Below are 387,771 nucleotides of genomic sequence, written 5' to 3' on the forward strand. Positions count from 1 at the left end.
CGTCGCGCAGGATCGGGGCCGGTTGGATGAGGCCGACGACTGGTACCGCAAAGCCCTGACCATTCGCGAGGAGCTCGGCAACCGGCCCGGCATGGCCGTTAGCTACCACCAGCTCGGTATGGTCGCGCAGGATCGGGGCCTGTTGGATGAGGCCGATGCCTGGTACCGCAAAGCCCTGACCCTCAAAGAGGGGCTCGGCAACCGGCCCGGCATGGCCGTTAGCTACCACCAGCTCGGTATGGTCGCGCAGGATCGGGGCCGGTTGGATGAGGCCGACGACTGGTACCGCAAAGCCCTGACCATTCGCGAGGAGCTCGGCAACCGGCCCGGCATGGCCGGCAGCTACCACCAGCTCGGCATGGTCGCGCAGTTGCGGGGCCGGTTGGATGAGGCCGACGCCTGGTACCACAAAGCCCTGACCATCAAAGAGGAGCTCGGCAACCGGCCCCACACGGCGAGCAGCTACGGTCAACTCGGCCTGCTCGCCGAAGCCCGCAGCCAGCACGGTCAGGCGTTGGAGTGGACCATCCGCTGTGTGGCGCTGTTCGAGGAATTCCCCCATCCCTCGACCGGCCCGGGACCCCATCACCTCAAGCGCCTGACCACGGAACTCGGTCTGCCCGCCCTCGAAGCCGGCTGGAAGAAGATCACCGGCCGGCCGCTTCCCACCGCCATCCGGGACTACGTCCTCCACCCCGGCACATAACCGAACCCAGGAGCCAACCGTGACCGACCCCGCCGCCGAAGGCGCGCGAGCCGCCGCCCACCGCCTCGCCGCGCAGCACGGCCCCGCCCTGACCACCGACGTCGAAGCCGCTCTCCACGCCCGCGACACCAACCGCCGACCCGACCAGTACCTTGATCCCATCTCCCTCGGTTCACTCATCGTCAGCGTGGCCACACTCGCCTGGACCGTCTACACCGACTTGAAAAAGAAGACCGACACCCCATCCGCGGACGTCATCACCCGGACCGTCCGCACCGAGCTGCGCCGAACCCGCACGGTAAGCATTAGAGACGATCAGGTTATCGCCATCACCGTCCAGGAAACCCTCACCCTTCTCAACGCTCAGCCTGAAACCCCACATCCCCCGCAGTAGGCCAGCCGCTCTCCTGGCTGTGCCTCCCCACCGAGGACAGCTCAGGACCCGGCGCGCAGATCCCGCAAGCGCCGCGGAATCGCCTTCCCCTCCATGAGCGTTCTCAGAAATCCTGTCACGGCGCGACCTCCCGCTCCAAGAGAACCCTTTACCGGATGCTGTACGAGACCGCCGCCCGCGCCGCCGAGATCCTTCCCCCGCCGAATTTCAGGCGCATGACACTAGCCCGTTGATGTGTCCCGTGCGCTGGGGTTAGCCATCGGTAGTCGCCGGCAAATGGGAGCGCTGGATCGGTGGTTGTCGTGGTGGGTTACAGCATGGCGATCACGTCTTGGAAGGCTTGTATGGCGGGGGTGTTGCCGTCGTGGGCGCGGATGATGGTTTCGAGGTGGCGGGCGCGTTGTCGGAGGATGGTGGTGCGGTATTCCGGCGGTAGTTGCTGGGTGGTGTGGGCGGCTAGTCGTGCTGCTTCTGTGGTGTTTCCGGTGGAGGCGCGGCAGTATGCGCGGTCGAATTGGATGAGGGTGCGGTCGAGTTGTTCGTTGGGGGCGTAGAGCTCGAGGGCTTGGGTGAGGTAGGTCTCGGCTTCGCTGTACAGGCCGAGTTCGGCTAGGGCTTCTCCTAGGTGGAAGAGCATTTGGCGGCGGGTGTAGCCGAAGACGGGGTCGTTTTGTTCGCTGGTGTTGGTTTCGGGAAAGACTTGTTCGCCGCGGGCCAGTGCTCGCTGGGCGGCATCGGCGGCGTCTGTGCGGCCGAGTTGGGCGAGCCGGGCTAGTGCGCGGGCTTCGGTGACGGGTGCCATGGCTCTGGCGGCGCAGGGTTGGTTGTCTGCGAGGTCGGTGGCTTGTCGGGCCAGGAGCAGACCTTCCATCGGGTCGCTGTAGTAGTGCGCCACGAGGGCTCGCCGGACGGTGACCCAGGCGCGAAGGCCGGATTCACCGGTGTCGTCAGCGGCGGTTTGGGCCGTGTGGAAGAACTCCCCTGCCTGTTGATGGTGTCCGAGGTTGATCAGGAGCATGCCGATCAGGCCGGCGAGTTTGGCGGCGATGCGGCGTAGGCGTCGTTGGAGTTCGATGGGCTGGACGTGGCCGCAGTGGTGCTGGATTTCTGCGAAGTCGGTGAGTACTGCCAGCAGGAGGTGCCGGGGGGCGGCGGTCATGTACTGGCTGGCGTGGTGGAGGGTACGTTGCTCCCAGGCACTGACCGTGGTCGCGGTGACGGTGGCCTGGGCGAGGGTGCTGTCCATGCGCTGGCCGATGGTGCGCAGGGTGGGGAGCAGGATGTCGTCGTCGCTGTCGAACGGGCCGCCGTCGGGGGAGCCGGCCAAGCGCGGAATCTCTTGCTCGGCTTCGGTGGTGGCCATGATGCGGAGAAGCCCCGCTGTTGGGTCGGTGTGGGTGTGGATGTGGTTCAGGAGTTCCGTATCGGCGGCCTGGAGGGTGGCATCCAGGGCGGCGTCTGCGGGGAGGGCGGAGGGCGCGTTGGTGTCGTTGTTCACGAGTTCGGCCTCCTCGGCGGGGCGGTGATGCCGAGCCTCACGGCCAGTTGCTTGCGGGCTCTTTTGCGCGCATCGCGTACCTTTTGCTCGATGATCCCTAGATGGAGTGCGATTTCGCTGCTGGTGTAGCCGTCCATATGCAAGGCCATGACGGTCTGGGCTTCGTCATCAAGCTCGCGTAGTCCTGCCAGGACGTCCAGGGTGCGCGCCGTGAGGTTGTCGTGGCCGTCGGCTGCGGGCCGGGGCTGGGGTATTTCAGCCATGGGGAGTGGCGGCTGCTGCTTTGCGGTGGTGGGGCGTCGGTAGTGGTTGCGTGCGACGATCCTGATCCACACCGGGAAGTCGTGAATCGTCTCCCCGTGCTGGGGTTGGCGCCCGACGCGCCGCCATGCGGCCAGGAAGGCCTCTTGGGCTGCGTCCTCTGCTTCGTGCAGGCTCGCTCCCAGGCGCATCATGAATCGCACCACCCGGTGGTACTCGTGGTCGTAGAGTTCCAAGAAGTCGGCGCGCATTGCGGCCATCTTGCTGGCATCAACGACCGCTTGGCTACTGGCCGCGGTGGTGCGGGGTTGGTGGGGTAGTGGCGGTTCGTCATCGCTCGTCATTGAGGGGCGCCTCTCGACCCGCCGTGGTGCCGACCTCGATCACGATGCCACGCTTTCCCAGGTCGATGACCCGGCTTCCTTGCGGAAGCCGACGCAGATGATCTCGTCTCGACTTCTCACGGGCTCCCGTACGCCTGGCGTCGTTCTGGAGCCACACCGTGACGATCCCGGACAGGGCTCCGAGCAATGCCACGATCGTGGTTGCTACAGCGGGATCCATGATGACGGTTCCTCCTAACCCTCGGCGTATGCGGCAATTTGCCGCGTTTGTCTGTAGGAGGTGTCCGAGAAGGGTCATGATCGGGAAGGAGGCCACAGCAATCTTGCTCGCGCGCTAGTGAGAACCACAGGACCCGCGGCGGCTGCGGGCCCCAATAGCGCGGACGTCCACACGGTGCCCAGCCGTGCGGTCACCATCACGTCGCGATCCAGAGCTCCGTGAGATCCACATGGGTCTGCCCCTCACTCCCCACAAGCCCCTGCACCAAGACTCCCGTCCGGCGCTGACCGTCAGCGCCTTACGTGTCTGCTCGGTTATGGCGTGGTGTCGCGCCGTGCATGCTTGACCAGCGTTGGGACGGGTGTGGGCCGTGGTGAACCGCTAGTGTGGACCTCACCGCTGCACGAAGATTCGGAGTCTCCTTATGGCTAAGCAGATTGTTGAGACGATTACTGACGACATCAATGGTGTCGATGGCGCGCAGACCTACCGGTTCGGGTGGGGGAACGATACGTTTGAGATCGATCTCGCGGAGGCGAATTACGCCAAGTTGGAAAAGGCGTTGGCGCCGTTTATCAACGCGGCCCGGCTTGTAAAGGAGCCCGCTGCAGGGCGTGGTCGTGGGGGTCGGCGCGTGGTGCTTGGCGATAGTCGCAAGCTGACCCGCGAGCAGTCCGCGGAGATCCGCCAGTGGGCGAAGGAACAGGGTCTTGCTGTCAGCGAGCGCGGCCGTATCGCTTCCACGGTCATCGAGAAGTACGAGGCAGCACGCTAACGGGGCATCATCGCTCCGCTGGAGGCTAGCTGTACTTGGCCATGATCTTGATGACACGTGGCCATGATTGAGCCCTTTTCAACCTGAGTAGCGGCCCTCTTCCAGCAGGTGCAGCACGAGGATCGCCTGCACGAGTGCAGTCGCGCGATGCGGGCAACAGCGCAGCCTGGTCAGTACCTTCCAGGACTTCAAGGTCACGACGGCGCGCTCGCCGATGGCTCGGATACGGGCGTGGGCGCGGTTGACGTCCCGCTGTCCGCGCGACAACCAAGGTCGATGGCGATGCCGCTTGAACGGCGTGTGGATCGTGCCGCCCGCGCTTTGATAGCCCTTGTCCCCGAAGGTCTTCACGCCAGCGCTGGTCAAGGCGTCGATCAGGCCCACCGTCCGGGCCGCTGTCACGTCGTGGGTGGCACCCGGCAGCGCGGGCGAGGCCCACACCAGCCGCCCCATGGGGTCGGCCAGCAGTTGCACGTTCATCCCATGCTGCTTGTGTTTGCCGCTGTAGTACGGGCGCTCGTCGGCGAGGCGGTCGATCGGGATGAGAGTGCCATCGAGAATGGTGTAGGCCAGCCGAGATGCGCGCTCGACAGCGGCGTGCACGTCGTCGGCCAGGGCGGCCAGCAGGTCCACCGCTTCACGGATGTAGCGCCAGGCGGTGGTGGTGCCGATGGCGAAGCCGGCGGCCAGGCGGGTGTAGGTGTCGCCGTTGCGCAGGTGGGCCAGGACCAGCAGGGCTTGCCGGGCCGGGTTTAACTTCCGCCACCGAGAGCGGCGTTCCACCCGCCGGGTGCGGATGAGTTCGGCCAGGCGGATCAGGGTGTGGTTGGACAGCGGAATCGAGGCACGGTAAGACAGCAACGAGGCTCCCGGTTGGGGCATCGGATCTTGGTCGACTGCTGTCTTATCGGGAGCCTCCTCTCATTCGCCACCACTCTCCACGAACCCATCTTGACCAGGGCCGTCACGATGGAAAGAGCTCTGTGGACTGACGGATGGTAACTGGCGGTTTTGGCGCCGCCGAGTGCTCGAGACCGAGCTGCCTGACCAAAGCCAGAGATGCTAGAGGCGGAGGTCGATCTTTCGTCAATTCCTATCCGTCAGATTTCTTGGCGAGCAATACGTCGCCGAAACGCTGGAGCGCTGACAGGTTCGCCTTCCCGATGGTGCGGAGAGCGATCAGCCATGTCCCGGCGCCTGATTCTCTGCTATCCCAGTCGGACGTGCTGATCATTGCAGCGAGAAGTCGCTGGGCCGACATCACTTCGGGACGTTGAGCGCGTCGGAGCGATGCATGGACTTCTGGGCGTGCACTGATCTCCGCCAGCTTCAGCACAGAGGTAGCGTCCATGCCCAATTCGTGAGGTTTCGCTAAGGCCGCCTGGGCGGCGGCCATCGTGTGGGCTGCGCGGGAGGCGTCTCCTGCTGACACCCACGCCACGGCAGCCTGGCCTAGCGCCTGAGCTTGTGCACTCGTATCGGAGGACGCTGCGGTTGTCTCAGCGGTGATAGCCGCCCGTACGGCGCGATCGCGATCCGCAGCCAGTGACCATGCCCGGGCCATGATGCACGACCCTTGGATGAGGAAGAATTTGGCTGCTTCGGGGTCTGAATGGTTAGCCGTTGAAAGCTCCGTGAGGGCCGCCTCGATGGCTTGTGCTGACTGCAAAATAAGATCCTTGTTTCCTGCGGCTGCCCACGCTTCACAGGCGGCTCCGAGGACCTGAGCGCGCTGCAATGGATCGGCGACTGTTTCGGCAAGGTCGGACACCGATTGCGCAACATGCGCGGCCCGACGATAGTCTCTCGCAGCGGCGGAACTTTGGGCGACTAGAACGGATGCAACAGCAGAGACTGGAACATCAGCAATGGAACAGGCGATCTGTTCGGCCGTATGGTAGTTGCCCTCAGCGGCAAATTTCTGCACTCTTGCCAACTCGACGATGGCTTTGGGCCGAATACTGCTGTCATCGGCGATGGGCCCGGCCCGGCCACTCTCCCCGATAGAAGCCCACGCCTCAGCCACAGCTGGCAACAGTGGGCGGCTATCGGTCCAGCCCGGATACGATGATTCATCGGCTGCAGAGGATTCACAGGCCGGATCAAAAAATGATTGGGCGATGGCCTCCGCAGCGGTGAGCAGCCGGACCGCCCGTTCCTGCACGCCTGTGACAGCTGAGGCTTGAGCTGCCAAGACCAGCGCATCGAACCGACACCGTGGGTCAGTGATGGCTTGAGCTAGCTTCTCGGCGCGTTCTGGATCGCCGGCAGAGGCCAGCGCTTTGGCGGTCTCGATTATCACCTCCTGCTCATTGTCTGGTGCCCTCGTAGACCAATCCCCGGCCTGGGCGGCCATTACGGCTCGCATTGCTCGTGGGTGATTCCCGGCTGCCGCCCATGCGACGGCTACGGCGCAGCGCGCCTCAGTGAGCTGCTTTGCATCGGTGATGGTTTCGGCTGCCGCTTCTGATGCAGTTGCGGCCACAGCGGCGCTTTCGGGTTGACCGGCCGCTGCCCGTGCCTCCGCGATCACGCTCAGCGCTGCAACGCGACTTGCGGGGGCATCGATGCGGTGAGCCAGTTGCTCGGCTCTGTCGCGCTCACCAGAGGCGCTCAATGCGCGGACCAGGTCGCTGAATACTGCGTCCCGGGCAGGAGCATAGGTGAGACTTCGCGCAAACTGTTCCGCCAGGTCGTAGTCTCTAGCCGCTGTCCATGCTGTTGCTGCCCATGAAGGCTCCCGCGTACTCGTGATGGCCTCGACCGTCGAGGCGGCAACGGCCGCCCGGACAGGTTCGCCCGCCGCAGCCCACGCAGCTGCGACTTCTACGAGCGCTGAGGGGTGAGCTAGTGAAGCTGCTCTATCGCGCGTGGAATCGGCCGCCTCTACAGCGCGCTCACAGTCGCCCAAGGTAGCCCATGCCCGGGTGATCAGGCATGACACCAGGATGGGAATGAGTGGTGCGACTTCGAGCGTCGTCACGCCGTTCTGAACCTCCGATACTGCGGCTGCTACCCGTTCACGGTTTCCGAGCACGGCCCATAGCTCTGCCACCGTTGCTAGTGCCCGGAGGCGGAAAGAGTGGTCACTGATGGTGCGGGCTGTAGCCTCGGCATCCGTTGCTGCCTGAGTAGCTTGATGGGGATGGCCAGCGGTGGCCTGCGCCCGGGCGATAGCGCCCAGAGCATGAGCACGGTCGAAAAGATCAGGGAGGCAGTGAGCCAGCGCGATGCCCCGGCCAGGCTCGCCGACAGCTGCCCAAGCAATCGGAAGTGCTGTAGGAAGCCGCCGATAACGGTGAACGAACTGGTCACGTATCATCGCCAGTTGCATAAGAGCGGCCAGGTCAGGCTCATAGTGCCGGCTGAGAAGTCGGGCCGTGCTAGCAATCTCGGCGAGTGCTAACGCATCACCGCCAGTTGCCTGAAACATTCGCTGGTGACGGACGCTATCGGTAACCAGCGAAAGCAGGCCTGGAATATTCCCTCTTAGGGCGAGCATCCGACGGTAATCACGGATCAGATACATTGGTGTCTCGGCGGGCCAGCCCCGTACCCGATAGCAGTCAGCCCAGTGTCGAAGCCGATCATCATACTCGATCCTGCTGGTTCCGAACTTGTGCTCAGCTTCTTCGCGCAATGTCTTGTGCGCGAATACATACACTCGCTCGGAAGACGAAGCAGGCTCAGCATGTTTGGTCATGCTTGCCACTGTGCGGCCGAGCAGCCCATCAAGCTGCGCGGCCAGCTCATGCGGTGGCTTCTTCGTGAGTTCTTCCAGGTCATGCACGGTCAGACTGCCGCCGGAGGCGGTGATCAGACCCAAGATCTCGCGCCGAATGCCTGGTCGGCGCAGCGCCCTGTGGAGCTCGTTTCTGGCTGCCTGCTGTAAGCCAACGGCGTGCGGCGATGCAGTCAGCTGCCGAGGTGTGATCAGCCGCAGCGGATGGTCGCCTGGGACATCATCAGGCAGGCCCGGGGAATGGCGGCTCGCAACCAGTACTTGCACCCCTGGCAGAGATCGACGCGGCAGCAGCGAAGCGATACTACGCTGTTCAATACCGGTTGATGAGCTCGTATCTTCATCCAGCCCATCGACGACTATTAGCAGGCGTCTTCCTGCCCTGCTAAGCCGCTGACCGGCATCGCGCAAAAGCCGTAAAAGATTTTTGTGTGGCGTCGTAGTTATAGTCATCCCGGAGGGTTCGCCAGCAAGAGGAGCAAGCTGCTCGGTCATTGTATTGACGAATGCGTTGCTATCAGATTGGCCGGCGATGTTGCTAATAGCGAAGAACGACACGACGTCCACCCCTTCTGGAGGATGGAGTGTGAACCATGACAACAGCGCAGTCTTACCAGCCCAGGGCTGTCCCTGCCACCAGGCGTACGCGTGCTCCTCTGTGCAAAATTGCGCCAAGGCCGCTAGCTCATGGTCACGTTCCAGCAGCCGAGCAGGCGCAATGTCGGCCACCTGTGATTGATGCGCTTTAACGTTCACATCTGCACCGTGACCGGTATGGCGCTGCCGGAGCCCCGCAGATGCGTACTGCCGCTGCTTCTGTCTACCTAGCTCTCTTGCTGAGGAATGAATTGCAGGCCCGGCTTTGGCAATATTATCCAGCGCTTGTTCAAGGGCGGCATGATCGGCGCGCCAACGCTCCAGGTCAAACCTCAGGCTGTCGACGATACCTTTGGATTTCTTGAGTGCCGAGCGACAAGCATTGACATATTCCTGGACGAAGGTCCACTCAGGTGCTCGGACGCCAGTGCCTCTCTCTCTATTGGAAAGGGTCGAAGTGGAGATTTCTAACTCTTTGGCAAGAGCCCTCTGCTTGATCTTGCAGTCCTCTCGCAGGGCGCGTAGGCGAGCGCCGAAAGCGCTGAGGTGAACGGTTCTTTGGGAATTTGCGCTGGCACTCACGACACGTTCCGCCCGTGCTTGAGCGACAACGTGGTGCTAGTAGCGGCTGCAAGCCACGGACTGGCGGACTGTAGGCAGGAGCTAGCCGAAGTCGTCCACCGGTCCAGAGTCGTCCACCGGTCCAGAGTCGTCCACCGGTCCAGAGTCGTCCACCGGTCCAGAGTCGTCCACCGGTCCAGAGTCGGATGATGCGTCTGACCAGGCATTATCTTCCACCTATCCAACACTCAAGTAAATTTGCGCGATCGAGCTCCTCCTGATGGTGCACTGGGCACGCGAGTCACTATCCCCCAAATAGGGAAGGGCTGGAGGAGGATCCGTGGAAATTTCGGTTCCACGCCTAGTTGTTGCAGTTGCTGCCATCATCCTGATGATCCTTTGGGCAAGCATCGTGGGGCTTGCGGCTGGAATACTTGCCAAGTTGGATGAATGCTCCTGGTCATCGGCCATTGCGCGGGGGGCGGTTGCATTCGGAGGTGCTCTCACTCTTGGGCTAGCCGTCCTCATCTTTGCAGGGACCTGGCTTCAGTAGCCGGGCTCCTGAGGAGGCGCTTTCAAGTTCGTCAAATGCTCAACCATGTGGCCTCTCGTAAGGCCCGCTTCCGGAATCCCTGGTAGCGGGCCTTTGTGGTGTCTGAACCGCCCCGGCCTTGATGGAGACCTTAGTGGTTGATTGCTAGGGCGCCTATTCGCAGCGGCCTGGGCATCCAGGAACGACTCCAGAGTTTGGAGCTGATTATCTGCCTGGCGTGGGAGAACCCGGCGTGGGACCATCGACGGGTACACGCCGAGGTGGTGCGGCTGGGCCTCCAGGTCAGCGCGGCGACCGTGCGGCGGGTTATGCGCTCCTGCCGTTTCCGACCGGCGCCCCGAGACCTCAACACCTCCTGGCGAGTCTTCTTACGGTCACAGGCCAAAGGGCTCCTAGCCTGCGACTTCTTCCATATCGACACGATCTTTCTCAAGCGCTTGTACGTGTTGTTCGTGATGGAGGTCCGCACGCGACACGTGCACGTCCTTGGCGTGACCAGCCATCCGACCGGCGCATGGACTATTCAGCAGGCTCGCAATCTCCTGATCGACCTCGGCGGACGGACAGGGTCGTTTCGCTTCCTCATCCGCGATCGGGACGCCAAGTTCACCGCCTTCTTCGATGAGGTGTTCGCCGCCGTGGGCATCACGGTGCTGAAGACTCCGCCGCGGACCCCAAGGGCGAACTGCTATGCCGAGCGCTGGATCCGTACGGTGCGCGCCGAGTGCACCGATCGCATGCTGATCTACGGCGAGCGTCACCTTCGCTCGGCCTTGAACGAGTATCTCGATCACGACAACGCGCATCGGGCCACATCAGGCTCGTGGGCAGCGCCCACCTGATCATGATGAGCATGTGGTAGTGCCGCTGGAAGGTCGGATTGAGCGCCACGAGATACTGGGAGGGGCGATCAACGAGTACCGCCGAGCCGCTTAGCTCGGTTGGAGAAACCCCAGCTCAAACCACGCGCGCAGGTTTGACGCCCTACAGGTCCCGGAAGAGACAAACGGCGGACCTGATACGAGCGCTCGACCAACCGGCCTACGACCTGCTCGTCGCCAAGTATGGCATCAGCACCAGCTCACTACGGGCAGTGCGGGCAGTGCGGCCGAGCCATCCCGTGCCAGGGGGAGCGCGCACTGTTACTCTATTCTGTTTATCGCGGCGGTGTTGGAGACCACCAAGGCGCCTGAGGGCAGTTTCGTCCTCCGGCTTTCGTAGGTACGGTCACAGGCCTTGTCCGAATTATGATTCTTCTGCAGTTCGCGCGAAGCTGATACATCAGCGCTCACTACCATCAAAGTCCGAGGGCGAGGGCCTTTCACGGGAACTGAACAGAATGCCTTCACGTAGATGGCATAGATGCCCGGAGTTTCGGAGAGTCTATATTTGGCGAAATGAACCGGGAGTGCTATGTCCTTCCGTGGGTCCAGCCGAAGAAGCAGCCATAGCTGCCGACCGGGCGGCGGAGCCTTTTTGACCGTTGCGCAGACCCACATGTTGAAGCCCACGCCGGGCTTGCCGTCGTCTGCCGCGACACCGTCCAAACTGGCCAGGCCAAGGTGTTGGTTGCGCTTCGCATTACCCCAGCTGGCATCGATGATCCTATTGTCCTCGGTGGGCAGCGGGCATCCGGGGAAGCTGGGTGACGGAGAGAGAGCGGTCGGTGCGGATGTCTGAGGGCTGGTTGCGGCCGACGGGGGAATAGGCTGCTGCGGCCCCAGCGGCGGTTTGTCGGGAGCCGATAGCTGTGCTGCGGTCAAAGAGATCGCGGCGGCGGTGCCGAGATATACGAAGGTGCGCGGCACGGTGATCTGGAGGCCGGCCCGGTTGGGCAGGTTGACCCCTGCGAGATAGAGGGCGCTGAGTGCGGCCATGCACGCGAGGAAACCGAACAGGCTGGGCAACCTCACGACGTATACAACCAGGTAGCCGGCAAGGCCGGCCACGAAGACGAGGAGGCTGATAACGACGGTCAGAGCCTTCGTGCGCGTGTACGGGGCTCGTTCGGTTTCGCCGATCACGTGAACGCTCGGTTGAGGGGCGGCGCGGGCTCGATGAAGGGGTGTTCTGTTGTCGATACCCCCGGCAGGCTGTAGACCTTGACCCAGTCGACGTGCATGACCACGCGTTCCGGGGTGGCTGAGTTGCGGCAGGGGATCCAGCCGCAGCCGACGTCGTTCTGCAAGGCCAAATGCATAGGAGCGATGCGGGGGATGAGTTTGGGGTCCGTCACCCGCCATGTCTGTTTTCCGTCGACATAGAAGGTGATGGATTTCGGTAGCCAGTCCACCGCCACCACGTGCCATTTGGTGAAGTCGCGGCTAACGCCCATGCCCTTCTTGGTGTTCTCTGGGCCGTTGTGAAGGAAGTGCACGCCTCTGGTTCGCTTGGGGTTCGGTACCTCCATGATGTCGATCTCGCCATGGTCGGGCCACTTTTCCGTTTGAGGCCACAGGAGGACGGCTGGGCCGTATCCGGCTCCTCTGTCCATCCGGAAGCGAACTTCCCATCGACCGTACTTCTGGTGGAACCGCTGGGAGATGCCGCCGGCGATGTCCTTGCCCTCGGCGTTGAAGCCGCCCACGATGCGCAGGGCGCCAGAGCGGACGCTTACTGTGTCGGCTGCCCGGGGTGGGGTCTTGGTCGGGGAGTGGTACACGGACCAGAGATCGGTGTTGAGGACGTGGCCGCCGAAATGCTCAAGTATGACTGGCTTGCCCCATTTTGTGGGCTTCGTGATTGATAGATCGGTGGACGCGTGAGCTGGGGTGGTGCCGCCCAGGCTGAGGATCAGGACTAGTGAGGCGGTACCTAGTGCGATTACTTGACGAGTCACTGCCTACCCCTGTCGGTGAGACTGTATAACTACTCTTTGGGTCACCATTGCTCGGCCATTCATGCCCAGCCGGCATAGCCTCTATAGAGATCTTGTTTTCGCCTGACGTTGCTCCCTCACTCATCGCTGATGTCTATTGCAAGTCGCTTGTTGTCCGCTTGCAGCAATCCTTTATGACGCAGCCTTGTTGGGCAGAATTGGGCCGCACGGAATTGGAGCTGAGGCTTGTCGAAAGGTTGTGAGGCTGGAGCGAAGGGCATTTGCCTGATGAGATGAACGCGCGGTACCCGGTTGGGAAGGGCCGTGTCCACTGAGGCTTTTCCAACCTGATGGCGCAGGCCAGAGAGGGTGCGCGAGGGTGGGTTGAGAGAAGAGAAGGCTCCCGGTAAGACAGCAGTCGACCAAGATCTGATGCCTTAACCAGGAGCCCTGGGTGCTGTCTTACCCTGCCGCGATCCCGCTGTCCACTCGCACGCTGTCCCGCCTGGCAGGCCTCCTGCGAGCTCGTCGCACCGAACAACGCTCCCGATGGCGACGCCTGCACCCCGCCCGACAGGCGTTACTCGCCTTGGCCCACCTACGTAACGGCGACACCTACGCCCGCCTGGCCAGCGGCTTCGGCATCGGGATTACCACCACCTGGCGCTACGTCCGCGAGGCCGTCGACCTGCTCGCCACCCTCGCCGACGACCTGACCGCCGCCATCACCCGAGCCGCCCGACCGGCCTACATCATCTTGGACGGCACCCTCATCCCCATCGACCGGCTCGCCGACGAGCGGCCGTACTACTCCGGCAAGCACCGCCGCCACGGCGTCAACATCCAGGCCCTGGCCGACCCGGCAGGCCGTCTGGTGTGGGCCTCACCCGCCCTGCCCGGCGCCACCCACGACCTGACCACCGCCCGCACCACCGGCCTGATCGACGCGCTCACCGCAGCCGGGATCAACACCTTCGCCGATAAGGGCTATCAGGGTGCCGGGGGTACGATCCACACTCCGTTCAAGCGGCATCGTCACCGGCCACGTCTGTCCCGCCACCACAAGTCGGTCAACCGCGCCCACGCCCGCATCCGCGCCATCGGCGAGCGCGCGGTAGCCACCCTCAAGACCTGGAAGATCCTGTCCCGACTGCGCTGTGTCCGCATCGTGCTACCGCGATCGCGCAGGCCATCCTCGTACTTCAGACTGCTGAAGATGGCCGCTGATCAAGATGGAAAAGGCTCACTAGACGCAGAGTCCGGTAGACCCGCTCCTGGTCACGCTCGCCAGATCGCCCGTGCTACGCGCAGGTCGTCGCCGACGGCCCGCGGCAGAACTGGAACTCACGCCCGCTCAGTCGCAGCACAAGCATCGCGGTGAAGGCAGAAAGACGTAAGCGGCGGAGTGTGACGCTCCGCCGCTTCACCCCAATCCGACTCAACTGCCATGGGAACCGCACACCGTGGTCACTGCCACTCTCGAAACCATGTTTGACTCTGCCCACTTGCTGCCCCAGCTCGACGGCAAGTGCGCCAACCTCCACGGCCACACCTGGCATGTCCGCGTCTCGGCGCTACGTCTTCTCACGCGACGATCAGTAGCAGAGTGTAACGATCATGGATATGAAGATCGACAACCGAACTACGACTCGGCAAGCCTCCGCTACCGGCCGCCATCCATCGGCCAACGTTCGTCTCCGCTGTCGCCGCGGGAATCGCTGTTCCATAGGGACATCTCGCTGAAGGAGACGCTGCACCTGCATACGAACCGGCCGCAGTCCACCGCCGTCCACGCAGGTCGAAGGCGAACGGTACCGCGAGCGCGAACTGCTCGCCCGCGAGGGCGAGATCATGATCAGGGAAGACGTGCCCGGGAAAGACAGTTCAGCCCATCATGAGCGAGCCTGGCCTGGTCGCCGACCCCGCCGAACCACACTCCTCAGCCAGGTCACTTCGGACAGCCGATCGGCGTCATCACCGACCCCGCTGACGGCCGCCCCGGCGATCTCCGGGCGCTCGCCTACCTCGGCCCACTGATCACCTGGCGGACCGCGCTCGGAACCGGGCTGCCCGCCATCAGCGCGGCCCTGACGACCTACTACCTGGCCCAGGTCATGCCCCTATGGATCTCCTTCCCGTGGCGGGGGAGGGCGAGCGGCCACACCATGTTGAGCGCTCTGGGGGCCGGGACGGCATGGCGATCTGTTCAGTTGTGCCCACGATGAGTCATCATCAATGAGTTGTCCGCATGGTGTGGTCAGTGGGTCACATGGTGAGGTCGAGAAAGTCTCTTATCACCGGGACTGAGCGGTACTGAGCAAGCTTGGTTCTCAGCTCGTCGAGGGTTGCAGTCGAGCGTGCTGAATCGACGCCGCCGAGGCAGCGGACGGCGTGCTCAGCAGCCGCGACTGCTTGGTCCATGTCGCGCAGGGCTAGGTGTGCATCAGCGGTCCGCGCCAGGTAGATGGCATGGGTGCGCGGGTATTGATCGTCTCCGGCGTAGTTGGCGGCGATGGCGGCGTCGAATCGAAGGATCGCTTGACGGGGGTCACCGAGTTGGAGCGCGGACGATCCGGCGATCATCTCTACTTCGCCGATGTCGACCCAGTAAAGGTAAGGGGGGTCGTCGTCGTGCGGTCCGGCAGCGAGCAGATCTCGGGCCTGGTCGAGGGCGCGGGCGCAGGCGCGCCGGTCTCCGGTCTTGGAGTGGGAGCGGGCAGCGCGGGCGGCGAGCATGGCTTGGAAGCGAGGGGTGGCCTTGTTCTTGGTCTGGATCTGGGCAGCCTCGATGAGGGCGACGGCGTCGCGAGGGTCTCCTGCTGTGTAGTGCTGGATCGCCCTGAACGATAAGGCGTAGGCTCCGGTCAGCGGATCACCAGCCGTGGCGGAGGCGCGCAGCGCCGCATCGAAGAATCGCTCCGCTTGGGCGTGGAATCCGTCGTCGAAGTGCACCCAGGCGCAACAGCGAGCGGCTTCCCCCGCGGAAGCGTAGAGGCGGCGGCCGGTTTCCTCGTCGAAGCGGGCCTCCTTGATCAAGCCGGTGATGAAGGCGAACTCGGCCATGCTCAATTCTCGGAGCTTGGCGCTGCCAAGGGTGTCATCGAGGTGGCGTAGCCGATCAAGCCGGACCTCCAAGTGGTCGACCATGGTTGCGGTGATCTGGCGGCGGCCGGTTGATGAGGGACTGGTGAACGAGGCGAGGGCTTCTTGCCATCCCGCGATGGAGGTGCCCAGGGCGGCCGACGACATGATCAGGAACTCGCGTCGGTCCACGGGGCCTCCCACGGCGAGATCGGTCAGCACCTCCACGGTAGCCGCCTGATCGCCATAGGTGTGAGCCCCCTTCGTCCGCCCGCATACGGGGACCAGCCAGTCCGGCCAGGGAAGGGTGTCCAGGTGGTGAGTCGGGATGCCGTGCAGCAGCGCCATGGCATGCTGCGCGGAAGCCTCTGGTACGGCCAGTCCGCGTTCCCATCGGTAGATCTTTTGCCGCTCGTGGGCCATGCCGCCGAAGCCGAGGCGCCGGTGCACGACGTCAAGTTCTCGGGCGTAGGCAGCCTGCGACAAGCCGAGTTCGCCGCGCAGGATGGCCAGCGGGTGGGGCTGCGGTGCGAGCGGTGCCGTCATGGGCTGCTCCTGGTGCGGGGGCCAGTGACTCCACCCTTGCGTAGCTGTGGACGATGCGCAGCGTCCGTGAGCCAAGAGACTACGCACGAGGCTCGGAAGACTACAGACGATCACTGGTGGGTGGGCCTGCTGCGAGGTTTCATGACGGTCAGCACCTCAACCACGTGGTGTCGCGGCCCCGATGGTGCGTAGGTCTCCTGTCGTCTGACGGCCTACCGCGTCCGATTACCCCGCATGTGGAAGGAGTCTGGTTCGGCATGCTCAGAATCGCTCTGTACGGCAAGCCCGGTGTCGGCAAGTCCACCTTCGCCCGCTTGCTGATCCAGCACCTGCAGACACGCGACACCCCGTGTGCGGTCGTGAAGATCGGCGCGCCGCTGTATGAGCTGCAGGCGCTCCTGTACACCATTGCCGGGCGGCCCCTGCTGGAGCCGACCGCCCAAGACGGGCTGCTGCTGGGTGATCTGGCCGGGCACCTGCGCCGGATCAATCCCTCCTCGTTGACGGAACTGTTCGCCGCCAAGGTGGCCGCGGCACCGGCCGAGGCGGTGCTGGTGTGCGACGACATGCGCGCTCCGGATGTCGAGGCGGTGAAGGAACTCGGATTCGTCCTAGTTGAGGTCCAGGCACCCCAGCATCTGCGCCAAGCCCGCACGCACGCCCGAGGCGACCTCACCCCCGTGAGCGAGGATCACCCCGGGGAAGCGCCCGTCGGCTGCACAGCCGACCACCGAGTCGTCAATGACAGCGACCTGGCGGCGCTGCGCGCTCAAGCCGCCGCCCTCGTCGAACGTGTGGAGGCGCCGCTGTGATCCTTACTGGGCACGCGATCGCCGCCGAACACCGTCGCGGCCGGATCGCCATCGATCCCTTCGACCCTGACCTGCTCAATCCCAACAGCGTCAACTATCGGCTCGGTCCGACGCTGCGAACCCACCGCAGCCCCGTGATCGACCCGCTCGCCGAGCACCCGACAGACGAGATCGTCATCCCCGCCGGAGGGATCGTCCTGCACCCGCGCCGGGTCTACCTCGGAACCACACTCGAACGGATCGGCAGTGAGCACTTCGTGCCCTCGCTGATCGGCCGCTCCTCGCTGGGCAGGCTCGGGGTGTACCTGCAGATCTCGGCCGACCTCGGCAACCTCGGCGCGGTCCACCGGTGGACGCTGGAGATCGTGGTCGTCCAGCCCATCCGCCTGTATCCACAGATGATCGTCGGCCAGGTGTCGTTCTGGGTCCCCGACGGACCCGTCCACGCCTACGACGGCCACTTCGGGCGCTTCTCCACCGCCGTCACCCCGCCACCGCGCCTGCTAGCCACCGCCTGAGCGGCTTCGTCGAAGGAGCCACCTTTATGATCTTGACCGGTGTGGAGATCGCCCGCCAGCACGAGCAGGGCCGGATCACCATCGACCCGTTCAATCCCTGCCAGGTCAACCCCAATAGCTACAACTTCCGGCTCGGGGACCAGCTCAAGACCTACACCGCGAGCGTCCTGGATGTCGCCCGTCCCAACCAGGTCCGTGACCTTTTCATGGGCGACGACGGCCTAGTGCTGGAACCAGACCGCATCTACCTGGGGCACACCATCGAGGTGATGGGCAGCGACCACTACGTCCCCATCATCCGGGCCCGCTCGTCCATCGCCCGCCTCGGCCTGTTCGTGCACGTCACCGCGGACCTGATCGACATCGGCTCACACAACCAATGGACGCTGCAACTGCACGCCGTTCAACCGGTACGCGTCTACGCGGGCCTGCTCATCGGCCAAGTGACCTTCTGGCGCACCTGCGGCGACATCACCCTGTACGACGGCAAATACCAGGGTGCGCGTGGCCCGCGCGCCTCCGAGATCCACCGCGACTTCCTCCCGGCCCAGACAGGAGCGAGCGCATGACGTCAGCACACCACGCGGGACCCGCGCAGGCGTGCCCCGACGACGACACCCGCCGCGTCGTGGCCGCCGCCTTCGAGCTGATCTCCTCACGCTACGTGCTGGCCCGCCACCAGATCGGTGCCGCCATCCTGGACGGCGACGGCGGGATTCACCTGGGCCTGCACCTGGACGCCATGGTCGGCCGCGCCGCCGTCTGTGCCGAGGCGGTCGCGCTCGGCACGGCCCGGATGGCCACGCGCGCGCCGCTGCTGCTGGCGGCGGCCGTCCGGCATCCCAAGCCCGACGAGCAGAGCCCCGCCCGGCTGGTCCCGCCCTGCGGTCTATGCCGCGAGCTGCTCCTGGACCACGCCCCCGACCTCGCCGTCATTGTCAACGGACCCGACGGCCCGTACGCGACCGCGCTGACGGGTCTGCTCCCGCACAAGTACCTCGGTACCAAGTGGACTTCAGCCCTCTGACATCCGAAGGAGACCGTCGTGGACTTCCGTACACCCGAACTCGACCGGCTCGCCACCACCATGCCCGAGTCCTACTTCCAGCTCAACACCGCCGACGCCCGCGAGCGCTACTTCGCCGACACCCGCATGCTGGACGGCAAACAGCTCGCGCACAACCGCTTCCGCACCAACCCGCGCACCCTGGTCGATCACCTGGTCGAGCAGATGGCGCTGGCCGGCCACGAACGATGGCTGGACGTCGGCTGCGGCAACGCCTTCATCGCCGAGCAGATCCGCCCCCACCTGGCCGAAGGGAGCATCACCGGCCTCGACATCGCCCCTGGCGTGCTGGAGGCCGCTCGTACCCGGATGGCAGGGGTGGCTACCCTGTGCACGTGGGTCGAAGGCAGCGCCGATGATCTGTCGATGTTTGCCCAGGAAAGTTTCGACCGGGTCACCGCGATCTACATGATGCACTACGTCCCAGACATCGACACCTGCCTGCGCGAGGTCGCTCGGGTGCTGGCCCCAGGCGGCCGGTTCATCCTCACCACCGACCGGCCCGACTCCATGGTGGAAATGTTCGACGCGCACTACACCGCGATGCGAGAGATGAACGCGCCCGAGCATCTGTTCAAAGCCACGCCGAAGGCTCGGATCTCGCTGCTGAACGGGCACGAGACGCTGGCCGCCCACTTCTCCGCGATCGAGCTGCGCACCTGGCAAGACCAGCTGCGCTTCGCCAGTGTCGGGCCGTTCCTGGACTTCTACGCCGCGCACAACTACTGCTGCGCCGCTTCCGCCCCGGGCGACGACCTGGAAACCGGCTTCTTCACCGAGCTGCGCGAGCGTGTCGGCGAACACGTGCAAGCGGTGATCGACGAGCGCGGCTTCTTCGCCGTCACCAAGTTCACCGGCTCTTTCGTCTGCCAGTAGCTCGCGCCCCCGCCGCGGCCTCCCGACGATCGGGAAAGGAACCTGCTTCGATGCTGCACCACCTCACCGCTCTGGCCGACGCACGGGTGCTGATCACCGGCGGCGCCGGATTCATCGGCTCCGCCCTCACCCGCCAAGCCCGCGCCCTGGGCGCCCACGTGACCGTCCTGGATGATCTGTCCGGCTACGACACCGACACCTACACCGCTCTCGGCCACACCCGTGCAGCGCCCGGCATGATCGTGGGCGACATCAGCGACCGGCCGCTGATCGAACGCCTCACGCGCGGCAACGACTTCGTCATTCACGCCGCCGCCTACTCCACCGTGGCCGGGTGCGTCCGCGACCCCGATGCGGCCTTCGCCGCCAACATCGGCGGCACCCACGAACTGCTGCGCGCTGCGGCGGGGGCGAGCAGCGTGCAGCGGCTGGCTTTCATCTCCTCCGCCCAGGTCTACGGGCACGGCGTCGCCGGCCCGGACGAGGTCCAGATTTTCACCGAAGAGCAGCCACTGAGCACGCTCAACCCGTACGCCAGCGCGAAACTGTGGGGAGAAACCCACACCCGGCACCTGCTGGAGGCAGCCGGGGTCGACTACGCGATCGTCCGGCCCTTCTCCGTCTACGGGGAACGGCAGGTCCCCAAGCCCGGGGCCTGGTCGTGGGTGGTGGCCCAGTTCTGCATGTACGCCAGCCTCGGCCAGGAACTGCCGCTCAACAACAGTGGCCGCCAGATCCGCGACTTCGTCCACGTCGACGACGCCGCTCACGCCATCCTCGCCTCCCTGACCGCCCCGCAGGCCAGCGGAGTCACCTTCAACCTCGGCAGCGGGCAGCCCACCAGCGTGCGCCACATCGCCGAGCTCGTCCGTGACCACCTGCCCGCCACCCGCTTCCAGGCCGCTCCCCGGCCCGCAGGAGATCCGTTCGGAGGCCGCGCTGACATCGCCCGCATGGTCAGCGTGCTCGGCTGGCAGCCCAGCATCACCGTCGAGGCCGGTGTCGCCCGCTACCTGACCTGGCTGCACGCCAACCCCGAGGCGATCCCCTCCTGGCTACCCGACGAACACAACCGCGTCGCCGCCTGGGAACACCCTGCATCGGCCGAGCCCGCTCTCACCGACAGCCGGCCCACATGAACAGGCCCCTTCGGGCGGCGGTCATCGGCCTGGGGTGGGCTGGCACCGTTCACGCCAACGCCCTCACCCGGATCGACGGCGTCAACCTGGTCGCCGTGGCCGACCCCGACCCGGTCCGTCGCGCCGCCTACCCGCACGTGCACCAGGCCGCGGATGTATCCGAGCTGCTCCCACACGGCCTGGACTACTGCATCGTGGCCACCCCGACGGCCACCCACGAACAGATCGGCCTCGCCTTGGCCGACGCCAGCATCCACGCACTCATCGAGAAGCCGCTGGCCCCCAGCCTGGCAGCATCCAGACGACTGGTGGACGCCTTCGAGCGCCGCGGACTGATTGCCGCGGTCGGCCACACCGAACGCCGCAACCCGGCCATCGCCGAACTGGCCACCCTGCTGCGGACCGGCGAATTCGGCCAGGTGTACGCGGTGGCGACCCGCCGCCACAGCCCGTTCCCGGACCGCGTCCACGATGTGGGCGTGGTGACCGACATCGGCATCCATGACCTCGACCTGATCACCTACCTCACCGGCCGCCGCATCACCTCGATCACTGCCCACACCATGCGCGTGTCCGGCCGAGGTCATGATGATGCGGCCATGGCCATGTGCATGCTGGAGGGTGGCGGCATGGCCACCGTGGAGGTCAGCCGTCTGGCGCCGCTCAAAGAGCGACTGATCATTCTGCACACCGCCGCCGGTCGAGTGTGCGTGGACGCGGTCACCCGGACGATCACCCACCATCTCAACGCCGCCGATGGCAGCGATCCCGGTCCCGGCGGCTTCCCCGGCATGGCTCCGGGGAGGATCATCATCCACCAGGTTGAGGGTCTTGAGCCGTTCCACGCCCAGAGCCTGGCGTTCCGCGACGCGCTTCAGGGCCGTGCCCACGACCTAGTGACCTTGCGCGAAGGAGCCGCCGCGGTGGCGGCCACCGAAGCCACCCTCGCCTCCGCCCACAGTGGCATCACCGTCACCGTCCCTGAGCTCTTCCCCAAGAGGTCAACGCCGTACGCGGCGGCGGGCTCCATCGCCGCACACCGTGGAAGGGAGTTCTCTGTGACCCTTACCGTCGATGTCGCTGTGCAGTTCTTCCCTCGCGGAGGGTCAGCCCAGGTCATCCGCTACCTGGCCAGCGACCTGGCCGGGCGCGGCCATCGCAGCCGCATCCTGTGCGGCTCCCTCGGTATCGAGGGCGAGTTCAGCCACGCCGAGAGCTTCTACACCGGACTGCCCGTGGCCGCCATGGACTACAACCGGGCGGCCGATGCCTACGCCCGAGGCGGGTCCAGCATGGACGGCCAGCCGTCGCCGTTCCACCCCTCCTATGAAGACCGTGGCCCGCAGGCGCCCGACCGCATGTTCACCGCCATCGCGCCCGCGACCATCGCACACCTGATCGATGCGTGGGCCTGCCACCTCGCCGAGCGGCGCAGCAAACGCCCCGATCTCGTCCACGTTCACCACCTCAGTCACCTGCAGCACGCTGTCGCCCGTGCCTACCCCGGCGTACCGGCGATCACCACCCTCCACGGCACGGACCTCAAGCTGCTCGATCAAGCTCAAGCCCATGTCCGCCTCGCTGACCGAATTGGGGTCAGCCTGCCCCAGCTCGCTCTTGCCTGCCGTCACGCCGACGCTGATGCCCGCCGTGACGCCCTGGCGGCACTGCTGCCGCCCGGCCTGCCGGTCGACCTGGGCGAACGGGCTCTCGCCATCGAGTGGCGGCACTGGGAGCCACGCTGACGCCTGGGCCGGCCAGATGCGCACCTACGCAGAATGCGCAGGGCGAATCGTCACGGTCTCACCCAGCGACCAGGCCGAAGTTGAGCGTCTCCTCGGCATCCCCGCACAGCAGATCACCGTCATCGGCAACGGAGTCGACACCACCCGATTCGCCCCCCAGCAGCTCACCACCGGCCAGAAGCTGGCCCTCCTACGCCGCTGGCTGGTCGAAGATCCGCAAGGCTGGGCACCAGGCAAGCCTCCAGGCAGTATCCGCTACACCGACGCCGACCTGTCGACCATGCTCACCCCCGACGGCAGCCTGGCTCCGATCGTGCTGTGGATTGGCCGATTCCAGCACGTCAAGCGCCTGGCCCTGCTGCTGGAAGCTTTCGCCGCCATATGCAAGAGCCTTTCACCGGCCCCGATCCTGCTGCTGTGGGGCGGCTATCCCGGCGAAAACGAAGGCGAGCACCCCGCCGACACCGTGCACCGCCTCGATCTTGACCAGCGCGTCTACCTCATCGGCTGGCGCGGTCACGAAGAACTGCCGGCCGGACTCGCCTGCGCCGACCTCATGGCGGCCCCCGCGGTCAACGAGAGCTTCGGCATGGTCTACATCGAGGCAGCAGCCTGCGGCGTCCCCCCGATCGCCACCAACACCGGCGGCCCCGCCACCCTCATCACCCATAACGGGCCAGACGCGGATGGCTGGCTCGTACGCCCCGACGATATGGACGACCTGACCGCCGCCCTAGGCGTAGCGTTGACCGACCCCAGCGAACGCGCCCGACGCGCGGCCAATGGCCTGCAACGTGTACGCCGATCATGCGCCTGGGCCCGCGTGGCTGACCAATACCTGCAGCTCTACTACGAGCAAGCCCACCCCTGATCCCACGCCCCCAGGCCCACCGTCGCGGTAGCCTCGCCAACAACATCCTCCGCCGGTGTGCGCGCCCGAGAGGGTGCCCACACCAGCGGCAGGGAAGGACAGCACGTTGACGGTCGGCCAGTCCACCACCCACGACATCGTCATCGGCGCCGACAAGGTGACCAAGCGGTACCGCTCCTGGGAACGAGACGAGCCTCAACGCGAATGGACCGCACTGACACTGCTTACCGAACACGCGCCCGATCTCGCGCCAGCGCCTCTGCGCGCAGCGCTGCATGCCCACCCGCCAACGCTGATGATGAGCCGCCTGCCTGGCCACGTCCTTCGTGGCGAACATGCAGATGACGAACAGGCGACCGCGCTGGCCGCCGCGTTGACGAAGCTTCACCAGTCGATTCCTACCCATGTGGTCGAAGCCGTCGAGCCCGCCGCGTGGGGTCCGGCCGCGGCGGTGGCCAAGGTCCGCACCTGGGCAGACAAGCAGCCCGACCTCGGCCAGGACCCCGATACCCGCCGCGCCTACCAGCACGGTGTCGCCTGGCTGGCGACCAGCACACCTGATCAACTCAGCAGCGATCCGCTGCCCCCCGTTCTCGGCCTGGCTGATGGCAATCACGCCAACTACCTCTGGGACGAACACGATCGCGTGGTGCGCCTCATCGACTGGGAAGACTCCGGCCGCAGCGACAAGGCATTCGAGATCGCCGAAGTGCTGGAACACATATCCCGCCTCGACGGCGCCCTCAATACGAACCAGGTCATCGCCGCCCTAGATTTGTCCGGGCGGGAACGCCAGCGCGTCGAAGGCTTCCGCCGACTCCTCGCCTTCGGCTGGTTCCTCATGCTCGGCCCCGACGGGCCCTTCAACGGCCGTAACCCCCCGGGAACCCTCGAACGTCAGACCCAACGCGTCCTGCACCTCATGCAATGAATGACACCGGCTGCGCTGCAGCCGTGGCAGGCGATCTTAAGGGACCCCGCCGGCCCGAACTGGCGAGGCTAATAGACATGGGTGTGTCGCCCGAGAGTGCAGCAGCGTCCGTCTTTGTCATTTGTGTTCTCTTTTCGGAGTCTAGCTAGAACGCAAATAGCGGTAGTTTGGAGGTGTATTTGTCGACCCCTCCGGAGGTTTCCTGATGATTCGGGAGGAATATTCACAAGCCGGAATAGTGAGCGGAATCGGGCGCTCGGTTCCGTTCGCACATTCAGCAGTCGCCGTCGCGTTCTTCCTCACTGCCTGCCCTGCGATCGAGGCTGCGGCTGAGGTGGAGCCTTACTGTCCGCCGGTCTCCCGGCAGGCGCACGAGATTTACGACATCGACCGGTGGTGCGCGTCGGTGAACGGTGATCTGGGCGACGGGCGGGTGCCGAATTTGGGCGAACGGCTGGAGCAATCGCGCCGTAAGCCCGCCGAGGCATCACCTGTTCCGAGCCCTCGGAAATCCTCAGAAACAGGAGATGCCGTCGCAGAGGCCAGGCAGCCTGAAGCCGAGCTCGGAACACGCACGCCGAGGACCGGCGAATCGGCCGAGCCCGGTGCTGGCACGAAGATGGGCCGGGAACCGGATCTGACAACGGGTCCACAACACGGCGAAGCGGATGATCGGCAACGGCAGCGGGAGGGGGATGTGGTCCCGGTGGTGACGGGGGCGCCGTCGCCCGGTCCGTCAGCGCCGTCCTCGTCCGCCACTCCTTCGCCTTCGGGGGCGCCGTCTGCCGCGGCTTCTTCCCCTGCGGGTTCACCCGGCGCTGGGGCGGGGCGGCCTGGCGCCGGGCCCCGCTCAGATGGGACGGGGCCGTTGGGGGCTGCGCTGGTGTTCGGCCTGCTGGTGATGGTGCTGGCCGCTGCGTTGATCGCCCGGGTACGGTCTCGGCTCGGCCTGGCGGGCGAGGGCTCTGCTCGCGGAGGGCACCGTGTGGGCGGCGGGGACATGCTTCACGATGACCACAGCCACAGAGAGGTTCTGCCGGTCGCGACTGCTGCTAGCACACGGGCTCCTGCTGTCGAGCCCGTCGAGGTGAGAATGGCCGACGCCGCGGAGAACCCGCAGACGGACGCGCCTGCACCTGCTGGGCAAGGTGACGCGCCGCCAGCAGCCCCCGCTCCTGCGGCTGATGCCGCGATGGCGGCGACTTCGCTCAGGCCGGTGGCGTCGGGCTTCGTGGGGGCGGCGGGCAAGACCAAGGTCGAGGTGCTCGGGGTGCCGCGGGTGACCTGGTCGGACAAGGAAGTCTCGTTTGGGCGGGCGGAGGCGCGGGATCTGTTCGCGCTGTTGTCGCTCTCGCCGGATGGGGCGTCGGCTGAGGCCATCGTGGAGGCGTTGTGGCCGGGTGATGGCGGGCGTGGTGGGCGCCGGTTGGAGTCGGCGGTGCGGGAGATCAACCAGGCGATGCGTCAGGCGACCGGGTGCGCGAGCGGGGTGCGGTTCGTGGTGAAGTCCGGGGAACGGCGGCTGCTGCCTGCGGCCTGGTTCGATGTGGACTTCTGGCGGTTCGATCAGGCGTGCAGGCTGGTGTCGACCGCAGTCGAGGACGCGGGGCGCAAGGCGGCGTTGCATGAGGTGCTGACCCTGTATCGGGGACCGTTGCTGGCCGGGCGTGATGATCTGTGGGTTCTTCCGGTACGGCAGGCCGCTCAACGGCAGGCGATCAACGCCGCCGTACGGCTGGCGGAGTTGGTGCGTGCGGATGATCCGGAGCGCGCGGTCGACGTTCTGCACCTGGCGGTGGAGCGCATCGATCCCTACAGCGAAATGTTGTGGGGTCAGCTCATGACGATTCAAGCAGAGCTAGGTCGTCAGCTCGCGGTGCGGCGCTCGTTCGAGCTGTTGAAGGAGCGGCTGGCAGAGATCGACGTGACTCCCAGCCCGCAGGCTCAGCAGGTGTATGAGCGACTCGTTCGCTGATCGGGCTTGGAGGAAGAACGACGAAGGGGCGAGGGCTGGCGGCGTCGGCCGGGGCCTCACCCTTCGTCGCGCAGATCGCGCTGGTCGCGTGCCGGATAGCTGGCCAAGGCTTCAGAAGTGATCAGGTGGATCGGCTGCGTGTGGTAGATGCGGGCCAGCAGCCGCAAGGTGGCGGCGGAGGGTCGCCGGCCGGCCTGGGGCCAGGTCTCGTAGTCGTAGAGGCGGGCCTCGCGCAGTCCCGCACCGGCGGTGCCGTCAAGCAGGTGAAATGCCTCGACGGTTTGGGCGGCGGTGAGTCCGGCCGCGTACCGGTGCAGACGGAGCGGGGTGGCGGGGTGGTCGAGGGCCAGGATGAGGGCGATCTGCTGGGTGGTGAAGCCGTGCTGGCGGAGGTAGCGGTTGCGGCGTCGGCAGTCGAGCAGGGTTTGGTATCCGGTGCCGGACATGATCTGGTGTCCCCTTCGCATGGATGCGCGGTTGCGCGCGGCCCCGTGGGTTGCGGGGGTTGGGGGACGGTAGCCGGGCTGCGGGGAGGGGCTCCAGTCTGGGTGTGGGGTAGTCGTCGTGCGTTTAGCGGTGGGGCAACACGCCACGGTGACGGCGTTGCCGCTGGTCGGGTCCACGTGTGGTGGGGTTGGCGGGTTGGGGATGTGATTCGGGCGCGGAGATGGGTGATCGTGCTGGCCGCTTCCGGCACCGCGCCGGGAACGTGACCCGAAGGGAACCCTCCATGGACACGCGAACGCAGCACACACTCCTGGCCGAGCCAAGCAACCCCGTCATGGCGCCGACCTTCCACCTGCGGCGGGAGCCGCTCGCGGTGGAGGAGTTCCCGGATCTGGCGCCGGGGTTGACGATGTCGACGTTCCGGGCGCGGCGGCTGTGGTCCGGGATGGCCTGGCGACGCGCCTTCCCTGGGCGCGGTGACCAGTCCGCGCTGGCCCGCCGCATGGTGGGCCGGCTTCTGGCCGACACGGGGCGGGTGGAGGACGCGATGTGGGTGACGGCCGAACTGGTCAGCAACGCGCTGCGGCACACCTGCTCCAGCCGAGAGCTGGGGTTCTTCGTCGTCGAGGTACTGCGCGGGACGGCCTCGGTCCGGATCGTGGTCTACGACCTCGGCGGCGGCCCCGTCCCCGACTTCTCGCGCACGCCCGGCACGCTGCCGGAGACGGCCGAAGGCGGGCGGGGACTTGCCGGAGTCGCCAAGCTGGCGGCCCGGACCGGCGTGGTGGGCAACGAGGTGACCGGGCACGCGGTGTGGGCGGAACTCGCCCTCGCCGAAGAGGCGACCGGCCAGGCTTCGGAAGGGACGCAGGCTGATCACACGGCCGGATGCGATGCGGACGAGCAGGGCGGCCCTCGGGAATCGCTTGCGGCTGAAAGACCCGACGCCATCCGCCGACAGGACGGTGTCCGCCTGGACCCTTCCGTGGCCCGGTGGGAGGCGAGCTGAAGAAGAACGCGGACCGGGTGTCCGCGTACGGGCAGGAGCCATGGGCGCGACAGGCGCTCGCCGACCTGCGCCGGGAATGGCCTGACTGGGCGTTCCTCGTTGCGCGGTATCGGTGGCTGGCGCTGCGCGGCAAGCAGGTGGTGATCAGCGCGACCGGGCCACGCGAGCTACGGCACGCCCTGCCCCCCACCCCGCCCAAGCCGACCTCGACCAAGCCGACCCCGACCGGGCCCGCCCCGGCATCCCGTTCGATTGCGCCCCGCCCGGTCGAGCGCCCTGCGCTGGAGCCGAACCTGGTGACACGGCCGACACTGCCGACGTTGGCCGAGCTGCTGCAGGGGGCTCCCGGGGTGAGCTGGACGAGAGCGAGCGCGCCGCCGTCGGCCTCGGCGTCCACACCGGGCGCGGGGGCCCGTGCGGGCGTGGCGGGTGGGGTTGATGGTGGCGGTGCGGGGCTGAGCGGCCCGCTACCGGCCGATCCGCCACCGCCAGGGGTGATGGCGGCGGTACGGTCGGTGACGGGCACGTGGGCGATCACGGGGGCGGTCACGGGGGCGGTTGCTGGTGTGGACGGGGCGCGGGTGGCGTGGTGGCAGATCGGGTGGTGGCCGTGGGTCCGGGACCGCGACCGGACGCGAGCGCGCTCGCGAGCCAGGGCAGGCGCTCGCCGGGCTCGTCATGCCGAGCCGGTGAACGCGGGACGGCGTCGCCGTGCCCGGCCAGGGCCCGCAGCAGCGGTGAGACCGATCGCTGCCTGACGGCCGGGTCGAGGGTCGCGTCCCGGCGCGGGGGCCGGGACGGGGCTTGACACCTGGGGCGCAGGTGGGCGTTGATACCTACCCGCCCGCCCATCCGGTGCGGAGGGGGCACTGGGTGGGCGGGTCTGGGTGGGTTCGCCTTGTGTTCGGGACGAGGCGAACCCACCAAAGTCCAGGCCGATCCGATCGGGCGTCGCCCCAAGAGGGTGAGAAAATTGTGGGCAGATTTCCGTACTGGAAATTGGGGTAGCGTTCCGGTGCGCGGTTAAGATCGCTACCCCTGCCGGGGGTCGTTTTCGCAGGTCTTCCCGATTTCGGACAGCGCACTGGGCGGCCCGACTCGTCTAAAGACGACTCCCTTTGAATATGTGTGTGCGCGTGTTCGTGTGACTGGCCGTGCTGCTGATCTCCCGGTCCTCTGCTTGCCTGCTTCCTTGCCGCCCTCATTTCCGCCCGCCCGCCTGTTCGGGTATGGAGGGGCGCTGGGTGGGCTGGGCGCGGTGGTGGGTTCGCCTCGCATTCGGGGGCGAGGTGAACCCGCCGCCGGGCGTTGAGGCGGCGGGTTCGGCCGGGGCCGCGAGGGTGGCCGTTGGGCAGGGGTGTCACGTTTGGGTGTTGCGGGCTTTTCGGGTGGGGTGTTGATCGGTGTTGCGATCGGTGTCGCGTTTTGTTGTCGCGTTCGGTGTTGCCGCTGAGATCGCGACACCCCCTGGCGTGTCATCTGCGCAGGTCACGCAGGTTTCGTCTGTTGCGCTGGCCGCCCCGAATCGCCTATGGGCGACTCCTTTGAGTATGTGCGCGCGTGTGCCTGTGACTGGCTGGGCTGCTGATCTCCCGCGCTTGCCTGCCTCCTCTTCCTCTTCCTCTTCCACTTCCTTCCTCCCGGCAGCTTTCGCCGGCCAGCGGCCAGGCCGCTGGCCGGCCCTTGCGGTGACCTCGCCGTGAACAGCGAGAGGAACCTCCGCCCGGAAGGCGCGGCTCCCCGGCTGCGCCCGCGCGGGGCGCGGCCGGGCCGGACACCGGACACCCCAGGCCACGCCCCCGGCAGGCATGCGTCGGCCCCGGTGACCGCCCGTGGGGCGGCACCGGGGCCTGTTGGGATGGGGCCGGGTACCGGGTCAGGCAGTGGCGGGTGTGGCGGGGCTGTCAGGCCCGTCCGTGCCGTCTGTGCCGTGCGTGCCGTCCGTGGTGTCGCCGGGCGGGATGGGGGTGGATGGGTGGATAGCGAGGTGCGCGGCGATCAGTTCGGCGACGTCGGCGGCTGGGGTATCGGCAGGGATGCGGGTGTGGGGGGTGAGGTGGTCGGCGGTGTAGGGGCGGGGGCGTAGGTAGATCCACTCGATGGTGAGTGATGGCGCGGGCACGTCGGCCGGGGCGGGGTTGATGGGGATGATCAGGCTGACGTGGTGGCCCTCGGGGGAGACGTAGCGCTGGTGAAAGGCGTCCCCGTGCCGGGTGCCCTGAAAGCTGCGGCGGTAGCAGTATGCGGCCAGTGCGCGGGTGTAGGGCAGGGTGAGCGGCATGTGGGCGGCGATCTCGTCGAGGCTGAGGAAGTAGTCGCCGAGGATGGCCGTCATGTGGGCGGCGATCACCTCGAAGCCGGTCGCCTCCGTGGGCACGCATGCCTGGCAGTTGTGGGCGTCGCCGCAGGTGCCGCAAAATCCGCCGAGGCCGAACATGTGCTCAAAGACGCAGATTTCGAGCAAGGTGCCGTCGTCGCCGCGTTCGGGGCGGACGATGACGGGCTGATCGTCGCGGTCGTCCCACATGATCGCCCATCCGGGGCCGTGCTCGGCCAGCGCGATGGCGTGGGCGGGTTCCACGATGCGGTGCCGGGTGCCGGTGCCGCCGTCGGTGGCGGCGTCGGTGCCCGTATGGGTGCCGGTGTCGGTGTGGGTCATGTGGTGTTCCCCTTTCGTTTCCCCCGGCGGGTGGGCCGGGCGGGTTAGTCGGCGGCGTTTCCCGCCTAATTCCATGGACGCTCGAACCCGGTATTCATGTCAACCCGAATGCGCATTCATCTCGCGGACTCTTTCGAGCTGGAATTCGGGCAATTGGGCATCGTCCGCCGTCGTCCGGTGAAATGTGTGAAGAGTCGGGCCGGCCGCGAATGTCAAGCCGAAAGGTCCACCTTCTCGCGAGATGTTTTCGCAGATGAACGGCCCATTCGTTAGGTTAGCCTCTCCAGCCGTTGGGGTGACAATGTTTGTGGCCGGGTCGGCTTGCCAGCCGGGTTATGGGCGAGGGATGGTCGTGACGCAAACAAAGAAACACCGGCCCGCACCCGGGGCCAGGAATTCGATCGGAAAGGGCGTCACGCCATGGCTATTCACACCCCGGAAATGACCGCTACCGAAACCATTCCCGCCGACACCGAAACCGCCGCCGCCATTCCCGCCACGGACGCGCCCGTAACGGCCCCTGACGGCCCGGACGCCGCCGCCCCGGCCACCGGTCCGGCCCTGGATGCGGACGGGCGTGTGGGGGCGGTGTGGGCGGCGCTGACCGCTGAGCCCGGCGCGTCGGCCACGATGATCGGGGCGGCGGCCGGCCTGAGCCGGGTGGTGGCGGGCAAGATCCTCAACCTGCTCGAAGCCGACGGGCACGCCCGCCGCGAGCCGGGCGTGAGCGACGGCACGAAGGGGCGAGCGGCTGACCGGTGGTACCCGACCACCGCCACCGGCGAGGCCGACGCAACTGCCTCGGCCCTCGAATTGCCAGACGCCGCTCCCGACGTGGCAACCGCGCCGGACACCGGCACGAACATCCCGGACAACGACGCGGGGCCCGCGCCGGAGGAGGACGTTCCCCCATCCGGTATCGGCCCGGCCGACCCCGACCCGGCCGATGAGCTGGCCGATGCCGAGGAGGACGTGGCCGACGACGAAGCGATAGGTCAGGGCTCGGCCGGAATCGAGGTTGAAATTGAGCTGGTCTACCGCGCCGACGCTGACGCCGATGAGCCGGAAGCTGAGCCGGTGCCGGATGACTCGGCGTGGGCGCGGGCCTGTGCCGAACTGTCGGAGCTGGCAGCCCTGTTCAGCGGGGTGATCACGGCGAAGGACGAGGGGAACGACGTGCTGGCGTTGGGGTCCCTGGAAATGGCCATGACGAAGGTCACCTCGGCGCACCGGGCCGCGCGGGCGACGCTGACCGGCACCGCCACCCTGGCCCGCACCGGAGCGGGGACCCGTCCGGGTTCCGGCGGCGGCGTGGGTGGCAGTGTGCGGCCGGGCGGGTTGCGGGACCTGGTTCACAAGCACCTGATCGAATACCCCGGCAAGGAATTCACCCCCTACGAGATCGGGCAGGCGCTGGGGGGCCGTTCGTCCGGCGCGGTGGCCAATGCCCTGGACCGGCTGGTCGAGTTCGGGGAGGCGGTGCTGACGACGGAACGCCCCCGGCGTTTCGCCCTCGCCCCCACTGCCACCCCCGCCCTGGTCAACCCCCCGGCATTGCGCCTGGCTGGCCCCGCCGACACCGGGGACAGTGCGACAACCGACACCAACGGCGACTGAGCGGAGCCGGGGTGGGCGGTCCTGACCAGCCCGCCCACCCCGGCCCAGCCCGTGTAGCGGGCGGTGCACCCCTGCAGCCCCGCCCCCACCCCGTAGCCCCTGCCGGGCCTCATCCCCGCCACCTCGGCACCATCACCCCCGGGCACTGCCCCACCGTGTAGGGCACCCGGCCACAGCCGGACGGGCACCCATAGCCCGCGCAGATCACCGGCCTACCGGCCCGCACGGGCCGGGGCCGGACCCACCACCAACGCCTTTCGCGGCATCGCGTCTGTTCCGCATGCCCGCACGCCCCAATACCGCACCCACCCGCAACGCCGCATGTCGGCACGTCAGAGAGGGACATGTCATGGCTCACGAGATCGAAGTCTTCGCCAATGGTTCGGCCGGGTTCGCCGCCGCAGGGAAGCCCGGCTGGCACGGCCTCGGTTACACCGCGCCCGGTCCGATGACCGCCGAGGAACTGCTGTCGCGTTCGCATCTGGCCGGGTGGAACGTGCGCAAGGTGCCCGTCGGCCACGTGACCGACCCCCTCACGGGTCAACAGGTCGTCACCGACGAAGACTTCCTGGTGGTGCGCACCAACCCGGTGACCGGCCTGCCGGAGCGTCTGGGCCGGGTCGGACGCGACTACCAGGTCCTGCAAAACGAAGACGTCACCGGATTCCTGCAAACGCTGGTGGATGAGTCGGGCGCGATCTTCGACACCGGCGGCTCGCTGAACAACGGACGCCGGGTGTTCGTCACCATGCGCCTGCCCGAACCGCTCATGATCGGCGGGTTCGACCAGATCGACCTCTACCTCGCCGCGTTCTCCCGCCACGACGGATGGGGCTCGTTCACCACGGTCGCCACCCCGGTCCGGGTGGTGTGCGCCAACACCGAACGTGCCGCGTTGGCCAACCACGCCTCGAAGTTCACCCTCCGGCACACCGGCAACGTGACCGGGCGCATCGCCGAAGCCCGCGAGGCCCTCAAACTCACCTGGAAACACGGTCAGGCATTCGCCGCCGAAGCCGAGAAACTCCTCGCCGTCCCGATGGAGGTGAAGGAGTTCCGGCAGTTCGCCAACCGCCTCCACCTCCTCCCCGCCGATGCCAAAGACCAGACCAAACGCAATCACGACCTGACCATGCGGGAGCTGGAATACCTCTTCGCCCAAGCCCCGACCCAGGAGCCGATCCGCAACACGCGGTGGGCCGCCTACAACGCGGTGACCGAACGGCTCGACCACAAGAGCCCCGTCTTCGGCAGCCGCGACATCGCCACCGTCCGCGCCGAACGCGCCCTGCTCGACGACCACGACAACGCCAAGATCAAAGCCCGCGCCTTCCGGATGCTGGCCACCGCCTAACGCCGAGACCCGCCCGTCCCGTACGGCCCCGACACGCGCGGGCCGTACCGGACCCCAACCCGGCGGATAGCCCGGCCCCGCGCCCCGTACGGCCCGCCACACCCCCGGCGCGGCGCTACCGGACCCCGACCACGCACGGCCGCATATCGCCCTAGACACGCGCCGGACCGGGGACACGTGCCCGGCCATGTCCACCGCGACGCCTCCGCCCACCACACCCCAGCCCCTGACCGTGAAGGAGATCATCATCATGGGTCGGCTCGAAGATCTGATCAGCACGCACGCCGCCAACGCCCGCTACGAACTCAGCCAGGCACTCACCTCCATCACCTCCCTCGATGAGGAGGGGAAGCTCGGCGACTACGACCTGGGCCGCATCGCCGACCGCTACCACCTGATGACCTGGTGGCAGGAGGTCACCGACCTCACCTGCGGCATCGAGGAGACCGTTGACGGCGGAACCGCCGTCTTGATGATTCGGCAGCGGGCCCAGCGCTACCTGCTCGAGGTACGTGTGCGCACCTTCAGCTCGGCTTTCACGATGGCCATGGCCGAATCACGCCGCAACGCCGCCCAGAACTTCCTCGATGCGACCCGGCAACTCGCCGACGCCCTCACCCCACCGCCCCCGCCAGACGCCCACCCCGACGACACCTACGGCGGACACGCCGGGCCCGGCTCCGGCGTGTGGTCCGACCCGCCGGTCTTCTAGCCCGGCCGGAACCGCAGTCACCGCCCGCCCCGTCCCGCCCGCCCGGACGGGACGGGCGGGGCGCGCGGGACGGCACCGCCCCGCGCCGCATCCCAGGCCCCTCACCCCCTCGCCAACCCATGTCACCGAAGGAAAGGAACGCCCATGGCCGACCTCTACCAACCCGGCCCCCTACCCCCACTCGGCAGGGCCGACAGCCCAGCCCCCGACCCCGCCCCGGCCCCGGCCACCACGACGGCCGAAGCGGACGAGCGGGCGCGGTGTTCGTTTGATGAGCTGACCGCCGAGAAGATCAGCGCCGCCCGGCGCGCCTGCTATACGGCGGCGGCCGAGGCCGTCTCCGTGTTGCAGAACGGGCGCAGGCTGGCCGGTGAGCAGGTGTTCGCCGCCGCCTACGCCCAAACCTTCCGCGCCTGGTGGGACCGGGTCGAGCAGGAGATCACCACCAAGAAGCTGAGCAGTGACCACGCGGTGCGGCGAGTGCGCTCCTGGGCCCGCCACCACCTGACCGGCGAACCCCCGGCCCCGCAACCGGGCACCTTGTTCGACCACGGGCTCGCCCACGCCTCACGCCTGGCCGCCCGCGACTTCCTCACCACCAGCGGCCACCTCCTCACCCACCACCTCGCCACCGAACCCGGGAACGAAGCCGACCTCTCGGCACCGGGCACACCGGCAGACCACCACCCCGACCCTGGCCCCGGCCTTTCGGTCGCGTCCCCGGCCGCGTTTCCGGCGCTGCCCCCGGCCACAGCGGACGCGCCGTGAACGGGCACCCGACCCCCGTCAGCGTCGCCCGGCGCTGGCATCACCCCATGGAAGGACAGCCCCGTGATCAACCACCCGCAGCACCCCACCACCCCGAAACCCGCACCCGACCCCGGCCCCGACTTCAGCACCGCTCCCGCTCCCGGTAGCGCGCCGGGTGAGGCGTTGTCGGTGGAGGCGGTCATCGAGCAGGCCCGCACGATGCGACAGCGCAACATCAACGACCTCGCCCGACGGCTGGGCCGGGGCGAGCAGCTGAGCGGCGAGCAACTCCGCGACACCCTGCGCGACCAGACACTCGCAACATGGTGGCTGCTGGTCGAGCGCCACATCCGGCACGCGGGCGGCGGCCTGACCCCGGAGCAATCGATGGCCAAGTTCGCCTCCTGGATCAGCACCTACCTCAAAGACGACGCCGTCGAACCCGTGCCCGACATCGCCCTGTACGTAGGCCTCCTCGGAGAAGACCTCGAGCACGAATTCGTCCTCCACCACGTCAACCGGGCCATGACCCTCATCCGCCGAGACGCAGCCCGAACCTTCCTCCGCCAGGTGAGGTCACTCGCGCCGGCCTCCGCGGAGCAGACACCTTCCGGCACCTCGACCGGGGCCGAGGGGACGGCATGAGCGACTGCGCCGTCACCGGTGACCCCGCACCCAGCACCCTCCGTGCAGCGGCCACGACCAAGCCGGAACCCGGACCGGTGGACAGCTCGGAGGTGGAATGGTTCCAGATCCTGGCCTGGCGCTGGAACATCACCACCGCCAAACAACTCGCCCACGGCCGCGAACCGCAAGGCCGCCTCGACCCCGCAGCATGGAAGGCCATGCTCGGCGTGATCACCATCAACACCGACCACGCCGCGCGGGTGGACCTGACCGAACCGCTGATCATGGCCCCGGTACCCAACGGCGGCATGCTGATCATCGACGGCTGGCACCGCCTCCACAAAGCCCTCAACACCGGCGTCACCGAACTCCAGGCGGTCATCCTCACCGCCGAGGAAGAGGCCGCCTGCCGCATCTTCGGCGGCGAACCACACAACGACGAGGGATACGACGCGTACGGAGAGTACGACGAAGACGACCAAAACCATGACGACGAGGAGGATGGCCTGGCTGATGCCTGAGCCGGTGGCGTAGGGGGCATGCCCCGCCCAGCACCATAACGGTGTGCTGGCCGGGGCATACCTCCTTCACCACCGGCTCGATCAGCAGGTCACGTGTCCGCGCCCCATGATGCGGAGATGCTACCCCGCTTGGACCAGAAGGGCCCGTACCTGCACGGCTTCTGGTGTTGAGGTTCGCCGCAGGTACGAGTTTGCTCAAGGCCGGGGATACGCGCAATCCGCATGGATCAGAGCGTCATTGTGGTGGTGGGTCCGGGACGGCCCCTGCGGCGGCTGGTGTGGCGGATTCATACTCACCCGGCCACGGGGCCACCCCCGGCGCTCCGTACGCCGGGGCCGGGCCTCAGCGCGGGTCGGGTGGACGGTTGCGGGTGCGCGGCTGACCGGGTGCAGCCGATTAGCTCTGCCTCGGCCCGGGCGATGACCTCGTCGGTGACCGCCGCGTTCCTGACCGGCACACCCGCGCCCCGGCCGGTGCCGCCCGGTCGTCCCACCACCCGGACCACGGCGAAGGGCACGGTATCGAGCGAGGCGGGCGGGACGGTGATCCACCTGCCCACCTAATGGCGCTAGGCAGCTTGCAGAAGGGGAGGTAGGCCGACCGGACGCTGATCTACCTCCCCTCCCCCTCTCTTCCCCCGCAGCGGGAAGGGAGAGGGACTCGGGACGGGATGAGCCGCCCACCCGGGGAACACAATGACTCCCCTGGGTGAGGGCGTCCCGAAAGCCCCTTGGGGGTCCGGCAGCAGCGCACGAGGGAGAGTGTGCCACCACTGCCGGACGTCTAGACGTTCGGGTCACGTTCCAGAGGGTGGGCGGCCCCCCGGGTGGTCGCGGACCCGGACTGACGCGACCTCCCGTTGTCGGGTGGGGAGCCGCCCGTGATGGCCTGGCGGGAGTCGGCGAGCGCACCAGGCCATCACCCCTCTTTCTGGGCAGGCCCAGGGGCTCGCGCCCTGGGCCTGCCGGTGGCTGCTCTCCGCTAGGGCGGGGAGCCCGAGCAACCACCTCCCCTCCCCTGGCAAGCACAGGCTGCCTACCAGAGGGGGGCCGGGTCGGGTAGCGGCACCCGCGATCATGGGGAGCGTGCCGCCACCGGACGTCTGGGGGTGAGCGGCCCCTTTGCCTCGCGGCCCTGAAGCCGCGATCCGCACCAGCGCAAAGGAGCCGCCCACCAGATGACCGGGCGGAAGGGGAACCGCCCGATCGCCCGCGGAGAGTGGCTGACCGGACCTCCTCGGCCATCCGGTCAGCCACCCGAAGTGACCGCGTCCACGGTTGCCTGCGAGGCCCGCGGTCACCCCATCCCGGGAACGTGCACCCGAGCGGGTCTGCGCACCCGCCCGGAGGGGTCCCGTCCCGGGAAGCCCTCGAAATTTCACTCGTTCACTTGCGGTTGGAGGGGGCGGCCCCTCCCCATCGCGGCGTCGGCGTTCGCGATGGGTCCCCTCGACAGGCAAGAGACCGCCCCCACAGGCGACGACCGGCTCAGGCCGGGGGGACCCTCACCATCGTCACCACGGCCGACCGCCTAGACCGGCCAGCCGCCGGTGACCACGCGTTCCACAGCACGCGATCACCTCGGAATCAGACAGACACCGGTCACAGTCGCCCACCACCCGGCACCCATCCGAGAAGCCTTCCTTGATGTTGCCCTCACTCGCCCGGCCTCCGAACCGGGATGCCACCGCCAGATGCACACCCGGCCGGAAACGTGCGGGTAAGGGCACCGCCACCCACAGCCCCGCCCGACACCGGCGGGTCACCGGGGTGACAGCGTCCAGGTCTGTGACCGCCCGCCCTGCGGCCGCTGTCGGCCACCACAACGCCACCACGGGCCACCACAACGCCACCACGGGCCACCACAACGCCACCACGGGCCACCACGGGGCCGTCACGGAACGGACAGCACGCGCCCCCGCCCGGTGTGGTTCGTGACCGGTCAGGCGGCGTGCGGGGCCGCTACCGCCAGCACCCGGCCCACGCGTTCGGCCGCCCGATCGAGGTGGACGACCTCGACGATCGGTGCCGCCCAGGACCACCAGAAGAACCACTCGCCCTCCCGCGGCGAAGCCGACAGCACCTCAGCCAAGGAGGTGGCCTCCGGATTGATCACCCGCAGACGCGGCAACCGCCCCTGCTCGGTCAGCACCCGCGCGAGTAAACCCCGCTCGCGCAGCACCCGCTGCAGGTCAGAGAGATAGACGGCGGCCTGCTCGGCAATCGCCGACTGGACAGAATCGGGCATGGTCGACTCCCAAGACGGTCAGCGGGAAGAGAAAGAGAAGCGAGATACGGGACGCGAAAGCGGTGCGCAGGCGGCGGTCATCAGGCAGACGGCCGGTTCCCGCTCTGGCTCGTACGTCGCCGCCGCACGACAGGGACCGCCAACGCGACACCCCCTAGAAACCAGATCGCGATGAGACCGAGCACCGCCAGCGCCACCGGGCGGACCACCTCGGCCGGAGCCACCACGGAGAAGACCGCGAAGGCCGAGGTGAAGGCCAGCAACAGCCCGTTGACCAGCTTGTGACGGGACATGACGAACTCCATTCAGAAGCGAAAGAGGGGGAGACACCGGGGCGGGCGGGCCAGTTAGACGGCACGCCAGTTAGACAGTTAGAACGTGTCGCTACCCGGAGTTACGGAGGGTGGCCGGTACAACAGGGCGGCGCATAGGTTCCAGGCGGACCCGCTGACGCGCCAACCGGATAGCCCGGATCTCAGGGGCCGAACAGCGAACGGCCGTTGACCGCGCGGCGGCGGACCCGCCAGCGATGCCTAAGCACCAGCCCGACGAAGACGCCCGGCCCACCGACCAGCACCACGACTGTCACCGGCACGGGGATGCCGCCGGGCGCGGCGGCGATCCAGCCGACGTAAGCGGCTGTGACCAGCACTGGGGCAAGCATGAGCAGGCGATGGCGGCGCACGATGCTCCTCCGATTCCGGGCACGCCAACGGAGGCCGTAGAGGCGGGCAGGGTGAAGACTGGGGTGAGGTCAGCCGGCCACGCGAGCGCAGTACAACTCCTCTAGTTGCGCCTCGCTGGGATCGCGGTCCAGGTGGCACCACACGTGCCGGTACCCGGTGCGGGGCATCCGGTAGGTGCCCCACCGGCCGCGCGACAGGTTCTCCACGATCGCCAGCCCCCGCCCGTTCTCAGAGGAGACGTTCGGCGCCTGCAACGGGATACAGGCGGGAATCGAACAGCGCGACCCTGGATCGGTCACCCCCAGCCTGATCAGGGCCGTGTTCTGCGACAGCGTGAGCGTGACCTGACCGAGTTCGTTGCCGGGACCGGACGCATCGGCGTACTTGACGGCGTTCGTGACCAACTCCGAGGCCACCAGCACGGCACCCTCCACCGCGGCATGAGCACCGCCCAACCATCTGGTGATCGCCTGCCGCGCCAGATACGGCGCCCGCGGGCAACACGCCAAGTGGATGACGCCGAGTTTCTCGAATTTCGTCGATGGGGGTACGCAGTAGGTCATGGGAATCGCCTCGCGATACCTCCACCGTCAGCTCCGTGCCCAGAGGAGAAGCGGCTGGACCGCCACGAGTGTCGACGCGCTCGGCTGAAGCGGTACGTCCAGCTAGCGCCCGGATACTCGATGCATCCCGATGCCGGATAGACGAGGTCGAACTCGCGGCTCTGCCGCAGGACCCGGGATAGGCAACGGCAGCGCGAGGGTGCTAGAGCAGCCCCGCCCGGCCGCGGAACACGGAGCCCTCCATGCCAAGCGCCGACGTATAGGGAGCGGCGAAAGCTGCGCCAACCGGTGGTCGCCTTCCGCACCAGCGCCGAGGCTCGAACATCATGAGCCGGTTCTGCCGAACCTTGTGAGATCAAGGCCGCTGCGGACTCTACATAGATCACCTACTGCTCACCTGCCACAGGTCGATTGGGGGGACACACATCGATGACGGTTAGACGTGTGTGGCTTGCGCGGCCCGACAGGGATGTTTCGTCGAAGCCACTGCCTAGCATGCAGTCATCCAGCTACTTTGTGTGCAGGACGAGCGGCACACCCGAGTGACACATTCCCCGTGCGCATGTGTGTGCGGTCCGTGTGGCGCTGTGGTAACGACCGTAACGGAGCTGCCTCATGACGATGCAAGAGCTGGATCCGACCGCCAGCCCGCTCGCACTATTCGGCTCGGAACTGCGACGATTCCGCACCGACTGCGGCCTGACGATCGAGCAGCTCGCCGAGCGGGTTTCCTTCAGCGCCAGCCTCCTCGGCTCAGTCGAACGCGCCGCCCGCCGGCCCAGCCGCGATTTCACCGAACGCTGCGAACGCGAACTCGGGCTGTCCGGCGAGCTGCTGAAACTGTGGCCGTTGATCACCAAAGAGACCAGCCCGCAATGGTTTCGGCCCTGGACGAAGGTCGAGCAGGAAGCTCGCACGCTCCGCACCTGGGAACCTTTGCTGGTCCCCGGCCTACTGCAGACCGCGAACTACGCCCGTGCCGTACTGCGTGGAGAACCCGGCGTTACCGAAGAACTGGTCAACGAAGCGCTGGAAGCGAGGCTACAACGACAATCCCTACTCAAGCGGCCGACGCCGCCCATCTTCGCGGCACTGATCGACGAGGGTGTCCTGCACCGCCCGATCGGCGGGACGGAAGTGATGCGCGAGCAACTCCAGCACCTGCTGACCATGATGGCCCAGCCCCGGATCACCATTCAGATCGTCCCGTTGGAAGTCGGCGCCACGACCGGACTGCTGGGCGCCTTCATGCTCGCCCAGGTGCCCGGCTCTCCCGATACCGCCTACATCGAGACCACCACACACGGGCAAGTATCGGATCGCAGCGACGATATCGAGGCAGTTAGCCTCAGATACGACACGATCCGTGCGTGGGCCCACCCCCTGCACGTCTCGGAGCACGTGATACGCGAGAAGATGGTGACGTATGAACAGCAATGAAGAGCTGGCCATCGAACTGGCCTCAGCTGCATGGCGTAAGGCGACCAAGTCCGGCTCAAACGGCGGCAACTGCCTGGAGGTAGCCCCACTCAGCCGTGGACGCGTCGGCATCCGCGACACCGAAGCGCCGGACAGCCCTCCCTTTGTCGTCCACCCGGCTGTCTGGGCCGCCTTCATCGACGGCGCCAAGCGCGGCGAGTTCGACTTCTAGCCACCGCGGCAATGGCCTACCGAGGGGCGCCCGGGGCTCAGCCGGGCCCTCTCACCGCATACAGCCGGAACCCCGTGGCCTCCAAAGCCAGCGCGCTACCCCCGCGCTTTGTCGATGCTTGGACGAGTCTGTGATCAAGCTGGGAGCGGCCTGCGCGGCTCAGCCTTCCGCTCCACCCTTCCTGTGGACCTTTGGGCGGGTCTGTCATTGCCTGCAAGATTGCCTATGACCGCCAGCCTGGTCGCAAAGGACACATGACGCCACCTGCTGTTCGCCCACCAACCTGCCCAGCCCGCAGGAGTGACCGGACCGGGCAAAAGGATGAAAATGGGGGCGCACCTCGACCGATACCGGCTTTGCGCCTGCTTGGACGCGTCGGCAATCACCCCAGAGCCGGACTGCTTCACCCACCCCTCGCCGCACCCTTCCCATGGGCGTCTACCGGATCTGTCTATGCCTGACGGGTTCGGGCGGCCCACAGCCATCCCTGTCGTGGGGCGCCGCCATACCGGACGCGTGCCGAAGAGCACTTTTCGAGCACTGACTCGGCCAATTGCGCCTGCCGGGAGAAGGACGAAAATCGAGAAAGCCCAGGTCAGGCATGATTCTGACGGGAGGGTGTCCGGGATTCGAACCCGGAACCTTGCGGATTAAAGTCCACAGCTGCGTTACCCCAGCGTGTGCGCCTAATCGCCCGCCCTCGTGATGGCCTCGCCATCGCTATCTGTCCGGTTGTGCCGCAGGCTATCGCTTCGTGTCGCCCCGGTCGGCTACCCGCCGGGTTCTTCCATAATGGCCGCGGATTTTTCGGAATTGGCTGAACCTTGCCCGAGAGGGCTGTCCGATTTCTGGTCTGGTGGCAGGTATTTGGATTAGTGACAGGAGATTTTCGTTGATGGTCGGGGGGCGGCAACGGTGTGCCAATTTCGGGTGGGGGGCGGTGGTCGTTGGATTCCGGAACGGCGGTCGGATTGGGCTTGACCGATGCGGTGAAGGTGGGCGTCGATACATGCCCGCCCGATACGGCCATGCGTCGGCCCTGGGCGTTGGTGGGGCGTGCTCGCCTGATCAACGCCTGTGGTTGTGCCTGTGCGCTGTTGGTGTCCTGGGCGGGAGAAGGCGTCACAGAGTGAAGGGGGAAGAGCGATGGCTGACGGCACCACGTACAAGCGGTGCTCCTGCACGGGAGCCGACGGGAAGGCGCTGGGGCAGAGATGCTCCAAGCTGCGTCGTCCCGGTGGGGGCTGGAGCAATCGGCATGGCATCTGGAGTTACCAGATTGAGCTTCCTGCCACGGTGGAGGGGAAGCGTCGGGGTCCGCTGCGTCGTAGTGGTTTCGCCTCGCAGGACGCGGCGAACGATCAGTTGGGGAAGGTGCGGGAGCTGCTGGCGCTGGCCGGTCCGGGCGAGGTGGGTACCCGTAATCAGATCGCTGATCTGATCAAGAGGACGCTGGCCGAGACCGAGGCGCTGCCCAGTGTCGAGGTGGTGCGCCGCAGGGTGCGTACCCGGCAGGACCTGACGCGGGAGGTGACGGTCGGGCAGTGGCTGGAGGAGTTCCTGACGCGCAAGCGGAAGATCGAGGAGACGACCCGCCGCTCCTACGAGGGCCATATCCGGCTGTATCTGACCCCCTACCTGGGCCGTATCCGGCTGGATCAGCTCAAGGTCGGGGACGTGGCGGGGATGTTCGAGCAGATCGAGGAGTTCAACGACGTCATCGCCGAGCGGCGGGCCAGCGCGGATCATGTGGTGCGAGCCAGCGTCAAGTATCGGAGGGCGGTGAGCATGGCCACCATGCACAGTATCCGGGCGACTCTTCGGCATGCGCTGAACGTGGCCATCCGCCAGGATCGGCTGATCGACTTCAATCCTGCGGCGGTGCTGGAGATGCCGGCCAAGACCCGGCCCAGGCCGCTGGTATGGACCCGGGAGCGGGTCGAGGAATGGCATCAGGAGTTCCGCGCCTACCGCAGCGCGGAGAAGGCGCGCCGGGGCGGGCGGCGGGTGGATCCGATCGATGCCTACATCCGGGTGCGCCGTCCGTCGGCGGTGATGGTGTGGACACCGGAGCAGACCCGGCTGTTTCTGGAAGAGGCCGGCCGGCATCCGCTGTTCGCCCTGTATCGGCTGATCACGGTTCGGGGGCTTCGGCGTGGCGAGGCGTGCGGGCTGCGCTGGAAGGACATCGATCTCGATATCGGAGCCGCGAGTATCTCCTGGCAGCTGGTGCAGCTGGCCGGGCGCATTCACGAGGGCAGGCCCATGACCGACGCCTCCATGCGCACCATCGCCCTGGACGCCGAAACGATCACGATCCTGCGTGCGCATCAACGGCGTCAACGCGAGGAACAGCTCGCGGCGGGAGAGATGTGGAAGGGGGCCGGGTTCGTGTTCACCCAGGCCGACGGGGATCGGCTGCACCCGCAGCATGTGTCCGACCAGTTCCTGTGGCTGGCCTACCTGGCAGGGCTGCCGCCGATCCGGCTGCATGATCTCCGGCATGGGGCGGCGTCGTTGATGTTGGCCGCGGGTGTGGAGATGAAGGTGGTCCAGGAGACGCTGGGGCATACCTCCAGCGCTTTCACCGCGGACACGTACACGTCGGTCTTCCCGCAGGTGGCGATGGCGGCGGCGGAGAAGACCGCGGCGCTGTTGCTGGGCGACGACGACGAGGGCCGAGGCGTTCTGCGGCAGCTTCGCGTGTAACCAGGGGGCGATTCGGCCGGGGGAGATGACGGCTTCGCTGCGCTGGCGTCACGGCGGAGCGAAGCCGTTCGTCATGTGGCGGAAGGGATGAACGGCGTGATGATCATGGTGTGTACAGGGTTGGTACGGGCGAGCACGGTTGGAGCACGGAATGGCCGAAACGATGTTCCGTTCGGGCGGCCAAGCGCATGTTTCCGCAGGTCAACGCCATGATTGAAGCGCGCCCTGCAGGATTCGAACCTGCGACCGTCGGATTAGAAGTCTGTGAGGTTTCGTGCCGGACTGTGCCGAATCGTGTCGCAAATGCGCAAAACGCCAGGTCGGCGGCATGAGACCTTGCCGGATCGTGTCATGAGTGCCGCCCGGAACCGGGCTCGTCCGTTCCTGCCGGTCTCCCTACGGTCTCCCTTCGCGGGGGAGACCGTCACCGATCCGGGGGATGAGCCCGGTGGTATTCGATCATCAGGATCACCGCCTGGGCCGCGGATATCAACCACGCGAGGTACGCGAATCCGACAGGCTCCACCTGTTTGATCCAGATGATGCAGCCCGCCACTGCGGGCAAGATGAACAGCGCCCACAGCAGCGCCCATTCCCATTTCGACTCTGGTTCCACCCCAACCCCTCCCGTGTTAGCGAAGGTGAAGGATTGGACGGCTGGTGTGTCCCGAAGGTTGTCGTGAACGTGAGGCTACGTCTACGGCCCAGGAGGGGGCTGGTGCCCGGCCGCCTCCTCTGCGCGCTGGACGGCCGGACAAGAGCCCCTCGCCCGGGACTCCCTCAGGTCCCACACCTTTTGGACGCCACAAATAGCGAATAGGTTCACACCGATCAGCGGTATGGATGACGGTATGCGCCCTGGGCTCGCTGGACCACCTCTTCGGGCGGGGCCTTTTCGTCCGCTGCGTTCACCGCCATCATCCTGTCGAGCCGCTGGTCTGGTGACAGCAGCGCCCACTCTTCCGGCGTGTGGCCGGTCCACTCGTACGCCTCGACGGCGGCTTCCTCCTCGTCCATGGGATCAGGGTGGCGCGGGCTCCGGCGGCGTGGCGGCGCCTTGGCGAAAGATCCCGAGATGAGAGGCCCTTTCCGGCGTTACGGTCCTGTCGTACCGTCACGATATGGACGACCAGCGCAGCCGGATCTCCGACATCCTCCACCCCGTCATGGACGCCGCCGTGGGCCTCGCCTCCGACTTCGACACCCCCGAGGACGCGCTCAAGGCTGTGCGGCAGGTCGAGGTCGCGGTCGAGCTGGCGACGGACCTGCTGATGCAGGCGCATCTGGCGCGAGCCTGGCCATCCCGAAGGGGCGGGGTCAAGTCGATCACGCTCCGGGAGTCAGCTCTACTCCTCGGGGCTCGATTTGCCCGATTCCGAAGCGTTTGAGCCGGGCAGGATGCCGCGAAGCACGTCGGCCACGATGACCGCACGCTGTTCAGGCTCCAACTTGTCGACGCCGTTCAGCAGGCGTTCGGCGGCCAGGTACCGGGAGAACTCCAGCGGCTGATCGAAGTAGGAGCGGAGGTGGGCCGCAGAGGTCTCCTGGGAGCGAACGAACGTCTTGGAGATGTAGGCCGCGAACGCCGCCGACGTTGCGCCGAGTGCCCCCGTCACGATGGCGGCCGCGGTGCTCTGCGCAACCAGCGTCAGCACCGCGAAGGCCACGAGTAGGAGGAACCCGAGCCCCATCGCGATCTGGGCGTTACGGAACGACTGGCGGGCCTGGCCGGTGGCGATCTCGTGGTAGTAGTCGAGCCGCTTGTGGGTGACCTTCCACAGCGCCGGAAGCGTCAGCTCGTCCGTTTCGGTGAGTTCGTTCTCCGCCTCCGACAAATCGCGCCGGGCAGCCCATTCTGCCGCAGTCGTTCCAGACGCATGCCCGCCAAGGAGGCCATCCGACGCGAGTCTCAGCTGTGCAATCGTCCAGATGCCGCGATAGTCCTCCGGTACGTCGAGCGCATTCAGGAGAGCGCGCATACGCAGAAGACCTGGCATGCGCTGACCGTCCAGTACAGCTTGTACGGATGAAGGCCTGAGCCCGACTTTGCGCGCAAGTTGGTTGACTGAGACACCAGAGGCATCGAACAGTACGCGGAACGCGGCAAGAAGCTCCTTGTCGGTTCTGAGCTCACCGAGGCGGATCGGCCCTTTCGCCTGCGAGTCTTCGACGCTCTGGTCCGGCTCGGTGGTGTCGCCCATACAAGGTAAGCGTTCGATCGCACCGTTCCGCTACATACCGATCCTGTCGCACGGCGCCCGAACAGCTCACGTGAGGCGTGCGTCGAGGAACTCCTGTACTGGTCCGAACAGGCCGGACGGAACCAGTTCCGCCAGGCGCGCGCGACTGCACCATTCGACCTCGGCCACCTCGTTTGCCGCGGCCACTCGGGCTGTCCCGGCGTTGACGGTGCACGCAACGTAGATCATCGCGCGACCGGTGGCGGGGTGAACGCGCTCGCCGAGGTTCGCCACGGCGGACACGTCGAGGCCGACCTCTTCGCGCGTCTCCCGGACGGCGGCCCGCTCGGCGGTCTCGCCGTGCTCGACCTTCCCGGCCGGGAACTGCCACGACAGTTCGCCCTCGGCTACGCGCCGGCGGATGAGCAGGACGAGACCGTCGTGGACGATGATGGCGGCCGCGACGGGGAAGCAGCGGTCCGAGTCCACAGATTCCGCCGTCTATGCCTGCGCTCCGTCAGGCGGGCCGACTTTGTCGTCAAGGACGATGTCAGGAACTGCCTCGCCTGGCCTCGCTTTCGGGTCCACGGTGTCCACCGTCTCGGCGATTGCTTCATATACCCGCGTTGCGATGGCCCGGGACCGGCCGAATCGGTACAGGATCTGTACGCCTCTCATCTTGGCCAGGATGGCCACTACATCGGGACCCGACAGTGCCAGCCGAATGACCGCTGTGGCTGGAAGCTGGTGATACTTAATCTGAACAGGGCCGGTGTGATAGCGGATGAACTCCCATGTGTCCCTGTGGCATTGGAACCCGACCTGGGAGATGCCGGCCGCCTTGACGAGGCGCTTGCGGTGGAGAGCCCATTGCTGACGTAGATCACTGATCGCCATGAGAGTTCCCTCGCGGACTTGAAGACAGGCTTCCGAGAGATCGTCTCCTCGCTCCCGCACACCGGGAAGCGACACTTTGGTGTCCTGTTGTCCGGATGCAGCTTGGGACTAGTCAGCTTCGAGGCTGCGGTAGTCCTCGGCGTGCAAGGAAGCCCTAGGGCAGCAGGTCGAGACGACCGCGCTCCACTAGGTAGACAGACAGCCGCTGGCGCGCCCAAGGTGTGCGGTTGCGTTGCGAGTTGAAGAGAGGGCGTTCGCTCCAAATTGCACTTCGTTCGGCTTCTTCCGCATCCCGGCGTGCAGGGAACGACTCTGTCGTAGATCGGGTAGCGAATATGATCCACGGTGAGGCGGCTGCATGTTTAGCGTTTCGCTCCTTGAAGGAATTGGTTATCCCCACGTACAAAAGCCGTCCCTGATCGTCGTAATAGCGATACAGCACCATCGGTGCTACGGGGACGGGCGCCTCGTCGTCGTACGGCAGGAAATAGGGGACGTCCCAAGTCCAGGGCAGTGACATCGCGTCCTCCCGTGGTGGCTGGGTATAATATCCGGCTCTTTGATCCACTGATCGGGGTCGGCGCTCACGAACGTATGGCGTCCATCGCGGCGACGATCAAGCCTCGCGCCCGATCACCAGTAACGGCCTGCTCCCAGAGTTTGTCCATCACCCGTTCATAGGCCCGGGCTTCGTCGCCGCGCACGAACATCTCGGCCGTGAACGTTTCGATGGCAACGACAGTTCCCTTGTCGCCCATGTAGATCTGGAAACTGTTCTGAGGTGTGGTCGGTAGCTCTACACCCATTGGCACGATGCCAAAGCGGACTCGTTCCAGGCCGATAACGGTCTGAAGGCGATCGAGCTGCTCACGCATCACTGCTGCGGGACAAATGAGCCACCGTAGAACCGGCTCTGTAATCAGAAACTCGAACTGCTTGCTGGGGTTGTAGAGCATCTGTTGGCGTTGCAAACGGGCTGCCAGAGCTGCGTCTACATCGTCGATTTCGAGATCGTGCAGATCGACCATCTCGGTCAGCACAGACCGGGCATAGCTGGGTACTTGAAGGAAGCCCGGGACGAAGGCGGTTTCGAAGTAGCGGATCAAGTGAGCTTGGGAGGTCAGATCATTGTGGTCAGCCTGCACGCGGGCCTGACCACGTTCCATGCGGACGCGGAACGCCTCTCGCATGCTTCGGGCTTCGTCAGCGAGACGTTGGAGTTCTTCCAACTCGACAGCATCCGCACTACAGGCTCCCGCCCACCGTGCGAGGTCGTCATAGCTGGGTATTTGGGTGCCACCCTCGATGCGCGACACCTTTGATTGCGCCCAGCCGTGCAAGTCGGCGAGAGCCTTTCCTGACAGACCCGCCCGCGCGCGGAGCATGCGCAGACGGGTCGCAAGTCCTTCGGGCTGGGTCATCCAGTCCTTGAGGGATTCCACGGGATCTTCCTTCGTGCTAGACGGCCGCGTTCTGGCCACTGGCCAGAACGCTGTGGTGGACTGCCAGGTCCCGCCACATGCACGCCTGTACCACTACTGCTGGGTCGGTAACGAGTTCGTTTCGGACGCGACGATGGTTGCTGTCGAAGTGCATCAGGATCAACCTGGAGGAGTCGAGCAACCACCAGTCAGTGGAGCCTGCCGCCGGCAGGAGAGCAATCTCGTGCGCTTTCTGTCGGGTGAGGTAGCGCATGACTTCGCCAGCGCCGACGTTCCATGGGTCGAGCCATCGCTCGAACCTCTGGTAGTCGGTCGGTGGGTCGTCCTGCACGCGTACCCGCTCGACCCGCTTGCCTTGCTGGGCGTGCTGAGCGATGCGGTCGAACCACTGCCGAAGCTCAGGCACCGAATCGGGCGGCTCCGGCTCACCGCGCAGGAAGGCGGCGAGCATGCCCGCCTCCTCGGGTTCGAGGTAGGCGGGCTGCAGTTCGAGCCTGAACGCGGTGTGCTCGAACTCGTGTATCACCTGGCCAAATTCGGCGCCGGTGAGGACACGTCGTTCGGTCATCCGAGGTCCTTGAGCCGGTCGAGCACGTTGTCGGGGACGAACACGCCGTCTTCGTCGTCGAGGAGTTGCCGGAGTTGGGCACGGGTCTCAGGGTCGAGCCGCTTGCCCTGGACGACGTATCCACCGGTGGTGCGGTAGAGGGCGGGGCAGCCGCCGCCGCCTGAGGTGTCGTCCTTCCACATGAACTCGAGTCTCATGGGCGCATCCTCCTGTCGGTTCGCATCACGCTGCCATGCTCGCAACTTGCGTCAGATATAGCAATGCGCCCCGTCGATCGGAGGATCGTACGGGGCGCATCAGGTGTGATGCGGAACCTGGCTAACTCCAAGGTAACGCATTGCTCGCATATTTCGAGCATTGCTTGACTTATGCGTTCCCGCCATCTCACCATGGGGACCATGACGCCAGCCCGAACAGCGGACACAACCCACACAACGGAGTACAGCAGCGCGCAGGACGTCGCCATGCTGGTTCCCGAGGCGGCCAAGATTCTGCGTTGCTCCTCGGAGTACCTCTATGCGGGTTTGCGTAAATCGCGTTTCCCGGGCACCCAGGTTGGCCGTGCTTGGCGCATGCCTCGCGCCTTCGTGACGAGCTTTGTCCGGGATGTGCTCAGCGTCGGCCAGCCGACGAGCTTTGAGGAGTACGCGGCCGCCTGGCTTGCCAGGAACGGATCAGAGGTTGCCGCCTGATGCGCGCGACCGCTCCAGACATACGACGGGCGACCCCAATCCTCCAAGACCTGGGTCGCCCGCATGTCCTCCACGCCCTCAAGTGCGAAGGGACAACCCCATCATGCATGACGTCTCCGACGTTCGCACCCAGCGCCAGCCAGAGCCACAGCATCAGCCGTGGTGCGCCAACCACATTCCCGGCGAGCACGGCCCCGGCACCTGCATGTCGGACGACCTCGTCCTGCCCGGACAGATCCTCGCGCTCATCGCTGGGCCCGACAGCGACATCCGGATCCACCTGTGCACGGGCGACAGCATCGAGGTCGCTGAGATCGACGACATCGAGCAGCGCGGGCACGCCCTCCTCGCCTACGTCGCCATGGCTCGCGCCCACACCGCTACCCGCTGCGCGTGAGGAGCCGATCATGCGGACGCACGTCATCCACCGGCCGCTCACCCTGTGGGCCGACCACGAGCACGGCCAGCCGCCGCGCTGCGCCACGCTCGTCTACAGCGTCAGCGACCCGTACGCCGTCAAACTCATCCTCCCCGCGCGCTGCGGCGACGCCACCAGCGTGCTGTTCAGCCGCATCCTCCTGGTCGCCGGCCTCGGCCAGCCGACCGGCGAGGGCGCGGTGCGCATCCAGCCGCACGAGCTGGACGACTACATCACGCTGACGCTGCCCTCGGACGGCGCCCTCCGCGAGTTCCACGCCTGCCGCGACGTCCTGGAGACGTTCGCGGACACCACCTACCGAATGGTGCCGCTCGGTCGCGAGCAGGAGTTCGTCGACTGGGACGCGGTCGCCGCCCGGCTGCTGGAGGTCACGCCGTGAGCATCCTCGCCGCCCTCCGCCGCAAGCCGTACACGGTCGTCGGCCACAGCCTCGCGCTCGGCATGGTCGCCGTGCGCTGGCGCGACGACCCCGGCCGCACCCACTGGCTCACCCCCGACCACCTCGCCCAGCAGATCGGACAGCACCGATGATGATCGACCCGTTCACCACGCCGGTCGAAGCGGAGCGTGAGGCCCGCATCCAGCAGGCCCGTGACCGGCTCGACGCCGCCACAGCACACATCTCCGTCTACTCCTCGAACGCCGCGTCGTTGAACTACGTGGAAGGCGCGCGGGCGGTGCGGGACGCGCTGGTCGGCCAGGGCCACGCCATGCTGGCGATCCACGCCGAACTGGCCGACATTGCCGGGTCGCTGCGTACGCTGGCCGCCCTGCCCGGGGCGGTACAGGAAGCGCTGAGCGACCTCGGCAACGACGTGTGCGAGGTGCACTCCGCCATCGGGGACGGCACCGCCGTCGTCGTGGACACCGGGGACTCGCTCACCGACGCCATCCGCGACCTCGCAGACGTGGTGGATCGGCCGCGCTGGTGGAAGTTCTGGCGGAGCCGCCAGCGGCCCGTGCAGAGCGACACCGAACCCGCGTGACGCTGCCGCTCTGTCCGGCCGTCCGGGCCCGATCCGGACGGCTCACAGAACGACAGGACCTCGCACACACGAGATGGAGACGGAGACGAAACCCATGACCCAGATGGCCCCGGCGGAGCAGCCGCGCGAGCCCGCCGTCCACCCGGACGAGGGTGTCCCGGCGCCGCGCTGGCGAGACCGTTTCAAGAGGCGCACCCGCCGCGGCGACACCGCGCCATCGTCGGTCGCGCCCGTAGTCGCCGCGCCCGCCCAGTCGCGGACGCCGGACGGCCGGGACACCCCTGCGGAGGTGTCCCAGAGTTCGATCGCCCGCCGTACCGCGCTCGTGCTGGCGGTCCTCCTCGCCGCGGTGATCGCGGTCGCGTTCCGAGGCTCGTGGACGTCCCAGTCCGACGGCGCGAAGGCCGCGCACTTCGACTCGGCGGGCGCGTTTCTTTACCCGTTCGCTCCCGATGGGCTGATCGTTCTCGCCCTCGTCGGGGCGGTCGTCCTGCGGCACAAGTTCTGGCCGCGGCTGTACTGCCTGGCCGTCGTGGTGCTGTTCACGATCACCTCGTATGTGGTCAACCACCTGCACGGACTCGGCACGTTCGTCATGGTCGACGGAGATCTGGTCACGCCCCTGCAGGGCTGGGTGGTGGGACTCATCGCCGGCCAGCTCGTCGGCTCCATCGCGTTCGGCAGCCACATCCTGATGCACGTCTTCCGGCACCTGTTCCCCGAGGCGCTGGACGGGGCGGCGCGGACCATCGCCGCCCCTGCGCAGTCGCCCGCGGCACCCCGGAACACGCCGGGACACCCCGCTGAAGGTGTCCCGGCCGACCCGGACGACGACAAGGAGACCCGCAAGCAGTTCGCCGCGATCGCGGTCCGCATGCTTCTCGACAACGGGATCAAGCCGACGCGCAAACGGCTGGCCGTCGAGTACGGGATCAGCGAGCGGCAGGTGTCCTACGTGATCGCCGACGTCGAGCGGGAGCGTGACTCCGAGCCCGCCGACTCCGCGCCGGCCTCCCTGCCGATGCGCCCGGTCGAGCCGCCGCCGACAGGACCGCTGGCCGCCGCCGGATCAGTGAACGGGCGCGTTCCGGGAGGGGAGAACTGATGGGTGCTACCGGGCCGCGGGCGGAGTGGTCGGGCGACATGCTGGACCGCCCCGAGATGGTGGCGGCGTTCGCGGCGCAACTCCGGCGGGTTCTGTCGGCTCAGGCCGAATACGTGGCCCGCATCAGGCGAGACGCCGAGGCGATGTGGAAGGCCAACCCGCCCGACGGCTACAGCTCGTTCGAGGCATGGTGGCGCCACCGCTGGGTGGCTGGTCCGTTCGGCGAGATCGAGGCCCACATCCAGAAGGCGGCGACGCTGACGTTCAAGCTGGAGGCGCGCCACCGTCGCGGCCGCCACGAGATCCCGGCCGCCCGCCAGGCTGCGGCGGACGCGAAGAACGCCCCCGCCCTCACCGGCGCCGAACCGGGCCGGCGGCCGGCCCCGCCGAGACCCGAGAGACCGCAGCAGGCGGACGACACCTTCATGGACATGATCCGCCGGGACCGGTCGGCATGAGCGGCACCGCAACCAAGCTGACGCCCGAGGCGCGACGGCGGCTGCAGAACCTCGCCCGGTTCTGGAACGAGCGCATCCAGGCCGTCCGATCCGACGCTGCCCTGGCGCAGGTGTGCTTCGACCGGGCTCGGGCGGCCGCTCGCCAGTCGCAGCGTGACGGCAACTCGCGGGCCATGCACGAGCTGGCCGAGGTGCTCGCAACCTGGGCGCAGCGGCACGAGGACGCGCACGCGCGAGGTAACACAACGTGACATCCAACTTCATGTTCATCCGCCAAGCGTGGTCGCGCGCGTAATGCGCGACGCGCGTACGCGCGACGCGCGAGGATCCCCGATCCGATCACTGGCTGTCAACCACGAGAGAGGAGGAGATCGTGAGCGGCAACGACGACGAGCAGGGCGGCGGCAGGCTCCTGACCTTCCCGCGCGTGCTCCTGCCAGGCTCCTTCGACGCCAACGCGGACCCGCGCCGTGGGGACGAGATGAACGCCGCGGCGGCCGAGGACGTCGTCTGGCCGCGCCTGCCGGGGGTCTCCGAGATGGGCCCGCCGCTGGCGCTCGCCATGCCTGGCATCCCCGACGTCGATGACGACGAGGATGCCGGCGGCGAGTTCGTCCCGCCGCAGCCGGATGACCCTGACCGGCCCACCGCGCGGGACACGCTCGCGCTCGCCATGGCGCTGCTGACCGCGCTCGGCGTGGCCGCCGCTCAGGGCATGTGGCACCGGGTCCGGCACCGCCAGGCGCTCGCCGACGAGGCCCGCGCTCACGCCGACAAGGTGCTGCAGAAGTCAGCATCAAGGCCGGACGCGAAGCGCGCCGAGCGGGCGGGGGACACAGCCTCGCCGCGCTCGCCGGGCGGCGCCGGACGCAATCGCTCCCGCTCGCCCGGAGACAGGAACCGTTCCTCCAAGGGGCCGCGCACCGACCCGCCCCCGGGTCCTGGGCGCAGCAGGGACAGGAAGGCTCCGAAAGCCGACCGTGACGGCAAACCGTTCTGGAACCGGCACAAGCGCAAGCGGCGCAAGGACGCCTCCGCCGACAGGGATCCGGGAACCCGGCGCAGGCGCCGGCGAGCCGATGAAAGGGCCGCCGCCAAGACGCGCAAGAACGACCCCGACACGACGGTTGCGAAGGCCAAACCCCCTGCGAAGAAGACTCCGAGGAAGAAGGCCCCCAAGCCGCTGCGGTGGAAGGCGTCCAAGCGTCGGCCCGGCAAGGACGGGGCGGCCGCTGGCGGCTGGACGGCCGGCCGCCCGAAAGGCAGGGGCCAGGGTCCGGCGAAGCGCAAGCGGCCCCCCAAGCCGCCCAAGCTGAAGTGGACGGCACCCAAGCGCCGTCCCGGCGGTAAGACGAAGACCGGGCGGAAGCACTGGCATCGCCGTAAGAACACGCCGGGCAGGAAGCGGCGTCGCAGGTGGGTGAGGCGGATGTGGAAGGGCCACATCCGGTGGGTGAAGCGCTGGCACAGGCGCCGCAACAGGGCCAGGCGCGTGCACAGGTACTGGGTTCGGCTGTGGCGGAAGACGGCGAGACGGCGCGCCGGCCGTACCACGTGGCACTCGCAAGGCACGGGCTCGCCGCCGCCCGGTTTCGAGGGGATGAGGCCCCCGCCCGCCGCTGATCAAGGCGTGTGGGTGACCGGTGAACGCGTCGACCAGCCGACGCGGCAGGACCAGAGCGAACCCGACATGCCCGCGCGAGAGCGCCTTCACGCGGCTGCCCGGCCTGCGCTGCCCGCCCCGCCGTCGGATTCAGACCCGCGCCCGAACGGAGCCCACCTCGTGAACGCACACCTCCCGCAGACCCAGTACGGCGACGCGGACCTGACCATCTTCGACGTGATCGACGCCGACGCCGACATGGCAGAGGAGATCACCGCCGGGGTCAACGACGCCCGCCAGACCGTCGACGGCTGCGACCGCCTTCTCACCAAACTGGAAGCCCTGCACGCCAAGGTGGTTGAGCTGCGGGTGCCCGGCGTCCTGGAAGGCATGGTGGTGCGGCTCATGGAGACCACGGCGACCGTCCGGTCGCGGGCCGAGGCCATCGCCGCGCGGCTGCCCGCCGCGTCCGAGGCGATCGCGGTCGCCGGCGGCAACGCCGCAGCCCGCCACCAGCCGCTCGCCGACGCGGTCCGCGATGCGGGCCATACCCGCCCGGCCGAGCGCGACTACCACAACGACTAGCAGCGGAGTTCCGAGATGGCTGCCGACCCGGAGCGCAGACGCCACCAGCTCACCGACCTCATCGTCAAGGCGGTGCGGTCCGGCGACCTCGACGAGGTCGACCGGCTGGCCGAGATGCTGGTCGAGATGGGCTACAAGGAGGGCGCGGATTCCCTGTTGATCGACCTGTGGGACAGCGAGGAGATCGGCGAGGAAGCCGTCGAGTTCGCGATCGAGAACAACGGCGTGGGCGACCCGAGGCCGCTGTGTTCCCGGCCCAGCACAGCGCCCACCGGTGCGCTCGCTGAAACGCCCGAACCCACCCCGACCAGGAGAACCCTCATGAGCGAACTGGAGCCAGTCCCGACCACAGGCGCGATCGCGGCCACCGGCGCCGTCTTGGAGACGGTGGTCAACTACGGCATCGTTATCACCCAACTGACCGCGGCGGGAATTCGGCTGCGCGGGCTCAGCCAGCACGTGCGTGGCACCTACCGCTACGTGGAGGGCTGCAGCGAGTCGGTCGACCGGCTCGCCGAGCAGATGGCCTCGCTGGAGGTGGACGGCGACACCATCAACGAGCACCGCGAGGCAGCAGCTGTCATGCGGTCGGTTCTGGCTGAGGCCGAGGCGATGGCCGAGGCGACCGAAGACCTGGCCACGCTGTTCGGCCAGGCGTCCGAGGCGCACCAGGCCGACTACGGCTTGGTCGCGGACGCTGCGACGCACATGCCCGTGCCGATGGCCGACGCCCAGTTCTACAGCAACCGCTGACACCACCTCAGCCCAGGAAGGAGACGACCGTGAAACGGCCCGAGCCCGCACCTCTGCGGACGGTGGACATGCCCGTGCCGCACTGGCGCGCGCTGGACCGGGCACGCCGCCGCGCCGACGTCCTGCGCAGCACCACCGGCCGGCTGGCCACCCTCGCCGGCGGCGGCGCGGCGGCGACCGGACTGTTCACCGGCGACTTCACCGGCGCGTTCCTGCTGGCCACCGCCGCCCTGTCGAGCGCCGGCGTGGGCACGCTACGCGTGTGGAAGCCTGACGGGCACCAGCGGGCGACCGCCACCGTGCTGTACCTGCTGCCCGGGGCGGGATTGGCCGCGCTGCTGGCCGCCGAGCAGGTCGTCCCGGGCATCCACTGGGGAGAGGCGCTGGGGCTGACCACGTGGCTGATCGGAACCTGGGTGGCTCGCCCGGCACGCCTCGCCCGACAGATGATGTCGCCGCGCCCGGTCGCGGTCCCCGAGACGGGGCTGGCCGTGGTGCAGGAGCCGGTCGCCGACCACCCGGCCGCCGAGTGGTGGGCGCGCACCGTGGCGGTAGAGGGCGGTGTCGCCCCCGGCACCGCGCTGGAGGCCATCGAGCGCACCGGCGAGACCTCGATGCGGGCCGTGATCCGCTCGACCGTGGCCGGGCAGCCCGTCCCGGAGATCTCCATCCGGCGCCTGTCGGCGCTGATGGACGTGCCAGAGGACGCGATCGGCATCGGCCCGGTGCCGAGGCGCGGCGCGAGCGTACGACTGCTCACGGTGGGCCAGCCCGACGAGGACGCGTCACCGGAAGCCGTCTGGGCGAAGAGGATCGCCCCGCTGGCCATGCCCGGCACCGTGCTCACCAGCGCGCGCAGCGGCAGACCTGCCACAGAGACCACGGACCCGGAGGGCTGACCGATGAGCGCAGTCACCCTGGCTCACAGCGACGAGATCATCGAGTTGATGCTGGAGGCGCCTCCAGGCCAGGTCATCAAATACGACAAGGACGCGCTCTGCTCGGCCCTCGGCGTGCAGGACGATCCGGCCCGCGTCGTAGTCGAGACCAACGGCAGGCACGCCATCGTCACGATCTATCCGGCCAACCCGCTGGCCGTGATGCCGCCCCCTTCCATCAGCGACATGCTGATGGATCGGCACGGGCGCGTCGTTGTCGGCCGCCACCACAACGGGCGGCCAGCCAGGCGGCGCATGTTCGACAAGCGGACCGGCTCCGCGCAACGCGCCTTCGTGATCGGCACAACCGGGGCAGGCAAGAGCCGCGTCGTCCAATACCAGCTTGCCTGCGAAAAGCGGAACGAGGTCGTGTCCTGGTACGGGGACCTGAAGGGCGGTCAGAGCGCCCCCGAGGCAGAGGGGCAGGTCGACTGGCGCCCCACAAGCCAGGAAGGCGTCATCCTCATGCTGCGGGCGGCTGTCGCGGTCTCCCAAGAGCGTCAGCGCCGGTACGCGGCGCTGGGCCGGAACGCCTTCGTGATCGGCGACCCGGACCGGCTGATGTCGGTACGCATCAGCGAGGCCAACCGGCTGCTTGAGCGAGGCGCCCCCTACCGCGACGAAGCGACCCGCCTCGTAAAAGAGCTGGGGCGCACAGGACGGAGCGTTGGTGTCGGCATCGAGCTGGAGGCACAGGCCACCCACCTGGAAGAGCTGGGTGGATCCGACACACTCAGGGCCATGGTGAAGGAGGGCGATATCGTCCTGCTGCGCTGGTCGTCCTCGATGATGGCTCAGCTCATCGCGGACGGCCTCCTGCCCGCGGCACGGGTACTGATGCCGATTCCCAAGCAGTTCAAGCCCGAGCCGCTGCGCAGCCAGTTCGACCGGCATGGCGATGATGATGACGACTTCTGCGATACGCAGGGCACCGCCTACCTGCTGACGAGCCCGAACCCCACCAGCATGATGCGGCACTGGCGGATCGGCTCCATCGAGGCCCTGCCCGGCCTCGACCCCGAGATCCTCGCCCTGTACGGGCCGGGAGAGCCCGCCCGCCTGGAGACGGTGTCGCATGAGGCCGCGGGCGCCGCGTACGCCGCCCGCAACGATCCTGACGCCATGGCCGCACTGTGCCTGGCCGTACAGAACGAGCGCGACGCCGCGCACACGGCCGGTGGCGTCCAGGCCAACCCCGGCAAGCGCACAAACCGCCTGGAAGACCGCATCAGGGCGGCCCTGACCGCTATGGAGGGCGCGCTCACCGCAGAGGAAGTACTCGACGCCGTCAACGAGGACGGCGGCCGGACGGTCAAGCTCGGCTCCATCCGCAACGAACTCGGCCGGCTCGCCGACGCAGACGGCGAGGTCGTCGCCCGCGTGGGCCGGAACCTGTACTCCCTAACCCAGTAGAGGAGCCCCACCATGAGCTTCCTGTACAAGATCCTGCTCCGGGTCAGCGGCGGCGCCCTCGTTGCCGCGCTTCTCGGGAAGGCCAGCGCGGCGATGAGCCCCGTCGCGACCGTTCTCTTCCTGGTGATCGGCGGCGCGATCGCCCTCGGCGCCGTACTCGCCATCGCCGCCCTGGTGCGCTGGGCGGGAGCCCCGCCCGCACGTCCGATCATCAGGAACGGGGGGACGCGGCGTGAGCACCCAGCCGAGTAGCGGGCTCGGCCCTCTGGCGTGGATGGACGACGGGCTCTGCGCGCAGACCGACCCGGAAGCGTTCTTTCCCGCCAAGGGCGTCTCGACGCGCCCCGCCAAGGGGGTATGCGGAGCCTGTGAAGTGCGGCATCAATGCCTTGCGTACGCACTCGACCATGACATCCAGTTTGGGGTGTGGGGCGGGCTGAACGAGCAGGAACGGCGCCGCGCGCGGCGCCGGCCGACGAGCGAAAGACCGCCAGGCAGACCGTAAGGAGGGCATGATGACTTGGGATGAAGCCGCTCGCGATGCCATCACCTACGAGGGGCTGGCACTGGTCGGCCACGTCGAACGCAACGCCTACGACAAGGGCAGGGCGGCCACAGACCGGGACTACCAGGCCGCCATGGACGCCCCCGAACTCGGCGGACGCGTCGCCGACGCGTTCCGCGGGGAGGCGTGAAGCTGGGCATGACGAAATCCCCCCGCCTCTCGACGAGGCGGGGGGATTTCGTTGTCCCGGGCGGCCGGAGTGTGGGCGTGCCCGGCCGCCCCGGGCGTCTACAGGCCGACCACCGGGCGGTCGCCGTGCGCGCCGCCCTGGCCGGACGCCGGCTCCGACGTCTGCCGGATGAACACCGCGGAGGCCAGGGTCAGGAACATCATGATCGCGGCCGTCTGCTTGTCGGAGACGTTCCAGCCGAACACCAGGCCGACGTTGATGAGCGCCTGGCCGACGCCGAGGATCGCGGCCTTGATGCTGCCGCCCTGATCGGCCGACTTGGTGGTGACCGCCACCCACAGGCCGAACAGCGCGGCCAGCGCGGCGTTGACGATCGCGACCGTCTCGTCCGGCCACGGCAGCCAGAAGGCCGCAGCGAGCTGGAGAGCACCGGATGCGAGGCCGAGCCACAGTGCGGGCTCGCCCGACAACTCGGAGTTGGTGGTTCCGTGATTCGCCATGACGGGCCTCCTAGGCGGTGTAGCCGCGGGTGAAGTTGTACGACCTCGACTCGGAGTTGCCGCCCAGCGTGATCCAGACGGTGTCCCAGGGCGCCCAGCGGTTTCCGCCAGGGCCGTTGTTCAGGTGGTGGCCGTTCAGCCCGCACCGCGAGTCCATGTTCCGGAAGACCTTGTGCACGGTGCCGTCCACGCTGGCCGTACCGGAGCCCATGAACACGCGCAGCGTGTGCCCGGCGGGCAGGACGTCGGCGGGCTGGCCGTCGGTGACCGGGAGGGCGCCCGCGGCCAGCGTGGTGGTGTTGCAGCGGGACGTCCTGTTGTTGCCGCGGGCCCAGGAGTCCTGGATGAGCAGGCCGACCACGGAGACGCCCGCCGTGCTGTCGTTGACGACGTCGACGAACTCGGCGTTGCGGTTGTCGGCCACGTCCGGGCCGTGCGCGTTGTAGCCGATGGTGCCGACCCGCAGGCCGGGTACGTCCGCCGCGGCGGACGTACCGGGCACGGTGAGGCCGATGACGATGAGGACGGCCGCGAACGCGGTGAGGATGCGGTTGAGCATGAGGTACTCCTCGGGAAGGGGGCGCCGTCGCGCGGCGGCATGAGAAAGCCCGGCACTTGGCCGGGCGCGCGAGGAAGGGTTGTTAGGTTGGCGCGAAGGTGGCCGCCCAGGTGAGCGGGCCCACGATGCCGTCCTCCGTCAGGCGGGCGCGACGCTGAATCAGGCGGCAGGCACCCTGTGAGCGCGGGCCGTACGCGCCGTCTACCGTCAGCTTGTAGCCGAGCCGTACCGCGGCCGCCTGCCAGCGCCGCACGTCGTCCCCGCGGGTGACGGGCGGGTAGCGCAGGAGGCGGCCTGGCCAGGCGTCCGGGTCGGGCGGCGCGCTGCCGGGCCGCGGGGCGCCGCGCCGTACCCAGTCGTACAGCGCCTCGCCGGGGCAGTCGGTGGAGTAGCCGTCGCGGTGGCCTTTGATTTCGCGGCCAGCGCCGCCCTTCCCCCGCAGGATGGCGATCGCGTCGAGGATGGCGCCGAGCATCTCGTCCGTCGGCTCGACCAGGCCGGAGTTGCCGACAAAGCCGAGGACGGCGTAGTGGTCCTCGTTCCGGCCGGGCCCGTTGGCCGCGACGAGCACGCCTGGCCCGCGGCCGGTGAGGACGTCGCCGTGCGGGCAGGCGCCGTACGAGTACGCGAAGTCCGACCAGCGGTTGCCGTCCATGTGGTGGTTTTGGATCTGCCGCATCAGGGCTGGGCAGCGGTCGTGGTCGTCGAGCAGGCGCGGGTCGACGCGGCTGCCGACGTAGTGGACTTTGACCCCGCGGGTGCTGGAGATCCGGTCAACGCGCTTGGGGGCGGGGGCACCCCACGCCTTGCGGCTGATCACCGCCATGGGTTTGCTCCTTCAGGTGGGATCGCATCGATAGGTGGCCGAGCCAGGCTCGACCGGGCGGCAGGTGAAGGTCAGGCCGAGGTGGGTGAACGTCCAGCTCGCTGGCGGCGGGCCGGTCGGCCCGGACTCGCCGCGCGGGCCCGGCTCCCCGGGTTCTCCCTTCGGCCCGGCCGGGCCGGTGACGGTCGCGCCGGGCTCTCCCTGCGGTCCGGGACTGCCGGAGGTTCCTACCGGCCCGCTGGCGCCGTCCTTGCCGTCACGCCCAGGCGGGCCGGAAGGCCCAGGGGAACCGGTCGGCCCGCGCGGGCCGACGACGGTCTGGCCGGCTGGCCCGGTGGGTCCCTGCTCGCCGCGGGGGCCCGGCGATGGGGAGACGAGGGGGACGCCGCCCAGCTTCTCCACCTGCTCGACCAGCAGATCGCGGTCCGTCTCGGCTCGGCGTAGGCGGTCGCCGAGGCCGTTGACCTGCACCATCAGGGCGATCATCAGGGCGGCGAAGAGAGCGGAAATGACGAGGGGCAGCAGCCAGGCTCGTACCTGGCGCCGCGGCGGGTCGTCGAGGTCGACGTCGATGTCTGTGTGGCGGCCCATCACGACCCCTTGGTGGTCATCCAGATGTTGATGACCGTGCTGAGCACCACCAGAACGGCAGGGATCAGTCCGGCGTACACCATCTGGCGCAGGTTGGAGCCGCGCTTGTCCTCGCGCTTCTCGTCGGCCGCCTCCAGGCGGGCGACCGCGCCCTCCAGCGCCGTCCGCAGCCCGGTCACCTCGCTGAGCAGGGCCCGCCGCACGTCGCCGACATCGCCCTCGATCTCGGAGAAGCGACGCTCCACCAGGCGCTGCTCGGCGCTGAACTCGGCCCGCGTGACGAGCTGGGCGAGCATGCTGGTCAGCCCGTCGATTCGCCGCGACAACTCGCCCAGGGTCGGCTCATCGGCCACGTCACTCCTCGCCAGTCGAGTGCCGTCCGCCCGCATCCTCGGCGACGGACGGCACGATCAGGTGTCCGGATGTGGACAGGCGCATCAGGTGAACCAGGCGCACACTGGAGGCGTCCCACAGCGTTCCGTAGTCGTCCACCTGGAGCCGCGCCATGGGCTACCCCTCGCAGCCGAACGGGCCGTACGGCCAGCAACCTCCGCCCGGGTACGGCTACCAGCCGCCCACCCAGCCGCCCCCACCGAAGAAGAGCAACACGCTCGTCATCGTGCTGCTCGCGGTCGGCGTGCCGCTGCTCCTGCTGGCCAGTTGCACGGCGGTGTTCGTCGCGATCGGCGACGGCGCCCCGCGCGAGTCCGTGGTCACCCAACCGAACCCGACGGGTGCGCAGCAGCCGCCCGCCGCGGTGGCGTCGGCGCCGCAGGAGACGCAGGCGGCCGAGGAGCCCGCCGCCGCGCCGTCGGCCGCGCAGGTGGGCGGCGCGATCACGTTGAAGGGCATGGACGACCTGACGATGGCCGTCACCCTCAACCAGGTGTTCGACCCGGCGACGCCTGCCGAGGACTACATGAAGCCGAAGGCGGGCACCAAGTTCGTCGCTCTCCAGTTGACGCTGGAGAACGCCGGCCAGACCGTGTACAGCGGGTCGCCGTCGAACGGCGCCTACGTGATCGACGATCAGGGCCAGCAGTACCAGGCGACGTACGCCCGCGTCCGGGAGGGGCAGGGGTTCGACGGTACGGCGACGATCAGCGCCGGGGACGCGCGGAAGGGTGTGATCCTGTTCGCAGTGCCCGAGGCGGCCAAGCTGGTGAAGTTCCAGTACGCGCTGAACAGCGGGTTTGCCGATCAGAAGGGCGAGTGGGCGCTGCAGTGACGGGGGGTCCTGATGGCGGCGGCGCGGTCAGTTTTTGCTGACCCAGCGCGCCGACATCTGGCAGAGCCCTCCGGGCTGGGCCCAGATCCCGAGGGGCGCGCCTGAGTTCTGGTACACCTGCACCAAGATGTACTCGCCGACGTTGAAGAAGTGCGTTCTTCCGGCCGAGATGCAGGTCAGCTGGACGCTGTTGCCCGTGCCTTGATTGCCAGCGAGCGGGTAGTTGTTGTCGTACAAATGCACTAGTCGCAGGCCCGTGCCGTTGGTGTTGAACGCGATCTGAGTTGCGACCTCGTAGTATCCGGCGGTTTGGAACGTGTACCTGAAGGGGTTGGTGCTGTTGTCGTGCCCGCCGTCTCGGTCGATCACCTCGGTGTTCCAGTTGATCGCGGTCAGCGTGGCGTTCGGGATGTTGATGTCGGCGGAGAGGCGGAGCAGGGCAAGGGGTGGTGCGAGCAGGAAGTTGACGGCGTCGCGCAGATCGGTGTTGAGCTTGGCCGCGGTCAGCAGCTCGCCGACAGTCCAGGTGCGCTGCGAGGGAACGGTAGCCATCTACGCCTCTTGACCTTGCATCGCCAGGCAGTCTCCGCAAATGCCTTTGCCCTGCGCCAGCCGTGGCCGACACCCGATGCACGGCCAGTACTGGAGGGCGACCGGCAGCGACTCCAGGTTGCGTGTCAGCTTCGCGATCCCGGACGGCCAGATCAGCTCCGCGGTGAGCCCCCAGCCGCCGCCCGCGCATTCCGTACACCAGAACGTGTCGGTGCCTTCCGGCAGGTTGAAGGCGCTGCCGCACCCCCATGGGCAATCGGCGATCCACCGCCCGTCGTCGACCCGGGCGAACGCCTGCGTGGCGGGGTTGTGTCCACTCGGCCGGGCCACGAGCTGGCCGCGGCGCTGGGCCTCGATGTGCTCCCAGTAGTCCTTCCATGTCCGTATCGGCGTCCGGGAGGGGATGGCCTGCTCGACGAACCGGAGCTTGGCGCGAACGACCACGGTCACCATCCGAGATAGTTGTTGTCGAGCGTCCCGTAGGTCGGGTCGTCGAGGACGAAGATGGGCTGGTCACGCACCGGCGAGGTGTCGAGGCGGAACGTCCACGTGCTGTCCGTGATCACGTCTTCGACGCCCTCGCACCACAGCTCCAGCGAGGTGGCCGGCGCCTCGCCGGGCAGGCCGGTCACGGCGATGCGCTGGCCGATCTCTGAGCCGAGCATCTGATCCCACACGGTGCCCAGGCTGTGGGCGTCGACGGAGATCTGGCCTGCGCGCGGCTGCGGGTGGCCGTAGGTGGTCACCGTGTAGGCGGCCCGGTCGATCGCCTCGGTGTCGGTGTACAGCAGCGTGTCGATGCTGCTGGCGTAGGTGCCCTGGTTCTCGTCGATGCTGGACTGGTCGACGACGCGGGTCACGGTCTGGCCGGAGCGGCTGACGGCGACGTCATTGATCAGCAGTTGGTCGTCCATGACGAACTGCAGGTCCGGGCCGCACTGGTCGGCGGCCAGGGTGATCGAGGCTGACGACGGCAGTTGGCGGCGCGCCCTGCCGTGGAAGGTGGCCACGTCATCGCCGGAGATGAAGAACAGCCCGGCCTCGCTGACGGCGATCAGCTTGAAAGCGGCGAGGGGCGGCTGCTCGGCTTGCGGGTGGCGGTCCATCAGCGAGCTGCCCGCGTCGAAGGCGGTCTTGGTGACGCCTGCCCAGGCGGCGATCCGGGCGGCTCTCGTCCCGGACAGTTCCCCGGCGTAGCTGTCGCGCGCGCCGGATATCGCCTGAGCCTGGGTCAGGGTCAGGGCCGTGTTCCAGCCGGCGACATGGCTGGCGTGGCCGACCATCATCTCGGGCGGGTCGATCGCGGTGCCGGGCAGTCCGCCGACCCGGATCCGGGTGAGGCTCGGCCAGGTACTCCCGGCCAGCCCGGTGTTGGTGTCGAAGGCGAGCGTGCCGTCGATGTAGGCGCGTAGGCGTAGGGTGCCCGAGACGAACTCGCCGACGGCGACAATGTGGTGCAGCGAGTTGTCGTCGAGGTTGTAGGAGGTCGTTGTCCCGGCGGCGCTGCCCGTCAGCAGGCGGGCGCCGACGCTGAGCGTGTTGCTGGACGGGTTGTAGTTGATCCGCAGGTGGACGGAATCGCTGCCGTTGTCGACGAAGATGAGCCGGTTCTGCAGGTTCAGGGGTGACGGCCCGAAGTCGACCCAGATGGACAGCGATACGGCTGCTCCGCCACCGAGCGCGGTGGTGAGCATGGGCACCGTCAGCAGCTTCCCGTTGGAGGTGTCGACCGGGCCGAAATCCACGCCTGTAGAGCCGTCCGGCCCGCCCTTGACGCCGAAGGTGAGGAATCCGCCTGTGCCGGACTGCTGGATCACCATGTCGGGCTGCGGTGTGGCGGCGACGTTGCCCGCCTGGGTGGAGTCCTGGGGCTCGCCCAGCGGGTAGTAGCAGAGCGGCCCCGTGGCGAGCATCTCCTCCGACATGGCCTGGCGGATCCGGTCGCGGCTCAGCAATTTCTGCCGGTCGGTGGCGGTGATCTGGGCGTTGCCCAGGACCCCGTTGGTCCAGGCGTGCGGCCACCGGTCCACGAACCCCGTGAACCGCCGATATTCGTTGCCGGCGCTCACCCAGGTGGTCGGCGAGGCGGCCCGCTCGAACTGCCAGGCGGACGACAGCACAGCGGCTGACGTTCCCGTGGCGGTGGCCACGAACACCAGCCGCGCGAACACGGTGTTCGCGGGCGCGGTGGCCGACACCGAAACGGCCTGAAACGACGTGGTGAGCGCCACCCCGGTGCCGGTGTTCTCGGACAGGAACGCGCCGTTCTTGTCGTACCAGCGCAGCCGTACCGCCATGCTGGCCGTGTTCGTCTCCCGCCGGGCCTGGCAGCGCGCGCTGTAGGTGACGCCGGCCGTGACGTTGTACGCCTCGTCGGTCGCGGTGGTGATGGCCTTTGCGCCGATGCGGACCATGTCGCCGGACGTCCACGAACCGGACCAGCGGATGGACGACGTCTGCCCGGCGGGCGCGGTGGCCGAGGTGGCGAGGGTGCCGGTCGTGGCTGAGAACAGGCTCGCGTTCGATCCTTCGGCCTGGCCTTTGAGCAGCAGGTTGACGCTGCCCGGCCAGCGCGCCCGGATTCGGATAGGCCGGTTCAGCGTCACATTCGGGTAGTACGGGCTGCTCGTCCTGCCCGCGGTGAACCGGCCATCGGTGTTGATCAGCCACAGGGACAGGGTGCCGGGTTGGACCTCGTCCAGCTCGTGGCTGCGCCGACGGGAGATGCGCACACCCTTCTCCCACTCCGTCCACTCGCTGACGTCCTGCCACAGCGGGTTGCCGGAGGCGTCCTTGGTGAACGCGATCTCGGCGAACATCTGCGGCATCACCGTCATACCGCCCTCACCGCCCCCAGGTTGAAGCCGCGGCCTTTGGCCTGGTTCAGGGCGGCGATCAGCAGGCGCATGATCTCGTCCTCGCCGACAAGCGGCTTGCCGGCGAAGTTGAACACGAACGTCGCCGCCCCGGCCTGGGGGACGATCGGCACCGCGCCGCCGGATCCTGCCGCGACCGAGGGCGTAAGCGACATCGACGCCGCGCCCATCAGCCCGGCCGCGGCCCGCTCCACCAGGCCCTCGCCCTGCTGCAGGCCCTTGGCCAGGTCTTCGGCCATGGACCGTCCGGAGTAGAGCGTCCAGCCGCGCCCCGAGAAGGGTCCTTCCTTGGCCGGCGAGAAGGGCAGCCGGTTGCGGATCTCGTTCAGCAGGTTGGTGACCGTGCCGACCGCGTTGCCGATCATGGAGCTGATGCCGTCGATCAGCCCCTGGACGATCGACCGGCCCGCATCCCAGAGGGTTGAGCCCAGGTTTCCGAGAGCGTTCTTGATCCTCTCGGGGATGCTCTTGACGAAGTCGACAGCCTCGGTGAACTTGTCGACGATCGACTGGCGGACGCGCCCGAACCAGTCGGCGACCTGGCCCGGGATCGCGGCGAGGCGGCCGATAAAGCTCTTGACGTCCTCGACTCGGGCGGCGATCCACGAAGTGATCCCGTTCCAGATGGTCTCGACGTGCGACTTGACCTTGTTCCAGGCGCTGTCCCAGGTTTCGCCGACGACGGCCAGGCCGGCGGAGATGCCGGTTTTGATCTGGTTCCAGAACAGGTTGAGGATGCCGAGGATGGCCTCCCAGATGCCGCTGAAGATCAGTTTCACGCCTTCCCATGCGCGCGACCAGTCCCCGGTGATCACGCCGAGGACGACCTCGACGATGCCCTTGATGGCGGTCATGACACCGTCGATGATCTGCAGGATCCCGTCGAACACGCCGGCGACGAAGTCGAGCAGCGGGCCGCCGAAGGTGTTCCAGGCGATGGAGATGCCCTCCCAGACGCCCTTGACGATCTCGAAGAAGGTGTTGAAGATCGACCCGAGCCGCTCGCCCCAAGCCTCGAACTTGTCCTGGTTGTCGGCGATCCACGCCTTGACGTCTGTGAAGATCTTGCCGACCAGCGCGAAGACGGTCTGGGCGATGGGCAGCATCTTGTCGTGCAGCGTCTGGAACGTGCGCATCAGCCAGGAGTCCTCGGAGAGCCCCTCCCCGGTCAGCCATTTCACGGCCTTCTCAATCCAGCCGGCCACCGTCGTCAGCGCGGGCGCGACCACGGTCGAGACGAGGGTTCCGAGCAGTTGAAGCACCGGCACCAGCACGGTGACCAGAGCGGGCAGTAGCGGTGCTAGCGCGACCAGGATGTCGCCGATCGCGCGGGCCAACGTTTCGAGTGCACCGCTTTCAGCGATGACGGCGACCGCCTTCCCGAACTCGGTGAAGACGGTCACCAGCGCGGGTCCCAGCGCCTTGAGGGCGGGGGCGATGGCGCCGACCGCGGCCGACAAGATCGGTCCGACGGTCTGCGCCAGGTCGGCGATCGTGGGCGCCAGAGAAGCCACCGCGACCGCGAGGGACCGAATGACGGGGAGCAGCGCGCCGCCGATATCACCCAGAGCCGTGAAGATCGAAACAAGGACGTCCTGGCCCTGGGCGGAGTCGAGGAACTCGTGCAAGCCGTCCAGCAGTTGGCCGACCACGCCGAGCGCGTTACCGCCCGCCGCTTGCATGGCCCGGAACACCGCCGCGACGATGCCGCCCAGGTCGCCGAGGATTGCACCGAGCTGGCGGAAGACGTCGGCGGCGCCTTCCAGCCAGCCGAGCGCCTGCCCAGTAGCGACGGAGTGGTGGAGGAACCAACCGAGTTTTTGTCCCGCTTCGGCGATGCTCGGGACGAACCCGCCAAGCCATCCGGCGCCGAGCACGCCCAGCTCGCGGAACCCGACTAGCAACGGTTTGATCGCTGGGGAGAGGCCGTCAACGGATTCGCGCAGAATCCGGAAGACCTCCTCGACCGCGCTCACCGAGTCGGCGGACGAGGCGAACTCCACCACCCGCCGCGCGGCCTCGCCGAACGCTCCGGCGCTGCCGGCCACGCCCTCGCGCAGCACGCCCAGCAGCGGGAGCAAGGTCTGCATTTGGCCGACAAGCGGCCGGAAGAAGGCGTCCTGGGCGGCGTCCTTCACGCCCAGGAAGGAGCCGCTTAGCTGGTGAAGCTCGTAGGCGACGTCCGCCGCGGCAGGAGCGAGATCCTTGCACCCCTCCATGAACTTCTCGACATCGCCCGAAAGCGCAGCCGAGAACGCCTCGCTGACGCCGCCCAGCGCCAGCTTGAGCGTGCCGAACGCAGCGGCGCCGAGCAGGACGGCGCCGGGCAGCGCGGCGATGATCCCGCCCGCCGGCGCCAGGGCGACGATGAGGCTGGAGACCGACGACGCGGAGGCGGCCGCCGCGGCGCCGAAGGTGGCGATCTTCGCGGCGGAGCCGATCAGGCTGGTGCCGAGTGCGAGCGCGGCGCCGCCCAGCCCGTTCATGTTCAGGGACAGGCTGGTCGCGCCGCCACCGAGCAGCTTGAAGCGGGCGGCGAGCCCGCTCGCGCCGGCGCCGACCCGATCCAGTCGGCGTTCCAGGCGTTCAGCGTTGTCGCCGACGTCGTCTAAGACCTTGCTGGCGTTGTCGCGGGCGAAGATGTTGAAGCCCATGTTGGAGGCCACGAGCACCTCCCACCGGGGCTACTTCTGTGCGTTCAACTCGTCGACGGCGTCACAGAATTGGCCGAACTCCGCCCAGGTCAGGCGATCGATCTCCCACGGCCGGATGCCGAAGTGGTAGGCGAGCGCGACCTTGTAGCGGTGCAGCTTCAGGTACGGGTCTTCGCCCTTGCGCCGCGGCGCGCAGGGCCCTGGCCGTTTCCCGCCGCGGCCTCCTGCGCCTCGGCTTGTGCGCGCGCGTGCGGGTCGTCGAAGTCGGAGAGCTTGATCGGTACGCGGCCTTCGCACACGTCCTCGAACGTCACGTCGGGCTTGCCGCAGCGGAACTTGACCAGCACCCAGCCCAGGGCGGCGAACGCCTCCATGTCGGCGCCCTGGATGGCCGCGAGGAAGTCCGGCATGCGGTGGCCGGTGGCCTTCTGCAGGGCCAGGCCCTCGTGCAGTGGCAGGCCGTCGAGGTCGACGTCGATGGTGTTGCCGTCGTGGGTGAATTGCAGCATCAGCCCTCCACTTTCTTGGCGATGTCGTTCATCGCCGTGATCACACGGGTCCGCATGGCGGGCAGGTGTTTGCGGATGGTGACGGCGAACCACGGCCGGCCGCGCTGATCCACCCACGGTTCACGTCCGAACGTGGGGTGACGCCAGCCCCTCTTGGAGTCCAGGTGGCGAGGCAGGGTCCGCTGATCCTCCGGCAGCTTGGAGGCGTCCACCTCGATCCGCACCAGGGGCGTCCTGCTGCCTGTCTTCACCACGAGCCGCAGCGAGCGGGCCACCGTGTCGCGCAGCCCCGCACCCCGCCGCGCCCGGTCCCGGCGCTTGCCCTCATCACCCTTCGACCTGTCGAACTGGTGGCCCTCGCGCGCCTTGCGGCCGCCGCCGCGGGCCCCGACGACCGGGATGGTCTTCACCACCCGGCGGGTGTCGGCCAGCGCCGGCTTCGCACCTGCCCGAATCGATTTGAGGAGTTCCTTGCGCAGCTTCTTGCCGTCGTTGCCGGCGGCCTTGAGTCGCTTGGCCAGCTCGCCGAGCTGCTCGGCGCCCTGGATGCGGACGTCGACCATTACAGGGCCGTATCGGTGGACACGATTTTGATCTGGAGGGGGGCGTCGACCTCGTTGTCGTAGGCCTCGAAGCTGGTGCTCATCTGCACGACGTCCGGGCCTTCAACCGTCGGCGCGGCCTCCTTCAGCTTGCACGCGGGCATGATGAAGCTGAGCAGGAAGTTGGCGCCGCCACCGCCGGAGATCGCCGACCCCGTCAGGGCGAGGTCGAGCGCGAAGGTCGTGTTGTTCTTGATCAGATCGTAGAACTCGGCCTTGCTGAACTCGGCCGTCAGCGACCCGGTGATGGTCGGGTAGTCGTTCTCCAACTGCTCTCTCTTGATGCCCGCGTTGCCGATGCCGTACCGCTCGGTCGCCAGCGGGTTCTCGCCCTTGATGGAGATTTCCTTGATGACCGTGCTCACCGCGGTGCCGCCGGTCACGGTCATCTCGCCGGATGCCGTGGCGGGCGTGCCGCCGAGCTTGAGGACGGCCTGCTGGAAGTTGTACACCTCCGCGCCGCTGACGAAGCTCGCGGTCGCCAGCGCGGTGGCCGTGGACTCATCCCAGCCGTCCACGTCGAAGGAGAATGTGGCGATCTCGCTGTCGGAGAGCTTGAACTCCCAGCCGGTGATCTTGCAGCCGGTGTAGGTGTGCGCCCGGACGGTTCCCGACGGCTCCGGCCGCCCGACCTGGATCGTCAGGCCCTTGCCGACCAGCCCGCCCGGTGTGTGAATCTGGCGGTAGGCGGTCGTGGCCGCGATCTGGGTCGGGAGCCCGGACGAGCCGAGCGCATGCGCGATCAGCAGGCCGGCGCCCTTCGTCGGCCACTCGAGTTCGAATGACCCTTCGACCGTCTTCCTGCTCTGGACCAGACGGCTGACCCGCTTGAACTTGCGGCCGACCCTCAGCCCGGTCGGCTCCACGAAGGTCGGCGTCCACGCCAGCGACTCGCTGTTGAACTCCGGGAACTTGGTGACCGTAACCGGGGTTCCCACGGTGCTCTCGGCGGCGAACCCGAGCTGGGCGTCGAGGCCGGTCCCGGTCGCCATTACTGCTCACCCTTCCCGCTGCTCTTGGCCTCGGGCACCAGCTCCCACGTGTCCTTCGGCCAGGCGCGCGCCTGCCCGGTGTAGCCGATCGGCTCGTTCGTGTCGGGGTCGCGCAGGACGTCGTCCGGTCCGCCGATGACGTAGGCGTCGCCAAGCTCCTCAAGCACGTAGCCAGGAGCCTGGGTGACCTTCCCGGCCTCGACGAGCGGGCCGTCGGCCCGGCCGACACGGCGGTGCTCGCCGGAAATGTTCTTGATCCTGACCATGCGGGTCTCTCCTTAGATGCGGGTGTGCACGGCGACGGTGAACACGACTCGGCACTGGACGCCGCCGGCATCCTGGCGCTGGAAGGCGTTGCCGGTGGTCATCGCAACGATCGTGGGCGGCGGGAAGCCGAGCGCCGGGTCGGAGCGCAGCGCGTCCTCCACGGCGCCGACCAGTGCGTAGGCGCGATCGCGCGCGGTCTTGGTGACGGTGCCGCCGTTCCAGGCGACGGCCGCGCAGGTGACCTGCAAGGTCTCGTTCTTGGCCTTCTGTCCGATGGAGGCCCACTCCTGCTGCGCTTCGACGGCCGCGTCGTTGTCCTCGTCGCCGTCCCAGCCGATGCAGACCACGGCCTTCAGCGGGCTGGAAGTGACGTGCGGGCCGTCGTGAACCGCCACGCCGTCCAGGGCCGGGGCTGCGCGGCAGAGCGCCACCAGCGCGTCGATGACGGCTGGCGCCCGCGAGGTGGTCGTCATGCGATGCCCGGTGGCTGCTCGCCGAGCAACTCCTGGGCTCGGCGCGGGATGGAGAAGCCGAAGCGTGGATCCCACACCTCGTCCGACCCGCCGAAGCTGACCCCGCCCTGCTGGCCGCGCTGCGTCTCCCACATGTGCTGCAGGATGATCCGTCCCGCCTGGGAGGCGTTCGCCGGGATGGCGGTACGGCCGGCCACGTAGGCGACCCGGAGCGGGCCGCACATCCGGGCGCCATCGCGGCGTTGCACGATCCCGGTCGGGCCGTCCACGTCCAGGTCGGCGACGTCCTGGCCGGCGCCGCCCGTCTCGACTGCCACCACGCTGGTCAGCTCGAGCACCGGAGTGTGGTTGAGTGCCAGCCGGTGCCCGCCGTCGTGCTTCTCGACGTGCGCCGCGCGGACCAGCGCCCCCACATACCGCTCGCAGCCGATGGTGACGCTGCGCACGAAGTCGGCGATCTCCTCATCGTCGCTGTGGTCGTCGAGGTCGATGTTGAGCTGCTTCTTGGCCGCGGTCAGAGAGAAGATTCCTGCCTCGGCCCACTGCGCGGCGACGTCGAAGGGTTCCTCGTCGACGCCGTTCGGCGCCGAGGTCACCCACCGGGCGATGTGCCGCCCGGCCTGGACCACGGTGAAGTCGTAGTGGTAGAGCCCGGTCCCGTCGTTGATCGGGGTGAACGGGCCCGCGGTGGTGTTGTCCGGCTGCAGGATCGTCAGGCTGATCGACGCCGGGCTGACCAGGATGCCGCCAACCCGGACCGTGGTCGACAGGCGGGGAGCGGCGCCGAACGCGTACGTGCTCACTACTCACCTCCGATGCTGGCCACTGGGCTGTCGGAACTGCTCAGCGCGGCCGCCGCACCGAACGCCGCGGACAGGCCGGCGGGTGAGGCTGACGTCGACGACAGGACGGCGGGCCCCTCCACCACGGGGGAGGTGGTGAGCGCCATCCATCCGGGCATCACCCGGCCGTGGATGCGCAGCGCGGGGATGCCGCGCCGGCCCTTGAGGGTGATCGGCGTGTACGGCGGGGCGATCGGCGCAGCGGCCTGCGGCAGGGCGGGCTCGAACCGGTGCGGTCGCCGCAGGGCGGGCAGGCCGGGCCGGGTCCGGCGACGGACCGGGCGGACCAGCGGCGCCCCCGGGGCGGGCGCAGGCCCGAAGTGTCCGGGCCTGGCCGGTAGCCCGCCCCGGTGGCGGCGTACCGCAGCCGGCGGCGGGCCGCCCGGCGTCACGGGACCGGCGCAGAACCCCCCGCGGCGGCCGCCGGCGAGCCAGATCCTGTCGCGGGCGATCGCGGCCGGCGCCCAGGGCGGCGGAGGCGGAGCCGGCTGTGGCCGCGGCGGCGACCAGACCTTGCCGGAGCGGACGGCGGCCAGCACCACCTGGCGGCGCAGCACGCGGAGCGGGACGGGCGGGACCACGGGAGCCTGGACGGTGAGCGGCACCGCGAAGAACAGGCCAGCTCGCACCGATCCGAACGACAGCCGACGGCGGGCAGCGCGGGCCGGGAGCGATACGGCTGGCGGTGTTGGCGCCGCGACCCCGCGGCGGCGCCGCGGCGGCGGGAGCGAGATCTGCTGCCGGAGCGCGATCGGGACACCAGCGGCCGAGGCGGTGGCGAGAGGGGCTTGGGCGAAGGCGCCCGCCCGGACGGCGGGCAGCGCCGCCCGGGCTCTCGAGCGGGCGACCCTTGGGGGCGGCGCCGGCGGCTGCGGGGCGGCGACGGTCCGCGGACCGTCAAAGAAGGTCCCCTGGCGCGGTCTTGGGTGGCGCCAGCGCCGCGACATTCAGCTCTCCTCAGTCGAGGGCGTGCACGCCGGCGCAGTCCGACCAGATGGCGTTGACGGTGAACTGGATGTCGCTGTCCGTACTCGCGCCGGTGATCGCCGCGTTCTGCGCGACCGCCCACGCGAACATGTCCAGCACGTCGCCCTGCGCCCCGCTGCCGGCGTTCGTCAGCACGCGCGTGGCCAGGACCTGGCGCTTGTGATACGCCGCTGATGACAGGGTGCTCTGCGCCTCACCGGCCACGTTCACCGCAGCCGTGATGGCCGCCATCCGGACGCGGTCCCGGAACGCGGTGTCCTTGGCCAGCGCGACCTGTTCAGCGAATCCCACGTCTACTCCTCCCACTCGACGCTGAGCACGTACTTGTGCGAGGCCGGGAGGGCGTTGTCGCGGTTGATGAACGCCAGGCCGTTGGCCGTGCCCAGCGCGACCGCCCACTCCTCCAGCAGTTCCCATGGCAGGTCGGCGGAGGACTGGGTGTTGAACGGGATGCGCCACTGGTCGTTGGCGGTGTTGGTGGGAGCCGCCGAGTAGGCGGTGTTCCACACGGCGCCCGCGGCCGCGCTGTTGGGGTCGAGCTTGGCCGGGGTCATGCCCGCCGTGGGGGTGGTGCCGGCGGAGGTGACGCGGTTGATGCCGACGACCACCTGCTGACTGGTCGGCACGCCGGCGCCGGCCACGCAGCCGATCGTGACGCGGCGCAGCTTGTAGCCGGTGGTCGCCGAGGACATGAGCCAGGCGAACCCGGTGTCCACGGCCAGTGCGGCCGTCGACTCCACCTGGGCAGCGAATCGAGCCATTGCAGTCCTTTCAGAAGAAGCCGCCGTACTGGCTGAGCGTGCGGGGCAGCGCGGCGGCGTCGGCTGGCCCGGCGAGGGCGAGGCTGATCGCGGCGTACGGCTCGGCCTGGAAGCAGGTCGCGGTCCGGGTGCCGGACGAGCCAGCGGCGACGATGTCCTGGGTGGCGACCAGCATCGCGGCGAACGGCGACGCGATCGGCTGGGCGCGCTCGGTCATCCCGGCCGGATGCACGTAGGGGTCGGTGAAACCCGTGTTGACGTCGCAGGCGAGGAAACAGCAGACCAGCAGCCGGTCGGCGCCGGTGGTCGTCAGCGACGGCGCCGTGTGCGAGACGGTGCCCGTCGCGCTGAACTGGCCGTCATCGTCGTCGACGGTGAACGAGCCCGAGATCCGCAGGACGACCCCGAAAATATCGGCGTCCACATGGGCGGGGATCGTGACCGTCTTCGCGCCCGAAGTGGTGACGTCGATCGTGTAGCTCTTGATGTGGCCCACGTTGGTGCCGGCGTCTACAGTGCGGACGGGATCGGGAGTACCCGCACTGGAGGTCACTTCGGGCATCGAGGCCAGGCTGAACCAGTCCGAACCGTAGAACACCGCGAGCTTGTCACCGGCGGCGGTGCCGGCCGAGGTGGTCAGCACCTCCGTGGTGGTGCGCGAGTTGCTGGTCTTCAGTACTTCGGCGATGGTCAGCGGCACGGTCACCTCCCCAGCGAGGGTGAGGGGCCGGTCGGCGCGCCCGGCCCCTCACGAACGGCGGGCCTCAGGTGGTCTTGCTCCGGGTGCGCGGCTTGGCCGCGGTCTCCGGCCGGCCCTGGGCGCGCTCGGGCGTTTCGGCCTGCTCGTCGCGGACCATGACCGCCATGCCGGCCTCGCACCACGCGGCGGCCGCTGGGCCGTCCAGGTCGACCTCGTCGCCGCGCGCGTAGTTCACCTCGACGCCCGACACGCTGGTCAGCATGCGCACGCGGGGCATCAGTTCCTCACCACCGGGGCCACTGCGGGCGAGCCGAGCAGCACGACGGCGCCGAACGTGCCGCCGGACGTGGCGCCCGCCGTGGTGACCGACACCCGGACGTACCGCTTCAGGCCGGTGTAGCCGATCGCGTAGTCCTTGTTGTCGTCGGCGGCGACGATGGCCGGTTCGGCGCCCTGCAGGAATGCGTCGGCGACGGCGGTGAAGTTGGTGCCGTCGTCGCCGTCCTGCACCTCGATGGTGTGGGTGCCGTCGGTGATGGTGCCCGCGGTGACGAGCACGAGCACGGCCTGGTAGTCGTTGCCGTCCTCCTTGCGGTCGACGGCGGTGCCGTTGACGGTGCCGTTGGTGCGGGTGGCGGGCAGCAGCGACTGCTTGAGCAGGACGTTGTTGTACAGGTCCTTCACGGTGACCTCCTTAGGCTGCGGCGCCGTGCTGGAACAGGCGGATGGCGCCGGCGTCGTCGATGCGGCCGTCCAGGCGGGAGAAGCCGTGGAAGCCGACCTGCAGGTAGTCGGCGTAGCGCTCGCGCAGGATCTGCAACTGGACGTCCTGCACGCGGCGGACGATGTAGCCGCGCTTGAAGTCGCCGAACGCGATCGACTTCGCGCTGACCGCGGGGGCGGGCATGCCGTCGTCGATCGTGTACGGGTGGCCGTTGATCGTGGCCGGGAAGCCGGGTGCCGGGATCGGCACCCAGATGGGCCGGCCGTCGGAGTCCTTCAGCTTGCGCAGCAGCTTGAGCATGCTGTCGGCCATCACGTATCGGGCGTTGGCCCGGTAGGCGGAGTTGACCGAGTGCTCGAGGTCGATGGTGTCGTCGTAGGTGATGACTGCGGTCGCCGACACCGCGCCCGTCTTGCCGACGGTGCCGCCGGTGGTGATGCCGAGCGGCTGGTCGACGCCGGTGCCGGTGGCCAGGTGCTCGGCAACGGCGCGGCCGATGCGGGTGCCGAGCACGCCGGGCAGCCAGGCTTCCAGGTCGAACACGCTGTCCTGCAGCAGTTGCAGCGCGACGCGCACCAGCTTGGAGGTGTAGGTGTAGGCCGACAGCTTGCGCTGGCCGACAACCACGTCCTGCTCGGTGATCTGCGTGTTCTCCGCCAGGATGGCGCCCTTGTTGCCGGTGTCGTCGTTGGTCGGCCACGGCAGGTCCTGACCGGTGCCGGTCGAGATGACCGTGCAGATGTTCATGATGCCGCCGAAGGCGACCATGGTCTCGGTCATGGTGTTGCGGAAGCCTTCGGGCACCAGGTAGCCGCCGGCGGTGTCGATGACGGTGCCCTGGGCGCGGACCTCGCCGTACCCGGCGGCCAGCAGTTCGCGCTGCTCGGGCGTGAGCCGGTCCAGGCCGCGGCGGATGAAGCCGTAGAACGCGTCGGCGTAGCGCCGCTCGCGCTCGGCCGCGTCGCTCCGCTGGCCGCCGTCCTCGTCGGGCCGCCCGGTGGCGGTCACGATCTGGGAGCGGTCGATCCGCTGGCGGGCGTCATCCCGCTGCAACCGCTCGATGTCGCCGGACACCTCGGTCAGCCGCGTCTCAGCGGCGTCCCAGGAGGCCCGCTCCTCGGCGGTCATGTCACGGTCGTCCAGACCGCCGCGGATATCCTGCATCCGCTCCCAGATCTGGTTCTGCTCGTCGATGAGCCGGTTGAGCGCAGTGCTCATGCTTACCCCCTTCAGGGCATGCCGACGGCCCCGACGGCGCGGGGTCGTGATCGGTGGTGGGTCAGGCGGTGGGCAACTTCAGCCCGTAGCGGGCCGACAACCCCCGCATGGCCAGGTCGATCTCCTCGACGTGCCTCCGAGTGGTCTCTCCCGGCTCGGTGGTTTCGTCAGCGCGAGTGGACTCGCCCGGCTCGCGCGCGATGACCTGCAGGACGTCCCGGAGTTCGGGACGGTGTACGGCGCGGCGCTCGACCGCGCCGACGTCCGCCCGCAGTGCGAGGGCGGACGCCACGCTTTTCAGCTCGGCCTCGGTGTCGGTGAAGGCGGGGAAGGTGACGGCGCTGGCCTCGATGAGCCGCACCTCCAGGACGGTCCGCAGTTCCGCGTCGAAGACGCGGACCTTCCCGTCGTCGCCCTCCTCCTCGACCTCGATCATGGTCCACTGGTCCTTGACCACGTAGAAGCCGATCGACATGCCGGTGATGTTGCCGTTGCGCAGGTTCGCCTTCAGATCCCGAACGTAGGACAGCTCATCGTCGAGGGCCGAGTCGACTTCGAGGCCTCTCGCGGACTGGGCCAGCTTCAGCGTGCCGGCCGACACCCGGGAGACGACGAAGTAGGAGTCGTGGTCGATCAGCATGCGCTGGTCGCCCTCCGACAACGTCTTGGTGTAGGCGCCCGGCGCGAATTCTTCGTAGAAGCCCCACGTCCTGGGGTTGCCGATCGCCGCCCTGGAGTTGAACGGCGAGGCCAGGCCGACGAACCGTACGGCCCCGGCGTCATCGGCGCGCAGTTCGGCGCCGGTCGCCGCGAGGGCGAGGCGCCGACGCTCCTCGGTGGTCACGGTCAGCGTCATCTCTACTCGCCGCCCTCGTCATCGTCGTCAGGGTCGCCGGCCGCGGGGTCGGCCGGATCCGTGGGGTCGCTGCCGAGCGGGGCCATGTTCATCGGCTGCAGGTAGGTGTCGCCGCCGTCGACGGGCGGCAGGTCCTCGAGGTCGCGGATGTCGTTGGCGCTGAGGGCGCCGACCTCGCGCATCACCCGGTAGAACTCGGCGCGTGCCCGGCTGTCGCCGCGCAGCAGGCCCTCGATCTTGTAGCGCGCCTCGACGCCGGCGCCGAGCAGTTCCTTCGTGATGCGCTGCTCGGTCGGCGCCAGCCAGGTGGGGTGCAGGTCGAACTTCACCCAGCCGATCGCCTGCTGCTCCAGCCCGGTACCCCACGACGTGGACCTCTGGGTCAGCCCCATGAGGAAGGCGGGAACGCCAAACCACCTGGCGATCTCCTCCACCTCGAACGTCCGCGACTCCAGGAACTGCGAGTCCCGGGCCGGCAGCGACACCGGCTGGAACGACGCGCCGCTGTCCAACACCGCGACATCGTGCGCCTTGTCCAAGCCGTGCATCTTCGCCTTCCAGCGCGCCTTCAGCGCGTCGGCCTGCCCCTTCTCCAGGCGCTGCTCCGTCTGCAGCACGCCAGACATGAGGTTGCCGGACCCGAACAGGCGGGCACCGTAATCCTCGGCCGCCAACGCCAGCCCGATCGCCGCCTGCGCCGCCCGGATCGGGGACACCCCGCACACCCCGTCGTAGCCCATGCCTGGGATGTGCATGATCTCGCGTTTCGTCAGGCGGTGGACCTGCCCCCAGTCGTCAGTGACCCAGAAGATCTTCCCTGACGGATTGGCCTGGGTCGGCCGGTCCCTCTCGACGAGCACCCGATCGGGAGTGATCGGCCATAGCTCCCGGACCCGGCCGCCTTGGTCGCGCACCTTCTGCGAGAAGCTGTTGCCCCATAGGCAGCGGTGCACGTAGGTCAGCCGCCACATCTCCAGCGCCGTCAGCTCCGGGTGCGGGTTCTTCAGCAGTTGCGCCGGCTGCCGGTCGTGCGTGCCGTCGCGGTAGACGTGCAAGGGCAGCGCCGGCGGCACGCCCGAGATGAGAGCCGTGCACCGCCACACCGCGCTGAACGCGAGCGCACCCTTTTCCGTCACCCGCACGCCGGAGGCGGTGCGCGGGCCGCCCAGCCAGTCGAGCAGCGTCGCCGATGTCAGCGGCGCCGCCGGATTCTCCGGCGAGCGCAGCTCCGCCAGTCCGCGCAGGATCGTCACGGCTGCGCGCCCTTCGATGCCAGCCATGCCCGCACCAGCCGCTCCAGCCGGCCCGGAGCGACCGGGCCGGAGGCGCGCGTCTTACGCCCGCTGCGCACGTTCGCCACGATGAGCAGGCCGACACCAGCCACCAGCAGGGCCGCCGGCGGCCACACGAAGTAGGCGAAGGCGATCAGCAGGCCGAAGCCCAGCGCCTCGATCAGGTTGTCGGCCACGCGCTCCCCTCACCACAGGTTCGGGGCGCGCTGTTCCTCAAGCGCGCCATCCTCGATCGCCTGGCCGCGCGCCTCGTAGGCCAGGATCCCGGCCACGAAGTCGTCGATGAGCAGGCCGTGCTTCTTCTTCACCACGCGCAGGTAGTGCTCTGCCGCGGCGCCGCTGTCGTCCTCGCGGGCCGGTTTGCGCTTCCCTTTGGCCAAGGCCGCGTTCTTCGCGTGCCGGGTGGAGACCTCGTTGCCGTCGTGCGACAGCTCGCCGGCCTTCACCGCGGTGAGGAAGCGTTCGATGGCCTTGTCCATACGGGTGTCGACGTTGGTCGGGAACTCGACCACCCGGTTCGGGAACAGTGCGGCCCACGCGTCGAGGTAGTCCTGCCACCGGTACGGGTCGGCGTACAGGTACCAGACCTCGTAGGCGGCGAATGCGTCCTTAACGGCCTGATCAACCTCGCCGCGCGGCACCCGCCACTTCGGGTCGTCGTCGGGCTCCCAGATCTGCAGGTGGAACAGGCGTCCGTCCCGGATGCGGCAGACCCGCAGCGCGGTGGCGTCACGCGAGCGGGAGCCGTCGAAGCCGAGCGTCACCCGCTCGCCCGGCCGCAGCGGATCGTCCGACGATGCCAGCGCATCCCATCGCGCCGAGTTGACGGCGTCGCTCGCCCCGGCGGTGATCTCCTGCAGGAAGAACCGCCGGGCCTCGGCCTCGCCTGTCGCCGGGTTCTGGATGTCGCGCAGGATGCGTCGCTCCGACACCCAGCCGCCGCGGTGTCGGGACGAATCCCCGTACAGGTAGATGATCTCGCGCAGGACTTGTTCCTCGTCCTCCAGATCCACCTTGCGCCGCGGCGCCCGGTAGTCGATGTACACGTCCGGGGCTTTCGCCTCGTAGGTGAGCTGTGCCACCGACTTCTCAGTCGGATCCCACGGGTTCGTGATCTCCGACCACTGGCCGTTCATGCCGGCCACGTTCCGCTTCAGCACCCGCCCGAACGTGACGCCGCCCGTCGGCCCGGTCCCCACCAGCAGCCCCGACTCGGTGATGGACACGAACGTGAACCGGCCGCCCAGCCGGGCCCGGGCCGAGGCGGTCACCGGGTCGATCCACCCGATGCCCGGCAGCTTGATGCGCGTCTCGCCCACGTCCAGACCAGGTGTCGACGCCAGCGGCCCGTCCCTCAGCATCGTCACCAGCGGCCGGAAGGTGTTGTCCGTCTGATCTTCCGCCGTCGCGGCCACCGCCACCCACGGGGACGGGTGTGGGCGCCCCACCGGCTCGCCGCGGGCGTCCCAGCCGGCGAAGACCACCGGGCCGAGCGCGTGCGCGGCGCACCGGCACGCGTTGAACGGGTCCTTGCCCCACTTCTGCGGCCTCACCAGCATCGACCCCGAGTAGACGAGCGCGTCCGAGCCGTCGACGTCTCGCGCGTCCGGCCGCAGCCGGTAGGACCACAGCAGGTGGTTCCACATCTCCTCCGTCAGCAGGTACGGCTCGCCCATGAGCGGGCCGTCCGGCACGACGCAGTTGGCCTCGATCCACTCGCCCAGGGCGTACCCCAGCGTCGGGAATTCGCCGCGGACCTCAGGACCCCGCCACGGCACCCGGATCCACCGCCCGAAGTGTGCGACGGCGCTCCTCAGGTGCCTCGTCGCGCTTCTCCGCGACCTCGTCAGGCGCGATCTCCCACAGCATCAGCCGCATGCTCTTCGGCGTGAGGCCGAGCCGATCCTCCAGCGCCGTCGCCTGCGCCAGCAACGCCGGCGGCGCCTTCGGCTTCTCGCTCGACACCATCACCCGGCAGTAGCGGGCCACCGTGCGCGTCCACCCGAGCCGTTCCCATGCCACCGCCTGCGGCGTCGCCCACAACTGCGCCCAGGCCCGCTCCTCGGCAACCGTCTGCCGGCCCAGCGGCCACGGCGGAGGCTCGCCGGTGCGGCCAGACGCGGGCAGATAGACGGGCCCCACCCGAGGATTGCGGCGCTGCGGCGTCATCTTCGGAGGATTCGGCATTTTCGCACCCCCGGAGATCGCCGGAACCGTACAGAAAAAGAGCCGCCTGCGGACGGGGTCACCGATGGGTCGTGATCAACTTTCGCCTACCCCCTCTGACCTGCGCAAACGCCGACCTGTTTCGCGATCAGCGCTCTGACCTGCGCTTATGCCGCACCCTTGGCCGATCCGCAGCGCCTGCACTCAGGCTGATAGTTGGACGGGTCGTTCGTTCCGCCCTTGGAGCGGGCGACGATGTGCCCCGCGGTGATGGGGTTGTCCTCGCTGCTGTGCCGCCCGCAGTACACGCATGCTGCGTCGCTGTCCTTGTAGTGCTGCGACATACGTGCGTGTGCGCCTGACAGTCCGCGATCTGCGGTGGTGCCTCGTGCTGCGTACCGGGCATTGTCGGTACGGCGTTTGCAGGGTGGGCACCTGCTGCCGGGTGCGGGCGTGCCACAGTCCAGGCAGGGACGCAGCGGCACGGTGGGTCAGCTATCGATGAGGCCGGTCTGGGCGAGGGCCAGGAAGAACAGGCCGGCGCACAGCAGGACGGTGGGCCAGGCCCGCTGGATGCCTGCGACGACGGCGCCGGCGAGGAAGCATACGAGGGCGAGCAGGAGGAGGACGTCCACGGGACTCTCCGATGCGCTGGGCGAGATGTGGGCCCGGAAATGGCGAGGCCCGGCGCTTGGCCGGGCCGCTTCTCGGGGTGACGGGCCGAGGCCGTGGGGTGGCTGAGGCGACACGTCAGGTGAGTTACACCTGACTATGGGTCATCTGGGGCATCCGTGGCAAGCGTGTGTTGCCGCGTAACTTCGTGAGCTGGTCGAGCTCGGTCCGGCTCCACAGCAGGTTTCGGCCATCACGTTCCACCGTGATTCGGCCCTCGGCGTGCCAGCGGCGCAGCGTGCGGGCGGGGATCTTGTACATGTAGGCCGCTTCAGCGGTGCTGATCCTGGTGCTCATCTCCGCCCCGTCCTGCGGCGCCGACGCCGCGCGTACTCGCTCTTGATTGCGCTGCGTGCCCGCCGGTCGACGTCGGCAAGTTCCTGCATCAGCGGGGCGATCCGAGCTACCGTCTGCATGGTTTCACCCAGGTTGCGCATCGCCTGCTCGAACGCGGGTGTCATCTCTCTCACGAAGATCTGCAGCTGCTCGCCGAGCGTGCGCGCGGCTTGCTGGGCTTGCTCAGCCTCGATCTGCGGAATGGCCAAAGCGAAGGACTTGGGTGGTTCGGCAGTCCAGATCATGGAGTCACGGCTGCCGTGCCAGGTAATGACGTCGTCGATCTCGTCGAGGATGTCTCGCCTCTTCACGGCCGCCACTCCAGTCGATAGTCCGGGTGGTCCGCGTACGGCAGGGCGAGCGTTCGAAGGCTGTACATGCCTCTGCGGTCGTACGAGGTTGCCCGTGACCAGAGTCCCAGGAGCGCCCGCTTGGCTTCGACCTCGCGCTGCACGCGGGCCGGATCGTGGCGGGCGATGTGCTCGAGTTTGTCGTGTCGTTGGTTGGCGATGATGACCACATCTCGTTCAACGACAATGCCTATGTCGCTGACGACGCCTCTGGGAGTGACGTGCCAAAAGGCAGCTCGATCCGCCCACGCCACGGCCCGGGCGACCCGCTCGTCTTCGTCAAAGCGTGCCCGCAGGAACGCGATCAGGTCATCCATGGATGCCTACCTTCCGAGTCCCGGCGCGGACGGCGGCCACCCGCTCGTCGGCCGCCTGCTGGTCGATGTAGAAGCCAGGCGGCCACCACCGGACCCAGATCGTGGGCGCGAAGATCTCGACAAGCACCTGGGTGACCGTTTTCGCCTCGGACAGGAGTCGGTTCACCCTGCCATCCTTCCTCGCTGGTAGCGGCGCCCATATCGGTGCCACTGGGTCGTGTCCAAGCTGAGATCGCAGGTGTCGCAATACATTTCGGACGGCGTTGGGTCTCCGTCGCGGCGCACGGTCACCTTCACGATGCCGCCGCACGGCTCTCCGTCGATGTCCTCGATGCACGGCCCGAGCACGAGCGGGAGCCGGCCGGGGTCGATGACGCTGTAGGCGCGTCCCACGGTCTCGGCGAACACGTCTTTGAACGCTCCAGCGTCGGGGTGTGCGGCGATCCAGTCGAGGTGCCGTTCGAGCCACGCGCACTGGGTTGCCGGGTTGGGCGGTGGCCCGGTGATGCCTCTCTCGGTGGCGACGAGTGAGGTGATCCATCGCAGGTCGTGGCGTGCTTGTCCGAGCCAGTCGCCAGCGCGGGTGTTGTACGGCAGTGGCGGCGTGCGGCTGCCGGACACGGTGGGCCCGGACGTGTCTCGGGTGGCGGGGAGTTGGGCGAGGACGTCGGCGTGCAGTTCTGGCAGGTCACGGACGTGACGGCGGAGCGCGATCCGGCATCCGGGGCAGAGGTTGATGCCGTCGGCGGCGGCTCGCGGCCGGTCGGGGTCGTGCCGGTGGGTGGCGAGGCAGAGGGCGGGTGCTGTGGTGCGGCGGCTCACGTCCGGTTCGCCTCCCGCTGGTCGAGCTTGCGGACGTCGGCGACGAACCGCTGGAGCGCGCTCAGGAATGCCCCCTGCGTCGCCAGGTTGTCGCGGCCGCCGCGCATGTAGGCGGTGGGGTCGAGCAGGGGGGCGAGCGTCTCGTAGCGCCTGCAGAGCGCCTGCATCTGGTCGATGTCGATGCTGTCGGCGAGTTGCAGGAGGGTCCGGGTGACGGCGGCGAGGGCGTCGAGGGCGGTCGGGTAGGTGTTTTCATCGACGGCGATCTGGTCCATGGTTCCCCTCCGTGGTGCTGGTTCAGGTGCCGTCACCTGGAATGTTCGGTGGCTCTATCTGTGGTAGTCGGGGTTCTCGTGGTCGCGGACCCAGGCGACTACGACGCCTGGGCTGGTCTCGTCGGGTGGCGGGTCTGGGTCGGTCATCGGACGCGGGTTCGGATCTTGGGGCACTTGGTGCAGCGTTGGGTGATGACGCGGCCGATCCGCTCGATGGTGCGCCAACGGTGAATGTGGATCATCGGTCGTCACCTGCGCAGCATTCGGCGACCCAGCCGCCTATCCCGTCCGACCTGATCATGTCGTCCTGGCCGAACGGCTGACCGCACGCCGCGCACCATCCCGGCCAGGACGCGGACACGGCCGGACGGCGGCCGAGCGGGTTGAGGGCGGGCTCGTCGGGGATGCCCCGGCAGTGGGCGCACATGCTCTTGATCAGCTCGGTGAGGTCGCAGCGCTCCTCCATGCCCTCACTCCTCCACTTCGTCCATGTCGAACGCGTTGCAGTGCGCGGCCGCCAGCTCGTACGGCATGGCGTGCTGGTTGATGGCGGCCAGGATCGACTCCAGGACGGCGGCCGTCGGCGCCGGGGTTCGGAAGGTGAGCGAGATGTTGACGTGCGGGTCGGTCATGACTCCTCCCGGAGTCTTCGCTCTCCTGCTGGAATCGCAGCCAGCATTCGCATGCGGGTGAGGTTCTCCTCGGTGTGGCCGTGGCCCCGGTACTTGCCGCAGCGGATACACGGCCCCCATCCGTCAAATTCGGTGATCGGGTGCTCGCAGACGCACGCATGGTGCGCGCCAGCGATGCTGGAGCAGTCCCAGTGGTAGAGGCCGCGCTCTCCCTGCCACCAGCGCGCCCGGCGGCCGCCCCATTGGTGGGAGACGTTCACGGAGTCGCCCTTTCGGGAGGGCCCACCGCACCACGTACAGCGGGTGAGTAGGCGGCGACGCAGCTCCTGCAGCGGGGAAACCTGGATCTTCCAGTGGTGGATGTGGAAGCGCCATGCGTGGTGGAATTTCCACTGCCAGTCGCCTTTCGCGTCCCGGTAGCGGGAGTGATGGCGGCAGACCTCGCCAGAGTCACGGCCGCCGGGCTCGCGATGCCAGACGGTGATCATGGACGGGAAGTAGTAGCAACGCCCAGCCAACGTCCAGAACGCCGACCGTCCGATGCTCCACCGGGCGTCGGTCATGGAGTGGAGTTGTCGTTGTGGCCAAGGGCGGCGGATCTCGAACGCCACGACCAATGGATCATGCATTATGAGCCTCCTATCCGTACTGATGATCGCCTTCTACAGGGACTACCGCTCTGGAGTTCGATAGCTTTGGCGCGAGGGTGCTCACAGACGGCCCTGAGAGCGCGTCTCGCGGGCGAACACCCCCGCCCTGGTGTCCTTGTATGGGTGCATCGGGAGAATCGCTCTCAGGGCCGCGCAGGCGGGTGTTCACGACAGGCCCTTCGTCGGCGACCACGCCATGTCCACGAAACGGCTGTAGTGGAGCTGGTGAGCCACCGTGATCGTGGCCGTGGGACCGTTCCGGTTCTTCGCCACGATCAGATCCGCCTCGCCGCTCCGAGCCGACTCGTTGTCGTTGGCGTCCTCCCGATGCAGCAGGATGATCACGTCGGCGTCCTGCTCGACAGCGCCGCTCTCGCGCAGGTCGGACGGCTGCGGGCGCTTGTCGGAGCGCTTCTCCGCCTCCCGGTTGAGCTGGGACAGCAGCACGATCGGCACCTCGAACTCGCCGGCCATGAGCTTCAGCCCGCGCGTCAGCAGCGCCACCTCCTGCTCGCGGTTCTGCGCCTTGGGCGGCGCCATGAGCTGCAGGTAGTCAACGACGACGATGCCGAGAGGGCCCTGGCGGGACAGGGTGCGGAGGGTGGCCCGCACGTGCTCCAGGCTGCAGTTGGACCGGTCGTCGATGATCAGCGGTGCGCCGGAGACGCGGGCGGCCGCATCCACTACCCGCTCCAGGTCCTGCTCGCTCACCTGGTTGGCGCGGATCGCGTGCAGGCCGACGCTCGCCTCGGCGCTGACCATGCGTTGCAGCACCTCGCGGCGGCGCATCTCCAGCGTGAACATGACCGCCAACTGGCCGTCGCGGATCGCCGCCTTGCGGATGGTGTCCACTGCGTACGTGGACTTGCCGACCGACGGACGCGCCCCAACGACGATGAGCTGGCCGGGCTGGTGGGCGGTCAGCAGGTGGGCCAGATCCTGGAACGGCGGCACCACGCCGGACGGTGCGGGCGGCGGGGTCTCCAGGTCGTCGAGGAGCGTGGCCATCTCGGCGGCGACGTCGCACTGGACGCGGTCGCCCGGCCGTACCGCGGCCTCGTCGAGCATCTTCCGGATCTGATCGGGGCCAAGGTCGTCGTCCCATCCGTCGGCCTCGGTGATCTGCTGGCCGCGGGCCAGAGCCAGGTTGATCCGGCGGCGCCGCCCGTCGGCCGCGACCAGTTTGGCGTGGTAGGTGACGCCGCCGGCCTTGGCCGCGTGCTGCATGAGCGTGTGCAGGTACGGCCCGCCGCCGACGCGCTCCAGGTTTCCCTCGGTGCGGAGCGTGCCGAGGACGGCGGCCGGATCGACGGGCTTGCCGTCATCGACGAGCGTCAGCGCCGCGGCGTAGACGATCCCGGCCATCGAGTAGAAGTCGGCCGCCTGGCAGATGTCGGCGGCATCCTCGGCCGCGGACTTGGCCTGGATGGCGGCGCCCGCCACGGCCATCTCGGAGGCCACGATGTCGGGGCCCGGCTGCCAGCCGCGCCCGGTCGCCTGCTCGCTCATGCGGCCCTCCGCCGGTCGGCGCCGGCCATCTGCACGATCGTGACGTGGTGCGCGAGACGGGACGCGGTGCGTTCACCCACCAGGCTGCGCAGGTCGAGCTGGTTGGACGTGATGATGGTGGGCCGGTGGCCCTCGTATCGGGGGTCGAGGGTCTCAGCCATGCCGTCGGAGTCCCAGTCGGAGATCCGCACCGAGCCGACGTCGTCGATGGCCAGGAGCCCGGCGGCGGACATCCGATCGAGCCCGGCCCGGTCCATGGGTGGAGTCAGCATGCGACGCAGCAGGGCGGCGGGCGTCACCTGGACGCGTCCCCGGAACCCCGCGCCGACGACACGCTCGGCGACAGCCCACAGCGACCAGGACTTGCCGACCCCGAGGTTGCCGACGATCACGAGGTTGCCGTACTCGCCGGCTGCGATTCGATCGGCCCATGCGGCGATGGCCGGGTGCAGTCGGCCGGGAGCGCGATACGCGGCAGGGCGGGCGGCTTGCAACCTGGCCAGCCGTTCGCGGGCCTGCTCGGCCAGCCACTGCTCGTAGGGGGTGCTCATAGGTTGACCTGCCCGTTTCTGATCTCGTCAGCGGTGGGGAGTTTGGCTCGGGATCCGGAGTTGGGGGCGAACCGTCCGCCGCCCGGGTCGGGCCCGGCGTTTATGCGCAGCAGCTCGCGGCCGAGGTCGGCGTAACCCTTGCGCCCGGCCTCGGAGGCGGCGGCCATGAGGCGGGCCGGGTCCTTGCCTTCGTCGATGAGCTGTTTGGCCTGTCTGCCAACCTGGCCGATGAGGCTGTTGGCGGGTCGGTCGCCGGTGCGGGCCTGTGCGGACTCGACCCATGCCGCGACGACGGCCTTGGCGTTGAGCGGTTCGTCGCCCGTTGTCCCCTCGTCCGGCGCGTCAGCGCCCGCCGGAGGCTGAATGGGAGTGGGAGTGGGAGAGAGGACCGTAGTACGTACATCTACCCACTCCCGGCGCGCGCCCGCGCGCGAGCCATCGCTTGCTATCGGTTTGCCATCGCTGGAATGGCTACCGGATGGCAAATTGCCATCCGCCGATGGCTCCGAGCCATTAGAACCCGATTCGGTTCTCGGAGTTTCGGAGTTGATCTCTCCGACGTCTTTTTTGCCATCCGGAGCCATCCGTTTGCTATCAGCTTTGCCATCGCTCCGATGGCTAAGGGATGGCAGATTGCCATCGGCTTTTCGCCCCCAGCGAGCCTCCGCGCCCTTCCTTCCGGCCTCCGCGCGTGCCTCGCTCACCTCCCTGCCCGGCAGGTAGTCGGCGAAGTCGTGGATCATCCATCCGCCGTCCGAGGTCGCGTCCCAGAGGCCGACCTCAACGAGCAGCGCCGCCATCTCGCGCGCCTCGGGCCCGAAGAAGCGCCGCGGGAGCGATGACGGGATGCGGCCCGGCACCTTGCCCTTCTTCCTGGTGTTCCGGTGCGCCCAGGTGAAGCACAGCGTCCACAAGCCGAGGGCCGCCGCCGCGCCCTTGAGATCCTCTATGTCGAGCAGCGCAAGAACCTTCGGGTGGTCGTCGAACGCGTCGTCAACGCGGCCCCATGCCATGTCGTGCTCCGTGGTGCTAGAGGTGGGTGCTGGGCGGGAGCTGGGCAGGTCTTCGGCGGCGCATCATCGCTTCCTCCGCCCGGGGACGTGGCCGACGTGGAATCCGCCGCAGTGCTTGCAGGCGTACGCCTTCAGCCAATTCGGGTTGGCGCCCTTCTCGATGAGCCTGCCGCGCGCCCGCTCGGCATCCTGGCGGCCAGCGTGGCGGCGCTTGCCGTCGCATTTGCGGCCCTTCGTGCTGGTCATGAAGCCTCGCTCAGCAGCGAGGTGTCGATGGCGAGGACGAGGCCGGGGCCGATGGTGACGAGCAGCCGCTGACCCTCGACGCACGCCCTGGCCGCCTCAGCCGCAGCCTCCGGAGCGAGGCCGGCGCGGGTGAGGCGCCGCATCAGGTCGGCGATCTGCAGCTCGGGCTGCGGCCAGACACGGGAGGTGCCGGACCCGCCGGCGTGGACAGGGCGCAGCCACCCGCGTCGGGTCCACCAGTCGAGCTTGCGGTAGGTGAGCCCCCGCTTGAGCACCTGGTCGAGGGTGAGCGCCGGCCTCACGCGATCACCTCGTCTCCGAAGAGAGTTGGATGGCCGTGAGGCCGCTCCGGTGGCGCGGGCAGGTCAAGGCCGCGCGCCCGTTCGCGGGGATCGCGCACTCGCCAGGCGGCTATCCGGCAGTAGTCCGCGGACAGGTCCACGCTGATGCCATGCCGGCCGTACAGATCGGCGATGAGCGCGGTGGTGCCGGTTCCGCCGAACGGATCGAGCACCGTCCCGCACGTCGGAGACCACCCCACCACGATCCGCCGGACCAGTGAGGGTGGGTACGCGGCGTCATGCCCGGTGGCCAGCTCGCTGGGGACGCGCAGAGGCTGTGTTGCGATTTCCCAGACGCTCCCGGGGATCGCGCCGAGGGGATGTGGGCCGGCGTATTGACCGGTTCGGGTTCTTGTGAGGTTTCGGTCGCGGGCGCCGAACGCGGTACCGCCGGCGACCCGCCGCGGAGCTCTGTGAGGCTCGCGAATCGCATCGGTGTCGGAGTAGTAGCGCTGCCTCAGGGTGAAGTGGAACACCTGCTCATGGGATCGGCGCGCCCGGTCGGTCACGGATTCCGGCATGGGCGAGGGCTTGGACCACACGATTTCGCTGCGCAGGATGAGCCCGAGTTGGTCAATGCAGCCGATCGCGTACCGCCATGGCAGTCCGATCAGGCTCTTCTCAGGCAGGTCCTTTGGTCGGATGTAGCGGGGACTGTCGGCACGCCAGGTGTAGCCGTCGGAGGACCCTCGCCAGGCGCCGCGGGTGCGGTTGGCGTACTTGTCGCCGAGGACGACGAACAGCGACCCCGAAGGCTTGAGTACGCGAACCCATTCGGCTGTGGCCTCCCACAGCGCCCCGAGGTAACCCCACGGCGTCGGCTCCGCGCCGATCTGTCCGGCGAGACTCCCGCCAGCGTCGCGGTAGTCGCGCAGTCCCCAGTACGGCGGACTGGTCACGATCAGGTCGACGCTGCCGTCGGGAAGGGGTAGCGCGCGGGCGTCGGCCCGGATGATGGCGGCCGTCATTGAGCGATCTCGCTGGTGTCGAAGAGCGCGGGGATGGCCATCTCATGCTCGGCGGTGCGCAGGTTCGCGACCGCGGTCTGCCAGTAGGAACTCTTCAGCTCGACGCCGACAAACCGGCGGCGCTGCTTGACCGCGACGTACCCTTCGGACCCGATCCCGGCGAACGGCGACAAGACCACCTCGCATGGGTTGGACCACAGCCGGATACAGCGTTCGATCAGGTCAAGTTGCAGCGGGCAGATGTGGCGTTCGTCGGCGTCCTCCTTGGCGACCCGGGTGTTGAGCGTGTGGGTCTCGCGGATGTCGTACCAGCACGATCGTGGCAGCGCGAGCCCGAGGTCCTGCATGGCCTCGATCGCTTCGGCGTCGCCGACGCTGGGCCAGATGGGGCGGGCCCACGCGATCCACTCATCGTTGGTGACGTCGGTCTTGACGGGGACGGGGTTGTCGCCGGGCGCCCGGAACAGCAGCACATAGTCGGCCAGCGCAGGGCGGAGGGCGGACGAGTCGCGGTCCTTGGTGACGAACATGAGCGCGTGTGCCTTCGTCCGGATGGCCTGCGCCTGCGGATCCTTGTCCACCGTGATCTCGCCGTGGAAGATCCATCCGGCGTTCTCGAACGCGGCGATGACCTGGCCCCGGAAGTCGGTGAGCCCGATCACGCCGTTGAGTGCCTTCTGCAGGGTGACCTGCTGGACGTGCACGCACGCCAGCCGACCCGGCGCGGTGACCCGGAGCTGTTCGCGGATAATGAAGGCGTAGTGCTCGAAGAACTCGGCCCGGTCCCGGCTGTTGGACAGGTCGCGCGGGCTGGGCGAGTAGTTGTAGAGCTGGGCGAACGGCGGCGAGCAGACGGACAGGCCGACGCTACCGCTCTCGATCTCGGCGAGGCGCTCGCACGCGTCTCCGAGCATGAGGTGCCAGCCCTCGCCGCGGGCGTCTTCGGTGACGTATCCGGGGTCGATGTCTGCGGTCACGAGGCGCTCCAGAGGGTTGAGGTGCGCATCTCGTCCACGAGCCCGCCGGTGATGGCGGCGGCTTCGAGTTCTTTGCGCGCGACGTTGGCGGCGATCTGGCCTTCGAGCTGGGACAGCACGATGTGGGCGTGGACGGGCCTGGTCTGGCCGTAGCGGTAGCAGCGGCGTATCGCCTGGTAGTACTGCTCGTAGGAGTCGTTGAGCCCGACGAAGATCATGCGGGCGCAGTGCTGCCAGTTGAGCCCGTACGCGGCGATTCCCGGCTTGGTGATCAGGCACCTGATCTGCCCGTCGGCGAATGCGAGCAGGTGCTCGGCCTTCTGTTCCGGCTTCATCGATCCGCGAACGTTAACGGCGCCTGGAATGAGCTTGGCCAGCAGGTCGGCCTCGCTGTTGAGTCCGCACCACAGCAGCCAGGGCTCGCCCGGCTCGGCGTGCACCAGCTCGGCGGCTCGGGTGCATCGCGCGTCCATGGTGGCCTTGCGCACCTTGGCCCGGCCGCCTACGCCTCCGAGGTCGGTGGCGAACAACTGCCCTTCCGGGACGACGTCAACCGGCAGCAGATGCGGGACCACGTCGAGCCCTGGCAGGTCATAGCCATCGTCCGGATACCCGAGGTCGGAGGGCCGCCGTACCGCGAGCGCCCACGAGGACATCCATCGGTACATGGGTCCGCGGGCGTGCCCCTTGACCCGCCACCCGGCCTGGTCGTGCACGAAGTATGTGCTGAGCATTTCCCGCCGGGTGGCCGCCCCGAGGAACTCGGCGTGGTTGGCTAGCTCGGCGACGTCGTTGGGCGCGGGCGTGGCGGTGCACGCCAGTCGCTGGGGCACCGCAGCGAACTCGGCGATCAATCTGTCGCGCGTCTTAGACGTGAAGTCCTTGAGGATCGATGACTCGTCGAGGACGACGGCGCCGAAGCCGCCAGCGTCGAAATGCGGGGTCATCTCGTAGTTGGTGACCCAGATGCCAGGCCCGGCCGCGTCGTTCTCGGAGCGCACATACCGTGCGGAGACGCCGAGCTTGGCGGCCTCCCGCACGGTCTGCTGGCACACCGCGAGCGGCGCGACGATGAGAGTACGGTCGGCGGACAGCCGCGCCCACTCCACCTGTATGAACGTCTTCCCGAGCCCGGTGTCGGCCCAGACCGCCGACCGGCCGACGCGCACCGCCCACGCGACGATGCGCCGCTGCCACTCGTGCAGCATCGGGTGGATGTCGCCCAGGTTCACCACCGGACCGTGTGCGCCTACGCGCTGCTTCTTGCCGGCCAGGAAGTCGGCGTAGGTGACGGTCATGACTGCCTCAGCGGCAGGGTGAGGTAGCGGTACTCCGGATCGTCGCCACCGATCAGCACCCGGCCGTGGCTTTCGGGCATCGAGATGGTGACCACGTCGCCGGCGACGCCGTGAACCCCGTCCAGGAGGAATGCAGGCAGGAATGCGACGGTGACCTCGTCCGCGCCGTCGAGGATGCACGCCACGGCCTCGCTGCCCCGGCCGAGGTCGCCGCCGCCCGCCGACACCTCCACCTGGCCTGTCGTGAACGCCAGTCGTACGGGGGTGTTCCGCTCGGCGACCAGCGCCACCCGCTTGATCGCTTCGACCAGCGGGGCCACGTCCACGCGGGCGGTGATCGGCGCGGTGACGTTGGCGAGGTTGGCCCGGTAGTTGACGAACTCGGAGTCGAGCAGCCGCACGATGATCTGCCGACCGGCGGAGGTGAGGGCGAACTGGCTGCTGTCGGCGCCGATGCCGACGGGCCCGTCGGCGAAGCCCTTCCCGACGTCTTTCAGCGCTTTGGCTGGGACGAGCACCCCGATGTCGGCCGTGTGGGCGGTGGGTTGCCACGGCAGTGCGCGGGCGGCCAGCCGGTAGCGGTCGGTGGCGGCCATCTCGATGCCGTCGGCGTCTAGGTCGATCCGGACGCCGGTGAGCATGATGAGCGTCTCGTCCGGGGATGCGGCGGGAACCACCTGGGCGAGTGCGGCCCGCAGCAGGGCGGCATCCACCTGCCCGAGGGTGGCGGGCGGCTCGGGGAGCGCCGGGTAGTCCTCGACGGGCATGGTGGTCAGCCCGAACTCGGCGGGCCCGCAGCGCAGTTCGACCTCGGCGCCGGACGTGGACAGCTCGACGGGTTTGTCGGGGAGGCTGGCCACGATCTGGGCGAGGAGGCGCCCGCTGACGAGGATGCGGCCGGGCTCGGCGACGTCCGCCTGCACGGTGGCTTTGGCGGAGAGGTCGTAGTCGAACGCGCCGATGGTGAGCGTGCCATCGGGGTCGGCGTCGAGGAGGAGGCCGGCGAGGACGGGGATGGTGGGCCGCTGGGGCAGGGTGCGCGCGGCCCATGCGACGGCGTCGGCGAACACGCTGGCGGGCAGGGTGAGTTTCATCGGCGCGCCTCCAAGGCGAACAGCTCCAGTTGGTCGGAGAGGGGGGAGGGTGCGGGCTGTGAGGGGCGAAGCAGCGGGGTGATCGTGAAGGCGGGAGCGCAGAAGTGCTCGCGAGTCCATTTCCAGGCGGCCGCCTCGTCGTGTGGTCCGCGTTCTTCTCGGGAGAGGGACGCGCCGCAGGAGTCGCACTCTGCGTCCCAGGAGAAGCAGGCCGGGCACAGGTTGCTCGCCGCCGTGGCGAGGTTGAACCATCCAGTGCCTTCGGTAGCCGTGACGTCGGCGGCGAGGATGAGGCAGTCGGCCTTGACGTGGTCGCCGTTACGACCACGCCACCAGGGACGGATCAGGTCTCTCATGTCGTTGATGTGCGTCATGCCGCCGCCTTCCTGGTCAGGTCTCGGCGCTCGTGGGGGGTTGTGCCGCCCCAGATGCCGTGCTCGTACTCCTCGATGTCGAGCGCGTACCGGAGGCACGCCGCGGCGACGGGGCAGCGTCCGCACGCGCCCTTCGCTTCCTCGACCTGCCTGGCGTGTGACGGGCCGTAGGAGGCGGGAAAGAACAGCTCGGGGTCGTCACGGCACTCGGTGTCGACCTGGACTGGCTTGGGCCCCCGGTCGGCTGGTGCCGGCGTCGGCACGGCCTTGGGAACTGGCGCGTCGACCTGAAACGCCTTGTCGGCGTGGCGACCGCTGCCCAGGCAGCGGGTGGTGTCGTCGAGCCGCATCCCGGGGCGGGGTGTGTGCGATACGAGAGTGCGGTCGCGCCGAAGCGCGATACTCGGCCTCCCGCACGTACGGCACGCGCCGTGCGGTTTGCGCCGGTTGCCCAGGGCGGTGTACCGGGTGACGAGCGCCTGCTCGCTGATCCCGAGCATGTCGAGCACCGTCTGCAGGTCGTCGTCGGAGGCGCCGAGTCGAGCCGCGGCGGCGGTGAGCCGCTTGCGCGTGGATTCCCGCTGTGAGGGGGTGGATTCCTCGATGACCTGAGGTGCGCCGCGAGCGAAGTAGCTTCCCGTGCGCCTCGCGCCCGCGTTCTTCTGCGTGAGCATGTCCGTGTGGACGCGCTCCTTCTGGAGGATCCATTCGGCGTCGTGGTCGCGGCTGCTGTACCGTCCCTCGTTCATGCGCCACGCTCCTCGGCGTGAAGCGCGGGCCGGAGTCGGCCGCCGATCCATTGCCCGACGGCAGGGCTGACGGCGTTACCGAAGCCGTCGACCTGGTCGCGTGCGGAGCCCCAGACTTTGAAGGTGCCCTGATGGCCGGGGAAGCCGACGTTGAAGCCGCAGCCCTCACCGATCTCATACGGGAACATCATGCGGAGGAAGCAGTCCTCCAGCGGCAGGTTCGCGAGGACGTAGCGCCATCCGGCTTGCGGTGCGGTCCCGGTCGCGGTGAGCAGGCCGGGGATCTGGTCGGTGGTAACGGTCGGCATGGCTTCGAGGTGGGACGTGGGGACGGTGTTCTTGCGGAAGGGGAGGACTCCGGCCGAGAGAAGCGCCAGCGTCTCCGAGCCGCCCTGCGTCGGGAGCGCCTCGTCCACCCCGCGCGGTGCACCCTGGAAGTTGTCCACGGCGGCGAGCAGCACGGCCTTCTCGTGCGTGCTGGTGATCGTGTCCATCGGCTGGGTGATGTGCTTGCCGTCGCCGTTGTGCCGGTGGGCCACCATCACCTGACCGGTCAGGGCGACCGGGGGTGTGAACAGCGCCTGCGTGTTGGTCGCGGTCTGGGACGGCAGCGGCTCGCCCAGGGTGCGGGTACGGCAGTCGGATCCGGGACGCTCGTAGGTGTTGCCCACGGCGGCGATCACCGCGCCCGTGGAGAGGATCGCGGTCTCCTGTTGGCTGGTCTGCGTCACGAGCGGCTGCCACGGATGCCGCTCGGACCCCCGCTCCGCTTTCGCTGGCATGAGCACGGCGGGGAAGTCAGCGAACCTCTGCCTGCACCGCTCGGCGCGAGCCATGGTGGACGGTGCAAGCGGGCTGAGGACGCTCTGGCCTGTCACCTTGTCCGTGAACTCCCGGAGCGGCCGGTCGCCGATCCGGGTGCCGAGGTTGGACAGGTCAAGGGCGTTGATCGACGGCGCGCATGGGGGGATTACCACTCGCCGGCAGGAGGGACACCGGTACTCGTACTGCTTGCCGTACCGGACGCTGCCGGTTGGCGGAATCCCGGTCCGCCAAGTCCAGCGGGCTTGCACGATGGTGCCGCAGCCCGAGCACCACGATTCGGGCCGGTGGTCGAGGTCCGGGGTGGGCAGGCGCTCATCCCAGAAGATGGCGTAGAACCGGTCGCGCGACTGCGGGACGCCGAAGAACATGCTGTTGAGGTAGAGCACGCGATGCTTGTAACCCAGGACCCCGAACTGCTTGAGCCACCAGCGGTAGGTGCTGCCGTCGCCGTACTTCTTGCCTGGCACCGCCGGCCCCCACGAGGTCAGCTCGGTGGTGCACTCGACGAGGATCATCCGCGGGTGATGCTGTGCGGCGTAGTGAAGGACGCAGTTCGCTGTGGCGCGGTCGCGCTCGGACCTGGTGACGCGTTCCTCGAACTCGGGGTCGTCGAGGTCGAACAGCGACATGCGCCGCTCGTACGCCTTCTTGGTGTTGGCCTGCGAGTGGTTCACGCAGCTCACGCCAGCAACCAAGAGATCAGCCGCAGGCAGGTCCCTGGCGGAGTGGTAGTCGGACGCCTCCGGGTCGACCAGGTCTGCGATCCAATGTTCGGCGTGGGGGTGGTTGGCCTCGTGGACTTCGACCTTGTAGGCGTTGTGGTTCGCGGCCATGATCGTGGTGAAGCCGGCGAGTTCGATGCCCTGGGTCAGACCGCCGAAGCCGGAGAACAGGTCCACGGCAACGAGGTCGTCGTGGCGGAACCGGCGTCGGCGTACGGCGGGCCGAAAGGCCGCAACGCGGCGCTGTTGCGAAGGTCGGCGACTCACCGGGTCTCCTTCCGGCCGTGTCCTTGCCAGCCGATGTGGGCGGTAGCCCAGGCCCCGAACAGGGCGATCCCGGCGGCGCTGATGGCTCGGCGGCGCCGGAGTTGCGCGGTGAGGGTGCCGTGGCCGGGGGCGCGTACGAGCGCGATGGCCTCGATGGCGGCGAAGCTGCCGAGGACGCCAGCGGCCCAGCACGCCCACGCCCGCGGGTAGAGGTTGGTGGCCGTCGTGCCCGAGGGAAGCGCGGGCACGACGGCGGCGGCGCGGCGGGTCACGGCGCGTCCCGGTCAATGAGCGTGTCGGCGTGGGCGAGGGCGGCGTCGAGCCCGTGGGCGTCTTCGTCGCTGGCGGCCTCGACGAGCCATTCGAGGGCGTCGGTGATGGCCGCGTGCCGGTTGACGAAGTAGTTCCGGGTGATCGCCCAGGTGAGCGCGGAGGGGCCGCCCACGAGGAGGAGCACGACCAGCAGAGACAGGTCAGGCATCGCTGGCCACCGCCCCCCGGGCGGCCTTCGCCAGGTCGTACCTCGTGATGGCCCAGACGATCGCGTGGCAGGCCCACAGAAACGACCAGTCCCAGTCGCGGAGGTCCCACTCCTGCCAGTCCTCGAATCGGAACTCGTGGCCGCTCTCCGGCTTGAAGTTGAACTCGTCCAGTCCACGCAGTGCGTCGTCCTCGCCCTGCGTTCCGAAGCCTGGCCAATCGTCGAAGAAGTGCTCGTGAACCGCCTTGCGCAGGTCGCGCATGTGGTCGCGGGCGGCCTTCCGGCAGGGCTTGGCTAGCTCCGGGGGCAGGAGATTGACGTCGTCCAGTCCGAGACCCCACGCCGTTTCGGCGAGCCGGTTGTGCAGGAAGGTCTCGTACTCCTCCTGGAGCGCGTCCCTGATGTGCTTGCGCAGGGCGTCCTCGGAGTACGTCTGGACGGATCGGCGCCCTTCGGGCAGCTTCTCCGCCCAGTAGTGCGGGTTGATCGAACCGTCAACGCGCATGCGGAAGAACTCGAACATGTCGGTCGTGCGCGAGAACACGTACGCGGCGTTGAGGTCGCCTCGGATGGCGAGGCTCCCGGGCCAGGTGACGATGTCGAACCAGTAGAAACCGTGCCTGCCTCTGGCGCGCAGGTGTCGGTACAGGCCGTCGTCGTGCAGCATGACCAGCTTGTGGAGGCGGGTCTCGCGGGCGAACCGCTGGGCGATGTCCTGGCTCATGACGCGGTCTCCCTGCTCTTCGCGCGGCGGTTGATGATGGCGGCGCGGTTGGCCTTCCGGATGGCGTCCTGGAGCTGGCCGGGGATGGCGCACAGCTCCGCGATGGTGAACGTGTCCTGCTCGCCGTCGGGCGCGAGGACCATCACCTCGGGCGGCGGCCTGCGCGGCTCCCAGGTGCGGCGTCCGCAGCGCTCGGCGGCGTCCTCGATGGTGTAGCGGCCGGCCTCCAGCCAGTTGGTGGTGTAGCCGCCGCTCTGGCCCCAGTAGGCGTGGTGCTGGTTTGACCAGACGAGGTAGGTGCTCATGATGCGAGCACCTCCTGGACCGCGCCGGCCTGCTGCGACCTGCATAGACCGCACCGGAAGGAGCCGTCAGAGAGACGGGCCCAGTCGCCGCACCCCTCCAGCTCGGCTACGGCTTCATCGAGCGAATCGAAGTGGTAGGCGGTGCCGCCGTCGAAGGTGTCGCCGCATTGGCCGCACTTCACGACCACGCAGGTGTGGCCGAGTCGGCGCGGTGTCCAGCCTGCGCTGACGAGCCTGCTCGCTCGTTCGCGAGCTTTGTTGTCGGTCTCGAAGTGGGTGATGGCCGGCCAGTCGCCACTGAAGAGTGACCCGTCGGGGCGTTCGAGGATCCAGCAGTTCCCGCTCATGAGAGCACCCCCAGTGCGGCGTCGCACAGCTCGCCGACCACGGTGGCCTGGTCGCGCTCGTCGGACCAGGCGCCGAGCGAGTCGGCGTACGTCTCGTCGTGGTCGAGGCCGAACCAGTCGATGAGCATGTCGGCGGTGTCGAGGACGAGCCGCCACCCGCCGGTCGCGTCCAGGTCGTCCTCCCACGCGTGCGGGTCGAAGCCGCCCGCGATGGCGACGGCGCCCAGCGCGTCCACGGGCGCCTCGCGCGGCGGCAGGCCCGAGGACTCGTCGTAGTAGTTGCCGTGGGCCTTGCCCTGCCGCTCGATGACGTCGGCGGCGGCCAGCGCGAGGGCGGCCGGGGTGAGCGTTAGTTCGATCGTCTGTGTGGTCATGGCCGGTCTCCGTGAGACGTGGGATCGGGGGAAGGACTCGACGCGGCGGCGAGGCGCTCGTTCCCGACGCGGTTGATCATCCGCATGATTGGCTCGTCGTCACCGACCTCGTTCGTCACCAGCACCTCGCTCTGCCGGGACTGCTGGATCTCGTACTTGATCTGCTTGAGGCGGGGGATGCTGGTGCGCGGGTCGTGGATCTCCTCCACGTAGTCGCCCGCGCGGCGGACGGGGGCCTCGCCACGCTCGACGTGGGCCGCGTCCGGGTCCGGGTCTCGGGTAGGTACGAGCCCCGCGTGGTAAAGAAGCGTGCGCAGGGCGACCGCCTGAGCCTTCGCGGTGCCCTTGTCGCCGGTGTCGAGCGACTCACCGGCGGCCTGCACTTCCAGGTAGTCGCCTTCCGGCCCGTAAATCCGATAGGTGACGAGGACCGTGCACTCGCGGGTCGGCTTGTCGCGGGACGTCTTGGTGTCCCGATAGGACGCGTCGACGCGGTACGGCAGGACGAGCACGCCGTGCGCGCGGCAGGCGGGCCCGAAGACGTTGAGCGCGTCGTCGACTCCCCGGTACTTGAAGCGCGGACCCTCGGTCATGTCGTGGTCCTTGACGACGCCGCGAACCTCGCCCATCACGTTGGCCCAGGCCACCTGGACGGGCACCTTGGCGGGGCCGCCCTCAGGCACCGGGATGTTGATGTCGGGCAGGGGCTCCGGCCGTACGGATGCGGCCGGGCGTACGTCGTCGGTAGGGGGCTGGTCGCCTTCGTCGGGCCGGGCCATGGCGGCGGCCTTGTCTGCGAGGCTCATGAGATCGCCTCCGTCAGTCGGTGCTGCTTGGCGATGTGCAGGCGGACGCCGGCCCGGTCCTCCACGCATGCGGCGTAGGCCGCCGGGAACTCCTCGGCCAGGCGCTCCAGGTCGGGTACCGCGCGGTTCGACGGGTTCAGGCCGTACGCGTAGTCGTTGCCGAACGAGCCCATCTGGGCGCCGCCGAGCAACTCGACGAGCCGGGCTTTCGCGTGCTCCTTCTCGGCCTTGGCCGCCTTCTCACGGAGGCGCGCGTCCTCGTAGTCGAGCAGCACCTCGTAGGCGTCGGTGCCGTCGAGGTCGGCCACCCCGTCGCGGTCCGGGTGGAGCCGGTCCCACAGGTCGAGCAGCCGCTCGGGGTCGCCCGTCGCCGGCGGCGGGGTGCGGTCCTGGACGCGCTGCCACATCTGCCTGGCCACGGTGACGATGTCGGCGAGCAACTGCTCGTTGCCGGGCCGCCGGATCACGTGCTGCCGGTAGTCGTTTCCGCCGATGAGCACGGCGGTGTGGATGTGGTCGTAGCCGGTGACGGCGATCTGCCACAGCGTCTGCGCGAGCACGTCGTCCGGTACGGCGCGGCGCCAGCGGGATGCCGCCCACGCTGAACGGTGCTTGACCTCCAGGGCGCACCGCTCGCGGGTGGCCGGCGTGAGCGGGCACTCGGCGACCTGCCGGTCGAGCGTGCACATCATCCACGGCTCGTCCATGTGCGCGACCAGGCCGATTCGGCGGCCGACGGACCGGTTGCGGCGGTACCACTCGCGGGCGATTGTCTCCTCGTGGAGCGTTCCCCACAGGCCGGGCTCGCCGAGGTCGTCCTCGGGCAGTTCGCCGAGCTTGCCGTAGTAGATGTGGGAGGGGGTCTTGTATCCGACGTCCAGGCAGTCGGGCACGTCAGAGCTGCCGATGCCGCTGCGGCGCGCGGTCAGCCACGAGTCGCGGTCGGCGGTGGCGGGGAGGACGAGGCGGGCGGTCGGCGTGACTCGGCGCCCGTGCGCGGCAGCGACCGTCATGACCGCTCCAAGGTGTCGAGCACCGGGGTGACGATGCGGTTCATCTCCGCCACAAGCACCTCGACGTATGAATGGGCCAGCGACACCAGGTCGGCGGTAGGTTCAGACCCCAGCGGAGGGAGCGACTGAGTGGGCAGCGGGAACGCCAGGGCGGCGCTGGCCATCAGGAAGTGCTGACCTCGGCTGATCTCCTGGCCGCTGGGGTCGAGGTAGCGGACGCCGTCGGATCCCCACAGCGCTTCGGTGGGCCAGTCGCGCCACCACGTGTCTCCGGTGCGCCATTCGCGGGAGGCGGCCAGCGGCTGCGGCCAGGACGTGACCAGCGAGGCGGTGCCGACCAGCGAGCCGTCCCAGTCGTTGACCTCGACACCGGCAGAGAGCAGCCGCGGGTGGTGGCGAACGTAGCCAGGGGCCATGATCGGTCCGGTTGCGACCCGCCACGCGGTGGCCGCGAAACGAGCCGGTCGTGACTCATCCCAGTCCCATGCCTCGCGGAATTGTTCGGCGCGGTCGCGCACGTAGTACCCGTACCGGGATCGTCCGTCGCTCGCCCTGTCCCGGTCGTAGTCGGCGTCGATCAAGAATGCCTGTGCACCGTGGAGGCTCATGCCGTCGCCGCCTCTCGCCGTACCGAGGCCAGCCAGTCGGCGACGCGCACGCACTGCACGGTGTCGCCCCCAGCGACCTCGATCGAGCCGATGCGGGGCGTGCCGTTGGTGATCGGCTCGGCGGAGACCCACACGAACACGAATTGGCCGGGCGCCGAGCGGTAGGTGTGGCGGACGCGGACGAGTTGCTCGTCGGTCTGGATGAGGTGGCGGTCCCGGATCGCGGCGGCGTCCACGGGGATGGTGGGCAGCTGGGCCTTCACGTCCTGCACCCTTCGTAGTGGCGGACCGGCAGGGGACCAGTTGGGACGGCGCCACACCTGACACAGGGAATGTGAGCAGTGCGCTCGTGCTCTCCGAGCGGGACTGCGAAGTCCTTGAACCCACACCCGAACCCGAAAACGCAAATCGACTGTCCGGGACGGGAGCCCCAATCACGCATGCCCTTTGTGAACTCGCCGGTCAGGGTGGTCGATAGATCCAGGTGAACGCTCATGTGCAGCGTCTTGAGGCGCAGGGTGTCGGCATGGTCGCCCTGCTCGCCTGTGACGTAGGCCCCCAGATTCGCCGCCCACGCCACGAGAACGTCCCGCCGGTCCGAGATGGCGCGGATCTCGTAGGGAGACAGCGACGCGGTCAAGCTGATGAGGGGGTACCAGGGCGGATTGCCTTCGATGACGCTCCAACGCCACGGCTGTGTCAGCGGACGCCGGGAGAGGTCGACGAGGGCCAGCCCGGCCAGCTCAAACAGTCTGGATCGGTTCGAGGAGACGGCGATGTCGTCGGTGGGCAGCGCGGTCATGCGCCACCGCCCGCCTGGAGGACGATGGCGCGCGCCTCCTGGATGACGTCCTCGTACATGTCGACGTGGCCGCACGCGTTGTCCCAGACGTCCACGATGTACGGATGGTCGTTGACGGCGGCCTGGTGCTCGCGCACCTCGCCGCGGGGGCCGCCGCACACGGTGCAGATGGCCGGGACCGTGATGGTGACGACCTGGGGCTTGAACGTCGCGTCCTGCCAGTGCTCGGCGAGGCTGTCGCGGACCCTGACGGTCATGGTGGCGCCGGCGGGGATGCCGGTCGGGCGCTCCATCAGGCACCTTCGTGGTCGTCGTGAACGATCGTCAGAGCCACGACTTCGGCGGCCTGCCCGATCAGGCGTCCGGCCACGGCGGGGGCCTCCGAGATGGGCATCTGCGGCCAGGCAGCGCGGATCGCCGCCTGGAGCGCGGAGAGCAGTAGGTCGCCGCCGGGCTGGCCGCGGTGCTCCAGGTAGTTCGCGGCCAGCGTGCTGAGCGCGCGGTGCAGCGGCTCGTCGGTCTGCTGGTTGACGTGGTCTGCGAGGATGGTCATGTTCGCGTCCGTTCGTGAGATGGATGCGGAGTTGCGGGGCTCGGCCGAGGCAGAAGGGGCCGGGCCTCGCGGGTTGTCAGGCGACGGCGGACGTCGCGGGCTGTGCGGACGTCTGCTCCTCCGGCTGCTGCAGACGGAGCACGGCGAGGATCGCGGCCTTGGGCACCTTGTACTGGTTGCCGACGGGCAAGACCGGACAAGGGAACTCGCCCGCGCGGGCGAGTTCGTGCGCCTTGGTACGACCGATGCCGATGGCCAGGCCCGCGGTCTTGATATCGACCGAAGCGGGCAGGGCGAGGACCTCCTCGACGGACAGTGCCTTGTCCTTTCGCACCGGTGGGGTCACTTCGAGATCGACCTCGAACAGGTCGCGGATCTCGGCCGCGAGGGCCGGGCTCGCGAAGAGCAGCAGCAGCCCGATGACGTAGGCGCCGGACGGTTCGCGGGTGCCGTGGAGGACGCGGTGGTGGGTGGTGATGGGGACGCCGATTGCGCGGGCCTGGGCGCTTTGGGAGCCGAGTTCGGGATTTCGGCTGATGCGGTTCTCGAACTCTTCGAGGCGCAACTGGACTCGCGCCATTGGAGCCTCCTGATGTCTGAAGAGCGATCTCTATGCTGTGTAGCACAAGCAACGTAACTCCATGCTGTGCGTCATAGCAATAGGTGTTTCATGATTTTTCTTCAGCAAACTTGGGGCCCCACGTGGGTAAACATCTCCAGTCAGGTTTTGCTGCACAGCAAGGGGCCTATTCGGGTTCTGATCACCGCGATATCATCTGTGCTCGTGGGCAAAACACCTGGTCAGCTTGGGGTTTGGCTGCGAGGTGAGCTAACCCGCCGCGGCTACAACGTGCAGCGCGGAGGACAGTCGCAGCTCGCTCGCGAAGCCGACATCGACGTATCGATCATCAATCGCGTGCTCAACGAGGACCGTGGCGTCGAGATCGCCATCCTCCGCAAGATGGGGCACGCCCTCGGCTACTCGCTCGGCGAGATGCTCGTCCACGCCGGCATGGCCGCGCCGGACGAACTTCCCGTAAGGACCGCAGCCGAGCAGGCGGCGGCCGAGCCGCCGAAGCCGCGCAAGTACCCCGACGAGGCTGAACAGCTCATCTGGGAGATCGACGTGCTGTCGCCCGTCATCCGCGAGCAGTTGATCGGCGTCCTACGCGCCACACGCATGGCTGTAGACGAGGCGACTGGGCATGGGCAGTCGGGCGTGGTGCGCCAGTTCCCAAGCCGCAACAACGGCGGGTAGCCGGAACTAAGTTGCGGCTCGCCCCGGTTTGCGGCGATATCCCGTGGTCGGGCTGCACTTCGGCCGGAAAGTACTAGGTCACAATCCGGCAACGCCTCTGGCCGATACGCCCATTCGGGATGAGTGTGGACGGACATACCCGCGTGGGGGGCGGGCGGTACGAAAGTGCACGTCTGCGCCAAAGGCGCCGCAGGGGGTGGTTCCGATCGCCGAACACTTTGACGACCCCGAGATCGAAGCGGTCCTGATCCAGAAGGTCTTAAGCGCCATCGAGGTCACGCTCGCCCGGCATGAAGCGGTCGCGAGTGCTCAAGAGAGCAGCGAATTCCTGCAACGGCGGAACCAGGAACTGGTCGCTCAACTCGAACTGGCCTACACGACGATGGCACGGATGAGTCGCAACCGGACGGAGGAGCGGGACTTCGTCGACGACTCCACGACGCCCATCGAGATCCGGCATGCGATGCGGTCCCGTGCGAGCCGGGCACAACGCGTACGCAAGGTCATCGGAGGACGCGAGCGCGTCTTCATGGTCCCTGCACGCGGGGACCAGTATGACCCGCGTGAGGCCCGGGATTTATGGCATTTCCTGCGGGATCGGTACGGTGAGGGCCAGTCGTGATGCCACCTTTCGAGGTCCGGCCCGTCAAGGACCTGCACGTGCCCGCGATCGCCTACGAGGAGGACGGCGTCGTCATCGTGGAGGTCGACGCCGACCTCCACGGTCGCGCACGGACCCGGGCCATCATGGACGTCCTGGCGCCGTGGCGTCGCGGGCTCGCGGCGTTCCTGCCGCTGCCGCTGCTGCTGCTCTTGCACAACCACCCGCGTGCGGTCGCGGCGGTGAGCACCGCCGGCGTGGCCGTGGCGGGCGGGGCAGTCATCGCGCTCACCGCCCCGCTGGAGCGTGACACCCCTCCCGTCCCGCCGGTCGGCGCGCTGCCCACGGTCAGCGTCACCGCCACCACCGCGGAGCCATCACCCACCGCGACTCCGGCCCGCACGCGCACCCGCAGCTCGCCGCCCGCCGTACACGCCGGACGGACGCCGAGCCCCTTGGCGCCCACCGCCACCGTGCCGGCGCAGCGGAGGACGTCTCCGCCGCCACCGCCCACGAGACGGCCTACCGCGCGGTCCACCACGACTGCCCCGGCCAGCCCGGAGGAGGAGGTCGTGCCGAGCGCCCGCGGTACCGGGCCGCCGGCGCCACCCCCGCGTACCAGCGCCGCCCCCGCGCCGTCACCTACAGTGGAGGCGCCCCCGACCGAGCCGAGTCCCGAGCCGCCGCCGGCGGCCGCCGCGGAGTGCGACGGCCTCGTGCACGTGGATGTGGACCCGCTGCTCGACGTCTGCCTCCTCTAGCCCCGGAGAGCGCATGAACGGCAACGGATTCAAGCGCTGCAAGTGCCGCGACGAGCATGGGCGCGAACTGGGCGCCCGATGCCCGAAACTACGCCGGGCGAACGGGTCGTGGAATCCGAACCACGGCTCGTGGTATGGCAAGGCCGAGGTCGCGCCAGGACCGGACGGGAAGCGCATCCACCTGCGGTTAGGTGGGTTCGCAACTGAGGCGGAGCTGAACGCGTACTACGACACGGCGGGGGACCTCCTCTCCGTCCCGGACGCCGGGCCCGACGGGCACGAGGCTCGGCTGGAGATCCTTGACATGATCCGGGCGGCGCACAGGAAGAAGGCGCCGCTTCCTGAGTTCGAGGAACTCCACCGTAAGTTTCAAGCTGGTCAGCCTCTCCGGTCGATGACCTTCGGGGAGTACTGGGCGAAGTGGAGAGCCCGACGCGAGCGGCTGAAGGACATCAGGGAGTCCACGCTGATCGGCTACATCGGCCACCACGACAAACACTTCGGGGAGATACTCGACCCTGTGCGGCTCGACCGCCTGTACGCACCCGCCGTGGAACAGGTCTTCGAGCGGATCGAGGAGAAGAACGCGGCGCTCCTCGAAGCCCGGCAGTCGGACGATCCGGAAGTGCGCAGGTCGGTCCGGGGCCAACGACCTACAGGTCCAACGACCAAGCAGCGCATCCGGGCCACGATCCGGACGGTGTTGAGTAGCGCGCAGCGCGAGCATCTCGTCACGTTCAACGCGGCCGAACTGGTGTCGCTGGAGTCGGCGCCGCGGCCAACGGGATTGGTGTGGACCAAGCCGCGCGTGGAGGCGTTCAATGACGCGTTCAAGGCGCGGCTGGCGGCGGTACGCAAAGCCCCGGACCTGCCCTCGGTGTCGGCGGTCAGCGTGTGGACCGCGAAGGATCTGCGACCATCCCCGGTCATGGTGTGGACGCCGGTGCAACTCGGCGCATTCCTTGATCATGCGGCGTCGGATCGGCTGTACGCGCTGTTCCACCTGGTGGCGTTCCGGGGCTTGCGCCGCGGCGAGGCGTGCGGCGCGCGCTGGGTGGACTTCGATTGGGAGGAGGGGGTGCTCTCCGTCGAGAAGCAGCTCACCCTCGTGCGCCGAAAAGTAACCGAGGGCGAGCCCAAGACGCAGTCGTCCGTCGCCCAGGTCGCGCTCGACGTCACCAGCATGAAGCTGCTGCGTATCCATCGCCAGCGCCAGCGCGAGGAGGAACTGGCGTGGGCCGGGTCGTGGCAGAACGCCGCCGGCCGCATCTTCTGCCGAGAGGACGGCAGTCCGCTGCAGCCGGACTGGGTGAGCGAGCACTTCGAGCGTCTGGCTTTCGCCGCGGGGGTTCCGCCGATCCGGCTGCACGACCTCCGCCACGGCGCGGCCACGCTGTCGCTGGCGGCCGGCAACGACATGAAGACCACCTCGGCGATGCTGCGGCACTCCAGTCAGGCGATCACGTCGGACACCTATACGTCGGTGCTGCCGGATCTGGCGCGCTCGGCGGCCGAGGCGAGTGTCGCGCTGGTCCCGCGGAAGGTGGTCGTGGGGGAGGCGTCCGAAACTGACGGTCCCCCTTCGGTCTCCCAACTCCGCCCGCACGACCCATCGGATTCACGCTCGCGACGTAAGACCAGCTCAGAAGGCTGATCGTTGCGCGCCCTGCAGGATTCGAACCTGCGACCGTCGGATTAGAAGTCCGATGCTCTATCCAGCTGAGCTAAGGGCGCCGGGTTTAGTTGTCTGACGTGCAGCGCTTCGAAGATCCTCTCCTCGAAACCCTCGTGCACGCAAAGAGTAGAGCATAGGATCCGCCCATGTCCCCCACCCGCAAACAGGATAGATCACCGCGTCTCGATGGCCTACTCGATTCCTGGGCGCTAGCGCTGGAATCGGCCAACCGTTCCACCGGCACGATCATCTCCTACATGGCGACGGGGCGCCTGTTCTGTGCATACCTGGAGCATCATTCCATGCCCGTCCGTGTAGAGGGAATCGAGGCGGAGCACATCCGCGCGTTCCTCGCGGCATCCCTCCACGGCTGCTGGAGGGACAAAGAAGCTGAGCTGCCCTGCGACTGCCTCGTCAAGCAGACGAGCCCTGGCAACACGGACAAGCACTACCGCAACCTCAAGGCCTACTTCAACTGGCTGATCAAGGAAGGGGAGCGCACCAGCCCCCACCCGATGGCCAACGTGGTCCGCCCCACCGTCCCCGACAAGCCGACCGACACCTTTGGCGACGACGACCTGCGGGCGCTGCTCAAGGAGTGCTCGGGGGCGGGGATCGAAGATCGACGAGACACGGCCATCATGCGGATCTTCATGGACACAGGGCTGCGCGTGTCCAGCGTCGCGGGCATGCGCGTAAGCGCCGACCCCGACAAGAGCGACGTACTTCTCCAGCAGAAGCTTCTCCGCGTCCGGAAGAAGGGAGGGGACATCTTCCTGGTACCCATCGGGAAGAAGGCGGCACGAGACCTTGACCGCTACCTACGTGCCCGAGCGCGCCACCCAGAGGCGGAAAGTGAGTGGCTGTGGCTTGGCAAGAAGGGGCGGTTGAACGTCTCCGGGATCCAGCAGATGCTCAGGCGTCGCGGCTTCCGCGCCGGCGTCACGAACGTGCATGCCCACCGCTTCCGTCACACCTTTGCCGACGACTGGCTAGAGGGCGGCGGCAACGAGTCCGACCTGATGCGAATAGCTGGATGGTCCTCATGGGAGATGGTGCGCCGCTACGGCAGAAGCGCCGCGGATCGTCGCGCGAGGCAGGCGCATGCTCGGCTCTCGCCGGGAGACCGCATCTAGCGAGCTGGGGCTCCCGATGGGGCGTAGCGAAGTTGCTACGTTCCACTTACTTCGCCAACCGGGGTATTGCGGGCATATCGGCTCATAGCGGAGTCGTTGAAGCCGACAACAATCACGGAGCGTAAGACCGCGTATCCTCACGGGTGATTCGTGGTGGACGTGCGCGAGAAAACGTCATGTGTCCTATTCCACAAGCAGCATGAGTGACCTATGGTCATTGCACTGCGCTGCCTCGGGAAAAGGAAACGCCGCAGTAGGGCCGCCCGTCTGCGACTGCGACACGGCCGTGAAGGGGAGCACGTGAACAAACGCACGAAGGGCTGGATCGCGAAGAGCGCTACGGGGGTAGCGTGTGTCGCTTTGGTCGCGGCGACAGTGATCCAGCCCCACATCCAGGTGTATCTGACGATCTGGCTATTCGCGCTGGTCAGCTCGTTCGCGACAGCCGCACTCTGGGTGGTAGGGCCGGACCACGATGCACTGGGTCAGGCTCGGATGAGGATCGCCACGCTCCGCCTGGAGGAGGCGTACAAAGAGGAGCGTGAGAAGGCTAGCCGGAAGCGCAAACGGCTAGAGACAGTCGCCTGAAGAGGGCATTCGGTTTACGCGTCCCCGCCACCTTTTTCAAGATTCTCCAGAGCCTCTTGGTGTTGCTTCTCCAGGGCTCTGCGTTCAGATCTTGAAAGGTGCGGGGACGCCATTATGCGCTCGTAGTCTTGCTGGAACTGCGTGATCGCGGCGGCGCCTGGCCGCCGGACGATCAGTTCCTCTGGTACCGCCACGCCTGCTTCAATCAGCAGCTCGCCCAACGTCTGGTCGTTGTGGTCGGCGATCGCGCGCAACGTGTCAAGTGGTGCGGTGATGTCGAGTAGCTCGAGGCCTCGCCGCCCAAGCTCCGCCTTGAACCACCGCTGGACCGTGTGAGAGTCGGCCCCGGAGGCTGGCCCGGGGACGATGCGGATGCTGTGAATCTCGGGGGGCCATGCGTCGTCGTCTTCGATCGGCGGCTTGCCCTCGAGGATGCGGTCGATGCTTCCGGGCTTCCAGGCCAGCGCCTTCTCGATGCCTCTCTTGGTGAGTTTGCGAATCCCGCCGGTTTTCTCGCGGATGTCACGCAGTGCTTGGGTGCTGATTCCGGAGTTCTCGGAGACCTGCTGCCATGTGAGGCCCAGGTGCGTACGGCGCTCCTCCATGTGGGTGCCGAGGGCGATCCGCCACTCCAAGCCTTGCTCGTCTAGCCCTCGCATGGTGACGAGTGTGCCTGACTTAACTTGGCACGTCTAGGCACAGTCTTGTGTCAAGCTTCCGTGTTTGCTGGTCAGGAGCACAAGAAGAGACAAGTAGAAGCAAGTTAGCCAAAGAATCTTGCCTAACTTGCTTCCCATCGACCACAACTTGGCATAACTTGGCTTCATGCGATCCGCAGTCATTGACGGCGGCAAGCTCCGTGAGACACGCGAGGACCGCGAGCTGTCCGGAACGGTCCTAGCCGCCCTGCTCACACAGGAGCTCGGCCGCAACGTCTATCCATCCACGATCTACCGGCTCGAGTCGGGCAAGCGGCAACCCAGCCCCAAGCTCTTCGGAGCCCTCTGCCGCATCCTCCGCTGCACGAAAGCCGACTTAATCGTGCTCTCGACCCCCGAGGGGGATCTGTGAGCACGCCGCAGGAACGCTCCACGCAGGCAAGGATCGCTGCTCACACCCGCTGGGCCGGCGAGCCCGACCGGGCTGCCGCGACCCTGGAAGCCCGGAAGAAGTCGCCCGCGAGCATCGACTACTGGATGCGCAAGGTCGATCCGGACTCGCTCATGCCGTACCCAGCGCGGCTCAAGCGCGCGGAGAACGCCAAGACGGCCTACTACGAGAAGCGTGCGCTCAAGATGCGCCAGGCCAAGGCCCGCAAAGCTTCTGGCGAGGCGGCATGAACGAGCTCGCCCTGATTCAGTCCCAAGCGGTTCGGGCCGAGCACGCCAACCGGGTCGACGTTCTCGACAAGGTCAAGGCGCTCAGTCTTCTGCCTGACGGCGTCCACGCCACGACCGAGCTGGTGGCCAGCTACTACGAGGTGACCCCGGAGGCGATCGACCAGATCGTCAAGCGCAACCGCGAGGAACTCTCCGGCAACGGCTACAAGGTCATGTCGCGGGCCGAATTTGAGAGTGTCATCGGTGACACCCTCGAACTGTCCCCGCAGACCCGCCGCGTGGCTGTCTTCAGCCGCAGGGCGATCCTCAACGTCGGCCAGATCCTCACGGGGTCTCAGGTCGCCAAGGAAGTCCGCGCTTACCTCCTCAACCTGGAGGAGGTCGCGACTCACGAGCAGCGCTCCGAGGCGATCGACCGCGCCCAACTGGCGCAAGCCCGCATCGAGCTACTGAAGGCCGGCGACGGCTACCTGGACGCCGCCTGGCTGCGCCTGAAGATCCGCATTCAGACCGCGATCGGCTTGGGCGAAGAGCCCGAGGTCGACCATGACGATCTGCCGCTATACGTCCCGGACTTCCTCAAGTCCAAAGGACTGAAGAAGGCGCAGATCAAGGCTGCGCAGTCGTGGTTCGGGCGGCGCCTGGTCAAGGTGGCGCTGGCCGAAGGGCGAACCATTCCAGAGAAGCGATCTGAGGACACCGCCTCGGGTTCCGTGCGGGAGACCAACGCGTGGACTCGCAAGGACCTGCCTCTGTTCGAAGAGGTCTGGGACATGTACTACGCCGCCGAGCACGCGCCCGCTCCTGACTACGCCCTGTTCGGAGGCGAGTCGTGATGGCGAAGAAGTCGAACGTCGTCCAGTTCAAGCAGCGCCCGCTGAGCCCGAAAAGGGTCTTCAGGGACAAGATCGCGGCTCGCACCGAGAGCACCTCGGTCTGTGGTTGCGGTCGCGTCATCAGGGCTGGCTCTACCTGCGGGGAGTGCCGATGACCGCCGCCGAGCGCGTGGCCGCTGCCGAGATGACGGTCGCTCTGTCGCAGCGAGTCGATCGGCTGGCCGCGATCGACCGCGCTGACTCCTACGTCGGCCGCCACCGCGCGCAGACCCCCAAACCCTGAAAAGCCGAGAGGCCCAGCCATGCAGGGCCGGACCTCTCGATCACCCGCTCAGACCAGACCACTGATGAGGAGCAGGCTGTTGAACACTGTAATCCCTGGCCCGCACGACGTCGCCGGCCAGACCGAGGTGTGGGAGGACCTGAAGCGCCTCTCGCCGCGCGCCTACCAGCAGGCCGTCCACAACATCGAGACCCGCCTGGGCGAGCACCTGGACGGTGCCCAGTGACCGCCGAGCTCGTTTTCCCCGGCCGCGACGAGTGGCTGGCTGGCGTCACCATCGCGGTCAACGTGCTGCACAAGCACCAGCATCTGGCGCCGTCGGACGTGGGCTATTCGGTTTCGTGGCCGTTCTTCGTGTTCACGGTCGAGGACGCGCTGGTCTGGGTGCGAGTGATGGACGAGCCTCCTCGCGCCGGCTTGATGGACGAGCACGACCGCCTGCGCCTGGACGGGCAGATCCGCGGACTCAAGGTGCAGATCATCGTGCGCCAGCAGCACCTGGGGTCGCCGATCGAGGGGCCGCACCCGTCCGACTCGACGCGGATGCGCACCCAGTGGCGCATCCCGAAGAGGCTCGCTGACGCGATCGACCTCACTTACGGCAACGTCCTCGCCGCCGATGACCTTCCGGAGGGTGCGTCATGAGCGCCCTGGCCGAACTCGTCGACAAGGCTGCTGCGCTCATTGAGGTGCGCGGCCTCTGCCTCACGGACTTCGTGGGCCCCGATCAGGAGCTGTGCCCTGCCGGCGCCGTCGCCGAAGCGCTGGATCTGCCGCCGGGTGTGTGGGTGGACCCGCCGTGGCAGATCGCCGACAGCGACGCCTACCACGACGGTGTGGCGGCGTTGCGGGAGCTGGTCGCGTCGCTCGGCTACCAGATGGCCGATCACGGGCAGGAGCCGTGGACGGGCGAGACGCTCGCCAACCACATCGCGTTCTGGCTGGACGACGACCGCCCGACAGCCGCGCACGTGGTCGGCTGGATGCGGGATGTGGCGTCTGCGCTGCGCCCGGCTGGGGCGGTGGCGGCATGAGCGCCGAGAAGCCCGCCTGGCTCACCGATGCCGTTCAGGCTGCTGCCGTCGCAGTACACCTGCTCGTGCAGGAGTCAGCCGCCCATCCCGGGCGGGTGGGCGTGTGGGGTGCGAAGAAGACCACCAAGGCGATCCTGCGCCGCCTGTGCGCACAGGGCGTCTACGTCGAGCACCCGGACTGGGACTATGCCCGCCAGTACCGGCTCTTCGTGCAGCGCGAACGCGAGGCGCTGGCTGAGGCTGCCCGTCTCGCCGAGCAGGCAGGAGCCAGGACATGACTATCTGGGCTGTGCGCGCTGAGCAGCTACTTGAGCAGGCTCTCGACGAATCGCGGTCGTCCATCGACGCCATCCCGACCGTCTCGGCGGCGCTGGCTGCGTTGCGCATCGAGTGCGGCGAACTGCCTTCAGCCGCCATGGATGGTTACCCGTTCCAGGACGCTGACGGTGTGGATGACCTGTGCACGTGTCCGCCTGACCTGGCGGCCCGTGGCGGCTTCCGCAGCACGTGCCCTGCTGCACACCACCTGGACGCCCGTCTCGCCGAGCAGGCGGGAGAACGCTGATGGGCCGCGAAGTGAAGCGAGTCGCCCTCGACTTTGGCTGGCCGCTCAAGAAGGTGTGGCAGGGCTTCCTGATGCCCGACCGGCTGCGCGAGGACGAGTGCCCTGACTGCACGAACGGCTACTCGGCGCACGCCCAGCACCTGCAAGACCTGTGGTACGGCTACGTGCCCTTTACGCCGGCCGACAACGGGTCCACCTCGTTCAGCGAGGACACTCCGGCGGTGTGGGCGTTCGCCGAGCGGAACGTCTCGCATGCCCCCGAGTACTACGGCGTGGGGGAGTCGGCGATCCGGCGCGAAGCGCGGAGGCTGGCGCGGCTATGGAACGGGCAGTGGAGCCATCACCTCAACGACGACGACGTGGCGGCGCTGGTCGAGGCCGATCGTCTCTACGACCTCACCCACACCTGGGCCAAGGGGGATGGGTGGCGGAAGAAGAACCCGCCCGTTATCCCGACCGCCGAACAGGTCAACGAGTGGTCGCTGCTCGGGTTCGGCCACGACTCCATCAACGCCTACGTCGTGATCCGGGCCCGCTGCGCGCGCGAAGGCGTGGCCGACACCTGCGCCACCTGTGAGGGGTACGGCAGCGTCGAGGCGTACCAGGGCCAGCGCGCCGAAGCCGAAGCGTGGGAGCGGGCAGAGCCTCCGGCAGGTGAGGGCTGGCAGCTCTGGGAGACGGTGAGTGAAGGCTCGCCCATGTCCCCCGTCTGTGCATCGGCCGAGGACCTGGCCGCATGGATGAGTCAGAACCCGTGCCTCGCAGGCGACGAGAGCCCGTCCTTCGAGACCGCGCTGGCGTTCGTCCACGTCGGATGGGCGCCGACTCTCGCTGGCTCTGGCGGTCGGGTCGTGGATGGCGTCACAGCCGTCGCTGAGCAGGCGGAGGCGACGTCATGAGCGAGCCGATGCTGTCCACGGACAACGGCACCTACAAGGTCGTCAAGACCCTGCATCGGCCTGGCGGAGCCGTCGACCTGATCGTCTCCTACCGGGCGCGGCGAGGCGATCGAGTGTTCGCCGCCTACCGCCGCGAGCCCGACGGCGCCTGGAAGGCACTCAACGGCGGCTGGTCCTCCCTGGACCGCGCTGTCGCGGAGGCGGTCAACGTCGGCGACTACCGGCCGCTCCAGCTCGGCCCGCTCCGCTCCTGGCTGGCCGACGCAATCGGCGTGACCGAACCGTCGGTGGGCGGCGGACCCGACATCGGCGACGACGCGGAGCGCGGCTACCGCGACGAACAGGCCGACTACGACCCAGGCACGAACGACGAGGGAGACGAGCACTGATGGGCTTCACCCGGGCGCAGATCGAGCAACTCCTCCGGCCGATCAATCCGAAGCGGGTTCTGCGAGACGGCAAGGGCCACTCCCACGTCTCCCAGCAGGACGTCCTCGCGCACCTGATCCGCGTGTTCGGGTTCGGCAACTTCGACATCGAGGTCACCAGTGTCGAGTGCGTCTTCGAGGTCGAACGGCACGACAAGAACGGCGAGCTGACAGGCCGCTGGGACTGCTGCTACCGGGCGATGGCCAGGCTGGTGGTGCGCGATCCAGAAGGCAACGAGGTCTGTCACTACGAAGACGGCTCGACGGCGACCGCCCAAAACCAGACGCGAGGCGACGCACACGACTTGGCCTACAAGTCGGCGATCTCGGTGTCGAAGAAGCGCGCGGCCATCGCGCTCGGGGATCAGTTCGGGCTGTCGCTCTACAACCGTGGCCAATTGTCCGCGTTGGTGCGCGGCACGGTGGTGATGCCCGACGGCGAGCCGGTAGCCGAGGACCTTCAAGAAGGAGTCGAGCAGCAGGTGACGCTCGGCAACGATGAAATCGACCGGGACCTGGACGCCGGCCTGCCGCGCAACAAGGACGGCTCGATCTCGCGCTCTCGGGTTAGCGACGAGGACCTGGCTGGCGTCGGGTCGATGACTCGCCCGCAGGCGAAGGAACACGGCCAGCTCGTCAAGGAGACCATCGCGAACCCGAAGCTCGCCGACCGCTCGAACGGTGTGGATGCGGTGGACGAGTTGTGGATGAACGGCGGTGGCACGGCATGAGCCTCACGCCGAGCCAGATCGCTCAAGGGCTGATCGATCTCACCCGCGACCTCGATGCTCTGGTCAAGGAGTTCAAGAGCCTCGGAGCCAACGCCGCGAAGGCCAAGCGCTCCGCGGAGACGGCGTACGCCCGCGCCTACATGGAGTCCGAGGGCCCGGTCGAGGAGCGCAAGCAGTCCGCTCTGCTCAAGGCATCCGACGAACGGTTTCAGGCCGACCTCGCCGAGCGCGAGGTGGCGGGCTGCAAAGAGGCGCTCCGCGCCATCCACGCCCGAATCGAGGTCGGGCGCACGCTGAGCGCCACCACCCGCGACGAGCTGAAGACGCTGGGGGTGAGCGCGTGAAGACCCGCGTTGAGGTCCGCTGCTGCTCGAAGGAGACGTTCGCGTCCGAGGAAGAGGCTCTCCGCCGGATGGCTCGCATCCGCGAGTTCGGCCTGTCGAAGATCCTGCCGACCGGCGTGGAGGTGTGCCGTCATGGCTGGCACCTCGTGTTCCCGCCTGCCGGGCCGAAGTCGGGCCGGCAGCGGGGGAGAAGGCGGCCGTCGAAGGGCGTCCCCGCGGGCGTCAAGGCCATCATCTGGAGGCGTGCCGGCGGCCTGTGCGAGGTGGGGCTGTGCTGCGGCGGATCGGCTGAGGCGACGGACCCGGCGCACCGGGAGGGCAAGAAGCAGGGCGGCACGGCGAAGCTGTGGTCGAACCTGGCGTCGAACCTGCTTGCCGCGTGCCGTGCCGATCACCGCCTCATTGACGGGCTGGACGTGCGCGGCGCCGAAAACCTCGGGTTGAAGGTCCGCGAGGGTGTCGCCCGCCCGTGGGAGATCCCGGTCAAACACGCCCGTCTCGGGTGGGTGCTGCTGGACGACGCCGGCGGATCGCGACCAGCGCCACCCGCGGCCTACGCCGACGGTAAGCGGCCGACTCCGGTGGTCACGGTTGCCCCGTGGTCGCTGATCGCGGGCTCGCCCGGCCTGGATGAGGCGATGGCCCGGTACGGGCACGGCTCCTGCCGCGGCTGGCCGGGCGTACACGACGGGCTCCTCGTGTGCTCGTGCGGGTCCACGCCCTTCCTTGTGGATGAGGTGGCGTGATGGCCGTCGTCAGCGTCTTCTGCCACGCGTGTAAAGCCGTCCACCCTCACGCCGCGGGCGGCGAGCTGATCGTGTGCACCGGCTGCGGCTCCGAGCGGGCCGTCGACTCGACGCTCCTCATGGCCGCGGTGACGGTCGCTGAGATGGCGTTCTGCCCGTGGTGCAAGGAGACCAAGCCCGTCGGCCACGACTGCCCGGCCGGAGCCGTGGGCTGCACCGAGCGGCAGCCCGACGAGACCCCGTGCGGCGTCTGCGCGCGCTGCCAGCAGGTCCAGCTCGACGACTTCCAGCGCCGCAGCGAGCTCGGCCGGTACGGCTCGCCCTCCGACATCGATAGCCCCGATTCCTCCGAAGGACACCACTCATGAAGGCATCCAAGACGATCGTCGTCGCGACTGCGCTCGTGGCCTTGTCGCTGTCGCTGGCCGCGTGCGGCGATGACAGCGAGTCGGTGACGGCGGACTGCGTCGTCAAGCAGGCGGACGGCTCCCACAAGGCCGTCGACGACGACCTGTGCGACCGCAGCGGTGGGCACGGCAGCTCGTTCGTGTGGATCTACGGAGGCACCTCGTCGGGCGGCTACATCCGCGGTGGAACCACCACCCGGCCGGCGAACACGAACATCTCCACCCGCTCCGGCAAGACGATCGTGGGCGGGTTCGGCTCTTCCAGCAAGGGCGGGTCGGGGTCGTGAGGCGCGTCCAAGGCCAGGCCCGGCCGGGCTGGCAGACGCTCGTGGAGGAGCAGGGGCTCGGCTTCCACCGCCACGTTGAGCAGGGCGAGGGCCGCCCGTACTGGGACGAGTCCGTCCACTACAGCTTCTCTCTCGCCGAGGTCGAGGACCTGGAGCGGGCCGTGGAGGAACTGCACGACATGTGCTTGCGCGTCGTCGAGCACGTGGTGAAGAAGAAGCGGTTCGCCGAGTTCGGCATCGCCGACTGGCTGCACAAGCCGATCACCCGCTCGTGGGAGCGCAAGGACCCGCACGTGTTCGGCCGTTTCGACCTGTGCTACGACGGTGCCGGCCACGCCAAGCTGTTGGAGTACAACGCCGACACCCCGACGTCGCTGGTCGAGGCGAGCGTCGTCCAGTGGTTCTGGAAGCAGGACACGCATCCCGGCTGCGATCAGTGGAACTCGATCCACGAGGCGCTGATCGCCCGCTGGCAGAAGATCGGCCAGCACCGGGTGACGTTCGCCTACACCGGAGACGAAGAGTCCGGCGAGGACGTCATGAACGTCGCCTACATGGCCGACGTCGCCGCCCAGGCAGGCCTGGCCACGCAGGTGATGCAGATCGAGGACATCGGCTGGGAGACCGGCCTGCAGCGATTCGTCGACAGCCAGGAGCAGGTGATCGACACCCTGTTCAAGCTGTACCCGTGGGAGTGGATCGTCACGGACGGCTTCGGCCCATCCGCGATCGAGGCCCAGCAGGCGACGCCGTGGGTGGAGCCGCTATGGAAGATGATCCTTTCGAACAAGGCGCTCCTCGCCCTGCTGTGGGAGCTGTTCCCCGACCACCCGAACCTGCTTCCCGCCTACCTCGACGGGCCACGCGAGCTGTCGTCGTACGTGGCCAAGCCGCTGCTCGGCCGCGAGGGCGCCTCGATGCGCATCGTCGCCGCCGGCGAGACCGTCACCACGCCGGGCGTGTACGGCTCCGAAGGCTATGTGCATCAGGAGTTCTGGCCGCTGCCGGACATGGACGGCTGGCGTCCGGTGCTCGGCGCCTGGGTGGTGGGCGACGAGGCGGCCGGGCTCGGCATCCGCGAGACCAAGGGCCTGATCACGGACAACACCTCGTCGTTCGTCCCGCACCTTATCGAAGGCTGAGGAGATCGCCATGAGCAACTACCCGACCTCGCTGGACTTGGACGATCTGGAGCACGCGTACAGCATCGCTTCCGATCCCAACTCCCCGCCGTTCATCGCTGACCCGCTGAGCAAGGTGGTGTGGGTGGCTGTCCCGAGGCTGCTGGCCGAGCTCCGCGCTCTTCGTGAGCGCAGCGCCTCTTCCTGATCTTCCGGTGTTCGCCCCGTCCCGGGGGTCGGGGCGAGCGCCGGCTCACCAAGACCACACCAGCACCAGGAGAACCGATGAGCACCGCCTACAGCGCCGATCAGGCTCAGCTGCGCCGCCTCACCGAATCAGGGATTGCCCGGTACCGGGCTCTGAACGAGCGCGACGAGCAGGAGTTGGCAGACCTGCGCACGACGAGAGCCGAGTACGCCGCCGAGATCGCGTCAATCGACGACGTGATGGCCGACCTGAACGACACGATCAGCCGGCGTCAGTCGAAGATGCGCGGCGATCTCATCTCCCAGCTACCTCCCACCGAGGGCACAGTGTCGTCGCTCTTCTCGTCGCCGCCGGTCGCTTCGGAGGTGCACGCGGAACGGTACGGCGGCATCCCCCCGCTCACGGGCGAGGTGGTTCCGTCGCCTGCCCGCGAGGCGTTCGCGGATGACCAGCCTCATGGATCCTGCATCAACTGCGGCGAGCCTGCCTGGCGCGTACCGATCAGCGAGGCCAGCCCAAAGGGCGCCACCCACTCCTATGGGGCCACCTGCAAGCCCGAGGACCCCGACAGCGGCCAGGCCGATCTCGGAGACCTGGCGGTGGCGCCGTGATCGAGATCCTGGCCCGCCTGCATCAGCGCCTCCTGCCTCCGCGTGGACGCCACGCCCGCACCGTGCAGCCGTCTCGCCCTCTCAAGTGGGGCGACCTCGACCTCGATGACCTCTTCTCCCAGGAGTCCGAATGAACAAGAAGCTGCTGATCGACTCGATCGCCGCCACGACCGGCCTGCCCAAGAAGACCGTGACCGAGGTGGTCGACGCGTTTCTCGGGTCGGTGCAGGAGAGCGTGGCCGCTGGCAACAAGGTCAGCATCATCGGGTTCGGCTCGTTCGTCCTGAGGCACAGCCCGGCCCGCGAGGCGCGTAACCCGTCCACGGGCGCGACCGTGCAGGTGCCGGAGAAGTGGACACCCAAGTTCCAGCCCGGTTCCGGCTTCGTCGGCCTGTGCATCGAGACGCAGGGCGGCGCCAAGTGAGCGCCATCACCGCTGAGAAGGTTGCGGACTGGATCACCGAGTACTCCGGCGATGTGGACAGCCACCTCGGCGGCGCTGTGACGGTGTCCCGCGAGGGCGCAGCGCTGGAGCGTATGGCCGACCCTCGCCACCAGCCGGACCTGGACCACGACGAGGCGCTAATCCGGGACGCCCTGACCCGTGAGGCCGACCGACTGGCAGACCTCTGGCGTGACGAGGACGAGCGGAGGCGCCATGGTTGAGCGCTTCTTCGCCGGTCTCGGCTTCTTCGCCGCGGCGGTCACCCTCGCCTGGTTCCTGCTGTCCGGGATCCAGAAGCTCCATATGCGCATGGCCCGCCGCCGGCCGCTGCCGCCGATGGACCCGGAGATCGTGCGGGAGTTGCAGATGGCGCGCTCCCGCCTGCCGTACCTGATGGCTGACGACCGCATGTGGCTGCACGCCGAACTCAAGGACCTGGAGCGAGGCGAGAGGCCATGACCAGCCAGCACAGCACTGCATGCGCCTGCTGTGGCAACCACGGACGTGCCGGTGGCCGAGGGCTGATCCACGCCTGCTACTTGCGCCGCTGGCGGGCCGGATCCCTGGCGTCCTTCCCCGTCCAGGACCGGCCCGCACCTCGATGGCTGCCGTCAGGGTCGCACGGACAACGCATGCTGGACCGCTACCAGCGTCTAGCTGCGATCCGGCCGCCCCTGTCTGTAGCCAGGCTCGCTTTCGAGCTGGGCGTGAGCGAACGGCAGGTGTTCCGGTACGCGGCTGCATCCCGCCCGGCTCTTCCCGTACAGGACACCGCGGAGGTGGAGCGTGCGTGACGGTAAGGCGATCGTGCTCCGCGGAGACGCCCGCGACCTGCCACTCCCGGACAACTCGGTGGATCTCATCGTCACGAGCCCGCCTTACTGGGGGTTGCGCGACTACCGCGACGGCGGGAACAGCCTTGATGGACAGATCGGCGCGGAGCCCACACCTGATGCCTACATCGATGCGCTTATCGATTGCACCCGAGAATGGATGCGGATCCTTACGCCTGAGGGCTCGATCTTCGTGGTCCTGGGCGACAAGTACTCCACTCACGTGGGGACGACCAGCGGGACGCGTCTGGCCAGAGGCAACTTCGGAACCAGCGCAGGCCGCAATTTGGCTGGGGTCCGCGACGTGGTCCGGGCCGGAATCGGGGCGGACTTGCCCGACAAGTCACGGCTCATGCTCCCTGAGCGGTATCGGCTCGCGTGCGCGTTCACTCTCGGACTGATCGTTCGATCAGTGATCATCTGGTCGAAACCCGCATGCATGCCAGAGTCCGTCACCGACCGAGTGAGGGTGGTTCACGAAGACATCGTCCACCTGACCAAGCAGCCGCGATACTTCGCCTCCGTCGATGACATCCGGCGTCCGCACAAAGCTCCTCTCCGCGTGGCGGGGAACACGGCGATGCAGGCGCGCAACCTTCACCATCCCCGTACGGCCACAAGCGCCTACGAGGGGCCGCACCCGCTCGGAGCTCTACCTGGGAGCGTGTGGGAGATCGCGACCGAGCCAGTGCGCGTTCCTCAGACGCTGGGGGCCAGCCACTATGCGCCGTTCCCCCTCGCGCTCGTGCGCACGGTCGTTCTGGGCTGGTCCCCAGATGGCGGTGTTGTGGCCGACCCGTTCGGCGGGACGGGCACCACAGCCCTGGTCGCCTCCGTGCTGGGCCGTACCGGCATCTCGGTGGACAGGTCCGCGGACTACTGCCGTATCGCCCAGTGGCGCACCACAGACCCGGGAGAACGAGCTCGCGCGATGGGCGTGCCCAAGCCCGAGCCCGTCCACCCTCAGCAGTCGATCCTCGACCTGTTTTCGGAGGTGTCCGATGGCGCCTGATCTCGCTGTGATCGCCTCCCACATCGCATGCCTGGTGCGCGCCGCCGCTGACGAAACCGCTCCTCGGGCTGCGAGAGAGCGGGTCGCTGAGGAAGCACTGATCTGTCGGGCTGCTCTCCCACCGGAGGTTCCCGGACCGTACCGGACGCCCACGGACGAGATCGGAAAGGAGGAGAGGTGACGGCAAGAGCGCGGACGAGCCCCGCCTTCGACTGGACCTGGCAGCAGCAGGCCGCCTGCCGCGGCACGGAGCTGATGCTGTTCTTCCGGACCGAGGGCGAACGCGCCGGCGCCCGAGACGCCCGGGAGAGGCGCGCTCAGCAGGTGTGCGGCCGATGCCCGGTCCGGGAGCCGTGCCTCGCCTACGCGCTGTCGCGTCCAGAAAAGTACGGCACGTGGGGCGGACTCAACGAAGACGAGCGCGCCAGCGAACGCCGGCGCAGATCCCGCCAGTCTGCTGGCGGCGTGGAGTTGCCGCCGAGCAAGAGGCTCTGCTGCGCCTGCAACGAGGTGAAGGCCGTCACCGACTTCTACGGCCACAAAGCGGCGTGCAAGGCGTGCGTGAGAGCGCGGCAGCGCCAGCTCCGGCGGCGAAAGAAGGCGCAGGCGTCATGACCACGACGAAGGGCCGCCCGATGGGCGGGCGGCCCCAACGACACGACCACAAGGAAGCATCCATGTCTGCCACAACCGTAGCGTTCCTGCCACCTGAGCAGGATGACGACCACCCGGCCTTCACCGCGGTCCGTACCGTCACCGGCCGGCACAACCCGAGATCGTTCACCTCTCCGGACGGCATCACCTACGAACTCGTCCACGTCACCCCCGCCCTTGCGGAGCGGTGGCTGCACCGCAACCTCGGCAACCGGCCGCTGCGCCAGGACGTCGTCGCCAAGCTGGCTCGCGACCTGCAGGCTGGCAGGTTCCTGGAGAACGGCGACGCCATCCGCGTCTCTGCTGACGGCGATCTGGCCGACGGGCAGCACCGGCTGAACGCCATCGCCGAGTCCGGTATCGCCGCGTGGATGCTGGTCGTGTCGAACCTGCCGACTGAGGCTCGCGCCACGGTGGACGACGGCGTGAAACGCACCATGGCCGACCGGCTCTCCTTCACCGGCGAAGCCACCCCCAAAACGCTGGCCGCGGTGGTGCGGCGAGCCCTGATGTGGGAGCGCCGCTCCTACGCGAATGCCGCCTACCAGCCGTCCACCCTGGAATCATTCGAGTTTCTCGACCAGAACCCGGACCTGCGCGAGGCCGCCGCCGCGGCCGACCACTACCGCAAGGCCCGGCTGCTGTCCGGCTCCACGATCGGGCTGTGCTGGTGGCTTTTCTCCCGCATCGACGCCGGCCAGTGCACGGGGTTCTTCGACCGGCTCAACGACGGCGCCAACCTGCCGAACGGCCACCCGGTCCTGACCTTGCGCAACCGGCTGAACGTGCTGAACGCGCAGCCGGGCCGGATCCCGTTCTCCCACACGACGGCGCTGACCGTGAAGGCGTGGAACTACCTGCGTGACGGCAAGGAACTCCTGACCATCCGCCACGCCGAGCACGAGAAGTTCCCCACCCCGAAATAGCCGCAAGGTTTCACGCCAAGCCGGGACGCGTTTCACCTGCGAGAACGTAAGCGATCAACGTTGTGACCTGCGAAAACATTGTATCGGTTTTTGTCGGTGACACAGCGGACCATTGAACGAAAGCAGCCGCCGCTCAAAAGGAGTGCCGATGGCTTCCAGCGTCTACCACGTCGCCTTAGGGATCATTCTGAATCTGACCGAGCCCGATCTCGGATGCCCGGAGATTCCGAACCTCTGGGAGAAGTTGCGCGCCGATCACCGACCTGTCCCGGAGCGGCAACTGCAGTGCCCAGAATGTATGGCGTCACAGCCAGACTGCCCCGAGTGGATGTTCCTCACCGAACGGGACGGGATCCGGTTCGCTTCCCACTTCAGCGGACGTGACGACCATCCGTCGTCGTCAAACGAGAGCGACAAGCACAAGGCGTTCAAAGCGCGGATCGCCAGAGCGGCTGAACAGGGCGGCTTTTCCGTTGTGGTCGAAGACCGGGCAGCGGACGGTCGGCGCCGAACCGACGTCCTCGTCAAGGGCGCCGGCGATCTCCTGGTCGGCCATGAGGTGCAGTTGTCGTATGCGGCTCTGCCGACCGTCCGCAAGCGCACCAGGCTGGCAAGGGCGGACGGCATCTCGCCCTTGTGGACCACGACGGACCGCACTCGTGACTTCATCAACCAGGTTCCCTGGGCGCTTACCGACGACGCGCCGTGGAGGCACATCTATGAGGGCCGTGAGCTCCAAGTCCGCGGTGGAGTCCGCGCGCTGGAGATGGAGCGCTGCGACATCCGCAACCCACGCCCCTGCCCGATTCGCCAGCCCGGCAAATGTGGCGGCCTGCACGGCAAGTGGGTGCCCAAACGCGCGTACCTGCTCGACGATCTGGTCCGTGACACGGCCGCCGGCGAGTATGTGCCGGTCATCATTCCGGGCAAGCGGGTGCACTTCCGCTGGTGGGTGCGTGCTGTAGACCGCGACCGGTACGCCGACAGCGCTGGCGGGCTGCTGACCGAGGACTTGGTTCGGCGCCGAAGCAGCGGTGCGGAGCTCACCCAGACGCAGGCACCCCGCCCTGTTGATCTGGAGTGCCGCTACGGACAGGACAGCGGCTTCCGCTCGCCGCCGGCGGTCGACCAGGAGGACGGGAGCGAGGTGGACGCCTCGGTGGTGACCGTGCCGGCCGAGTGGGAGTCGCGCCCGTTGCCGCCGATACGTCGTGGCGTGTGTGGCCACGGGACAGGGCCGTGCGGTGCGATGCCGGCCCGCCTGTACCCGTGCGGTTGGCGCTGCGACGCGCACAGCCCTGGCGTGCTCCGAAGTACCGGAAAGCTCTCGTGACCCTTCCCATCAGCGCTACAGAGAGAGCCGCCGCACGTGAACGACGACGAAACCCTCAACTGCCTCAGCGACGGAACGTTCCGCGCGCACTGGCTACGTGAGGTCTTGCGCGCCTCGCGGATCACTGAGGCCGTGAAGGTCTTGCTGATCTCGATGGGAGTGGAGGAGATGGACCCGTCTGGACTGGTGTCTGTGCCGCGCGAGGAACTGGCTGTGCGCATCGGTCGCGGCAAGTCGCGCGTCTCCGAACGGATCCAGTTTGCGGTGGATTTGGGGTACCTGGCGCGGGTGTCGGCGGGCAAGAAGAGCAACACGGCGGTGTACGCCGCAGCCGTCAATGGGTCCGTCTGTGCGGACCTGATGCAGGACGGAAAGGGTCCGGCTATCCGGACCGAAACGGAGCAGGAAGGGTCCGGCTATCCGGACCCTTCCGATGTCGGAAAGGGTCCGGATAGCCGGACTAGAACAATCTTTGGGTCCGATCCACAGGACGCTATAAACGGTCCGGCTATCCGGACCAGAACATCATTTGGGTCCGATCCACAGGACGCTTTGGAAGGGGAAAGGGTCCGGATAGCCGGACCCAATGACCCAATAAAGGGTCCGGCTATCCGGGTCGCCAAGGTAGAAGGGGGTACGGGGGAAAACTCTTCCCCGCCCTCCGAAACCACAGAAGAAGATTTCTTCATCGGAGATGAGTCCGCGACGCGGAAGCCGAGAGCCAAGCGGAAGTCCGCCCCCAAGATCCCGCTGCCGGCCGACTTTGCCCCCGACGCAGCCATGATCGCGTGGGCCAGAGACGCCTGCCCGCTCGTGGATCTTGAAACGCAGAGCAAGGCGTTCGTCGCCCACTTCACGCCCGAGCCCGGCGAGAAGCCAGAAGTACGCCCTGGCTGGAGCCGCTCGTGGAAGCAGTGGATGCTCCGCCAGCAGGGCTGGGCCAAGCAGCGGCAGAGCAACGTTCACCACCTCCGGCCCACCGGAACGGGCGGACACACGCCCTATCGAAACCCCACCGACCAGTCCGTCTACTTCGAGGACTTGTAGCCATGTCAGAACCCACACCGCTCAGGCTCGCGATCGGCGACGCCCTCGTCCGCCGAGGCGTGGATCCCGCCGCCGCCGTCGGCGATCTCCCCGAGCCTGACCACGACCTGTACACCAGGCAGGAGATCCTGCGCGAAGCCGGCGAGTACGCCGACAAGCACATCCCGGCCCGCTACGCGGACGCGATCGCCGATCACCCCGACGTGGTGGACTGGCTGCACCGGCTGCTGGACCTGGCGATCACGAACTCCGTGATGAACGCCCAGTGCGCGGTCAAGGCCGGCCCGTCCCTTCTCATCCTCGGCCTGACCGGAGTCGGCAAGACACACCAGGCGTTCGGCGCCATCCGGCTGCTGTCGCAGAGCGGAGTGCGATGCGCGTGGAAGGCCATCGCCGCCGCGGACCTCTACGCGAAACTGCGCCCACGGCACGGCGTCGACTCCGAGAAGGAGTTCCGTGCCCTGGCCGACGCGCCCCTGCTCCTCGTTGACGACCTCGGCGCCGCCAAGACCTCGGAGTGGGTCGAAGAGGTCAATTACCGGCTGGTGAACTGGCGATACGAGCGCATTCTGCCGACCCTGTTCACCTCGAACGTGCGCCCGAAAGAACTCGGAGCAAGCCTGGGAGAGCGTGTCGCTTCCCGCCTGATCGAGATGGCTGAGCGCGTCGTTCTGCAGGGGTCGGACCGTCGCCGGGCGGGGAGTGACCGATGACTGCTTTTGACCTGGATGACCTGGTGGAGCGCATGGCTGTGCCCGCTGCTGGACTCGTCGCCGCGGTGCAGGGCGAGAACGTTGACCACGCCCACGCGGTGCTATCGGCTCTCACTGCGCTGGAGTTGCGCGCCCTGGCGGTCCGGCTGGCGGATTGGGCTCCTGGCCCTGCCGTCGAGGTGCTTCAGCGTCTCAGCGAGACCCGGCACTGGTGCAAGTCAGGCGAGGCTGGCCGGATCCGGCATCAAGCGTTGCTGTCTCGCCCGGAGATCGCCGTCGTCGTCGGGGTGTCGCCGTCCGCGATCCAGGACTGGGAGAACGGCGGCGGCCTGCCCCGCGGCGAGAACGCCATCCGCTACGGCGTGGTGCTGAACAGGCTGCGCGCCGGCTTGGGGGAGCGCGGATGAGCGTCTCTGTCCCCACCTCGACCAAGGAGAACCCGACTCATGGCTGACACCAAGATCGAATGGACAGATCGGACCTGGAACCCAACCACCGGGTGCGACCGGATTTCGCCCGGCTGCGATCACTGTTACGCGCTCACGATGGCCCGACGGCTGAAGGCGATGGGCCAGTCCAAGTACCAGCGAGACGGTGACCCGAAGACCTCTGGCCCCGGGTTCGGCGTCAGCGTCCACGCCGATGTCCTCGCCGAGCCGCTGTCGTGGGCGTCGCCGCAGCGGGTGTTCGTGAACTCGATGAGCGACCTGTTCCATCCGGACGTCCCCGAGGAGTTCATCGCCCAGGTGTGGACGGTCATGGCGAAGACGCCTCAGCACACCTACCAGGTACTCACCAAGCGGCACGCTCGGATGAGGTCCGTGGTGCGTCGCATCGCGTGGAGGCTTCCCACCACCGAGGAGCGCTCGCAGGGAGTGCGCGGTTCGGTCGCCTATGTCCAGAACAGTGAGCTGCTTAATGAGCACCTGGGCGCTCCTGCTGTGCTGCCGAACGTCTGGTTGGGCGTCTCGGTCGAGGACCAGCAGTGGGCTGAGGCCCGGATCCCGGCGCTGCTGGAGACACCTGCGGCGGTGCGGTTCATCTCTGCTGAGCCGCTGCTCGGCCCGGTGAATCTGCGCCGCCTCCAGGTCCGCAACCGGGTGATCGACTGCCTGGGCGGGGACGTCATCGACCCGAGCGACGGGGCTGTCCTGTGCGGCACGCCGAGCGTCCTCGACTGGGTGATCGTCGGAGGCGAGTCCGGACCTGGCGCTCGGCCGATGCACCCAGCTTGGGCTCGGAGCCTTCGCGACCAGTGCGAGTTGTCGCATGCCAGCTATCTGTTTAAGCAGTGGGGATCATGGTGTCCGCCGCACCCGAAACAGGGCCAGTCCATCTACGGGCACGTCACGAATGAGGATGCCTGCCAGGTCGTCAGCCGCGAGGGCGAACTGCTCGGCCGCCCCTGGGGAGGCTGGGGACTCACCCATCCCGACGCGGTTGTGATGCGCCGGTATGCCAAGGGGCAGGCCGGGCGGCTGCTGGATGAGCGCACCTGGGACGAGTTCCCCGACACCATGTCGCAGGAGGTGTCGGTCCATGGCTGACGTCAAGTCGCCCGCCGACGAACTGCGCGAGGCGGTGAAGCGCCTGCGGTGTGAGCACGTCTACACGCTGACCTCGGACGGCAAGTGCGTTCACTGCAGCTTGATCTACCTGGAGCACCTGACGGAACCGATCGAGCCACTGCGCGTGGCTCTCGCCTCCTTGCTGGAGCCGATCGCCGACAAGATCGACAACGAGACGGCCGAGTTCACACCCGAATGCTGCGACGACACCCACACGCGCCGCGGTCTGGTCCATGCGCCCTGCAACGGCTGGCTGACCACCTACCGGGGACACCTGCCGAACGGGCCGACATGCCGCTGCTTCGACGACGCTCTGGCTGTGGCCAGGGTCATCAACAACACCGAGGGAGCCCGATGAGCGACTTCATACGGTGGCGAAGGGCCACTCTGTGTAATGGCAACAGCGCTTGCGCTGAGGTCGCCTGGGTGGCTGCAGGCAGCCATAACGGCAACTGCCTCCTGGCGGGCACTGTCGGCGGCGAGGTGTGGCTGCGGGACTCCAAGCTCGGCGACGACAGCCCGATCCTGCGGTTCACGGCAGCCGAGTGGGAGGCGTTCACTGTCGGGGTCCTGGCGGGCGAGTTCGACGCGGAGGTCCTCGCGGTGCCGGGGGAGCGTCCGGGCGGGGATGGCTCGGGAGGACCTCTGGCTGAGCCGCTGAACGTCTCGTAGCCCGTTTCGGGCACTCGTGCTTGACCGTGAGTCTCCTGGGCCGCCTGCGGCCTTCTGAAGCGCTCACCAGTTCGTGAAATTGATCTAGATCAGAACTCAAGATCGATAAGGAGCCTCGATGTCCGATCCCGACAAGACCAGTCCAGAGGTCACCGACCTTCTGCGGGAACTCGCCAAAGCCCGCGAAGCCCTGGCAGCAGCCGAAACACACCTGGCCCGCCATGCGGAGGCGAACGCGGCACTCCACGCGTCGACCAACGTCATGTACTCGCCACTGCACGCCAAGGTCGCCGCAGCCATTCACGGCATCGACGCCGCGCACGTCAGGTACGGCCAACCGCAGCCGGGTGGGGATGGGCGTCCACTGCCGACGTTGGACCACCGGACTCCTCTCGGTGCGCTCGCTGCCGTTCTCGCGGACCTCGACCGGTGTATGCACGGCCGCCACGAGGTCGACACCTGTTCGGGATGCAAGGGCCCGAGTAGGGGCAACTTCCACATGCCGACCGGGTCGGTCATCGGATACGGGCGGGGTGGAGACGAGGACACGATCGTCATGCCGCCCACCGGTGAGCGTTCCAACCCTCGCGCGTGGCGACCCGCCTACGCCTCCGAGCAGGGTCGCGAGGTGCCTCAATGAGCAGGCTGTTCTACGACTGCGAGTTCATCGAGGACGGCACGACCATCGACCTCATCAGCATCGGCATGGTGGCGGGGGACGGCCGCGAACTGTATGCCGTCAACCGGGACATGCCGCACAAGCGGATCGCCAAACACGACTGGCTGCGGGCGAACGTGGTCCCGTCGCTGCCGCGCATCCACGGCGACCGCCGCCACTACGTGAGCGCCCGCCGCAACCCGCTCGCGCTGGACTTCGACCACCCCGACATGCTCGGCCGCGAGCGCATCGCGGCGAAAGTCGAGCGGTTCATCCTCGCCACCCCGGACGTGGAACTGTGGGCCTGGTACGGCGCCTACGACCACGTCGCCTTGTGCCAGCTGTGGGGTCGCATGATCGACCTGCCTGAGGGTGTCCCGATGTGGACCAACGACCTCAAACAGGAGTGCATGCGGCTGGGTAACCCGAGCGTGCCGAAGCAGGAGAGCGGTGTCCACAATGCGCTCGCGGATGCCCGGCACAACAAGGTGATCAGCGAGTTCCTGGAGTCGTACGCCTCCCAGCAGTCGGGGGAGGCGTCCTGATGGCCGAGATCCGGCGTTTCCGCCTCCACCGCGTCGAGGATGTCTCCGGAGTGTCCGGTACGGGCGTCGTCGCCGAGGGCGTCGTCTTCTCCGACGACTGGGCAGTCACGCACTGGCTGGACCGTCCGCCCATGCACGAGCCGACCATGACCACGTGGCTCAACAGGGGGCACGACGGCATCAGGAAGGTTCACGGCCACAACGGCGCAACCCGCGTCGAGTGGCTGGACATCCCGATGCCGCCCGCTCCCGACTACTCGTCCGCCTGGACGGAACTCCGCGGCTACGTCGAGGAGGCCGTCCGGGACGGTAAGGGGATCGACGCGGCCGACATGCTCGCCTACCTGGACGAATTGAAGCGCCGCGCTTTCGCTCCGGGCAGGGACTGGATCGCCAAGATCATTGGGCCTACGGGGGAGACGCCCCAGTGATCCGCCGCTTCTGGTCCTGGTTCGTGGACGACCGAGACACGCTTCGCGAGTCCACTGTCCGGTTGTCCGACGAGCTGGACAGGCTCACACCTCGGCAGTGCAGCGAGCTGTTCGCCGTCGCTCCCGCGTTCTGGGTGGCCGCCAACCAGGTGGCCGCCTGCGTGGGCGAGCTGACGCCCTCACAGACCCCTCCGAAGTGATCAACCAACTCTGAAGGAGAACACCATGTCCGACACCCTGACCGCTGTCCGGCCGTACCAGCTCACGATCAGCTACACCGACCCGGAGACGGGCCTGTGGAAGACCACCATCCGCTCCGCCTGGCCCGACGCCAAGGAGGAGATCATCCTCGACGCTTCGGAAGCCGACGACGCCGGGCACGGGCGGCGCGTCCACGTCCTGTACGGCAAGGGCGGCGAGGCGACATTTGACCTCGACGAGCACGGCCTGGCGCGGCTCCTGAACGCAGCAGACCGGGCTCACGCCGACGTGATGGCCGGGTAGCTAGTCGCCGGCGGGCTGCTTGCGAGGGCGGCCTCCCTTCCGGGATCGCCGCTCCTCTAGCTCCCGCTCGGCGAGTTCCATCTTGGCTAGTTCGTCGGCGTTGCCGTACTCGCTCACAACGGTGCGGATGTGCTCGACGAGATCTTCGGAGCGTTCGCGGCTGAAGACGCGTTTGCACACCGTCTCGTAGGCGTCCCAGAGAGGTTCGGGCAGGCGGAACTTTCTGTACGGCGTGTGCTTGCCGGCGCTCTCTGGCGACGGATTCTGTGTGGCCACGAAGAAATCTTGTCACACCTCTTGTGTGGCCACAAGGATTTGTATTACCGTGTGGCCACAAGGTAAATCGAGTCGCAGGGAGACCGAGATGACCGCCAGCCTCACCGCCAAGGCCCTCCTCGCCGACAATCCGGCGATCACCCTCGACGAGCTGGGCCGCCCACGCCGTCGGCCTCGACTCGAAGGACGAGGACCTGTTCTGGGCGGGAGTCCGCGAGGTCAACCCCACTCTCTGTCCCGACTGGTAGACGCTCACGGGCCCCGGAAGGGGCCCGCCACCCTCTCCCTGACCAGACCCGAACAGACCCCCGAGGAGACGAGATGGCCACCGAGACGCGAGCGGTCCTTTCGCAGGCCAGGCGGCTCATGAGGCGCTACGCAGTCAGCATCGCTGACCCCGTGCTGGAGGCTGACCGACGCACGTCGATGAACGACGCGCGCATCGCGTTGTGCCTGGCGCAGGGCGTAGCGGAGAAGGACATTGACCCGGCCAGCGGACATGACTACTCGGTTGAGGCGTACGACAGCGTGCGCGCTTCATGGCAGGCTCTCGCCCGGCATCACGGACTCTCGCGCTACTACGACGGCCCCGCCTACCAGAAAGCGATCAGCAGTTGGCGAGCCCGGCGACCGGAGCTTGTGATCGACGACTGGGTCGGCCCAAAGGAGGAGTGGGCGCGAGATTAGCCACCGCAGCCTCTCCGAGTGAAGGGGGCAATGAGTGATCGTCTGGCCGAGACTCCTCCGCTACCTGACGCACAACCGCCGCATCCCCTCCGACCAAGAAGCCAGAGCCCGACACGGCACCTGGGGCTGGCTCACCGGCCGCGACATGTGGCGGCCACCACGCCGCTGACCCTCCTGGCCCGGCTCCCCGGCCGGGCCCCAACCAGCCCCCCGATCTTGAGGAGTTGTGATGGACCTCCCCACCTTCGAAGAGATGCGCCGCAACGCCTACAAGTTGCTCGGAGACGCCCAGCAGGAGCTCACCTCGGACTGGCGCGGTCCGGAGCCTACTGACAAGCAGATGGAAGCCATCGGCGAGGCGTTAAGGGCCATCACCAAGGCGAAGGTCGCCCTCGACAAGGTCGCCCGAGCGGCCCGCTGACCATCAACTTTCTGAGGAGAACCGAGCGATGGACCGTCAAGCTCAGCAAGAGCAGGCGAAGCAGCAGGCCGTAGACCTGGCGCGGTATGGCGTCAAGGCGATCCCTGCCGGCGAGGGGGTCTGGATGGACGTCGCCGAGACGGCCAAGCTGCTCGTGATCCTGGCCGCCCTGCCCGAGGAGGACTAACCGATGTCCAAGATCCGACTCTCTGACGGTGTCCGCGCCGTGAAGGATGCCCTCCGGGGAGAACTCCAGGTCGGCTGCACAGCCTGTCAAGGTGGCGGCTGCGACGCGTGCGATAACGGCACAGTCCGCGCAGGGTTCCGCTGGAGCAGACCGCTGTGGACCCCCGACCCGAGGAGGACTGACCGATGAGCGCTAAGCCGCGCCGTCTCCGCTTGTCCCGTACCCGCGTGGAACAGCACGTGCGGGAGACGAAGACTAGGGAGGCTGTCCATTTCGTGGGCACCACCGAGAACCTCGACGACGGACGAAAGCAGGTCCTCGTCCACCTGCTGGACAAGTTCAAGGACGCCCGCGCCGAATCGCCTGCGGCAGCTCAACTGATGGCGGCTTTAGAGGCTGACGGGTGGGTGGTAGAGCACTCGCGCGCGCTCGTAGCGTCCCGCCTGGTGGTGTCCGAGCCCGCGACTCCAGCCGAGGAGGGCTGAGCCATGGCTGAGAAGCCTGAAGTGGTCGGCGTCCACGACGGTGGCGACGGGGTCTGGGGCGTCACCAGCCTCATCGGCGGCGGTGACGGCCACCAGGAGCATCCGTGCGCCCAGTGTCCGTGGCGCCGAGACACTCCCGTAGGGCGATTCCCCGCCGAGGTGTTCCGGCACTCAGCACGCACCACCTACGACCTGGCTAGCGAGGTGTTCGGCTGTCACATGGCCGGACGCGACCAGCCGAAGACGTGCGCCGGTTTCCTGCTGCGCGGCGCCTCCGACAATCTGGCGATCCGGATGCGGCTCCGGCGGCAGGACTTCTCGGGCGTCCGCTCCGAGGTTGAGCTGTACGACGACTATCGGGAGATGGCGGTCGCGAACGGTGTGGACCCCGCCGACTGCGCATTGCGATCCTGCCGCGGGGACCGCCCGATGGAGTACGCGCCTGACAGCGAGGTAGGCCTGACGTTCTCCGTCACGGACGAGGAGGGCTGACCCATGGCCGAGATCGACATCCCTCGCAGACCGATCGAGACCGAGCCCATCAGCGCGATCATCGTCGAACCCGGCGAGTCCGCTCTCGAGGCCAAGGAGGACGCTCTGCTGGCCGCGCTCGAAGGCGTCGAGTTGGCCGCCTATGACCGGGTGATCATCGGCTGGCTGGCCGGTTGGGAGTCGTCCACGGTCGCTGTCGTGTGCTCGTGGCTGCATCGGGTTGGGGAGGCTCCCGATGCCTGAGACCCGAACCCCGAAGCGCATCCAGCGGAAGAGGACACGAGGATGGAAGCGCCCAGACAACTGCGTGATCGTCGATCGCACGTCCAAGTACGGCAACCCGTGGGCGGTTACCCTCGACCCTGGCCGAGGTTGGCGCGTCCACCCTGCTGGAGACAAGCGGCTCCTCTCGCCAGACATCGTCGGATGGTGGGCGAACAGGGCAGATGCGGCGGCCCAAGCTGTGTCGTTATATAGCTCCTGGTTCCGCAACCAGCCGGAGCTGGTCGAACTCGCCTGCGAGGAACTGCCCGGTAAGGATCTCGCCTGCCCGTGTCCGTTGCCCGAGTCCGTTTGGGAACCGGACCACTGCCACGCGGCCTTCCTTATCGATTTCGTCCGGGAGTTGTGCGATGCCTGAGGAGACCCGCCCGTTCCGCCTCCTCATCACCGGCAGTCAGACGTGGACGGACGAGCAGCAGGTGAGAGCCGCTATCGCCTGGGTGGCGTACCGGCACGGCCCCGAGAACGTCACGCTTGTCGAGGGCTGCGCGGTGGGCGCCGACGAGCTCGCCGAGCAGGTCGGGCTTTCCTGGGGCGGCGGTCTGATCGTGGAGCACCACCCGGCTGACTGGGGCACCTGCCTGCCCGACTGCCCTCCCGATCACCGCCGTACACGCCGGGACGGCACCACGTACTGCCCGGGAGCCGGGCTGCGCCGCGACGCCGAGATGGTGGGCCTGGGAGCCGACTACTGCGCGGCGTTCATCGACCCGTGCGCGAAGCCACGCTGCCGAAAGCCCAAGCCTCACGGCTCTCACGGAGCCTCACACACAGCCCGTCTCGCCGAGAAGGCAGGCATCCCAGTCCGCCGCTACGAGAGGTCTAGCCATGTCTGATGATTTGCACGAGCCGATCCGTCGAGCCATAGACGACCCTGGAGCCTTCACGAAGCGGGGAACAGGCGAGCTGCTCGCTGACTGGGCGGCGCGGGCTGTCCCTCTGTCGCTCCGCGCTGGCGACGACGACATGGTGATCGTGAAGGCTGGCGATGTTGCTGTCGCGCTGGACTTCATGAATCACGCCGGAGACGCCCCCAAGGACGTGACACGGCGACTCACTACGGCCTTGGCAGAGCAGGGAAGGGCGAGTCGTGTCCTTTGAGAGCCCTTTGGGGGAGCCCTCCACCGGAACCTCAGCCTCAAAGCTGGTCCCCGAGGAAGCTGTAGAAGCCGCGGTGAACGCCCTCCGGACGAGAGAGTGGGCCGGTCCGGGCGCACCCTGGTCGGCCCACACCGCCCACAACTTCGCCGGCGACTGCGCGGTCTGCGCAGGAGACGTTCGGGCGATCGTTGGGACCGCACTGGAGGCTGCTGCTCCAGTCCTCGCCGCACAGGTACGGCGAGAGGCCGCCGAGCAGATCGCCCACGCACTCGGATCGAAGGCTGCCAGGGCGCTCCACGAGGCGAAGGAGTTCTCCACCGTTGAGGACCTCGCCAAGTCCCTCGTCACCCGTGCTGGAGCCCTGTCCGCCGCTGCTGAGATCGCCCGTGAGATCGGAGAAGCGCGTGCCTGACATCCCTGAGGAGGCAATCGCGGCCGGTGCCGAGCGACTGGCCCACCGCGACTTCCCGGACAAGACGTTCGCCGGATATTCCCGCGCCGTGCTGGAGGCAGCCGCGCCAATCATCGCAGCCGAGGAGCGTGCTTCCGCCATCGTCGAGATTCACACCATCGTGGCCGAGGTGCGGCGAGGGATCGCCGAGCGGATCGCAGCCGCCCTCCTCGCTGTTGATCCCGTGGAGTGGGCGCTCGCTGGCCAGAGAGCGGGCCAGGATGCTGCAGCGATCGCCCGAAAGATCGGAGAGTGAGGTGTCTGCCATCCCCGAGGGAGCCGTGCGCGCCGTCGCTGAGATCCTCCGCTCGTGGGAGGTTGATGCTTCTGGTGAAGGCGACATCGCGCCAGTCGAGGAGTTCGACGCCGAAGCACGCGAACTGCTGGAGGTCGCGCTGCCGCATCTGCTGCCCCGTCAGCGCGCGGGTGATGCCCCGCGCAACGTCATCAGCATCGGCCCACCGCCCGTGTGCATGTGCAGGAGGAGCTGATGCCTGATCTCCCCGAGGGAGCCGTCTCCGCCGCAGCCAAGGCGATGGACGACGAGTATGGGCCCCTAGCTGAGTGGAGTCCGGAAGCGTTCGCCTACGTCGCTCTGAGGGCTGCTGCGCCGCTCTTCGCCGCGCAGGTGCGGCGAGAGGTAGCCGAGGAGATCGCCCGCGCGATCGAAGCTGACGACTCCAACAGCGACCTCGGTGATCGGACCCGGGCGTGGGCTGCGCGTCTCGCCCGTCAGATCGGAGAAGCCTGGTGACTCCCGCTGAGCTGATCGCCCAGGCTCTGGACTCCCACCTGTGGGACAGCACCTCCCGCTACGCCGCCCACAAGGACCACAACTACTACGGAGCGTGTGGCGTCTGCCGAGGCGATGTGGAGATGATCGCGGGCGCGCTGCTGCATGCTCTCGCCGCTGCCGGGATGGTCGTCGTCTCCACGTGTGCCTGTGGCGAGCCCCTCGGCACCTGCCACGCCTGCGGAGAGCCTCGCTGTTGGCACTGCGACCCAGGCCTCGGCAAGCACCACACGCCGATGAAGTGCAACGAGCTCCACGAACCCAGCCGTACCGCCCTACCCGAGAGGAGCGCCGGTGGTTGACGCCAAAGCTGCTGCAGCCATCCCCTACCGCAAGAGAATCCGCAAGCTGGAGGACCGCATCGAGGTGCTGGAGGCTCTCCTCAGGGACGCTGTCGCCGCCTTGGACGACCTCGGAGCCTGCGACGACTCAGACTGCCGGGACGAGGACTGCCCGCGCGTCCTGCCCCGCATCCGCGCGGCCCTACCCGAGAGGCCTGAGAATGCCTGAGATCGACGAGTTCCTCACTCGCTATCTCGCCGCCCGGGACGCCGATCGGGACGAGCGAGTGAACCGGGCCATCGAGGCGATGACCGTACGTGAACACAGGCTGGTCCATGAGGCGGCAGTCATGGGCTACATGCAAGGTGTCCAAGCGGCAAGGGTTGGAGAGTTCGACATCCCCATGGACGCGGAGATCGTGTGGCGAGTCATCGCAGGCTGCCAGACCTTCGGCGACATCTATCCGACCATCAGTGGACTACCCGAGAGAGCGTCCGATGGTTGAGCGCTGGAACGACGACAAGCCGCACCGATGCCCCCGATGCTGGGCTGTCGCCACCGACGACGTACGGGCTCGCTGGTGGTACGTGTACACGTGCTGGAAGTGCGCGACCAAGTTCACCCGATGGCCACGGTTGGCGAAGTACCTGCCCGAGGACCCGTTCAAGCGCCGCGCCCTGCCCGAGAGGACCACCAATGACTGACCAGTCGATCGTTGTCGTTGATGAGGCTGACGGCAGCCCGTTCGACCGCATCCGTCGCATCGCGGTGGGCGCGGCCGACGGATGGACCCTCGGACCGCACGGCCCGTACCAGCACCCGGGCATGACCGGCGCTGACGTCTCGCGAGGCCAGGTCCGGACGGCGCTCCTCCACCTGCTGGAACTCGGGCTGATCACCATTGACGAACAGCGCCTCAACGAGCTGCACATGTACAGGCCGTGGAGGGAGGCTGATCGTGGCTGACAACCTCCGCCCCTGTACGGGGTCTGGCGATCCTGGAGACGGCTGCAGCCTCCACCACCCCGTTCAGGAGAGCGCCCCAGACGGCGCGGACTGCTGCTGCGGCCAGCCGTGGACAGCACGCCGCAACCGGTGCTTCACCGGCGCGCGGAGCGGAGAGCCTGTGGCCTCGCACGCGGAAGGGAGCACCGACCGTGACTGACGACCTCCGCCAGAGCCCGGCTCCCAGGATGCAGGCGATGGGTGACCCGCTCTTCGCCCGCCTCCTGGACGCCGCTGACGATGCCCTCGCCGCCGAGCATGAGGGCGTAGACGAGTGGTACATCGGCGCCTACGACGACCACATCTACCCGACCTGCCCCGGCCTGGCGAGCTCAGCACAACCGCTCAGGCGCGGCCAGGGCAAGCTCTACCCGGAGGGCGGTGACGTCTGTGGAACCTGCGTCAGATGGTGGAGAGCACGCAAGACCAAGGAGGCCCACCATGTGTCCGGGTAGACGAGACTGCTGGCCCACAGCGTCGTGCAGGAAACGCTGGTACGACCGGCGCCGGCGAAGGAGGAACCGCCGATGACCTTCACCCGAGAAGTCCTCGCCCATGTGGTCGACTTCTTCCGAGGCGAATTCACTCACACGACCTTGGATCCGAAGGACTCCCGTTTCTGGGCGACGACGATCCTCTTCGCGATCTTTGTGCTACCTGCGCTGATCGTCGCCGAGATAATCGCCCAGGTCGCTGCCTGAGACGTTAGCCCTACCTGAGGAGGACGGTTGACCTCCGCGATTGAGCCGCTCGTCGTCTATGACTGCCACGACAAACAGTGGCGCGGCGACCCTGACGTGCTCTCCTGGATGCGGGCCGAACAGCTCGATCCAGAGCTGGTGTACCGGCTAGAGGTCTACGTCGTGGACTGCCCATCCGCCCGCGTCTACGAGTACGCCACGGTGCTGGGCGCACGCATCTTCGTTCCGGCCCTCGCCGACTATATGCGGCGGGAGCCGTACGACGTGATCCTGGCCAGCCTGCCGCCTGAGGCGCCAGCCCTACCTGAGGAGAAGCGGTGAGCAGCACGTACCGCATCCCGTGCATCTCTCACGACCCGGCCCTCGTTGCTGGCGAGTACGACACGCCAGACGCTGCTGAGAGGGCGATCCGCGACGGTATCGATGATCACCCGCAGTGCGACCTGCTGATCGGCCGCTACTCCTATCCGCTGATCGAGGTCGGCTGCCCGCCCACGACCGGGCCTGACCGCTCCGGTAGGCACCCTTGCTTACCGCACTCGGCAACGGAGTGGGTTGACGTGGCGTGGTTGCGGATCCTCGCGACTGTGCACCACTCCGGCGACGACCAGATGCAGGCCTTGGCCAGGGACAGTCATCTCGCCCACTGGCCGCTGGAGAGACTGCGACGGCTGCGCGACCAACTGAGCCTCGACCTTGCGGAGCAGACATGACCTGGCCAGAAGCGCTCACGCTCGGCCTGCTCGCTGCCGCAATCGTCGCGACCCTTGAGCTGTATGGCCCGACGCCAGCCCTAACCGAGGAGAACTAGCATGACCGCACCCGACTTCCTCCGATTGGCCGAGGCCCGGCGTGCCGACCTCGACATGACGAAGTTGGCACTGACCGAGAAGGCCGGGATTGGCCGGGTGACGTACGACCGTCTCAGCAATCCCGCAACCCGGCCACAGATGGCGACGATTGTGCGCATCGCTGACGCTCTTGGCATCGACAGGCAAGAGGCAGTCCGAACCGCAGGACTTCTCAACCCATCCACGCCAGTCGAACTTGCTGAGCAGCGAGCTCATGCGGCGATTGCCGAAGTGCTCCAACGCAGGCTCTCGGATGTGGAGCCCGATGTGCTGGCGAGAGTAGCACTGGAAATGGGAGAGATCATGCAGGCGGTCGCAAGCCAACTGTTCCAGCAAGCGAAGCCCAAACCGTGACCCTTCTCGTCCTCGACCCGCGGCGCGGGGGAGACGCCCCATGGGTTGCCCGCTGCCCGCCACAAACCGGAAACTCCTGGTTTCCGTGCCTACGGGAGCGGTTCGGACGGTGTTTTGGTAGGACCGGGGGTTAGAGGCGTCCAGCCTTCAGGACTTGAGCCCCAACGCTGCACATCTGCGATGATCAACGCGATGTGATCGCGAAGCTGATTGACGCGGGCGCCCCTCCTTGAGTCGTCGGCTGTCTCAGCGATGGCGTTCAACTCATTGATGACCAGAGACGGCAGCATCGCGGTGACCTTCCTGAACCAGTCGCGGAAAGCCGGATGCGCATCCTTCTTATGAGGAGCGCCCAACGGCGTGATCGCAAGCCGCACCTCATGGATGGCGGCATGCACATCTGACGCCCTGATTTCAGAGCCCCCGAGGCTGGCGTGAAGCTGCCACAGCGCCGATCCAACTCTTTCGGCCTGGTCTCGACGCCGTTCGTCGAGACGGGCCTCCCGCTCGCGCCTGGCCAGCCACCATGCGATTGCTGCCGCACCTAGGACGCCCAAGAAGGCGCCCCCGAAGTCGCCCAAGACCACGTCAGTCCAGAAGTTGAAGCTGTCGGATGGCATCTGCGTGTTGTTGATCGCTGGGGACGGAGCGGAGCTTGCCGACTCGGTAACGGTCACGGTGACTGTGGGCTCGGGCCGAAGCGACGGCGATGGCATAACGCAAATGTTTACGGCATGAACCATGATCGCGCGATGCTTAGGCCAGATTATTCGAGCCATACGGATGTCGTGCTCCCAGCCGCGGGGTGCTGGCGCTTAGCCGGTCACTTCGCCGGCCACGTCGCGGTAGACCGCTACCGTTTTGCCTGCTCATGACCCGATTCTCGGCACCCTGGAGTATGGACACCTCGGGGGAGGAGCACTGGCAGGTCGCCCTACGCGACCACGCCGCCAGGCTGGCCTTCCCTGACTGGATCCGCGGCCCTGACGACTGGACGAACCTGTTCACCGGCTACACGACGGGCGGGGAGCCGTACACGGAGGTGGCCGTCTACCGAGGCCACACCCGAATCCACCACCTCGTCCTCCGCGGCGACGAACTGACCGCGTTCTGGACTCGGCTACTCAACGAGATCAGCGAGTGATAGGCCAAGGCGATAGGCCACGGGTACGATGAACGCATCCCCGCGCCACTGCGCTATCTACCTGACCTGCACGCTCTCAACACCCCCGGAGAAGAGGTCGAGTGGTCATCGCCCCTCCACACCCCGTCACGGTCGTCCCCTGCGCTGACGGCGACGTCCTGCTGCTGCCCGCCATGTGGCCGGTACGGCTGACGCCTGACGACCGCCGCGCGCTCGCGCACGAACTCCTCGCGTTCGACGATCTACCCTGAGCACGAAGAGAGCGGCCCTCCCCGCCAGGAGAACCGCTCTCGTCCCTCGCACACCACCAGTTCCAGTGGTCTCCCGTACAGCGTATTCGGGGAGGTCCACAATGTCGTCCGTCGATCTCGACGCCCTATGCCACGGGCCCTGCATGAACGGCTACCGGCGCAAGGTTCGCGCCCACGAGCAAGCCACCCACGCCTACATCTCCGCCTACGACGACTGGGTGTGCGCCGTCGAGAGCTGGCAGCCGCCGCTGCTGTGGCCCGAGGAGCCGGTCCAGCCTGAGGAGCCCCGCCTGCCGTACCCGGTGTACGGCGAACCTGTCTACTGCCCGTCCTGCGTCTACGAGCACAAGGCGATGCTCTCCAAACTCGACGGCGCCGCCTGTGTCTACCTGCGCGAGTCCGACGGGCTACGCGGACAGACCGACCAGGTCCGGGTCTCCGGCAGCGGCGAAGACCACTCCCTGTCGCCGACGATCGAAGACCTCGACGAGTTCGACTACTGGCTCCGCTCCTGGAAAGCGGCCTACCTGGGTGCCGACTCCTTCGCCCGCGCCGGCGCTCTGGCCGACTCCATCACGCTCGGTACGGCCTGGCTGGTTGCCCGCGCTGAACGCCTCCTCTCCCGGCCGGAGATGGCCGACGACTTCGGCCAGGAGGTTCGCGGCTGGTACGCCAAGCTCTGCATCTACGACCCGTCGGAACTGGCCGCCAGGCCGCGCCGCACGAGCAAGCCGCTGCGATGCCCGCAATGCCACCTGGCGACGCTCTCCCAACTCGACGGGGAAGACAGGATCGAGTGCCGCAACCGGGCTTGCGGTGAAGGCCGCGGGGGACCGGCTGTGTTGACGACGGGGGAGTACGAGGCGCTGGTCGAGTCCACCGTGAAGGCGGTGAAGGTCGGATGAGCGAGCAGTGCCCTACCTGCCATGGCCGCGGCGAACTCCCCGACGAGAAGACGTGTGCTCTCCCGGACTGCGGCAGGCGGTTTCGGTGGCAGGACGACGGGCGGGGACGCAGTCGGCCGCGGTGGGACTCCATCTACTGTTCCCGGTCGTGCCAGCACGTCGCTGGTATGCGGGCGTACCGGACGCGGCTGATCGCGTGATGTCTTCACTCCGAGCGAAGACATCACATTTTCCGCCTTGCCCGTAAATGAGATGTGACGCGTCACGCTGATCGCTACCGTGGGATCAGTTCACGGGACCCGAAGAGGCGCGGGTCGAAGGGGCGTCGGTTATCTTTCTGTAACAAAGAACCCGCCGGTGCCCGCCTGACATATCCGCGCCTTTCTTGGCCGCGTGGGCTGGTCAGGTCTGGTGCTGGCACGGGTCGAATCTCGTCGGTTATCGCCTCTTAAGCGGGTGGTCGCGGGTTCGAATCCCGTCGCGGACTTCGGTCCGTGTAGCTCAGTGGCCAGAGCACCTAACGGCCGGTGGGTCACCCATATCCGTGCCAGCTCCAGACCTGATCGCTCGCCAGTCCTGCCAGTTGCATGGGTCGAATCCGATCGGTTATCTCTCGCAGAGGATGCAGGTTCGAATCCTGTCGGGCCGTTCGCGGCCCGTCGCCCGATCGGCAGGGCAAACTCCGGACGGTACGCCACATCCGTGCCGCTGGCAGGGCTGACGGGCAGGGGAGCGGGTCGAAGCTCATCGGTTATCGGGAACAGGTTGTCGCAGGTTCGAGTCCTGCTCACCCGACCAGCAGTTCCGGGTGGTAGCTCAGTTGGCAGAGCGTCTGTCTAACACCGGTGGACATCACCACATCCGCTCCCCTTCGTCATATCCGCCCCCGGGCGGGTCGAAGAGAAGGAGCACCACGATGGCGCATGACCCCCTCGCGAACCTTTCGGCGATCGCCACCCCGCAGAACCAGCCGATCCCCGGCCGTACCGACCAGGTGCAGAACGCCGCTGGCGGCTACGTGTTCGCCAAGGACCTGTGGACGAAGCTGGAGGACTTCCTCATCCTCGGCACCACAGGCGGCACCTACTACGTGAGCGAGCAGAAGCTCACCGCGGACAACGCGGGCGTGCTGTTTCAGGCGATCGCGGAGGACGGACCGCGCGTCGTCCGGCTGCTCACCGACATCTCGACAGCCCGCCCGCCGCGCGCTCCTAAGCCGCGGCCGGCGCTGTTCGCGCTCGCCGCGGCCTACGCCCGCGGGGACGCCGACACCCGGCAGGCGGCCAAGCTCGCTCTGGCGAAGGTGGCGCGCACCACCGACCACCTAGCCCAGTTCTTCGGCTACTACAAGAACCTGGGTGGCAAGCCGACCGGTCGCGGTACCGCGCCCAGGGTTGGCCGGTCGCTGCGTACGGCGCTCGGCTCCTGGTTCCTGACCGGCGACGCCGACAGCGTGGCGTTCAAGGCGTGCAAGGCCCGCCAGCGCAAGACACCGCAAGGTGAGGCGTTTGATCTGCGGGATGTCCTGCGTATCGCTCACCCTGTCGCCGACAACGACCAGCGCAAGACGCTGTTTGGCTGGATCGCCGGGAACGTGAGCGACGACGAGGCGCGCGACGAGCTGCCAGCGGTGGACCGGTTCCTGACTGCGAAGGCCGTCACCTCGCCCGCTGAGGCTGTCCGAGTGGTCACCGAGGCGCGAGTTCCGTGGGAGTTCCTGCCCGACGCGATGCTGCGCGAGCCCGAGGTGTGGGAGGCGCTGATCGAGACGGTCGGTCTGACCGCACTGATCCGCAACCTCGCCCGGATGACGCGGCTCGGCACGCTCAAGCCCATGGCGGATGCGACAGCGCGGGCGGTACTACGGCTCACCGACCGGGAGGCGATCCTACGCGCCCGTATCCATCCGATGGACGCCTGGCTCGCCATGCGCGTCTACGGCTCTGGCCAGGCGCAGCCCAACCCTCGCGCCGACGCGACCACCTGGGCTCCGGTCCCGGCGATCATGGACGCGCTGGAGGAGACGTACGAGGCCGCCTTCGGAACCGTCGAGCCCTCGGGCAAGCGACTCCTGGTCGCCATCGACTCCTCGGGTTCGATGAGCGGCGGGTACTGGGGTGGCGGCGTCGTCGTGGGCGGCTCCGAGATCGGCTCCCCGTACGAGGTCGGCTGCGCGATGGCCGTCATGCTCGCCCGCATCGAGAAGGGCAACGTGCACGTCATCGACGTCGACACCCGCGTGCACGCCTCGAAGGTGACGCCGCGCACAAACCTGCGCGAGATCGCTAGCTGGCGTCCCTCGGGTGGTGGGACTGACCTGTCGCTCCCGTTCACCTGGGCCCAGCGCGAGAAGCTCAACGTGGACGGGATCGTGCTCTTCACCGACAACGAGACGTGGGCTGGACGCTCGCACCCCACACAGGCGCTCCAGGCCTATCGGCGGAGCATCAACGCGGACACCCGAGTCGTGATCGCGGCGATGACCGCGGCGGGTCACTCGATCGGCGACCCCAGCGACGAGGGCGTCCTCAACGTCGCCGGGATGGACGCCTCGCTCCCGCTCATCATCAACGGATACGTTCGCTGACCTGCGCAAACACGAGTAGCTTGACCAATCCGCTCGTGTAGTGTCACGCTTGATCCCGAAGACTTGTGCCCCTGACCAGGAGAAATCCCGGCCAGGGGCTTTTTTGTGTGCACCGGGAGGTGACTGTGGCCCGCCCGGAACTGGATCCAGATGAGGTCTACCTGACGACGGCCGGAGCGGCTGAGCTCGCAGGAGTGCAGCCAGCAACGATCCGGAAGTGGGTCGAACGTGAGCACCTCGCACCCATAGGCAGAGACAGGCGCGGTCACATGCTGTTTACGCAGGTCGCCGTCGCCGAAGCTGAAGCTAAGACGCGCGAACTCGCTCGTCGGCCGGAGAACCTCGCAGCCTAGACAGCGCTAGAAACGTCAAGAGCGGAGCATCCTTCCTCCCCGGAGATGCTCTTCGCTCCTCGGTTGCCCCCGTGGCCGGGTTGAGCGCTCGGGTGCCGGTCCTGGCTGGTGCGGAGTTGCCTCCACCCAGGGCGACATGCCTGGACCGGCACCCCAAAGTCGTGCGGCCCGCCTGGGTTGGGGGATCTAGGGCGGGCCGTACAAGATCCCCCACCTTCCCCCGGGAGCATCCATGCCCAAGCACAAGGTCAACATCGTCACCGGCCCCGACGGAGCCCGGTTCGAGGTCGACGGCTACGACATCGCCCGAGGCGTCAGCGGGGCGACCGTCCACATCGGCCCAGGTGGCGTGACCCGCATAGCGCTGGAGATCTACGCCTCCGTAGTGGAGAGCACGCAACTCGCAGCCCGAGAGGCGACGTTCGATGTGTCGCTACCGCCAGAAGCGGAGCGTGCTCTGATCGCTCTCGGCTGGACTCCTCCGACGGCGGCGAAGTGACGATCGACGAATTCATCTCGGCCCGTCTCGATGAGGCCGACCACGAGCTGCACGACATGACCTCCGGTGCCCTCGTGCAGGGCTACCTCCGGGCCCACGGCGACCAACTCAAGGCCCAGATCGCAGCCATGCGGAAGATCCTCTCCGCCCACGTTGGCTACTACGGGCTTATGGACGACGAGTACCTGCCTGTCCCAGTGCTCAGCATTCTTGCCGGGGTCTGGAAAGACCACGAGGACTACGGCCTGATCGGGGCGGTTGCCTGATGGTCTCCGACGGGATGCTGGAGTGGTTGCGCGCCTCGATCATGGGCGACAAGGCGGCGGCCGAAGCGGCGGGTGGCCAGGAGTGGGTCCTCGGCAAGGACGGTCAAGAGCTGTTCCTGGCCCCGGCGGACGCGGGACCTCAACAGTGGCATGCCGAGCGCATCACCCAGTGGGGCTACATCGTCGATCATTGCTGCCACCCTGAGCAATGGGACGAGTGCGACACTACGAAGCCCGAGCACATCGCCCTCCACGACCCTCGGGACACGATCGCCCGCTGCGAAGCCGAACTTGCGCTGCTGGACCGCTACGAGGCGCACGCCTCGATCTGGACTCTACCCAGCGAACTGGGTAGAGGTGCGGAGTTCGTTGACGTGGTCGAGGGCGTCCGCACGGCTGTCCTGAACGAGATCGTCACGTCGCTGGCTCTCGCCCGCCGCCACCGCGAAGGCTTCAACCCTGACTGGCTGGCATGAACGCTCTGAGCCGCGCCTGGCACGTCTACGCCGACCCTGCCGAGACCGACGCGGCGACACAGCTGAAGCTCATGCTGCTGCCGTACGCCGTCATCACCTATGTCGCGTCGCTGTTCTTCGCCGACCTTGACCAGGTGTTCTACGTCGCGTCGCCATCCGACATCTACCTGCTGTACGCGCTCCTGTGGGTTGTGCGCCAGCGGGACGAGGCCCGCGCCAGATTGGAGGGCTGATGTCAGAGCCCATCCGAATCCGCCTATTCGGCACGCCGACCCGCGCTCTGGCCCGCGGCCACGACGGCACCGTCCTCGAGGGCTGGCTCCTTCCTGGCACAAAAAACCTGGAAGACGCGGCCCGGCTCGACGTCCTCTTCAGCGGGTCACCGCCCCTGGTCGAAGTGGTGAAGCTGGACGACCTAGACCAGCTCTGATCGACTCCTGGACGCAGCCCGGCAAGCCTCTACTCTGAACATGAGGGTGTCTCGTCCGTCGCCCCCGTGCGGACGAGACCTGAGACCGGGCGGGCGTCAAGCGCCTTCGCCTGCCCGGTCCACCCGATACTTCTCCCGCTCCGCCAGGTAGGCGTCGTCTACCTCGCGCAAATACCACTGCCCGATCGGCGGAGCCTGGTGGAGCAGTACACGCTCGTAGCTGGCCAACTCCAGCATGTGTGATCCGTCGAGGTCCACCAGGTAGGCCTCATAGGTGCCGGGGTCGATCGGCTTACCCCACGGATCCAGGCCGGGACTCCGGCCCGTAGGTGCCTTGTACCGGGCGTGGATCGCGCTCACCACCCAGTACGTGAGCGGCTCGCCCGCAGGCGCGACCCTGCCTCCGGCCCCGCCGTCGTGCGGCCATTCCTTGAGTTCCACCCGCTGAGGTTCCACCCGCCCATCATCGAACACGTGTGCTAGATGCGGCTGGCCGGGGTAGCTGATCACAGTCCGGCCACACCGTCCAAGCCCGCGACTACACCCCGAAACGCAGGGCAGCGCTGGAGTGCCCAACCCTCCAGCGGAAGGACATCACATGGCCACCGTGACCTTGATCCTGCTGATCCTCGCTTTGGCGTGCTTCGTCCTCGCCGCACTCAACGTCGCGGCGCCGCGACTCAACCTGCTCGCCCTGGGTCTGGCCCTCTGGGTCCTGACCGAGATCATCCCGAAGATCAGCGACATGTAGATCCCCGCACCAGGCGAACGTCGTAACTCCCGGCTGGTAGCTGACACGAGGCGGCCCCGGCGCTGCAAGAGAGCGCGCCGAAGGGCCGCCTCCAGCATGTCCAGGCTCACCACCGCGCGAGCGCCCAGGCACCGCCGACCCCCTTTTCAGACCCACGAGACACGCCACGGCGCTAGCTGGCGCCCCCAACCGGAGGGAGCCAGCATGGCCGACTTCACGCTGTCCATCTACGCCGAAGCCGAGGTCATCAAGGCAGCCGACCTCCCCGCCGACACCCTCGACGAGGAGCAGGAGGAGGAGCGGTGACCGCCGGGCTGTCCGCCGTCAACCTCGTCAACCCGTGGCTCAACCTGCTCCGCAACGTCTCCTTCACCGCGAAGACGAACGTGTACGTGAAGCTCCATACCGGCGACCCCGGCTCTGACGGCACCGGCAACGCCTCCAGCGTCACCACCCGCAGCGAAGTCACGTTCGCCGCAGCATCCGCCGGATCCATGTCCGCGAACAACACGCCGTCGTGGAGCAACTGGGCCGGGACCAACGGCGAAGTCGTGAGCCACGTCTCGCTGTGGGACGCATCGACCAGCGGAAACTTCTTGGGCAGCGATGCCCTCAACGCCTCCAAGACGATGAACACCGGCGACCAACTGAACCTGACCGCCTTCACGATCTCGATCACCCCGATCGCCGCTTAGGAGGTCGTGTCGTGGCATTGACCGACGAGCAGCGCCTCCGCGTCTGGCGGGTCTTCATGCGCCGCAACACCGAAGCGGCGGCGTTCACCAAACCCCAGCTCAGGGCCGGACTGAACGCCACCGACGACTGGGTGGAGGCCAACGCGGTCGAGTTCAACCAGGCGCTCCCGCCCGCGTTCCGTTCTGCCGCCACCGGCCCGCAGAAGACGCTGCTGCTGTGCCTGGTCGCGATGGAGCGCGCAGGACTCCTCCGGGAGGACCCGTGACGTTCTACTACGACCTCCGGCCAGGCGCCGCCCAGTACCCGGCCACCAACTATGCGCGGCTGCTACGCAACCAGTCCACGAACGTGGCCGAGTGGCTCGCCTACGACCCGTCCACGGCGAAGGACGCCTACTGGGAGTTGGAGGCGTTCGCCTACCCGGTCAGCGCACCGGACATCACCGTCCGCGTCGTCTGGGGCGCCGCCACCGCCACGACCGGCGTGGTCCGCTGGTCAGCGCAACTAGCGGCCATCACCCCGGAAACCGACTCGCAGGACGCGGAAACGAAAACGTACGCCACCGCGGTCACCGTCGACGACACCCACCTCGGAACCACCGCCAAACGCCTGATGGCCGCCACCATCACCATCACCGGCGCCTCCCTGGACAGCGTCACCGGCAGCGACGAAGTGTGGCTGAAGCTCACCCGCGTCGCCGACCACGCCAACGACACGCTGCTCGGCGACGCCTGGCTGAAAAGCGTCGGCGTCAGCTACCCCACCACGTAGCAAAGGGGATCGGCGTGTCGGTCCGTTTTGACGCCGACGGCAAAGACCTGACCTCCACGCTCAGCCTCGGCTCCCTCACCCAAATCACGATCAGCCTCTGGGCCAACATCAAGGTCAACCGCGGAACCTGGACCACGATCTTCTCCGTCGACAACGGCTCCGGAAGCGTCCTGTGCATCCAGGCACCAGCCGGCAACAACATGCGCGTCTACGACCAGAACAACGACGTCGGCGCAACCCAGCAAACCCTCACGGTCGGTACCTGGTACCACATCTGGCTCGTACGCAACGGCACAGCAGGCGAATGGCGGTGGCGGCCAGCAGGCTCCTCCACCTACACGGCAGCCACGTGGACCGCAGGCAACGGCGCTACCCTCGTCGCCAACACCCTGCGGCTCGGCGAAAGCCCATGGGGAGCCGAATGGATGAACGGCTCGGTCTGCAACGTTAAGCTCTGGTCCGGCGTGAACCTCGCCGCCGACGAGCTTGAACACGAAGGCCTCTCCTACCTGCCGCACCGCACCACCAACCTGGTCGCCTGGTACCCGCTGACCGGCCTCGAACTCGCCGACCTGGCAGGCGGACACACCCTGACAGGCGGCGCCGGCGCCGCCGTGGACGAGGGTCCGCCGATCGGCTGGGGCGGCACTCGCGTCCACCGGCACGTCATCACTCCCGCCGGCGGTGCCACCCACGAAGCGCAAGCTGATCTTGCCGTCTCCGCGGCCATTACCTCGGCCGCCACCGCCACCAAGAGCAGCGCTGCCGCAGTTGACGTGACCGCCGGGATCACATCCGCCGGCGCGGCGACGAAGCTGGCCGCCGCGGTTCTGGACGCCTCGGCAACGGTCGCCAGCCAGGCCGTACGGGCCGCTATCGCCACGGCCGACCTGACCGCTACCGCCAACCTCGCCGCCGAGACCTCCGCTGCACGGCCCATGGTCGCCGCTGTGGAGGCTGTAGCGGCCATCACCAGCCAAGCCCTGGCCGAACGCTCCACCACCGCGGCCATGGACGCCACAGCGACGCTCACAACCGCCACCATCGGCGTACGGCCCGCCTCCGCCGATGTCGCCCTCACTGCTTCGATCGTGGCCGCCGTCGGCAGCGCTTTCGACGCTGGCTCAGCCACCGCGGCAACCGCGTCGATCACCTCCGAAGTTGCCGCGATCAAGCCCGCAGCCTCGACCCTGGCCACGACAGCAGCCATCACGTCGGCAGCGACCGTCATCAAGAGCATCCAGGCCACCCTCGGCATCACCGCCACCATCACCTCCTCAGGCGGAGCCGATGAGGCAGAAGGACTGAACGCCACCCTGGGCCGAGCGGTCTCCCGCCGCTGGAACACCGCCAGAACCACCCGCCGCTGGGGCAGCCCATAAGGGAGGACAGATGCTGATCTTCCCCCGGGAGACCGCCGAGTACCTGCCCGTCCCCGTCGAAGGCCCCGGCGCCCTCACCGGCCTCCCAGTTGAGATGCAGATCCGCCCCTACCCGCTGCGCCCCACCTCTGACGGCTGGAAAACCGCATCGTGGGGCACCATCGGAGCTGAGACCGTCGCCCAGATCCCCATCGGACCCGGCAGCGACTTCGACTTCTCCACCGCCCCAGGCGACTATGTGCCGTATGTACGCATCACCTCAGCCCCGCCCGAGACCCCAGTGATCGAAGGCTCGCCGTTCAAGATCAGCTAGCCGAATTTTGGACACACAGAGTGAGATTTCAGGCCCAAAATCTCGGGATCGCCGAGCCGCATACCTACCCACAGTGATCGCCGCAGGTCGCTCAGACCCAGAAGCCGCTCCACCACCTAGAACCCAAGGAGGTGGACGTGGCGAGACAAGCCCGCCGCTGCAAAGGCCGCAAAACCAACGGCGACCCCTGCAACAACTACGCGATCAACGGCGGCATGGTCTGCCACGCCCACGGCGGCCGAGCCAAGCAGGTCAAAGCCAAAGCAGCCGAGCGCGCCGCCGAGGACAAAGTCCGGGCCGCGCTGGCACGCATGGACGTCGACCCGGTCGCCGACCCTCTCACAGAACTGGCGAAGATCGCGGGCCAGGTCGTGGCGTGGAAAGACACGCTCGCAGACAAGGTCAACGAGCTGTCCAGCCTCCGCTACAGCACCGAGAACGGCGAGCAACTCCGCGCTGAAGTCGCGCTCTTCGAAAGGGCGCTGGACCGGTGCGAGAAGTTCCTGTCAGCGATGGCCCGGCTGAACATCGACGAACGACTGGCCCGCATCTCCGAGAGGCAGGCCGACGTCATTATCAAGGCCATCACCGCGACGCTCGCGGAGCGCGGGCTATCGGCCGAGGAGCAGGCGGAGGCGCGGCGTGAGGTTGCTCGCAGACTCCGCGTTGCTTCGAGCGGCTGACGCTCTCGACGATTCCGCCGAACCGAACCCGTACCTGAACAACCCCGTCGGCTGGGTCAAAGATCGGCTCGGAGGTCACCTGTGGTCGAAGCAGCGCGAGATCGCTGAATCGATCGTCACCAACCGCCGTACAGCCGTGAAGTCATGCCATAACGCAGGCAAGAGCTTTCTGGCCGCGCAGATCGCCTGCTGGTGGATCGACGTCCACCCACCCGGCGAGGCATTCATTGTCTCTACGGCGCCCACCTATCCTCAGGTGCACGCGATCTTGTGGGAAGAGATCCGCAAGGCAGCGAAGAACCCGGCAGGTGAGCCGCTGCCCGGACGAGTCCTGCAATCAGATGAGTGGAAGCTGGACGGGGGAGTACTCACAGGCTGGGGCCGCAAGCCGGCCGACAACGACCAGCATGGCTTTCAAGGTATCCACCGCCGTTTCGTCCTCGTCATCTTGGATGAGGCGTGTGGCATCCCCGAGCAATTGTGGGTCGCCGTCGAGGCCATCACCACGAGTGCCGACTGCCGCATCCTCGCGATCGGCAACCCAGACGACCCGAACACCGAGTTCGGCAACGTGTGTAAGCCGGGGTCCGGATGGAACACGATCCGTATCTCGGGCTTGGACACCCCGAACTTCACGGACGAGCCCTTTCCGGAGCATCTGCGCCCGCTGATGTTGTCGCCCGAATGGGTCGACGACAAGCGCCGGCGCTGGGGCGAATCCTCGCCCCGCTACGTGTCGAAGGTGCTGGGAGAGTTCCCAGAGGTCGGCGACGACACTCTGATCTCGCCTCGGTGGATCGAAGCAGCCCAGCAGCGCGCTCTGCCCCCAGGGCCGGTGAACGTGCTCGGCGTGGACGTCGCGCGCTTCGGCTCCGACCGCAGCGTGTTCTGCCTCGCCCGTGGCTCTGTCGCACGTGTCGTCGGCGACTACTCACACGCTCGTACTACCGAAACCACGGGCAAGGTCATCGCGGCCAAGCGCGAGCACCACGTCCACGAGATTCGCGTGGACGGCGTCGGTGTCGGCTCCGGAGTTGTCGACGAGCTGCTCGAAGCCGGACACGACGTGCTCGACATGCAGTCCGGCGCAGGCGCGATCGACCGGGAACACTTCGCGAACGCCCGCGCCGAATGGTGGTGGGGTCTGCGCGAGCGGTTCGAGGCCGGCGACATTGACCTCGACGAGTTGGATGACGAACTCGCTGCACAGCTCGGCACGATCAAGTACAAATACACGGCCCGCGGCCAGGTGCTGATCGAGTCCAAAGACGACATGAAGAAGCGCGGACTGCCATCACCTGACCGAGCCGACAGCGTCATGCTGGCCTACGCCCACGTGCCGCCACCCGACGAGATCATCGACGGCGACACAATCGATGATGACCTGGCCCTGAGCATCTCGCCGTACTGAGGGAGGCTGCTCGTGGGTATCGCCTCCCGCCTCCAGGAAACCTGGTACCGCGTTACTGGTCGGACCGAGCTGGTCGAAGTGATCCGCGCTGAGCGGGAGATGCGCGTCCACATCCAGGAGTCGATGGCCGACCTCGAGAACCGCATGTACGAGCCGGGCTGGCAGAAGCTGACCGCGTTCGCCGAGCAGGAGTTCTCCAGGGAAGGATTGCAGCAGATCACGGCCGTCTGCCGCGTGTACACGATCAAGTCGCCGCTGCTGCGTCGGGGCCTGTCGCTGCGCACCGGGTACGTGTGGGGTCAGGGTGTTCAGATTTCCGCCCGGGCGACCGGCGAGACTGGGCAGGACGTCAACGAGGTCGTCCAGGACTTCATCGACGACCCAGGCAACCGGCGCTCACTCACCGGCGACCAGGCGCACGAGGAACTGGAGCGGGCTGTCTACACCGACGGCAACGTGTTCCTCGCCCTGTTCACCCGGCCGCGCTCTGGCAAGGTCCAGGTACGCACCTTGCCGTGGGATGAGATCACCGACGTCGTCTGCAACCCCGAGGATCGTTCGGAGCCGTGGTTCTACCGGCGCGAATGGTGGGAAGAGCGCCGCGGCCCGGATGGTGTTCAGCAGATCCGCCGGATCGCCTACTACCCGGCGCTCGGATACACCCCCGCTGTCAAACCGCGGCGATTGAACTTCCCCCGCTACGGCGACTCCGGCTTGGCCGACGTGGTGTGGGATGCGCCGGTCTACCACGTCAAGGTCAACTCACAGCTCGGCTGGAGGTGGGGCATCCCCGACAGTTATGCGGCGATCGACTGGGCGCGAGCGTACAAGGACTTCCTGACCGACTGGGCCACCCTCATCAAGGCGCTCAGCCGCTTTGCCTGGAGGCTCACCAGCAAGGGCTCCAAGCAGGCTCAGGCCCGTGCCAAGCTCGCCACAGCTCCTGCCACCGACCCATACTCGGGCGACCCGCAGCGTGCCGGCGCGACAGCGTTGATGACGCCGGACATGGCGTTGGAGGCCGTCCCCAAGTCCGGCGCCACCATCGACTCAGAGTCCGGCAGGCCGCTCGCCGCCATGGTCGCCGCCGCGCTCGACGTGCCGGTGACGATGCTGCTCGGCGACCCGGGTACGACCGGTGCTCGAGCAACAGCCGAGACCCTCGACACCCCGACTGAACGCTCCATGGAGCTACGCCGGTCCGTGTGGGGAGAGGCCCACCGGCAGATCCTCGACTACGTCATCGACCAGGCGGTCAAAGCACCTGAAGGTCCGCTCAAGGGCAAGGTCGTCCGCGAAGACGACCGCGAGCTGGTCGAGCTCGCCCAGAGGACCGACCGCACGGTGGACATCTCCTGGCCCGACATCGACGACCTCGACCCGCTGGTCCTGATCGACGCCATCGTCAAGGCCGACCAAACCGGGTATGTGCCGCCGCTGACGATCGTCCGCCTCCTCCTGGAGGCGCTCGGCATCCGGGACGTGGAGTCGATCCTCGAACTGGTGACGGACGAGGACGGCAACTTCAAACCACCCGAAGGAGCCGCCGGAATGGCAGGCCAGGCAGCGGTGGACGCTTTCCGCCGCGGCGAGGATCCCGCCCGCGCACTCGGCGCAGGAGATCCCGCAGAGCCTGAACCTAAGGGCGTAGAGCCTGAAGGACAGCAGGTCGACGACGACGAGGACGACGACGAGGAGTAGCCGGTGGCCATCACGAGCGAAACGCTCCGCCTGGTGGCCAGCCTCCGCAACCAGATCAACTCCATCACCGACAACACCGTGCGGTCGCTGACGGTGGCGTGGGTGAGGGCGTGGGATGAGATCGTCTGGGAGGTCATCGCCGCCCTGGACGAACTGCTGCGCGCCAGCAACGACGGTTGGCCTTCACGGCGCCAGATCGCCCGCACTGCACGGGCGATGTCCGCCCTCGACCTGGCACGCGAGGCGCTGGAACGCCTGGCAGGGCTCGCGATCCAGTCCATCACAGCGTCGGTCGCCGAAGCGGCGCGGCTCTCGGCGGCCGGCCAGAACGACTTGATCGCCTCCCAGCTGCCGCCCGGATCCCGCAGGCAACTGGACATCCGGTTCGGGCGAGCCGATCAGGACCCGCTGGCTGTGATCATCACGCGGACCACACAGCGGATCACCTCGTATGTCAGGCCCATCTCCAAGGACGCCACGGCGGCGATGAAGCGGGAACTGGTCCGCGGAGTCGCAGTCGGCGACAACCCGCGCGAGTCCGCCAGGCGCATACTGCAGCGCGTCGAGGGAGCCTTCAACGGCGGCCTCTCCCGGGCGGCGACGATCGCCCGTACGGAGATCCTCGACGCCTCCCGCAAAGCTGCTGAGTGGTCGCAGGAACCCCACGACGACGTGCTCGACGGCTGGGTGTGGAACGCGTCCCTAGACCCGCGCGTCTGCCCGGCGTGCCTGTCCATGCACGGCACGCAGCACCCGTTGTCCGAGCCGGGACCGCAGGGACATCCCAACTGCAGGTGCGCCCGCACCCCGAAGACCAAGTCATGGTCGGACCTCGGCTTCGGCATCCCCGAGCCTGACGACCTCCTGCCGGATGCCCGCTCCTGGTTCGACGCGCTACCTACGGTCGACCAGCAGCAGATCATGGGCCGAGCACGGCTCGACTCGCTCAACCGCGGCGACCTCGACTGGGCAGACCTGGCGATCAAACGGGAGAACCCGGACTGGCGAGCCTCCTACCAGGTCCGCCCGCTCAAGGGCCTTTCGCATCTTCACAAGCGCGCCGCGTGATCTATGAAAGTGCCGCGGCGAAACGGGACGGCGATGGGCTGCTCCTGGCCATCCCAGGTCACCCACAGTTCAGTCGGCATCGGATGCTGAAAGGTGCCGAAGATCAGAAACTCGACCGCTTCGTCAGGCCGTACAGCGGCGTCCTTCGGGAGCAACCGGGCCGGCGCCAAGACCTGGCTTTCGTCTACCGTGACGCCGGTCGCGACGACAGAGCCGACGTTGCGAAGCGCGTAACGAGAGTTGATCACGTTCTCGATCTGCCACCGGACTCCGCTTCTGGTCAGCTCCTTGGCTGGCTGACCGGGGTCGGCCATCTCCCGCCGTTCCTCTCCCAAGATCTGCTCGAAGGCCGCCGCCTTCTCGGTCGCGTTGGCCGCCCGGACGGTTGCTTCGGCGCTCATGCGCTGCCACTTCAGCCCTTTCAGGGACACCACGAACGCGGCCAAAGAAAACAGGAACGTGACCCCGATGGCGACCCAGGCAGGCGCGTCGCCGAAGTCGATATCGAGCAGCCAATACCACGCGATGAGTTCGTTCACGCCGCGGACTGTAGCTCGAACCCTCTACTAACGTCCCGACTTCGGCAATGAGGAGCCACCATGCCCGAACAGCAGGCGCTCGTTGAGGCGTCAGCGAGCCTCAACGAGATCCGGCAAGGGCAGCCCTCCAAGGGCCGCTTCCGGGCGCTCCTTATCCGCGCCGGCTGGGGCTCGTCGGGGTACTACAGCGAAGCTGTTTTGCGCCGTGACGGCCCGCAGACGTGGCCAGTCGGTACCCGGATGCACCTGGATCACCAGACCGCTCAGGAGGCTGCAGAGCGGCCCGAAGGGTCGGTCATGAACTGGGCGTCCGAGATCACCAGCACTCCGAGGTGGGATCCAGAACTCCGTGGCCTCGTCGCCGAAATCCGGGTGTTCCCGCAGTGGCGCGAACTTCTCAACGAGGAGTTCGCCTCCACGGTCGGTCTCTCCATCCGTGCGAAGGGCCAAGCCGAGTATGGCGAAGCTGAAGGCCGCAACGGGCCGATCATCACCAGCCTCGACGAAGGCATCTCCGTGGATTGGGTCACCCGAGCTGGAGCAGGAGGCAGAGTCTTGCAGCTCATCGAATCAGCGCGTGGCGAACTCCTTCGAGCCGCTACAGAGGCGCACATGCCTCCGGAACAGGTTGCGGTTGACCTCGCCGAGGCACGCAACGTCGGCCACTGGATCGAGTCCCGCATCCACCGCGGCTTCACCGAACTCTGCGACGACATGTTCGGCGAAGGCCGGCTCACCCGCGACGAGCGCATCTCCCTGTCGAACGCCATCGGCGAAGGCCTGACCGCCTTCAACGCCGTGGTCGCCGAAAAGGTCCCCCACCTGTACCAGCGCGACCTCTGGGACGACCCCGAGCCTGCGCCCGCCGACGTCTCCGAGACCACTTCACGAGACCAGGCACCCCAAGACGTTCCGGCGCCGCCGGACACAACCATCCAGGAGGGAGCCCCCATGTCTGAGGGCACCGACAAGCAGGGCACGCCCCCGGACGGCGGCACCACCGAGGTGGCCGAGTCCGCGGCGCACGCCGAACTCGCAGAGGCCCGGCGCCAACTGGCCGAGGCGCGGCTGCAGATCGTCACCATCGGCGAGAACGCCCAGCGCGCCACCCTCGCAGAGGCCGAGCGCGACCGGTACAAGGCCGACAACGACCGGCTGCGAGCCGTCATCCACGCCCAGGACCGGCTGCGGACCACGCTGGCCGAGTCCGGCCTGCCTGACGTCTCCCACGCACGCGTCACCGCTGTCGTGTGCGGTGTGGAGGGCTCCAACATCCCCCTCAATGAGGCCGGCAAGGTCGACGAGGAGAGCTTCACCTCCGGCATCGCAGCGGCGATCCAGGCGGAGAAGACCTACATCGCCGGCCTGGCAGAAGCCGCGGGCACCGGCATTCCGCGCGGCCTGGGCGGCGGCAGCGAGAGCGAGGTCCTATCGGAGTCCGCTCTGAACGACGAGATGGAGCGCGTGTTCTCGAGCATCGGCATGCCCGCCGATGTAGCGAAGGCCGCCGCGACGGGACGGGTGGCTCTCTGATGGCAACGAACCAGGTCTATGACGAGGGCGACCAGTTCGCGGTCGTGTGCTCCGCCCCCACCACCCCGGCTTCCGGCGACCCGGTGCTCGTCGGCCAGCTTCCGGGCGTGGCGCTGATCGCGGAGAACGCCGACGGGCTGACCACGGTCAAGTTCAACGGCGTCTACCGGCTGTCGGTCAAGGGCGAAGGCGCTGGCGGCAACGCCGCCGTCGCGGTCGGCGACATCCTCTACTACGAGGCCGGCCAGACCCCGCCCGTCAACAAGGACGCCACCAACGGCGTCCGGTTCGGCTACGCCCTCGACGCGGTCAGCTCGGGCGCCACGACCACCATCCGCGTCAAGATCGGCTACTAGGAGCACAGCGATATGTCTACTGTTCTCGACGTGCTCCCCGAGGTCGCCTCTTGGCGTGCCACGGAGGCGTCCACCGAAACCATCTACCGCGGCGAAGGCTCCAGCCTGTCTGCTCAGGTGCGCCGCGCCGGCCGATCCGGCAACCCGGCCTACCGGCAGGCGCTGCTGGAGGCCACCCACCTGTACGGCAGGGTCGTGCAGGGCTCCAAGCGGGCCGCGCTGGACTTCCAGGAGGCCATGACCACCTCCGACTTCCAGCACCTGTTCGGCGACATCCTCGACCGACAGATCCTCGCCAACTACCGGTCGATGCCGGTCCAGTGGGACCGCGTAGCCCGCCGTGGCCGTGTCCGCGACTTCCGCACCGTCAAGCGGTTCACCATCGACGGCGGCGAAGCCATCCTGGACGAGGTCAAGCAGCAGTCGGAGTACCCGGCGGCGAGCCTGGTCGACGGCAAGTACGAGTACGGTGTCAAGAAGTTCGGTCGGCGTATCCCGCTCGCGTGGGAAGTGCTGATCAACGACGACCTGGACGCGTTCGCCGACATCCCGACCCGGCTCGGCACCGCGGCGCGACGCTCGGAGGAGCGGTTCGGAACTTCCCTGTACGCCAGCTCGACCGGCCCGAACTCGACCTTCTTCTCCTCCGGGAACAAGAACCTGCTGGCTGTCGCCGATGTGCAGGCCGCCGGCGGCGCAGGGTTCACCACGACGGCACTGAACACCACCTCTCTGCAGGCAGCATTCACCAAGCTCGCCGCTCAGGTCGACACAGACGGCGCCCCGATCTACATCGAGTCCGTCTACCTCGTGGTGCCTCCCGCCCTCGAGGTCGTCGCCCGCAACATCATCAACGCCACCGAGATCGTGGCCGCGTCCGGCGGCGGCGACGGCACCGGCAACGACCAACTGCGGGTGTCGAACTGGATGCAGAACCGGGTGACGCTCATCGTCAACCCGTGGCTGCCGATCATCGACACCACCTCGGGTAACACCGCCTGGTATCTGTTCGCGGACCCGTCGGTGGGGCGCCCGGCGATGGAGGTCGGATTCCTCATCGGCCACGAGACGCCGGAGCTTTTCCAGAAGCACCCCAACGCCACCCGCGTCGGCGGCGGCGCCGCGGACCCGATGGACGGCGACTTCGACACCGACAGCATCGAGTGGAAGCTGCGCCACGTGTACGGCGGCGTCCTCATGGACTCCAAGTCCGGTCTGGCCGCGAACGGCACCAACTCGCCGTGAGCAACGACCTGCCGCCCGTGTCGTCGACCACGGACGCGTTCCTGTCGGTCCTCGCTCAGCGGCAGGACACGACGAACGCGCTGCTCGCGCAGATCCTCGACCGTCTCCCCGAGCCGCCCATGGCGGAGCCCGGCGAGACGGTCGAACTGCGCGAACCTCAACCTCCAACGGCCGAGCCGGAACAGCCCGCCCCACCCGATGAGCCTGCTCCGGTCACGGCCGAGGTGACGGAACCCAAACCCGCGCGGCCCACCCGCAGACGAACCACGAAGAAGGGGGCCTGACATGGGCGCCACCGCGAAGGGCCGGCCCGGCGGGCTGGCCACCCTCGACTCCACCGGCCGTATCCCCGGCGCGCAGGTCACGCAGGCCGCTCACGTGGCCACAGCCGCCGCGCTCACATCCGCCGCTGCCACGGGCGGGGAGTCGCCGACCGAGGCCGAGTACAACGCCCTGCGCACGGACGTGTCCAACCTGCGCACTACCGTGACCGCGCTGCAGACCGCGCTGCGTAACGCCAGTCTGCAGGCGTCGTCGTAGCCCGATGGCCATCGACTACGCCACCGACGTCGGCAAAGTCCGCCTGCTCATCCCGGACACGGACGAGCAGGCGCTGCTGCTCAGCGACACCCAGATCGCGGCGTTCCTGTCGATGGAGGGCGCGGTCAAGCTGGCCGCCGCTTCCGCGCTGGAGGTCATCGCGTCGTCGGAGGCGCTTGTCTCCAAGGTGATCAAGACGCAGGACGTCAGCACCGATGGGGCGAAGGTCGCTGCCGAACTCCGCGCCCGCGCGGCGGGCCTGCGCAAGCAGGTGGACGACGGCGTCGGAGACGACACAGTCGGGCTCGACATCATCGACTTCGACCCGCACAAGGGCTATCTCGGGTATACGCCAGGGTGAGGTGACCATGCCTCTCTCCGGCCATACCCCGATCCATCCGCGATGGTCTGAACATCACCGGCCGGTAGCCACAGGTACCCAGACCGGGACATGCACCATCCGCAGGCCAGGCACAGGCGACGGCACACAAGACCCGGACGGCACCTGGCACCCGCCAGCACCGACCGTCGTCTACGCCGGGCCGTGCCGGATCACACCCCAAACCGACGACGCCCGCTACGTCGTCTCCGGCGAACGCAGAGTCACCACCCGCGGCTACGAGGTGGCGATCGAATGGGACGCAGCCGAGATCCTCGAAGGCGACCACCTCACCGTCGACACGGCCCGTGACCCGCGCCTACCCGACACGGAGCTGCGGGTCATGGACGTACGGATGGCATCCGAGCAGTGGGAACGCGTCCTCGTCTGCGAGCAGGACCTGACCGATGCGGCGTGATCAACACCAGCGGCTACGGCGGCAGAACCCGCCGGTGTTGCGGTTCCCGTTGTTGTCCACGTCAACATTCGTGTCGCCGGTCGATGTGGATTCATCGTAGTTGTGGCCGATGACCAGCTTGATCTTCTGGCCGAGCTTCAAGGGCTTGCCCGGCTTCGGGAATTGGTCGACCACGCGGTACTTGCCGTACGGGACCTTGGTCGTCTGGCGGGAGGCACTGTCGACGGCGCCGCTGATCGGCTCAAAGAAGGCCTCGGCCTTCGCCTCTGACCAGCCGACCACTTTCGGCATGTTCAGATGCTTGCCGTAGAACGCCTTCTCGTCAGAGGTGACGAACCGTACCGCGACCTTCCCGTCGGCCATCACCGTGGCACCCGCCTTCGGGGACATGACGTACACGATGCAGTCTGTCTCGTCGGAACAGTAGGAACTTCCGAGTCCACGCTGTTGCAGGCGCAGGCCGAGGGCTTCGACCTGATTCTCTGCTTCGACCAGGGTCATGCCAACCAACTGTGGCAGCGGGCCAGGCGTTGCCGGCGCGGAGCGTCCGGGACGGTTGTCTGAGCCGAATACCGAGTTGATCAACTGCGAGCATCCGCCGACGACGAGGACGATCACCGCCGCGACTACCCACACGTTCACCGATTTCGTACGGGCCATGCGAGTGACGGTAAAACGCTCATGGGCCGAGAGTTGTCGTCGTTATCCGAAATACACACAGGCTCCAGAGAAACACGATTAGCGACGATCGCTATTCGCGATTCCGGACACACCTGACCGTTCACCTGCGCGAACTCCACAGGAGGACGTCATGGCCGACTTCGACTTTTCCGAGATCGCACGCCTTGAGGTCGCGATCGACAAGGCCGTCCCGCGCACCCAGTCCATGGTGAAGGCAGCGGTGAAAAAGACCGGCTTCGACACCGTGGCCGGCGCGCAGACCCTCGCCCCTGTCGATACCGGAAACCTGAAGAACTCCATCGGCGTGGATTTCGACCCGGACGGTTACGGCTTCGAAGCCGGCGCCACCGCCTCCTACGCCGGCTACGTCGAGCACGGAACGAGCAAGATGGCGCCCAAGCCCTACCTCGGGCCAGCCTTCGACCGGGCGACCGAGCAGTTCGTACGAGCGATCGACTCCATTGGTGGCCGGGTGCTCGAATGACCGCGCCAGCAGCCAAACCGCACACCGACGCTGTGGTGTCCCTGCTCACTGCGGCGACCGTCGCTGTTGGGCGCGGGAAGCCGCCATCCACGGGTGGCTGGCAAGGCCCGCCCGGCGCCTCAAATTTCGTGCCGTACGCCGTCATCTACCCCTTCACGGGGCGCGACGAAGCCACGTCCCTGGCCCGCACCCACGACAGCCTCGACTTCACCTTCCAGCTCACCTGCGTCGGCGCGGTCCAAGACCAGGTAGAGACGCTCATGGATAAGGTCCGAGCGGCCCTCATCGGCATCACACCATCGGTGGCAAGCCGAACCGCGTTCGCGATCTACCAGGTCCCCATTGACCGGCCCGTGACACGAGACGACGCAGTCGCGCCGCCGGTCCACTACGGCATCACACAGTTCCACTTCAGGTCCGACCCGACCTAACCCCCTTCCCGACGTAGCCCGACACCAGCAGGTGGCCGGGCTCTTTCGCATGCCCGAAAGGAGCCCGCGTGGCCACCTATACCGCCGAGGCGATCACCGCTGCCGGCACCGTTCTGACGCCTCGGACTGCTGCCGCTGGCGACAAGCTCGTCTACGACACCAACGCCGTCCTGCGAATCATCAACGGTGCTGGCGCGCCGATCACCGCCACCATCACCGTGGCCGGAAACAACGCCTATGGGCAGGCCAACCCGGATCCGGTCATCTCGGTCACGAACGGCACCACCAAGGCCGCCCTCATGCTGCCCGTGTACGTCGACCCGTCGGACAACCTCATCGCGCTCACCTGGTCCTCCACGACCGACGTGACCTTCATCTACGAGCGCCGCTGATGAGCCAGCACCTGATCCGCGACGTCTACGGCTCCGAGTTCCCGATCGACTCCAGTGCGCTGGCGTTCTGGGAGCACCGCGAGGGCTACGAAGTCATCGGCCCTCTCCCTGGCGAAGAGCAGTCTCCTGAGCTGCCCGCCGAGCCCACGCCGGAACCGTCCGGCATCCCCAAGACCAGCAGCAAGGCCGTCCGGCCTGCCCAGGACAAGGAGTAGCAGGTCATGGCTAAGAGGCTCACCGACGGCAACACCAAGGCGACCTTCGTCCCTGCGGTCACGTCGCTCAGCGCCCCGACTGTCGCTGAGCTGACTGCGGTTGGAATCGTCGCGCTGGAGAACACCGTCACGGACGACGGTCTGGACATCTCCTTCGATGAGGGCACCGTCGAGGGCAACGTCCTCGCCTCGACTCAGGACTTCGAGAGCCCGGGACGCAGCAAGGCGCAGATCGAACTCACCTACTATCGCGACTCCTCCGCAGGGTCGGACCGCATGTGGTCGGTCATGACCCGCGGCACGGCAGGCTTCCTGGTGGTGCGCCGCGGCGTCACGGCTGCTACGGCCTATGCCGCCGCACAGAAGGTCGAAGTCTACGAGGTGACGTGCGGCGAGCGCCGGCCGATGGCGCCAGAGCGGGAGTCCTACGAGAAGGTCCAGCTCAAGCTGTACGCCAGCGGCACCTACTCGACTGAGTCCACGGTCGCGGCATGACCGCCGCCAAGGCCGCAGACATCGCGGACATCATCGGCAACGTCAAGCGCCCAGAGAAGACCGTCCCGATCTGCCTCGCAGGCGACCTGCAGGCCGAGTTCGAGGACCTGGAGCGCGACCTGGCGATCGCCCGAGACCAGCCTGAGGAGGGCACGCTCGCGGGCGGCGCCAACCCGCTCGCCACTCAGATCGCCCAGCAGATCGTCGAACTTCGGGAGCGGATGCGCGAGCACACCACGGTGTTCCGGTTCCGTGGCCTGCAGCGCAAGAAGTTCAAGGACCTCGTGGCGGCGCACCCGCCGAGCGACGAGGACAAGGACGCCGGCAACGACGTTGACTGGGAGACGTTCGGCGTTGCACTGGTGTCGGCGTGCGCGGTTGAGCCGCAGATGAGCGTGGAACAGGCCGGGGAGCTCGCGGACGAACTCACCCAGGCCCAGTGGGACAGCCTGTTCGCCGCTTCGTACAGCGTGAACAAGCGGGATGTGGACGTCCCTTTCTCCTACGCCGCCTCCGCAGTTCTGTCGAGCTCCAAGAAGACCTCGAGGTAGCCGCTGCGTGGGGTGTCCCACGCAGCGAACTGCTTGGCAGGGAAGCGGCTGCCACCACCGAGTACCACTACGACGAGGGCGGCAAGCTCACCCACACCACGACGACGTGGGAGCCGCGGTGGCTCGAGGAAGACGTCGCGTGGGCGAAGGCCTGGCTGCAGTACGAGGCAGGTAAATGCGGTAACTGCAAGTGGCAACTCTCAGAGTCGACAGCCATGAGAGACGGCGTTCCAGCCCACACCTTCCGCGTCCAGGAGCCTCGCCGATGCTACGTGTGCGATGAGCGCATGAAGGAGCAGGAAGCGCACAGCAAGAAGGGCAACGTCATCCGTCCTGAAGCGCTGGTCTGGTACGTCGAGCAGGTCGACTAGCCTTCCGCTTCGGCTCGGCGCTGGCGGTCCGTGTTGGTGATGACGCCCGCGAAGAACATCACGACGCCTCCTCCGACCAGGATGAAGCCCGGGATGCGCAGGATGCTGCGCAGGTCCGAACAGCCCGCTTCGGCGTTGACTCGGCCGACGAGTGACTGCCCGCCGTCCTGAAGCAGAGCATTGGTCAGGTCGTTGACCCGGGCGTCGCGGCTCGCGACAAACGCACTGCCACAGTTGACGCCTTGGCTGCTGACGGGAATGAACCCGACGATCGCGCCGACGCCGAGTAACACCGCGGCGATGATCATCATCGTTTTGAAGGTCATTGAGGATCCCCTCTTCGACGTGGGCCCCCGACTCGTCGTGATGATGACACGGTCCCATGCCACTCCCGCCCCAAATGGCTGAATTCGTTACACGACGGGCGGGGGTGCTTCGGCGTGGCCGACAGGTCCGTGAGCGTGTCCCTCCGTGCCCGGGTCACCGACTTCGTCACCGGGATGGGTGCCGCGAAGAAGTCGACGCAGGACCTGTCTCGCAACATGACGGAGACCGGCGCGTCAGCCGACCGCATGAGGCAACGACTCGAAGCGGCCACACGAGCCCTCCCGAAGATCCAGATTGATGCGGACTCCACGGCAGCCGAGATCAAGTTCGCTGAGCTACGCGCTGAACTGGAGAAACTGTCCAGCAAGCGGATCGGCATCGACATCGACGCTGCCACCGCGCGGACCGAGATCGCAGAGATCGAGCGCCAATTGGAGCAGCTGCAGCGCTCCGAGGTGGACATCAACGTCCGAGCCGACATCGGCAGCGCGCTCTCAGAGCTCCGGGCCATGGACGGTGAAGTGTCCCGCCTTGACGGGCGGCAGGCAAATGTTCGCGTAGACGCGAACGTTGGTGGCGCGCTTGCGAACATCGCCTTGGTGGCTGCTGCGCTGGCTTCTCTGCCCGCAGTCTCCACGATCGGGGTTGGAGTCGCCGGGCTCGGCGCGGCCTTCACCGCGGCTGGTGTTGGCGCGGCGGCGTTCACCGCCGCCGCGGCTCCAGGCTTCACGCGGGTCACGGAGGCATTGAGAGCATCGGAGGCTGCGGCCAAGAGCGCGGGAGCGGCTACAGGCGGGGCCGGTCAATCGGCGGCACAGGCCGCCCAGCAGGCGCTTCAGCTTGAAGCGGCTGAGAAGCGTCTCGCGGACGCGAAGAAGGAAGCCAGATCCGCAGAAGAGGACCTGACCCGCGCCCGTGAAGCCGGTCGTAGAGCCCTGGAGGACATGAACTTCTCCCTCGATCGCTCAGTCCTGAGCCAGAAGGACGCAGCCCTCGCCGTCCGCGAGGCTGCGGCCCGCCTTGCGGAGCTGCGGGCTGACCCGAAGGCGACCCAGCTCGAAATTGAGCGCGCCCAACTCGCCCACGAGATGGCGATGCAGCGCCTCGAGGAGCAGAGCGTCAAGACCCAGAGGCAGAAGAAGGACACCGCCGACGCCAACAAGGCAGGCGTTGAGGGGACGCGGGAGTATCAGCGAGGGCTGGAGCGGGTGTCGCAGGCGCAGGAGAAGGTCGCCGACGCGCAGCGCCAGCTGACCATGCTCCAACTGCAGCAGAACGCCGCCATGTCCGGCGGCGGTGGCGGGGCCACGAAGCTGAAAGATGCATTCGCCGACCTAAGCAAGGCGGAGAAGGCGCTCGCTAAGGACCTCAAGGCATTCCTCGACACTTACCAGGCGTGGCAGGAAAGCGTCCAGCCGCAAACCTTCGCGGTGATCTCGGGCGGCCTGGATCTCATCTCGTCCCAACTGCCGCGACTGTCGCCGATGGTCACCGCTACGGCTTCATCGTTCCTTGTTTTGGAGAGGGACGCACAGAGGGCGCTGGCTGGCCCGTTCTGGGCACAGTTCCTGTCCAACATCACACAGCAGATCCCGTCGGCGATCGTCGGGCTCGGCCGATCGTTCGGCAACGTGACGACCGGTGTAGCAGGCATGATCAACGCCTTCCTGCCGTTCACTCCTGTGATTGTCGGAGGGATTGAGAAGGCGACGGCGGCGTTTTCTCAGTGGGGTCAGCAGTTGGCCAGCTCGAACGAGTTCCGGCAGTTCATCCTCTTCGTGCAAGAGAACGCGCCACAAGTGTGGGAACTGATCAAGAATGTCGCCGGCGCGATCGGCAACCTTGTCACGTCCCTGGCGCCGCTCGGAGTCGGTCCACTGGCGGGTCTGAACCTGCTCGCGTCGATCGTCAAGGACATGGATCCCGCCCACATCCAGATGATCGCGATTGCCATCGGCGCCGTCTACGCGGCCGTAAAGGTCGGCCAAGTGGTGAACGTGGCCGCCACCGCCCTCAGCAATCTCCAGACGAGGATGGATGCGGTCGGCACCACCGCTACCGGGGTCAAGGGGAAGCTCGCTGGTGTCGCCAGCGTGTTGGGAGCGGGAGGGCCGTGGGGTATCGCGATCGCGGCGGGCGTGACCGCAGTCGGCTTGTTCGCTCAGCGTCAGGCTGAGGCTGATAGTCGTATCCGTGAACTGACTGCGACCCTCGACAAGCAGACAGGCGCGATCACAGCTGACACGCGGGAGTGGACGAGGAACCGGCTCGAGACCGAAGGCGTTCTCAAGGCGGCCCAACAGCTGGGTATCCCTCTGCGCACGGTCACTGAAGCGGCCCTTGGGAACAAGGCAGCCTTGGAAGAGGTGAACGCGGCTCTAGGACGGTTCACTGATAAGGCCCAAGGCGCGAAGGTCATCGGCGGGTCTTGGTCGGGGATGGCCGACGAGAATGTTCGTTCGGCGAACCTGCTCAAGGACGCGCTGAACACCACGAACACCGAACTGGGTGAGTCCGTTGCGAGCCACCACCGCCTCGCGGAGGCCAGCGGGGAGTCCACGCAGGCTACGACGACGGCGAGCTCGGGCATGCAAGCGATGGGCAGCCAAGCAGCTGCCGCACGCGGCCAGGTGGCGACCCTGAAGGGCGAACTCGATGCGCTGACCAGCGCGAACTTCAACGCCGAGCAGGCCAACATCGCGTTCGCCAGCGCCCTTTCCAGAGCCAAGGATGCGGCCAAGGAGAACGGGGCTGCGACCAACACGAACACACAGGCGTACTGGAACAACCGGTCCGCTCTCGTGGACGTCGCCCGAGCCTCCAACGAGGTTCGTACCGCCCTGGAGCAGCAAGGCGTCCCGATGGAACTGGTCAACGAGAAGGCCCGACAGCAGCGGGACGCCTTCATCGCGGTGGCCGAGAAGATGGGATACACCAAGACTCAGGCCAAGGCTATGGCCGACCAGATGGGACTCATCCCGTCGAAGGTCGAGACCAAAGTCGACGCGCCCGGCATGCCGAAAACGAAGCAGGACTTCATCGACCTCGCCAAAGAGATGGGCATCGGCAAGGAGCGAGCCGAAGAGCTGTGGGCGAAGCTGAAGAAGCTCGACGGCATGCAGGTGAAGGCAACCTTCACCATCCGCGAGATTCTGGAGAGCACCTCCAGCGGTCGGGCGGGCCTGAAGAAGCAGGAGCGCCAGGCACGCTCTGGAGGGATCTTCACCTACGGCGGCGGTCGGTTGACGGAGGCTTTCGCCGCGGGCGGGATCGAGAAGTATGCGGCTGGGGGTGTCCGGCCAGGACCCCATGTCGCTAACCAGCCCACGGTGTTGTTCGGCGAGGGTAACGGCCCCGAAGCGTTCATCCCGTATGAGACGAGGTTCAGGTCAAGGGCGATCGAGCTTCTCGGCCAGGTGGCCAGCGATTTCGGGCTGGAGCTGTACTCGCAGCAGGCGGCGAAGCGGGTCGACTCGGTCGGCGGGGTCGTCAAGGAAGCGCAGACGGCGCTCACCTCCGGGTTGGGCTCGGCGACCAGCATGCTGTCGATGACGCTCGGCGATGCCGGGTCTCTGACGGGCAGCATCGATCAGGTGAGTCAGGTCGGCGAGGCTATGTCGCTGCGTTGGGTTGAGGGTTCGCAGGTGCTGGCGGCCAGCGTGGCTGGCATGTCGGAGTTGGTGGGGTCGTCGATCGATTTCCTGTCGGCCAGTGTCGATGTGCTCGGCGCGGTGGTCGCTCAGGCGGCCAGCGCGGCGGGCGCTAAGACGTCGTCGACGAACTCGTCCAAGGCCAAGGCGAAGGCCAAACCTGGCGGTCTGGTCGAAGGTCACGGCCCCGAGTCCGGTTTTGCGATGGCGTTGGGCGGTGTGCAGTCGCTGGCCTACCAGCCGGTGAACACGTCGAGGGTGTCGGCTCCACAGCAGGTGCCGTACCGGCCGCAAGCGGCAGGGCCAGCGCCGGAGTCGGGGTCGGGGTCGAGTGGTGGTGCGTCCGGCGGGCGTAGTGGTGCCTTGGTGCACGTCGAGAACCAGTACGTGACCAGCCCGGCTGATGTTGAGGCCGGGGCGGTGTACCTGTACGCGCGGCTCGGCTCCAAGGGTCCCTGACCCGTCCGGCCTGCTCTCCACAGGTGGCCCGCTGGCTACGGCCCGGGGCCACTTCTCTTTCCACACCTTTACGGGAGGCGGTTCGGCATGCCCGGACTCATCGCCGCTACGGCGGCGGATCTGGCCCGGCTGAGGTCGGTCCAGCACATCCGTGGCGGCCGGACCGCCGCCACACGAGATCAGGTCAGCGAGTTCCGCGACGTGCGGGGGCGGCTGGTGCAGGTGGTGACCGACCAGGTCGGCAACCGGGTTCGGCGGCGCCGGGTCGGGCGTGAGGGAGAAGCGCAGGACGTGAAGATCCTGAACGCGCCGCTGGTGCTGGGCCGCTACGAGAACGGCAGGTTCACGAACGTGGGGGTGGTCAGGTGAACGCCAGGGTGGCGGCGATGCGGGCTCGCCGGGAGCTGGAGTTTCTGGAGATCTGCCAGGACTACTCCGACCGGCTGGATGCGGCTAAGGCCGCGGTCCGTGAGGCGCGAGAGTCCGGAGGTGAGGCGTTCACGCTGGCGTGGGCGCGCATGAAGGAGGTCGGTCGCGAGGTGCACGAGTTCCGCAAGTGGGCGCGCACCGTCGGCAAGCCCGCCGAGGGTGTTCCCGGCAGGGACGCAGTGATCCAGGTGGGCGGCTGAGATGGCGTGGGGCGGCTCCGGCTGGTACGGAGACACACTCGCTGATGCGCTCGGCACCGCGCAGATCGGCATCGACCTGGATCTCGACACGGCGAAGCTCGCCTTGTACGACAACACGATCACGCCGGACTTCAATGCCTCCAACCCGGCGTACTCGACGTCGGGCGAGATTTCCGGCACCGGGTATACGGCGGCGGGTGCGGTGGTCGGTACGGCGACGCTGGTCGCAGCGAGCGGCTTCCTGACGTGGGATGGCGACAACGTGTCGTGGACGTCCTCGACGTTGACGGGTGTGCGCGGCGGGCAGATCCACGCCGACTACCTCAGCCCGAAGCGGCTGATCATCGGCATCGATTTCGGCACCGCCTACCAAACCAATGACGGGACCTTGCTCGTCGCCTGGCACGCCAACGGCATCGGCCGCTGGGATTACATCCCGTAGTAGCCCAATGCTCCGAGATGTTCCGCAGCCGCCTCCGGGCGGCTTTTTCATGCCTGCTCACCTGACCTTCGTGAGGGGACGGTGGCATGCCTGTCTCGTTTGGGTCTGCATCCTCGGCGGCCAGCAACTCGGCTAGCTTCAACGTGGCCCGGCCAACGTCGACGGCCTCCGGCGATTTCATGATCGCCTTCTTGGCGAACGATGCGGGCGGGCTGGGCATCTCGGGCGGCACCACGTGGGTGGAGTTGACCGCGGGCACGGTGGACTCGCTGCGCTACCGCGTCATGTACAAGCAGGCGGGCGGGTCAGAGCCTGCCAACTACACGGTCGCCCAGACCAATGGCGGCGACTGCCACGCCTCAGTGATCCGCGCCCCGGGCGGATCGGGTACCCCGGTCTTCGCTGTGGACGCCACAGGGACCGGAACGTCGATCAGCACTCCGTCGGTCACTCCCGACGGTGCCGCTGATCTGCTGATCAGGTTCGTCGCCGGGTACCCGTTCGCCGCCGCCCAGACATGGTCGCCGCCCGCGAGCCACACTGAGCGGACTGACCTGCAGTCCAACGATTTCACCTCGGGCACGACCGCTACCAGGCAGCTCGCGTCGAGCGGTGCGACGGGTACAGCGCTTTTCACCGCGTCGTCCTCGTGCACCGAGGCGGCCGCCATCACGGTGTCGATCACGGATGCGCTCGACGCCACCATCGACGCCTCGACCGTAGACGTCGTCGCCAACATTCCGTCCCTCGCGCTGTCCACTGGTTCGGGCGTTCACGCTGTCACGGTGGATGCTGCCGCCGAGATTCCCACGCCGGGCGTGTCGGCAGGGCAGAGCGTTCACCCTGCCACCGTCGAAGCTGTGGCGGTCATCCCGTCCCCGTCGGTGACGGCTGGCTCTACCGAACTGGTAGAACCGGCGACGGTTGTCGCCGTGGGAGAGGTGCCATCCCCGTCGATCACCGCCGTTCAGAACGCCACCCCGAGCCCGGCCACGGTCGAGGCTGCCGCGGTCATTCCCGCGCCTACGGTGACGGCGACCTTCCAGGCGACGATCCAACCGGCGACCGTCGAAGCTGTCGGGGAGATCCCGTCGGCCGGTGTCTCCGTCCCGACTTTGCCGGGCGACAACCTCACCGACGTCGGGCAGGTCGAGTTGAACGGCGTCGTGTGGGGGACCGGCACGCCGTACCGGATCCGGGAGATCACCGGCTGGCAGGAACTGCCGTCGATCGATGACCTGTCGGAGGAGGAGCCGGGCAGGCACGGCGCCTATGCGGGCGCGTCGCTGGCGCGGCGCCGGATCGTCACCGTCGCCTTGCAACTCGACTCCATCTCAGATCCGACGCAGGTCGATGACCTGCTGCGGCAGCTCCGCTATGACACGCGGATTCTGCGGGACAACACGTTGTGGGCGTTTGTCGCCAAGGGCTACACGGAGTTGCGGCTCGGCTTTTGCAAGGTCACGGACCGGACCGGCGTCATGGGCGGCGACTACTCGGTGGGCGCCCCGGAACCGGTGATCACGCTGACGTTCCCGGATGCGCGCCTTTATGGGCTGGACCAGCAGTCGCAGGTGGTGGCGGCGAACGCGTCCGGCCCAACGGAGTTCATCAACGCGGGTGACGTCTACACCAACCCGGTGCTGCGGTTTCCCGGCCCGGCCACGAACCCGTTGATCGTGAACGAGACGTTGGACCGGGTGCTGGCCTTCGATCTGACGCTGGGCGGTTCTGACCTGTTGGTAGTGGACACCCACCGAGGCAAGGCGATGATCGGCTCCACGGATCACGGCTCGGATGTGTCCGACACCATCTCGGTGCCGATCAAAGAGTTCTTCCTCGACGTCGGCTCCAACGAACTCTCCTACGAGACCGACTCCGGCGGTGCGGCCGGCGTCGAAGTGCTGCACCGCGACGCCTACATGTGACCTTCTGAGGGTTCGGGTGGGGGTGGCCGGTGGCGACCCTGCGCGCGTTCTCCTCCACACAGTCCGGATCGCTGTCGTTCTCCTGTGCCAAACCTTCCGGCACCGCCCAGGGCGACATCCTGCTCGCCTTCCAGACGTCGCACGGCGCCATCGGCACGGACATGGCGACCCCGACCGGCGGGGCGACGTGGCAGCTTCTCGGCCAGTTGGAAGGCGCGGACTGGGCAGGCTCGCGCGTCTGGTGGAAGATCGCCGGTCCGGGCGAGCCCGGCTCCTACGGGTTCACGCAGGACACCAGCCCGTTCACCGGCGTGGCCGACTCGATCGTGGGCATCGTCGCGATCCGCGACCACGGCGGCATCACGCCGCTGATCGCCCGGGTCAACAACGGGCCCGATAACACGATCACCTGCCCGAGCGTCGCCCCGTCCACCGACTCGGGTGTCACGCTGCGCTGGGCTGCGGGCACCACCGGCTTGGACGGCGTGTGGACGACCCCGGTCGGCCACACCAAAGCGTTCGACCTGTACGGGGCGAACCTGCGCGCCAAAGCATCGCTCGCCTACAAGGCCCGGTCTTTCCCGGGCGCGGTCGGGTCGGCGAACTTCATCTGGTCCAGCTCGGCGCTTGAACCTAGCCAGGGCTTCACTGTGGACGTGGGTGGTACGGCGGTCCCGCCGGAGCCGCCGCCGGACCCGATCCCGCCGTCGCAGGACATCCACTACAAGTTCGTGTTCAACGACCTGCTCACCGACGGCTACATCGCCACGCTCGACCTGGACGACGTCTCCTACACGCGGACGATCGGCGTGCCCGGGCCGTTCTCGGCGAGCGTGGCCGTCGCGAACGAGGAGATCGCCGACGAGGTGGCCAAGGTCATCCCGCGCTGGGTCGACGACCCTTCGGAGCCGGACAGCCTGTCCACCGGGCCGGGCCGCACGGTGTGTCACGTCTACCGCAACGGGATCATCTGGGGCACCTACGTCATCTGGCGGGCGACCGTCTCCATCGACGGCAGGGGCGCCATCAAGGTGTCGTTGACCGGCGCGTCCCTGGAAAGCTATTTGAACGCGGTCGAGATCCGCGACGATCTCACCTACGACAACACCGACCAGCTCGACATCGCTCGCGCGCTCATCACCGAGATGCAGGCCCTGTCGTCGGCGGACATCGGCCTCACCTTGGAGGCGGGCACGTCCGGCGTGAACCGGGACCGGGCCTACAAGGGCGGGGAGACGGCGTCGTTCGGGCAGCGGCTGCGGGAACTCGCCGACGTGGATGATGGGTTCGAGTGGCTGATCCACACCGCCGACCCGGGCACCGGCACCCGCGTCCGCGAGGTCCGCTTCGGCTATCCGAAGCTCGGCTCCCAGACGGACCACGTGTTCTCCCAGCCGGGCAACGTGCTGAGCGTCTCCCAGGAGATCGACGCGCTGCGCGGCGCCACCTCCTACCGGGCGCGCGGCGAGAGCGTCTCCACGGACGCCTCCACCTCGTCCACACCGCTCATGTCGTCCGAACAGAACGCGACCGCCTATCTGGCTGCCGGGCACCCGCGCATCGACAAGACGCTCGACTACTCGACCGTCAAAGACGTGGACACGCTCAACGCCTACGCCGCCCGATGGGCAGCCGAACGGCCCGCAGCAGTCCGCATCCACCAGGTCAGCGTGAAGTTGGACGAGACCGAGTGGACGCCCGACAACCTCGGCGACTACGCCCGCGTGATGCTCGTCAACGACTGGTGGCCCATCCGCGACGGCGGCGCATCCTTCAGCCACCGCTGGCGGGTCATCGGCGTCAACGTGCGCGCCACCAGCAGAGGCAGCCAAGAGACGGCGACGCTTATCTTCGAGGAAGAGGTGGAAATCTAATGCCGCTACCGCAACCCGAGGATTTCGCCGACCGGATCCGGGCGCTGGAGCAGATTGTCCGGGATCTGATGTCGTCCATCACTAACCAGGGCGGGCTTACCACCGCGAGCGCGGGCTGGCAGATCCCGGCCGGTTCCACCCCGGACACGCCCGATTCGGGCGGGCACCTGTTCACCTCGGGGAACGAGCCGCACTGGAAGGACGACGGCGGTTCCGTCTACAGCCTCAAACCGCAGGTGTCTCCAGGTGTGCCGGTCTCTGATCCGGCCGACTTTCAGTCTGCGGCCAGCGCCGGGCCGACGTACAACAGCGCCGTGCAGAACATGATCACCCAGTTGCGGGCGGACGCCGCTGACACGAACGTCCAGTTGAAGGCGTTACTGTCATCGCTACGCGGCGGCGGAGCGATCAACTGATGGCCGCCATGCTGGCAGAACCTCCCGAGGAACCGGCCGAGGCGCTGCGCCGCGACATCCGCGCACTACGCCCGCTGGTCCTCACGCTGCTGGAACACCTGCGCGCGGCCGATCCTCCCGATCGGTAACCGCAGGCCGACCAGCTTCGATGATCTGCAACGCCGCAGCGCCCATGCCCGCCATGAACCCCGCAACGATCAACGCGACCTCGACCTCAAGAGACCAGTCGACATTCTGGGTGATCACCAGCAGCGCCACGAACGCGGCGATCAGCAGGTTGGCCCAGCCGCTGAGCCTGCTGCGACGGCGCCTCTTCAACCACAGCCCCCAGGCCGGCGCCCGGCCAGTGATCACGGTGTAGATGCCCAGCGCGGCGTTCAGGGCGGCCAGGGCGAGCAGAACCCACGCGAAAGCGATCACGCCGTCATTATGTGCGGCCTTGTCTCGGTTTCCAACCCATGATCGTGACCGCCCGCGCATCGACGCTCCTTTCGAGGGTGCTGCTCGCGTCGGTAAAGGGAGCGCGGGCGGTCGCCCCTTGATCGTGCCGCCCGTCTTCCAGGGCTGGGAGGCCCTCCGAGGGTGCGGGACGGGCGGCACCCCCTCCCACCGAACGAGACCATAAAGGGGTGAGCGTTGGACTTCCTGCAGTTGCCGATCATGCAGGGTGGCGCAGTCGTCGTCTTGCTCGCGGTGCTGTGGCTCATCTTCACCGGCCGGCTGGTACCCCGGTCGACGCTGGATGACGTCCGAGCCGACAGGGACGCCCGCATTGCCGACGCGGAGAAGGACACCGAACGCGCCTGGCATCTGTACGAGATGGAGCAGACGTCGCACGCCCTCACCCGCAAAGCCCTGCTGGATCAGGCTCTCGGCGTGACCGCGCCGGCGCTGGCGGTCGCCGAGACGACCGAGAAGATCCTCACCGAGCTACAGCCCGGGGGCGTCGATGGCTAAGCCCACGCAGGAGCAGCTTGCGGCTGCTGAAGCCGCAGTGGAGGAATCGGCGTCGCAGGCCATACAGGACGCTGCTGAAGGCCAGCAGGTTCGGCGCTACGGCGAAGAGCTGGCCTCCAGCATCCGCCGTCGTAACGCCGCCAACCATTTCGCTCGCTGGCTCTTTCGGGATGCGGCGGGAGGTCAGGCATGACCTGGGTGAACACCATCCTGCTGTGGGGGGCGCTCCTTGGCGGGCTCGTGCCGATGAGCTGGTTTCTGGTCAAGTTCCGGCCGGCGTGGCCGATCCGCTCTCCGGCCTTCCTTATCTCTGGACTAGTGCTCGCCATATGGCTCGGCTATGCCCGTGTCGCTGTGGTGCTCGCGATCCGCGGCTGGGTGCCCCGCATGGACGGGATAGCGGACGCTGCAGCGTCGATCCTGCCGCTGATCCTGGTGGACGCCATGGTCATTGCACTGCTGGTGAAGTTCACCCGCTTCAAGGCCGCCTACCTCGACGCCATGGACAAGAAAAGAGAGGAGCGGCCGTGAAGATAACCTCTCGTGCTGATTGGAACGCCCGCACCAGCAGGCCGGTCTACAGCGTGCCGTGGTCGGCGCGGACCGAGTTCTTCGTCCACCACACCGACGGGCCGCGGTCCCAGACAGTGCGGTCCATCCAGGACTTCCACATGGGGCCGAGCCGCGGATGGTCGGACGTCGGCTACAACTTCCTCGTCGACGAGGACGGCCGCATCTTCGAGGGCCGCGGCTGGCTCGTCGTCGGCGCCCACTGCCCGGACCACAACCGGTCCGGTATCGGCGTCGCGTTCATCGGCAAGAACAACCCGACCGCCGAAGCGAAGCGCGCCATCCGCTGGCTTTACGACGAAGCGTGCCGGCGAGCCGGCCGGAAGTTGAAGAAGCTCGGCCACGGCGACCGCTACGCCACTGAATGCCCTGGCCGGATTCTGCAGGCGTGGGTGGACGACGGCATGCCCGTAGACGACGCCGAAGAGCCGACCTTGTCCTGGACGGAGGAACTCGTGAAGGACCTGCCGCTGCTGAAGCCTGGTCAGACCAGCTACCACGTGAAGACGCTGCGCTCGCTGCTGTTCGCCCGTGGCGCCCTGTCTCAGGAGCGGTACGGCGGGCCGCACGGTCTGAAGGGCTGGCTGGAACTCACCAAGTACGACGCCGACCTGGTCGAGGACGTGAAGGCGTTCCAGCGCTCCGCCAAGCTGGACGCTGACGGTCTCGTCGGCGAGAAGACCTGGACTGCGGCCTTGAAGGTCGCGTGAGCGCGGGCGTGGGCATGCCCGCCCTGCTGCACCTGGACGCATTCGCCCGCGAGGTTGAGCAGGCGTTCGGGCACACCCCGTACCTGGTCGGGTCCGCCGCCAAGGGGAAGGTCTGGCGGGACGTGGACGTCCGCCTCATGCTGCCGGACGACGAGTTTGACGCCCTGTTCCCTGAATTCAAGACACCGGGGCGGACGCATTCGCGGTGGTCGATGCTGTGCGCGGCCATCTCCGAACTGGGGCGGGCGAGGACGGGACTGCCGATCGACTTCCAGTTTCAGCGCACCAGCGACGCCAACGAGCAGTATGACGGCGTCCGGCACGCTCTTGGCCTCATCTTCGACTGGACGGCGTGACCGTGACCGACCTCGGTGACCTGACGCTGGACGGCGTCTGGATGGGCCAGTGGCCCTACCAACACTTCCTCCCGCGGCATCCCAAGCCTGCGGTGGAGGACGAGCCCGGAGACGGGCGTATCAACGGTCTCATCGACGAGGCCAACTGACCAGCGGATTTAAAGCCGCTGCCCATCGGCTTGCATTTCGGAGCCGAGATTTCAAGTCACCTCCAAGAGGAGCATCCTCGAAATGCGCATCAACAAGAGCGCGACCCTGCTCGCTGCCCTGTTCGTGGCGGCCAGCCTGAGCACCGTAAGCCCGGCCTCGGCCGCCTCGCTCGCCGTCGCCGACGTTCCTGGCGATGTCCTGCGGATCGTCGAGGTCGGTACGGACGCGATGGGCGCGGACAGCGTCGCCAACCGCAACCGCGAGTTCGTCCGCTTCCAGAACGTGTCCGGCGCCCCGGTCGATGTGGCTGGCGTCCTGGTAGAGGATAACTGGGCGCACTCCAAGACGCTGGCTGACGTGGCGCACTCGTGCAACACGTACAAGATCGTGGACCTGCCGTCGAACCCGACCACGATGGTCGCACCGGGCGAGGTCGTCACTGTCTTCAACGGCATCCGGTGGGGTGGCAACTACAAGGTCGGCTCCGAGTACCGCCTGTACGCCAACAGCGACCCGGACTGCGGTACGAACGGTCAGTTCTTCAACAACGACAACGACGCCGTGTACGTCACCAAGGGCGACGGCACCGTGCAGTCGAGCTGGTCGTGGGAACACAACGGCGGCTACGCCTTCAAGCCGTAGGAGGTCGTCATGCAGTTCAAGATCTTCGGCCGTGAGCCTGCGGCCATCCTGTACGGCCTGCAGTCTCTCCTCGCGGTGCTGGTCGCTTTCGGTGTGATCACCGGTTCGGCGGCTGATTACTTGATGACCGTGGCTGGCGGTGTGATGGCGCTCATCGTGGCACTCACCACCCGGCCGGTCGTCGTGGCCGCCATCACCGGCGCCGCTTCGACGATCCTCACCGGGATCGTGTCGTTCGGGCTGCCGGGCCTGTCGTTCACCACCGCGCAGCAGGGCGTCATCATCGCCGCTCTGGCCGCGGTCCTGGGCCTGATGCTCCGGCAGAACCAGGAGCCGAAGGAGACGGCGCTCACGAACGCCTGAGCGCTACGCTGGTGGCATACCTCGCATCTGGCGAGGAGCGGCCGGGCTGATCTCCGGTCGTCGCCCGACAGCAGGACCCTCAACGGTGGCGAAGCTGCAGATGAGCTGCCCGCGAGACCTGGACTGCAGACCCGTGGGGAGATGGGCTCCCCACGCGCAACTTGTACCAGCCTGCCGTCCTTGTTGGCGGTAGGAGTCCGGTGAGAGGGTCAGGGATCCTCAACACCCGGCACGGATGGGTCGAGGCTTCTCGGTGTCACGGTGGAGCGTGGAGAAGCCGCTGGACGCTACGCTGGGCGGGCGCGACCTGCCAAGTGAGCGCACTGGGCTGGGTGGCCTTCGGGCAACCCAGCCCTTTTCTTCAAGGCAGGGAGGAAACTGTGGAGGTCAACCACGGTCGCGAGGAGTTCGATCTGTGGCAGCCGCCGCCTGGGATGTTCCCGCCCGGGATGCCGGTGTTCGCGCTGATCGGTATCGACCTGTCCAGCCCTGAGAGCATCGCAAGCTGGGCCTACCGAGCCGAGAGGCGGCGCCAACGCCAGAGGGCGGCGGCTGCTTGGCGGCAACACGACCGCTTCCTGTCCTGGCAGGAGGCCAATCCCGAGCTGTGCAAATGGCCGATGGATCCTGTTGACTGACCTGCCAGGTTGGCAGGAATTGGCAGAAGTTGGCAGATCGGCGGGAGGCGTGATGGAGCCAGAGCAGCCGACCGTCGTCCGCTGGCATGACGGACGCGACGTGTACCTCTACCCGGACGGCGGACGCCTCTACGTGGACGAGGTCAAGGCGATGCTGGCTGGCGCGGAAGAGCGGCGCAAGCAGCCGCTCAAGGTGGACGACCTGGACGCGCTCCAAGCTCGCATCGACAAGCTGAAGGCGGAACGGGAGGCGTGATGTCGATGTTCTTCTGGCGCCGCGTCGATGCGTTGGCGCACGTCCTCTACTGTCCGGCCATGGCCGGGCGCAGGGCAGCCCGGTACGGCAGGCTCCACGACGTTCACCTGATCCCGGGATGGCTCCTGGAGTGGGTGTGCGACCGGCTGTACATGGCGTGTGGGCTGAGTCGAGAGGACATGGACCGTCGATGAAGACGGGCCTTTGACCTGTGTGAGGACCCGAGTGATGGCCGGTGAAGTGCCGTCGAATTGGAGGCGTGATGAGCGCTGCCGAAGACGAGAGCCGCCTGGCGAGATACGAGCGAGCGATCGCCTACTATCGGGCGCTCAGAGTCTCGCTCCCGCCACGAGAGCAGGAAGAACTGACCCCGGAGCAGCAGGCCGAGCTACAGGCTGAGCTGCTGGCCGAGCACGAGTGGTTCCGCCCGTTTCGCGAGCGCGCGAACGCCGCATGTCTGGGGGAGCCATGAGGACGAGCATGCTGGGCCGCAGGGCTCCTCGCGTCCGCTGTCAGTGTTGTCCCGGGCCTCGCGCGCTCAGGGTGGAGAAGGTGCGCGAGCGACGGTTGTGGGAGGCGGAGACGCGCCCTGGCCGCTTCCTGAACAGCTTGGAGGATGAGGACGGCGACTGCCTGCACGGCTGCAACGGCGGCTGCGTGTACGGCGGCAGCGAGCAATGCACGTTCGCCTGCCACGACCTGACGCCAGAGATCGATGCGCTCTTCGACCGGTTGGACCGGCGGGCGATGGAGATCCTCAACGAAGAGATGATCGAGTTCGCTGAGTGGTCGCTGCCGTTGGCGGTCGAGGCTGCCGAACTGATGGGTGTCGTCTGGGAGGACGAGCCTGAACCCAACGTCGCGATGTCGTCTTGAACTAGACATCCCCTCGTCCGCTTCGGCGGGCGAGTGCCACCCTCCAGGGTGTTGCGTAGAGAGGCCCGCTCGGTCCCTTCGGGGGTCGGGCGGGCCTTCGTCGCATTGTGCGGAGTTTGGTGTCCGGCCGCCGGTCTGCGCATGCCGTACGGCCGAGCACGACCCTCGCCTGTCGGGGACCCTCATCCCTACTTCTTTGGGACGCCCCAAACGGTGGATAGGTTCACGCGGGCGGAGTCTACGACTGCGCGAATGGCACGCGCACCGCGGACCCGACAGGCGCCGGATACTACCTGGGTGGGCGACTCTGCGGCGGGTCCGGTATCGGCGACGTAGACGTCCACATCAAGGCAGGCCCCGCCGCCGGCCACTACCGGTGCGAGACGGCGCTGTTCTTCGTCCTGACTGGCAATCTCGCCGGCGTCAGGTGCCAGGCTGATGTGAGCCGACTCGGCCGGTCGATGGACATCTCGGCCTTCCTGGGTAGCGACGGAACGTGATCGGCATACCACCCAAGCGACCGTCTCGCGCAGGCCCAATTTCGCAGGCTCGGGCAGATGTCCACCGGGGAGGAGTGCACCCTGCCGCCAGGTAGAAGATCTTGCTACGCGGTAGGAGAACTCACTCGTTTCACTGTCGGCCCCCAGTCCCTAGCCTGACAGTGAGCCTCCTGCCTGCCGGGTTTCGCCGATTCCGCGGGCAGGAGGCTCAGCCACCCGTTAGTCGGGGTGGCGCGGGTCGAACGTCACCCACAGGATCCACAGCAGCAGTTTCGCTATCACTGCGATGGTGCGGATCCACTGGTGGCGCTTGTTCCCGCCGTCGCGGTCGTCGTCCGACACGTTGATCTCCCGTCTCACCGGTCCGTCCGGCGCGCAGGGCTGACGGCCAGGAAACCTTGTGTCGGCGTTGCCGCCCGCCCACGATGGTCCACACTGTGGGAACACGCAAGGCCATGATCATCGGGCAGGAAGAGATCTCTACCTGAAGGTAGAGGAAACAGCCCGCCAGGAGACGATCCTTAACTGTGGAGCCAGAGCGTCCGCGCCGTAAAGGGGAGAAACGGCTATTTGGCGTTGGCTTCTCCGGGAACAGGAAAGAGCCCTCGCCCGGCTGGGGAGAGCTCTTTCCCGCTGCACTAATGCGCGGTGCTGGCCGTGACCACTCCGCCCGTAATCTGAACCCTGCTATTGAGCAAGGCGTCGGCCACGCCAGACATGCCGAGCTGCGCCTCACGGATCGCTTCGACGGCGACATCCGCCGCGTAGCGCCCCTTTTCGTCGGTGAGGGATCCGGCGACCAGATAGAGATCGACCTGGTCGCGGAAGATCCTGACGATGGCGCCTCCCGGGAAGCTGATCTCCTTGGGGAGTTCCTCCTCGGTGCTGGCGACGACGAACCCGGCCTGCTCAAGCGCCTGGGTCAGGAGGGCGCTTGTTTCATTAGCCTGCAATTTTTGCACTTTCTATTTGCGCTAAGCCCTAGCGGCCCAGCGCTGGAGACCCTACGGGCGCCAGCCGGGCCGCACCAGTTAGGATGTTGCGCACGACGCCATTTACCAGGCGCGATGTCGGCAAATTTATTTGCGCCGAGTTAGGATTTGCCTCGACGCGCTTGTTCGCCGCCCTTTGAAGTGCATCTCATGAGAGTCCCGAAGCTTGCCCGGCCAAGCTGTCAGCCAACCGGTCTCAGGCGCGGGTGCGGCGCCGGAAACAGTTGGTTTTCCTTCGAACTTGCGAACCCGGCCAGGTGGGCTATGTCGTTGGCTGCGAGGCCCTTGCCGGCCAGAGCCTGCCCGATGTTCTCGGCCAGCGATGGGCGCTCGGGTGTGAGTTCATCGCTGAGCGGTTCGCTGGTCTTCCATCCTCTGGCGCTGAATGCCTTGTGCATGTTGGCGCGTTCGCCAGCTGTCATGAGATTCGCGTTGTGAGCTCGCTCGACCAGAGCTTGCATGGACACCCCCCACTCGCGTTTCAGGTCATGAAGCCGCCCTATCTTCAGGTTCCTGAGTTGAGGTCGGATTACCTCAATGGGCATGAGGAACTCGGCCGCGAACTCGTTTGCCTCAGCTTCAACATCGTCTGACACGTCCACAGAGTGCAGACACAGATGACCGAGTTCGTGAGCGAGCGTCAGTCTCTTGCGGTCAGTTGGGGAGCGTCGATTGATCAAGATCACTGGATGGTCGTCGATCCATTGCGAGAGGCCGTCCACTCTGCTGGTGCCGAAGTCTTCTTCGATGACCAGGCAACCGGCAGCCTCTAGCCACCGTGTCAGTGAGCGAACTGGCCCGATCGGCATGCGCCATTGCATGCGCACAAGCCGGGCTGCATCGCTGGGTGGCATGTCCACAGGGTCCAACGTCGGTACTCGCTGCTCGGCTCGTACAGAGACCTCTTCGAACAGCAGGCGTGCATGCATCCGGTACATGTTGAGCCGCGCTTCGAGCTGGCGCCACACAGTGGGCTTGGCAGTCAGGCGGCGCCGCATATGGGCGTCAATGGCCATCCCGCCGTGCACGCGTCCCGCCGCGGCCAGGAACGTCTCAGTGACGCCCAAGGCCGCGGCCAACCGCGCGAGTACATCAGGTTCAGGCTCCCGAAGGTCGTTCTCGTACCTCGAAAGTGCTGCCTGAGTGACTCCGGCCGCGGTCGCAAGCTCTTCTTGCGTGAACCCGCATGCCCGGCGAGCTGTTACGAGCACCTCGCCGAGATGGTTCATGATTCTGCGCTCTCTTCGCTGTCTTGTGCTGCCTCGTCGCCGACGTCGATGACTGGGGCTGTGGGCTCGGGAGCGGTAGGTATCGGTGTGACTGTCCCGCCTCCGTACCCCGTGCCGGGGTCGGGCAATTCTTCTACCCAGACGATGGCGTCCTTCCCATCACGCAAGGACAGGACCGAAGGTCCGATTTCCCGGGACTCCTTGTCCCAGATGTAGCCGACGATGAGCCGGATCTCTTCCAGCCCGGCGAGGGTCTCCTGGGTAGGAGGCTGCACCAGGAAGTCCATCGCCCCTGCCGTCGCGTAGGTGCTGATGCTGCCGTCGTCTGCGTGACGCTTTGCGCGAAGGCGGTAGCGGACGCCAGCGAACACCTCTCTCATTGGTTCCGTGTCAACGATCTGAATGTCGGGCAGACCGTCGACGAGGCTGATCAGGTGATGCCATAGACGGTCGTGGATCCAGTTGGCTAAGCCACGCTCGCTGGACTGCGCCACCCATCCGGGATCGTTCTCGCGGTAATTGGCGAGGTCCAATCGCGCGCGGGAAACCGCACGAGCGAAGGCTTCGGTGACCTTTTCGCCGAGGTCTGACAGAACTTCAGCCGATTCTGGGTGCGATTTCATACCGGAAAATATACCATCAGTGATCTTGCTTGAGGTCACGAAGGCATCACGGCGGTGGGCCTCCCTGTTCGTGCTCGCTCTGGAGGCGAACCCGGAGCCCGAGCGGCAAGCCGAACTGGCGGAGGCGCGGTCCGAGCGGCTGCGCCTCGTCGGGAGATCAACCGGCACGAGTGGTGGGCCGGCGTCGAGAACCGGTACCAGGCGTCTCAGGCGTTGCTGAAGGCAGTTCAGGACTGACCCTGGCATCTCGGCCAGCGTGAGGCGTACGCTGGCCGTTCACGCAGACGCGAGGGAGAGCCCGCCCCCTGCTGGGGACGGGCTCTTTGCTGTCTCGGATCAGCAGGTGGCGAGCATGTCGGCGAGCGCGTCGACCTCGGCTTGGTCTGCCGTCAGGCCCCAGTCGTACTTAACGTCTGTCCAGCTTTTCGCGTAGTCGCAATGAAAGCTGGCCAGCGGGGGACGCCACTGAGCTGGGTCCTTGTCGCTCTTGGACTGGTTGACATTGTCCGTCACATTCCACAACTGTGTGTCCGACAGTGAGTTGGCGAACTGGCGGCGCTTCTCGGTCGTCCAGGCCCAGGCGCCCGAACGCCACGCCTGGGCCAGCGCAACCATGTGGTCGGTGTCGAGATCGCTCGCCTGTGTCCAGGTCACCCCGTCGTAGGGCGAATACCAGGAGCCGGAGACTGCGGCGCAGGAGGAGTTGACGACGACCTGGTCTCCGTCCCTCTTGAGGGTGGTCTCTCGTGTGTTGCAGGTGCCGGAGATGGTGATCCAGTGCGGGAAGAGGGCCCGGTCGTAGGAGTCGGCGTGGCTCTCCGACGCGACCTCGATGAGCTGTAGCTGCTGCAGGGCTACCGCGGTGGTGGGCATGCCCGGCGGGGTGGCCGCGGCCGGGCCGGCGAACAGCGGGATGAGCAGGAGCGTGGCGAGGAGGGTGAGCAGGGCGGCGCGGGATTGCCGCATGGCGCTGGCCTTCCTGAGCCCGGCCGCGGACAGGCGCGTGCCGTGTCGGGGGCGCGGCGGGGGGTCAGGTTGAAGGTCTCAACGTGGCCAGGTTGCGGCTAGGGACGACACGCGCCAACAAGCGGCGTCAGATTTCGTGGGCAGGGACCGTAACGCCCGGATACGTCGCCCGAGAATCACCGCCTACATGCTCATATCGGGTCAACATCAAAAGCGGATCGAAAGCGCCTCCCGCTACGCTCCCGCAACGCCTGGGCGAGAGCTCTGGCTGGTGACAGCGCATGGAGGCATGATGGTCCGGAAGATCGCGACCGCAGTGGCGGTAGGTTTCGTGGCGGCGTCGCTCGCCGTGGCTGGGATAGCGACGCCCGCGTCGGCGGGCACATTCGCAGGGGCGACCTGCAAGATTGATCAAGGGAAGGTGCGCACCAAGCCGGCGCTGGAGGGGCGGGTCCTGTTCTACTGCGCTAAGGGGGCGCACCTGCCGGTCACCTGCTACGTCGTCGGCCAGTCAGTGGATGGCAGTAGCTGGTGGTACCGGATGCCGTACGGCAGCGCCTTCGGCTACATCCACTCCGCCAATGTCACCACGGGCAGCGGGATGCTGCGCTGCTGAGCTTCGCGTATGGGACAGCCGCCCCAGCGTGGGGGACTGGAGCGGCTGCCCTCACGGAGGAGACCGCCGGGGTAGCCGCACGCTGCCACAGTGATCTCACGTGTGGTAGACGCCCCAGCCCTTAACAAGGTTCACAGTTCTTGTCAGGACCGTCTGGGGTCTTTGCACCGTTCCGGCCCGGACGTAACGTCGAAAGATGGCAGACCCGCAAGCCGCACGCAACCTCGCACTCGTGCGCATCCACAAAGCCGCCGGCGACATCCGCTGCACAGATCCGAGAGAGATGCTCCGCGGACTGGTCCGCCTACGGCTCCTGGCCGAAGAGATCGAAGACCAACTGCGCAGCGAATCCTGGGGCGACATCTCCCGCCAATCCCGGGCAGGCTGAGCGGCGTCAGCCGTACGGCCGCTTGTACGCGTCCCGCGCACGCTCGGCCACATGCGCCGGCGGCGGATCATCCTCGGCAGCACTCACATCCATCAGTGCAGAGAGACGCTGCTCGGGTGACAGTAGCGCCCACTCCTCGGCGGTATGCCCGGTCCATTCGTATGCCTCGACGGCGGCGGCTTCCTGCTCGTCCATGGGATCAGGGTGGCCCCGACTAAGCCGACGCGGCGGCCGGTTAGCGATAGATCCCGAGATGAGACGGCCCTTTGCGCAGATCCGGACACGACGTAACGTCAGGGCATGGAAGACCAGCCTGCCCGGATCTCTGAAATCCTCCACCCCGTCATGGACGCCGCCGTCACCCTGGCCCGGGACTTCGCCACCGCAGACGAAGCGCTCCGCGCCTTGCGCGAGGTCGAGGTGGCTGTCGAGCTGGCGACCGACCGGCTCATGCACCAGCACCTGGCGCGGGCCCGCGGCTGATGGGCCGATACCTGGAAGGGCCTGACGGGCTGCGGGTCGAACCGGTCCAACTTGGTAACCCGGACACCAATCTGCTGCTGGCCCGCATGTGGGACGCGGGAGCCGAACCGGGAGAGGTCTGGTACAAGGTCACCCGCAACGGGATGGCGCTCGGCGTTCCAGGGATCTACCCCATGGACGTGCTGCAAGAATTCGTCGAGCTGGGCGATCTGCATGAGCCAGAGGAAAGCGCAGGCGAGGAGACCGCGTAACGACCTACACCTCCTCGGGGCGCCGGGCTTGGATGCTGACGCGGGGCCATTCGGGGCAGTGCGCGTCGCCTTGTGTTGCGATCTCGACACGCTGCTGTGGACGGGCTGCTTCGGATGTACATTCGGGCTCTTGCCGGCCGCAGTCCCGGGGAGGGTGGCGTGGAGGGTAAGTCTGATGCCACGTGGCAGTTGTACTGCACGCCATCAGGTAGGCGAATCGTCAGCGAGGAGATCGAAGAGGTCCTCGGCCGAGGCCCGCCGAAGCAGGAGCTCGGGCTCTTGATGTGGAGGATCCAGCTCGGGCAGACGTTGCCGCGCGACACGAAGTCGCTGGGGAAGGGCCTGTTTGAGGCCAGGCTCACCTATCAGAGCAACGAGTACCGCCTCTACTTCGCGTATGGCCCGAGCAATGAACACGTGTTGCTGGGCCTGGCATTTCATATGAAAGGCAGCCAGGGGGCACAGGATCGGGTAGTTGGCAGGGCGCGTGAACGGCTGGCCGAGTGGCTGGGCAGAATATAAGGTGAACCCGATACGAGGAGGTTGGCTGTGATGGACCCTCACGTCGCAGAGCTACTCGGCATCGACCTGACCGATCCCGAGGTTCAGCGCGATATCGCCGCGATCGACCGCGACATGCGCCTAGTCGAGACGCTCGTCTCCGTCAGGAAGGATCGCGGGCTGACACAAGCCGAGGTGGCCGAGCGGATGGGCCGCACTCAGCCAGCCGTCTCTGACTTCGAGCGTCTAGGAGGGGATCCGCACCTCTCGACGATCCGCCGATACGCGCTGGCGGTCGGTGTCGACGTCGTACACACAGTAATTGCCCCTGGCGATGTATCGGTTACCCGCTCGACTCCCGGACGCATCTGTGTCGAGGCCTACGGGAACGTTAGCGAGACCAGTGCGACTGCGAGCCTGAATCTGAGGGCGGCGACCTCGTGATCGAGGGATTCCTCGTGTTGGCGGACTCCGCCACCACGGATCCGGGATCAGGCAAGGTCCACATGCTCGGCGGAGGCTGGTCAATCACCGGCCCGGTGGTGCCGCCGGCAGCCATCGTCGGTTTCCTCCGCATCCCATGGGATGAAGCTGATGGGAATGTCGCCTTCAAGCTTCGCTTGATCGACGACAATGGGCGCCCTGTCGAGGCGGCAGGAGTCGATGGCGCGCCGCGCCCCATCAGCTTTCAAGGCGAACTAGCTCTCACCGCCGCTCAGCCGGCCGGGGAAGAAGCCAAAGGCGTTCCCATGAACCTCAGCTTCTCCCTCACGCTGCCCCCACTGCCGCTGAGTCCCGGCCGTGTCTACGAGTGGCTCTTCGAGACGGAGGACACCGTTGTGGCCTCAGTCGCTTTTGCCATGCGGAAAAGCGAACCCTGACCGCATGGCGAGGCCCCGCCCGTAGGTACGGACAGGGCCTCAACGTGCGGGGGTTACCGTATGCGGGCCGTACGACGGGTGATACCGCTGAGATCGGTCACCACCCCCAGATGCCCTTCGTCTTATGCTTGTCGATCCGCTCCTGAGCGAGCAGGGTGTGGGCTCTTGAGCGGCCGCATGAGGGCCATCCCTTCTACTCGATCTTCTTCAGGACGACCCGATGCCCGTAGCGGTCCCAGCCGATGGTGGTCGGGCCGTCGTCTGCGTGGTAGATCTCGACGTGCTCATGACAGCCCTCGCAGATGCCGTGGTAGCGCGGCTGGGGTTGGGGCTCTCGCCGCGCCGTCAACGGCCATTCCTTCTCTGTGCCGCCGCGCGCTTCTTGTCGCGGGCCTTGCGCATGCCGGCGGGGACGCCGAGCTCGTTCATGCCGACGCGGCACGTGTGGGTGAACGGGTTGTTGTGCTCCTGCTGGCAGCGCTTGCAGGTCAGCAGAGTGACGTTGAGGCGGACCCTCACGATGGGGGCACCTTTCTCTCGGTTCTTCGATGGCGATGCGAGGAGTAGTTAGTGGTCTTCGGTACGGCCGGAGCATCGGTGTGCGCTGTGCCCGTAGTAGGCGGCGTGGCAGGGGCACCAGGCCGCCTTGCAGGCGCATCCAGGGGCGGCGGTTGAGCCGTGGCCGCATTCGCTGCAGTTGCCTTTGGTGGATTGGCCTTTGACGTAGTCGGTGATGGCGCGTTTGAGGCTCATGGGGTTACCGCGCCCAGCATCTGCTGGCGTGCTCGTTGGCCTCGTAGGCGTAGGCGCGTCTGTCGCTGCTGCCGCACGCCTTGCATTCCCACTGGCCGCGGTCGTCGTCCTGTTTCCAGACGACGGTGCCGCCGCCTGCGGTGGTGTAGGTGATCTGGTCCTTCATCGGTAAGTCCTTTCGCTGGAGGCGGTTGCTACTCGGCGCGGCATTCGGCGGCGTGGGCGTTGGCGTTCTCCAGCCTGTTTCTGGCGCTCGTGTGGCAGCCGTTGCACGTCCAGCTACCGAAGCCGTAGATGCCTCCCTCGTGGACGAATTCGACGGTGTTGCCGCCGAGGGTGCGGAGCGTGGCTTTCTGGCCCTGTTCGGCCATGGCTGATCTCCCTGTCGTTGATGTTGGGGTTGGAGCGGGGTGCTCCGGACGCCCGCCCGACGGCGGCGGGCAGGCGTCCGCAACCACCCGCTCAGGACCGCAGGGAGGGAGGCAGGTGACCCCCCGCAAGGCACGCTTGAGGGGCGTTCCAGGCAGGATCCTGAGACCGCCTCCCTGCCTCCCTGGCAGGGAGTTCTGCAGGTCGGAGCAACAAAGCAGCGCAGGGACGCTTGTAGGGAGTTCTCCCTGCCTCCCTGAGCGACTCCCTGATCGTTTTCCGCTAGCCGGCATCATCATCGGGGTCCTTTTCGGCCCGATTCGCCAGGACGGTGATGACGCGATCCCGGCCCACGACCATGCGGCCATCGGACTTGTAAGGGGCCGCTCCGGCGTCCTCAAGGACCTCTTTCAGATCAGCGAATGTCCACTTGCGATACCGGCCTGGATTGCGCTCTGCCAGTCGCTGGAGAACCTCCTGCGTGAGCATCCGCGGTACGTCGCCCAGCACGTAGGCGATGTCAGCGACCGGGTCGGCCGTGTCGTCGGCCGGCACGCCATCAAGGGTGGCCGTCCCATGGCGGAGCGCTTTGGCGCGGTCGGCGACTTCGAAAGCCTCCTCGGTTGATACGTAGTGCGTGCGGATGGTGATGGAGGTCTGTCCTGCGGGGAGTTTCATGCCGCCGCCGTTGACGACGAGGGTGCCTTTGTCGAGGTCTTGGCGCAGCATGTGGGGCGAGGCGCCGCCGTCGACTGCCTGCTCACCCAGGGCCATGCGGGCCTGCGATTCGGTGCCCACGACCAGTGAGGCTCGGATGTGAGCGCCCTCCCTGACGAGGACGGGGAGGTTCTGGTCGGTCGGGTTCTGTGTGCCCTGCCACAGCAGGACGTCTACGGCCCGCCCCTGGTTGTGGATCTTCCGGGCGGCGAGAAAGTACCTGCTGTGGGCCTTGGTGCCCCCGTAGGGGATGCCGTCCTCGTCTTTGGCTGGGCACATGAACGCGACCTGCGCCTCGTCCACGATCAGGATGATGGGATCGAACACGCTGCCAGCAGGCGCCTGGAGGCGGCGTTCCATCTCGTCGACACCCCACTCGACCATCCGGGTCGCGCGTGCGACGTGGTCGTCTGTCGGACCCTGGATGAGGACTTCGGCCAGGTCCTCGAACATGGCCCAGTCGCCCACACCCTTGAGGTCGGCGATGTAGAAGCGCATGCGCGCGAAGAACGCCAGCCACAGAGCCAGAGCGCGTAGGGCCGCAGTCTTGCCTTGGTTCGACAGACCGGTGATGAGCAGATGTCGCTGGTAGAGGCTGATGCCGACGGCATCACCACGCAGGTTCTGACCCCACGGGGCTTGGCCGCTCTTGTAGTCGGCGACGATCTCCTGGCTGGTGACCAGAGGGGATGGGCCGATCGGCTCGTCCAGAGTTCCCGGGTCAGCGATCCACAGGCGGACGGTGCGCGCCTGCTTGGGGATGGTGATGAACAGCTCGTGCTCGTGCCGGCCGAGGTTTTCCGCGAGCTTCCGGCGCCGTTTCTGCACCTCGTCCGTGGAGGTGCCCGAGGGCAGCGCGACGTCCACTTCGACACCGCAGCCTGCGATACGGATCGGGCCGAGCATCGCGGCTCCGACGTCGCCCATGTCCTTGATGGCCCTGCGCAGCGGCGCGTAGCCGATGTCCCGCAGCGCTGTGACGACCACCGACGGCGTAATCATCACAGGCGCGCTGCTCCGCCGGCCGTCGGCACCGTCCAGCGACAGCCAGGTGAGAGGCTTCCCGTTGCGGCGGCCTTCCCGCCAGGCGGCAACCGCAACTCCGGCTGGTATCGCAGGCCACGTGTACGTGAGGACGGTGAGGAGGAGCCGGATGAGGTCGCCTATCAGCTCCCACACGGCACCGAAGCTGCCGACTCCTGTAGCCCAGACCGCGATGGACAGGGCCAGCAGGAGGATCAGCGCGCCGATCAGCGAGATCCCCAGGAACTTGGCCACGCTCACAGCCAGCAGCGGTAGATCCATGAGGCGGGAGCGCCGCGCTGCCACGGCCCGTTCCTTGCGGTCCACCCAGGCAGCGAGTGCCTCCTGATCGCCCATGACTTCCGCAGCGCGGATCTGGCGGCGATACACGCCGTGGGTGAGGCCGTCACCGGCCCGTACCCACCAGGAGTGGCAGCCCTGCACCACGCACACGCTGTGTGACAGCGCGACCCGCACAACCCGCATCGTGTCGCGGGAGGGCCGGATAACGGTGATGCCCTCGACGATGACGTCCGGAAGCAGCCTTGACCGGGGCTCAGGAGCGTCCACCATCTCGGCGTCGTAGACCATTGCGTCAAGTTCAGTGCCGGCATCCGGAGCAGGTACCGGCAGGCCGGGAGCCTCGGCCGCGTCCCGCACCACCCTCAGATCCGTACGCCTCTCGCTCACGCCCATCCCACCTCCCGGCTACGGCCGACCCGCTCCACATGGAAGGCCAGAAGAAGCAGCCCAGCGCCGGCCAGCCGCGTGGCCTGGCAGCACAAGCGGGCCGCCTCCACAAGCACGAGCAGCACCGCGACAGCAACGCACCGCAGGACCGAGGGCAGGAACAGCCAGCCGAGCGCACGCGCGCGGGCAACCAACTCGGCAGGGGTGCGCGCGTCGGGGGTGACCTCGCGCAGTGCGCAGATGGCGAACAGGCAGCAGGTCAACGCGACCGCGACGATCGTAGACATGGTCATCTCCGGTACCTGTCGAGGATGTCCCGCTCAGCGGCGAGGTAGCGGGCCGAGCCTTGCTCGTCGTGGACCCAGGTCCGCTCGGCGCGCTCGGCGAGTTCGATCAGTTCGCGGCGCGCGGCAGGGTTGCGGTCGGCGAGCCGCTCAGCAGCCCGGCGCTGCGCCGCAAACTTCACCCGGTCAGCGAACGGCTCGACTGCCGGGTCATCGCACAGCCAGCGCAGGAATCTGTTCTTCATCGGACGCTCCAACATCAGTTGGCGGGAGAGCCGGCCGCGATCTCGTCGCGGTCTTCGTCGTGGTCACTTCGTGACCCGTTCGCGGTGACCGTGGTGTCGGGCGGTTGGACGATGTTGCCCGGCAGTACGCGGTAGCCGCGGCCGGTCATGAAGTCGCGCGCTGCCTGGACTCGCAGACGGGCCCAGCCTTTGCTGAATCCGAACTTGTCGGCGGTCTGCTGTTGCGTCGGCAACTTTCCTTCGCGCATCTGACGGCGGATCCAGACTTCGGCGACGCGATTGTCCTGGTCGTCGGGCCTTTCGCGGCTGGCGTCCTGCTCATCGTCGTGATCACTCGAAGTGTCCGGCGGAGTGTCCGCGTCAGCGTCCCCCGGCGAGGGCTCGTCACGGTCTTCGGGCTGACGCTCGCCGGTCACTTCGGCGGCCGGAGTCTCGTCATCCGAAGTGACCGGCGAAGTGCGCTTCCTGGCCTCATACTCGGGCCGGAACCGCGCGTCCGCGTCAGCCCGGTCGGTGACGCCGTACCGGACGGCTCGCCGCCAGATGAACAGCGTCTCGCCGAACCACACCAGCCAGCGCAGCCCGAACGAAGGCGCCCGCGGCTCCAGTAGATCCTGCTCGCGCAGCGTCTCCCAGTGCCTCCACTGGGAGTAGATCTGCCACAACACCGGCGACAGCAGCGAGGCGCCGCCGAACACGAGCGCGAAGTCCGCGGTTGCCTTGATCGCCGCGTTGTGGGTGTAGTTGAACACGCCGACCGCGCCGCCGATCCCGTAGGACAGCAGGCGCAGCCAGATCGCGCTGTAGCCCTTGATGAGCTTGTCGTGAGCGAAGTAGCCGACGTTGACCGCGACGCTCTCCACCACCAGGGCGACGGGCAGGGCGGCCTGCCACGTCCAGCCGAGCCCGAGAGTCAAGGCCAGCACCTGGCCGAGCACCGCGGCAGCGTTGACGCCGCCGTTGGCGCCGGCCAGGACCACACCCAGAGACACGCGGCGCGAGAAGGTCTTGATGCGAGAACGGCGGGCTAACCGGGCCTGACTGACCTGAGCCGTGTGCCGCGCTTGAAGCTCCTGGCGGACCTTGTCGTGTTCGCGCTGCGCTTCGAGCCGTTCCATCTCGCGCTGGTCGATGGCCCGCTGTTCGTCGACCGCCAGCTCGGCGGCGCGAGTACGGGCGGCGGCCCTTGCTTCGGCTCGTTCTTCGCGTGAGCGCCACAATCGGCGTGTCGGCTTTCCGGGATCGGCTGGCATGTCCGGTGATCCCGTCATAGGTTCAATCACGATCGGCTCTCCTCCTTGGAAGGGGCGGCCGGTTGTAGGAGGACCCCGCCGGCGCTCCAACGCCGGTGGGGTCTTCTGCGTTCATGGACTTGTAGGCCCGGCGCGGCGCGAGGAAGGACGAACGCCGCGCCGGGCTGTGACCTCACACCCACCCGGAGGGGGTGAGGCCACGCTTAGGAGGTTTGGGGCTGTTCCTCGCGGTCGAGCGGGCACGGGAGGCCGCGCTCATCCGGGCAGCAGATCGCGGCGATCACGAGGGGAGGCAGCCCCTGGCGGAATTCGAGCCACACCACGTGCTGGCCGTTCTTGAGAGACTCCAGGGCCCGTCCGCGGGCGGCTCCGTCGCTCACGCTCGCGGGGCGCAAGATCTCGGGGGCGTGCTCGGCGTACGCGTCGAGCATCCAGAGGCGTACCTCGTTGTGGATGTAGAACGTCTTGCGAATGCGGCCGGCAGGCTGGCGAAGCCACTCGTGGGCCTCCATGTCGGGCGCGTCTCCCTCGGCCGATCGGTAGCAGTGCCAGTGAATCTTGGTGTCCATCAGAAGTCCTCTGCGTTCCGGGTGTGGTGTGGGCGGCTCTGAGGTGACTCACCCCTCCAGAGGCCACGGACAGAGCCGCCCACGTTCCCGGTCCCTGTGACCGATAGGACCGGGAGATCAGGTGGTGCTGCGGGGGAGGGTGGCGGCCCCGCCACGGGCGTGGGTGGGGGCGGGGCCGCCTCGGGTCCCGGCAGGCGGTTGCCGGGAGGTGGTGCCGTCTGGCTGGCGCGTCCGCAGCGATCACGCAAGCCAGACGGGTCTCATGGCGGTAGCGGAGAACTAACGAAGGCGCGCAAGGAGCCGGGCGGAAGGTTCTCACTCATCACTCGGCCGCCACCCGTAGCTCAGCCCAAGCAACGTGCCCGTCGGGTCCGTCCTGGCTGCCGAGGGACGTGGTGATCGCACTCACCTCAGCGATGTCGATGCCAGTCTTGGGCCCGTTGCGCCCCGGATGGCGCACCTCGATGCATAGCCCGTCCTCCGTGATCTCAACTCTGGCGAGGATCTGGGCATCTGCGGGAGTGCGCGGAAGTGCCTGACCGACCAGGTGGAGGGCTGCCTGTTCGGCAGCGTCGGCAAGCGAGGGGCGGTCGTGCAAGGCGATGCCGCGGGCCCAGGCGGCAGCTACGGCAGGGCTGTCGCTGGCGGGAGGCAGTGATTGTTCATACAAGGGGAACCGCCTAGGCTTGGTTACTAGCTCGGCTTCTAGGAACCAAGCTTGCAACTAGATACCAAGCCCGTCAAGCTAGTCCCGTGACGGATCACGACGAGCGACCCCTGTACCAGCGCATTGCTGACGAGTTGCGCACCAAAATTGCGGCTGGCGAGTTGAAGCCGGGGGATCGCGTGCCGTCCATTCCGGAGATGGTGTCCACCTACGGAGTCTCGGACGGCGTAGGCCGCAGAGTGATCCGTGCCCTAGAAGCCGAGGGTCTCGTAGAACCGCGGCCTGGGAGCGGCACGTACGTACGTGGCCGACCGAAGCCGCGTCCGCTGATCCGGATGTTCAATCTGCGGCTGGACTCGCAGGGGTCACCGTTTCGTGCTGACATGGAGCGACAGGGCCACCGTGCCGCCTGGACCTACGTGTCGCGGACTGTGGTCGCTCCTCCAGACATTCGAGAGCGGCTCGAACTTGGAGAAGCCGGCAAGCTCGAAGACGTCGTGCGGACTGGCTACGTATTCACCACAGATGGTGAGCCGTCTGAGTTGTCGACGAGTTGGGAGCCGCTGGAGCTCACAAGGGGCACGCCGGTCGTGTTGCCTGAGGATGGCCCGCACGTCGGCGTGGTGGACCGGATGATGTCGATCGGGATCCAGATCGACGGCTGCACTGAAGCAGTCGGTGCCCGCCTAGGCACGGCCCAGGAATGCAAGGAACTCCGTGTCCCACCAGGCAGCATCATGATCACGAATCAGCGGACTTATTTCGCCGCGGGCCGGCCGGTCGAAACGGCCGACATCGTTGTGGCTGCTGAGAAGTACGTGCTCATTTATGGCGAGAAGGTTCGCCCTCGCGAGTAGTGCTCATGTGAGCGGCGACGCAGCCTTGCCGCGCCCCCTCACGGGAACTGCGCCGCCGATCTTGCCGATCGAGGTCACCTCCGCACGAGGTACCAGGAGCCGTTCGCCTTCACGGTGACATACTTCGTGCCCGCGGGGAGAACGACCCGCCCTGACGCTCGCCCGATCTTGTTGACGAGCAGGTCCGGAGACCCCGACATCGGGTAGGCCCACACGATGAAGTTGCCGTCGCCTGAGTGCGCGTACCGCACGCTGCGCAAGCCGCGGCTCGGTGTCTTCAACTTCAGCACCTTGTCGCCGGCGAGACGGATCGTGGCGGACTTCCAGGTGGCCGCGTAGGAGACCGGCAGGACCTCGGCCGTCCAGTCGCCGTCTGCCTTGATCTCGATCGCGCCGAGCTTGGTGGAGTTCGGGTTGAGCAGAGTCGTACCGGTGTAGTCGCCGATGGTGTTGGCCACCAGCTCGATCTTCTTTCCTGACGGGGTGAGCGACCACACGATGAAGTTCGCTTCTCCCGCGTGGGTGAGCTTGACAATGCTGCGCGCTGTCGTGGCCCTGATCTTGATGAGGTCGTCGCCGCTGCCGGAGAACTTCGTTGCCGTGGCGGCGTGTGCTGGGGGAGCGATGAGGAGCGCTCCGACCATCACCAGGAGAGCGCATAAGCGTCGGCGCATGTGTGACTCCACAGGTCTGTTGTGTCTGACGAGGTCAGGCGCGCGAGAGTGCTGTACGGATCACCCATGGACCGTTACAGACCGACTGGGCATCGGCCTGTCTACCACGTCTACCACGTCTACCACGTTGAGGACGTAGCCAAAGTCTGGGTCGTCTAGCACGTCCACTACGTTTCTGATCATGATCGTGGACCACCATGACCCGACCCCGAAGTACTTGCAGATAGCACGGATCATCCGCGATCAGATCCGCGCTGGCGAGCTGGAACCACTCGACGCGATCCCGTCGGAGTCGCGGCTGGTCCAGATTCATGGCGTAGCGCGGGAGACCGCCCGCGATGCGATCAAGGTCCTCAGGGAAGAAGGCTGGATCTACACGATTCAGGCGAGAGGCTCATACGTGAGTCCTGCGGCGAACTGGCCACAGGAGGACAGTGATCGCTCTAGAGATGTGGCGGACACGCAAGGGGAGTAGGCATCACACTGCGTGTGTCCCCAAGGACTGGGGATCCCGGTGATATCAGCGCCGGGATCCCCGCCTCCCTTGCGGGACCGCACCGACCCGAGCGCTGCGCCCCTCGGGAACGGGTTACGCCCGGGTCGGTGCGGCGATAGATCCCCACGCCCTCGCCCGAGCATTGATCTCGGATCGTAGCCGACCACTCGCGTGGTGTCACTGGGGTGTGCGCAGTCGGTGTGCTTTTTGGTATGGACCGGAATCCTAGGCGATGTAGTCCGTGAAGCTAAAGCCCTGCGAGCCCTCGGCCCTTAACCTGCGGAAATCAACAGCATCGGATTCGATGCACACATAGAAGTGCCGATCTGCATCTACGCAGGTCGGCATACATAGAGACGCCGTGAGGATTAGAAGTCCGATGCTCTATCCAGCTGAGCTAAGGGCGCTCCCGCCTTATTGTGCATGATCCGGCGAGTTGTCACGCACACGATTTTGCCCGTGTCACTCGGTCAGTCCGATCACCGCCCACATGAACAGCGTGCCCGCCAGCGTAGCCGCCAGGGTCAGGCCCGTTGCCCGGCGGGGGGTGTGGGCTTCGGGGAGGATGTCGGAGGTGGCTAGGTAGAGGAGGAAGCCGGCGAACAGGCCGAGGTACGCGCCCAGCACCACCTTGGGGATGGGCAGCAGCGTGGTCAGGGTGGCACCGGCGATCGGGGCGGCGGCGTCCAGGATGAGGAGGGTGACGGCGCGGCGGCGGGCGTTGCCGTACAGGGTGGTGAGGGTGTAGGTGTTGAAGCCGTCGGTGAAGTCGTGCGCGATGACGCCTATGGCCACGGCCACCGCGAGGGTGGTGTCGGTCTGGAAGGCCGCGCCTATCGCGGCTCCGTCCAGGAAGCTATGGACGACCAGGGCGCCGGCTGCTGTCAGGCCCATGCCGGCGTGGCTGTGGCGGTGGGCGGCGTAGTCGCCTTCGTGGGTGTCGTGCATGGCCACGGCGCGTTCCACCACGTGGACGCCCAGGAAGCCGGCGGCGAAGGTGAGCATGGGCAGCGGGACGCCGTTCAGGGTCACGGTGTCCAAGGACAACGCCTCTGGGAGCAGGTCGAAGGCCACCACGCCGAGCATGACGCCGGCGGCGGCGCCCAGGACGAGGTTGCGGCGTTCGCGGACGCGGTGTGCGACCAGACCGCCCAGGAGCGTCATCAGGAACGCCGCCAAGGACAGCAGGATCGGCATACGGGCCACGTTATGGGCAGGCGGCGCCGGGGCGGTGGTCCGACACAAAAAGCCAGGCGGGATCGGTCTAAAGGGGTCTAAGATGCCGTTGCATGGTCGCGACGCTCCTGCATGAGACACCCCTGCGGGGCGGGGACGTGACGGACGGGGTCGTGCGGGTCGGGGACACGGTTCGCCGGCCGAAAAGCCCGTCCACGCCCGCCGTGCACGCCCTTTTGCGGCATCTGGCCGCCGCGGGGTTCGCGGGGGCGCCTCGGGTGGTGGGGTTCGACGAGTTCGATCGTGAGGTCATCACCTATATTCCCGGCAGTTGCGGGCTTACCGTGCACAACGCCTCGGGGGAGGGGCTGCGGAGTCTCGCGGTGCTGCTGCGGGCGTTTCACGACGCGACCGAGGGGTTCTCGGCTCAGGGGTGGGCTGAGGGGTCGAATGATGACAAGGACCCTGAGGTCATCGGACACTGTGACTTACGGCCGGAGAACACGGTTTTTCATCGGGGACAGGCTGTCGCGCTGATCGACTTCGACCAGGCCAGGCCCACCACGCGGCTGTTCGACGTGGTCACGACGCTGCGCCACTGGGCGCCCATCGCCGATCCCGTCGACCGCCATCCGCTCCTGCGCGGCGCTGACGTGGGCGCGCGGCTGCGCCTGTTCTGCGACGCGTACGGCCTGCCGCCCCGAGACCGGCGCCGCCTGCTCGACCTGGCCAGGCTCCGCTTCCACCGCAGCTACGACGTGATGCGGGCACGGGCGGAGCAGGGTGGCGCCTGGGCGGCGATGTGGCAGGACGGAGCGGGGGAGCGCATCCGCCGGGCGGCCGCCTGGCTGGATGTGCACGAAGATGAACTCCATGCACATCTGGTCTAGATCCGCAGGTATCGCGCTCGGTGTCGCGCTTGACGCCGTGTTCGCGGACCCGCGCCGCGGGCACCCGGTCGCGTTGTTCGGCCGGGCCGCCGCCGCCCTGGAGAAGCGCCTGTACGGCGACGCCCGCCCGAACGGCGTGGCCCACGTCGCCCTGTGCGTGGGCGCGGCGGCCGGCGTCGGCGTCCTGGCCGAACGGGTACGCCATCCCGCGGCCCGGACCGCGCTCACCGCCGCGGCGACCTGGGCGGTGCTCGGCGGTACGACGCTGGCCCGCGAGGGCGCCCACATGGCCGGCGCGCTGGAGGCCAAGGACGTGGAGCGGGCCAGGCGCCGCCTGCCGCACCTGTGCGGGCGCGACCCGTCGGAGCTGGAGGAGCCGGAACTGGCCAGGGCGACGGTGGAGTCGCTGGCGGAGAACACCTCGGACGCGGTGGTGGCGCCGTTGTTCTGGGGTGCGGTGGCGGGGATCCCGGGTCTGCTGGCCTACCGGGCGATCAACACGCTGGACGCCATGATCGGGCATCGTTCGCCCAGGTACGAGCGGTTCGGCTGGGCGGCGGCGCGGCTGGACGACGTGGCCAACTACGTCCCGGCGCGGGTGACCGGGCTGATCACGGTGGCGGTGGGGCCGGATCAGGCGGGGGCGCTGGCCGTACTGAGGAAGGACGGGCATCGGCACCCGAGCCCGAACGCGGGACGGTGCGAGGCGGCCTTCGCCGGCGCGCTCGGCCTGACGCTCGGCGGGACCAACGTGTACGGCGGGCGGACCGAACACCGCCCCACCATGGGCGACGGCCGCGCGCCCGAGACCGGTGACATCAGGCGCGCGGTACGGCTGACCAGGGCGGTGAGCCTGACGGCCGCCGCGCTGGCGGTGCTGGCGGCTATGCGTCCCTGGCCTCGTCGAGGACCTTCTTGGCGTCCCGCTCGAAGGAGCCCCGCGCGCCCAGCGTGATCAGCCCGCCGAGGACCATGGGGACGATCAGCACGTACATGCCGCCGACCAGCGAGCCCAGCCGGTCGGAGAAGATGCCGACGATCAGCGAGCCGAACGCGCCGCCCGCCGTCGTGAACACCTGGAGGACGGCGAAGCCGAGCCCGCGCGAGCCCGCTCCGACCACGTCGGCGAGGCAGGCGGTCATGTTCGGGATGGCGATCGACATGAGCGAGCACGACAGCAGGGTGAGCGCGGCCATGGCGAGCAGGGAGTCCATGGACAGGGCGGCGGCGAGCACGGCGGCGCCGATGGTGATCCCGCCGCCGCCGGCCAGGAGCCGGCCGCCCTTGACGGTGCCGTGCCACTTGCGGCCGAGCCACGAGCCGACCAGGGTGCCGATGAGCGTGCCGGCGACCGTGATCAGTCCGCTGTAGGAGCCCGCGGTGGCGGGCGTGGCGGCGAAGGCGCGCACCATCAGCGTGGGCAGCCAGAAGAAGATCCCGGCCAGGCCGAGGGTGAGCAGGGCCAGGCCGACGCAGACGAACATCAGCGTCGGGTTGCGCAGCACGAGGCGGAACTGCGGCCAGAACGGCTGCTTCGGCGCCTTCACCGGCTCGGCCGGGGCGGTGCCGCCTGCCACCAGCCGGTCGAGTTCGCCGCGTTTGGGCTCGCGCAGCATCCAGCACAGGATCGCGGTGAGCACGCCGGGGACGACCATGACGAGGAAGGCGTTGCGCCAGCCCATGGCCTGGCCGAGCACGCCGCCGAGCAGGGTGCCGATGCCGCCGAGGTAGGTGGTGACGCGCGTGAGCCCGTACGCCTTGGCGCGCGAGAGCGGGGGATACCAGTCGGCGAGCAGGCTGCCGGCGGCGGGGTTGTCGATGTTCTCCGCGGCTGCCAGGAAGACGCGCATCAGGTAGAACATGGCGAATCCGGTCGCGAGGCCGGAGCCGAGGGTCGCGATGGCCCAGCAGAAGACGACGACGGCGAGGATGCGGGTGCGGTTGTAACGGTCGGCGAAGTACCCGGCGGGCAGGGCCACGACGGCGGCGGCGAGGGCGGCGGCCGTGGGGATCGAGCCCGCGGCGGTGTCGGAGAAGCCCCATTCCGCCTGGACCAGGGGGAGGACGCCCGCCAGCAGGTTGTACTCGATGCGGTCGACCAGGCCGACGATGAACAGGACGACCAGAGGCGTCCAGCCGTACGGCGCGCGGTCCTGTGCGTTGATCACACCGGTGCGTGGTGATCCGAACGTCCCGACCATGCGGCACCTCTCTTAGAGCGACGTTCTAGGAGATTGTTCTAGAAGCTCGGTGCGCTGTAAATGGGGCACGTGTGAAAAAATGTCCGCCGTGAAAGGGGCGTTGCTGGTCGCGGGGACGACGTCGGACGCGGGCAAGAGCGTGGTGACCGCGGGCATCTGCCGGTGGCTGGTCCGCCAGGGTGTGAAGGTGGCGCCGTTCAAGGCGCAGAACATGTCGCTCAACTCCTTCGTCACCGCCGGTGGCGCGGAGATCGGGCGGGCGCAGGAGGTCCAGGCGAGGGCCGCGCGGCTGGAACCGGTCGCGGACATGAACCCCATCCTCCTCAAACCGGGCAGCGACCGCCGCAGCCAGGTGGTCCTCATGGGCCGCCCGCTGACGGACGTGGATGCGCTGGAGTACGGGGCGCTCAAGGACATGCTGCGGGAGAAGGCCCTGGAGTCGCTGGAACGGCTGCGCGCCGCCCACGACGTGGTGATCTGTGAGGGGGCGGGCAGCCCGGCCGAGATCAACCTGCGCGCCGGCGACATCGCGAACATGGGTCTGGCCAGGGCGGCGGGGCTGCCGGTCGTGGTGGTGGGCGACATCGACCGGGGCGGGGTGTTCGCCGCCTTCTACGGGACGGTGGCGCTGCTGGACGCCGCCGACCAAGCCCATATTTCCGGATTTATCGTCAACAAGTTCCGCGGAGCCGTCGAACTCCTGCAACCCGGACTCGACACCCTCCACACCCTGACCGGACGGCCCGTCTACGGGGTGCTGCCCTGGCTCGACGGGCTCTGGCTCGACGTCGAGGACTCCCTGGCCCTGGACAACCGCCGCGTCGTCACCCGCCGGCCGTACGGCGGGCAGACCCTGCGCGTGGCGGTGGTCAGGCTGCCCAGGATCTCCAACTTCACCGACCTGGACGCCCTGGCGGCCGAGCCCGGGGTGGTCGTCCGGTTCGTCACCGATCCCGCCGAACTGGACGACGCCGACCTCGTGGTGCTGCCCGGCTCCCGTGCCACGGTCTCCGACCTCGCCTGGCTACGGGAGAGCGGGCTGGCGCGGGCCGTACAGGAGAGGAAGGGGCCGGTGCTGGGCATCTGCGGCGGCTTCCAGATGCTCGCCCGCGACATCCACGACGGCGTGGAGTCCGGCGCGGGGCACGTCCCCGGCCTCGGGCTGCTGCCCGTGACCGTCACGTTTCGGGCGGAGAAGACGCTGGCCAGGCCCACCGGCCAGGCGTACGGGCAGCCGGTGTCCGCCTACGAGATCCACCACGGCGTGGCCGCCGTCGAGGGCGGCGAGCCGTTCCTGGACGGCTGTCGCGTCGGCGACGTGTGGGGCACCACCTGGCACGGCGCGCTGGAGAACGACGGCTTCCGCCGCGCCTTCCTCGCCGACGTGGCGGGGCGCGCGGGCCGGGCCTTCGTCCCGGCCCCGGACGTGAGCTTCGCCGCGCTGCGCGAGGAGCGCCTGGACGCCCTCGGCGACCTGGTCGAACGGCATCTGGACGTCGGCGCGATGATGCGGCTCATTGAGCACGGCCCTGGTGAGGTTCCGCTCCTTCCGCCGGGGGGAACCGGGACGCCAGGTGGAGGATGAGGGCGGCGATGTTCCAGGCGTCGTCCTCGCCCCGGTGGTGACGGCCGTCCAGGGGGAGCCCCGCGATGGCCGGCGCCTGCGCCATGCCGGGGCGTTCGCGCAGGCCATGGGCCTGGGTGAAGGCCGGCGTACGAGTCCGCCGATGCCTAGCGCACCTGATATCCGGCGGCGCGGAAGTGGAAGGAGGCCCACGAGCGGAACGGCCGCCACGAGTCGGCGATCTTCCGGTAGGCGGCGGGCGGGGCGTCCTCCGGCAACCCGTAGGCCTCGCGCAGGATCGCGAACAGCCGGGGCTCGTCCCCGGGGAAGGCGTCGGGCGCGCCCGCGCCGCGGATCAGGATGAGCCCGGCGGTGAACGGCCCCACCCCGGGCAGCGCGCGCAGTTCGGCCAGGGCATCGGACGGGGGCAGGCCGCGCAGGTGCTCGGTGGTGAGCACGCCGTCCAGCGCCGCCCTGGCCAGGTCGCGGATCCACTCCTCCTTGCGCGCGGGCAGGCCGAGCCCGTCCGCCTCCACCAGGGAGATCGGGGGCGGGAAGGCCACGCTGGGGTGGCCGTCGACCTCGACGGCCGCGCCGTACCGCTCGGCGATGCGCTGCTTGATGCGGGCGGCGATGTGCATCGAGGAGCGCTGCACGATCACCGCCCAGCACGCGGCCTCCCACGGGCTCCAGAAGCACACCGGCCGCAGTCCCGGGCGCAGCCGCAGCACGTCGCCGAGCACCGGGTCGGCGGCGGCCAGCGCGGCGAAGCCGGTGCCGTCGACGTCGAGGGACAGGATGCGGGCGATCTCGGCGCGGACGGACGGCCCGGCCGGGCGGCTGGTCTCCACATGCACGCCGCCGGGCGCCGCGCTCACGCGCACGCCGATGGGCCGCCAGTCGGTCTCCGCGCAGTAGGCGAAGCGCAGCGCCAGGCCGTCGGTGGGCGGGAGCGTGCTGGTGGCGGGCCAGTCCTCGACGAAGCGGAGCGTCTCGGCGAAGTCGAAGGGGCCCTCGGCGGTGAGGGTGAAGCCGTGCGTGCTCATACGGACATGGTAGTAAGCTCCCTGAATTGGGATTTCACGAGCGGGAAGAGGAATTGTTGATGGACGGTGACCGGGAATTCGTGCAAAAGGAGCTGCAGCGGCTCCGTGACAGTATCGACAATCTGGACGCCGCCCTGGTGCACCTGCTCGCGGAGCGGTTCAAATGCACGCAGGAAGTCGGGAAACTGAAGGCGGAATACAGCCTGCCGCCCGCCGATCCGGAGCGCGAGCGGCGGCAGATTACGCGCCTGCGCAACCTTGCGGAGCAATCGAAACTCGACCCGGTATTCGCGGAGCACTTTCTCAATTTCATCATCGCCGAAGTCGTGCGCCATCACGAGCTGATCGCCAACAGCCGGGCCCGTCAGTCCTAGCCCGGCACCTTCTGGGCGGCGATCCAGTCGTCGATGGTCTCCCACTGGTCGTAGAGCCAGCGGATGCGGTCCTCACGCTCACGCGGGATCTGCGCGGCCGGAACCCGCCACCACTGGGCGGTGATCCTCGCCTCCAGCGGCAGGCGGCGCCAGACGTCGCCGACGGTGACGAGGTCGTCGAGGCCGGTGTGGGCGACGAAGACGACGTCGGCCGACGGGCACGCCTCGATCGCGGCGATGGCCCCGCCGGGGCGCGGCGGCAGCAGGTGGTCGAGGTTACGCGCCCGCTCGGCCTCGGCCGCCAGGCCCTTCTCCTCCAGGCGGCGGATGGCCAGGCGCCGCCGGCGCGGGGTGAAGTTGCCGCCTTCCGGGAAGATGACGAGGGCGTCGTGGTCCTCCATCGTCGCGGACAGGCGGGTGATCTCCTCCAGGATGCCGCTCTCGGTCACCCGGCGCGGGACGAAGGCGTTGGGCAGGCGGTTGACCAAAACGTCCAGCGAGGGGTCGTACTGCAGGGCCGCCTTCATGACGATGCGCGGTTTGCGCCGGTACAGGGCCAGCAGGTGGTAGACGAGCAGGAAGCTGTCGCCGGGGCCCGCGTGGCGGGCGAGCACGATGACCGGGCGGGTCAGCCTGGCGGCCTGTTCCTGCTCGGTCAGCGGGGGTTCGGCGATGGTGACGGTCAGGCGGAAGACGCGTTCGGCGGTGCCGTACACGCGGGAGAGGAACCATTTGATCAGCGAGTAGTGGCGCGTCTGGAACTCGTCCCTGCGCAGCCGCCCGCCGAAGCCGGCGGCCACCCACAGCGCGAAGCAGGCCAGCAGCGCGCCGCATTCCAGCACCAGCCACGCCGCCCCGAACCAGATGATCCGCACCCCGCGCCGCTGCGGCGGCGGCAGGCGCAGCGAGGCCACCGTGACCACGAGCAGCCAGAACGGCAGCGTGACGACCACCACCACGGTCAGCACGATGACCAGGGGAGCGAGGATGAGACGCCGCAGGATGCGTGGGGGCACCCCTTTATCCTCCCCTTGAAGCCAAATATCGGGAAGAAGCCTCATAAGCTCGTTCGACATAAGCCGAAATAAGCGAAACGTCCCGATAGCGCAGCGGCGAAACCGGCTCCGGCGCCCCCGCCGGCATCACGTGCACCTCCACACCGGGCGGCAGGTTCGCCATCTCCTCCGCGAACCGGTGCCGGCGCGCGATCTCGAAAGCCACCATCCCCACCTCCCACGGCCGCGTCGGCGCGCTGAGCGGGCGCTCGATCCGCCCGACGTGCAGCACGAAAACCCGCCGGGCCCCCAGATGTACGGCCCGCCCGACCGGAATGCTGTGCACCAGCCCCCCGTCGAAGAAGTGCTCGCCCCCCACGTCCACCGGCGGCAGCAGCCCGGGCACCGCGCACGAGGCGAGCACCGCGTCCACCAGCGGCCCGCCGGTGAACCAGTGCGCCGCCGCCCGCTCCACCGAGGCCGCCACACACTGGAACGGCACCGCGAGGTCCTCGATCCGCTCCACCCCGAGCGTGCCCGCGAGCATGCGCCGCAGCGGGCCGGCCGGATGCAGGTGGGTGCCGGTTTTGGCCAGGGTGGACAGCCGGGAGACCCATGAGCCGGCGAAAGCCGTACGGACCACGTCGGAGGACCACATCGTGGTCAGCCGTTTGACCGCACGGTCGGGGTCGGCGGCCAAGACCGCGCCGTTGAGCGCGCCGATCGAGGTGCCGAGCACCACGTCGGGCCGCACGCCCGCCTCGTCGAGCGCCCTGAGCATGCCCACCTCGTGAGCGCCGAGCAGCCCACCGCCGCCGAGCACGAATGCCGTCTCCACGAACGCCACATTATTGCCGGAAGGCGGAAACCAAGCAGTCGCCCCGGCTGCCGGAGTCGGGCGATGACGCCGGGCCACGCGGCGGAGGAACATCCCGGGCATGACAGCAGTGGTCGAGGCCGAAGGGCTGACGAAGTACTACCGAGGGCGCAGGGGGCTGGAGGACCTGACGCTGGAGATCCGCCCCGGCGAGGTCTTCGGCTACCTGGGGCCCAACGGAGCAGGGAAGACGACGACGATCCGCCTGCTCCTCGACGTGATCCGGCCGACCAGGGGCACGGTCAGGATCCTCGGGCACGGCTCCCGCGAGCCCGCCGTCCGCGCGAGGGTCGGCTACCTGCCCGGCGAACTGGTCCTGGAGGGCCGCGAGAAGGCCCGCGACTACCTGCGCTTCCTCGGCCGCGTCCGCGGCGGCGTGCCGCCCGCGCGGATCGCCGAGCTGGCCGAACGGCTCGACGCGGACCTGTCGGTGCCGATGCGCAAGCTCTCCAAGGGCAACAAGCAGAAGGTCGGGCTGATCCAGGCGTTCATGCACGAGCCGGAGTTCCTGATCCTGGACGAGCCGACGAGCGGGCTCGACCCGCTGCTGCAGCGGGAGTTCCTGTCGATGGTGCGCGAGGTTCGTCTGTCGGGCCGGACCGTGCTCATGTCCTCGCACGTGCTGGCCGAGGTGGAGCAGGTCTCCGACCGGGTCGGCATCGTGCGCGAGGGCCGCCTGGTCGCGGTGGAGGACGTGGCAGCGCTGCGGGAGAAGGCGGTGCGCCGCGTGGAGCTGCACTTCGACGCGCCCGTGCCGCCCGAGGCGTTCGAGGGGCTGCCGGGGGTGCGCGAGCTGACCGTCCGCGGCGCGGCGCTGGCCTGCACCATCGACGGCCGCCCGGACGCGCTGATCAAGGCGGCCGCGCGCTTCACCGTCGTGCACCTCGTCAGCTCGGAGCCCGACCTCGAAGAGATCTTCCTGACCTACTACAGCGAGGCATCATGATCGCCAGGGCGTTGCGCGAGTACCGCAGGTCACTGCTCGGCTGGTCGGTCGGCATCAGCCTGTTCCTGACCATGTACGTCAGTATCTACGCCAGCCTGCGCGAGGACCCCGACACCCTGAGCAGACAGGCGCTGGCCAAGTCGCCCGGCGCGCTGCGCGACATCATGGGCGGCATGGAGGACATCGCCAGCGCCTCCGGCTACCTGCAGACCGTCGTCTACCAGTTGCTGGTCCCGATCATGTTCATCGTGTGCGCGATGATCCTCGGCAACCGGGCCGTCGCCCAGCCCGAGGAGTCCGGCACGCTGGAGCTGACGATCACGCTGCCCGTCGACCGCAGGCGGCTGCTGCTGGAGCGCTACGCCGCGATGGTCGCCGCGCTGCTCGTGATCGCCGTGATCACCTTCGCGGTCCTCGTGGCGGTCGCCCAGTCGATCGACCTCGGCGTCGGCGTGGACCGCATCCTGGCCGCCCACACCGGCGTCCTCCTGCTGGCGGTGTTCTTCGGCACGGTCACGGTGACCGTCGGCGCGGTGACCGGCCGCAAGGCCCCGGCCATGGCCGCGGTCGGCGTCTGGGCGGTGGCCGGCTACATGGTCGTGACCGTCGGCAGGAACGTCGAGGCGATCTCCTGGCTCAAGTGGGTCTCGCCGTTCCACTACTACGCCGAGGGCCGGCCGGTCTACCAGGGGCTGCCGGTGTGGGACTACGTTGTGCTGGCGGGGGCGGCGGTCGTGCTGGCGCTCACCGCGGTCCTCGCCTTCGACCGGCGCGACGTGGGGGTCTGACGGGCAGATGGACGAGCCGCTGCGGCGCCTCGTGGCCGAGCACGCCGCCACGGGGCGGCTGCCGGGCCGCGCGGCGGTGGAGGAGTGCCGCGCGATCGGCGAGAGCGCCGCCGTGCGCGGCGTCCCGCTGCGTGTGCTGGTCGACGACGCCCTCGCCGCGGCCGACGGTACGGCGGTGCCCGCCCTGCGCCGCCTGGTGGGAGCCCTGATCGACGGCTACGAGGCGGCCCAGCACGCGGCGCTGCGCAGCGAGGAACTGGCCCGCAGGGAGTTCGTGGACGACCTGCTCCAAGGCCGCGCCGAGCGCCTGGCCGAGCGAGCCGAGCACTTCGGGCTGCGCCTGGCCGAGTCGTACGTGGTGTCGGTGGCCGGCGGCATGAAGGACGGCGACCAGGACCGCATCGAGCGCGACCTGGTCGCCAGGTTCGGCTCGCACAACATCCTGGTGGCCACCCGCGAGTCGCTGCTCGTCTGCGTGGCGCCGGCGACGCTGCCCGCGGCGGTGGGGGAGTTCACCCATCACGTGCGGGCCAGGTTCGCGCCCGGCTGGCGGGTGGCGGTCGGGCGCGCGCACCGCGGTCCCGGCGGCGTCGTCACCTCCTTCAGGGAGGCCGAGCGGGCGCTGGAGCTGGCCGCCAGGCTCGGCCTGTCCGCCCCGGTGGTCAAGGCCGCCGACCTGCTGGTCTTCCCGGTGCTCCTGCGCGACCGCGCCGCGATCGAGGACCTGGTCGACAGCGTGCTGCGACCCCTTCTGGGCGCGCGCGGCGGGCACGAGCCGCTGCTGGAGACGCTGGCCGCCGTCTTCGCCGCGCACGGCAACCAGGCCGCGGCCGCGCGCCGGCTCGGCGTCAGCACCAGGACCGTCACCTACCGCCTGGAGCGCATCCGCCGCCTGACGGGCTTCTCGCCGGACGAGCCGACGCAGCGCTTCACGCTGGAGACGGCGGTGCTGGGGGCGCGCCTGCTGGGCTGGCCGCCGCAGTGATCAGCCGCGGCCCCGACCCGTCCGCGCCGACCAGGTGGCAGGCCACCGTCCCGCCCTCGACCCGCCGCAACACCGGCTCCTCGGTACGGCAGCGCGCCTCGGCCACCGGGCACCGGGTGTGGAAGCGGCACCCGGGCGGCGGATCGGCGGGCGAGGGCAGCTCGCCGGAGAGCACGATCCGGGTCCTGGCACGCTGCGCGTCGGGATCGGGCCAGGGCGAGGCCGATAGCAGCGCCTGGGTGTAGGGGTGGCGCGGCGCGGCGAGCACCCGGCCGGTCTCGACGATCCGCCCCAGGTACATGACGGCCACGGTGTCGGCCAGGTAGTCCACGGCCGACAGGTCGTGGGTGATGAACAGGCAGCCGAAGCCCAGGTCGCGCTGCAGGTCGGCGAGCAGGTTGAGCACCGCGGCCTGCACCGAGACGTCCAGCGCGCTGGTGGGCTCGTCGGCGATGAGCAGATCCGGCCCCGAGACCAGGGCGCGGGCGATGCCGACGCGCTGGCGCTGGCCGCCGGACAGCTCGTGCGGGAAGCGGGCGGCGATGCGGGCGGGCAGGCCGACCTTCTCCAGCATCTCGTGGACCCGTGCGGCCCGCTGCCGTCCCGGCACCCGCTCGCTGCCGACGCGCAGGGGTTCCGCGACGATGTCGCCGACCCGGAACCTGGGGTCGAGCGAGCCCGCAGGGTCCTGGAAGATGATCGACACCCTGTGGCGGTGGGGGCGCAGGCGCCGCCGGTTGAGGGTGGTGACGTCCACGCCGCCGAGCAGGATCCGGCCGGAGCCGGGCTGCAGGAGGCGTACGACGCAGCGGCCCACGGTGGACTTGCCCGAGCCGCTCTCGCCGACGAGCGCGACCACCTGCCCGCGTTCGACGCGCAGGCTCACCCCATCGACCGCGCGAACCCGGCCGAAGTGCAGCACCAGATCCTCTACTTCACACAACGCACTCATATTTCGGCCCTTATGCAGGCAACTTCATGGCGGCTGCCGTGGCTGGTGTGGCTGGTGTGGCTGGTGTGACTGCCATGACTGGCGTGACTGTCATCACTGCTGTGACTGGTGTCGCTGCCTTCGCTCCGGAGTGGCGGGCGGCCCGCCAGGCAGCCGGGGACGGCCAGCGGGCACCGGTTGGCGAACGTGCACACATCGGGGGAGTCGGCCAGCACCGGCACCATGCCGGGGATCTCGGTCAGCCGCCGGCCCGCGCCCGCGGGCACCGCGCCCATGAGGCCCCTGGTGTAGGGGTGCAGGGGGCGGGTGAAGATGGCGCGGGCGGTGCCCGACTCGGCGACGCGGCCGGCGTACATGACCACGACGCGGTCGGCGGAGTCGGCCACCACACCCAGGTCGTGGGTGATGAGCAGGACCGCGGTGCCGAGCCTGGAGCGCAGGTCGCGCAGCAGGTCGAGGATGGCCGCCTGGATGGTGACGTCGAGGGCGGTGGTCGGCTCGTCGGCCACGATCAGCCGGGGCCCGCAGGCCACGGCCATGGCGATCATCACGCGCTGGCGCAGGCCGCCGGACAGTTGGTGGGGGTAGTGGCCCAGGCGTTCGCGCGGGCGCGGGACGCCGACCAGGTCGAGGAGCTCGGCCGCCCGGTCCAGGGCCGCCTTCCTGGTGCAGGGGGCGTGGGCGCGGACCGCCTCGGCGACCTGCCTGCCGACGGTGAAGACCGGGTTGAGCGAGGTGGCGGGCTCCTGGAAGACGTAGGCGATGTCCCTGCCGCGCAGCGAGCGCAGCAGGCGGGCGGGGGCGCCGACCAGTTCCGTGCCCTCGAAGCGCACCGAGCCCGTCACGCTCGCGCTCGGCGGCAGCAGGCCGGTCAGCGCCATCGCGGTGACGCTCTTGCCGCAGCCGGACTCGCCGACCACCGCGAGCACCTCGCCGGGCCGTACCTCGAAGGAGACGCCGTCCACGGCCCGGACCCGGCCCTCCTCGGTGCGGAAGCCCACCGACAGGTCGGCGACCTCGATCATCGGCGGCTCTCCTTCGGGTCGAGGGCGTCGCGCAGCCCGTCGCCGACCAGGTTGAACGCGAAGGCGATCAGCAGGATCGTGACGCCGGGCACGACGGCGGTCCAGGGCGCGGTCGAGCTGTAGGACTGGGCGTCGGAGAGCATGGTGCCGAGGCTCGGCACCGGCGGCTGCACGCCCAGGCCGAGGAAGGAGAGCACCGACTCGCCGATGATCGCGATCGGGACGGCCACGGTGGCCTGGACGATGACCGCGGAGACGGCGTTCGGGAAGACGTGCCGGGTGACGATCCAGCCGTCGCGGGCGCCGGCCGCCACGGCGGCGTCCACGTAGTCCAGCGCCTTGATCCGCAGGGTCTCCGAGCGGGTGACCCTGATCATGCCGGGGATCTGGGTGATGCCGATGGCCAGGGCCGCGTTGGTGAGCGACGGGCCGCGGATCGCGGCGAAGCCGACGGCCAGGATGAGGAAGGGGAAGGCCAGGACCAGGTCGGTCAGGCGGGAGACCAGGCCATCGAAGGTCCTGAAATATCCGGCTACGAGGCCGAGGGGGACGCCGATGCCCACGGCCAGCAGCACGGACAGCACGCCCACCTGGAGGGAGGCGCGCAAGCCGTACATGATGCGGGAGAGGATGTCGCGGCCCAGGTCGTCGGTGCCGAGGGCGTGGCCGGGCGAGCCGGGCGGGCGGAACAGCCCGCCGAAGTCGGCGCGGTCGAAGGCGTGCGGCGCGAGCCACGGCGCCAGCAGCGCGGCCCCGACGCCGATCACCAGGACCAGCAGCCCGCCGACGGTCAGCGGGTTGCGCAGCAGCCTGCGCACGGCCCTCATGCGACCCTGATCCGCGGGTCGATGACCGAGTAGAGCAGGTCCACGAGAAGGTTGATGACGATGTACGCCGTCGCGGTCACCAGCACCACGCCCTGGATGATCGGGTAGTCGCGCTGGAAGACCGCGTCCACCGTCAGCTTGCCGAAGCCCGGGATCGCGAAGATCCGCTCGGTGACCACCGCGCCCGAGATCAGCACGCCCAGTTGCAGCCCGGCGATCGTGACCACCACGATCAGGCTGTTGCGCAGCGCGTGCACGCCGATCACCTGGCGCTCGGCCAGGCCCTTCGCCCGCGCGGTGCGCACGTAGTCGGCCGACAGCGCCTCCAGCATCGACGCCCTGGTCTGCCGCATGATCACCGCGGCCAGGCCGGTGCCGAGCACCACCGCGGGCATGACCATGCGGTGCAGGTTGCCCAGCGGGTCGGTGAGGAACGGGACGTAGCCGGAGGCGGGGAACAGGCCCAGCGCCACCGACAGCCACAGGATGCCCATCAGGCCCAGCCAGAAGTTCGGGATCGACAGGCCGAGCAGGGCGAAGCCGTTGGCGATCCACTCGGCGGGGCGGCCGCGCCGTACCGCGGCGACGACGCCCGCGAGCACGCCGATGAGGACCGCGATCGCGAGCGAGAGCAGGGCCAGCTCCACCGTGACCGGCAGCGCCTGGGCCAGCATGTCGCGCACCGGCAGGCCGGTGCGCAGGCTCGTGCCCAGGTCGCCGGTGAGGCTGGTGGTGACGTAGCGGGTGTACTGGACGAGCAGCGGCTGGTCCAGGCCGTACTGCTCGCGGATGGCGGCGAGCAGTTCGGGCGTGGCGTCCTCGCCGGCCAGCGCGCGTGCCGGGTCGCCGGGCAGCGCCCGCACGCCCGCGAACACCACCACAGTCGCCAGCAGGAACGTCACCGCCGACTCGGCCAGCCGCCGGAGCAGGTAGCGCCGCATGTCAGGACACGAAGCCGGCGAAGGCCACGCGGACCAGCCCGTCCGCGAACCCCTGCACGCCGGAAAGGCGGGCGCTGACGCCGGTGATGTTGCGCTGCCGGTAGAGGTAGATGAGCGGGTTGTCGCGCTGGAGCAGCTCGATCACCTGCGCGTAGGTGCGGGCGCGCTCGGCCGGTTGGAGCTGTTCGCGCGCCTTGTCCAGCAGCGCGTCGACCTGCTCGTCGCTGTAGCCGGAGACGTTCTGCGCCGCCTGGGTGCGCACGAACGGCGTGATGTTGGCGTCCGCGTCCACCCGACCCGACCAGCCGATCTGCAGCGTCTCGTAGTCGCCGGCGTCCTGAAGGTCGAGCAGCGAGGCGAACTCGGCCGCCTGGATCTCCATCTCGAACCCGCCCTCCTTCACCATGGCCTGGAGCGTCTGGGCCAGGCGCAGGTTCAGCGGCGTGTTCGTCACGGAAATCTTGATCTTGTACGGCACCGCCGCCCCCGCCTCCTGGAGCAGTTGCCGCGCCTTGGCCGGATCGTGCGCCCGGCACCGCTGGGCCCGCTCGCTCGTGTAGGGGGAGTTGGGCGAGACGGGCGAGCACGCCGTCCGGTAGAGCCCGCGGAAGACCGTCCTGACCAGGGCGTCACGGTCGATGGCGTGCTCCAGCGCGATCCTGATCCTGGGGTCCTTGGCGATCGGGGTGGCGAGCGCCTTGGGCGGCTTGCCCACCCCGTCGGCGTTGCCGACGTTGACGGTGAGCGACTGGTAGCCGAGCGAGTCCGACTGCAGGACCCGCAGGTTCGGGTCGGCGCTGAGCTGCGGCACGTCCTCGGGCGAGATCGTGTCGGCCACCTGGGCGTCGCCCGAGCGCAGGTTGGCCGCCCTGATGCTGCCGTCGGTGATGATCCGGTAGACGAGCTTGTCCAGCCGCACCTTGGCCGCGTCGTAGTAGTTGGGGTCCTTGACCAGCTCGATGCTGCTCTGCGGGACCCGCGAGGCGAACTTGAACGGCCCGACGCAGACGGGGCCGGCGGCGAAGTTGCCCTGGAGCGCCTTGGGCGACATCACCATGCCGGCCCGGTCGGCCAGGGCCGCGGTGAGCGGGGCGGTGGGCCGTTCGAGCGTGATGGTGACGGTCCGCGGGTCGGTGGCGCGCACGGCCGTGATCGGCCCGAGCTCGCTGCGGCGCGAGGAGGTCTCCAGCGTGAGGTGCCGGTCGAGGCTGCGCCTGACCGCCTCGGCGTCCAGCGGGGTGCCGTCGGCGAACTTCACGCCGGCGCGCAGCGGGATCGTGTAGGTCCGGCCGTCGGGGCTGATGCTCGGCAGGGCGGCGGCCAGTTGGGGGACGATCCGCACGTTCTCGTCGACGTCGTAGAGCTTCTCGCACATCGCGTGGAAGATCTGCCGGCTGACGAGCGAGCGGCTGAGCGTGGGGTCCAGGTGGTCGGGGTCGGCGTTGAGCGCGAACGTGAGCGTGCCGCCCGCGCGCACGGGACCGGTGGCGCCGGTCGGGCTCTGTGGCTGGGCGGGCTGGATCGAGGAACAGGCGGCGACGGTCAGCATGGCCGCCACGATGGGGATCACGGGTCTCATGGGGGCCTCCCGTGACCACGAGTTGATCACTCTGACATCTGCCTGTCAAGACGGACTAATCATGCTAAAGGACGCGTTATCGTGACTGAGACATGAGTGTCTCGTGACGAGACAGAGGGAGTTGCGCGTGGACTGGGATCACAGCTTCGACGTCGTCGTGGTCGGCTCGGGCGCCGCGGGGCTCACCGCGGCGCTGACCGCGCGGCTGCGCGGGCTCACCGCGGTCGTCATCGAGAAGACCGGCAAGTACGGCGGATCGAGCGCGCTGTCCGGCGGCGCCATCTGGGTGCCCGGCAACCTCTACCTCGACGGCCTGGAGGACAGCAGGGAGGAGGCCGCGGCCTACCTCAAGGCGACCGTCGGCGACCGGGTCTCCCCGCAACGCCTGGCCGCCTACCTGGACAAGGGGCCGGAGATGGTGCGCTTCCTGCACGAGCGCACCCGCCACGTCCGCTTCGAGCACGCCCGAGGCTACTCCGACTACTTCCCCGAACTGGCCGGCGGCAAGGCGATGGGCCGCTCGGTGGAGCCGCCCGTGTTCGACCTGCGCCGGCTCGGCGCGCTGCGCCGGATCATGCGGCGCTCGGAGCTGCCCACCTACGGGATGGTCATGAAGGCCGCGGAGTTCCACGAGGTCAACATGATGACGCGGACCACGCGCGGCAAGCTGATGGCGGCCAGGATCGGGCTGCGCGCGCTCGGGTCGCTGCTCACCGGCGCCCGCCACGCCGCGCTGGGCGAGGCGCTGGTCGGCCGGCTGAGCCTGTCGCTGGCCGAGGCGGGCGGCAAGATCTGGGTGAACACGCCGTTCGAGGAGTTCGTCGTCTCCGGCGAACGCGTCACCGGCGTACGCGCCGGCGGCAGGACGATCGAGGCGCGGGGTGGGGTGGTCCTGGCGGCGGGTGGGTTCTCGCACAGCCAGGAGCTGCGGGAGAAGTACCTGCCGCTGCCCACCGACGCCCGCTGGACCTCGGCCGCCCCGGCCCAGACCGGCGATACGATCGCCGCCTCCCTCGCGCTCGGCGCCGAACTCGACCTCATGGACCGGGTCTGGGGCATGCCGGCCGCGGTGCCGCCGGGCGAGCCGCCGACGTTCCTGGTCACCGACCGCGGCGTGCCCGGGATGATCATCGTGGACGGGCGGGGTGAGCGCTTCGTCAACGAGGCGGCGCCGTACCACCTGTTCGTCGACACGATGTACGCGCGCGACGCCGTGCGCTCCTGGATGGTCATCGACCAGCGCACCAAGAACCGGCACATCATGCTGGGCCACTTCCCCGGGCAGCCGTTCAGGGCCGCGTGGCTCAGGAGCGGCTTCATCAAGAAGGCCGCGACCGTCGAGGAACTCGGCGCCCGCATGGGACTCGACCCGCTCAAACTGCGCGCCACGGTCGACCGCTTCAACGGCTTCGCCCGCGCCGGATCCGACGCCGACTTCCACCGCGGCGACAGCGCCTACGACCACTACTACGGCGACCCGACCCTGCCCAACCCGAACCTGCTGCCGATCGAGAAGGGGCCCTACTACGCGATCCCGCTGGTCCCCGGCGACATCGGCACCAAGGGCGGCGTGCTCACCGACGTGGACGCCCGCGTGCTGCGCGGTGACGGCTCGGCGATCACCGGCCTGTACGCGGCGGGCAACGTCTCGGCCGCCGTCATGGGCGAGACCTACCCGGGTCCCGGTGCGACGCTGGGCCCGGCGATGACCTCCGGCTACGCCGCCGCCCAGCACATCGCCGCGTCGCTAAGCTGATCCTCATGGACATAGCCGGATCAATCGCCTCGTTCGCCGCCGTCGTCGCTCTGCTGACGCTGACGCCCGGCCTGGACACGGCGCTGATCCTGCGGACCTCGTTGCTGTCGGGCCGGCGTCCGGCGTGGGGCGTGGTCCTCGGCGTCCAGGCCGGCATCCTGGTCTGGGGCCTGACCGCGGCCGTGGGCCTGTCCGCCCTGCTGGCCGCCTCCCACCTGGCCTACGAGATCCTGCGCTGGGCCGGGGTCGGCTACCTCGTCTACATGGGCGCCCGCATGCTCTGGGACGCCCGCCACCCCGCCCCACAGGAGAGCGCCGGCCTCGTCCCCGACCAGACCTTCGCCCAGGCCTTCCGCCGGGGCCTGCTCACCAACCTTCTCAACCCCAAGGTCGGCGCCTTCTACGTGGCGATGCTGCCCCAGTTCATCCCGGACGACGTGCCGCCCGCGCTGATGGGGCTGGCGCTGGCGGGCGTGCACGCGGGCGAGGGGCTGCTGTGGAGCGCCCTGCTGATCGCCTTCGCCACGTTCATGGGCGGCGTCCTGCGCACCCCCAGGGTCCGCCGCCTGCTCGACCGCCTCACGGGCGTGGTGATCATCGGCTTCGGCGTACGGCTGGCCGTACAGGACTGACCGTCCACAGCGCGGAACTGGCATTAAAAGCACCCGAAATTCCCGGCGCCGCACAAAGGTAAACATCAGGGGAAAGTGCTGCGATACTCCCGTCTATGATCGATTGTCTGCTCAACCGGGCCACGTCGATCCTGAAACGGGGCTCTCTGCGAAATTCGTCGCTGTGATCGGGGATTTCAGGTTCTGGTTAGGCGCTGCCGCGACCGCGCGCCGAAAGCGGAAGGTCACCCGCGCCGCGCGGTCGGGGTTTTTCGTCGTGCGTTCGTGGCCGGTCGGTCGTGGCGGGTGAGGTGCGGGGCCGGCTGCGGCGGGTGGTGGGGTGGCTGGAGCGGCATCCACTGGCCGCGGACGCCTCGCTGGCCGGGATCGCGTGCGCCTATCTGCTGATCGAGGTGCCCTACACCGACGCCACGCTGGCGCGTCCCGGGGACATTCCGCTGACGTTCTGGGGGGATCTGGCGGCCTTCGCGTGCCTCGCGCTGCGGCGGCGGTGGCCGCTCGGGGTGCTGGCGGCGGTCTGGACGCTGTGGCTGGTCGTGGGCCGGCTGGACGTCTGGGCCGAGGTCAACGCCTCCTGGGCCGAACTCGGCGCCTCCACCGCGCTCCAGGTCGCCTTCTACACGGTGGGCAGGTGGCGGGCCTCGCCGTACGTGGGGCTGCTGCTCTTGGGGGTGCTGGTGCCGGCGGGGGTGATGTCGGCGCTGGTGTGCGCGCTGCCGTGGGGGGCCGGGGTGGTGCGGCGGCGGTGGGTGGCCGTGGCGGCCGGGGCGGAGGAGGTGCGGGCGCGGGCCATGGTGGCCGAGGAACGGGTGCGGATCGCCCGCGAGCTGCACGACATCGTGGCGCACAACGTCAGCGCCATGGTGATCCAGTCGCACGTCGCGGTGGCGGCGGTGGCGGAGGAGGACCGCGGGCAGGCGGGGGCCGCGATCGAGTCGATCAGGCAGTCGGGACAGGCGGCGCTGACCGAGCTTCGGCTGCTGCTGGGCGGGCTGCGCGAGGAGCCGGGGGAGCGCCAGCCCGGCATCGAGGCGATCGACGCGCTGGTGGAGCGGCATCCGCTGGAGGTGCGGCTGCGGGTCGAGGGACGGGTCAGGGCGGTGCCAGCCGGGCTCGGGCTGGCGGCCTACCGGATCGTCCAGGAGGCGCTGACCAACGCGCTCAAGCACGCGGGCAAGGACGCCGCGGCCGACGTGGTGCTCCGCTACGGCGAGCGCGCCCTCGACATCACGGTCACCGACGACGGCGCGGGCCGCCCGCCGGCCCCGCCGCGCAGGTCCGGGCACGGCCTGGTCAACATCGCCGAGCGCGCCGCGCTGTTCGGCGGCGTGTCGCGGGCCGCGCCGTCGCCGCAGGGCGGGTTCAGGGTCGAGGCGACGCTTCCGTGGGTGTGAGCAGCGCGCCCTGGAGGTAGAGCCTGACGATGGTGTCGGTGGCGTCCTCCACGCCCAGCTCCGACAGCGGCGCCAGGGTCAGCGCGCCCAGGATGAGCGCGCCGTGGGCGGCGGCCAGGTGCTCGGCGGGCACGTCGGCGCGCAGCAGGCCCTCGCGCTGGCCGCGCTCGGCCAGGACGCGCAGCCGCTCGCCGACCTCTTCCTCCTCCGGCCACAGTTGCGGCCGGTGGGTGCTGACCACCCAGAACTCCCGCCCGGCGGTGAGCAGGGCCCTGGTCAGGCGGGTCAGGGCGGTCTGCGCCTCGACGCCGTCGATGCCGGCCGCGTCGATCACCCGGATCGACTCCTCCGCGGCGAAGCGGCCGAGCTCCACCAGCAGCTCGTCGCGGGTGGCGAAGTGGCGGTAGAGGGTGGCCCGGCCGACGCCGGCCGCGGCGGCGATGTCGGCCATGCCGGCTCGCTCGTGGGTGCGCAGGGCCGTGGCGGCGGCGCGGAGGATCGCGTCCCGGGTTCTCGCCATGGAGTCGGAGGTGGTCATCAGCACATATCCTAGACGAGACATATCTGTCTCGTGGTGAGACGTGGAGGAATCATGGAGCGTTTCGCGGGCAAGAACGTGCTGCTGACCGGCGCGGCCACCGGCATCGGGCGGGCGACGGCCCTGCGGCTGGCCGGTGAGGGGGCACGGGTCCTCGCCGTCGACCTCAACCCGGAGATCCCCGAGCACGCCGCCATCACCCCGCACGTGGCCGACGTCGCCGACGAGGCGCAGGTCAAGGCGGCCGTGGCCCGGGCGGTCGAGGAACTCGGCGGGCTCGACGCGCTGATCAACGTGGCGGGCGTCCACAAGACGACGCCGCTGGCCACGCTGACGCTCGACGACTTCCGCAGGCTGCTTGAGATCAACCTGCTCGGCACGTTCCTGTTCTGCCGCGAGGCCATGCCGTACCTGGTGGAGCGCAAGGGGGTCGTGGTCAACACCGCCTCGACCTCGGCCACGCACGCACACCCCTTCATGACCGGGTACGCGGCCTCGAAGGGCGGCGTCCTCGCCTTCTCGCTGAGCCTGGCGGCGGAGGTGGCGCCGCAGGGCGTACGGGTCGTTGCGGTGTCGCCGGGCGGGGTGGTGACGCCGCTGATGACCTCGGTGAGCTTCCCCGAAGGCGTGGACGCCTCCTTCTACGGGCGGATCATGCCCCAGGTCGGCTTCGGCGAGCCGGAGGCGATCGCGGGCACGATCGCCTACGCGGCCTCGGCCGACGGCGCTTACCTCACGGGCGTGGAGCTGCGCGTGGACGGCGGCTCACACGTCTAGACGTCCCCCGCTCAGGGGATCAGCAGCAGCTTCCCCGTCGTACGGCGGGCCGCCAGATCCTCGTGCGCCCTGGCCGCCTCGGCCAGCGGGTAGCGGTGGGAGACGTCGATGCGGAGCTGACCGGCGGCGATCCACTCGAAGACCTCGCGGGCCCGCCACAGCAGCTCCTCCCGCTCGGCCACGTGGTGGACGAGCGTGGGCCGGGTCAGGAACAGCGAGCCCGACCGGTTGAGCACCTGCGGGTCCATGGGCGGCACGGGGCCGCTGGCCGCGCCGTACAGGGCCATGAGGCCGCGCGGGCGCAGGGCGGCCAGGCCGCCGTCGAAGGTGGTGGCGCCGACGCCGTCGTAGACCACGTCGACGCTGTCCTTGAGCGCCTGCGCGAAGTCGTCGTAGGCGTGGACCTCGTCGGCGCCGGCCGCGCGGGCCAGCTTGGCCTTCTCGTCGGTGGAGACGGTGGTGTGGACGGTGGCGCCGTAGAGCTTGGCGAGCTGGATGAGCAACTGGCCCATGCCGCCGGCTCCCGCGTGGATGAGGACCCGGTCGCCCTCCTTGACCTGGTGCGTGGAGCGTACGAGGAAGTGGGCGGTCATGCCCTGGAGCAGCGCGGCGGCGGCCAGGTCGGCGGGGACGCCGGCGGGCACGGGCACGAGCCGGTCGGCGGGCACGACGGCCTTCTCGGCGTAGCTGCCCAGCAGGTTCACCCAGCCGACGGTGTCGCCGACGGCGAAGTCGGTGACGCCGGGGCCGACCGCGGAGACGGTGCCCGCGCCCTCGGAGCCGATGGGGCTCGGGAGCTTGACCGGGTAGATGCCGGAGCGCTGGTAGATGTCGATGAAGTTGACGCCGCTCGCGGCGACGTCGACGACGACCTCTCCCTGACCCGCGACCGGGTCGGGGTGCTCGGCGTACTCGAGGACCTCTGGGCCGCCCTGGGCGGCGATCACGACTGCGCGCATAGTCCTGTCTAACCCAGGTGCGCGCATATTGCTTCCAGCCGCGCAGGGCCGGGATCGGCTAGGGCTGCTCCGAGCGCTGACCGCGCAGCTCGAAGTCGTCGAAGACGGTCTTCATGATCGACTGGTCGTCCTTGGGCACCCGGGCGAACAGGCCGACGTAACCGGTCTTGAGGCCGTTGGGGTCCTCGGCCCGCAGCACCTGCCTGCCGTCCACCCACATGGTCAGCTTCACCGTCGAGCCCGACTGCTCGCAGAACGCCTCCAGCCGTACCTTGGCCTGGGGCTTGAGCTCCAGCTTCGCCGGCTGCGAGAGCGTGCCGCCGGCGCCGTCGATGATCTTCCTGATCCTGGCGTTGCCCGTGGTGTCGAGGCCGAACTCGTAGAAGGTGCCGTCGGTGGTGTTGTGGCAGTAGACGCCGTACTCGCCGTCGCCGACGATCTTCCTGGCCTGGACCGTCACGCTGACCAGCACGGACTCCGGCATGAGCGGGGTCGGGGTGGCGCTCGGTGAGGGTGTGGGGGAGACGTTGGCGAAGGGCGCGGGCGCCTTGACCGAGCGTTGCTCGGAGCTGGGCTCGACGTCGAGTCCGTAGGTGCCGTCGGTCTTGTAGCCGTAGCTGGCCTCGTCCTCGGCGTCGTAGGTGCCGTCCCAGCCGCCGGAGGAGGTCGTGAAGTCCTCCTGGTAGAGGCGGCCCAGGTGGGTCGGCGGCGAGCTCTGCGACAGCAGCAGCGCGGCGACGACGCCGCCCGCCACCAGCACCGCCCCCGCCGTGAGTCCGGCGATCAGCCTGGTGCGGCGGCGTCCGGGCGGGGCGGGCTCCGACGTGGTGAGCGGGGTGGTGGCCCGCTGCCAGGCCACCTGGACGGTCTGCGCGGCCTGCTCGGGCGCGGCCTGCCTGCCCACCAGGTGGTCGAGGAGCTGCTGCGCGGTGGGGCGCAGCGCCGGGTCCTTCTGCAGCGCCGCCACGACCAGCGGGCGCAGGCCCGGCTCCAGGCCGCTCAGGTCGGGCTCGGTGCTGAGCACGGAGTAGATCATCGAGGGCAGCGAGTCGCCGCCGAACGGCGCCCGCCCGCTGGCGGCGAAGGCGATCAGGCAGCCCCAGGAGAAGACGTCGCAGGCGGGCGAGACCGGCTCGCCGCGCAGCACCTCTGGCGCCATGTAGCGGGGCGTGCCGATGATCTCGCCGGTGCCGGTCACGCCGCCCAGCTCGTCCAGCGCCCGCGCGATGCCGAAGTCGATCACCCTCGGGCCGACCGGCGACAGCAGCACGTTCGATGGCTTGAGGTCGCGGTGCACGACGCCGGCGCCGTGGATGGCGGTGAGCGCGGTGGCCACGCTGACCGCCAGCGCGTCGAGGCTGGAGCCGGTCAGCGGTCCCGACCGCTTGACCGCCTCCTCCAGGTTGGGCCCCGGCACGTACTCGGTGACGACGTAGAGCTGGTTGCCGTCGAGCGCGGCGTCGAGCACCGCGGCCGTGCAGAACCGCCGCACCCGCTGCGCCGCGTCCGCCTCCCGGCGAAAGCGCATGCGAAACTGCTCGTGCTGGCTGAACTCGGGGTTGATCACCTTGACCGCGACCCGCGTGCCCGCGGGGTCCTCGGCCAGGTGAACCGTGCCCATCCCGCCGCGGCCCAGCACGCTGATCAGTTTGTAGCGCCCGATGTGGGAGGTTTCACCGCTCACGGCGGGTTAGCTTACCGACATGGCGTGAAGTTCGGGCAGGCCGCGCGCAGGATCCACCACCACGACCCGGCAACCGGCCGACGTGGCGGCCTCGATCCCGGCGGGACTGTCCTCCACGGCCACGCACTCCTGCGGCCGCACCCCCAGCAGCCGGGCCGCCTTCAGATACGGATCCGGGTACGGCTTGCCCCGCGCACTGTCCTCGGCCGTGATCACCAGATCGAACCGGTGCCCGTCGAGGCTGGGCAGCACCCGCTCCACGATGCTCCGCGGCGAGGCGGTCACCAGCGCGGTCGGCACCCCGGCGCTGGTCAGCTCGCGCAGCAGGTCAAGGGCGCCGGGGATGAGGTCGATGCCGCCGTCGATGCGCTCGGCGAAGGCGTCGGTGAGGCGGACCGCCACCGCCCCGGCGTCGGCGGGCGCGAGGTGGGCGGCGGTGTCCTCGACCGAGCGGCCGAGGACGTGCGGGACGTCCTCGGGGCCGAGCCCGCCGTGGCCGATGGACTCGGCGACGTCGGCGGTGGCCTGCCACCACAGGCCCTCGGTGTCGACCAGGGTGCCGTCCATGTCGAACAGGACGGCGGCGGGGAGATCAGACGGCATCTGCTGTTTCCGTGACGGGGGCGGGGACCGTGACCGTGCGGGCGGCCACCAGGACCGGTCGTTCGACCAGGCGCACGCTCACCTTGGTGCCGGCCGCGAGCCGTACCGCCTCGTGACCGGGTACGTCGGCGAGCACCTCGCCCCCTTCCAGGGCGACCCTGAGCCGGACGGAGGCGCCGCGGAAGGAGGCGGCCAGGATCTCGGCCCTGCCGTCCTCGTCCGGGGTGACCTGGACGGCCTCGGGCCGGACGAGCACGTCCACGGACGGGTCCTGCGGCGCCTCGCCGTCCACGGGCAGGAGCTGCCCGAGCACCGTGACCCGGTCGCCGGACACCCGTCCGGCCAGGTGGTTCATGGTGCCGACGAACTCGGCCACGAACGGCGTGGCGGGCCGGTCGTAGACCTCGGCGGGCGCGCCGCACTGCTCCAGGCGCCCGTTCCGCAGCACCGCGACCCGGTCGGCGATCGACAGCGCCTCCTCCTGGTCGTGGGTGACGAAGATCGTGGTGATGCCCAGGCCGAGCTGCAGGCGGCGGATCTCCTCGCGCAGGTTGACGCGGACCTTGGCGTCCAGCGCCGACAGCGGCTCGTCGAGCAGCAGGACGCGCGGCTCCAGGGCGAGCGCGCGGGCCAGCGCCACGCGCTGCTGCTGACCGCCGGAGAGCTGGTGCGGGTAGCGGTCGGCGTGCGCGGGCAGGCCGACCAGCTCCAGCAGCTCCAGCGCCTTCTCCCTGCGGCGCGCGGCCGGGGCCTTGCGCACCCGCAGGCCGAAGGAGACGTTGTCGGCCGCGTTGAGGTTCGGGAAGAGCGAGTAGGACTGGAAGACCATGCCCGCGTCGCGCTTGTTGGCGGGGACGGCGGTGATGTCCTTGCCGTCCACGAGCACGGCGCCCGAGTCGGGCTGCTCGAACCCGGCCACACAGCGCAGTGCCGTCGTCTTGCCGCAGCCCGACGGGCCGAGCAGGGCGACGAGCTCGCCCGGCTCGATGGTCAGGTCCAGGCCGTCGAGCGCGACCGTCTTGCCGAACGCCCTGCGAAGGGCGCGGAACTCGACCTGCGCCGTCATTTCTTCTCCTTACCGAAGACGCTGGAGACCGCGAGCAGCAGCAGCCAGATGAGCAGCAGGCTGAGGATCGAGACCGCGACCGACATCTGGCCCCTGGAGCCGGAGATCGTCACGATCCAGACCGCGAACGGCTGGTAGCCGAGCAGCCTGGCCACGGTGAACTCGCCCAGCACCAGGGCCAGCGTCAGGAACGAGGCGCTGGCGATGGCCGAGCGCAGGTTGGGGATGATCACCCGGAACATCACGTACGGCCACGAGGCGCCGAGGTTGCGCGCCGCCTCGACCAGCGTGCGCACGTCCATGGTGCGCAGGCCCGCGTCGAGGGAGCGGTAGACGAACGGCAGCACCAGCACCACGTACGCGAGCACCAGCACGAGCGGGAAGCCCGGGTCCTGGATCGCGATGAGCGTGGCCCAGAACGGGGTGGGCGCGAGCACGTCACCGCCCACCGCCAGCGACCTGCCGATCCCGACGACGAACGTGATCGGGGGAACGACCAGGGGCAGCGTGCACAGCACCTCCATCACCGGACGCAGGCGCGGGGCGGCCAGCCGTACGGCCAGCATCGCCGGCAGCGTGAGCAGCAGGACCAGCACGATCGTCGCGACGGCCAGGCTCAGCGACAGCAGCAGCGACCGGGCGAAGCCCTCGGCGCTCAGCAGTTCGGCGTAGGGCGCGAGGGAGAAGCCGGTGGCGGCGTTGTAGACCGTGTACCAGAGCGAGGCGCCGAGCGGCACCAGGAAGTACAGGGCGGCCAGCAGGAACACCGGCCAGCGCCAGCGTCCGCCGCGCTGCGTGGAGCGGACCTTCTCCAGGCCGGTCACTGCAGCCATCGGGTGCTCCTCTTCTGCAGCGGCAGGTAGACCGCCATCACGAGCCCGGCCACCACGATCATGTCGAGGCTGAGCGCGAGCGCGACGTTCTCCTGGCCGATCAGCACGTCGCTGGTGAGCGCGTTGGCGATCTTGAGGGTGACCAGCGGCACCACGGTCCCGGCGCCCATGGCCGCGGCCGTGGCGTAGGCGGAGAACGCCATGCCGAACAGCAGCACCACGCCGCCGAGCAGGGCCGGGGTCAGCACGGGCAGGGCCACGTAGCGCCAGTAGTGCCAGGAGGTGGCGCCGTTGTTGGCGGCCGCCTCCCGCCACTGCGGCTTCAGCCCGTCCAGCGCGGGCGCCATCACCAGCACCATCATCGGCACCGAGAAGTACAGGTAGACGACGACCAGTCCCCAGAACGTGAACAGCACGCCCGAGGGCAGCCCGAACAGGCCGCTGACGATCCCCGAGTTGCCGAGCGTGGCCACCCAGAAGAACGCCAGCGGCACCCCGCCGAAGTTGGCCAGCACGCCGGAGGCCGTCAGCACGGCCGAGCGCAGCGCGCCCGACCGTGAGGCGACGACCGCGTAGGCCAGGAACGTGCCCAGCACGGCCCCGGCCACCGCCACGACCGCCGACACCTGGACGCTGCCGGCGATCGCGGTCAGGTTGCCGCCCTGGAGGCTGAGCCGCATGTTGTCGAGCGTGGGCCGGCCCTGCGAGGTGAACGCCCCGGCCAGCAGGGCGACGGCCGGGACGCCGAAGACGAGCGCGTAGACGACGAGCAGCGGCAGCGCGCCCAGCCAGCCCCTGGACCTTCTCATCCGGAGATCGCGGCGTCCCAGCCTTCGGCGAGCTTCGCCTTGGCCGCGTCCACCTGCTCGGGGGTGGGGAACGTGGGCGTGCCGTCGACCTGCGGCAGCTTCTCGGCGGCGGTCTTGTCGACGCTGCCGTCGGTGGTCATGACGGGCAGCAGGACCGGGCGGGCGAAGCCCTTGAGGTAGAGGTTCTGGCCCTCGGGGCTGTAGAGGTACTCCTGCCACAGGCGGGCGGCGGCCGGGTGCGGGGCGTCCTTGTTGATGGCCTGGGCGTACATCTGGAAGTACTTGCCGTCGCTCGGCACGTTGACCTTCCAGTCGAGGCCCTTCGCGGCCATCTGCGGCGCGTAGGCGGCGTTGTTGTAGTCCCAGTCGATGCTGATCTGGGTCTCGCCCTTCTCGATGGTCGCCGGCGTGGTCTCGACCGGGTTGTAGTTCCCGGCGGCCTTGAGCTGCTTGAAGAACTCGATGCCCGGCTGGATGTCGTCGAAGGAGCCGCCGTTGGCGATCGCGGCGGCGTAGACGCCGGCGAAGGCGGAGCCGGACTTGGTCGGGTTGCCGTTCATGGCGACCTTGCCCTTGTACTCGGGCTTGAGCAGGTCCTTGAAGCTCGTGGGGCAGTTCTGGATCTTCTTGGCGTCGCAGCCGATGGAGACGTAGCCGCCGTAGTCGTTGGTCCAGAGGCCGGTGGCCTCCTTCTGACCCTCGGGGATCTTGTCGAAGGTCTGCACCTTGTAGGGCGCGAACAGCCCCTCCTTGGCGCCGCTGATCGCGAAGGACTGGCCGAGGTCGAGCACGTCGGGCGCGCGGTCCTGGCCCTTGCGGGTCTTGACCGCGGTGATCTCGTCCGCGCTGGCCGCGTCCGGGTCCTCGCTCTCGATCTTGATGCCGTACTTGGCCTCGAAGGTCTTGATGATCTCGCCGTAGTTGGCCCAGTCCGGGGGCAGCGCGATCACGTGGAGGTTGCCCTCCTTCTTGGCCGCTTCGACGAGCTTGTCGAAACCGCCGAAGTCGGCGGCGGAGGTGGCCGTCCTGGCGTCCACCCCGCCCTCCGCCGGTTTGGCGGCCTGAGTGCCGGGTGCCGCGCCGCAGGCGGCGGTGGCTACGGTTAGTGCTGCTATGACGCCTGCCACGCGGGCGCGAGGAGTGAACACGTCGCCTCCACTCTGGGGGTGTAAAACGAACCTAGGGGAACTTGTACAAACAAGGCCAGTCCCAAGTAAGTCGGATAGAGATTGCTCTTTCGTGAACTGGAAGGGTCGAGAATGGTCGCGCGCTATGAACGAATCGCCGCTGAGCTGCGCGATGACATTCTTCGAGGTGTGCATTCCGTCGGGTCCACGCTGCCGACCGACGCCGAGCTGGCTGCGCGCTATTCCGCCGCGCGTGGCACGGTACGGCAGGCGCTGGCCGTACTGGTGGCGGAGGGGCTGGTCGGCAGCCGTCAGGGGGCGCGGCGCATCGTCCTCGGCAACTCCCGCAGCCAGAGTTTCGCCGAGCTGCACAGCTTCGCCCAGTGGGCCACGTCCAACGGCTACAGCTTCGGCGGCCAGGTGCTCCAGCAGCGCCGCCGGGCCGCGAGCCCCGTCGAGGCGGCCAGGCTGGGCTCCGAGGAGGTCCTGGAGGTCCTGCGCCTGCGCACGCTCGAAGGCGAGCCCGTCCTGGTCGAGCGGACCGTCTACGCCGACTGGATCGCCGCCGCCGTCGAGGTCATCCCGCGCGACTGCGGCTCGATCACGCAGGCGCTCTACGACTCCACCGGGCTCGTCTTCGCCTATGGCGAGCACCTCATCGACGCGGTGGCCGCGGGCGCGCAGGACGCCCGCCTCCTGGGTGTACGGCGCGGCAGCCCCCTCCTGCGCCAGCGCCGGATCACCACCACGCAGGAAGGACGGCCGGTGGAGAGCTCGGACGACCGCTACCGGGCCGGCAGCGTGACCTTCAGCATCCGCAACTCCATCGGCGCCAACCCCCTCATCCGGCAGGCCGGCGACTTGCACTTCGGGGCGTGAGAACGTATGTTCGAGTAACAGCAGCGCCCGTCTTCCCCCGGGTGGCTCACCGGACCAGAGCCGCGGGGAGAAGAAGCGTCTTGAGTAGACTTTATGGCGATCCGATCGAGGTGTGGACCCGAGACGGGCAACCCACCCAATTCGTCTGGCGTGACCGCCTCTACCTCGTCCGGCGCGTCCTCGACCACTGGGTCGTGGCCCGCGAGTGGTGGAAGACCAGCGAGGGCGACCCGGGCGAGCGGCAGTTCTGGCGGGTCGAGGCCAGCCCCGGCCGCGAGACCGGCTCCTACGAGCTCCGCTTCGACACCGCCAGCGGTGGCTGGCTGCTGCTGCGGGCGTGGGATTGATGACGCTCCCGTTCCCGCACCTCAGCGTCAGCTCCGCCTACTCGATGCGCTACGGCACCGCCTTCCCGCGGCAGCTCGCCGCCCGCGCGGTCGAGCACGGGATGGACGTCCTCGCCCTGACCGACCGCGACGGTCTCTACGGGGCGGTCAAGCACGCCCAAGCCTGCGCCGACGCCGGGCTGCGCGCGGTGTTCGGGGTGAACCTGGCGCTGCGGCCCGACATCTACGCGGGCGCGCCCGCCCCGGCCCACGACCCGGCCTTCTGGGACGCGCCCCCGGGCAGAAGCCGCTCCGGCCGTTCCGGCTTCTCCGGCGGTTCCGGCCTGTCCGGCGGTTCTGGCCTGTCCGGCGGTTCCGGCCTGTCTGGTGGTTCCGGCTTTTCCGGCTTTTCCGGAGGTGGCTCCGCGCGGGGTGGTTCCGCCCGAGGCGGTGGGTCCCCGCGCGGCGGCTTCCCCGGAGGGCCTTCCGGGGGTTTCCCCGGCGGGGTGCCCGGTGGCGGCCTTTCCGGGGGCGCCCTGTCCGGGGGGCGGCCGAAGACCGGGCCCGGGGCGGAGGACCGCGTCACCGTGCTGGCCCGCAAGGGCGGCTGGCCGAGGCTGGCCAGGCTGGTCACCGCCGCCCACCACATGGGCGAGCGCGGCGACCCCTGGATCACCCGCGAACTGCTGGCCGAGCTCGGCGCGGACGACCGGCTCGTCGTGCTGCTCGGCCCGCGCTCCGACGTGGGCAGGGCGGTCGCCGAGCGCCGTGACGAGCAGGCCAGGGTGCTGCTCAACCTGTGGCGCTCCATGGTCTCCGGGGTCGCGATCGAGCTGGTCGACCAGTACGGCTACCGCGACTCCGGCACCGCCGTGCGCATGCTGGCGCTGGCCGAGTCGCTGGGCGTACCCGCGGTGCTGACCAACGCGGTGCGTTACCTCGACCCCGCCGACCACCAGGTCGGCGACGTGCTCGACGCGGCCAGGCAGCTCGTCCCGCTGCACCCGCGGCACCTGGACCGGCCCACCTCGCACGCCTATCTCAAGAGCACGAAGGAGATGTGGCAGGTGGCGCTGAAGGTCACCGGTGCCGACCGCGAGCGGGCCGGGCGGCTGCTGCTGACCACCCGGCAGCTCGCCGAGGCATGCGCGGTGGAGCCGGATTCGATGCTGGCGCTGCGCGGCAAGCCGCCGAACCTGCACCTGCCCGAGATCGGCGGCGACCCGGTGCCGCTGCTGCGCCACCGGGTCGAGGACGGCCTGCACGCCCGCGGCCTCCAGGGCTCCCGCGAGGCCAGGGAGCGGCTGGACGAGGAGCTGGCGATCATCGAGAGCATGCACCTGTCAGGATATTTCGTGGCAGTAGTCGGCATAACCGACATGATTCGGAAAATGGACATCAGGTGTGCCATCCGGGGCTCCGGAGCGGGCAGCCTGGTCAACTACGTCATCGGCATCGGCGAGGTGAACCCGCTCGACCACGGCCTGCTCATGGAGCGCTTCCTGTCCTACGGCCGCATCGGGCTGCCCGACATCGACATCGACGTCGAGTCCGCCCGCCGCCTCGACTGCTACAAGGCCATCTTCGAGGAGTACGGCGAAGCCCGCGTCGCCTGCGTGTCCATGATGGAGACCTACCGGGCCCGCAGCGCCATCCGCGACGTGGCCGGCGCCATGGGCCTGCCGCCCCACGAGATCGACGCCATCGCCAAGGCCTTCCCGCACATCCGCGCCCGCCAGATCACCGCCTCGCTCAACGACCTGCCGGAACTGCGCGACAGCCGCCTCGGCGAGGCCGGGCTCGACCGGGTCTTCCGGCTGGCCGAGAAGCTCGACGGCCTGCCCAGGCACATCGCGCTGCACCCGTGCGGCGTCCTGATCGGCAACGCCGGGCTCAAGGACGTGACGCCGGTCGAGCGCAGCTTCCTGGACTTCCCCATGTCGCAGTTCGACAAGGACGACGTGGAGGAGGCCGGGCTGCTCAAGCTCGACGTCCTCGGCGTACGCATGCAGTCGGCCATGGCCTACACGCTCGGCGAGATCAAGCGGGTGGACGACGTCGACGTCGACCTGGACGCCGTGCCCCACGACGACTCGGCCACCTACGACATGATCTGCGCCAGCCGTACCCTCGGGTGCTTCCAGATCGAGTCGCCGGGGCAGCGCGAGCTGGTGGCCAAGCTGGAGCCGCGCACGATGCACGACCTGATCGTGGACATCTCGCTGTTCCGGCCGGGGCCGGTCAACTCCGACATGGTCACGCCGTACCTGGAGGCCAGGCACGGGTGGCGGCAGCCGTACTATCCGCACGAGAGGCTGCGCGCGGCGCTCAAGGAGACGCACGGCGTGGTCGTCTTCCACGAGCAGGTCCTCAAGATCATCGAGGTGATGACCGGGAAGGACCTGCACTTCGCCGAGAGCATGCGGCGCACGCTCGCCACCGAGGCGGGGCGGCTGAAGGTGCGCGGCCACTTCGTCCCGCTGGCCAGGTCGCGCGGCTTCTCCGACGAGGAGGTGGAGAAGGCGTGGAAGGTGCTCGACGCGTTCGGCGCCTTCGGCTTCTGCAAGGCCCACGCCGCCGCCTTCGCGCTGCCCACCTACCAGTCGGCCTGGCTCAAACGGCACCACGCGGCGGCCTTCTTCGCCGGGGTGCTCACGCACGAGCCCGGCATGTACCCGCAGCGGGTCATCATCGACGAGGCCCGCCAGTGCGGGGTGGCCATCCTGCCGCTCGACATCAACAAGTCCGGCAAGGACTGGCAGGTCGAACGCCTGAAGGTCCGGGTCAAACCGGCTGACCTGGGCGACTACCGGCGACGTGAGTTCAAGATCTCCGAGATCGGCAAGGGGTACGCGCTGCGCGTGCCGTTCTCCGCCGTCAAGGGGGTGAGCGAGGCCGAGGTGGAGCGGATGGTGGCGGGCCAGCCGTACACATCGATGGCCGACTTCTGGGACCGGGCGCGGCCCTCACGGCCGATCATGGAGCGGATCGTGCAGGTGGGCGGCCTCGACGCCCTGCACGACCTGCACCCAGGCGGTGAGCGCTGGCGCGCGGGCGAACTGACCAGACGCGACCTGATCGCCCAGACCGGCGTGCTGGAGCGCGCCTCCGTGTCCGGCGCGACCACCGCGCCGCGGCGCCGTCGCGGCTACGCCCCCGGAACAGCCCCCCGGCAGGACGGAGCCGCGACCCCACCGGGCTCACCGGGCGGCCATCGTCCGCCGGGGGGCCCAACTCCCGGCATACCTGATTCCGCCCGCCAGGACCAGCGGGAGAGCGGGAACGCGGTGCAGTTGCCGCTGGGATTCACCGAGCACGTCGCGCCCGGCGAACTGCCCGAGATGACCGCGAGCGAGATGGTCGAGGCCGAACTGGAGATCCTCGGCATCGACGTCAGCAAGCACGTGATCCGCTTCCACGACGACCTGCTCGACCTGATCGGCGTGGTCCGCTCCCAGGACCTGCTCGACCAGCGCAACGGCGCCGAGGTGCTGGTGGCGGGGGTCAAGGTGGCCACCCAGACCCCCGCCGTACGCTCCGGCCAGCGGGTCATCTTCGCCACGCTCGACGACTCGACCGGGCCGGTGGACCTGACGTTCTTCGAGTCGGTGCAGGGGCGGTGCGCGGCGACGGTGTTCGGGTCGTGGCTGATGGTGGCCCGCGGCGTGATCAGGCGCACCGGGCCGAGGGCCATCTCCATGCGGGCCGTGGACTGCTGGGACCTCGTCGACCTGGACCGCCTCTGGCGCGCCCAGGGCATCGACGCGGTCAGGGCGCTGCTGGCCAGGACGCCGGAGGAACGCGAGAACGTGGGCGGCCGGCGGATCGAGTACGCCAACGGCTTCCTGCTGTCGCCCTACTCCGACCTGGGCCCGGCCATCACCGCCAACCCGCCCCGGCGGCTCTGGCACGCCAGCCAGGGCAGCTCGGGGCAGACCCAGATCGCCTCCTAGGTCGGCACGTCCGAGGGGGCGGGGCGGGAACGTGCCAGCGGCAGGCGTACCTGCGGGCTGGCGTGCAGGGAGCGCTGGATGGCGGTGACGTCGCGCACGGTCCACCCGCACAGCACCGCGGCCAGCAGCGTCACGGCGAGCTCCGGCAGCCCGAGGCCGGTCAGCTCGCCCGCGCTGGTGTCCAGCAGCCGGGCGGCCACCAGGAACACCGCGGCCAGGCACGCCATCCACCAGGCCGCCAGCAGCCCCAGCCAGCGCCCGCGCCGGTCGAAGGGCGGCCGGGCGCCCCGCCACACCTCGTCGGCCAGGACGAACGGGGCGACCAGGTTCACGCCGGGCACCAGCCACGCGGCCAGCACCGGCGCCGCCGGAGCGGTGGGGGAGTTGACCTGCCTGGCGCGGATCAGCCAGGTCAGGTAGGCGATCGCGGCGGCGACGGTGGTGCCGACCAGCAACATCATCAGGACGGCGAAGACGGTGACCGCGCCGACCACGGCCTGTGAGCCTCGGGCCTCGCCGCCGAGCGCGGCGATCTGCCCGGCGAGGCTGCGCCCGCGTACCTGCTCGAAGACGACCAGGGCCCCGAGGGAAAGGACCTGGATCACGAGCGTCAGGTAGACGGCGGAGGCAGCGCCGGTCGGTGGTGTCTGGACAGCCCGCACGTAGTTCTCCCCCCGGGCCATGCTCTGGGTTCTTCTCCTAACTTCTATCCCGCGGGCCTCGGGATTAATCAGCTCACCACGCCGGATTCCCACGCCCATGCGGCGATCTCCACCCGGTTCCTGGCGCCGAGTTTCGCCTGGATGCTCCCGAGATGCGTCTTCACCGTGGACAGCGAGACGAACAGCTCGGCGGCCACCTCCTGGTTCGTCCTGCCCCTGGCCACCAGGCGTACCACGTCGAGTTCGCGCTCGGTCAGCGCCTCGTCCGGCTGCGCGGCGCCGCGCTTGGGCTGGGCCAGGTGCTGCAGCAGGCGGACCGTCACCGACGGCGAGACCAGGGCGTCGCCCGTCGCCGCCGCCCTGATCGCCTCGATGAGCAGCGTCGGGCCGCTGTCCTTCAGCAGGAACCCGGTCGCGCCCGCGCGCAGCGCGCCGTAGACGTACTCGTCCAGGTCGAACGTGGTGACGATCACCACGCGCATCGGGTTCTCGACACCAGGGCCCGCCAGCGCCCTGGTCACCTCCAGTCCGTCCAGCTTCGGCATCCGGATGTCCAGCAGGCACACGTCCGGACGCAGCCGCCTGGCCTCGGCGACCGCGTCGGCCCCGTCGGCCACCGCCGCCACCACGTCCATGTCCGGCTGGGCGTCGAGGATCATCTGGAAGCCGGTGCGCACGAGTTCCTGGTCGTCGGCGATGAGTACGCGAATAGTCACGGCCCCAACTCTAGAATCAGCCGTTCGGCCGAGCGGCAACCGGACGCACGGCCGATCCGCCGACCCCCTGCCGGTCGGCAGGCTGTCCCTCATGAACGAGGTGCTTGCGGGAAGAGCGCTGGCCAAGCGATTCGGCCAGACGGTCGCGCTGGGCGGCGTGGACATAGCGGTACAGGCCGGCGAGGCTGTGGCGATCATGGGGCCGAGCGGCTCCGGCAAGTCGACCCTGCTCCACTGCCTGGCCGGGATCATGAAACCGGACTCCGGCGAGGTGCACCTGCTCGGGCAGCGCATCGACGCCATGGGCGAACGGCAGCGGAGCGCGCTGCGCCGTACCCGCTTCGGGTTCGTCTTCCAGTTCGGGCAGCTTCTGCCCGAACTTCCGGCCGAGGAGAACGTCGCGCTCCCGCTCATGCTGGGCGGCGTCCCCCGCCTCCAGGCGGTACGGCAGGCCCGCGACTGGTTCGGACCCCTCGGCCTGCAGGGCATGGAGACCCGGCGGCCCGGCGAACTGTCCGGCGGCCAGGCGCAACGCGTCGCCATCGCCCGCGCGCTGGTCAGCAAGCCCGCCGTCGTCTTCGCCGACGAACCGACCGGGGCGCTCGACCAGAACACCGGGCACGACACCATGCGCCTGCTCGTCCAGGCCACCAAGCACAACGGCGCCTCCCTCATCGTCGTCACCCACGACCCGAACGTGGCCGCCGCCTGCGACCGCACGGTCGAGGTCCGCGACGGCCAGATCCTGGCACTGCGGTGAAGGCCATGCTCACGCTCAGCTGGCGGTTGCTGCGCGGCGGGGGGCGGCAGGGCATGCTGGGCACCTGGCTGACGTTCGGGGCCGTGGCCATCTCGACGGCGCTGCTGCTGTTCGCCGTCTCCGCGAACTTCGCCTTCGACGCGCGGGCCGATCGGGGGGCCTGGCGCAACCCCGTCGCGGCGGGGAGCGGGGCGGTGGCGATCGAGGCCCAGCGTTACGACTTCGTGCGCGACCGGCAGATCACGGTGATCGACCTGGCCGCGGCGGCTCCCGGACCGGACCCCGCGTCTGGTTCCGCTTCCGGGAAGCCCGCGGCGTCGACGCCCGGATCCGCTTCCCAGAAGCCTGTGTTGTCCACGTCCGGATCTGCTTCCCAGAAGCCCGCGGCGTCCGTGCCCGGATCTGCTTCCGGGATGACCACCGCGTCCGCGTTCACGCCTTTGTCCGCATCCGCTTCTTTGCCCGCACCTCCTGGGTTGCCGCGCTTTCCGGCGCCCGGCGAGGTGTGGCTGTCGCCCGCGCTCGCCGCTCTGGTCAAGGAACTGCCGCGGGACCAACTGGGCGGGCGCTATCCCAAGGTCGCCGGTCAGATCGGCGACGAGGGGCTGGTCCATCCCGACGAACTGGTCGCCGTCATCGGGCACCGTCCCGGCGACGCCGCCATGACCGCGCCACGCAGCGAAGACTGGATCGTGGGCACGCCGCCCACCAAGATCGCCTCCTTCGCCGGGACGGAGTCGGAGGACGCCGAGGCGTACAAAATCCTGGCCCTGATCGCGACCGTGCTCATGATCGTGCCGCTGCTCGTGTTCGGGGGCGCGGCGGCGCGGCTCACCGTGGCCCGCCGCGACCAGCGCCTGGCCTCGCTCCGGCTCATCGGCGCCACCCCCGGCCAGGTCGCGACCATGACCGTGGCCGAGGCGGTCATCGTCGCCCTCGCCGGAGCGCTGACGGGCGCCATCCTGTACGGCGTGGCCGTACCCCTGCTGTCGCGCATCCAGATCGGCGGCGGCGTCTGGTACCTGTCCGACCTGTGGCCAAGCCCCCTCGTCCTGGCCGCGACGCTGGTGGCGGTGCCGTTGCTGGTCGGGCTGTCGGCGGTGGCGGGGCTGCGCAGGGTCGTCGTCAGCCCGCTGGGGGTGGCCAAGAGGGAGACGCCGCCTGGGCTGCGGTTCCTGCGCGTGGTGGCGTTGATCGCGGTGCTGGCGGCGGTGCCCATGCTGAGCACGAACACCAGCGTGGGCGTGATCGCGGTGGTGATCGGGCTGGCGTTCCTGTGCATCAACCTGGCCGGGCCGTGGGTGGTGGCGCTGATCGGGCGGATCACGGCCGGTTCCGCCCGCCGTCCCGCGAGACTGCTGGCAGGACGGCGGCTCGTGGACGACCCCCGCTCGGCCTGGCGCACGGTGAGCGGTGTGGCGCTGACAGGATTCGTGGCAGGGTTCCTCGGCCTGCTGAGCCCGTCGGCCTTCTCCTCCGACCCTGGACCGGCGCAGTTGCGGGTAGTGGTGACGTCAGGCCCGGTGGGCGAGGCGGTGAAAAAGGCAGAGGACCGGCTGTCGAAGGCAGGCGTGGCCGCCACGGTGAAGGCCGAGAAGAAGATGGTGGTGGCCGCCCTGGGCTCCACCGCGGACGCCGCGGTGATCGACCGCGCCAGAACGGCACTGGACGGCCTGAGCCCCGGCAGAACACCGACCACGGAGTCCGACGACCAGCGCTTCGGCACGCAGATGCTGGCCGACGTGGGGGCGGGCACGGTGGTGGTCCTGTCGGTGTCGTTCCTGGTGGCGATCGCGAGCTCCGGCATCACGGCCGCGTCTTCCGTGCTGGACCGCAGGCAGACGTACGCACTGCTGCGGCTGGCAGGCACGCCCCTGTCAGTCCTGGACAAGGCCCGAAGGGCGGAGACCTTGATCCCGCTGACGGTGATGGGCGGTGGGGCGATCGCGGTGGGCGCGTTCTGCGCGATGCCGTTCATGCTGGGCTCGGTGAGCGTGAACGGCCTGATCACGCTGGTGGTGTGCGTGGTCCTGGGCTTCGCCGGCGTGATGGGGGCAGGGGCACTGAGCAGACCGCTGCTGCGCTCGGTAACAGCCGACCCGGCCCCCCGCCCTGACTAGCTCGGGCCTGCGCTCTTCTCGTGGGGCGCTTCGCGCGGGGGAGGCTCCGGGCTGTGACATGTGGGGGGCTCAGCGCCCCCCACACCCCCACAAGGGCTCGGGCCTGCGCTCTTCTCGTGGGGCGCTTCGCGCGGGGGAGGCTCCGGGCTGTGACATGTGGGGGGCTCGGCGCCCCCCACGCCCCCACAAGGGCATGGTCCTCGCTAGCGCTCGGGCGTTTACCAAGGGGGCAAGCCCGGGTGAGGGCGGCTGGGTAGAGGGTTGAGCCTGCGGGACCGGCGAGTTCGACCTGATCACAGGCAGGGATGATCGAGCTGGCGATTCCGAAGCCGCGCCACTCTGGCTGAGTGTTTCCATCCGCCGCATGGAGAGCGGCTGGTAGAGCAACTCGGGATCACCGGCATCTCCAAGAGCCGAATGTCATCGATGGCCAGGACGCTGGAAGGCCCGGGTGAGGGCGGCTGAGAGAAGCGGGGTCCGGGACCCCGTGCACTCAGGCCCCCAACGGTTCCGACTGGTCAGGCACCCAACCAAGGAGCAGCCCAGGGCAGTTGCCTCAGAGGTCTCTCCAACGCCTCCGGCGTACGGCAGGAGGTCAGGAGGGCTGGAGCTCGTCGAAGAGGGCGAGGGCTTGGGCGGGGTCCGGGCTGACGAGGCGTTCCAGACCAGCCGTAGTGATCTTCGCCCACCGCCCAGCCCGTGCCCACATCCGTTCCTCGAAAGCCCGCACAGCCTCGTCCAGATCGCCAGGCCGGGCGGCGACGATCTCGGCCAGTTCGGCGCCTTCCAGCATCGCCAGGTTCGCGCCCAGCCCCAGCGGCGGCATCAGATGGGCCGCGTCACCAACCAGCGTCACCCCAGGAACATGCCCCCAGGTGTGCGAAACGGGCAACACATACAGAGGCCGATGAATGAAGGCGGCGCCAAGGCGAAGAAGATCAAGCAGGGGCCCGGCCCACCCGTCGAACATGGCCAGCAGCCTCGCCCGCACCGCCTCGGTATCGGTGTCGGTATCGGAAAGGTGCCGATCCAACGGCCCGCGGAACTGGGCGTACACCTTGACGTGCCCCCCGCTGTTGCGCTGGGCGACGAGCGCGCGATTGACGCCGTACGCGGCCATGGAACCGTCACCGATCAGCTCGGCGAGGCCGGGATGGCGGCTGTCGACGTCGTCCAGCGAGGTCTCGACCAGGGTGACCCCGGTGTAGTGCGGCGTCGCCGGCGAGACGGCCGCACGCACCCGTGACCAGGCGCCGTCCGCGCCGATCACGAGGTCGTACGCCTCCTGCCGCCCGTCCGAGAACCGGACCAGAGCCCCATCCGGAGTCCCAGGCACGACCTCCGCCACCCCCCGCCCCCACCGAACGTCCAGAGGCCCGAGCAGCAGGTCGCGGAGCTGCCCGCGGTCGATCTCGGGGTTGGCCAGCTCGCCCGGACGGGGCCGATAGTCGCGCAGAACGTTCCCGTCGACGTCCAGGATGCGCATGGCTTGCCCCTCGGGACGCGACAACGCCCGGAACCCGTCCAGCAGCCCCGCCTTGTCCAGCGCGAGCTGGCCCAGGTTCTCGTGCAGGTCCAGCATGCCGCCGGGAGGACGGGCGTCGGGGCCGGAATCGCGTTCGAGGACGGTGACAGGGTGACCGTGGCGGTGCAGGACACGGGCGAAGGTAAGACCCGCGGGGCCGCCTCCAGTCACAGCGATACGATGTCTCATGTCGATACACTGTATTGTGGCGATACGCCGCACCGCAACAGTACGATGTATCCATGACTGTGTGGGACCGCCCCGAGCCGCCGACCCACCCCGCGCCGCTCGACCGGGAGCGCATCGTCGCCGCCTCCATCGCGCTGGCCGACGAGGGCGGGCTGGAGGAGGTGTCGCTGCGCAAGGTCGCCGCCCGGCTGGACGTCGGCCCGATGCGGCTGTACGGATACATCTCCACAAAGGAGGAACTGTTCGACCTCATGGTCGACGAGGTCCACGCCGAGATCGTCCCCGAGGAGCAGCCCGGCGACTGGCGGCAGGCGCTGCGCGGCCACGCCCACCGCACCCGGCAGGCCGTACTCCGTCACGAATGGCTGGCCGATCTGCTGGGCGGCCGCCCAGCCCTGGGCCCGAACGCCCTGGCCGTGACCGAGTCCATGCTGTCCGCCCTCGACGGCCTCGCCGACCTCGACACCGTCTCACGCGCCGTGGAGACGGTCAGCGCCTACCTCATCGGCGCGGTCAGACGCGAGATCGCGAACGTACGCGCCGAGCGCGCCACGGGCCTGTCCGAACACGACTGGCAACGCGCCTCCGGCCCGTACCTGACCAGGATGCTGGCCACGGGCCGATTCCCGGCGCTGTCCAGGTTCGTCCACGACGGCACGGAGGTGGACCCGGAGACATCCTTCGCAACCGGCCTGGAATGGATCCTGGACGCCGTGGCCACCAAACTCACCCACCCAGAGCCGCGCGGAACCGCTTGAGCGGGACGGCCGCATCGGCGATCCCAACGGTTCGTCGGCGACCGCCGGCGTGTGATCGAGTACCGCCGGTGAGGGCCTGGCGCGGGACGCTATTTCTCCCAGACGGGGATTGGGGGGAGGCCGTGTTGGGCTCGGGCGCGGTCGGTGAGTTCCTGGATGAGGTCCGTCTTGGCGCGCGCGTACTCGCCCCGCTCGATCCCCGAGGCGGCGAGCGTCCGTTTGAGTGCGGCGTAGCGGGCCGCCTCCTCGGGGTGTTCGCGCAGGTAGTCGCGGAAGAAGCGCTGGTTGCGTCCGGGCCAGCTAGCAAGGGTGACCACGTGGAGGTTGTAGGCGTGGTCGCGGACGTACAGGAGCCGGTCGGTCATGTCGTTGACGTGGCGGTGGTAGCCGAGGCTGTGCAGGGACGCCTCGTGCCGTTCGACTGCGGCGAGGTCCGCCGCGGCGGCCATCAGGTCGATGATCGGCTTGGCGGCCAGGCCCGGCACGGCGGTCGAGCCGATGTGCTCGATCTGCGCGAACGTGCCGGGCAGCCGCTCCTGGAGTTCGCGGATCGCGGCGGCGGCGTGTTCCGGCCAGGCCGGGTCGTAGGGGACGATCTGGATGCTCGCCTCGGACATGACGTCATTATCTCAAGGTGATCTCCGCCGGCCGGAAGGTCGTCTCCGTCAGTTCTTCCGAGATCTGCCACAGGAGGCGTGCGGCCTCGGCGTCCTGGGCTCTGGCCGAACGCCCCACCAGCTTGGGCGTGCCGCGTGCCTCCAGGAAGCCGCTCGGGCCCGCGTAGGCGTTGCCGGGGAGGTCGGCCACCGCGGCGTACAGGGTGGGCAGGGCGCCGTCGTCGTCGCTCTGGGCGAGCAGGGCGACCGCGGCCCGTGTCGCGAACCGGCGCAGCCGGCCGTGGCCCTCGGGGCGCAGCAGGTTCGTGGCGGACATGCCGGGGTGCGCGGCGGTGGCGAGCACCGGTGAGCCCGCCTCGGTCAGGCGTCGCTGCAGCTCCGCGGTGAACAGCAGGTTGGCGAGCTTGGACTGCGCATAAGCCCCCATCGCCCGGTACGGCTTCCGCTCCCAGTTGAGGTCGCCGAAGTCGATCGTGCCCATCCGGTGGCCGCTGGACGAGACGGTGACCACGCGCCGCCTGATCCGGGGCAGCAGCAGGTTCGTCAGGGCGAAGTGGCCCAGGTGGTTGGTCCCGAGCTGGAGCTCGAACCCGTCGGCCGTACGGGAGAGCGGCGGGATCATCACGCCCGCGTTGTTGATCAGCACGTCGATCGGCTCGGTGAGGTCGGCGGCGAAGGCGCGGACCGAGGCGAGGTCGGCCAGGTCGAGGCGGCGGACCTCGACGTCGCCGGTCATCCCGGCGGCGGCCGCGCGGCCCCTGCCGAGGTCGCGGACGGCGAGCACGACCCGCGCGCCCTTGGCGGCGAGCATGCGGGCGGTGGAGCGGCCGATGCCGCTGTTCGCGCCGGTGACGACGACGGTGTGACCGTCCATGGGCGGGAGGTCGGACGCAGTGAATGTTGTCATGGACTACAAAGTAGACAGCGACAACAATGTTGTCAACGTAGACATTGTGCTAGCCTCGGGTCCGTGCCGGAAGAGCGTCCCTACCACCACGGAAACCTGCGCGCCGCCCTGCTCGACGCCGCCGAACGCGGCCTGCGCGAGCGCGGGGCGGACCAGTTGGCGCTGCGCGACCTGGCCAGGGAGATCGGCGTCAGCCACGCCGCCCCGCGCCGGCACTTTCCCAATCGTCAGGCGCTGCTCGACGCGCTCGCCGTAGCCGGGTTCGCCCGGCTGGACACCGCTCTGCGCACCGCGCTGGAAGGGGCGGGCGAGGACTTCGCGTCCCGGGTGCGGGCCACGATGACGGCCTACACCCGCTTCGCCACCGAGAACGCGGCGCTTCTGGAGCTGATGTACACCAGCAAGCACCGGCCGGACGCCACGCCGATCGTCGAGGCGGCCGAAGCGCCGTTCCGGCTGATGAACGAGCTGATCCTCCAGGGGCAGGCGCAGGGCATGCTCCAGGCGGGCGACCCCACGCGGATCGGGATCGTCCTGTTCGCGACCCTCCAGGGGATCGCCGCGCTCATCAACGGCAACCTCGTCGCCCCTGAACTGCTCGACGACCTCGTGGAGACCGCGGTCGAGCAGTTCGCCCACGGCGCGGCGCCGGGAGGGCTCAGCCAGGTCCGGTGATCGTCGTGCGCAGGAGGTCGGCCCACCAGTCCAGCGTGCGCTCGCGCGCCCGCGCCTCCAGCCCCGCGCTCCTGCGGAACTCGCCGCCGAACAGCGGTTCCATCGCCACGGCCTGGTGCAGCGCCGCGACCGTGAGCCGGATCGTCTCGCGCGACGGCGGGGTCGCGGAGTGTTGCCGGGCCTGGGCGTGCAGCCGGTCCACCACCTCCTCGAGCATCCCGCTGCCGGAGTCACGCCAGCCGGACTGGTGCAGCGCGAGCGCGAGCGCCGCGTAGCCGCGGTCGTACAGGGCGAACAGGGTGCGGACCAGCTCGGCGGGATCGACCGGCCCCTCGCCCCACGCGCTCAGCACGGTGTGGAGTTCGGCCTTGAGCTTGGCTCCGCCGTAGCGCAGCAGGGCCTCCAGGAGCTGTTCGCGGGTGCCGAAGTGGTGGTTGACCGCCGCGTCGGTCATCCCGATCCGGGCGGCGACGGCGCGTACCTGCACGGCGGGGGGACCGCCGGCCGTGAGCAGCTCACTCGCCGCCTCCAGGATGATCCGCTTGGCCTCGTCCGGCTTGCGTCGTACGCGCATGGTTCCACTCTACCTTGACCGCTCAAGGTAACGCACTTACCTTGAAGGACATGCTGATGACCGACCTGGCGGCGGCGCTGGGGGTCGCCGTGCACGATCCGGCGCCGCCGCGCGAGATCCGCTTCTCCCGCGCGGGCTGCCGCCTGCACGGATACGACTGGGGCGGCACCGGACGCCCGGTGCTCCTGCTGCACGGCGGCGGGCTCACCGCGCGTACCTGGGACTTCGTCTGTCTGGGCCTGCGCGGCGACGCCCGGCTGATCGCGCTGGACCTGCGCGGTCACGGCGACAGCGACTGGTCGGACGACTACCGCATCGACACCCACGCCGCCGACGTCGCCGCCGCGGCCGAGCATCTCGGCCTCGACCGGGTACGGCTGGCCGGCATGTCACTGGGCGGCGTGGTCGCGGCCCGCGTGGCCGAGACGCGCCCCGGCCTCGTGGACCGCCTGGCTCTCGTGGACGTCGCCCCAGGCGTGGACTTCGAGAGCACCAGGCAGGTGCGCGCCTTCATGTTCGGACTGGGCCCGGTACGGGACCTGGAGACCGTGGTCGAGGCGGCGCTGCGGGTCAGTCCGCGTGCCGACCGGGCCAGGGTCGCCTACCGGATGCGCACGTTGTTCCGCCGGGTGCCGGGCGGCGGCTGGGCGCCGAAGAGCGATCTGCGCCCCCCGGACTTCGCCGCCATCCTCGCGGCGATCGAGCGCCTGCCGGCCCAGCTCGCCGGGCTGCCGGTGCTGCTGGTGCGCGGCGAGCGCAGCAGGGTGCTCACTCAGGCGGTCGCCGAGGACCTGGCCCGGCGCATGCCGAACTGGGAGCTCGCGGTCGTGCCCGGCGCGGGCCACCTCGTCCAGGAGGACAACCCGGCCGCCCTGATCACCGCGCTGCGAGCCTTCCTCCGCACCTGATCAAGCGCACCTGATCAAGCGCGCCTCATCAAGCGCACCTGATCAAGCGCACCTGATCAAGCGCGCCTCATCAAGCGCGCCTGATCAGGCGCATCCGATCACGACAGGACCAGGTCGCGGATCGTGCGCAGGGAGTCCTCGTCGCGCGGGCCCATCACCAGCAGGCTGGTCACGGGGGACTTGTGCCACAGTTCGAGCCGCTCCTTGATGCGCGCCGGCGGGCCCACCAGCGAGATGCCGTCGGCCAACTCGTCGGGGATCGCCTGGAACGCCTCGTCCTTGCGGCCGGCCAGGTAGAGCGCCTGGATGTGCTCGGCCGCCTCCGCGTAGCCCATGCGGCCGATGATGTCGGCGTGGAAGTTGCGGTGCTTGGCGCCCATGCCGCCGATGTACAGGGTGAGCATCATCTTCACGCCGTCCAGCGCGGAGCGCACGTCGTCGGAGATGACGACCATCACCATGGCGGCGATCTCGAAGTCGGGGCCCCGGCCGGCCAGGGCCTCGCCGTACATCTCCTCGATCTTGGAGGGGAAGGCGAACAGCGGGAGCCAGCCCTGGCCGATCTCGGCGGCCAGCGCGACGTTCTTGGGGCCTTCGGCGCCGAGGTAGACGGGGATGTCGGGGCGCAGGGGGTGGGTGATGAGCTTGAGCGGCTTGCCGAGCTCGCCGGGCAGGGGGAGCGGGTAGTGCGGGCCGTCGCTGGTCACGGGGGCCTCGCGCCGCCAGACCTGGCGCATGATGTCCACGTACTCGCGGGTCCTGGCCAGGGGTTTGGCGAACGGCCGGCCGTACCAGCCCTCGACGACCTGCGGGCCCGAGGCGCCCACGCCCAGCAGCAGGCGGCCGCCCGTGAGGTGGTCCAGGGTCATCGCGGTCATCGCCGTGGCCACAGGGGTCCTGGCCGACAACTGGACCACCGAGGTGCCCAGCTTGATGCGGCTCGTGCGCGCGCCGTACCAGGCCAGAGGGGTGAAGGCGTCGCTGCCGTAGGCCTCGGCCGTCCAGACCGAGTCGTAGCCGAGCCGCTCGGCCGCGAGGACCGTGTCGGTCGCGTCGTCGGCGTTGCGCTGCCAGTAGCCGAGGTTCAGCCCGAGCTTCATGTGACACCTCCGAATTAAGTTCTATTAGTGCTGCGCGGGTCGTTGGGTGTCAATGCGCCATCTTTCGGGGAAGTCTGTTCTGTGGTTAAGGGTCTCTGTCGTCTTGCCTTCCTGTTGCTGCTCCTACCTGCTGCGATGGGGACGACGCTCGCCTCGGGCGCGGCCGGGGCGCCCAAGCCGAACATCGTCCTCGTCCTGGTCGACGACCTGGAGTCCGGCACGCTGCAGTACTTCCCGAACATCTCCCGCCAGCTCGTCAGGCAGGGCACCTCGTTCGACCGCTTCTTCGTGACGAACTCCTGGTGCTGCCCCTCGCGCAGCTCCATCCTGAGATCCCAGTACGTGCACAGCCACGGCGTCCTGACCAACACCGCGCCGGAGGGCGGATTCGACAAGTTCCACCGCACAGGTCTGGAACGTTCCACGATCGGCACCTGGATGCAGGCCGCCGGATACCGCACCGCCCTCATGGGCAAGTTCCTCAACCACTACCCGGGCGAGTCCGCCGCGGCCACCTACGTCCCGCCCGGCTGGAACGACTGGCGCGTGCCCGTCCGCAACCTCTATGAGGAGTACGGCTACCGCCTCAACGAGAACGGCACCCTGGTCGACTACGGCTGGGCCGAGGAGGACTACCTCTCCGACGTCCTGGCGACCAAGGTGCGCGACTTCGTGGTGAACTCCGGCCGGCAGCCGTTCTTCCTCTACCTGGCCCCGGTCGCCCCCCACAACCCCGCCAATCCCGCCGTACGGCACGCCGGAGCCTTCCCCGACGCGCAGGCCCCCCGCACCCCGAACTTCAACCAGGAGGACGTGAGCCGCGAACCGGCCTGGCTGCGGTCGATGCCGTTGCTCGGCCAGCGGGCCGTCGACCGCGTCGACGAGCGCTACCGCGCCAGGCTGCGCGCCATGCTCGGCGTCGACGACCTGGTCGGCTCGCTCATGACCACGCTGCAGGAGACCGGCAACCTCGCCGACACCTACATCTTCTTCGCCTCCGACAACGGCTTCCACCTCGGTACACACCGCCTCAAACAGGGCAAGACCACGCCGTTCGAGGAGGCGATCAGGGTGCCGCTCGTGGTGCGCGGGCCCGGGGTGCCGATCGGGGCGAGCGTCCAGGACCTGACCGCGACCGTGGACCTGGCGCCCACCTTCGCCCAGCTCGGCGGCGCCGTCGCGCCCGCCTTCGCGGAGGGGCGGTCGCTGGTGCCGTTCCTGCGCGGGCAGGCGCCGCGCCCGTGGCGCAAGAACGTGCTCATCGAGTTCAACCGGCCGCTCAACCCGATGTCGGCCAAGCAGACGCCGGTGCCCGACTACACCGCCCTGCGCACCAAGGACTACACCTACGTGCAGTACCAGACCGGCGAGACCCAGCTCTACGACCTCAACCAGGACCCCTACCAGCTCAGCAACCTCGCCGGGACCGCGCCACTCCCACTGGTGCTCGGGCTGCAGGCCCGGCTGTCGGCCATGCGCGGCTGCGCGGGGGCCTCATGCCGCGTCGCCGACCTGCAGGAGTGACCAGCCGCACGGGATCGGAGCGGGCAGCCGCCCGGCGCGGAAGGCGCCCGGCGGCACGCCCATGACCGAGCGGAAGTCGGCCGACAGGTGCGACTGGTCGTAGAACCCGGTCCGTGCGGCCAGCTCCGCCCACGGCTCCCGCGAGGCTCCGGCAAGGACGCTGCGGACCCGGTGGATGCGGGCGTACTGCTTGGGCGACAGGCCGGCGCGGTCGTGGAAGAGGTTGCGCAGGTGGCGTTCCGAGACGCCCAGCTCCCTGGCCACCTCGGGCACCCGGCCCTGGTGGGGTCCGGTCAGGAGGCTCGCGGCGGTGTTCACCAGGGTCGCGCGGGTGGCCTCCGTCGCCGATCCGGCCCTGGCCCGCTCCTCCAGCGCTCCGGCCAGGCCGGAGGCCACCTCGGCGTCGTCGCGGGCGGCCAGCCGTTCCAGGAGGGTGTCGGCGGGGGCGCCCCACAGGTCTCTGAGGAGTACGACCTGGTCCACCAGCTCGTGCATTGCCACGCCGAGCGCCGCTCTGGCCGGGCCCGGGCGCAGCCGTACGGCCACGCAGCGCGGACGCTCGCCCGGGTCGAAGTAGGAGGCCCGGGTCCGCGGCCCCAGCACCACCAGGCCGGTCCCGTCGGGTCCGCTGCGGAAGACCAGGACGGGGGCGGTGTCGGGACCGCGCACGTGCATCCCTCGGTCACGGCCGGTCAGCACCTCGGCCACCAGGCTGCTCATGCCTTGGGCAACCGCGGGGCCGTGCCGATTCTTCCTATAGGGCGGCGCGTCCTGGCTGGCAGCGTGGCGGGCATGATTCTGATCACCGGTGCCACGGGCACCATCGGCAGCGAGGTGACCCGGCTCCTGGCGGAGGCGGGCGTCCCGGCCACGGCCATGACGCGCGATCCCGGCAAGGTGGCGGGGCCCGCCGTACGCGGGGACTTCGGAGACGTCCGGTCGCTGGAGGCGGCCGTGACGGGTGTGTCCACGGCGCTGCTGCTGACGGCGTTCGGGGCGGAGCTCGCCGCGCACGAGCGGGCCTTCGTGGACGTGGCGGCGCGGGCGGGGGTGCGGAAGGTCGTGAAGATCTCCGTCCTGGGGGCTCCCGACAGCGACGACCCGGAGGACACGGGCGGCCTGCACGCGGCGGGCGAGCGCGCGCTGACCGGGTCGGGGATGGCGTGGACGATCCTGCGGCCGTCGATGTTCGCCACGAACGCCCTCGGGTGGGCGGCGGCCGTTCGAGCCGGGCAGCCGATTCCCAACGTGACCGGCCGGGGCCGCCTGGGCGTCATCGATCCGCGTGACATCGCGGCGGTGGCCGTCGCGGCTCTGACCGGCTCCGCGCACGACGGCCGTGCCTACGACCTCACCGGGCCCGACCTGCTCAGCACCCACGACCAGGCCGAGCTGATCGGGCGGGCGATCGGGCGGCGGGTGGAGACGGTGGACGTGCCGATCGAGCAGGCGCTCGCCCAGGTGCCCGACCCCGTGTACGCGCGGGCGGCGGCCAAGGGCTGGGCGGCGATCGCGGCGGACACCAGCGCGATCCTGACCACCACGGTCCAGGACGTCCTCGGCCGCCCGGCAGGCTCCTTCGAGTCGTGGGCCAGAGAGAACAAGGCCGCCTTCGGCGGCTGAGGCCCGGTCAAAGGCGCCGCCTTCGGCGGTTGGAGCCGCTCGGCTCACAGGGGCCCGCCAAAAAGCTCGGTGGCTGAGCGGCTCAAGGGGCTGAGAGGGCCGAGTCGGCTCAAGGGGTCTGACACAGCTCAAGGGGTCTGACACAGCTCAAGGGGCTGAGGCGGCTCAAGGGGCTGAGGAGGCTCAAATGGCCTGAGGCAGCTCAAGGGCTTGAAGGGGTTGGGGTCAGGGGTTGGTGAAGAGGGTGGGGTAGGCGTGGGCCAGGTGTTCGGTGACCGCCTGGGCGGCCTCCTCGGGTGCGCCCGCGGCGATCGCGGCCAGGATGCGCCGGTGGCCGTCCTGCAGCACGCGGGTGTCGCCCAACTGCTCGACCGCCTCGATCGCGTACCGCCGTACCGACTCCCGCAGCGAGCGCATGATCGCGGCGATCAGCCGGTTCCCGGAGGCGTCGGCGATGGCGCAGTGGAAGGCGGTGTCGTGCTCGACGAACTCCTCCGCCGTGCGTGAACGCTCCATCCCCTCCAGCGCGGACTCCAGGGCGGCGGTCCCGGCGCGGGCGGTGGCGGCGCCGGCGGCCGCCCAGCGTTCGATCATGAGCCGGGTGTCGATCACCTCGCGCAGCTCCAGGCTGGCCAGCCCGAGGTGGAGCCTGAGCAGGTCGGTCAGCGCGCTGTCGGGCCGGGAGGTGAGCACGGCGCCCGCGTCAGGACCCCGCCCGACCTGGGAGGAGACGACGCCGAGCGTCTCCAGCACGCGCAGCGCCTCGCGCACCGACGAGCGGCCGACCCGCAACTGCTCGGCGAGCTGCCGTTCGCCGGGCAGCCGGTCGCCGACGGTCAGCCCGTCCTCGGCGATGCGCCGCTCGATCTGGGCCAGCACGTCCTCGAACGCGCGGGTCCGCTTCACAGGCCGCCATCCGGTGTCGGTCACGTGCACCCCTCTTGTCGCGTTATATGGTCTGACCATACAGTGGTCAGACCATTGAGAGGAAGGAGTGCCGTGCGGGTCGCCCTGTTCATCACCTGCGTCAACGACACGCTCTTCCCCGGCACCGGCAAGGCGGTGGTGTCGCTGCTGCGCCGGCTGGGCTGCGCGGTCGACTTCCCCGCCGCGCAGACCTGCTGCGGGCAGATGCACGTCAACACCGGATATCGCGATCAGGGGGTACGGCTGGCGCGCCACTTCACCGAGGTCTTCGCCGGCTATGACGCGGTCGTCGCGCCGTCGGGCTCCTGCGCGGCGATGGTCCGCGAGCAGTACCCCAAGCTGGTACGGCCCGGCAGCCGGGGAGCCGTCGCCGTGGCGGAGGTGGCCCCGAAGGTGTACGACCTGTCGGAGTTCCTCCTCGACGTCCTGAAAATCGACGACGTAGGGGCATATTTCCCGCACCGGGTGACGTATCACCCGACGTGTCACTCCCTCCGCGGGCTCCACCTCGGCGACCGCCCCACCCGCCTTCTCGGCAAGGTGCGCGGCCTCGAACTGGTCCCCCTCGGCGGCGCCGACGAGTGCTGCGGCTTCGGCGGCACGTTCGCGGTCAAGAACGCGGCCGTCTCCGCCGCCATGTGCGCCGACAAGGTGCGCAACGTGCTCGACACCGGCGCCGAGGTGCTCTGCGCGGCCGACAACTCCTGCCTGATGCACATCGGCGGCACGATGAGGCGCCAGAAGGCCGGGGTGCGGATCATGCACCTGGCCGAGATCCTGGCCGCGACGGAGGAACGATGAGCGGCACCTTCCTCGGCATGCCCGGAGCCTTCCCGGCCAACGCGGCGGTAGCCGTACAGGACAGTCAGCTTCGCTACAACCTGCGCAAGGCCACGCACACCATCCGCGGCAAGCGCGTCAAGGCCGTGGCCGAGCTGCCCGACTGGATGGAGCTGCGCGCGGCGGGCAAGGCGATCAAGGACCACACCCTGCGCCACCTCGACCGCTACCTGCTCCAGATGGAGGAGGCGGTCACCCGCAACGGCGGCACCGTCCACTGGGCGCGCGACGCCGCCGAGGCCAACCGCATCGTCACCGACCTGGTCAAGGCCACCGGCGAGCGCGAGGTGGTCAAGGTCAAGTCGATGGCCACGCAGGAGATCGGACTCAACGAGCACCTCGCCGGTGAGGGGATCACCGCGTACGAGACGGACCTGGCGGAGCTGATCGTGCAGCTCGGCGAGGACCTCCCCTCCCACTTCCTGGTCCCGGCGATCCACCGCAACCGCTCCGAGATCCGCGAGATCTTCCTGGAGAAGATGGCCGACTGGGGCCGTCCCGCGCCGCCGGAGCTGACCGACGACCCGCCCGCCCTCGCCGACGCCGCCCGGCTTCACCTGCGCGAACGCTTCCTGGCCAGCAAGGTCGCCGTCTCCGGCGGCAACTTCATGATCGCCGAGACCGGCACGCTGGTCGTGCTGGAGTCCGAGGGCAACGGCCGCATGTGCCTGACGCTGCCCGAGACGCTCATCAGCGTGGTCGGCATCGAGAAGCTGCTGCCCACCTGGCGCGACCTGGAGGTCTTCCTCCAGTTGCTGCCGCGCAGTTCCACCGCCGAGCGCATGAACCCCTACACCAGCACCTGGACCGGCTCCGCCGAAGGCCAGGACTTCCACCTCGTGCTGCTCGACAACGGCCGCACCGGCGTGCTCGCCGACGAGGTCGGCCGCCAGGCGCTGCGCTGCATCCGCTGCTCGGCCTGCCTCAACGTCTGCCCCGTCTACGAACGCGCCGGCGGCCACGCCTACGGCTCGGTCTACCCGGGCCCGATCGGCGCCATCCTCACCCCGCAGCTCCGCGGCATGGACACCGAGCTGGACGCCTCGCTGCCCTACGCCTCGTCGTTGTGCGGCGCCTGCTTCGACGCCTGCCCGGTCGCGATCGACATCCCGGAGGTGCTGGTCGACCTGCGCGCCAAGGTCCCGCACGGCCGCGCCGAGCGCGCGGGCATGAAGGCCGCGGGCTGGGTCCTCAACAACGAGGTACGGCTGGCCAAGGCCCAGCGCCTGGCCACCCGCTTCCGCAAGCTGGTGCCCAAGCGCCTGCCCGGCCCCTTGTCGGCCTGGACCGACACCAGAGACCTGCCGGACATTCCCGAAGAGTCGTTCAGAGACTGGTGGGAGCGAACCGGACGTCGAGGAGAGGTGAGCGACCGGATGGATGCGGGCGCGAACCTGACGCCGCCGAGGGGTGAGGAGAGGTGAGTGATCCGATGGAGACGGGCGCGCGTGCGGAGATCCTCGCCAAAATCAGGAAGGCCGTGAAGGGGGCCCCGGACGTGGCGATCCCGCGCGACTACCGCACCACCGTCCCGGTGACCGACCCCGTCGGCCTGCTGGCCGAGCGCCTCGACGACTACCGGGCCGTCGTCCACGTGCTGCCCGCCGCCGACGTGGACGCCAAGGTGGCCGAGCTGACCGAGGGCAGGAGAATGGTCGTGCCCGGCGAGCGCGCCTGGACGCGGGAGGAACTGGCGGCCGCCGACGGCGTGGTCACCGGCTGCGCGATCGCCATCGCCGAGACCGGCACCATCGTCCTGGACACCCGCCAGGGCGAGCGCGCCCAGACGCTGCTGCCCGACTACCACCTGTGCCTGGTGCGCGCCGACCAGATCGTCGGCGGCGTGCCCGACGCGATCGCCAGGCTCAACCCGTCCCTGCCGCTCACCTGGATCAGCGGACCGTCGGCCACGAGCGACATCGAGCTGAACCGGGTGGAGGGCGTCCACGGTCCCCGCACCCTCGAGGTGATCATCAGTACCTGAATGGGTAGCCTTCGCACGTGTTCGACGCACACCTCACCGTCAGGACGGAACGCCTGGTCCTGCGCCCGTTCGGCCCCGAGGACGCCGGCCGCGTCCGCGTGATCGTGGAGTCCGGGTCGATCTTCCTGCCGCCCGGCGCGCCCACGCACGTCGCCGGGATCGCCCCGTGGCTCACCACGGGCGTGCACGAGCTGTGGCGCTCGGGCACCGGACTCCACCTGGCCATGACCGACTCCGCCGGGCTGGTCGTGGGCGCGATCAGCCTGTTCAAGACCTCGTGGAGCGCCGGCACCACCGAGGTCGGCTACGGCGTGCACCCGCTCTACCGAGGCCGCGGCCTCGCGACCGAGGCGGTCACCGGGCTGGCCGGGCACGTCTTCGCGCACACCGACCTGCGGCGCATCGACCTCACCGCCAACCTCGACAACACCGCCTCGCTCAGGGTCGCCGAGAAAGCCGGCTTCACCAGGGAGGGCGTGCTGCGGGCTGCGGTCCTGGAGGACGACGGGCCGCACGACCTGGCGGTGTTCGGGCTGCTGCGCGGCGACAGCCGTACGCCCAAGGAGGTCTTCCCGCACCGCGAGCTGCTCACGGAGCGGCTGCGCCTGCGGCGGCCGGCGGAGTGGGACCTGCCCGACCTGACGGCGACCGGGGCCGACGAGCGGACGCAGGAGTTCACGACCGTTCCGCGCGGCTACACCGAGGCGCACGCGCGCGGCTTCCTGCGCCACGTCGAGCAGGCGCGCGCCGACGGCGACGGCGTCGCCTGGACGGTCGAGGAGCGCGACGGCGGGCGCTACGTCGGCAGCGTCGACCTCAAGGGCACCGACTGGCGGATGCGCACCACGGAGGTCGGCTACATGACCGCGCCTTGGGCGCGCGGGCAGGGCTACATCGGGGAGGCGGTGCTCGCGGTCGCCCGCTGGATCTTCGCCGAGCACGGCTTCCAGCGGCTCCAGCTCCGCGCCGCGCGGTCCAACACCAGCTCGCAGCGGGTGGCGGAGAAGGCCGGGTTCGTCCGCGAGGGCGTCGCGCGCAACGGCGGCCACGGCGAGGACCTCGTCGTGTACAGCCTTATCCCTTCCGACATCCCTTCCGAGCACATGGGAAAGACGTCACTCTGAAGGGGTGACAGTCACGGTGATCGGCTGGGACGGCTCAGGACTCCCGGCCACGGCGGCCGAGCGGCTGCGGGCCGCCGCCCTCGTGGTGGGCCCCGACGCCCTGCTCGGCGAGCTCGGGATCGACGCGCCGACCGCCTCCTCCGACGTGCTGCTCCAGGCCCTTGAGGATCACCTCGAACAGGGCGAGGGACCGGCCGTCGTGCTGGCGGAGGGCGACCCGGGGCTGTTCGGCGCCGTCGCCGCGCTGCGCGCCCGCGGCATCAAACCCGAGGTGCTGCCCGCCACCGCGGTGATCACCCGCGCCTTCGCCTGCGCCGGGCTCAACTGGGAGGACGCGCTCGTGCTCGCCCCCGCCGGCGCCTACCAGCTCTCCCGCGTCGTCAACGCCTGCCGCGCCCACCCCAAGGTCGCCGTGCTGTGCGCCGACGGCGTCGGCCCCGCCGAACTCGCCCGCGAACTGGCGCCCACCACCCCGCGCGCCCTCATCGTCTGCGAGGACCTCGGCGGACCCGGCCAGCGCGTCACCCACAGCCGCATGGGCGAGGCCACCACCCGGCCGTGGAAGGACCCCGACGTCGTGCTCGTCCTGGACCCGTTGCACCGGCCCAAGGAACCGGGCTGGGTGGCGGGCGCGCAACCGGGGCCGGCGGAGTGGGCGCTGCCGTTCGAGACCGGGATCGCGCCGGAGGTGCGCGCGTTCGTCCTGGCCAAGCTCGGCCCCCGCCTCGGCGACCTGATCTGGGACGTCGGCGCCGGAGCGGGCGAGATCGCCGTCGAGTGCGCCAGGCTCGGCGCGGCCGTCGTCGCCGTCGAGCGCGAGGAGGAGGCCTGCGCCCGGCTGCGCGCCAACGTCATCGAGCACGGCGTCAAGGTCGCCCTGACGCGCGGCCAGGCCCCGCCCGCCCTCGAACCCCTGCCCGACCCCGACGCCGTCTTCGTCGGCGGCGGCGGAACCGACGTGATCGTCGCCTGCGCCGCCCGCGGCCCCCGCACGCTGGTGTGCGCGCTCAAGGCCGTCGAGCACGTGCCGGCCGTACTCGACCTGCTGCGCGAGCAGGGCTACCAGGCCGAGGGCACCCAGATCCAGGCGTCCAGGCTGATCGCCCACGCGGACGGCTCGCACGGCCTGCACGCCGCCGATCCCGTCTTCGTGGTGCACGCACGGGTTCTCTGAACCGTCGCCGATCGGTTATCCTCGCGTGTCTTGTCTACGCACCGGAGAACCCCTACACATGAAGCCGCCGCTGCTGCTCATCGGGCAGGGCTCGAACGATGACGGCGATTCTGCAGAGTTCGGCAGATTCGTCCATCGGCTCCGATGCCGCCTCGACGAGCAGGCCGCCGACGTATCCGGCGGCTACCTCGAACGCGCGACCCCCCGGTTGAGCGACTCCGTCGCCTCCCTGGTGGCACGCGGCCATCACCGCCTGGTGGCGCTGCCCCTGAGCCTCACCCGCGTCAGCGACGACTTCCCCGCCGCCATGGCCCTGGAGCAGGAGAGGCACCCCACGCTCATGTACGACTACGGCCGCCCCCTCGGCCCCGACCCCCGCGTGCTCGCCGTCCTGGCCGAGCGGCTCAAGGACGCCGCCGCCGACATCGTGGAGCCCGCCGCGGAACGCCCGCGCCTGCGCGTGGTCGACTCCACCATGGTGCTGGAGGAGGCCCCGAGGATCGAGCCGGGCGAGACCGCCGTCGTGCTGGTCGGCGAGGGTTCCACCGACCCGGTCGCCAACGCCGAGGTCCACCGGGTCTCGCGGCTGTTCTGGGAGACGCACGCCTACGACTTCATGACCGTCGAGACCGCCTTCGTCTCCGTCACCCCGCCCGGCGTGCCCGGCGGGCTGGAGCGCTGCCGCAGGCTCGGCGCCAAGCGCGTCATCGTCGTGCCCTATCTGCTGTTCGCCGGCGGCATGCTGGAGAAGGTCTGGGCCCAGGCGCTCGCCTACGGCGCGGGACACCCCGACCTCGACATCCGCTGCGCCGAGGTGATCGGCGACTGCGAGACCCTCGCCGACATCGTCATCGACCGCTACGAGGAAGCGCTCCAGCTCGTCCACTAGCTAGGGTGGCGGGCGTGCTGGAAGAGACGATCGCCGCGATCCGCCCCGCCGACGCCCGCGCGCTGGCCGACGCCCGCGCCCACCAGGACCGCCTCACCAAGCCGCCCGGCGCGCTCGGCGCGCTGGAGGAGGTCGCGGTACGCCTGGCCGGCGCGGCCGGAACCTCGCCGCCCCCGATGCCGGCGCCCGCGGCCCTGGCCATCTTCGCCGCCGACCACGGGGTGCACGCCCAGGGCGTGAGCCCGTGGCCGCAGGAGGTCACGCAGCAGATGGTGGCCAACTTCCTGGCCGGGGGAGCGGTGGCCAACGCCTTCGCCGCCCAGGCCGGCGCGTCCGTGACCGTCGTCGACGTGGGCGTGGCCGCCGACCTCGCGCCCGCCCCCCGCCTCATGATCAGGAAGGTGGGGTACGGCACCGCCGACCTCTCCCAGGGACCGGCGATGACGCGGGCGCAGGCCGTACAGGCGCTCGAAGCGGGCATCGCCGTGGCCCGCGCGCTCATCGCGGACGGCGCCCGCTGCCTGATCACCGGCGACATGGGCATCGCCAACACGACCGCCTCCGCCGCCCTCGTCGCCGCCTTCACCGGCGCCGACGCGGCCGAGGTCACCGGCAGGGGCACCGGCGTCGACGACGACACCCACGCGCTCAAGATCTCGGTGGTCCGCCGGGCGCTGGAGGTCAACTCCGCGCTGCTCGACACCCCGTTGTCCACCCTCGCCGCGCTCGGCGGCTTCGAGCACGCGGCGATCGCCGGGTTCGTGCTGGGCGGGGCCGCCGCGCGGGTGCCGGTGATCCTCGACGGCGTGATCGCGGGCGCCGCCGCGCTGGCCGCCCACGCGATGTCGCCCGCGGCCGTGGACCACTGCGTGGCCGGCCACCGCTCGGCCGAACCCGGCCACGCGAGCGCCCTCACCCACCTCGGCCTGCGGCCCCTGGTCGATCTGGAGCTGCGGCTTGGGGAGGGGACGGGCGGGCTGCTGGCGCATCCGCTGGTGTGCGCGGCGGTCCGCGTCATGCACGAGGTCGCCACCTTCGACGCGGCGGGTGTGACGGAGAAGCCCCAGTGACGAGGGTGTGATGATGGGAGGGTGACTCGTTACGGTGCGATGTACGGACCCGACATCACCTTCCTGGGCGTCGAGCGGTGCGACGTGCTCGATCCGGCCACGTACGCGGGCGCGGACGTGGTCATCGTCGGCGCCCCCTTCGACGGCGGCACCTCGAACCGGCCGGGGGCCAGATTCGGCCCGATGGCGCTGCGCCAGGCGTGCTACCTGCCGCACGACGGCTCGCGGCCGAGCCTGGCGCTCCGGGTAGACGCGCTGAAGGACCTGCGGGTGCTGGACGCGGGGGACATCGAGATGTACTCGGGAGACGTGGAGACCTCGCTGGCCAACATCGAGGACGCCGTCCACCGGATCGCCGCCTCAGGCGCCGTCCCGCTGATCCTGGGCGGTGACCACACCGTGGCGCTGCCCGACGCCAAGGGCACCGCGCGGGCCTTCGAGCCCGGCCGCACCTCGATGATCCACTTCGACGCGCACGCGGACACGGGCGACATCGAGTTCGGGCACCTGCACGGGCACGGGACGCCGATGCGCAGGCTGATCGAGTCCGGGGCGATCAGGGGCGACCGCTTTCTCCAGATCGGGCTGCGCGGCTACTGGCCGGGTCCCGAGACGCTCGACTGGATGGCCGAGCAGAACATGCGCTCCTACGAGATGACCGAGATCGTCGCGCGTGGCCTGGAGGAGTGCCTGACGGAGGCGTTCACGATCGCGCTGGACGAGTGCGACCAGATCTTCCTCTCCGTCGACATCGACGTCTGCGACCCCGGCCACGCCCCCGGCACCGGCACCCCCGAGCCTGGCGGGCTGTCGGCCAGGCAGCTTCTCGACGCCGTCCGCCGCATCTGCTACGAACTGCCCGTGGCGGGCATGGAGGTGGTGGAGGTGGCGCCGCCGTACGATCACGCGGACATCACCGCCTTCCTCGGCAACCGCGTTATCCTGGAGGCTCTGTCAGCGATGGCCAGACGCCGCAAGGACGATGAGGGCGGGCCGCGCTGGGATCCCCGGCAGCCTCTACTTGACGGCCGCTAGTTCCACTTTCCCAATCTTCCGTTAGGTTTACCTCCTAACACACCAACCTTCGCGAACGGGAGATTCGCCCCATGGGCCCCTACCTCCTCGGCCTGCGGCTTTCCGGCCGCCGGGTCCTCGTCGTCGGTGGCGGCCGGGTCGCCCAGCGACGGGTTCCCGCGCTGCTGGAGGCCGGTGCGGTGGTCACGGTGGTGTCGACCTCGGTCACCCCGGCGCTCGACGACCTGATCGCCGCCGGCCGGATCACCTGGCACGCCCGGCCGTACCAAGTCGGCGACTGCGACGGCGCGTGGCTCGTGCAGGCGTGCACGAGCGACCACGCGGCCAACGCGGCCGTGGCCGCGGAGGCCGAGGCCAAGCGGATCTGGTGCGTGCGCGCCGACGACAAGGACGCCTCGGCCGCCTGGACGCCCGCCTCCGGCAAGGTCGACGAGATCAGCGTCGCGATCACGGCGGGCGGCGATCCGCGCAGGGCCGCCGGAATCCGCGACGCCGTGGTCGACGCGCTGCGCGACGGCACCGTTGACGCCCGCCGCAACCGCGCCAAACCCGTGGGCGTCGCCCTCGTCGGCGGCGGTCCCGGCGATCCCGGCCTGATCACCGTGCGCGGGCGGCAACTGCTCGCCCAGGCCGACGTGGTGGTCGCCGACCGGCTCGCGCCCCGGGCGCTGCTCGACGAACTCGCTCCCGACGTCGAGCTGATCGACGCCGCCAAGGTGCCCTACGGGCGTTCGCTGGCCCAGGAGGCCATCAACGAGGTGCTGATCGACCGCGCCAGACAGGGCAGGTTCGTGGTCCGGCTGAAGGGCGGCGACCCGTTCGTCTTCGGGCGCGGCGGCGAGGAGATGCTCGCCTGCGCCCACGCGGGCATCCCGGTGCTGGTCGTGCCGGGCATCACCAGCCCGGTCGCGGTTCCCGCCGCCGCCGGGGTCCCGGTCACGCACCGGGGGGTCAGCCAGGAGTTCCACGTGATCTCGGTGCACGTCGAGCCCGACGATCCGCGCTCCACGGTCGACTGGCCGGGAATGGCACGCTCCGAGGGCACGCTCGTGCTGATGATGGCGGTCGAACGGCTGGCCAAGGTGGCCGAGACCTTGCAACGGGACGGACGTTCGCCGGAAACTCCCGTAATGGTGGTACAGGACGGTACTCTTCCCACGCAGCGGGCGGTCACCGCCACGCTAGCCACCGTGGCCGACCGCGTCTCAGCGGCCGGGATACGGCCCCCGGCGATCGTCATCGTCGGCGACGTCGTGAAGGTCGGCCAGGAGGTCGAGATGGTTCGATCGGAGCGGGTTCCGTGAACGCCATGGGTGACGGGCACCAGGAGTCCGCGGGGGAGCGGACGCTGTTCATGCCTCCCATCAGACAACCTGCCGGGGTACGGCCTGCCGCCCCCGAGCCCGAGCAGCCGCCTGCCGAGGATGGCGTGGCTGAGAACGCCGCGCCTGAGGAGGCCCCGATCGAGGGCGATGCGGCTGAGGGTTCGGCGGCTGGGGATTCGGCGGCCGAGGACGCCGTGGGCGAGGACGCGGGTGACGCCGCGGAGCCTGCTGACGAGGCTGAGGCGCCGGTGGAGGATCTCGCCGACGACCCCGCCGCTGCCGAGGACGAGGCCGGAGCCGGTGACGAGGCGGGTGACGCGGCGGAGTCGGTCCAGGACGAGACCGGCGACGGTCACGACGGCGCCGGGGAACCGGCTGAGGAGGCGGCGGGAGCCGTAGCCGAGGAGGGCGCGGGAGCCGTACAAGAAGGGGCTGGGCAGGACGACGCGTCCGGTGCGGCCGTGCGGGAGGAGGAGCTGCCCAAGGAGGCGGCTCAGCGGCTCGGCGTCGCGCTTGACGCGCTTCGGGTCAGCGTGGCGGACCTGCGGTTCGGGCTGGACCTGCCCGGCGCGGAGGAGGCGCGGCAGGCGCGTGACGACCTGCTGGCGCAGTTGCGTGACTACGTGCTGCCCAGGGTGCGGACCAGCACCGCTCCGGCGCTGATCGTGGTGGCCGGGTCCACGGGTGCGGGGAAGTCCACGCTGGTCAACAGCCTGGCGGAGAAGAACGTCAGCCGCACCGGCGTGCGCCGTCCCACCACCGGGACCCCGGTGCTGGCCTGCCATCCTGACGACCTGCCGTGGTTCGGCTCGGGCGAGCTGCTCGGGGGGCTGACGCGGATCGAGAAGCCGACCCCGGAGACCGGGCTCGACAGCCTCGTCGTGGTCACCACCGAGAAGCTGCCCCAGGGCGTGGCGCTGCTCGACACCCCCGACATCGACTCCGTCGTCGAGGAGCACCACGACGTCGCCCACCGCATGCTCGACGCCGCCGACCTGTGGATCTTCGTCACCACCGCCGCCCGCTACGCCGACGCGCCCGCGTGGAAGCTGCTGCGGCTGGCCAAGGAGCGCGGCGCCCGGCTCGGGATCGTGCTCTCGCGGGTGCAGCCGAGGGCGCGCGACGTGGTGCTCAAGCACTTCGTGCGCATGCTCACCGAGTACGGCCTGGGCGAGGCCGACCGGTTCGTGGTCAACGAGGCCACGGTCACCGACGGCAGGCTGCCCGACAGCGAGGTCACCGACCTGCGGCTCTGGCTGGCCGAACTCTCCGTGGACGAGGAGCGCAGGGCGCTGGCCGTACGCGAGACGCTTGACGGAGTGCTCGACAGCTTCCGTACCCGCGTGCCCGAACTGGCCAGGCAGCTTGAGGAGCAGGTCGCCTTCCGCAACGAGCTGCGTACCGATATCGAGGCCGCCTACATGGGCGCGCTGTCCGACATCGACCGGGCCACCAAGAACGGTTCGCTGGTCAACGGCGAGGTGCTGGCGCGCTGGCAGGACTTCACCGGCTCCGGCGAGCTGACCCGCGCGCTCCAGGTGCGCAGGCGCGGCAAGGCGGCCAAGCAGACGCCCGAGCGCATCCAGGCCTTCCGCACCGCGATCCGCACCGGCCTGGAGTCGCTCATCGCGGCGGCGGCCAACCGGGCCGCCGAGGAGGTCGTGGCCCGCTGGCGGCACCGCGCGGAGCTGGGCGGGCTGCTCGGCACCGGGCTCGAGCGCCCCTCCGACGAGCTCGCGCGCCGCGCCAACCGGGCCATCGCCGCCTGGCAGGAGCACGTGACCGAGCTGGTCAGGACCGAAGGCGTGGCCAAGCGGTCGATCTCCAAGATCGTCTCATTCGACGCCGACTCGCTGGCGTTGATCTTCATGGTGGCGATGTTCAGCGGCGGCACTGTCGAGGGAGTGCCGCACAAGCTGGTCAACGCCCTGCTCGGCGCCGAGTCGCTGCGCGGCATCGGCGCGAAGGCGCTCAGCGACCTGCGGGCCAGGATCGGTGTGCTGTTCGACGAGGAATCCATGCGTTACGTGCAGGCGCTCGACGCGGCCGGGATACCGGACGAGTCGGCCGCGACGAGGCTCTACCAGGCGACGTACAACCTCGAGGTCGCTCGATGACGGCTGTCACCACCGGAAGGCCGGGGCTCGGCCCCCGGCTCAACGCGCTTTCCAAGATCGTGGAGCTGGGCCCCGGCCGGCTCGACGAGAAGCTGCTGACCGACGCGGGCGCCCTGCTGCTGCGCGCGGGCGACCGGCTCAAGCTCTCCTCCGAGCACACCGTGGTCGCGCTGGCCGGAGGCACGGGCAGCGGCAAGTCGACGCTGTTCAACGCGGTGTCCGGGCTCGAACTGTCGCCCACGGGCGTCAGGCGGCCGACGACGGCGCGTACCCATGCCTGCGTGTGGGGGCTCGACGGCGCGGCGCCGCTCCTCGACTGGCTGCAGGTGCAGTGGCGGCACCGCTTCGCCCGCGCCAGCGCGCTCGACAAGGGCGAGAGCCGGCTCCACGGGCTGATCCTGCTCGACCTGCCCGACCACGACTCGATCAGGGCGCTCACCGACAACGAGGCCGACCGGCTGATCGGGCTGGCCGACCTGGTGGTGTGGGTGCTGGACCCGCAGAAGTACGCCGACGCCTCCACCCACCGCCGCTACGTCACCGACCTGGCCGGGCACGACGCGGTGACGGTGTTCGCGCTGAACCAGTCCGACCGGCTCTCCCACGAGGAACTGGCCGAACTGGTCATCGACCTCAACGACCTGCTCAAGCGCGAGGGCGTGGCGCAGCCGACGGTCGTGCCCACCTCGGCCGTGACGGGGCGCGGCATCGACAGCCTGAAGAGCGTGATCGCCGACGCCGTCTCGCGGCGGCGGGCCGCCATCCAGCGCCTCGACGCCGACCTTGACCGGCTGACCAGGCGGCTGGCCGACTCGTCCCCCGTGGGCGAGGCCCCGGCGGCCGTCGACGCGGCGCGCAGGGTCGGGCTCACGGACGCGCTCTGCGACGCCGTGGGCGTGCCCGCGCTGGGCGAGGCCATGGAGAACATCTACGCCGAGCGGTCCGGGCGGTGGGTCGGCTGGCCGTACCCGCGATGGTTCGCGAAGTTCCGGCCGGATCCGCTGAAGAGCCTCAAGCTGGACGAGGCGGAGGTCGTCACCGGGCGGATCTCCGCGCAGCCCGCCGAGGTGGTCAACGCCGTGCAGGCGCTGGCCGACGGGCTGTCCGGCGCGATGACCGGCGTCTGGCGGACGGGACTGCACCAGGCGGCGCGTTCGCGCTCCGCGCAGTTGCCGCAGGCGCTCACCGAGGAACTGGCCGAGGTCGCGCCGGAGCTCGACCGGGTGCCGGGGTGGTGGCGGGCGCTGAAGGTCTGGCAGTACGCGCTGGTGGCCGCCTTCTTCCTCGGCCTGGTGTGGCTGGGGGTCGGGCTCACCGCCGGAGACCGGCTGCCCGACGTGCTGGCGGTGCTCGGCGACACGGCGGCGCTGCCCTGGGTCGGGGTGATGATGGCCTCGGTGCTCGGGCTGGGCGCGTTGTCGGCGGTCGCCTCGCGGAACTTCGTCGTCCTGGGCGCCTCGCGGGAACGTGAGCGGCTGGAGCGGGAGATGCGCCGACGTGTGGGCGCGGTGGCGGAGAGCATGGTCGTGGAGCCGGTGGAGCGGGAGCTGACCAGGCACAACGAGTTCGCGACCGCGATGCGGGGCCTCACGGCCTGACCCTGTCCACAGGGGCCCGGCCGTCCCCAGAACCGCGTTCGGGCGGTTGGGCCGGGTGCCGTTCGCGAGAACGTGGCCTCCGTCCGCGGGCAGCCCGCCCGCCGCATGGGAGGCCGATCGATGAACGACATCTACATCACGCTCACCGGCAACGTCGCATCCGAGCCGCGCCAGTACACCTTCGAGGACGGGGTCCGGGTGACCTCGCTGCGGGTGCTGACCAGTCACCGCTATTTCGACAAGAAGACCGGGCAGTGGGCTGACGGGGAGAAGGTCTGCTTCGCCGTACGCTGCTGGCGCACGCTGGCCGACAACGTGGCCCAGTCGATCCGGGTCGGGCATCCGGTCGTGGTGTCGGGGAAGTTGCGGATCAGGGAGTTCGGGGCGGAGGACGACCGGCGGTTCATGGCCGAGGTCGAGGCCTCTTCCGTCGGGCATGACCTGCGGTGGGGGACGGGCCAGTTCACCAAGCCCGAGCGCGGGACCTCGATCGTGAGCAGGGAGCGGCGCGATCGGCTCGACGAGGACACCCAGGACTGGGCCATGGGTAGGGGGCGTGCTCGGCCTGTCGGGGAGCTTGTTCCCCGGGCGGGGGAGTTCGTTCCCCGGGCGGCTGGGGAGCTTGACTCCGGGTTCGGGGCGCTCGATTCGGGGTTCGGGGCGCTGGAGCCGGGTGAGCGGGCTCTGGCGGGCGGCGATCCCTTCCGTGCTGCGCTTCCGGCGGCGGGTGGGGATGGCCGCGTGGCGCAGGTTGAACCTGGGGCCGGAGGTGCGGTCCTGATGCCGGGGAAGGATGGGGCGGTTCAGGAGCCCGGGCAGGGCGACGCCGTTCAGGATGCCACCGATGCGGCCGGTGGTGCGGCCGGGATCGGCGGTGCCGCCGGGGCGGACCGGGAGGCGGGAGGCAGGGGCGCTGCTGAGGCGGATGCCGGGCCGGGCCGGGCGCCGGGGAAGGGCGGAGCGGCGGCTGAGGGGCGTGGGCGGCGGCGGGGTCGGCGTGAGGAGCCTCAGGCCACGCTGGACGACGCCGACGCGCTGGTGAGGGTGCTCGGGGCAGCAGGCGATGACCCAGGCGATCCCGCCGTGGAGCGGGCGGCCGCCTAAGCGCAGGCGGGCGGAGGAGGAGGGGGCACCGGCCGTTACGTGTCGGTGTCCCCGAGCCTGGCTGGCTCGGACACCTCGCGGATCAGCCGATGGTGTTGCCCGTGTCAGATGTTGAGAGCATCTGTCAGGTCCAGGTCACGCCCCGCACCATGGCTGCTCCTTTCCCGCACGGCCCGCTCGCGGAGTGAGCGGCATCCCATTCGGTGACCGCATGACACATGAGGCCACCGAGCCAAAGGTAGCGGTTCCCATCGCGCAACGCACACTCCGCAACTATTGTGTTACACATCGTTAGTCTGAGAGGAGACGGGATGGCGGCGACCAGTCACACCTCGGTCAAGTCTCGCGACGGTGTGTCAACACTGGCCGGCCGCTGGCCGCTGCTGGGGCAGCGCCGCGCCCTCGTGGTCTATCTCATAGGGATCGTAATCCTGGATGTCGCGGCCATCGCGGTCTTTGCGACATCTGCCGATTTCAGCTGGCAGGACCTGCTGACGTTCGGCGCGTTGATGGCCTGTGGGGCGGTCTGCATCGAGGCGACCAGGCGGCTCGGCATGCCGGCCGGCGTCTCGCGCGACCTGTTGTCCGCGTGGTGGCTGCCGGTGGCGCTGCTGCTGCCGCCGGTCTACGCCCTGTTCGCGCCGATCCTGTTGCAGGTGTTGCTCCAGTTGCGGGTACGCGCGACGGTTCTTTACCGCCGCGTGTTCAGCTCGGCCGCCATCGGCCTGGCCGGGTGCACCGCCTCGGTGGTCTTCCACCACCTGGTCCCCGACCCGGCCGTCCTGTCCAGGGGCGGTGGAACCCCGATCCTTTACGCGGTGGCATGCGCCACCCTGTTCGCCCTGCTCAACACCGCGCTGATCGCGCTGGCCGCCCACACCGCCGACCCCGACACCCGGTGGCGCGACGTGCTGTGGGACCGGGAGAGCGTCCTGCTGGACGTGGTGGAGTTGTGCCTGGGCGTCACGGTGGCCATCGCCTGCGGCCTGAACCTGGCCCTGCTGGTCCTGGCGCTGCCGCCGGTCGTCCTGTTGCAGCGCAGCCTTCTGCACGCCCAGTTGCAGGCGGCGGCCCGTACCGACCCGAAGACCGGGCTCCTGAACGCCGCGGCCTGGCAGCGGGAGGCCGACACCGAGATCGTCCGCGCCCGCCGTACCGGGGAGACGCTGGCCCTGCTGATCATCGACATCGACCACTTCAAGCGCGTCAACGACACCCACGGCCACCTGGTGGGCGACCAGGTCCTGGTGGGCGTGGCCGCCACGCTGCGCGGCCAGTTGCGCGACTACGACGTGGTCGGCCGGTTCGGCGGCGAGGAGTTCGTGGTCCTGCTCCCACGAGCCGACATCACAGAGGCCCGCAGGGTCGCCGAACGCCTGCGCCACCGCATCGGCCGCATGGCCATCCCCGCCGACGACGCCATGATCACCATCACGATCTCGGCCGGGGTGGCCATCATGAGCATCCACGGTGACGACCTGATCGAACTGCTGGCAGCGGCGGACCTGGCGCTGTACCGCGCAAAGGAACTGGGCCGCGACCGCATCTGCATCCCCGCCGTCCAACCCCCGCCCCCACCCCCCGACCCACCCCTCCCCACCCCCTAACCCACCCCTTCTTCCCTGACCCGCGTCCTGACCTCACCCCACCCCCTAACCCACCCCTTCCTCGCCCCTGACCTCACCCCGCCCCTCGCCGTGCCCCGATCTCCCTGCCTCCCTGCGGTCTCACCCCCTGAGCTTCCGCCTCACGTCCTTCCGCCTCACCTCGTCTGCCTCGCCCGACCCGGCTCACCCCGACACGGTCACCCAAAACCGCACGGTCGCCACAGGGGTGTCGCCGTGCGGGTGTGGCGTGGGGTGCGCGGGTGGCGTGGGTGGCGCGGGATTTTGGGGACGTGGGATTTTGGGGGCGTGGGTGGCGTGGGGTTTTGGGGGGCGAGCGTGGCGTGGATGTGGCGGTGGGGCGTGCTGGGCAGGTGAGCAGGGCGTGGGTGCGCTGGCGTGGCCGTGGTGTGGGTGAGGCGAGAGTGGAGGGGTGTGGTGGGGCCAGGGCGGTGAGGGTGGGGCCAGGGCGGTGAGGGTGGGGCCAGGGCGGTGAGGGTGGGGTGGGGTATATCGCGGGGGTTATGGGCAGGTGAGATGGGACGGATGGGGGGCGTGCGCGGATAGTACTAGCACGTCATGTAGCACACCCCGGAGGTCCCATTGCGCGCCATCGGCGCCTTAGCCGCCCTTCTGCTGGCCGGATCCCTACTTCTCCATCCCCTTCCTGCCGGCGCCGCCGAGCCCGGCTCGGCGACGGTGGTTCCGGTGCAGGTCACCGGGGATCCCGCCAAGCGGTTCAATCTGGTGCTTCTCGGTGACGGGTATACCGAGAGCGAACAGGCCGCCTTCAAGACCGACGTGGACCGGCATCTCAACGTGATGTGGTCCATCGAGCCGTTCAAGAGCTACCGGAACTACGTCAACGTCTACCGGGTGGACATCGTCTCGGCCGACTCGGGGATCAGTTGCGATCCCGATCTCAGCTCGCCCCGGAAGGACACGCCGCTGAGCATGGGGTTCTGGGGGCAGTGCAATCCGCAGAGCGTTCAGCGGCTGATCACGATGAACAACTCCGCCGCCAATCGGTACGCCAACATGGTGACCGGCACCACGCCTGGTAACCGGCAGATCCTGGCGCTGGGCAACAGCAAGACGTACGGCGGCGCCGGCGGCTCCTACGCCACCGCCTCCGGCAGCAACGCCATGTCCGCCCTGATCAGCCCGCACGAGCTGGGCCATTCCCTCGGCGGGCTCCAGGACGAGTACGACTACTACCAGCGCGGCGTCCCCGGCGGCGCCTACACGGGGCCGGAGCCGTCCAGTGCGCACCACACGTTGCTGACCGAGCAGCAGATGCTGGACCAGAAGCGCAAGTGGTGGCGCTGGCTAGGTGAGGAGAGCGAGTCGGGCGGGCCGATCGCGCGGTTCGAGGGCGGGCTCTACGCCTCCACGGGGGTGTGGCGGCCCTCTCGGCACTCGATGATGAAGTCGCTCGGCTACTACTTCGACCAGGTCAGCCGCGAGGTGATGGTGCAGCGCATCACCGCGAAGACCGACGTGATCCAGGGCTCGACGCCGGTGAACGCGCCGGTGGGCGCCGACCGGGTGCTGTGGGTGGAGCCGATGCGGCCGCTGGGCCACGCGTTGAAGGTGGCCTGGAGTGTGGACGGCGCCGCCGTACCCTCGACCGAGGATGCTCTTGACCTGCGCGGTCTGAAGCTCACGCCGGGCACGCACACGGTGACGGCGACGGTCACGGACGGGACGGAGTTCGTGCGGGACCCGGCGGTACGGGCGGCGCTCACGCGCAGCAGGACGTGGACGGTCGACACCGCGCTGACCACGCCGCCCGACGGGGCGGCGCCCGGGATCGTCTCGTCCAGCCCCACGACCAGGGCGGCCGGGCGCGAGGACGTCGTGTACGTGGAGACGACGCGTCCGGCACAGCAGCTCGTGCCGGTGACGTGGCGGCTGGACGGCAAGGTGGTGGGCGACTCGGGCACCGACTTCGCGCTCAGGGACCTGAGCCCCGGGGTTCACACGCTCACCGCGACCGCCGGGCCTGACACGGTGACCTGGACGGTGGACGGCACGCCGCCGACGACCGCCTACGAGCTGTCGGAGCCGCTGGTGCGGGACGGCGATCTGTACCTGTACAACGGGCCGTTCACGATGCGGCTGACCGGGCGCGACGACAAGGACGGCTACGTCGTCTCCGAGTCGCGCGTGGACGGCGACGGCTGGTTCAACTACTTCGGCTGGCCGACCTCGGCCGACCTGCCGTGGACGTTCAGCGAGAGCGGCACCGTCATCGACCATCTGGTCTACGGCAAGCTGCCCCGCGGCCGCCACACGATCGAGTACCGCTCCATCGACGCCGCCGGAAACCACGGACGTGCCGGGAGCTTCCGGGTGGCCACGATGGCGCCGCCGCCCGCCTGCGACCGCACGGTCACGGGCACGCACCGCGGCGCGCTGGTGGTCACCTCGGGCGTCACCTGCCTGGAAGGCGCAAAGGTGTCCGGTCCTGTGTCGGTACGGCCCGGCGCCTCCCTGGTCATGCGCGGCGGCAGCATTTCGGGCGTGCTGAGCGCGTCCAAGGCGGATCAGGTGCACCTGCTGAAGGCACGGGTGAGCGGTGCGGCGGAGGTCAGGGGCACCACGGAGGCTCTGGTCGTCGCCGGGACCGAGGTGCGCGGAGCGCTGGCCCTGACCGGGAACCAGGCGCCGACGCTGGCGGGGAGCACGGTTCGTGGGGCGCTGGTCTGCTCGGGCAACAGCGCCGCCCCGGCCAACCTGGGCGCGGCGAACCGGATCACCGGGGCCGCCACCGGCCAGTGCGCGCACGCGGGCCGTCCCGACCCGGCCGCCGCGCTCTCGGGGGCGATGGCCAAGGCGGCGGCGGTGCCGTACGAGGCGGTGGGGAACTCCACGGTGCCGCAGCACGGCGAGGACGGCCACCGGCACTGACAGGAGGCCCGGAAAAGCACGACAAGGGGGCGGGCGCTCCCCTCCCGCGCCCGCCCCCCACGAACCCCGGCGGCTATTCGAGATTGCCGAGCCGCAGCGGCTCGCCGACCTCGTGCATGTGCTGGAGCGCCTCGCGGTGCGACTGGATCAGGCTCGTCTCGTAGTAGGGCACGTCGATCTCGGCGCAGTGGGCGCGCACGATCGTCCGGGCGCGGGACAGGTGCGGGCTGGGCATGTTCGGGAACAGGTGGTGCTCGATCTGGTAGTTGAGCCCGCCCATCGCGACGTCGGTGACGACGCCGCCCCGCACGTTGCGGGTGGTCAGCACCTGGCGGCGCAGGTAGTCGAGCTTCTCGCCCTTCTTGAGCGTGGGCATGCCCTTGTGCCCGGGAGCGAAGACCGAGCCCATGTACAGGCCCCAGAGGCCCTGGTGGACGGCGAGGAAGACCAGCGCCTTCACCGGAGACAGGACCGCGAACAACGCCACCAGGTACCCGACCACGTGGACGGTCAGCAGGACGCCTTCGACGGCCTTGAACTTGAGCTTCGGGTTGGCCAGCGAGCGGAAGCCCGAAACGTGCAGGTTCAGGCCCTCCAGGAGGAGCAGCGGGTAGAACAGCAGCGCCTGGCGGGGGCCGATGATGCGGGCCAGGCCCTTGCTGGAGCGCGCCTGCTCCTTGGACCAGACGATGACGTCGGGCCGGACGTCCGGGTCGAGGTCCTCGTGGTTGGGGTTGGCGTGGTGGCGCGTGTGCTTCTCCATCCACCAGCCGTAGCCCATGCCGACGAGCAGGTTGCCGGTCACCCAGCCGGTCATCCTGGTGGGCTTCTCGGTGCGGAAGACCTGGCGGTGTGCGATGTCATGGGAGACGAGGGCCACCTGGGCGAACATGACGGCGAAGAACGCGGCCACGCCCACCTGCCACCATGAGTCGCCGAGCGCGAAGAAGGCGGCCAGGCCCCCGGCGTACATGGCGAGGATGAGGCCGATTCGCACCATGTAGTAGCCGGGGCGCCGGCGCATCAGGCCGGCGTCGGTCACGCGCTGGAGGAGCCGGGCGTAGTCGCTGCCGGTGGCCGGCCGCGCGATCGTCTCGGTGGTCATGCAGACGAGTCTGTTGAAGATCTCCCTCCGGGCTAAGCCCGTGGACACCCCGAACCGTAGGGGGGCTAGCCCTACCTTCTGACGTGAACCCTGCAGCGGGCCTGGTACTTGTCCTCGCCGCCGACGTGCTCGGCGACGACGTCGGTCGCGCTGCCGCACGGCTGCTCGACGCGCTCGTGGAAGATCGCGTCGTTGCCGCAGACGAGGCAGATCGAGGTGAGCTTCGTGACGCTCTCCGCCAGCGCCGTCAGCGACGGCATCGGCTCGAACGGCCGGCGGTCGAAGGTGACGTCGAGCCCGGCGACGACCACGACGGCGCCGCCCACCGCCAGCCGGTCGGCGACCTCGGCCAGGTCTGGGCCGAAGAACTGGGCCTCGTCGACCGCGACCAGCTCGGCGGCCGGATCGGCCATGGACACGATCTCGGCGGCGGTCGCGGCCGGGCGCGCGGGATGGCCGGCGCCGGCGTGGGAGGAGATCAGGCCCGCGCCTCTGCGCACGTCGAGCCGGTGGGTGAACACCTCGACCCGGCGGCCGGCGATCACGGCCCGCCGTACCCTCCGCAGGAGCTCTTCGCTCTTGCCCGCGAACATCGGCCCCGCGATGACCTCGACCCGTCCCTGGCGCACCCGCATACGTTAGCCGCAACCATGGCCAGGGCGGGGCGTCGCACGCCCTAAGCTAGAGAGCATGGCCGAGTACATCTACACGTTGCAGCGCGTACGCAAGGCGCATGGCGACAAGGTTGTCCTGAACGATGTCACGCTCTCGTTCCTGCCCGGCGCGAAGATCGGCGTGCTCGGCCCGAACGGCACCGGCAAGTCGACCCTGCTGCGCATGATGGCGGGCCTTGACCACCCCTCCAACGGCGACGCCAAGCTGATGCCCGGCTACACCGTGGGCATGCTCCAGCAGGAGCCGCCGCTCAACGAGGAGAAGACCGTCCTCGGCAACGTCGAGGAGGCGGTGGCCGAGACCAAGGCCATGCTCGACCGCTTCAACGAGATCGCCGAGCTGATGGCCACCGACTACAGCGACGCGCTGCTGGAGGAGATGGGCAAGCTGCAGGACGAGCTCGACCACCGCAACGCGTGGGAGCTCGACTCGCAGCTTGAGCAGGCGATGGACGCGCTGCGCTGCCCGCCGCCCGACGCCGACGTGACGACGCTGTCCGGTGGTGAGCGCCGCCGCGTGGCGCTGTGCAAGCTCCTGCTTGAGGCGCCCGATCTGCTGCTGCTCGACGAGCCCACCAACCACCTGGACGCCGAGAGCGTGCAGTGGCTGGAGGCGCACCTGGAGAAGTACGCGGGCACCGTCCTGGCCGTCACCCACGACCGCTACTTCCTCGACAACGTGGCGACCTGGATCCTGGAGCTCGACCGCGGCCGCTGCTACCCCTACGAGGGCAACTACTCCACGTACCTGGAGGCCAAGGCGCAGCGTCTGAAGGTCGAGGGGCAGAAGGACGTCAAGCGCAAGAAGCGCCTGGAGGACGAGCTGGAGTGGGTCCGCTCCAACCCGAAGGCCCGCCAGACCAAGAGCAAGGCGCGACTGCAGCGCTACGAGGAGATGGCCGCCGAGGCCGACAAGCACCGCAAGCTGGACTTCGAGGAGATCCAGATCCCGCCGGGCCCGCGTCTGGGCACGACGGTCATCCGCGCGGAGAAGCTGACCAAGGGCTTCGAGGACCGCGTGCTGATGGAGAACCTCTCCTTCGACCTGCCCCGCAACGGCATCGTCGGCATCATCGGACCCAACGGCGTCGGCAAGACCACGCTGTTCCGCATGATCACCGGCAGCGAGACGCCCGACGCCGGCGCGATCGTGGTCGGCGACACCGTCAAGATCTCCTACGCCGACCAGTCGCGTGGCGGGATCGACCCGAACAAGAACGTGTGGGAGGTCGTCTCCGACGGCCTCGACTTCATCAAGGTCGGGCAGGTGGAGGTGCCGTCGCGGGCGTACATCGCGGCGTTCGGCTTCAAGGGGCCCGACCAGCAGAAGAAGTCCGGGGTGCTGTCGGGCGGCGAGCGTAACCGCCTCAACCTGGCGCTCACCCTCAAGCAGGGCGGAAACGTCCTCCTGCTCGACGAGCCCACCAACGACCTCGACACCGAGACGCTGAGCTCGCTGGAGAACGCCCTGCTGGAGTTCCCGGGCTGCGCGGTCATCACCTCCCACGACCGGTGGTTCCTCGACCGGATCGCCACGCACATCCTGGCGTGGGAGGAGGGGTCGAACTGGTTCTGGTTCGAGGGCAACTTCGCGGACTACGAGAAGAACAAGATCGAGCGCCTCGGCGCCGACGCCGCCCGCCCCCACCGCGTCACCTATCGCAAGCTGCACCGGGACTGATCTTCTTCCGGCTTTGCCGGCGCGTCCCCTCGTCTCTCCGAGGGGGCGCGCCATTTTTGTCGGTCGCGTTGTCTGTGGGTGGGGTTCCATCCGTTACGGCAAGCCACCCCCACGCCACCCGCCGCCGCCGGCTCGCGCAGATCGGGGGGATCGCTTCTCACGTCGGACGTGGTGCCCGCCGCAACGGTCCCGCTTGCCCGGATAAGGGGATCTCCGGGGCCATGGCTAGAATCTTATTCTAGGATGGCGTAAAAGGCGGGAGAGGAGTCAGGCGTGGGGCTGGAAGAGGATCTTGACGGCTTTGACGTGACGTTCGATCACACGGCGGTGGCCGCTCCCCGGATCAGGGACCTGCTCCCGATCTACCAGGATCTTCTGGGCGGCAGGCACCTCGGGGGCGGAGGGGACCAGCGGGCGGCCGGCTATCGGACCCTGCAGCTCACCTACCTCGGTGGCAACAAGGTCGAGCTCATGGAGCCCCTGGCCGGATCGGACTTCTTCGACAGCTTCTTCGAGCTGACCCGCGGCCGGGGCGGCGTTCACCACCTCAACTTCCACGTCACCGACATGGACGCGGCCGTGGCCCGCCTGACCGGGAAGGGGTACCGGCTGCACGGGCTGAACGTCGGCGACCTGCGCTGGCGCGAGGTGTTCCTGCACCCGAAGGAGGCGCACGGCGTGCTGATCCAGCTCGCCCAGCCCGGCGGCGACCACGGCGGCAGCAAGGTGACCGTCGACGACGTGCTGGCCGGGCGCGGTTTCGACGGCAACGGCATCCCCAGCCCGTGACCATGCCCGGGGAGTCGATAGCGTGGAGGGGTGGTCAAGAGATCCCCGGCCAAGCGGCACATCTTCCCGAGGATGGTCAGGTTCGCCGACATCGACTCGCTCGGGCACGTCAACAACGTGCGGTTCTTCGACTATCTGGAGGACGCCCGGCTCGGGATGCTGCACATCGACCCGTACCGGGCCGGTGACGCGCCGTTCAAGGGGCTCGTCGTGGCCCGGCATGAGATCGACTACCGGCGGCCGCTGACGTTCCGGGCCGAGCCGGTCAGCGTGGAGACGTGGGTGACCGAGGTACGGCCGGTGCGGTTCACGCTGGAGTACGAGATCCGGGACGAGGAGCAGGTCTACGTGAGCGCCCGCTCGGTGCTCGTGGCGTACGACGTGGACCGGGCGGCCCCTCGGCGGCTGCTGGAGGACGAGCTCATCTATCTCAAGCGGTATCTCGCGGAGTAATACGGACTCGCGCAAACAGCCGTATGTCGTGAAATATCGGAGGTTGTGGGCGATAAGAGGCGTTGGGGGATGCTCGGACTCGGCGTCAACGCCCATACGAGCGTCACCCTCGGACTCTTCGGGCTGCCACTGGTCATGCCGGACATCCAGCGCGACTTCCAGGTGTCGCTACCCGTCGCCGCGGTGATCGGCAACGCTCCCGGGATCGGAATCCTGTTCGCGCTGGTCGCCTGGGGCGCGCTGGCCGACCGGCGCGGCGAACGGCTGGTGCTCGCCATAGGGGTTGGGCTGGCCTCGGTGTTCTTCGCCGCCGCCGCGTTCGCGCAGGCGCCGTGGGCGGTCGTCACGCTGCTCGCGCTCGCCGGCGCGGCCGGGTCGGCGGCCATGGTGGGCGGCGGGCGCATCGTGCTGCGGTGGTTCGACCCGCCCGAGCGCGGCGTCGCGATGGGGCTGCGGCAGGTCTCCTACACGCTCGGGATGGCGCTGGCGGGCTTCCTGCTGCCCGCCGTCTCCGGTGCGTACGGTCTGCCCGGTGTGCTGCTGGTCTGCTCGGGTTTCTGCCTCGTGGCCGCGATCCTGGCCGGGCTGTTGCTGGCCGAGCCGCCGCGCGGGCTGGCCGCGGGGAGCGCCCGGCAGGCGGCCTCGCCGTACCGGGGGAGTGAGCTGTGGCGGGTGCACGGCACGAGCGCGCTGCACGTCGTGCCGCAGATCGTGGTCAGCACGTACGGCGTCGCCTGCCTCGTGGGCGTCTACGGCTGGGACAAGGTGCACGCGGGGCAACTCTTCGGGGCGGCGGCCATCGGGGGAGCGGTGGTGCGGATCGCGGCCGGGCGCTGGTCGGACCGCACCGGGCTGCGGATGGGGCCGTTGCGAATCATCACGGTCACCACGGCGGCGGTGATGGCGCTGCTGGTCGTCGCGCAGGTGAGTTCGGGGGTTACGGCGCTGGCCTGGGCCGGGCCGGTGACGCTGGCGCTGGCGGCGGTGATCACCGTGGCCGGGAACGGGCTGGCCTACCTGGCGGCGGGGGAACTGGCGGGGCCCGGCTGGGCGGGGCGGGTGCTCGGCACGCACAACGGCATCCAGAACATCGTCGCGCTGGTGTCGGCGCCCCTGCTGGGCGTGCTGATCGCGCAGGCGGGGTTCTGGGCGGGGTTCAGCGCCGGGCTGGTGCTGTGCCTGGCCTCACTGCCGGTGATCCCGGTCGGCGGGGAGCGGGGCAGAAGGGCGTCGTGAGCGGGGCGGGAGGGCGTCATGAGCGGGGGCTCGTCATGACGCCCTGCCGGTCACGGACGGCGTAGCCAGGCGGCCGTGTCGGGCGGGAGCAGGCCGCCGTCCAGCGGCCCGGTCGACAGGATCACGCTCTCGTACGGCGGGAGCGGCACCGCTTCCAGGCCGCAGTTGAGCACGCAGGTCAGCGGGCCACGGGTAAAGAAAAGCGCACCTTCGGGGGAATCCAACCACTCCACGGTGTAAGGGAGGGATCGTACGAGGTCACGGCGGGTGGCCAGGGCTTGTCGGTAGAACTCCAGGGTCGAGGTGGTCTGTCCGGTCTGGGCTTCCGCGCTCAGCTCGCCGAAGGACTCCGGCTGGGGAAGCCACGGCTCGACCTCGCCGGGCGAGAAGCCGAACGAGGGGCCGCCGGTGCTCCAGGGGATCGGCACCCGGCAGCCGTCGCGGCCGGGGAGCTTGCCCTCGGACTGGAAGAAGACCGGGTCCTGGCGCGATTCCGGGGGAAGATTCTTCACCTCGGGGAGTCCTAGTTCCTCCCCCTGGTAGAGATAAGCACTACCGGGCAGGGCAAGCATGGTGAGCAATGCGGCTTTTGCCCGCTTCAGTCCGGTTCCTGGTTCCTCGGTGTCGTAGCGGGTGCGGTGCCGTACCACGTCGTGGTTGGACAGCACCCACGTCGCGAACGGGACCGTCGCCAGCGTGTCGTCGATCACCTTCCTGAACGCCGTCGGCGACCACGGCGCCTGCAGCCACGCGAAGTTGAAGCTCTGGTGCAACTCGTCCGGGCGCACGTACTGGGCCAGATCCTCCGCCCGGTCCGTCCACACCTCGCCGACCGCCATCCGCTCGCCCGGGTAGGAGTCCAGGACCTTGCGCCACTGCCGGTACACCTCGTGCACCTCCGGCTGCCCCCACACCGGCGAGACCGACGTGAACGACTGGTCCTCGACGTCCGGCAGCCCCTCGGCCTTGTACAGGCCCATGGCCACGTCGATGCGGAAGCCGTCCACGCCCCGGTCCAGCCAGAACCGCAGGACGTCCAGGAACTCCGCGTGGACCTCGGGCTCGCGCCAGTTGAAGTCCGGCTGGCCGGGCGCGAACAGGTGCAGATACCACTGCCCGTCCGCCACCCGCGTCCACGCCGGGCCGCTGAACGTCGACTGCCAGTTGTTCGGCGGCAGGTCCCCGCCGTCCCGGAAGAGATAGCGCTCGCGCCGCTCGCCCCGCAGCGCCGCCTGGAACCACGGATGCCGATCCGAGCTGTGGTTCGGCACGATGTCCACGATCACCCTCAGCCCGAGCTCGTGCGCCTCGGAGACCAGCGACTCGAAGTCGCCCAGCGTCCCGAAGAGCGGATCGACGTCCCGGTAGTCGGCCACGTCGTATCCGCCGTCGGCCATCGGCGAGGTGTAGAACGGCGTCAGCCAGATCGCGTCCACCCCCAGATCCCTGAGGTACGGCAGGCGCTCCCGCACCCCGGCGAGGTCGCCGACACCGTCACCGGAGGCGTCGGAGAAGCTGCGGACGTAGATCTCGTAGACGATGGCATCACGCCACCAGGGGATATCCATGTGGCGTGTCATGCCCGCTATGTCGGAGTGTTCACCATGCTGTGCGCGGCGTACACGAGATAGTCCCAGAGCCGCTTCTCCAGGTCCTCCGACAGCTCCAGATCCTGGACCGCGTCGCGCATGTGCCGCAGCCACGCGTCCCGCGCGGCCTCGTCGACCGGGAACGGCGCGTGGCGCATGCGCAGCCGGGGATGGCCGCGCTCCTGGCTGTAGGTCGTCGGCCCGCCCCAGTACTGGATCAGGAACCCGCGCAGCCGATCCTCGGCGCCGGCGAGATCCTCCTCCGGGTACATGGGCCGCAGCAGGGGGTCCTCCTTGACGCCCTCGTAGAAGCGGTGCACGAGGCGCCGGAACGTCTCCTCGCCTCCGACGGCGTCGTAGAAGGAAATCTCAGTCACGGTATAAGCCTAAGTCTTAGGGGGCGATGGCTATTCCCGCCGCGTCCAGGGCGGCCTTGACGCGCAGCCTCAGCTCGCGGGCCACCTCGGCCTGGCGGGCGGGCAACGTCTTGGCCGAGACCCGGAAGACCAGCGAGCTGTCCGACAACTGCTCGACGCCGAACACGCTCGGCTCCTCCACGATGACGCTCTCGCGGTACTCGGGGTCCTCCCACAGCTCCGTGGTGACCTGCTGCAGTAGTTCGCGCACCGCGGCCACGTCGGAGTCGTAGGCCACCGGGACGTCCACGTAGGCGCGCGACCAGCCCTGCGACTCGTTGCCGACGCGGGCGATGGTGCCGTTGCGTACGTACCAGACCCGGCCGTCGGCGTCGCGCAGCCGCGTCACCCGGAGCGTGACCGCCTCCACCGTGCCGACGGCGGCGCCCACGTCCACCACGTCGCCGACGCCGTACTGGTCCTCCAGCAGCATGAACATGCCCGCGATGAAGTCCTTGACCAGTTCCTGGGCACCGAAGCCGATCGCGACGCCGAGGATGCCGACGCTGGTGAGCAGCGGGGCGATGGGGATGGTCAGGCGGTCCAGGACGGTCAGGACGGCGGTGCCGATGATGACGATCGAGGCGATGTGCTTGAGCACCGAGCCCATGGTCTCGGCCCGCTGCTTGCGGCGCTCCTTGAGGAGGGCGTCGATGCCGTCGGTGGCGGCGCCGTTCTTACGGAACCGGCCGGCGATCGGGGTCGCGTTGGACGCCCGGTTCACCACCCGCACGATCAGGCGGTGCGTGAGATTGCGCACCAGCAGAGCCAGGACCAGGATCAGCGCGATCGTGATGGCCGTCGCCAGAAGCGGCGCGAAGGCGCCCACCGGCAGGAGGTCGTAGAGCAGGCTGCAGAGCGATCCGTCATTCGTGCACGACTGGCTCATGTCGTTGAGGAGCTGCGTCGGGCTGATGGGCGACGACGTGGAGCTCGGGGAGGGCGACGGAGCGGATGACGGTGGAGCCAGCAGTAGCACGAGGTAGATCCCCTCCGGATGCGGTTCGGTCGACGGTCACTAATGAGCAAATCGCCTCAAAAGATACCGCCGACCGAACCGGCCGCCGTCACATCACGCCGGGGAAGACGGGGTCGCCAGTGCCCGGGGCCGCGGAGGGCGGGCCTGGCGCTCCGGTGACGGACGGCTCGGACGGGACACACACCCGGAAGCATGTCCCGTGCCGTTCTCCGGGAGGGATCCCCCGAAACACCCTCCGGTGCGACCCGGAAGGCGGTCTACGCATCACAAGCTGGAAAAGGGGGCCAGAACCGGCGGGATGCCCAAGGATTCCGCGAACGGAAACCCTCCGCACCGGGCACCCCGCCGGCTCCGAGAAGCCGCGCTGGGCGCGGTGAGCCAAGGTGGCTGCGCTCCACCCGGATCACCGCATGATCAATCTCCCACCGCGGCGAGCACGCGCGCGACCTTGGTCGCCGCACCGGCCGGATCGTCGGCCGTGTGCATCCGTTCGCCCCACGACCAGCAGTACCACCAGTCGGGGACGTCGGCGTTCGGCCGGCAGGTGACGTTTTCGGACAGGCTGGTGGCCGCGGGATTGATGACCCGTACGAAGAGCCGGCCGGACTGCGTCCGCACTACTCTGGCGAGCAGGCCGTGGCTGCCGAGTTCCGCCGCGAGCCTCTCCAAGTGTCCGACGTTGTCGCCTCCCACCTCGATGCCTCCCTTGAGTCGTTGCTGGTGAGCACAAGATGACTCATGAACGCCGGTGACGCAACGAGGCCTTTTTTGCACGGGGAGCGACCTTCTACCTCGTGGGTTGTAAGAAACAGTCCACGGGAGGACGATCCTTAACCGTAAGCTTCAACAGGACGTTTTCAACCTGTCATTAATAGGCCATAGTTCTTTGTAGGCGCAGTGCTATCTTGGGACTACGCTGCGTCAGCGGTAGCGGACCCGTCGGTACGTGTGTGTGAGAGGGGCCGGGATGTCCGGCAGACAGCACAGGGAAACGGAAATGGCACGGCGGATCCGGGCCAAGGGCCTCGCCGCCGGCCGTACCGCGGCCCAGATCGCTGAGGAGATCCACGAAGCGTGCTCGCCGCAGTTCGGGACGACCAAGATCAAGGGTCATCGCCTGAGCCACGGCATCGCGCTGGCCGACGTCATCGAGCAGGTGCGCGCCCTGTTCGAGCGGGACGAGAAGCCGCCGCCGGGCATCGGCGAGACGTTGCTGTCGGCGTACGAGAGCGGGCTGAAGCGGCCCGGACCCGAGTACCTCCACTACCTGTGCACCGTCTACCGGGTCGAGCCCGTCTCGCTCGGCTACGAGGGCCCGTGCATCTGCGGCCACGGGCACCGGATGCCCGGCCTGATGCGGACCGACACGATCGACGCCATCGAGGTCGACCGGCCGCGCGACGTCTGGGTCCCGGCCTCCGCGGCCGAGCCGAGCGACGACGTCGGCGAAGAGCACGAGAACGTGATGCGCAGGACGTTGTTAAGGCTGCTGCGTGGCGACACCTCGCTCAAGCTCGACGCCCAGGTCATCGCCGCCGCCGAGGGCATCAGGCGCCGGATGGACGAGATGCTGGTCTCCTCCACGGTCTCGGCCGCCATGCTCGACCAGTGGGAGGACGCCACCCTCGCCTTCGGCCGTCAATACACCACGACCGCTCCGCTGCGGCTGCTGTGCGACGTGCTGCTGGAGCTGAGCGCGGTGCGCGCCGCGATGGCGCGCAGGCAGCCGATCGACCTGCAGGAACGGCTGTGCCGCATGGCCGCCCAGCTCGCCGGGCTGAGCGGCATGATCATGATCAACCTGGGCGACCACCGGCTGGCCCGCTCCTTCTTCCGCACCGGCCGCACCGCGGCCGACGAGACGGGCGACCGCGCGCTGCGCGCGTGGGTCACCGCCCGCGAAGCCCTCGTACCCCTCTACTACGGCGACGCCCGCGAAGCGCTCAACCTCGCGAAGAAGAGCCGCGACCTGGCCGGCCAGACGTCCTGCGCGGCGCAGGCGATGGCGCCGGTCGTCGAGGCCCGCGCGCTCGCCATGATCTCCGGCACCGACAGCAAGAAGGAGATCGTCGACCAGGCCAAGCGCGCGCTGTCGCGGGCCAGGACGGCCTTCTCCCACATGAAGGCGCACGAGCAGGAGGACGTCGCCTTCGGCTACACGGAAAAGCAACTCTACTTCTACCAGGGCGACGTTCTGACCAAGCTCGGGCAGACGCTTGAGGCGGAGGTCGTGCTCGGCCAGGCGCTCGACAAGTACTCCGACCACATCCTCGACCAGACCCTCATCCGCCTGGACCAGGCGCAGTGCCGCCTGATCGAGGGCGAGGTCGGCGAAGCGCTCAAGGTGGCCACGGCCGCTCTCAAGAAACTCGGCGACGAGTACCGCACCGAACTCGTCATGCGGCCCGCTCTGCAGCTCGAGCAGTCCGTGAAAGCCAGGGAACCCAACCATCCCGACCTGGCCGAATACCAGGGCCAGCTCTACAAGCCGCAGGCATCCGTGCTGGAAGCCAACGCCCTTGAGGCGGAGGTCCGTGAAGGGAGCCTTGGCGAAGGGAGAAATGGTGCATGAACCTGAAGATCAGGCGCTACCGCTGGTCTGACCTTGACACGATCCTCGCTCTGCACCGGATCTGCCTCGCGGAGGTGGGCCTGGCGCCGGGCGACGGCGTCTACTACGACGACGACTTCCCCCGCATCCAGGAGATCTATCTGGCGTGCGGCGGCGACTTCCTCGTCGGCGAGGTCGACGGCAGGGTCGTGGCCATGGGCGGTATCAAGCCCGTCGACGCCGGTCTGGCCGAGATGTGCCGGCTGCGGGTGCACCCGCAGTTCCAGCGGCGCGGGCTCGGCAGGGCCATGGTGCTGGCTCTGGAGGCGCGGGCGGTGGAGCTCGGCTTCCACAGCGTCCAGGGCGACACCACGCTCAACCAGGAGGCCGCGCTGGCGCTGTACTTCGCGCTGGGGTGGCAGGAGGTCTCCAGAAGGCATGTGGGGTCGCTGACCGTCGTCTACATCGAGAAGCGCCTCACCTCCGCGGCCGTCGCGGAACGCTGATCGTCCTTTCCCAGGGCGCCGGTCACCACCGGCGCCCTTTCGCACGTCCCGGGGCCGTGGGAGGAGATGCCCAAGGTAGGCGGGGGAATTGTGGGGAATGGACGATTCGGCAGCGGGGCCGGGTAGGGGTGTGCGGAACCGTGAGTGAGGCCCTTCACTCTGAGTGGTAGAGGAACATCACCGGCTCCGGGCTGTACACCAGCGGCTGCTGATTGTAGTGCCATGCTTTTCCCATGGCAGTCGTGCCCGCTCCCCGACCCCTCCTGGGAGCCGTGCTTCTGTTGTTCGTCAGCGCCGCATGGGGGTCGGCGTTTCCGCTGATGAAGGATCTCATTCACCGGTTACCTGTCGAGGATCTGCTCGCCGAGCGCTACACCATCGCGGCGATCACTCTGTTCCTCCTCCGGCCGGGGTGTCTGCGGGGGCTATCGCGTTCGACCTGGATCAACGCGATCGTTCTCGGGGTGATGTTCGGTGCGGGGCAGACGGCCCAGGCGGTCGCGCTGGAGAGCCTGCCCTCCTCTGTGTCCGGCTTCGCGGTGGGGTGCAGCGTGATCATCACGCCGCTCCTCGCGCTGGTGTTCCTCAAGGTCCGCGTCCCCATGCGGGTGTGGGCCGGAGTGGCGCTGGCGATGGCGGGGATGACGGTGTTCACCCTGCTGAGCGAGGCCGAGAACCACGAGTTGTCCATTGTCGCGCTGGGCGCCACGCTCGGGGCGGCCACGCTCTACTCGGGTCACACGCTGATGCTGGCGCGCATGTCCAGGGCACGGCAGGGCTTCGACGCCTACGCCGTGACCGTCGTCCAGCTCGGCACGATCGGACTGCTGACCGGTCTCTACGCGGTAGGTGACGGGATCGCGGTCCCGTCCACGGGAGGCGACTGGGTGATCCTGGCGCACCTGTCGGTGGTGGCCTGCGCGCTGGGCTTCCTGGCACGTTCCTACGGTCAGGTCCACGTGCCGGCGGTGCCGAGCGCGGTGCTGATGTCGTCGCAGCCGCTCTGGGTCGCGGCGATCGCGGTGCTGTGGTTCAGCGAGCCGGTCGGGATGAGCCTGCTCATCGGCGGCGGGCTCATGGCGGGGGCGATGCTGCTCGTCGTGCCCGCCCGCGGCGGCTCGTCCACGGCGGGCGAGGTCGCGGCGGGCGAGGTCCCGGCGACGGTCCAGCCGCCGCCGAGTCCCTCCAACACCGGGCTGCTGCGGGTCTCGCGCCGCGCCGCGAAGGTCCTCGCGGACCTGCGGGTCAAGCGTGACGATCCACTCAAGTTCGACCGTACGGCGCTGCCGATCGTGCCGGTCAAGGCGATGGCCTGCGCGGAACGGGAGTCGTGCCCCTGGAACAACCGAGCCGTCAAGGGCAGCGGCGAGCCGAGTCTCGACCGCCTGCTCCAGCGCGCCACGGCGATCGTCAGGGCGCGCTCCGCCATGGGACCGGGGTGCTGCCAGTCGGTGACCTTGCTGGGTCGCTGTCTGTGCACGCTCATCGAGGAAGCCGAGCAGCAGAAGGCCACGGCCTCAAGCTGGTTTCGGCCCAACTAATCAACAAATAACGGCCAATAAGCTACAGCAAGTTCTAACCTATTGGCCTCCGGCTTATTCCTTATAAATCTTGATATTCGGTGGAGTGTCCGAATAATGGTGAATTACCCCCGAACTAGAGAGGTACACCATGAAGCGCATCGTCGTCCGTAAGCCAGGAACAGCGAAGCTTACCGGGACCTCCAGCGTCATTCACCAGGGGTGACAGAGAACAAGTCCCATCTCAGGGTTCAGGGTGCACCACCGGCCCGAGTGGACGACATGCCGCTGCTGGTGCCGCCGATCGACGCGCACCGGCTGCCTCATGGTCCCTACACCGTCGGGGCAGCGCTACTGCACCACCTCGTGCCGGCCGCCATGGAACGTTCTAAGCGTCTCGTGGCGGCCCACGACATCGAGATCCGGGCGGCGGCGCCCGGTCTTCGCGACCGGGTGCCGGCCCGGCGGGCGCCGCTGGAGGCCGGACTGGCCGATGACGAGCGGATCCTGGTGCCCGCGCCCCGCCGTACGCTGAGGATCGCCAACGGAGTGGCGGAGTTCGTGCGCGCGGCCGCTCCGCCCGGCGGCGCCGTCGTGGTGTTCAACGCGGCGCACGCCGACCCCACCGACGCCGAACTGCTGAACGTGCTGATGCGCAGGGTTCCCGCGGAGGTGCTGAGGTTCACCGTCTACGAGGACGGTCCCGGACATCAGGCCGACGAGCGCGACGCCGCTCAGTTGTGGCAGGCCGTCGACCGGTGCGTGCGGGAGGGGTTCCTGCACGCGGTGGTCGAACTGGGCGAGCGTGGCATGGACCGCGCCCCCACCGGCGGCATGCTGTGGTGGCGCTTCGCCCAGCGCACCGCGACCGCGCTCGGCGGGCTCGGCCGCACCGAGCACGCGCGGGCGCTGTGGGAGCGCGTGCGCCGCGTGAGCCAGGATCCGGCCGTGCACGCCGCCGGTGCGTACGGCCTCGCCATGCTGGACGCCCGCCACCCCGATCCCCGTCAGCGTGACCTGGGCCGGGCCCGCGCCTGGCTCAACCAGGCCATCGCCATCTCGACCCTTTTGCCCGACCCCGTCGAGCGGGCCTTCAAACTGGGCTTCGACCGCAACGGCCTGGCCCTGGTCGAGCTGCGGCTCAGCAACGCGGGACGGGCGCTGGAGCTGGTGGAGTCGGCCATCCTCCTGGCCAAGGAACTGGGGGAGCGGCACCCGGTCCACCGGATGGTGCTGCTGGCCAACCGCGCCCAGTTGCTGGCCGGCATGGGCCGCACGGACGAGGCGCTGCGGGACTACGACGCGGCGATCGCGCTGGACCCCGCCTTCCCCGACTACTACGTCGACCGGGGCAACCTGCGCTTCCGCCTCGGCCGGCACGCCGAGGCGCTGGCCGACTACGAGACGGCGATCGACGTCGGGCCGCCGCTGCCGGAGGCGTACTACAACCGGGCCGAGCTGCGCCTGGCCGGAGGCGATCAGGAGGGCGCCCTGGCCGACCTGAGCCACGTCATCGTGCTGGATCCCGCCTACCTCGACGCCTACATCAACCGGGCCGGGCTGCTGGCCGCGGCCGAACGGGACGACGAGGCCAGGGCGGACGTGGCGATGGGGCTCATGCTGGCGCCTGGCAACCCCCACCTGCTGGCGGTCTTCGGCCAGTTGGAGACGGCCGCGGGCCGCCATGCCGACGCGGAGGAGGCGTTCGAGCTGGCCATCGCGGCCGCGCCGGAGCTGGCGGCGGCGTGGGCCAACCGGGGCGTGCTGCGCTACGAGACGGGCGATCTGGAGGGCGCGGTCGCCGATCTGTCGCGGGCGCTGGAGCTGGAGCCACAGGCCGACGTGCACGCCAACCGGGCCGTCGCGCTGCGGGCGATGGGCAGGACGGCGGAGGCCGCCTGGGACGAGAAGCGGGCCGCCGACCTCGCGTAGATCACGAGGATTGGCCATCATGGGGGCCATGCGGGGACGGTGGGCGAGGGCGGCGGGGGTCTACGCGGCGCTGGGCCTGGTGTGGTGGGCCAGCGTGGAGCTGACCTACCGGGCCGTGGGCTGTGACGACTGGGACTGCCTGCCACGGATGCTGGGGATCCAGGCGGCGATCTCGGTGGCGGCGCTGGTCGCCGCAGGGTACCTGCTGCGGCTGGTGCGGGTGGCGCGGCCGGCGGCCACCGGGTGGCTGGGCGCGGGGCTGGTCCCGCTGCTCGCGCTCGGGCAGTGGCTGCTGCCGTGGGGCGACGTGGTGCCCGACAGCGTGTCGGCGGTGACCGGGTTCGGAGTCGGCGGCGCGGTCGCGGCGGTGGTGACCGAGCGTGGGCTGCCCCGGTGGCTGCGGGCGCTGGTCCTGCTGGTCTCGGCGGCGGCGGTGCCGCTCACGATGGTGCTGATGAACGCCACGCAAAGCTGACGCCCCGCCGGGCGATCGGGTGAGCGCCCGGCGGGGGTCGTGCCGGGAAGGTCCGGCGGGCCGTACCGGGGAAAGGGTCCGGCGGGCCGTACCGGGGAAGGTCCGGCGTGTCGGGGGAGGTCAGGCGGGGAAGACCTGGACGTGCGCGTCGGCGACGCGGACGCGGACCTCGTCGCCCGGTGCGAGGCCGGTGGCGGCGCGGGAGGACAGGTCGGCGAAGACCGTGGCCGGGTGGCCGTTGACCTGCACCTGCGTGTAGACGCGGGTGGTGGCGCCGAGGAAGACGGTGACGTCCACGGTGCCGCGCGCGCCCTCGCCCTCCCGGGTGAGTTCGACGTCCTCGGGGCGGAACATGACGAGGACCCGGTCCGAGGGGGCGGCCACGTCGAACGCGCCGCCCGCGCGGACCCGTCCGCCGGCCGCGGACAGTTCGAGCGTGTTGCGGTTGCCGACGAAACCCGCGGCGAAGCGGGTCGAGGGCGCGGTGTAGATCTCGGCGGGCGGGCCGCACTGCTCGATCTCGCCGGCGTTCATGACCGCGACGCGGTCGGAGATGGCCAGCGCCTCGGCCTGGTCGTGGGTGACGAACACGGTGGTGATGCCGACCTGGTGCTGGATGCGGCGTACCTCGTCGCGCAGCCGGGTGCGGACCTGGGCGTCGAGGGCGGACAGCGGCTCGTCGAGCAGCAGCACCTCGGGGCCGGGGGACAGGGCGCGGGCGAGCGCGACGCGCTGCTGCTGGCCGCCGGACAACTGGTTCGGCAGCCGGTCGCCCAGGTGGTCGAGGCCGACGAGCGCGAGCATCTCGTCCACCCGCTCCTTGGTGCGCGCGCGGTCCTGCTTGCGCACGGTGAGCGGGAAGGCGACGTTGCCGCGCACGGTGAGGTTGGGGAAGAGCGCGTAGGACTGGAAGACCATCCCGATCGGCCGCTTCCTGACCGGCACGCCGGACATGTCGGTCCCGCCGATGGTCAACCGGCCGCTGTCGAAGGCGGTCAGCCCCGCGATACAGCGCAGCAGCGTCGTCTTGCCGCAGCCGGAGGGCCCGAGCAGCGCCAGCATCTCGCCCTGCTCCACGTGCACGCTGACGCCGTTGAGCGCGGTGTGACCGGAATAGTGCTTGGTGATGCGGTCGAGTACGACATGGCTCATGAGATGGTGTTCCCTCCCATGCTCGCGCTCACCTTGCCGCGGCCGAGCCAGACGACCAGGGCGGACAGCGCGAACAGCAGGCCGAAGGTGAAGATGGTGACGACGGCGAGCGCGTTGGGGTCGCCGAGCGTGCGGGAGACGAATTGGCGGGCCGACCACAGCGGCAGCGTCTCGAAGCCGACGCCGACAAGGATCTTGGCCAGCGCGAACTCGTTCATGGCGGTCGCGATGACCAGCAGCGCGCCGGAGACGACGCCGCCGCGGATGGCCGGCACGATGACCTTGACCAGCGTCTGCATCGGGCTGGCCCCGCACGTGGCCGCGGCCTCGCTCAGCCGTACGGCTCCCGCCGCCAGCAACGAGCCCTCCACCGCCCGGTATATGAACGGGAAGGCGATCGCAGCCGTCGAGGCGGCCAGCAGCCAGAACGTCCCAAACAACTGCGGCGCCACCGACTTGGTGACGAGCTGGACGCCCGCTCCGACGACCACCCACGGGATCGCGAACGGGATGACGGAGATCGTCTGGATCACCGAGCCGATGCGCGGATTGTGCACCACCGACCAGTACGCGGCGGGCACGACCAGCACGATCTCGATGACGACCACCACGGCCGACAGCAGGAGCGAGCGCCCGAGCGCGCCGACCACGTCCGGCTTGGCGAACACCCCGGCCCAGTGGGCCAGCGTGTAGCCGTCGGGCAGCGGCGTGTCGGTCCAGCGGGTGGCCAGCGAGTAGAGCAGCGCGGCCAGCAGCGGCAGGCCGAAGTAGACGGCCAGCAGGCCGAGGAAGACGCGTCTGGTCACAACCACCTCGCGGCGCGCTTGAGGCAGAGCCGGTAGAGCACGGTGGCTCCGATGGCCAGGATCATCAGCAGCACCGACAGCACGGCGGCGCGGCCGAGGCCGAACACCGACGTCTCCAGCGTGGTGCCGATCTGCAGGGTGATGAGCTTCTGCGACCCGGGCGAGGCCGCCACCGCGTACGCGACGGCGTAGACCCCGATCGTCCAGGTGAAGACCAGCAGCCAGCCCGCGATCACGAACGGCGACAGCACGGGGATGCCGACATATCGCCAGAACTGCCATCGGGTCGCCTTGCAGACCTCGGCCGCCTCCTGCCAGTCGTCCTTGAGCACGCTCAGCGCGGGCAGCGTGAGCAGGACGAACATCGGCACGTTGAAGTACAGGTAGACGATGTTCATGCCGCTGAAGGAGCCGGTCGAGGGGAACGGGTTGCCCTCCAGGCCGAGCAGCGCCTTCAGGATGAGCGTGAGCATGCCGGTGGAGCCGATCAGCGCGACGAAGCCGAAGGCCAGGCCGATGCCGGCGAAGTTGGAGGCGACGTTCATGAGCGAGAGCCAGAAGGCCCGCCCGCCCAGCCGCATCCGGGTGATCAGCCAGGCCGCGGGGGCACCGATCGCGGTGGCCAGCGTGGCCTGCACGACGCCGAGCGCCAGCGAGCCGCCGATGGCCTGACGGTCCACGGGGTTGCCCGCGACCTTGGTGATGTGCTCGAAGCCGAGGCCGCCGCCCGGCAGCGCGAAGCTCTCGTACACCAGCATGATCGCGGGCAGCACCAGCGTGGCCGCCGTGAACAGCAGCAGGGGCAGCGCGGGCCCCCACCTGGTGAGGAGGGTGACGATCGCCGGTCGTCCCTGGAGGCGGGAGGTCACGCGAGAACCTTGGCCTCCCAGTCGGCGACGATCGTCTCGACGTTGACCTTCGTGATCTCGATCTCCTTCACGGGGGCGTACGCCTGCTCCGGCAGCCAGTTGGCCTTCGCCTCGGCCGGGACCTGGAGGTCGCCGTTGAGCGCGCGGATGGGGCGGGCGCCGAACTTGGCGAACAGGAGCTGGGCCTCGTCGGACAGCACGTACTCCAGGAAGCCCTTGAGGAAGTCGCCCTTCTTGGCGTTGTACTTGTTGATCATCAGGCCGGAGGGCGACCAGACGGAGCCGTCGGCGGGGATGACGACCTCGACGTTGACGTTCTTCTCCTTGAGCGCGGTCTTCTGCGCGATGCCGTTGAAGTCGTAGTTGATCTGGATGGGCGCCTCGCCCTTCTCCAGCGTCTCCTCGCTCATCTTGACGTCGCTGAGGTTGCCCGCGTCCTTGAGCTTCTCGAAGTAGTCGTAGGCCGGGGCCAGGTTCTCGGCCGAGCCGCCGTTGGCCACGGCCGCCGCCACGACCATGGCCTGGCCGGTGCCGGACGAAGTCGGGTTCTTGGTGGCGATCATGCCCTTGTACTCGGGCTTGAGCAGGTCGGCCCAGCTCTTGGGCGGGTTCTTGACCTTGTCGGTGTTGACCACGAAGGCGGGCGCGCCGACGAAGGTGGCCACCCAGCCGCCCTTGCCCTTCTGCCAGTCCTTGAGCTTGGCGGCCGACGGCGGCTGGTAGGCGGGCACGACGCCCTTGGCCTCGGCGACCGGTCCCCACATCAGGCCGATGTCGCTGGCCGTCGCGATGGGGTTCGACTTCTCGGCGTCGAAGCGGACGATCTCCTCCGAGGACGACATGTCGGTGTCCTTGTGGGCGCAGGTGCCGTTGTGCTTGGCGCAGAACGTCTTGACCACCTCGCCGTAGTTGGCCCAGTCGGGGGCGAGGCCGTACGTGGGGAGGTCCTTGCCCTGCTCAGCGATCTTGGTGGTGTCCGGTGCGGCGGCCCAGTCGTAGTCGCTCGCGCCCGCTCCACCGCAGGCCGCCAGCGCGAACAGGGATGCGAACGCAACCCCGATCCGAATTTTCATCCTGTTTCTACCCTTCCGAGGGATTTCGCACCGAATGCTGGCTTATGTCGGATATCGCTCGGGCTTCGTGGAGGTGAATTCGGGGTGAACTCGCGCCGCGCCATCGAAAGGGGTGGCTTTCGGCATGTCTAGTCCAGGTGTACGGCCTGGCCAATGTGTGATTTGTCTATGGCGGCCATAGGCACAGGCGTATAGCCGCTGTCTATCGGGGGCATCAGGCTTATCCCCCTTGTCCGGAACATCCCTGGCAATGAGGCTTTGCCGTACCAGAACATGAGGGGAAAGGAACTCGATGGCGACGATCCCGAGTCGCTACCTGCTCAATCACATCGGAGGCGAATGGCGTGCCCCCGAGAGCGGGCAGACCCGGCCGAACATCAACCCGGGCGACGTCTCCGACCAGATCGGGGATTTCGCCGAGTCCGGCGGCGCCGACGTCGAACTGGCCGTCGAGGCGGCCGCCGCGGCCCTGCCCGCGTGGAAGGCGCTCGGCCCGATCAAGCGGGCCGAGTACCTGCGCGCCGCCGAGCGCCTCATCGAGGAGCGGGCCGAGGACTTCGCCCAGGCGATCACCCGCGAGCAGGGCAAGCTGCTCAGGGAGGCCCGCGGCGAGGTGAAGCGGGCCCTCGCCATCCTCGACTTCACCGCGGGGGAGGGGCGGCGGCTCAAGGGCGAGACGCTGCCCGCCGAGGAGCCGCGGACCTTCGCCTACACCTTCCGTGCGCCCATCGGCGTCGTCGGGCTGGTCACGCCGTGGAACTTCCCGCTGGCCATCCCGATGTGGAAGGTCGCGCCCGCGCTGCTGGCCGGGTGCGCGGCGGTGCTCAAGCCGTCGCCGTTCACGCCGCTGACCGCGGCGCTGCTGGTGGAGGCGTTCGTGGACGCGGGCGTGCCCGCCGGGGTGCTCAACCTCGTGCAGGGCGACATCGCCGCGGGCGAGGCGCTGGTCGCGCACCCGGACGTCGCGGGCATCAGCTTCACCGGCTCGCTGCCGGTGGGCCTGGCCATCCACGCCGCGGGCGCGCCCCGGCTGCTGCGCACGCAACTCGAGCTCGGCGGCAAGAACGCGGTGCTGGTGCTGGCCGACGCCGACCTCGACAAGGCGGTGAAGGCCACGGCGTTCGGCGCCTTCGGCCAGTCGGGACAGCGCTGCAGCGCCACCTCGCGGGTGGTCGTGGACAGGGCGGTCAAGGAGCGGTTCCTGGACAAGCTGGTCGCCGAGGTCGCCACGATCAAGGTCGGCGAGGACATCGGCCCGGTGATCAACGAGGCGCGCATGCTGGCCTGCCTCGACGCGATCAGAACGGCCCAGGAGGCCGGGGCCAAGGTCGTGACCGGCGGCGGACGCGCGCCCGGCAACGGCTTCTACGTGGAGCCGACCGTGCTGCGCGACGTGCCGTGGGACAGCGAAATCGCCCAGGAGGAGATCTTCGGGCCGGTGCTGTCCGTGGTCGACTGCGACGGCTTCGACGAGGCCATGCGGATCTCGAACTCGGTCAAGTACGGCATGAGCGGCACCGTCTTCACCCAGGACCCCGCCCTCATCTTCGCCGCACTGGAACGCTTCGAGGCCGGGATGCTGCACGTGAACCGGCCAGGCGTGGGCGCGTACGCGCACCTGCCGCACATGGGCGCCAAGCTGTCGCAGTTCGGCCCGCCCGAGTGCTCGCCCCAGGTCTGGGACTTCTACACCGAGTGGCGGTCGGCGTGCATAAGTTACTGACCGCCACCGAGGCCGTCACCCGGTTCGTCGAACCCGGTTCGGTCGTCGGCATGGGCGGCCAGAACATCAACCGCTGCCCGATGGCGCTGGTCCACGAGGTGATCAGGCAGGGCGTCGGCGGGCTGACCGTCGTGGGCTGCAACCTGTCGCTGCCGCTCGACATGCTCGTCGCCGCCGGGCTGGTCGTCCGCACGGAGCAGGGCACGGGCAACCTGGAGCGGTACGGCACGCTGTTCGCCTGGCGCAGGGCGGTGGAGCGGGGCGAGGTGTCGGTGGGCGACCACTCCCACCTGGCCATGGCCACGCGGTTCGCGGCGGGGGCGCTCGGGCTGCCGTTCCTGCCGACGCGCAGCCTGCTCGGGACGGATCTGCTGCGGGACCTGGTGTCCTCGGGGGCGGCCGTCGAGTCGGTGGACCCGTGGACGAACCGGCCCGTGGTGCTGTTGAAGGCGTTGCGGCCGGATGTGGCGTTGATTCACGCCAACCGGGCCGATAGTTCCGGAAATATCGTGATTGAGGGGGTTACGTCGCATGAGGTGGACATGGTCCGGGCGGCCCGCGTCACCATCGTCTCGGCCGAGCAGGTGCTGCCCGCCGGGGCCTTCGCCGACCGGCCCGAGCAGGTGACCATCCCCGAGGCGTACGTCACCGCCGTCGTCGAGCAGCCCTTCGGCGCCTTCCCCACCTCGGTCTACCGGGCCTACGACTTCGCCGAGCCGGAGATCAAGGAGTACCAGGGGCTGGGCCGTACCGGGGACGCGGAGCTGCGTGAGTGGATCGCGGCCAACCTCGGCGGGAGCTTCGAGGAGCACCTCGGCAGACGCGACGCCTCCGGCGCGCTGCGCGAGGGCCTCGTGGACCGGATGCGGAGGCTGCTGTGACCGGCACGGCCTTGCCCCGGGAGTTGCTCGTGGTCGAGGGGGCGCGGCAGATCCGTGACGGTGACCTGGTCATCGTGGGCACCGGGCTGCCGCTGCTGGCCGCCACGCTGGCCCAGCGTACCCACGCCCCCGAGGCCAAGCTGGTCATCGAGTCGGGCGTGGTCTTCCCCAAGGTGGTGCCCACCCCGGTCTCGGTCGTGGACCCGAGGCTGATGCACGGCGCCGCCCGGCACGGGTCGCTGTTCGAGGCCCTCGGCGGGCTCGTCCAGCGGGGCCTGGTCAGGACCGGGTTCCTGGGCGGGGCACAGGTGGACGAGTACGCGAACATCAACTCCACCTGGGTGCCCAGGCCGGACGGCTCGCGGGTCCGCCTGCCCGGCAGCGGCGGCGCGAACGACATCGCCAGCCACTGCGCGCAGGTCGTCATCCTGACCGACCACGAGCGACGCAGGTTCCCCGCCCGGTGCGACTACGTCACCAGCCCGGGGTTCCTGGGCGGCCCGGGGGAACGCGCCAAAGCCGGGCTCGGGCCGCTGCGCGTCAAGGTCGTGACCGATCTGTGCGTGATGGAGGCCGAGGACTCGGCCCTCACCGTGACGGCGCTGATGCCGGGTGCGTCGGCGGAAGCCGTACTGGAAAACACCGGTTTTATCCCGAAATTTCGTGAATCGCTGGACCTGGTGGTCCCGCCGGACCCCGAGGAGATCCGCCTCCTGCGCGAGGAGATCGACCCGGCGTGTGTCTACTTCCCGGAAAGGAAACCCCGTTGACCGACCAGAAGCCTTTCGCCTGGGAGACGGCGATCGCGTGGAAGAACAAGGACCGCATCGTCGTACGCGGCTACGACGTCAACGAGCTGACCGGCGCGATCTCCTTCGCCGAGCACTTCCACCTCGTGCTGAAGGGTGAGCTGCCCACGCCCGAGGTCGGCAGGATGACCGACGCCATCATGGTGAACATGGCCGAGCACGCCATGTCCCCGTCCTCGGCCACGGTCCGCTTCGCCACCAGCGGCGGCGCGGAGCTCAACTCCGCCGTGGCCGCGGGCGTCGCCGGCATCGGCCGCCTGCACGGCACCGCCGACCGCCCGGCCGAGCTGTTCCTGCAGGTCGCCGCGCGGGCCGAGGCGGACGGCAGCACCGACGCCGAGGCCGCCGCCAAGGTCGTCGCCGAGATGCGCGCGGTCAAGGAGCGCATGCCCGGCTTCCACCACGCCCAGCACATCCGCGACCCGCGCACCGCCCGCCTGCTGGAGCTGTCGGACAAGCTCGGCGTCACCGGCCGCTACGTCACGATCGCCCGCGCGATGGAGGACGCCACGGAGCCGGTCTTCGGCCGCCGGATCTGGATCAACGGCCCCGGCGCGATGGGCTGCGTCGGCCTCGACATGGGCTACGAGCCGCTCCAGCTCAAGGCGTTGTTCATCGTGTGCAGGTCGCTGTCGCTGTGCGCGCACTCGATCGAGGAGATGACCAGGGAGAAGGGCTGGCGCGCCTCGTCGAACTCGGCCATGGTGCAGCCGCTGGACCTGGCGATGCAGGGTCCGGACAACTACGACGGCCCGGACGACCGCACGCTCGGCTCCCCAGGGGTGACGCCTGGGACCAGTGGTGTCCATTAGCGGACAAAGGGCATTCCGGCCCTCCAGGTAGGCGGTAGCGTGATCGCTTCGCGCTCTGCCTGGAGGCACGCATGGCGGTGAGGTCTCCCGTGTCCGCGGTGATCTCGATGATGATGGCGCTCGGGCTCGGGACGGTGAGCGGCTGCGGCCACGCCGACCGGCCGGGCGGCCGCCCGCCCGGGACCGCCGCCCTGTCCTTCCTGCCGGAGGTCGCGGTGCCCGACCTCGTGGGGCGCCACCTGGACGCCGCCCAGCGCGAGGCGCAGGGCCTCGGCCTGGTCCTGTCGCCGAAGGGCATCTCGCCGCTGTCGGTCTGCCGCCCCGACGAACTCTGCCGCATCTTCGCGGTACGGCCCGCCGCCGGAACCCGGCTCGCCTGGGGCGCCGAGGTCGAGGTCTCGTTCCTGACCGCCGCCGAGTCCCGCTTCTACCAGACCCACTCCCGCATGCCCCGCGTCGTGGGCAGGAGCGGCGCCTGGGCGGCCGTCGTGTTCCGGCCGGTCATGGGCCTGGTGGACGTCATCACCCAGCCGGAGCGCGGCCTGCTGCGCGGCACCGACCGCGTGCTCGTCCAGTCCCCGCAGCCGGGCGCGCCCCTGGTGATCGGCCAGCCGGTCAAGCTGACCGTGGGCGAGAATCGGGGCACCCGGCCGTGCGGGGTGCGCTGGTGGTGCTGATCGGCCGGGCTTCAGGACGGTGACCTGCTGCTGCCGTAGAGGTGTACGCGGCGGCCGCGGTAGTCGAGGTCGCGCAGGTGGCGGTGGCCGATCCGCTCGGCGACCGAGATCGAGCGGGTGTTGCCCGGCAGGATCAGCGAGATGACCTGGGCGGCGCCGAGTTCGGTGAAGCAGTAGCGCAGCGCGGCCCTGGCCGCCTCGGTGGCGTAGCCCTTGCCCCAGTGCTCGCGGGCCAGGCACCAGCCCACGCCCAGGCCGGGGAAGCCGTAGGGCTGCCAGGGTCCCGCCCGGCCGACGAAGCGCCCGCTCGACTTCTCCACCAGCGCCCAGTGCGAGTAGCCGAGGATCTCGCGATGGCCGATGAACGTGGCCAGGCTGCGCCACGCGTCGGCGGGCGAGGTGCCGACGCTCTCGGCGAGCCCGCCGGAGACATCGGGGTCGGCGAGCATGGCGGCGTAGGCGTCGAAGTCGGATCCGGTCAGCGGGCGCAGAATCAGCCGTTCGGTTTCCATGATCCAAGTATTGACAGCTGGGCCGCGCGGAGAGACCGTGTTCCGTATGCGGAACAATGCCCGCTTCGCCCATGTCCAGACCTTCGACATCGACCGGGTCGCCGCCGCCGCCGGATCAGACCCCGACGTGCTGCGCATGGAGAACCTCGACACCGACGTGCCGCCGCCGCCCAACGCCGTCGCCGCCACCGCGCGGGCGCTGACCGACGGCCAGGGCAACAGCTGGCTGCCCTTCAACGGACTGCCCGTGCTGCGCGAGGCCCTCGCCGCCGACCTGCGCGAACGCACCGGCCTCGACTACGACCCCGCCCGCCAGATCCTGGTGACCTCCAGCGGCACCGCCGCGGTCATGCCGGTCCTGCTCGCCACCACCGAGCCCGGCCAGCGCGTGGTGCTCACCGACCCGACCTACGCCGGCCTCCTCCAGCGCGTACGGCTGGCCGGCGCCCAGCCCCACCTGGTGCCGCTGCGCGTCGAGGGCGGCATGTGGCGCCTCGACCGCGACGCCCTCGCCCAGGTCACCGAGGCCGCGGCGATCATCATGATGAGCCCGTCGATGCCCGCGGGCGTCGTCCTGACCCGCGAGGACTGGTCCGCCGTCGCCGAGGCGTGCGAGCGCCTGGACGCCTACCTGATCTACGACGCCGCCATGGAGCGCATCGTCTTCTCCGGCCACCCGAGGATCAACCCGTGCACGGTCGACGGCCTGGCCGCGCGGACGATCATCATCGGCTCCGTGTCGAAGGAGTACCGGATGATCGGCTGGCGGATCGGCTGGGTGGCGGGCCCGGCCGACATCCTGTCCCGCGTGCTGGTCGCGGTCACCTACAACACCACGGTGGCCGGCGGTTTCTCCCAGATCGGCGCGGCCGTCGCGCTGAGCGAGCCCAGCGGAGTGGCGGAGGCGGTGGCCGAGTACCAGGCCAGGCACGAGGCCGTGGTCCGCGCCCTGGACGGCCTCGTCCCGCTGGTCAGGGCGGCGGGCGGCTGGTCGTGCCTGGTGGACGCCGAGGAGCTCGGCATCGGCGCGCGGGAGCTGTCGGACCGCCTGCTGGCACGCGGCCGGGTCGCCGCCACGCCGATGACCGCCTGGGGTGAGGAGGTCGCCCGCCGGTACGTGCGGCTCGTCTACAGCAACGAGCCGGTCAAGCGGCTCGACGAGCTGCGCGACCGCTTCACCGCCGCCCTCACCTGACGCGATCGGCCGGGATCAGCAGGGTCTTGCCCGTGACGGTCCTGGCCTCCATGGCGGCGTGGGCGTCGGCCGCGCGTTCCAGCGGCAGCCGCTGCCCGATGACCGGCCGCAGCCGTCCCGCCGCCGCCTCGGCCATCGCGAGCCCGGCCAGCTCGCGCAGGTCCGTCTTGGGGAAGGCGACCGCGCTCACGCGCGGGCCGGCGACCGTCATGGGCCCGCCCGCCATGCCGTAGGCGCTGAGCCGGCCGCCGTCGCGCAGCAGCGCCTGCGCCGCCGCGCCGATTTCGCCGCCGACGCCGTCGAAGACGACGTCCAGCCCATCGGGTACGGCCGCGCGCACCCTCTCCACCCAGCCCGGATCGGTGTAGTCGACGGTCAGCTCCGCCCCCAGCTTCTCCGCCAGCGCCCGCTTTCCCGGGCTGCTCGCCGCGCCGATCACCCGGGCCCCCGCCGCCGCGGCCAACTGCACCAGCAGGCTGCCCACCCCGCCGCCGGCCGCCTCGACCAGCACCCACTCGCCGGCCCGTGGCGCGGCGGTGGTGAACAGTCCCATGGCCGTCCTGCCGTCGGCCAGCAGCGCCACGGCCTCCTCCGCCGACAGCGCGTCCGGCACGGGGATCAACTGGTCGGCCGCGGCGACGGCCAGCTCGGCGTAGCCGCCGGTGCCGCCCAGCGTCGTCACCACGCGGCGCCCGGCCAGGTCTCCGGTCAGCGCGCGGCCCGCCACGCCGTTGCCCAGGACCGCGGGCAGCTCGACCCGGCGCGGGCCCCGGTCGGCGCGCACCTGCGTCTCCACGAACGTCACCCCGGCCGCCTCCACCTCGACCAGCACCTCGCCGGGTCCCGGCACCGGGTCGGGGACCTCCTCCACGGTCAGCCGGTCCGGCCCGCCGTACTCTCGCAACACGATCGCCTTCATCGCACACCTCACCTCGATATCGGAGCCAAGCGCTCCGATAGAAAGCTATAACGGAGCGTGGCGCTCCGCAAGCCGCTATCCTGACCCTATGAGAGGCAGGCAGGCCGAGGCCCGGCGCAACGACCTCAAGCTGCTCGAAGCGGCGCTGGAGGTGTTCACCACGCAGGGCTTCGACGCGCCCGTCTCGGCCATCGCCAAGCGGGCCGGCGTCGGCATGGGCAGCCTCTACCGGCGCTACCGCACCAAGGAGGAACTGCTGCAGCGGCTCGCCGTGATCTCGATGGAGCGGGCGGCGGGCGCGGCCGAGGAAGGTCTGCGCGAGGAGGATCCCTGGCTCGGGCTGGCCGGATACATCCGCGCCTGCGTGGACTTCGGCTCCGGCGGCCTCGCGCCGGTGGCGGGGACGATCTCGGTCACCGAGGAGATGTGGCGGGCCAGTGAGCGGGCGGGAGCGGTCATCGGCGAGCTGATCGGCCGCGCCCGCGAGCGCGGCGCGCTCCGCCCCGACGTGACCGACCTGGACATCGCGCTGCTCATCGAGCAGTTCAACCGGCCCGTCGCCGGCGTGCCACACCTCAGGGAGCGCCTGCTCGCCATCGCGCTGGACGGGCTGCGCGCCCCGGCCCCCGGCCCGCTGCCCGGCCCGCCTCCAGATCGTCATTGGTATGAATCCCGATGGGGTGAACGGCTACCGTAAGACACGTGGCGGTTACCCGATTCGACGAACTCTTCCGTGACCTGGGGCCGGGCGCCAGCGCCCAGGCGGCAGGCATCGCCCGCGGCTACGCCGGCCCGCCGGCCAGATCCATCACCGCCAAGGCCGGGCTCGACCGGCTGCGCTGCGCCTCGCTGCTCAAACCGCTCTACGCGTGGGCCGCCGCCGCGCACGTCGGCGACGCCGAACGCTGGCGCCGCCACGCCGAGCCCGCCGTGGTCGTCTCCTCCAACGCCGACACGCTCAACCTCTGGCTGTCGGTGGGGCCTCGGGTCATCCTCGACACGATCGCCCGCCGTACGGGGGTGGCCTGGTCGCCGCCCAACTCCGACCCGTCGCGCTTCGGCTCCGTCGAGATCGCCGCCGACGAGGTGGCCACCGCCTACGCCGTGCTCGCCCAGGCCGCGCTGGCCGGCGAGCCGGTCGCCGCCGCCATCCTGGGCTGGATGCGGGAGGTCGGGGCCGGGCAGACGTACGGCGCGCGCGAGGCCCTGGGCGACCCCGCCGCGGCCGTCAAGTGCGGCTGGTACGGCGCGGCCGACGAGACCTGCCTGCGCACCCATGCCGTCGGCATCCTACCCGGACCCGGCACGCGGATCGCGGTGGTGGTGGCGCTGACGGCGCAGCCGTACACCGACGAGATGGAGCGGGAGATCTACCAGGCGAGGGTCGCCGAGGGGCTCGCGGTCGAGGCCGAGCACGAGAAGGTCGGCGGCGAGCTGCTGCGCGGCCTGATGGCCACGACGCTGGCCGAGCTGGGCGACCGCTCCGCCTAGAAGTCCAGCACGAGCCCGGCTCTGGCGACCGAGACGTTCCCGGAGAACTCCGCGCGGGCGGCCGCCAGCGCGGGCTCGTCGGCCTGGCCGGGCCACAGATGGGTCAGCACGAGACGGCCGACCCCGGCTTGCGCGGCGACCGCCCCGGCCTGCAGCGCGCTGGACAGATAGGCGGCGTCCTCCTCCGGCACCTTCTCCGGGTAGGTGGCCTCGGCCAGGTAGACGTCGGCCGCGCCGGCCAGGTCGAGCAGGTTCCCGCTCGGGCCGGTGTCGCCGGTGTAGGCGAGCGTGCTGCCTCCCGCGCTGAGGCGCAGGCCGGCGTTGGGCAGGAAGTGCGGCAGGTCGAAGGTCCGCAGCGCGAACGGGCCCACCTCACCGTCGGCGATCTCGCCCAGCCGGAAGCTGCCCGCGAGCATGCCCGCCCGGTCCAGGGCGAGCACGGCGTCGAGCGCGCCCGGCGGCGCGTACACCGGCAGGGCGGCGGGCGGGCGCTCGCCCAGGGCGCGGGCGCGCAGCAGCGGGTTGAGGTCGGCGCAGTGGTCGGGGTGGCCGTGGCTGACCAGCACGGCGTCGATGCGCTCGGCGGGGACGATCTCCAGGAGCTTCGGCAGGGTGGCGTAGCCGGGATCGACCAGCAGCCGGTAGCCCTCGTGCTCGACGAGGTAGCCGCTGCACGCCGTGCCCGCGGCGGGCCAGGCCCCGCATCCTCCCAGAACGGTCAGTCGCATCAGATCATGATCCCATGTGCGGGCACACGCGTGCCCGCACATGGGACATTTCTGGCAGGGGGAACGGCCTGACTACGGAATCGGCTGGATCAGGTCGTCGAATTCGCCGTCCTTCATACCGAGGCGGAAAGCCTCCCACTCGGCTTCGGTGAAGTACAGCCTGGGTCCGTCGGGGTCCTTGGAATCGCGCAGGACGAAAAGCCGGTCCTGGTCGGCCTTGTGCGTGGCGGTGTCCCCGGTTGCGGCGAGGACGGCCACTTCAACGCAGTCCCCACCGTTACTACCGCTTCGGCGGGACTTACGCCACTGGAGATCGCTCATATCTCCTCCTCTACCTTCGACAGCAAATCTAGGCTTGTGTGAACGGGTAAGGCGAGTGACCGGATGACGTCATACCTCCGTACGATCGACTCGACATCCGGGGGACGATCGGATACGTACCCCTCCCTGGCCGATTCCACGTAGACGAGATCAGGTTCTCCGGGGACTTTCGCGATGACGAACGCTCCGGTGAGGCCGGCCAGGGCCGGAGACTCCTTGGGGACCACCTGGACGCTGACGTTGGGCAGGTCGGCGGTCTCCAGCAGCGAGCGCACCTGCCCGCGCATGGTCGAGGAGGAGCCCACCTGGCGGTGGAGCACCCACTCGTCGAGCACCGCCCAGTACATGGGCGGGTCGGGCCGGTGCAGGATCGCCTTCCTGGTCATGCGGGCCGCGGCCGCCTCCTCAGCCTGCTCGGGGGTGGCGGCGGGCTCGCGCCTCAGCACCTCGCGGGCGTAGTCCTCGGTCTGCAGGAGTCCGGGGACGAGCAGGGGCTGCCAGGTCTGCAGGGTGCTGGCCGACTCCTCGATCTCCAGCCAGGGGCGGAACCAGGCGGGGTAGGCGGCCTGCCGTACCAGTGGCCACAGCCGGATCAGCTCGCCGCGGGTGTCGAGGACCTCGTCGGCGCGCTCGGCGAAGTCGCGCGAGGGCGTGCGCTTGGCCAGTTCGACCGCGCAGACCAGCGACAGCGAGTAGTTGAGCCGCTCGGCGAGCTGCTCCTGCGACAAACCCACGCGAACGCGATGTTCGCGAAGCTCCGCGCCAAAAAAGGCAAGCGGGCTCGAACCAGGATCGAGTTCGCGAGCAGAGGGCATCGGCCGCTCCAGGGGGTTCTACACGGTTCTACAAACGACGCCTCGAGCCATACAGTCTTGTTCTTCCTTGTACCTAGGGTAGTCATCCGAGTGCACTCTGGTATCAAGAATCCGCCAACGACAACGACATGAGGGACCAATGTCTGCTGTCCACACAGAACGGTCGGAGGACGAGCAGCTCGAACTGCTCGGCTGGATCCAGGAGGGGCTGGCGGGCCTGGGCGTGCGGGCCCTGCTCGTGCGCCGGCTCCGGCTCACCCTCGCGCAGAACCGCTACCACCCGCCCGAATCCGAAGGGCCCGTGCTCGTGGCAGGGCCCGTGACCACCAGCGTCGACGGCGGATACGTCGTGCGCTGCGGCGACACGCTGGCCGTACTCGGCGAGGTCGAGGAAACCGTCGCCTACATCAGCTCCCTGATCACCTCGGCGAGTTCCGGAGGCTCCACCGAATCGGGCAGTTCGTCCACGGCGAACCACCCGTAGCCCAGATAGGTCTGACGCTCCTCAAGAGTCAGCGACTGGTCGGTGCATGCAGGCGACACCGACCTCAACCGTGCCAGGAAGAACGGCTCCGTCTTCACGTACCGGATTCCCAGCCAGGTGAAGTCGCGGGGGACGTTGACGTGACGGCCGGTCACGATCTCCTCGGGCAGCCCGGTTTCCTCGTGAAGCTCGCGGCGTGCTGCGTCGATCGGCTCGTCTCCCGGGTGGAGCCCGCCACCCGGTGGTTCCCAGAAGTCCAGGCCGCTGACATGGTCGTGCCAGTGCATGAGCAGCACCGAGCCGTCGCGGTCCAGGCAGACGACGCGCGCGGCAGGACGGTCGCTGGTGCTCAATTGGGCCCCCTGAATCCTTGATGGCGAGCATCGGAAACACGTACTTCACGTCTATCCCGCCGCCGGAGATCCTCGATCGAGCCCCTGAGCGAGGAGAGAAACGCCCATGCGCACAATCGTGTCGGCCTTATTGTTCCTGGCCGCCGTGGCCGTCCCGGCCGATCCTCCGGAGAACAAGGTACTCAACTCCAACTCCGCACCCCTCGGCGAGATCGCCGTACCCGCCGTGGCCGACGGCATCAGCGCCGACAAGGTGCTGGTCATCGGCATGGACGGGCTGCGGCACGACCGCATCGCCGCCGCCGACGCCCCCAACCTCGACCAGCTCATGGCCACCGGCACCTTCGGCGCCAGCCTTCTGTACACCAACCCCATGGCCGCCACCTCCAGCGGCCCCGGCTGGTCCACGATCGCCACCGGCGTCTGGCCCGACCGGCACGGCGTGAAGGACAACTCCTTCTCCGGCAAGCGCTACGACCTCTACCCCGACTTCCTCACCCGGCTCGAGAACCTCGACCCCGCCTACTCCACCTTCGCCGCCCTCGACTGGAAACCCCTCGGCGACCAGGGCACCTTCGGTCCGAAGATCGACTCCAGGGTGATCCTGGACGGCGACGCCAACGGCTACCCCGCCGAGGACGCCCGCATCGCCACCGCCGCCGAGACCGTCCTGCGCCAGGAGAACCCCGACGCCGCCTTCGTCTACTTCGGCAACACCGACATCGTGGCCCACAACAGCGGGGCGGGAAGCCAGGCGTACCTGCGCGCGATCGCCACCCAGGACGCCTACGTCGGCCGTCTCCTGGCCGCCATCAGGGCCCGCCCGAGCTACCCGGGCGAGCGCTGGACCGTCGTCGTCACCACCGACCACGGCCACACCGACGGCGGCGGCCACGGCGGCTCGGCCATCGAGGAGCGCCGCACCTTCGTCCTCGCCGCCGGACCCGGCATCCCCGCGGGCGCGAGGCCACTGGACACACGCCTCGTGGACGTCACCGCCGCCGTCTTCCACGCCCTGCGCCTGGCCCCGCCCGCCACGATCGACGGCCGGCGGATCGACCAGCGGAGCGGCGACCCCTTCGAGACCGTGCCCCTGTCCGGCCGGGCCGACGAGACCGGGGTGCCCGCCGGGGTCCTCGGCTTCAGCCACACGATGCCCGCGTCCTGGACGCTGGACACCTCGCGGATGCCCACTGGGGGCGTGCAGGAGTGGCGCGGGTGGTCGCTGACCACCGACGAGTTCTGGTCGCGGGCGCAGCGGGACCAGTGGCGGGAGCTCAACGTGCGCAGCCGAGGGACGTTCGCGGTCGCCGACTCCGACGAGTGGGACGACAAGTCCCACGGCGCCGGGACGTATGACTCCACCCTTGTGACGCCTGCCTATCCGGTGACCGGGCGGGCTTCGGTCCGGCTGGGCTACACCACGCACTACCGGCCGGAGGGGGCGCAGAAGGCGCAGGTCCTGGTGTCGTTCGACGGTGGCGCGGACGTGCTGGTGAAGAACTACACGGCTGAGGCGGTCTCCAAGGTGGAGAGCCTTGCGGTGAGCGTCCCGGCCGGGGCTTCGACGATGAAGGTCAAGTTCCGGTACTTCGACGCCGCCAACAACTGGTACTGGGCCATCGACCAGGTCTCGGTCTCATAGTCACGCCCCTTTCGCGCGGGACGCGGGCACGTCCGCCCGCGTCCCGCACGCCTAGGGGGCCGGGGAGTTCTCCTCCTCGCCCAGGACGAGGGGGAGCAGGCCGGGGAAGCGGGCGTCGAACTCGGGGCGGCGCAGGCGGTTGAGGCGGCGGGAGCCCTCGTCGCGTTGTTCCAGCAGGCCGACGTTGCGCAGCACCGCGAAGTGGTGGCTGAGCGTGGACTTGGCGATCGGCAGGTCGTGGAAGGTGCCGCACGGGCGGGTCCAGTCGGGGACCGAGGCCAGTTCGCGGACGATCCGCCGGCGCATGGGATCGGCGAGGGCGTCCAGGGCGGCCTGCAGGCTCACCTCGACCGGAGAGGTGTGACTGAGTGAGCGCGTTCTGTTCGACTGCGATCGAACACTCGTGTACTGTTCCATCTCAGTCGAACACTCTACCCTCAGGGAGGCCCCGACCATGGACGGTCGCATCGGCGTCTGGCATCCGCTCCTGGGCCGCGGCCCGGCGCAAGCATCGAGGCGGGCCGCCGCCAAGCTGGAGTCCCTCGGCTACGGCACGCTGTGGGTCAACGAGGGGCCGGGCAGCAGGGAGCCGTTCGCCGCCGCCGCGATCCTCCTGGCCGCCACGCAGCGGGCAGCCGTCGGTACGGGCATCGCCAACATCTGGGCCCGCGACGCCGCGGCCATGTCCGCCGGAGCCGCCACCCTGGGCGAGGCGTTCGAGGGCAGGTTCATCCTGGGCATCGGCGTCAGCCACAGCGTCCTGGTGGAGGACCGGGGCCACACCTACGCCAAGCCGGTCAGCGCCATGCGCTCCTACCTGGACGCCATGGACCAGACCGCCACCGACGTCCCCACGCCGTCCCATCCGGCCCCGCGCCTGCTGGCCGCGCTGCGTCCGAAGATGCTGGAGCTGTCGCGCGAGCGAGCCTCCGGTGCCCACCCCTACTTCGTCCCGCCGGAGCACACCGAGAAGGCGAGGGCCATCCTGGGTCCTGACCGCCTCCTGGTCCCCGAGCAGGCCGTGGTCCTGGAGCCCGACCCGTCGCGGGCCCGCCGGATCGCCCGCGCCCACATGCACCACTACCTCCAGCTCCCCAACTACACCAACAACCTGCTGGACCTGGGCTACACCGACGCCGACCTGGCCGACGGCGGCAGCAACCGCCTGGTCGACGCCATCGTCGCCTGGGGTGACGAGGAGACGGTGCTGGGCCGCATCCAGGCCCACTGGGACGCGGGCGCCGACCACGTGGCCCTCCAGCCCCTGTCCCCGGAACGCCCCGACCTGGACGACGCCCTCACCCAGCTCGAACGCCTGGCTCCAGCCTTCCGGCCGTAGCCGCGCCGCGCGCCTGAGGCCGGAAGCTCGTCCACGGGAGCTCATCCCTCAAGCCGGCGGGCAAGGGGGAAAAGGGCTATGGGGGTCATAGGGAAAGGCTGCTGTCGCTTGGGTGACCTGGCCAAGTAGCGTCCGTAATGCCCGATACCTACCCAAGATCGAGTGGATGATGGACGAAGAGCTCATTCTGCTGAATCCCGGCCCGGCCTGCACCTCGAAGCGGGTCAAGGACGCCCTGCTCCGCGGTGACCTGTGCCATCGTGAGCCGGAGTTCACCGAGCTGCTGTTCAGGATCCGGGAGGCGCTGCCCCGTTCCCTGAACCTCGGCGGCACCCACGAGGCGCTGCTGGTCACCGGGTCAGGCACGGCGGCCATGGAGATGGCGGTCATCAGCTCCGTCCGGCGGGGACGCGGCGTGGTCATCGTCAACAACGGCGTCTACGGCGAGCGCATGATCAAGATCGCCCAGGCCCACGGCATCCCGTTCCACGAGGTCACGAGCGAGTGGACGGTCCCGGCCGACCCCAGGGCGGTCGAGGCGGCGCTGGCCGGGCACCCGGACGTGGACGCCGTCGTCTGCGTGCACCACGAGACCACCACCGGCCTGATCAACCCGATCAAGGAGATCGGCGAGGTCGTGGCGGCCCACGGGGCGCTGTTCGTGATCGACGCCATCTCCGGCACCGCCATCGAGGACCAGGACCTGTCGGAGGTCAGGGCGGACGTCGTCTGCGGCACCGCCAACAAGGGGCTGCACGGGCAGCCGGGCATGTCGTTCATCCTGTGCAGCGAGCGCTCGATCGAACGCCTCCAGCAGGTGCCCGAGCGCAGCCTCTACCTGAACGCGGCCGGCTATCTGAAGGGCCAGCGCAGGGGCGACGTGCCGTTCACCCCGGCGGTGCAGGTCTGCTACGCCCTCGACGAGGCGATCGCCGAATACGAGGAGGCGGGCGGGTTCGCCGCCAGGACGAGGCTCTACCGGGAGCGGGCCGCGCTGGTGCGGGGCCAGTTCGAGCGCCTCGGGCTGCGGATCCTGGTTGATGAACGATTCCGGTCCAACACGGTGACGATGCTTCACCTGCCGGAAAGCGTGACGTACGAAGCCCTTCACGACGAGCTCAAGAAGCGGGGATACGTTATCTACGCTGGTCAGGGGCGGCTTTCACGGGACTTCTTCCGGATCTGCACCATGGGGGAGATCCCCTGGCACCGGCTGGAGCAGCTTGAGGACGCGCTCCGGGAGTCCATCGAGGCAGCTAGGGGTTAACGCGACATGCAGCTCAACCTGCACCGGCTCTGGATCTTCATGACCGTGGTCGAGTGCGGCGGCTTCTCGGCCGCCGCGCAGAAGCTCTACCTGAGCCAGCCATCGGTGTCGCACCAGGTCAGGCAGCTTGAGCAGTCGCTTCGCACGACCCTGATCGACCGCAGCGGCGCGCGCATCAGGCTGACGCCCGAGGGCGAGGTCATGCTGGAGTACGCCAAGCGCGTGTTCCTGCTGGCCGACGAGGCGGTGGCGGCCATCCGCCAGGTGTCCGGCCTGCAGACCGGCACGCTGGTCGCGGGCGGCACCACCACGGTCGGCACGTACCTGCTGCCCCCGCTCCTGGCCGCCTTCCGCGACCGCCACCCCGGGATCGAGATCGGCATCCAGGTGGGCAACGCGCAGCGGGTCGAGCGCGGTCTGGTCGACGGCGAGATCGGCGTCGCGGTGCTGGCGGGCGAGCCGAGCGCCGCGCAACTGGTCAGCGAGCCGATCCTGGAGGACCGCCTCGTCCTGATCACGCAGCCGGGCCACAAGCTCTCCTCCACCGGTACGGCACAGCCGCACGAGCTGGCCGGAGAGCTGTTCCTGATCCGCGAGCCGGGCTCGTCCACCAGGGAGCTGCAGGAGGAGGCGCTGGAGACGTGGGGTCTGGAGGCGGCCGGCCGTACCGAGATCTGGGGGCCGGAGACGATCAAGCAGGCGGTGGCGGCGGGGCTGGGCGTCTCGCTGCTGTCGGAGCACTGCGTGGAGCAGGAGCTCGCCGACGGGCGGCTGGCGGCGGTGGAGGTCTCGCCGCTGCCGAAGCCGCGCCCGATCGTGCTGGCCCACCGCCGCGACCGTCTGCTCGGCCCGGCCGAGCAGGCCTTCATCGCCATGCTGCGGAACGTGCGTAGCTGGCCGGGGATCAACAGGTTGAGGAGCATTTCTTGAAGGCGCTGCCCTCCCGCGCGCAGGTTGTGATCATCGGTGGCGGCATCGTCGGCGTCAGCGTGGCCTACCATCTGGCCGAGCTCGGCTGGACCGACGTCGTGGTGCTGGAGCAGGGGCAACTGTCCTGCGGCACCACCTGGCACGCGGCCGGGCTCGTGGGCCAGCTCCGCAGCACCGAGAGCATGACGAGGCTGATCCAGTACAGCGCCGACCTGTACGCCCGGCTGGAGGCCGAGACCGGCTTCGGCACCGGCTGGAAGCAGTGCGGCAGCGTGAGCGTCGCCCGCACACCCGAACGCATGACGCAGCTCAGGCGCACCGCCGCCCAGGCCCGCGGCTACGGCGTGACCGCCGAGATCATCACCGCCGCGGAGGCGCGGGAGTTGTGGCCGGTCATGCGGGTGGACGACGTGGTGGGCGGCGTCTGGCTGCCGGGCGACGGCAAGGCCAACCCCTCCGACCTGACCCAGGCGCTGGCCCGCGGCGCCCAGCGGCGCGGCGTCCAGGTGGTCGAGCGCGTGCGCGTCACCGGCGTCACGGTCGAAGACCGCGTGGTGCGATCGGTGCGCACGTCGGAGGGCGAGATCGAGGCCGAGTACGTCGTCAACTGCGCCGGGCAGTGGGCCAGGCAGATCGGCCGCATGGCCGGGGTGACGGTGCCGCTGCACTCCGCCGAGCACTTCTACGTGGTCACCGAACCGATCGAGGGCGTACGCCCGGATCTGCCCGTCCTGCGTGACCCGGATGGCTACGCCTACTTCAAGGAGGAGGTCGGCGGCCTGGTCGTGGGCGGTTTCGAGCCCGACGCGAAGCCGTGGGGCATGGACGGCATCCCGCACCCGTTCGAGTTCCAGCTCCTGGAGGAGGACTGGGACCAGTTCTCGATCATCATGGAGAACGCGATCCAGCGTGTCCCCGCCCTGGAGACGACCGGGGTGCGCACGTTCTACAACGGCCCGGAGTCGTTCACGCCGGACAACATGTTCCTGCTGGGCGAGGCGCCCGAGGTGCGCGGCTTCTTCGTCGCGGCCGGGTTCAACTCCGCGGGCATCGCCTCGGCGGGCGGCGCGGGCAGGGCGCTGGCCGAGTGGATCGTGAACGGCGCGCCGACCGCCGACCTGTGGCCCGCCGACCCGCGGCGCTTCGCCCGCTGGGCGGACAACGACACCTGGCTGCGCGACCGCGTCACCGAGACGCTCGGCCTGCACTACGCGATGTCCTGGCCGAACAGGGAGCTGGAGACGGCCAGGCCGCTGCGCCGTTCGCCGGTGCACCACCTGCTCGCCGCCGCGGGCGCGTGCTTCGGCTCGAAGATGGGCTGGGAACGGGTCAACTACTTCGGTGAGGCGGCGCCGTACTCCTTCGGCCGGCCGGAGTGGCAGCCGAGGGTGAACGCGGAGGTCGGCGCGTGCCGGACGGAGGCGGCGCTGTTCGACCAGACGTCGTTCGCCAAGTTCACGCTGAAGGGCCCGGACGCGGCGGCGGCGCTGCGGTGGCTGTGCACGGCCGAGGTGGACGTCGAGGTGGGCCGGGTCGTCTACACGGGCCTGCTCAACGACCGGGGCGGCTACGAGTCCGACCTGACGGTGACGCGGGTGGCGCACGACGAGTACCTGATCGTGACGGGCTCGGCGCAGGCCACGCGGGACTTCGACGTGATCTCCAAGGGCCTGGGCGAGCACCGCGCCGTGCTGGTGGACGTCACCAGCGCCTACGCCGTCTTCAGCGTCATGGGCCCCAAATCCCAAGAAATCCTGCAAAGCGTGTCGAAGGCGGATTTCTTGGCATTCCCCTTCGGGACCTCGCGGCTCGTGGACCTCGGCCACGCCACCGTGCGCGCCACCCGCGTCACCTACGTCGGCGAGCTGGGCTGGGAGCTCTACGTCCCCGCCGAGTTCGCCGTCACCGTCTACGAGACCCTGCTCGCCACCGGCCTCACCCAGGCCGGTTACTACGCGATCGAGGCCATGCGCATCGAGAAGGGCTACCGCGCCTGGGGCCGCGAGCTCGGCCCCGAGGTCACGCCCGCCGCGGCCGGGCTCCGCTTCACCTGCAGGAAGACCGGCGGCTACCGAGGCGAGGAGCGGGCCATGGACGACCCGGGCCGCCACGTCGTCTCCATCGTGCTCGACGACCCCGAGGCCCACCTTTGGGGCGGCGAGTCGCTGCTGCACGACGGCGAGCCGGTCGGCTACGTCACCTCCGCCGCCTACAGCCCGACGCTCGGCACCACGGTCGCGCTCGGCTTCGTACACGATGCCACGCTGGAGAAGGCTCAGGTGGACGTCGCCGGAGAGATGTACTCTGCCCAGATCAGCCGCAAGGCGCCCTACGATCCCACCTCTTCGAGAGTGAAGGCATGAGCACATCCGAATTCGTCCTGACTCTGTCCTGTCCCGACCGGCCCGGCGTCGTGGCCGCGGTCTCGGGCCTGCTGGCCGAGCATGGCTGCAACATCAAGGAGAGCCAGCAGTTCGGTGACGAGCGGTTCTTCATGCGCGTGCAGTTCACCTCGCCCCTCGCCGAGGACGAGCTCAGGGCGGCTTTCGCCGCCCTGGCCCCCGACTTCGCCATGGAGTTCACGCTGCGCGACGTGGCGCGCAAGATGCGGGTGCTCATCATGGTCAGCAAGTTCGACCACTGCCTGAACGACCTGCTCTACCGGGTGCGCTCCGGCGCCCTGGACATCGAGATCGTCGGCGTGGCCTCCAACCACCCCGACCTGCGGCCGCTCACCCAGTCCTACGGCATCGACTACCACCACCTGCCGGTCACCCCCGAGACCAAGCCCAGGCAGGAGGCCGAGGTGCTCGCGCTGGTCGAGCACTACCAGGCCGAGCTGGTGGTGCTGGCCCGCTACATGCAGGTCCTGTCGGAGGACCTGTGCGAGAAGCTCGCCGGGCGGGCGATCAACATCCACCACTCGTTCCTGCCGTCGTTCAAGGGCGCCAAGCCGTACCACCAGGCGCACGCCCGCGGCGTGAAGCTGATCGGCGCGACCGCCCACTACGTCACCTCCGACCTCGACGAGGGCCCCATCATCGAGCAGGAGGTCGCCCGGGTCGGCCACGGCGACTCGCCGCAGGACCTGGTGCGGATCGGGCGGGACGTGGAGTGCGTGGCGCTGGCCAGGGCGGTGAAATGGCACACCGAGCAGCGCGTGCTGCTCGACGGCCACAAGACCATCGTCTTCTCTTAGGGCCGGTAGGTGCCGAAGAACCAGGTGTTGCCCTCGGGGTCGGCGCAGCCGTACTCGCGTGAGCCGTAGTGCTGGTCCACCAGCTCCATGGTGATGGTGGCGCCCGCCGCCTTGGCACGGTCGTGGTGGGCGTCGGGGTCGTCGACGGCGACGTAGATGCCGGGGCCGCCGGGCTTGCCCTGGCCCAGCATGATCATGTCCTCGCCCACCAGCAGTTCGGCATGGCGGACCACGCCCTGCTCGTCCTTGCTGATCTCGTGGGCGGTGAAGCCGAAGGCGGCGGTCAGGAAGTCGACGGCCGCGGCCGGGTCCTCGTAGCGCGCGAGCGCGAAAACGGTGCGTGTCATACGGCCGAGTCTGCCGGGGCCGCCACCGGGGGTCTTGGAAAAATCTGACCGGGTGTCTCTCCGCAGAACAGGCGGAAGTCCCGGTTCATGTGCGCCTGGTCGTAGTAGCCGCACGCGGCGGCGGCCTGGGCGGGCGGTACGCCGGAGCGCAGCAGGTTCCGCGCCCGCTCGAACCTGATCAGCCGCGCCGCCGCCTTCGGCGCCAGCCCGATCTCCTCGTGGAAGCGGGCGACCAGATGCCGGTGGCTCCAGCCGAGCTCCTCGGACAGGGCCGCCGCGCTCACCGAGCCGCCCGACTCCAGCAGCCGCGCCCAGGCCCAGCCGACCTCGCCGCGCGGCTCGGGGCCGCCGAGTATGCGGGTGGTCAGCATCGTCTCGAACCTGGCCAGCCGCTCGTGCCAGCCCGCCACCTGGCCCAGCCGCTCGGCCCAGCCCGCGAGCAGGTCGTCGGCGGGGACCACCAGGTTGGTCAGCTCACGCATCGGCACGCGGTACAGGCGACGCGCCCCGAACGGCGTGAGCAGCGCCTCCACGCCCTCGGTCGGCGCCTGGGTCGTGGTGACGGTGTAGCGGTCGGACAGGCCGCCGGTGAAGGAGGTGAACCGGCTCCCGTCCACCTCCATCGGCGCGCCGAAGCCGAGGATGAGCACCGCGCCCGGCATGGCCGCCTCCAGGCGGACGTGGGGCCGCGCGTACCGCTCGCGGTAGGCGTACAGCCCCGTGACGTACGGTCGCAGCGCGGGCCCGGGGACCCGCTCGACCATCGTCAGGTCGTCCACACTCCGACTATAGGTGCCCGCTCTTGGGCCGCGCCCGCAGCAGTTCGAGCCCGCGGTCCACGACCTCGGAGCGCTCCAGCCCGGTGACCTGCTCCAGCGGGAACCACGCCGCCCGGTCGGTGCTGCCGCCCACCTCGAAGCGCAGGTCGCCGCCCACGACTCGCGCCTCCCAGAACAGCCGTACCGCGTGGAACTCCGGCTCGGGATGGTAGCTGTCGACGCCGATCAGCACCTCGGGCACGACCGTGTAGCCGGTCTCCTCCTCGACCTCGCGCACCACCGCGTCGTAGGGGTCCTCGCCGTGCTCGACGCCGCCGCCGGGCAGGGTCCAGTGGCGGGTCTCCCGGTGGACGTAGTGGGCGAGCAGGATCTCCTCGCCGCGCACGATCATCCCGTACGCGGCCAGCCGCCGCCGGTTCACAGCCCGGTGTTCCCGGCCAGGAACGTGAGGGTGTCGGCCGACAGGTCGATGGTGCGGCTCAGCGAGCGCGCCCCGTGCCCGACCTCGGTCTCGTTGCGCAGCAGCACCGGCCGAGGCGAGCCGCTGGAGTGCTGCAGGGCGGCGCACATCTTCCACGCGTGCATCGGGTGCACGCGGCTGTCGGACTGGAAGACGGTGAAGAGCGTCGCGGGGTACGGCACGCCGTCCCCCACCCGGTGATAGGGCGAATAGCTCCAGAGCCACCCGAAGCTCTCGGGGTCCTCGGCCGAGCCGTACTCCACGTTCCACGTCGCGCCCAGGCCGAACAGCTCGTAACGCACCATGTCGAGCAGCGGCGCCGAGCAGACCACGGCCGCGTACAGCTCGGGCCGCTGGGTGAGGGCGGCGCCGACCAGCAGGCCGCCGTTGGAGCCGCCGGAGATGCCGAGCTGCGCGGGGGTGGTGACGCCGGTGGCGATGAGGTGCTCGGCCGCGGCGTGGAAGTCGTCGAAGACGTTCTGCTTGTTGCCGAGCATCCCGGCGCGGTGCCAGTCCTCACCCTCCTCGCCGCCGCCGCGCAGGTTCGCGATGGCGTAGACGCCGCCCGCCTCCACCCAGGTCAGGACCGAGGCCGAGTAGCCGGGCGTCATGGAGATGCCGAACCCGCCGTAGCCGTTGAGGATGGTCGGGCGCGGGCCGTCGCGGTCGACCGGCTCGATGACCAGCATGCGGACCTCGGTGCCGTCCTTGGAGGTGTAGACGACCTGCGAGGTCTTGACCGGCGGCACCTCGACCGCGCCGGGGGAAGCCGCCCACAGGGTGGTCTCGCCGGTGCGGGCGTCGTAGCGCTGGATGGTGGGCGGGGTGGTGTTGTCGGTGTAGCCGAACCAGGCCTCGTAGCCGCCCTCGGGACGCTCGGCGATGCCGCCGATCGTGCCCAGGCCGGGCGTGGGCACCTCGCCGGCGCGCGCGCCGTCCTCCAGGCGGTGCACGCTGATCTCGCTGATCGCGTGGCGGGTCCAGCCGACCAGCATGACCGGGCTGTCGAGATCGTCCAGGATCGCGAAGTCCGACAGCACCGCCTCGGCGTCCTCCGGGATCAGGTCGCGCCAGACCTGCGGCTCGGCGGGGTCGGCGACGCAGATCCGGCCGCGCGGGGCGTCGCGGTCGGTGTGCACGTACAGGCGGCCGTCGCGGCCGAAGTGCAGCCCGGTCTGCGCGTCCACGCCCTCCTGGACGACGACCAGGGCCGGGTCGTCGAGGGGGGAGGCGGTCAGGTCGGCGACCCAGAGATCGTTGCGCGGAGCCGTACCCTCTGAGGCGGAGATCTGCAGCCAGCGGCCGTCGCGCGAGACCGAGACGCCGTAGTAGTTCGTCATCTTCAGCCCGGCGCCGAAGATCATCACGTCGTCCTCGGTGGAGGTGCCGACGCGGTGCAGGTAGACGCGGCGGTGGTACTGCCGCTCGTTCTCCGGAACCTCCGTGCCCGGCAGGCGGCGCACGTAGTAGAACGCCTCGCCGCCGGGCAGCCACGCGATGGGGGAGTAGCGGCAGCGGTCGATCGGCCCCTCCAGCCGCCCGCCGGTCGCCACGTCGATGATGTACAGCACCGACTCCTCGTCGCCGCCCACCGAGATCTGGTACGCCAGCAGCCGCCCCTCCTTGTCCGGCTGGACGGCGTCGAGCGTCGTCAGCCCGGACGGGTCGATCCGCATGGGGTCGATCAGGGCCCGCTCGGTGCCGTCGGGGTCGACGACGTAGTAGACCGCGTGCTCCTGGCCGGGCATGCGCCGGGAGAAGAAGTGCCGCTCGCCACGCCACACCGGGACGCCGACCGAACCCGACTGCAGAAGCTCCTCGATCCGGTCGCGGAAACGCTGCGTCTTGGCGTGCTCGCGGTAGAGCGCCTCCTGTGCGAGAAGCCAGCCCTGCGTCTCCGGGCTGTCCGGGTCCTCGAGCCAGCGGTAGGGGTCGGGCACAGGGGTGCCGTGCAGGTCGTCGACGAGCTCTTCTCGGCGTGCGGCGGGATACATGCCTTGACCCTACCGGCGGGGCGTAAAGCGCAGGTGATCCGGGCATAAAACACACCGTGCGTCCCTCTGGTTCGTTAAGAGGTGGCGGGATACGTGCATTTGACGACAGACTTGGGCAGAGGGCGGCGCCGTGGTGACACCATCCGTCGGGCCGTCCGGCGGAGGTCCACGTGACGGAAGCATCTGTGCCCCAGGAGGGGCCGCCAGCCGGGACATGCCACGGCATGTCCCCTTTGATACGCGCCCTGCGGGGAGAGTCCTCGTGATGCGCCAGGTCCTGCTACTGAATGCCACCTATGAGCCGCTGACCACGCTCTCGCTGCACCGTGCCATCGTGCTGGTGCTGCGGGAGAAGGCGGACGTCGTCCACCGCGACGGCAGGGGAGCGGTGCTCCGCTCGGCCAGCCGTACCCTGGACGTGCCGTCGGTGATCAGGCTCAGAAGATATGTCCGTATCCCCTACCGGTCCCGCATCCCCCTGACCAGGGCCGCGCTGATGCGGCGCGACGACTTCCGCTGCGCCTACTGCGGTCAGAAGGCCGAGACGATCGACCACGTCATCCCGCGCTCGCGGGGCGGCACGCACACGTGGGAGAACTGCGTCGCCTCCTGCACGCCGTGCAACCATCGCAAGGCCGACAAGTTCCTGGAGGAGCTCGGCTGGTCGCTGCGCGTGTCCCCGGCGGTGCCGCGCGGAGCGCACTGGCGGCTGATCGGCGCCTCCATGGTCGGCGACCCTCAGTGGGCGCCGTACCTGGAAGCCGCCGCCTGACGAAACCGCTTTGAGGCCACATGCCGCGACCTGCGAGGATCGCGGCATGTGGTCTTTCACGGCGGATCTCGCGGCCTTCCCCGCCGCCGCCACCGCCTTCCTCCTCGACGATCCCGTCGGCAACACGGTGCCGCTGACGGTCATGGCCGCCGTCCGCTCCGGCCAGCCCGCGGAAGGCGCCTACTACGGCTGGTGGAGCGTGGACGGGCAGGTGCGGGGGGTCGCCTTCCGGACGCCTCCGGCTCCGCTCGGGCTGGCCGTGATGCCCGCCGAGGCCGTCGCGGAACTGGCCACGGCACTGGGCGAGCGGGAGATCCCCGAGGTGATGGGACCTCGGGAGCTGGTCGGCGGCTTCAGCAGGGCGCGCGGGGCGGCGCTCGCGCACACCGTCGAGGAACGCCTGTACCGTCTCGGCCGCCTCACCCCGCCAGATGTGCCCGGGGAGGGGCGCCGGGCCGTACCGGGGGATCTGCCGTTGCTCGTGAGCTGGTACCACGCGTTCGGCGAGGAGATCAGCGTCTCGGCCGACCGCGGCGACCAGACCGAGCGGGTGCTGCGCAGGATCGCCTCAGGCGACCTGTTCCTCTGGACCGACGGCGGGGCGCCGGTGTCGTTCGCGGGGCTGTCGATCGCGCAGGGCGGGGTCAGTCGCATCGGGCCGGTGTACACGCCGCCGTCCTGCCGCCGTCGCGGGTACGGCGCCGCCATAACCGCCCACGCCAGCCGGGTCGGCCTGGACGAACGGGCCAAGGAGATCGTCCTCTTCACCGACCTCGGGAACCCGACGAGCAACGCGATCTACCGCTCGATCGGCTACGAGCCCCACGCGGACTACGCCCACGTGACCTACGCGCCCTAATCTAGGGGCATGCCGCGTTACGACTTCCGCTGCCGCGCCTGCGGCTCCACGTTCGAGGTGTCGCGCCCGATGGCCGCCTCCGACGACCCCGCCACCTGCCCGGAGGGGCACGAGGACACCGTCAAGCTGCTGTCCACGGTCGCGATGACCGGCGGCGCGCCCGCGCCCCGGGGCGGCGGCGGTGGCGGCGGCTGCTGCGGGGGCGGCTGCTGCGGCTGACCGCCGCGCACCACGCTCACGAACCGAGCGTGGCCTCCGCCAGCTCCTGCCAGTCCTGCTCCCGCCCCGCACGGAACGCCGCGGTGAACCCGGTTTCGCCGAGGCGTTCGCGCGTGGCGTCGGCGATTCTGGCGGCGTCCGGGTGGGAGAGGTCGCGGGCGCCGCGTACGCCCTCGCTGGCCGCGAGCAGCCGTACCGCCTGCTCGTCCTGGCTCTGGCGCAGCGCCAGATCCGCGACCCCGATCAGCATCCCGGCCACCAGCGGCGGGTACGGCGCCAGCATGGCCGCCTCCAGCGCCAGGCGCCGATGCGCGCGGGCCTCGTCCAGATCCTCGGCGAGGTAGCCGAGCAGGTCCTGGATCCTGGCCCTGGCCATGACGCTCGCCTCCGCCTCGCCCAGCCGGGCCCGCACCGCGTCCAGGCCGCGGCGGGCCTCGTCGGGCTCGCCACGCCAGTACGCGAGCTGCGCCGCGGAGAGCTCCAGGTCGGCGAGCTCCTCCGGCCAGGTGATCCCGCCCGCGCTGCGCCGCGCCGCGGCCATGGCGGACGCGCTGGCCCGCGCGTCGCCGAGCAGCCAGTACAACTGGGCCTGCCGCGCCCGCAGGCTGACCACCTCCTCCCGCACGCCCAGCTCCTTCAGCGCCGTCGCCGCCTCGTCGAAGTGCTCGCACGCGCGGGCGAACTCGCCGCGCATGGCCAGCCGGTCGGCCAGGAAGGTCAGCGCCAGCGAGATGCCCATCCGCTCACCCAGCGCGCGGAACTCGGCGAGCGCGATCTCGACATCGGTGTCCACGTCGGTCTCGTCGGCGCCGAGCGTGAGCCGCAGCCGCCCGCGCGTGAGCCGGCCCTGCGCGCGCACCCACGGATCGTCGTCGGTGACCAGCGGGTCCAGCGCGCGCAGGAACCCTCCCGACGGCTCCAGCAGCAGCAGCTTCCACAGCTCGGCGAACTTGAGCAGGGAGTGCCCGGACCCGCTGCTCAGCGTGTAGCGATGCGCCTCGTTGATCCACTTCTCCGCCTGGAACTGGTCGCGGCCCACCCCCGAGGTCAGGAACATCGTCACGACCGTGTACGCCAGCGCCCGCGTCTCCTCCTCGACCTCGCCGGGCAGGGAGGACGCGGCGATGCTCAGCTCGGTGCCCTCGGCGCGGAACCCGCCCAGGTACCAGTACCAGCCCGCGACGCCGGCCAGCCGCATCGCCTCCTCGGCCCATCCCTCGGCGATCGCGCCGCGCAGGGCCGTACTTATGTTGTCGTGCTCGGTGTTCAGCCTGGCCAGCCAGTCGAGCTGCTCGGCACGGCGCAGGTGCGGCTCGGCCGTCTGCGCCAGCTCGGTGAAGTAGGCCAGGTGAGCCCGGCGTGCCGCCTCGACCTCCCCGGCCTCGGCCAGGCGGTCGGCCGCGTACTCCCTGATGGTGTTGAGCATCCGGTAGCGCGGCTCGTCCTCGCCGTCGGTGAGCAGCAGCGACTTGTCGACCAGCGCGGCCAGCACGTCGAACACCAGCTCGCCGTCGAGCTCCGCCTCCTCGCACACCCGCTCGGCCGCCTCCAGGCCCACCCCGCCGGAGAACACCGACAGCCGCCGCAGCACGCCGCGCTCCGCCTCGGTCAGCAGGTCCCAGCTCCAGTCCACGACCGCGCGCAGCGTCTTGTGCCTCGGCAACACGGTACGGCTGCCGCTGGTCAGCAGCCGGAAGCGGTCGTCGAGCCGGCGGGCGAGCTGGTCGACGGACATGGCGCGCAGGCGGGCCGCGGCCAGTTCGATCGCCAGCGGCACCCCGTCCAGCGCCCGGCAGATCCGCTCCATGGCCGCCAGCGTGGCGGCGTCGGAGCCGAGGTTCTTGCGGACTAGGTCCGCGCGGTCGCGCAGCAGCCGCACCGCCGGCGAGGACCCGATCTCGGCGGGCTCGGCCCCCACCGCGGGCAGCGCGAGCGGCTCGACCTGCCACAGCACCTCGCCGGTGATGCCCAGCGGCTCCCTGCTCGTGGCCAGGATCCGCAGCCGCCTGCACTCGCCCAGGAGCCGGTCGGCGAAGGCCGCGCTCTGCTCGATCAGGTGCTCGCAGTTGTCCAGGATCAGCAGGATCGTGCGCTCGCGCAGCGCCGTCAGCAGCCGGTCCATCGGCTCGCCGTCCCGCGCGCCGCCGAGCAACGGCTGGTCACGCAGGCCGATCGCGCTGAGGGCGGCCTGCGCGAGGTCGCCGCCCGGCCCCACCGCGGCCAGCTCGACCAGCCAGGCCCCGTCGGGCAGCTCGGACAGCATCGTGCGCGCGGTCTCGGTGGCCAGCCGCGTCTTGCCGGAGCCGCCCGCCCCGGTCAGGGTGACCAGCCGGTGTCCCATGGCGAGCCCGGCGACCACGCCGACGTCGGCGTCCTTGCCCACGAAGCTGGTCAGCTCGGCGCGCAGGTTCGTCCTGCGGTTCTCGGTCCGCTCGCCGATCTCGCCCCGCAGCAGCGCCGTGTGCAGCGCGGACAGCTCCGCCGACGGGTCGGCGCCCAGTTCGTCGGCGAGCCGTTCGCGGGTGCGCTGGTAGACGGTCAGCGCCTCGTTGCCGCGCCCCGCCTCGGCCAGCGCCCGCATCAGCGCCGCCACGAACCCCTCGCGCAGGGGGTAGGCGGCCACCAGCCCGGTCAGCTCGGAGACCAGCTCGGAACCGCGGCCCAGCCGGATGTCGGCGTCCACCCGGTCCCCGAGCGCGGCGACGTGCAACTCGTCCAGGCGGGTGATCACGGCGTCGAACGCCTCGCTGTCCTGCAACGCGATGTCGGCCATCGCCGAGCCGCGCCACAACTCCAGGGCCGCGCGCAGCAGCTCCGCCCTGGCCGAGGGCTCGGCGGCACGGGCCTGGCCGACCAACTGCTCGAACCTGGACACGTCCACGGCGTCCGCGCCCACGGCCAGCCGGTAGCCGCCCGCGTCGGCCTCGACCACGCCGTCGGGCAGCACTCTGCGCAGCCTGGAGACCAGCGCCTGCAGGGCGTTCACCTCGTCGGCGGGCGGTTGCTCCCCCCAGATCCAGTCGACCAGCCTCGTCCGTGAGACGACCCGGCCGGGTTCGAGGGCGAGGGCGGCGAGCAGCGCGCGCAGCCGAACCCCCGGAACCTCGACGACGGTCCCATCCTGGTTCCGGACCTCGAAGGGCCCAAGCAGTCCAACTCGCACATCGGTCATTGTGCCGAACCTTGACGACCAGGCACGAATCGCCGTCCTTCGCAGCCGGGCCGTCACCCCGCTCGTTCGTCGCGCGGGCCCTTGTCGTGCGGCCCTGGTTGTGCGGCTCTTTCTCTTATGGCTCTTGCTTGTACGGCTGCGCGGTCATCGTCCTGACCACGAGCCGGGCCACGGCTTCGACGGTGGCCACGCCGTACCCCATGGCCGGGCTGCGCTCCGACAGCACCGCCAGCAGCAGGTCGTGGCCGCCGGTCTGGAGGCGGCCCACGCTGTTGACCGTCCACAGGCCGTCGTGGGCGCTGGCCGGCAGCCAGCCGTTCTTGAGCGCGACCTTTCCGGCACCGGCCGCGGCGCTCACCCCCCACGCCTGGTCGGGCACGACGTCCGACATCAGATCCAGGGCGAAGCGCCGGTGGGCCGGTGTCAGCGGGCCCTGCGGGTCGGTGAGCCGGTCGAGCACCTTGACCTGGGCGGACGGACGGCTGAGGGTGGTGCCCCACGAGTGTTCCGGCCAGATGCGCCGGATGCCCTGCTCACGTAGCGCCGCCTTCAGACCGTCGCGCCCGCCGATCGCCCGGTACAGCTCGTAGGCGCAGTCGTTGTCGCTGACCTTGATCATCCGGCTGGCCGTCCGCCGCTCTTCCCTGGTCAGCCGCCGTCCCTCCTTCTGCGCCTTGAGGGCGAGGGCCAGGAGGATGTCCACCTTGGCGACACTGGCCAGCATGAACGGCTCGCGTTCCCGGTAGGCGTAGCGGGTGGAGGCGACCCGGTCGTACACGGCCACGGCAGCCCGTCCAGGCCGCGCGGCCAGATACCGCCCCAGGGCCTTGTCCAGCTTCCCCCGCACCTCATCGGGCAAGGGCCGCTGAGCCCCGACCGGCACCCCCACCGCCCGAACCGGCACCCCCGCGGCCGATGCCACCACCGTCTGGACCGGCACCCCCTCGTCGGCCAGCGGCCCAGAAGTCCGTCGGTGTGGCCCCGGCACCAGCCCGGCAGCACGCATGGCGGCCGGAGCAGCAGGACCTGCGGCCTCCAGACCGGCGAATGGGCCGATCGCCAGACCGGCCGATGACACGGACGCCCTGCCCTGCCACCACACTGCGGTTGATCCCGATGCCAAGTCCGGCGCGTGTGATCCCGATGCCAAGCCTGGCCACCGCAGCGTGGGCTCGAACTTGGCCATGACGGTGTCGGCGGGCCTCTCGGCTTGGAAGGCAGGGCCGTGTGGGGTGATCGGGAGGCCGGTGTCCACGCCCGAACAGGCGGCCATGGTGACCGTCAAGGCGGTGATGAGCCAGATCCCCCGAACGCGCATGAGCGCGAGCCTGCCAGCCGCCACGCCAACGACCTGGGGCAGAGTAGGTCACCCAACCCCAAAGATTCCCCCTCCCGGCAACTCCGGCGGGAGGGGGAACGCGCTCAGGCCACCTTGCGGCGCTGGAACGGGAGGAAGCGGTCGGCCAGGTGGGGACGGGACGGGTTGAGGGTGGGCTCGACCGCCAGCACACGATCGAACCTGAACGCCCTGATCCCGCGGCGCATCCTGCACACCCCCACCAGGTACCAGTACTCCCGGTGGACCAGGCAGGTCACCGGCTCCACGTCACGGATCGTCACGTGTCCGGCGGCGTCCTGGTAGTGCAGGCGGATCATGAGGCGGCTGGTGATCGCGTCGGCGATGACGCGGGCTCGGGAGGCCACGTCGGAGGGCAGGGGATCGGTGAGGGTGGCCAGGGTGGTGGCGATGACGTCGTCGTCGAGGTCGAGATGCTCGAAGACGTTGCGCAGGCCGCGCCGGGCGGTGACGGCCTGCGGTCCGGCTCCCAGGTGCGCCAGGGAGAGGGCCAGGGCGGCGATTTCGGCGGTCGTCAGCGGGCGGGTGTGAGACTTCACATCGATACCCATACCCAAACACTAGCTCCTGCCACCGACAATTTTCGAAAGCCAGTACGGACCCCCACCCGCCCAAACCCACCCACCAACCCGCCCACTCGGCCCCCGTCCCCGCTCGTCCCCGTCCCGCTCGCCCCCGCCCCCGCCCCGTTCGGCCCCCGTCCCCGCTCGTCCCCGTCCCGCTCGCCCCCGCCCCGAGGCACGCCTCCGGTTCCCCGTGCTCGGCCTGCCCGGGTCTCGGGTCACCGCCGTCGGGTCGCCCTTCGGGGTGCGCCATTCGGCCCCCTGTCTAGCGGGTCACGCCTCCGGGCCCCTGCGTTAGCGGGGTTGCCCAGGGCGCTGCGGTGGCGCTGGTCCGGGCCCCGGGGCGTGCCTCTGGTGTCGGTCTGCCGGGGGCGCGGGCCGTGGGGAGTGGTGGTTGGGCTGGTCGGCGAGGGGGGTTAGATCCAGCCCTTGCGGGTGGCGGCTACGCCGGCGGCGAAGCGGGTTTCGGCGCCCAGTGCGCTCATGGCCACCGCGATGTGCCGTCGTACCGTCCGCACGCTGATGCCCGTCTCGTGGGCGATCTGCTCGTCGGTCTTGCCCGCCGCCAGTTGCAGGACCACGCGCCGCTGGGCGCGGGTGAGGGGGATGTCCTCGCCCTCGGCGTCCACCGAGTCCCGCCACATGAGGTCGAACCAGTCGGCGAGCATCCCCAGCAGGTCGGGCGAGGTGACGAGCAGTGCGGGCAGGCCGGTCGCCGTGGCCGCCACCAGTGCCGTCGCGTCGTCGACCATGATCATCTTGGTGGGGATCGACCGGCGCATCCGTACCGTCTCACCGGCCACCGCGGAGTCGCTCATCAGCCGCCGCCCCCAGGGCACATTGCTGTAGGCGGCGTCGTACAGGCCGAGGTAGCGGGCGCCGCCCTCCAGCGCGGCCGGGGGCGGGAGTAGGAGGCGGTGCGGGGTGGGCTCGGTCTCGAAGGCGATGGTGAAGGCGGCCCGGACGAGACGGGTCCCGGCGGCGTACAGTTCCACGGCCTTCGCGGCGGCCTCCGCCATCGTGGGGATGACCTGGACCCCGCTGATCGGCGGTGAGGCGGAGTGCTCGTCGTGGGCGCCCAGCCGGCCGGCGAGCGCCCGCCAGCCGGCGGCCAGGCGGGCCTGGCGGCCGGTGAGCTCGGCGTGTTCGCGGTCCAGCAGCACGCGCAGGGCGGCGGCGGTGCCGACCGGTCTGAGCAGGGCGTCGCCCTCGCCGCCGCGGAAGGCGACGCCCATCGAGAGCAGTTCGAGGGTCTCCGGCGCGTCCCCGTCGACGTCCACGTCCAGTTCCAGCGCCCCGCTGGAGGCGAGCCGGTCGTAGAGCGCCTGTGCCCGCGGACTGACCAGCCCCGCCAGGCTGTTTTCCGCCATCGGACCCTCCTATGGGCGTGGGATCAGCCCCAGCCCACGCCGTCGTCGAACCACAGCATGACTTCCTCCCCCGTATCTATGTGGAGCTTCCTGACATGTCCTTTGTAGGAGAGGCCGGGAAGGCGCACAGCCTGGAGGGTTTCAGGGGAGGGACGTGGTCAACGCCGGGCGGTCGCCTGTTCGCCCAGGGCGGCGATGCCGTACAGGAGGCCGCCGACCAGGTCGCCCACGCTGAACGCGGTCGCCATCGACATCGCGGTCAGCCGGCAGGCCCCGTCCGACAGCCGCTGCCTGGCGTTCTCGCCGGTCACGATCTCCAGGGCCCTGCCCTCCACGTCCACCAGGACGACCACCCCGTTCTCGGCGTCGTCGCCGAGCGCGGCGTGCAGGCGTTCGGCGAAGTGGCGACGGGCGCCGACGGGTTTGCCGAGGTAGACGCCGAAACGCAGCCCGCTTCGGCGCTCGGCGAGCTGGAGCGCCTGGCGCAGGTCGTCGGCCTGGCCCGCGGTCAGCACACGCATGGTCTCACCATCCCGCCGTCGCTCCGCCGATGTTCCTGCCCGGTTCCGCGGTCTCGGCCGCGGCCGCCCAGTCGACCTCCGGCGCGGGCGCCCAGCGGGCGGGCCGGTCGGCCAGCACCAGGTCGGAGGTGCTGACGCCGTGCTCGCTTCTGGACGGCCCGCCCAGCCAGACCGGCCCCTCCGCCGCCCTGCGGGCCGTACCGCGCCCCGGCGCCATGACGAGCAGGCTGATCAGCACGAAGATGACGAGGGAGGCCCCGATGAGGAAGCCGAGGATCTGCCACGCGCTGCTCACACCCTGACCGTAATCCCGGTTCGGCTGCCCGGCCAGACCTCTTGTGAGAGAGTCTGAACCAAGATCCCCCACAAGAGGTCAAAACTGCTGTGGACACACCTGAATCGATCGGTCGGTATCCGGTTGAGCGTGCCCTCGGCGCCGGCGCCTTCGCGTCGGTGTGGCTGGCGCGGGACGACCGGCTGCAGTCGTACGTCGCCATCAAGGTGCTCGCCGAGAACTGGTCGGTGGAGCCCGCGGTGCGGGAGCGGTTCGTCAAGGAGGCCCGGCTGCTGCGCCAGGCCGACTCGCCGCACATCGTCCAGGTCCACGACATCGGGGAGCTTCCAGACGGCAGGCCGTACTTTGTCATGACTTATGCGGACATGGGGACTCTCGCCGGACGCCTCGCGGACGGGCCCCTGCCGGTGCCCGAGGTGCTGCGGCTCGTCGGCGAGATCGCCGGCGGTGTGGGGGAGCTTCACCAGCTCGGCATCGTGCATCGGGATCTCAAGCCGTCCAACGTGCTGTTCCGTTCGGTTACGGGCGGGGGCGAGCGGGCGATGGTGGCCGACCTCGGTGTCGCGCGGGCGCTCGCCGACGCCACCAGCCACACGATCGCCGCGGGCACGCCCGGCTACATGGCGCCCGAGCAGATGCGCCTCGACGGCGCGCCCGACGAGCGGGCCGACGTGCACGGGCTGGGGGCCCTCGCCTATCACCTGCTCACGGGCCAGGTTCCCGGTTCAGGCGCGGTACGGCTGGCGCCCCACCGCCTGCGCCCCGAGGTCCCGGAACGGGTCAGCACGGCCGTCATGAAGGCCATCGACCCCGACCCGGACCGGCGCTGGCAGAGCGTGGCCGAGTTCGACGCGGCCCTGCGCGGCACCGATCCCGCCCTGGTCGCCGACCCCCAGGACCACGGCCTGGCCCAGGAACCTCCCGGGCGGGCCGGCGAACCGCGCCGCCGTTCGTGGCGCAGGCCGCTGCTGGCGGGAGGAGCGGCCGTGGTGGTCGCGGGCGCGGTCGTGGCGGTGATCCTGACCCGCGGCGGCGGTCCCGAGCCGCCCACGCCGGGAACCGGCGCCTCCACCACGAGCCTGGAGGAACTGCCCCAGAACGACCTGCGCCCGGACGCCCCGGTGCCCAAGCAGTACCGCCAGGCGATCGTCGAGGCGGGCACGTGGTGCGCCGACATCAAGGGCCTGTCGCCCGCGCTGGTCGCGGCGGTGCTGAAGGTCATGAGCGACTTCGACCCCAACCTGAGCGACAAGGAGAAGGACGAGTTCGGCATCGCCCGCTGGACGCCCCGTGTGCTGCGCCACTGGCAGCCGGGCGGCCTCAACCAGCCGGAGCCGCGCCCGCCGTACAGTGTGGAGCTGTCGGTGCAGTCGATGGGCCGCTTCTTCTGCGTCCTCGGCCAGCAGATCTCCAACATCCCCGGCGATCCCGCCGCGAACCTGGCCGCGCTCTTCCTGTCGGGGGTGGAGCCGATGAAACGCTCGAAGGGCGTGCCGCCGTTCACGAAGGAGCGCGTGGATCGGATCATGAAATATCGGGATGAGTACCGCAAGCGCTAAGGCAGCAACCGCAGGTCCGTGTCCACCACCAGGTTGAACCGGAGCGCCAGATTGATCAGGGCGGCACGCTGCCAGTCGGCCTTGCCTCCGTCCTCGGCCTGCTTCACCCGAAGCTTCGTCCTGGCCAGGTAGTCGATGTGGAAGTTGGCGCCGCTCCTGGTGAGGTCGTGCCCCGACAGCCGCTCGATGAGCTGCGGCACCGTCGGCACCACCGTGCTGGACGGGTCGCGCAGCCTGGGCTCGCACAGCGCGACCAGGATGAGGAAGTACTTGGCGGTCCGGTCCAGCGGGAACACGCCCATGGTGGTCGCGCCGGAGCCGGCCACGGTGGCGGCCTTGCCGTACACGTGCTCGGGGGCGAAGACGAGGAAGCCGGTCGTGCCGTGCTCGGCGGGAAGGATCACCCGCGAGAACTCGAACGGCACCGGCATGCCCATCCGCTGCGGCGGCACCTTGACGAACTCGCCGCCGCCCTCGGGGTTCTCGACCACGTAGGTGCGGTCGGTGGTGAGGTTGGCGATCAGCCAGTAGTCGTCGACCGCGGTGATGCGCCCGGCCATGCGCGACACGGCCCGGTCGGCGATCACGATGTCCACGGGGACGTCGTCGGCGCCGCGGCCGAACGTGGCGGTTTCGCCGGGGTTGAGCTCGGCCGCCACGGCCGTGTCGGTCTGGATGAGAACGGTGCGCATGGCCATGGTTGTAACGTCCTCGCCCTCTATGCAGCCATCTGTAAGCTTCCAGGGTTTACCAGACCCCGGGCCGCCGATCACCCCAGAATCCGCCCCGGTACGCCTCGACCTGGGCCGACAAGGAGATCAGCACCCCTTCCTCCCCGGTACGGCCGGCCAGCATGACCCCGATCGGCAACGCGTCCTCGGTCCAGTAGAGCGGCAGGTTGACCGCGGGCTGCCCGGAGACGTTGTAGATGGCCGGGAAGGCGGCGAAGCGCTTCATCCGCTCGAACGTCAGCTCCGGGTCCTCGCCCTCCTCGAACCAGCCGACGGGCCGGGGCGGCTGGGTGAGCGTCGGGGTGAGGATCGCGTCGTAGGCGTTGGTGACCGTGAGCGCGATCCGCGTGGCGAGCTGGAGCGCCGACTGCGCCTGGAGGAAGGACGGGGCGGGGGTGGCGAAGCCGCGCTCGCGCAGCCACCTGGTCAGCGGCCGGAGCGTGTCCTGCCTGTCGTCGGCGACCGGGTGCATGCAGGCGAAGGAGTACCAGAGGGTCACGAACTGCGGCACCAGTTCGGCCCCGAACGGCGGCGCGATGTCGACGACCTCGTGCCCGAGCGCGGCCAGCGTCTTCGACGCCTCCTCGTAGGCCGCCATGACCTCGGGATCGACCTCGGCGCCCGGCACCACGGGCTCGGCGTAGCGGGCGACGCGCAGGCGTCCCGGCGGCCGGGTGGCGCACTCCAGGAACGTGCCCTCGTGCGGCGGCGGGAGGTAGAGGTCGCCGGGGTTGTTGTGGGCCATCACGTCGAGCAGGGCCGCGGCGTCGGCGACGGTCCGGGCGATCGGCCCGTTCGTCGACATGCCCGCGAGGTCGGGGATGATCGGGGCGAAGCTGATGCGGCCGCGGGTCGGCTTGATGCCGAACAGGCCGCACGCGGCGGCCGGGATCCTGATCGAGCCCGCGCCGTCGCTGCCCTGCGCGACCGGGGCCAGGCCCGCGGCCACGGCCGCCGCCGCGCCGCCGCTCGAACCGCCGGCCGAGCGCGTGAGGTCCCACGGCGTGCGGGCGGGAGGTGACACATATGTCTCGGTGTAGCAAGGCAGCCCGAACTCGGGGGTCGAGGTCTTGCCGAGCATGATCGTGCCGGCCGCGCGCAGCCGTTCGACCACGGTGTCGTCGACCGGCGCGACGAACCCCTGGTAGGCGGCCGATCCGAAGCTGATCGGGACGTCCTTGACCAGGTTCAGGTCCTTGATCGGCACCGGCACGCCGGCCAGCGGGCCGTCGGGCGCCGCCTTCTCCAGCTCCCGTGCCTGCGCGATCGCCCGCTCCGCGGTGACGGTGACGTACGCGCCGACCTCGGCGTCGAGACGGTCGATTCGATCAAGGTAGTGACGGGTCAGCTCGACCGGCGACAGCTCGCCGTTCCTGATCGCTTTGCCCTGGTCAAGCGCCGAGAGATCGTGAATCGCACTCACACTACTGAACAGTAGGGATCTCTAGCGGAGAATGTAATAGATACCCGGAAATCGGACGAGGAACACGATGACCTGGGCCATAAAAGTATGGACGCCCTAACACTAGGAAACCCGACGATCAGCAAGCTACCTTGAGTTACGTGGACTCCGACCTCCAGCGAGAAGACGGTCACAATACGTCACCGATCTGGGTGAGCGACAGGCCGGAAGAAGAGGCCCGCGCGAGCCAGAAGCCGCCGGCCGCGGCGCCCGCGTCGACGTATGCCCCCATCGAGCGCACCTCCTTGCGCGTGCTCATGCGGCAGCCGCGATACCGCCGGCTGCGCAACCGGGCGCTGATCGCGATCGGGGTCGGCGTGGTCGTCGGGATCTTCGCCCGTGACTGGCGGATCGGCGTCACCGCCGCGATCGTGGCGGCCATCGCCGACACCGTCTACCGCGCCAGATCGGCCTCGTCCGTGCCCGCCTGGCGCCGGTCCTCCGTGGCGGAGCGCCGTACGGAAGGCCAGCTCAAGCGGCTCGAACGCAGCGGCTACCGCACGCTCCACGCCCGCGCGATCCCCGGCAGCGAGGCCCAGATCGACCACCTGGTCATCGGCCCCACCGGCGTGTACGCGGTCGACTCGGAGAAGTGGGACAAGCGGCTGCCGGTACGCGTGCAGATGGGCAAGAAGCTCTTCCACGGCCCCTTCGACATGAAGCCCAGGATCACCGAGGCCAAGTGGGAGGCGGCGCAGGCCAGCGAGCTGATCACCAAGGCGTTCGGCCGCGAGGTCTCCGTCGTGCCCTCCCTGGCGATCTACGGCCCGCCGGTGCCGTGGAAGGTCATGAACATCCGCGGCGTGGACGTCTACGAGGGCACCCGCGCCCGCAAGTGGATCACGAAGCGGGAGCACGCGCTCACCCAGGAAGAGATCGACCGCCTCTACGAGATCGCGGAGAGCGTCCTTCCTCCTCGCTACGGCGACGCCTGAGCCGTTCGGCCAGCTCGTCCAGGTCCCCGGCCAGCTCGGCGCTGGCCGGGATCCCCGTCGGCGGCACCCTGGACAGCATCGCGCTGCCGAAGCCCGCCACGACCACGGCCTGGTCGACCAGCTCGTCCACGTCGGGCCACGGGAAGTCCGGCTGCGCCAGCACCAGCGCGACGCACCCGTGCACCGACGACCACAGCGTGAGCGCGAGCCGCCGCGGGTCGCCGCGCAGGATGCCCGACTCCACGCACCGCTCGACGACCGCCACCATGTGCCCGAAACAGGCCGCAGCGGCGGCCGGCACCGCCTCGCGCTCGCTCAGGGGCGGCCGCATGAGCAGCACCCGGTACTGCACGGGATGTTCCAGGGCGAAGCGCGCGTAGGCCCGGCCGCAGCGGCCGAGGGCGCGGAACGGGTCGCCGTGGTCGTTCTCGCGGAACAGCCGGCCCAGCTCGTCCCACACCCGCAGGCACACCGCCTCCAGCAGGGCCTCCTTGTCGGCGAAGTGCAGGTACACCGACGGCGTGGACACGCCCGCGCGGGCGGCGACCGCCCGCAGCGTCAGCGCCTCCTCGGCGCCCGACTCGGCGAGCAGGTCCTCGGCGGCCCGCAGGATCTCCTCGCGCAGCAGTGCTCCCTCGCCACGCCGGGCTCTGGTCCTGGTCACGCATCTCACATTGACGTTGTTAAGTTAACGATGTCAACCTGATCGCATGGCGATATTTCGGGATGCGACCGCTGTGACGGCCCAAAGCGGCGGGTACGCCGCCACCCTCGACCCCCAGTGGGCCGTCGGCACCAAACTGCACGGCGGCTACCTGCTGGCCGTCCTGGGCCGGGCGGCCGTCGCCGAGGCCGGCGCCGGGCACCCCCACGTGACCGCCGTCAGCGGCGCCTTCGTCGAACCGCCCGGCTTCGGCCACGCCGAGGTGAGCGTGACCAGGCTGCGCGTCGGCAAGAGCGTCGCCCAGGTACGCGCCGACCTGTCGCAGGAGGGCAGGACCCGCGTCTCCGCGCTGATCACGCTGGGCCGCCTCGACGACTCCGGCCCCTGGTGGACCGCCTCGGAGCCGGTGGACCTGCCGCCCGAGCAGGACTGCTTCCTGTCGCCCGTCGAGCCGCCCGGCGCGCCGTTCCCCGTGCCGCTGATGGGCGTGGTCGAGGAGCGCATCCACCCCGAGCACCTCGCCTTCGCCTTCGGGCAGCCGAGCAAGAAGGGCGTGATCGCCACCTGGCAGCGCCTCGGCGACGGCTCCGACTGGGACCCGCTCAGCCTGCTCGTGGCCCTCGACCCGGTCCCGCCGGTGACCTTCGACCTGGGGCTGCCCGGCTGGATGCCGACGATCCAGCTCTCGGCCTACATCCGCCGCCTGCCCGCGCCTGGCCCGGTGCGGGTCAAGCTGGAGGCCACCGACGTGGGCGGCGACCGCATCGACCAGGTCGCCCACGTCTGGGATGACAAGGGACGCCTCGTGGCGCAGGCCACCCAGCTCGCCGCGGTCCGCCTGCCCGGCTGATCACCGGTACTTCTCGGCCACCTTGGAACACCAGGAACTCGACGCGGCGGGCGGGCCGCAGGCGCCCACCTGCTCGGGCCGCTCGGCGCCCTTGACGCGCAGGATGAGGACGGGCTTGTCGCGCGGGTACTGCCGGGCCGTCCCGCCACCGAAGTCGATGCCGCCCGTCGCCCCCTGGATCGCCGGGCCCGAGGACGTGTGCAGCATGCTGAGCTGCCGCCACACCGTGTAGGAGTTGACCGGGACCGCGTGCCGTACCGGGCCGCCGAGCCGGCGGATCGCGGTGATCAGCGTCTCGGCGGCGTCGTAGGACAGAGCGGCGTGCCCGTCGAGCGTGCGGCCGGCCCCGGGCTCCTGGCACTCGAAGGTGAACGTGCGGAAGAGCTGGTCGTAGAAGTCGTGCGGCTGCGGCTGGCCGCACCGGTTGGGCGCGACGGCGAACGACTGGTAGTAGAAGGGCACCTGGCCCACCTCGGCGCGCAGCCGTACGTCGGCCGCGTAGCGGGTGATGTCGTCGCCGGCCAGGATCGCCGGCGGGGCGCCCGGACAGGTCTCGTTGACGCCCTTGATGAAGGACTGGAAGTCGGGGATGCCGCGCCCGGCGAAGTACACCAGGCCCTTCGCGTCGCACGCGCTCACCCCTGCCTGACGGGGCTCGCCCGCGTAGGGGTGCTCGTTGGGGTCCCCGGGGCCCGGCTTGGCGCTGCCGATGGGGGTGAAGCGGCGGCTCTCCACCGCGAACCCGGCCTCGGCGAAGCGCGCGGCCACCTGCTTGCGCAGGTTGTCGCTGTAGTAGTCGCTGACGTCGTGGGAGTAGTAGACGCGCGCCCGCCGCGGCAGGCCGAGCGTGGTGGCGAACGCGGCGGCCACGGCGGCCTGCCGCCGGTTCTGCGGCGCGACCTGGAAGTAGAACGGCGACTCCTCCACCAGCCGGTCGGCGGACAACGTCGAGGCGACCATGGGCAGCCCCGCCTTGCCGAGCGCGTGGATGGTCGCCACGGTCTGCTGCCGGCTCTGGTCCAGCCCGACGACGCCGACGATGGGGGCCTCCGCCTCGCTGGAGGAGACGAGCAGCCGGGCGATGGCCTCGCCGTGCTGCATGCGGCCGCCGCCGTTGGCGACCAGCAGCCGGACGATGGGCTCGCTGGCGCCGGAGGAGTCGTTCTGGTTCTTCTGCGCGATCGCCACCCCCGCCAGGCCCTCGCGCACCGCGGCGAGCGAGTCGCGGTTGCCGGAGGTGAGCGCCGCGAGATAGACGATCGTCACGTACGGCCGCGCCGCCTGCGCCTCCTCCTCATGCAGCGCCGCGGCCCGCAGGTTCTCCTGGTGGATACGCCGGTGCACCTGGGCGATCTCCGGGGTGCTCGGCGTGAACAGGTAGCCGGGCTCGGCCACGCCCACGCACTCCGCGCCCATGAGCTGCCTGCCCGACTCCGCCCACGGCGCCCACAGGCCGGTCGCGCACGAGGTCCGCTGCCAGGCCACGGTCTGCCCCGCGTACGCGCCCGCCGCCCCGGCCAGCACACTCCAGAACAGCGCGATCGCCAGCGGCGTCGACCACCAGGGCGGCTTCCTGCTGGGCGGCACCCAGAACCGGCTGGCGGTGCCGAGCACCACCGGGTCCTTCGGCAGGCCGGGCGCCCGCACGTCGAGCGGCTCGCGCAGCACCCGCAGCGCCGCGGCCCGCCCGGAGGCGACCAGCTCGCGCCGCCACCGGATCAGCGCCGAGACCGGGTCCTCCTCCTCGCCGCTGGGCGGGTCCTCGCCCGGCAGGTAGGTCACCACCACGACCGGGTCGAACGACTCCAGGTCCGCGCGCCGCTCCGCGATCAGCTCGACCAGCTCGCCGCCGTGCTCGTTGAGCAGGAGCAGCGGGTAGAAGACGTGCCCGGCGCCCCGCACGTGCAGCGGCGTACGCCGGTACTGCCGGCTCAGGTCGTCGAGGAAGGCCGACAGCAGGAGCCGGTCGACCCGCGCGGAGTCGGCGGGGTCGAGGTCGGCAAGCAGGGCGGGCAGCCCGGCCTTGGCCGTGTCCTTGGCCAGCGCCGAGCGCAGCGCGCGCAGCCGCCCACTGAGCAGCGGCGCCCGCCCGCTCAGCCGCCAGTCGTGCAGGAACGGCGGCGCCAGACTGAGCAGGACGTTGAACGGGAACGGCACGTTCTCGCCGCCCCGCTCGGCCGCCTCGATGCCCCAGCCCCAGGTACGGTCGACCGCGCGCAGCGCCTCGCGGGCCGCCTCCTCGGCGTCGGGACCGGCGTCGGCGTGCCGGGCCGTCCAGGCGGCCAGCACCTTCACCGTCATCCGGTAGCGCGGGAAGCGCAGCCCCGGCACGCGCCTGAGCTTGCCGTCGGCCGACGAGCGCCGTTCCGCGTCGGCGCCCAGGTCGGCGACGATCCTGGCCAGGATGACCGGCACGGTGTCGCCGGGGGCGATCTCCGGCTTGGAGCGCCGGATGCGCGCGGAGATGACCGGCCGCGCCGCGTCGGCGTCCCTGACCAGGAACTCGGGCCAGTCGCCCGCGTTGCGCAGGCGCATGATCGGGATGCCGCGGCGGCCGGTGTGCTGGGGGCGTTCCTGCGGCTCCTCCTCCTGCCGCTCGAACCCGGCGGGCACGTGCGGGGAGTCCTGCACGCCCTCCCCGCGGGCCGGTCGCCGGCATAACCGGTCGATCGTGTGGATGAAGTTGCCGACCCTGGCCGTGAGGTCGGACTCGACGCGCCCCGAAGTCATGCGAACCTCGATAGCACCCCCGGCTGATCTTGTCATTGTTATCCCGAGCGGTGGACAGGCGTCTCAGCTGTCGGGCGATGGCCGTACCATGTGAAGACTCACTCACGATGGGAGAAGCTCAATGCCCGCCCTCAGGTCACGTACGGTCACCCACGGTAGGAACATGGCCGGAGCCCGGGCCCTCCTCCGGGCGACCGGCGTAGCCGGGAGCGACTTCGGCAAGCCCATCGTCGCGGTGGCCAACAGTTTCACCCAGTTCGTGCCGGGCCACGTCCACCTGCGCGAGGTCGGCGAGGTGGTCGCGGGGGCCATCAGGGAGGCCGGCGCGATCCCGCGCGAGTTCAACACGATCGCCGTGGACGACGGCATCGCGATGGGCCACGGCGGCATGCTCTACTCGCTGCCCAGCCGCGAGCTGATCGCCGACGCGGTCGAGTACATGGTCGAGGCCCACTGCGCCGACGCCCTGATCTGCGTCTCCAACTGCGACAAGATCACGCCGGGCATGCTGCTGGCCGCCATGCGGCTGAACATCCCGACCGTCTTCGTCTCCGGCGGGCCGATGGAAGCCGGCAAGACGCCCGGCAAGAAGCTCGACCTCATCGACCCGATGATCGCCTCGGCCGACGAGAGCGTCTCCGACGCCGAGCTGCTGGAGATGGAGGAGAACGCCTGCCCGACCTGCGGATCCTGCTCGGGCATGTTCACCGCCAACTCCATGAACTGCCTCGCCGAGGCCATCGGCCTGGCCCTGCCCGGCAACGGCACCATCCTGGCCACGCACAAGCGGCGCGAGCGGCTGTTCGAGGACGCCGGCCGCACGATCGTCGAGCTGGCCAAGCGCTACTACGAGGACGACGACGCCAGCGTGCTGCCACGCGCGATCGCCACCCGCGAGGCGTTCGAGAACGCGATGACGCTCGACGTGGCCATGGGCGGCTCCACCAACACGATCCTGCACATCCTGGCCGCGGCCCGCGAGGCCGAGGTCGACTTCGGGCTCAAGGAGATCAACGAGATCTCGCTGCGCGTGCCGTGCCTGTGCAAGGTGGCGCCGGCCACGAACAAGTACCACATCGAGGACGTCCACCGCGCCGGCGGCATCCCCGGCATCCTGGGCGAGCTCGACCGCGCCGGTCTGCTCCACCGCGACGTGCCGACGGTCAACGGCGGCACGCTCGGCACGCTCATCGAGGAGTGGGACCCCGCCTCGCCCGGCGTCACGGCCGAGGCCACCGAGCTGTGGCACGCCGCGCCCGGCAACGTGCGCACGGTCAAGCCCTACTCCCAGAACAACCGCTGGGACGACCTCGACCTCGACCGCGCGGAGGGCTGCATCCGCGACCGCGCGCACGCCTACACCGCCGACGGCGGCCTGGCCGTGCTCTACGGCAACATCGCCCGCGACGGCGCGGTGGTGAAGACGGCCGGCGTGGACGAGTCGATCTGGAAGTTCTCCGGTCCCGCGGTGGTGTTCGAGTCGCAGGAGCAGGCGGTCGACGGCATCCTGGGCGGCCAGGTCAAGGCGGGCGACGTCGTGGTCATCCGCTACGAGGGCCCCAAGGGCGGCCCCGGCATGCAGGAGATGCTCTACCCGACCTCGTTCCTGAAGGGCAAGGGGCTCGGCAAGGTCTGCGCGCTGGTCACCGACGGCCGCTTCTCCGGCGGCACCTCCGGGCTGTCGATCGGCCACGCCTCGCCCGAGGCGGCCGAGGGCGGCGCGATCGCGCTGGTCGAGGACGGCGACATCGTCGACATCGACATCCCCAACCGCGTGCTGGAGCTGCGCGTGCCCGAGGCCGAGCTGGCCGCCCGCCGCGAGCGCCTGCTGGCCGAGCTGGGCGGCTACCGCCCGCGCGACCGCAAGCGGCCCGTGAGCGCGGCGCTGCAGGCCTACGCGGCGATGACCACGTCGGCCTCGACGGGCGCCTCGCGCGACCTGACGCAGCTCTCCTCACACCTCGTCCAGCGGTAGCGAGGCGAAGCCCGGCACCTGCTCGGGAATCACCAGCTTGCCGCGCGAGGTCAGCAGGGAGGTGGTCAGCGCCGTGGCCACCTCCTTCAGCGCCGCGCCGACCGGGCGGGTGTGGTCGGCGAGGAAGGCGCCGTGGGTGGCGACCTGCCGGATCGTCTCGGCGTTGCAGTCGCCCACGCCGAAGGCGATCACGTTCGGCCGGGCGGTGAAGGCGGGCGAGAGCAGGTCGCGGTAGAAGGTGGTCCAGCTCTCGTCGTTGGGCCTGCCGTCGGACAGGAAGAACACCGTGGGACGGTAGACGGTGCCGCCCGCGGCCTTGATCAGGAAGACGTCGCGTTCGATGGTGGCGCGCAGCAGCTCCATGGCGGGGCCGTAGCGGGTGCCGCCGCGGGCGCGCAACTGCGGCAGCACGTCCAGCGTGCCCAGGTCGGCCAGCGGGAGCAGCACCTCCGCGGTCCCCGAGAAGCCGATCACGCACAGCCGGGTGGCGGCGGGGGCGCGTGACATCTCCAGCCGCAGCGCCTCCAGCCCGGCGTTGACCGCGTCGAGCGGCTCGCCGATCATCGAGGCCGACTCGTCGCAGACGAAGTAGAACGGCAGCACGTGCTCGGGCGCGGCCGAGACCGTGCCGGGCGCGCCCGCGGGGTGCGCCGCGGCTTGGGCGGGCTCGCCGTACCCGACGAGGGCCTGGAACAGCTCCATCACGGTCGGGCGGCGCGCGGCCTGCTTGGCCAGGCAGCGTTCGACGAGCGTGCGCAGCGTGCCGGACAGCGGGCCGAGCTCCGGCTCGGCGTGCGCGATGCGGTGGGCCAGCGCGGCGAAGTGGCCGCTCGTCCCGAACGGCGGCAGGCCCGACGCGGCGAAGACCATCGTGGCGCCCCACGCCCACACGTCCGCCTTCGGCCCGAGCGGGCCCCCGCCGAACTGCTCGGGCGCCATGTACGGCGGCGTGCCGATCTGGGTGTGGCGGGAGACGTCGGTGGCCTCCAGCGCGCGGGCGATGCCGAAGTCCACCACGCGCGGCCCGTCGGGGCCGATGAGGACGTTGGCGGGCTTGAAGTCGCGGTGCACGATGCGGGCGCCGTGGATGGCGGCCAGCGCGGTCGAGGTGAAGATCGCCAGGCGTTCGAGCGCGGCGCCGGAGAACGGGCCGTCCCGCTTGACCGCGGTGTCCAGCGAGGGGCCGTTGACGAACTCGCTGATGATGTAGGGCAGGTCGCCGTCGATGTCGGCGTCCAGGATGACCGCGGTGCAGGCCCTCGGCACCTTGAGCGCGGCGGCCAGTTCGCCGGCGAAGCGCCTGCGCGCCTCGGGGTCGTGGGTCCAGCCGGCGCGCAGCACCTTGATGGCGGCCAGCTCGCCGGAGGGGGAGCGGCCCAGGTAGACCAGGCCCTGGCCGCCCTCGCCGAGCCGGTTGAGAATCTCGTAGCCGCCGACGTGGCGGGCGTCGCCAGGACGCAGGTCAGCCTGCACGCCAGACCGCCTGCCTGGCCCATTCGGCGCCGATCCGGCCGGCCTGGCGGAGCAGGTTGGCGGCCAGCACGCACTTGGCCGCCGCCGAGCTCAGCATCGAGGCGGTGGCCCAGGCGCCCGGGTCGGGTAACGCGCCCACCAGCGCGGCCAGGCGGGTGATGCGCCCGGCGGCGACGTAGAGCTCGGCCGCGATCCGGTCGGCCTGCCCCAGGCTCGCCACCAGGGCCCGCGCGATCCGCTCCAACTCCGAGCCGTCCATCTCACACCCGGTTGGCGTAGTCGGTCGCGGTCTTGGCGGCGCTGTGCAGCGAGCCGGCCGCGGCCTTGACCGCCCGCGACGCCTCCTGCAGCACCGCGATGATCTGCTTGTCGGCGGCGGTGGCCGAGCCGCCGATGAGCTCCTGCACGCGGGCGACGGCCTGGGAGAACTTCACGTCGAAGGCCTGGATGCCGCCCGCCGCCTGCCTGGACTGGTAGGCGACGTCGTGGAGCTGTTGCTTGACCTGCTGGATCTGGGACATCTAGACGACTCCGATCACGAGGACCAGCACGATGACGAGCGCGACCGCCCCGATGAGCGCGTAGGCCAGGACCGGTCGCGGGGACGGCGGCGCCGCGGGCCGCGGCGGCGGCGGAGGTGGCGGCGCGGTGTCGGCGGCCAGGGAGCGGGCCGCCAGCAGCTCGGCGAGGCTCTCGTTCAGCCCCTCCTCCAGCCGGTCGAGCGTGGCCAGCACGGCCCTGGCCGTCGAGGGCGTGCCCAGGTCGAAGCGGTCCGCGGCACCCTCGCGCGGCACCTCGCCCTCGGTCATGACCTTGTGGCAGAGCCCGTCGAGCTGCGCGAGCCGCCGCTCCACCTGCCGCCTCTCCTGTACGGCGGTGGCCAGCCGCTTCCCGGCGGCGGAGACCGCCTGCTCCGCCTTGGCCTCGACGGCGTCCAGCCGGCCACGCCCGGTTTCGGCCGCCCGCGCCAGCACCCCGAGCGCCTCGGTGTAGTCCTCCCACGCGCTCACCCGAAGATCACCACCGGCAGCGGTTCGCCGGACAGCCCGTCGTGCAGCAGCCCCCTGCCCGGCCGCGCCGACCAGGCGACCAGCGGCCCGCACACCTGCTGCACGGCCTCGACCGGGTGACGCAGGAACAGGTAGGAGTTGACGTGGCAGCGCTCGAAGCCGAGATGCTCGGTGCACACGTTCATGCGGTTCCACCAGCCGTAGAAGAAGACGCCCACGTCCGGCCCCTCCTTGACGATCTCCCGCAGGGTGTCGGCGGGCGAGGTGAAGTCGTCGCCGGGGCGCATCCTGGCGCGGTGCATGCCGAAGCCGAGCACGTGGATCCACGGCTCGCCGCCCTCGCGCCCGCGGATCTCCTCGCGCAGCTCGGCGAGCTGCCCGGGGATGGCCCGCGCCTCCTCCAGCCCGTCCAGCCAGACGAACCGGTCGGCCGGGCGGGCCTTGCCGATCGAGGCGCTGAGCCCGGCCAGCACGCCGCGCGCGGCGGCCGCGTCGTCGCCCAGGACGAGTAGGCCCGCGCCGGGCTCCTGGCGCACGTCGAAGGCGGCGGGGCGTTCGGTGACGGCCACCGGCACCCCCACCCACGGGCGGACCAGGCCGGGGCCGGACTCCACCGGGTGGTGCAGCAGCGTCGCGAGGTCGGCGGGTTCGTCCTGCTTGAACACGCGCGGGCGGCGCTCGGCGCGGGCGTGGTGCCACAGCTCGGCCCGCAGCGCCGCCAGCTCCTCCTCGCGGGCGTGGGCGATCAGCGCGACCCGGTTGGCCTCGGGGGAGCCGTAGTCGTCGTTCAGCACGGCCTGGCCGCGGTGGCGCAGCGCGGCGGCGGCCGTGTTGTGGGCGGACAGCAGCGACTGGGAGTCGGCGGCGGTGGTCTTGAGCACGATCCGGTTCGGCACCTGGCCGAAGACGGCCTCGCGCTTGGTGGCCAGGCGCTGGATGCCCTCGATGGTCTGGGTGGCCAGCACGACGTGGACGCCGTAGGCGCGGCCGAGCCGGACGAGCTTCTCCAGCAGGGCGATGGCCTCGTCGGCGATCGCGTCGTCCTCGGCGAGCATCACCTGGAACTCGTCCAGCACCAGCAGCAGGCGCGGCGGGCGGTCGGGGCCCGGGTCCATGCCGGCGACGTCGGTCACGCGCAGCCGCTTGAACGTCTCGCTGCGCAGCTCCATCTGCTCGTGGACGTGCCGCAGCACCGCCAGGCCGAACTCGCGGTCGCTGAAGACGCCCAGCACGCGGGCGTGCGGCAGCCAGCGCTCGCCGCCCAGCCGCTCGAACTCCAGCCCCTGCTTGAAGTCCAGCAGGTACATCTCCAGATCGGCGGGGGAGTAGCGGGCCGCCAGACCGTGGATGAGCACCAGCAGCAGGTTCGACTTGCCCTGACCGGCCGAGCCGCCGATGAGGATGTTGGGCAGGGGCGGGTTGCTGCTGCTGAGCCGTACCCAGGCGGGCTCGCGCCCCTCGGCGCCGACCGAGATCCGCAGGCCCTCGCCCTTCTCCACCCGCGTCCACCACTCGCGGCGCGGCGGCAGCGTCCCCGCGAACGGCACCCGCGGCAGCTCCGCCCCCGTCGCGGCCCCCGCCACCGCCGCGAACAGCTCGGCCCCGGGCGGCCGGTCGGGACGGCAGGCCACGCCCTCCAGCCCGGCCACCGCGATCCGCTCGCGCCCCGCCTCGATCCGGCGCAGCAGCGCGGCCAGCCGCTCGGGCTCCACGCCGCGCTCGGGCTGGATCGCCGCGTTGTACTGGACCAGGAAGCACACGCCCCGCCCGGCCGCGGACTCCGCCACCCGCAGCAGGTCCCGCTGCACCGCCTCGTCCACCCCCGCCGGATAGTCGAGCAGAACCATCAGCCGGTACGGCTCCGCCAGCTCCTCGAACCCGCACCCACCCGCCCGGGCGATGCGCTGGGCCCGCTCGTGCAGGGTCCGGACCAGGTCGCCGATCCGCTCGGCGAGCTCGCCCGCGCCGGACAGCGAGCGGGGCAGCGCCTCGCCGAAGACCCCGAGCGCCCCGGTCAGCCTGGGGTCGTAGGAGTCCACCAGGACCCGGCCGGCCGGCGTGGCCGCCACCGTCCTGAGCACGGCGCCCAGGACCAGGCCGGCGGCGCCGTCCCCCGCGGCGTACCAGCCCGCGGTGGGCAGCAGCGGGACGACGACCGGCACCTCGCCGCAGACGCCGACCCGCAGATGTGGAGGGGCCGCGGTGCCGAGAGACCCCCACTCGGCCCCGGAGAAGGGCAGGCCGGCGACTCCTGGCGCGAGTTCCGCGGTTGTGGCAGCCGCCGTCTCCCTCGCGCCGTCCATCGCCCGCCGCACCGCGGCCTGGATCCGGTGCCGTTCGGCCTCGGCCGTGCGTTCGGCCTGCCGTACGGCGTGTTGCCTGTCGCGCTCCGCGGCGAGCTGCGCCTCGGCCGCGACCTGCCTGGCCACGGGCGCGTAGGCGCGGTAGGCCGCGACCAGTCCCCTGATCGCCGCCTCGCGGTGCGCGACGCCGCTCACAGCGCCACGACCACCCTGGCCGGACGGAACACCCAGCCGTGCCGGGCGTAGCCGCGGCTCCACACCTCCAGGACGGTGCCGGGCTCGACGCCCTCCTCCGGGCGCGCGGCGGCCGCCTCGTGCGTGGCGCGGTCGAAGCCGGAGTCGGTGGCGACCTCGCGGATGCCGTTGACGGCGAGCAGTTCGATCAGCTCGTCCCTGATGTCCAGCGCGAACTCCCGATCCTCTCCCGGGTGGCGGTCGATCCGGTCGATGACGGCGGCCACGCCGAGCACCAGCGGCAGTTGCAGGTCGCGGAAGAGCCCGCCCTCCGCCTGCTGGATCCGGCGGGCCTGCTCCTCCAGCAGCATGCGCTTGTCCCGGTCGTCGGACAGGCGCCGCTTGAACAGGTCGGTCAGGACGTCGAGCTTCTCGGACAGTTCCTCGCTCATAGGATCTCCAGGTCGCGCATCGCGTTGCGCATCTGCTCCACGGCGTGGGCGCCCAGGTTGTTGTCCCGCTGCAGTTCCAGGGCGCCCAGCGACTGGCCGGTCGCGCCCAGGAACACCTCGGCGTGGACGACGCCGTCGATGTCGTAGGCCATGACCACGCGGATCTCCGCCTCGTCCGGCAGGCCGGGCGGCAGGAGCAGCTCCGCCGACTTCAGGACGGTCACGTAGCGCAGGTCCTCGTCGTCGCCCTCGGTCAGCTCGAAGTCCACCACCCGCTGGCCGGGCTGGACGGTGTAGTAGCTCTTCTCCCGCTTCGCCGGGATCTTCGAGTTGGCCGGGATGATGATGGAGTTCTGCGCGATGTTGCGCTCGTTGAGCGCGATCGTGCCGAGGCTCTGCGAGGTCACGTCGCTGACCGACACCGGGATGCGCGCGATGGCGCCCCCGGCCGCCGCGCCCAGCGTGTCGGCGTACACGGCCGCGCCCAGCGCCACCGCCTCGTCCGGGTTGATGCCGATGTCCGGGACCCGGCCGGACATGCGCTGCACCATCGCGCTGACCATCGGCATCCTGGTCGAGCCGCCCACGAGCAGGATCCGGTCGATCTGCGGCCAGTCGACGCGCGCCTTCTCCATGACCTCCTCGACCGTCACCTCGGTACGGCTGAGCAGGCTCGCGGTCAGCTCCTCGAACTCCGCCCTGGTGACCGGCACCTGGAAGCCCGCGCCGCCGGCGCTGACCCGCACGATCGTCTGCGGCACGCTGGTCAGGCGCCGCTTGGCCTGCTCGCACTGGCCGCGCAGCTCCGCCTCGCCCTGGTCGGACTCGCGCACCTCCGGCCCGCCCTGGTCGCGGATGCGGCCGGCGACGTGGCCCATGAGCAGGTTGTCGAAGTCGAAGCCGCCGAGGTTGCGGTCGCCGCCGGTGGCCATGATGTCGAACTCGGCGCCGGTCACCCGCATGATCGTCACGTCGAAGGTGCCGCCGCCCAGGTCGTACACGAGGAAGACGCCGCTCTGCTGCTTGTTGAGCCCGTAGGCGATCCCGGCCGCGGTGGGCTCGTTGATCAGTCCGAGCACGTTGAGCCCGGCGATCTCCCCCGCGTCCTTGGTCGCGGTACGGCGGGCGTCGTCGAAGTAGGCGGGCACCGTGACGACCACGTCCCTGACCTCCTCGCCGAGCTGCATGGCGGCGTCGGCGGCCAGCCGCTTGAGGATCAGCGCGGAGACCTCCTCCGGCCGGTACTCCTTGCCGTCGGCGTCCACGTACGCCGACCCCGGCTCGCCCATCTTCCGCTTGACGAACTCCACGCAGTCGTCGGGCAGCACGGCGGCCAGCCGCTTGGCCTCCACGCCGACCAGCGGCGTGCCGTTCTCGAAGACCACGACCGAGGGCGTGAGCCGCTCGCCCTCGCGGTTCTCCAGGATCTCCGGGGCGGCGCCGCGCACGACGGCCGTGGCCGAGTACGTGGTGCCGAGGTCGATGCCGATGACCGCCATCAGCGCCCTCGCTTGATCTTGGCGTTGATGCGCCACTGCGGAAGGTAGTGGTTGCGGATCTGGAGATGGACGCGCAGCCAGGCCAGGCCGCCCCCGACGAGCAGGCCCAGGAAGAAGCCGCCGGTCCCGAGATTGCTCATGAAGCCGGTGATGACGAAGGCGATGACCGCCCAGAGGATCACGGTCTTGGTGATCTTCCAGCCGGTGACGCCGAACAGGTGCTTGGTCTCCATCGCAGCCAGGTACTGCTCCTGGTCGGCCAGGCGCATCATGATCTCCTGGTCGTCGCTCAGCATCCTGACCCGGTACAGCACCCTTCTGATCTGCGCGATCTCCTCTGCCGAGGTGATGAAGTAGCCGTCGTCCTCCTTGACCACCGGGATCGTCTCGGCGTGCGCGAGCAGCACGTCGGCCAGGTAGTACGCGGCCATGCGCTGGTTGGACCCGTGGACGTGCAGCTTCTCCAGCACCGGGATGGCCTCGGCGAAGCGGCCCTGGTTGGCCAGCGCGGAGGCGATGCCCAGGTCGGCCTCCTCCGAGTCGCCGCTCAGCCGGTTGACCTGCTCGTAGCAGGCCAGCGCCCGGTCCCACTGCTCCAGCTCCTCGTAGACGCCGCCGAGCTCCAGTTGCCTGTCGGGGCTGGCCGGGTCGAGGGAGGTGGCCTGCTGCGCCTCGTACAGCGCGTCGCTGAGGTTTCCCAGGCCCGCGTTGGCACGTGCCAACAGGCTCCAGACCTCGGCGGAGGCGCCGAGCGTGTTGCGCGCCTCGCGGGCGCAGTAGGCGGCGGAGTTGTAGTCGCCGACGGCCAGGTAGCCGCGAGCCTGGTCCAGCCAGTCGCCGCCCGCCGAGGGGGCGACGACCGGCGCCTGGGACCCGCCGCCCGAGGCCAGGAACGCGTCGAGCTGCCGGTCGTAGGCCTGCCGCCGGGCGTCGTCGAGCAGGACCTCGCCGGCCTTGGACAGCAGATCCCTCTTCCGCTCGGCCTCCTGCCGCTTGCTGAGGTCGGAGCTGTTGGTGCGCTTCTGCCACTGCCGGAGCTCGTTGGTGATCTTCTTCTTGATGACGTCGGCCGGGTCGTTACGCGCCGCGCCGACGATGGCGTAGTAGTTGTCCATGCCGCGTCTCCATGACCGGGGGATCTCCATGCTCGGAAGCACGATCGCGGCCCGCCAGTGCTGTTGCGGCCAATGGCAAGAAGATGACGTTATGTCACGCGCGACGGCGGCCTATGCTCCGGTCGTGGAAGTGATCACGGTCCAGCGCGACTTCCAGGGCAGCACGGACGTCGAGACCCGGCACCTGCGTCCAGGAGAGTCGATCAGCTTCGGGCGCGGCACCGCCGACACCCCGGTCGACCTGCCGCTCGACGACCCCGCCGTCTCCCGCAAGGCCGGGACGCTGCGGGCGGTCAAGGACTACTGGGAGATCTCCAACCTGTCGCGCCGCTACGCCTACGTCGTGGAGAACCTGGAGGGCGGCGGATTCGTCCGGCTCTCGCCCGGCACCGTCGACGCGCCGATCCCGTTCGAGACGGCCAGGGTGCGCGTGCCCGGCCGCCAGGACCAGCTCACCTTCCTCGTGCTGGCGCCGCTCAAGCGCCGCCTGGCCACCGAGCACGACTCCGGCGGCGCCACCAGCACGGCGCAGCCGTACCCGCTCGATCCCGCCGCCAAGTACTTCCTCGTGCTCGCCGCGCTGTGCGAGCCTCAGCTCCGCGATCCGGCCCGCGACCGCGTGCCGAGCGTCCCCGAGGTACGCCGGCGGCTGGCCGCGCTCGGACTGAGCAGGTCGGCCGTCAACTACCACGTGGACTTCCTGGCCGGGACCAAGTTCCGCCTCCAGCCGCCCGGCCAGGGGGCAGGGGTCGACTGGAAGCCCCGCTCGATCGTCAGCCACGCGCTCCGCTTCGGCCTGATCACCCCGGCCCACCTGGTCCTGCTCCCCCCGGAGTAGCCGCCCCGCCACGTGCGATCGGCCGTCAGCCCACAGGAGCAGCCCCGGCACGTGCTTCGGCTGTCACCCGCGCAAAGCAGTCCGGCCACGTGCTTCGGCTGTCACCCGCGCAAAGCAGTCCGGCCACATGCGTCGGCTGTCAGCCGCGCAAAAGCAGCCCTGCCACGTGCTCGCTGACGCCGTGCAGCAGGGTCGCGGGCGCGATGGGGTGGTCGGCGATCGCGGAGAACAGGGCGGGCAGGCCCGGCAGCGGGAAGCCGTCGTCCTTCAGCGCCGCCGCCCCGACGTCGTTCTTGTCCAGCGCCGCCCTGCTGCGCTCCCACGCGTCGAGCACCTCCTCCGGCGAGGGGACGCCGAAGCCGTGGCCCACCGGGGCGGCGTGGCGCAGCCGTACCAGAGGGGTCTCGGCGAAGGCGAGCGCGCTGCGGGCGCGGGTGCCGAGGTCGCGGCGCGGCTCGGGAGCGATCCAGTCCATGGCGGTGCAGGGCTTGCGGCAGGTGGCCACGCACACCGCGAGCGCGCCGGCGACCTGGCTGTGCTGGCGGTCGAAGTAGGCCCGCCAGCCCTCGGGCGGCTCGCCGGCCACCCGCAGCGTGCGGTTGGTGGCCGACTGCTCGGACTTGGTGTGGTCGCAGTCGCGGTCGCCGATCACGCCGAACCTGCTGCCGTCCGCGCTCAGCCCGGCCGGCCAGCGCGCCGGGTCGCCCGCGTGGCCCAGTTGGGGCTCGAAGGCCAGCAGCGGCAGGTACTCGCTGGCGATGTGCACGGCGGCGATCATCGGGCTCAGCTCGCGCCGGTGCCACCGGATCGCGATGACCTCCAGCAGCAGGCCGTAGGCGGGGCGCAGCGACTCCAGCGCGCCGCGCGGCATCTCCCGCGGCGTCTGCGGCATGTGGCAGGCCCGCGCCCGGCGCCGCAGGTCGGCGGGCACGCCACGCGCCTCGACGGCGAAGTCCTCGGCGTCGAGCGAGAGCAGCCGCTGCCCGAACTCGCACACGGCCGCCACCTCCTCGTCGGAGGCGAGCGCACCGAGGTCGGCGAAGGCGTAGCGGCGGGCCAGCGCGACGAGCAGATCACGAGTCGTATCCACGCGATCACTCTCTCACGGCTTTGAAACCGCCCGTGTCCCCCTGATCGGAGGCCGTGCGGTCTGTCCAGACGGTCACCCTGCAAGCTTAGAGATGGTCGGCGGGGCCCAGGAGCGATGCACTACGTGTCATGGACATGCACTGGACTGATCTGAACCCGAAGGCGGGCGCCACCCATCACGACGGGCAGGGCTCGCGGACACACTGAATCTCGCCCGGCGTCCCGCCGGTGGGCTCGACGGTGGGCTCCTGCGGCCCCGGCGTCGTGGGCTCGGCCGTGGGCGTGGGCTCCGCGGTCGGGGTCGGCTCGGCCGTGGGGGTGATCGTGGGGGTCGGCCGCGTCGGCGTCGGCTCGGGCTCGTTCGTGGCCGTCGGTGTCGGCTTGGGGGTGGGCGAGGTCTTGGCGGGCGGCAGCGCCGGCTTGCCCTTGACCTGCTCGCGCTCGGTCGGCGGCGCCACGGTGGCGTTGCTGCCCGGCGGCAGGACGCTCTGCTGCTCCAGCGGCGTCGCGGGCCGTAGCCACAGCGAGCCCACCACGGCCGCCGAGGCCAGCACCGCGGCCGCCACGGTCAGCGCGCCGACCAGCGCGCGGCGGCGGCGCGGCGCGGGCGAGGCGTGCGGGTCGGCCAGCGCCCTGCGCGCGGCCTCGCCCATGTCGGCGGCCGAGGCCCAGCGCCGGTCGGGCGTCTTCTCCAGCGCCCTGGCGACCACCGCGCGCGGTCCTGGCGGGATGTCGTCGGGCAGCGTGGGCGGCGGCTGGTGCAGGTGCTTGTAGATGATCTGCACGGGGGTGTCGCCGTCGAACGGCAGCCGCCCCGTCAGGCACTCGTAGGCCACCACGCCCAGCGCGTAGACGTCGACGGCGGGCGTTACGTCGCTGGCGGTGGCCATCTCCGGCGCGCAGTAGCCGGCCGAGCAGAGCATCGCGCCGGTGGCGGTGAGCTGGCCGGCCGAGACCGAGTGGGCGATGCCGAAGTCGGTCAGCGCCACCCGGCCGTCGGGCCGCAGCAGCAGGTTGCCCGGCTTGACGTCGCGGTGGACGATGCCCTGGGCGTGGGCCGCGGACAGCGCGTCGGCCACCTCGGCGACCAGTCGCATCGTGTGGGCGAAGGTGAGCGGCTCGCGGTCGAGCGCCCGGTCGAGCGACTCGCCCTCGACGTACTCCATCACCAGGTAGCTCAGCGTGCGCTCGCCGACCTTGGCCAGGCCGTAGTCGTAGACGTCGACGACGCCGGGGTGGCGCAGGGTGGCCATGGCCCGCGCCTCGTTCTGGAAGCGCTGGGCGAAGGTGGGATTCTCGCTCAGGGCGGGCGTGAGCACCTTGAGTGCGACCTCGCGGCCGAGCACCGTGTCGGTGGCACGCCAGACCTCGCCCATGCCGCCACCGCCGATCCTGCTGGTCAGCCGGTAGCGATCGTTGAGTGTGGTCCCCGAACCGAGCACGCCTTCAACGCTAACACCGGCGCCTGCCCGCCACGCGCGAATCCGCAAGCGGGCACTGCCCTGAGAGCAGGCGGGCGCCCCCCTGAGAAGGGGAGCGCCCGCATTGTTCAGAACGTGCCGGTGGTGGTTCCGCCGCTGCCCGTGGCGGGGGTGGTGAAGGCGCTGTTGGCGCCCGGTTGCCACTGGTCGGCGGTGTCGGGGAAGTTGGCCTCCTGACGCTTGACGCACTTCCACTCGACCGGGGTGTTCGGCGGGAGCTTGCCGATCGTGCCGGTCCAGGTCGGGTACGCCGTCGGCGACAGCTTGACCGCGCTCGCCACCGACCACCCGCCCAGTTGCGGGACGCTGCCGACGGCGTAGACGGACTGGCCGGGCGTGGTGGCGCCGTTGGCGCAGGAGAACGTCATCGACACCGGCGCCTGGCCGAGCGTGAACGCGAACGTCTTGGCCGTGGTGACGCTCACGCTCGCCGACTTGGCCACGACGAGGTTGCCGCCCGCGTTGTACCAGCCGCTCGCGGCCGCGTCGAAGGCGGCCTTGTTCGCGTGCTGGGTGAGGGCGGCGCCGTTGAGCGTGACCGCCGACGCCTGCGTCTCGGTGACCAGCTCGACGACGTTCCTGCGCGCGCTCGGCGCGCCCGTGTAGGTGCCGCTGGACGCGGCCACGGTGACGGTCGCGGTCGAGCCGCTGAGCTGCTGTCCGAGCTGGGTCGTCCGTACGGCCCCGCCCTGGTACGCCGTGGTGGCCCCGTCATCCTCGTAGAGGGTGAAGTTCGAGGCCGCCGGATCGGCGTACACGCGGGCGACCAGCTCGTCGCGGGTGGTGGCGTCGGTCCGCTTGCCCAGGACGTTCATGGTCTTGTCGTCCACGAACATCTTGGGGATGATCGCCCCCGCCCTGGCGAAGGCGGGCAGCTTGAACTCGCCGCCGACCCACAGCGGCCGGTCGTTGAACCATTGGCCGGAGCTGGTCAGCTTCTCGCCGGTGTGGTAGTCGAACCATGTCCCCGAGGGCAGGTACATGTTCCGCTTGCGCTCGTTCTTGCCGGCCACCACGCCGACGAGCAGGTCGCGGCCGATGAGCTTCTCGCTGCCCATCTCCCGCACGTTCTGGTCGTTCTGGTAGTGGTAGACCAGCGGCGGCACCACCGGCTCGCCGGTCCGGTTGGCCCGGTGGGCGAGCGAGTAGTAGTAGGGCGTGAGCTCGTACCTCTGGCGGAGGTTGGCGAGGTTGCTGGCCACGTGGCCGATCTTGTCGGGGGAGGTCTGCGCGCAGTTGCACAGGTTCTCGGTGTGCGGGCGGACCGGCACCTCGAACCAGGCGCCGTTGGCCAGCCACTGGGTGTAGAGCTCGTTGAGGTCGGAGTCGAGCATCTCGCGGCGGAAGCCGCCGATGTCGGAGCCGAAGTAGTCGATGCCGGACATCGACATGTGCATCTGGACGTTCTGCTGCTGCGCCAGCGCGGTCAGCTTCGAGCCGATGTCGGCCGACCACATGGCCACGCCGTGCCGCTGCATGCCGGCGGCGCCGGAGCGGGCCAGCAGGAACGGGCGCTTGGTGGTGCCGTTGGCGTAGCCGCGGGCGATGCTCTCGGCCCACTTGAGGTTGTAGACGTTGTGGTAGTCGGCGTGGGCGTGCTTGCCGGGCAGGACTCCCGCGGTCCAGTCGGCGGCGTCGTACATCTCGGGCTCGCCCAGGTCGAGCCAGTGGCCCTGGACGCCCTGGTCGACCAGCGGCTTGCGCTTGGTGGTGTGCCAGTAGTCGCCGGCGGCGTCCTGGGTCCAGTCGATCATGCCGCCGCGGCCCCACCAGTCGTTGGTGGTGAGGTAGGCGGGGGCGCAGGTGGCGCAGCCCGCCCGGTTGAGGTAGCCGCGGGTGGCCATGTCCGCGTGCTCGGGCAGGTTCTTCCCGATGTAGGACTCTTCTATGGTCATCAGGCCGACGCCTTTGTTCGCCTGATAATCGGAAATAGCGGCGGATGGGTTGGGGAAGGCTGATAAATCCCAGGAAAGTGAGCCCATGCGGGTGTTGTCGGAGCCGGCGGTCACGCCGCCGAACCACGGCAGGTCCAGCACGAAGCCGTCCACCGGGAACTTCGCCGTCCGCAGGCCGTTCAGCCGGTTGTCGACCTCCGCCCAGTTGTCGTAGCCGAACTCCGACACCCACAGCCCCAGCGCCTTCTTCGGCGGCACCGGCGGGCGGCCGGTCAGCTCCAGGTAGTCCTTGCGCAGGTCGGGCAGGTCCGCGCCGGTCATCGTGTACCAGCGGAGCTGGTCGCCCCAGGTGTCGACCGTCCAGGGGTCGCCGGTCAGGTTCCACTCCTGCTTGTAGACCTGGTCGAGCAGGAGACCGTAGTTGAGGTTGGCCGCTCCGACCGCGAACAGCACCGGGATCTGGGCGTTGCCGACCGGGCCGTTGTCGGTGTCGTAGACCATGGCGTTGCCGTACTGGCCGCCGGGGGTGCGGGTGCGGCCCACCCAGTCGCCGTCGGCGCTGCCGCCCATGAAGAACTGCTCGCCGAGGCCGTAGGCGTTCTGGATCTGGCCCTTGGTGAGGGACAGGCCCTTCCACGCCTGGCCCAGGTTGCGGGGGCAGGCTTCGTACAGCTGGCGGGTGGGGTCGGAGACCTTCACACACAGCGTCCCCGGCGTGACCTCGACCTTCATCGCGGCCGTGGTGAGCGTGTTGCCCGACTGGTTGAAGCTGGTCGGGCCGGTGTAGTCCTTCTTGGCGATCTGCGGCGTGGTGAACAGCGGCGCGCCGGTCCCGGGGCCGGTTCCGTTCGCCAGCTCGAAGTGGACCAGGTCGTCGTCGAGGAACTCCACGACCAGGTAGGCGGAGCCGCTGGTGAACTGGACCCGCTGGACCGCCGCCTGCGCGGGCAGGGCGACGAGCAGCGGGGCCAGCAACGCGGCCAGGAGGATCAGGACGCGTCTCATGGGCGGGCCACCACCAGGTTGTCGAGGTTGATCCCGTTGCTCGTGTATTCGATCTTGATGGTGTGGGCGCCCGCCGTCAGGTTGACCGGGAGCGTGGCGGTGCCCCAGGTGTCCCAGTTCGGCTGGGCGGGCAGCGACAGGGTTCCGGCCGAGACGCCGTCCACGTAGACGGTCCTGGTGGCCGCGACGGTCGTGGAGTAGCGGAACTTGAGCTGGTGGCTGCCCGCCGCGTCCGCCTTCACCTGGAAGGAGACCGCGTCGCCGGCCTGGGCGAAGCCGTCCACGAAGCCGGTGCCGGTGTAGCCGGGGTGGTCGTTGTTGGTGCTCGTGCCGGTCCCGGCGGCGAACTCGGCCTCATAGGCGGCCTTGTCCACGCCGTTGAGCACGATCGTGCGGTTGCCGGTGGCGCCGGCCAGTTTGACGTGCGTGAGCTGCTGGACCGGGTCCCACCACCAGCCCTCGCTCGCCGCCTTGAGGTCGGCGAGCGTGGCGCGCGCCGTGGCCCCCGTGACCGAGGTGGGCTTGGTGGAGGCCACCTGCAGCGTGCTGGTGGTGGTCAGCGCGGGAACCGTGACGGTCGCGGTGTGCGCGCCCCAGTTCTCGACGCTGGAGACGGTACGGCTCACGCCCGCCGAATCCTCGAAATACGAGTATGAAGTGGACCCCGCCGGATAAATCCGGAAGGCGAGGTTGGTGTAGCTGGTGACGCTGTTGCCGATCTCGCCGCCCAGCTCGTAGTCCGCGTTGAGGTTCAGCGGGATGATCGCCCCCGGCTTGGCGTAGACCGGGATCGTCTCCAGCCCGGCCGTGTAGGACTTGGTGCCGGGGCCGGTGAAGCGCCCGCCGTTCCACAGGTCGTACCACTCGCCCGCGGGCAGGTAGACGTTCCTGGACGAGGCCCCCTGCGCGGTGACCGGCGCCACGAGCAACTGCGAGCCGAACATGTACTGCTGGTCCTGCGCCGCCGCCGTCGCGTCGCCGGGGAAGGAGTAGCTCATCGCCCGCATCATCGGCGCCCCGGTGACCGAGGCGGCCTTGGCCTCGGTGTAGAGGTAGGGAATCAGGTTCATCCGCACGTTGGCGAACTTGCGGAACGTCGGCACCACCGTGGTGTTGCCGGTGCGCGCCTGCACGTTCCACGGCGTGCGCGCCTCGGAGACCGACGGGTTGGCCTTCTCCGAGTGGTACTGCATGACCGGCGAGAACACCGCCTGCGCCGCGCTGCGCAGATACAGCTCCGCGCTCGGGAAGTCGCCGGTGAACCCGGCCAGGTCCCACGCCGTGTACGGCACGCCCGACTGCCCCGCCGAGATCATCGCCCGCACCGCCTCCTGGAAGGCGGGGAAGCTGGAGTTCTGGTCACCGGCCCAGAAGATCGAGTTGGCCTGCGCGCCCGCCGTCCCGGCCCGGCTGAAGATCGTGTTCTGCGCGCCCTTGCCCTTGACGTAGGCGTTGTACGCCTGGGTGTAGCTGTTGGGGTAGGCGTTGTGCATCTCGTCGCCCTTGCGGCCGTCGGCGAACTGCACGCCCCTGCCGAAGATCGCCTCGCTGCCGTCGGTCTTGAAGCCGTCGACGCCCACCTCGTCCATGAGGTAGTCGCGCTTGCTCATCCACCAGTTGGTCGCCGCCGTGCTGGTGAAGTCGGGCACCATGCTGTCGCCGAACCACTGCCCGGTCGGCACGCGGTACGGGCCGTTGGTCGGGTTCTTCACGACGTAGTTCTGCGCCTGCGCGTGGGCCTTGTCGTTGAGGTGCTGCTGCGGGGCGGTCGGCGGGTTGCTGTCGAAGTTCTCCTTCAGCACGGGGATCTGCCAGAGGATCACCTTCACGCCCTTGTTGTGGGCGTTGGTGACCATGGCCTTGGGGTTCTGCCAGGCCGTGCCCGCGGGGAAGGTCAGGTTGGAGTAGGAGAGCTTGCCGCTGCCGGGCGTCGGCGTGTACGTGGCGCCGTGCCAGACGTAGAACGTCGCCTCGTCGCTCCACTGCTCCAGCACCAGGGCGGTGTGCGGGATCTTGTTCGTGGTGACCTTGTCCAGCTCGCTCTCGACCTCGGTCTGGGTGTTCCACTCGTTGGCCGACATCCACACGCCGAAGGCCCACTTCGGCGGCAGTTGGGGGCGGCCGGTGACCGCCGTGTAGTCGTCGACGATCTTCGCGGGCGTGCCGGTGAAGACGTGGTAGTCGAGCGTGGAGTTCAGGGCGCCGCCGGTGTCCACGGTGAACACGGCCCGGTCGCCGGGGGCGAAGCGGGCGTAGCGGGTGCTGTTCACGTAGACGCCGTAGCCGGCGGAGTTCAGGAAGAAGGGCACGCTCAGGTAGGTGCGCCGGGTGGCGCCCTGGTCGCGGTACTGGTTGTAGACGTAGTTGTGGACCTCGGTGCCGCGCTGGTCGAGGCGGTCGTAGCGCTCGCCGTACCCCTCGAAGCGCTCGCCCGAAGGCGAGCTGTAGGCGTCCTCGATCTTCGTCACGGTCGTGGCGCCGTCGCTGGCCCAGCGCAGGTTGGCGGCGTCCTGGCGGGTGATCAGCGTGGTGCCGTCGGACTTGTAGACCGACACCCGGTACGGCGACTTCTGGATCTTCAGCACCATCGCGCTGGTGGTGATCGTCAGCGTGCTCGCCGAGTCGGAGACCGTGTAGCCGGAGGTGCCGGAGATGTTCAGGCCCTGGCCGTTCGGGGCGACCTGGGTGCGGAAGCGCTCGGCGGCGGGGAAGGCGAAGCGGATCTTCGGCGTCAGGCCGCCCGCGCTGTCACCGGTGGCGACGTCGACCGAGGTGCCGTTGTTGGTGAAGCCGGTGACGTTCGTCGGCGAGCTCCACGAGGTGACGGTGAACGAGAACGGGCCGACGGACTTCTGCCCGCCGCCGTTCACGTCCGCGTTGACCGTGTAGCTGATCTTGTCGCCCCGGGCGAACGAGCCCAGGTTGATCTTCCAGTAGCTGTTGTTGCCGCTGTTGTAGTCCCAGGCGGCGCCGACCGGGGTCTGGTTGACGCCGTTCTTGGTCCAGGTGGCCCAGACCGTCTGGCCGGGCTCGATCGGCCAGGTGGTGGCCTTGACCGTCACCGCCTCCCCGGCCATCGGGTCGCGCGGCGCGCGCTCGTGCGGCTCGCTGGAGTACAGGTCGTCGATGCCGGTCGGGTTGTGGAAGACGCCGTCGAGGGCGTACGCGGGAACGGTGACGAGGGAGGCCAGCAGGACGATCGCCGCGACGACGACGCCCGACCGTAAGCGCAGCAAGGTGGTGCACCTCTCAGACGGAGAAGACGGTGGAGAGCTCGGGCCAGCGCTCGGCGGAGCAGAGCACGGGCGGGCGGTCGAGGGGAGCGGGCAGCGTGACCTCCTGCCCGCCGTCGAGGCGCGTGCCGGTCCAGACGTCGACCCACGCGCCTTCAGGTAGATAGACCGAGATTTCCGAAACGTCAGGTTCGGTGACCGGCGCCACCAGCAACGCGTCCCCCAGCTTGTACTGCAGCGGGAAGCGCCAGATGGCCGGATCGCCCGGGTGGTCGAAGAACAGCCCCCGCATCAGCGGCGCCCCGCCGCCGACCGCCTTGCGCGCCTCCTCCACCAGGTACGGCACCAGCCGCTCCCGCAGATGCGCGAACCCGCGGAAGACCGGCAGCACCCGGTCGTCACCGGTGCGCTCGGCGACGTTCCACGGCGTGCGGTCGCGCGAGGGCGTGCGGTGGTGGTTGAACTCCGAGTGGTACTGCATGATCGGCATGAAGCACGAGGTCCCCGCCGCCCTGAGATACAGCTCCGCACCCGGCACCTCGCCGGAGAAGCCGGCCAGGTCCCAGCCCCAGTACACGATCCCGCAGGCGGAGGCGGTGATCCCGGCCCTGATCGAGTTGCGGAACGCCTGCCAGGTGGAGTCCTCGTCGCCCGCCCAGAACGCGCCGTGCGGCTGCGACCCGGTGAACCCGGCCCTGCTGAAGGTCACCGGGGCCTTGCCGCACTCGCGCAGCAGGTCGCCGAAGGCCCGCGCGTAGTGGACGGGGAACAGCCCGTTGCCCTCCGCGCCCGAGCGGCCGTCGGCGTAGCGCAGGTCGTGGCCCCACGCGTGCTCGCCGCCGTCGGTCTTGAAGCCGTCGACGCCGACCTCCTCGACCAGGTAGCGGCGCTTGGCCGTCCACCAGTCGCGCACCTCGGGGGAGGACAGGTCCGGCATCAGCGCCAGCGGGAACCACCAGCCGCGGTTGCGGTAGGGCCGCCCGTCGGCCTCCTTCACGCCGTAGCCGCGCTCGGTGAGCTGGCGCGCGTCCACCGCCGCCTGGTGACGGGGGTGCGGGCGCATCTTCTGCAGCGGGATCTGCCACAGCAGCACCTTCACGTCGCGCTCGTGCAGTTCGTCGACCATGCCCTTGGGGTCGGGCCAGGGGCCGTCGGCGGGGAAGGTGTAGTCGGCGTAGCGGTGCGGCTCCTCGCCGGGCGCGTACTCGGCGCCGCGGAACGCGGTGAACGTGCTCTCGTCGCTCCACGCCTCGATGACCAGCGCGCCAACCGGGATGTCGTGCTCGCGGTGCAGGTCCATCTCGGCCATCACGCGCCGCTGGGTGTTCCACTCGTTGCCGCTGGCCCACAGCCTGAACACCCACGCGGGCAGCTCGGCCGGCCGCCCGGCGTCGTCCAGGAACGCGTCCAGCACCCGGGCGGGACCGCCGTCATAGGTGCGCACGGTCAGCTCGGCCTCGGGCCCCACCTCGGCCTCGACCCGGATCGTGTCACCGATCTCGTACCAGGTGCGGCGGCTGGTGACCACGTGGAAGCCCCAGCCGCGCCCGCCCACCACCAGCGCGAACGGCATCGGCAGGTAGGTGCGCCCGTGCTCGCCCTGCGCCTTGTACTGCTCGAACACCACCGCGTCGAGCGCGCGCCCGCGCTGGTCCACGGCGTCGAAGCGCTCACCGAACCCGACCACGTGCTCGTCGCGGCCCAGCTCCAGCTCGAACCGGACCCGCCGCACGCCGTCGCCGTCGCTCAGCCACCGCACGCTGCCCGGCACGATCCCCTCGCCGTGCAGCTTCCCGCCGCCGTCGGACCAGACCGCCGCCGTCGTCTCGAACCATCGCGTGGTACGGCTCCCGCCGCCCGCCAGCGCGGCCACGAAGCGGTAGCGGTAGCGCCTGCCCGCCTTCAGCGCCGGGGAGGTGACGCGCCACGACCCCGCGGCGGCCCGCGCGGCTCTGGCCTGGGCGGCGGCCAGATGCCCACCGTCCAGCCCACCCTGCGTACCGCCGTCCGCAGCACCCCCCGCAGCGCCGTCTGCAGCACCCCCCGCAGCGCCGTCCACAGCACCCTGCGGACTGCCGTCCAGCCCACCCTGCGTACCGCCGTCCGCAGCACCCCCCGCAGCGCCGTCCGCAGCGGATTTCGCGGCGGTTTCCGTCGTGGCAGGCGTGAGCGGCAGTTCGACCGGCGCCGCGCCGTCCTCGTGCCACTCGCACACCATCGAGGTGACCGTGCCCGAGGCGCGTACCCGCAGCTCGACCGCCTCACCGGCCAGCGGCCAGGCGGGCACCCGCTGGTCCTCGGTCAGCGCGTACGGGTGGCCGGACCCGAAGGGACGGTGCCGGATCATGAGGACACTCCCAGCTCGTCGGCGAGGATCAGGTACATGCCGTGCGACCACAGCAGCGGCGTGGCCACGGTGCCCCAGCGGTCCAGCCACTCCTGCTCGTACTCGGGGGCCAGCATCAGGTCCGACACCTGCTCGGGCAGGTCGCCCTCCGGGGTCGCCTGGGCGGCCATCCAGTCGAGGTAGCGGCGGGCCTCCTGCGGGCGGCCCGCCCGGGCGTGGTTCCAGCCGAGGAACCCGGCCAGCAGCACCCACCGGCCGCCGCCGTAGAAGGTGTCCTTCAGGTAGCGGTAGACGCCGCCGTCGCGGGCCAGTTGCCGCTCCACCTCGGCGACCGTGGCCGCGCCGACCGGGTGCCCGGCCGGGTAGAGGCCGAACGGCTCCACGCAGGCAAGCAGGCTGCCGTCCACGGCGTCGCTGCCCAGCCACTTGCGCAGCCGTCCGTCCACGACGCCCTCGGCGGACACGAGCGCCTCGATCCCGGCCACGGCCTCGGCGGCAGCCGTACCCTCGGCGGGGGAGAGCACCCCGAGCGCGCGCGCGGCCCGCAGACCGGCGTGGATGGAGCCGAGCGTGGCGACGTGCCGCTGCTCGACGTTCTCCTCCCACCAGTCGTAGCAGGGCAGCGCCCAGAAGGCCGACAGGTAGCGCGCGGCGGTGCGCACGCCCTTGTCGGTCTCCGGCACCGCGCCGTGGCGGCGGGTGTGCTCGGCCAGCGCCCACAGCCAGGTGCCGTAGCCGTCGAGCTGGAAGTCCCACCACCCGTCGTCGCCGTTGAGCCCGTCGAGGGTGAAGCGGGTGGGCAGCATGTCGGCCGGCGGGATCGGGCCCTGCCGCGACAGCAGCGACTCGACCTGCCCGGCGCGGTCCGCGACGACCCGCGCCGACCAGCGGTGGAAGGCGGCGGCGCCGTCGGCGTCGCCGTGCCTGCTCACCCCCTCGGCGATGAACGCGCCGTCGCGCAGCCAGGAGAAGCCCTGGTAGGCGGAGAACGACGGCGAGGCCGGGTAGGCCCCGCTGGACGACTGGTACCTGCGGATCACGTCGAGGCTGTGGGCGACGAGGGACACGGGTGCGGAACTCCTCAGCAGATCTGTGTGGTCAGCCCAGCAGGGCGTCGACCTTGGCGGCGGCGGACTTGAGCGCTTCTGCGACCGGCTTGCGGCCGGCGGCGGCCTCGGTCAGCTCCTTGGTCACCGCGTCCTGCATCTCCTGCTGGCGCTTGATGACCGGGGGCAGCGCGATCGACTTCAGCGAGTCGAAGACGGCCTGCCGGTTGGCGGGCTTGGGGTCCTTGAGGTATCCGGCCAGCAGTTGCTGGTCGGAGACGGGCGGCAGCTCCCACGAGGAGGCGATGCGGGTGTTGGCCGCGACGTCGGAGGAGCTGAGGAACTTGGCCCAGGCGTAGGCGGCCTTGCCGTTCTTGGTGGTGGCCGAGGCGGCGACGGCGTTGTGGAAGACGGCGCTGGCCTTGGCGCTGTCACCGGGCTCGACGACGACGTCCCACTCGAACGGCACGTCCTTCAGGCCGGCGAACTGCCAGATGCCGTTGTGCCACATGGCGAGCTTGCCGGACTTGAACAGGTTGGTGTCGTAGTCGGCGGTGCCGCCGATCTCGGCCTCGGTCGGCATGGTCTTGCCGACCTTGGACACCAGCCAGGTGGCCGCCTTGACGCCGGCCGGGCTGTCGAAGGCGGACTTCTTGCCGTCGGCCGACAGGAACTCGCCGCCGGCCTGCTTGAGCGTCTTGTAGAACTCGAAGAACTGGACCGGCTGGTAGTCGCCGTACACCTTGGCCTTCTTGTCCGTCAGCTTCTCGGCCGCGGCCTGCTCGTCGGCCCACGTCCAGTCGGCGGTGGGCGGCTCGATCCCGGCCTTCTCGAACAGATCCTTGTTGTAGAAGAGCACGACGGTCGAGAAGGAGGCGGGCAGCGCGTACTGCTTGCCGTCGTGCTTGAAGGAGTTGAGCGACTCGGCGGCGTAGGCGGAGCTGTCGCCGTCGCCCGCGACCGTGCCGAGGTCGAGCAGGGAGCCGGCGCCGGCGTAGGTGACGAAGTTCTCGTAGTTGAGCTCGAAGGTGTCGGGGGCGGTGCCGCCGGCGATGCTGGTCTGCAGCTTGGTGAAGTACTGCTCGTAGGGGGCGGTCTCCACCACGACGTCGATGGCCGGGTTGGCCTTCTCGAAGGCCGCGGTGATCGCGTCGAGGTCCTTCACGTGGTCGGGGGCGGCGGAGAAGGTGAAGTAGCGCAGCGTCGTCTTGCCGCCCTCGCCGGTGGGGGCCTTGGTGGCCGAGCCTTGGGAGCACGCGGTGGCCAGCAGCGCGGTGGCGACCAGAGTGGTCATGATTTTTCGCGACATATCCGTGTTCCTTTTACTTAAGCCCTGTCTGGGCCACGCTGGCTATGACGTGCTTCTGCGCGAAGACGTAGAGGATGAGAATGGGCACCACGCTGATCACCGACCCGGCCATGACCACGTCCCACTGCGTCGTGAACTGGCCGTGGAGGGTGGCCAGGCCGAGCGGTAGCGTCATGAACTCCGGCGACTTGATGATGATCAGCGGCCACAGGTAGCTGTTCCAGCTCGCCATGAAGCCGAAGATGGCGAAGGTCGCGAGCGCCGGGCGGATCAGCGGCACCACGATGTAGAGAAAAATTCGGAAGTGCCCGGCCCCGTCCAGGACAGCCGCCTCGTCGAACTCCTTCGGCACCTGGTTGATCGCCTGCCGCAGCAGGAACACCCCGAACGCCGAGGCGATCGTCGGCGCCAGCAGCGCGAAGTAGGTGTCGACCAGGCCCAGCGTCCGCATCTCGATGAACAGCGGCACGACCAGCACCGGCAGCGGCATCATCAGCGTGGCCAGATACACGCTGAACAGCGCCCCGCGCCCGGGGAACGGCAGCCTGGCGAAGGCGTAGGCCGCCATCGCGCTGGTCAGCAGTTGCAGCACCGTCGAGGCCACGCCGATCCACACGCTGTTGAGCAGGATGCGCCAGAACGGCAGCGTCTCCATCAGCTTGCGGTAGGCGTCCAGCCCCGCGCCGTCCGGCGTGAAGTCCGGCGGTACGGCCAGCACCGCGTCACCAGGCGTCAGCGACGTGATGACCGCCCAGGCGAACGGGAACAGCATCACCGCAGCGCCCAGCGTCACCAGCAGATACCGGCCTGCCTGGCCGAGCCCCGCCCGGCGGGTCAGGACGGATGTCCCCGCCTCGCCGCGGATCCGTCCTCGCGCCCTATCCATAGGTCACCCACCTGCGCTGCGCCCTGATCTGGACGACGGTCACGACCAGCACCACGGCGAACAGCAGCCACGACAGGGCCGAGGCCATGCCCGCCCTGCCGTACCGGAAGGTGAGGTCGTAGATCTGCGTGACCACCACCTGCGCGTTGCCGCCCGCCATGATCCGCACCTGGTCGAAGACCTGGAAGCCGTTGATCAGCGAGATCACCACCACGAAGAACGTCGAGGGCGACAGCAGCGGCAGCGTGATCCGCCGGAAGCGCTGCCAGGCAGACGCGCCGTCCACGAGCGCCGCCTCCTGGAACTCCTTGGGGATCGCCTGCAGGCCCGCCAGCAGGATCACCATCACGAACCCGAGGTCCTTCCAGGCCGAGGCCAGGATCACCGAGGGCATCGCCCAGTCGGGGTCGGTCCACCAGCCGGGGCCGCTGATCCCCACCAGCCCGAGCGCCCAGTTGACCAGGCCGCTGGCCGGGTTGAGCAGCCACTTCCACATCAGCGCCACGACCACCCAGCTCGTGATCACCGGCAGGAAGTAGATGCCGCGCAGCAGGCCCCTGCCGCGCATCGCCCGGTTGAGCAGCAGCGCCAGGCCCAGGCCGCCGGCGTAGACGAGGGGGAGGTAGCCGGCGATGAAGTACAGCGTGTTGCCGAACGCGGTCAGCGTCTGGGGGTCGCCCAGCAGTTCCGCGTAGTTGCCGAGGCCGACCCAGCGCATGTCGGTGATCAGGTCCCACTCGTGCAGGCTCGTCCAGAGGGAGCCCAGCATCGGGATGATCGTGTAGAGCATCAGGGGGATCGCGCTGGGCAGCAGGAAGACCGCGACGGTTCCGGCATAGCGCCACCGGCGCCCCTTCTCCGGCCCGCTCGCACCGGGCACGGCCGTGGGCGGGCGGGCCGTCCTGACCCGCGTGGGCGAGGCGGTCATGTCGCGGCTCCTATCAGCCGGGCCCGCACCAGGCGGCCCTGCTCGCCCGCCGCCCCCGCCGCGTCGAACGGGGTGGCCAGCACCAGCGCCGCGGCGCCCTGCGCCCAGCTCGTGTCGTCCCAGCTCTCCACCTCGACCGCGATGTCGCGCCGGCCCGGCAGCAGGTGCGCGCGCAGCGCCCCGTGGAAGCCCTCGCTCCACAGCGCCCACTGCGCCGTGCCCTCGCCCAGGACCACCACGACCTCGGGGTCCACGACGTTCACGAGCCCGGCGGTGGCGCGGCCGAGGATCGCCGCCGCTTCGGTGAAGACCTCGCGCGCCGGGCCGGGGCGCGCGGCGGCCCGTCCCAGCTCCCTGACGGCCGCGCCCTCGGTGACCCGTGCCGGGTCGCCCGTCGCCAGGCCCTTGACGCGGGCGGCGGCGGCCAGCCCGGCCGCGCCCACGAACGCCTCCAGGCACCCGGTCGCGCCGCAGCCGCACACCGGCCCGTCGGGCGCGACGGGGACGTGGCCGAACTCGCCCGCGCCGCCCCTGGCCCCGCGGTACACGCGCCCGTCGGCCACCACGGCGGCGCCGACGCCGCGCCCTATCGTCAGCACGAGGAAGTCGCGGTGGGTGCGGCCCCTGCCGTACAGGCGCTCGGCCGCGGCGAGGGCGTTGACGTCGTTCTCCACCAGCACCGGCAGGTCGAGGCGGCGGCGCAGCCGGTCGCCGACGGGCATGGCCTGCCACCCGAGGGTGGGCGCGTTCACGGTGCCGACGGCCTGGTCCTCGACGCTGCCCGGAACCCCGATGCCGACGCCGAGCAGCGGCGGCGCGCCGTCGATCTCCTCCAGCACCGAGGCGATGGCGGCGCCGAGATCGTCCAGGCAGCCGGGCGCGGCCGGGTCGAAGGGGCGCTCCCAGGAGCCGAGCACCTCGCCGTCGAGCCGGACATCCACGAGCACCAGGTGGTCGGCGGTCACCTTGACGCCGAGCGCCCGGCCCGCGCTGCCGACGAGCCCGAGCCGCTGCGCGGGCCGGCCGCCGCGCGACGGCTTGAGGTCGAGCTCCTCCAGCATGCCCGAGCCCATCAGCTCGCGGGTGAGCTGCGTGACGCTCGCGGGGCTGAGGTCCAGCTCCCGTGCGATCTCGGTACGGCTCAGCGGTCCCACCGTGCCCAGCAGGGCGAGGATCGCCGTCCGGGTGAGGTCGCCGCGGTCTGTGCCTGCCATGCCCTCGACTTTCTTTAGTCATAAAGTTAGTGGTGAAAATATGCGGCCGAGGCTCCTCACCTGTCAAGAGGGGACATGTGCGGACTTTTGTGAACCTGGAAGCTTAGAGGTGGTCCGTCCGGGCGGGCGCCGCCAAGGTGGAGACACGGGGGCACGGGGGCGGTACTGGCTGTGGCGGTGGCGGTTTTGTCAGCGACCGCACCGCTTCGGCCGGTGCCAGCGAACGAGCCAGGGGGTCCTGGAAACGCGAAGCCCCCGCCGGACGGGACCCGGCGGGGGCTTCGCGTTCGACCTGCCGTCAGGAGGCGGCGGCGTCGGTTGCCCGGTTGCGCAGCGCGCGCCGTACCCCGTCCTCGCCCTCCAGGATCATGCGGCGCAGCGCCTGCGGCACGTCGCCACCGGCCAGGTACGCCTGGGCGGCGTCCAGCGTCTCCTGCTCGACCTGCAGCGCCGGGAAGCAGCCCACGGCGAAGCCCTGCGCGACGTCGAAGCTCCACTCCTTGTAGACGCGGCCGACCTCGGCGAAGTACTTCTCCCTGAACGGCGTCAGCAGCTCGGGGTGGTGCGGGTCCTGGAACCCGGCGACCGTCGTGCGGAAGACCGCGTTCGCCAGCTCGCCGCCGGTGATCGCGTCCCAGGCGGCCTGCTTGGCCTCGGGCGTCGGGATCGCCGCCCGGCACAGCGCCGCGGAGCGCTCGCCGGTCGCGGTGGCGTCGCGCTCGAGCTCGGCGGCGATGTCCGCCTCGCCCAGCCGGCCGCCGGACACCAGCGCGTGGATGAGCGTCCAGCGCAGGTCGGCGTCGACGGTCAATCCCTCCGGTACGGCGGAGCCGTCCACGATGCCCGCCAGCACGTCCAGGTCGCCCTCGGCGGCCGCGACGCCGGCGAACGCCTGCAGGTAGGCGAGCTGGTAGTCCGAGCCCGGCTCCGCGCCGTCGATGAGCTCACGCGCCATCGCGGCCAGCATCGACAGGCCCTCGGGCCGCCAGGCCGGGTCGGCGTACTGCTGGACGGCCAGGCGCGCCTGCCGCAGCACCGTCTGCAGGACCGTGAGGTCCTTGACCGTGCCGCCGCCGGAGACGACCAGCTTGACGTAGTCGCGCGTGGACATCTCGCCGTCGCGGGTCATGTCCCACGCCGCCGACCAGCACAGCGCCCGCGGCAGCGAGTCGCTGAACTTCGTGATGCCGCCGTCCACCAGCGTGCGCAGCGAGCGCTCGTCCAGGCGGATCTTGGCGTACGTCAGGTCGTCGTCGTTGACCAGCACCAGGTCGGGCTGCTGCTCGCCGACCAGGTCGGGCACCGCGGTGCGGGCGCCGACGACGTCCAGCTCGACCCGCTTGGTCCGGGTGAGCACGCCGTCCACCAGCGAGTACAGGCCGATCGCGACGCGGTGCGAGCGCAGCGTCGGGTAGTCGGCGGGAGCCTCCTGCAGCACCTCGAAGCTCTCGAACCGGCCGTCGGCCGACACCGTGAACGACGGGCGCAGCGTGTTGACCCAGGAGGTCTCCAGCCACTCCTTCGACCACGACGACAGGTCGCGGCCCGAGGTGCGCTCCAGCGCGCTCAGCAGGTCCTTGAGCTCGGTGTTGCCCCAGGCGTGGTCCTTGAAGTAGTCGCGGACCCCGGCCAGGAAGTTGTCCAGGCCGACGTAGGCGACGAGCTGCTTGAGCACCGAGGCGCCCTTGGCGTAGGTGATGCCGTCGAAATTGACCTCGACCGCCTGCATGTCCACGATGTCGGCGGCGATCGGGTGGGTGCTCGGCAACTGGTCCTGGCGGTAGGCCCAGGACTTCTCCACGTTCGCGAACGTCGTCCACGCGCCCTGGCCCCAGCGGGTGGCCTCGGCCTGGCACAGCACGGACATGTAGGTGGCGAACGACTCGTTCAGCCACAGGTCGTCCCACCAGCGCATGGTGACCAGGTCGCCGAACCACATGTGCGCCATCTCGTGCAGGATCGTCTCGGCGCGGCGCTCGACCACGGCGTCGGTGACGCGGGAGCGGAAGACGTAGTCCTCCAGGAACGTCACGCAGCCGGCGTTCTCCATCGCCCCGGCGTTGAACTCGGGCACGAACAACTGGTCGTACTTGCCGAACGGGTAGCGGACACCGAAGACCTTGTGGAAGAAGTCGAAGCCCTGACGGGTGACCTCCAGGATGTTGTCGGCGTCCAGGTGCTCGGCCAGCGAGGCCCGGCAGTAGACGCCGAGCGGGATGCCGTCGTGCTCGGAGGTCACCTTGTGGTACGGCCCCGCCACCAGCGCCGTGATGTAGGTGGACATGACCGGCGTGGCCGGGAACACCCACTTGTTGTCGGCATGGACCGCGCCGTGCCTGCCACCTTCCTGGGGCAGCGGCTCGACGCTCTCGGCGGCGGCGTTGGAGACGACCTCCCAGTCGGCCGGGGCCAGCACGGTGAGCTGGAAGGTGGCCTTCAGATCGGGCTGGTCGAAGCAGGCGTACATGCGGTGCGCGTCGGCGGTCTCGAACTGGCTGTGCAGGTAGACCTTCTGGTCGACCGGGTCGACGAACCGGTGCAGGCCCTCGCCGGAGCGCGTGTACGTGCAGTCGGCGTCGATGCGCAGCTCGTTGCTCTCGGCCAGGTCGCCGAGCGGGAAGCGCCCCTTCTCCGCGTCGTAGGCGGCGGCGTCGAGGTCGACGCCGTTCAGCGTCACCTGGCGCACGCGCGCGTCGTGCAGGTCGATGAACGTCGAGGCGCCCGGCTGCGCGCTGAAGCGTACGGTCGTCACACTCTCGAAGCGTTCTTCGCCTTCGGTCAGGTCGAGCGCCACCTCGTACGATTCGACCTTGAGCAGCCGGGCGCGCTCGCGTGCTTCGTCCCGGGTAAGGTTCCCTGCCAAGTTCCGCTCCTTCTACACCACTTCATCGGGGTTTGCCGGAATCTTCCCATGATGGGAATAGCCTTTGTTCCACCCCAGGTTATGACCCTGCGTGACTGAGAAGACTCCTGTAGATCTCTGGTTCGATCCTTTCTGCCCCTACGCCTGGGTCACCTCCCGGTGGCTCATCGAGGTGGCGCAGGTCCGTCCCATCGAGATCCGCTGGCACATCATGAGCCTCAACGTGCTCAACGAGGGCAAGGATGTGTCCGACGCCTACCGCGAGAAGATCGCCCGCGCCATCGAGCCCGTGCGCGTCGTCGCCGCGGCCAGGCAGAAGTACGGCGAGGCCGCCATCGGCCCCCTGTACACCGAGCTCGGCACCCGCCTCCACAACGAGCGTGGCAACGACCGCCTCGACCGCCTGCGCGAGCTGGTCGAGGCCGCGCTGAGCGCCGCCGGCCTGGACCCCGAGCTGTCGGCCGCCATGAACTCCCAGGAGTACGACGACGACGTGCGCGCCTCCCACGACGAGGGTATCGGGCTGGTCGGCCAGGAAGTGGGCACTCCGGTCATCCGCGTCGGCGCCAACGCCTTCTTCGGTCCCGTGATCACCTCGATCCCGCGCGGGGAGGCCGCCGGCCGCCTCTGGGACGGCGTCCAGATGGTGACCGAGTTCGACGACTTCTTCGAGCTCAAGCGCACGCGTACCAAGGAGCCCGCATTCGGGTAGGACCCCCTGCGTGGGACGGTTCGGGGGAATCGGCGCCTACCTCTCGCTCAAGCCGCGCGGGGAGCGCCTGCGGGACACGATCTGGTTCGTGCCGCTGCTGATGATGACGGGCGCCTACCTCGGCGCGTACGCGGTCGAGGAAGTGCAGGTGGCCCTCGAACGCAGCACGGCCGCGCAGGCGCTCCTCGAGGATCTCGAGCTCCACCAGTTCACGCTGCCCGCCGACGCCTCGCTGCTCAGCGACCTGAAGGAGGGCGTGAAGGGCAGCCTCTCCACGCTGACCGGCGCGCTCATCAGCTCCATCACGCTGCTGATGTCGCTCACGCTGGTCGCCGTCCAGCTCGCCTCCTCCCAGCTCGGACCGCGCCTGATCGGCGACTTCCTGCGCAACCGGGTCGTCCAGGTCACCATCGGCCTGTTCATCGGCACCTGGATCTTCGGCAACCGCACCACCAGCTCCATGAGCCGCGAGGTCGTCATCCCCTCGCTCGGCCTGTTCGCCACCCAGGTGCTCACCGGGGCCTGCCTGGTGATGCTCGTGCTGTTCGTGCAGGCGGTGGTCAGCGAGGTGCGCATCCCCGTCGTCCTGCCCCGGCTGGTGCGCGAGGTCGACCTGCTGCTCCACCGCGACTTCGAGGGCGCGCCGGGTGAACCGCCCGCCGGCGCCAGCGGCGCCATCCTCGCCGCTCGCTCCGGCTATCTGGACCTCGTCCACGCCCGGCCGCTCGTGCGGTGGGCGGTGCGCCGCCGTACCGTGGTCACGCTCGTCCACCTGCCCGGCACGTTCGTCATCCAGGGCACGCCCGTGGCGCTCACCTCCACCCCCGTCACCCTCACCCGGGGCGACCGGCGGCGGATGGACCGCTGGATCACCCTGTGCCCGCTGCCGCGTACCGGCTCCACCGTCGTCGGGCCGGTCAACCGGATCGTGGAGATCGCCCTGCGCGCGCTCTCCCACGCGATCAACGACACCAACACCGGGCTCGCCTGCGTCGAGTGGCTCGGGGAGGCGTTCCGGCGGCTGATCCCGATCCCCGACGAGCCGGAGTGCCGCACCGACCGGCGCGGACGCGTACGCCTGGTCACCTGGCGCACCGACACCGCCAGGCTGGCCGAGCACGCCTTCGGGATGATCCGCGTTTCGGCCAAGGACAATCCCGTGGTGCTGGTGCGAATCCTGCGAGTTTTCCAGGATCTCGGACATCTGCCGCTTTCCGTGGCGCTGCGCCGTACCCTGCTGGAAGAAGGAGACCGGGTCCTGGCCACGGCCCGCACTCACGTTCGGCCGGAATGCGACGTGCGCGCGGTGGAGCAGGCCCACCACGTCATGCGCCAAGCCCTCGCAATGTGACGGCGGGCGCGCGAGGATGGGGGCTATGCGTCAGCTCTATATCGGCGGTGCCTGGACCGCTTCCGCGTCAGGAGAGGCGATCGAGGTCGTCAACCCCGCGACAGAGGAGATCATCGACCGGGTGCCGGCGGGCGCCCCCGACGACGTCGAGGCCGCCGTCAGAGCCGCACGCACCGCCTTCCCCTCCTGGTCGGCGACGGGCCCCGGGGAGCGGGGCAAGTTGCTGGCCGCCGCCGCCGACCTGCTGACCGAGCGGGCGGGGGAGATCGCGCGCACCATCGCCACCGACATGGGCGCGCCGCTGGGCTTCGCCCTGAAGGTCCAGACGCTGATGCCCGCCGGAGTCCTGGCCGGCTACGCGGAATTGGCCGAGACCCACCCGCGCGAGGAACGCGTGGGCAACTCCCTGATCGTCAAGGAGCCCGTCGGCGTAGTAGCCGCCATCACCCCGTGGAACTACCCGCTCCACCAGATCATCTGCAAGGTCGCCCCCGCGCTGGCGGCGGGCTGCACGGTGGTCCTGAAGCCCAGCGAAGTGGCCCCGCTGGCGGCCTACGCGCTGGCCGACATCTTCCACGCGGTGGGCCTGCCCCCGGGCGTCTTCAACCTGGTCAGCGGCCGGGGCCCGGTCGTGGGCGAGGCCATGGCCACGCACCCCGAGGTCGACCTGGTCTCCTTCACCGGTTCCACCGCCGCGGGCCGCCGAGTGTCCTCACTGGCGGCCGAGACCGTCAAGCGGGTGGCGCTGGAGCTGGGCGGCAAATCCGCCAACATCATCCTCCCCGACGCCGACCTGCGGGCCGCGGTGAAGGTGGGCGTGGCCAACTGCTTCGTCAACTCCGGCCAGACGTGCTCGGCGTGGAGCCGCATGCTCGTCCACCGCGACCAGTACGACGAGGCGGTGGGCCTGGCGGTGGAGGCGGCCGCCAAGTACACCGTCGGCGACCCCTTCGACGAGAACAACCGCCTCGGCCCCCTGGTCTCCGCCGCCCAGCGCGACCGCGTGGTCCACTACATCAACCGGGGTCAGGAGGAGGGCGCCCGCCTGGTACACGGCGGCACGGAATCCCCCCACCCCAGGGGCTACTACGTGGAGCCCACCATCTTCGCCGCGGTGGCGCCCGGGATGACGATCGAACAGGAGGAGATCTTCGGCCCCGTGCTGACGATCATCCCGTACCTGTCGGAGGACGAAGCCGTCAAGATCGCCGACGGCACCAAGTACGGCCTGGCCGGCGCCGTCTGGGCCGGCACAGAAGCCCGAGCGGTGGCCCTGGCCCGCCGCCTGCGCACCGGCCAGGTGTCCATCAACGGCGGCTCCTTCAACCCCCAGGCCCCGTTCGGCGGCTACAAGCAGTCGGGAATCGGCAGAGAACTGGGCGAGTACGGCCTGGACGAATACCTGGAAACCAAAAGCCTCCAACTCTGACCCCACGCCGCCCTCTCCAGCCCCACCGCCCCAGGGCACGGGGCACGGGGCACGGCACCTCGGCGCCCACCACCCGACGCCGCGCCAGCCTCGCCGGTCCGCGCCCCCACGGGCACGGGCACGCGGGCACGGGCACGCGGGCGCGGGCACGCGGGCACGGGCACGCGGGCGCGCGCACGAGGGTGCGGCCGTTCCAAGCGGACCGCACCCCGGTGCTTGTCCGGCGCCGCGACGGCGGGACGTGGGTCGGCGGCCTTCGGCGCCGCCCTGCGGCGGCCAGCGCGACCCACGAGCGCGCACGACGGCGCGGCGGCTTCCAGCGGGCCGCACCCCGGTGCTTGTCCCGGCGCCGCGCGGTGGGGTGGGGGTCGGCGGGGCTCGGCGCCGTTGTGCGGCGGGCGGGGTGGGGCATGGGGGCTGGGCAACTACGGAGTTGTTACGGCGAGCAGCCCGTGAGCCCTCACGACCATCGCTCGACAGACCCAAGCCCACCACGGCGGGGCGGGTCAGCGGGCTCTGCCGTAACGGAAACAAGGCCCTTGAGCCGTAACGGAAACCACGGCGCTAACCGCAACAGAAGATGCCGCAACTGGCCTAAAGGAAAGACTAGTCGGCGGGGAGGGCGGGGAGCTGGCCGATGGTTTCGTAGGTTTCGAGTTGGGCGATGCGGCGGCTGTGGCGTTCGGCGCCGCTGAAGGCGGTGGTGAGGAAGACCTCGACGAACCGGGTCGCCTCCTGCTCCGTGTGCATGCGCGCCCCCACGCCGATCACGTTGGCGTTGTTGTGCTCGCGCGCCAGCCGGGCCGTCTCCTCGCTCCACGCCAGCGCCGCGCGGATGCCGCGCACCTTGTTGGCCGCGATCTGCTCCCCGTTGCCCGAACCCCCGATGACGACGCCCAGGCTGCCCGGGTCGCCCGCCACGCCCTCGGCCGCGCGCAGGCAGAACGCCGGGTAGTCGTCCTCGGCGTCGTAGACGGCGGGGCCGCAGTCGATCACCTCGTGGCCCGTGTCCTTAAGCCAGGACACCAGGTGGTTCTTCAGCTCATAGCCGGCATGGTCGGCACCGATGTAGACACGCACCCGACCAGTCTTCCACACGGCCCGCCACGGCAGGCCGCACCGGACCGCGCGCTGGCTAAGGTAATGAGCGTCCGTCTACCGCAACCCTTACGGAGCCAACCCCATGCGTGAGATCCGCGTGCTCGGCGACCCCGTCCTGCGAACCCCGGCCGAGCCGGTCACCGACTTCGACAAGGAGTTGCGCAGGCTGATCGACGAGATGTTCCAGGCCATGTACTCGGTGGACGGCGTCGGCCTGGCCGGTCCGCAGATCGGCGTGTCGCGGCGGCTGTTCGTCTACGACATCAGCGGGCGCAAGGGCCACCTGGTCAACCCGGTGCTGACCGTGGACGATCCTGAGCCGGTTCTCGACGAGGAGGGCTGCCTGTCGGTGCCGGACCGTACGACGGGCAAGCCCCAATACGCCCAGACCCCCCGCGCCGCCGGGGTCACCGTGGAGGGGCTCGACCGGCTCGGACGCCCGCTGCGCATCAAGGCCCGCGGCTCCCTGGCACGCTGCTTCCAGCACGAGACGGACCATCTGGACGGCACGTTGTACGTCGACCATCTGTCCAAGGACGCCGCCCGCAAGATCATGCTGCGGGCGTAAGTTGCTCCCATGACTGATTTTTCGGGCAAGGGGGCGTTGGTGACCGGCGGTTCGCGCGGGATCGGCCGCGCCGTCGTCGAACGCCTGACCGCCGACGGCGCCCAGGTCGTCTTCACCTACCGCGGCGACGCCGACGCGGCCAGGGAGGTGTCGGAGTCGACCGGGGCGCACGCCGTACAGGCCGACCAGGGCTCACGCGCCGATCTCGAACGTCTGTTCGCCGAGACCGAGAAGATCCTGCCCGGCCTCGACATCCTCGTGAACAACGCCGCTGAAAGCGGCCGCATCCCCATCCACGAGATCGACGAGGAGACCTACGACCGGGTCTTCGCCGTGAACGCCAAGGCCACCTTCCTCGCCATCCAGTGGGCGGGACGCGTCATGCGCGACGGCGGCCGGATCATCAACCTCTCCACCCTCAACACCGCCATGCCCGCAGGTGGGCTGACCCTCTATGCGGGCAGCAAGGCAGCGGTGGAACAGTTCGCCAAGGTCGCGGCGCGCGAGCTGGGCGGACGCGGCATCACCGTCAACACGGTCTCCCCGGGCGCGACGGACACCGACATGCTCCGCTCCACCAACTCCCCCGAAGCGCTCACGGCGGTCCCCGCCTACACCGCCCTCCAACGCCTCGGCCACCCCACCGACGTCGCCTCGGTGATCGCCCTCCTCTGCAGCCCCGACGGCGCCTGGCTCACCGGCCAAAACCTCCTCGCCACGGGGGGATTGTTCCTCTAAGTTTCTCTTTGTTTGGTGTGTGCCTAAAAGCCTTGGTTTCCGTTACGGCAGAGCCCGCTGACCCGCCCCGCCGTGGTGGGCTTGGGTCTGTCGAGCGATGGTCGTGAGGGCTCACGGGCTGCTCGCCGTAACAACTCCGTAGTTGCCCAGCCCCCATGCCCCACCCCGCCCGCCGCACAACGGCGCCGAGCCCCGCCGCCCCCCACCCCACCGCGCGGCGCCGGACAAGCACCGGGGTGCGGCCCGCTGGAAGCCGCCGCGCCGTCGTGCGCGCGCTCGTGGGGTTGTGCTGGCCGCCGTAGGGCGGCGCCGGAGGCCGCCGACCGGCGTCTCGCCGTGGTGGCGCCGGATAAGCGCTCGGCGCCGGAGGCGGACGCCCTCACACGCTGGCCTTCGCGGCGCCCAAGAGCGGGCTGGCGAGGGCGCGCGAGGCATGTTGCCCAGGCTCGCGGAGTGCTTCCCCGGGCTGGTGACGCCCTGGGCCGGAGTCGTGAAGGCCCGGGTGGTGGGGCCCGGGCTGAAGGGGTGGTTAGTGGGGGTGGGGGCGTTTTTGGTCGCGGCGGGGGGTTTCGTCGCGGAGGGGGCGGCGGTCGGCCGTCTCCTGCTGCTCCTTGCTGGGCCGCGACACGTCCCGTGCGCGCATCGCGGTGATCGCCGTGATCTGCAGGCTCTGCAGTGCCATGCCCCCGACCCTACGTCAGAAGACCATCCCCGCCCACGGCCTCGGGCTCCACGACATGGCCGTCGCCAGCGCGCGCACCGCGCCCGGCGTGTGCTCGGTCAGCAGCCCCGCCTCCAGCAAAGACGTGAGCTGACCGTCACCCAGGTACGCCGTCCCCAGCGCCGAAGCCGTCAGCGTGATGTCGGCCGGCTCCTCCGTCGCCTTGCACGAGGCGCTCGCCGTGTCGGCGGTCAGCCGCCAGCGGCGCGCGTTCCACGGGCACACCTCGTCCTCCACCGAGATGACGACGTCCACGGAAGCCGAGTACGACCGGGCCTCCAGCGCCTTCTCCACGTCCACCACCCGCACCCACAGCTCGTCGGCCCACCCGGCGCGCAACTGCCGCTGGTCGGCGAGGAGCGTGGTCAGGGGGTCGTCGACCGGGATACTGCCGGTGACCTTGACGACCAGGTCGCGGTCCAGGACGCTGCGCCAGAGCGCGGCGTGGGCGGCGGCGTCCTTGGCCTCGAGCTCGTGGAGTTTCAGCTCGCCGTTCGGGATGCCGTCGTCGTCCCACGACGACTTGATGCGGAACAACGCATATCCCCGTACGCCGGACCCGTCCTCGGCCAGGACACACCGCAGCGTGCCGTTGCCCGCCTGGTCGGGCTCCTCGTCGGCCAGGGCGGCGTTCCAGAACTGCTCGTTCCTGGCATAACGGCCGGGGCGCCGGGGGATGACCTCGGCGAAGAGGCTCTCCAGCAGCGCGCGTACGTCGGCCGGTCGTGCCACGCGCAGCCGCAGCTCCGGGTCCGCGGGCGCGTCGCGCACGAAGGCGGAGGCGCTCTTGTCGATGGACACGTGGAGCTCGGAGGCCGCCCTGCCGTACCCGTAACGGCCGTAGATGGCCGACTCCGACGCGTACAGGGCCGCGATCGCCTCGCCGCGCTCGTGCACGTCGTCGAGCTGGCGGCGCATCAGCGACGTCAGCACGCCGCGGCGGCGGTGCGAGGGGAGCACGCTGACGGCGGTGACGCCGGCGACGGGGAGCGTTCCGCCCGGGATGGTCATGGTCAGGCTGTAGACGGCGGTGACGCCTGCCGGGGTGTCGCCGTCGAAGGCCGCGAGCGTGCGGGGGAACTCGGTCTGGGCCTTGAAGCGCTCGTTCTGCACCGGGGCGGGGGTCCAGCCGAAGCCTTCACCCAGCACTCGGGAGTATTCGGACCACTCGGACTCATCGACGGGGCGGATCGGGTACGTCATCCGTCCACCGTAAGAGCGGGCAAAGGGGTTGGGCCACCCAATATCCGTTCGTAATGATCAAGGCGTTGGTCAAGTGGGCTGCCCAAACGGGTATGAGACCGATACAGTCATCCGCATCATGAGTTCCCGTCCGGCGCCGCTGATCCCGCCACGGCTCCGCGCGCTCCTCGTGCGGGTGCCGTTTCTGGTGCCTGTCGTCCGGTTCCTCAGGAGGGGACCGCTGGCGCGTGACCGGAACCTCACGATCACCCTCAGCGTACTGACCCTGATCGTCGGCGGCCTGGCCGCCCGGGTCTCGACGGAGTGGTTCTCGCCGTCGCTGCTGATCCTCATCACGCTCGTCGGCGGGCTGCAGCTCCGGCTGCGGAGCCTGGCCAAGCTGCTGGTGGCGGTGGCCGTGGCGCTGGGATACATCGCGCTCACGCTGGGCGTCGGCACGGTCGGGCTCGGGCTCATGGTGACGATCGGCTTCACGACCGTGCTGGCCGTGCTCATGGCGCGTACCCGCGGAAAGCTCGGCGTGCAGGGGCTGCGCGGCGACGCGATGCTGCTGGAGCTGCGCGACCGGCTCAAGAGCCAGGGCGAGCTGCCCGCGCTGCCCAAGGACTGGGGCGGCAAGGTCGTGCTCAAGCAGGCGGGCGGCTCCTCCTTCGGCGGCGACTTCCTGGTCTCGATGCGCGACGGCGACAACCTGGAGATCGCCCTCGTGGACGTCTCCGGCAAGGGCGTCGACGCCGGCACCAGGGCGCTGCTGCTGTCCGGCACGTTCGGCGGGCTGCTCGGCTCGGTCGACGACTTCCTTCCCGCCTGCAACACCTACCTCCACCGCCAGCGCGGTGACGAGGGCTTCGTGACGGCGGTGCACGTACGCATCGACCTGGCCACCGGCGCCTACACCATCACCTCCGCCGGCCACCCGCCCGTGGTCAAGCTCGACGCCGGCACCGGCGGCTGGCAGGTGGCCACGGCCAAGGGCGTGGTCCTCGGCGTGGTGCCCGACCTGCACTGTGAGCCCGACAGCGGCGTGCTGCGCAAGGGCGACGCGCTGCTGCTCTACACCGACGGGCTGATCGAGCAGCCGGGCCGCGACATCGACGCGGGCCTGGACCGCCTGCTGGGCGAGGCCGAGCGGCTGCTGCCCAACGGCTTCCGCGACGGCGCCCGCGCGCTGGTCAACTCGATGTCGTCCGGGCACAACGACGACTGCGCCCTGGTCCTGATCTGGCGGCCGTGACTTTTCACACGGGTGACCCTGTGTGATCCTTCATGCGCAGATGGTGTACGCGGTCACTGGCAGCGACCGGGCGCCACTTGAGATCATCGGAGAGCCGAATCCCATGACGCGCGGAGAGGTGCGCCATCGTGCGGCGGCTCTGCTGGAGAGCCACCCCAGATCCCCGGGTCCCGGGGGAGCGGCGCGGTTCCGCCGGGGCCCGGCCAGAAGCCAGGTGGCCCCGTGGAGGTTCACGGGCCGCGCTCGAAGCCGGTGTGGTTGACGTGGGGGATGCCGCCGCCGGCCGGGCCGCGGGCACCAGCCGGATCCTCGGCTGGTGTGCCACCTCAAGCTCTTCCGAGGGGCTCAGAGCCAGCCGGAGTCGTTGGCGATCCTGACCGCGTCGAGCCGGTTGCGCGCGCCGGTCTTGCACATGATGCGCGACAGATGGTTTCTGACCGTGCCCACCGAGAGGAAGAGCTGATCGGCGATCTCCGTGGAGCGCGCCCCGCCGGCCGCGATCCGCAGCACGTCGCGCTCGCGCCTGGTCAGCGGGTTGGCCGCGGACTCCAGCGCCGCGACGGCCAGGTCGGAGTCCACCGCCCGCCGCCCGGCCGCGATCTGCCGCACGCCCTCGGCGAGCTGCTCGGGGCCCACGTCGAGGCTCATGAACCCGAGCGCGTGCGCCGCGAACGCCCCGCGCACCTGCCCGGCGTTGGGATGGGCGGAGACGACGAGCACCCTGCACCCCGGCGCCTTCTCACGCAGGCGGGTGGTGACGGCCAGGCCGCCGCCGGGCAGATCCAGATCGACCACGGCCGCCGCGGGCAGGTGGGTCAGGGCCGCGGGCACCACGTCCTCGCCGCTGCCGACCTCGGCCACGACCGACAGGTCCGCCTCGGCCTCCAGCGAGGACACCAGGCCCCGCCGTACGAGCGGCAGATGTTCGGCCACGAGGATCCGGATCAACGTGCTCCCTTCGTCATACCCCAGGGTGATCGCGCGACTGCGCACTGTCAACGCAGTCTGTCGATTCCACAAAGCGTGCGCAAGCCATTCAGGTGTGGAGACTTCGACTACTCTGGGGTTGTCAAGACCTTCCGTGACTCTGGAGCGCGCCTAGATGATCTGGCTCACCATCGCGGGATTCGCCTTGTTCTTGCTTGGTCTGGCGGCCTCCATCGCGCTGCACGAGCTCGGCCACATGATCCCCGCGAAGAGGTTCGGCGTGCGGGTCACGCAGTACATGGTCGGCTTCGGGCCGACCATCTGGTCGAAGCGGAAGGGCGAGACCGAGTACGGGGTCAAGTGGATCCCGCTCGGCGGCTACATCCGGATGATCGGGATGCTGCCGCCGCGGCCCGGCGACGATCCGACGAAGCTGCGCAGGGTCTCGACCGGACCGTTTCAGGGCCTGATCGACTCCGCGCGCGACATGGCGCAGGAAGAGGTGGGGCCCGGCGACGAGAACCGGGTCTTCTACCGGAAGAAGTGGTGGCAGAAGGTCATCATCATGTCCGGCGGCCCGCTGATGAACTTCGTGCTGGCCTTCGTCTTCTTCGCCATCCTGCTGATGTTCATCGGCGTCCAGGTCTACAAGCCGATCGTCTCGCCGCAGACCACCACCTGCGTCATCCCCGCCACGGAGCAGCGCGCGGAGTGCAAGCCCGGCGACCCGGCCACCCCGGCCGTCAAGGCGGGCCTGAAGGTGGGCGACGAGATCGTCTCCTTCAACGGCGTGAAGATCGCCTCGTGGGAGGACGCGCAGGAGAAGATCCGCTCGTACGGCGCGGGCCCGGCCAAGCTCGGGATCGTGCGGAACGGCCAGCCGTCCACCCTGGACGTCACCCTGGTCGCCCAGGACCGGCCGAACCGCGAAGACCCCAAGAAGATGGACAAGAACGTCGGCTACCTCGGCGTCGCTCCCACCCGGGTCTACGAGACGCAGTCGATCGGCGCCGTCGCCGGCCACATGGTCGGCCTGACGGGTGAGGTGGCCAAGTCGATGCTCAACCTGCCGGAGAAGATGGTCGGCGTCTGGCACGCCGCCTTCTCCGGCGAGGAACGCGACCGGCAGGGCCCGGTCGGCGTCGTCGGCGCGGGCCGGATGGGCGGCGAGATCCTGTCGTCCGACGTGCTGTCGGGCAAGGACAAGCTGGCGATGTTCGTCAGCCTGCTGGGCGGCTTCAACCTCGCGATCGGCGTCTTCAACCTGCTCCCGCTGCTGCCGCTGGACGGCGGCCACATCGCCGGCGGCCTCTGGGAGGGGCTCAAGCGCGCCTTCGCCCGGGTGCTGGGCCGGCCCGAGCCCCGCTACGTGGACATCGCCAAGGTGCTGCCGCTGACGTACGTGCTGGCCATGGTGATGATCATCATGGCGGGCCTGCTCGTCTACGCCGACGTGGTCAACCCGATCCGCCTGTCCGGCTGAGGCCCCGCTACTCGCCCGTGGCCCCGTCGATCTGCTCGCGCAGCAGGTCGGCGTGGCCGTTGTGGCGCGCGTACTCCTCGATCATGTGCAGGTAGACCCAGCGCACCGAGACCGTCAGCGGCTCGCGCGTGCGGTGCACGACCCCGTCCAGCGGCACGCCGGCGGCCGCCTCGCGGGCGGCGGCGATCTCGGCCTCCCACGCCTTGAACGCCCCGTCCCTGTCGTCGTCGTCAACGCGGTCGAAGTCGGCGTCCGGATCCTCGTCGGTGACGTAGAGGAACGGCAGGTCCTTCTGCTCGCCGAGGCGGCGGCGGAACCAGCTCCGCTCGACCTCCGCCATGTGCCTGATGAGTCCGAGCAACGACAGCGTGGACGGTGGCAGGGCCCGGGTCCGCAACTGCTCGTCGGTGAGCCCCTCGCACTTCCAGGCCAGTGTCTGCCGGTGGTAGTCGAGGAAGCCCTCCAGCGTGGCCCGCTCGTCGCCGTCTGTGGGTGGTTCGATGCGCATAGCCTAAGACTATGGACCAGCTCGAACGCCTGCGGGAAATCTGCCTGGACCTGCCGGAGACGACGGAACGGCTCAGCCACGGCGAGCCCACCTGGTTCGTGCGGGACAAGAAGACGTTCGTGACGTTCGCCGACCACCACCACGACGACCGGCTCGGCTTCTGGTGCGCCGCGCCGCCCGGCGTCCAGGAGGAGCTGGTGGCCGAGGATCCCGTCCACTACTTCCGCCCGCCGTACGTGGGACATCGGGGCTGGCTCGGGGTCTACCTGGACGTGGAGGTGGACTGGGCGGAGATCAGGGAGATCGTCACCGACGCCTACCGGGTGATCGCCCCCAAGACCCTGGTCAAGCTGCTCGACGAGGGCGCGTAGGCAGAAAGGTGTATTCGAGGTTGGCCCACGCGTAGGAGTCGGGGCGCCCGCCGCGGCGGCAGGATGGGTGACCATGACGACAACGGTGCTGCTGACACTGGTGGCGCTCGCCCTGGTGGACAGCACGAGCTTCGGCACGCTGGGCGTGCCGCTGGTGATGATGCTCGCCTCCGACCGCCGGCAGAGCGGGCGGATGCTCATCTACCTGGCCACGATCACGCTCTTCTACTTCCTGGTCGGCGTGGCGCTCCTGCTGGGGCTGTCGGCGCTGCTGGAGAACTTCGGGGAGGTGTTCCAGAGCCGGCCGTTTTTGTGGGCGCAACTGGCGGTCGGCGTGGGCCTGTTCCTGCTGAGCTGGCGCTTCGACTCCAAGAAGCAGAAGAAGCAGTGGGAGCCGCGCATGGGCGGTCCCGGCACGATGGTGTCGCTGGCGCTGACGATGGGCGTGATCGAGGTGGCCACGATGGCCCCCTACCTGGCGGCGATCGGCATCATGACCGCCTCGGGGCTGTCGCCGTTGCAGTCGGCGCCGGTGCTGGCCGGATACGTGCTGGTGATGGTGCTGCCGCCGCTGCTCCTCATGGCCGGGCGCGGCCTGGCGGGGAGCTGGCTGGAGCCCAAGCTGGCCAAGCTGCGCGACTGGATCCTCAGGAACGCCGCCTCGATGGTCGGCTGGACGCTGGCCATCGTGGGCTTCCTCATCGCCCGTGACGCCGCCGCCCGGCTCTTCGGCTGGCTGCAGTAAGTGTTCACCTGCCCGTGGTGGCCAGGGGGCGTGCTCGCGCGATAGAGAGATCTCCATGCACGAGAACGGACGCGCCATCGGCGAGATGCTGGCCGAGGTCATCCAGGCGATCGAACGGCCGCTCGCGGACGCCGCCCCCCGAGGGGAAGGCGCGGCGGCGGACGGGCAGGTGCGGGTCGTGGCGGGCGCGGACGGACGGCTGAGCGAGCTGAGCCTCAACCCCCGGGTGATGCGGATGGCGTCGGAGGACCTGGCGCGGGAGATCCTCCACGCGGTCAACGCCGCTCTGGACGACCTGCGGGCGAACACGCCGGGACTGGACGCGGCCGATCCGGGGATGGACGGCGTCCGGGACGACGTGCTGGGCAGGCTGGCGGAGTTCGCCGACGGGGTGGAGCTGGTCGTGCGGCGGATGGAGGAGCGGTGAGCGGTCGCCCGGACCAGGGGCCCGACGTCTCCCACGCCGACCTGCGCGGCACCGGGACGGGCCTCGGGCTGACCGGCGCGACCTGGCTGGAGGCGGTGGCGGACCTGCGCGCCGGCCTCGAGGACGACCCGTGGGGCGATGGGCCGGGGACCACGGTCCATGCCGCCTACCTGGCGGTCACCGAGAAGGCGCTGGAGGTCTGCGAGGCGCTGGGGGAGCGGCAGGTGACCTCGGGCGAGGGCGTGCACGCCATGGAGGCGAACTACCAGGCCGCCGAGCGCCGCGGCGAGGAGGAGTCCGCGCGGATCAGGCGGTTCCTGGAGTCAGGGGCGTAGCTCTCCCGGGCCGAGGAGCACGCCGGCGGGCCCTTCCGGGTTGACCACGACGCCCACGTCCGGCGGCAGCAGCGCGACCAGGTCGCCGCCGCGCAGGCGCTGCCAGCCCATGGCCCCGTCCGGAGGCGACTGCGGCACGTGGGCCTGCGCGGTGTAGACGAACGCCGCCCGTCCCTCGCCGATGTCGAACACCGGCACCCCGCCGCCGGGACCGGCCGCCACGATCACCTCCGCCGCCAGCAGCAGCGGCACGACGTCGTCGCCGGTGGCGTAGCCGGTCGAGGCGAGCTGGACGGCCCGGTCGAGCGGGTCGGTCGGCTCGGGGTGGCCGAGCGCCACCGGCGAGGGCCGGTATCCGGGGTTGTGGCGGAACTCGCCGGTGATCTCGCCGCGCTCGTCGACCTGCCAGGCCCCGGCCACGCCGTACGGTGGGACCTCGCCGTCGGGGTCGAAGAGCGGATCGATCGCGTACATCCATGTGCCGGGGCTGCGCCGCGCCTGCCGCCGGAGCTCCTCGGTGATCGGCGGCGGGGACGGTGGGACGTCGTTCACGGCGAGCCTCCGGGGAAGGGGTCGTAGTGCGGGTTGGGGATGAAGTTCTGCGGCGTCTTGGGCACCCCTTGCGGCCAGGCGCCGGTGATGTACCTGCGGTGGACCCCGCCGGGGAAGGCGATCTCGCGTTCGTGGGACAGGTGCGCGGCGGCCTTGACGGTGTCCTGGACGTCGATCCCGCCGGGGGCGTCGACCTCGTAGACGTAGGGGCGCGGGAAGGCGTTGTCGATGTCCGTGCGCGTGCTGGTGCCGACGAAGGCGGACGGGCGGCCTTTGAGCACGTAGTCGGACAGGTTGGTCATTGACGGGTCGCGCGGGCGCAGGCCCTGCTCGAAGATCTCCTCGGGGGCCCGGTCCTCGGCGCGGTAGACCGGCGGGCGGTCGCGCCGCCAGATCGGGTAGGGCGTGATGCTCCTGACGTCCACGCTCCTGTCGGCCGCCGACTCCAGGTGGTTGCCGGGGCCTCGTACGGGCGTCGGCGGTCGGCCGCCGGGCGGGATCGCCCCGGAGCCCGTCTTGGGCGGCGGCTTGCGCAGCAGCGCCGACGCGCGTCCGAACAGGCGCAGCGCGCTGCGTTCCAGCAGGTCGGTCATCCGCTGGATGATCTCGCGCGCGGTCGTCCTGGCGCCGCCGACGGCGGGACCCACGGCGGCCAGCGAGGCGCCGCCCGTGGGACCGGAGAGCGCGACCAGCCGTGAGACGTGCAGCGCCAGCCGTATGATCAGGACGATCAGCGCCACCTTCATGGCGAGCACGATCAACGCGGACAGTCGCAGCGCGCCGCCGATGAGTAGCGCGGCGGTGACCGCGTCTCCGGAGCGATCCGAGGTGTCGCGCCACTCGCCGTCGAACGCCCTGACCCCTTCGCCGTCGTTCCCGGCCGTGGTCCTGGCGGCGTGCGCGGCCGCGGTGGAGGAGACGCGCGCCGCCGTCATCGCGAAGGCGATCCACCGGGTCCCTGCCTCGTACAGGCGGTCCTCGTCGGCTAGCGGCCAGGAGACCACGAGGTTGAGCAGCATGGCCAGCCCCGGCGGTGGCTGCAGCGCCACGTTGCCTCCTTGCCCGGTGATCACGTCCGACGCGCCACCCTACTGGGGCGGTGCGGTGGGCGCACTCAGTGCATGGAGATGTGGGGGTGGTCGAAATGGTTCTCGGTGACGCTGCCGCGGTCGCTCATCGCCCGCCAGCCCGAGCCCATGTTGATGCGCTGCTTCCAGATCACGTACTTCACGCCGAAGCGGTCCTTGTTCTTGATCGCCCAGGCCGCGATCTGGTCGCCGAGGGCCTGGTTGGCGGCCGTGGGCATGGAGCCGCCGGTGCTCATCATGAAGTCGCAGGCGCGGCCCAGCGGGTGCTCGCCGCCGCCGCCCGAGCGGTAGCAGCCGACCTCGAAGGGCAGGTTGAAGGTCTTCTTGATCTCGTCGCGGATGATCCGCATGCGGGAGGTGATGTTGTCGGAGCCGGAGGGCAGCTCGGGGGCCCAGGAGCCGTTGTTGCGCTTGCCGGTGCCGTACGGCATGAGGTCCTGGAGCTTGTCCTTGATGTCCTTGATGACGCCCTCGGCGGCCACGCGTTCCTTGGCGACGGTCTCGGCCTGCCCGGCGATCTGGGTGGTGAGCGAGGCGGCCTCGTCGGCGGCCTTCTTCTTCTGGTCGCGGGCGGCGGCGACGCCCGCGATGACCGCCTGCTCCTCGTCGGTGAGCTGCTCCAGTACGGCCGCGCCCGGCGCGTCCGGCGTGTACAGGAAGGGGGGCAGTGAGGTGCCGGTGCCCTGGTAGCGGAGCTGGGCGATCTCGGCCACCCGCCGCTCGGCGTCCACCAGCGCCTGCTCGGCGGCGGCCAGGCGGTCCTGGGCGGCCTTCTCGGCGTCCTTCGCCTTGGCGAGGGCCACGCGCTTGCCGTTGTAACTCTCGATGAGCGTGTCGACCTTGGTGTTGAGCTTCTTCAGCTCGGCCCGCAACTGCTTCTCGCTCGGCTTGGGCGCGGCCTGCGCGGTCGCCGGGGTGAGCGCCACAGCTGCGGCGGTGATCAGACCGATGGCCAAAGTCGCGGGGGACGCAACCGCCACGTGGGGCATTCCTCTCCATCTGCCGGCCGGGTTAGCTGACGGGTTCGGGCTGGGAGATGCCCTACCACCGAAGTGGATTCACCCCAGGTGAGGGTGGGTCCCCGGCTCCCGGGCAACACGCCCGGGATTAGGCGGCAACGGCTGTGACAACCGGTGCGTGAGGGATATTAGTAGTAAATCCCTGGTAACGCGACTTCAAGTGGAAACCAATTAGTGATCTACCTGTGATCGAAGGAGCCGCGCGGCCTCCTCGGGCAGCACGTCGTTGATGAAGGCCCCCATCGCCGACTCCGAACCCGCCAGGTACTTGAGCTTGCCGGGCGCGCGCCTGATCGAGAACAGCTCCAGGTGGAGATGTCCCAGCTCACGAAGGTGCCGCACCGGCGCCTGATGCCACGCCGAGATGTACGGCATGGCCACCCCGAAGATCCCGTCCAGCGCCCGCAGCACCGAGGTGTAGAGCGGCGCGAACGCCGCCCGCTCGGCCGAGGTCAGCGCCGCGAGGTCCGGCACCTGCCGGTGCGGGTAGAGATGCACCTCGTACGGCCAGCGCGCCGCGGCCGGCACGAAGGCGGTCCACAGGTCGTTGGCGGCCACGACCCGCTCCCCGGCCCGCTCGGCGGCCAGCACGTCCGCGAACAGCCCCGGCCGCCGTTGCGCCGCCGCGAGCTGCTGCCTGGTCCGCGGCGTCACGTACGGATAGGCGTAGATCTGCCCGTGCGGGTGGGTCAGCGTGATCCCGATCTCCTCGCCCCGGTTCTCGAACACGAAGACCTGCTCGACGCCCTCGATCGCGGACAGCTCGGCGGTGCGGTCCGCCCACGCCTCCATGACCAGCTCGACCTGCGCGTCGCTCAGCCGGGAGAACGAGGAGGAGTGGTCCGAGGTAAAGCACACCACCTCACACCGCCCCGCACCCGGCCGCACCTCACTCAAGCCCCCCACGTCCCGATAAGTCCCAAAATTTCCGCTGAAAGAGGGGAACCTGTTCTCGAACACCACCACGTCATAGTCGTGTGCCGGGATCTCCGAGGCCCGCGTGCCGGTCGACGGGCACAACGGGCACTCGTCGGCAGGCGGCATGAACGTCCGCGTCTGCCGGTGCCCCGCGATCGCGATCCACTCCTCGGTCAGCGGGTCGTAGCGCAGCTCGGAGGCGACCGGCCGGGGGTCGAGCGGCCGCCGGTCCACCGCGCTCCTGTCGGCGTCGTCGCGCCGGTCGAAGTAGATCAGCTCTCGCCCGTCGGCCAGGTGGGTGATGGTGCGCTTCACTGCGTGCCCTCCGCGATGATCAGTTCTCCGACGCGCTCCGCCAGCTCGGCCCGCGCCTCGGCGGGCAGCCCCTGGTCGGTGATGACAACGTCGGCCTCGTTCAGGTCGGCGATCGTGCTGATGCCGACGGTGTTCCACTTGGTGTGGTCGGCGGGCACGACGAGGCGGTGCGCGGCGGCCACCAGCTCCCTGTCGGTCTCCGACTCCAGCAGGTTCGGCGTGGTGAAGCCGGCCCGCACGCTCATGCCGTGCACGCCCAGGAACAGCGTGTCCACGTGCAGCCGGCGGATGGCGGCGACCGCGACGGGGCCGACCAGCGCGTCGGAGGGCGTGCGCACGCCGCCGGTCAGCACGACCGTGCGGTCGGCGCGCGGGGCGCGGTGGAAGACGTCCGCCACCGGGACCGAGTTCGTGATGACGGTGAGGTCGGCGACCGAGACCAGGTGATGGGCCAGCGCCCACGTGGTGGTGCCCGCCGACAGGGCGACCGCGGTGCCCGGCCCGACCAGTGCGGCCGCGCGGCGCGCGATCGCCTCCTTCTCCTGCTGCTGGCGGGCGGACTTGGCGGTGAAGCCCGGCTCCTCGGTGGATCCGGGTCCGAGCGCGGTCGCGCCGCCGTGCACCTTCTCCAGCAGGCCGCGCTCGGCCAGCGACTCGAGGTCGCGCCTGACCGTCATGTCGGAGACGCCGAGCTCGCGCACGAGGTCGGCCACGCGGACGCCGCCGCTGGCCCGGACCCGTTCGAGGATCGTCTGCTGCCGCTGCTGCGCGAGCACGCGCCCTCCTTCCAACAAGTTCAAACAGATTATGACATGAACATGTTGAAGAATGTGAGGACGCTTGCCGGGGGCCCTGGTCTGGGATACGCATGCCGTACCGCTCAAAGACCCCGCTCAAGGGAGGACGACGGATGGCAAGGCGCGCCCGCAAGTCCAGAGCACGCAAGAAGAAGAAGGCCAACCACGGCAAGCGCCCCGCAGCGCGCTGACGGTCACCCGGCCGCGGTGAGCTCCTTCACGGCGGCCGAAACCGCCCGGTGGAACGTCGGGTAGGCGTAGATCATCTCGTCCAGCCTGGTGAGCGGCACGCGCGCGTGGACGGCCAGCGTGAGCAGCCCCAGCACCTCGCCGCCGGGCGGGGCCGCGACCGTCGCCCCGACCAGGACGCCGTCGGCGGCCACCAGCTTGACCAGCCCCTCCGCCTGGGCGATGTAGCCGCGGGTGCCCAGGTCGCCGACGGCGGTGCGCACGTCCAGGCCCTGGTCGCGGGCCTGCGCCTCGGTCAGGCCCACCGAGCCGATCTCGGGGTCGGTGAAGGTCACCCGGGGCACGGCGTGGTACTCGGCCTCGTGGACCGCTTCGCCGAGGATCTCCTTGACCACGATGTTCGCGTGGTACATCGACATGTGCGTGAACGCGCCCTTGCCGACCGCGTCGCCGATCGCCCAGACGCCCTCGGCCGCGCGCATCCGCGCGTCCACGGGGATCGCCCTGGCGCTCTCGTCGAGGCCGATCGCGCCGACGCCCAGCGCCTTCAGATCCACCCTGCGGCCCGTCGCCACCAGCAGCCGCTGCGCCCGCGCCCCGGCGACGTCGAAGAGCCCGCCGTCATGGTCGACGCGCGCCACCTTGGCCGAGGTACGCACGTCGATGCCCTGATCGGTGAAGACCTTCTCCAGCACCGCGCTCGCCTCCGGCTCCTCCAGGGCGATCAGCCGGTCGGCCGCCTCGACCACGGTCACCGCCGCGCCGAACGTCCTGAACATCTGGGCCAGCTCCACCCCGATCGCGCCGCCCCCGAGCACGATGATCGACTCGGGCAGCTCGGCGTTCTCGATCGCCTGGTGGTTCGTCCAGTACGGCGTGTCCGCCAGCCCCTCGATCGGCGGCACCGAGGGCTGCGAGCCGGTCGCGATCACGATGCCGCGCGCGGCCCGCAGCACCTGGTCGCCGACGGTCACCTCGCCGGGACCCGTGATCCGCCCGTGCCCCCTGACCAGGTGGCCGCCCTTGCCGGTGAACCGGTCGGCGGCCACCTTGTCGTCCCAGTCGTCGGTGGCCTCGCGCACCCGGCGCACCAGCGCCTGCCAGTCACGCGAGGACTCCGCCTCGTGAATCATGATCTTCGAGGGGATGCAGCCCCAGTACGGGCACTCACCGCCCACCAGGCTCGACTCGACGGCGGCCACGCGCAGCCCCGCCTCCGCCAGCCGGCCGGCCACGTCCTCGCCGCCCGGCCCCATCCCCATCACGATCACATCGACGTCCATGCCCTGTACATAACCAGCCGCGAGCCGGACTTCACCCGGAATGCGGCAAATTTGCCAGCGACTGCTCGATCCGCTCCTGGGGCAGCGCGAAGTCCTCCAGCTCGCCGGCCAGGTAGCGGTCGTAGGCACCGAGGTCGAAGTGGCCGTGTCCGCACAGCGCGGTCAGCAGCACCTTCTCCTCGCCGCTCTCCTTGCACCGCAGCGCCTCGGCGATCGTCTCGGCCAGCGCGTGCGTCGGCTCGGGCGCCGGCACGATCCCCTCCGTACGCGCGAAGCGCACCCCGGCCTCGAAACACTCGCTCTGCGACCGGGTGACCGCCTCGAACATGCCCAGCTCGTACATGTGCGACAGCAGCGGCGACATGCCGTGGTAGCGCAGCCCGCCGGCGTGGATCGGGTCCGGCACGAAGTCGTGGCCGAGCGTGTGCATCTTCAGCAGCGGCGTGAACCCGGCCGTGTCGCCGAAGTCGTAGGCGTAGCGGCCGCGGGTGAACGACGGGCACGCCTCCGGCTCCACCGCGCGGAAGACCGTACCCGGGCTCTCGCGCATGAACGGGAAGGCCAGCCCGGCGAAGTTGGAGCCGCCGCCGGTGCACCCGATGACCACGTCCGGCATCTCCGGCAGCTGCTTGAGCGCCTCCTCGCCGATGACCGTCTGGTGCAGCAGCACGTGGTTGAGCACCGAGCCCAGCGCGTACCGGGTGTCGTCGGCCGCCCCCGCCACCTCGACGGCCTCGCTGATCGCGATGCCCAGGCTGCCGGTGGAATCCGGGTGCTCGGCCAGGATCTTGCTGCCCGCGCTCGTCACCGGAGACGGGCTGGCGTGGACGGCGGCGCCGTACACCCGCATGAGAGAGCGGCGGTAGGGCTTCTGGTCGTAGGAGGCGCGCACCATCCAGATCTCGCACTCCAGCCCGAACTGCGCGCACGCGAACGCCAGCGCCGAGCCCCACTGCCCGGCCCCCGTCTCGGTCGTGAGCCTGCGCACGCCCTCGCGCTTGTTGTAGAACGCCTGCGGGACGGCGGTGTTGGGCTTGTGCGAGCCGGCCGGGGAGACGCCCTCGTACTTGTAGTAGATGCGCGCGGGCGTGCCCAGCGACTTCTCCAGCCGATGCGCCCGGATCAGCGGTGTGGGCCGCCACAGCCGGTAGACGTCGAGGACCTCCTGCGGGATCGCGAGGAACCGCTCCCCGCTGACCTCCTGGCCGATCAGCTCCATCGGGAACAACGGCGCCAGATCATCGGGACCGACCGGCTGACCCGTGCCCGGGTGCAGCGGCGGGGGAGGGGGCGTGGTGAGGTCGGGGACGATGTTGTACCAGTGGCTGGGAGTCATCACCCCAGTCTGCGGCGGTCAGGTCTGGCGTTCCAGTGCCACCTGCTCGCGGACCGCGGGCGCCACCTGCTCGGCGAAGCGGGTCAGTTGCTCGCGCTGGTCGCCCTCCGCCCAGAAGACGAAGGCGTCGATGCCGTAGCCGACCGCCAGGTCCGTCAGCTCCTCCACCCACTGGTCGGCCGGGCCGCGCAGGAAGCCCTCCGCCGCGCCGTCGGTGATCGTGCCCCCGGCGTTGTACACCCGCCTGATGTCGGAGGGCTCGCGTCCGGCCGCCCGCGCCGCCTCGTCGATGCGCGCGCTCAGCTCGGGCAGCCGCTGCGGCGTCGCCCAGCTCGACGACGGCACCCAGCCGTCGGCCAGCCGTCCGGTCAGCGCGAGCGCCTTCGGCCCGACCGCGCCGACCCAGATGCCGATGTCGTGCGCGGGCACAGGGCCGGTCTGCGCGCCGCGCAGGTGGTAGTGCTCACCCTCGAAGCGCTGGTTGCGCTCGCCGCTCCACACCGCCCTGATCACCGCGATCGCCTCCTCCAGCGCGCCGAGCGCCTCCTTGGGGGTACGGCGCGGCCCGCCGTACGCCTCGATCGCGTCCCAGAACCCGCCGGCCCCCAGCCCGAGCTCCACCCGGCCCCCGCTCAGCAGGTCGAGGCTGGCGGCGGACTTGGCCAGCACCGCGGGATGGCGCAACGGCAGGTTCGCCACGTCGGGGAAGACCGTGATCCGCTCCGTCTTGGCGGCGATGACGCTGAGCAGGGTCCAGGTGTCGACGTAGCGGCGCTGGTAGGGGTGGTCCTGCACGCCGATCAGGTCGAGGCCGAGGCGGTCGGCGAGCTGGGCGTACTCGATCAGGGGGTCACCGCTGTTCGGCACCAGGAAGTACCCGAAGTCCGTCATGACTCTGAGTATGGGACTACTCATGCGGCCGTCCGCGATCGGGTTCACCGTGGCCACATGGACGCCATGTCACAGACCCGGGCAGCGGCGGCGCGATACGCGAGCAAGCGGGACGACCGCGCGCGCATCCAGCGCCGCAGGGAACAGACCGGGCAACACATCGTGGACGACGCCGACCAGGTGACCGCCAGGGCAGAGCGGCTCGTCCAGCACGGAACCGTCTCCGTCGCCACCGTGGAACGCCTCTCCGAGCAGAGCCCCGACCGCCTGCTGGAGCGCATCGTCGGCGTCTCCGCCGACTTCCAGCCCGCCAACTTCCTGTGCAGGGGAGCGCGGGCCGTCACCTCGGTGTGCCGCATCACCCAGGGCTCCAACGGCCGGGCCGTCCCCGTCGGGACCGGCTTCCTGGTCGCGCCCTCGCTGCTGCTCACCAACAACCACGTGCTGCCCGACCACGACAGCGCTGCCGAGGCGGAGGTCGAGTTCGGCGCCGAGATGAGCATCGACAACGAGCCGCCCGCCTGGACGCGCTTCCGCCTCGACCCGGAGGCCGCCTTCGCCACCGACGAGGACCTCGACTACACGCTGGTCCGCGTCGTCCCCGCCGCCGACGGCAGGGCCGCGGGCGACGTATTCGGATGGAACCGCCTCATGGCCAGGCAGGGCAAGATCGTGACCGGCGAGCCCGTCAACCTCGTCGGCCACCCCAACGGCCGCCTCAAGGAGATCACCATCCGCCGCAACGAGCTGACCATGCAGCTCGACCACTTCCTCCACTACAGCGCCGACACCGAACCGGGCAGCTCCGGCTCGCCCGTCTTCAACGACCAGTGGGAGGTCGTCGCGCTCCACCACTCCGGCGTCCCCGGCGAGGACGGCTCCTGGGTGGCCAACGAGGGCGTCCGCGTCAGCTCCATCCTCGCCACCCTGCCCGCCGGCCTGCTGTCGGAGCTGGGCGCCGCCCCGCTCGCCACGGAGTCCGCCGCGCCGGTACGGCAGGCCGGCGCCCCCGCCCGCCCCTCGGCCTTCGGCGGTGCCCGCCACCTCGTCTTCCTCCACGGCCGGGGCCAGACGGGCCGCGACCCCCAGACCATGCGCCGCGAGTGGATCGCCGGGCTCAACAAGGGCCTGACCCTGGCCGGCCTGCCGACCGTCGAGCCGGCCGACGTCTGGTTCCCCTTCTACGGCGACACCCTCACCGGCCCGCGCGAGTCGCTGGTCCCCGCCTCCCCGACCACCCGCGTCGTCTACGAGCAGCTCATCGGCGAGGCCGCCACGCTGGCCGGCCGCCCCTCCGACGGCCGCCGCGAAGGTCTCCTGACCGGCCTGCAGGGGGCCCTGTCCTGGCTGGCCTCCGCCACGAACCTCGACCACATGCTCATCGCCGCCGTCTTCGGCGACGTGGCCGCCTACCTCGACGACTCCTCGGTACGGCAGGCCGTACTGGCGAGTGTGGAACGCACCCTCCCCGCCTCCGGCCAGGTGGTCATCGTGGCCCACAGCCTGGGCACGGTCGTGGCCATGGACCTGCTCACCCGCCTGCCCGCCGCCCTGGAGGTGCCCCTCCTGGTGACCCTGGGCAGCCCCCTCGGCCTGGACTCGGTCCAGAGCCGCCTGCTGTCGGGCGGCCCGCACCGCCCCGACCGGGTCGGCCAGTGGCTCAACGTCTGGTCACCGGCGGACCCGGTGAGCATCGGCTGCCCGCTGGAGGACGACTGGAAGGGACAGGTGGACGAACGCGCCGTCGACAACCCGCTGCAGCGCGCGCACGACGTGGCCGAGTACCTGTCCGACCCGCACGTGGCCCGCGCCCTGCTCCGCCACCTGATCTTCTAGGTCATGAGGGCGGGATGCCGGGGATCGTCCACCTTGACCGCGACGTCGGCCACCCGCACCGGCCCCACTTCCCGCTCGTAGCGCTCATAGGCGGGCAGCCGCCACCGCTCCTCCTCTGCGCCGCGCCGCCGCAGCGCCGCCGCCGACATCCACAGGTGCACGCTCAGCTCGGCCGCGAGCCCCCGGCCGAGCAGCAGCGTCCCGTCCAGCACCACCACCCCGCCCGGCGGCACCCTCTCGTACGGCACGCGGTACGCCCGGTCGGCCACGCTGTCCCAGAGCCGGGGCAGCACCTGGCCGGAGCCGTTGAAGACCTCCCTGGAGATGGCCTTCACGTCCAGCCAGTCGTCGTAGAAGGCGTCGGGGTCGGTCCTGCCGTACTCGAGCCTGAGCGAGGCGGGCCGCAGGAAGTCCCAGGCCGACACCCTGACCACCGGCCGGCCCAGCACCTTGAGCGGTTCCACCAGCGCGTCCGCGTACTCCCGCGGCCGGGCGGCGGGAGCCCCGTCCACGATCACCCGCGCCGGCCCGTCGCCCCCGGGCAGTTCCACGATGCGCTGGACCAGTTCCTCGACCAGAACCTCCGCCGAAATCGGCCGCACCCCCATGCCCTCGACCCTAGTGGCGGGCGATGGCGTGGGTGCGGACGGCTTCCGGCATCGCGCCGCGCCTCCCCGCACGGGCACGGCTCGCCGGCCGTGGGCGATCAGGCATGACGCCGAGGATGCTGGACAGCACCGGAAGCCGATTCCGAGAACGCGAAAGGCCAGGTCTCCCCATGCGGGTGACCTGGCCTTTCCGCTGCTGGAGCGGACGACGGGAATCGAACCCGCGTAGCTAGTTTGGAAGACTAGGGCTCTACCATTGAGCTACGTCCGCGCGAGCCGGTCGAAGTCTGGTCTAGACTTCATCCGGTCGTCAGGGCGTAAGCGTACCGGAGTCTCGGGGAGCTTGCGCACCGGGCGCAGCGGGGCGTGGCGCAGCTTGGTAGCGCGCTTGCTTTGGGAGCAAGAAGTCGCAGGTTCAAATCCTGTCGCCCCGACTTGCCTGAACAGGCGGAAGGCCGCTCACCGAGAGATCGGGAGCGGCCTTGCGGGTGTCTGCGGGGAGATCAGGGCTCGGTGCGGAACAGCGCCCAGACGGCCTTGCCGCCCCTGGCCAGCGGGTCCCAGCCCCAGCACTGGCTGTAGGTCTCGACGATGTAGAGGCCGCGGCCGTTCTCGGAGATGAAGTCGGGCTCCTTGCGGGTGGGGACCTCGTCGCTCGGGTCGGCCACCGCCAGCAGTACGTGAGGAGCTACGCGCATCAGCAGCAACGTGAGCCCGGCGTGGCCGCGGGTGTAGCGCACGGCGTTGGTGACGAGTTCGGAGACCACCAGCGCGGCGTCGTCGCTCAGTTCCGCAAGGCCCCAGCCTTGGAGCGTGTCGCGGGTGACGTCGCGGGCCGTCTTGACCGAGTCGGCCTGAAAAGGGAGCGGGCACGAGGTTCCGTACGGATGGGCCCGGCTGAGCAGGCTGTCGAAGCCGACCTCGCGAGTGATCTGCAGGCAGTCGGCAGTGGCCAGGGGGTCCTCCACCATCCCGCCGTTACCTCCCGCTTGCCCATCGGTAAGTGCATGTTTGGCCCAATATGCACTAGGCCATCATGGGTCACGACGCGCGTAGCTGCAAGACCCAAATGCACGTGCATGTGCAATGTGCAACCGCATGGGCGCTTCGGCCGGATATGCCGAACCGGACACCGGGTTGAGACCTTGTCATACCCGGCGGAGGGATGTCACTGTGTGTCCGGACGTATTGGAGGCAGTGTGACGCAGAACCAGCCGGGTTCCGGGCCTACGGCGCTGCGCATCCTCCTCGGCTCCCAGCTCCGCAGGCTGAGGGAGGCCAAGGGCGTCACGCGCGAGGAGGCCGGCCACCTGATCAGGGGCTCGGAATCCAAGATCAGCCGCATGGAGCTGGGCCGCGTCGGCTTCAAGGAGCGCGACGTCGCCGACCTGCTGACCCTGTACGGCGTCAGCGACAACCAGGCCCGTTCCGCCGTCCTCGACCTCGTGGGCACGGCCAACGAGCCCGGCTGGTGGCACCGCTTCAACGACATCCTGCCCTCCTGGTTCCAGGCGTACGTGGGCCTGGAGGAGGCCGCCGAGCGCATCAGGACGTACGAGGTGCAGTTCGTGCCCGGCCTGCTGCAGACCAAGGAGTACGCCAAGGCGGTGGTCACCGCCGGGTCCGCGGGCATCAGCGCCGAGGAGATCTCGCGCCGCGTCGACGTCCGCCTCGAACGGCAGCGCGTGCTCGACCGCCCCGACGGCCCGGTCTTCTGGGCGGTCATCGACGAGGCGGCGCTGCGCCGGCCCATCGGCGGTGCCGAGGTCATGCGGGCCCAGCTGGAGCACCTCATCGAGCAGATGCGCCAGCCCAACATCACCGTCCAGGTGATGCCCTTCGACTTCGGCGGGCACAGCGCCGAGGGCGGCGCGTTCAGCATCCTGCGCTTCCCCGACCGCGAGCTGCCCGACGTGGTCTACGTGGAACAACTCGCCAGCGCCCTCTACCTCGACAAGCGGGAGGACGTCGACCGCTACACCGAGGTCATGGAGCGCCTGTGCGCCGTCAGCACCACCCCTGACGAGACGGTGGAGCTGCTGCGCACGATCGCCGACGAGTTCTGAGCGCCGTCACGTCGTTGTTGGGTACGCATCTGCCCTAGACTGGCCAACGGCGTTGGATCCCGCCGTAGCGGAGCATGCCCAGCGCCGCTCATGTGGGCGCGGCGCGTGAGCCGTACCGAATGGACGCGCCCGCGCATCACTCGAAGCTTGATCAAGGAGACCACCCCGTGAAGACCGCTGTCGAGGAGCTCAGCCCGACCAGGGTGAAGCTCACTGTCGAGGTGCCGTTCGACGAGCTGCGCCCGAGCCTGGATGCGGCATACAAGAAGGTCGCGCAGCAGGTCCGCGTGCCCGGCTTCCGTCCTGGCAAGGTGCCGGCCCGCATCATCGAGCAGCGCTTCGGCCGCGCGGTGGTGCTGGAGGAGACCCTCAACGACGCGGTGCCCAAGCTCTACGGCCAGGCCGTCGACGAGGTCGACGTCTTCCCGGTCAGCCAGCCCGACATCGAGGTCACGAAGATCGAGGACGGCGAGCAGATCGAGTTCACCGCCGAGGTCGACATCCGGCCCAACTTCGAGGTCCCCGACTACGCGGGCGCCGAGGTCACCGTCGACGCGGCCACGGTCTCCGACGAGGACATCGACGGTCAGCTCGACGGCCTGCGCCAGCGCTTCGCGACGCTGACCGGCGTCGAGCGCGCCGCGGCCGACGGCGACTTCGTCGTCATGGACCTGCGCGCCGAGATCGACGGCGAGAACATCGAGGAGCAGCAGGCCAACGAGGTCTCCTACGAGGTCGGCGCCGGCTCCGTGCTCCAGGGCCTCGACGAGGCGCTCGCGGGCATGTCCGCGGGCGAGGAGAAGACCTTCTCCACCGAGCTGGTCGGCGGCGAGAACGCCGGCGAGCAGGCCGACGTGATCATCACCGTCAAGTCGGTCAAGGAGAAGGTGCTGCCCGAGCTCGACGACGAGTTCGCCCAGCTCGCCAGCGAGTTCGACACGCTGGAGGAGCTCAAGGACAGCATCCGCGAGACCGCCCGCCGCAACAAGCTGGTCGACCAGGTCGTCCAGGCGCGCGAGAAGGCCCTCGACGCCCTGCTGGAGAAGATCGACATCCCGATCCCCGACAGCGCGCTCAAGGCCGAGGTCGACGCCCGCAAGCACAACCTCGACCACCAGATCGCCGAGTCCGGCCTCAGCCGCGACGCCTTCTTCCGCCTCTACCAGACGACGGAGGAGGAGCGCTTCGCCGAGTTCGACACCAACTCCGCGAAGGCCATCAAGACCGGCTTCGTCCTCGACAAGATCGTCAAGTCGGAGGAGCTGGGCGTCTCCGAGCAGGAGCTGACCAACTTCGTCGTGCGCCGCGCGATGCAGATGGGCGTCCAGCCCAACCAACTCGCCCAGCACCTCGCCGACAACGACCAGCTCACGCTGGCCATGGTCGAGATCGTCCGCGACAAGGCCAAGGCCGTCGTCGGCGACGCGGCCAAGGTCGTCGACTCCGAGGGCGCCGAGATCGACCTCAAGGCCATCTACACCGAGATCAACGGTGAAGAGGTCGTGGAGGAGCCGGCCGAGGAGGAGAAGGCCGACGCCTGATCCCCACCGCTCACGCGAGCCCCCTGCCGCCGTCGGCCGGGGGCTTTCGCGTTCCCGGCCCCGGAGGGGCGCGGGAGGGCGCCGGGCGGCGGGAGGGTGTGCGGCGGGCTCGGCGCCCTTCGCACGGGCTCAGGGTGAGGCACGGAGGGCGGTCAAGGGCGCGTCGTGACGGCGGGAACCACGTCCGACGTGAGAAGCGCCCGCGGATCGGGAGCAACTTGGCTGAAGTGGGAGGCGCCGGGCTGGCTGCGCCGTAAAGTATGGGGATCCAACCACCTGCGCCGACAGCGAACAGGTGGCGAGACGGGGCATGACCGCTAGCCGGGGCGCGTTAAGGTCACAAGCAAAGCCAATCGTTACGACGCATCGGAAGGTGAAGCTGTGACCAGCCCGCCGACCTTCTATCAGCCCGAGTCGCGAGGCCGTGAGAACGGCTCGTCCTTCCGGCTTGAGGACCAGCTTTACCAGCGCCTGCTGCGTGAGCGCATCATTGTGCTCGGGCAGGAGGTCAACGACGAGATCGCCAACCGCATCTGTGCGGAGCTCCTGTTGCTCGCGGCCGACGACCCCGACCGCGACATCTGGCTCTACATCAACTCGCCCGGCGGCTCGGTGACCGCCGGCATGGCGATATACGACATGATGGAGTACGTGCCGAACGACGTCGCGACCGTGGCGATGGGTCTGGCCGCTTCCATGGGCCAGTTCCTGCTGTCGGCCGGCGCCAGGGGCAAGCGCTACGCGCTGCCGCACGCGCGCATCATGATGCACCAGCCTTCCGGCGGCATCGGCGGCACCGCGGCCGACATCGCCATCCAGGCCGAGCAGATGCTCTACGTGAAGAAGACGCTGGCCGAGCGGATCGCCGCGCACACCGGCCAGACACTTGAGCAGATCGAGGCCGACTCCGACCGAGACCGGTGGTTCACGGCCGAGGAGGCCAAGGACTACGGCTTCATCGACCAGGTCGTGCGCAACGCACGGCAGGTGCCCTCCGCGGGCGCCGTCTCCTAGGGGGAGCTGAAGTGAACATCCAGAGCCGCTACGTTCTCCCCTCCTTCGTCGAGCGCACGTCCTACGGCGTGAAGGAGATGAACCCGTACAACAAGCTCTTCGAGGACAGGATCATCTTCCTCGGCGTGCAGATCGACGACGCGTCGGCCAACGACGTCATGGCCCAGTTGCTGACGCTGGAGTCGCTTGACCCCGACCGGGACATCAGCATCTACATCAACTCGCCGGGTGGCTCGTTCACCGCGATGACGGCGATCTACGACACGATGCAGTACGTCCGGCCGGAGATCTCGACCATCTGCCTCGGTCAGGCCGCCTCGGCCGCCGCTGTGCTGCTCGCGGGAGGCACGCCGGGCAAGCGCCTGGCGCTGCCCAACGCGCGCATCCTGATCCACCAGCCCTCCACCGAGGGCGGCGGCCAGGCCAGCGACATCGAGGTCCAGGCCCGCGAGATCCTTCGCATGCGCACGCTCCTCGAGGAGATGGTGGCGAAGCACTCGGGCAAGGAGCCCGCCGACGTCCGCCGCGACATTGAACGCGACAAAATTCTCAACGCGGAAGAGGCAAAGGCGTATGGTCTGATCGACGACATCATTCCGACCAGGAAGAAGCGGACACAGGCCGTCGCTTCCTGATGAGATGTGACGCACCGGAGCGCTGCCCAATAGGGCACGTTCCGGTGCGACTCGCCGCTAGGGGGCTCACTGAGGGCCCAGAAGACGGTAACGTCGAAACCTGAGCGGTTCGGCCAAGTCCGGAGGAAGTCCGGAAACACTGCTCGCGGAGCAGGGCGGTCCCACGCAAAGGAGTATCTGGGGTGGCACGCATCGGCGACGGGGGAGACCTGCTGAAGTGCTCTTTCTGCGGGAAGAGCCAGAAGCAAGTCAAGAAGCTCATCGCCGGTCCCGGCGTATACATCTGCGATGAGTGCATCGATCTCTGCAACGAGATCATCGAGGAGGAGCTCTCGGAGTCCTCCGAGCTCAAGTGGGACAATCTGCCGAAGCCGAGGGAGATCTACGAGTTCCTCGACGCCTACGTCATCGGTCAGGACAAGGCGAAGAAGGCCCTCTCGGTGGCGGTCTACAACCACTACAAGCGGGTGCAGTCCGGCGACCGCGGCAGAGACGAGGGCATCGAGCTCTCCAAGTCCAACATTCTGCTGCTCGGGCCCACGGGCTCCGGCAAGACGCTGCTGGCGCAGACGCTGGCCAAGATGCTCAACGTGCCCTTCGCCATCGCCGACGCCACGGCGCTGACCGAAGCGGGCTACGTCGGCGAGGACGTCGAGAACATCCTGCTCAAGCTGATCCAGGCCGCCGACTACGACGTCAAGAAGGCCGAGACCGGCATCATCTACATCGACGAGGTCGACAAGATCGCCCGCAAGAGCGAGAACCCGTCGATCACCCGCGACGTCTCCGGTGAGGGCGTGCAGCAGGCGCTGCTGAAGATACTGGAGGGGACCACGGCCTCGGTTCCTCCGCAGGGCGGCCGCAAGCACCCGCACCAGGAGTTCATCCAGATCGACACCACCAACGTGCTGTTCATCTGCGGTGGCGCCTTCGCCGGCCTCGAGAAGATCATCGAGTCGCGCATCGGCAAGAAGGGCATCGGCTTCAACGCCATCATCCGCTCGAAGGAAGAGGTCGACACCGTCGACATCTTCGGCGACGTGATGCCCGAGGACCTGCTGAAGTTCGGCATGATCCCCGAGTTCGTGGGCCGCCTGCCGGTCATCACCAGCGTCCACAACCTCGACCGCGAGGCGCTCATCCAGATCCTCACCGAGCCGCGCAACGCTCTGGTGAAGCAGTACCGCAAGCTCTTCGAGATCGACGGCGTCGAGCTGGAGTTCACCGACGACGCGCTGGAGGCCATCGCCGACCAGGCGATCCTGCGCGGCACCGGCGCCCGCGGACTGCGCGCGATCCTCGAAGAGGTCCTGCTGTCGGTCATGTACGAAGTGCCCTCCCGCCAGGACGTCGCCCGGGTGGTCATCACCCGCGAGTCCGTGCTGGAGCACGCGATCCCGACGCTGGTCCCGCGTGACCAGCTCGCCAAGCAGCAGCGTCCGCCGCGCGAGAAGTCGGCCTAGCACTCCCGGGAATGACGAAGCGCCCCGCCGGCCGGTGGGGCGCTTCTCCATGTGGAGACGATCCCGTCAACGGCGGCACTAAACTTGGCCGCGTGACAACGCCAGAGCTGCCTACCCAGTACACCCCGGCCGACGTCGAGACCCGGAGCTACTCACGCTGGGAATCCGAAGGCTACTTCCGTGCCGATCCGGGCAGCTCGCGCGAGCCGTACTCCATCGTCCTGCCCCCGCCGAACGTGACCGGCGTGCTCCACATCGGCCACGCGCTCGACCACTCCATCCAGGACGCGCTGACGCGCCGCGCGCGGATGCGCGGCAAGGAGGCGCTGTGGCTGCCCGGCATGGACCACGCGGGCATCGCCACCCAGAACGTCGTCGAGCGCAAGCTCGGCACGGAGGGCAAGTCGCGGCACGACCTCGGCCGACAGGCGTTCGTGGAGAAGGTCTGGCAGTGGAAGGAGGAGTCCGGCGGCGCGATCCTCGGTCAGATGCGGCGGCTCGGTGACAGCGTCGACTGGTCGCGCGAGCGGTTCACGATGGACGAGGGGCTGTCGCGCGCCGTCCAGACGATCTTCAAGCGGCTGTTCGACGACGGGCTGATCTACCGCGCCGAGCGCATCATCAACTGGTGCGTGCGCTGCCACACCGCGCTGTCCGACATCGAGGTCGAGCACAGCGAGGACGAGGGCGAGCTCGTCTCCATCCGCTACTCCGACGAGGTCGTCGTCGCCACCACGCGTGCCGAGACGATGCTCGGCGACACCGCCGTCGCGGTCAACCCCGCCGACGAGCGTTACGCCCACCTGGTCGGCACGGAGGTGGAGCTGCCGCTGACCGGGCGGCGCATCCCGATCGTCGCCGACGAGCACGTCGATCCGGCCTTCGGCACCGGCGCGGTCAAGGTCACCCCCGCGCACGACCCCAACGACTTCGAGATCGGCCGCCGCCACTCGCTGCCGTCGCTGACGGTCATGGACGAGCACGGCGTCATCACCGCCCACGGACCCTTCCAGGGCCTCGACCGCTTCGAGGCGCGGCCCGCCGTCGTGGCGGCGCTGCGCGCGGAAGGCCGCATCGTCGCGGAGAAGCGGCCCTACCTGCACTCGGTCGGACACTGCTCGCGGTGCAAGACCGTGGTCGAGCCAAGGCTGTCGCTGCAGTGGTTCGTCGACGTCGGGCCGCTGGCCAAGGCGGCCGGTGACGCGGTGCGCGACGGGCGTACCCGCATCCACCCGCCGGAGCTGGCCAAGCGCTACTTCGACTGGGTCGACGACATGCACGACTGGTGCATCTCCCGGCAGCTCTGGTGGGGTCACCGCATTCCGGTCTGGTACGGCCCGGCCGGAGAGCTGGTCTGCGTGGGTCCGGACGAGCAGCCGCCGGCGGGGTATGTCCAGGATCCTGACGTGCTGGACACCTGGTTCTCCTCGGCGCTCTGGCCGTTCTCGACGCTCGGCTGGCCGGACCAGACGGCCGACCTGTCCCGCTTCTACCCGACCTCGGTGCTGGTGACCGGGTACGACATCCTGTTCTTCTGGGTCGCCCGGATGATGATGTTCGGCCTCTACGCCATGGACGGGCAGCCGCCGTTCCAGGTGGTCGCCCTGCACGGCATGGTGCGCGACCAGTACGGCAAGAAGATGTCCAAGTCCTTCGGGAACGTGGTCGATCCGCTGGACTGGATCGACCGCTTCGGCGCCGACGCGACCCGCTTCACGTTGCTGCGCGGCGCCAATCCCGGCGCCGACGTGGCGGTCAGCGAGGAGTGGGCGGCCGGATCGCGCAACTTCTGCAACAAGATCTGGAACGCCACCCGGTTCGCGCTGATGAACGGCGCCGCCGTCGGTGAGCTCCCCGACGACCTCACCGCGGCCGACCGCTGGATCCTGTCGCGCCTGCGGCACACGATCGAGACGGCCGACGCCGCCTTCGAGGAGTTCGAGTTCGCCAAGGTCTCCGACCTGCTCTACCACTTCGCGTGGGACGAGGTCTGCGATTGGTACCTGGAACTGGCGAAGATCCAGATCGCCGAGGGCCGCGAGGGCACCCGGCTGGTCCTGGGCCACGTGCTCGACGCGCTGCTGCGGCTGTTGCACCCGCTGGTCCCGTTCGTCACCGAGGAGTTGTGGCGGGCGGTCACGGGTGGCACGTCCGTCATGGTCGCGCAGTGGCCGCTCGCCGACCCGCGCCATCACGACCCTGCGGCCGAGGCCGAGATCACCGCGCTCCAGGAGCTGGTGACCGAGGTCCGCCGCTTCCGCTCCGACCAGGGACTCAAGCCGGGGCAGCGGGTCGCCGCACGTCTCGGTCTCTCCGGTACGGCTCTCGCCGCGCAGGAAGGCGCGATCCGGTCGTTGCTGCGGCTGGAGGAGCCGGGTGACGGGTTCTCCGCGACCGCCCGGTTCGCGGTGGGCGGGGTGAGCGTCGAGATCGACACCGCCGGGGCCATCGACGTGGTGGCCGAGCGCAAGCGCCTGGAGAAGGATCTCGCGGTGGCGCGCAAGGAGGCGGCTCAGGTGTCGGCCAAGCTCGGCAACGAGCAGTTCATGGCCAAGGCCCCCGAGGACGTGGTGGCCAAGGTCAGGGCACGTGCGACGCAGGCCGAAGAGGACATCGCGCGGCTTGAGGCGCAGCTCTCGGCCTTGCCGGCTGGATGAGGTTTGGCGGTAACGCATGAGGGGAAGACTCTTTCGTTACCGAGAAGATGGACGTTGTACCTGCGTTGGGCTGCTACAGTTTTCAACGCAGGGCGGGCACGCCCCGATGAGCCTCCGGGTTCGGAGCTCATCGGAAGGCTGCTAGGCTCTGACACATCCCAACGACTGATCCGGGTTTCCGGCTGCGTCCGCTTGATTGGACAAGAGCCGGATGATGGAGTAAGTTAGCGGGGTTGCCTCGGATCAACCGAGATGGGCGGTTTGACAGACTCGTCCGGATCTGGTAAGATTGAGGTAGACGAAATGTACGCCTCTCGCAGTACCGGAGAGCATGCGTCCGTTTCTTGAGAACTCAACAGTGTGTTAAAAGCCAGTGCATGAAGTTTCATGCAACACCTCGTCTATATATTGATGAGATTTGCTTGGTTCAAACATCTTATGGAGAGTTTGATCCTGGCTCAGGACGAACGCTGGCGGCGTGCTTAACACATGCAAGTCG

General features: G+C 69.4%; 461 protein-coding genes, 3 tRNA genes, 1 rRNA gene, 1 pseudogene and 1 riboswitch. Of the genes and pseudogenes, 258 read left to right on the forward strand and 208 right to left on the reverse strand.

Annotated features, from left to right (window positions below):
- Together ACIBEJ_RS33910 and ACIBEJ_RS33915 are read left to right on the forward strand one after the other, a co-directional pair.
- Positions 1-706 (forward strand): tetratricopeptide repeat protein (locus ACIBEJ_RS33910; RefSeq protein ID WP_397186963.1); only part of this gene is annotated, 706 nt, incomplete at its 5' end.
- 19 nt (positions 707-725) lie between these two features.
- Positions 726-1,100 carry a hypothetical protein gene (locus ACIBEJ_RS33915; RefSeq protein WP_397186964.1) on the forward strand — a complete coding sequence of 125 codons (375 nt, stop codon included), beginning with the start codon at positions 726-728 and terminating at the stop codon, positions 1,098-1,100.
- A 310-nt stretch (positions 1,101-1,410) separates the two neighbouring features.
- On the opposite strand, the gene ACIBEJ_RS33920 is transcribed toward ACIBEJ_RS33915, so the two are convergent.
- From ACIBEJ_RS33920 to ACIBEJ_RS33930, 3 genes are all read right to left on the reverse strand, one after another.
- The gene (locus ACIBEJ_RS33920; protein ID WP_397186965.1) at positions 1,411-2,598 is read right to left on the reverse strand and encodes a hypothetical protein; all 1,188 of its coding nucleotides are present in this window, start codon (positions 2,596-2,598) and stop codon (positions 1,411-1,413) included.
- A complete protein-coding gene (locus ACIBEJ_RS33925; protein ID WP_397186966.1) occupies positions 2,595-3,110 on the reverse strand; it encodes an RNA polymerase sigma factor in 516 nt (171 codons plus the stop codon). The genes ACIBEJ_RS33920 and ACIBEJ_RS33925 overlap by 4 nt, the downstream gene beginning before the upstream one ends.
- 79 nt (positions 3,111-3,189) lie before the next feature.
- Positions 3,190-3,423: a hypothetical protein gene (locus ACIBEJ_RS33930; protein WP_397186967.1), complete on the reverse strand. Its 234-nt coding sequence runs from the start codon at positions 3,421-3,423 to the stop codon at positions 3,190-3,192.
- Positions 3,424-3,847: 424 nt separating this feature from the next.
- On the opposite strand from ACIBEJ_RS33930, the gene ACIBEJ_RS33935 reads away from it, so the two are divergent.
- Positions 3,848-4,198, forward strand: a complete 351-nt coding sequence (locus ACIBEJ_RS33935; RefSeq protein ID WP_397186968.1) for an Lsr2 family protein — start codon at positions 3,848-3,850, stop codon at positions 4,196-4,198.
- 78 nt (positions 4,199-4,276) lie between these two features.
- Here the strand turns inward: ACIBEJ_RS33935 and ACIBEJ_RS33940 are convergent, their stop codons facing one another.
- Both ACIBEJ_RS33940 and ACIBEJ_RS33945 read right to left on the reverse strand, forming a co-directional pair.
- Positions 4,277-5,059: a transposase family protein gene (locus ACIBEJ_RS33940; protein ID WP_397186969.1), complete on the reverse strand. Its 783-nt coding sequence runs from the start codon at positions 5,057-5,059 to the stop codon at positions 4,277-4,279.
- Positions 5,060-5,291: 232 nt separating this feature from the next.
- Entirely contained in the window at positions 5,292-9,119 is a 3,828-nt protein-coding gene (locus ACIBEJ_RS33945; protein ID WP_397186970.1) for a helix-turn-helix domain-containing protein, read from the reverse strand.
- A gap of 726 nt (positions 9,120-9,845) precedes the next feature.
- On the opposite strand from ACIBEJ_RS33945, the gene ACIBEJ_RS33950 reads away from it, so the two are divergent.
- A complete protein-coding gene (locus ACIBEJ_RS33950) occupies positions 9,846-10,493 on the forward strand; it encodes an integrase core domain-containing protein (protein ID WP_397186971.1) in 648 nt (215 codons plus the stop codon).
- A 300-nt stretch (positions 10,494-10,793) separates the two neighbouring features.
- Here ACIBEJ_RS33950 and ACIBEJ_RS33955 read toward each other — a convergent pair whose 3' ends face one another.
- A complete protein-coding gene (locus ACIBEJ_RS33955; RefSeq protein WP_397186972.1) occupies positions 10,794-11,675 on the reverse strand; it encodes a hypothetical protein in 882 nt (293 codons plus the stop codon).
- A complete protein-coding gene (locus tag ACIBEJ_RS33960) occupies positions 11,672-12,238 on the reverse strand; it encodes a glycoside hydrolase family 16 protein (RefSeq protein WP_397186973.1) in 567 nt (188 codons plus the stop codon). The genes ACIBEJ_RS33955 and ACIBEJ_RS33960 overlap by 4 nt, the downstream gene beginning before the upstream one ends.
- 685 nt (positions 12,239-12,923) lie before the next feature.
- Here ACIBEJ_RS33960 and ACIBEJ_RS33965 point away from each other — a divergent pair.
- Both ACIBEJ_RS33965 and ACIBEJ_RS33970 read left to right on the forward strand, forming a co-directional pair.
- Positions 12,924-13,696 (forward strand): annotated as a pseudogene (locus tag ACIBEJ_RS33965) (transposase family protein).
- Positions 13,697-13,956: 260 nt separating this feature from the next.
- Positions 13,957-14,367 carry a 6-carboxytetrahydropterin synthase gene (locus ACIBEJ_RS33970; RefSeq protein WP_397186974.1) on the forward strand — a complete coding sequence of 137 codons (411 nt, stop codon included), beginning with the start codon at positions 13,957-13,959 and terminating at the stop codon, positions 14,365-14,367.
- Positions 14,368-14,734: 367 nt separating this feature from the next.
- On the opposite strand, the gene ACIBEJ_RS33975 is transcribed toward ACIBEJ_RS33970, so the two are convergent.
- Positions 14,735-16,096, reverse strand: a complete 1,362-nt coding sequence (locus tag ACIBEJ_RS33975) for a hypothetical protein (RefSeq protein WP_397186975.1) — start codon at positions 16,094-16,096, stop codon at positions 14,735-14,737.
- Between the two features lie 257 nt (positions 16,097-16,353).
- Between ACIBEJ_RS33975 and ACIBEJ_RS33980 the strand changes: the two genes are divergently transcribed.
- From ACIBEJ_RS33980 to ACIBEJ_RS34025, 10 genes are all read left to right on the forward strand, one after another.
- Positions 16,354-16,908 (forward strand): ATP-binding protein, encoded by a 555-nt coding sequence (locus ACIBEJ_RS33980; protein WP_397186976.1) that lies wholly within the window; start codon positions 16,354-16,356, stop codon positions 16,906-16,908.
- Positions 16,905-17,426: a dCTP deaminase domain-containing protein gene (locus tag ACIBEJ_RS33985; protein WP_397186977.1), complete on the forward strand. Its 522-nt coding sequence runs from the start codon at positions 16,905-16,907 to the stop codon at positions 17,424-17,426. Before ACIBEJ_RS33980 ends, ACIBEJ_RS33985 begins: the two co-directional genes overlap by 4 nt.
- A 26-nt stretch (positions 17,427-17,452) precedes the next feature.
- The gene (dcd, locus tag ACIBEJ_RS33990; protein ID WP_397186978.1) at positions 17,453-17,995 is read left to right on the forward strand and encodes a dCTP deaminase; all 543 of its coding nucleotides are present in this window, start codon (positions 17,453-17,455) and stop codon (positions 17,993-17,995) included.
- Positions 17,992-18,453: a cytidine deaminase gene (locus ACIBEJ_RS33995; protein WP_397186979.1), complete on the forward strand. Its 462-nt coding sequence runs from the start codon at positions 17,992-17,994 to the stop codon at positions 18,451-18,453. Before dcd ends, ACIBEJ_RS33995 begins: the two co-directional genes overlap by 4 nt.
- Positions 18,454-18,471: 18 nt before the next feature.
- Positions 18,472-19,368, forward strand: coding sequence for a class I SAM-dependent methyltransferase (locus ACIBEJ_RS34000; RefSeq protein ID WP_397186980.1), 897 nt, complete (start codon positions 18,472-18,474; stop codon positions 19,366-19,368).
- A 50-nt stretch (positions 19,369-19,418) separates the two neighbouring features.
- Positions 19,419-20,507, forward strand: a complete 1,089-nt coding sequence (locus ACIBEJ_RS34005; RefSeq protein WP_397186981.1) for an NAD-dependent epimerase/dehydratase family protein — start codon at positions 19,419-19,421, stop codon at positions 20,505-20,507.
- Positions 20,504-22,252: a Gfo/Idh/MocA family protein gene (locus ACIBEJ_RS34010; RefSeq protein ID WP_397186982.1), complete on the forward strand. Its 1,749-nt coding sequence runs from the start codon at positions 20,504-20,506 to the stop codon at positions 22,250-22,252. The genes ACIBEJ_RS34005 and ACIBEJ_RS34010 overlap by 4 nt, the downstream gene beginning before the upstream one ends.
- A gap of 16 nt (positions 22,253-22,268) precedes the next feature.
- Positions 22,269-23,123, forward strand: a complete 855-nt coding sequence (locus ACIBEJ_RS34015; protein ID WP_397186983.1) for a glycosyltransferase family 4 protein — start codon at positions 22,269-22,271, stop codon at positions 23,121-23,123.
- A gap of 106 nt (positions 23,124-23,229) precedes the next feature.
- On the forward strand, positions 23,230-24,054 hold the full coding sequence (locus ACIBEJ_RS34020) for a phosphotransferase family protein (RefSeq protein ID WP_397186984.1): 825 nt from the start codon (positions 23,230-23,232) through the stop codon (positions 24,052-24,054).
- A 1,093-nt stretch (positions 24,055-25,147) separates the two neighbouring features.
- Positions 25,148-26,029 (forward strand): BTAD domain-containing putative transcriptional regulator, encoded by an 882-nt coding sequence (locus ACIBEJ_RS34025; RefSeq protein ID WP_397186985.1) that lies wholly within the window; start codon positions 25,148-25,150, stop codon positions 26,027-26,029.
- A 56-nt stretch (positions 26,030-26,085) separates the two neighbouring features.
- On the opposite strand, the gene ACIBEJ_RS34030 is transcribed toward ACIBEJ_RS34025, so the two are convergent.
- Entirely contained in the window at positions 26,086-26,475 is a 390-nt protein-coding gene (locus ACIBEJ_RS34030; protein WP_397186986.1) for a hypothetical protein, read from the reverse strand.
- Between the two features lie 284 nt (positions 26,476-26,759).
- Between ACIBEJ_RS34030 and ACIBEJ_RS34035 the strand changes: the two genes are divergently transcribed.
- Positions 26,760-27,485 carry an ATP-binding protein gene (locus ACIBEJ_RS34035; RefSeq protein ID WP_397186987.1) on the forward strand — a complete coding sequence of 242 codons (726 nt, stop codon included), beginning with the start codon at positions 26,760-26,762 and terminating at the stop codon, positions 27,483-27,485.
- Positions 27,486-29,361: 1,876 nt separating this feature from the next.
- Here the strand turns inward: ACIBEJ_RS34035 and ACIBEJ_RS34040 are convergent.
- The gene (locus ACIBEJ_RS34040; RefSeq protein ID WP_397186988.1) at positions 29,362-30,144 is read right to left on the reverse strand and encodes a hypothetical protein; all 783 of its coding nucleotides are present in this window, start codon (positions 30,142-30,144) and stop codon (positions 29,362-29,364) included.
- A 420-nt stretch (positions 30,145-30,564) separates the two neighbouring features.
- Here ACIBEJ_RS34040 and ACIBEJ_RS34045 point away from each other — a divergent pair, with 420 nt between their 5' ends.
- The 6 genes from ACIBEJ_RS34045 to ACIBEJ_RS34070 all read left to right on the forward strand — a co-directional run bounded on the left by ACIBEJ_RS34045 (position 30,565) and on the right by ACIBEJ_RS34070 (position 35,725).
- Positions 30,565-31,761 (forward strand): hypothetical protein, encoded by a 1,197-nt coding sequence (locus ACIBEJ_RS34045; protein ID WP_397186989.1) that lies wholly within the window; start codon positions 30,565-30,567, stop codon positions 31,759-31,761.
- Positions 31,762-32,110: 349 nt separating this feature from the next.
- Complete coding sequence (locus tag ACIBEJ_RS34050) at positions 32,111-33,115, forward strand: DUF932 domain-containing protein (RefSeq protein ID WP_397186990.1); 1,005 nt, start codon at positions 32,111-32,113, stop codon at positions 33,113-33,115.
- Positions 33,116-33,365: 250 nt separating this feature from the next.
- A complete protein-coding gene (locus ACIBEJ_RS34055; protein ID WP_397186991.1) occupies positions 33,366-33,827 on the forward strand; it encodes a hypothetical protein in 462 nt (153 codons plus the stop codon).
- 144 nt (positions 33,828-33,971) lie between these two features.
- Positions 33,972-34,595 carry a hypothetical protein gene (locus ACIBEJ_RS34060; protein WP_397186992.1) on the forward strand — a complete coding sequence of 208 codons (624 nt, stop codon included), beginning with the start codon at positions 33,972-33,974 and terminating at the stop codon, positions 34,593-34,595.
- Positions 34,596-34,658: 63 nt separating this feature from the next.
- Positions 34,659-35,222: a hypothetical protein gene (locus ACIBEJ_RS34065; RefSeq protein ID WP_397186993.1), complete on the forward strand. Its 564-nt coding sequence runs from the start codon at positions 34,659-34,661 to the stop codon at positions 35,220-35,222.
- Positions 35,223-35,314: 92 nt separating this feature from the next.
- The gene (locus tag ACIBEJ_RS34070) at positions 35,315-35,725 is read left to right on the forward strand and encodes a ParB N-terminal domain-containing protein (RefSeq protein ID WP_397186994.1); all 411 of its coding nucleotides are present in this window, start codon (positions 35,315-35,317) and stop codon (positions 35,723-35,725) included.
- Positions 35,726-36,018: 293 nt separating this feature from the next.
- Here ACIBEJ_RS34070 and ACIBEJ_RS34075 read toward each other — a convergent pair whose 3' ends face one another.
- The 5 genes from ACIBEJ_RS34075 to ACIBEJ_RS34095 all read right to left on the reverse strand — a co-directional run bounded on the left by ACIBEJ_RS34075 (position 36,019) and on the right by ACIBEJ_RS34095 (position 39,222).
- The gene (locus ACIBEJ_RS34075; protein WP_397186995.1) at positions 36,019-36,285 is read right to left on the reverse strand and encodes a hypothetical protein; all 267 of its coding nucleotides are present in this window, start codon (positions 36,283-36,285) and stop codon (positions 36,019-36,021) included.
- A 1,382-nt stretch (positions 36,286-37,667) separates the two neighbouring features.
- The gene (locus ACIBEJ_RS34080; RefSeq protein WP_397186996.1) at positions 37,668-37,973 is read right to left on the reverse strand and encodes a hypothetical protein; all 306 of its coding nucleotides are present in this window, start codon (positions 37,971-37,973) and stop codon (positions 37,668-37,670) included.
- Positions 37,974-38,053: 80 nt separating this feature from the next.
- Positions 38,054-38,266, reverse strand: coding sequence for a hypothetical protein (locus tag ACIBEJ_RS34085; RefSeq protein WP_397186997.1), 213 nt, complete (start codon positions 38,264-38,266; stop codon positions 38,054-38,056).
- Positions 38,267-38,448: 182 nt separating this feature from the next.
- Complete coding sequence (locus ACIBEJ_RS34090) at positions 38,449-38,625, reverse strand: hypothetical protein (RefSeq protein WP_397186998.1); 177 nt, start codon at positions 38,623-38,625, stop codon at positions 38,449-38,451.
- A 102-nt stretch (positions 38,626-38,727) separates the two neighbouring features.
- Entirely contained in the window at positions 38,728-39,222 is a 495-nt protein-coding gene (locus ACIBEJ_RS34095) for an ATP-binding protein (protein ID WP_397186999.1), read from the reverse strand.
- Positions 39,223-39,837: 615 nt separating this feature from the next.
- Here ACIBEJ_RS34095 and ACIBEJ_RS34100 point away from each other — a divergent pair.
- The 3 genes from ACIBEJ_RS34100 (at position 39,838) to ACIBEJ_RS34110 (ending at position 43,582) form a co-directional block, all read left to right on the forward strand.
- On the forward strand, positions 39,838-40,662 hold the full coding sequence (locus tag ACIBEJ_RS34100; RefSeq protein ID WP_397187000.1) for a helix-turn-helix domain-containing protein: 825 nt from the start codon (positions 39,838-39,840) through the stop codon (positions 40,660-40,662).
- Entirely contained in the window at positions 40,649-40,873 is a 225-nt protein-coding gene (locus tag ACIBEJ_RS34105) for a DUF397 domain-containing protein (protein ID WP_397187001.1), read from the forward strand. The genes ACIBEJ_RS34100 and ACIBEJ_RS34105 overlap by 14 nt, the downstream gene beginning before the upstream one ends.
- Before the next feature lie 1,146 nt (positions 40,874-42,019).
- Positions 42,020-43,582, forward strand: coding sequence for a tyrosine-type recombinase/integrase (locus ACIBEJ_RS34110; protein ID WP_397187002.1), 1,563 nt, complete (start codon positions 42,020-42,022; stop codon positions 43,580-43,582).
- Positions 43,583-44,006: 424 nt separating this feature from the next.
- Here ACIBEJ_RS34110 and ACIBEJ_RS34115 read toward each other — a convergent pair whose 3' ends face one another.
- Complete coding sequence (locus ACIBEJ_RS34115; RefSeq protein WP_397187003.1) at positions 44,007-44,198, reverse strand: hypothetical protein; 192 nt, start codon at positions 44,196-44,198, stop codon at positions 44,007-44,009.
- A 215-nt stretch (positions 44,199-44,413) separates the two neighbouring features.
- Positions 44,414-44,599, reverse strand: a complete 186-nt coding sequence (locus ACIBEJ_RS34120) for a hypothetical protein (RefSeq protein ID WP_397187004.1) — start codon at positions 44,597-44,599, stop codon at positions 44,414-44,416.
- A 104-nt stretch (positions 44,600-44,703) separates the two neighbouring features.
- Between ACIBEJ_RS34120 and ACIBEJ_RS34125 the strand changes: the two genes are divergently transcribed.
- Entirely contained in the window at positions 44,704-44,970 is a 267-nt protein-coding gene (locus ACIBEJ_RS34125) for a hypothetical protein (protein WP_397187005.1), read from the forward strand.
- Here ACIBEJ_RS34125 and ACIBEJ_RS34130 read toward each other — a convergent pair.
- The 7 genes from ACIBEJ_RS34130 to ACIBEJ_RS34160 all read right to left on the reverse strand — a co-directional run bounded on the left by ACIBEJ_RS34130 (position 44,929) and on the right by ACIBEJ_RS34160 (position 48,866).
- Positions 44,929-45,783 (reverse strand): helix-turn-helix domain-containing protein, encoded by an 855-nt coding sequence (locus ACIBEJ_RS34130; protein WP_397187006.1) that lies wholly within the window; start codon positions 45,781-45,783, stop codon positions 44,929-44,931. The genes ACIBEJ_RS34125 and ACIBEJ_RS34130 overlap by 42 nt on opposite strands.
- Positions 45,784-45,849: 66 nt before the next feature.
- Complete coding sequence (locus ACIBEJ_RS34135) at positions 45,850-46,251, reverse strand: NUDIX hydrolase (RefSeq protein WP_397187007.1); 402 nt, start codon at positions 46,249-46,251, stop codon at positions 45,850-45,852.
- A 12-nt stretch (positions 46,252-46,263) separates the two neighbouring features.
- Complete coding sequence (locus ACIBEJ_RS34140; protein WP_397187008.1) at positions 46,264-46,659, reverse strand: hypothetical protein; 396 nt, start codon at positions 46,657-46,659, stop codon at positions 46,264-46,266.
- 154 nt (positions 46,660-46,813) lie between these two features.
- Positions 46,814-47,179 carry a hypothetical protein gene (locus tag ACIBEJ_RS34145; protein WP_397187009.1) on the reverse strand — a complete coding sequence of 122 codons (366 nt, stop codon included), beginning with the start codon at positions 47,177-47,179 and terminating at the stop codon, positions 46,814-46,816.
- Between the two features lie 64 nt (positions 47,180-47,243).
- Positions 47,244-48,101: a helix-turn-helix domain-containing protein gene (locus tag ACIBEJ_RS34150; protein ID WP_397187010.1), complete on the reverse strand. Its 858-nt coding sequence runs from the start codon at positions 48,099-48,101 to the stop codon at positions 47,244-47,246.
- 16 nt (positions 48,102-48,117) lie between these two features.
- Complete coding sequence (locus tag ACIBEJ_RS34155) at positions 48,118-48,669, reverse strand: DUF6879 family protein (protein WP_397187011.1); 552 nt, start codon at positions 48,667-48,669, stop codon at positions 48,118-48,120.
- A complete protein-coding gene (locus ACIBEJ_RS34160; RefSeq protein ID WP_397187012.1) occupies positions 48,666-48,866 on the reverse strand; it encodes a hypothetical protein in 201 nt (66 codons plus the stop codon). The genes ACIBEJ_RS34155 and ACIBEJ_RS34160 overlap by 4 nt, the downstream gene beginning before the upstream one ends.
- 267 nt (positions 48,867-49,133) lie before the next feature.
- Here ACIBEJ_RS34160 and ACIBEJ_RS34165 point away from each other — a divergent pair, with 267 nt between their 5' ends.
- The 15 genes from ACIBEJ_RS34165 (at position 49,134) to ACIBEJ_RS34235 (ending at position 58,336) form a co-directional block, all read left to right on the forward strand.
- Complete coding sequence (locus ACIBEJ_RS34165; protein WP_397187013.1) at positions 49,134-49,361, forward strand: helix-turn-helix domain-containing protein; 228 nt, start codon at positions 49,134-49,136, stop codon at positions 49,359-49,361.
- Positions 49,362-49,464: 103 nt separating this feature from the next.
- The gene (locus ACIBEJ_RS34170) at positions 49,465-49,758 is read left to right on the forward strand and encodes a hypothetical protein (protein WP_397187014.1); all 294 of its coding nucleotides are present in this window, start codon (positions 49,465-49,467) and stop codon (positions 49,756-49,758) included.
- Between the two features lie 10 nt (positions 49,759-49,768).
- Complete coding sequence (locus ACIBEJ_RS34175) at positions 49,769-50,179, forward strand: SsgA family sporulation/cell division regulator (RefSeq protein WP_397187015.1); 411 nt, start codon at positions 49,769-49,771, stop codon at positions 50,177-50,179.
- A complete protein-coding gene (locus ACIBEJ_RS34180; protein WP_397187016.1) occupies positions 50,176-50,331 on the forward strand; it encodes a hypothetical protein in 156 nt (51 codons plus the stop codon). The genes ACIBEJ_RS34175 and ACIBEJ_RS34180 overlap by 4 nt, the downstream gene beginning before the upstream one ends.
- Entirely contained in the window at positions 50,328-50,786 is a 459-nt protein-coding gene (locus ACIBEJ_RS34185; RefSeq protein WP_397187017.1) for a hypothetical protein, read from the forward strand. Before ACIBEJ_RS34180 ends, ACIBEJ_RS34185 begins: the two co-directional genes overlap by 4 nt.
- A 94-nt stretch (positions 50,787-50,880) precedes the next feature.
- Positions 50,881-51,891 (forward strand): hypothetical protein, encoded by a 1,011-nt coding sequence (locus ACIBEJ_RS34190; protein WP_397187018.1) that lies wholly within the window; start codon positions 50,881-50,883, stop codon positions 51,889-51,891.
- On the forward strand, positions 51,891-52,349 hold the full coding sequence (locus tag ACIBEJ_RS34195) for a hypothetical protein (RefSeq protein ID WP_397187019.1): 459 nt from the start codon (positions 51,891-51,893) through the stop codon (positions 52,347-52,349). The genes ACIBEJ_RS34190 and ACIBEJ_RS34195 overlap by 1 nt, the downstream gene beginning before the upstream one ends.
- Entirely contained in the window at positions 52,346-52,600 is a 255-nt protein-coding gene (locus ACIBEJ_RS34200) for a hypothetical protein (protein WP_397187020.1), read from the forward strand. Before ACIBEJ_RS34195 ends, ACIBEJ_RS34200 begins: the two co-directional genes overlap by 4 nt.
- 122 nt (positions 52,601-52,722) lie before the next feature.
- Complete coding sequence (locus ACIBEJ_RS34205) at positions 52,723-54,537, forward strand: hypothetical protein (RefSeq protein WP_397187021.1); 1,815 nt, start codon at positions 52,723-52,725, stop codon at positions 54,535-54,537.
- Between the two features lie 15 nt (positions 54,538-54,552).
- Positions 54,553-55,290, forward strand: a complete 738-nt coding sequence (locus tag ACIBEJ_RS34210) for a hypothetical protein (RefSeq protein WP_397187022.1) — start codon at positions 54,553-54,555, stop codon at positions 55,288-55,290.
- Between the two features lie 29 nt (positions 55,291-55,319).
- Positions 55,320-56,189 carry a hypothetical protein gene (locus ACIBEJ_RS34215; RefSeq protein WP_397187023.1) on the forward strand — a complete coding sequence of 290 codons (870 nt, stop codon included), beginning with the start codon at positions 55,320-55,322 and terminating at the stop codon, positions 56,187-56,189.
- A gap of 48 nt (positions 56,190-56,237) precedes the next feature.
- A complete protein-coding gene (locus ACIBEJ_RS34220) occupies positions 56,238-57,641 on the forward strand; it encodes a hypothetical protein (protein ID WP_397187024.1) in 1,404 nt (467 codons plus the stop codon).
- Positions 57,642-57,653: 12 nt separating this feature from the next.
- On the forward strand, positions 57,654-57,893 hold the full coding sequence (locus tag ACIBEJ_RS34225; RefSeq protein WP_397187025.1) for a hypothetical protein: 240 nt from the start codon (positions 57,654-57,656) through the stop codon (positions 57,891-57,893).
- Between the two features lie 22 nt (positions 57,894-57,915).
- Positions 57,916-58,146: a WhiB family transcriptional regulator gene (locus tag ACIBEJ_RS34230; RefSeq protein WP_397187026.1), complete on the forward strand. Its 231-nt coding sequence runs from the start codon at positions 57,916-57,918 to the stop codon at positions 58,144-58,146.
- A gap of 7 nt (positions 58,147-58,153) precedes the next feature.
- A complete protein-coding gene (locus tag ACIBEJ_RS34235; RefSeq protein ID WP_397187027.1) occupies positions 58,154-58,336 on the forward strand; it encodes a hypothetical protein in 183 nt (60 codons plus the stop codon).
- A gap of 98 nt (positions 58,337-58,434) precedes the next feature.
- On the opposite strand, the gene ACIBEJ_RS34240 is transcribed toward ACIBEJ_RS34235, so the two are convergent.
- The 6 genes from ACIBEJ_RS34240 to ACIBEJ_RS34265 form a co-directional block, all read right to left on the reverse strand.
- Positions 58,435-58,836: a hypothetical protein gene (locus tag ACIBEJ_RS34240; RefSeq protein WP_397187028.1), complete on the reverse strand. Its 402-nt coding sequence runs from the start codon at positions 58,834-58,836 to the stop codon at positions 58,435-58,437.
- Positions 58,837-58,846: 10 nt separating this feature from the next.
- Positions 58,847-59,395 (reverse strand): hypothetical protein, encoded by a 549-nt coding sequence (locus ACIBEJ_RS34245; protein WP_397187029.1) that lies wholly within the window; start codon positions 59,393-59,395, stop codon positions 58,847-58,849.
- Positions 59,396-59,477: 82 nt separating this feature from the next.
- Positions 59,478-60,221, reverse strand: a complete 744-nt coding sequence (locus tag ACIBEJ_RS34250; RefSeq protein ID WP_397187030.1) for an N-acetylmuramoyl-L-alanine amidase — start codon at positions 60,219-60,221, stop codon at positions 59,478-59,480.
- A 12-nt stretch (positions 60,222-60,233) separates the two neighbouring features.
- The gene (locus tag ACIBEJ_RS34255) at positions 60,234-60,812 is read right to left on the reverse strand and encodes a hypothetical protein (protein ID WP_397187031.1); all 579 of its coding nucleotides are present in this window, start codon (positions 60,810-60,812) and stop codon (positions 60,234-60,236) included.
- A complete protein-coding gene (locus tag ACIBEJ_RS34260) occupies positions 60,812-61,165 on the reverse strand; it encodes a hypothetical protein (RefSeq protein ID WP_397187032.1) in 354 nt (117 codons plus the stop codon). The genes ACIBEJ_RS34255 and ACIBEJ_RS34260 overlap by 1 nt, the downstream gene beginning before the upstream one ends.
- Before the next feature lies 1 nt (position 61,166).
- On the reverse strand, positions 61,167-61,319 hold the full coding sequence (locus ACIBEJ_RS34265; protein ID WP_397187033.1) for a hypothetical protein: 153 nt from the start codon (positions 61,317-61,319) through the stop codon (positions 61,167-61,169).
- Here ACIBEJ_RS34265 and ACIBEJ_RS34270 point away from each other — a divergent pair.
- A complete protein-coding gene (locus tag ACIBEJ_RS34270) occupies positions 61,318-62,040 on the forward strand; it encodes a DUF4352 domain-containing protein (protein ID WP_397187034.1) in 723 nt (240 codons plus the stop codon). The genes ACIBEJ_RS34265 and ACIBEJ_RS34270 overlap by 2 nt on opposite strands.
- 27 nt (positions 62,041-62,067) lie before the next feature.
- On the opposite strand, the gene ACIBEJ_RS34275 is transcribed toward ACIBEJ_RS34270, so the two are convergent.
- From ACIBEJ_RS34275 to ACIBEJ_RS34565, 59 genes are all read right to left on the reverse strand, one after another.
- Positions 62,068-62,592, reverse strand: a complete 525-nt coding sequence (locus ACIBEJ_RS34275) for a hypothetical protein (protein WP_397187035.1) — start codon at positions 62,590-62,592, stop codon at positions 62,068-62,070.
- The gene (locus ACIBEJ_RS34280; RefSeq protein ID WP_397187036.1) at positions 62,593-63,045 is read right to left on the reverse strand and encodes a hypothetical protein; all 453 of its coding nucleotides are present in this window, start codon (positions 63,043-63,045) and stop codon (positions 62,593-62,595) included.
- Positions 63,039-65,429 carry a hypothetical protein gene (locus ACIBEJ_RS34285; protein ID WP_397187037.1) on the reverse strand — a complete coding sequence of 797 codons (2,391 nt, stop codon included), beginning with the start codon at positions 65,427-65,429 and terminating at the stop codon, positions 63,039-63,041. The genes ACIBEJ_RS34280 and ACIBEJ_RS34285 overlap by 7 nt, the downstream gene beginning before the upstream one ends.
- The gene (locus ACIBEJ_RS34290; protein WP_397187038.1) at positions 65,426-68,134 is read right to left on the reverse strand and encodes a hypothetical protein; all 2,709 of its coding nucleotides are present in this window, start codon (positions 68,132-68,134) and stop codon (positions 65,426-65,428) included. Before ACIBEJ_RS34290 ends, ACIBEJ_RS34285 begins: the two co-directional genes overlap by 4 nt.
- Positions 68,135-68,280: 146 nt before the next feature.
- On the reverse strand, positions 68,281-68,631 hold the full coding sequence (locus tag ACIBEJ_RS34295; RefSeq protein WP_397187039.1) for a hypothetical protein: 351 nt from the start codon (positions 68,629-68,631) through the stop codon (positions 68,281-68,283).
- Entirely contained in the window at positions 68,631-69,194 is a 564-nt protein-coding gene (locus ACIBEJ_RS34300; RefSeq protein WP_397187040.1) for a hypothetical protein, read from the reverse strand. Before ACIBEJ_RS34300 ends, ACIBEJ_RS34295 begins: the two co-directional genes overlap by 1 nt.
- Positions 69,194-70,225 (reverse strand): phage tail tube protein, encoded by a 1,032-nt coding sequence (locus ACIBEJ_RS34305; protein WP_397187041.1) that lies wholly within the window; start codon positions 70,223-70,225, stop codon positions 69,194-69,196. Before ACIBEJ_RS34305 ends, ACIBEJ_RS34300 begins: the two co-directional genes overlap by 1 nt.
- The gene (locus ACIBEJ_RS34310) at positions 70,225-70,491 is read right to left on the reverse strand and encodes a hypothetical protein (protein WP_397187042.1); all 267 of its coding nucleotides are present in this window, start codon (positions 70,489-70,491) and stop codon (positions 70,225-70,227) included. Before ACIBEJ_RS34310 ends, ACIBEJ_RS34305 begins: the two co-directional genes overlap by 1 nt.
- A gap of 12 nt (positions 70,492-70,503) precedes the next feature.
- Positions 70,504-70,965, reverse strand: a complete 462-nt coding sequence (locus ACIBEJ_RS34315; protein WP_397187043.1) for a hypothetical protein — start codon at positions 70,963-70,965, stop codon at positions 70,504-70,506.
- On the reverse strand, positions 70,962-71,768 hold the full coding sequence (locus ACIBEJ_RS34320; protein WP_397187044.1) for a hypothetical protein: 807 nt from the start codon (positions 71,766-71,768) through the stop codon (positions 70,962-70,964). The genes ACIBEJ_RS34315 and ACIBEJ_RS34320 overlap by 4 nt, the downstream gene beginning before the upstream one ends.
- The gene (locus tag ACIBEJ_RS34325) at positions 71,768-72,436 is read right to left on the reverse strand and encodes a hypothetical protein (RefSeq protein ID WP_397187045.1); all 669 of its coding nucleotides are present in this window, start codon (positions 72,434-72,436) and stop codon (positions 71,768-71,770) included. Before ACIBEJ_RS34325 ends, ACIBEJ_RS34320 begins: the two co-directional genes overlap by 1 nt.
- Before the next feature lie 328 nt (positions 72,437-72,764).
- Complete coding sequence (locus ACIBEJ_RS34330) at positions 72,765-73,085, reverse strand: hypothetical protein (RefSeq protein WP_397187046.1); 321 nt, start codon at positions 73,083-73,085, stop codon at positions 72,765-72,767.
- A gap of 2 nt (positions 73,086-73,087) precedes the next feature.
- On the reverse strand, positions 73,088-73,555 hold the full coding sequence (locus ACIBEJ_RS34335; protein ID WP_397187047.1) for a hypothetical protein: 468 nt from the start codon (positions 73,553-73,555) through the stop codon (positions 73,088-73,090).
- Positions 73,556-73,565: 10 nt separating this feature from the next.
- Entirely contained in the window at positions 73,566-74,255 is a 690-nt protein-coding gene (locus tag ACIBEJ_RS34340; protein WP_397187048.1) for a hypothetical protein, read from the reverse strand.
- Between the two features lie 64 nt (positions 74,256-74,319).
- A complete protein-coding gene (locus ACIBEJ_RS34345) occupies positions 74,320-74,532 on the reverse strand; it encodes a hypothetical protein (protein WP_397187049.1) in 213 nt (70 codons plus the stop codon).
- Entirely contained in the window at positions 74,532-74,939 is a 408-nt protein-coding gene (locus tag ACIBEJ_RS34350; protein WP_397187050.1) for a hypothetical protein, read from the reverse strand. Before ACIBEJ_RS34350 ends, ACIBEJ_RS34345 begins: the two co-directional genes overlap by 1 nt.
- A gap of 10 nt (positions 74,940-74,949) precedes the next feature.
- Positions 74,950-76,197 (reverse strand): phage major capsid protein, encoded by a 1,248-nt coding sequence (locus ACIBEJ_RS34355; RefSeq protein WP_397187051.1) that lies wholly within the window; start codon positions 76,195-76,197, stop codon positions 74,950-74,952.
- A gap of 61 nt (positions 76,198-76,258) precedes the next feature.
- Complete coding sequence (locus tag ACIBEJ_RS34360) at positions 76,259-77,053, reverse strand: HK97 family phage prohead protease (protein WP_397187052.1); 795 nt, start codon at positions 77,051-77,053, stop codon at positions 76,259-76,261.
- A gap of 2 nt (positions 77,054-77,055) precedes the next feature.
- A complete protein-coding gene (locus tag ACIBEJ_RS34365) occupies positions 77,056-78,333 on the reverse strand; it encodes a phage portal protein (protein ID WP_397187053.1) in 1,278 nt (425 codons plus the stop codon).
- Entirely contained in the window at positions 78,303-78,521 is a 219-nt protein-coding gene (locus tag ACIBEJ_RS34370) for a hypothetical protein (RefSeq protein WP_397187054.1), read from the reverse strand. The genes ACIBEJ_RS34365 and ACIBEJ_RS34370 overlap by 31 nt, the downstream gene beginning before the upstream one ends.
- A gap of 9 nt (positions 78,522-78,530) precedes the next feature.
- The gene (locus ACIBEJ_RS34375) at positions 78,531-80,123 is read right to left on the reverse strand and encodes a hypothetical protein (RefSeq protein ID WP_397187055.1); all 1,593 of its coding nucleotides are present in this window, start codon (positions 80,121-80,123) and stop codon (positions 78,531-78,533) included.
- Positions 80,104-80,532 (reverse strand): hypothetical protein, encoded by a 429-nt coding sequence (locus ACIBEJ_RS34380; protein WP_397187056.1) that lies wholly within the window; start codon positions 80,530-80,532, stop codon positions 80,104-80,106. The genes ACIBEJ_RS34375 and ACIBEJ_RS34380 overlap by 20 nt, the downstream gene beginning before the upstream one ends.
- 146 nt (positions 80,533-80,678) lie before the next feature.
- A complete protein-coding gene (locus tag ACIBEJ_RS34385) occupies positions 80,679-80,855 on the reverse strand; it encodes an HNH endonuclease (RefSeq protein ID WP_397187057.1) in 177 nt (58 codons plus the stop codon).
- Positions 80,856-81,002: 147 nt separating this feature from the next.
- Positions 81,003-81,146, reverse strand: a complete 144-nt coding sequence (locus ACIBEJ_RS34390) for a hypothetical protein (RefSeq protein WP_397187058.1) — start codon at positions 81,144-81,146, stop codon at positions 81,003-81,005.
- A gap of 124 nt (positions 81,147-81,270) precedes the next feature.
- Positions 81,271-81,480: a hypothetical protein gene (locus tag ACIBEJ_RS34395; protein ID WP_397187059.1), complete on the reverse strand. Its 210-nt coding sequence runs from the start codon at positions 81,478-81,480 to the stop codon at positions 81,271-81,273.
- On the reverse strand, positions 81,477-81,830 hold the full coding sequence (locus ACIBEJ_RS34400; protein WP_397187060.1) for a hypothetical protein: 354 nt from the start codon (positions 81,828-81,830) through the stop codon (positions 81,477-81,479). Before ACIBEJ_RS34400 ends, ACIBEJ_RS34395 begins: the two co-directional genes overlap by 4 nt.
- Positions 81,827-82,186 carry a DUF6221 family protein gene (locus ACIBEJ_RS34405; protein ID WP_397187061.1) on the reverse strand — a complete coding sequence of 120 codons (360 nt, stop codon included), beginning with the start codon at positions 82,184-82,186 and terminating at the stop codon, positions 81,827-81,829. Before ACIBEJ_RS34405 ends, ACIBEJ_RS34400 begins: the two co-directional genes overlap by 4 nt.
- Complete coding sequence (locus ACIBEJ_RS34410; protein WP_397187062.1) at positions 82,179-82,352, reverse strand: hypothetical protein; 174 nt, start codon at positions 82,350-82,352, stop codon at positions 82,179-82,181. The genes ACIBEJ_RS34405 and ACIBEJ_RS34410 overlap by 8 nt, the downstream gene beginning before the upstream one ends.
- Positions 82,349-83,008, reverse strand: a complete 660-nt coding sequence (locus tag ACIBEJ_RS34415) for a hypothetical protein (protein ID WP_397187063.1) — start codon at positions 83,006-83,008, stop codon at positions 82,349-82,351. The genes ACIBEJ_RS34410 and ACIBEJ_RS34415 overlap by 4 nt, the downstream gene beginning before the upstream one ends.
- Positions 83,005-83,283, reverse strand: coding sequence for a hypothetical protein (locus tag ACIBEJ_RS34420; protein WP_397187064.1), 279 nt, complete (start codon positions 83,281-83,283; stop codon positions 83,005-83,007). The genes ACIBEJ_RS34415 and ACIBEJ_RS34420 overlap by 4 nt, the downstream gene beginning before the upstream one ends.
- 238 nt (positions 83,284-83,521) lie before the next feature.
- Complete coding sequence (locus ACIBEJ_RS34425; protein ID WP_397187065.1) at positions 83,522-83,749, reverse strand: hypothetical protein; 228 nt, start codon at positions 83,747-83,749, stop codon at positions 83,522-83,524.
- Between the two features lie 4 nt (positions 83,750-83,753).
- Entirely contained in the window at positions 83,754-83,915 is a 162-nt protein-coding gene (locus ACIBEJ_RS34430; RefSeq protein WP_397187066.1) for a hypothetical protein, read from the reverse strand.
- The gene (locus ACIBEJ_RS34435; RefSeq protein WP_397187067.1) at positions 83,912-84,526 is read right to left on the reverse strand and encodes a hypothetical protein; all 615 of its coding nucleotides are present in this window, start codon (positions 84,524-84,526) and stop codon (positions 83,912-83,914) included. The genes ACIBEJ_RS34430 and ACIBEJ_RS34435 overlap by 4 nt, the downstream gene beginning before the upstream one ends.
- A 204-nt stretch (positions 84,527-84,730) precedes the next feature.
- Positions 84,731-86,074 (reverse strand): replicative DNA helicase, encoded by a 1,344-nt coding sequence (locus ACIBEJ_RS34440; RefSeq protein ID WP_397187068.1) that lies wholly within the window; start codon positions 86,072-86,074, stop codon positions 84,731-84,733.
- Complete coding sequence (locus tag ACIBEJ_RS34445) at positions 86,071-86,625, reverse strand: ATP-binding protein (protein ID WP_397187069.1); 555 nt, start codon at positions 86,623-86,625, stop codon at positions 86,071-86,073. Before ACIBEJ_RS34445 ends, ACIBEJ_RS34440 begins: the two co-directional genes overlap by 4 nt.
- On the reverse strand, positions 86,622-87,638 hold the full coding sequence (locus ACIBEJ_RS34450) for a hypothetical protein (RefSeq protein ID WP_397187070.1): 1,017 nt from the start codon (positions 87,636-87,638) through the stop codon (positions 86,622-86,624). Before ACIBEJ_RS34450 ends, ACIBEJ_RS34445 begins: the two co-directional genes overlap by 4 nt.
- A gap of 63 nt (positions 87,639-87,701) precedes the next feature.
- Positions 87,702-87,884 (reverse strand): hypothetical protein, encoded by a 183-nt coding sequence (locus ACIBEJ_RS34455; protein ID WP_397187071.1) that lies wholly within the window; start codon positions 87,882-87,884, stop codon positions 87,702-87,704.
- On the reverse strand, positions 87,881-88,186 hold the full coding sequence (locus ACIBEJ_RS34460) for a MerR family transcriptional regulator (protein ID WP_397187072.1): 306 nt from the start codon (positions 88,184-88,186) through the stop codon (positions 87,881-87,883). Before ACIBEJ_RS34460 ends, ACIBEJ_RS34455 begins: the two co-directional genes overlap by 4 nt.
- Positions 88,183-89,193 carry a DNA-methyltransferase gene (locus ACIBEJ_RS34465; protein WP_397187073.1) on the reverse strand — a complete coding sequence of 337 codons (1,011 nt, stop codon included), beginning with the start codon at positions 89,191-89,193 and terminating at the stop codon, positions 88,183-88,185. Before ACIBEJ_RS34465 ends, ACIBEJ_RS34460 begins: the two co-directional genes overlap by 4 nt.
- The gene (locus ACIBEJ_RS34470; RefSeq protein WP_397187074.1) at positions 89,190-90,170 is read right to left on the reverse strand and encodes a DNA-methyltransferase; all 981 of its coding nucleotides are present in this window, start codon (positions 90,168-90,170) and stop codon (positions 89,190-89,192) included. The genes ACIBEJ_RS34465 and ACIBEJ_RS34470 overlap by 4 nt, the downstream gene beginning before the upstream one ends.
- A complete protein-coding gene (locus tag ACIBEJ_RS34475; RefSeq protein ID WP_397187075.1) occupies positions 90,167-91,468 on the reverse strand; it encodes a helicase-related protein in 1,302 nt (433 codons plus the stop codon). Before ACIBEJ_RS34475 ends, ACIBEJ_RS34470 begins: the two co-directional genes overlap by 4 nt.
- Positions 91,465-92,562: a DNA polymerase III subunit beta gene (gene dnaN, locus ACIBEJ_RS34480; protein WP_397187076.1), complete on the reverse strand. Its 1,098-nt coding sequence runs from the start codon at positions 92,560-92,562 to the stop codon at positions 91,465-91,467. The genes ACIBEJ_RS34475 and dnaN overlap by 4 nt, the downstream gene beginning before the upstream one ends.
- A complete protein-coding gene (locus ACIBEJ_RS34485; RefSeq protein WP_397187077.1) occupies positions 92,559-92,936 on the reverse strand; it encodes a hypothetical protein in 378 nt (125 codons plus the stop codon). The genes dnaN and ACIBEJ_RS34485 overlap by 4 nt, the downstream gene beginning before the upstream one ends.
- Complete coding sequence (locus tag ACIBEJ_RS34490) at positions 92,933-93,685, reverse strand: WhiB family transcriptional regulator (protein ID WP_397187078.1); 753 nt, start codon at positions 93,683-93,685, stop codon at positions 92,933-92,935. The genes ACIBEJ_RS34485 and ACIBEJ_RS34490 overlap by 4 nt, the downstream gene beginning before the upstream one ends.
- Positions 93,682-95,499: a DNA cytosine methyltransferase gene (locus ACIBEJ_RS34495; protein ID WP_397187079.1), complete on the reverse strand. Its 1,818-nt coding sequence runs from the start codon at positions 95,497-95,499 to the stop codon at positions 93,682-93,684. The genes ACIBEJ_RS34490 and ACIBEJ_RS34495 overlap by 4 nt, the downstream gene beginning before the upstream one ends.
- Positions 95,496-95,771 (reverse strand): hypothetical protein, encoded by a 276-nt coding sequence (locus ACIBEJ_RS34500; RefSeq protein ID WP_397187080.1) that lies wholly within the window; start codon positions 95,769-95,771, stop codon positions 95,496-95,498. Before ACIBEJ_RS34500 ends, ACIBEJ_RS34495 begins: the two co-directional genes overlap by 4 nt.
- A complete protein-coding gene (locus tag ACIBEJ_RS34505) occupies positions 95,768-95,980 on the reverse strand; it encodes a hypothetical protein (protein WP_397187081.1) in 213 nt (70 codons plus the stop codon). The genes ACIBEJ_RS34500 and ACIBEJ_RS34505 overlap by 4 nt, the downstream gene beginning before the upstream one ends.
- Positions 95,973-96,704, reverse strand: coding sequence for a hypothetical protein (locus ACIBEJ_RS34510; protein WP_397187082.1), 732 nt, complete (start codon positions 96,702-96,704; stop codon positions 95,973-95,975). Before ACIBEJ_RS34510 ends, ACIBEJ_RS34505 begins: the two co-directional genes overlap by 8 nt.
- Positions 96,701-97,009 (reverse strand): hypothetical protein, encoded by a 309-nt coding sequence (locus tag ACIBEJ_RS34515; RefSeq protein ID WP_397187083.1) that lies wholly within the window; start codon positions 97,007-97,009, stop codon positions 96,701-96,703. The genes ACIBEJ_RS34510 and ACIBEJ_RS34515 overlap by 4 nt, the downstream gene beginning before the upstream one ends.
- Complete coding sequence (locus tag ACIBEJ_RS34520; RefSeq protein WP_397187084.1) at positions 97,006-97,356, reverse strand: hypothetical protein; 351 nt, start codon at positions 97,354-97,356, stop codon at positions 97,006-97,008. The genes ACIBEJ_RS34515 and ACIBEJ_RS34520 overlap by 4 nt, the downstream gene beginning before the upstream one ends.
- The gene (locus tag ACIBEJ_RS34525) at positions 97,353-97,730 is read right to left on the reverse strand and encodes a hypothetical protein (RefSeq protein WP_397187085.1); all 378 of its coding nucleotides are present in this window, start codon (positions 97,728-97,730) and stop codon (positions 97,353-97,355) included. Before ACIBEJ_RS34525 ends, ACIBEJ_RS34520 begins: the two co-directional genes overlap by 4 nt.
- The gene (locus ACIBEJ_RS34530) at positions 97,727-98,536 is read right to left on the reverse strand and encodes an ERF family protein (RefSeq protein WP_397187086.1); all 810 of its coding nucleotides are present in this window, start codon (positions 98,534-98,536) and stop codon (positions 97,727-97,729) included. The genes ACIBEJ_RS34525 and ACIBEJ_RS34530 overlap by 4 nt, the downstream gene beginning before the upstream one ends.
- Positions 98,533-99,549 carry a YqaJ viral recombinase family protein gene (locus ACIBEJ_RS34535; protein WP_397187087.1) on the reverse strand — a complete coding sequence of 339 codons (1,017 nt, stop codon included), beginning with the start codon at positions 99,547-99,549 and terminating at the stop codon, positions 98,533-98,535. The genes ACIBEJ_RS34530 and ACIBEJ_RS34535 overlap by 4 nt, the downstream gene beginning before the upstream one ends.
- Positions 99,546-100,157, reverse strand: coding sequence for a hypothetical protein (locus ACIBEJ_RS34540; RefSeq protein WP_397187088.1), 612 nt, complete (start codon positions 100,155-100,157; stop codon positions 99,546-99,548). The genes ACIBEJ_RS34535 and ACIBEJ_RS34540 overlap by 4 nt, the downstream gene beginning before the upstream one ends.
- Entirely contained in the window at positions 100,154-100,420 is a 267-nt protein-coding gene (locus tag ACIBEJ_RS34545; RefSeq protein WP_397187089.1) for a hypothetical protein, read from the reverse strand. Before ACIBEJ_RS34545 ends, ACIBEJ_RS34540 begins: the two co-directional genes overlap by 4 nt.
- Positions 100,417-100,959 carry a hypothetical protein gene (locus tag ACIBEJ_RS34550; RefSeq protein ID WP_397187090.1) on the reverse strand — a complete coding sequence of 181 codons (543 nt, stop codon included), beginning with the start codon at positions 100,957-100,959 and terminating at the stop codon, positions 100,417-100,419. The genes ACIBEJ_RS34545 and ACIBEJ_RS34550 overlap by 4 nt, the downstream gene beginning before the upstream one ends.
- Positions 100,956-101,252, reverse strand: a complete 297-nt coding sequence (locus tag ACIBEJ_RS34555) for a hypothetical protein (protein WP_397187091.1) — start codon at positions 101,250-101,252, stop codon at positions 100,956-100,958. The genes ACIBEJ_RS34550 and ACIBEJ_RS34555 overlap by 4 nt, the downstream gene beginning before the upstream one ends.
- Positions 101,252-101,512 (reverse strand): hypothetical protein, encoded by a 261-nt coding sequence (locus ACIBEJ_RS34560; protein WP_397187092.1) that lies wholly within the window; start codon positions 101,510-101,512, stop codon positions 101,252-101,254. Before ACIBEJ_RS34560 ends, ACIBEJ_RS34555 begins: the two co-directional genes overlap by 1 nt.
- A 76-nt stretch (positions 101,513-101,588) precedes the next feature.
- The gene (locus ACIBEJ_RS34565; protein WP_397187093.1) at positions 101,589-102,092 is read right to left on the reverse strand and encodes a hypothetical protein; all 504 of its coding nucleotides are present in this window, start codon (positions 102,090-102,092) and stop codon (positions 101,589-101,591) included.
- Positions 102,093-102,182: 90 nt separating this feature from the next.
- Between ACIBEJ_RS34565 and ACIBEJ_RS34570 the strand changes: the two genes are divergently transcribed.
- The 4 genes from ACIBEJ_RS34570 to ACIBEJ_RS34585 all read left to right on the forward strand — a co-directional run bounded on the left by ACIBEJ_RS34570 (position 102,183) and on the right by ACIBEJ_RS34585 (position 105,786).
- Positions 102,183-102,770: a multiprotein-bridging factor 1 family protein gene (locus ACIBEJ_RS34570; protein WP_397187094.1), complete on the forward strand. Its 588-nt coding sequence runs from the start codon at positions 102,183-102,185 to the stop codon at positions 102,768-102,770.
- A 196-nt stretch (positions 102,771-102,966) separates the two neighbouring features.
- Positions 102,967-103,392, forward strand: a complete 426-nt coding sequence (locus tag ACIBEJ_RS34575; protein ID WP_397187095.1) for a hypothetical protein — start codon at positions 102,967-102,969, stop codon at positions 103,390-103,392.
- Positions 103,389-104,132, forward strand: coding sequence for a hypothetical protein (locus ACIBEJ_RS34580; RefSeq protein WP_397187096.1), 744 nt, complete (start codon positions 103,389-103,391; stop codon positions 104,130-104,132). The genes ACIBEJ_RS34575 and ACIBEJ_RS34580 overlap by 4 nt, the downstream gene beginning before the upstream one ends.
- 13 nt (positions 104,133-104,145) lie before the next feature.
- On the forward strand, positions 104,146-105,786 hold the full coding sequence (locus ACIBEJ_RS34585; protein WP_397187097.1) for a tyrosine-type recombinase/integrase: 1,641 nt from the start codon (positions 104,146-104,148) through the stop codon (positions 105,784-105,786).
- A gap of 6 nt (positions 105,787-105,792) precedes the next feature.
- On the opposite strand, the gene ACIBEJ_RS34590 is transcribed toward ACIBEJ_RS34585, so the two are convergent.
- Positions 105,793-105,866 (reverse strand) — tRNA-Arg (locus tag ACIBEJ_RS34590).
- Between the two features lie 87 nt (positions 105,867-105,953).
- On the opposite strand from ACIBEJ_RS34590, the gene ACIBEJ_RS34595 reads away from it, so the two are divergent.
- Together ACIBEJ_RS34595 and ACIBEJ_RS34600 are read left to right on the forward strand one after the other, a co-directional pair.
- On the forward strand, positions 105,954-106,943 hold the full coding sequence (locus ACIBEJ_RS34595) for a tyrosine-type recombinase/integrase (RefSeq protein WP_397187098.1): 990 nt from the start codon (positions 105,954-105,956) through the stop codon (positions 106,941-106,943).
- 300 nt (positions 106,944-107,243) lie between these two features.
- Positions 107,244-107,531 (forward strand): hypothetical protein, encoded by a 288-nt coding sequence (locus ACIBEJ_RS34600; protein ID WP_397187099.1) that lies wholly within the window; start codon positions 107,244-107,246, stop codon positions 107,529-107,531.
- Between the two features lie 14 nt (positions 107,532-107,545).
- On the opposite strand, the gene ACIBEJ_RS34605 is transcribed toward ACIBEJ_RS34600, so the two are convergent.
- Positions 107,546-108,190: a hypothetical protein gene (locus ACIBEJ_RS34605; protein WP_397187100.1), complete on the reverse strand. Its 645-nt coding sequence runs from the start codon at positions 108,188-108,190 to the stop codon at positions 107,546-107,548.
- A gap of 166 nt (positions 108,191-108,356) precedes the next feature.
- Here ACIBEJ_RS34605 and ACIBEJ_RS34610 point away from each other — a divergent pair, with 166 nt between their 5' ends.
- The 38 genes from ACIBEJ_RS34610 (at position 108,357) to ACIBEJ_RS34795 (ending at position 128,712) form a co-directional block, all read left to right on the forward strand.
- Positions 108,357-108,602, forward strand: coding sequence for a helix-turn-helix domain-containing protein (locus ACIBEJ_RS34610; protein WP_397187101.1), 246 nt, complete (start codon positions 108,357-108,359; stop codon positions 108,600-108,602).
- On the forward strand, positions 108,599-108,871 hold the full coding sequence (locus tag ACIBEJ_RS34615) for a hypothetical protein (protein ID WP_397187102.1): 273 nt from the start codon (positions 108,599-108,601) through the stop codon (positions 108,869-108,871). Before ACIBEJ_RS34610 ends, ACIBEJ_RS34615 begins: the two co-directional genes overlap by 4 nt.
- A complete protein-coding gene (locus ACIBEJ_RS34620; RefSeq protein ID WP_397187103.1) occupies positions 108,868-109,707 on the forward strand; it encodes a hypothetical protein in 840 nt (279 codons plus the stop codon). The genes ACIBEJ_RS34615 and ACIBEJ_RS34620 overlap by 4 nt, the downstream gene beginning before the upstream one ends.
- 151 nt (positions 109,708-109,858) lie before the next feature.
- On the forward strand, positions 109,859-109,990 hold the full coding sequence (locus ACIBEJ_RS34625; RefSeq protein WP_397187104.1) for a hypothetical protein: 132 nt from the start codon (positions 109,859-109,861) through the stop codon (positions 109,988-109,990).
- Between the two features lie 79 nt (positions 109,991-110,069).
- Complete coding sequence (locus tag ACIBEJ_RS34630) at positions 110,070-110,216, forward strand: hypothetical protein (protein WP_397187105.1); 147 nt, start codon at positions 110,070-110,072, stop codon at positions 110,214-110,216.
- Positions 110,213-110,635, forward strand: coding sequence for a hypothetical protein (locus ACIBEJ_RS34635; protein ID WP_397187106.1), 423 nt, complete (start codon positions 110,213-110,215; stop codon positions 110,633-110,635). Before ACIBEJ_RS34630 ends, ACIBEJ_RS34635 begins: the two co-directional genes overlap by 4 nt.
- Entirely contained in the window at positions 110,632-111,024 is a 393-nt protein-coding gene (locus ACIBEJ_RS34640) for a hypothetical protein (protein WP_397187107.1), read from the forward strand. The genes ACIBEJ_RS34635 and ACIBEJ_RS34640 overlap by 4 nt, the downstream gene beginning before the upstream one ends.
- The gene (locus ACIBEJ_RS34645; protein WP_397187108.1) at positions 111,021-111,302 is read left to right on the forward strand and encodes a hypothetical protein; all 282 of its coding nucleotides are present in this window, start codon (positions 111,021-111,023) and stop codon (positions 111,300-111,302) included. Before ACIBEJ_RS34640 ends, ACIBEJ_RS34645 begins: the two co-directional genes overlap by 4 nt.
- Positions 111,299-111,589 carry a hypothetical protein gene (locus ACIBEJ_RS34650; protein WP_397187109.1) on the forward strand — a complete coding sequence of 97 codons (291 nt, stop codon included), beginning with the start codon at positions 111,299-111,301 and terminating at the stop codon, positions 111,587-111,589. The genes ACIBEJ_RS34645 and ACIBEJ_RS34650 overlap by 4 nt, the downstream gene beginning before the upstream one ends.
- Positions 111,589-112,488: a hypothetical protein gene (locus ACIBEJ_RS34655; RefSeq protein WP_397187110.1), complete on the forward strand. Its 900-nt coding sequence runs from the start codon at positions 111,589-111,591 to the stop codon at positions 112,486-112,488. The genes ACIBEJ_RS34650 and ACIBEJ_RS34655 overlap by 1 nt, the downstream gene beginning before the upstream one ends.
- On the forward strand, positions 112,485-112,877 hold the full coding sequence (locus tag ACIBEJ_RS34660; protein WP_397187111.1) for a hypothetical protein: 393 nt from the start codon (positions 112,485-112,487) through the stop codon (positions 112,875-112,877). The genes ACIBEJ_RS34655 and ACIBEJ_RS34660 overlap by 4 nt, the downstream gene beginning before the upstream one ends.
- Complete coding sequence (locus tag ACIBEJ_RS34665; RefSeq protein ID WP_397187112.1) at positions 112,877-113,647, forward strand: Rad52/Rad22 family DNA repair protein; 771 nt, start codon at positions 112,877-112,879, stop codon at positions 113,645-113,647. The genes ACIBEJ_RS34660 and ACIBEJ_RS34665 overlap by 1 nt, the downstream gene beginning before the upstream one ends.
- Positions 113,644-113,991, forward strand: a complete 348-nt coding sequence (locus tag ACIBEJ_RS34670) for a hypothetical protein (protein ID WP_397187113.1) — start codon at positions 113,644-113,646, stop codon at positions 113,989-113,991. The genes ACIBEJ_RS34665 and ACIBEJ_RS34670 overlap by 4 nt, the downstream gene beginning before the upstream one ends.
- The gene (locus tag ACIBEJ_RS34675; protein ID WP_397187114.1) at positions 113,988-114,737 is read left to right on the forward strand and encodes a hypothetical protein; all 750 of its coding nucleotides are present in this window, start codon (positions 113,988-113,990) and stop codon (positions 114,735-114,737) included. The genes ACIBEJ_RS34670 and ACIBEJ_RS34675 overlap by 4 nt, the downstream gene beginning before the upstream one ends.
- On the forward strand, positions 114,737-115,105 hold the full coding sequence (locus tag ACIBEJ_RS34680) for a hypothetical protein (RefSeq protein ID WP_397187115.1): 369 nt from the start codon (positions 114,737-114,739) through the stop codon (positions 115,103-115,105). Before ACIBEJ_RS34675 ends, ACIBEJ_RS34680 begins: the two co-directional genes overlap by 1 nt.
- Complete coding sequence (locus tag ACIBEJ_RS34685; protein ID WP_397187116.1) at positions 115,102-115,431, forward strand: hypothetical protein; 330 nt, start codon at positions 115,102-115,104, stop codon at positions 115,429-115,431. Before ACIBEJ_RS34680 ends, ACIBEJ_RS34685 begins: the two co-directional genes overlap by 4 nt.
- On the forward strand, positions 115,428-116,573 hold the full coding sequence (locus ACIBEJ_RS34690; RefSeq protein ID WP_397187117.1) for a glutathionylspermidine synthase family protein: 1,146 nt from the start codon (positions 115,428-115,430) through the stop codon (positions 116,571-116,573). The genes ACIBEJ_RS34685 and ACIBEJ_RS34690 overlap by 4 nt, the downstream gene beginning before the upstream one ends.
- Before the next feature lie 10 nt (positions 116,574-116,583).
- Positions 116,584-116,760 (forward strand): hypothetical protein, encoded by a 177-nt coding sequence (locus ACIBEJ_RS34695; RefSeq protein ID WP_397187118.1) that lies wholly within the window; start codon positions 116,584-116,586, stop codon positions 116,758-116,760.
- A 77-nt stretch (positions 116,761-116,837) separates the two neighbouring features.
- Positions 116,838-117,371 carry a hypothetical protein gene (locus tag ACIBEJ_RS34700; RefSeq protein ID WP_397187119.1) on the forward strand — a complete coding sequence of 178 codons (534 nt, stop codon included), beginning with the start codon at positions 116,838-116,840 and terminating at the stop codon, positions 117,369-117,371.
- Positions 117,368-117,505, forward strand: a complete 138-nt coding sequence (locus ACIBEJ_RS34705; RefSeq protein WP_397187120.1) for a hypothetical protein — start codon at positions 117,368-117,370, stop codon at positions 117,503-117,505. Before ACIBEJ_RS34700 ends, ACIBEJ_RS34705 begins: the two co-directional genes overlap by 4 nt.
- On the forward strand, positions 117,502-117,795 hold the full coding sequence (locus ACIBEJ_RS34710; protein ID WP_397187121.1) for an HU family DNA-binding protein: 294 nt from the start codon (positions 117,502-117,504) through the stop codon (positions 117,793-117,795). Before ACIBEJ_RS34705 ends, ACIBEJ_RS34710 begins: the two co-directional genes overlap by 4 nt.
- Complete coding sequence (locus tag ACIBEJ_RS34715; protein WP_397187122.1) at positions 117,792-118,037, forward strand: hypothetical protein; 246 nt, start codon at positions 117,792-117,794, stop codon at positions 118,035-118,037. The genes ACIBEJ_RS34710 and ACIBEJ_RS34715 overlap by 4 nt, the downstream gene beginning before the upstream one ends.
- Positions 118,030-118,275: a hypothetical protein gene (locus ACIBEJ_RS34720; RefSeq protein WP_397187123.1), complete on the forward strand. Its 246-nt coding sequence runs from the start codon at positions 118,030-118,032 to the stop codon at positions 118,273-118,275. Before ACIBEJ_RS34715 ends, ACIBEJ_RS34720 begins: the two co-directional genes overlap by 8 nt.
- A 327-nt stretch (positions 118,276-118,602) precedes the next feature.
- Entirely contained in the window at positions 118,603-119,661 is a 1,059-nt protein-coding gene (locus tag ACIBEJ_RS34725) for a DNA-methyltransferase (protein ID WP_397187124.1), read from the forward strand.
- Between the two features lie 177 nt (positions 119,662-119,838).
- The gene (locus ACIBEJ_RS34730) at positions 119,839-120,276 is read left to right on the forward strand and encodes a WhiB family transcriptional regulator (protein WP_397187125.1); all 438 of its coding nucleotides are present in this window, start codon (positions 119,839-119,841) and stop codon (positions 120,274-120,276) included.
- A gap of 62 nt (positions 120,277-120,338) precedes the next feature.
- The gene (locus ACIBEJ_RS34735; RefSeq protein WP_397187126.1) at positions 120,339-121,241 is read left to right on the forward strand and encodes a hypothetical protein; all 903 of its coding nucleotides are present in this window, start codon (positions 120,339-120,341) and stop codon (positions 121,239-121,241) included.
- A 148-nt stretch (positions 121,242-121,389) separates the two neighbouring features.
- Positions 121,390-122,574: a hypothetical protein gene (locus ACIBEJ_RS34740; RefSeq protein WP_397187127.1), complete on the forward strand. Its 1,185-nt coding sequence runs from the start codon at positions 121,390-121,392 to the stop codon at positions 122,572-122,574.
- A gap of 36 nt (positions 122,575-122,610) precedes the next feature.
- A complete protein-coding gene (locus ACIBEJ_RS34745; protein WP_397187128.1) occupies positions 122,611-123,621 on the forward strand; it encodes a hypothetical protein in 1,011 nt (336 codons plus the stop codon).
- Positions 123,622-123,623: 2 nt separating this feature from the next.
- Positions 123,624-124,334, forward strand: coding sequence for an ATP-binding protein (locus tag ACIBEJ_RS34750; protein WP_397187129.1), 711 nt, complete (start codon positions 123,624-123,626; stop codon positions 124,332-124,334).
- On the forward strand, positions 124,331-124,741 hold the full coding sequence (locus tag ACIBEJ_RS34755; protein WP_397187130.1) for a helix-turn-helix domain-containing protein: 411 nt from the start codon (positions 124,331-124,333) through the stop codon (positions 124,739-124,741). Before ACIBEJ_RS34750 ends, ACIBEJ_RS34755 begins: the two co-directional genes overlap by 4 nt.
- 39 nt (positions 124,742-124,780) lie before the next feature.
- Positions 124,781-125,881, forward strand: coding sequence for a phage Gp37/Gp68 family protein (locus ACIBEJ_RS34760; RefSeq protein WP_397187131.1), 1,101 nt, complete (start codon positions 124,781-124,783; stop codon positions 125,879-125,881).
- A complete protein-coding gene (locus ACIBEJ_RS34765; protein ID WP_397187132.1) occupies positions 125,874-126,260 on the forward strand; it encodes a hypothetical protein in 387 nt (128 codons plus the stop codon). Before ACIBEJ_RS34760 ends, ACIBEJ_RS34765 begins: the two co-directional genes overlap by 8 nt.
- A complete protein-coding gene (locus ACIBEJ_RS34770) occupies positions 126,257-126,574 on the forward strand; it encodes a DUF397 domain-containing protein (protein WP_397187133.1) in 318 nt (105 codons plus the stop codon). The genes ACIBEJ_RS34765 and ACIBEJ_RS34770 overlap by 4 nt, the downstream gene beginning before the upstream one ends.
- 118 nt (positions 126,575-126,692) lie before the next feature.
- Positions 126,693-127,214 (forward strand): hypothetical protein, encoded by a 522-nt coding sequence (locus ACIBEJ_RS34775; RefSeq protein ID WP_397187134.1) that lies wholly within the window; start codon positions 126,693-126,695, stop codon positions 127,212-127,214.
- Positions 127,211-127,777 (forward strand): hypothetical protein, encoded by a 567-nt coding sequence (locus tag ACIBEJ_RS34780; protein ID WP_397187135.1) that lies wholly within the window; start codon positions 127,211-127,213, stop codon positions 127,775-127,777. The genes ACIBEJ_RS34775 and ACIBEJ_RS34780 overlap by 4 nt, the downstream gene beginning before the upstream one ends.
- Positions 127,777-128,208: a hypothetical protein gene (locus ACIBEJ_RS34785; RefSeq protein WP_397187136.1), complete on the forward strand. Its 432-nt coding sequence runs from the start codon at positions 127,777-127,779 to the stop codon at positions 128,206-128,208. The genes ACIBEJ_RS34780 and ACIBEJ_RS34785 overlap by 1 nt, the downstream gene beginning before the upstream one ends.
- Positions 128,205-128,408: a hypothetical protein gene (locus tag ACIBEJ_RS34790; RefSeq protein ID WP_397187137.1), complete on the forward strand. Its 204-nt coding sequence runs from the start codon at positions 128,205-128,207 to the stop codon at positions 128,406-128,408. Before ACIBEJ_RS34785 ends, ACIBEJ_RS34790 begins: the two co-directional genes overlap by 4 nt.
- Positions 128,409-128,433: 25 nt before the next feature.
- Positions 128,434-128,712 (forward strand): hypothetical protein, encoded by a 279-nt coding sequence (locus ACIBEJ_RS34795; RefSeq protein WP_397187138.1) that lies wholly within the window; start codon positions 128,434-128,436, stop codon positions 128,710-128,712.
- Here ACIBEJ_RS34795 and ACIBEJ_RS34800 read toward each other — a convergent pair whose 3' ends face one another.
- On the reverse strand, positions 128,713-128,988 hold the full coding sequence (locus ACIBEJ_RS34800; protein ID WP_397187139.1) for a hypothetical protein: 276 nt from the start codon (positions 128,986-128,988) through the stop codon (positions 128,713-128,715). It abuts the gene before it with no gap.
- 321 nt (positions 128,989-129,309) lie between these two features.
- On the opposite strand from ACIBEJ_RS34800, the gene ACIBEJ_RS34805 reads away from it, so the two are divergent.
- The 21 genes from ACIBEJ_RS34805 to ACIBEJ_RS34905 all read left to right on the forward strand — a co-directional run bounded on the left by ACIBEJ_RS34805 (position 129,310) and on the right by ACIBEJ_RS34905 (position 137,080).
- Complete coding sequence (locus tag ACIBEJ_RS34805; RefSeq protein WP_397187140.1) at positions 129,310-129,675, forward strand: hypothetical protein; 366 nt, start codon at positions 129,310-129,312, stop codon at positions 129,673-129,675.
- A 229-nt stretch (positions 129,676-129,904) separates the two neighbouring features.
- Positions 129,905-130,096, forward strand: a complete 192-nt coding sequence (locus ACIBEJ_RS34810) for a hypothetical protein (RefSeq protein ID WP_397187141.1) — start codon at positions 129,905-129,907, stop codon at positions 130,094-130,096.
- Positions 130,097-130,124: 28 nt separating this feature from the next.
- The gene (locus tag ACIBEJ_RS34815; RefSeq protein ID WP_397187142.1) at positions 130,125-130,283 is read left to right on the forward strand and encodes a hypothetical protein; all 159 of its coding nucleotides are present in this window, start codon (positions 130,125-130,127) and stop codon (positions 130,281-130,283) included.
- Positions 130,284-130,510: 227 nt separating this feature from the next.
- Positions 130,511-130,768, forward strand: coding sequence for a hypothetical protein (locus ACIBEJ_RS34820; RefSeq protein WP_397187143.1), 258 nt, complete (start codon positions 130,511-130,513; stop codon positions 130,766-130,768).
- 3 nt (positions 130,769-130,771) lie between these two features.
- Complete coding sequence (locus ACIBEJ_RS34825) at positions 130,772-131,260, forward strand: DUF6283 family protein (RefSeq protein ID WP_397187144.1); 489 nt, start codon at positions 130,772-130,774, stop codon at positions 131,258-131,260.
- A 3-nt stretch (positions 131,261-131,263) separates the two neighbouring features.
- Positions 131,264-131,503, forward strand: coding sequence for a hypothetical protein (locus tag ACIBEJ_RS34830; RefSeq protein ID WP_397187145.1), 240 nt, complete (start codon positions 131,264-131,266; stop codon positions 131,501-131,503).
- Complete coding sequence (locus ACIBEJ_RS34835) at positions 131,496-131,900, forward strand: DUF4326 domain-containing protein (RefSeq protein ID WP_397187146.1); 405 nt, start codon at positions 131,496-131,498, stop codon at positions 131,898-131,900. Before ACIBEJ_RS34830 ends, ACIBEJ_RS34835 begins: the two co-directional genes overlap by 8 nt.
- On the forward strand, positions 131,893-132,378 hold the full coding sequence (locus tag ACIBEJ_RS34840; RefSeq protein WP_397187147.1) for an SLOG family protein: 486 nt from the start codon (positions 131,893-131,895) through the stop codon (positions 132,376-132,378). The genes ACIBEJ_RS34835 and ACIBEJ_RS34840 overlap by 8 nt, the downstream gene beginning before the upstream one ends.
- Before the next feature lie 254 nt (positions 132,379-132,632).
- A complete protein-coding gene (locus tag ACIBEJ_RS34845; protein WP_397187148.1) occupies positions 132,633-133,055 on the forward strand; it encodes a hypothetical protein in 423 nt (140 codons plus the stop codon).
- Entirely contained in the window at positions 133,048-133,350 is a 303-nt protein-coding gene (locus ACIBEJ_RS34850; RefSeq protein WP_397187150.1) for a hypothetical protein, read from the forward strand. Before ACIBEJ_RS34845 ends, ACIBEJ_RS34850 begins: the two co-directional genes overlap by 8 nt.
- A gap of 25 nt (positions 133,351-133,375) precedes the next feature.
- Entirely contained in the window at positions 133,376-133,585 is a 210-nt protein-coding gene (locus ACIBEJ_RS34855; RefSeq protein WP_397187151.1) for a hypothetical protein, read from the forward strand.
- The gene (locus ACIBEJ_RS34860; protein ID WP_397187152.1) at positions 133,585-133,848 is read left to right on the forward strand and encodes a hypothetical protein; all 264 of its coding nucleotides are present in this window, start codon (positions 133,585-133,587) and stop codon (positions 133,846-133,848) included. Before ACIBEJ_RS34855 ends, ACIBEJ_RS34860 begins: the two co-directional genes overlap by 1 nt.
- Positions 133,845-134,189, forward strand: coding sequence for a hypothetical protein (locus ACIBEJ_RS34865; protein ID WP_397187153.1), 345 nt, complete (start codon positions 133,845-133,847; stop codon positions 134,187-134,189). Before ACIBEJ_RS34860 ends, ACIBEJ_RS34865 begins: the two co-directional genes overlap by 4 nt.
- The gene (locus ACIBEJ_RS34870) at positions 134,182-134,397 is read left to right on the forward strand and encodes a hypothetical protein (protein WP_397187154.1); all 216 of its coding nucleotides are present in this window, start codon (positions 134,182-134,184) and stop codon (positions 134,395-134,397) included. The genes ACIBEJ_RS34865 and ACIBEJ_RS34870 overlap by 8 nt, the downstream gene beginning before the upstream one ends.
- On the forward strand, positions 134,390-134,674 hold the full coding sequence (locus ACIBEJ_RS34875; RefSeq protein WP_397187155.1) for a hypothetical protein: 285 nt from the start codon (positions 134,390-134,392) through the stop codon (positions 134,672-134,674). Before ACIBEJ_RS34870 ends, ACIBEJ_RS34875 begins: the two co-directional genes overlap by 8 nt.
- A gap of 191 nt (positions 134,675-134,865) precedes the next feature.
- Positions 134,866-135,135 carry a hypothetical protein gene (locus ACIBEJ_RS34880; RefSeq protein WP_397187156.1) on the forward strand — a complete coding sequence of 90 codons (270 nt, stop codon included), beginning with the start codon at positions 134,866-134,868 and terminating at the stop codon, positions 135,133-135,135.
- Positions 135,136-135,326: 191 nt separating this feature from the next.
- On the forward strand, positions 135,327-135,629 hold the full coding sequence (locus tag ACIBEJ_RS34885) for a hypothetical protein (RefSeq protein WP_397187157.1): 303 nt from the start codon (positions 135,327-135,329) through the stop codon (positions 135,627-135,629).
- Between the two features lie 72 nt (positions 135,630-135,701).
- A complete protein-coding gene (locus ACIBEJ_RS34890) occupies positions 135,702-135,875 on the forward strand; it encodes a hypothetical protein (RefSeq protein WP_397187158.1) in 174 nt (57 codons plus the stop codon).
- Positions 135,876-135,902: 27 nt separating this feature from the next.
- A complete protein-coding gene (locus tag ACIBEJ_RS34895) occupies positions 135,903-136,196 on the forward strand; it encodes a hypothetical protein (protein ID WP_397187159.1) in 294 nt (97 codons plus the stop codon).
- The gene (locus tag ACIBEJ_RS34900; protein ID WP_397187160.1) at positions 136,193-136,588 is read left to right on the forward strand and encodes a hypothetical protein; all 396 of its coding nucleotides are present in this window, start codon (positions 136,193-136,195) and stop codon (positions 136,586-136,588) included. The genes ACIBEJ_RS34895 and ACIBEJ_RS34900 overlap by 4 nt, the downstream gene beginning before the upstream one ends.
- A gap of 99 nt (positions 136,589-136,687) precedes the next feature.
- Entirely contained in the window at positions 136,688-137,080 is a 393-nt protein-coding gene (locus ACIBEJ_RS34905) for a helix-turn-helix domain-containing protein (protein ID WP_397187161.1), read from the forward strand.
- Between the two features lie 89 nt (positions 137,081-137,169).
- Here the strand turns inward: ACIBEJ_RS34905 and ACIBEJ_RS34910 are convergent, their stop codons facing one another.
- Positions 137,170-137,757: a hypothetical protein gene (locus ACIBEJ_RS34910; RefSeq protein ID WP_397187162.1), complete on the reverse strand. Its 588-nt coding sequence runs from the start codon at positions 137,755-137,757 to the stop codon at positions 137,170-137,172.
- A 194-nt stretch (positions 137,758-137,951) separates the two neighbouring features.
- On the opposite strand from ACIBEJ_RS34910, the gene ACIBEJ_RS34915 reads away from it, so the two are divergent.
- From ACIBEJ_RS34915 to ACIBEJ_RS34960, 10 genes are all read left to right on the forward strand, one after another.
- Positions 137,952-138,224, forward strand: coding sequence for a hypothetical protein (locus ACIBEJ_RS34915; protein ID WP_397187163.1), 273 nt, complete (start codon positions 137,952-137,954; stop codon positions 138,222-138,224).
- Between the two features lie 101 nt (positions 138,225-138,325).
- The gene (locus ACIBEJ_RS34920; protein ID WP_397187164.1) at positions 138,326-138,475 is read left to right on the forward strand and encodes a hypothetical protein; all 150 of its coding nucleotides are present in this window, start codon (positions 138,326-138,328) and stop codon (positions 138,473-138,475) included.
- Between the two features lie 101 nt (positions 138,476-138,576).
- Complete coding sequence (locus ACIBEJ_RS34925) at positions 138,577-139,380, forward strand: hypothetical protein (protein ID WP_397187165.1); 804 nt, start codon at positions 138,577-138,579, stop codon at positions 139,378-139,380.
- 916 nt (positions 139,381-140,296) lie between these two features.
- Positions 140,297-141,967: a TROVE domain-containing protein gene (locus tag ACIBEJ_RS34930; protein ID WP_397187166.1), complete on the forward strand. Its 1,671-nt coding sequence runs from the start codon at positions 140,297-140,299 to the stop codon at positions 141,965-141,967.
- A 125-nt stretch (positions 141,968-142,092) separates the two neighbouring features.
- Positions 142,093-142,320 carry a helix-turn-helix domain-containing protein gene (locus ACIBEJ_RS34935; RefSeq protein ID WP_397187167.1) on the forward strand — a complete coding sequence of 76 codons (228 nt, stop codon included), beginning with the start codon at positions 142,093-142,095 and terminating at the stop codon, positions 142,318-142,320.
- 232 nt (positions 142,321-142,552) lie between these two features.
- Positions 142,553-142,819, forward strand: a complete 267-nt coding sequence (locus ACIBEJ_RS34940; protein ID WP_397187168.1) for a hypothetical protein — start codon at positions 142,553-142,555, stop codon at positions 142,817-142,819.
- Positions 142,816-143,085, forward strand: a complete 270-nt coding sequence (locus ACIBEJ_RS34945) for a hypothetical protein (RefSeq protein ID WP_397187169.1) — start codon at positions 142,816-142,818, stop codon at positions 143,083-143,085. Before ACIBEJ_RS34940 ends, ACIBEJ_RS34945 begins: the two co-directional genes overlap by 4 nt.
- Complete coding sequence (locus ACIBEJ_RS34950; RefSeq protein ID WP_397187170.1) at positions 143,085-143,561, forward strand: DUF6221 family protein; 477 nt, start codon at positions 143,085-143,087, stop codon at positions 143,559-143,561. The genes ACIBEJ_RS34945 and ACIBEJ_RS34950 overlap by 1 nt, the downstream gene beginning before the upstream one ends.
- Complete coding sequence (locus ACIBEJ_RS34955) at positions 143,558-143,794, forward strand: hypothetical protein (protein WP_397187171.1); 237 nt, start codon at positions 143,558-143,560, stop codon at positions 143,792-143,794. Before ACIBEJ_RS34950 ends, ACIBEJ_RS34955 begins: the two co-directional genes overlap by 4 nt.
- Positions 143,794-143,991, forward strand: coding sequence for a hypothetical protein (locus ACIBEJ_RS34960; protein ID WP_397187172.1), 198 nt, complete (start codon positions 143,794-143,796; stop codon positions 143,989-143,991). Before ACIBEJ_RS34955 ends, ACIBEJ_RS34960 begins: the two co-directional genes overlap by 1 nt.
- 96 nt (positions 143,992-144,087) lie before the next feature.
- Here ACIBEJ_RS34960 and ACIBEJ_RS34965 read toward each other — a convergent pair whose 3' ends face one another.
- A complete protein-coding gene (locus ACIBEJ_RS34965; protein ID WP_397187173.1) occupies positions 144,088-144,432 on the reverse strand; it encodes a hypothetical protein in 345 nt (114 codons plus the stop codon).
- A 157-nt stretch (positions 144,433-144,589) separates the two neighbouring features.
- Here ACIBEJ_RS34965 and ACIBEJ_RS34970 point away from each other — a divergent pair, with 157 nt between their 5' ends.
- From ACIBEJ_RS34970 to ACIBEJ_RS35015, 10 genes are all read left to right on the forward strand, one after another.
- Complete coding sequence (locus ACIBEJ_RS34970) at positions 144,590-144,742, forward strand: hypothetical protein (RefSeq protein ID WP_397187175.1); 153 nt, start codon at positions 144,590-144,592, stop codon at positions 144,740-144,742.
- A 302-nt stretch (positions 144,743-145,044) separates the two neighbouring features.
- Complete coding sequence (locus tag ACIBEJ_RS34975) at positions 145,045-145,437, forward strand: hypothetical protein (protein WP_397187176.1); 393 nt, start codon at positions 145,045-145,047, stop codon at positions 145,435-145,437.
- Between the two features lie 11 nt (positions 145,438-145,448).
- Complete coding sequence (locus ACIBEJ_RS34980; RefSeq protein WP_397187177.1) at positions 145,449-145,703, forward strand: hypothetical protein; 255 nt, start codon at positions 145,449-145,451, stop codon at positions 145,701-145,703.
- Positions 145,700-146,209 carry a hypothetical protein gene (locus ACIBEJ_RS34985; protein WP_397187178.1) on the forward strand — a complete coding sequence of 170 codons (510 nt, stop codon included), beginning with the start codon at positions 145,700-145,702 and terminating at the stop codon, positions 146,207-146,209. The genes ACIBEJ_RS34980 and ACIBEJ_RS34985 overlap by 4 nt, the downstream gene beginning before the upstream one ends.
- A 14-nt stretch (positions 146,210-146,223) precedes the next feature.
- Positions 146,224-147,591 carry a LamG-like jellyroll fold domain-containing protein gene (locus tag ACIBEJ_RS34990; protein WP_397187179.1) on the forward strand — a complete coding sequence of 456 codons (1,368 nt, stop codon included), beginning with the start codon at positions 146,224-146,226 and terminating at the stop codon, positions 147,589-147,591.
- A 10-nt stretch (positions 147,592-147,601) separates the two neighbouring features.
- Positions 147,602-147,904: a hypothetical protein gene (locus ACIBEJ_RS34995; RefSeq protein WP_397187180.1), complete on the forward strand. Its 303-nt coding sequence runs from the start codon at positions 147,602-147,604 to the stop codon at positions 147,902-147,904.
- 137 nt (positions 147,905-148,041) lie between these two features.
- The gene (locus tag ACIBEJ_RS35000) at positions 148,042-148,587 is read left to right on the forward strand and encodes a hypothetical protein (RefSeq protein WP_397187181.1); all 546 of its coding nucleotides are present in this window, start codon (positions 148,042-148,044) and stop codon (positions 148,585-148,587) included.
- Complete coding sequence (locus ACIBEJ_RS35005; RefSeq protein WP_397187182.1) at positions 148,547-149,998, forward strand: hypothetical protein; 1,452 nt, start codon at positions 148,547-148,549, stop codon at positions 149,996-149,998. The genes ACIBEJ_RS35000 and ACIBEJ_RS35005 overlap by 41 nt, the downstream gene beginning before the upstream one ends.
- Before the next feature lie 12 nt (positions 149,999-150,010).
- Positions 150,011-151,699, forward strand: coding sequence for a hypothetical protein (locus ACIBEJ_RS35010; RefSeq protein ID WP_397187183.1), 1,689 nt, complete (start codon positions 150,011-150,013; stop codon positions 151,697-151,699).
- 3 nt (positions 151,700-151,702) lie between these two features.
- On the forward strand, positions 151,703-152,767 hold the full coding sequence (locus ACIBEJ_RS35015) for a phage minor head protein (protein WP_397187184.1): 1,065 nt from the start codon (positions 151,703-151,705) through the stop codon (positions 152,765-152,767).
- On the opposite strand, the gene ACIBEJ_RS35020 is transcribed toward ACIBEJ_RS35015, so the two are convergent.
- Complete coding sequence (locus tag ACIBEJ_RS35020) at positions 152,749-153,306, reverse strand: hypothetical protein (RefSeq protein ID WP_397187185.1); 558 nt, start codon at positions 153,304-153,306, stop codon at positions 152,749-152,751. The two genes, ACIBEJ_RS35015 and ACIBEJ_RS35020, sit on opposite strands and share 19 nt — an antisense overlap.
- A gap of 60 nt (positions 153,307-153,366) precedes the next feature.
- On the opposite strand from ACIBEJ_RS35020, the gene ACIBEJ_RS35025 reads away from it, so the two are divergent.
- From ACIBEJ_RS35025 to ACIBEJ_RS35055, 7 genes are read left to right on the forward strand one after another with little or no spacing between them, the layout of a single operon-like run.
- Positions 153,367-154,839 carry a hypothetical protein gene (locus ACIBEJ_RS35025; protein ID WP_397187186.1) on the forward strand — a complete coding sequence of 491 codons (1,473 nt, stop codon included), beginning with the start codon at positions 153,367-153,369 and terminating at the stop codon, positions 154,837-154,839.
- Complete coding sequence (locus tag ACIBEJ_RS35030) at positions 154,839-155,195, forward strand: capsid cement protein (protein WP_397187187.1); 357 nt, start codon at positions 154,839-154,841, stop codon at positions 155,193-155,195. Before ACIBEJ_RS35025 ends, ACIBEJ_RS35030 begins: the two co-directional genes overlap by 1 nt.
- 12 nt (positions 155,196-155,207) lie before the next feature.
- A complete protein-coding gene (locus ACIBEJ_RS35035) occupies positions 155,208-156,440 on the forward strand; it encodes a Mu-like prophage major head subunit gpT family protein (RefSeq protein WP_397187188.1) in 1,233 nt (410 codons plus the stop codon).
- Entirely contained in the window at positions 156,437-156,724 is a 288-nt protein-coding gene (locus ACIBEJ_RS35040) for a hypothetical protein (protein WP_397187189.1), read from the forward strand. Before ACIBEJ_RS35035 ends, ACIBEJ_RS35040 begins: the two co-directional genes overlap by 4 nt.
- Before the next feature lies 1 nt (position 156,725).
- Complete coding sequence (locus ACIBEJ_RS35045) at positions 156,726-156,980, forward strand: hypothetical protein (protein WP_397187190.1); 255 nt, start codon at positions 156,726-156,728, stop codon at positions 156,978-156,980.
- A 4-nt stretch (positions 156,981-156,984) separates the two neighbouring features.
- Positions 156,985-157,341 carry a hypothetical protein gene (locus tag ACIBEJ_RS35050; protein ID WP_397187191.1) on the forward strand — a complete coding sequence of 119 codons (357 nt, stop codon included), beginning with the start codon at positions 156,985-156,987 and terminating at the stop codon, positions 157,339-157,341.
- 7 nt (positions 157,342-157,348) lie between these two features.
- Positions 157,349-157,777 carry a DUF6093 family protein gene (locus ACIBEJ_RS35055; RefSeq protein WP_397187438.1) on the forward strand — a complete coding sequence of 143 codons (429 nt, stop codon included), beginning with the start codon at positions 157,349-157,351 and terminating at the stop codon, positions 157,775-157,777.
- On the opposite strand, the gene ACIBEJ_RS35060 is transcribed toward ACIBEJ_RS35055, so the two are convergent.
- The gene (locus ACIBEJ_RS35060) at positions 157,778-158,437 is read right to left on the reverse strand and encodes a PASTA domain-containing protein (RefSeq protein WP_397187192.1); all 660 of its coding nucleotides are present in this window, start codon (positions 158,435-158,437) and stop codon (positions 157,778-157,780) included.
- 151 nt (positions 158,438-158,588) lie between these two features.
- Here ACIBEJ_RS35060 and ACIBEJ_RS35065 point away from each other — a divergent pair, with 151 nt between their 5' ends.
- The 7 genes from ACIBEJ_RS35065 to ACIBEJ_RS35095 all read left to right on the forward strand — a co-directional run bounded on the left by ACIBEJ_RS35065 (position 158,589) and on the right by ACIBEJ_RS35095 (position 161,397).
- Complete coding sequence (locus tag ACIBEJ_RS35065) at positions 158,589-158,942, forward strand: HK97-gp10 family putative phage morphogenesis protein (protein WP_397187193.1); 354 nt, start codon at positions 158,589-158,591, stop codon at positions 158,940-158,942.
- Complete coding sequence (locus tag ACIBEJ_RS35070; RefSeq protein ID WP_397187194.1) at positions 158,939-159,373, forward strand: hypothetical protein; 435 nt, start codon at positions 158,939-158,941, stop codon at positions 159,371-159,373. The genes ACIBEJ_RS35065 and ACIBEJ_RS35070 overlap by 4 nt, the downstream gene beginning before the upstream one ends.
- A gap of 68 nt (positions 159,374-159,441) precedes the next feature.
- Positions 159,442-159,765: a hypothetical protein gene (locus ACIBEJ_RS35075; RefSeq protein WP_397187195.1), complete on the forward strand. Its 324-nt coding sequence runs from the start codon at positions 159,442-159,444 to the stop codon at positions 159,763-159,765.
- On the forward strand, positions 159,765-159,980 hold the full coding sequence (locus ACIBEJ_RS35080) for a hypothetical protein (RefSeq protein ID WP_397187196.1): 216 nt from the start codon (positions 159,765-159,767) through the stop codon (positions 159,978-159,980). Before ACIBEJ_RS35075 ends, ACIBEJ_RS35080 begins: the two co-directional genes overlap by 1 nt.
- Before the next feature lie 6 nt (positions 159,981-159,986).
- Complete coding sequence (locus ACIBEJ_RS35085) at positions 159,987-160,475, forward strand: hypothetical protein (RefSeq protein ID WP_397187197.1); 489 nt, start codon at positions 159,987-159,989, stop codon at positions 160,473-160,475.
- On the forward strand, positions 160,472-161,026 hold the full coding sequence (locus ACIBEJ_RS35090; RefSeq protein ID WP_397187198.1) for a hypothetical protein: 555 nt from the start codon (positions 160,472-160,474) through the stop codon (positions 161,024-161,026). Before ACIBEJ_RS35085 ends, ACIBEJ_RS35090 begins: the two co-directional genes overlap by 4 nt.
- Before the next feature lie 215 nt (positions 161,027-161,241).
- Positions 161,242-161,397, forward strand: a complete 156-nt coding sequence (locus tag ACIBEJ_RS35095) for a hypothetical protein (RefSeq protein WP_397187199.1) — start codon at positions 161,242-161,244, stop codon at positions 161,395-161,397.
- Here the strand turns inward: ACIBEJ_RS35095 and ACIBEJ_RS35100 are convergent.
- A complete protein-coding gene (locus ACIBEJ_RS35100) occupies positions 161,394-161,723 on the reverse strand; it encodes a hypothetical protein (protein WP_397187200.1) in 330 nt (109 codons plus the stop codon). The genes ACIBEJ_RS35095 and ACIBEJ_RS35100 overlap by 4 nt on opposite strands.
- Before the next feature lie 114 nt (positions 161,724-161,837).
- Here ACIBEJ_RS35100 and ACIBEJ_RS35105 point away from each other — a divergent pair, with 114 nt between their 5' ends.
- The 7 genes from ACIBEJ_RS35105 to ACIBEJ_RS35135 all read left to right on the forward strand — a co-directional run bounded on the left by ACIBEJ_RS35105 (position 161,838) and on the right by ACIBEJ_RS35135 (position 171,122).
- Complete coding sequence (locus ACIBEJ_RS35105) at positions 161,838-165,833, forward strand: hypothetical protein (protein ID WP_397187201.1); 3,996 nt, start codon at positions 161,838-161,840, stop codon at positions 165,831-165,833.
- An 87-nt stretch (positions 165,834-165,920) separates the two neighbouring features.
- Complete coding sequence (locus ACIBEJ_RS35110; RefSeq protein ID WP_397187202.1) at positions 165,921-166,202, forward strand: hypothetical protein; 282 nt, start codon at positions 165,921-165,923, stop codon at positions 166,200-166,202.
- A complete protein-coding gene (locus ACIBEJ_RS35115) occupies positions 166,199-166,462 on the forward strand; it encodes a hypothetical protein (protein WP_397187203.1) in 264 nt (87 codons plus the stop codon). The genes ACIBEJ_RS35110 and ACIBEJ_RS35115 overlap by 4 nt, the downstream gene beginning before the upstream one ends.
- A 1-nt stretch (position 166,463) precedes the next feature.
- The gene (locus ACIBEJ_RS35120; RefSeq protein WP_397187204.1) at positions 166,464-166,904 is read left to right on the forward strand and encodes a hypothetical protein; all 441 of its coding nucleotides are present in this window, start codon (positions 166,464-166,466) and stop codon (positions 166,902-166,904) included.
- Between the two features lie 86 nt (positions 166,905-166,990).
- A complete protein-coding gene (locus ACIBEJ_RS35125) occupies positions 166,991-168,832 on the forward strand; it encodes a hypothetical protein (protein ID WP_397187205.1) in 1,842 nt (613 codons plus the stop codon).
- 29 nt (positions 168,833-168,861) lie between these two features.
- Positions 168,862-170,706 carry a hypothetical protein gene (locus ACIBEJ_RS35130; protein ID WP_397187206.1) on the forward strand — a complete coding sequence of 615 codons (1,845 nt, stop codon included), beginning with the start codon at positions 168,862-168,864 and terminating at the stop codon, positions 170,704-170,706.
- Complete coding sequence (locus tag ACIBEJ_RS35135; RefSeq protein WP_397187207.1) at positions 170,706-171,122, forward strand: hypothetical protein; 417 nt, start codon at positions 170,706-170,708, stop codon at positions 171,120-171,122. Before ACIBEJ_RS35130 ends, ACIBEJ_RS35135 begins: the two co-directional genes overlap by 1 nt.
- Before the next feature lie 81 nt (positions 171,123-171,203).
- Here the strand turns inward: ACIBEJ_RS35135 and ACIBEJ_RS35140 are convergent, their stop codons facing one another.
- On the reverse strand, positions 171,204-171,542 hold the full coding sequence (locus ACIBEJ_RS35140; protein ID WP_397187208.1) for a hypothetical protein: 339 nt from the start codon (positions 171,540-171,542) through the stop codon (positions 171,204-171,206).
- 216 nt (positions 171,543-171,758) lie between these two features.
- Here ACIBEJ_RS35140 and ACIBEJ_RS35145 point away from each other — a divergent pair, with 216 nt between their 5' ends.
- The 12 genes from ACIBEJ_RS35145 (at position 171,759) to ACIBEJ_RS35200 (ending at position 176,640) form a co-directional block, all read left to right on the forward strand.
- Positions 171,759-172,079 (forward strand): hypothetical protein, encoded by a 321-nt coding sequence (locus ACIBEJ_RS35145; RefSeq protein ID WP_397187209.1) that lies wholly within the window; start codon positions 171,759-171,761, stop codon positions 172,077-172,079.
- Complete coding sequence (locus ACIBEJ_RS35150) at positions 172,072-172,272, forward strand: hypothetical protein (protein ID WP_397187210.1); 201 nt, start codon at positions 172,072-172,074, stop codon at positions 172,270-172,272. The genes ACIBEJ_RS35145 and ACIBEJ_RS35150 overlap by 8 nt, the downstream gene beginning before the upstream one ends.
- The gene (locus ACIBEJ_RS35155) at positions 172,269-172,610 is read left to right on the forward strand and encodes a hypothetical protein (protein ID WP_397187211.1); all 342 of its coding nucleotides are present in this window, start codon (positions 172,269-172,271) and stop codon (positions 172,608-172,610) included. Before ACIBEJ_RS35150 ends, ACIBEJ_RS35155 begins: the two co-directional genes overlap by 4 nt.
- Positions 172,607-173,359: an N-acetylmuramoyl-L-alanine amidase gene (locus tag ACIBEJ_RS35160; protein WP_397187212.1), complete on the forward strand. Its 753-nt coding sequence runs from the start codon at positions 172,607-172,609 to the stop codon at positions 173,357-173,359. Before ACIBEJ_RS35155 ends, ACIBEJ_RS35160 begins: the two co-directional genes overlap by 4 nt.
- Complete coding sequence (locus ACIBEJ_RS35165; RefSeq protein ID WP_397187213.1) at positions 173,356-173,715, forward strand: hypothetical protein; 360 nt, start codon at positions 173,356-173,358, stop codon at positions 173,713-173,715. The genes ACIBEJ_RS35160 and ACIBEJ_RS35165 overlap by 4 nt, the downstream gene beginning before the upstream one ends.
- Positions 173,712-173,864 (forward strand): hypothetical protein, encoded by a 153-nt coding sequence (locus ACIBEJ_RS35170; RefSeq protein ID WP_397187214.1) that lies wholly within the window; start codon positions 173,712-173,714, stop codon positions 173,862-173,864. Before ACIBEJ_RS35165 ends, ACIBEJ_RS35170 begins: the two co-directional genes overlap by 4 nt.
- Before the next feature lie 82 nt (positions 173,865-173,946).
- Positions 173,947-174,507 carry a hypothetical protein gene (locus ACIBEJ_RS35175; RefSeq protein ID WP_397187215.1) on the forward strand — a complete coding sequence of 187 codons (561 nt, stop codon included), beginning with the start codon at positions 173,947-173,949 and terminating at the stop codon, positions 174,505-174,507.
- A 9-nt stretch (positions 174,508-174,516) separates the two neighbouring features.
- Positions 174,517-174,870 (forward strand): hypothetical protein, encoded by a 354-nt coding sequence (locus ACIBEJ_RS35180; protein WP_397187216.1) that lies wholly within the window; start codon positions 174,517-174,519, stop codon positions 174,868-174,870.
- A 380-nt stretch (positions 174,871-175,250) separates the two neighbouring features.
- A complete protein-coding gene (locus ACIBEJ_RS35185) occupies positions 175,251-175,508 on the forward strand; it encodes a hypothetical protein (protein WP_397187217.1) in 258 nt (85 codons plus the stop codon).
- A gap of 52 nt (positions 175,509-175,560) precedes the next feature.
- Entirely contained in the window at positions 175,561-175,764 is a 204-nt protein-coding gene (locus tag ACIBEJ_RS35190) for a hypothetical protein (protein ID WP_397187218.1), read from the forward strand.
- 262 nt (positions 175,765-176,026) lie between these two features.
- Entirely contained in the window at positions 176,027-176,236 is a 210-nt protein-coding gene (locus tag ACIBEJ_RS35195) for a hypothetical protein (protein ID WP_397187219.1), read from the forward strand.
- 80 nt (positions 176,237-176,316) lie between these two features.
- Positions 176,317-176,640, forward strand: coding sequence for a hypothetical protein (locus tag ACIBEJ_RS35200; protein WP_397187220.1), 324 nt, complete (start codon positions 176,317-176,319; stop codon positions 176,638-176,640).
- 719 nt (positions 176,641-177,359) lie between these two features.
- Here the strand turns inward: ACIBEJ_RS35200 and ACIBEJ_RS35205 are convergent.
- From ACIBEJ_RS35205 to ACIBEJ_RS35225, 5 genes are all read right to left on the reverse strand, one after another.
- Positions 177,360-177,482, reverse strand: coding sequence for a hypothetical protein (locus ACIBEJ_RS35205; protein ID WP_397187221.1), 123 nt, complete (start codon positions 177,480-177,482; stop codon positions 177,360-177,362).
- 296 nt (positions 177,483-177,778) lie between these two features.
- Positions 177,779-178,102, reverse strand: a complete 324-nt coding sequence (locus ACIBEJ_RS35210) for a hypothetical protein (protein ID WP_397187222.1) — start codon at positions 178,100-178,102, stop codon at positions 177,779-177,781.
- A 212-nt stretch (positions 178,103-178,314) separates the two neighbouring features.
- Positions 178,315-179,361, reverse strand: coding sequence for a helix-turn-helix domain-containing protein (locus tag ACIBEJ_RS35215; RefSeq protein WP_397187223.1), 1,047 nt, complete (start codon positions 179,359-179,361; stop codon positions 178,315-178,317).
- Positions 179,358-179,984 (reverse strand): hypothetical protein, encoded by a 627-nt coding sequence (locus ACIBEJ_RS35220; RefSeq protein ID WP_397187224.1) that lies wholly within the window; start codon positions 179,982-179,984, stop codon positions 179,358-179,360. Before ACIBEJ_RS35220 ends, ACIBEJ_RS35215 begins: the two co-directional genes overlap by 4 nt.
- 336 nt (positions 179,985-180,320) lie before the next feature.
- Positions 180,321-180,950: a DUF1524 domain-containing protein gene (locus ACIBEJ_RS35225; RefSeq protein WP_397187225.1), complete on the reverse strand. Its 630-nt coding sequence runs from the start codon at positions 180,948-180,950 to the stop codon at positions 180,321-180,323.
- A 421-nt stretch (positions 180,951-181,371) separates the two neighbouring features.
- On the opposite strand from ACIBEJ_RS35225, the gene ACIBEJ_RS35230 reads away from it, so the two are divergent.
- Both ACIBEJ_RS35230 and ACIBEJ_RS35235 read left to right on the forward strand, forming a co-directional pair.
- Positions 181,372-181,566: a hypothetical protein gene (locus tag ACIBEJ_RS35230; RefSeq protein WP_397187226.1), complete on the forward strand. Its 195-nt coding sequence runs from the start codon at positions 181,372-181,374 to the stop codon at positions 181,564-181,566.
- A gap of 196 nt (positions 181,567-181,762) precedes the next feature.
- On the forward strand, positions 181,763-181,954 hold the full coding sequence (locus ACIBEJ_RS35235; protein ID WP_397187227.1) for a hypothetical protein: 192 nt from the start codon (positions 181,763-181,765) through the stop codon (positions 181,952-181,954).
- A gap of 6 nt (positions 181,955-181,960) precedes the next feature.
- Here ACIBEJ_RS35235 and ACIBEJ_RS35240 read toward each other — a convergent pair whose 3' ends face one another.
- Positions 181,961-182,149, reverse strand: a complete 189-nt coding sequence (locus tag ACIBEJ_RS35240) for a hypothetical protein (RefSeq protein ID WP_397187228.1) — start codon at positions 182,147-182,149, stop codon at positions 181,961-181,963.
- A 105-nt stretch (positions 182,150-182,254) separates the two neighbouring features.
- On the opposite strand from ACIBEJ_RS35240, the gene ACIBEJ_RS35245 reads away from it, so the two are divergent.
- The 5 genes from ACIBEJ_RS35245 (at position 182,255) to ACIBEJ_RS35265 (ending at position 184,070) form a co-directional block, all read left to right on the forward strand.
- A complete protein-coding gene (locus tag ACIBEJ_RS35245) occupies positions 182,255-182,437 on the forward strand; it encodes a hypothetical protein (protein WP_397187229.1) in 183 nt (60 codons plus the stop codon).
- Positions 182,437-182,688 carry a hypothetical protein gene (locus ACIBEJ_RS35250; RefSeq protein WP_397187230.1) on the forward strand — a complete coding sequence of 84 codons (252 nt, stop codon included), beginning with the start codon at positions 182,437-182,439 and terminating at the stop codon, positions 182,686-182,688. Before ACIBEJ_RS35245 ends, ACIBEJ_RS35250 begins: the two co-directional genes overlap by 1 nt.
- A 159-nt stretch (positions 182,689-182,847) precedes the next feature.
- Positions 182,848-183,210, forward strand: a complete 363-nt coding sequence (locus ACIBEJ_RS35255) for a hypothetical protein (protein ID WP_397187231.1) — start codon at positions 182,848-182,850, stop codon at positions 183,208-183,210.
- Between the two features lie 30 nt (positions 183,211-183,240).
- Positions 183,241-183,633 carry a helix-turn-helix domain-containing protein gene (locus tag ACIBEJ_RS35260; protein WP_397187232.1) on the forward strand — a complete coding sequence of 131 codons (393 nt, stop codon included), beginning with the start codon at positions 183,241-183,243 and terminating at the stop codon, positions 183,631-183,633.
- Positions 183,630-184,070, forward strand: coding sequence for a DUF6941 family protein (locus tag ACIBEJ_RS35265; protein ID WP_397187233.1), 441 nt, complete (start codon positions 183,630-183,632; stop codon positions 184,068-184,070). Before ACIBEJ_RS35260 ends, ACIBEJ_RS35265 begins: the two co-directional genes overlap by 4 nt.
- 193 nt (positions 184,071-184,263) lie before the next feature.
- Here the strand turns inward: ACIBEJ_RS35265 and ACIBEJ_RS35270 are convergent, their stop codons facing one another.
- The 9 genes from ACIBEJ_RS35270 to ACIBEJ_RS35310 all read right to left on the reverse strand — a co-directional run bounded on the left by ACIBEJ_RS35270 (position 184,264) and on the right by ACIBEJ_RS35310 (position 189,973).
- Complete coding sequence (locus ACIBEJ_RS35270; RefSeq protein ID WP_397187234.1) at positions 184,264-184,419, reverse strand: hypothetical protein; 156 nt, start codon at positions 184,417-184,419, stop codon at positions 184,264-184,266.
- Positions 184,416-184,589, reverse strand: coding sequence for a hypothetical protein (locus tag ACIBEJ_RS35275; RefSeq protein ID WP_397187235.1), 174 nt, complete (start codon positions 184,587-184,589; stop codon positions 184,416-184,418). The genes ACIBEJ_RS35270 and ACIBEJ_RS35275 overlap by 4 nt, the downstream gene beginning before the upstream one ends.
- Positions 184,590-184,827: 238 nt before the next feature.
- Complete coding sequence (locus tag ACIBEJ_RS35280) at positions 184,828-184,989, reverse strand: hypothetical protein (protein ID WP_397187236.1); 162 nt, start codon at positions 184,987-184,989, stop codon at positions 184,828-184,830.
- Between the two features lie 28 nt (positions 184,990-185,017).
- On the reverse strand, positions 185,018-185,194 hold the full coding sequence (locus tag ACIBEJ_RS35285) for a hypothetical protein (RefSeq protein WP_397187237.1): 177 nt from the start codon (positions 185,192-185,194) through the stop codon (positions 185,018-185,020).
- A 280-nt stretch (positions 185,195-185,474) separates the two neighbouring features.
- Positions 185,475-187,622, reverse strand: coding sequence for an FtsK/SpoIIIE domain-containing protein (locus tag ACIBEJ_RS35290; RefSeq protein WP_397187238.1), 2,148 nt, complete (start codon positions 187,620-187,622; stop codon positions 185,475-185,477).
- Entirely contained in the window at positions 187,619-187,909 is a 291-nt protein-coding gene (locus tag ACIBEJ_RS35295; protein ID WP_397187239.1) for a hypothetical protein, read from the reverse strand. Before ACIBEJ_RS35295 ends, ACIBEJ_RS35290 begins: the two co-directional genes overlap by 4 nt.
- Positions 187,910-187,911: 2 nt before the next feature.
- Complete coding sequence (locus ACIBEJ_RS35300; RefSeq protein ID WP_397187240.1) at positions 187,912-188,151, reverse strand: hypothetical protein; 240 nt, start codon at positions 188,149-188,151, stop codon at positions 187,912-187,914.
- A 14-nt stretch (positions 188,152-188,165) separates the two neighbouring features.
- A complete protein-coding gene (locus ACIBEJ_RS35305) occupies positions 188,166-189,434 on the reverse strand; it encodes a hypothetical protein (RefSeq protein WP_397187241.1) in 1,269 nt (422 codons plus the stop codon).
- A 173-nt stretch (positions 189,435-189,607) separates the two neighbouring features.
- Positions 189,608-189,973: a hypothetical protein gene (locus ACIBEJ_RS35310; protein WP_397187242.1), complete on the reverse strand. Its 366-nt coding sequence runs from the start codon at positions 189,971-189,973 to the stop codon at positions 189,608-189,610.
- A gap of 753 nt (positions 189,974-190,726) precedes the next feature.
- Between ACIBEJ_RS35310 and ACIBEJ_RS35315 the strand changes: the two genes are divergently transcribed.
- On the forward strand, positions 190,727-191,497 hold the full coding sequence (locus tag ACIBEJ_RS35315) for a GntR family transcriptional regulator (protein ID WP_397187243.1): 771 nt from the start codon (positions 190,727-190,729) through the stop codon (positions 191,495-191,497).
- A gap of 74 nt (positions 191,498-191,571) precedes the next feature.
- Here ACIBEJ_RS35315 and ACIBEJ_RS35320 read toward each other — a convergent pair whose 3' ends face one another.
- Positions 191,572-192,171 (reverse strand): hypothetical protein, encoded by a 600-nt coding sequence (locus tag ACIBEJ_RS35320; RefSeq protein WP_397187244.1) that lies wholly within the window; start codon positions 192,169-192,171, stop codon positions 191,572-191,574.
- Positions 192,172-192,352: 181 nt separating this feature from the next.
- Here ACIBEJ_RS35320 and ACIBEJ_RS35325 point away from each other — a divergent pair, with 181 nt between their 5' ends.
- Positions 192,353-192,646, forward strand: a complete 294-nt coding sequence (locus ACIBEJ_RS35325) for a GntR family transcriptional regulator (RefSeq protein WP_397187245.1) — start codon at positions 192,353-192,355, stop codon at positions 192,644-192,646.
- Positions 192,647-193,129: 483 nt separating this feature from the next.
- On the opposite strand, the gene ACIBEJ_RS35330 is transcribed toward ACIBEJ_RS35325, so the two are convergent.
- On the reverse strand, positions 193,130-193,864 hold the full coding sequence (locus tag ACIBEJ_RS35330) for a ZIP family metal transporter (RefSeq protein WP_397187246.1): 735 nt from the start codon (positions 193,862-193,864) through the stop codon (positions 193,130-193,132).
- Between the two features lie 92 nt (positions 193,865-193,956).
- Here ACIBEJ_RS35330 and ACIBEJ_RS35335 point away from each other — a divergent pair, with 92 nt between their 5' ends.
- Together ACIBEJ_RS35335 and ACIBEJ_RS35340 are read left to right on the forward strand one after the other, a co-directional pair.
- The gene (locus tag ACIBEJ_RS35335) at positions 193,957-194,733 is read left to right on the forward strand and encodes a phosphotransferase (protein WP_397187247.1); all 777 of its coding nucleotides are present in this window, start codon (positions 193,957-193,959) and stop codon (positions 194,731-194,733) included.
- On the forward strand, positions 194,717-195,688 hold the full coding sequence (locus ACIBEJ_RS35340; RefSeq protein WP_397187248.1) for a cobalamin biosynthesis protein: 972 nt from the start codon (positions 194,717-194,719) through the stop codon (positions 195,686-195,688). Before ACIBEJ_RS35335 ends, ACIBEJ_RS35340 begins: the two co-directional genes overlap by 17 nt.
- On the opposite strand, the gene ACIBEJ_RS35345 is transcribed toward ACIBEJ_RS35340, so the two are convergent.
- Positions 195,618-196,901, reverse strand: a complete 1,284-nt coding sequence (locus ACIBEJ_RS35345; protein WP_397187249.1) for an MFS transporter — start codon at positions 196,899-196,901, stop codon at positions 195,618-195,620. The genes ACIBEJ_RS35340 and ACIBEJ_RS35345 overlap by 71 nt on opposite strands.
- Positions 196,902-197,013: 112 nt before the next feature.
- Between ACIBEJ_RS35345 and ACIBEJ_RS35350 the strand changes: the two genes are divergently transcribed.
- Complete coding sequence (locus tag ACIBEJ_RS35350) at positions 197,014-198,519, forward strand: cobyric acid synthase (RefSeq protein ID WP_397187250.1); 1,506 nt, start codon at positions 197,014-197,016, stop codon at positions 198,517-198,519.
- 146 nt (positions 198,520-198,665) lie between these two features.
- On the opposite strand, the gene ACIBEJ_RS35355 is transcribed toward ACIBEJ_RS35350, so the two are convergent.
- Complete coding sequence (locus ACIBEJ_RS35355) at positions 198,666-199,544, reverse strand: DNA-3-methyladenine glycosylase family protein (RefSeq protein WP_397187251.1); 879 nt, start codon at positions 199,542-199,544, stop codon at positions 198,666-198,668.
- A gap of 26 nt (positions 199,545-199,570) precedes the next feature.
- Between ACIBEJ_RS35355 and ACIBEJ_RS35360 the strand changes: the two genes are divergently transcribed.
- Positions 199,571-199,918, forward strand: coding sequence for a chorismate mutase (locus tag ACIBEJ_RS35360; protein WP_397187252.1), 348 nt, complete (start codon positions 199,571-199,573; stop codon positions 199,916-199,918).
- Here the strand turns inward: ACIBEJ_RS35360 and ACIBEJ_RS35365 are convergent.
- A complete protein-coding gene (locus tag ACIBEJ_RS35365) occupies positions 199,915-200,934 on the reverse strand; it encodes a 1-acyl-sn-glycerol-3-phosphate acyltransferase (protein WP_397187253.1) in 1,020 nt (339 codons plus the stop codon). The two genes, ACIBEJ_RS35360 and ACIBEJ_RS35365, sit on opposite strands and share 4 nt — an antisense overlap.
- 4 nt (positions 200,935-200,938) lie before the next feature.
- On the reverse strand, positions 200,939-201,751 hold the full coding sequence (locus ACIBEJ_RS35370) for a patatin-like phospholipase family protein (RefSeq protein ID WP_397187254.1): 813 nt from the start codon (positions 201,749-201,751) through the stop codon (positions 200,939-200,941).
- A gap of 100 nt (positions 201,752-201,851) precedes the next feature.
- Here ACIBEJ_RS35370 and ACIBEJ_RS35375 point away from each other — a divergent pair, with 100 nt between their 5' ends.
- From ACIBEJ_RS35375 to ACIBEJ_RS35385, 3 genes are read left to right on the forward strand one after another with little or no spacing between them, the layout of a single operon-like run.
- Complete coding sequence (locus tag ACIBEJ_RS35375) at positions 201,852-202,736, forward strand: ABC transporter ATP-binding protein (protein ID WP_397187255.1); 885 nt, start codon at positions 201,852-201,854, stop codon at positions 202,734-202,736.
- Positions 202,733-203,524 (forward strand): ABC transporter permease subunit, encoded by a 792-nt coding sequence (locus ACIBEJ_RS35380; protein WP_397187256.1) that lies wholly within the window; start codon positions 202,733-202,735, stop codon positions 203,522-203,524. Before ACIBEJ_RS35375 ends, ACIBEJ_RS35380 begins: the two co-directional genes overlap by 4 nt.
- A 7-nt stretch (positions 203,525-203,531) precedes the next feature.
- Positions 203,532-204,509, forward strand: coding sequence for a PucR family transcriptional regulator (locus ACIBEJ_RS35385; RefSeq protein WP_397187257.1), 978 nt, complete (start codon positions 203,532-203,534; stop codon positions 204,507-204,509).
- Here ACIBEJ_RS35385 and ACIBEJ_RS35390 read toward each other — a convergent pair.
- The 5 genes from ACIBEJ_RS35390 to ACIBEJ_RS35410 are packed head-to-tail and all read right to left on the reverse strand — an operon-like array spanning position 204,454 to position 209,833.
- On the reverse strand, positions 204,454-205,461 hold the full coding sequence (locus ACIBEJ_RS35390) for an ABC transporter ATP-binding protein (RefSeq protein WP_397187258.1): 1,008 nt from the start codon (positions 205,459-205,461) through the stop codon (positions 204,454-204,456). The genes ACIBEJ_RS35385 and ACIBEJ_RS35390 overlap by 56 nt on opposite strands.
- Complete coding sequence (locus ACIBEJ_RS35395) at positions 205,458-206,486, reverse strand: ABC transporter ATP-binding protein (RefSeq protein ID WP_397187259.1); 1,029 nt, start codon at positions 206,484-206,486, stop codon at positions 205,458-205,460. The genes ACIBEJ_RS35390 and ACIBEJ_RS35395 overlap by 4 nt, the downstream gene beginning before the upstream one ends.
- Complete coding sequence (locus ACIBEJ_RS35400; RefSeq protein WP_397187260.1) at positions 206,483-207,304, reverse strand: ABC transporter permease; 822 nt, start codon at positions 207,302-207,304, stop codon at positions 206,483-206,485. The genes ACIBEJ_RS35395 and ACIBEJ_RS35400 overlap by 4 nt, the downstream gene beginning before the upstream one ends.
- 5 nt (positions 207,305-207,309) lie before the next feature.
- On the reverse strand, positions 207,310-208,254 hold the full coding sequence (locus ACIBEJ_RS35405) for an ABC transporter permease (RefSeq protein ID WP_397187261.1): 945 nt from the start codon (positions 208,252-208,254) through the stop codon (positions 207,310-207,312).
- Between the two features lies 1 nt (position 208,255).
- Complete coding sequence (locus tag ACIBEJ_RS35410; RefSeq protein ID WP_397187262.1) at positions 208,256-209,833, reverse strand: ABC transporter substrate-binding protein; 1,578 nt, start codon at positions 209,831-209,833, stop codon at positions 208,256-208,258.
- Positions 209,834-209,960: 127 nt separating this feature from the next.
- On the opposite strand from ACIBEJ_RS35410, the gene ACIBEJ_RS35415 reads away from it, so the two are divergent.
- The 3 genes from ACIBEJ_RS35415 to ACIBEJ_RS35425 all read left to right on the forward strand — a co-directional run bounded on the left by ACIBEJ_RS35415 (position 209,961) and on the right by ACIBEJ_RS35425 (position 213,615).
- A complete protein-coding gene (locus tag ACIBEJ_RS35415; protein WP_397187263.1) occupies positions 209,961-211,589 on the forward strand; it encodes an FAD-dependent oxidoreductase in 1,629 nt (542 codons plus the stop codon).
- A 5-nt stretch (positions 211,590-211,594) separates the two neighbouring features.
- A complete protein-coding gene (locus ACIBEJ_RS35420; RefSeq protein WP_397187264.1) occupies positions 211,595-212,221 on the forward strand; it encodes a LysE family translocator in 627 nt (208 codons plus the stop codon).
- 290 nt (positions 212,222-212,511) lie between these two features.
- Positions 212,512-213,615 (forward strand): sensor histidine kinase, encoded by a 1,104-nt coding sequence (locus ACIBEJ_RS35425; RefSeq protein ID WP_397187265.1) that lies wholly within the window; start codon positions 212,512-212,514, stop codon positions 213,613-213,615.
- On the opposite strand, the gene ACIBEJ_RS35430 is transcribed toward ACIBEJ_RS35425, so the two are convergent.
- Positions 213,584-214,153 carry a TetR/AcrR family transcriptional regulator gene (locus tag ACIBEJ_RS35430; protein WP_397187266.1) on the reverse strand — a complete coding sequence of 190 codons (570 nt, stop codon included), beginning with the start codon at positions 214,151-214,153 and terminating at the stop codon, positions 213,584-213,586. The two genes, ACIBEJ_RS35425 and ACIBEJ_RS35430, sit on opposite strands and share 32 nt — an antisense overlap.
- Before the next feature lie 54 nt (positions 214,154-214,207).
- Here ACIBEJ_RS35430 and ACIBEJ_RS35435 point away from each other — a divergent pair, with 54 nt between their 5' ends.
- Entirely contained in the window at positions 214,208-214,930 is a 723-nt protein-coding gene (locus tag ACIBEJ_RS35435) for an SDR family NAD(P)-dependent oxidoreductase (protein ID WP_397187267.1), read from the forward strand.
- Positions 214,931-214,941: 11 nt separating this feature from the next.
- Here ACIBEJ_RS35435 and ACIBEJ_RS35440 read toward each other — a convergent pair whose 3' ends face one another.
- From ACIBEJ_RS35440 to ACIBEJ_RS35470, 7 genes are read right to left on the reverse strand one after another with little or no spacing between them, the layout of a single operon-like run.
- Positions 214,942-215,889, reverse strand: coding sequence for a quinone oxidoreductase family protein (locus tag ACIBEJ_RS35440; protein ID WP_397187268.1), 948 nt, complete (start codon positions 215,887-215,889; stop codon positions 214,942-214,944).
- A gap of 58 nt (positions 215,890-215,947) precedes the next feature.
- Complete coding sequence (locus ACIBEJ_RS35445; RefSeq protein ID WP_397187269.1) at positions 215,948-217,573, reverse strand: serine/threonine-protein kinase; 1,626 nt, start codon at positions 217,571-217,573, stop codon at positions 215,948-215,950.
- Positions 217,574-217,579: 6 nt separating this feature from the next.
- Positions 217,580-218,176: an HAD family hydrolase gene (locus ACIBEJ_RS35450; protein ID WP_397187270.1), complete on the reverse strand. Its 597-nt coding sequence runs from the start codon at positions 218,174-218,176 to the stop codon at positions 217,580-217,582.
- Positions 218,166-219,242, reverse strand: a complete 1,077-nt coding sequence (locus ACIBEJ_RS35455; RefSeq protein WP_397187271.1) for an ABC transporter ATP-binding protein — start codon at positions 219,240-219,242, stop codon at positions 218,166-218,168. Before ACIBEJ_RS35455 ends, ACIBEJ_RS35450 begins: the two co-directional genes overlap by 11 nt.
- Positions 219,239-220,075, reverse strand: coding sequence for an ABC transporter permease (locus tag ACIBEJ_RS35460; RefSeq protein ID WP_397187272.1), 837 nt, complete (start codon positions 220,073-220,075; stop codon positions 219,239-219,241). The genes ACIBEJ_RS35455 and ACIBEJ_RS35460 overlap by 4 nt, the downstream gene beginning before the upstream one ends.
- Positions 220,063-220,884, reverse strand: coding sequence for an ABC transporter permease (locus ACIBEJ_RS35465; RefSeq protein ID WP_397187273.1), 822 nt, complete (start codon positions 220,882-220,884; stop codon positions 220,063-220,065). Before ACIBEJ_RS35465 ends, ACIBEJ_RS35460 begins: the two co-directional genes overlap by 13 nt.
- On the reverse strand, positions 220,881-222,032 hold the full coding sequence (locus ACIBEJ_RS35470; protein ID WP_397187274.1) for an ABC transporter substrate-binding protein: 1,152 nt from the start codon (positions 222,030-222,032) through the stop codon (positions 220,881-220,883). The genes ACIBEJ_RS35465 and ACIBEJ_RS35470 overlap by 4 nt, the downstream gene beginning before the upstream one ends.
- A gap of 111 nt (positions 222,033-222,143) precedes the next feature.
- Between ACIBEJ_RS35470 and ACIBEJ_RS35475 the strand changes: the two genes are divergently transcribed.
- The 3 genes from ACIBEJ_RS35475 to ACIBEJ_RS35485 all read left to right on the forward strand — a co-directional run bounded on the left by ACIBEJ_RS35475 (position 222,144) and on the right by ACIBEJ_RS35485 (position 227,169).
- Positions 222,144-222,890, forward strand: coding sequence for a GntR family transcriptional regulator (locus tag ACIBEJ_RS35475; RefSeq protein WP_397187275.1), 747 nt, complete (start codon positions 222,144-222,146; stop codon positions 222,888-222,890).
- Positions 222,891-222,970: 80 nt separating this feature from the next.
- Positions 222,971-223,237 (forward strand): DUF6504 family protein, encoded by a 267-nt coding sequence (locus ACIBEJ_RS35480; RefSeq protein WP_379614799.1) that lies wholly within the window; start codon positions 222,971-222,973, stop codon positions 223,235-223,237.
- Entirely contained in the window at positions 223,237-227,169 is a 3,933-nt protein-coding gene (locus tag ACIBEJ_RS35485; RefSeq protein ID WP_397187276.1) for a DNA polymerase III subunit alpha, read from the forward strand. The genes ACIBEJ_RS35480 and ACIBEJ_RS35485 overlap by 1 nt, the downstream gene beginning before the upstream one ends.
- Here ACIBEJ_RS35485 and ACIBEJ_RS35490 read toward each other — a convergent pair.
- Together ACIBEJ_RS35490 and ACIBEJ_RS35495 are read right to left on the reverse strand one after the other, a co-directional pair.
- The gene (locus tag ACIBEJ_RS35490; protein ID WP_397187277.1) at positions 227,166-227,831 is read right to left on the reverse strand and encodes a DUF4328 domain-containing protein; all 666 of its coding nucleotides are present in this window, start codon (positions 227,829-227,831) and stop codon (positions 227,166-227,168) included. The two genes, ACIBEJ_RS35485 and ACIBEJ_RS35490, sit on opposite strands and share 4 nt — an antisense overlap.
- 68 nt (positions 227,832-227,899) lie before the next feature.
- Positions 227,900-228,547 (reverse strand): response regulator, encoded by a 648-nt coding sequence (locus tag ACIBEJ_RS35495; protein ID WP_397187278.1) that lies wholly within the window; start codon positions 228,545-228,547, stop codon positions 227,900-227,902.
- Between the two features lie 91 nt (positions 228,548-228,638).
- Here ACIBEJ_RS35495 and ACIBEJ_RS35500 point away from each other — a divergent pair, with 91 nt between their 5' ends.
- Together ACIBEJ_RS35500 and ACIBEJ_RS35505 are read left to right on the forward strand one after the other, a co-directional pair.
- Positions 228,639-229,307, forward strand: a complete 669-nt coding sequence (locus ACIBEJ_RS35500) for an ABC transporter ATP-binding protein (RefSeq protein WP_397187279.1) — start codon at positions 228,639-228,641, stop codon at positions 229,305-229,307.
- A 5-nt stretch (positions 229,308-229,312) separates the two neighbouring features.
- Positions 229,313-231,427 (forward strand): ABC transporter permease, encoded by a 2,115-nt coding sequence (locus tag ACIBEJ_RS35505; protein ID WP_397187280.1) that lies wholly within the window; start codon positions 229,313-229,315, stop codon positions 231,425-231,427.
- A 595-nt stretch (positions 231,428-232,022) separates the two neighbouring features.
- On the opposite strand, the gene ACIBEJ_RS35510 is transcribed toward ACIBEJ_RS35505, so the two are convergent.
- On the reverse strand, positions 232,023-233,141 hold the full coding sequence (locus ACIBEJ_RS35510) for an FAD-dependent oxidoreductase (RefSeq protein WP_397187439.1): 1,119 nt from the start codon (positions 233,139-233,141) through the stop codon (positions 232,023-232,025).
- Positions 233,142-233,194: 53 nt separating this feature from the next.
- On the opposite strand from ACIBEJ_RS35510, the gene ACIBEJ_RS35515 reads away from it, so the two are divergent.
- Positions 233,195-233,899, forward strand: a complete 705-nt coding sequence (locus ACIBEJ_RS35515) for a TetR/AcrR family transcriptional regulator (protein WP_397187281.1) — start codon at positions 233,195-233,197, stop codon at positions 233,897-233,899.
- An 89-nt stretch (positions 233,900-233,988) separates the two neighbouring features.
- Here ACIBEJ_RS35515 and ACIBEJ_RS35520 read toward each other — a convergent pair whose 3' ends face one another.
- Both ACIBEJ_RS35520 and ACIBEJ_RS35525 read right to left on the reverse strand, forming a co-directional pair.
- Positions 233,989-234,516, reverse strand: a complete 528-nt coding sequence (locus ACIBEJ_RS35520; RefSeq protein ID WP_397187282.1) for a GrpB family protein — start codon at positions 234,514-234,516, stop codon at positions 233,989-233,991.
- Positions 234,517-234,523: 7 nt separating this feature from the next.
- On the reverse strand, positions 234,524-235,423 hold the full coding sequence (locus tag ACIBEJ_RS35525; RefSeq protein ID WP_397187283.1) for an oxidoreductase: 900 nt from the start codon (positions 235,421-235,423) through the stop codon (positions 234,524-234,526).
- 63 nt (positions 235,424-235,486) lie between these two features.
- Here ACIBEJ_RS35525 and ACIBEJ_RS35530 point away from each other — a divergent pair, with 63 nt between their 5' ends.
- The gene (locus ACIBEJ_RS35530) at positions 235,487-236,098 is read left to right on the forward strand and encodes a TetR/AcrR family transcriptional regulator (protein ID WP_397187284.1); all 612 of its coding nucleotides are present in this window, start codon (positions 235,487-235,489) and stop codon (positions 236,096-236,098) included.
- Here ACIBEJ_RS35530 and ACIBEJ_RS35535 read toward each other — a convergent pair.
- Positions 236,082-236,672, reverse strand: a complete 591-nt coding sequence (locus ACIBEJ_RS35535) for a TetR/AcrR family transcriptional regulator (protein WP_397187285.1) — start codon at positions 236,670-236,672, stop codon at positions 236,082-236,084. The two genes, ACIBEJ_RS35530 and ACIBEJ_RS35535, sit on opposite strands and share 17 nt — an antisense overlap.
- A gap of 50 nt (positions 236,673-236,722) precedes the next feature.
- On the opposite strand from ACIBEJ_RS35535, the gene ACIBEJ_RS35540 reads away from it, so the two are divergent.
- The gene (locus ACIBEJ_RS35540; RefSeq protein WP_397187286.1) at positions 236,723-237,580 is read left to right on the forward strand and encodes an alpha/beta fold hydrolase; all 858 of its coding nucleotides are present in this window, start codon (positions 236,723-236,725) and stop codon (positions 237,578-237,580) included.
- 98 nt (positions 237,581-237,678) lie between these two features.
- On the opposite strand, the gene ACIBEJ_RS35545 is transcribed toward ACIBEJ_RS35540, so the two are convergent.
- Positions 237,679-238,680, reverse strand: a complete 1,002-nt coding sequence (locus ACIBEJ_RS35545; RefSeq protein ID WP_397187287.1) for an LLM class F420-dependent oxidoreductase — start codon at positions 238,678-238,680, stop codon at positions 237,679-237,681.
- Positions 238,681-238,815: 135 nt separating this feature from the next.
- Here ACIBEJ_RS35545 and ACIBEJ_RS35550 point away from each other — a divergent pair, with 135 nt between their 5' ends.
- On the forward strand, positions 238,816-240,204 hold the full coding sequence (locus tag ACIBEJ_RS35550) for a sulfatase (protein ID WP_397187288.1): 1,389 nt from the start codon (positions 238,816-238,818) through the stop codon (positions 240,202-240,204).
- On the opposite strand, the gene ACIBEJ_RS35555 is transcribed toward ACIBEJ_RS35550, so the two are convergent.
- Positions 240,175-240,924: a helix-turn-helix domain-containing protein gene (locus ACIBEJ_RS35555; RefSeq protein WP_397187289.1), complete on the reverse strand. Its 750-nt coding sequence runs from the start codon at positions 240,922-240,924 to the stop codon at positions 240,175-240,177. The genes ACIBEJ_RS35550 and ACIBEJ_RS35555 overlap by 30 nt on opposite strands.
- Positions 240,925-240,996: 72 nt before the next feature.
- Between ACIBEJ_RS35555 and ACIBEJ_RS35560 the strand changes: the two genes are divergently transcribed.
- On the forward strand, positions 240,997-241,827 hold the full coding sequence (locus ACIBEJ_RS35560) for an NAD(P)H-binding protein (RefSeq protein WP_397187290.1): 831 nt from the start codon (positions 240,997-240,999) through the stop codon (positions 241,825-241,827).
- A 225-nt stretch (positions 241,828-242,052) separates the two neighbouring features.
- On the opposite strand, the gene ACIBEJ_RS35565 is transcribed toward ACIBEJ_RS35560, so the two are convergent.
- Entirely contained in the window at positions 242,053-242,757 is a 705-nt protein-coding gene (locus tag ACIBEJ_RS35565) for a FadR/GntR family transcriptional regulator (RefSeq protein ID WP_397187291.1), read from the reverse strand.
- 69 nt (positions 242,758-242,826) lie between these two features.
- On the opposite strand from ACIBEJ_RS35565, the gene ACIBEJ_RS35570 reads away from it, so the two are divergent.
- The 14 genes from ACIBEJ_RS35570 (at position 242,827) to ACIBEJ_RS35635 (ending at position 261,531) form a co-directional block, all read left to right on the forward strand.
- Positions 242,827-243,555: a (Fe-S)-binding protein gene (locus tag ACIBEJ_RS35570; protein ID WP_397187292.1), complete on the forward strand. Its 729-nt coding sequence runs from the start codon at positions 242,827-242,829 to the stop codon at positions 243,553-243,555.
- On the forward strand, positions 243,552-245,018 hold the full coding sequence (locus ACIBEJ_RS35575) for a lactate utilization protein B (protein ID WP_397187293.1): 1,467 nt from the start codon (positions 243,552-243,554) through the stop codon (positions 245,016-245,018). The genes ACIBEJ_RS35570 and ACIBEJ_RS35575 overlap by 4 nt, the downstream gene beginning before the upstream one ends.
- Entirely contained in the window at positions 245,015-245,578 is a 564-nt protein-coding gene (locus ACIBEJ_RS35580) for a lactate utilization protein C (protein ID WP_397187294.1), read from the forward strand. The genes ACIBEJ_RS35575 and ACIBEJ_RS35580 overlap by 4 nt, the downstream gene beginning before the upstream one ends.
- A gap of 17 nt (positions 245,579-245,595) precedes the next feature.
- A complete protein-coding gene (locus ACIBEJ_RS35585) occupies positions 245,596-246,702 on the forward strand; it encodes a GNAT family N-acetyltransferase (RefSeq protein ID WP_397187295.1) in 1,107 nt (368 codons plus the stop codon).
- 4 nt (positions 246,703-246,706) lie between these two features.
- Positions 246,707-247,876 carry a precorrin-6Y C5,15-methyltransferase (decarboxylating) subunit CbiT gene (locus tag ACIBEJ_RS35590; RefSeq protein ID WP_397187296.1) on the forward strand — a complete coding sequence of 390 codons (1,170 nt, stop codon included), beginning with the start codon at positions 246,707-246,709 and terminating at the stop codon, positions 247,874-247,876.
- A gap of 58 nt (positions 247,877-247,934) precedes the next feature.
- On the forward strand, positions 247,935-248,765 hold the full coding sequence (locus tag ACIBEJ_RS35595) for a sirohydrochlorin chelatase (RefSeq protein ID WP_397187297.1): 831 nt from the start codon (positions 247,935-247,937) through the stop codon (positions 248,763-248,765).
- Between the two features lie 14 nt (positions 248,766-248,779).
- Complete coding sequence (gene cobT / locus ACIBEJ_RS35600) at positions 248,780-249,835, forward strand: nicotinate-nucleotide--dimethylbenzimidazole phosphoribosyltransferase (protein WP_397187298.1); 1,056 nt, start codon at positions 248,780-248,782, stop codon at positions 249,833-249,835.
- A 21-nt stretch (positions 249,836-249,856) separates the two neighbouring features.
- On the forward strand, positions 249,857-250,870 hold the full coding sequence (gene speB / locus ACIBEJ_RS35605; protein WP_397187299.1) for an agmatinase: 1,014 nt from the start codon (positions 249,857-249,859) through the stop codon (positions 250,868-250,870).
- A gap of 71 nt (positions 250,871-250,941) precedes the next feature.
- Complete coding sequence (gene cobA, locus ACIBEJ_RS35610; protein ID WP_397187300.1) at positions 250,942-252,174, forward strand: uroporphyrinogen-III C-methyltransferase; 1,233 nt, start codon at positions 250,942-250,944, stop codon at positions 252,172-252,174.
- 5 nt (positions 252,175-252,179) lie between these two features.
- Entirely contained in the window at positions 252,180-254,312 is a 2,133-nt protein-coding gene (locus tag ACIBEJ_RS35615; RefSeq protein ID WP_397187301.1) for an AAA family ATPase, read from the forward strand.
- Entirely contained in the window at positions 254,309-255,910 is a 1,602-nt protein-coding gene (locus ACIBEJ_RS35620; RefSeq protein ID WP_397187302.1) for a GTP-binding protein, read from the forward strand. The genes ACIBEJ_RS35615 and ACIBEJ_RS35620 overlap by 4 nt, the downstream gene beginning before the upstream one ends.
- A 120-nt stretch (positions 255,911-256,030) precedes the next feature.
- Entirely contained in the window at positions 256,031-257,014 is a 984-nt protein-coding gene (locus ACIBEJ_RS35625; RefSeq protein ID WP_397187303.1) for a single-stranded DNA-binding protein, read from the forward strand.
- 311 nt (positions 257,015-257,325) lie between these two features.
- Complete coding sequence (locus ACIBEJ_RS35630) at positions 257,326-258,621, forward strand: GGDEF domain-containing protein (RefSeq protein WP_397187304.1); 1,296 nt, start codon at positions 257,326-257,328, stop codon at positions 258,619-258,621.
- A gap of 600 nt (positions 258,622-259,221) precedes the next feature.
- Positions 259,222-261,531 (forward strand): M64 family metallopeptidase, encoded by a 2,310-nt coding sequence (locus ACIBEJ_RS35635; protein WP_397187305.1) that lies wholly within the window; start codon positions 259,222-259,224, stop codon positions 261,529-261,531.
- Between the two features lie 73 nt (positions 261,532-261,604).
- On the opposite strand, the gene ACIBEJ_RS35640 is transcribed toward ACIBEJ_RS35635, so the two are convergent.
- A complete protein-coding gene (locus ACIBEJ_RS35640; RefSeq protein ID WP_397187306.1) occupies positions 261,605-262,636 on the reverse strand; it encodes a fatty acid desaturase family protein in 1,032 nt (343 codons plus the stop codon).
- Between the two features lie 71 nt (positions 262,637-262,707).
- The gene (locus ACIBEJ_RS35645; RefSeq protein WP_397187307.1) at positions 262,708-263,265 is read right to left on the reverse strand and encodes a thymidine kinase; all 558 of its coding nucleotides are present in this window, start codon (positions 263,263-263,265) and stop codon (positions 262,708-262,710) included.
- 61 nt (positions 263,266-263,326) lie between these two features.
- Here ACIBEJ_RS35645 and ettA point away from each other — a divergent pair, with 61 nt between their 5' ends.
- The 4 genes from ettA (at position 263,327) to ACIBEJ_RS35665 (ending at position 267,469) form a co-directional block, all read left to right on the forward strand.
- Entirely contained in the window at positions 263,327-264,991 is a 1,665-nt protein-coding gene (ettA, locus tag ACIBEJ_RS35650; RefSeq protein ID WP_397187308.1) for an energy-dependent translational throttle protein EttA, read from the forward strand.
- Between the two features lie 273 nt (positions 264,992-265,264).
- Entirely contained in the window at positions 265,265-265,780 is a 516-nt protein-coding gene (locus ACIBEJ_RS35655) for a VOC family protein (RefSeq protein WP_397187310.1), read from the forward strand.
- 30 nt (positions 265,781-265,810) lie between these two features.
- Positions 265,811-266,233: an acyl-CoA thioesterase gene (locus ACIBEJ_RS35660; RefSeq protein WP_397187311.1), complete on the forward strand. Its 423-nt coding sequence runs from the start codon at positions 265,811-265,813 to the stop codon at positions 266,231-266,233.
- A 69-nt stretch (positions 266,234-266,302) separates the two neighbouring features.
- On the forward strand, positions 266,303-267,469 hold the full coding sequence (locus tag ACIBEJ_RS35665) for an MFS transporter (protein ID WP_397187312.1): 1,167 nt from the start codon (positions 266,303-266,305) through the stop codon (positions 267,467-267,469).
- 50 nt (positions 267,470-267,519) lie between these two features.
- Here ACIBEJ_RS35665 and ACIBEJ_RS35670 read toward each other — a convergent pair whose 3' ends face one another.
- The 4 genes from ACIBEJ_RS35670 to ACIBEJ_RS35685 all read right to left on the reverse strand — a co-directional run bounded on the left by ACIBEJ_RS35670 (position 267,520) and on the right by ACIBEJ_RS35685 (position 271,122).
- On the reverse strand, positions 267,520-269,037 hold the full coding sequence (locus ACIBEJ_RS35670) for a glycoside hydrolase family 13 protein (RefSeq protein WP_397187314.1): 1,518 nt from the start codon (positions 269,035-269,037) through the stop codon (positions 267,520-267,522).
- Between the two features lie 17 nt (positions 269,038-269,054).
- A complete protein-coding gene (locus ACIBEJ_RS35675; protein ID WP_397187315.1) occupies positions 269,055-269,435 on the reverse strand; it encodes a globin in 381 nt (126 codons plus the stop codon).
- Positions 269,436-269,451: 16 nt separating this feature from the next.
- Positions 269,452-270,363 carry a mechanosensitive ion channel family protein gene (locus ACIBEJ_RS35680; protein ID WP_397187316.1) on the reverse strand — a complete coding sequence of 304 codons (912 nt, stop codon included), beginning with the start codon at positions 270,361-270,363 and terminating at the stop codon, positions 269,452-269,454.
- 504 nt (positions 270,364-270,867) lie between these two features.
- The gene (locus ACIBEJ_RS35685; protein WP_397187317.1) at positions 270,868-271,122 is read right to left on the reverse strand and encodes a hypothetical protein; all 255 of its coding nucleotides are present in this window, start codon (positions 271,120-271,122) and stop codon (positions 270,868-270,870) included.
- Between the two features lie 328 nt (positions 271,123-271,450).
- Here ACIBEJ_RS35685 and ACIBEJ_RS35690 point away from each other — a divergent pair, with 328 nt between their 5' ends.
- From ACIBEJ_RS35690 to ACIBEJ_RS35710, 5 genes are all read left to right on the forward strand, one after another.
- Positions 271,451-273,025, forward strand: a complete 1,575-nt coding sequence (locus ACIBEJ_RS35690; protein WP_397187319.1) for an XRE family transcriptional regulator — start codon at positions 271,451-271,453, stop codon at positions 273,023-273,025.
- On the forward strand, positions 273,022-273,510 hold the full coding sequence (locus tag ACIBEJ_RS35695) for a GNAT family N-acetyltransferase (RefSeq protein WP_397187320.1): 489 nt from the start codon (positions 273,022-273,024) through the stop codon (positions 273,508-273,510). The genes ACIBEJ_RS35690 and ACIBEJ_RS35695 overlap by 4 nt, the downstream gene beginning before the upstream one ends.
- Positions 273,511-273,743: 233 nt before the next feature.
- A complete protein-coding gene (locus ACIBEJ_RS35700; protein ID WP_397187321.1) occupies positions 273,744-275,051 on the forward strand; it encodes a DMT family transporter in 1,308 nt (435 codons plus the stop codon).
- A gap of 261 nt (positions 275,052-275,312) precedes the next feature.
- Entirely contained in the window at positions 275,313-276,962 is a 1,650-nt protein-coding gene (locus ACIBEJ_RS35705) for a tetratricopeptide repeat protein (protein WP_397187440.1), read from the forward strand.
- 28 nt (positions 276,963-276,990) lie between these two features.
- Positions 276,991-277,437: a hypothetical protein gene (locus ACIBEJ_RS35710; protein WP_397187322.1), complete on the forward strand. Its 447-nt coding sequence runs from the start codon at positions 276,991-276,993 to the stop codon at positions 277,435-277,437.
- Positions 277,438-277,557: 120 nt separating this feature from the next.
- Here ACIBEJ_RS35710 and ACIBEJ_RS35715 read toward each other — a convergent pair whose 3' ends face one another.
- From ACIBEJ_RS35715 to ACIBEJ_RS35730, 4 genes are read right to left on the reverse strand one after another with little or no spacing between them, the layout of a single operon-like run.
- Positions 277,558-278,589 carry an ABC transporter ATP-binding protein gene (locus ACIBEJ_RS35715; protein WP_397187323.1) on the reverse strand — a complete coding sequence of 344 codons (1,032 nt, stop codon included), beginning with the start codon at positions 278,587-278,589 and terminating at the stop codon, positions 277,558-277,560.
- Positions 278,586-279,395, reverse strand: coding sequence for an ABC transporter permease (locus ACIBEJ_RS35720; RefSeq protein WP_397187324.1), 810 nt, complete (start codon positions 279,393-279,395; stop codon positions 278,586-278,588). The genes ACIBEJ_RS35715 and ACIBEJ_RS35720 overlap by 4 nt, the downstream gene beginning before the upstream one ends.
- On the reverse strand, positions 279,392-280,264 hold the full coding sequence (locus ACIBEJ_RS35725) for an ABC transporter permease subunit (RefSeq protein ID WP_397187325.1): 873 nt from the start codon (positions 280,262-280,264) through the stop codon (positions 279,392-279,394). Before ACIBEJ_RS35725 ends, ACIBEJ_RS35720 begins: the two co-directional genes overlap by 4 nt.
- Entirely contained in the window at positions 280,261-281,337 is a 1,077-nt protein-coding gene (locus tag ACIBEJ_RS35730; protein ID WP_397187326.1) for an extracellular solute-binding protein, read from the reverse strand. Before ACIBEJ_RS35730 ends, ACIBEJ_RS35725 begins: the two co-directional genes overlap by 4 nt.
- Before the next feature lie 292 nt (positions 281,338-281,629).
- Between ACIBEJ_RS35730 and ACIBEJ_RS35735 the strand changes: the two genes are divergently transcribed.
- From ACIBEJ_RS35735 to ACIBEJ_RS35755, 5 genes are all read left to right on the forward strand, one after another.
- Positions 281,630-283,060, forward strand: coding sequence for an aldehyde dehydrogenase family protein (locus tag ACIBEJ_RS35735; protein ID WP_397187328.1), 1,431 nt, complete (start codon positions 281,630-281,632; stop codon positions 283,058-283,060).
- Positions 283,045-283,941, forward strand: coding sequence for a CoA transferase subunit A (locus ACIBEJ_RS35740; RefSeq protein ID WP_397187329.1), 897 nt, complete (start codon positions 283,045-283,047; stop codon positions 283,939-283,941). The genes ACIBEJ_RS35735 and ACIBEJ_RS35740 overlap by 16 nt, the downstream gene beginning before the upstream one ends.
- Positions 283,938-284,711, forward strand: a complete 774-nt coding sequence (locus tag ACIBEJ_RS35745) for a CoA-transferase subunit beta (protein ID WP_397187330.1) — start codon at positions 283,938-283,940, stop codon at positions 284,709-284,711. The genes ACIBEJ_RS35740 and ACIBEJ_RS35745 overlap by 4 nt, the downstream gene beginning before the upstream one ends.
- Positions 284,708-285,562 (forward strand): citrate/2-methylcitrate synthase, encoded by an 855-nt coding sequence (locus ACIBEJ_RS35750; protein ID WP_397187331.1) that lies wholly within the window; start codon positions 284,708-284,710, stop codon positions 285,560-285,562. The genes ACIBEJ_RS35745 and ACIBEJ_RS35750 overlap by 4 nt, the downstream gene beginning before the upstream one ends.
- Before the next feature lie 71 nt (positions 285,563-285,633).
- Positions 285,634-286,239, forward strand: coding sequence for a hypothetical protein (locus ACIBEJ_RS35755; protein ID WP_397187333.1), 606 nt, complete (start codon positions 285,634-285,636; stop codon positions 286,237-286,239).
- A gap of 11 nt (positions 286,240-286,250) precedes the next feature.
- Here ACIBEJ_RS35755 and ACIBEJ_RS35760 read toward each other — a convergent pair whose 3' ends face one another.
- Positions 286,251-286,751: a GNAT family N-acetyltransferase gene (locus ACIBEJ_RS35760; protein WP_397187334.1), complete on the reverse strand. Its 501-nt coding sequence runs from the start codon at positions 286,749-286,751 to the stop codon at positions 286,251-286,253.
- A gap of 46 nt (positions 286,752-286,797) precedes the next feature.
- Between ACIBEJ_RS35760 and ACIBEJ_RS35765 the strand changes: the two genes are divergently transcribed.
- Entirely contained in the window at positions 286,798-287,946 is a 1,149-nt protein-coding gene (locus ACIBEJ_RS35765) for a pyridoxal phosphate-dependent aminotransferase (RefSeq protein WP_397187336.1), read from the forward strand.
- On the opposite strand, the gene ACIBEJ_RS35770 is transcribed toward ACIBEJ_RS35765, so the two are convergent.
- Entirely contained in the window at positions 287,939-288,865 is a 927-nt protein-coding gene (locus ACIBEJ_RS35770) for a zinc-binding dehydrogenase (protein ID WP_397187337.1), read from the reverse strand. The genes ACIBEJ_RS35765 and ACIBEJ_RS35770 overlap by 8 nt on opposite strands.
- Positions 288,866-288,953: 88 nt before the next feature.
- Here ACIBEJ_RS35770 and ACIBEJ_RS35775 point away from each other — a divergent pair, with 88 nt between their 5' ends.
- Both ACIBEJ_RS35775 and ACIBEJ_RS35780 read left to right on the forward strand, forming a co-directional pair.
- The gene (locus tag ACIBEJ_RS35775) at positions 288,954-289,562 is read left to right on the forward strand and encodes a TetR/AcrR family transcriptional regulator (protein WP_397187339.1); all 609 of its coding nucleotides are present in this window, start codon (positions 288,954-288,956) and stop codon (positions 289,560-289,562) included.
- 5 nt (positions 289,563-289,567) lie between these two features.
- Entirely contained in the window at positions 289,568-290,356 is a 789-nt protein-coding gene (locus ACIBEJ_RS35780) for a hypothetical protein (RefSeq protein ID WP_397187340.1), read from the forward strand.
- Here ACIBEJ_RS35780 and ACIBEJ_RS35785 read toward each other — a convergent pair.
- The 3 genes from ACIBEJ_RS35785 to ACIBEJ_RS35795 form a co-directional block, all read right to left on the reverse strand.
- A complete protein-coding gene (locus tag ACIBEJ_RS35785) occupies positions 290,353-291,084 on the reverse strand; it encodes an MBL fold metallo-hydrolase (protein ID WP_397187341.1) in 732 nt (243 codons plus the stop codon). The genes ACIBEJ_RS35780 and ACIBEJ_RS35785 overlap by 4 nt on opposite strands.
- Positions 291,085-291,156: 72 nt before the next feature.
- Positions 291,157-291,405 carry a DUF397 domain-containing protein gene (locus tag ACIBEJ_RS35790; RefSeq protein WP_397187342.1) on the reverse strand — a complete coding sequence of 83 codons (249 nt, stop codon included), beginning with the start codon at positions 291,403-291,405 and terminating at the stop codon, positions 291,157-291,159.
- Positions 291,402-292,220 (reverse strand): Scr1 family TA system antitoxin-like transcriptional regulator, encoded by an 819-nt coding sequence (locus ACIBEJ_RS35795; protein WP_397187343.1) that lies wholly within the window; start codon positions 292,218-292,220, stop codon positions 291,402-291,404. The genes ACIBEJ_RS35790 and ACIBEJ_RS35795 overlap by 4 nt, the downstream gene beginning before the upstream one ends.
- Positions 292,221-292,359: 139 nt before the next feature.
- On the opposite strand from ACIBEJ_RS35795, the gene ACIBEJ_RS35800 reads away from it, so the two are divergent.
- Positions 292,360-292,704, forward strand: a complete 345-nt coding sequence (locus tag ACIBEJ_RS35800) for a hypothetical protein (RefSeq protein WP_397187345.1) — start codon at positions 292,360-292,362, stop codon at positions 292,702-292,704.
- Here the strand turns inward: ACIBEJ_RS35800 and ACIBEJ_RS35805 are convergent.
- Complete coding sequence (locus tag ACIBEJ_RS35805; protein WP_397187346.1) at positions 292,623-293,057, reverse strand: NUDIX domain-containing protein; 435 nt, start codon at positions 293,055-293,057, stop codon at positions 292,623-292,625. The two genes, ACIBEJ_RS35800 and ACIBEJ_RS35805, sit on opposite strands and share 82 nt — an antisense overlap.
- Positions 293,058-293,163: 106 nt before the next feature.
- Here ACIBEJ_RS35805 and ACIBEJ_RS35810 point away from each other — a divergent pair, with 106 nt between their 5' ends.
- A complete protein-coding gene (locus ACIBEJ_RS35810; RefSeq protein ID WP_397187347.1) occupies positions 293,164-294,702 on the forward strand; it encodes an alkaline phosphatase family protein in 1,539 nt (512 codons plus the stop codon).
- Between the two features lie 51 nt (positions 294,703-294,753).
- Here the strand turns inward: ACIBEJ_RS35810 and ACIBEJ_RS35815 are convergent, their stop codons facing one another.
- Positions 294,754-295,047 (reverse strand): ArsR/SmtB family transcription factor, encoded by a 294-nt coding sequence (locus tag ACIBEJ_RS35815; protein WP_397187348.1) that lies wholly within the window; start codon positions 295,045-295,047, stop codon positions 294,754-294,756.
- A gap of 109 nt (positions 295,048-295,156) precedes the next feature.
- Here ACIBEJ_RS35815 and ACIBEJ_RS35820 point away from each other — a divergent pair, with 109 nt between their 5' ends.
- The 5 genes from ACIBEJ_RS35820 (at position 295,157) to purU (ending at position 301,437) form a co-directional block, all read left to right on the forward strand.
- Positions 295,157-296,041: a TIGR03620 family F420-dependent LLM class oxidoreductase gene (locus ACIBEJ_RS35820; protein WP_397187350.1), complete on the forward strand. Its 885-nt coding sequence runs from the start codon at positions 295,157-295,159 to the stop codon at positions 296,039-296,041.
- Positions 296,042-296,207: 166 nt separating this feature from the next.
- On the forward strand, positions 296,208-297,308 hold the full coding sequence (locus ACIBEJ_RS35825; RefSeq protein WP_397187352.1) for a pyridoxal-phosphate-dependent aminotransferase family protein: 1,101 nt from the start codon (positions 296,208-296,210) through the stop codon (positions 297,306-297,308).
- A gap of 6 nt (positions 297,309-297,314) precedes the next feature.
- Entirely contained in the window at positions 297,315-298,238 is a 924-nt protein-coding gene (locus tag ACIBEJ_RS35830) for a LysR family transcriptional regulator (protein WP_397187353.1), read from the forward strand.
- A complete protein-coding gene (locus ACIBEJ_RS35835; protein WP_397187355.1) occupies positions 298,235-300,601 on the forward strand; it encodes an FAD-dependent oxidoreductase in 2,367 nt (788 codons plus the stop codon). The genes ACIBEJ_RS35830 and ACIBEJ_RS35835 overlap by 4 nt, the downstream gene beginning before the upstream one ends.
- Positions 300,598-301,437 (forward strand): formyltetrahydrofolate deformylase, encoded by an 840-nt coding sequence (gene purU, locus ACIBEJ_RS35840; protein ID WP_397187356.1) that lies wholly within the window; start codon positions 300,598-300,600, stop codon positions 301,435-301,437. Before ACIBEJ_RS35835 ends, purU begins: the two co-directional genes overlap by 4 nt.
- Here the strand turns inward: purU and ACIBEJ_RS35845 are convergent.
- From ACIBEJ_RS35845 to ACIBEJ_RS35860, 4 genes are read right to left on the reverse strand one after another with little or no spacing between them, the layout of a single operon-like run.
- Positions 301,434-301,784, reverse strand: coding sequence for a VOC family protein (locus ACIBEJ_RS35845; RefSeq protein ID WP_397187357.1), 351 nt, complete (start codon positions 301,782-301,784; stop codon positions 301,434-301,436). The two genes, purU and ACIBEJ_RS35845, sit on opposite strands and share 4 nt — an antisense overlap.
- The gene (locus ACIBEJ_RS35850; RefSeq protein ID WP_397187358.1) at positions 301,781-302,563 is read right to left on the reverse strand and encodes a helix-turn-helix domain-containing protein; all 783 of its coding nucleotides are present in this window, start codon (positions 302,561-302,563) and stop codon (positions 301,781-301,783) included. Before ACIBEJ_RS35850 ends, ACIBEJ_RS35845 begins: the two co-directional genes overlap by 4 nt.
- Before the next feature lie 7 nt (positions 302,564-302,570).
- Entirely contained in the window at positions 302,571-302,984 is a 414-nt protein-coding gene (locus tag ACIBEJ_RS35855) for an NUDIX hydrolase (RefSeq protein ID WP_397187359.1), read from the reverse strand.
- Complete coding sequence (locus tag ACIBEJ_RS35860; protein WP_397187360.1) at positions 302,981-305,017, reverse strand: prolyl oligopeptidase family protein; 2,037 nt, start codon at positions 305,015-305,017, stop codon at positions 302,981-302,983. The genes ACIBEJ_RS35855 and ACIBEJ_RS35860 overlap by 4 nt, the downstream gene beginning before the upstream one ends.
- Positions 305,018-305,282: 265 nt before the next feature.
- Between ACIBEJ_RS35860 and ACIBEJ_RS35865 the strand changes: the two genes are divergently transcribed.
- Genes ACIBEJ_RS35865 through ACIBEJ_RS35875 form a run of 3 tightly spaced genes read left to right on the forward strand, consistent with a single transcriptional unit; the run spans position 305,283 to position 306,867 of the window.
- A complete protein-coding gene (locus tag ACIBEJ_RS35865) occupies positions 305,283-305,789 on the forward strand; it encodes an HNH endonuclease (protein WP_397187441.1) in 507 nt (168 codons plus the stop codon).
- A gap of 46 nt (positions 305,790-305,835) precedes the next feature.
- Positions 305,836-306,648, forward strand: a complete 813-nt coding sequence (locus tag ACIBEJ_RS35870) for a GNAT family N-acetyltransferase (protein WP_397187361.1) — start codon at positions 305,836-305,838, stop codon at positions 306,646-306,648.
- Positions 306,649-306,657: 9 nt separating this feature from the next.
- A complete protein-coding gene (locus tag ACIBEJ_RS35875; RefSeq protein ID WP_397187362.1) occupies positions 306,658-306,867 on the forward strand; it encodes a zinc ribbon domain-containing protein in 210 nt (69 codons plus the stop codon).
- A 16-nt stretch (positions 306,868-306,883) separates the two neighbouring features.
- On the opposite strand, the gene ACIBEJ_RS35880 is transcribed toward ACIBEJ_RS35875, so the two are convergent.
- The 6 genes from ACIBEJ_RS35880 to ACIBEJ_RS35905 all read right to left on the reverse strand — a co-directional run bounded on the left by ACIBEJ_RS35880 (position 306,884) and on the right by ACIBEJ_RS35905 (position 314,145).
- A complete protein-coding gene (locus ACIBEJ_RS35880; protein WP_397187363.1) occupies positions 306,884-310,039 on the reverse strand; it encodes a BTAD domain-containing putative transcriptional regulator in 3,156 nt (1,051 codons plus the stop codon).
- 115 nt (positions 310,040-310,154) lie between these two features.
- A complete protein-coding gene (locus ACIBEJ_RS35885) occupies positions 310,155-310,886 on the reverse strand; it encodes a serine hydrolase (RefSeq protein ID WP_397187364.1) in 732 nt (243 codons plus the stop codon).
- 575 nt (positions 310,887-311,461) lie between these two features.
- Positions 311,462-311,947, reverse strand: coding sequence for a helix-turn-helix transcriptional regulator (locus ACIBEJ_RS35890; RefSeq protein WP_397187365.1), 486 nt, complete (start codon positions 311,945-311,947; stop codon positions 311,462-311,464).
- A 428-nt stretch (positions 311,948-312,375) separates the two neighbouring features.
- The gene (locus ACIBEJ_RS35895; RefSeq protein ID WP_397187366.1) at positions 312,376-313,329 is read right to left on the reverse strand and encodes a LuxR C-terminal-related transcriptional regulator; all 954 of its coding nucleotides are present in this window, start codon (positions 313,327-313,329) and stop codon (positions 312,376-312,378) included.
- Positions 313,330-313,487: 158 nt separating this feature from the next.
- Positions 313,488-313,850: a DUF5130 family protein gene (locus ACIBEJ_RS35900; protein ID WP_397187367.1), complete on the reverse strand. Its 363-nt coding sequence runs from the start codon at positions 313,848-313,850 to the stop codon at positions 313,488-313,490.
- Between the two features lie 4 nt (positions 313,851-313,854).
- A complete protein-coding gene (locus ACIBEJ_RS35905; protein WP_397187368.1) occupies positions 313,855-314,145 on the reverse strand; it encodes a hypothetical protein in 291 nt (96 codons plus the stop codon).
- An 89-nt stretch (positions 314,146-314,234) separates the two neighbouring features.
- Here ACIBEJ_RS35905 and ACIBEJ_RS35910 point away from each other — a divergent pair, with 89 nt between their 5' ends.
- Entirely contained in the window at positions 314,235-315,704 is a 1,470-nt protein-coding gene (locus ACIBEJ_RS35910) for a serine/threonine-protein kinase (RefSeq protein WP_397187369.1), read from the forward strand.
- Here the strand turns inward: ACIBEJ_RS35910 and ACIBEJ_RS35915 are convergent.
- The 3 genes from ACIBEJ_RS35915 to ACIBEJ_RS35925 form a co-directional block, all read right to left on the reverse strand.
- On the reverse strand, positions 315,701-316,396 hold the full coding sequence (locus ACIBEJ_RS35915) for a winged helix-turn-helix domain-containing protein (RefSeq protein WP_397187370.1): 696 nt from the start codon (positions 316,394-316,396) through the stop codon (positions 315,701-315,703). The two genes, ACIBEJ_RS35910 and ACIBEJ_RS35915, sit on opposite strands and share 4 nt — an antisense overlap.
- Positions 316,397-316,451: 55 nt before the next feature.
- Complete coding sequence (locus tag ACIBEJ_RS35920) at positions 316,452-317,858, reverse strand: amidase (protein WP_397187371.1); 1,407 nt, start codon at positions 317,856-317,858, stop codon at positions 316,452-316,454.
- Between the two features lie 169 nt (positions 317,859-318,027).
- On the reverse strand, positions 318,028-318,156 hold the full coding sequence (locus tag ACIBEJ_RS35925; RefSeq protein ID WP_397187373.1) for a hypothetical protein: 129 nt from the start codon (positions 318,154-318,156) through the stop codon (positions 318,028-318,030).
- Here ACIBEJ_RS35925 and ACIBEJ_RS35930 point away from each other — a divergent pair.
- Positions 318,155-318,832 carry a nuclease-related domain-containing protein gene (locus ACIBEJ_RS35930; protein ID WP_397187374.1) on the forward strand — a complete coding sequence of 226 codons (678 nt, stop codon included), beginning with the start codon at positions 318,155-318,157 and terminating at the stop codon, positions 318,830-318,832. The genes ACIBEJ_RS35925 and ACIBEJ_RS35930 overlap by 2 nt on opposite strands.
- Here ACIBEJ_RS35930 and ACIBEJ_RS35935 read toward each other — a convergent pair.
- Positions 318,759-319,496 (reverse strand): TetR/AcrR family transcriptional regulator, encoded by a 738-nt coding sequence (locus ACIBEJ_RS35935; protein ID WP_397187375.1) that lies wholly within the window; start codon positions 319,494-319,496, stop codon positions 318,759-318,761. The two genes, ACIBEJ_RS35930 and ACIBEJ_RS35935, sit on opposite strands and share 74 nt — an antisense overlap.
- A 73-nt stretch (positions 319,497-319,569) precedes the next feature.
- Here ACIBEJ_RS35935 and ACIBEJ_RS35940 point away from each other — a divergent pair, with 73 nt between their 5' ends.
- Positions 319,570-320,346 (forward strand): thioesterase family protein, encoded by a 777-nt coding sequence (locus tag ACIBEJ_RS35940; RefSeq protein WP_397187376.1) that lies wholly within the window; start codon positions 319,570-319,572, stop codon positions 320,344-320,346.
- Here ACIBEJ_RS35940 and ACIBEJ_RS35945 read toward each other — a convergent pair whose 3' ends face one another.
- Complete coding sequence (locus ACIBEJ_RS35945; RefSeq protein ID WP_397187377.1) at positions 320,347-323,076, reverse strand: hypothetical protein; 2,730 nt, start codon at positions 323,074-323,076, stop codon at positions 320,347-320,349.
- Positions 323,077-323,197: 121 nt separating this feature from the next.
- On the opposite strand from ACIBEJ_RS35945, the gene ilvD reads away from it, so the two are divergent.
- A complete protein-coding gene (ilvD, locus tag ACIBEJ_RS35950) occupies positions 323,198-325,051 on the forward strand; it encodes a dihydroxy-acid dehydratase (RefSeq protein ID WP_397187378.1) in 1,854 nt (617 codons plus the stop codon).
- Here the strand turns inward: ilvD and ACIBEJ_RS35955 are convergent.
- Genes ACIBEJ_RS35955 through ACIBEJ_RS35990 form a run of 8 tightly spaced genes read right to left on the reverse strand, consistent with a single transcriptional unit; the run spans position 325,031 to position 333,077 of the window.
- Positions 325,031-326,524 (reverse strand): protein kinase, encoded by a 1,494-nt coding sequence (locus ACIBEJ_RS35955; RefSeq protein ID WP_397187379.1) that lies wholly within the window; start codon positions 326,522-326,524, stop codon positions 325,031-325,033. The two genes, ilvD and ACIBEJ_RS35955, sit on opposite strands and share 21 nt — an antisense overlap.
- Positions 326,514-326,783: a hypothetical protein gene (locus ACIBEJ_RS35960; protein ID WP_397187380.1), complete on the reverse strand. Its 270-nt coding sequence runs from the start codon at positions 326,781-326,783 to the stop codon at positions 326,514-326,516. Before ACIBEJ_RS35960 ends, ACIBEJ_RS35955 begins: the two co-directional genes overlap by 11 nt.
- Position 326,784: 1 nt before the next feature.
- A complete protein-coding gene (locus ACIBEJ_RS35965) occupies positions 326,785-327,045 on the reverse strand; it encodes a hypothetical protein (RefSeq protein WP_397107920.1) in 261 nt (86 codons plus the stop codon).
- Positions 327,046-327,534, reverse strand: a complete 489-nt coding sequence (locus ACIBEJ_RS35970) for a hypothetical protein (protein WP_397187381.1) — start codon at positions 327,532-327,534, stop codon at positions 327,046-327,048. It abuts the gene before it with no gap.
- Positions 327,531-330,032: an FtsK/SpoIIIE domain-containing protein gene (locus ACIBEJ_RS35975; protein WP_397187382.1), complete on the reverse strand. Its 2,502-nt coding sequence runs from the start codon at positions 330,030-330,032 to the stop codon at positions 327,531-327,533. The genes ACIBEJ_RS35970 and ACIBEJ_RS35975 overlap by 4 nt, the downstream gene beginning before the upstream one ends.
- The gene (locus tag ACIBEJ_RS35980) at positions 330,029-330,463 is read right to left on the reverse strand and encodes a nucleotide exchange factor GrpE (RefSeq protein ID WP_397187383.1); all 435 of its coding nucleotides are present in this window, start codon (positions 330,461-330,463) and stop codon (positions 330,029-330,031) included. The genes ACIBEJ_RS35975 and ACIBEJ_RS35980 overlap by 4 nt, the downstream gene beginning before the upstream one ends.
- Complete coding sequence (locus ACIBEJ_RS35985) at positions 330,460-331,962, reverse strand: Hsp70 family protein (RefSeq protein WP_397187384.1); 1,503 nt, start codon at positions 331,960-331,962, stop codon at positions 330,460-330,462. Before ACIBEJ_RS35985 ends, ACIBEJ_RS35980 begins: the two co-directional genes overlap by 4 nt.
- The gene (locus ACIBEJ_RS35990; protein ID WP_397187385.1) at positions 331,962-333,077 is read right to left on the reverse strand and encodes a hypothetical protein; all 1,116 of its coding nucleotides are present in this window, start codon (positions 333,075-333,077) and stop codon (positions 331,962-331,964) included. The genes ACIBEJ_RS35985 and ACIBEJ_RS35990 overlap by 1 nt, the downstream gene beginning before the upstream one ends.
- Positions 333,078-333,201: 124 nt before the next feature.
- On the opposite strand from ACIBEJ_RS35990, the gene ACIBEJ_RS35995 reads away from it, so the two are divergent.
- Positions 333,202-333,915, forward strand: coding sequence for a hypothetical protein (locus tag ACIBEJ_RS35995; protein ID WP_397187386.1), 714 nt, complete (start codon positions 333,202-333,204; stop codon positions 333,913-333,915).
- A gap of 139 nt (positions 333,916-334,054) precedes the next feature.
- On the opposite strand, the gene ACIBEJ_RS36000 is transcribed toward ACIBEJ_RS35995, so the two are convergent.
- The 11 genes from ACIBEJ_RS36000 to pepN all read right to left on the reverse strand — a co-directional run bounded on the left by ACIBEJ_RS36000 (position 334,055) and on the right by pepN (position 353,211).
- The gene (locus ACIBEJ_RS36000; RefSeq protein WP_397187387.1) at positions 334,055-335,005 is read right to left on the reverse strand and encodes a hypothetical protein; all 951 of its coding nucleotides are present in this window, start codon (positions 335,003-335,005) and stop codon (positions 334,055-334,057) included.
- A 175-nt stretch (positions 335,006-335,180) separates the two neighbouring features.
- Positions 335,181-336,446: a serine/threonine-protein kinase gene (locus ACIBEJ_RS36005; RefSeq protein WP_397187388.1), complete on the reverse strand. Its 1,266-nt coding sequence runs from the start codon at positions 336,444-336,446 to the stop codon at positions 335,181-335,183.
- Positions 336,447-336,553: 107 nt separating this feature from the next.
- Positions 336,554-339,385, reverse strand: coding sequence for a TIM-barrel domain-containing protein (locus tag ACIBEJ_RS36010; protein ID WP_397187389.1), 2,832 nt, complete (start codon positions 339,383-339,385; stop codon positions 336,554-336,556).
- Positions 339,382-342,621, reverse strand: coding sequence for a TIM-barrel domain-containing protein (locus ACIBEJ_RS36015; RefSeq protein ID WP_397187390.1), 3,240 nt, complete (start codon positions 342,619-342,621; stop codon positions 339,382-339,384). The genes ACIBEJ_RS36010 and ACIBEJ_RS36015 overlap by 4 nt, the downstream gene beginning before the upstream one ends.
- Before the next feature lie 13 nt (positions 342,622-342,634).
- Positions 342,635-344,965, reverse strand: coding sequence for a TIM-barrel domain-containing protein (locus ACIBEJ_RS36020; RefSeq protein ID WP_397187391.1), 2,331 nt, complete (start codon positions 344,963-344,965; stop codon positions 342,635-342,637).
- Entirely contained in the window at positions 344,962-346,032 is a 1,071-nt protein-coding gene (locus tag ACIBEJ_RS36025) for a glycoside hydrolase family 15 protein (RefSeq protein WP_397187392.1), read from the reverse strand. Before ACIBEJ_RS36025 ends, ACIBEJ_RS36020 begins: the two co-directional genes overlap by 4 nt.
- Before the next feature lie 31 nt (positions 346,033-346,063).
- A complete protein-coding gene (locus ACIBEJ_RS36030; RefSeq protein ID WP_397187393.1) occupies positions 346,064-347,320 on the reverse strand; it encodes an ABC transporter substrate-binding protein in 1,257 nt (418 codons plus the stop codon).
- A 13-nt stretch (positions 347,321-347,333) separates the two neighbouring features.
- The gene (locus ACIBEJ_RS36035) at positions 347,334-348,206 is read right to left on the reverse strand and encodes a carbohydrate ABC transporter permease (protein ID WP_397187394.1); all 873 of its coding nucleotides are present in this window, start codon (positions 348,204-348,206) and stop codon (positions 347,334-347,336) included.
- Positions 348,199-349,134, reverse strand: coding sequence for a carbohydrate ABC transporter permease (locus tag ACIBEJ_RS36040; protein WP_397187395.1), 936 nt, complete (start codon positions 349,132-349,134; stop codon positions 348,199-348,201). The genes ACIBEJ_RS36035 and ACIBEJ_RS36040 overlap by 8 nt, the downstream gene beginning before the upstream one ends.
- Positions 349,131-350,348, reverse strand: a complete 1,218-nt coding sequence (locus ACIBEJ_RS36045; RefSeq protein WP_397187396.1) for an ROK family protein — start codon at positions 350,346-350,348, stop codon at positions 349,131-349,133. Before ACIBEJ_RS36045 ends, ACIBEJ_RS36040 begins: the two co-directional genes overlap by 4 nt.
- Positions 350,349-350,646: 298 nt before the next feature.
- Positions 350,647-353,211, reverse strand: coding sequence for an aminopeptidase N (pepN, locus tag ACIBEJ_RS36050; protein ID WP_397187397.1), 2,565 nt, complete (start codon positions 353,209-353,211; stop codon positions 350,647-350,649).
- Between the two features lie 91 nt (positions 353,212-353,302).
- On the opposite strand from pepN, the gene ACIBEJ_RS36055 reads away from it, so the two are divergent.
- From ACIBEJ_RS36055 to ACIBEJ_RS36065, 3 genes are read left to right on the forward strand one after another with little or no spacing between them, the layout of a single operon-like run.
- Positions 353,303-353,923 (forward strand): DsbA family protein, encoded by a 621-nt coding sequence (locus tag ACIBEJ_RS36055; RefSeq protein WP_397187398.1) that lies wholly within the window; start codon positions 353,303-353,305, stop codon positions 353,921-353,923.
- A gap of 10 nt (positions 353,924-353,933) precedes the next feature.
- Positions 353,934-355,274, forward strand: coding sequence for a DUF2254 domain-containing protein (locus tag ACIBEJ_RS36060; protein ID WP_397187399.1), 1,341 nt, complete (start codon positions 353,934-353,936; stop codon positions 355,272-355,274).
- A 25-nt stretch (positions 355,275-355,299) separates the two neighbouring features.
- Positions 355,300-356,703, forward strand: coding sequence for an aldehyde dehydrogenase family protein (locus tag ACIBEJ_RS36065; protein ID WP_397187400.1), 1,404 nt, complete (start codon positions 355,300-355,302; stop codon positions 356,701-356,703).
- 606 nt (positions 356,704-357,309) lie between these two features.
- Here ACIBEJ_RS36065 and ACIBEJ_RS36070 read toward each other — a convergent pair.
- Complete coding sequence (locus ACIBEJ_RS36070; protein WP_397187401.1) at positions 357,310-357,783, reverse strand: ribose-5-phosphate isomerase; 474 nt, start codon at positions 357,781-357,783, stop codon at positions 357,310-357,312.
- 103 nt (positions 357,784-357,886) lie between these two features.
- On the opposite strand from ACIBEJ_RS36070, the gene def reads away from it, so the two are divergent.
- Both def and ACIBEJ_RS36080 read left to right on the forward strand, forming a co-directional pair.
- Positions 357,887-358,372, forward strand: coding sequence for a peptide deformylase (gene def, locus ACIBEJ_RS36075; RefSeq protein WP_397187402.1), 486 nt, complete (start codon positions 357,887-357,889; stop codon positions 358,370-358,372).
- Positions 358,373-358,381: 9 nt separating this feature from the next.
- On the forward strand, positions 358,382-359,110 hold the full coding sequence (locus tag ACIBEJ_RS36080) for an SDR family oxidoreductase (RefSeq protein WP_397187403.1): 729 nt from the start codon (positions 358,382-358,384) through the stop codon (positions 359,108-359,110).
- A gap of 529 nt (positions 359,111-359,639) precedes the next feature.
- Here ACIBEJ_RS36080 and ACIBEJ_RS36085 read toward each other — a convergent pair.
- Together ACIBEJ_RS36085 and ACIBEJ_RS36090 are read right to left on the reverse strand one after the other, a co-directional pair.
- Positions 359,640-359,792: a hypothetical protein gene (locus tag ACIBEJ_RS36085; RefSeq protein ID WP_397187404.1), complete on the reverse strand. Its 153-nt coding sequence runs from the start codon at positions 359,790-359,792 to the stop codon at positions 359,640-359,642.
- 15 nt (positions 359,793-359,807) lie between these two features.
- Positions 359,808-361,034, reverse strand: coding sequence for a GNAT family N-acetyltransferase (locus ACIBEJ_RS36090; RefSeq protein ID WP_397187405.1), 1,227 nt, complete (start codon positions 361,032-361,034; stop codon positions 359,808-359,810).
- A gap of 118 nt (positions 361,035-361,152) precedes the next feature.
- On the opposite strand from ACIBEJ_RS36090, the gene ACIBEJ_RS36095 reads away from it, so the two are divergent.
- On the forward strand, positions 361,153-362,268 hold the full coding sequence (locus ACIBEJ_RS36095; RefSeq protein WP_397187406.1) for a PP2C family protein-serine/threonine phosphatase: 1,116 nt from the start codon (positions 361,153-361,155) through the stop codon (positions 362,266-362,268).
- A gap of 345 nt (positions 362,269-362,613) precedes the next feature.
- Here ACIBEJ_RS36095 and ACIBEJ_RS36100 read toward each other — a convergent pair whose 3' ends face one another.
- Positions 362,614-363,216, reverse strand: coding sequence for a response regulator transcription factor (locus ACIBEJ_RS36100; protein ID WP_397187407.1), 603 nt, complete (start codon positions 363,214-363,216; stop codon positions 362,614-362,616).
- A gap of 154 nt (positions 363,217-363,370) precedes the next feature.
- Between ACIBEJ_RS36100 and ACIBEJ_RS36105 the strand changes: the two genes are divergently transcribed.
- Positions 363,371-364,678, forward strand: a complete 1,308-nt coding sequence (locus tag ACIBEJ_RS36105; protein WP_397187408.1) for a M50 family metallopeptidase — start codon at positions 363,371-363,373, stop codon at positions 364,676-364,678.
- 7 nt (positions 364,679-364,685) lie between these two features.
- Here the strand turns inward: ACIBEJ_RS36105 and ACIBEJ_RS36110 are convergent, their stop codons facing one another.
- Positions 364,686-365,186 (reverse strand): DinB family protein, encoded by a 501-nt coding sequence (locus ACIBEJ_RS36110; RefSeq protein ID WP_397187409.1) that lies wholly within the window; start codon positions 365,184-365,186, stop codon positions 364,686-364,688.
- 11 nt (positions 365,187-365,197) lie between these two features.
- Between ACIBEJ_RS36110 and ACIBEJ_RS36115 the strand changes: the two genes are divergently transcribed.
- The 4 genes from ACIBEJ_RS36115 to ACIBEJ_RS36130 all read left to right on the forward strand — a co-directional run bounded on the left by ACIBEJ_RS36115 (position 365,198) and on the right by ACIBEJ_RS36130 (position 367,064).
- Positions 365,198-365,557 (forward strand): MmcQ/YjbR family DNA-binding protein, encoded by a 360-nt coding sequence (locus ACIBEJ_RS36115; protein ID WP_397187410.1) that lies wholly within the window; start codon positions 365,198-365,200, stop codon positions 365,555-365,557.
- Between the two features lie 73 nt (positions 365,558-365,630).
- The gene (locus ACIBEJ_RS36120) at positions 365,631-366,302 is read left to right on the forward strand and encodes a GAP family protein (protein WP_397187411.1); all 672 of its coding nucleotides are present in this window, start codon (positions 365,631-365,633) and stop codon (positions 366,300-366,302) included.
- 55 nt (positions 366,303-366,357) lie between these two features.
- Positions 366,358-366,729, forward strand: a complete 372-nt coding sequence (locus ACIBEJ_RS36125) for a YbaB/EbfC family nucleoid-associated protein (RefSeq protein WP_397187412.1) — start codon at positions 366,358-366,360, stop codon at positions 366,727-366,729.
- On the forward strand, positions 366,726-367,064 hold the full coding sequence (locus tag ACIBEJ_RS36130) for a hypothetical protein (protein WP_397187413.1): 339 nt from the start codon (positions 366,726-366,728) through the stop codon (positions 367,062-367,064). Before ACIBEJ_RS36125 ends, ACIBEJ_RS36130 begins: the two co-directional genes overlap by 4 nt.
- Here ACIBEJ_RS36130 and ACIBEJ_RS36135 read toward each other — a convergent pair.
- The 5 genes from ACIBEJ_RS36135 to ACIBEJ_RS36155 all read right to left on the reverse strand — a co-directional run bounded on the left by ACIBEJ_RS36135 (position 367,053) and on the right by ACIBEJ_RS36155 (position 371,732).
- Positions 367,053-367,616, reverse strand: a complete 564-nt coding sequence (locus ACIBEJ_RS36135; protein WP_397187414.1) for a type VII secretion system-associated protein — start codon at positions 367,614-367,616, stop codon at positions 367,053-367,055. The two genes, ACIBEJ_RS36130 and ACIBEJ_RS36135, sit on opposite strands and share 12 nt — an antisense overlap.
- Complete coding sequence (locus ACIBEJ_RS36140) at positions 367,613-368,665, reverse strand: hypothetical protein (RefSeq protein WP_397187415.1); 1,053 nt, start codon at positions 368,663-368,665, stop codon at positions 367,613-367,615. The genes ACIBEJ_RS36135 and ACIBEJ_RS36140 overlap by 4 nt, the downstream gene beginning before the upstream one ends.
- 65 nt (positions 368,666-368,730) lie before the next feature.
- Entirely contained in the window at positions 368,731-369,684 is a 954-nt protein-coding gene (locus ACIBEJ_RS36145) for a coiled-coil domain-containing protein (protein WP_397187416.1), read from the reverse strand.
- Between the two features lie 6 nt (positions 369,685-369,690).
- Positions 369,691-369,828: riboswitch (cyclic di-AMP (ydaO/yuaA leader) on the reverse strand.
- Between the two features lie 66 nt (positions 369,829-369,894).
- The gene (galT, locus tag ACIBEJ_RS36150; RefSeq protein WP_397187417.1) at positions 369,895-370,956 is read right to left on the reverse strand and encodes a galactose-1-phosphate uridylyltransferase; all 1,062 of its coding nucleotides are present in this window, start codon (positions 370,954-370,956) and stop codon (positions 369,895-369,897) included.
- The gene (locus ACIBEJ_RS36155) at positions 370,953-371,732 is read right to left on the reverse strand and encodes a DeoR/GlpR family DNA-binding transcription regulator (protein ID WP_397187418.1); all 780 of its coding nucleotides are present in this window, start codon (positions 371,730-371,732) and stop codon (positions 370,953-370,955) included. The genes galT and ACIBEJ_RS36155 overlap by 4 nt, the downstream gene beginning before the upstream one ends.
- Positions 371,733-371,866: 134 nt before the next feature.
- Between ACIBEJ_RS36155 and ACIBEJ_RS36160 the strand changes: the two genes are divergently transcribed.
- Positions 371,867-371,944 carry a 50S ribosomal protein bL37 gene (locus ACIBEJ_RS36160; RefSeq protein ID WP_397090539.1) on the forward strand — a complete coding sequence of 26 codons (78 nt, stop codon included), beginning with the start codon at positions 371,867-371,869 and terminating at the stop codon, positions 371,942-371,944.
- Positions 371,945-371,947: 3 nt separating this feature from the next.
- Here the strand turns inward: ACIBEJ_RS36160 and ACIBEJ_RS36165 are convergent, their stop codons facing one another.
- From ACIBEJ_RS36165 to ACIBEJ_RS36175, 3 genes are read right to left on the reverse strand one after another with little or no spacing between them, the layout of a single operon-like run.
- A complete protein-coding gene (locus tag ACIBEJ_RS36165) occupies positions 371,948-373,225 on the reverse strand; it encodes a dihydrolipoyl dehydrogenase family protein (RefSeq protein WP_397187419.1) in 1,278 nt (425 codons plus the stop codon).
- Between the two features lie 31 nt (positions 373,226-373,256).
- A complete protein-coding gene (locus ACIBEJ_RS36170) occupies positions 373,257-374,561 on the reverse strand; it encodes a TrpB-like pyridoxal phosphate-dependent enzyme (protein WP_397187420.1) in 1,305 nt (434 codons plus the stop codon).
- A gap of 18 nt (positions 374,562-374,579) precedes the next feature.
- Positions 374,580-375,452, reverse strand: a complete 873-nt coding sequence (locus ACIBEJ_RS36175; RefSeq protein ID WP_397187421.1) for an LLM class flavin-dependent oxidoreductase — start codon at positions 375,450-375,452, stop codon at positions 374,580-374,582.
- Between the two features lie 57 nt (positions 375,453-375,509).
- On the opposite strand from ACIBEJ_RS36175, the gene ACIBEJ_RS36180 reads away from it, so the two are divergent.
- Positions 375,510-377,288, forward strand: coding sequence for a trypsin-like peptidase domain-containing protein (locus ACIBEJ_RS36180; protein WP_397187422.1), 1,779 nt, complete (start codon positions 375,510-375,512; stop codon positions 377,286-377,288).
- Here ACIBEJ_RS36180 and ACIBEJ_RS36185 read toward each other — a convergent pair.
- Positions 377,285-377,896 carry a uridine kinase gene (locus ACIBEJ_RS36185; protein WP_397187423.1) on the reverse strand — a complete coding sequence of 204 codons (612 nt, stop codon included), beginning with the start codon at positions 377,894-377,896 and terminating at the stop codon, positions 377,285-377,287. The genes ACIBEJ_RS36180 and ACIBEJ_RS36185 overlap by 4 nt on opposite strands.
- Positions 377,897-378,093: 197 nt before the next feature.
- Positions 378,094-378,167: transfer RNA gene (locus tag ACIBEJ_RS36190), tRNA-Gly, on the reverse strand.
- A gap of 89 nt (positions 378,168-378,256) precedes the next feature.
- Here ACIBEJ_RS36190 and ACIBEJ_RS36195 point away from each other — a divergent pair.
- Positions 378,257-378,330, forward strand: a tRNA-Pro gene (locus tag ACIBEJ_RS36195).
- Positions 378,331-378,399: 69 nt separating this feature from the next.
- On the opposite strand, the gene ACIBEJ_RS36200 is transcribed toward ACIBEJ_RS36195, so the two are convergent.
- On the reverse strand, positions 378,400-378,867 hold the full coding sequence (locus ACIBEJ_RS36200) for an ATP-binding protein (protein WP_397187424.1): 468 nt from the start codon (positions 378,865-378,867) through the stop codon (positions 378,400-378,402).
- A 228-nt stretch (positions 378,868-379,095) separates the two neighbouring features.
- Here ACIBEJ_RS36200 and ACIBEJ_RS36205 point away from each other — a divergent pair, with 228 nt between their 5' ends.
- The 7 genes from ACIBEJ_RS36205 to ACIBEJ_RS36235 all read left to right on the forward strand — a co-directional run.
- A complete protein-coding gene (locus ACIBEJ_RS36205) occupies positions 379,096-379,962 on the forward strand; it encodes a helix-turn-helix transcriptional regulator (protein ID WP_184976087.1) in 867 nt (288 codons plus the stop codon).
- A gap of 167 nt (positions 379,963-380,129) precedes the next feature.
- Positions 380,130-381,503 (forward strand): trigger factor, encoded by a 1,374-nt coding sequence (tig, locus tag ACIBEJ_RS36210; protein WP_397187425.1) that lies wholly within the window; start codon positions 380,130-380,132, stop codon positions 381,501-381,503.
- A gap of 381 nt (positions 381,504-381,884) precedes the next feature.
- Positions 381,885-382,517 (forward strand): ClpP family protease, encoded by a 633-nt coding sequence (locus ACIBEJ_RS36215; protein ID WP_397187426.1) that lies wholly within the window; start codon positions 381,885-381,887, stop codon positions 382,515-382,517.
- Between the two features lie 11 nt (positions 382,518-382,528).
- A complete protein-coding gene (locus tag ACIBEJ_RS36220) occupies positions 382,529-383,152 on the forward strand; it encodes an ATP-dependent Clp protease proteolytic subunit (RefSeq protein ID WP_397187427.1) in 624 nt (207 codons plus the stop codon).
- A 182-nt stretch (positions 383,153-383,334) separates the two neighbouring features.
- Entirely contained in the window at positions 383,335-384,615 is a 1,281-nt protein-coding gene (gene clpX, locus ACIBEJ_RS36225; protein ID WP_397187428.1) for an ATP-dependent Clp protease ATP-binding subunit ClpX, read from the forward strand.
- 11 nt (positions 384,616-384,626) lie between these two features.
- Positions 384,627-387,272 carry a valine--tRNA ligase gene (locus tag ACIBEJ_RS36230; RefSeq protein ID WP_397187429.1) on the forward strand — a complete coding sequence of 882 codons (2,646 nt, stop codon included), beginning with the start codon at positions 384,627-384,629 and terminating at the stop codon, positions 387,270-387,272.
- A 435-nt stretch (positions 387,273-387,707) separates the two neighbouring features.
- Positions 387,708-387,771, forward strand: a 16S ribosomal RNA gene (locus ACIBEJ_RS36235); the annotation flags it as partial.

Origin of the sequence: Nonomuraea sp. NPDC050790 (assembly GCF_044456745.1) — a bacterium.
Taxonomy (GTDB): Bacteria; Actinomycetota; Actinomycetes; order Streptosporangiales; family Streptosporangiaceae; genus Nonomuraea.

Excerpts from the sequence above, each read along its gene's own strand:
- ACIBEJ_RS33925 (WP_397186966.1), bottom strand. The coding sequence starts at position 3,110 with ATGCGCGCCGACTTCTTGGAACTCTACGACCACGAGTACCACCGGGTG.
- ACIBEJ_RS33930 (WP_397186967.1), bottom strand. The coding sequence starts at position 3,423 with ATGGATCCCGCTGTAGCAACCACGATCGTGGCATTGCTCGGAGCCCTG.
- ACIBEJ_RS33935 (WP_397186968.1), top strand. The coding sequence starts at position 3,848 with ATGGCTAAGCAGATTGTTGAGACGATTACTGACGACATCAATGGTGTC.
- ACIBEJ_RS33970 (WP_397186974.1), top strand. The coding sequence starts at position 13,957 with ATGTTTGACTCTGCCCACTTGCTGCCCCAGCTCGACGGCAAGTGCGCC.
- ACIBEJ_RS33975 (WP_397186975.1), bottom strand. The coding sequence starts at position 16,096 with ATGACGGCACCGCTCGCACCGCAGCCCCACCCGCTGGCCATCCTGCGC.
- ACIBEJ_RS33980 (WP_397186976.1), top strand. The coding sequence starts at position 16,354 with ATGCTCAGAATCGCTCTGTACGGCAAGCCCGGTGTCGGCAAGTCCACC.
- dcd (WP_397186978.1), top strand. The coding sequence starts at position 17,453 with ATGATCTTGACCGGTGTGGAGATCGCCCGCCAGCACGAGCAGGGCCGG.
- ACIBEJ_RS33995 (WP_397186979.1), top strand. The coding sequence starts at position 17,992 with ATGACGTCAGCACACCACGCGGGACCCGCGCAGGCGTGCCCCGACGAC.
- ACIBEJ_RS34005 (WP_397186981.1), top strand. The coding sequence starts at position 19,419 with ATGCTGCACCACCTCACCGCTCTGGCCGACGCACGGGTGCTGATCACC.
- ACIBEJ_RS34010 (WP_397186982.1), top strand. The coding sequence starts at position 20,504 with ATGAACAGGCCCCTTCGGGCGGCGGTCATCGGCCTGGGGTGGGCTGGC.
- ACIBEJ_RS34015 (WP_397186983.1), top strand. The coding sequence starts at position 22,269 with ATGCGCACCTACGCAGAATGCGCAGGGCGAATCGTCACGGTCTCACCC.
- ACIBEJ_RS34025 (WP_397186985.1), top strand. The coding sequence starts at position 25,148 with ATGGCCGACGCCGCGGAGAACCCGCAGACGGACGCGCCTGCACCTGCT.
- ACIBEJ_RS34030 (WP_397186986.1), bottom strand. The coding sequence starts at position 26,475 with ATGTCCGGCACCGGATACCAAACCCTGCTCGACTGCCGACGCCGCAAC.
- ACIBEJ_RS34035 (WP_397186987.1), top strand. The coding sequence starts at position 26,760 with ATGGACACGCGAACGCAGCACACACTCCTGGCCGAGCCAAGCAACCCC.
- ACIBEJ_RS34040 (WP_397186988.1), bottom strand. The coding sequence starts at position 30,144 with ATGACCCACACCGACACCGGCACCCATACGGGCACCGACGCCGCCACC.
- ACIBEJ_RS34045 (WP_397186989.1), top strand. The coding sequence starts at position 30,565 with ATGGCTATTCACACCCCGGAAATGACCGCTACCGAAACCATTCCCGCC.
- ACIBEJ_RS34050 (WP_397186990.1), top strand. The coding sequence starts at position 32,111 with ATGGCTCACGAGATCGAAGTCTTCGCCAATGGTTCGGCCGGGTTCGCC.
- ACIBEJ_RS34055 (WP_397186991.1), top strand. The coding sequence starts at position 33,366 with ATGGGTCGGCTCGAAGATCTGATCAGCACGCACGCCGCCAACGCCCGC.
- ACIBEJ_RS34060 (WP_397186992.1), top strand. The coding sequence starts at position 33,972 with ATGGCCGACCTCTACCAACCCGGCCCCCTACCCCCACTCGGCAGGGCC.
- ACIBEJ_RS34080 (WP_397186996.1), bottom strand. The coding sequence starts at position 37,973 with ATGCCCGATTCTGTCCAGTCGGCGATTGCCGAGCAGGCCGCCGTCTAT.
- ACIBEJ_RS34085 (WP_397186997.1), bottom strand. The coding sequence starts at position 38,266 with ATGTCCCGTCACAAGCTGGTCAACGGGCTGTTGCTGGCCTTCACCTCG.
- ACIBEJ_RS34095 (WP_397186999.1), bottom strand. The coding sequence starts at position 39,222 with ATGACCTACTGCGTACCCCCATCGACGAAATTCGAGAAACTCGGCGTC.
- ACIBEJ_RS34100 (WP_397187000.1), top strand. The coding sequence starts at position 39,838 with ATGACGATGCAAGAGCTGGATCCGACCGCCAGCCCGCTCGCACTATTC.
- ACIBEJ_RS34105 (WP_397187001.1), top strand. The coding sequence starts at position 40,649 with ATGAACAGCAATGAAGAGCTGGCCATCGAACTGGCCTCAGCTGCATGG.
- ACIBEJ_RS34110 (WP_397187002.1), top strand. The coding sequence starts at position 42,020 with ATGGCTGACGGCACCACGTACAAGCGGTGCTCCTGCACGGGAGCCGAC.
- ACIBEJ_RS34120 (WP_397187004.1), bottom strand. The coding sequence starts at position 44,599 with ATGGACGAGGAGGAAGCCGCCGTCGAGGCGTACGAGTGGACCGGCCAC.
- ACIBEJ_RS34125 (WP_397187005.1), top strand. The coding sequence starts at position 44,704 with ATGGACGACCAGCGCAGCCGGATCTCCGACATCCTCCACCCCGTCATG.
- ACIBEJ_RS34130 (WP_397187006.1), bottom strand. The coding sequence starts at position 45,783 with ATGGGCGACACCACCGAGCCGGACCAGAGCGTCGAAGACTCGCAGGCG.
- ACIBEJ_RS34140 (WP_397187008.1), bottom strand. The coding sequence starts at position 46,659 with ATGGCGATCAGTGATCTACGTCAGCAATGGGCTCTCCACCGCAAGCGC.
- ACIBEJ_RS34145 (WP_397187009.1), bottom strand. The coding sequence starts at position 47,179 with ATGTCACTGCCCTGGACTTGGGACGTCCCCTATTTCCTGCCGTACGAC.
- ACIBEJ_RS34155 (WP_397187011.1), bottom strand. The coding sequence starts at position 48,669 with ATGACCGAACGACGTGTCCTCACCGGCGCCGAATTTGGCCAGGTGATA.
- ACIBEJ_RS34160 (WP_397187012.1), bottom strand. The coding sequence starts at position 48,866 with ATGAGACTCGAGTTCATGTGGAAGGACGACACCTCAGGCGGCGGCGGC.
- ACIBEJ_RS34165 (WP_397187013.1), top strand. The coding sequence starts at position 49,134 with ATGCTGGTTCCCGAGGCGGCCAAGATTCTGCGTTGCTCCTCGGAGTAC.
- ACIBEJ_RS34170 (WP_397187014.1), top strand. The coding sequence starts at position 49,465 with ATGCATGACGTCTCCGACGTTCGCACCCAGCGCCAGCCAGAGCCACAG.
- ACIBEJ_RS34175 (WP_397187015.1), top strand. The coding sequence starts at position 49,769 with ATGCGGACGCACGTCATCCACCGGCCGCTCACCCTGTGGGCCGACCAC.
- ACIBEJ_RS34185 (WP_397187017.1), top strand. The coding sequence starts at position 50,328 with ATGATGATCGACCCGTTCACCACGCCGGTCGAAGCGGAGCGTGAGGCC.
- ACIBEJ_RS34190 (WP_397187018.1), top strand. The coding sequence starts at position 50,881 with ATGACCCAGATGGCCCCGGCGGAGCAGCCGCGCGAGCCCGCCGTCCAC.
- ACIBEJ_RS34195 (WP_397187019.1), top strand. The coding sequence starts at position 51,891 with ATGGGTGCTACCGGGCCGCGGGCGGAGTGGTCGGGCGACATGCTGGAC.
- ACIBEJ_RS34200 (WP_397187020.1), top strand. The coding sequence starts at position 52,346 with ATGAGCGGCACCGCAACCAAGCTGACGCCCGAGGCGCGACGGCGGCTG.
- ACIBEJ_RS34210 (WP_397187022.1), top strand. The coding sequence starts at position 54,553 with ATGGCTGCCGACCCGGAGCGCAGACGCCACCAGCTCACCGACCTCATC.
- ACIBEJ_RS34220 (WP_397187024.1), top strand. The coding sequence starts at position 56,238 with ATGCTGGAGGCGCCTCCAGGCCAGGTCATCAAATACGACAAGGACGCG.
- ACIBEJ_RS34225 (WP_397187025.1), top strand. The coding sequence starts at position 57,654 with ATGAGCTTCCTGTACAAGATCCTGCTCCGGGTCAGCGGCGGCGCCCTC.
- ACIBEJ_RS34230 (WP_397187026.1), top strand. The coding sequence starts at position 57,916 with ATGGACGACGGGCTCTGCGCGCAGACCGACCCGGAAGCGTTCTTTCCC.
- ACIBEJ_RS34235 (WP_397187027.1), top strand. The coding sequence starts at position 58,154 with ATGATGACTTGGGATGAAGCCGCTCGCGATGCCATCACCTACGAGGGG.
- ACIBEJ_RS34240 (WP_397187028.1), bottom strand. The coding sequence starts at position 58,836 with ATGGCGAATCACGGAACCACCAACTCCGAGTTGTCGGGCGAGCCCGCA.
- ACIBEJ_RS34245 (WP_397187029.1), bottom strand. The coding sequence starts at position 59,395 with ATGCTCAACCGCATCCTCACCGCGTTCGCGGCCGTCCTCATCGTCATC.
- ACIBEJ_RS34250 (WP_397187030.1), bottom strand. The coding sequence starts at position 60,221 with ATGGCGGTGATCAGCCGCAAGGCGTGGGGTGCCCCCGCCCCCAAGCGC.
- ACIBEJ_RS34255 (WP_397187031.1), bottom strand. The coding sequence starts at position 60,812 with ATGGGCCGCCACACAGACATCGACGTCGACCTCGACGACCCGCCGCGG.
- ACIBEJ_RS34270 (WP_397187034.1), top strand. The coding sequence starts at position 61,318 with ATGGGCTACCCCTCGCAGCCGAACGGGCCGTACGGCCAGCAACCTCCG.
- ACIBEJ_RS34265 (WP_397187033.1), bottom strand. The coding sequence starts at position 61,319 with ATGGCGCGGCTCCAGGTGGACGACTACGGAACGCTGTGGGACGCCTCC.
- ACIBEJ_RS34275 (WP_397187035.1), bottom strand. The coding sequence starts at position 62,592 with ATGGCTACCGTTCCCTCGCAGCGCACCTGGACTGTCGGCGAGCTGCTG.
- ACIBEJ_RS34280 (WP_397187036.1), bottom strand. The coding sequence starts at position 63,045 with ATGGTGACCGTGGTCGTTCGCGCCAAGCTCCGGTTCGTCGAGCAGGCC.
- ACIBEJ_RS34285 (WP_397187037.1), bottom strand. The coding sequence starts at position 65,429 with ATGACGGTGATGCCGCAGATGTTCGCCGAGATCGCGTTCACCAAGGAC.
- ACIBEJ_RS34295 (WP_397187039.1), bottom strand. The coding sequence starts at position 68,631 with ATGCTGCAATTCACCCACGACGGCAACACCATCGACGTCGACCTCGAC.
- ACIBEJ_RS34300 (WP_397187040.1), bottom strand. The coding sequence starts at position 69,194 with ATGGTCGACGTCCGCATCCAGGGCGCCGAGCAGCTCGGCGAGCTGGCC.
- ACIBEJ_RS34305 (WP_397187041.1), bottom strand. The coding sequence starts at position 70,225 with ATGGCGACCGGGACCGGCCTCGACGCCCAGCTCGGGTTCGCCGCCGAG.
- ACIBEJ_RS34310 (WP_397187042.1), bottom strand. The coding sequence starts at position 70,491 with ATGGTCAGGATCAAGAACATTTCCGGCGAGCACCGCCGTGTCGGCCGG.
- ACIBEJ_RS34315 (WP_397187043.1), bottom strand. The coding sequence starts at position 70,965 with ATGACGACCACCTCGCGGGCGCCAGCCGTCATCGACGCGCTGGTGGCG.
- ACIBEJ_RS34335 (WP_397187047.1), bottom strand. The coding sequence starts at position 73,555 with ATGGCTCGATTCGCTGCCCAGGTGGAGTCGACGGCCGCACTGGCCGTG.
- ACIBEJ_RS34345 (WP_397187049.1), bottom strand. The coding sequence starts at position 74,532 with ATGCCCCGCGTGCGCATGCTGACCAGCGTGTCGGGCGTCGAGGTGAAC.
- ACIBEJ_RS34355 (WP_397187051.1), bottom strand. The coding sequence starts at position 76,197 with ATGAGCACTGCGCTCAACCGGCTCATCGACGAGCAGAACCAGATCTGG.
- ACIBEJ_RS34360 (WP_397187052.1), bottom strand. The coding sequence starts at position 77,053 with ATGACGCTGACCGTGACCACCGAGGAGCGTCGGCGCCTCGCCCTCGCG.
- ACIBEJ_RS34365 (WP_397187053.1), bottom strand. The coding sequence starts at position 78,333 with ATGGCTGGCATCGAAGGGCGCGCAGCCGTGACGATCCTGCGCGGACTG.
- ACIBEJ_RS34380 (WP_397187056.1), bottom strand. The coding sequence starts at position 80,532 with ATGCCGAATCCTCCGAAGATGACGCCGCAGCGCCGCAATCCTCGGGTG.
- ACIBEJ_RS34385 (WP_397187057.1), bottom strand. The coding sequence starts at position 80,855 with ATGTCGCAGCACTACAAGGACAGCGACGCAGCATGCGTGTACTGCGGG.
- ACIBEJ_RS34395 (WP_397187059.1), bottom strand. The coding sequence starts at position 81,480 with ATGAGCACCAGGATCAGCACCGCTGAAGCGGCCTACATGTACAAGATC.
- ACIBEJ_RS34405 (WP_397187061.1), bottom strand. The coding sequence starts at position 82,186 with ATGGATGACCTGATCGCGTTCCTGCGGGCACGCTTTGACGAAGACGAG.
- ACIBEJ_RS34420 (WP_397187064.1), bottom strand. The coding sequence starts at position 83,283 with ATGGACCAGATCGCCGTCGATGAAAACACCTACCCGACCGCCCTCGAC.
- ACIBEJ_RS34425 (WP_397187065.1), bottom strand. The coding sequence starts at position 83,749 with ATGGAGGAGCGCTGCGACCTCACCGAGCTGATCAAGAGCATGTGCGCC.
- ACIBEJ_RS34430 (WP_397187066.1), bottom strand. The coding sequence starts at position 83,915 with ATGACCGACCCGCACGTCAACATCTCGCTCACCTTCCGAACCCCGGCG.
- ACIBEJ_RS34440 (WP_397187068.1), bottom strand. The coding sequence starts at position 86,074 with ATGAGCGAGCAGGCGACCGGGCGCGGCTGGCAGCCGGGCCCCGACATC.
- ACIBEJ_RS34445 (WP_397187069.1), bottom strand. The coding sequence starts at position 86,625 with ATGAGCACCCCCTACGAGCAGTGGCTGGCCGAGCAGGCCCGCGAACGG.
- ACIBEJ_RS34450 (WP_397187070.1), bottom strand. The coding sequence starts at position 87,638 with ATGGCATGGGGCCGCGTTGACGACGCGTTCGACGACCACCCGAAGGTT.
- ACIBEJ_RS34455 (WP_397187071.1), bottom strand. The coding sequence starts at position 87,884 with ATGACCAGCACGAAGGGCCGCAAATGCGACGGCAAGCGCCGCCACGCT.
- ACIBEJ_RS34465 (WP_397187073.1), bottom strand. The coding sequence starts at position 89,193 with ATGACGGCCGCCATCATCCGGGCCGACGCCCGCGCGCTACCCCTTCCC.
- ACIBEJ_RS34475 (WP_397187075.1), bottom strand. The coding sequence starts at position 91,468 with ATGACCGTCACCTACGCCGACTTCCTGGCCGGCAAGAAGCAGCGCGTA.
- dnaN (WP_397187076.1), bottom strand. The coding sequence starts at position 92,562 with ATGAAACTCACCCTGCCCGCCAGCGTGTTCGCCGACGCCGTCGCATGG.
- ACIBEJ_RS34485 (WP_397187077.1), bottom strand. The coding sequence starts at position 92,936 with ATGACGCACATCAACGACATGAGAGACCTGATCCGTCCCTGGTGGCGT.
- ACIBEJ_RS34490 (WP_397187078.1), bottom strand. The coding sequence starts at position 93,685 with ATGAACGAGGGACGGTACAGCAGCCGCGACCACGACGCCGAATGGATC.
- ACIBEJ_RS34505 (WP_397187081.1), bottom strand. The coding sequence starts at position 95,980 with ATGCCTGACCTGTCTCTGCTGGTCGTGCTCCTCCTCGTGGGCGGCCCC.
- ACIBEJ_RS34510 (WP_397187082.1), bottom strand. The coding sequence starts at position 96,704 with ATGAGCCAGGACATCGCCCAGCGGTTCGCCCGCGAGACCCGCCTCCAC.
- ACIBEJ_RS34515 (WP_397187083.1), bottom strand. The coding sequence starts at position 97,009 with ATGAGCACCTACCTCGTCTGGTCAAACCAGCACCACGCCTACTGGGGC.
- ACIBEJ_RS34520 (WP_397187084.1), bottom strand. The coding sequence starts at position 97,356 with ATGAGCGGGAACTGCTGGATCCTCGAACGCCCCGACGGGTCACTCTTC.
- ACIBEJ_RS34525 (WP_397187085.1), bottom strand. The coding sequence starts at position 97,730 with ATGACCACACAGACGATCGAACTAACGCTCACCCCGGCCGCCCTCGCG.
- ACIBEJ_RS34530 (WP_397187086.1), bottom strand. The coding sequence starts at position 98,536 with ATGAGCCTCGCAGACAAGGCCGCCGCCATGGCCCGGCCCGACGAAGGC.
- ACIBEJ_RS34535 (WP_397187087.1), bottom strand. The coding sequence starts at position 99,549 with ATGACGGTCGCTGCCGCGCACGGGCGCCGAGTCACGCCGACCGCCCGC.
- ACIBEJ_RS34540 (WP_397187088.1), bottom strand. The coding sequence starts at position 100,157 with ATGAGCCTCCACGGTGCACAGGCATTCTTGATCGACGCCGACTACGAC.
- ACIBEJ_RS34550 (WP_397187090.1), bottom strand. The coding sequence starts at position 100,959 with ATGACCGCGCTGCCCACCGACGACATCGCCGTCTCCTCGAACCGATCC.
- ACIBEJ_RS34555 (WP_397187091.1), bottom strand. The coding sequence starts at position 101,252 with ATGGAGCGCCCGACCGGCATCCCCGCCGGCGCCACCATGACCGTCAGG.
- ACIBEJ_RS34560 (WP_397187092.1), bottom strand. The coding sequence starts at position 101,512 with ATGACCATCCTCGCAGACCACGTCAACCAGCAGACCGACGAGCCGCTG.
- ACIBEJ_RS34565 (WP_397187093.1), bottom strand. The coding sequence starts at position 102,092 with ATGGCGCGAGTCCAGTTGCGCCTCGAAGAGTTCGAGAACCGCATCAGC.
- ACIBEJ_RS34570 (WP_397187094.1), top strand. The coding sequence starts at position 102,183 with ATGATTTTTCTTCAGCAAACTTGGGGCCCCACGTGGGTAAACATCTCC.
- ACIBEJ_RS34585 (WP_397187097.1), top strand. The coding sequence starts at position 104,146 with ATGAACGGCAACGGATTCAAGCGCTGCAAGTGCCGCGACGAGCATGGG.
- ACIBEJ_RS34595 (WP_397187098.1), top strand. The coding sequence starts at position 105,954 with ATGTCCCCCACCCGCAAACAGGATAGATCACCGCGTCTCGATGGCCTA.
- ACIBEJ_RS34605 (WP_397187100.1), bottom strand. The coding sequence starts at position 108,190 with ATGCGAGGGCTAGACGAGCAAGGCTTGGAGTGGCGGATCGCCCTCGGC.
- ACIBEJ_RS34610 (WP_397187101.1), top strand. The coding sequence starts at position 108,357 with ATGCGATCCGCAGTCATTGACGGCGGCAAGCTCCGTGAGACACGCGAG.
- ACIBEJ_RS34620 (WP_397187103.1), top strand. The coding sequence starts at position 108,868 with ATGAACGAGCTCGCCCTGATTCAGTCCCAAGCGGTTCGGGCCGAGCAC.
- ACIBEJ_RS34625 (WP_397187104.1), top strand. The coding sequence starts at position 109,859 with ATGACCGCCGCCGAGCGCGTGGCCGCTGCCGAGATGACGGTCGCTCTG.
- ACIBEJ_RS34640 (WP_397187107.1), top strand. The coding sequence starts at position 110,632 with ATGAGCGCCCTGGCCGAACTCGTCGACAAGGCTGCTGCGCTCATTGAG.
- ACIBEJ_RS34645 (WP_397187108.1), top strand. The coding sequence starts at position 111,021 with ATGAGCGCCGAGAAGCCCGCCTGGCTCACCGATGCCGTTCAGGCTGCT.
- ACIBEJ_RS34650 (WP_397187109.1), top strand. The coding sequence starts at position 111,299 with ATGACTATCTGGGCTGTGCGCGCTGAGCAGCTACTTGAGCAGGCTCTC.
- ACIBEJ_RS34655 (WP_397187110.1), top strand. The coding sequence starts at position 111,589 with ATGGGCCGCGAAGTGAAGCGAGTCGCCCTCGACTTTGGCTGGCCGCTC.
- ACIBEJ_RS34660 (WP_397187111.1), top strand. The coding sequence starts at position 112,485 with ATGAGCGAGCCGATGCTGTCCACGGACAACGGCACCTACAAGGTCGTC.
- ACIBEJ_RS34665 (WP_397187112.1), top strand. The coding sequence starts at position 112,877 with ATGGGCTTCACCCGGGCGCAGATCGAGCAACTCCTCCGGCCGATCAAT.
- ACIBEJ_RS34670 (WP_397187113.1), top strand. The coding sequence starts at position 113,644 with ATGAGCCTCACGCCGAGCCAGATCGCTCAAGGGCTGATCGATCTCACC.
- ACIBEJ_RS34680 (WP_397187115.1), top strand. The coding sequence starts at position 114,737 with ATGGCCGTCGTCAGCGTCTTCTGCCACGCGTGTAAAGCCGTCCACCCT.
- ACIBEJ_RS34685 (WP_397187116.1), top strand. The coding sequence starts at position 115,102 with ATGAAGGCATCCAAGACGATCGTCGTCGCGACTGCGCTCGTGGCCTTG.
- ACIBEJ_RS34695 (WP_397187118.1), top strand. The coding sequence starts at position 116,584 with ATGAGCAACTACCCGACCTCGCTGGACTTGGACGATCTGGAGCACGCG.
- ACIBEJ_RS34700 (WP_397187119.1), top strand. The coding sequence starts at position 116,838 with ATGAGCACCGCCTACAGCGCCGATCAGGCTCAGCTGCGCCGCCTCACC.
- ACIBEJ_RS34710 (WP_397187121.1), top strand. The coding sequence starts at position 117,502 with ATGAACAAGAAGCTGCTGATCGACTCGATCGCCGCCACGACCGGCCTG.
- ACIBEJ_RS34720 (WP_397187123.1), top strand. The coding sequence starts at position 118,030 with ATGGTTGAGCGCTTCTTCGCCGGTCTCGGCTTCTTCGCCGCGGCGGTC.
- ACIBEJ_RS34735 (WP_397187126.1), top strand. The coding sequence starts at position 120,339 with ATGTCTGCCACAACCGTAGCGTTCCTGCCACCTGAGCAGGATGACGAC.
- ACIBEJ_RS34740 (WP_397187127.1), top strand. The coding sequence starts at position 121,390 with ATGGCTTCCAGCGTCTACCACGTCGCCTTAGGGATCATTCTGAATCTG.
- ACIBEJ_RS34750 (WP_397187129.1), top strand. The coding sequence starts at position 123,624 with ATGTCAGAACCCACACCGCTCAGGCTCGCGATCGGCGACGCCCTCGTC.
- ACIBEJ_RS34755 (WP_397187130.1), top strand. The coding sequence starts at position 124,331 with ATGACTGCTTTTGACCTGGATGACCTGGTGGAGCGCATGGCTGTGCCC.
- ACIBEJ_RS34760 (WP_397187131.1), top strand. The coding sequence starts at position 124,781 with ATGGCTGACACCAAGATCGAATGGACAGATCGGACCTGGAACCCAACC.
- ACIBEJ_RS34765 (WP_397187132.1), top strand. The coding sequence starts at position 125,874 with ATGGCTGACGTCAAGTCGCCCGCCGACGAACTGCGCGAGGCGGTGAAG.
- ACIBEJ_RS34770 (WP_397187133.1), top strand. The coding sequence starts at position 126,257 with ATGAGCGACTTCATACGGTGGCGAAGGGCCACTCTGTGTAATGGCAAC.
- ACIBEJ_RS34775 (WP_397187134.1), top strand. The coding sequence starts at position 126,693 with ATGTCCGATCCCGACAAGACCAGTCCAGAGGTCACCGACCTTCTGCGG.
- ACIBEJ_RS34780 (WP_397187135.1), top strand. The coding sequence starts at position 127,211 with ATGAGCAGGCTGTTCTACGACTGCGAGTTCATCGAGGACGGCACGACC.
- ACIBEJ_RS34785 (WP_397187136.1), top strand. The coding sequence starts at position 127,777 with ATGGCCGAGATCCGGCGTTTCCGCCTCCACCGCGTCGAGGATGTCTCC.
- ACIBEJ_RS34795 (WP_397187138.1), top strand. The coding sequence starts at position 128,434 with ATGTCCGACACCCTGACCGCTGTCCGGCCGTACCAGCTCACGATCAGC.
- ACIBEJ_RS34805 (WP_397187140.1), top strand. The coding sequence starts at position 129,310 with ATGGCCACCGAGACGCGAGCGGTCCTTTCGCAGGCCAGGCGGCTCATG.
- ACIBEJ_RS34810 (WP_397187141.1), top strand. The coding sequence starts at position 129,905 with ATGGACCTCCCCACCTTCGAAGAGATGCGCCGCAACGCCTACAAGTTG.
- ACIBEJ_RS34815 (WP_397187142.1), top strand. The coding sequence starts at position 130,125 with ATGGACCGTCAAGCTCAGCAAGAGCAGGCGAAGCAGCAGGCCGTAGAC.
- ACIBEJ_RS34825 (WP_397187144.1), top strand. The coding sequence starts at position 130,772 with ATGGCTGAGAAGCCTGAAGTGGTCGGCGTCCACGACGGTGGCGACGGG.
- ACIBEJ_RS34830 (WP_397187145.1), top strand. The coding sequence starts at position 131,264 with ATGGCCGAGATCGACATCCCTCGCAGACCGATCGAGACCGAGCCCATC.
- ACIBEJ_RS34835 (WP_397187146.1), top strand. The coding sequence starts at position 131,496 with ATGCCTGAGACCCGAACCCCGAAGCGCATCCAGCGGAAGAGGACACGA.
- ACIBEJ_RS34840 (WP_397187147.1), top strand. The coding sequence starts at position 131,893 with ATGCCTGAGGAGACCCGCCCGTTCCGCCTCCTCATCACCGGCAGTCAG.
- ACIBEJ_RS34860 (WP_397187152.1), top strand. The coding sequence starts at position 133,585 with ATGCCTGATCTCCCCGAGGGAGCCGTCTCCGCCGCAGCCAAGGCGATG.
- ACIBEJ_RS34875 (WP_397187155.1), top strand. The coding sequence starts at position 134,390 with ATGCCTGAGATCGACGAGTTCCTCACTCGCTATCTCGCCGCCCGGGAC.
- ACIBEJ_RS34880 (WP_397187156.1), top strand. The coding sequence starts at position 134,866 with ATGACTGACCAGTCGATCGTTGTCGTTGATGAGGCTGACGGCAGCCCG.
- ACIBEJ_RS34890 (WP_397187158.1), top strand. The coding sequence starts at position 135,702 with ATGACCTTCACCCGAGAAGTCCTCGCCCATGTGGTCGACTTCTTCCGA.
- ACIBEJ_RS34905 (WP_397187161.1), top strand. The coding sequence starts at position 136,688 with ATGACCGCACCCGACTTCCTCCGATTGGCCGAGGCCCGGCGTGCCGAC.
- ACIBEJ_RS34915 (WP_397187163.1), top strand. The coding sequence starts at position 137,952 with ATGACCCGATTCTCGGCACCCTGGAGTATGGACACCTCGGGGGAGGAG.
- ACIBEJ_RS34925 (WP_397187165.1), top strand. The coding sequence starts at position 138,577 with ATGTCGTCCGTCGATCTCGACGCCCTATGCCACGGGCCCTGCATGAAC.
- ACIBEJ_RS34930 (WP_397187166.1), top strand. The coding sequence starts at position 140,297 with ATGGCGCATGACCCCCTCGCGAACCTTTCGGCGATCGCCACCCCGCAG.
- ACIBEJ_RS34940 (WP_397187168.1), top strand. The coding sequence starts at position 142,553 with ATGCCCAAGCACAAGGTCAACATCGTCACCGGCCCCGACGGAGCCCGG.
- ACIBEJ_RS34950 (WP_397187170.1), top strand. The coding sequence starts at position 143,085 with ATGGTCTCCGACGGGATGCTGGAGTGGTTGCGCGCCTCGATCATGGGC.
- ACIBEJ_RS34955 (WP_397187171.1), top strand. The coding sequence starts at position 143,558 with ATGAACGCTCTGAGCCGCGCCTGGCACGTCTACGCCGACCCTGCCGAG.
- ACIBEJ_RS34960 (WP_397187172.1), top strand. The coding sequence starts at position 143,794 with ATGTCAGAGCCCATCCGAATCCGCCTATTCGGCACGCCGACCCGCGCT.
- ACIBEJ_RS34970 (WP_397187175.1), top strand. The coding sequence starts at position 144,590 with ATGGCCACCGTGACCTTGATCCTGCTGATCCTCGCTTTGGCGTGCTTC.
- ACIBEJ_RS34995 (WP_397187180.1), top strand. The coding sequence starts at position 147,602 with ATGCTGATCTTCCCCCGGGAGACCGCCGAGTACCTGCCCGTCCCCGTC.
- ACIBEJ_RS35025 (WP_397187186.1), top strand. The coding sequence starts at position 153,367 with ATGCCCGAACAGCAGGCGCTCGTTGAGGCGTCAGCGAGCCTCAACGAG.
- ACIBEJ_RS35030 (WP_397187187.1), top strand. The coding sequence starts at position 154,839 with ATGGCAACGAACCAGGTCTATGACGAGGGCGACCAGTTCGCGGTCGTG.
- ACIBEJ_RS35035 (WP_397187188.1), top strand. The coding sequence starts at position 155,208 with ATGTCTACTGTTCTCGACGTGCTCCCCGAGGTCGCCTCTTGGCGTGCC.
- ACIBEJ_RS35045 (WP_397187190.1), top strand. The coding sequence starts at position 156,726 with ATGGGCGCCACCGCGAAGGGCCGGCCCGGCGGGCTGGCCACCCTCGAC.
- ACIBEJ_RS35050 (WP_397187191.1), top strand. The coding sequence starts at position 156,985 with ATGGCCATCGACTACGCCACCGACGTCGGCAAAGTCCGCCTGCTCATC.
- ACIBEJ_RS35055 (WP_397187438.1), top strand. The coding sequence starts at position 157,349 with ATGCCTCTCTCCGGCCATACCCCGATCCATCCGCGATGGTCTGAACAT.
- ACIBEJ_RS35060 (WP_397187192.1), bottom strand. The coding sequence starts at position 158,437 with ATGGCCCGTACGAAATCGGTGAACGTGTGGGTAGTCGCGGCGGTGATC.
- ACIBEJ_RS35065 (WP_397187193.1), top strand. The coding sequence starts at position 158,589 with ATGGCCGACTTCGACTTTTCCGAGATCGCACGCCTTGAGGTCGCGATC.
- ACIBEJ_RS35070 (WP_397187194.1), top strand. The coding sequence starts at position 158,939 with ATGACCGCGCCAGCAGCCAAACCGCACACCGACGCTGTGGTGTCCCTG.
- ACIBEJ_RS35080 (WP_397187196.1), top strand. The coding sequence starts at position 159,765 with ATGAGCCAGCACCTGATCCGCGACGTCTACGGCTCCGAGTTCCCGATC.
- ACIBEJ_RS35085 (WP_397187197.1), top strand. The coding sequence starts at position 159,987 with ATGGCTAAGAGGCTCACCGACGGCAACACCAAGGCGACCTTCGTCCCT.
- ACIBEJ_RS35090 (WP_397187198.1), top strand. The coding sequence starts at position 160,472 with ATGACCGCCGCCAAGGCCGCAGACATCGCGGACATCATCGGCAACGTC.
- ACIBEJ_RS35095 (WP_397187199.1), top strand. The coding sequence starts at position 161,242 with ATGAGAGACGGCGTTCCAGCCCACACCTTCCGCGTCCAGGAGCCTCGC.
- ACIBEJ_RS35100 (WP_397187200.1), bottom strand. The coding sequence starts at position 161,723 with ATGACCTTCAAAACGATGATGATCATCGCCGCGGTGTTACTCGGCGTC.
- ACIBEJ_RS35110 (WP_397187202.1), top strand. The coding sequence starts at position 165,921 with ATGCCCGGACTCATCGCCGCTACGGCGGCGGATCTGGCCCGGCTGAGG.
- ACIBEJ_RS35120 (WP_397187204.1), top strand. The coding sequence starts at position 166,464 with ATGGCGTGGGGCGGCTCCGGCTGGTACGGAGACACACTCGCTGATGCG.
- ACIBEJ_RS35125 (WP_397187205.1), top strand. The coding sequence starts at position 166,991 with ATGCCTGTCTCGTTTGGGTCTGCATCCTCGGCGGCCAGCAACTCGGCT.
- ACIBEJ_RS35135 (WP_397187207.1), top strand. The coding sequence starts at position 170,706 with ATGCCGCTACCGCAACCCGAGGATTTCGCCGACCGGATCCGGGCGCTG.
- ACIBEJ_RS35150 (WP_397187210.1), top strand. The coding sequence starts at position 172,072 with ATGGCTAAGCCCACGCAGGAGCAGCTTGCGGCTGCTGAAGCCGCAGTG.
- ACIBEJ_RS35155 (WP_397187211.1), top strand. The coding sequence starts at position 172,269 with ATGACCTGGGTGAACACCATCCTGCTGTGGGGGGCGCTCCTTGGCGGG.
- ACIBEJ_RS35175 (WP_397187215.1), top strand. The coding sequence starts at position 173,947 with ATGCGCATCAACAAGAGCGCGACCCTGCTCGCTGCCCTGTTCGTGGCG.
- ACIBEJ_RS35180 (WP_397187216.1), top strand. The coding sequence starts at position 174,517 with ATGCAGTTCAAGATCTTCGGCCGTGAGCCTGCGGCCATCCTGTACGGC.
- ACIBEJ_RS35190 (WP_397187218.1), top strand. The coding sequence starts at position 175,561 with ATGGAGCCAGAGCAGCCGACCGTCGTCCGCTGGCATGACGGACGCGAC.
- ACIBEJ_RS35195 (WP_397187219.1), top strand. The coding sequence starts at position 176,027 with ATGAGCGCTGCCGAAGACGAGAGCCGCCTGGCGAGATACGAGCGAGCG.
- ACIBEJ_RS35215 (WP_397187223.1), bottom strand. The coding sequence starts at position 179,361 with ATGAACCATCTCGGCGAGGTGCTCGTAACAGCTCGCCGGGCATGCGGG.
- ACIBEJ_RS35220 (WP_397187224.1), bottom strand. The coding sequence starts at position 179,984 with ATGAAATCGCACCCAGAATCGGCTGAAGTTCTGTCAGACCTCGGCGAA.
- ACIBEJ_RS35225 (WP_397187225.1), bottom strand. The coding sequence starts at position 180,950 with ATGCGGCAATCCCGCGCCGCCCTGCTCACCCTCCTCGCCACGCTCCTG.
- ACIBEJ_RS35235 (WP_397187227.1), top strand. The coding sequence starts at position 181,763 with ATGGCAGACCCGCAAGCCGCACGCAACCTCGCACTCGTGCGCATCCAC.
- ACIBEJ_RS35240 (WP_397187228.1), bottom strand. The coding sequence starts at position 182,149 with ATGGACGAGCAGGAAGCCGCCGCCGTCGAGGCATACGAATGGACCGGG.
- ACIBEJ_RS35245 (WP_397187229.1), top strand. The coding sequence starts at position 182,255 with ATGGAAGACCAGCCTGCCCGGATCTCTGAAATCCTCCACCCCGTCATG.
- ACIBEJ_RS35250 (WP_397187230.1), top strand. The coding sequence starts at position 182,437 with ATGGGCCGATACCTGGAAGGGCCTGACGGGCTGCGGGTCGAACCGGTC.
- ACIBEJ_RS35260 (WP_397187232.1), top strand. The coding sequence starts at position 183,241 with ATGGACCCTCACGTCGCAGAGCTACTCGGCATCGACCTGACCGATCCC.
- ACIBEJ_RS35280 (WP_397187236.1), bottom strand. The coding sequence starts at position 184,989 with ATGAAGGACCAGATCACCTACACCACCGCAGGCGGCGGCACCGTCGTC.
- ACIBEJ_RS35285 (WP_397187237.1), bottom strand. The coding sequence starts at position 185,194 with ATGGCCGAACAGGGCCAGAAAGCCACGCTCCGCACCCTCGGCGGCAAC.
- ACIBEJ_RS35295 (WP_397187239.1), bottom strand. The coding sequence starts at position 187,909 with ATGTCTACGATCGTCGCGGTCGCGTTGACCTGCTGCCTGTTCGCCATC.
- ACIBEJ_RS35300 (WP_397187240.1), bottom strand. The coding sequence starts at position 188,151 with ATGAAGAACAGATTCCTGCGCTGGCTGTGCGATGACCCGGCAGTCGAG.
- ACIBEJ_RS35310 (WP_397187242.1), bottom strand. The coding sequence starts at position 189,973 with ATGGACACCAAGATTCACTGGCACTGCTACCGATCGGCCGAGGGAGAC.
- ACIBEJ_RS35320 (WP_397187244.1), bottom strand. The coding sequence starts at position 192,171 with ATGCGCCGACGCTTATGCGCTCTCCTGGTGATGGTCGGAGCGCTCCTC.
- ACIBEJ_RS35325 (WP_397187245.1), top strand. The coding sequence starts at position 192,353 with ATGATCGTGGACCACCATGACCCGACCCCGAAGTACTTGCAGATAGCA.
- ACIBEJ_RS35330 (WP_397187246.1), bottom strand. The coding sequence starts at position 193,864 with ATGCCGATCCTGCTGTCCTTGGCGGCGTTCCTGATGACGCTCCTGGGC.
- ACIBEJ_RS35335 (WP_397187247.1), top strand. The coding sequence starts at position 193,957 with ATGGTCGCGACGCTCCTGCATGAGACACCCCTGCGGGGCGGGGACGTG.
- ACIBEJ_RS35340 (WP_397187248.1), top strand. The coding sequence starts at position 194,717 with ATGCACATCTGGTCTAGATCCGCAGGTATCGCGCTCGGTGTCGCGCTT.
- ACIBEJ_RS35350 (WP_397187250.1), top strand. The coding sequence starts at position 197,014 with ATGTCCGCCGTGAAAGGGGCGTTGCTGGTCGCGGGGACGACGTCGGAC.
- ACIBEJ_RS35355 (WP_397187251.1), bottom strand. The coding sequence starts at position 199,544 with ATGAGCACGCACGGCTTCACCCTCACCGCCGAGGGCCCCTTCGACTTC.
- ACIBEJ_RS35375 (WP_397187255.1), top strand. The coding sequence starts at position 201,852 with ATGACAGCAGTGGTCGAGGCCGAAGGGCTGACGAAGTACTACCGAGGG.
- ACIBEJ_RS35380 (WP_397187256.1), top strand. The coding sequence starts at position 202,733 with ATGATCGCCAGGGCGTTGCGCGAGTACCGCAGGTCACTGCTCGGCTGG.
- ACIBEJ_RS35385 (WP_397187257.1), top strand. The coding sequence starts at position 203,532 with ATGGACGAGCCGCTGCGGCGCCTCGTGGCCGAGCACGCCGCCACGGGG.
- ACIBEJ_RS35390 (WP_397187258.1), bottom strand. The coding sequence starts at position 205,461 with ATGAGTGCGTTGTGTGAAGTAGAGGATCTGGTGCTGCACTTCGGCCGG.
- ACIBEJ_RS35395 (WP_397187259.1), bottom strand. The coding sequence starts at position 206,486 with ATGATCGAGGTCGCCGACCTGTCGGTGGGCTTCCGCACCGAGGAGGGC.
- ACIBEJ_RS35405 (WP_397187261.1), bottom strand. The coding sequence starts at position 208,254 with ATGCGGCGCTACCTGCTCCGGCGGCTGGCCGAGTCGGCGGTGACGTTC.
- ACIBEJ_RS35410 (WP_397187262.1), bottom strand. The coding sequence starts at position 209,833 with ATGAGACCCGTGATCCCCATCGTGGCGGCCATGCTGACCGTCGCCGCC.
- ACIBEJ_RS35420 (WP_397187264.1), top strand. The coding sequence starts at position 211,595 with ATGGACATAGCCGGATCAATCGCCTCGTTCGCCGCCGTCGTCGCTCTG.
- ACIBEJ_RS35430 (WP_397187266.1), bottom strand. The coding sequence starts at position 214,153 with ATGACCACCTCCGACTCCATGGCGAGAACCCGGGACGCGATCCTCCGC.
- ACIBEJ_RS35435 (WP_397187267.1), top strand. The coding sequence starts at position 214,208 with ATGGAGCGTTTCGCGGGCAAGAACGTGCTGCTGACCGGCGCGGCCACC.
- ACIBEJ_RS35440 (WP_397187268.1), bottom strand. The coding sequence starts at position 215,889 with ATGCGCGCAGTCGTGATCGCCGCCCAGGGCGGCCCAGAGGTCCTCGAG.
- ACIBEJ_RS35450 (WP_397187270.1), bottom strand. The coding sequence starts at position 218,176 with ATGCCGTCTGATCTCCCCGCCGCCGTCCTGTTCGACATGGACGGCACC.
- ACIBEJ_RS35455 (WP_397187271.1), bottom strand. The coding sequence starts at position 219,242 with ATGACGGCGCAGGTCGAGTTCCGCGCCCTTCGCAGGGCGTTCGGCAAG.
- ACIBEJ_RS35460 (WP_397187272.1), bottom strand. The coding sequence starts at position 220,075 with ATGGCTGCAGTGACCGGCCTGGAGAAGGTCCGCTCCACGCAGCGCGGC.
- ACIBEJ_RS35465 (WP_397187273.1), bottom strand. The coding sequence starts at position 220,884 with ATGAGAAGGTCCAGGGGCTGGCTGGGCGCGCTGCCGCTGCTCGTCGTC.
- ACIBEJ_RS35475 (WP_397187275.1), top strand. The coding sequence starts at position 222,144 with ATGGTCGCGCGCTATGAACGAATCGCCGCTGAGCTGCGCGATGACATT.
- ACIBEJ_RS35485 (WP_397187276.1), top strand. The coding sequence starts at position 223,237 with ATGACGCTCCCGTTCCCGCACCTCAGCGTCAGCTCCGCCTACTCGATG.
- ACIBEJ_RS35500 (WP_397187279.1), top strand. The coding sequence starts at position 228,639 with ATGAACGAGGTGCTTGCGGGAAGAGCGCTGGCCAAGCGATTCGGCCAG.
- ACIBEJ_RS35505 (WP_397187280.1), top strand. The coding sequence starts at position 229,313 with ATGCTCACGCTCAGCTGGCGGTTGCTGCGCGGCGGGGGGCGGCAGGGC.
- ACIBEJ_RS35510 (WP_397187439.1), bottom strand. The coding sequence starts at position 233,141 with ATGAGACATCGTATCGCTGTGACTGGAGGCGGCCCCGCGGGTCTTACC.
- ACIBEJ_RS35515 (WP_397187281.1), top strand. The coding sequence starts at position 233,195 with ATGACTGTGTGGGACCGCCCCGAGCCGCCGACCCACCCCGCGCCGCTC.
- ACIBEJ_RS35520 (WP_397187282.1), bottom strand. The coding sequence starts at position 234,516 with ATGTCCGAGGCGAGCATCCAGATCGTCCCCTACGACCCGGCCTGGCCG.
- ACIBEJ_RS35525 (WP_397187283.1), bottom strand. The coding sequence starts at position 235,423 with ATGACAACATTCACTGCGTCCGACCTCCCGCCCATGGACGGTCACACC.
- ACIBEJ_RS35535 (WP_397187285.1), bottom strand. The coding sequence starts at position 236,672 with ATGCGCGTACGACGCAAGCCGGACGAGGCCAAGCGGATCATCCTGGAG.
- ACIBEJ_RS35540 (WP_397187286.1), top strand. The coding sequence starts at position 236,723 with ATGCTGATGACCGACCTGGCGGCGGCGCTGGGGGTCGCCGTGCACGAT.
- ACIBEJ_RS35545 (WP_397187287.1), bottom strand. The coding sequence starts at position 238,680 with ATGAAGCTCGGGCTGAACCTCGGCTACTGGCAGCGCAACGCCGACGAC.
- ACIBEJ_RS35550 (WP_397187288.1), top strand. The coding sequence starts at position 238,816 with ATGGGGACGACGCTCGCCTCGGGCGCGGCCGGGGCGCCCAAGCCGAAC.
- ACIBEJ_RS35555 (WP_397187289.1), bottom strand. The coding sequence starts at position 240,924 with ATGAGCAGCCTGGTGGCCGAGGTGCTGACCGGCCGTGACCGAGGGATG.
- ACIBEJ_RS35560 (WP_397187290.1), top strand. The coding sequence starts at position 240,997 with ATGATTCTGATCACCGGTGCCACGGGCACCATCGGCAGCGAGGTGACC.
- ACIBEJ_RS35575 (WP_397187293.1), top strand. The coding sequence starts at position 243,552 with ATGAGCGGCACCTTCCTCGGCATGCCCGGAGCCTTCCCGGCCAACGCG.
- ACIBEJ_RS35595 (WP_397187297.1), top strand. The coding sequence starts at position 247,935 with ATGAAGCCGCCGCTGCTGCTCATCGGGCAGGGCTCGAACGATGACGGC.
- cobA (WP_397187300.1), top strand. The coding sequence starts at position 250,942 with ATGGGCCCCTACCTCCTCGGCCTGCGGCTTTCCGGCCGCCGGGTCCTC.
- ACIBEJ_RS35615 (WP_397187301.1), top strand. The coding sequence starts at position 252,180 with ATGGGTGACGGGCACCAGGAGTCCGCGGGGGAGCGGACGCTGTTCATG.
- ACIBEJ_RS35620 (WP_397187302.1), top strand. The coding sequence starts at position 254,309 with ATGACGGCTGTCACCACCGGAAGGCCGGGGCTCGGCCCCCGGCTCAAC.
- ACIBEJ_RS35625 (WP_397187303.1), top strand. The coding sequence starts at position 256,031 with ATGAACGACATCTACATCACGCTCACCGGCAACGTCGCATCCGAGCCG.
- ACIBEJ_RS35630 (WP_397187304.1), top strand. The coding sequence starts at position 257,326 with ATGGCGGCGACCAGTCACACCTCGGTCAAGTCTCGCGACGGTGTGTCA.
- ACIBEJ_RS35640 (WP_397187306.1), bottom strand. The coding sequence starts at position 262,636 with ATGACCACCGAGACGATCGCGCGGCCGGCCACCGGCAGCGACTACGCC.
- ettA (WP_397187308.1), top strand. The coding sequence starts at position 263,327 with ATGGCCGAGTACATCTACACGTTGCAGCGCGTACGCAAGGCGCATGGC.
- ACIBEJ_RS35665 (WP_397187312.1), top strand. The coding sequence starts at position 266,303 with ATGCTCGGACTCGGCGTCAACGCCCATACGAGCGTCACCCTCGGACTC.
- ACIBEJ_RS35670 (WP_397187314.1), bottom strand. The coding sequence starts at position 269,037 with ATGGATATCCCCTGGTGGCGTGATGCCATCGTCTACGAGATCTACGTC.
- ACIBEJ_RS35680 (WP_397187316.1), bottom strand. The coding sequence starts at position 270,363 with ATGAGCCAGTCGTGCACGAATGACGGATCGCTCTGCAGCCTGCTCTAC.
- ACIBEJ_RS35690 (WP_397187319.1), top strand. The coding sequence starts at position 271,451 with ATGGCACGGCGGATCCGGGCCAAGGGCCTCGCCGCCGGCCGTACCGCG.
- ACIBEJ_RS35695 (WP_397187320.1), top strand. The coding sequence starts at position 273,022 with ATGAACCTGAAGATCAGGCGCTACCGCTGGTCTGACCTTGACACGATC.
- ACIBEJ_RS35700 (WP_397187321.1), top strand. The coding sequence starts at position 273,744 with ATGGCAGTCGTGCCCGCTCCCCGACCCCTCCTGGGAGCCGTGCTTCTG.
- ACIBEJ_RS35705 (WP_397187440.1), top strand. The coding sequence starts at position 275,313 with ATGCCGCTGCTGGTGCCGCCGATCGACGCGCACCGGCTGCCTCATGGT.
- ACIBEJ_RS35710 (WP_397187322.1), top strand. The coding sequence starts at position 276,991 with ATGCGGGGACGGTGGGCGAGGGCGGCGGGGGTCTACGCGGCGCTGGGC.
- ACIBEJ_RS35715 (WP_397187323.1), bottom strand. The coding sequence starts at position 278,589 with ATGAGCCATGTCGTACTCGACCGCATCACCAAGCACTATTCCGGTCAC.
- ACIBEJ_RS35730 (WP_397187326.1), bottom strand. The coding sequence starts at position 281,337 with ATGAAAATTCGGATCGGGGTTGCGTTCGCATCCCTGTTCGCGCTGGCG.
- ACIBEJ_RS35735 (WP_397187328.1), top strand. The coding sequence starts at position 281,630 with ATGGCGACGATCCCGAGTCGCTACCTGCTCAATCACATCGGAGGCGAA.
- ACIBEJ_RS35755 (WP_397187333.1), top strand. The coding sequence starts at position 285,634 with ATGGCGGTGAGGTCTCCCGTGTCCGCGGTGATCTCGATGATGATGGCG.
- ACIBEJ_RS35760 (WP_397187334.1), bottom strand. The coding sequence starts at position 286,751 with ATGGAAACCGAACGGCTGATTCTGCGCCCGCTGACCGGATCCGACTTC.
- ACIBEJ_RS35765 (WP_397187336.1), top strand. The coding sequence starts at position 286,798 with ATGCGGAACAATGCCCGCTTCGCCCATGTCCAGACCTTCGACATCGAC.
- ACIBEJ_RS35770 (WP_397187337.1), bottom strand. The coding sequence starts at position 288,865 with ATGAAGGCGATCGTGTTGCGAGAGTACGGCGGGCCGGACCGGCTGACC.
- ACIBEJ_RS35775 (WP_397187339.1), top strand. The coding sequence starts at position 288,954 with ATGAGAGGCAGGCAGGCCGAGGCCCGGCGCAACGACCTCAAGCTGCTC.
- ACIBEJ_RS35785 (WP_397187341.1), bottom strand. The coding sequence starts at position 291,084 with ATGCGACTGACCGTTCTGGGAGGATGCGGGGCCTGGCCCGCCGCGGGC.
- ACIBEJ_RS35790 (WP_397187342.1), bottom strand. The coding sequence starts at position 291,405 with ATGAGCGATCTCCAGTGGCGTAAGTCCCGCCGAAGCGGTAGTAACGGT.
- ACIBEJ_RS35795 (WP_397187343.1), bottom strand. The coding sequence starts at position 292,220 with ATGCCCTCTGCTCGCGAACTCGATCCTGGTTCGAGCCCGCTTGCCTTT.
- ACIBEJ_RS35800 (WP_397187345.1), top strand. The coding sequence starts at position 292,360 with ATGTCTGCTGTCCACACAGAACGGTCGGAGGACGAGCAGCTCGAACTG.
- ACIBEJ_RS35810 (WP_397187347.1), top strand. The coding sequence starts at position 293,164 with ATGCGCACAATCGTGTCGGCCTTATTGTTCCTGGCCGCCGTGGCCGTC.
- ACIBEJ_RS35820 (WP_397187350.1), top strand. The coding sequence starts at position 295,157 with ATGGACGGTCGCATCGGCGTCTGGCATCCGCTCCTGGGCCGCGGCCCG.
- ACIBEJ_RS35825 (WP_397187352.1), top strand. The coding sequence starts at position 296,208 with ATGATGGACGAAGAGCTCATTCTGCTGAATCCCGGCCCGGCCTGCACC.
- ACIBEJ_RS35830 (WP_397187353.1), top strand. The coding sequence starts at position 297,315 with ATGCAGCTCAACCTGCACCGGCTCTGGATCTTCATGACCGTGGTCGAG.
- purU (WP_397187356.1), top strand. The coding sequence starts at position 300,598 with ATGAGCACATCCGAATTCGTCCTGACTCTGTCCTGTCCCGACCGGCCC.
- ACIBEJ_RS35845 (WP_397187357.1), bottom strand. The coding sequence starts at position 301,784 with ATGACACGCACCGTTTTCGCGCTCGCGCGCTACGAGGACCCGGCCGCG.
- ACIBEJ_RS35860 (WP_397187360.1), bottom strand. The coding sequence starts at position 305,017 with ATGTATCCCGCCGCACGCCGAGAAGAGCTCGTCGACGACCTGCACGGC.
- ACIBEJ_RS35865 (WP_397187441.1), top strand. The coding sequence starts at position 305,283 with ATGCGCCAGGTCCTGCTACTGAATGCCACCTATGAGCCGCTGACCACG.
- ACIBEJ_RS35870 (WP_397187361.1), top strand. The coding sequence starts at position 305,836 with ATGTGGTCTTTCACGGCGGATCTCGCGGCCTTCCCCGCCGCCGCCACC.
- ACIBEJ_RS35875 (WP_397187362.1), top strand. The coding sequence starts at position 306,658 with ATGCCGCGTTACGACTTCCGCTGCCGCGCCTGCGGCTCCACGTTCGAG.
- ACIBEJ_RS35880 (WP_397187363.1), bottom strand. The coding sequence starts at position 310,039 with ATGACCGATGTGCGAGTTGGACTGCTTGGGCCCTTCGAGGTCCGGAAC.
- ACIBEJ_RS35890 (WP_397187365.1), bottom strand. The coding sequence starts at position 311,947 with ATGGGTATCGATGTGAAGTCTCACACCCGCCCGCTGACGACCGCCGAA.
- ACIBEJ_RS35895 (WP_397187366.1), bottom strand. The coding sequence starts at position 313,329 with ATGGCGGAAAACAGCCTGGCGGGGCTGGTCAGTCCGCGGGCACAGGCG.
- ACIBEJ_RS35900 (WP_397187367.1), bottom strand. The coding sequence starts at position 313,850 with ATGCGTGTGCTGACCGCGGGCCAGGCCGACGACCTGCGCCAGGCGCTC.
- ACIBEJ_RS35915 (WP_397187370.1), bottom strand. The coding sequence starts at position 316,396 with ATGCGCACCGTTCTCATCCAGACCGACACGGCCGTGGCGGCCGAGCTC.
- ACIBEJ_RS35930 (WP_397187374.1), top strand. The coding sequence starts at position 318,155 with ATGCGGCAGCCGCGATACCGCCGGCTGCGCAACCGGGCGCTGATCGCG.
- ACIBEJ_RS35925 (WP_397187373.1), bottom strand. The coding sequence starts at position 318,156 with ATGAGCACGCGCAAGGAGGTGCGCTCGATGGGGGCATACGTCGACGCG.
- ACIBEJ_RS35945 (WP_397187377.1), bottom strand. The coding sequence starts at position 323,076 with ATGACTTCGGGGCGCGTCGAGTCCGACCTCACGGCCAGGGTCGGCAAC.
- ilvD (WP_397187378.1), top strand. The coding sequence starts at position 323,198 with ATGCCCGCCCTCAGGTCACGTACGGTCACCCACGGTAGGAACATGGCC.
- ACIBEJ_RS35960 (WP_397187380.1), bottom strand. The coding sequence starts at position 326,783 with ATGGACGGCTCGGAGTTGGAGCGGATCGCGCGGGCCCTGGTGGCGAGC.
- ACIBEJ_RS35965 (WP_397107920.1), bottom strand. The coding sequence starts at position 327,045 with ATGTCCCAGATCCAGCAGGTCAAGCAACAGCTCCACGACGTCGCCTAC.
- ACIBEJ_RS35980 (WP_397187383.1), bottom strand. The coding sequence starts at position 330,463 with ATGAGCGAGGAACTGTCCGAGAAGCTCGACGTCCTGACCGACCTGTTC.
- ACIBEJ_RS35985 (WP_397187384.1), bottom strand. The coding sequence starts at position 331,962 with ATGGCGGTCATCGGCATCGACCTCGGCACCACGTACTCGGCCACGGCC.
- ACIBEJ_RS35990 (WP_397187385.1), bottom strand. The coding sequence starts at position 333,077 with ATGGACAACTACTACGCCATCGTCGGCGCGGCGCGTAACGACCCGGCC.
- ACIBEJ_RS36010 (WP_397187389.1), bottom strand. The coding sequence starts at position 339,385 with ATGAGACGCGTCCTGATCCTCCTGGCCGCGTTGCTGGCCCCGCTGCTC.
- ACIBEJ_RS36020 (WP_397187391.1), bottom strand. The coding sequence starts at position 344,965 with ATGATCCGGCACCGTCCCTTCGGGTCCGGCCACCCGTACGCGCTGACC.
- ACIBEJ_RS36030 (WP_397187393.1), bottom strand. The coding sequence starts at position 347,320 with ATGTCGCGAAAAATCATGACCACTCTGGTCGCCACCGCGCTGCTGGCC.
- ACIBEJ_RS36035 (WP_397187394.1), bottom strand. The coding sequence starts at position 348,206 with ATGGATAGGGCGCGAGGACGGATCCGCGGCGAGGCGGGGACATCCGTC.
- ACIBEJ_RS36040 (WP_397187395.1), bottom strand. The coding sequence starts at position 349,134 with ATGACCGCCTCGCCCACGCGGGTCAGGACGGCCCGCCCGCCCACGGCC.
- ACIBEJ_RS36045 (WP_397187396.1), bottom strand. The coding sequence starts at position 350,348 with ATGGCAGGCACAGACCGCGGCGACCTCACCCGGACGGCGATCCTCGCC.
- ACIBEJ_RS36065 (WP_397187400.1), top strand. The coding sequence starts at position 355,300 with ATGCGTCAGCTCTATATCGGCGGTGCCTGGACCGCTTCCGCGTCAGGA.
- def (WP_397187402.1), top strand. The coding sequence starts at position 357,887 with ATGCGTGAGATCCGCGTGCTCGGCGACCCCGTCCTGCGAACCCCGGCC.
- ACIBEJ_RS36080 (WP_397187403.1), top strand. The coding sequence starts at position 358,382 with ATGACTGATTTTTCGGGCAAGGGGGCGTTGGTGACCGGCGGTTCGCGC.
- ACIBEJ_RS36085 (WP_397187404.1), bottom strand. The coding sequence starts at position 359,792 with ATGGCACTGCAGAGCCTGCAGATCACGGCGATCACCGCGATGCGCGCA.
- ACIBEJ_RS36090 (WP_397187405.1), bottom strand. The coding sequence starts at position 361,034 with ATGACGTACCCGATCCGCCCCGTCGATGAGTCCGAGTGGTCCGAATAC.
- ACIBEJ_RS36095 (WP_397187406.1), top strand. The coding sequence starts at position 361,153 with ATGAGTTCCCGTCCGGCGCCGCTGATCCCGCCACGGCTCCGCGCGCTC.
- ACIBEJ_RS36105 (WP_397187408.1), top strand. The coding sequence starts at position 363,371 with ATGATCTGGCTCACCATCGCGGGATTCGCCTTGTTCTTGCTTGGTCTG.
- ACIBEJ_RS36110 (WP_397187409.1), bottom strand. The coding sequence starts at position 365,186 with ATGCGCATCGAACCACCCACAGACGGCGACGAGCGGGCCACGCTGGAG.
- ACIBEJ_RS36115 (WP_397187410.1), top strand. The coding sequence starts at position 365,198 with ATGGACCAGCTCGAACGCCTGCGGGAAATCTGCCTGGACCTGCCGGAG.
- ACIBEJ_RS36120 (WP_397187411.1), top strand. The coding sequence starts at position 365,631 with ATGACGACAACGGTGCTGCTGACACTGGTGGCGCTCGCCCTGGTGGAC.
- ACIBEJ_RS36125 (WP_397187412.1), top strand. The coding sequence starts at position 366,358 with ATGCACGAGAACGGACGCGCCATCGGCGAGATGCTGGCCGAGGTCATC.
- ACIBEJ_RS36160 (WP_397090539.1), top strand. The coding sequence starts at position 371,867 with ATGGCAAGGCGCGCCCGCAAGTCCAGAGCACGCAAGAAGAAGAAGGCC.
- ACIBEJ_RS36165 (WP_397187419.1), bottom strand. The coding sequence starts at position 373,225 with ATGGACGTCGATGTGATCGTGATGGGGATGGGGCCGGGCGGCGAGGAC.
- ACIBEJ_RS36170 (WP_397187420.1), bottom strand. The coding sequence starts at position 374,561 with ATGACTCCCAGCCACTGGTACAACATCGTCCCCGACCTCACCACGCCC.
- ACIBEJ_RS36175 (WP_397187421.1), bottom strand. The coding sequence starts at position 375,452 with ATGACGGACTTCGGGTACTTCCTGGTGCCGAACAGCGGTGACCCCCTG.
- ACIBEJ_RS36180 (WP_397187422.1), top strand. The coding sequence starts at position 375,510 with ATGGACGCCATGTCACAGACCCGGGCAGCGGCGGCGCGATACGCGAGC.
- ACIBEJ_RS36185 (WP_397187423.1), bottom strand. The coding sequence starts at position 377,896 with ATGGGGGTGCGGCCGATTTCGGCGGAGGTTCTGGTCGAGGAACTGGTC.
- ACIBEJ_RS36200 (WP_397187424.1), bottom strand. The coding sequence starts at position 378,867 with ATGGTGGAGGACCCCCTGGCCACTGCCGACTGCCTGCAGATCACTCGC.
- ACIBEJ_RS36230 (WP_397187429.1), top strand. The coding sequence starts at position 384,627 with ATGACGAAGCGCCCCGCCGGCCGGTGGGGCGCTTCTCCATGTGGAGAC.